The organism is Pseudomonas sp. PGPPP4, from assembly GCF_002256045.1.
Lineage (GTDB): Bacteria > Pseudomonadota > Gammaproteobacteria > Pseudomonadales > Pseudomonadaceae > Chryseomonas > Chryseomonas oryzihabitans.
Genome location: NZ_NKID01000003.1, coordinates 113014 through 543197 on the forward strand (window position 1 = coordinate 113014; position 430184 = coordinate 543197).

Annotated in this window: 408 protein-coding genes, 2 tRNA genes and 6 pseudogenes (1 of these 416 running past the window's edge); 185 read left to right on the forward strand and 231 right to left on the reverse strand. The window is 65.7% G+C overall.

Translation table 11 applies throughout. The features are described from left to right. Nucleotides 1–279, reverse strand: the beginning of a protein-coding gene (locus tag CFE50_RS06210) for an AraC family transcriptional regulator (RefSeq protein WP_286732029.1). 771 nt of this gene lie to the left of the window's left edge; only the first 279 of its 1050 coding nucleotides appear in the window; the start codon lies at nt 277–279; its stop codon lies beyond the left edge, outside the window. A 170-nt stretch (nt 280–449) separates the two neighbouring features. Here CFE50_RS06210 and CFE50_RS06215 point away from each other — a divergent pair, with 170 nt between their 5' ends. Together CFE50_RS06215 and CFE50_RS06220 are read left to right on the forward strand one after the other, a co-directional pair. Next, nucleotides 450–1838, forward strand: a complete 1389-nt coding sequence (locus CFE50_RS06215) for a flavin-containing monooxygenase (protein ID WP_286732030.1) — start codon at nt 450–452, stop codon at nt 1836–1838. A gap of 12 nt (nt 1839–1850) precedes the next feature. Continuing rightward, the gene (locus CFE50_RS06220; RefSeq protein ID WP_286732031.1) at nt 1851–2717 is read left to right on the forward strand and encodes an SDR family NAD(P)-dependent oxidoreductase; all 867 of its coding nucleotides are present in this window, start codon (nt 1851–1853) and stop codon (nt 2715–2717) included. Nucleotides 2718–2773: 56 nt separating this feature from the next. Here the strand turns inward: CFE50_RS06220 and oadA are convergent, their stop codons facing one another. Beyond that, nucleotides 2774–4579 (reverse strand): sodium-extruding oxaloacetate decarboxylase subunit alpha, encoded by a 1806-nt coding sequence (gene oadA / locus CFE50_RS06225; RefSeq protein ID WP_286732032.1) that lies wholly within the window; start codon nt 4577–4579, stop codon nt 2774–2776. A 13-nt stretch (nt 4580–4592) separates the two neighbouring features. Then, a complete protein-coding gene (locus tag CFE50_RS06230) occupies nt 4593–6008 on the reverse strand; it encodes an acetyl-CoA carboxylase biotin carboxylase subunit (protein WP_058777129.1) in 1416 nt (471 codons plus the stop codon). A 138-nt stretch (nt 6009–6146) separates the two neighbouring features. Between CFE50_RS06230 and CFE50_RS06235 the strand changes: the two genes are divergently transcribed. After that, nucleotides 6147–7121, forward strand: a complete 975-nt coding sequence (locus CFE50_RS06235) for a LysR family transcriptional regulator (protein ID WP_286732033.1) — start codon at nt 6147–6149, stop codon at nt 7119–7121. Here CFE50_RS06235 and CFE50_RS06240 read toward each other — a convergent pair. Continuing rightward, the gene (locus tag CFE50_RS06240) at nt 7051–7272 is read right to left on the reverse strand and encodes a PA3496 family putative envelope integrity protein (protein ID WP_241807450.1); all 222 of its coding nucleotides are present in this window, start codon (nt 7270–7272) and stop codon (nt 7051–7053) included. The genes CFE50_RS06235 and CFE50_RS06240 overlap by 71 nt on opposite strands. A gap of 74 nt (nt 7273–7346) precedes the next feature. Continuing rightward, entirely contained in the window at nt 7347–8216 is an 870-nt protein-coding gene (gene hexR, locus CFE50_RS06245; RefSeq protein WP_007160102.1) for a transcriptional regulator HexR, read from the reverse strand. A gap of 340 nt (nt 8217–8556) precedes the next feature. Between hexR and CFE50_RS06250 the strand changes: the two genes are divergently transcribed. The 3 genes from CFE50_RS06250 (at nt 8557) to CFE50_RS06260 (ending at nt 11809) form a co-directional block, all read left to right on the forward strand. Further along, on the forward strand, nt 8557–9075 hold the full coding sequence (locus tag CFE50_RS06250; protein WP_017639168.1) for an Hcp family type VI secretion system effector: 519 nt from the start codon (nt 8557–8559) through the stop codon (nt 9073–9075). A gap of 134 nt (nt 9076–9209) precedes the next feature. Further along, nucleotides 9210–11378 (forward strand): DNA helicase II, encoded by a 2169-nt coding sequence (gene uvrD / locus CFE50_RS06255; protein ID WP_145154292.1) that lies wholly within the window; start codon nt 9210–9212, stop codon nt 11376–11378. 2 nt (nt 11379–11380) lie between these two features. Next, a complete protein-coding gene (locus tag CFE50_RS06260) occupies nt 11381–11809 on the forward strand; it encodes an EamA family transporter (protein WP_044341251.1) in 429 nt (142 codons plus the stop codon). A 180-nt stretch (nt 11810–11989) separates the two neighbouring features. Here CFE50_RS06260 and CFE50_RS06265 read toward each other — a convergent pair whose 3' ends face one another. Continuing rightward, entirely contained in the window at nt 11990–13750 is a 1761-nt protein-coding gene (locus CFE50_RS06265) for a cation:proton antiporter (protein ID WP_027598708.1), read from the reverse strand. Between the two features lie 271 nt (nt 13751–14021). Here CFE50_RS06265 and CFE50_RS06270 point away from each other — a divergent pair, with 271 nt between their 5' ends. From CFE50_RS06270 to ybaL, 5 genes are all read left to right on the forward strand, one after another. Then, nucleotides 14022–14879 (forward strand): Tim44 domain-containing protein, encoded by an 858-nt coding sequence (locus CFE50_RS06270; RefSeq protein WP_042134953.1) that lies wholly within the window; start codon nt 14022–14024, stop codon nt 14877–14879. A 180-nt stretch (nt 14880–15059) separates the two neighbouring features. After that, nucleotides 15060–15461: an SMI1/KNR4 family protein gene (locus tag CFE50_RS06275; protein ID WP_007160107.1), complete on the forward strand. Its 402-nt coding sequence runs from the start codon at nt 15060–15062 to the stop codon at nt 15459–15461. 69 nt (nt 15462–15530) lie between these two features. Continuing rightward, a complete protein-coding gene (locus tag CFE50_RS06280) occupies nt 15531–16289 on the forward strand; it encodes an SDR family NAD(P)-dependent oxidoreductase (RefSeq protein ID WP_027598710.1) in 759 nt (252 codons plus the stop codon). A 60-nt stretch (nt 16290–16349) separates the two neighbouring features. After that, the gene (locus tag CFE50_RS06285) at nt 16350–16832 is read left to right on the forward strand and encodes an acyl-CoA thioesterase (protein WP_007160109.1); all 483 of its coding nucleotides are present in this window, start codon (nt 16350–16352) and stop codon (nt 16830–16832) included. Between the two features lie 74 nt (nt 16833–16906). After that, nucleotides 16907–18625, forward strand: coding sequence for a YbaL family putative K(+) efflux transporter (gene ybaL, locus CFE50_RS06290; protein WP_286732034.1), 1719 nt, complete (start codon nt 16907–16909; stop codon nt 18623–18625). Nucleotides 18626–18629: 4 nt separating this feature from the next. Here the strand turns inward: ybaL and CFE50_RS06295 are convergent, their stop codons facing one another. After that, a complete protein-coding gene (locus CFE50_RS06295) occupies nt 18630–19538 on the reverse strand; it encodes an energy transducer TonB (protein ID WP_286732035.1) in 909 nt (302 codons plus the stop codon). A 185-nt stretch (nt 19539–19723) separates the two neighbouring features. Continuing rightward, the gene (locus CFE50_RS06300) at nt 19724–20680 is read right to left on the reverse strand and encodes a CobW-like GTP-binding protein (RefSeq protein ID WP_286732036.1); all 957 of its coding nucleotides are present in this window, start codon (nt 20678–20680) and stop codon (nt 19724–19726) included. A 67-nt stretch (nt 20681–20747) separates the two neighbouring features. On the opposite strand from CFE50_RS06300, the gene CFE50_RS06305 reads away from it, so the two are divergent. Next, nucleotides 20748–21083: an NADH:ubiquinone oxidoreductase gene (locus tag CFE50_RS06305; protein WP_223855391.1), complete on the forward strand. Its 336-nt coding sequence runs from the start codon at nt 20748–20750 to the stop codon at nt 21081–21083. Nucleotides 21084–21101: 18 nt separating this feature from the next. On the opposite strand, the gene glmS is transcribed toward CFE50_RS06305, so the two are convergent. From glmS to rpmH, 21 genes are all read right to left on the reverse strand, one after another. Further along, a complete protein-coding gene (gene glmS, locus CFE50_RS06310) occupies nt 21102–22937 on the reverse strand; it encodes a glutamine--fructose-6-phosphate transaminase (isomerizing) (protein ID WP_007160114.1) in 1836 nt (611 codons plus the stop codon). Between the two features lie 67 nt (nt 22938–23004). Further along, nucleotides 23005–23775 carry a DeoR/GlpR family DNA-binding transcription regulator gene (locus CFE50_RS06315; RefSeq protein ID WP_286732037.1) on the reverse strand — a complete coding sequence of 257 codons (771 nt, stop codon included), beginning with the start codon at nt 23773–23775 and terminating at the stop codon, nt 23005–23007. A gap of 54 nt (nt 23776–23829) precedes the next feature. Next, complete coding sequence (gene glmU / locus CFE50_RS06320; protein WP_286732038.1) at nt 23830–25197, reverse strand: bifunctional UDP-N-acetylglucosamine diphosphorylase/glucosamine-1-phosphate N-acetyltransferase GlmU; 1368 nt, start codon at nt 25195–25197, stop codon at nt 23830–23832. Nucleotides 25198–25351: 154 nt separating this feature from the next. Then, nucleotides 25352–25777 carry a F0F1 ATP synthase subunit epsilon gene (locus tag CFE50_RS06325; RefSeq protein WP_007160117.1) on the reverse strand — a complete coding sequence of 142 codons (426 nt, stop codon included), beginning with the start codon at nt 25775–25777 and terminating at the stop codon, nt 25352–25354. 38 nt (nt 25778–25815) lie between these two features. Then, the gene (gene atpD, locus CFE50_RS06330) at nt 25816–27192 is read right to left on the reverse strand and encodes a F0F1 ATP synthase subunit beta (protein ID WP_007160118.1); all 1377 of its coding nucleotides are present in this window, start codon (nt 27190–27192) and stop codon (nt 25816–25818) included. Between the two features lie 30 nt (nt 27193–27222). Continuing rightward, nucleotides 27223–28086, reverse strand: coding sequence for a F0F1 ATP synthase subunit gamma (gene atpG / locus CFE50_RS06335; RefSeq protein ID WP_007160119.1), 864 nt, complete (start codon nt 28084–28086; stop codon nt 27223–27225). A gap of 48 nt (nt 28087–28134) precedes the next feature. Then, complete coding sequence (atpA, locus tag CFE50_RS06340) at nt 28135–29679, reverse strand: F0F1 ATP synthase subunit alpha (RefSeq protein WP_007160120.1); 1545 nt, start codon at nt 29677–29679, stop codon at nt 28135–28137. An 18-nt stretch (nt 29680–29697) separates the two neighbouring features. Beyond that, nucleotides 29698–30234, reverse strand: a complete 537-nt coding sequence (locus CFE50_RS06345) for a F0F1 ATP synthase subunit delta (RefSeq protein ID WP_027598717.1) — start codon at nt 30232–30234, stop codon at nt 29698–29700. A 12-nt stretch (nt 30235–30246) separates the two neighbouring features. Then, complete coding sequence (locus tag CFE50_RS06350; protein WP_007160122.1) at nt 30247–30717, reverse strand: F0F1 ATP synthase subunit B; 471 nt, start codon at nt 30715–30717, stop codon at nt 30247–30249. Between the two features lie 55 nt (nt 30718–30772). Beyond that, complete coding sequence (gene atpE / locus CFE50_RS06355) at nt 30773–31030, reverse strand: F0F1 ATP synthase subunit C (protein ID WP_003097235.1); 258 nt, start codon at nt 31028–31030, stop codon at nt 30773–30775. Nucleotides 31031–31169: 139 nt separating this feature from the next. Beyond that, nucleotides 31170–32033, reverse strand: coding sequence for a F0F1 ATP synthase subunit A (gene atpB / locus CFE50_RS06360; RefSeq protein ID WP_042134968.1), 864 nt, complete (start codon nt 32031–32033; stop codon nt 31170–31172). A 16-nt stretch (nt 32034–32049) separates the two neighbouring features. Then, nucleotides 32050–32454, reverse strand: a complete 405-nt coding sequence (locus tag CFE50_RS06365) for a F0F1 ATP synthase subunit I (protein WP_037006585.1) — start codon at nt 32452–32454, stop codon at nt 32050–32052. Between the two features lie 146 nt (nt 32455–32600). After that, nucleotides 32601–33473, reverse strand: coding sequence for a ParB/RepB/Spo0J family partition protein (locus CFE50_RS06370; RefSeq protein ID WP_027600502.1), 873 nt, complete (start codon nt 33471–33473; stop codon nt 32601–32603). A gap of 9 nt (nt 33474–33482) precedes the next feature. Then, nucleotides 33483–34277 (reverse strand): ParA family protein, encoded by a 795-nt coding sequence (locus tag CFE50_RS06375; RefSeq protein WP_007160127.1) that lies wholly within the window; start codon nt 34275–34277, stop codon nt 33483–33485. Between the two features lie 8 nt (nt 34278–34285). Continuing rightward, entirely contained in the window at nt 34286–34930 is a 645-nt protein-coding gene (gene rsmG / locus CFE50_RS06380; RefSeq protein WP_286732102.1) for a 16S rRNA (guanine(527)-N(7))-methyltransferase RsmG, read from the reverse strand. After that, entirely contained in the window at nt 34930–36822 is a 1893-nt protein-coding gene (gene mnmG / locus CFE50_RS06385) for a tRNA uridine-5-carboxymethylaminomethyl(34) synthesis enzyme MnmG (RefSeq protein WP_286732104.1), read from the reverse strand. The genes rsmG and mnmG overlap by 1 nt, the downstream gene beginning before the upstream one ends. 445 nt (nt 36823–37267) lie before the next feature. Continuing rightward, nucleotides 37268–38629 carry a tRNA uridine-5-carboxymethylaminomethyl(34) synthesis GTPase MnmE gene (gene mnmE, locus CFE50_RS06390; protein WP_042134974.1) on the reverse strand — a complete coding sequence of 454 codons (1362 nt, stop codon included), beginning with the start codon at nt 38627–38629 and terminating at the stop codon, nt 37268–37270. Nucleotides 38630–38692: 63 nt separating this feature from the next. Then, nucleotides 38693–40408 carry a membrane protein insertase YidC gene (gene yidC, locus CFE50_RS06395; protein WP_027598723.1) on the reverse strand — a complete coding sequence of 572 codons (1716 nt, stop codon included), beginning with the start codon at nt 40406–40408 and terminating at the stop codon, nt 38693–38695. 2 nt (nt 40409–40410) lie between these two features. Continuing rightward, nucleotides 40411–40659 (reverse strand): membrane protein insertion efficiency factor YidD, encoded by a 249-nt coding sequence (gene yidD / locus CFE50_RS06400; protein WP_007160132.1) that lies wholly within the window; start codon nt 40657–40659, stop codon nt 40411–40413. Then, nucleotides 40652–41053, reverse strand: a complete 402-nt coding sequence (rnpA, locus tag CFE50_RS06405) for a ribonuclease P protein component (RefSeq protein WP_007160133.1) — start codon at nt 41051–41053, stop codon at nt 40652–40654. Before rnpA ends, yidD begins: the two co-directional genes overlap by 8 nt. 12 nt (nt 41054–41065) lie before the next feature. After that, nucleotides 41066–41200, reverse strand: a complete 135-nt coding sequence (gene rpmH / locus CFE50_RS06410; RefSeq protein WP_007160134.1) for a 50S ribosomal protein L34 — start codon at nt 41198–41200, stop codon at nt 41066–41068. A gap of 526 nt (nt 41201–41726) precedes the next feature. Between rpmH and dnaA the strand changes: the two genes are divergently transcribed. The 4 genes from dnaA to gyrB are packed head-to-tail and all read left to right on the forward strand — an operon-like array spanning nt 41727 to nt 47865. Continuing rightward, nucleotides 41727–43196 (forward strand): chromosomal replication initiator protein DnaA, encoded by a 1470-nt coding sequence (gene dnaA / locus CFE50_RS06415; protein ID WP_007160135.1) that lies wholly within the window; start codon nt 41727–41729, stop codon nt 43194–43196. Between the two features lie 28 nt (nt 43197–43224). Next, entirely contained in the window at nt 43225–44328 is a 1104-nt protein-coding gene (dnaN, locus tag CFE50_RS06420; RefSeq protein ID WP_007160136.1) for a DNA polymerase III subunit beta, read from the forward strand. A gap of 10 nt (nt 44329–44338) precedes the next feature. Beyond that, the gene (recF, locus tag CFE50_RS06425) at nt 44339–45448 is read left to right on the forward strand and encodes a DNA replication/repair protein RecF (RefSeq protein ID WP_286732106.1); all 1110 of its coding nucleotides are present in this window, start codon (nt 44339–44341) and stop codon (nt 45446–45448) included. Further along, complete coding sequence (gene gyrB / locus CFE50_RS06430; protein WP_027598724.1) at nt 45445–47865, forward strand: DNA topoisomerase (ATP-hydrolyzing) subunit B; 2421 nt, start codon at nt 45445–45447, stop codon at nt 47863–47865. The genes recF and gyrB overlap by 4 nt, the downstream gene beginning before the upstream one ends. Before the next feature lie 389 nt (nt 47866–48254). Here the strand turns inward: gyrB and CFE50_RS06435 are convergent, their stop codons facing one another. Genes CFE50_RS06435 through glyQ form a run of 4 tightly spaced genes read right to left on the reverse strand, consistent with a single transcriptional unit; the run spans nt 48255 to nt 52566 of the window. Beyond that, complete coding sequence (locus tag CFE50_RS06435; protein WP_241807435.1) at nt 48255–48998, reverse strand: lysophospholipid acyltransferase family protein; 744 nt, start codon at nt 48996–48998, stop codon at nt 48255–48257. Beyond that, on the reverse strand, nt 48998–49540 hold the full coding sequence (gmhB, locus tag CFE50_RS06440) for a D-glycero-beta-D-manno-heptose 1,7-bisphosphate 7-phosphatase (RefSeq protein ID WP_007160140.1): 543 nt from the start codon (nt 49538–49540) through the stop codon (nt 48998–49000). Before gmhB ends, CFE50_RS06435 begins: the two co-directional genes overlap by 1 nt. Before the next feature lie 3 nt (nt 49541–49543). Continuing rightward, a complete protein-coding gene (gene glyS, locus CFE50_RS06445) occupies nt 49544–51601 on the reverse strand; it encodes a glycine--tRNA ligase subunit beta (protein ID WP_286732109.1) in 2058 nt (685 codons plus the stop codon). After that, the gene (gene glyQ / locus CFE50_RS06450) at nt 51601–52566 is read right to left on the reverse strand and encodes a glycine--tRNA ligase subunit alpha (protein ID WP_027598728.1); all 966 of its coding nucleotides are present in this window, start codon (nt 52564–52566) and stop codon (nt 51601–51603) included. Before glyQ ends, glyS begins: the two co-directional genes overlap by 1 nt. Before the next feature lie 175 nt (nt 52567–52741). Between glyQ and CFE50_RS06455 the strand changes: the two genes are divergently transcribed. The 3 genes from CFE50_RS06455 to CFE50_RS06465 all read left to right on the forward strand — a co-directional run bounded on the left by CFE50_RS06455 (nt 52742) and on the right by CFE50_RS06465 (nt 54744). Further along, complete coding sequence (locus CFE50_RS06455; protein WP_286732112.1) at nt 52742–53326, forward strand: DNA-3-methyladenine glycosylase I; 585 nt, start codon at nt 52742–52744, stop codon at nt 53324–53326. Nucleotides 53327–53415: 89 nt separating this feature from the next. Further along, on the forward strand, nt 53416–54303 hold the full coding sequence (locus CFE50_RS06460) for a lysophospholipid acyltransferase (RefSeq protein ID WP_286732113.1): 888 nt from the start codon (nt 53416–53418) through the stop codon (nt 54301–54303). Nucleotides 54304–54471: 168 nt separating this feature from the next. Further along, nucleotides 54472–54744 (forward strand): PilZ domain-containing protein, encoded by a 273-nt coding sequence (locus CFE50_RS06465; protein WP_007160145.1) that lies wholly within the window; start codon nt 54472–54474, stop codon nt 54742–54744. On the opposite strand, the gene CFE50_RS06470 is transcribed toward CFE50_RS06465, so the two are convergent. Then, nucleotides 54735–55052 (reverse strand): tetratricopeptide repeat protein, encoded by a 318-nt coding sequence (locus tag CFE50_RS06470; RefSeq protein WP_241807430.1) that lies wholly within the window; start codon nt 55050–55052, stop codon nt 54735–54737. The genes CFE50_RS06465 and CFE50_RS06470 overlap by 10 nt on opposite strands. A 205-nt stretch (nt 55053–55257) precedes the next feature. On the opposite strand from CFE50_RS06470, the gene CFE50_RS06475 reads away from it, so the two are divergent. The 3 genes from CFE50_RS06475 to CFE50_RS06485 are packed head-to-tail and all read left to right on the forward strand — an operon-like array spanning nt 55258 to nt 57032. Further along, nucleotides 55258–56235 carry a M23 family metallopeptidase gene (locus CFE50_RS06475; RefSeq protein WP_286732115.1) on the forward strand — a complete coding sequence of 326 codons (978 nt, stop codon included), beginning with the start codon at nt 55258–55260 and terminating at the stop codon, nt 56233–56235. Beyond that, nucleotides 56228–56575: a hypothetical protein gene (locus CFE50_RS06480; RefSeq protein WP_286732116.1), complete on the forward strand. Its 348-nt coding sequence runs from the start codon at nt 56228–56230 to the stop codon at nt 56573–56575. The genes CFE50_RS06475 and CFE50_RS06480 overlap by 8 nt, the downstream gene beginning before the upstream one ends. Nucleotides 56576–56591: 16 nt before the next feature. Beyond that, complete coding sequence (locus CFE50_RS06485) at nt 56592–57032, forward strand: bactofilin family protein (protein ID WP_286732117.1); 441 nt, start codon at nt 56592–56594, stop codon at nt 57030–57032. Here the strand turns inward: CFE50_RS06485 and rsmB are convergent. The 3 genes from rsmB to def are packed head-to-tail and all read right to left on the reverse strand — an operon-like array spanning nt 57016 to nt 59823. Further along, on the reverse strand, nt 57016–58317 hold the full coding sequence (rsmB, locus tag CFE50_RS06490) for a 16S rRNA (cytosine(967)-C(5))-methyltransferase RsmB (protein ID WP_286732118.1): 1302 nt from the start codon (nt 58315–58317) through the stop codon (nt 57016–57018). The two genes, CFE50_RS06485 and rsmB, sit on opposite strands and share 17 nt — an antisense overlap. Continuing rightward, nucleotides 58314–59258, reverse strand: a complete 945-nt coding sequence (fmt, locus tag CFE50_RS06495) for a methionyl-tRNA formyltransferase (protein WP_286732119.1) — start codon at nt 59256–59258, stop codon at nt 58314–58316. The genes rsmB and fmt overlap by 4 nt, the downstream gene beginning before the upstream one ends. A 58-nt stretch (nt 59259–59316) precedes the next feature. Beyond that, nucleotides 59317–59823 carry a peptide deformylase gene (def, locus tag CFE50_RS06500; RefSeq protein ID WP_007160149.1) on the reverse strand — a complete coding sequence of 169 codons (507 nt, stop codon included), beginning with the start codon at nt 59821–59823 and terminating at the stop codon, nt 59317–59319. Between the two features lie 231 nt (nt 59824–60054). Between def and CFE50_RS06505 the strand changes: the two genes are divergently transcribed. The 3 genes from CFE50_RS06505 (at nt 60055) to tsaC (ending at nt 62842) form a co-directional block, all read left to right on the forward strand. Further along, complete coding sequence (locus tag CFE50_RS06505) at nt 60055–61086, forward strand: LysM peptidoglycan-binding domain-containing protein (RefSeq protein WP_039975566.1); 1032 nt, start codon at nt 60055–60057, stop codon at nt 61084–61086. A gap of 51 nt (nt 61087–61137) precedes the next feature. Continuing rightward, nucleotides 61138–62223 (forward strand): DNA-processing protein DprA, encoded by a 1086-nt coding sequence (dprA, locus tag CFE50_RS06510; RefSeq protein ID WP_286732121.1) that lies wholly within the window; start codon nt 61138–61140, stop codon nt 62221–62223. A gap of 64 nt (nt 62224–62287) precedes the next feature. Beyond that, a complete protein-coding gene (gene tsaC, locus CFE50_RS06515) occupies nt 62288–62842 on the forward strand; it encodes an L-threonylcarbamoyladenylate synthase type 1 TsaC (protein WP_286732122.1) in 555 nt (184 codons plus the stop codon). A gap of 1 nt (nt 62843) precedes the next feature. On the opposite strand, the gene CFE50_RS22750 is transcribed toward tsaC, so the two are convergent. The 4 genes and pseudogenes from CFE50_RS22750 to CFE50_RS06525 form a co-directional block, all read right to left on the reverse strand. Continuing rightward, nucleotides 62844–63302 (reverse strand): response regulator, encoded by a 459-nt coding sequence (locus CFE50_RS22750; RefSeq protein ID WP_502694684.1) that lies wholly within the window; start codon nt 63300–63302, stop codon nt 62844–62846. Then, nucleotides 63303–63545, reverse strand: a pseudogene (locus tag CFE50_RS22755) (ATP-binding protein); the annotation flags it as partial. Nucleotides 63546–63743: 198 nt separating this feature from the next. Continuing rightward, nucleotides 63744–66227 (reverse strand): annotated as a pseudogene (locus CFE50_RS06520) (PAS domain S-box protein); the annotation flags it as partial. Between the two features lie 159 nt (nt 66228–66386). Then, nucleotides 66387–67364 carry an NADPH:quinone reductase gene (locus CFE50_RS06525; RefSeq protein ID WP_027598738.1) on the reverse strand — a complete coding sequence of 326 codons (978 nt, stop codon included), beginning with the start codon at nt 67362–67364 and terminating at the stop codon, nt 66387–66389. Nucleotides 67365–67507: 143 nt separating this feature from the next. Between CFE50_RS06525 and hemF the strand changes: the two genes are divergently transcribed. Further along, nucleotides 67508–68437, forward strand: coding sequence for an oxygen-dependent coproporphyrinogen oxidase (gene hemF, locus CFE50_RS06530; protein WP_286732125.1), 930 nt, complete (start codon nt 67508–67510; stop codon nt 68435–68437). Nucleotides 68438–68442: 5 nt separating this feature from the next. Continuing rightward, nucleotides 68443–69258, forward strand: a complete 816-nt coding sequence (gene aroE, locus CFE50_RS06535; RefSeq protein ID WP_027600514.1) for a shikimate dehydrogenase — start codon at nt 68443–68445, stop codon at nt 69256–69258. Between the two features lie 339 nt (nt 69259–69597). On the opposite strand, the gene CFE50_RS06540 is transcribed toward aroE, so the two are convergent. Continuing rightward, nucleotides 69598–70149 (reverse strand): gamma carbonic anhydrase family protein, encoded by a 552-nt coding sequence (locus tag CFE50_RS06540; protein WP_286732126.1) that lies wholly within the window; start codon nt 70147–70149, stop codon nt 69598–69600. Between the two features lie 44 nt (nt 70150–70193). Here CFE50_RS06540 and prlC point away from each other — a divergent pair, with 44 nt between their 5' ends. From prlC to gloA2, 5 genes are all read left to right on the forward strand, one after another. Then, a complete protein-coding gene (gene prlC / locus CFE50_RS06545; protein WP_241807422.1) occupies nt 70194–72290 on the forward strand; it encodes an oligopeptidase A in 2097 nt (698 codons plus the stop codon). Beyond that, entirely contained in the window at nt 72287–72559 is a 273-nt protein-coding gene (locus CFE50_RS06550) for a YheV family putative zinc ribbon protein (RefSeq protein WP_278442746.1), read from the forward strand. Before prlC ends, CFE50_RS06550 begins: the two co-directional genes overlap by 4 nt. 368 nt (nt 72560–72927) lie before the next feature. Beyond that, nucleotides 72928–73386, forward strand: coding sequence for an anti-virulence regulator CigR family protein (locus CFE50_RS06555; RefSeq protein ID WP_286732128.1), 459 nt, complete (start codon nt 72928–72930; stop codon nt 73384–73386). A gap of 261 nt (nt 73387–73647) precedes the next feature. Continuing rightward, entirely contained in the window at nt 73648–74814 is a 1167-nt protein-coding gene (locus CFE50_RS06560) for a lactonase family protein (protein ID WP_241807419.1), read from the forward strand. Nucleotides 74815–74986: 172 nt separating this feature from the next. After that, nucleotides 74987–75376 carry an SMU1112c/YaeR family gloxylase I-like metalloprotein gene (gene gloA2 / locus CFE50_RS06565; RefSeq protein ID WP_027598748.1) on the forward strand — a complete coding sequence of 130 codons (390 nt, stop codon included), beginning with the start codon at nt 74987–74989 and terminating at the stop codon, nt 75374–75376. 8 nt (nt 75377–75384) lie between these two features. On the opposite strand, the gene CFE50_RS06570 is transcribed toward gloA2, so the two are convergent. Beyond that, complete coding sequence (locus tag CFE50_RS06570; RefSeq protein WP_286732131.1) at nt 75385–76371, reverse strand: choline sulfate utilization transcriptional regulator; 987 nt, start codon at nt 76369–76371, stop codon at nt 75385–75387. Between the two features lie 117 nt (nt 76372–76488). On the opposite strand from CFE50_RS06570, the gene betC reads away from it, so the two are divergent. Together betC and CFE50_RS06580 are read left to right on the forward strand one after the other, a co-directional pair. After that, nucleotides 76489–77988, forward strand: coding sequence for a choline-sulfatase (betC, locus tag CFE50_RS06575; protein ID WP_286732602.1), 1500 nt, complete (start codon nt 76489–76491; stop codon nt 77986–77988). A gap of 21 nt (nt 77989–78009) precedes the next feature. Further along, a complete protein-coding gene (locus CFE50_RS06580; protein ID WP_286732132.1) occupies nt 78010–78927 on the forward strand; it encodes a choline ABC transporter substrate-binding protein in 918 nt (305 codons plus the stop codon). A 17-nt stretch (nt 78928–78944) separates the two neighbouring features. Here the strand turns inward: CFE50_RS06580 and norR are convergent, their stop codons facing one another. Continuing rightward, the gene (gene norR / locus CFE50_RS06585) at nt 78945–80483 is read right to left on the reverse strand and encodes a nitric oxide reductase transcriptional regulator NorR (protein WP_286732133.1); all 1539 of its coding nucleotides are present in this window, start codon (nt 80481–80483) and stop codon (nt 78945–78947) included. A 131-nt stretch (nt 80484–80614) separates the two neighbouring features. On the opposite strand from norR, the gene hmpA reads away from it, so the two are divergent. After that, nucleotides 80615–81784, forward strand: coding sequence for an NO-inducible flavohemoprotein (gene hmpA, locus CFE50_RS06590; protein WP_286732134.1), 1170 nt, complete (start codon nt 80615–80617; stop codon nt 81782–81784). An 86-nt stretch (nt 81785–81870) separates the two neighbouring features. On the opposite strand, the gene CFE50_RS06595 is transcribed toward hmpA, so the two are convergent. Then, entirely contained in the window at nt 81871–82098 is a 228-nt protein-coding gene (locus tag CFE50_RS06595) for a DUF1161 domain-containing protein (RefSeq protein WP_145008271.1), read from the reverse strand. A 43-nt stretch (nt 82099–82141) separates the two neighbouring features. Next, entirely contained in the window at nt 82142–82357 is a 216-nt protein-coding gene (locus CFE50_RS06600) for a dodecin (RefSeq protein WP_007160169.1), read from the reverse strand. Nucleotides 82358–82576: 219 nt separating this feature from the next. On the opposite strand from CFE50_RS06600, the gene CFE50_RS06605 reads away from it, so the two are divergent. Beyond that, entirely contained in the window at nt 82577–82900 is a 324-nt protein-coding gene (locus CFE50_RS06605; RefSeq protein WP_007160170.1) for an ElaB/YgaM/YqjD family protein, read from the forward strand. A gap of 40 nt (nt 82901–82940) precedes the next feature. On the opposite strand, the gene CFE50_RS06610 is transcribed toward CFE50_RS06605, so the two are convergent. Continuing rightward, entirely contained in the window at nt 82941–83837 is an 897-nt protein-coding gene (locus tag CFE50_RS06610) for a LysR family transcriptional regulator (protein ID WP_286732136.1), read from the reverse strand. Between the two features lie 92 nt (nt 83838–83929). Between CFE50_RS06610 and trpB the strand changes: the two genes are divergently transcribed. Both trpB and trpA read left to right on the forward strand, forming a co-directional pair. After that, nucleotides 83930–85138 (forward strand): tryptophan synthase subunit beta, encoded by a 1209-nt coding sequence (trpB, locus tag CFE50_RS06615; protein ID WP_241807413.1) that lies wholly within the window; start codon nt 83930–83932, stop codon nt 85136–85138. Continuing rightward, nucleotides 85135–85941 carry a tryptophan synthase subunit alpha gene (trpA, locus tag CFE50_RS06620; protein WP_007160173.1) on the forward strand — a complete coding sequence of 269 codons (807 nt, stop codon included), beginning with the start codon at nt 85135–85137 and terminating at the stop codon, nt 85939–85941. The genes trpB and trpA overlap by 4 nt, the downstream gene beginning before the upstream one ends. Nucleotides 85942–86671: 730 nt before the next feature. Here trpA and CFE50_RS06625 read toward each other — a convergent pair. From CFE50_RS06625 to gbca, 5 genes are all read right to left on the reverse strand, one after another. Beyond that, nucleotides 86672–87082, reverse strand: a complete 411-nt coding sequence (locus CFE50_RS06625) for a DUF2141 domain-containing protein (protein ID WP_286732137.1) — start codon at nt 87080–87082, stop codon at nt 86672–86674. A 10-nt stretch (nt 87083–87092) separates the two neighbouring features. Next, on the reverse strand, nt 87093–87725 hold the full coding sequence (locus tag CFE50_RS06630; RefSeq protein WP_241807410.1) for an HAD hydrolase-like protein: 633 nt from the start codon (nt 87723–87725) through the stop codon (nt 87093–87095). Between the two features lie 97 nt (nt 87726–87822). Next, nucleotides 87823–89448, reverse strand: a complete 1626-nt coding sequence (locus CFE50_RS06635) for a methyl-accepting chemotaxis protein (RefSeq protein ID WP_286732140.1) — start codon at nt 89446–89448, stop codon at nt 87823–87825. Between the two features lie 109 nt (nt 89449–89557). After that, nucleotides 89558–91183, reverse strand: a complete 1626-nt coding sequence (locus tag CFE50_RS06640; protein ID WP_286732142.1) for a methyl-accepting chemotaxis protein — start codon at nt 91181–91183, stop codon at nt 89558–89560. Between the two features lie 177 nt (nt 91184–91360). Then, the gene (gene gbca, locus CFE50_RS06645; RefSeq protein WP_241807407.1) at nt 91361–92653 is read right to left on the reverse strand and encodes a glycine betaine monooxygenase oxygenase subunit; all 1293 of its coding nucleotides are present in this window, start codon (nt 92651–92653) and stop codon (nt 91361–91363) included. 328 nt (nt 92654–92981) lie between these two features. On the opposite strand from gbca, the gene gbcB reads away from it, so the two are divergent. Continuing rightward, a complete protein-coding gene (gbcB, locus tag CFE50_RS06650; protein WP_027598761.1) occupies nt 92982–94079 on the forward strand; it encodes a glycine betaine monooxygenase reductase subunit in 1098 nt (365 codons plus the stop codon). Between the two features lie 242 nt (nt 94080–94321). On the opposite strand, the gene CFE50_RS06655 is transcribed toward gbcB, so the two are convergent. The 8 genes from CFE50_RS06655 to CFE50_RS06690 form a co-directional block, all read right to left on the reverse strand. After that, nucleotides 94322–95434 (reverse strand): hybrid sensor histidine kinase/response regulator, encoded by a 1113-nt coding sequence (locus CFE50_RS06655; RefSeq protein WP_286732143.1) that lies wholly within the window; start codon nt 95432–95434, stop codon nt 94322–94324. Beyond that, a complete protein-coding gene (locus tag CFE50_RS06660; protein WP_286732144.1) occupies nt 95427–97184 on the reverse strand; it encodes an ATP-binding protein in 1758 nt (585 codons plus the stop codon). Before CFE50_RS06660 ends, CFE50_RS06655 begins: the two co-directional genes overlap by 8 nt. Further along, complete coding sequence (locus CFE50_RS06665; RefSeq protein ID WP_286732145.1) at nt 97177–98157, reverse strand: SpoIIE family protein phosphatase; 981 nt, start codon at nt 98155–98157, stop codon at nt 97177–97179. Before CFE50_RS06665 ends, CFE50_RS06660 begins: the two co-directional genes overlap by 8 nt. Then, nucleotides 98154–98507: an ATP-binding protein gene (locus CFE50_RS06670; protein ID WP_027597259.1), complete on the reverse strand. Its 354-nt coding sequence runs from the start codon at nt 98505–98507 to the stop codon at nt 98154–98156. The genes CFE50_RS06665 and CFE50_RS06670 overlap by 4 nt, the downstream gene beginning before the upstream one ends. A 4-nt stretch (nt 98508–98511) precedes the next feature. Beyond that, complete coding sequence (locus tag CFE50_RS06675) at nt 98512–98937, reverse strand: STAS domain-containing protein (RefSeq protein ID WP_376749351.1); 426 nt, start codon at nt 98935–98937, stop codon at nt 98512–98514. Between the two features lie 10 nt (nt 98938–98947). Further along, entirely contained in the window at nt 98948–99787 is an 840-nt protein-coding gene (locus CFE50_RS06680; protein ID WP_241807403.1) for an STAS domain-containing protein, read from the reverse strand. 115 nt (nt 99788–99902) lie between these two features. After that, complete coding sequence (locus CFE50_RS06685) at nt 99903–100166, reverse strand: PepSY domain-containing protein (protein ID WP_286732146.1); 264 nt, start codon at nt 100164–100166, stop codon at nt 99903–99905. 76 nt (nt 100167–100242) lie between these two features. Then, nucleotides 100243–101208 (reverse strand): CHAD domain-containing protein, encoded by a 966-nt coding sequence (locus CFE50_RS06690; protein WP_241807402.1) that lies wholly within the window; start codon nt 101206–101208, stop codon nt 100243–100245. A 200-nt stretch (nt 101209–101408) separates the two neighbouring features. On the opposite strand from CFE50_RS06690, the gene pap reads away from it, so the two are divergent. Then, complete coding sequence (pap, locus tag CFE50_RS06695; RefSeq protein ID WP_286732147.1) at nt 101409–102893, forward strand: polyphosphate:AMP phosphotransferase; 1485 nt, start codon at nt 101409–101411, stop codon at nt 102891–102893. 413 nt (nt 102894–103306) lie between these two features. Here pap and CFE50_RS06700 read toward each other — a convergent pair whose 3' ends face one another. Continuing rightward, nucleotides 103307–103516, reverse strand: a complete 210-nt coding sequence (locus CFE50_RS06700) for a cold-shock protein (RefSeq protein ID WP_007160189.1) — start codon at nt 103514–103516, stop codon at nt 103307–103309. 268 nt (nt 103517–103784) lie between these two features. On the opposite strand from CFE50_RS06700, the gene CFE50_RS06705 reads away from it, so the two are divergent. The 3 genes and pseudogenes from CFE50_RS06705 (at nt 103785) to CFE50_RS22765 (ending at nt 108981) form a co-directional block, all read left to right on the forward strand. Next, nucleotides 103785–107255, forward strand: coding sequence for an acyl-[ACP]--phospholipid O-acyltransferase (locus CFE50_RS06705; protein WP_286732148.1), 3471 nt, complete (start codon nt 103785–103787; stop codon nt 107253–107255). Between the two features lie 94 nt (nt 107256–107349). Next, nucleotides 107350–108123 (forward strand): annotated as a pseudogene (locus CFE50_RS22760) (MCP four helix bundle domain-containing protein); the annotation flags it as partial. Between the two features lie 69 nt (nt 108124–108192). Continuing rightward, nucleotides 108193–108981 (forward strand): methyl-accepting chemotaxis protein, encoded by a 789-nt coding sequence (locus CFE50_RS22765; RefSeq protein ID WP_502694685.1) that lies wholly within the window; start codon nt 108193–108195, stop codon nt 108979–108981. Nucleotides 108982–108994: 13 nt separating this feature from the next. Here the strand turns inward: CFE50_RS22765 and CFE50_RS06715 are convergent, their stop codons facing one another. The 7 genes from CFE50_RS06715 to CFE50_RS06745 all read right to left on the reverse strand — a co-directional run bounded on the left by CFE50_RS06715 (nt 108995) and on the right by CFE50_RS06745 (nt 116903). Continuing rightward, nucleotides 108995–110413: an MFS transporter gene (locus CFE50_RS06715; protein WP_286732151.1), complete on the reverse strand. Its 1419-nt coding sequence runs from the start codon at nt 110411–110413 to the stop codon at nt 108995–108997. 139 nt (nt 110414–110552) lie between these two features. Then, nucleotides 110553–111503 carry a sugar-binding transcriptional regulator gene (locus CFE50_RS06720; RefSeq protein ID WP_007160193.1) on the reverse strand — a complete coding sequence of 317 codons (951 nt, stop codon included), beginning with the start codon at nt 111501–111503 and terminating at the stop codon, nt 110553–110555. A gap of 175 nt (nt 111504–111678) precedes the next feature. Continuing rightward, nucleotides 111679–112479, reverse strand: a complete 801-nt coding sequence (locus CFE50_RS06725) for an SDR family oxidoreductase (RefSeq protein ID WP_286732153.1) — start codon at nt 112477–112479, stop codon at nt 111679–111681. Nucleotides 112480–112533: 54 nt separating this feature from the next. Next, the gene (locus CFE50_RS06730; RefSeq protein ID WP_077171258.1) at nt 112534–113298 is read right to left on the reverse strand and encodes an SDR family oxidoreductase; all 765 of its coding nucleotides are present in this window, start codon (nt 113296–113298) and stop codon (nt 112534–112536) included. A gap of 14 nt (nt 113299–113312) precedes the next feature. Then, a complete protein-coding gene (locus CFE50_RS06735; protein WP_027597269.1) occupies nt 113313–114818 on the reverse strand; it encodes a sugar ABC transporter ATP-binding protein in 1506 nt (501 codons plus the stop codon). A 100-nt stretch (nt 114819–114918) separates the two neighbouring features. After that, a complete protein-coding gene (locus tag CFE50_RS06740; protein ID WP_042135051.1) occupies nt 114919–115851 on the reverse strand; it encodes a sugar ABC transporter substrate-binding protein in 933 nt (310 codons plus the stop codon). Between the two features lie 56 nt (nt 115852–115907). Continuing rightward, nucleotides 115908–116903 carry an ABC transporter permease gene (locus CFE50_RS06745; RefSeq protein ID WP_502694683.1) on the reverse strand — a complete coding sequence of 332 codons (996 nt, stop codon included), beginning with the start codon at nt 116901–116903 and terminating at the stop codon, nt 115908–115910. A 336-nt stretch (nt 116904–117239) separates the two neighbouring features. Here CFE50_RS06745 and CFE50_RS06750 point away from each other — a divergent pair, with 336 nt between their 5' ends. From CFE50_RS06750 to CFE50_RS06760, 3 genes and pseudogenes are all read left to right on the forward strand, one after another. Then, a complete protein-coding gene (locus tag CFE50_RS06750) occupies nt 117240–118076 on the forward strand; it encodes a transketolase (RefSeq protein WP_286732158.1) in 837 nt (278 codons plus the stop codon). After that, the gene (locus tag CFE50_RS06755) at nt 118066–119022 is read left to right on the forward strand and encodes a transketolase family protein (RefSeq protein ID WP_286732159.1); all 957 of its coding nucleotides are present in this window, start codon (nt 118066–118068) and stop codon (nt 119020–119022) included. The genes CFE50_RS06750 and CFE50_RS06755 overlap by 11 nt, the downstream gene beginning before the upstream one ends. Before the next feature lie 38 nt (nt 119023–119060). Further along, a pseudogene (locus tag CFE50_RS06760) lies at nt 119061–120533 on the forward strand (FGGY family carbohydrate kinase). Nucleotides 120534–120998: 465 nt separating this feature from the next. Here CFE50_RS06760 and CFE50_RS06765 read toward each other — a convergent pair. Both CFE50_RS06765 and algB read right to left on the reverse strand, forming a co-directional pair. Further along, nucleotides 120999–122789 carry an ATP-binding protein gene (locus CFE50_RS06765; RefSeq protein ID WP_286732160.1) on the reverse strand — a complete coding sequence of 597 codons (1791 nt, stop codon included), beginning with the start codon at nt 122787–122789 and terminating at the stop codon, nt 120999–121001. After that, nucleotides 122786–124135, reverse strand: a complete 1350-nt coding sequence (gene algB / locus CFE50_RS06770) for a sigma-54-dependent response regulator transcription factor AlgB (RefSeq protein WP_007160203.1) — start codon at nt 124133–124135, stop codon at nt 122786–122788. The genes CFE50_RS06765 and algB overlap by 4 nt, the downstream gene beginning before the upstream one ends. 443 nt (nt 124136–124578) lie before the next feature. Here algB and CFE50_RS06775 point away from each other — a divergent pair, with 443 nt between their 5' ends. The 3 genes from CFE50_RS06775 to CFE50_RS06785 are packed head-to-tail and all read left to right on the forward strand — an operon-like array spanning nt 124579 to nt 125256. Beyond that, nucleotides 124579–124833 carry a hypothetical protein gene (locus tag CFE50_RS06775; RefSeq protein WP_108582239.1) on the forward strand — a complete coding sequence of 85 codons (255 nt, stop codon included), beginning with the start codon at nt 124579–124581 and terminating at the stop codon, nt 124831–124833. 10 nt (nt 124834–124843) lie between these two features. Then, nucleotides 124844–125065, forward strand: a complete 222-nt coding sequence (locus CFE50_RS06780; protein ID WP_171991203.1) for a hypothetical protein — start codon at nt 124844–124846, stop codon at nt 125063–125065. Between the two features lie 29 nt (nt 125066–125094). Further along, nucleotides 125095–125256 (forward strand): DUF1328 domain-containing protein, encoded by a 162-nt coding sequence (locus tag CFE50_RS06785; RefSeq protein WP_007160206.1) that lies wholly within the window; start codon nt 125095–125097, stop codon nt 125254–125256. Between the two features lie 316 nt (nt 125257–125572). Here the strand turns inward: CFE50_RS06785 and CFE50_RS06790 are convergent, their stop codons facing one another. From CFE50_RS06790 to CFE50_RS06805, 4 genes are read right to left on the reverse strand one after another with little or no spacing between them, the layout of a single operon-like run. Then, entirely contained in the window at nt 125573–126472 is a 900-nt protein-coding gene (locus tag CFE50_RS06790; RefSeq protein WP_027600551.1) for an efflux RND transporter periplasmic adaptor subunit, read from the reverse strand. 10 nt (nt 126473–126482) lie between these two features. Next, entirely contained in the window at nt 126483–126683 is a 201-nt protein-coding gene (locus CFE50_RS06795) for a DUF1656 domain-containing protein (RefSeq protein WP_007160208.1), read from the reverse strand. Beyond that, nucleotides 126673–128829 carry an FUSC family protein gene (locus CFE50_RS06800; RefSeq protein WP_286732169.1) on the reverse strand — a complete coding sequence of 719 codons (2157 nt, stop codon included), beginning with the start codon at nt 128827–128829 and terminating at the stop codon, nt 126673–126675. The genes CFE50_RS06795 and CFE50_RS06800 overlap by 11 nt, the downstream gene beginning before the upstream one ends. After that, complete coding sequence (locus tag CFE50_RS06805) at nt 128826–130328, reverse strand: efflux transporter outer membrane subunit (protein WP_286732170.1); 1503 nt, start codon at nt 130326–130328, stop codon at nt 128826–128828. The genes CFE50_RS06800 and CFE50_RS06805 overlap by 4 nt, the downstream gene beginning before the upstream one ends. 256 nt (nt 130329–130584) lie before the next feature. Between CFE50_RS06805 and CFE50_RS06810 the strand changes: the two genes are divergently transcribed. Further along, the gene (locus CFE50_RS06810; RefSeq protein WP_286732172.1) at nt 130585–131538 is read left to right on the forward strand and encodes a LysR family transcriptional regulator; all 954 of its coding nucleotides are present in this window, start codon (nt 130585–130587) and stop codon (nt 131536–131538) included. Nucleotides 131539–131800: 262 nt separating this feature from the next. Further along, a complete protein-coding gene (locus CFE50_RS06815; protein ID WP_278442806.1) occupies nt 131801–132790 on the forward strand; it encodes a DMT family transporter in 990 nt (329 codons plus the stop codon). On the opposite strand, the gene ubiA is transcribed toward CFE50_RS06815, so the two are convergent. From ubiA to CFE50_RS06830, 3 genes are read right to left on the reverse strand one after another with little or no spacing between them, the layout of a single operon-like run. Next, nucleotides 132775–133722 carry a 4-hydroxybenzoate octaprenyltransferase gene (ubiA, locus tag CFE50_RS06820; protein ID WP_037006596.1) on the reverse strand — a complete coding sequence of 316 codons (948 nt, stop codon included), beginning with the start codon at nt 133720–133722 and terminating at the stop codon, nt 132775–132777. The genes CFE50_RS06815 and ubiA overlap by 16 nt on opposite strands. Nucleotides 133723–133752: 30 nt before the next feature. Continuing rightward, nucleotides 133753–134355, reverse strand: coding sequence for a chorismate--pyruvate lyase family protein (locus CFE50_RS06825; RefSeq protein WP_286732173.1), 603 nt, complete (start codon nt 134353–134355; stop codon nt 133753–133755). Continuing rightward, nucleotides 134339–134908, reverse strand: a complete 570-nt coding sequence (locus tag CFE50_RS06830) for a DUF2780 domain-containing protein (protein WP_027597285.1) — start codon at nt 134906–134908, stop codon at nt 134339–134341. Before CFE50_RS06830 ends, CFE50_RS06825 begins: the two co-directional genes overlap by 17 nt. Nucleotides 134909–135035: 127 nt before the next feature. Here CFE50_RS06830 and CFE50_RS06835 point away from each other — a divergent pair, with 127 nt between their 5' ends. Beyond that, nucleotides 135036–136265, forward strand: a complete 1230-nt coding sequence (locus CFE50_RS06835) for a spore maturation protein (RefSeq protein WP_007160216.1) — start codon at nt 135036–135038, stop codon at nt 136263–136265. On the opposite strand, the gene CFE50_RS06840 is transcribed toward CFE50_RS06835, so the two are convergent. Beyond that, nucleotides 136247–136915: a hypothetical protein gene (locus CFE50_RS06840; protein ID WP_007160217.1), complete on the reverse strand. Its 669-nt coding sequence runs from the start codon at nt 136913–136915 to the stop codon at nt 136247–136249. The two genes, CFE50_RS06835 and CFE50_RS06840, sit on opposite strands and share 19 nt — an antisense overlap. 147 nt (nt 136916–137062) lie before the next feature. Here CFE50_RS06840 and CFE50_RS06845 point away from each other — a divergent pair, with 147 nt between their 5' ends. Further along, nucleotides 137063–137293 (forward strand): DUF1161 domain-containing protein, encoded by a 231-nt coding sequence (locus CFE50_RS06845; RefSeq protein ID WP_027597286.1) that lies wholly within the window; start codon nt 137063–137065, stop codon nt 137291–137293. Nucleotides 137294–137397: 104 nt separating this feature from the next. Next, a complete protein-coding gene (locus CFE50_RS06850; RefSeq protein WP_241807898.1) occupies nt 137398–137574 on the forward strand; it encodes a hypothetical protein in 177 nt (58 codons plus the stop codon). A gap of 42 nt (nt 137575–137616) precedes the next feature. On the opposite strand, the gene CFE50_RS06855 is transcribed toward CFE50_RS06850, so the two are convergent. Both CFE50_RS06855 and CFE50_RS06860 read right to left on the reverse strand, forming a co-directional pair. Further along, nucleotides 137617–138051 carry a PA0061/PA0062 family lipoprotein gene (locus tag CFE50_RS06855; RefSeq protein WP_286732179.1) on the reverse strand — a complete coding sequence of 145 codons (435 nt, stop codon included), beginning with the start codon at nt 138049–138051 and terminating at the stop codon, nt 137617–137619. A gap of 34 nt (nt 138052–138085) precedes the next feature. Next, nucleotides 138086–138508, reverse strand: coding sequence for a PA0061/PA0062 family lipoprotein (locus tag CFE50_RS06860; RefSeq protein ID WP_007160221.1), 423 nt, complete (start codon nt 138506–138508; stop codon nt 138086–138088). Between CFE50_RS06860 and CFE50_RS06865 the strand changes: the two genes are divergently transcribed. Further along, a complete protein-coding gene (locus CFE50_RS06865) occupies nt 138507–139631 on the forward strand; it encodes an aminopeptidase (protein ID WP_286732182.1) in 1125 nt (374 codons plus the stop codon). The genes CFE50_RS06860 and CFE50_RS06865 overlap by 2 nt on opposite strands. On the opposite strand, the gene CFE50_RS06870 is transcribed toward CFE50_RS06865, so the two are convergent. Both CFE50_RS06870 and CFE50_RS06875 read right to left on the reverse strand, forming a co-directional pair. Then, the gene (locus tag CFE50_RS06870) at nt 139628–140974 is read right to left on the reverse strand and encodes an MFS transporter (protein WP_007160223.1); all 1347 of its coding nucleotides are present in this window, start codon (nt 140972–140974) and stop codon (nt 139628–139630) included. The genes CFE50_RS06865 and CFE50_RS06870 overlap by 4 nt on opposite strands. Further along, entirely contained in the window at nt 140971–141765 is a 795-nt protein-coding gene (locus tag CFE50_RS06875) for a siderophore-interacting protein (RefSeq protein WP_286732187.1), read from the reverse strand. The genes CFE50_RS06870 and CFE50_RS06875 overlap by 4 nt, the downstream gene beginning before the upstream one ends. A gap of 54 nt (nt 141766–141819) precedes the next feature. Here CFE50_RS06875 and CFE50_RS06880 point away from each other — a divergent pair, with 54 nt between their 5' ends. From CFE50_RS06880 to CFE50_RS06890, 3 genes are all read left to right on the forward strand, one after another. Next, on the forward strand, nt 141820–142236 hold the full coding sequence (locus tag CFE50_RS06880) for a MarR family winged helix-turn-helix transcriptional regulator (protein WP_027597291.1): 417 nt from the start codon (nt 141820–141822) through the stop codon (nt 142234–142236). A 65-nt stretch (nt 142237–142301) separates the two neighbouring features. Next, the gene (locus CFE50_RS06885) at nt 142302–142535 is read left to right on the forward strand and encodes a hypothetical protein (protein ID WP_007160226.1); all 234 of its coding nucleotides are present in this window, start codon (nt 142302–142304) and stop codon (nt 142533–142535) included. A gap of 163 nt (nt 142536–142698) precedes the next feature. Continuing rightward, complete coding sequence (locus tag CFE50_RS06890; RefSeq protein ID WP_286732192.1) at nt 142699–142971, forward strand: cupin; 273 nt, start codon at nt 142699–142701, stop codon at nt 142969–142971. On the opposite strand, the gene CFE50_RS06895 is transcribed toward CFE50_RS06890, so the two are convergent. Then, the gene (locus tag CFE50_RS06895; protein WP_007160228.1) at nt 142968–143096 is read right to left on the reverse strand and encodes a hypothetical protein; all 129 of its coding nucleotides are present in this window, start codon (nt 143094–143096) and stop codon (nt 142968–142970) included. The two genes, CFE50_RS06890 and CFE50_RS06895, sit on opposite strands and share 4 nt — an antisense overlap. 114 nt (nt 143097–143210) lie before the next feature. Continuing rightward, nucleotides 143211–143639, reverse strand: a complete 429-nt coding sequence (locus tag CFE50_RS06900) for an OsmC family protein (RefSeq protein ID WP_007160229.1) — start codon at nt 143637–143639, stop codon at nt 143211–143213. A gap of 118 nt (nt 143640–143757) precedes the next feature. On the opposite strand from CFE50_RS06900, the gene CFE50_RS06905 reads away from it, so the two are divergent. After that, entirely contained in the window at nt 143758–144738 is a 981-nt protein-coding gene (locus CFE50_RS06905; protein WP_286732197.1) for an aldo/keto reductase, read from the forward strand. Nucleotides 144739–144958: 220 nt separating this feature from the next. Here CFE50_RS06905 and CFE50_RS06910 read toward each other — a convergent pair whose 3' ends face one another. Further along, a complete protein-coding gene (locus CFE50_RS06910; RefSeq protein ID WP_027597294.1) occupies nt 144959–145561 on the reverse strand; it encodes an NAD(P)H-dependent oxidoreductase in 603 nt (200 codons plus the stop codon). A 111-nt stretch (nt 145562–145672) separates the two neighbouring features. Here CFE50_RS06910 and CFE50_RS06915 point away from each other — a divergent pair, with 111 nt between their 5' ends. The 3 genes from CFE50_RS06915 to CFE50_RS06925 all read left to right on the forward strand — a co-directional run bounded on the left by CFE50_RS06915 (nt 145673) and on the right by CFE50_RS06925 (nt 147301). Then, nucleotides 145673–146581: a LysR family transcriptional regulator gene (locus CFE50_RS06915; protein ID WP_286732200.1), complete on the forward strand. Its 909-nt coding sequence runs from the start codon at nt 145673–145675 to the stop codon at nt 146579–146581. A 135-nt stretch (nt 146582–146716) separates the two neighbouring features. Continuing rightward, the gene (locus CFE50_RS06920) at nt 146717–146965 is read left to right on the forward strand and encodes a type II toxin-antitoxin system Phd/YefM family antitoxin (RefSeq protein WP_027597296.1); all 249 of its coding nucleotides are present in this window, start codon (nt 146717–146719) and stop codon (nt 146963–146965) included. Beyond that, nucleotides 146966–147301: a type II toxin-antitoxin system RelE/ParE family toxin gene (locus tag CFE50_RS06925; RefSeq protein ID WP_241807903.1), complete on the forward strand. Its 336-nt coding sequence runs from the start codon at nt 146966–146968 to the stop codon at nt 147299–147301. It begins immediately after the preceding gene. On the opposite strand, the gene CFE50_RS06930 is transcribed toward CFE50_RS06925, so the two are convergent. From CFE50_RS06930 to CFE50_RS06940, 3 genes are all read right to left on the reverse strand, one after another. Continuing rightward, a complete protein-coding gene (locus CFE50_RS06930; RefSeq protein ID WP_241807904.1) occupies nt 147298–147882 on the reverse strand; it encodes a LysE family translocator in 585 nt (194 codons plus the stop codon). The genes CFE50_RS06925 and CFE50_RS06930 overlap by 4 nt on opposite strands. A gap of 47 nt (nt 147883–147929) precedes the next feature. Beyond that, nucleotides 147930–148769 carry an AraC family transcriptional regulator gene (locus CFE50_RS06935; protein ID WP_286732204.1) on the reverse strand — a complete coding sequence of 280 codons (840 nt, stop codon included), beginning with the start codon at nt 148767–148769 and terminating at the stop codon, nt 147930–147932. 74 nt (nt 148770–148843) lie between these two features. Further along, the gene (locus tag CFE50_RS06940) at nt 148844–149740 is read right to left on the reverse strand and encodes a LysR family transcriptional regulator (RefSeq protein ID WP_286732207.1); all 897 of its coding nucleotides are present in this window, start codon (nt 149738–149740) and stop codon (nt 148844–148846) included. 105 nt (nt 149741–149845) lie between these two features. Here CFE50_RS06940 and CFE50_RS06945 point away from each other — a divergent pair, with 105 nt between their 5' ends. The 3 genes from CFE50_RS06945 to CFE50_RS06955 all read left to right on the forward strand — a co-directional run bounded on the left by CFE50_RS06945 (nt 149846) and on the right by CFE50_RS06955 (nt 152707). After that, entirely contained in the window at nt 149846–150931 is a 1086-nt protein-coding gene (locus CFE50_RS06945) for a tartrate dehydrogenase (protein ID WP_286732209.1), read from the forward strand. Nucleotide 150932: 1 nt separating this feature from the next. Beyond that, entirely contained in the window at nt 150933–151811 is an 879-nt protein-coding gene (locus CFE50_RS06950) for an alpha/beta fold hydrolase (RefSeq protein WP_286732211.1), read from the forward strand. A gap of 104 nt (nt 151812–151915) precedes the next feature. After that, nucleotides 151916–152707 (forward strand): phosphatase PAP2 family protein, encoded by a 792-nt coding sequence (locus tag CFE50_RS06955; RefSeq protein ID WP_286732213.1) that lies wholly within the window; start codon nt 151916–151918, stop codon nt 152705–152707. A 149-nt stretch (nt 152708–152856) separates the two neighbouring features. Here CFE50_RS06955 and CFE50_RS06960 read toward each other — a convergent pair whose 3' ends face one another. The 6 genes from CFE50_RS06960 to choX form a co-directional block, all read right to left on the reverse strand. Next, on the reverse strand, nt 152857–153108 hold the full coding sequence (locus CFE50_RS06960) for a hypothetical protein (protein ID WP_017641580.1): 252 nt from the start codon (nt 153106–153108) through the stop codon (nt 152857–152859). A gap of 267 nt (nt 153109–153375) precedes the next feature. Next, complete coding sequence (locus tag CFE50_RS06965) at nt 153376–154365, reverse strand: alpha/beta hydrolase (protein ID WP_286732215.1); 990 nt, start codon at nt 154363–154365, stop codon at nt 153376–153378. Next, on the reverse strand, nt 154362–154832 hold the full coding sequence (locus CFE50_RS06970; RefSeq protein ID WP_286732217.1) for a thioesterase family protein: 471 nt from the start codon (nt 154830–154832) through the stop codon (nt 154362–154364). Before CFE50_RS06970 ends, CFE50_RS06965 begins: the two co-directional genes overlap by 4 nt. Nucleotides 154833–154842: 10 nt before the next feature. Continuing rightward, nucleotides 154843–155787 carry an L-carnitine dehydrogenase gene (locus tag CFE50_RS06975; RefSeq protein ID WP_115946197.1) on the reverse strand — a complete coding sequence of 315 codons (945 nt, stop codon included), beginning with the start codon at nt 155785–155787 and terminating at the stop codon, nt 154843–154845. After that, nucleotides 155784–156671, reverse strand: a complete 888-nt coding sequence (gene cdhC, locus CFE50_RS06980; protein WP_197850977.1) for a 3-dehydrocarnitine:acetyl-CoA trimethylamine transferase CdhC — start codon at nt 156669–156671, stop codon at nt 155784–155786. Before cdhC ends, CFE50_RS06975 begins: the two co-directional genes overlap by 4 nt. Nucleotides 156672–156690: 19 nt before the next feature. Beyond that, a complete protein-coding gene (choX, locus tag CFE50_RS06985; RefSeq protein WP_286732220.1) occupies nt 156691–157623 on the reverse strand; it encodes a choline ABC transporter substrate-binding protein in 933 nt (310 codons plus the stop codon). A 155-nt stretch (nt 157624–157778) separates the two neighbouring features. Here choX and CFE50_RS06990 point away from each other — a divergent pair, with 155 nt between their 5' ends. The 9 genes from CFE50_RS06990 (at nt 157779) to CFE50_RS07030 (ending at nt 168011) form a co-directional block, all read left to right on the forward strand. Further along, on the forward strand, nt 157779–158765 hold the full coding sequence (locus CFE50_RS06990) for a GlxA family transcriptional regulator (RefSeq protein ID WP_286732221.1): 987 nt from the start codon (nt 157779–157781) through the stop codon (nt 158763–158765). A gap of 131 nt (nt 158766–158896) precedes the next feature. After that, nucleotides 158897–159874, forward strand: a complete 978-nt coding sequence (locus CFE50_RS06995; RefSeq protein WP_027597310.1) for a dipeptidase — start codon at nt 158897–158899, stop codon at nt 159872–159874. A gap of 188 nt (nt 159875–160062) precedes the next feature. Further along, nucleotides 160063–160593, forward strand: coding sequence for a DUF5943 domain-containing protein (locus CFE50_RS07000; protein ID WP_027597311.1), 531 nt, complete (start codon nt 160063–160065; stop codon nt 160591–160593). A gap of 105 nt (nt 160594–160698) precedes the next feature. Continuing rightward, complete coding sequence (gene dgcA / locus CFE50_RS07005) at nt 160699–162759, forward strand: dimethylglycine demethylation protein DgcA (RefSeq protein ID WP_286732224.1); 2061 nt, start codon at nt 160699–160701, stop codon at nt 162757–162759. A gap of 122 nt (nt 162760–162881) precedes the next feature. Beyond that, a complete protein-coding gene (dgcB, locus tag CFE50_RS07010; protein WP_286732225.1) occupies nt 162882–164873 on the forward strand; it encodes a dimethylglycine demethylation protein DgcB in 1992 nt (663 codons plus the stop codon). A 169-nt stretch (nt 164874–165042) separates the two neighbouring features. Beyond that, nucleotides 165043–166278 (forward strand): electron transfer flavoprotein subunit alpha, encoded by a 1236-nt coding sequence (etfA, locus tag CFE50_RS07015; RefSeq protein WP_286732226.1) that lies wholly within the window; start codon nt 165043–165045, stop codon nt 166276–166278. After that, on the forward strand, nt 166268–167068 hold the full coding sequence (gene etfB / locus CFE50_RS07020) for an electron transfer flavoprotein subunit beta (RefSeq protein WP_286732227.1): 801 nt from the start codon (nt 166268–166270) through the stop codon (nt 167066–167068). Before etfA ends, etfB begins: the two co-directional genes overlap by 11 nt. Before the next feature lie 272 nt (nt 167069–167340). Next, the gene (locus tag CFE50_RS07025) at nt 167341–167595 is read left to right on the forward strand and encodes a FitA-like ribbon-helix-helix domain-containing protein (RefSeq protein ID WP_058789509.1); all 255 of its coding nucleotides are present in this window, start codon (nt 167341–167343) and stop codon (nt 167593–167595) included. Continuing rightward, on the forward strand, nt 167592–168011 hold the full coding sequence (locus tag CFE50_RS07030; RefSeq protein ID WP_286732229.1) for a type II toxin-antitoxin system VapC family toxin: 420 nt from the start codon (nt 167592–167594) through the stop codon (nt 168009–168011). Before CFE50_RS07025 ends, CFE50_RS07030 begins: the two co-directional genes overlap by 4 nt. A 250-nt stretch (nt 168012–168261) precedes the next feature. On the opposite strand, the gene polA is transcribed toward CFE50_RS07030, so the two are convergent. After that, on the reverse strand, nt 168262–171009 hold the full coding sequence (polA, locus tag CFE50_RS07035) for a DNA polymerase I (RefSeq protein ID WP_278387300.1): 2748 nt from the start codon (nt 171007–171009) through the stop codon (nt 168262–168264). A 254-nt stretch (nt 171010–171263) separates the two neighbouring features. Here polA and CFE50_RS07040 point away from each other — a divergent pair, with 254 nt between their 5' ends. Continuing rightward, nucleotides 171264–171554 (forward strand): DUF2782 domain-containing protein, encoded by a 291-nt coding sequence (locus tag CFE50_RS07040; RefSeq protein WP_027597317.1) that lies wholly within the window; start codon nt 171264–171266, stop codon nt 171552–171554. A gap of 62 nt (nt 171555–171616) precedes the next feature. Further along, nucleotides 171617–172570 (forward strand): homoserine kinase, encoded by a 954-nt coding sequence (locus tag CFE50_RS07045; RefSeq protein ID WP_241807922.1) that lies wholly within the window; start codon nt 171617–171619, stop codon nt 172568–172570. A 32-nt stretch (nt 172571–172602) separates the two neighbouring features. Here the strand turns inward: CFE50_RS07045 and CFE50_RS07050 are convergent, their stop codons facing one another. From CFE50_RS07050 to CFE50_RS07095, 10 genes are all read right to left on the reverse strand, one after another. Then, a complete protein-coding gene (locus CFE50_RS07050) occupies nt 172603–172935 on the reverse strand; it encodes a hypothetical protein (RefSeq protein ID WP_286732234.1) in 333 nt (110 codons plus the stop codon). Then, nucleotides 172932–173852 carry a hypothetical protein gene (locus CFE50_RS07055; protein ID WP_241807924.1) on the reverse strand — a complete coding sequence of 307 codons (921 nt, stop codon included), beginning with the start codon at nt 173850–173852 and terminating at the stop codon, nt 172932–172934. The genes CFE50_RS07050 and CFE50_RS07055 overlap by 4 nt, the downstream gene beginning before the upstream one ends. A 23-nt stretch (nt 173853–173875) precedes the next feature. Next, nucleotides 173876–174322, reverse strand: coding sequence for a curli fiber surface-exposed nucleator CsgB (locus tag CFE50_RS07060; RefSeq protein WP_241807925.1), 447 nt, complete (start codon nt 174320–174322; stop codon nt 173876–173878). Between the two features lie 108 nt (nt 174323–174430). Next, nucleotides 174431–175270: a CsgG/HfaB family protein gene (locus tag CFE50_RS07065; RefSeq protein WP_017641598.1), complete on the reverse strand. Its 840-nt coding sequence runs from the start codon at nt 175268–175270 to the stop codon at nt 174431–174433. A 15-nt stretch (nt 175271–175285) separates the two neighbouring features. Then, on the reverse strand, nt 175286–175693 hold the full coding sequence (locus CFE50_RS07070) for a curli assembly protein CsgF (protein ID WP_286732238.1): 408 nt from the start codon (nt 175691–175693) through the stop codon (nt 175286–175288). Next, a complete protein-coding gene (gene csgE, locus CFE50_RS07075; RefSeq protein WP_027597323.1) occupies nt 175690–176073 on the reverse strand; it encodes a curli production assembly/transport protein CsgE in 384 nt (127 codons plus the stop codon). Before csgE ends, CFE50_RS07070 begins: the two co-directional genes overlap by 4 nt. After that, the gene (locus CFE50_RS07080; RefSeq protein ID WP_286732239.1) at nt 176070–176690 is read right to left on the reverse strand and encodes a helix-turn-helix transcriptional regulator; all 621 of its coding nucleotides are present in this window, start codon (nt 176688–176690) and stop codon (nt 176070–176072) included. Before CFE50_RS07080 ends, csgE begins: the two co-directional genes overlap by 4 nt. A 227-nt stretch (nt 176691–176917) precedes the next feature. After that, nucleotides 176918–177928 carry an SIS domain-containing protein gene (locus CFE50_RS07085; RefSeq protein ID WP_286732610.1) on the reverse strand — a complete coding sequence of 337 codons (1011 nt, stop codon included), beginning with the start codon at nt 177926–177928 and terminating at the stop codon, nt 176918–176920. Between the two features lie 127 nt (nt 177929–178055). After that, nucleotides 178056–179489: a sigma-54-dependent transcriptional regulator gene (locus tag CFE50_RS07090; protein ID WP_042135133.1), complete on the reverse strand. Its 1434-nt coding sequence runs from the start codon at nt 179487–179489 to the stop codon at nt 178056–178058. A 31-nt stretch (nt 179490–179520) separates the two neighbouring features. Continuing rightward, entirely contained in the window at nt 179521–181332 is a 1812-nt protein-coding gene (locus CFE50_RS07095) for a sensor histidine kinase (RefSeq protein WP_286732241.1), read from the reverse strand. 198 nt (nt 181333–181530) lie between these two features. Here CFE50_RS07095 and CFE50_RS07100 point away from each other — a divergent pair, with 198 nt between their 5' ends. The 4 genes from CFE50_RS07100 to CFE50_RS07115 all read left to right on the forward strand — a co-directional run bounded on the left by CFE50_RS07100 (nt 181531) and on the right by CFE50_RS07115 (nt 184001). Further along, a complete protein-coding gene (locus CFE50_RS07100) occupies nt 181531–181731 on the forward strand; it encodes a hypothetical protein (protein ID WP_044341184.1) in 201 nt (66 codons plus the stop codon). Between the two features lie 70 nt (nt 181732–181801). Next, nucleotides 181802–182050 (forward strand): hypothetical protein, encoded by a 249-nt coding sequence (locus tag CFE50_RS07105; RefSeq protein WP_074583220.1) that lies wholly within the window; start codon nt 181802–181804, stop codon nt 182048–182050. A 108-nt stretch (nt 182051–182158) separates the two neighbouring features. After that, nucleotides 182159–183490, forward strand: coding sequence for a 2-oxoadipate dioxygenase/decarboxylase HglS (gene hglS, locus CFE50_RS07110; RefSeq protein ID WP_286732244.1), 1332 nt, complete (start codon nt 182159–182161; stop codon nt 183488–183490). A 61-nt stretch (nt 183491–183551) separates the two neighbouring features. Beyond that, nucleotides 183552–184001 (forward strand): Lrp/AsnC family transcriptional regulator, encoded by a 450-nt coding sequence (locus CFE50_RS07115; protein ID WP_286732246.1) that lies wholly within the window; start codon nt 183552–183554, stop codon nt 183999–184001. Between the two features lie 74 nt (nt 184002–184075). Here the strand turns inward: CFE50_RS07115 and CFE50_RS07120 are convergent, their stop codons facing one another. The 15 genes from CFE50_RS07120 to CFE50_RS07190 all read right to left on the reverse strand — a co-directional run bounded on the left by CFE50_RS07120 (nt 184076) and on the right by CFE50_RS07190 (nt 204057). Then, nucleotides 184076–185128 carry a glycosyltransferase family protein gene (locus tag CFE50_RS07120; protein WP_286732248.1) on the reverse strand — a complete coding sequence of 351 codons (1053 nt, stop codon included), beginning with the start codon at nt 185126–185128 and terminating at the stop codon, nt 184076–184078. Continuing rightward, nucleotides 185125–185757: a histidine phosphatase family protein gene (locus tag CFE50_RS07125; protein ID WP_286732251.1), complete on the reverse strand. Its 633-nt coding sequence runs from the start codon at nt 185755–185757 to the stop codon at nt 185125–185127. Before CFE50_RS07125 ends, CFE50_RS07120 begins: the two co-directional genes overlap by 4 nt. Beyond that, nucleotides 185757–186722: a glycosyltransferase family protein gene (locus tag CFE50_RS07130; protein ID WP_286732253.1), complete on the reverse strand. Its 966-nt coding sequence runs from the start codon at nt 186720–186722 to the stop codon at nt 185757–185759. Before CFE50_RS07130 ends, CFE50_RS07125 begins: the two co-directional genes overlap by 1 nt. A 16-nt stretch (nt 186723–186738) precedes the next feature. Beyond that, on the reverse strand, nt 186739–187782 hold the full coding sequence (locus tag CFE50_RS07135) for a glycosyltransferase (RefSeq protein ID WP_286732255.1): 1044 nt from the start codon (nt 187780–187782) through the stop codon (nt 186739–186741). Then, on the reverse strand, nt 187782–191621 hold the full coding sequence (locus CFE50_RS07140; protein WP_286732257.1) for a glycosyltransferase: 3840 nt from the start codon (nt 191619–191621) through the stop codon (nt 187782–187784). The genes CFE50_RS07135 and CFE50_RS07140 overlap by 1 nt, the downstream gene beginning before the upstream one ends. Then, the gene (locus CFE50_RS07145) at nt 191618–193543 is read right to left on the reverse strand and encodes a glycosyltransferase (RefSeq protein WP_286732258.1); all 1926 of its coding nucleotides are present in this window, start codon (nt 193541–193543) and stop codon (nt 191618–191620) included. The genes CFE50_RS07140 and CFE50_RS07145 overlap by 4 nt, the downstream gene beginning before the upstream one ends. Nucleotide 193544: 1 nt before the next feature. Continuing rightward, on the reverse strand, nt 193545–194735 hold the full coding sequence (locus tag CFE50_RS07150; RefSeq protein WP_286732260.1) for a glycosyltransferase: 1191 nt from the start codon (nt 194733–194735) through the stop codon (nt 193545–193547). Between the two features lie 81 nt (nt 194736–194816). Then, nucleotides 194817–195794: a glycosyltransferase gene (locus tag CFE50_RS07155; RefSeq protein WP_286732262.1), complete on the reverse strand. Its 978-nt coding sequence runs from the start codon at nt 195792–195794 to the stop codon at nt 194817–194819. Between the two features lie 100 nt (nt 195795–195894). Continuing rightward, on the reverse strand, nt 195895–197112 hold the full coding sequence (locus tag CFE50_RS07160) for a glycosyltransferase (protein ID WP_286732264.1): 1218 nt from the start codon (nt 197110–197112) through the stop codon (nt 195895–195897). Next, a complete protein-coding gene (gene wecB, locus CFE50_RS07165; protein ID WP_286732265.1) occupies nt 197105–198235 on the reverse strand; it encodes a non-hydrolyzing UDP-N-acetylglucosamine 2-epimerase in 1131 nt (376 codons plus the stop codon). The genes CFE50_RS07160 and wecB overlap by 8 nt, the downstream gene beginning before the upstream one ends. Then, the gene (locus CFE50_RS07170) at nt 198232–199797 is read right to left on the reverse strand and encodes a polysaccharide deacetylase family protein (RefSeq protein WP_286732266.1); all 1566 of its coding nucleotides are present in this window, start codon (nt 199795–199797) and stop codon (nt 198232–198234) included. The genes wecB and CFE50_RS07170 overlap by 4 nt, the downstream gene beginning before the upstream one ends. Beyond that, nucleotides 199794–201170: a phenylacetate--CoA ligase family protein gene (locus CFE50_RS07175; protein ID WP_286732267.1), complete on the reverse strand. Its 1377-nt coding sequence runs from the start codon at nt 201168–201170 to the stop codon at nt 199794–199796. The genes CFE50_RS07170 and CFE50_RS07175 overlap by 4 nt, the downstream gene beginning before the upstream one ends. 36 nt (nt 201171–201206) lie before the next feature. Next, on the reverse strand, nt 201207–201962 hold the full coding sequence (locus CFE50_RS07180) for an ABC transporter ATP-binding protein (protein ID WP_286732269.1): 756 nt from the start codon (nt 201960–201962) through the stop codon (nt 201207–201209). A gap of 4 nt (nt 201963–201966) precedes the next feature. Next, entirely contained in the window at nt 201967–202785 is an 819-nt protein-coding gene (locus tag CFE50_RS07185; RefSeq protein ID WP_286732270.1) for an ABC transporter permease, read from the reverse strand. Nucleotides 202786–202887: 102 nt separating this feature from the next. Beyond that, a complete protein-coding gene (locus CFE50_RS07190) occupies nt 202888–204057 on the reverse strand; it encodes a nucleotide sugar dehydrogenase (RefSeq protein WP_286732271.1) in 1170 nt (389 codons plus the stop codon). Nucleotides 204058–204838: 781 nt separating this feature from the next. Here CFE50_RS07190 and CFE50_RS07195 point away from each other — a divergent pair. Both CFE50_RS07195 and CFE50_RS07200 read left to right on the forward strand, forming a co-directional pair. Further along, nucleotides 204839–205945 (forward strand): glycosyltransferase family 4 protein, encoded by a 1107-nt coding sequence (locus CFE50_RS07195; RefSeq protein ID WP_502694686.1) that lies wholly within the window; start codon nt 204839–204841, stop codon nt 205943–205945. A gap of 1173 nt (nt 205946–207118) precedes the next feature. After that, nucleotides 207119–209038 carry a glycoside hydrolase family 5 protein gene (locus CFE50_RS07200; protein WP_286732611.1) on the forward strand — a complete coding sequence of 640 codons (1920 nt, stop codon included), beginning with the start codon at nt 207119–207121 and terminating at the stop codon, nt 209036–209038. Nucleotides 209039–209109: 71 nt separating this feature from the next. Here the strand turns inward: CFE50_RS07200 and CFE50_RS07205 are convergent. After that, a tRNA-Thr gene (locus tag CFE50_RS07205) sits at nt 209110–209185 on the reverse strand. A gap of 117 nt (nt 209186–209302) precedes the next feature. Here CFE50_RS07205 and CFE50_RS07210 point away from each other — a divergent pair. Continuing rightward, the gene (locus CFE50_RS07210) at nt 209303–209650 is read left to right on the forward strand and encodes a hypothetical protein (RefSeq protein ID WP_027597345.1); all 348 of its coding nucleotides are present in this window, start codon (nt 209303–209305) and stop codon (nt 209648–209650) included. Nucleotides 209651–209787: 137 nt separating this feature from the next. On the opposite strand, the gene betA is transcribed toward CFE50_RS07210, so the two are convergent. The 3 genes from betA to betI all read right to left on the reverse strand — a co-directional run bounded on the left by betA (nt 209788) and on the right by betI (nt 213946). Further along, a complete protein-coding gene (gene betA, locus CFE50_RS07215; RefSeq protein WP_286732276.1) occupies nt 209788–211530 on the reverse strand; it encodes a choline dehydrogenase in 1743 nt (580 codons plus the stop codon). A 90-nt stretch (nt 211531–211620) separates the two neighbouring features. After that, nucleotides 211621–213093, reverse strand: coding sequence for a betaine-aldehyde dehydrogenase (gene betB, locus CFE50_RS07220; protein WP_286732278.1), 1473 nt, complete (start codon nt 213091–213093; stop codon nt 211621–211623). Nucleotides 213094–213358: 265 nt separating this feature from the next. Next, nucleotides 213359–213946 (reverse strand): transcriptional regulator BetI, encoded by a 588-nt coding sequence (betI, locus tag CFE50_RS07225; protein ID WP_027597348.1) that lies wholly within the window; start codon nt 213944–213946, stop codon nt 213359–213361. Nucleotides 213947–214140: 194 nt separating this feature from the next. Between betI and CFE50_RS07230 the strand changes: the two genes are divergently transcribed. Together CFE50_RS07230 and CFE50_RS07235 are read left to right on the forward strand one after the other, a co-directional pair. Beyond that, nucleotides 214141–214551: a winged helix-turn-helix transcriptional regulator gene (locus CFE50_RS07230; protein ID WP_077171144.1), complete on the forward strand. Its 411-nt coding sequence runs from the start codon at nt 214141–214143 to the stop codon at nt 214549–214551. Further along, nucleotides 214535–215536, forward strand: a complete 1002-nt coding sequence (locus CFE50_RS07235) for an LLM class flavin-dependent oxidoreductase (protein WP_286732283.1) — start codon at nt 214535–214537, stop codon at nt 215534–215536. Before CFE50_RS07230 ends, CFE50_RS07235 begins: the two co-directional genes overlap by 17 nt. Before the next feature lie 457 nt (nt 215537–215993). Here the strand turns inward: CFE50_RS07235 and nfsB are convergent, their stop codons facing one another. Genes nfsB through CFE50_RS07250 form a run of 3 tightly spaced genes read right to left on the reverse strand, consistent with a single transcriptional unit; the run spans nt 215994 to nt 218815 of the window. Further along, nucleotides 215994–216641 (reverse strand): oxygen-insensitive NAD(P)H nitroreductase, encoded by a 648-nt coding sequence (nfsB, locus tag CFE50_RS07240; protein ID WP_007159948.1) that lies wholly within the window; start codon nt 216639–216641, stop codon nt 215994–215996. A gap of 18 nt (nt 216642–216659) precedes the next feature. Further along, nucleotides 216660–217808: an L-dopachrome tautomerase-related protein gene (locus tag CFE50_RS07245; protein WP_286732285.1), complete on the reverse strand. Its 1149-nt coding sequence runs from the start codon at nt 217806–217808 to the stop codon at nt 216660–216662. Then, nucleotides 217808–218815: a zinc-binding alcohol dehydrogenase family protein gene (locus tag CFE50_RS07250; protein WP_115946307.1), complete on the reverse strand. Its 1008-nt coding sequence runs from the start codon at nt 218813–218815 to the stop codon at nt 217808–217810. Before CFE50_RS07250 ends, CFE50_RS07245 begins: the two co-directional genes overlap by 1 nt. Before the next feature lie 105 nt (nt 218816–218920). Between CFE50_RS07250 and CFE50_RS07255 the strand changes: the two genes are divergently transcribed. Then, nucleotides 218921–219829, forward strand: coding sequence for a LysR family transcriptional regulator (locus CFE50_RS07255; RefSeq protein ID WP_077171141.1), 909 nt, complete (start codon nt 218921–218923; stop codon nt 219827–219829). Nucleotides 219830–219885: 56 nt separating this feature from the next. Here CFE50_RS07255 and CFE50_RS07260 read toward each other — a convergent pair whose 3' ends face one another. From CFE50_RS07260 to CFE50_RS07270, 3 genes are all read right to left on the reverse strand, one after another. Then, a complete protein-coding gene (locus tag CFE50_RS07260; RefSeq protein ID WP_286732288.1) occupies nt 219886–220911 on the reverse strand; it encodes an alpha/beta hydrolase in 1026 nt (341 codons plus the stop codon). A gap of 68 nt (nt 220912–220979) precedes the next feature. Next, nucleotides 220980–221396, reverse strand: coding sequence for an organic hydroperoxide resistance protein (locus CFE50_RS07265; protein WP_064309165.1), 417 nt, complete (start codon nt 221394–221396; stop codon nt 220980–220982). Between the two features lie 143 nt (nt 221397–221539). Next, a complete protein-coding gene (locus CFE50_RS07270) occupies nt 221540–221974 on the reverse strand; it encodes a MarR family winged helix-turn-helix transcriptional regulator (RefSeq protein ID WP_027597356.1) in 435 nt (144 codons plus the stop codon). A gap of 88 nt (nt 221975–222062) precedes the next feature. Here CFE50_RS07270 and gcsR point away from each other — a divergent pair, with 88 nt between their 5' ends. From gcsR to CFE50_RS07290, 4 genes are all read left to right on the forward strand, one after another. Continuing rightward, entirely contained in the window at nt 222063–223583 is a 1521-nt protein-coding gene (gcsR, locus tag CFE50_RS07275) for a transcriptional regulator GcsR (RefSeq protein WP_286732289.1), read from the forward strand. A gap of 90 nt (nt 223584–223673) precedes the next feature. Beyond that, a complete protein-coding gene (locus CFE50_RS07280; RefSeq protein ID WP_241807953.1) occupies nt 223674–224399 on the forward strand; it encodes a substrate-binding periplasmic protein in 726 nt (241 codons plus the stop codon). Between the two features lie 5 nt (nt 224400–224404). Then, a complete protein-coding gene (locus CFE50_RS07285; protein WP_186380406.1) occupies nt 224405–226264 on the forward strand; it encodes a GGDEF domain-containing protein in 1860 nt (619 codons plus the stop codon). Continuing rightward, entirely contained in the window at nt 226261–226977 is a 717-nt protein-coding gene (locus CFE50_RS07290) for a substrate-binding periplasmic protein (RefSeq protein WP_145248861.1), read from the forward strand. The genes CFE50_RS07285 and CFE50_RS07290 overlap by 4 nt, the downstream gene beginning before the upstream one ends. A gap of 18 nt (nt 226978–226995) precedes the next feature. On the opposite strand, the gene poxB is transcribed toward CFE50_RS07290, so the two are convergent. Continuing rightward, the gene (gene poxB, locus CFE50_RS07295; protein ID WP_074584224.1) at nt 226996–228720 is read right to left on the reverse strand and encodes a ubiquinone-dependent pyruvate dehydrogenase; all 1725 of its coding nucleotides are present in this window, start codon (nt 228718–228720) and stop codon (nt 226996–226998) included. 294 nt (nt 228721–229014) lie between these two features. Here poxB and vapB point away from each other — a divergent pair, with 294 nt between their 5' ends. The 5 genes from vapB (at nt 229015) to gcvT (ending at nt 234511) form a co-directional block, all read left to right on the forward strand. Beyond that, on the forward strand, nt 229015–229245 hold the full coding sequence (gene vapB, locus CFE50_RS07300; protein WP_027597360.1) for a type II toxin-antitoxin system VapB family antitoxin: 231 nt from the start codon (nt 229015–229017) through the stop codon (nt 229243–229245). Beyond that, nucleotides 229245–229658, forward strand: coding sequence for a type II toxin-antitoxin system tRNA(fMet)-specific endonuclease VapC (gene vapC, locus CFE50_RS07305; protein ID WP_241807955.1), 414 nt, complete (start codon nt 229245–229247; stop codon nt 229656–229658). Before vapB ends, vapC begins: the two co-directional genes overlap by 1 nt. Nucleotides 229659–229955: 297 nt before the next feature. Next, nucleotides 229956–230324, forward strand: a complete 369-nt coding sequence (gcvH, locus tag CFE50_RS07310) for a glycine cleavage system protein GcvH (protein WP_286732290.1) — start codon at nt 229956–229958, stop codon at nt 230322–230324. 7 nt (nt 230325–230331) lie between these two features. After that, on the forward strand, nt 230332–233187 hold the full coding sequence (gene gcvP, locus CFE50_RS07315; RefSeq protein WP_286732291.1) for an aminomethyl-transferring glycine dehydrogenase: 2856 nt from the start codon (nt 230332–230334) through the stop codon (nt 233185–233187). Nucleotides 233188–233401: 214 nt separating this feature from the next. Further along, the gene (gene gcvT, locus CFE50_RS07320) at nt 233402–234511 is read left to right on the forward strand and encodes a glycine cleavage system aminomethyltransferase GcvT (RefSeq protein WP_027597363.1); all 1110 of its coding nucleotides are present in this window, start codon (nt 233402–233404) and stop codon (nt 234509–234511) included. Between the two features lie 138 nt (nt 234512–234649). Here gcvT and CFE50_RS07325 read toward each other — a convergent pair whose 3' ends face one another. Beyond that, nucleotides 234650–235264 carry a glutathione S-transferase gene (locus CFE50_RS07325; protein ID WP_286732293.1) on the reverse strand — a complete coding sequence of 205 codons (615 nt, stop codon included), beginning with the start codon at nt 235262–235264 and terminating at the stop codon, nt 234650–234652. Nucleotides 235265–235419: 155 nt separating this feature from the next. On the opposite strand from CFE50_RS07325, the gene CFE50_RS07330 reads away from it, so the two are divergent. Next, nucleotides 235420–236325: a LysR substrate-binding domain-containing protein gene (locus tag CFE50_RS07330; RefSeq protein ID WP_286732294.1), complete on the forward strand. Its 906-nt coding sequence runs from the start codon at nt 235420–235422 to the stop codon at nt 236323–236325. Between the two features lie 18 nt (nt 236326–236343). Here CFE50_RS07330 and CFE50_RS07335 read toward each other — a convergent pair whose 3' ends face one another. Next, on the reverse strand, nt 236344–236535 hold the full coding sequence (locus CFE50_RS07335; RefSeq protein WP_144945249.1) for a hypothetical protein: 192 nt from the start codon (nt 236533–236535) through the stop codon (nt 236344–236346). Between the two features lie 243 nt (nt 236536–236778). On the opposite strand from CFE50_RS07335, the gene CFE50_RS07340 reads away from it, so the two are divergent. Next, nucleotides 236779–238743 (forward strand): DNA topoisomerase III, encoded by a 1965-nt coding sequence (locus CFE50_RS07340; RefSeq protein WP_286732297.1) that lies wholly within the window; start codon nt 236779–236781, stop codon nt 238741–238743. Here the strand turns inward: CFE50_RS07340 and CFE50_RS07345 are convergent. The 11 genes from CFE50_RS07345 to CFE50_RS07395 form a co-directional block, all read right to left on the reverse strand. Beyond that, nucleotides 238730–239062: an endonuclease domain-containing protein gene (locus tag CFE50_RS07345; protein ID WP_286732299.1), complete on the reverse strand. Its 333-nt coding sequence runs from the start codon at nt 239060–239062 to the stop codon at nt 238730–238732. The two genes, CFE50_RS07340 and CFE50_RS07345, sit on opposite strands and share 14 nt — an antisense overlap. Before the next feature lie 567 nt (nt 239063–239629). Next, on the reverse strand, nt 239630–239938 hold the full coding sequence (locus tag CFE50_RS07350) for a hypothetical protein (RefSeq protein ID WP_027597369.1): 309 nt from the start codon (nt 239936–239938) through the stop codon (nt 239630–239632). 175 nt (nt 239939–240113) lie between these two features. Continuing rightward, the gene (locus CFE50_RS07355) at nt 240114–241421 is read right to left on the reverse strand and encodes an MFS transporter (protein ID WP_241807963.1); all 1308 of its coding nucleotides are present in this window, start codon (nt 241419–241421) and stop codon (nt 240114–240116) included. Nucleotides 241422–241590: 169 nt separating this feature from the next. Beyond that, complete coding sequence (mifR, locus tag CFE50_RS07360; RefSeq protein ID WP_286732303.1) at nt 241591–242919, reverse strand: two-component system response regulator MifR; 1329 nt, start codon at nt 242917–242919, stop codon at nt 241591–241593. A 65-nt stretch (nt 242920–242984) separates the two neighbouring features. Then, a complete protein-coding gene (locus CFE50_RS07365; RefSeq protein ID WP_241807965.1) occupies nt 242985–244358 on the reverse strand; it encodes a sensor histidine kinase in 1374 nt (457 codons plus the stop codon). Beyond that, the gene (locus CFE50_RS07370; RefSeq protein WP_027597373.1) at nt 244355–245014 is read right to left on the reverse strand and encodes a response regulator transcription factor; all 660 of its coding nucleotides are present in this window, start codon (nt 245012–245014) and stop codon (nt 244355–244357) included. The genes CFE50_RS07365 and CFE50_RS07370 overlap by 4 nt, the downstream gene beginning before the upstream one ends. Nucleotides 245015–245024: 10 nt before the next feature. Beyond that, nucleotides 245025–245672 (reverse strand): tetratricopeptide repeat protein, encoded by a 648-nt coding sequence (locus tag CFE50_RS07375; RefSeq protein WP_241807966.1) that lies wholly within the window; start codon nt 245670–245672, stop codon nt 245025–245027. Continuing rightward, a complete protein-coding gene (locus CFE50_RS07380; protein WP_241807967.1) occupies nt 245669–246478 on the reverse strand; it encodes an SDR family oxidoreductase in 810 nt (269 codons plus the stop codon). The genes CFE50_RS07375 and CFE50_RS07380 overlap by 4 nt, the downstream gene beginning before the upstream one ends. Beyond that, nucleotides 246465–247148 (reverse strand): iron-containing redox enzyme family protein, encoded by a 684-nt coding sequence (locus CFE50_RS07385; RefSeq protein ID WP_286732307.1) that lies wholly within the window; start codon nt 247146–247148, stop codon nt 246465–246467. Before CFE50_RS07385 ends, CFE50_RS07380 begins: the two co-directional genes overlap by 14 nt. Further along, nucleotides 247145–248623: an AMP-binding protein gene (locus CFE50_RS07390; protein ID WP_286732309.1), complete on the reverse strand. Its 1479-nt coding sequence runs from the start codon at nt 248621–248623 to the stop codon at nt 247145–247147. Before CFE50_RS07390 ends, CFE50_RS07385 begins: the two co-directional genes overlap by 4 nt. After that, nucleotides 248613–249287: a thermostable hemolysin gene (locus tag CFE50_RS07395; RefSeq protein ID WP_286732311.1), complete on the reverse strand. Its 675-nt coding sequence runs from the start codon at nt 249285–249287 to the stop codon at nt 248613–248615. The genes CFE50_RS07390 and CFE50_RS07395 overlap by 11 nt, the downstream gene beginning before the upstream one ends. Nucleotides 249288–249419: 132 nt before the next feature. Between CFE50_RS07395 and CFE50_RS07400 the strand changes: the two genes are divergently transcribed. Further along, entirely contained in the window at nt 249420–249641 is a 222-nt protein-coding gene (locus tag CFE50_RS07400; protein WP_241807971.1) for a hypothetical protein, read from the forward strand. Here the strand turns inward: CFE50_RS07400 and CFE50_RS07405 are convergent. Genes CFE50_RS07405 through phoB form a run of 3 tightly spaced genes read right to left on the reverse strand, consistent with a single transcriptional unit; the run spans nt 249638 to nt 253466 of the window. Next, nucleotides 249638–251389: a sensor histidine kinase gene (locus tag CFE50_RS07405; RefSeq protein ID WP_286732314.1), complete on the reverse strand. Its 1752-nt coding sequence runs from the start codon at nt 251387–251389 to the stop codon at nt 249638–249640. The genes CFE50_RS07400 and CFE50_RS07405 overlap by 4 nt on opposite strands. 55 nt (nt 251390–251444) lie before the next feature. Beyond that, on the reverse strand, nt 251445–252758 hold the full coding sequence (gene phoR, locus CFE50_RS07410) for a phosphate regulon sensor histidine kinase PhoR (RefSeq protein ID WP_286732316.1): 1314 nt from the start codon (nt 252756–252758) through the stop codon (nt 251445–251447). Between the two features lie 18 nt (nt 252759–252776). After that, a complete protein-coding gene (phoB, locus tag CFE50_RS07415) occupies nt 252777–253466 on the reverse strand; it encodes a phosphate regulon transcriptional regulator PhoB (RefSeq protein ID WP_007159925.1) in 690 nt (229 codons plus the stop codon). A gap of 159 nt (nt 253467–253625) precedes the next feature. Between phoB and CFE50_RS07420 the strand changes: the two genes are divergently transcribed. The 7 genes from CFE50_RS07420 (at nt 253626) to CFE50_RS07450 (ending at nt 261549) form a co-directional block, all read left to right on the forward strand. After that, complete coding sequence (locus CFE50_RS07420) at nt 253626–254420, forward strand: IclR family transcriptional regulator (protein ID WP_286732318.1); 795 nt, start codon at nt 253626–253628, stop codon at nt 254418–254420. Further along, nucleotides 254417–255370 (forward strand): 2-dehydro-3-deoxygalactonokinase, encoded by a 954-nt coding sequence (locus tag CFE50_RS07425; RefSeq protein ID WP_286732320.1) that lies wholly within the window; start codon nt 254417–254419, stop codon nt 255368–255370. Before CFE50_RS07420 ends, CFE50_RS07425 begins: the two co-directional genes overlap by 4 nt. Beyond that, on the forward strand, nt 255363–255989 hold the full coding sequence (locus CFE50_RS07430) for a 2-dehydro-3-deoxy-6-phosphogalactonate aldolase (RefSeq protein WP_286732322.1): 627 nt from the start codon (nt 255363–255365) through the stop codon (nt 255987–255989). Before CFE50_RS07425 ends, CFE50_RS07430 begins: the two co-directional genes overlap by 8 nt. Nucleotides 255990–256089: 100 nt before the next feature. Next, complete coding sequence (gene dgoD / locus CFE50_RS07435) at nt 256090–257238, forward strand: galactonate dehydratase (protein ID WP_286732324.1); 1149 nt, start codon at nt 256090–256092, stop codon at nt 257236–257238. A 331-nt stretch (nt 257239–257569) separates the two neighbouring features. Then, nucleotides 257570–258895, forward strand: coding sequence for an MFS transporter (locus tag CFE50_RS07440; RefSeq protein ID WP_286732325.1), 1326 nt, complete (start codon nt 257570–257572; stop codon nt 258893–258895). 91 nt (nt 258896–258986) lie between these two features. Continuing rightward, nucleotides 258987–260039 (forward strand): SMP-30/gluconolactonase/LRE family protein, encoded by a 1053-nt coding sequence (locus CFE50_RS07445; RefSeq protein ID WP_197852113.1) that lies wholly within the window; start codon nt 258987–258989, stop codon nt 260037–260039. A gap of 109 nt (nt 260040–260148) precedes the next feature. Next, entirely contained in the window at nt 260149–261549 is a 1401-nt protein-coding gene (locus CFE50_RS07450) for a sugar porter family MFS transporter (RefSeq protein ID WP_027597387.1), read from the forward strand. 45 nt (nt 261550–261594) lie between these two features. Here CFE50_RS07450 and CFE50_RS07455 read toward each other — a convergent pair whose 3' ends face one another. After that, nucleotides 261595–262071 (reverse strand): glycine zipper domain-containing protein, encoded by a 477-nt coding sequence (locus tag CFE50_RS07455; protein WP_502694687.1) that lies wholly within the window; start codon nt 262069–262071, stop codon nt 261595–261597. A gap of 200 nt (nt 262072–262271) precedes the next feature. Between CFE50_RS07455 and CFE50_RS07460 the strand changes: the two genes are divergently transcribed. Then, complete coding sequence (locus CFE50_RS07460; protein WP_286732327.1) at nt 262272–263480, forward strand: aldose 1-epimerase family protein; 1209 nt, start codon at nt 262272–262274, stop codon at nt 263478–263480. A gap of 18 nt (nt 263481–263498) precedes the next feature. Here the strand turns inward: CFE50_RS07460 and CFE50_RS07465 are convergent, their stop codons facing one another. Further along, nucleotides 263499–263900, reverse strand: coding sequence for an acyl-CoA thioesterase (locus tag CFE50_RS07465; RefSeq protein ID WP_026083995.1), 402 nt, complete (start codon nt 263898–263900; stop codon nt 263499–263501). A gap of 487 nt (nt 263901–264387) precedes the next feature. Here CFE50_RS07465 and CFE50_RS07470 point away from each other — a divergent pair, with 487 nt between their 5' ends. From CFE50_RS07470 to gltP, 5 genes are all read left to right on the forward strand, one after another. After that, nucleotides 264388–265695 carry an MFS transporter gene (locus CFE50_RS07470; RefSeq protein ID WP_278443279.1) on the forward strand — a complete coding sequence of 436 codons (1308 nt, stop codon included), beginning with the start codon at nt 264388–264390 and terminating at the stop codon, nt 265693–265695. Nucleotides 265696–266006: 311 nt separating this feature from the next. Further along, entirely contained in the window at nt 266007–267206 is a 1200-nt protein-coding gene (gene fdhA / locus CFE50_RS07475) for a formaldehyde dehydrogenase, glutathione-independent (protein WP_027597391.1), read from the forward strand. 145 nt (nt 267207–267351) lie between these two features. Further along, on the forward strand, nt 267352–267714 hold the full coding sequence (locus tag CFE50_RS07480) for a hypothetical protein (protein WP_286732330.1): 363 nt from the start codon (nt 267352–267354) through the stop codon (nt 267712–267714). Nucleotides 267715–267780: 66 nt separating this feature from the next. Then, a complete protein-coding gene (locus CFE50_RS07485; RefSeq protein ID WP_286732331.1) occupies nt 267781–268611 on the forward strand; it encodes an aldo/keto reductase in 831 nt (276 codons plus the stop codon). A gap of 453 nt (nt 268612–269064) precedes the next feature. Beyond that, nucleotides 269065–270414 (forward strand): glutamate/aspartate:proton symporter GltP, encoded by a 1350-nt coding sequence (gltP, locus tag CFE50_RS07490; protein ID WP_007159910.1) that lies wholly within the window; start codon nt 269065–269067, stop codon nt 270412–270414. Nucleotides 270415–270465: 51 nt separating this feature from the next. On the opposite strand, the gene CFE50_RS07495 is transcribed toward gltP, so the two are convergent. Then, a complete protein-coding gene (locus CFE50_RS07495) occupies nt 270466–271311 on the reverse strand; it encodes an NAD-dependent epimerase/dehydratase family protein (protein ID WP_286732333.1) in 846 nt (281 codons plus the stop codon). Between the two features lie 151 nt (nt 271312–271462). On the opposite strand from CFE50_RS07495, the gene CFE50_RS07500 reads away from it, so the two are divergent. The 3 genes from CFE50_RS07500 to CFE50_RS07510 all read left to right on the forward strand — a co-directional run bounded on the left by CFE50_RS07500 (nt 271463) and on the right by CFE50_RS07510 (nt 275937). Further along, entirely contained in the window at nt 271463–272395 is a 933-nt protein-coding gene (locus CFE50_RS07500) for a hydrogen peroxide-inducible genes activator (protein WP_007159908.1), read from the forward strand. Continuing rightward, entirely contained in the window at nt 272392–274467 is a 2076-nt protein-coding gene (gene recG, locus CFE50_RS07505; RefSeq protein WP_286732335.1) for an ATP-dependent DNA helicase RecG, read from the forward strand. Before CFE50_RS07500 ends, recG begins: the two co-directional genes overlap by 4 nt. A 75-nt stretch (nt 274468–274542) precedes the next feature. Further along, nucleotides 274543–275937, forward strand: coding sequence for an aminoacyl-tRNA deacylase and HDOD domain-containing protein (locus CFE50_RS07510; RefSeq protein WP_286732336.1), 1395 nt, complete (start codon nt 274543–274545; stop codon nt 275935–275937). 104 nt (nt 275938–276041) lie between these two features. Here the strand turns inward: CFE50_RS07510 and rpmG are convergent, their stop codons facing one another. After that, a complete protein-coding gene (gene rpmG / locus CFE50_RS07515; protein WP_007159904.1) occupies nt 276042–276197 on the reverse strand; it encodes a 50S ribosomal protein L33 in 156 nt (51 codons plus the stop codon). A gap of 11 nt (nt 276198–276208) precedes the next feature. Continuing rightward, on the reverse strand, nt 276209–276445 hold the full coding sequence (rpmB, locus tag CFE50_RS07520; RefSeq protein WP_007159903.1) for a 50S ribosomal protein L28: 237 nt from the start codon (nt 276443–276445) through the stop codon (nt 276209–276211). A 383-nt stretch (nt 276446–276828) separates the two neighbouring features. Here rpmB and CFE50_RS07525 point away from each other — a divergent pair, with 383 nt between their 5' ends. Continuing rightward, nucleotides 276829–278406 (forward strand): ABC transporter substrate-binding protein, encoded by a 1578-nt coding sequence (locus CFE50_RS07525; protein ID WP_027597397.1) that lies wholly within the window; start codon nt 276829–276831, stop codon nt 278404–278406. A gap of 23 nt (nt 278407–278429) precedes the next feature. Here the strand turns inward: CFE50_RS07525 and CFE50_RS07530 are convergent, their stop codons facing one another. From CFE50_RS07530 to CFE50_RS07575, 10 genes are all read right to left on the reverse strand, one after another. Continuing rightward, a complete protein-coding gene (locus tag CFE50_RS07530) occupies nt 278430–278759 on the reverse strand; it encodes a Na+/H+ antiporter subunit G (RefSeq protein WP_286732341.1) in 330 nt (109 codons plus the stop codon). A gap of 14 nt (nt 278760–278773) precedes the next feature. Beyond that, complete coding sequence (locus CFE50_RS07535) at nt 278774–279043, reverse strand: K+/H+ antiporter subunit F (protein WP_007159900.1); 270 nt, start codon at nt 279041–279043, stop codon at nt 278774–278776. Beyond that, nucleotides 279028–279525 (reverse strand): Na+/H+ antiporter subunit E, encoded by a 498-nt coding sequence (locus tag CFE50_RS07540; protein ID WP_027597398.1) that lies wholly within the window; start codon nt 279523–279525, stop codon nt 279028–279030. The genes CFE50_RS07535 and CFE50_RS07540 overlap by 16 nt, the downstream gene beginning before the upstream one ends. Then, nucleotides 279522–281021, reverse strand: a complete 1500-nt coding sequence (locus CFE50_RS07545; RefSeq protein ID WP_027597399.1) for a monovalent cation/H+ antiporter subunit D — start codon at nt 281019–281021, stop codon at nt 279522–279524. Before CFE50_RS07545 ends, CFE50_RS07540 begins: the two co-directional genes overlap by 4 nt. Continuing rightward, nucleotides 281018–281347, reverse strand: coding sequence for a Na+/H+ antiporter subunit C (locus CFE50_RS07550; RefSeq protein WP_027597400.1), 330 nt, complete (start codon nt 281345–281347; stop codon nt 281018–281020). Before CFE50_RS07550 ends, CFE50_RS07545 begins: the two co-directional genes overlap by 4 nt. A 1-nt stretch (nt 281348) precedes the next feature. Then, nucleotides 281349–284156, reverse strand: a complete 2808-nt coding sequence (locus CFE50_RS07555; protein WP_286732345.1) for a monovalent cation/H+ antiporter subunit A — start codon at nt 284154–284156, stop codon at nt 281349–281351. Between the two features lie 433 nt (nt 284157–284589). Further along, on the reverse strand, nt 284590–286023 hold the full coding sequence (locus CFE50_RS07560; protein ID WP_286732347.1) for an efflux transporter outer membrane subunit: 1434 nt from the start codon (nt 286021–286023) through the stop codon (nt 284590–284592). After that, nucleotides 286020–289196 (reverse strand): efflux RND transporter permease subunit, encoded by a 3177-nt coding sequence (locus CFE50_RS07565; protein ID WP_286732348.1) that lies wholly within the window; start codon nt 289194–289196, stop codon nt 286020–286022. Before CFE50_RS07565 ends, CFE50_RS07560 begins: the two co-directional genes overlap by 4 nt. Before the next feature lie 155 nt (nt 289197–289351). Then, nucleotides 289352–290569 carry an efflux RND transporter periplasmic adaptor subunit gene (locus tag CFE50_RS07570; protein WP_286732349.1) on the reverse strand — a complete coding sequence of 406 codons (1218 nt, stop codon included), beginning with the start codon at nt 290567–290569 and terminating at the stop codon, nt 289352–289354. Nucleotides 290570–290766: 197 nt separating this feature from the next. Next, a complete protein-coding gene (locus CFE50_RS07575; protein WP_027597405.1) occupies nt 290767–291687 on the reverse strand; it encodes a LysR family transcriptional regulator in 921 nt (306 codons plus the stop codon). A gap of 150 nt (nt 291688–291837) precedes the next feature. Here CFE50_RS07575 and CFE50_RS07580 point away from each other — a divergent pair, with 150 nt between their 5' ends. Next, a complete protein-coding gene (locus CFE50_RS07580; protein ID WP_115946333.1) occupies nt 291838–292854 on the forward strand; it encodes a zinc-dependent alcohol dehydrogenase family protein in 1017 nt (338 codons plus the stop codon). Nucleotides 292855–292924: 70 nt separating this feature from the next. On the opposite strand, the gene CFE50_RS07585 is transcribed toward CFE50_RS07580, so the two are convergent. Both CFE50_RS07585 and CFE50_RS07590 read right to left on the reverse strand, forming a co-directional pair. Next, the gene (locus CFE50_RS07585) at nt 292925–293986 is read right to left on the reverse strand and encodes an acyltransferase family protein (protein WP_241808745.1); all 1062 of its coding nucleotides are present in this window, start codon (nt 293984–293986) and stop codon (nt 292925–292927) included. Nucleotides 293987–294289: 303 nt separating this feature from the next. Continuing rightward, a complete protein-coding gene (locus CFE50_RS07590) occupies nt 294290–294586 on the reverse strand; it encodes a YciI family protein (protein ID WP_241808746.1) in 297 nt (98 codons plus the stop codon). Between the two features lie 196 nt (nt 294587–294782). Between CFE50_RS07590 and CFE50_RS07595 the strand changes: the two genes are divergently transcribed. After that, nucleotides 294783–295739 (forward strand): aliphatic sulfonate ABC transporter substrate-binding protein, encoded by a 957-nt coding sequence (locus CFE50_RS07595; protein ID WP_286732352.1) that lies wholly within the window; start codon nt 294783–294785, stop codon nt 295737–295739. Nucleotides 295740–295744: 5 nt separating this feature from the next. On the opposite strand, the gene znuB is transcribed toward CFE50_RS07595, so the two are convergent. From znuB to CFE50_RS07610, 3 genes are read right to left on the reverse strand one after another with little or no spacing between them, the layout of a single operon-like run. Further along, nucleotides 295745–296530 carry a zinc ABC transporter permease subunit ZnuB gene (znuB, locus tag CFE50_RS07600; RefSeq protein ID WP_241808748.1) on the reverse strand — a complete coding sequence of 262 codons (786 nt, stop codon included), beginning with the start codon at nt 296528–296530 and terminating at the stop codon, nt 295745–295747. Further along, nucleotides 296523–297293, reverse strand: a complete 771-nt coding sequence (gene znuC / locus CFE50_RS07605; RefSeq protein ID WP_241808749.1) for a zinc ABC transporter ATP-binding protein ZnuC — start codon at nt 297291–297293, stop codon at nt 296523–296525. The genes znuB and znuC overlap by 8 nt, the downstream gene beginning before the upstream one ends. Next, on the reverse strand, nt 297290–297775 hold the full coding sequence (locus CFE50_RS07610; RefSeq protein ID WP_027597410.1) for a Fur family transcriptional regulator: 486 nt from the start codon (nt 297773–297775) through the stop codon (nt 297290–297292). The genes znuC and CFE50_RS07610 overlap by 4 nt, the downstream gene beginning before the upstream one ends. Before the next feature lie 65 nt (nt 297776–297840). Here CFE50_RS07610 and znuA point away from each other — a divergent pair, with 65 nt between their 5' ends. From znuA to CFE50_RS07630, 4 genes are all read left to right on the forward strand, one after another. Further along, nucleotides 297841–298827 (forward strand): zinc ABC transporter substrate-binding protein ZnuA, encoded by a 987-nt coding sequence (znuA, locus tag CFE50_RS07615; protein WP_286732354.1) that lies wholly within the window; start codon nt 297841–297843, stop codon nt 298825–298827. 518 nt (nt 298828–299345) lie between these two features. Beyond that, nucleotides 299346–300023 (forward strand): response regulator transcription factor, encoded by a 678-nt coding sequence (locus tag CFE50_RS07620; RefSeq protein ID WP_007159882.1) that lies wholly within the window; start codon nt 299346–299348, stop codon nt 300021–300023. Further along, nucleotides 300020–301414, forward strand: a complete 1395-nt coding sequence (locus CFE50_RS07625) for an ATP-binding protein (protein WP_028700289.1) — start codon at nt 300020–300022, stop codon at nt 301412–301414. Before CFE50_RS07620 ends, CFE50_RS07625 begins: the two co-directional genes overlap by 4 nt. A 61-nt stretch (nt 301415–301475) precedes the next feature. Then, complete coding sequence (locus tag CFE50_RS07630; protein ID WP_017642321.1) at nt 301476–301928, forward strand: thioesterase domain-containing protein; 453 nt, start codon at nt 301476–301478, stop codon at nt 301926–301928. Between the two features lie 222 nt (nt 301929–302150). Here the strand turns inward: CFE50_RS07630 and CFE50_RS07635 are convergent, their stop codons facing one another. Then, nucleotides 302151–303854: a peptidoglycan D,D-transpeptidase FtsI family protein gene (locus CFE50_RS07635; protein WP_286732360.1), complete on the reverse strand. Its 1704-nt coding sequence runs from the start codon at nt 303852–303854 to the stop codon at nt 302151–302153. Nucleotides 303855–303983: 129 nt separating this feature from the next. On the opposite strand from CFE50_RS07635, the gene CFE50_RS07640 reads away from it, so the two are divergent. After that, on the forward strand, nt 303984–304298 hold the full coding sequence (locus CFE50_RS07640) for a YkgJ family cysteine cluster protein (protein WP_286732363.1): 315 nt from the start codon (nt 303984–303986) through the stop codon (nt 304296–304298). 234 nt (nt 304299–304532) lie between these two features. Here CFE50_RS07640 and CFE50_RS07645 read toward each other — a convergent pair whose 3' ends face one another. Continuing rightward, nucleotides 304533–304937 carry a YkgJ family cysteine cluster protein gene (locus CFE50_RS07645; RefSeq protein WP_027600650.1) on the reverse strand — a complete coding sequence of 135 codons (405 nt, stop codon included), beginning with the start codon at nt 304935–304937 and terminating at the stop codon, nt 304533–304535. A gap of 3 nt (nt 304938–304940) precedes the next feature. Beyond that, nucleotides 304941–305513, reverse strand: a complete 573-nt coding sequence (locus CFE50_RS07650; protein WP_027597415.1) for a xanthine phosphoribosyltransferase — start codon at nt 305511–305513, stop codon at nt 304941–304943. A 1593-nt stretch (nt 305514–307106) separates the two neighbouring features. On the opposite strand from CFE50_RS07650, the gene CFE50_RS22770 reads away from it, so the two are divergent. Continuing rightward, entirely contained in the window at nt 307107–307751 is a 645-nt protein-coding gene (locus CFE50_RS22770; RefSeq protein WP_502694688.1) for a methyl-accepting chemotaxis protein, read from the forward strand. 51 nt (nt 307752–307802) lie between these two features. Here the strand turns inward: CFE50_RS22770 and CFE50_RS07660 are convergent, their stop codons facing one another. From CFE50_RS07660 to CFE50_RS07710, 11 genes are all read right to left on the reverse strand, one after another. Further along, a complete protein-coding gene (locus CFE50_RS07660) occupies nt 307803–308069 on the reverse strand; it encodes a hypothetical protein (protein ID WP_058791715.1) in 267 nt (88 codons plus the stop codon). An 89-nt stretch (nt 308070–308158) separates the two neighbouring features. Next, on the reverse strand, nt 308159–309265 hold the full coding sequence (locus CFE50_RS07665; RefSeq protein ID WP_286732368.1) for a hypothetical protein: 1107 nt from the start codon (nt 309263–309265) through the stop codon (nt 308159–308161). Between the two features lie 76 nt (nt 309266–309341). Further along, the gene (bioD, locus tag CFE50_RS07670) at nt 309342–310013 is read right to left on the reverse strand and encodes a dethiobiotin synthase (protein ID WP_286732369.1); all 672 of its coding nucleotides are present in this window, start codon (nt 310011–310013) and stop codon (nt 309342–309344) included. A gap of 5 nt (nt 310014–310018) precedes the next feature. Continuing rightward, nucleotides 310019–310834 carry a malonyl-ACP O-methyltransferase BioC gene (gene bioC, locus CFE50_RS07675; RefSeq protein ID WP_286732371.1) on the reverse strand — a complete coding sequence of 272 codons (816 nt, stop codon included), beginning with the start codon at nt 310832–310834 and terminating at the stop codon, nt 310019–310021. Further along, complete coding sequence (locus tag CFE50_RS07680; RefSeq protein ID WP_042134626.1) at nt 310815–311540, reverse strand: alpha/beta fold hydrolase; 726 nt, start codon at nt 311538–311540, stop codon at nt 310815–310817. The genes bioC and CFE50_RS07680 overlap by 20 nt, the downstream gene beginning before the upstream one ends. A 7-nt stretch (nt 311541–311547) precedes the next feature. Next, nucleotides 311548–312723, reverse strand: a complete 1176-nt coding sequence (bioF, locus tag CFE50_RS07685; protein ID WP_027597422.1) for an 8-amino-7-oxononanoate synthase — start codon at nt 312721–312723, stop codon at nt 311548–311550. A 137-nt stretch (nt 312724–312860) separates the two neighbouring features. Further along, complete coding sequence (gene bioB, locus CFE50_RS07690; RefSeq protein ID WP_027600655.1) at nt 312861–313910, reverse strand: biotin synthase BioB; 1050 nt, start codon at nt 313908–313910, stop codon at nt 312861–312863. Nucleotides 313911–314335: 425 nt separating this feature from the next. Further along, nucleotides 314336–315886: a phospholipase D family protein gene (locus CFE50_RS07695; protein WP_286732374.1), complete on the reverse strand. Its 1551-nt coding sequence runs from the start codon at nt 315884–315886 to the stop codon at nt 314336–314338. Beyond that, a complete protein-coding gene (locus tag CFE50_RS07700) occupies nt 315883–317163 on the reverse strand; it encodes an NAD(P)/FAD-dependent oxidoreductase (protein WP_286732375.1) in 1281 nt (426 codons plus the stop codon). The genes CFE50_RS07695 and CFE50_RS07700 overlap by 4 nt, the downstream gene beginning before the upstream one ends. A gap of 189 nt (nt 317164–317352) precedes the next feature. Beyond that, the gene (locus tag CFE50_RS07705) at nt 317353–318162 is read right to left on the reverse strand and encodes a class I SAM-dependent methyltransferase (RefSeq protein WP_286732376.1); all 810 of its coding nucleotides are present in this window, start codon (nt 318160–318162) and stop codon (nt 317353–317355) included. A 70-nt stretch (nt 318163–318232) separates the two neighbouring features. Then, the gene (locus CFE50_RS07710; RefSeq protein ID WP_007159864.1) at nt 318233–318721 is read right to left on the reverse strand and encodes an Lrp/AsnC ligand binding domain-containing protein; all 489 of its coding nucleotides are present in this window, start codon (nt 318719–318721) and stop codon (nt 318233–318235) included. A gap of 157 nt (nt 318722–318878) precedes the next feature. Here CFE50_RS07710 and dadA point away from each other — a divergent pair, with 157 nt between their 5' ends. From dadA to CFE50_RS07730, 4 genes are all read left to right on the forward strand, one after another. Continuing rightward, nucleotides 318879–320177, forward strand: coding sequence for a D-amino acid dehydrogenase (gene dadA, locus CFE50_RS07715; RefSeq protein WP_286732379.1), 1299 nt, complete (start codon nt 318879–318881; stop codon nt 320175–320177). Further along, complete coding sequence (locus tag CFE50_RS07720; protein WP_059313211.1) at nt 320152–320508, forward strand: RidA family protein; 357 nt, start codon at nt 320152–320154, stop codon at nt 320506–320508. Before dadA ends, CFE50_RS07720 begins: the two co-directional genes overlap by 26 nt. A gap of 92 nt (nt 320509–320600) precedes the next feature. Continuing rightward, entirely contained in the window at nt 320601–321671 is a 1071-nt protein-coding gene (gene alr / locus CFE50_RS07725) for an alanine racemase (RefSeq protein ID WP_286732381.1), read from the forward strand. Between the two features lie 182 nt (nt 321672–321853). Further along, nucleotides 321854–322408: a cupin domain-containing protein gene (locus tag CFE50_RS07730; protein WP_007159860.1), complete on the forward strand. Its 555-nt coding sequence runs from the start codon at nt 321854–321856 to the stop codon at nt 322406–322408. Between the two features lie 212 nt (nt 322409–322620). Here CFE50_RS07730 and CFE50_RS07735 read toward each other — a convergent pair whose 3' ends face one another. Continuing rightward, nucleotides 322621–323172 (reverse strand): DinB family protein, encoded by a 552-nt coding sequence (locus CFE50_RS07735; protein ID WP_286732382.1) that lies wholly within the window; start codon nt 323170–323172, stop codon nt 322621–322623. Nucleotides 323173–323320: 148 nt separating this feature from the next. Here CFE50_RS07735 and CFE50_RS07740 point away from each other — a divergent pair, with 148 nt between their 5' ends. Then, the gene (locus CFE50_RS07740; protein WP_286732383.1) at nt 323321–324298 is read left to right on the forward strand and encodes a glycosyl hydrolase 53 family protein; all 978 of its coding nucleotides are present in this window, start codon (nt 323321–323323) and stop codon (nt 324296–324298) included. Nucleotides 324299–324582: 284 nt separating this feature from the next. Beyond that, entirely contained in the window at nt 324583–327198 is a 2616-nt protein-coding gene (locus CFE50_RS07745; protein WP_286732384.1) for a cellulase family glycosylhydrolase, read from the forward strand. Nucleotides 327199–327438: 240 nt separating this feature from the next. Here the strand turns inward: CFE50_RS07745 and rep are convergent, their stop codons facing one another. Together rep and CFE50_RS07755 are read right to left on the reverse strand one after the other, a co-directional pair. Further along, nucleotides 327439–329451, reverse strand: coding sequence for a DNA helicase Rep (gene rep / locus CFE50_RS07750; protein ID WP_241809384.1), 2013 nt, complete (start codon nt 329449–329451; stop codon nt 327439–327441). Nucleotides 329452–329509: 58 nt separating this feature from the next. After that, nucleotides 329510–330202, reverse strand: a complete 693-nt coding sequence (locus tag CFE50_RS07755) for a hypothetical protein (RefSeq protein ID WP_286732386.1) — start codon at nt 330200–330202, stop codon at nt 329510–329512. A gap of 161 nt (nt 330203–330363) precedes the next feature. On the opposite strand from CFE50_RS07755, the gene CFE50_RS07760 reads away from it, so the two are divergent. Then, entirely contained in the window at nt 330364–330948 is a 585-nt protein-coding gene (locus CFE50_RS07760) for a flavin reductase family protein (RefSeq protein ID WP_286732387.1), read from the forward strand. 39 nt (nt 330949–330987) lie between these two features. Here CFE50_RS07760 and CFE50_RS22775 read toward each other — a convergent pair whose 3' ends face one another. From CFE50_RS22775 to CFE50_RS07785, 6 genes and pseudogenes are all read right to left on the reverse strand, one after another. Continuing rightward, entirely contained in the window at nt 330988–331701 is a 714-nt protein-coding gene (locus CFE50_RS22775) for a methyl-accepting chemotaxis protein (protein WP_502694689.1), read from the reverse strand. Further along, nucleotides 331687–332949: pseudogene (locus CFE50_RS22780) on the reverse strand (HAMP domain-containing methyl-accepting chemotaxis protein); the annotation flags it as partial. The gene CFE50_RS22775 and the pseudogene CFE50_RS22780, both read right to left, overlap by 15 nt. Nucleotides 332950–333050: 101 nt before the next feature. Then, nucleotides 333051–333377 (reverse strand): annotated as a pseudogene (locus CFE50_RS07770) (Arc family DNA-binding protein). Nucleotides 333378–333406: 29 nt separating this feature from the next. Continuing rightward, on the reverse strand, nt 333407–334048 hold the full coding sequence (locus tag CFE50_RS07775) for a LysE family translocator (protein ID WP_027597438.1): 642 nt from the start codon (nt 334046–334048) through the stop codon (nt 333407–333409). A 1-nt stretch (nt 334049) separates the two neighbouring features. Further along, complete coding sequence (locus tag CFE50_RS07780) at nt 334050–334820, reverse strand: 2OG-Fe(II) oxygenase (protein WP_007159850.1); 771 nt, start codon at nt 334818–334820, stop codon at nt 334050–334052. A gap of 35 nt (nt 334821–334855) precedes the next feature. Then, nucleotides 334856–335494, reverse strand: coding sequence for an alanyl-tRNA editing protein (locus CFE50_RS07785; RefSeq protein WP_286732397.1), 639 nt, complete (start codon nt 335492–335494; stop codon nt 334856–334858). A 92-nt stretch (nt 335495–335586) separates the two neighbouring features. Between CFE50_RS07785 and CFE50_RS07790 the strand changes: the two genes are divergently transcribed. The 3 genes from CFE50_RS07790 (at nt 335587) to CFE50_RS07800 (ending at nt 338733) form a co-directional block, all read left to right on the forward strand. After that, a complete protein-coding gene (locus tag CFE50_RS07790) occupies nt 335587–336570 on the forward strand; it encodes a LysR family transcriptional regulator (RefSeq protein ID WP_286732399.1) in 984 nt (327 codons plus the stop codon). 199 nt (nt 336571–336769) lie between these two features. Then, a complete protein-coding gene (locus tag CFE50_RS07795) occupies nt 336770–338170 on the forward strand; it encodes a sugar porter family MFS transporter (protein ID WP_278443091.1) in 1401 nt (466 codons plus the stop codon). Between the two features lie 77 nt (nt 338171–338247). Beyond that, complete coding sequence (locus CFE50_RS07800; protein WP_286732401.1) at nt 338248–338733, forward strand: UPF0158 family protein; 486 nt, start codon at nt 338248–338250, stop codon at nt 338731–338733. 3 nt (nt 338734–338736) lie between these two features. Here CFE50_RS07800 and CFE50_RS07805 read toward each other — a convergent pair whose 3' ends face one another. The 5 genes from CFE50_RS07805 to CFE50_RS07825 all read right to left on the reverse strand — a co-directional run bounded on the left by CFE50_RS07805 (nt 338737) and on the right by CFE50_RS07825 (nt 344733). Then, on the reverse strand, nt 338737–339261 hold the full coding sequence (locus tag CFE50_RS07805; RefSeq protein ID WP_115946356.1) for a glycine cleavage system transcriptional repressor: 525 nt from the start codon (nt 339259–339261) through the stop codon (nt 338737–338739). Nucleotides 339262–339320: 59 nt separating this feature from the next. Then, complete coding sequence (locus CFE50_RS07810) at nt 339321–340379, reverse strand: HAD family hydrolase (protein WP_286732405.1); 1059 nt, start codon at nt 340377–340379, stop codon at nt 339321–339323. Nucleotides 340380–340514: 135 nt separating this feature from the next. Beyond that, a complete protein-coding gene (locus CFE50_RS07815; protein ID WP_241809375.1) occupies nt 340515–341795 on the reverse strand; it encodes an MFS transporter in 1281 nt (426 codons plus the stop codon). A gap of 219 nt (nt 341796–342014) precedes the next feature. After that, the gene (locus CFE50_RS07820; RefSeq protein WP_241809374.1) at nt 342015–343748 is read right to left on the reverse strand and encodes an OPT/YSL family transporter; all 1734 of its coding nucleotides are present in this window, start codon (nt 343746–343748) and stop codon (nt 342015–342017) included. Nucleotides 343749–343818: 70 nt separating this feature from the next. Beyond that, nucleotides 343819–344733, reverse strand: coding sequence for a LysR family transcriptional regulator (locus CFE50_RS07825; RefSeq protein ID WP_286732409.1), 915 nt, complete (start codon nt 344731–344733; stop codon nt 343819–343821). A 112-nt stretch (nt 344734–344845) separates the two neighbouring features. Between CFE50_RS07825 and CFE50_RS07830 the strand changes: the two genes are divergently transcribed. Beyond that, nucleotides 344846–345826 (forward strand): aldo/keto reductase, encoded by a 981-nt coding sequence (locus CFE50_RS07830; protein WP_241809372.1) that lies wholly within the window; start codon nt 344846–344848, stop codon nt 345824–345826. A gap of 68 nt (nt 345827–345894) precedes the next feature. Further along, the gene (locus tag CFE50_RS07835; protein ID WP_169742412.1) at nt 345895–346047 is read left to right on the forward strand and encodes a hypothetical protein; all 153 of its coding nucleotides are present in this window, start codon (nt 345895–345897) and stop codon (nt 346045–346047) included. Nucleotides 346048–346141: 94 nt separating this feature from the next. Here the strand turns inward: CFE50_RS07835 and CFE50_RS07840 are convergent, their stop codons facing one another. Genes CFE50_RS07840 through CFE50_RS07850 form a run of 3 tightly spaced genes read right to left on the reverse strand, consistent with a single transcriptional unit; the run spans nt 346142 to nt 348242 of the window. Further along, nucleotides 346142–347122 carry a DUF3618 domain-containing protein gene (locus CFE50_RS07840; protein WP_241809371.1) on the reverse strand — a complete coding sequence of 327 codons (981 nt, stop codon included), beginning with the start codon at nt 347120–347122 and terminating at the stop codon, nt 346142–346144. Next, nucleotides 347119–347532: a phage holin family protein gene (locus CFE50_RS07845; protein ID WP_093255052.1), complete on the reverse strand. Its 414-nt coding sequence runs from the start codon at nt 347530–347532 to the stop codon at nt 347119–347121. The genes CFE50_RS07840 and CFE50_RS07845 overlap by 4 nt, the downstream gene beginning before the upstream one ends. Further along, nucleotides 347529–348242, reverse strand: coding sequence for a hypothetical protein (locus CFE50_RS07850; protein WP_241809370.1), 714 nt, complete (start codon nt 348240–348242; stop codon nt 347529–347531). The genes CFE50_RS07845 and CFE50_RS07850 overlap by 4 nt, the downstream gene beginning before the upstream one ends. A gap of 374 nt (nt 348243–348616) precedes the next feature. Here CFE50_RS07850 and CFE50_RS07855 point away from each other — a divergent pair, with 374 nt between their 5' ends. After that, nucleotides 348617–349147: a Dps family protein gene (locus CFE50_RS07855; RefSeq protein ID WP_017639603.1), complete on the forward strand. Its 531-nt coding sequence runs from the start codon at nt 348617–348619 to the stop codon at nt 349145–349147. On the opposite strand, the gene CFE50_RS07860 is transcribed toward CFE50_RS07855, so the two are convergent. Next, nucleotides 349129–350382 (reverse strand): XylR family transcriptional regulator, encoded by a 1254-nt coding sequence (locus tag CFE50_RS07860; RefSeq protein WP_007159834.1) that lies wholly within the window; start codon nt 350380–350382, stop codon nt 349129–349131. The two genes, CFE50_RS07855 and CFE50_RS07860, sit on opposite strands and share 19 nt — an antisense overlap. A gap of 185 nt (nt 350383–350567) precedes the next feature. Here CFE50_RS07860 and xylA point away from each other — a divergent pair, with 185 nt between their 5' ends. From xylA to CFE50_RS07880, 4 genes are all read left to right on the forward strand, one after another. Next, on the forward strand, nt 350568–351884 hold the full coding sequence (gene xylA, locus CFE50_RS07865; protein WP_286732415.1) for a xylose isomerase: 1317 nt from the start codon (nt 350568–350570) through the stop codon (nt 351882–351884). Nucleotides 351885–351999: 115 nt separating this feature from the next. Next, a complete protein-coding gene (gene xylF / locus CFE50_RS07870) occupies nt 352000–353001 on the forward strand; it encodes a D-xylose ABC transporter substrate-binding protein (protein WP_007159832.1) in 1002 nt (333 codons plus the stop codon). 63 nt (nt 353002–353064) lie between these two features. After that, nucleotides 353065–354621, forward strand: a complete 1557-nt coding sequence (gene xylG / locus CFE50_RS07875; RefSeq protein WP_027597454.1) for a D-xylose ABC transporter ATP-binding protein — start codon at nt 353065–353067, stop codon at nt 354619–354621. Beyond that, the gene (locus tag CFE50_RS07880) at nt 354621–355757 is read left to right on the forward strand and encodes a sugar ABC transporter permease (protein WP_007159830.1); all 1137 of its coding nucleotides are present in this window, start codon (nt 354621–354623) and stop codon (nt 355755–355757) included. The genes xylG and CFE50_RS07880 overlap by 1 nt, the downstream gene beginning before the upstream one ends. 860 nt (nt 355758–356617) lie before the next feature. On the opposite strand, the gene CFE50_RS07885 is transcribed toward CFE50_RS07880, so the two are convergent. Next, nucleotides 356618–356902 (reverse strand): hypothetical protein, encoded by a 285-nt coding sequence (locus tag CFE50_RS07885; protein WP_017639596.1) that lies wholly within the window; start codon nt 356900–356902, stop codon nt 356618–356620. A 289-nt stretch (nt 356903–357191) separates the two neighbouring features. Here CFE50_RS07885 and CFE50_RS07890 point away from each other — a divergent pair, with 289 nt between their 5' ends. Continuing rightward, the gene (locus tag CFE50_RS07890) at nt 357192–358511 is read left to right on the forward strand and encodes a Na+/H+ antiporter family protein (protein ID WP_286732421.1); all 1320 of its coding nucleotides are present in this window, start codon (nt 357192–357194) and stop codon (nt 358509–358511) included. 70 nt (nt 358512–358581) lie between these two features. Further along, nucleotides 358582–359523, forward strand: coding sequence for a GNAT family N-acetyltransferase (locus CFE50_RS07895; protein WP_286732423.1), 942 nt, complete (start codon nt 358582–358584; stop codon nt 359521–359523). Here the strand turns inward: CFE50_RS07895 and CFE50_RS07900 are convergent. The 5 genes from CFE50_RS07900 to CFE50_RS07920 form a co-directional block, all read right to left on the reverse strand. Beyond that, nucleotides 359520–359750, reverse strand: coding sequence for a DUF2934 domain-containing protein (locus CFE50_RS07900; protein ID WP_241807741.1), 231 nt, complete (start codon nt 359748–359750; stop codon nt 359520–359522). The genes CFE50_RS07895 and CFE50_RS07900 overlap by 4 nt on opposite strands. Before the next feature lie 174 nt (nt 359751–359924). Then, nucleotides 359925–360752, reverse strand: coding sequence for an AraC family transcriptional regulator (locus CFE50_RS07905; RefSeq protein ID WP_241807742.1), 828 nt, complete (start codon nt 360750–360752; stop codon nt 359925–359927). A gap of 36 nt (nt 360753–360788) precedes the next feature. Next, nucleotides 360789–361100, reverse strand: coding sequence for an AzlD domain-containing protein (locus CFE50_RS07910; RefSeq protein WP_241807743.1), 312 nt, complete (start codon nt 361098–361100; stop codon nt 360789–360791). Next, a complete protein-coding gene (locus CFE50_RS07915) occupies nt 361097–361789 on the reverse strand; it encodes an AzlC family ABC transporter permease (protein WP_286732428.1) in 693 nt (230 codons plus the stop codon). The genes CFE50_RS07910 and CFE50_RS07915 overlap by 4 nt, the downstream gene beginning before the upstream one ends. Before the next feature lie 73 nt (nt 361790–361862). After that, nucleotides 361863–362621 (reverse strand): ParA family protein, encoded by a 759-nt coding sequence (locus CFE50_RS07920; RefSeq protein WP_286732616.1) that lies wholly within the window; start codon nt 362619–362621, stop codon nt 361863–361865. Nucleotides 362622–362851: 230 nt separating this feature from the next. Between CFE50_RS07920 and CFE50_RS07925 the strand changes: the two genes are divergently transcribed. Continuing rightward, nucleotides 362852–363646 carry an OBAP family protein gene (locus tag CFE50_RS07925; protein ID WP_286732430.1) on the forward strand — a complete coding sequence of 265 codons (795 nt, stop codon included), beginning with the start codon at nt 362852–362854 and terminating at the stop codon, nt 363644–363646. Between the two features lie 9 nt (nt 363647–363655). Here CFE50_RS07925 and CFE50_RS07930 read toward each other — a convergent pair whose 3' ends face one another. Together CFE50_RS07930 and CFE50_RS07935 are read right to left on the reverse strand one after the other, a co-directional pair. Next, nucleotides 363656–364720, reverse strand: coding sequence for a zinc ribbon domain-containing protein (locus CFE50_RS07930; RefSeq protein ID WP_241807746.1), 1065 nt, complete (start codon nt 364718–364720; stop codon nt 363656–363658). Between the two features lie 54 nt (nt 364721–364774). Continuing rightward, nucleotides 364775–365620: an EamA family transporter gene (locus CFE50_RS07935; RefSeq protein ID WP_286732433.1), complete on the reverse strand. Its 846-nt coding sequence runs from the start codon at nt 365618–365620 to the stop codon at nt 364775–364777. A 127-nt stretch (nt 365621–365747) separates the two neighbouring features. On the opposite strand from CFE50_RS07935, the gene CFE50_RS07940 reads away from it, so the two are divergent. Further along, complete coding sequence (locus CFE50_RS07940; RefSeq protein ID WP_286732435.1) at nt 365748–366437, forward strand: YoaK family protein; 690 nt, start codon at nt 365748–365750, stop codon at nt 366435–366437. After that, nucleotides 366434–368065: an ATP-binding response regulator gene (locus tag CFE50_RS07945; RefSeq protein ID WP_286732437.1), complete on the forward strand. Its 1632-nt coding sequence runs from the start codon at nt 366434–366436 to the stop codon at nt 368063–368065. The genes CFE50_RS07940 and CFE50_RS07945 overlap by 4 nt, the downstream gene beginning before the upstream one ends. Here the strand turns inward: CFE50_RS07945 and CFE50_RS07950 are convergent. Then, entirely contained in the window at nt 368058–368699 is a 642-nt protein-coding gene (locus CFE50_RS07950) for a LuxR C-terminal-related transcriptional regulator (protein ID WP_286732438.1), read from the reverse strand. The genes CFE50_RS07945 and CFE50_RS07950 overlap by 8 nt on opposite strands. Before the next feature lie 118 nt (nt 368700–368817). Beyond that, nucleotides 368818–370221, reverse strand: a complete 1404-nt coding sequence (locus CFE50_RS07955; protein WP_286732440.1) for a NorM family multidrug efflux MATE transporter — start codon at nt 370219–370221, stop codon at nt 368818–368820. 105 nt (nt 370222–370326) lie between these two features. Between CFE50_RS07955 and CFE50_RS07960 the strand changes: the two genes are divergently transcribed. The 3 genes from CFE50_RS07960 to CFE50_RS07970 all read left to right on the forward strand — a co-directional run bounded on the left by CFE50_RS07960 (nt 370327) and on the right by CFE50_RS07970 (nt 373700). Continuing rightward, entirely contained in the window at nt 370327–371247 is a 921-nt protein-coding gene (locus CFE50_RS07960) for a LysR substrate-binding domain-containing protein (RefSeq protein WP_286732442.1), read from the forward strand. A gap of 162 nt (nt 371248–371409) precedes the next feature. Next, on the forward strand, nt 371410–373380 hold the full coding sequence (locus CFE50_RS07965; protein WP_286732444.1) for a methyl-accepting chemotaxis protein: 1971 nt from the start codon (nt 371410–371412) through the stop codon (nt 373378–373380). A gap of 128 nt (nt 373381–373508) precedes the next feature. Beyond that, entirely contained in the window at nt 373509–373700 is a 192-nt protein-coding gene (locus CFE50_RS07970; protein ID WP_027597468.1) for a hypothetical protein, read from the forward strand. Here the strand turns inward: CFE50_RS07970 and CFE50_RS07975 are convergent. Continuing rightward, nucleotides 373697–375187: a YifB family Mg chelatase-like AAA ATPase gene (locus CFE50_RS07975; protein WP_286732446.1), complete on the reverse strand. Its 1491-nt coding sequence runs from the start codon at nt 375185–375187 to the stop codon at nt 373697–373699. The two genes, CFE50_RS07970 and CFE50_RS07975, sit on opposite strands and share 4 nt — an antisense overlap. Nucleotides 375188–375250: 63 nt before the next feature. Then, entirely contained in the window at nt 375251–375550 is a 300-nt protein-coding gene (locus tag CFE50_RS07980) for an accessory factor UbiK family protein (RefSeq protein ID WP_027597470.1), read from the reverse strand. A 393-nt stretch (nt 375551–375943) separates the two neighbouring features. Here CFE50_RS07980 and glnK point away from each other — a divergent pair, with 393 nt between their 5' ends. The 4 genes from glnK to sutA all read left to right on the forward strand — a co-directional run bounded on the left by glnK (nt 375944) and on the right by sutA (nt 378667). Next, the gene (gene glnK / locus CFE50_RS07985; protein WP_003096476.1) at nt 375944–376282 is read left to right on the forward strand and encodes a P-II family nitrogen regulator; all 339 of its coding nucleotides are present in this window, start codon (nt 375944–375946) and stop codon (nt 376280–376282) included. A 48-nt stretch (nt 376283–376330) separates the two neighbouring features. After that, a complete protein-coding gene (locus CFE50_RS07990; RefSeq protein ID WP_286732539.1) occupies nt 376331–377671 on the forward strand; it encodes an ammonium transporter in 1341 nt (446 codons plus the stop codon). Nucleotides 377672–377843: 172 nt separating this feature from the next. Then, entirely contained in the window at nt 377844–378263 is a 420-nt protein-coding gene (locus CFE50_RS07995) for a secondary thiamine-phosphate synthase enzyme YjbQ (RefSeq protein WP_007159806.1), read from the forward strand. Between the two features lie 71 nt (nt 378264–378334). Then, complete coding sequence (gene sutA / locus CFE50_RS08000; RefSeq protein ID WP_007159805.1) at nt 378335–378667, forward strand: dormancy-specific transcriptional regulator SutA; 333 nt, start codon at nt 378335–378337, stop codon at nt 378665–378667. Nucleotides 378668–378930: 263 nt separating this feature from the next. Here sutA and CFE50_RS08005 read toward each other — a convergent pair whose 3' ends face one another. Further along, a complete protein-coding gene (locus tag CFE50_RS08005) occupies nt 378931–379266 on the reverse strand; it encodes a hypothetical protein (protein WP_007159803.1) in 336 nt (111 codons plus the stop codon). A gap of 209 nt (nt 379267–379475) precedes the next feature. Next, nucleotides 379476–379688 (reverse strand): hypothetical protein, encoded by a 213-nt coding sequence (locus CFE50_RS08010; RefSeq protein WP_267397789.1) that lies wholly within the window; start codon nt 379686–379688, stop codon nt 379476–379478. A 305-nt stretch (nt 379689–379993) separates the two neighbouring features. Here CFE50_RS08010 and CFE50_RS08015 point away from each other — a divergent pair, with 305 nt between their 5' ends. Next, complete coding sequence (locus tag CFE50_RS08015) at nt 379994–380332, forward strand: cupin domain-containing protein (protein WP_286732544.1); 339 nt, start codon at nt 379994–379996, stop codon at nt 380330–380332. Between the two features lie 300 nt (nt 380333–380632). On the opposite strand, the gene CFE50_RS08020 is transcribed toward CFE50_RS08015, so the two are convergent. Next, a complete protein-coding gene (locus tag CFE50_RS08020) occupies nt 380633–381046 on the reverse strand; it encodes a hypothetical protein (RefSeq protein ID WP_093255009.1) in 414 nt (137 codons plus the stop codon). A 282-nt stretch (nt 381047–381328) separates the two neighbouring features. Between CFE50_RS08020 and CFE50_RS08025 the strand changes: the two genes are divergently transcribed. The 4 genes from CFE50_RS08025 to CFE50_RS08040 all read left to right on the forward strand — a co-directional run bounded on the left by CFE50_RS08025 (nt 381329) and on the right by CFE50_RS08040 (nt 384843). Beyond that, on the forward strand, nt 381329–382036 hold the full coding sequence (locus CFE50_RS08025; protein ID WP_286732546.1) for a recombinase family protein: 708 nt from the start codon (nt 381329–381331) through the stop codon (nt 382034–382036). Nucleotides 382037–382879: 843 nt separating this feature from the next. Then, nucleotides 382880–383086 carry a hypothetical protein gene (locus tag CFE50_RS08030; RefSeq protein ID WP_286732548.1) on the forward strand — a complete coding sequence of 69 codons (207 nt, stop codon included), beginning with the start codon at nt 382880–382882 and terminating at the stop codon, nt 383084–383086. A gap of 687 nt (nt 383087–383773) precedes the next feature. Continuing rightward, nucleotides 383774–384058 (forward strand): hypothetical protein, encoded by a 285-nt coding sequence (locus CFE50_RS08035; protein ID WP_093255000.1) that lies wholly within the window; start codon nt 383774–383776, stop codon nt 384056–384058. Further along, a complete protein-coding gene (locus CFE50_RS08040; protein ID WP_093254998.1) occupies nt 384055–384843 on the forward strand; it encodes a hypothetical protein in 789 nt (262 codons plus the stop codon). Before CFE50_RS08035 ends, CFE50_RS08040 begins: the two co-directional genes overlap by 4 nt. A gap of 305 nt (nt 384844–385148) precedes the next feature. Here the strand turns inward: CFE50_RS08040 and CFE50_RS08045 are convergent, their stop codons facing one another. The 5 genes from CFE50_RS08045 to CFE50_RS08065 all read right to left on the reverse strand — a co-directional run bounded on the left by CFE50_RS08045 (nt 385149) and on the right by CFE50_RS08065 (nt 390872). Continuing rightward, nucleotides 385149–386918 (reverse strand): site-specific integrase, encoded by a 1770-nt coding sequence (locus tag CFE50_RS08045; RefSeq protein ID WP_093254995.1) that lies wholly within the window; start codon nt 386916–386918, stop codon nt 385149–385151. Nucleotides 386919–387012: 94 nt separating this feature from the next. After that, nucleotides 387013–387088: transfer RNA gene (locus CFE50_RS08050), tRNA-Phe, on the reverse strand. A 228-nt stretch (nt 387089–387316) separates the two neighbouring features. After that, complete coding sequence (locus CFE50_RS08055) at nt 387317–387589, reverse strand: oxidative damage protection protein (RefSeq protein ID WP_058768518.1); 273 nt, start codon at nt 387587–387589, stop codon at nt 387317–387319. Next, nucleotides 387586–388650 (reverse strand): A/G-specific adenine glycosylase, encoded by a 1065-nt coding sequence (mutY, locus tag CFE50_RS08060; protein ID WP_286732553.1) that lies wholly within the window; start codon nt 388648–388650, stop codon nt 387586–387588. The genes CFE50_RS08055 and mutY overlap by 4 nt, the downstream gene beginning before the upstream one ends. Then, complete coding sequence (locus CFE50_RS08065) at nt 388647–390872, reverse strand: AsmA family protein (RefSeq protein ID WP_286732555.1); 2226 nt, start codon at nt 390870–390872, stop codon at nt 388647–388649. The genes mutY and CFE50_RS08065 overlap by 4 nt, the downstream gene beginning before the upstream one ends. 295 nt (nt 390873–391167) lie before the next feature. Here CFE50_RS08065 and CFE50_RS08070 point away from each other — a divergent pair, with 295 nt between their 5' ends. The 9 genes from CFE50_RS08070 to CFE50_RS08110 all read left to right on the forward strand — a co-directional run bounded on the left by CFE50_RS08070 (nt 391168) and on the right by CFE50_RS08110 (nt 398579). Next, nucleotides 391168–392832 (forward strand): OFA family MFS transporter, encoded by a 1665-nt coding sequence (locus tag CFE50_RS08070; RefSeq protein ID WP_286732557.1) that lies wholly within the window; start codon nt 391168–391170, stop codon nt 392830–392832. Nucleotides 392833–392976: 144 nt separating this feature from the next. Then, entirely contained in the window at nt 392977–393570 is a 594-nt protein-coding gene (gene hisB, locus CFE50_RS08075) for an imidazoleglycerol-phosphate dehydratase HisB (RefSeq protein ID WP_007159790.1), read from the forward strand. After that, on the forward strand, nt 393570–394208 hold the full coding sequence (gene hisH, locus CFE50_RS08080) for an imidazole glycerol phosphate synthase subunit HisH (RefSeq protein WP_007159789.1): 639 nt from the start codon (nt 393570–393572) through the stop codon (nt 394206–394208). Before hisB ends, hisH begins: the two co-directional genes overlap by 1 nt. Beyond that, on the forward strand, nt 394208–394465 hold the full coding sequence (locus CFE50_RS08085; RefSeq protein WP_007159788.1) for a DUF2164 domain-containing protein: 258 nt from the start codon (nt 394208–394210) through the stop codon (nt 394463–394465). The genes hisH and CFE50_RS08085 overlap by 1 nt, the downstream gene beginning before the upstream one ends. A gap of 31 nt (nt 394466–394496) precedes the next feature. Beyond that, complete coding sequence (gene hisA, locus CFE50_RS08090) at nt 394497–395234, forward strand: 1-(5-phosphoribosyl)-5-[(5-phosphoribosylamino)methylideneamino]imidazole-4-carboxamide isomerase (RefSeq protein ID WP_183632601.1); 738 nt, start codon at nt 394497–394499, stop codon at nt 395232–395234. An 11-nt stretch (nt 395235–395245) separates the two neighbouring features. Continuing rightward, nucleotides 395246–396028: an imidazole glycerol phosphate synthase subunit HisF gene (gene hisF / locus CFE50_RS08095; RefSeq protein ID WP_286732560.1), complete on the forward strand. Its 783-nt coding sequence runs from the start codon at nt 395246–395248 to the stop codon at nt 396026–396028. A gap of 29 nt (nt 396029–396057) precedes the next feature. Beyond that, nucleotides 396058–396819 (forward strand): substrate-binding periplasmic protein, encoded by a 762-nt coding sequence (locus CFE50_RS08100; RefSeq protein ID WP_027600694.1) that lies wholly within the window; start codon nt 396058–396060, stop codon nt 396817–396819. 49 nt (nt 396820–396868) lie between these two features. After that, nucleotides 396869–397630 (forward strand): substrate-binding periplasmic protein, encoded by a 762-nt coding sequence (locus CFE50_RS08105; protein WP_027597483.1) that lies wholly within the window; start codon nt 396869–396871, stop codon nt 397628–397630. Between the two features lie 187 nt (nt 397631–397817). Continuing rightward, nucleotides 397818–398579 (forward strand): substrate-binding periplasmic protein, encoded by a 762-nt coding sequence (locus CFE50_RS08110; RefSeq protein ID WP_241807758.1) that lies wholly within the window; start codon nt 397818–397820, stop codon nt 398577–398579. Between the two features lie 17 nt (nt 398580–398596). On the opposite strand, the gene CFE50_RS08115 is transcribed toward CFE50_RS08110, so the two are convergent. The 4 genes from CFE50_RS08115 to CFE50_RS08130 form a co-directional block, all read right to left on the reverse strand. Further along, nucleotides 398597–399358: a divergent polysaccharide deacetylase family protein gene (locus CFE50_RS08115; protein WP_027597485.1), complete on the reverse strand. Its 762-nt coding sequence runs from the start codon at nt 399356–399358 to the stop codon at nt 398597–398599. Further along, complete coding sequence (locus tag CFE50_RS08120) at nt 399355–400698, reverse strand: S41 family peptidase (protein WP_241807760.1); 1344 nt, start codon at nt 400696–400698, stop codon at nt 399355–399357. The genes CFE50_RS08115 and CFE50_RS08120 overlap by 4 nt, the downstream gene beginning before the upstream one ends. Nucleotides 400699–400727: 29 nt before the next feature. Continuing rightward, nucleotides 400728–402011 carry a murein hydrolase activator EnvC family protein gene (locus tag CFE50_RS08125; protein WP_241807761.1) on the reverse strand — a complete coding sequence of 428 codons (1284 nt, stop codon included), beginning with the start codon at nt 402009–402011 and terminating at the stop codon, nt 400728–400730. 133 nt (nt 402012–402144) lie between these two features. Then, nucleotides 402145–402756, reverse strand: coding sequence for an NAD(P)-dependent oxidoreductase (locus CFE50_RS08130; protein ID WP_241807762.1), 612 nt, complete (start codon nt 402754–402756; stop codon nt 402145–402147). Nucleotides 402757–402938: 182 nt separating this feature from the next. Here CFE50_RS08130 and CFE50_RS08135 point away from each other — a divergent pair, with 182 nt between their 5' ends. The 3 genes from CFE50_RS08135 to secB are packed head-to-tail and all read left to right on the forward strand — an operon-like array spanning nt 402939 to nt 404146. Beyond that, complete coding sequence (locus CFE50_RS08135) at nt 402939–403358, forward strand: rhodanese-like domain-containing protein (protein WP_007159777.1); 420 nt, start codon at nt 402939–402941, stop codon at nt 403356–403358. A gap of 41 nt (nt 403359–403399) precedes the next feature. Continuing rightward, nucleotides 403400–403654, forward strand: coding sequence for a glutaredoxin 3 (grxC, locus tag CFE50_RS08140; protein ID WP_007159776.1), 255 nt, complete (start codon nt 403400–403402; stop codon nt 403652–403654). A 27-nt stretch (nt 403655–403681) separates the two neighbouring features. Then, complete coding sequence (secB, locus tag CFE50_RS08145; protein ID WP_007159775.1) at nt 403682–404146, forward strand: protein-export chaperone SecB; 465 nt, start codon at nt 403682–403684, stop codon at nt 404144–404146. 45 nt (nt 404147–404191) lie between these two features. Here secB and rarD read toward each other — a convergent pair whose 3' ends face one another. The 5 genes from rarD to CFE50_RS08170 all read right to left on the reverse strand — a co-directional run bounded on the left by rarD (nt 404192) and on the right by CFE50_RS08170 (nt 409495). Continuing rightward, nucleotides 404192–405079 carry an EamA family transporter RarD gene (gene rarD, locus CFE50_RS08150; RefSeq protein ID WP_027600698.1) on the reverse strand — a complete coding sequence of 296 codons (888 nt, stop codon included), beginning with the start codon at nt 405077–405079 and terminating at the stop codon, nt 404192–404194. Between the two features lie 334 nt (nt 405080–405413). Next, nucleotides 405414–406388 (reverse strand): serine/threonine protein kinase, encoded by a 975-nt coding sequence (locus tag CFE50_RS08155; RefSeq protein ID WP_007159773.1) that lies wholly within the window; start codon nt 406386–406388, stop codon nt 405414–405416. A gap of 110 nt (nt 406389–406498) precedes the next feature. Continuing rightward, nucleotides 406499–408337: a PhoX family protein gene (locus CFE50_RS08160; RefSeq protein WP_286732570.1), complete on the reverse strand. Its 1839-nt coding sequence runs from the start codon at nt 408335–408337 to the stop codon at nt 406499–406501. A 65-nt stretch (nt 408338–408402) separates the two neighbouring features. Next, on the reverse strand, nt 408403–409140 hold the full coding sequence (locus tag CFE50_RS08165; protein ID WP_286732572.1) for a ComFC family protein: 738 nt from the start codon (nt 409138–409140) through the stop codon (nt 408403–408405). 58 nt (nt 409141–409198) lie between these two features. Beyond that, nucleotides 409199–409495: a hypothetical protein gene (locus CFE50_RS08170; RefSeq protein WP_007159771.1), complete on the reverse strand. Its 297-nt coding sequence runs from the start codon at nt 409493–409495 to the stop codon at nt 409199–409201. A 288-nt stretch (nt 409496–409783) separates the two neighbouring features. Between CFE50_RS08170 and CFE50_RS08175 the strand changes: the two genes are divergently transcribed. Together CFE50_RS08175 and CFE50_RS08180 are read left to right on the forward strand one after the other, a co-directional pair. Next, nucleotides 409784–410485 carry an alpha/beta fold hydrolase gene (locus CFE50_RS08175; RefSeq protein ID WP_286732574.1) on the forward strand — a complete coding sequence of 234 codons (702 nt, stop codon included), beginning with the start codon at nt 409784–409786 and terminating at the stop codon, nt 410483–410485. 70 nt (nt 410486–410555) lie between these two features. After that, nucleotides 410556–411143, forward strand: a complete 588-nt coding sequence (locus CFE50_RS08180) for a cupin domain-containing protein (protein WP_286732576.1) — start codon at nt 410556–410558, stop codon at nt 411141–411143. Here CFE50_RS08180 and CFE50_RS08185 read toward each other — a convergent pair. Further along, the gene (locus CFE50_RS08185) at nt 411140–411562 is read right to left on the reverse strand and encodes a DUF1810 domain-containing protein (RefSeq protein ID WP_286732578.1); all 423 of its coding nucleotides are present in this window, start codon (nt 411560–411562) and stop codon (nt 411140–411142) included. The genes CFE50_RS08180 and CFE50_RS08185 overlap by 4 nt on opposite strands. Nucleotides 411563–411632: 70 nt before the next feature. After that, a complete protein-coding gene (locus CFE50_RS08190) occupies nt 411633–412967 on the reverse strand; it encodes an MFS transporter (protein ID WP_286732579.1) in 1335 nt (444 codons plus the stop codon). Nucleotides 412968–413131: 164 nt separating this feature from the next. On the opposite strand from CFE50_RS08190, the gene CFE50_RS08195 reads away from it, so the two are divergent. From CFE50_RS08195 to CFE50_RS08260, 14 genes are all read left to right on the forward strand, one after another. Further along, on the forward strand, nt 413132–413455 hold the full coding sequence (locus tag CFE50_RS08195) for a thioredoxin family protein (RefSeq protein WP_286732581.1): 324 nt from the start codon (nt 413132–413134) through the stop codon (nt 413453–413455). Nucleotides 413456–413601: 146 nt separating this feature from the next. After that, on the forward strand, nt 413602–415407 hold the full coding sequence (locus CFE50_RS08200) for a phenylacyl-CoA dehydrogenase (RefSeq protein WP_027600706.1): 1806 nt from the start codon (nt 413602–413604) through the stop codon (nt 415405–415407). A 187-nt stretch (nt 415408–415594) separates the two neighbouring features. Continuing rightward, on the forward strand, nt 415595–417364 hold the full coding sequence (locus CFE50_RS08205; RefSeq protein WP_286732582.1) for an acyl-CoA dehydrogenase C-terminal domain-containing protein: 1770 nt from the start codon (nt 415595–415597) through the stop codon (nt 417362–417364). 359 nt (nt 417365–417723) lie between these two features. Continuing rightward, entirely contained in the window at nt 417724–417882 is a 159-nt protein-coding gene (locus tag CFE50_RS08210; protein ID WP_007159763.1) for a YqaE/Pmp3 family membrane protein, read from the forward strand. A 263-nt stretch (nt 417883–418145) separates the two neighbouring features. Continuing rightward, nucleotides 418146–421682 carry a response regulator gene (locus tag CFE50_RS08215; RefSeq protein WP_286732588.1) on the forward strand — a complete coding sequence of 1179 codons (3537 nt, stop codon included), beginning with the start codon at nt 418146–418148 and terminating at the stop codon, nt 421680–421682. Nucleotides 421683–421685: 3 nt separating this feature from the next. After that, nucleotides 421686–422504, forward strand: coding sequence for a CheR family methyltransferase (locus CFE50_RS08220; RefSeq protein WP_027597501.1), 819 nt, complete (start codon nt 421686–421688; stop codon nt 422502–422504). Nucleotide 422505: 1 nt separating this feature from the next. Continuing rightward, nucleotides 422506–423093: a chemotaxis protein CheB gene (locus CFE50_RS08225; RefSeq protein ID WP_007159760.1), complete on the forward strand. Its 588-nt coding sequence runs from the start codon at nt 422506–422508 to the stop codon at nt 423091–423093. Beyond that, nucleotides 423086–424282 (forward strand): hybrid sensor histidine kinase/response regulator, encoded by a 1197-nt coding sequence (locus CFE50_RS08230; protein WP_027600709.1) that lies wholly within the window; start codon nt 423086–423088, stop codon nt 424280–424282. Before CFE50_RS08225 ends, CFE50_RS08230 begins: the two co-directional genes overlap by 8 nt. Nucleotides 424283–424378: 96 nt before the next feature. Next, nucleotides 424379–425197 (forward strand): NAD-dependent epimerase/dehydratase family protein, encoded by an 819-nt coding sequence (locus tag CFE50_RS08235; RefSeq protein WP_286732592.1) that lies wholly within the window; start codon nt 424379–424381, stop codon nt 425195–425197. Between the two features lie 11 nt (nt 425198–425208). Beyond that, nucleotides 425209–426087: an SMP-30/gluconolactonase/LRE family protein gene (locus CFE50_RS08240; protein WP_286732595.1), complete on the forward strand. Its 879-nt coding sequence runs from the start codon at nt 425209–425211 to the stop codon at nt 426085–426087. Nucleotides 426088–426248: 161 nt separating this feature from the next. Then, on the forward strand, nt 426249–427508 hold the full coding sequence (locus CFE50_RS08245) for an acyltransferase family protein (protein WP_186381119.1): 1260 nt from the start codon (nt 426249–426251) through the stop codon (nt 427506–427508). Nucleotides 427509–427566: 58 nt separating this feature from the next. Continuing rightward, nucleotides 427567–428148 (forward strand): DUF4337 domain-containing protein, encoded by a 582-nt coding sequence (locus CFE50_RS08250; RefSeq protein WP_007159754.1) that lies wholly within the window; start codon nt 427567–427569, stop codon nt 428146–428148. A gap of 135 nt (nt 428149–428283) precedes the next feature. Beyond that, nucleotides 428284–428535 (forward strand): helix-turn-helix transcriptional regulator, encoded by a 252-nt coding sequence (locus CFE50_RS08255; RefSeq protein WP_026083668.1) that lies wholly within the window; start codon nt 428284–428286, stop codon nt 428533–428535. Beyond that, nucleotides 428535–429722 (forward strand): type II toxin-antitoxin system HipA family toxin, encoded by a 1188-nt coding sequence (locus tag CFE50_RS08260; RefSeq protein WP_286732597.1) that lies wholly within the window; start codon nt 428535–428537, stop codon nt 429720–429722. Before CFE50_RS08255 ends, CFE50_RS08260 begins: the two co-directional genes overlap by 1 nt. Before the next feature lie 330 nt (nt 429723–430052). On the opposite strand, the gene CFE50_RS08265 is transcribed toward CFE50_RS08260, so the two are convergent. Beyond that, a partial coding sequence (locus CFE50_RS08265; RefSeq protein WP_286732620.1) for an integrase core domain-containing protein occupies nt 430053–430184 on the reverse strand: 132 nt, incomplete at its 5' end.

Sequence of the window (430184 nt, forward strand, 5' to 3'; positions counted from 1 at the left end):
GAGGCCGACCAGACCGAGCGAGACGCTGGTCTGCCGGGCGCCGACTGCCAAGCCCAGGCCGTCGTCACCCAGTTGCGCCAGGCAGCGCCTGACCAGCAGATAGCCCTGCCGGTGCGATAGGCGAAAGCCCGGTCGCTGCACGTCGGCCGCCGTGAACCCCAGGCCGCGGCAGAGTCGCTCCACGTCGGCGTGGCGTTCGGCTGCCACCCGCAGCAGTAGCCGCGACACCTGGGGCGGCGCCGAGGCACGGGAAAAGCGCGGATCGACGGGGTCCGGCATGACGACGCTCCTCGGGCGAGAACCTGCCCGACGTTAACCCAGTGGCGCGCGGGCGAAAATCCCTCGGCAACGGCTGTCCGTTTCGGCCCCCTTCCCTGGCCGCCGCCACCCTGCCGTGGCCCCTCGACCCGCCGCTAAGGTGGCCTCGACACCCACGCGTGGAGACCTGCATGAACGACGACCTTTCCTACCAGGACTGCGGCGAGCGCATCTGCATCGTCGGCGGTGGCCCCGGCGGCCTGTGCATGGCCCGCGCGCTCAGGCGCCGCGGCCTGGACTACGAGCAGTTCGAGCGCCACAGCGACTTCGGCGGCGTCTGGGACCTGGATAACCCCGGCACGCCCATGTACGAATCCGCCCACTTCATCTCGTCGCGGGACCTCTCGGGCTTTCTCGACTATCCGATGCCCCGCGCCTTTCCCGACTATCCCGGCAATCGCCAGATCCTCGACTACCTGCGCGCCTTCGCCCGCACCTTCAGCCTCTATGCCCAGGCCCGTTTCAACACCGCCGTCGAACGGGTCGATAAAGATGCAGAGGACCGCTGGATCGTCACCCTCGACAGCGGTGAACGCCGCCGCTATCGGGCACTGATCTGCGCCACCGGCTGCAACTGGGACCCCAACCTGCCGGAGATCCCGGGGCACTTCAGCGGCGAGATCCGCCACGCGGTCAGCTACCGGCGCGCGACGGAATTCCAGGGCAAGCGGGTATTGATCGTCGGCGCCGGCAATTCCGGAGCCGACATCGCCTGCGACGCCGCCGCCAATGCCGAGCGCGCCTTCATCAGCCTGAGGCGCGGCTATCACTTCATCCCCAAGCACCTCTTCGGCGTGCCGGCGGACGTCTTCGGCGAACGCGGTCCGCGCCTGCCGCTGTGGCTGGAACGGCCGCTGTTCCAGGGCCTGCTGCGCCTGCTGCAGGGCGACCTGACCCGCTTTGGCCTGCCCAAGCCGGACCATCGCCTGTTCGAGAGCCATCCGCTGCTCAACAGCCAGCTGCTGCATCATCTGCAGCACGGCAACATCCAGGCGCGTCCGGATGTCTCCCACTTCGAGGGCGACCAGGTGGTGTTTCGCGATGGCAGCCGGGAGACTCTCGACCTGGTGCTCTATGCCACCGGCTATCGCTGGAGTTGCCGCTACGCCGCCGACTACCTCAGCTGGCAGCACGGCCGGCCGCAGCTCTACCTGTCCATCTTCAGTCGCGAGCACCGCAACCTGTTCGGCATCGGCTATCTGGAGACCAACTCCAGCGCCTACAAGCTGTTCGATCAGGAAGCCCACCTGATCGCCTGCCACCTGGCCGACCAGCTCCAGCGCCCGCACCAGGCCCGCGAATTCCAGGCGCTGATCCAGCAGGACGACCCGGACCTCTCCGGCGGCATCCGCTTCGTCGACTCGCCTCGCCACGCCGTCTACCTGGAGGTGCACGCCCTGCAGAAATACCTGCGCCAGCTGCGCCGTCGGCTGGGCTGGAGCGATCTGACCCCGGGTTATTTCGACCCCCTGCGCCAGGCACCCGAGCCGCTTCCGGCCAGCCTGCCCACCCCGTCCTGAGCGAGCCTGCCCATGAGCGACGTCATCCTGATCACCGGTGCCGCCGGCGGCATCGGTCAATGCCTGGCGCGGCAACTCAGCCGCCGTCCGGTCCAGCTGATCCTGGTGGATCGCGACGCCAGGGGCCTGGCCGCCCTGCGCGCCGAGCTGGACGAAGCCACCCTGACCTACGCCGCCGATCTCTGCGACGAAGACCAGCTCGCCGCCCTGATCGACTTCGTCCAGCAGCGCTGCGGTCGCCTCGACGCCCTGGTCAACAACGCCGCCATCGTCCGCGTCGGCCCCCTCACCGAACGCTCTCCGGCGAGCATTCGCCAGGAGCTCGACATCAACCTGCTGGCGCCCCTGCTGCTCGCGCGCCTGGCCATTCCCCTGCTCCAACGCTCGACCAATGCCCGGCTGGTCACCACGGTCTCCCTGGCGGGCATCTTTCCCACCCCGGAAAGCCCCATCTATTGCGCCAGCAAGTTCGGCCTGCGCGGCGCCATGCTCGCCCTGGCGCAGGATCTCGCGCCCCAGGGCATCCGCGTCTGCTGCGTCCTGCCGTCGGCCACCGACACCCCGATGCTGCGCCACGAGGCCATCGCCGGCGGCAATGCCCTGCAATTCATGGATCCGCCCCAGTCACCCGAGACGGTGGCGCGGCTGCTGGTGCGGGTGCTGGATCGACCGCGCCTGGAAAGCGCCCCGCGCGCCGGCGAACTCTGGCTGAGTCGGCTGGCGATGCTGGTGCCCGACCTGCTGCCGCGCCTGTTGCCGTTCTTTCAGCGCCGCGGCGAACGCGGCCTGCGTCGCTATCTCAGCGACCTGGAGCAACGCGGCCTGGCCGAGCGCCACGAGGGCACCTGGCGCCTGCGCCCGGACGACCGACCCGATTAGCCTGCTTTCGAAAACAAAAAAGGGGCCCGAGGACCCCAAGGGAAATCGAAGTGATCTCAGCCTTCGATTTCGATCAACACCTCGCCCGGATTGACCCGGTCGCTCTTGGCCACCCGCACCGCGGTGACGGTGCCGGCGATGGGCGCCTGGATCTCGGTTTCCATCTTCATGGCTTCGGTGACCAGCAAGCCCTGCCCGGCCCTGACCTGGTCGCCCTCCTTGACCAGCACCTCGACGATGTTGCCCGGCATGGTGGTGCTGACGTCGCCCGGACGCTCCGCCTGGCGCCGCCGCTGGCCGCCCTCGGCGACGAAGTCGCCACTGGCTTCGAACACCACCTCTTCCGGCACCCCGTCGATGGACAGGTAGAAGTGCCGCTTGCCTTCGCTCTTGAGGCCGATGCCGGTGATGTCCACCTGGTAGGTCTCGCCGTGCACGTCGACGCTGAAGGCGGTGGGCACGCCCTGGCCGCCCACCGCGGCCACGCCATCGGCCGACGGCATGGGCAGCAGGGCTTCCGGCACCAGGGTCCCGGCGGCGCGTTCCTCGAGGAACTTGCGCCCGATGTCGGGGAACATGGCAAAGGTCATCACGTCTTCTTCGCTCTTCGCCAGGTCACCGATCTCGGCGCGCAGCCGGGCCAGCTCGGGACTGAGCAGATCGGCCGGACGCACCTCGATGACCTCTTCCTGACCGATGGCCTGCTTGCGCAGCTGCTCGCAGATGGCACCCGGCGCCTTGCCGTAGCGGCCCTGCAGATAGAGCTTCACCTCGTTGGTGATGGTCTTGTAGCGCTCGCCGGCCAGCACGTTGAAGAAGGCCTGGGTGCCGACGATCTGCGAGGTCGGGGTCACCAGGGGCGGATAGCCCAGGTCCTTGCGCACCCGCGGGATCTCTTCCAGCACCTCGTTCATGCGATTGAGGGCGCCCTGCTCGCGCAGCTGGTTGGCCAGGTTGGAGATCATGCCGCCCGGCACCTGGTTGACCTGCACGCGGGTGTCGACCCCGGTGAATTCGCTCTCGAACTGGTGGTACTTCTTGCGCACCGCATGGAAATACAGGCCGATCTCCTGTAGCAGCTCCAGATCCAGGCCGGTGTCATAGGGCGTGTCGCGCAGGGCCGCGACCATGGATTCGGTCCCCGGGTGGCTGGTGCCCCAGGCCATGCTGGAGATCGCCGTGTCGATGCGATCGGCGCCATTCTCCACCGCCTTGAGCTGGCACATGGCGGCCACCCCGGCGGTGTCATGGGAATGCACCACTACGTCCAGGGTCAGGGCCTCCTTGAGCGCCTTGACCAGCTCGCCGGTGGCATAGGGCGTCAGCAGGCCGGCCATGTCCTTGATGGCGATGGAGTCCACGCCCAGGTCGGCCATGCGCCGCGCCTGCTCGACGAAGGCCGCGACGGTGTGCACCGGGCTGGTGGTGTAGCAGAGGGTGCCCTGGGCATGCTTGCCGCTGGCCTTGACCGCGCGGATGGCGGTTTCCAGGTTACGCACGTCGTTCATGGCATCGAAGATGCGGAAGACGTCGGTGCCATTGGCGGCGGCGCGCTCGACGAAGGCCTCGACCACGTCATCGCTGTAGTGCCGGTAGCCGAGCAGATTCTGGCCGCGCAGGAGCATCTGCAGCCGGGTATTGGGCAGCGCCTTGCGTAGCTGGCGCAGACGCTCCCAGGGGTCTTCCTTGAGGAAGCGCACGCAGGCGTCGAAGGTGGCGCCGCCCCAGACTTCCAGCGACCAGTAGCCGACCTGGTCGAGCTTGGCGCAGATCGGCAGCATGTCTTCGGTGCGCATGCGGGTCGCCAGCAGCGATTGGTGGGCGTCGCGCAGGATGGTGTCGGTGATCTGGATGCTTTTCATTGTTCTGTCGTCCTTACAGACCGGCGTGGGCGGCGATGGCGGCGGCGATGGCGATGGCCAGGTGCGTCGGGTTGCGCTTGATCGAGTACTGGGTCAGCTCCGGATGGCTTTCCACGAAGCTGGTGTTGAAGCGCCCGCTGCGGAATTCGGGATCGCGCAGGATGGCCTCGTAATAGGGCGCGGTGGTCTTCACCCCCTGCACGCGCATGTCGTCCAGGGCGCGCAGGCCACGATCCATGGCCTCTTCCCAGGTCAGCGCCCAGACGATCAGCTTGAGGCACATGGAGTCGTAGTACGGCGGGATCACGTAGCCGGTGTAGATGGCGGTGTCGGTGCGCACCCCCGGTCCGCCCGGGGCGTAGTAGCGGGTGATCTTGCCGAAGCTCGGCAGGAAGTTGTTCTTCGGGTCCTCGGCATTGATGCGGAATTGCAGGGCGAAGCCGCGGTGCTGGACGTCTTCCTGGGCAAAGGACAGCGGCAGGCCCGAGGCGATGCGGATCTGCTCGCGAACGATGTCGATGCCGGTGATTTCCTCGGTAATGGTGTGCTCCACCTGCACCCGGGTGTTCATCTCCATGAAATACACCTCGCCCTCGGCGAGCAGGAATTCCACGGTGCCTGCGTTCTCGTACCCCACCGCCTTGGCGGCGCGCACGGCCAGGTCGCCGATGTAGGCGCGCTGCTCGGGGGTCAGCTGGGGGCTGGGCGCGATCTCGATCAGCTTCTGGTTGCGCCGCTGGATGGAGCAGTCGCGCTCGAACAGGTGCACGGTGTTGCCGTGGCTGTCGGCAAGGATCTGCGCCTCGATGTGCTTGGGATTGACGATGCATTTCTCGAGAAACACCTCGGCCGAGCCGAAGGCCTTGGTCGCCTCGGAGATCACCCGTGGATAGGCCTGCTCCAGTTCCTCGCGGGAATTGCAGCGGCGGATACCACGACCGCCGCCGCCGGAGGTGGCCTTGAGCATTACCGGATAGCCGAGTCGATCGCCTTCGCGCAGGGCCTCGGCGATGTCCGCCACGTTGCCCTCGGTGCCCGGGGTGCAGGGTACGCCGGCGGCGATCATGCTGCGCCGGGCCTCGGTCTTGTCGCCCATGCGGCGGATGACCTCGGCGGATGGCCCGATGAAGCGGATCCCGCGCTGGGCGCAGATTTCCGCCAGCTCGGCGTTTTCCGAAAGAAAGCCATAGCCGGGATGCAGGGCGTCGCAACCGGTCTCCACGGCGAGATTCACCAATTTGCGCGGGTTGAGATAACCCTCCAGCGGATCGCTGCCGATCCCATGGGCTTCGTCGGCACGTTTCACGTGGAGCGCTTGGCGATCCGCATCGGAGTAGACCGCCACCGAGCGGATGCCCATCTCGGCACAGGCACGCACGATGCGCACGGCGATCTCGCCCCGATTGGCGATAAGTATCTTCTTGATCACACCTGGCTCCTTGTCTGCTGCAGCCTGCAGCCGCTTGTTATTGCCGGTGACCTGAAGCTACGCCAGGGTCTCTCTTATGGAAAATAAATAATTGTTGGATACTCCATAAGTCATCCCTTATGGATCTCCAAGATGCCCATGCGCAAGCCCTTGATGCGGCTCACCTTTCGCCAATTGCAGGTATTCGAGGCCGTGTGCGAGGCCCGCTCCTACAGCCGCGCGGCCGACATCATGGCGCTGACCCAGCCGGCGGTGAGCCTGCAGGTCCGTCAGCTCGAAGAGGTAGTGGGCGCGCCCCTGTTCAACTACGTCAATCGCACCCTTTACCTCACCGAAGCCGGCGAGGCCCTGCGCCAGACCGGGCGCGATCTCTTCGCCCGCCTGGGCAGCCTGGACATGCAGCTGTCGGATCTGCGCGGCGCCCTGCACGGCCAGCTGCGCCTGGGGGTGGAGAGCAGCGCCCAGTACCTGGCGCCGCACCTGTTCAGCCAGTTCCGCAGCAGCCATCCCCAGGTCGATCTGGCGCTGACCGTGGGCAACCATGCCCGGGTGCTGCGTCGGCTGACGGAGAATCGCGAGGACGTGGCGCTGATGTCCGGGGTGCCCAGTGGCTCGGACCTGGATTTCCTGCCCTTGCTGGACAACGCCATCGTCGCCGTGGCGCGCCCGGGCCATGCCCTGGCCGGCCGCCATGGCCTGAGCCTGCGCGATCTGGCGGCCTATCCGCTGCTGGTGCGCGAGGTCGGCTCCGGCACGCGCCAGGCTTGCGAGGACTATCTCAAGCAGAAGCGCGCCCACTTCGCCGAACAGCTGGAGATCGGCGCCTTCGAGGCGCAGCGCGAGGCGGTCCGCGCCGGACTCGGCCTGGCGCTGCTGCCGCGCCAGGCCATTCGCAGTGATCTCGCCGCCGGCAGCCTGGTCGAGCTGGACGTCGCCGACTTGCCGCTGCGCCGCTCCTGGTGCGTGGTGCAGGTGCGCGGCAAGCCGCTGTCGCCGGTGGCCCAGGCCTTCGTCGACTATCTGCGCGGCCAGCGCAGCCTGATCAATGCGTTAGGTATTGCCCTGGAGCCTGCTGCCGGCGCTGGGCCTGGCGTTCGTCCAGCAGCTGATTGAGAAACAGCAACTCATCGAGCTCCACGGCGAGTCGCTGGTCTTCGGCACGGGCTTCGATGGCGCGGCGGAATTTCATCCGCCGTTGATCCTGTAGCTTTCTGCGGGTCTTGCTGTCGAGACGAACGCTGGATTCCTGGATGAGAGCGGTCATGCCAATTCCTCCGGGCTGGGATCGGAATGGGCAGCTTCACCCTAACAGGTGACGATTTGGCGACAAAAAGACGACTATTGGGTGTCGCTGTGCTTGGTCGATTTCGATGACAACCGCAGGCTGCGCAAGCTGCGCTTCACGCCCTTGAGGTGCTCGACCAGGGCCGGACCGCGGGACATGGCCACGCCCATGGCCAGCACATCGATCACCACCAGGTGGGCGATCCGCGAGGTCAGGGGCACATAGATATCGGTGTCTTCGTGCACGTCGATGGCGATGTTGACCGTCGACAGATCGGCCAGCGGCGTCTGCCCCGGGCAGATGGTGATCAGGGCCGCGCCATTGTCGCGCACCAGGTTCGCGGTGATCAGCAGGTCCTTGGAGCGGCCCGACTGGGAGATGCAGATGGCTGCATCGGAAGCCGTCAGGGTCGCCGCCGACATGGCCTGCATGTGCGGATCGGAATAGGCGGTGGCGCTGAGCTGCAGGCGAAAGAATTTGTGCTGGGCGTCGTTGGCCACCGAGCCCGAGGCGCCGAAGCCGTAGAACATCACCCGCTGCGCCTTGGCGATCGCCTCGATCGCCGTTTCCAGCGCACGCATGTCCAGGCGCTCGCGCACGTCCATGAGGGTATGCAGGGTGGTGTCGAAGATCTTCAGGCTGAAGTCTTCCACCGCATCGTTCTCGTGGATGGCGAACTGGCCGAAACTGGCCCCCGCCGCCAGGCTCTGGGCCAGGCGCAGCTTGAGATCCTGGAAGCCGTCGCAGCCGATGGCGCGGCAGAAACGCACGATGGTGGGCTCGCTGACGCCGACGTTGTGGGCGAGGTCGGCCATGGAGCTGTGCATGACGGCAGCCGGATCCACCATGACCTGCTCGGCGACCTTGAGCTCCGACTTGCGCAGCAGGTGGCGGGATTGAGCAATGTGTTGCATGAGGTTCACAGGCGTATCTCGTCTAGCGGGCGGATGTAGTGCGTCGTACTTATACTACATAACGGTCGCCAAGGCTCTTGGTCATTACGATTCAGCACGTTCCTTTTCGCGCCCGTATCGGCACTTGGTAGTCATCCGCACGACCGACTACCTGAGCCCGAGCAGCTTTCGAACCGCTCTGCGCAAGGCCTTGCGCAGATTCCCGAGCAGTGGCGCACAGACGTCCTGCCCCGCCCCTGTAGTGCTTTTGCAACCCACTGATCAGAAAGGAATTTTCGGTTCTGGCATAGCCCTTGTTATCTCCTGGCACCCGGGCCATGACGGCCCATCACCAGGCAAGGAGAGCACCATGCCAACCCCCGCGTACCTGTCCCTCGAAGGCACCAAGCAAGGCCTGATCACTGCCGGCACCTTTACCGAAGACTCGGTCGGCAACATCTTCCAGGAAGGTCACGAAGACCAGATCCTGGTCCAGGCCTTCAATCACCAGGTGATCATTCCCCGCGATCCCCAGTCGGGTCAGCCCACCGGCCAGCGCGTGCACAAGCCGCTGATGATCACCAAGGTGTTCGACAAGGCCTCGCCGCTGATCTTCAACGCCCTCACCTCCGGCGAGCGCCTCGGCAAGTGCCGCCTGGAGTGGTACCGCACCTCGGCCACCGGTACCCAGGAGCACTACTTCACCATCGAACTGGAGGACGCCATCATCGTCGACGTCCAGTCGCGCATGCCCAACTGCCAGGACCCGAGCATGGCGCACTTCACCCACCTGGAAGACGTCTACTTCACCTACCGCAAGATCGTCTGGACCCACGAGGTCTCCGGCACCTCCGGTTCCGACGACTGGCGCTCGCCGATCGCCGCCTGAGGCGCCGGCTGCCGGCTTCACTCTACCCCCCCGGCCAGCCCCGCTGGCCGGGGGATTCGCTGCCCTGCGCCACCCGCCTCGCCTCCCATCCGTCCGGTTTGGCGCTCCTTCTACCGCATCGGTAGAATGCGGCGATGAACGACGACATCTCCCTGCTGCTCAATTCCCTCAACGATGCCCAGCGTCAGGCCGTGGCCGCGCCCCTGGGTCGCCAACTGGTCCTGGCCGGCGCCGGCTCGGGCAAGACCCGGGTGCTGGTGCACCGCATCGCCTGGCTGATCCAGGTCGAGCGCGCCTCGCCGCACTCCATCCTCTCGGTGACCTTCACCAACAAGGCCGCCGCCGAGATGCGCCACCGCATCGAGCAATTGCTCGGCATGAGTCCGCAGGGCATGTGGGTCGGCACCTTCCACGGCCTGGCCCACCGCCTGTTGCGGGCGCACTGGCAGGAAGCGGGGCTGTCGCAGAATTTCCAGATCCTCGACAGCGACGATCAGCAGCGCATCGTCAAGCGGGTGATCCGCGAGCTGGGCCTCGACGAGCAGCGCTGGCCGGCACGCCAGGCGCAGTGGTTCATCAACGGCCAGAAGGACGAAGGCCTGCGACCGCAGCACATCCAGGCCGCAGGCGATCTCTTCCTCAGCACCATGCGCAGCATCTACGAAGCCTACGAGGCGGCCTGCGCCCGCGCCGGGGTGATCGACTTCTCCGAGCTGCTGCTGCGCGCCCTGGATCTGTGGCGCAACAATCCCAGCCTGCTGGAGCACTACCAGCGGCGCTTCCAGCACCTGCTGGTGGACGAATTCCAGGACACCAACGCCGTCCAGTACGCCTGGCTCAAGCACCTCGCCCAGAATGGCGCCAGCCTCATGGTGGTGGGCGACGACGACCAGTCCATCTATGGCTGGCGCGGCGCCAAGATCGAGAACATCCAGCAGTTCAACGAGGACTTCTCGGCCGAGATCATCCGCCTGGAGCAGAACTACCGCTCCACCGACACCATCCTCAAGGCCGCCAACGGCCTGATCGCCCACAACTTCGGCCGCCTCGGCAAGGAGCTGTGGACCGATACCGGCGAAGGCGAGGCCATCACCCTCTATGCCGGCTTCAACGAGCACGACGAGGCGCGCTACATCGTCGAGACCATCGAAAGCGAGTTCAAGAAGGGCACCCGGCGCAGCGAGATGGCCATCCTCTACCGCTCCAACGCCCAGTCCCGGGTGCTGGAAGAGGCGCTGCTGCGCGAGAAGATCCCCTATCGCATCTATGGCGGTCTGAGATTCTTCGAGCGCGCCGAGATCAAGAACGCCATGGCCTACCTGCGGCTGATCCAGCATCGCCATGACGATGCCGCCCTGGAGCGGGTGATCAACGTGCCGCCGCGGGGCATCGGCGAAAAGACCGTGGAGGCGCTGCGCAGCGCCGCCCGCGCGCAGAACACCTCGCTGTGGCAGGCGCTGCACGACCTGGTCGGCGCCCGCGCGGTGTCGGGTCGCGCCGCCTCGGCGCTCAATGCCTTCGTCGAGCTGGTCGACACCCTGGCGCTCAAGGCCGAGGACCTGTCCCTGCACAGCCTGGTGCAGCAGATCATCGAGCAGACCGGCCTGGTCACCTTCCACAAAGAAGAAAAGGGCGAGAAAGGCCAGGCGCGGGTGGAAAACCTGGAAGAACTGGTCAGCGCCGCGCGCTCCTTCGATTTCAGCGGTGACGAGGAGATGACGCCCCTGGCGGCCTTCCTCGACCACGCCGCCCTGGAATCCGGTGACACCCAGGCCGACAGCCACGAAGACAGCGTCCAGCTGATGACCCTGCACAGTGCCAAGGGCCTGGAATTCCCCCTGGTGTTCCTGGCCGGCATGGAAGAAGGCCTGTTCCCGCACAAGATGAGCCTGGAAGAACCCGGCCGCCTGGAAGAGGAACGCCGCCTGGCCTACGTGGGCATCACCCGCGCCATGCGCCGCCTGGTGATGAGCTATGCGGAGACCCGCCGGCTCTATGGCAGCGAGACCTACAACAAGGTCTCGCGCTTCGTCCGCGAGGTACCGGACGGCCTGATCCAGGAAGTGCGGCTGTCCAATGCGGTCAAGCAGCCCTTCGCCGGCAGCCGACCCAGTCCCTTCGCCCAGGCCCCGGTGCCGGAGACCACCTTCAGTCTCGGTCAGCCGGTGCGCCACGCCCTGTTCGGCGACGGTGTCATCCTCAACTACGAGGGCTCCGGCGCCCATGCCCGGGTGCAGGTCAACTTCAAGTCCGAAGGCAGCAAGTGGCTGATGGTGAGCTACGCCAAGCTCGAACCGCTCTAGCCATGACCACCTCCTGGCTGTTCTGGGCGCTCCTGGCGGCGGCGTTCGCCGCCCTCACCGCCATCTTCGGCAAGCTGGGCGTGGAACACGTCAACGCGGACTTCGCCACCCTGCTGCGCACCCTGGTGGTCGTGGTGGTCCTGGCGGTCATCGTCCTGGCCACCGGGCAGGCGCAACCCCTGGCCAGCATCGCCGGTCGCAGCTATCTGTTCCTGTTGCTTTCGGGCGTGGCCACCGGCCTGTCCTGGCTGTGCTACTACCGGGCGCTCAAGCTGGGCCCCGCCTCGCTGGTGGCGCCGGTGGACAAGTTGAGCGTGGTGCTGGTGGCGATCTTTGGCGTGGCGCTGCTGGGTGAGCGCCTGGACCTGCGCCAGTGGTGCGGCATCGCCGCCATCGGTGGGGGCGTGCTGCTGCTGGCCTGGCGACCTTGAAGGGGCGCAGGAAAAGAGCCTGACCGCCGGTGGGAGATTGCCGGACGGCAGAAAGCGGCCAAGCCCATTTCCTGCATTGCGCATTCCCTTGCCATCGATCCGCTTATTCAAACGGCCGACTTAGAGCGATTCTGCCGCGTCGATCCCCGGCCGGCAATGGCTGGATTCCGCAAAAGCGGCCTAAGGGTGTCCGCCCTTGTCCTGTTCCAGGGTCTCGATGAAGGCGATCTGCAGCCGCGAGTGGACGCGGATGAACCAGCGCCACAGCACCGCGATCACCACCACCGCGACCAGGCCGATCAGCAGCAGCAGCTCGCCACGCGGCAGGATGCTGCTGCTCAGCGCGGCCAGCAGCACCAGGATGCCGGCCAGCGACAGAAGCGGGATCAGCTCGCTGACCAGTCGCCGTACCGGCTGCGTATAGCGGCCGGCCTGGTTCTGCCTGACGCTGAGTTCGGCCATCAGCATGGCCAGAGCCTTGAGCTTGCGATAGGCGGCGATCAGGCAGGGCAGCGACAGCAGCAGGGCCCCGCCCCAGATGCAGGCCTTCTGCAGATCGGGATCGGTGATCCAGGTGCTGAGCCAGCCGGCCAGGCCACCAGCGAAATAGGCGCCGCCAAGGAAGATGGCGATGACCAGCGACAGGTTGATTCCGACCTGCAGCAGGATGCGCCTCATCATGCCGGCCAGGACCGCCTTCTCGCCCTGGGGCTGGATGCTGCGCAGCCATTCGCCATAGATGCCCAGCACCCGCTGCATGGGCTGTGGCAACCAGCGGCCGATCCACAGCGCCAGCGGATCGGCGGCCTTGATCAGATAGGGTGTCAGCAGCGTGGTGATCGCCGACACGGCCACCGCCACCGGATAGAGGAAATGACTGGTGACGCCCAGGGTGATCCCGAGGGTGGCGATGATGAAGGAGAACTCGCCGATCTGCGCCAGGCCCATGCCGACCCGCAGCGAGGTCCGGCCATCGTTGCCGGCGATCAGGGTCCCCAGGCTGCAGGCGAGGATCTTGCCCAGCACCACGGCGACGCTGATCACGGTGATCGGCCAGGCGTACTCCACCAGCACCTTGGGATCGAGCAGCAGGCCGATGGCGACGAAGAAGATGGCGCTGAACATGTCGCGCAGCGGCTCCACCAGCTTCTCGATCTTAAGCAGCTGCCGCGACTCGGCCATGATGGCGCCGATCAGGAAGGCACCCAGCACCACGCTGTATTCCAGCTTGGCCACCAGCAGGCAGAAGCCGAAGCACAGCCCCAGCACCGTGATCAGCAGCATCTCGTTGCTGTCGAACTTGGCCACGTAGGCCAGCAGGCGTGGCACCAGCAGGATGCCGATGACCAGCGCCACGATCATGAACAGACTCAGCTTGCCCAGGGTCGAGGCCACCGCGCCCGGTTCCACCGAACCGCTCACCGCCAGGCCCGACAGCAGGGCGATGATGCCGATGCCGAGGATGTCCTCGACGATCAGCACGCCAAAGATCTGCTGGGCGAAGCGCTCGTGCTTCATCTTCAACTCGTTGAGCGCCTTGACGATGATGGTGGTCGAGGAGATGGCCAGGATGGCGCCGAGGAACAGCGAATCCATGTGCGACCAGCCGAACATCTGGCCCACCTGGTAACCCAGCCAGAGCATCAGGCTGATCTCGAGGAAGGCCGCGATGAAGGCCGTGGCGCCCACCCGGAACAGCTTGCGCAGCGAGAATTCCAGGCCGAGGCTGAACATCAGGAAGATCACCCCCACCTCGGCGAGGGTCTTGATGCTTTCTTCGTCGTGGATCAGACCGAATGGCGGGGTGTGGGGTCCGATGATGAAGCCGGCGAGGATGTAGCCCAGGACCACGGGCTGCTTGAGGCGGTGGAAGAGGATGGTCACCACGCCGGCCACCAGCATGATGACGGCCATGTCCTGGATAAAAGCTAGAGCATGCATCGGCCGGGCCCTCCTATGACGGGCCGGGCACTCTCCCGACACCTGCGCTGACTGGAGTCCAAGACTAGCATCTGCAAACTCTTGTGACGGATTTTGCAAAAATCTGTAATAGATTGATGTGCTTGGAAATTTTCAACGGTCGCAAGCACTTGGCGGCCTGCTTCCAGGTAACGCCGACAGGGCAAAATACCGAAACAATTCACGCTGGCTGTACTTGACCGGGCAGCGCAAGATGTATCCAACACCAGACTCTTCACAGAGAGAACACCACATGCAACGCCTGATGAGCTTCTTCATGATCCTGTGCCTGGGCCTCACGCTCAGCCTGGATGCCAATGCCAAACGCATGGGCGCCGGCAAGTCCGCTGGCGCCGCGCCCATTCACCAGACCCGCCAGGCCGCGCCAACCCAGCAGCCGGGCATGGCTGCGCCTGCCGCCGGTGCTGGCGCCGCCGCCGCTGCCCGTCCCAGCGGTGCCTCGCGCTGGCTCGGCCCGCTGGCCGGTATCGCCGCCGGTGGTCTGCTCGCCTCCATGTTCATGGGTGACGGCTTCGAAGGCTTCCAGTTCTTCGACTTCCTGATCCTGGCGCTCATCGCCTTCGTGATCTTCCGCCTGATCGCCCGTCGCAAGCAGCAGGCCGGTCCGCAGCCCGCCGTCGCCGGTCATGCGCCGATGCAGCGCGAGATGCCCAACCAGCCCAACAACGGTGGTCTGTTCGGCGGTGCCGCCGCTGGCGCCGCACCGGTGATCAACGCACCGAGCTGGTTCAATGCCGAGCGCTTCGTGGCCGCTGGTCGCGAGCACTTCATGAACCTACAGCAGCACTGGGACGCCAACGAGATGGACAAGATCTCCGAGTTCGTCACCCCGCAGATGCTGCAATGGCTGCGTGACGAGCGCGCCGCGCTGGGCGAGGGCTTCCAGTCCACCTACATCGAGAACCTGAACGCCACCCTCGACGGTGTCGAGGATCTGCAGGGCAAGACCATCGCCACCATCACCTTCAACGGTGTGTCCAAGGAATCGCGTTTCGACCAGGGCCAGCCGTTCAGCGAAAGCTGGCGCATGGAGCGCATGGCCGGCGAGAACCAGCCTTGGCTGCTGGCCGGTATCCGCCAGAACGCCTGATAAGGGCGCTTCACCCAGAAGCCCGGCTCTACGCCGGGCTTTTTCATGGGCCCCGCCTGCCGAACATCTCTCGAAACCGCTATCAAGTCCGCACGGAAGCTGCCGTTATCCCGGACTGAACTGCTAACCTTGCGCGCCTCTTTTCCCTTTATCCGGTGCGCATTTCGAGAGAGGCCTGCTATGGAAGACGTCATCGAACGCCTGCGTGAAGAAAACGAACCCGTTCCCGTACCCCTGGAGCTGCCCGACGAAGACCTGCTGGTCGAGATCGAGGAAGAATTGCTCATCAGCCTGCCGCCGGAATTCCGCGAATTCCTGCTGACCGTCAGCGACGTGGTCTATGGCCGCATCGAGCCGGTGACCGTCACCGATCCCCAGTCCCATACCTACCTGCCGGAAGTGGCTGCCACCGCCTGGGACGAAGGCCTGCCGCGCGAGTACATCCCCCTCTGCGCCAGCGACGACGGCTACTACTGCGTCAGCCAGGAAGGCGAGGTACTGTTGTGGGAAGATGGCGACCTGACCGACGAATCCTGGGATTCGGTCTGGGTCTGGGCGCGCGACGTCTGGCTGGAAAGCTGACCGGCCCGCTACTGAACGACCCCGCTGCGCATGGGTCTGGATAAGGCCATCACTTACGGAGGATGCGTCATGAGCACTCCCGTCGTCCTGATCACCGGTGCCGCGGGCGGCCTCGGCCGCGCCCTGGCGCAACGCTTCGCCCAGAGTCGCTGGCGCGTCGCCGCCGCCGACCGCGATGCCGAGGGCCTGCATGGCCTCAACGGCATCGTCGGCCTGGATTCCAGCGTGACCGCCGATATCTCCAGCGCCGAGGGCTGCCGTTCCCTGGTCAGCAAGGTCATGGCCCGTACCGGGCGTCTGGATGCCCTGATCAACGCGGCGGGCATCTGGCGCGAAGGCGAGGTCGAGACCTTTACCGAGGACGACTACGACCTGGTGATGGCGGTCAATCTCAAGGCCACCTTCTTCATGTGCTCGGCGGCCATCCCCTTCCTCAAGGAAAATCGCGGCGTCATCATCAACGTCGCCAGCGGCGCCGGACGCCAGCCCATCGCCGGCGCGGCGGCCTATGGCGCGGCCAAGGCCGCGGTGCGCTTCTTCAGCCAGAATCTGGCGGTGGAGCTGGCGCGTGATGGGGTACGGGTCAATGCCGTCTCGCCAGGGGACATCGACACCCCCATGCTGGACTTCCAGGCCGCCCACTATGGCAGTGGCGATCCGGCCGGGTATCGCCGCAACCTGCTCAATCGCTATCCCCAGGGCGAAACCGCGCGCTTCATCCAGCCGGAAGAGGTGGCCGAATTCGTCTACTTCCTCTGCCAGCCCCAGGCGGCGGCCATTTCCGGCGCCGACCTGCCCATCGACTTCGGGCTGTCCGCCGGCCGTTGACGGCTGTGACAGACGGCGTCGGTGCGCCGTCTACAGGATTTCCCCCTCGAGGATTCGCCCATGGAAGCCGGCAACCACCAGTTGAGCATGACCATCCTGATGACCCCGGACCTGGCCAACTTTTCCGGCAATGTCCACGGCGGCGCCCTGCTCAAGCACCTCGACGAAGTGGCCTACGCCTGCGCCAGCCGCTATGCCGGACGCTATGTGGTGACCCTCTCGGTGGATCAGGTGATCTTTCGCGAACCGGTGCATGTCGGCGAACTGGTGACCTTTCTCGCCTCGGTGAACTACACCGGGACCACTTCCATGGAAATCGGCGTCAAGGTCATCACCGAGAACATCCAGCAGCGTTCGGTGCGCCACACCAACAGTTGCTTCTTCACCATGGTGGCGGTGGACGAGAATGGCAAATCCTGCCCCGTGCCCCAGCTGGAACCCGTGACCGCGGACGAGAAGCGACGCTGTGTGCAGGCCCAGCAGCGCCGGCAGATCCGTCGGGAACTTCAAGAGCGCTATCAGGCACTCAAGGAAACCTTTTGAGTTTTGCCGGCTAGGTCGCCGTCGTTCGACGGCAGCGGCTCCAGGATCTGGCAATCCAAATCCTTGGAGCCAGCATGTCCCATGACACCCCTCTGATATCCACCCTGGCGATCGGCCTGGTCCTGGCCTTTGCCTTCGGCATCCTCGCCACCCGTCTGCGCCTGCCGCCCATCGCCGGCTATCTGCTCGCCGGGGTCGCGGCCGGCCCCTTCACGCCCGGCTTCGTCGCCGATCCCGAACTGTCCAAGGAGCTGACCGAAATCGGCGTCATCCTGCTGATGTTCGGTGTGGGTCTGCACTTCTCCATCAAGGATCTGCTGGCGGTCAAACGCATCGCCATCCCCGGCGCCATCGTGCAGATCGCTGCCGCCACCCTGATGGGCATGGGAGTGAGCCACTTCCTGGGCTGGGGGCTGGGCAGCGGCCTGGTATTCGGGTTGTCGCTGTCGGTGGCCAGTACCGTGGTGCTGCTGCGAGCCCTGGAAGAACGCCAGATGGTGGAGAGTCGGCGCGGTCGCATCGCCGTGGGCTGGCTGATCGTGGAAGACCTGCTGATGGTGCTGGCCCTGGTGGTACTGCCGGCGCTGGCCGGGCCGCTGGGTGGCGACAGCGGCGAAGAGGCGGGCCAGAGCCTGGGGCTGGAGCTGGGCCTCACCGCGCTCAAGGTCGGCGCCTTCATCGCGCTGATGCTGCTGGTGGGCCGGCGCGTCATCCCCTGGCTGCTGGCCCGGGTGGTCCGTACCGGTTCGCGCGAACTCTTCACCCTGGCGACCCTGGCCATCGCCATGGGCATCGCCTATGGCTCGGCGTCGCTGTTCGGCGTGTCCTTCGCCCTGGGCGCCTTCTTTGCCGGCGTGGTGCTCAACGAATCGGAACTCAGCCACGACGCGGCGGAGAATTCGCTACCCCTGCGCGAAGCCTTCGCCGTGCTGTTCTTCTTTTCCGTAGGTTGCCTGTTCGATCCGGAGATCCTGCTGGAACAACCCCTGGCGGTGCTGGCCACGGTGGCGGTGATCGTCTTTGGCAAGTCCATCGCCGCGACCCTGATCGTCCTGGCCTATCGCCGTCCCTTGAGCGTGGCCCTGACCATCGCCGCCAGCCTGGCGCAGATCGGGGAGTTCTCCTTTATCCTCGCCAGTCTCGGCCTGTCGCTGAAACTGCTCGACCAGGGCGCTCACGACCTCATCCTGGCCGCCGCCATCATCTCGATCATCCTTAATCCGCTGCTGTTTCACGGCATCGACCTGCTGCAGCCCTGGATGGAGCGTCGCGAAGGCCGCCGGCTGATCAATGCCAAGGGCAAGCATGCGCCAGAGCTGGACGACGAACCCGAGCCACTGGCGCAACGGGGTCACCTGGTGCTGGTGGGCTATGGACGCGTGGGCCGCTATATTTGCGCTCGCCTGAATCGCGAGGATCCGCCGCTGATCGTGATCTCGGACGAACCGGAGCACGTCACGGCGCTACGCCAGCAGGGATTCAAGGCGATCCTCGGCAACGCCACCCAGGACAAGGTGCTGGCACGGGCCAAGCTCCAGGAGGCGCGGGCCCTGCTGCTGGCGATTCCCAACGGTTTCGAGGCCGCCGAGATCGCGCGCCGGGCCCGCGAGCTGGCGCCGGAACTGCCTATCCTCGCCCGTGCCCATCACGAAGACGAGATCCGCCATCTGGAGCGTCATGGCGTAGACGAGGTGATCATGGGCGAACGCGAGATCGCCCTTGGCATGTTCCGCTATCTGGGCCTGGAGCGGCCCGGGGATTCCGAGGCGGAGCCCAGGGGCTCCGCTGCCTAGCGACCTAGCGGCGCTGGATCTTGAAGTTGAAGGTCTTGGTGGCCTTGCGCGGGACGATCTGACCGCCGGAGACCCGGGGGGCGAAGCGCCATTCGCCCAGCACCTCGAGCACCGCGCGCTCCAGTTGCTTGTTGGAGGCTTCCAACACCTGGATGTCGGCCAGTCGACCGTCGGCGGTCACGGTGAACATCACCCGCACCTCGCCACCCACACCGCGACGACGCAGCATTTCCGGATACTCCGGCGGCGTCATCTTGATCGGCCGGATGTCGGCGTCGTCGATGCTGCCGGTGGGCAGGCCGGCGGTCTTCGGCGGACCGGACGGCGCAGCGGCCGGCGCCGGCTGACTGGGCGCAGCCGTGGCCGCAGGCGCGGGGGCCGACGCCGGTGCGGCCTGAGCCACCGGCTCCGGCGCGGGCTCGACCTTTTTCGGCAGCGGCTTCTGCTGGCTGTGCTCGACCGGCTTGGGCTTCGGCTTGGGTTTGGGCTTTTCCACCACCGGCTTGGGCGGCTCCACCGGTTTCGGTGGTTCCACGGGCTTGGGCGGCTCCGGTGGCGGCGGTTCGGGTTGCGGCGGCGGTGGCGCGGGCGGTGCCGGAGTCGGCGCGGGCGGCTCGGGTACCGGCTTGGGCAACTGGATGAAGCTGACCTGCATGGGTTCGTCGCCCTTGGCGATCTTCAGCTCCGGTGGCGCCTGGACCACCAGGAACAGCGCCGCGGCCATGCTGGCGTGCATGATCAGCGACAGCGCCGAGGCGGCCCCCCAGCCGCGACCCCGGGGTGGCTGCTCGCCCGGTTCGGCAGCGCCGACCGGGGTCAGTACCGGGGTCAGGATCTCTTCGTTACGCTCGGGCATGCGGAACGACAGGATGGTGGCCGAGGGTTCGCTACGCTTGGCATTGACCCCTGCCACGGGCTCCACGTCGCCTGCCTGGGCGGCCCTGACGGGTCCCTGGACGGATTCCAGCTCATCGCCATCGGTACGCGCAGCGACTACGAGAGGTTCAGGCTTGGCAAGAGACGTAGGAGCCATGGGAGCAATACGCAGAGGAAGTAAATTTAATAATCATTATCATTAGCTGAACAAATTTGGCAACCTCAAATATCGCGAATGGTCCCGCCCAGCGCTTTTTCGAGGGCCTCTAGGTCCGGCTTTTCCTCCAGGATCAACTCCAGCCGGTTGTCGCGTCGCCACAGGGTCGGCTCCCAGGCGCCCTGCCCGGCCAGACCGTTGTAGGCCTGCCAGCCCTCCGCCAGCTGCAGCACCGCCTTCAGCCTGAGCAGCCCGGGGAGACCGCCCAGCAGCGCCAGCAATGCCGGGCCATCGAAGCTGTGGCTGGGATGCCAGCGCCAACCGACGGCGTGGTGGCCCTCCAGGGTATGGCTGAAGCGCAGCGGCCGTCCGGGCAGCAACAGCGCCTGCGGAGCGGACGCTGCCTTGGGCTCGGCCAACTCGCCGTCGGTCGAGGTTTCACCGTCGGCCAGGGGCAGATCGGCCAGGGCGATCCGCCCGCCTTCGGTCCAGTACAGCGGCCGATCGCCCAACTGCGCCGACAAGCCTGCCCGCTCCAGGCCCGCGCTCTTGTTGAGCACGATCAGGCCGGCCTGGCCCAGCGCCTGCTGCTGGGCGTCCGGCAAGGGCTGGCCCTCCAGCAGTTGCCTGGCATCCACCACCCAGATCAGGGGTTGCAGACTCAGCACCCCGGTCCAGGGCGGCGCCTGGAGTTGCCGATAGAGACTGGCGGGATGGCCCAGGCCGGAAGGCTCGATGAATAGCCGCTGGGGTCGTGCCCGTCTGAGCAGTCGGGTGAGGGCTACCTGCAGGGGCACGCCCTGGACGCAGCACAGGCAGCCACCCGGGACCTCGGCGATCGCCAGGCCATCGTCATCCCGGGTCATGAGCGCCGCGTCGAGTCCGACCTGGCCGAATTCGTTGACCAGGATCGCCCAGCGCTCGTGGGCGGGGCGCTGGGCGAACAGCTGACGGATCAGGGTGGTCTTGCCGGCGCCCAGAGGGCCGGCGATCACATGGGTCTTGATATCGGCGAGGCGCATGGCGGGAGGGTCGAATGCTAGAGTGGCGATTTCATCAGGGAGATGGGCTGGAATGTGGCGATTGCTGATGCCTCTGCTGCTGTTGCCGTCACTGGCGCTCGCCGATGCCTGCGTGATCCGCAGTCGTCAGGGTAGTGTGGACGTGCAGGTCTGCCAGAGCAATATCGACATCCCCGCCCAACTGTTTCGCGACGGCTTCTGCCAGCCGCAGCTCAAGGATCAGCAGACCGAGGTCCGCTTCGTCGACCGCTGTCCAGTCGGCGAGATCGGCATCTGCCAGGGCGCCCGCAGTCCGGGCGTGCCCTATCGACAGGATATCCACTACTACGGCGAACCCGGCGACGGCCGCTTCCTGGCCGTCGCCTGCCGGCAGCAGAATCAGGGCAGCTGGCGCGTGCCCTGAGGTTCCACGTGGAACCCTTTATTCCACGGTCACCGACTTGGCCAGGTTGCGCGGCTGGTCCACGTCGGTGCCCTTGAACACGGCCACGTGGTAGGACAGCAGCTGCAGCGGGATGGTGTAGAGGATCGGCGACAGCGCATCGTGGATGTGCGGCATGGGTACGATGCGGGTGCCTTCGCCTTCCTCGAAGCCGGCACGCTCGTCGGCGAAGACGATGAGCTGACCGCCACGGGCGCGCACTTCCTGCAGGTTGGACTTGAGCTTTTCCAGCAGCTCGTTGTTGGGCGCCACCGTCACCACCGGCATGTCGGCATCCACCAGCGCGAGCGGACCGTGCTTGAGTTCGCCGGCCGGATAGGCCTCGGCGTGGATGTAGGAGATCTCCTTGAGCTTGAGCGCCCCCTCCATGGCCACCGGGTACTGCTCGCCGCGCCCCAGGAACAGGGTGTGGTGCTTCTCGGCAAAGGACTCCGCCAGCTTTTCCACGGTCTTGTCCATGGCCAGGGCTTCGTCCAGCCGCGCCGGCAGCCGGCGTAATTCAGCCACCAGCTCGGCTTCGACGGCCGCAGCCAGACGCTGCTGGCAGCGACCCAGACTCAGCGTCAGCAGCAGCAGAGAAACCAACTGGGTGGTGAAGGCCTTGGTCGAGGCCACGCCGATCTCCGGACCGGCCTGGGTCAGGAAGCTCAGCTGCGATTCGCGCACCAGGGAGCTGGTCGCCACGTTGCAGATGGCCAGGCTGCTCAGATAGCCGGATTGCTTGGCCATGCGTAGCGCGGCCAGGGTATCGGCGGTCTCGCCCGACTGGGAGATGGTGACGAACAGGGTGTCCGGGCTGACGGCGACGCGGCGATAGCGGAATTCGCTGGCCACCTCCACCTGGCAGGGGATGCCGACGTATTCCTCGATCCAGTAGCGCGCCACCGAACCGGCATGGAAGCTGGTGCCGCAGGCGACGATCTGGACCTGGCGGACCTTGGCGAACAGCTCGGACGCCGCCGGACCGAAGGCCTCGGGCAATACCTGACCGTCACCCAGGCGGCCTTCCAGGGTACGCTGCACCACGCTGGGCTGCTCGTGGATCTCCTTGAGCATGAAGTGCCGATAGGCACCCTTGTCGGCGGCCTCGCTGCCTTCGTGGTACTGCACCGTCTCGCGCTGGACCGGCGCGCCGCTCACGTCCCAGAGCTTGACCTGATCCAGACGGATCTCGGCCACGTCGCCCTCTTCCAGGTAGACGAAGCGATCGGTCACCTGACGCAGCGCCAGCTGGTCGGAAGCCAGGTAGTTCTCGCCCAGACCCAGGCCGATGACCAGGGGGCTGCCGCTGCGGGTCGCCACCAGGCGATCCGGCTGCTGGCGCCAGACTGCCGCCAGGCCATAGGCGCCGTGCAATTCCTTGACCGCCGCCTTCAGCGCCGTGGTCAGGTCGCCGCTGTCCTGCAGCTTGAGGTGCAGCAGGTGGACGATGACCTCGGTGTCGGTCTGGGAGGTGAAGACATACCCCTGGGCCTTGAGCTGGGCGCGCAGGGCTTCGTGGTTTTCGATGATGCCGTTGTGCACCACCGCCACGTCACCCTGGGAGAAATGCGGGTGGGCATTGGCTTCGGTGGGCGCACCATGGGTCGCCCAGCGGGTGTGGGCGATGCCCAGGCGACCTGCCAGGGGATCGGCCAGCAGGGCCGCTTCCAGTTCGCTGACCTTGCCGATGCGGCGCAGGCGCTGCAACTCGCCCTGGGCATCCAGCAACGCCAGGCCGGCGCTGTCGTAGCCGCGGTATTCCAGGCGCTTGAGACCCTCGACCAGAATGGCGGTGATGTTACGCTCGGCAATGGCGCCGACGATTCCACACATGCTTACCTCCCCTTGCCTGTCTTATCCACAGCGACCCGGCGGGGCCGGCTGTGGATGACCTTATTGTCTAGTTTTCCACCGGGGCGCAGATGACCTGCACCCCCTGGGTTTCGATCGCCCGGGCCGCCTCGGCGGGCAGTCGCTCATCGGTGATGAGCACGTCCACCCTTTCCCAAGGTAGTTCCAGATTGGGAATTCGCCTGCCCAGCTTGCTCGCTTCGGCCATGACCACCACCTCGCGCGCCACCTCGGCCATCACCCGCGACAGCGACAGGTGCTCGTTGAAGGTGGTGGTGCCGCGTTCCGGATCGAGGCCGTCGGCACCGATGAACAGCTGGTCGAAGTCATAGGATCTGAGTACCTGCTCGGCGACCTGCCCCTGGAAGGATTCCGAGTGCGGATCCCAGGTGCCGCCGGTCATCAGCAGCATGGGTTCCTGTTCCAGCTCGCGCAGAGCGGTGGCCACCTGCAGGGAATTGGTCATCACCACCAGGCCGGGACGGCGATCGAGTTGCGGGATCAGCGCCGCCGTAGTGCTGCCGCAGTCGACGATGATCCGTGCATGTTCACGCAGGCGCTGCGCCGCGGCCCGGGCGATGGCCTGCTTGAAGGGCGATGCCTGGGGCGGTGCCTCGGCCAGCAGCTCCTGGGGCATGGCCAGCGCACCGCCATAGCGGCGCAGCAGCAGGCCATTGCGCTCGAGGGCAGCCAGGTCCTTGCGGATGGTGACCTCGGAGGTCTCCAGCTGGCGGGCCAGTTCGTCCACGCTGACCTCGCCCTGCTCCTGGAGCTGGGCAAGGATGGCGTGACGGCGCTGGGCGGTATTGCGACGGGTCATAAATTTCGATTCGAAAGATAATGGATCGAATCAAAACCTAATAGCAGGCCGGCGTCAAGCCTTGGGGGCCTTCTTCGGTCGCTGCCAGCCGGTCTTGTTGACCTGCCGTGCCCGCCCCAGCGCCAGGGTATCGGCCGGCACGTCAGCCGTGATGACCGAGCCTGCCGCCGTGGTCGCGCCGGCGCCCAGGCTGACCGGCGCCACCAGCGAGCTGTTGGAACCCACGAAGACGTCCGCGCCGATTTCGGTTCGAAACTTGTTGGCGCCATCATAGTTACAGGTGATGGTACCCGCGCCTATGTTGCTGCCGGCACCGATGCTGGCGTCGCCCAGATAGGTCAGGTGACCGGCCTTGGCGCCGTCCTGCAGCTGGGCATTCTTCAGCTCGACGAAGTTGCCCACATGGGCCTTGCTGCCCAGTTCGCTGCCCGGGCGCAGACGGGCGAAGGGACCGACGTCGGCGCCCTCCCCGACCACCGCGCCGTCCAGGTGGCTGTTGGCCTTGATGATGGCGCCGCGCTTGAGGACGCTGTCCTTGATCACGCAATTCGGCCCTATGCTCACCCCATCCTCCAGCACCACCCGGCCTTCGAGAATGACGTTGACGTCGATGGAGACGTCGCGACCCGCCTCGACCTGCCCACGCTGATCGAAGCGCAGGGGATCCAGCAGGGTCACGCCCTGCAGCATCAGGCGCTCGGCGGCACGCTGCTGGAAGTGCCGCTCCAGTTGGGCCAGTTGCCGGCGATCGTTGGCGCCCTGCACTTCCATGGCGTCCGCCGGCTGGCTGGTGGCGATGGTCAGGCCGTCCGCCACCGCGAGGGCGATGACGTCGGTCAGGTAGTACTCGCCCTGGGCGTTGCTGTTGGACAGGCGACCCAGCCAGTCCGCCAGCCGCCGACCGGGTACCGCGAGGATGCCGGTATTGCCTTCGCGGATGGCGCGCTGGGCCTCGCTGGCGTCCTTGTGCTCGACGATAGCGGTTACCCGCCCCTGCTCGTCGCGCAGGATGCGGCCATAGCCGGTGGGATCGTCCAGCTCCACGGTCAGCAGCGCCAGATGGCTGTCATCCACCTGCAGCAGCAGGCGTTGCAGGGTCTCGGTCTGGATCAGGGGCACGTCGCCATAGAGGACCAGTACCCGCTCCGCCGTCAGCGCCGGCGCCGCCTGGGCGACGGCATGGCCGGTGCCGAGTTGCTCGGCCTGGACCACGAAGCTCACGTCGTCGGCGGCCAGCTGGCTGCGGACCTGATCGGCGCCATGGCCGATGACGACGTGGATGCCGGCCGGCTGCAATTCGCGGGCGCGGTCGAGGACATGCCCCAGCATGCTGCGACCGGCCACGGGATGCAGCACCTTGGGTAGAGCGGATCTCATGCGGGTGCCCTGACCAGCAGCCAGGATGACGATTTCCAGGGACATCGGAACCTCGGAGACAGAGGGAAGAGACGGGCCGCGATCAAGGGCAACGGGGGCCCCACGAGCGCCGACCACGCGAAATTTCTCGCCCACTTTTCGGGCGACAAAAGAAAAGGGTAGCCGAAGCTACCCTTGTCGTTACAGCCTGACCTTGCGCTTAGCGCTTGGCCTGCCGCTTGAGCTGCTGGATGGTGCGCAGCTGGGCGGCGGCTTCGGCGAGCTGAGTGGCGGCAGCGGTGTAGTCGAACTCCGTGCCCTTGTCGCTCAGTGCTGCCTCGGCGCGCTGCTTGGCTTCCAGAGCGGCAGCTTCGTCGATGTCACCGGCGCGGCTGGCGGTATCGGCCAGCACTTCGACGACATTCGGCTGCACTTCCAGAAAACCGCCGGAGATGTAGAACACCTCCTCGGCGCCCCCGGCCTTGACCAGGCGGATGGGGCCCGGTTTCAGATCGGTGAGCAGCGGCGCATGGCCCGGGGCGATACCCAGATCACCCAGGTGGCCGTGGGCGATGATCATCTCCACCGCGCCGGAGAAGATTTCCCCTTCCGCGCTGACGATGTCGCATTGGACTGTCTTGGCCATAGCGTGCCTCTAAGAGCGCCCGTTACCGGGCGCGGCAGTTACAGTTTCTTGGCTTTCTCGATGGCTTCGTCGATGCTGCCGACCATGTAGAACGCCTGCTCGGGCAGGTGATCGTAGTCGCCACGCAGGATCCCGGAGAAGCCCGCGATGGTGTCCTTGAGGGACACGTACTTGCCGGGCGAACCGGTGAAGACTTCGGCCACGAAGAACGGCTGGGACAGGAAGCGCTGGATCTTACGCGCGCGGGATACCAGCTGCTTGTCGGACTCGGACAGTTCGTCCATGCCCAGGATCGCGATGATGTCCTTCAGCTCCTTGTAGCGCTGCAGCACGTACTGGACGCCGCGAGCGGTGTCGTAGTGCTCCTGGCCGATCACGTTCGGGTCCAGCTGGCGCGAGGTGGAGTCCAGGGGATCGACCGCCGGGTAGATACCCAGGGAGGCGATGTCACGGGACAAGACCACGGTGGCGTCCAGGTGGGCGAAGGTGGTCGCCGGGGACGGGTCGGTCAAGTCATCCGCAGGCACGTAGACGGCCTGGACAGAGGTGATCGAACCCAGCTTGGTGGAGGTGATGCGCTCCTGCAGGACACCCATCTCCTCGGCCAGGGTCGGCTGGTAGCCCACCGCGGACGGCATACGACCCAGCAGCGCGGACACTTCGGTACCGGCCAGGGTGTAGCGGTAGATGTTGTCGACGAACAGCAGGACGTCACGGCCTTCGTCACGGAATTTCTCGGCCATGGTCAGACCGGTCAGGGCCACGCGCAGACGGTTGCCCGGCGGCTCGTTCATCTGGCCATAGACCAGGGCGACCTTGTCCAGAACGTTGGAGTCCTTCATCTCGTGGTAGAAGTCGTTCCCTTCACGGGTACGCTCGCCCACGCCGGCGAACACGGAATAACCGCTGTGCTCGATGGCGATGTTACGGATGAGCTCCATCATGTTGACGGTCTTGCCCACGCCGGCGCCGCCGAACAGGCCGACCTTGCCGCCCTTGGCGAAGGGGCAGACCAGGTCGATGACCTTGATGCCGGTTTCCAGCAGGTCGTTACCGCCCGCCTGCTCTGCATAGGACGGGGCCTTGCGGTGGATTTCCCAGCGCTCTTCCTCGCCGATGGGGCCGGCTTCGTCGATGGGGTTGCCCAGGACGTCCATGATGCGGCCGAGGGTCTTGACGCCGACCGGGACCTTGATGGCCTCGCCGGTGTTGCCCACGTTCAGGCCGCGCTTGAGGCCTTCGGTGCTACCCATGGCGATGGTACGGACCACGCCGTCGCCCAGCTGCTGCTGGACTTCCAGGGTGGTTTCGGCACCCTGCACCTTGAGGGCGTCAAAGACGCGCGGTACCGCGTCGCGCGGGAATTCCACGTCGATCACGGCGCCGATGATTTGTACGATACGTCCGCTACTCATTTCGCGTTCCTCGAATGTTTAAGCTGTCCGTCAGACCGCGGCGGCGCCGCCGACGATTTCCGAAATTTCTTGGGTGATCGCAGCCTGGCGAGCCTTGTTGTAGACCAGCTGCAGCTCCTTGATGAGATCGCCGGCGTTGTCGGTGGCGTTCTTCATCGCGATCATCCGCGCGGCCTGTTCGCTGGCAGCGTTCTCGACCACGGCCTGGTACACCTGGGATTCCACGTAGCGCACCAGCAGACCGTCGAGCAGGGTCTTGGCGTCGGGCTCGTAGAGGTAGTCCCAATGCTTGCCTTGCAGCTCACCGCCCTCGGCCGGTACCAGGGGCACCAGCTGCTGGATGGTCGGCTTCTGGGTCATGGTGTTGACGAAGACGTTGGACACCACGTACAGACGGTCGATACGGCCGTTCAGGTAGGCATCCAGCATCACCTTGATGCTGCCGATCAGATCGCCGATCGCCGGGGCTTCGCCGAGGTGGCTGATCGCCGCGACCACGTTGCCGCCGAAGCTGCGGAAGAAGGAGGCACCCTTGGCCCCGATCACCGCCAGATCGATTTCCACACCCTTGCCGCGCTGGTCGCTCATGTCGCGGACCAGAGCCTTGAACAGGTTGGTGTTCAGACCACCGGCCAGACCCCGATCGGAGCTGACCACGATGTAACCGACGCGCTTGACCTCGCGTTCCACCATGAAGGCATGGCGGTACTCGGGGTTGGCGTTGGCCAGGTGGCCGATCACAGCGCGGATGCGCTCGGCATAAGGCTTGCTGGCAGCCATGCGGGCCTGAGCCTTACGCATCTTGCTGACCGCAACCTTTTCCATGGCGCTGGTGATCTTCTGTGTGCTTTTGATGCTCGCGATCTTGCCGCGAATCTCTTTTGCGCCTGCCATGTGACACCTATCGGGTTGGCAAACGGGGGCTGGCGCCCCCGTCGCGGCTTACCAGGTTTGCGTGGCCTTGAACTTCTCGATTCCCGCCTTGATGCCGGCGTCGATCTCGTCGTTGAAGTCGCCCTTCACGTTGATCTTGGCCATCAGGTCGGCGTGATCGCGGTTGAAGTAGGCGATCAGGGCCTGCTCGAAGCTACCGATCTTGTCCAGGGACACATCGCTCAGGAAACCACGCTCGGCGGCGTACAGGCTCAGGGACATCTCGGCGATGGACATGGGCGCGTACTGCTTCTGCTTCATCAGCTCGGTGACGCGCTGACCATGCTCGAGCTGCTTGCGGGTGGCTTCGTCCAGGTCCGAGGCGAACTGGGCGAAGGCCGCCAGTTCACGGTACTGGGCCAGCGCGGTACGGATACCGCCGGACAGCTTCTTGATGATCTTGGTCTGGGCCGCACCACCCACACGGGATACCGAGACACCGGCGTTGACCGCCGGGCGGATGCCCGAGTTGAACAGGCCGGCTTCCAGGAAGATCTGGCCGTCGGTGATGGAGATCACGTTGGTCGGAACGAAGGCGGACACGTCGCCGGCCTGGGTCTCGATGATCGGCAGTGCGGTCAGCGAGCCGGTCTTGCCGGTCACGGCGCCGTTGGTGAACTTCTCGACGTAGTCGGCGGAGACGCGGGAGGCGCGCTCGAGCAGACGGCTGTGGAGATAGAACACGTCGCCGGGATAGGCTTCACGGCCCGGCGGACGACGCAGCAGCAGGGAGATCTGGCGATAGGCCACGGCCTGCTTGGACAGATCGTCATAGACGATCAGGGCGTCTTCACCGCGGTCGCGGAAGTATTCGCCCATGGTGCAACCCGAGTAGGGTGCCAGGAACTGCAGAGCCGCCGATTCGGACGCACTGGCTGCCACCACGATGGTGTTGTGCAGAGCGCCGTTCTCTTCCAGCTTGCGCACCACGTTGGCGATGGTCGACTGCTTCTGACCAATGGCGACGTAGACGCAGCGGATGCCGCTGTTCTTCTGGTTGATGATGGCATCGATCGCCATGGCGGTCTTGCCGATCTGACGGTCACCGATGATCAGCTCGCGCTGACCGCGGCCTACCGGGATCATGGCATCGACGGCCTTGTAGCCGGTCTGCACCGGCTGGTCGACCGACTGACGCCAGATCACGCCCGGTGCGACCTTCTCGACGGCGTCGGTGGCGCTGGCGTTCAGCGGACCCTTGCCATCGATGGGGTTGCCCAGGGCGTCGACGACGCGACCCAGCAGTTCCGGACCAACCGGGACTTCCAGGATGCGGCCGGTGCACTTGGCGCTCATGCCTTCGGCCAGACCCAGGTAGCTACCCAGGACCACGGCGCCGACGGAGTCCTGCTCCAGGTTCAGCGCCATGCCGTAGATGCCGCCGGGGAATTCGATCATTTCGCCGTACATGACGTCGGCCAGACCGAAGATCCGCACGATACCGTCGGACACGCTGACGATGGTGCCTTCGTTGCGGGCTTGCGAGGTCACGTCGAGTTTCTCGATGCGACCCTTGATGATTTCACTAATTTCGGAAGGATTGAGTTGCTGCATGCTACTGCCCCTTCAAACTCAAGGTTTCAACGCTTCGGCCAGTTGCGCGAGCTTGCCGCGAACGGAGCCATCGATTACCAAGTCGCCGGCGCGGATTACCACACCACCGATCAGGCTCGCATCCTCGGATGCATTTAGTCGCACTTGTCGACCTAGCCTTGCGCTGAGAGCCTTGGCGAGTTTGTCTTGCTGTTCGTCGCTCAAGGCGAAAGCACTGGTGACTTCCGCCTCAATGGATTTTTCCTGCTCGGCCTTGTACGCCTCGTAAATCTCGGCGATGGCCGGGAACAGGTCGATCCGGTCGTTTTCTGCCACGGTCCGAACGAAGTTCTGGGACTGTGCATCCAGCTGATCGCCACATACGTCGATGAGCAATCCGGCCTTGGCGTCCGCAGTCAACTGCGGCTGCTGAAGCAGCTGGCGCACGGTCCCATCTTGGGATACCGCGGCGAGCAGCCCTAGCGCGGCCGACCATTGGGTCAACTGCTGCTGGGACTGTGCGAACTCGAAAGCCGCCTTGGCATAGGGCCGGGCCAGCGTGTTCAGTTCTGCCATTGGTGGCCTCGCTTAGATTTCCGCTGCCAGTCGGTCGACCAACTGGGCATGAGCATTGGCATCAACGGTCGATCCGAGGATCTTCTCGGCGCCGGCCACGGCCAGCACGCCGACGCGAGCACGCAGAGCGTCCTTCGCGGTGTTGATTTCCTGCTCGATTTCCGCCTGAGCCTGCGCCTTGATCCGGTCGCCTTCGGCACGGGCCTTGGCCTGTGCGTCCTCGACGATCTGAGCGGCACGCTTGTTGGCTTGCTCGATGATCTCGGCTGCCTGGCCCTTGGCTTCGTTCACTTTCTGGTTGGCTTGCTGCTGTGCCACTTCCAGATCACGAGCCGCGCGGTTGGCAGCGTCAAGGCCATCGGCAATCTTCTTCTCACGCTCACGCAGCGCCGAGATGATCGGCGGCCACACGTACTTCATGCAGAAGAGCACGAAGATGAAGAAGGCAACGGACTGGCCTATCAGGGTTGCATTAATGTTCACGCCAACACCTCGCTCGTTCGTTGTCCATCAGTCCTGCCTACACCCGCGAGGGTGATCAGCCGGCGATCTGACCAACGAAGGGGTTAGCGAAGGTGAAGAACAGGGCGATACCAACACCGATCATGGTCACGGCGTCGAGCAGACCGGCGACGATGAACATCTTGACTTGCAGCATCGGAACCATTTCCGGCTGACGAGCGGCGCCTTCCAGGAACTTGCCACCCAGCAGACCGAAGCCAATGGCGGTACCCAGAGCGCCCAGGCCAATCAGCAGAGCAACGGCGATCGCGGTCAAACCAACTACAGTTTCCATCTTTCCTCCCGACTTTTTTAGTCGTCTTGGTTAAGGTTGAAGCGAAAAAGTTTTCCCAAGTTACCCGGCGGACAGGGCCCGCCGGGACTCACGGCAGAACCGCCTCCGGACGCCGTCAGCAGCGCCCGGGGGCCATTCCTTAGTGACTTTCTTCGTGCGCCATCGACAGGTAGACGATGGTCAGCATCATGAAGATGAAGGCCTGCAGGGTGATGATGAGGATGTGGAACACCGCCCACGCCCACTGCAGCACGATACCCAGACCGCCCAGTGCCAGACCGTTGGCGAACATGATGGCGATCAGGATGAAGATCAGCTCGCCCGCATACATGTTGCCGAACAGTCGCAGTGCCAGCGAGATCGGCTTGGCGATCAGGGTGACGAATTCGAGCAGGAAGTTGATCGGAATCAGGATGATCTGCAGCAGCGGGTTCTTGCTGCTGAACGGGTGCAGGGTCAGCTCGCCGAAGAAGCCGCCGAGACCCTTCATCTTGATGCTGTAGAAGATGATCAGGCCGAACACCGACAGAGCCATGCCCAGCGTGGCGTTCGGGTCGGTGGTGGGCACCACGCGGAAGTAGGTGTGCTCACCGAACAGCATGCCGGCCACGGACGGCAGCCAGTCCACCGGCACCAGGTCCATCAGGTTCATCAGGAAGATCCAGACGAAGATGGTCAGGGCCAGGGGCGCGATCAGGGCGTTCTTGCCATGGAAGGTGTCACGGACGCTGCCGTCGACGAATTCCACCAGCACTTCGACGAAGTTCTGCAGGCCGCCGGGCTGACCGCTGGTGGCCTTCTTGGCGATGCTGCGGAACAGCACCAGGAAGATCAGGCCGAGAGCGACCGACCAGCCGAGGGTGTCCACGTGGAAGGCCCAGAAGCCCATTTCCTTAGCTTCAGCGGGGGTGTGGGCGAAGCTCCAGCCGTTCACCGGATGCAGACCATAGGTCAGGTTCTGCAGGTGGTGCTGGATGTAGCCCGAAGCGGAGTCTGCTGCCATGTGTGCCTCGAATGCCTTAAGGTCTAGTCGGTTTTTTCAGTAGCAGGGGCGCGCCGGCATTGACCATCAGCGTCAACAGGTAGACGCCGAACAGTGCAGGAGCCGAAAGCGGTTTTACCCCGGCAAACGTCAGTGCAAAGAGCACTGCCGTGAGAATCAGTTTGCCCGCCTCGCCCGAGTAGAAAGAACGGACGATGTCTCGGGCGGCATGGGCGCCGCGATAGCGGAACGCCTTGAACGAAAAATACAGATTGGGCAGCCAGGCAATCAGCCCGCCCAACAATCCGGAATAACCGGCGACCTTACCGACGAAGCAAGACAAGACAACGGCGGCACACGACGCGACAGCCAGTTGGACGAGCAGCAGGCGAAAGGCAGGCTGGTGATGGAAGGGCAGGCGTTTGGGCGTGCGGCGGTCCATCGGCTCGAAGTCCTCTGGTGTCGGCATAATAGTTGTTTTCACTGGCATGCTTTGTGCCGACAAAAAGCGGGCAAAGTATAGGGGCGCGTCTGGAGTGGTTCAAGCCACCCCGGACAGATTGCCGCCCAGCCTTGCAGGCATTTGTGTCAGCGAATGTGCGCCAGTACGCCTTGAAGTTCGTCCAAAGAGGTGTAACGGATCACCAGTTGACCCTTGCCTTTCTCGCCATGGCGGATCTGCACGTTGGCGCCCAAACGTTCGGCCAGACGCTGCTCCAGCCGGCTGATGTCCGGATCCACCGCAGGCGCCTTCTCGACCGGCTCCGCGCCGCTGAGCCACTGGCGCACCAGGGCTTCGGTCTGGCGGACGGTGAGCCCCCGTGCGACAACGTGCCGCGCCCCTTCGGCCTGGCGGGCCTTGGGCAGGCCGAGCAGGGCGCGGGCATGGCCCATCTCCAGCTCGCCCCTGGCCAGCAGGTCCTTGGCGTCTTCGGCCAGGGCCAGCAGGCGCAGCAGGTTGGTCACGCCCGAGCGCGACTTGCCGACGGCTTCGGCCACCTGGGCCTGGGTCAGCTCGAATTCGTCCTGCAACCGCTGCAGGGCCATGGCCTCTTCCAGCGGATTGAGGTTCTGCCGCTGGATGTTCTCGATCAGCGCCAGGGCGATAGCCACCTGGTCGGGCACATCGCGCACCAGCGCGGGGATGCGGTCCAGGCCGGCCTGCTGGCTGGCGCGCCAGCGGCGTTCACCGGCGATGATCTCGTAACGGCCTTCGCCGATGGCACGCACCACGATGGGCTGCATCAGCCCCTGGACGCGAATGGAGTTGGCCAGCTCTTCCAGAGCGGTCGGATCCATGTGCCGGCGCGGCTGGTACTTGCCGCGCTGGATGATGTCCACCGGCAGCGATTGCAGTTCGCTGACCGGGGTGGCGGCGGCCTGCTCCTGCAGGACCTTGACGCTGGCACCGCCGAGCAGGGCGTCGAGACCGCGGCCCAGACCTCGTTTCTTCACAGCCATGGGGATTCCTTAGGCAGTCTTGGCGACGCGAGCCGCCTTGCGCTGACGTTTGACCAGCTCGCTGGCCAGCTCCAGATAGGCCGCGGCCCCCTTGGAGCTCTTGTCGTAGACCAGCGCGGGCATGCCGTAGCTGGGGGCTTCGGCCAGGCGGACGTTGCGCGGAATGATGGTTTCGTAGAGCTCGTCGCCGAAGTGCTGCTTGAGCTGGGCGGCGACGTCGTTGGCCAGGCCGATGCGCGGATCGAACATGGTGCGCAGCAGCCCTTCGATCTTCAGCTGCGGATTCAGCCGCTGGGCGATGTGCTGGATGCTGCCGATCAGATCGGTCAGGCCTTCCAGGGCGAAGTATTCGCACTGCATGGGAATGATCACGCCATCGGCGGCCACCAGGCCGTTGATGGTCAGCATGGACAGCGACGGCGGGCAGTCGATGAGCACGTAGTCGTAGTTGTCCCGCACCGGGGCCAGGGCATCGCGCAGGCGGCTCTCGCGCCCGCTCATCTCCAGCAGCTCGACTTCCGCGGCGGTGACGTCGCGGTTCGAGGGCAGCAGCTGGTAGCCGCCGTGCTCGGAAAAGTGCATGGCGTCGAGCAGGCCGCAGGCGCCGGTGAGGACGTCCAGCACCGAATGCTCCAGGGCATGCTTGTCCACCCCGCTGCCCATGGTGGCGTTACCCTGGGGATCGAGGTCGATCAGCAGCACCTTGCGCCGGTTGGTGGCGGCCAGAGAAGCGGCGAGATTGATGCACGTCGTGGTCTTGCCCACCCCGCCCTTCTGGTTGGCTATCGCGTAAACCTTGGCCATGTACCGCCTTACCCCTCTCCGTTCGTGCGGCGCAGTATCAGCAAGTGCCGCTGGCCTTGGCAACCGGGAACCGCGAGGACGTGCGCCGCCGCAACCCGGAAATCCGCTGGTAGCTTGGCCAGCTCGTCGTCGGGGTGCAGCCCCTTCATCGCCAGCCACTGTGTTTGGTTGTCGCCCAGGTGGCGCGTCCAGGTGGCGAGGTCGTCGATGGCGCTGAACGCCCGCGAGACGATGCCGGTGAAGGGCGCGGCGGGCTGGTAGGCCTCGACGCGGGCATGCACCACCTCGAGATTGGCCAGCCCCAGCTCGATCCTGGCCTGGGTCAGGAAGCGCGTCTTCTTGCCGTTGCTGTCGAGCAGGGTGAAGCGCGACTCCGGAAAGAGGATCGCCAGGGGAATGCCCGGCATGCCGCCGCCGCTGCCTACGTCCAGCCAGTGCCCGGCGCCCACGTAGGGGACGATGCTGAGGCTGTCCAGCAGGTGCCGCGAGACCATCTCGTTGGGATCGCGCACCGCGGTGAGGTTGTAGGCCTTGTTCCACTTGACCAGCAGGTCCAGGTAGCCCAGCAGGCGCTCTTCCACGGCGGTGGACAGCGCCACGCCGAGCGTCTCGGCGCCCTGGCGCAGTTCGTTGGCTTGAATCGCGCTGGCCATCAGGCGCTGTGCTCCAGGCTGCGACCGGCGCTGCGCTTCTTCAGGTGGATCAGCAGCAGCGAGACCGCCGCCGGGGTGACCCCGGGAATGCGCGAGGCCTGACCGAGGGTTTCGGGGCGGGCCTGGGCCAGCTTGTGCTGAATCTCCTTGGACAGGCCGGAGATGCTGGCGTAGTCCAGCTCGGCGGGCAGCGCCACGGCGTCGCTGGCGCGCAGCCGCTGGATCTCGTCCTGCTGGCGATCGATGTAGCCGGCGTACTTGGTCTTGATCTCGATCTGCTCGGCGACCTGGGTCTCGGCCGGCGTTTCGCCCACCGCGGCCATCAGGCCGGCGTAGTCGATCTCCGGGCGGGCCAGCAGGTTCTGCAGGTTGTATTCGTGGTTGAGCGGGGTGCCGAAGCGTTCGGCCACCGCCGTGCCCTGGGGCGTGCCCGGACGGATCCAGGTCGCCTTGAGGCGCTGCTCTTCCAGGGCGATGCCCTCGCGCTTGGCTTCGAACAGCGCCCAGCGCTGATCGTCCACCAGGCCCAGCTCGCGACCCTTCTCGGTCAGGCGCAGGTCGGCGTTGTCTTCGCGCAGGATCAGCCGGTATTCGGCACGCGAGGTAAACATCCGATAGGGCTCCTGGGTGCCCAGGGTGATGAGGTCGTCCACCAGCACGCCGAGGTAGGCCTCGTCGCGGCGCGGACACCAGGCCTCGCGGCCCTGGGCGCGCAGCGCGGCGTTGGCACCGGCGAGCAGCCCCTGGGCGCCGGCTTCTTCGTAGCCGGTGGTGCCATTGATCTGGCCGGCGAAGAACAGGCCGGCGATGACCTTGGTTTCCAGGCTGTACTTGAGATCCCGCGGATCGAAGAAGTCGTATTCGATGGCGTAGCCGGGTCGCAGGATGTGGGCGTTCTCCATGCCGCGCATGGAGCGCACCACCTCGAGCTGCACATCGAAGGGCAGCGAGGTGGAGATGCCGTTGGGATAGAGCTCGTGGGTGGTCAGCCCCTCGGGCTCGAGAAAGACCTGATGGCTGTCCTTGTCGGCGAAGCGGTGGATCTTGTCTTCGATGGACGGACAGTAGCGCGGCCCTACCCCTTCGATCACGCCGGAGTACATGGGCGAACGATCCAGGTTGGCGCGGATGATGTCGTGGGTGCGGGCATTGGTGTGGGTGATCCAGCAGCTGACCTGCGTCGGATGCTGCTCGCGATTGCCGAGAAAGGACATCACCGGCAAGGGAGTGTCGCCAGGCTGCTCGGTCATCACCGAGAAGTCCACCGAGCGGCCGTCGATGCGTGGCGGCGTGCCGGTCTTCAGTCGCGATACCCGCAGCGGCAGTTCACGCAGGCGCTGGGCCAGGGCGATGGCCGGCGGGTCCCCGGCTCGTCCACCGCTGTGGTTCTGCAGACCGATGTGGATAAGACCACCGAGGAAGGTCCCGGCAGTGAGCACCACGTTGTCGGCATGGAATTTCAGGCCCATCTGGGTGATCACGCCGGCGACGCGATCGCCTTCGACGATGAGGTCGTCGCAGGCCTGCTGGAATATCCACAGGTTCGGCTGGTTTTCCAGCGTGTAGCGGATGGCCGCCTTGTACAGCACGCGATCGGCCTGGGCGCGAGTGGCGCGCACGGCAGGTCCCTTGCGGCTGTTGAGAATGCGGAACTGGATGCCGGCGAGATCCGTGGCCGCGGCCATGGCGCCGCCCAGGGCATCGATCTCCTTGACCAGATGGCTCTTGCCGATGCCGCCGATGGCGGGGTTGCAGCTCATCTGGCCGAGAGTTTCCACATTATGCGTGAGCAGCAGGGTGCGCACACCCATGCGAGCGGCCGCCAAGGCCGCTTCGGTACCGGCATGGCCGCCGCCGATCACGATGACGTCGAAACGGGAAGGAAAGTCCACCACGCACCTCGTGCCTGTTGGCAGGAATTCAAAGGAAAGCCGGCAAGTATAAGGCCTGGACGTCGCTTGCAGAAGGGGGCTCTGGCCAAAAAATGATCAGCCGGCCTGGCAGACACCCAATATAAACAATAGGGAAGAAAGTTTTAAAAGGACTGATATAGAGCTTATGTATATGCAGGCCCTTCGCTGTGGATAAGCCTATGCAGCCCTCGTCAACGCTGGGCTGGGGAAAACCTGAACCCCGTGTACGTCTTGTGCTGTGGATGAATACAAGCTCTCAGCATCCTGTGGACCCTTTGCCCGCTTATCCACAACGCCAGTCATGGACAGTTCGTGCACCGATTTATGGGCAGACCTCAGGCAGGGTTATCAACAGGACTCTGGAAAGGGGAGATGAGGACAGCCAAGGCCTGCGTTGCACAGGCCGGGAACGGCGGGCGGGAGGCTATTTGCCGATGCAGAAGCTGGAGAAGATGCGCCCGAGCAGGTCGTCGGAGCTGAAGGCGCCGGTGATCTCGCCAAGCACCTGCTGGGCCTGGCGCAGGTCTTCGGCCAGCAGCTCGCCGGAGCCGGCCAGGGTGAGTTGGCGATAGCCGTGGTCCAGGGCGCTGGCAGCCCGCTGCAGGGCATCCAGATGGCGGCGGCGGGCGCTGAAGCCGCCTTCGGTGGTCTGTTCGAAGCCCATGCAGGCCTTGAGATGCTCGCGCAGGGCTTCGATACCGGCGCCATCGGTGGCGCTGAGACTGATCTCGACCGGCTCGGTCGCCAGCAGCCCGGTGGGCTCACCGGTGAGGTCGGCCTTGTTGCGGATCACCGTCAGCTTGTCCAGCGGCGGCCGGGTGCTCAGCAGTTCCGGCCAGAGCGCCTGGGGGTCCCGGGCTTCCGGGGCGCTGGCGTCCACCACCAGCAGTACCCGGTCGGCGCCGGCAATGGCATCCAGGGCGCGCTGGACCCCGATCTGCTCGACCCGGTCGCTGGTGTCGCGCAGGCCGGCGGTATCGACCACATGCAGCGGCATGCCATCGAGGTGGATATGTTCGCGCAGGACATCCCGGGTGGTGCCGGCGATGTCGGTGACGATGGCGGCCTCACGCCCGGCCAAGGCGTTGAGCAGGCTGGACTTGCCGGCATTGGGGCGACCGGCGATCACCACGGTCATGCCGTCGCGCAGCAGGGCGCCGCGGTTGGCTTCGCGCTGGACCTCGTGCAGTTCGGCCTGGACGCCCTCCAGCAGGCCCTGGACCCGGCCATCGGCGAGGAAGTCGATCTCTTCCTCGGGAAAGTCGATGGCCGCCTCGACATAGATGCGCAGGCGGATCAACTGTTCGACCAGGCTCTCCACCCGGCGCGAGAATTCGCCCTGCAGCGAACGCAGGGCATTGCGCGCCGCCTGTTCGGTGCTCGCCTCGATGAGGTCGGCGATGGCTTCGGCCTGGGCCAGGTCGAGCTTGTCGTTGAGAAAGGCGCGTTCGCTGAATTCACCCGGGCGGGCCAGGCGCGCGCCCTCTTCCAGGGTGCGGCGCAGCAGCAGGTCGAGGATCACCGGGCCGCCATGGCCCTGGAGTTCCAGCACGTCTTCGCCGGTGAAGGAGTTGGGGCCGGGAAAGAACAGCGCGATGCCGGCGTCCAGCACGCTGCCGTCGGCGGCGAGGAAGTTGCCGTAGTGGGCATGCCGGGGCGGCAGCTCGCGGCCGCAGATCGCCCGCGCCAACGGGGCGGCCAGGGGACCGGAGACGCGGACGATGCCGACCCCGCCGCGCCCGGTGGCGGTGGCGATGGCGGCGATACTGTCGGAAGGCAGGGACATGACGATCCTCCAGAAAGCACGACGCCCCAATCAAGGGGCGTCGTGTGGACAGAATGAGCGGGGTCAGGCCTTCTTGCTGGCCGCCTCGATCTTCCGGGTAATGTACCACTGCTGCAGGATCGACAGGCAGTTGTTGACGATCCAGTACAGCACCAGACCGGCCGGGAACCACAGGAAGAAGAAGGTGAAGATGATCGGCATCATCTTCATGACCTTGGCCTGCATGGGATCCGGCGGTGCCGGGTTGAGCATCTGCTGCACCAGCATGGTACCGCCCATGATGATCGGCAGGATGAAGAAGGGATCCTTGGCCGACAGGTCGGTGATCCAGAACATCCAGGGCGACTGGCGCATCTCGACGCTTTCCAGCAGCACCCAGTACAGCGCCAGGAACACCGGCATCTGCACCACGATGGGCAGGCAGCCACCCAGGGGATTGATCTTCTCCTTGCGGTACAGCTCCATCATCGCCTGGGACATCTTCTGGCGATCGTCGCCATACTGTTCCTTCAGCGCCTGCAGTCGCGGGCCGACGGCACGCATGCGCGCCATGGAACGGTAGCTGGCGGCGGACAGCGGGAAGAACAGCATCTTGATGATGATGGTCAGGACGATGATCGACCAGCCCCAGTTACCCAGGATGCTGTGGATATGCTGCAGCAGCCAGAAAATCGGCTGGGCGATGAACCACAGGAAGCCGTAGTCGACGGTCAGTTCCAGGCCGTGGGACAGGGTCTTGAGGTGCTCCTGGATCTTCGGACCGGCATAGAGGGTCAGCGAGGTCTCGCCCTTGCCACCCGCCGGCACGCTGAACTGCGGACCGGTGAAGCCGACGATGTAGTTGCCCTGGGCGTCCTTGCGGGTGGTGATCTGGTGCTGCTCATCCTTGTTCGGCACCCAGGCGGTGACGAAGTAGTGCTGCAGCCAACCCACCCAGCCGCCCTGCACGGATTCCTGCAGGCGGTTCTTGTCCATGTCGCTCATGGACACCTTGCGATAGGGCTCGGCCGGGGTGCCGACCGCGGCGCCCAGGTAGGTGGACACGCCGGTGGCTGTGGTGGCCGAGGGATCGCCGCTCTTGTCACGCTTGAGCTGGGCGTAGAGCACGCCGTTCCAGGCGTTGGCGCTGTGGTTGTCGATCAGGTAGCTGACCTGGATCTGGTAGGCGTCCGGATTGATGCAGGTGATCTTCTTCTGCGCCTTCTCGGCGTCCGAACAATCGACCTTCAGGCCCCGGTGGAAGGTGAATCTCTTGGTGTAGTCCACGCCATTGGCCTGGTACTTGAGATCCACCACCAGTTGCGGCTGGCCATCGGCGAGCACGTAGCTGGACTGCGCCGAGGTGTACAGCGGACGACCGGCGCTGTTGGCGTCGGGTCCGTTGGCACCGGTCAGGCCGCTCTGGGCCAGGTAGAGACGCTCGTTGCCGTTGTCGAACAGCATGAAGGGAACGTCGGGGTGGTCCTGGCGACGGGGGTACTGCACCAGTCCGAGCTGGACGATGTCACCACCGCGCGGATCGATGGCCAGATCCAGGACGTCGGTACGCACCTTGATGAGCGCGGTGCTCGGTTGGGCGGCCGAGTTGTCCACTGGCGCCGCGGCCTTGGCATCGGCCGGTACGTCGGTGGGCACGTTGGGGGTATCGCCCGGCAGGACGCTGGTCTGCGTCTTGGCCGTGGGCAGATCGGCCTGGCCGTAATCCTTGTTCCACTGGAAAACCAGGGTGTAGGACACGATCGCCAAGGCGGCAATGAGTAGCGGGCGCTTGATATCCATGTTTACTCGGCCATCGAAGAGGTCGGGGCTGGGTTCTTTGCGGGAGGAACGGGATCATATCCGCCTGAGTGCCAGGGATGGCACCGGCACAGTCGCCGTGTGGTCAGCCAGCCACCACGCAGCAGCCCGTGGCGCTCGATGGCTTCGAGGGCGTAACCGGAACAGGTCGGATAGAAACGACAGTGACTGGCCATCATGGGGCTGATGGCGTAACGGTAGAAGCGAATCAGCAGCAGGGCCGGTTTACGCATGAGCACCGTCGGGACTGTCGATTGGGTGGGCAACGGTCTTGCTCGCCTGGCGATTGAGACGTTTCCACAGTTGCAGCAGCTGATCGTGCAATTCGGGATTGTCGACTTCGCCAAGTCCCTTGCGGGCGACGAAGACCAGATCGAAGCTGCCCAGGCGGTCCTGATTCAGACGGAAGGAATCCCGGATGACCCGCTTGATGCGATTGCGCTCGACAGAAAGCTTGACGCTCTTCTTGCCGATGACCAGCCCGAGGCGGGAATGGTCGAGCCCATTGGCATGGGCGAGCAGCAGCAGGTGCTTGCCGGATGCCTTGTGGGTGGGAGAGTCAAAGACCGCTTGGAACTGTTGGGAGCTCAGTAAGCGCCTGTCCCGACCGAAACCCTGACTCACCACCTGACCGGGCAATCAGATCGCCAGACGCTTGCGGCCTTTGGCACGGCGACGGGACAGAACCTGACGGCCGTTCTTGGTTGCCATACGAGCACGGAAACCGTGGACACGGGCGCGCTTCAGGGTGCTGGGTTGGAAGGTGCGTTTCATGGACTTTTACCTAGGTGAAAGCGGCAAGGCATGAGTGCCCCGCGCAAAGAGACCGGCGATTCTAGAGAAAGCCTCGGTACAGGTCAATTTCCAACCAGCACCGGCTGACAGGAGACCAGGCAAATAAAATCAACAGGTCAGAAGGTTTTAAAAGACTGTTGAAGTGAATATGTATGGTGCAGCGGATTTCTGTGGATAGATCGTGCCAGGCCAGACGGGCTCTGCTCGGAGCGGGGACGGAAAGTCTGTTTTCAACAGGTGCAGTTCGGGTGCTCTGCCTGCTGAGAGGCTGTGGATAAGCAAGGCTGTTACGCACAGCTGGATTATCCACAGCGCAAAGCCCTGGGATGTCCAGAGAGGTCAGACGGCGTTATCCACAGAGCTGACGGTCGTGGGTCCGCCCGTTGCCTTCGTGACGGCTATCTGTTGGGAAACTGCGCGGTCATGTGGATAACCCGGGTGGGGAGGGATACAATGGGCGTTTGCTCATGGCCCGTCCGGGCCGCTCCAGTTCTTGGGAGACGCTGTGTCGGTCGAACTCTGGCAACGTTGCGTGGATGTGCTGCGCGACGAGCTGCCTTCGCAACAATTCAATACCTGGATCCGGCCACTGCAGGTGGAAGCGGAAGGGGATGAGCTGCGGGTGTTCGCGCCCAATCGCTTCGTGCTCGACTGGGTCAACGAGAAGTACCTGAGCCGCATCCTCGAATTGCTCGAGGAACATGCCGACGACGGCATCGCCCCGGTGCTGTCCCTGTTGATCGGCAGCAAGCGCAGCAACAAGCCGCGTCCGGCGCAGACGCCAAGCAGCCAGAGCACCCCGCTGCCTCCTCCGGTGCAGGCTCCGCAGCCGATCCAGTCGGACATCGTCACCGCGGGCGTGGCTCTGGAAGACGTGACCGCGGAACTGGCCGAGGCCGACGAGCCGGCGGTCAAGACCGAACGCACCGTGCAGGTGGAGGGCGCGCTCAAGCACACCAGCTACCTGAACCGTACCTTCACCTTCGAGAACTTCGTCGAGGGCAAGTCCAACCAGCTGGCCCGCGCCGCGGCCTGGCAGGTGGCGGACAATCCCAAGCACGGGTACAACCCGCTCTTCCTTTATGGCGGCGTGGGTCTGGGTAAGACCCACCTGATGCACGCGGTGGGCAATCACCTGCTCAAGCGCAATCCGAACGCCAAGATCGTCTATCTGCATTCGGAGCGCTTCGTCGCCGACATGGTCAAGGCGCTGCAGCTCAACGCCATCAACGAATTCAAGCGCTTCTACCGCTCGGTGGACGCGCTGCTGATCGACGACATCCAGTTCTTCGCCCGCAAGGAGCGTTCGCAGGAAGAGTTTTTCCACACCTTCAATGCCCTGCTCGAAGGTGGACAACAGGTGATCCTCACCAGCGACCGCTATCCCAAGGAGATCGACGGCCTGGAAGAGCGGCTCAAGTCGCGCTTCGGCTGGGGTCTCACCGTGGCGGTGGAGCCCCCGGAGCTGGAAACGCGGGTGGCGATCCTGATGAAGAAGGCCGACCAGGCCAAGGTCGACCTGCCCCACGACGCCGCCTTCTTTATCGCCCAGCGCATCCGCTCCAACGTGCGGGAACTGGAAGGCGCGCTCAAGCGGGTGATCGCCCATGCCCACTTCATGGGCCGCGACATCACCATCGAGCTGATCCGCGAATCGCTCAAGGATCTCCTGGCGCTGCAGGACAAGCTGGTCAGCATCGACAACATCCAGCGCACTGCGGCCGAGTACTACAAGATCAAGATCGCTGATCTGCTGTCCAAACGCCGCTCGCGTTCGGTGGCCCGGCCGCGGCAGGTCGCCATGGCGCTGTCCAAGGAGCTGACCAACCACAGCCTGCCGGAAATCGGCGACGCCTTTGGCGGACGCGATCACACGACGGTGTTGCACGCCTGTCGCAAGATCGCCGAACTTCGGGAATCCGACGCGGATATCCGCGAGGATTACAAGAACCTGCTGCGTACCCTGACGACCTGACGGACGCGGCCCTGGCAAGGACCTGACCATGCATTTCACCATTCAACGCGAAGCCCTGTTGAAACCGCTGCAGCTGGTGGCCGGTGTCGTGGAACGTCGGCAAACGCTGCCGGTGCTGTCCAACGTACTCCTGGTCGTGGAAGGCCAGCGGCTGTCGCTGACCGGTACCGACCTGGAAGTCGAGCTGGTTGGCCGGGTCGATCTGGAAGAAGCCGCCGAAGCCGGCGAAATCACCGTGCCGGCGCGCAAGCTGATGGATATCTGCAAGAGCCTGCAGCCCGATGCGCTGATCGACATCCGCACCGAGGAGCAGAAGCTGCTGATCCGCGCCGGACGCAGCCGTTTCACCCTGTCCACCCTGCCGGCCAACGACTTCCCCACCGTGGAGGAAGGTCCGGGTTCGCTGAAGTTCAGCATTCCCCAGGGGCGCCTGCGCCGCCTGATCGAGCGCACCGGCTTCGCCATGGCTCAGCAGGACGTGCGCTACTACCTCAACGGCATGCTGCTCGAAGCCAGCACCGGGCGCCTGCGCGCCGTGGCCACCGATGGTCACCGCCTGGCCATGTGCATGCTGGAAGCCGACGTCGACCAGGCCGAGAAGCACCAGGTCATCGTGCCGCGCAAGGGCATCCTGGAACTGTCGCGCCTGCTCACCGAGCCGGAAGAGCCGGTCAACGTGGTGCTGGGCCAGCACCATATCCGCGCCACCACCGGGGACTTCACCTTTACCTCCAAGCTGGTGGACGGCAAGTTCCCCGACTACGAGCGCGTCCTGCCGCGGCATGGCGACAAGCTGGTATTGGGCGAACGTCAGCACCTGCGCGAGGCGTTCAGCCGCACCGCCATTCTCTCCAACGAGAAGTACCGCGGTATCCGCCTGCAGCTGGAAAACGGCTTCATGAAGATCCAGGCCAACAACCCGGAGCAGGAAGAGGCCGAGGAAGAACTGCAGGTCGATTACGACGGCGGCAGCCTGGAGATCGGCTTCAACGTCAGCTACCTGCTCGACGTGCTCGGCGTGATGACCACCGACCAGGTGCGCATCACCCTGTCCGATTCCAGCAGCAGTGCGCTGTTGCAGGAGGCGGGCAACGACGATTCCTCCTATGTCGTGATGCCGATGCGCCTCTGATCGCCGCTCGATGACGCTGATCCGCTTCAACGTCGACCGCCTGCGCAATCTGCAGGCGGTCGCGCTTCAGCCCTCGCCCCGGGTCAACCTGCTGCACGGCGCCAACGGCAGCGGCAAGACCAGCCTGCTGGAAGCCATCCACCTGCTGGGCCTGGCCCGCTCCTTTCGCAGCACCAAGCTGGCGCCGGTCATCCAGCACGAGCAGGCCAGCTGCACGGTGTTCGGCCAGGTGCGGCTGCCCGGGGGCCAGGATTGCAACCTGGGCATCCAGCGCGAGCGCGGCGGCGACTACCAGATCCGCATCAACGGCGAGAATGCCCGCAGTGCGGCGCAGCTGGCCGAGGTGCTGCCGCTGCAGCTGATCAACCCCGACGGCTTCCGGCTGCTCGAAGGCAGTCCCAAGATCAGACGGCAGTTTCTCGACTGGGGCGTGTTCCACGAGGAACAGCGTTTTCTGCCCCTATGGCAACGCCTGCAAAAGGCGCTCAGGCAGCGAAATCACTGGCTCAGACGTGGTAAAATCGACCCTGCGGCGCAGGCCGCCTGGGATCAGGAACTGGCCCTGGCCAGTGCCGAGATCGATGGCTTTCGCCAGGCCTACATCCAGCGCCTGAAACCGGAATTCACCGCAGTGCTGGCCAAGCTGATCCAGCTCGACGGCCTGACCCTGAGTTACTACCGCGGCTGGGACCGCGAGCGCGATCTGCGCGAGGTGCTGGCGGACAGCCTGCCGCGGGATCTGCAGCTGGGGCATACCCAGGCCGGTCCCCAACGCGCCGACCTGCGGATCCGCATCGGCAATCACAACGCGGCGGACATCCTGTCGCGCGGCCAGCAGAAGCTGGTGGTGTGCGCACTGCGCATCGCCCAGGGGCGGCTGGTCAACCAGGTCAAGCGGGGCCAGTGCGTCTATCTCATCGACGACCTGCCCTCGGAACTGGACGAGGGACACCGGCTGGCCTTGTGCCGGCTGCTGGAGGCACTGGGGTGCCAAGTCTTCATCACCTGTGTCGAGCGCGAGACGCTACAGGCCGCCTGGCGGCCGGAGACAGAGGTCAGCGTGTTCCACGTGGAACACGGCCATATCAAGCAGACCCACACTAGCGGGAGCCAAGCATGAGCGAGACCAATACCTACGACTCTTCCAGCATCAAGGTGCTGAAGGGACTGGATGCCGTGCGCAAGCGCCCCGGCATGTACATCGGCGACACCGATGACGGCACCGGCCTGCACCACATGGTCTTCGAGGTGGTGGACAACTCCATCGACGAGGCCCTGGCCGGCTTCTGCAGCGAGATCAGCATCACCATCCACATGGACGAATCCATCACCGTGCGCGACAACGGTCGCGGCATCCCGGTGGATATCCACAAGGAAGAAGGCGTTTCCGCGGCCGAGGTCATCATGACCGTGCTGCACGCCGGCGGTAAGTTCGACGACAACACCTACAAGGTGTCCGGCGGCCTGCACGGCGTGGGCGTCTCGGTGGTGAACGCCCTGTCCGAGGAGCTGCGGCTGACCATTCGCCGCGCCGGCCAGGTGTGGGAGCAGGTCTATGTGCATGGCGTGCCCCAGGCACCGCTGGCGGTGATCGGCGAGACCGACACCACCGGTACCCAGGTGCACTTCAAGCCGTCCGCCGAGACCTTCAGCAACATCCAGTTCAGCTGGGACATCCTGGCCAAGCGGATTCGCGAGCTGTCCTTCCTCAACTCCGGTGTCGGCATCGTCCTGCGCGACGAGCGCAGCGGCAAGGAAGAGCTGTTCAAGTACGAAGGCGGCCTGCGTGCCTTCGTCGACTACCTCAACACCAACAAGACCGCGGTGAACGAGGTGTTCCATTTCCAGGTGCAGCGCGACGACGATGGCGTCGGCGTGGAAGTGGCCCTGCAGTGGAACGACAGCTTCAACGAGAACATCCTCTGCTTCACCAACAACATTCCCCAGCGCGATGGCGGTACCCACCTGGCGGGCTTCCGCTCGGCACTGACGCGCAACCTGAACAACTACATCGAGGCCGAGGGCCTGGCCAAGAAGTTCAAGGTGGCCACCACCGGTGACGACGCCCGGGAAGGCCTGACCGCCATCATCTCGGTCAAGGTGCCGGATCCCAAGTTCTCCTCCCAGACCAAGGACAAGCTGGTCTCCTCCGAGGTGAAGACCGCTGTGGAGCAGGAGATGGGCAAGTACTTCTCCGACTTCCTGCTGGAGAATCCCAACGAGGCCAAGGCAGTGGTCGGCAAGATGATCGACGCGGCCCGGGCCCGGGAAGCGGCGCGCAAGGCGCGGGAGATGACCCGCCGCAAGGGCGCCCTGGACATCGCCGGTCTGCCCGGCAAGCTGGCGGACTGCCAGGAAAAGGACCCGGCGCTGTCCGAACTCTACATCGTGGAGGGTGACTCCGCCGGTGGTTCGGCCAAGCAGGGCCGCAACCGGCGCACCCAGGCGATCCTGCCGCTCAAGGGCAAGATCCTCAACGTCGAGAAGGCCCGCTTCGACAAGATGCTCTCCTCCCAGGAGGTGGGCACCCTGATCACCGCGCTGGGCTGCGGTATCGGTCGCGAAGAGTTCAATATCGACAAGCTGCGCTACCACAACATCATCATCATGACCGATGCTGACGTCGACGGTTCGCACATCCGTACCCTGCTGCTGACCTTCTTCTTCCGCCAGATGCCGCTGTTGATCGAGCGGGGCTACATCTACATCGCTCAGCCGCCGCTGTACAAGGTGAAGCGTGGCAAGCAGGAGCAGTACATCAAGGACGACGAGGCGATGGAGGAATACCTGACCCAGACCGCCCTCGAGGAAGCCAGCCTGCACGTCAACGAGAACGCCCCGGGCCTGTCCGGCGTGGAACTCGAGAAGCTGGTGAACAGCTATCGCCAGGTGATGAAGACCTTCAAGCGCCTGTCGCGCCTCTATCCGGCCGATGTCAGCGAGCACCTGCTGTACCTGCCCCGCGTGGGCGTGGAGCAGCTGGGTGACGAGGCGGCCATGCGCCAGTGGCTGGCCGGCCTGGAGACGCGCCTGAAGGCTGCCGAGCGCAATGGCACCACCTACACCCTGAGCCTGCGCGAAGACCGCGAGCGCAGCCTGTGGCTGCCGGAGGTCGAGACCCGTGCCCACGGCCTGTCCAGCTACGTCACCTTCAACCGGGATTTCTTCGGCAGCAACGATTACCGCCTGGTGACCGAGCTGGCCGCCCAGCTGGACAACCTGCTGGAAGAAGGCGCCTACGCCAAGCGCGGCGAACGCCGGCGCCCGGTCAGCACCTTCAAGGAAGCCTGGGAATGGCTGATGGTGGAGACCAGCAAGAGATTCAACATCCAGCGCTACAAGGGCCTGGGCGAGATGAATCCGGATCAGCTGTGGGAAACCACCATGGACCCGAACGTGCGCCGCATGCTGCAGGTGACCATCGAGGACGCCATCGCCGCCGATCAGATCTTCAACACCCTGATGGGCGATCAGGTGGAGCCGCGCCGCGACTTCATCGAGAGCAACGCCCTGGCCGTGTCGAACCTCGACGTCTGATCCCGCGGTTATGCACAAGCCCCGCCATGCGGGGCTTTTTTGTGGAAAACATTCTGCCTAGAGAGCCGCAGCGTTTCGTTCCCCGGGAGCGAACGCCGTTCATCTTATAGCCAGAGGTTTTGTGGATAGTTTTCCTCAGCCGCTTTTGATCACCACAGAAAATTTGCGTAAAGAGGCCGTGCCATGCGGCATAGAGACACAGGCTATAACGGACGATCCTGTGGATAAGCCTGGGAATAAGCTTGTCGGTACTTGTGGATGACGACGCATCCGCGGTAGCGGACCAAAATTCGCCCACACCAAAGGCTCGACCTGGCCTGTGGATAAGTCTGTGGGAAAAGGGCGGAAAAGGGGTGGAAACCGCCAGGCCTCGCGGCCTGGCGGTCAGGCTACGCAGCGCAGGCGGGACTGGCGTCGGGCTTGGGCGCCAGGGCCTGTTCGATGAAGGCGAAGCAGCGAGCATTGAGATCGACGATGGCGCGCGGATCCTGACCCTGGGGATGGAGCAGCGGACCGATGCTGACCTTGATGGTCCCCGGCGACTTGATCCAGGAGCGATTGGGCCAGTAGGCACCGGCGTCATGGGCGATGGGCAGGATGGGCACGTTCAGGCTGCAGGCCAGGGCGGCGCCACCGCGAGAGAACTTGCCCATCTGGCCGTGATCGATGCGGGTGCCCTGGGGAAAGATCAGCACCCAGCAACCCTGGGCCAGATAGCGACCGCCCTGCTCCGTCAGCTGCTGCAGGGCCAGCTTGCCGTTGTCGCGGTCGATGGCGATCGGCTTGAGCAGCGAGAAGGCCCAGCCAAAGAAGGGAATCCGCAGCAATTCGCGCTTGATCACCTGGGAAGTGGGCTCGAACTGGGCGGAGAGGAAAAAGGTTTCCCAGGTGCTCTGGTGGTTGGCCACGATCACGCAGGGCTGCGCCGGGACGTTTTCCAGGCCTTCGATCTCGTAGCGGATGCCGCAGATGACCTTGGCCAGCCAGACGGCGAAACCGGTCCAGGCCTTGACCACCAGCCGATAGCGGGCGCGATAGGCGAGGAAGGGGGCGATCAGCAGGCTGACGCAGGACCAGAGAATGCCGCTGGTGCCCAGCAGCACATAGAACAACAGGGTACGCAAGAGCCGCATCAGGGCGCTTCCTCAAGCAGGTGATCAGCCACCGCGGCCAGGTCGGCGAAGACCCGGGTGCCGGCTGGCAAGGGCTTGGCCAGGGTGCGCTCGCCCTTGCCGGTACGCACCAGACAGGGCGTGCAGCCAAGGGCCACGCCGGCTTCCAGATCGCGCAGGCTGTCGCCCACCACTGGCACGCCGTTCAGGTCGGCCCGGCCATAGTGGTGGGCGATGGCGCGAAACAGGCCGGGCAGCGGCTTGCGGCAGTCGCAGCCCGCTTCCGGGCCATGGGGGCAGTGCAGGATCAGGTCGACCCGACCGCCCTCCTCCGCCAGCAGCCGCTGCAATTTCTCGTGCATGGCCGTCAGGTCGTCTGCCGTGAAGTAGCCGCGGGCCAGGCCGGACTGGTTGGTGGCCACGGCCACCTGCCAGCCGGCCCGGTTCAGGCGAGCGATGGCGGCGAGGCTGCCGGGCAGCGGTTGCCACTGCTCGGCGCTGCGCACGTAGTCATCGGAATCGACATTGATGACGCCATCGCGGTCCAGCACGATCAGCTTCATGCCCTAGCCCAGCACCGAGATGTCGGCGATGCCCAGGAACAGGCCGCGCAGGTGGGCGAGCAGCGCATAGCGATTGGCGCGGACGCGCTCGTCCTCGGCGTTGACCAGCACCTCGTCGAAGAAGGCATCCACCGGCATGCGCAGGCTGGCCAGGAGCTCCAGGGCTTCGCGATACCGGCGGGCTTCGGCCAGGGGCGCGGCTTCCCGCTCGGCATCGGCGATGGCCACGGCCAGGGTGCGCTCGGCGTCGGTCTCGAACAGCGCGGCATCGGCCTGGGCGGCGACCGTGCCCTCGAACTTGCCGAGCAGGTTGGAGACGCGCTTGTTGGCGGCGGCCAGGGCTTCGGCCTCGGGCAGGCGGCGGAAGGCCTGCACGGCCTGGACGCGCTGATCGAAGTCCAGCGCCGAGGCCGGGCGCAGGGCGCGTACCGCCAGGTAGGCGGCGGTGTCGACGCCTTCGTCCTCGTAGCGGGCACGCAGCCGGTCGAAGACGAAGTCCAGCACCTGCTCCTGCAGCCCCGCGGCCTTGACCCGCTCGCCGTAACCGGCGATGGCGAAGGCGACGGCGGCCGGCAGATCCAGCTCCAGGCCCTTCTCGATGAGGATGCGCAGCACCCCCAGGGCCTGGCGCCGCAGGGCGAAGGGGTCCTTGCTGCCGGTGGGCAGCATGCCAATGCCAAAGATGCCGACCAGGGTGTCGAGCTTGTCGGCCAGGGCCACGGCGGCACCGGTCAGGGTCTGCGGCAATTCGGCGCCGGCGCCGCGCGGCATGTACTGCTCGTTGAGCGCCAGGGCCACGTCGTCGGCCTCGCCGCCCTTCTTGGCGTAGTAGTAGCCGGCGATGCCCTGCATCTCGGGGAATTCGCCGACCATCTCGGTGGCCAGGTCGCACTTGGCGAGCACACCGGCGCGGTGGGCGCGCTCGGCATCACCGCCGATGCGTTCGGCGATAAAGGCGGCCAGGGCGGCGACGCGCTGGGCCTTGTCGTAGACGGTACCGAGCTGGGCCTGGAAGACCACGTTCTTGAGGCGCTCGTTGAAGCTTTCCAGCGGCTGCTTCTGGTCCTGCTTGAAGAAGAATTCGGCGTCGGTGAGACGGGGGCGGACCACCTTCTCGTTGCCGCTGACGATCTGCGCCGGATCCTTGCTCTCCAGGTTGGCCACGGTGATGAAGCGCGGCAGGAGCTTGCCCTGGGCGTCCAGCAGGCAGAAGTACTTCTGGTTGTCCTGCATGGTGGTGATCAGGGCTTCCTGGGGCACCTCAAGGAAGCGTTCCTCGAAGGCGCAGACCAGCGGCACCGGCCATTCCACCAGGGCGGTCACCTCGTCCAGCAGCGCGGGCGGCACCACGGCGCTGCCCTGCTCCGCCGCGGCCAGTTCGGCCACGCGGGATTCGATCAGCTGGCGGCGCTCGGCGAAGTCGGCCAGCACATGGGCGGCGCGCAGGTCGGCGGCGTAGTGGGCCGGGGCGCTGATGCGCACGGCGTCGGGATGGTGGAAGCGATGGCCACGGGACTCACGGCCGGCCCGGCGGGTCAGGATCTCGCAGTCGATGACCTCGTCACCCAGCAGCATCACCAGCCACTGGGTCGGACGCACGAATTCCTCGCGGCGGGCGGCCCAGCGCATGCGCTTGGGAATCGGCAGCTCGGCCAGGGAGGCTTCGACGATGCCGGGCAGCAAGCTGGCCGCCGGTTGACCGGGAATGCTCTGGGAGAATCTCAGCTTGGGACCGCTGCGGTCGATGGCGCTGATGTCGACGCCACACTTGCGGGCGAAACCCAGGGCCGCCTGGGTCGGCTGGCCATCGGCGCCAAAGGCGGCCTGCAGCGGCGGGCCGTCCAGGTTGACGCTACGTTCGGGCTGCTGGATCTGCAGGGCTTCGACCAGCACCGCCAGACGACGCGGCGCGGCATAGGCGCGGGCGCTGGCATAGCCGAGACCGGCCTGCTTGAGGCCCTTCTCGATGCCGGCGAGAAAGCTGTCGCCAAGGGTCTTGAGCACCTTGGGTGGCAGTTCTTCGGTACCCAGTTCGACCAGGAAATCCAGAGTGGTGCTCATCATTCGCCCTCCTTGAGCAGCGCCTGGACATCGTCGCGACCCAGGACCTCGTCACGCAGCGCGGGGCTGGCCAGCGGGAAGCCCAGCCGTGCCCGAGCCTTGAAATAGCCCTGGGCGACGCTGCGCGCCAGGGTGCGCACGCGCAGGATGTAGCGCTGGCGCTCGGTCACCGAGATGGCGCGACGGGCGTCCAGCAGGTTGAAGGTGTGGGAGGCCTTGAGCACCATCTCGTAGGTGGGCAGCGGCAGGTCCAGGGCGATCAGGCGATTGGCCTCGGACTCGTAGAAGTCGAACAGCTCGAACAGCTTGGGCACATTGGCGTGCTCGAAGTTGTAGGTGCTCTGCTCCACCTCGTTCTGGTGGAAGACGTCGCCGTAGGTCACGGTGCCGAAGGGGCCGTCGGCCCAGATCAGGTCATAGACCGAATCCACGCCCTGCAGGTACATGGCCAGGCGCTCCAGGCCATAGGTGATCTCGCCGGTCACCGGGTAGCACTCGAGACCGCCCGCCTGCTGGAAGTAGGTGAACTGGGTGACTTCCATGCCGTTGAGCCAGACTTCCCAGCCCAGACCCCAGGCGCCCAGGGTGGGCGATTCCCAGTTGTCCTCGACGAAGCGCACGTCGTGCACCAGCGGATCCAGGCCGATGGCGGCCAGGGAGCCGAGGTAGAGCTCCTGGAAGTTGTCCGGGTTGGGCTTCAGGACCACCTGGAACTGGTAGTAGTGCTGCAGGCGATTGGGGTTCTCGCCGTAGCGGCCGTCGGTGGGGCGGCGGCTGGGCTGCACATAGGCGGCGTTCCAGGTCTCGGGACCGATGGCGCGCAGGAAGGTGGCGGTGTGGAAGGTACCGGCGCCGACTTCCATGTCATAGGGCTGGAGTACCACGCAGCCCTGCTCGGCCCAGTATTGCTGCAAGGCCAGGATCAAGTCTTGGAAGGTGCGCACGGTGGGCTTGGACTGGCTCACGAAAAATACCCGTTCGGCTGCGACGAAAAGCCGGGGAGTATAGCCGAAAGCCGCCGTCGCCCGCATGGGGCGCGTGTCGCGGCCGGGCGGCTGGCCGGGTAGTCCGGACGGGCTGTCTCCGTTGGCGGGTAATTGCGCTAAGGTGAGGCCTTCCCTTCTCGACCGAGTCTTCGCCATGCCGCGTTGCTTCTGGTGCACCGCCGATCCGCTGTACATCGAGTATCACGACCACGAATGGGGCGTGCCCCAGCGCGATCCGGCGGTACTCTTCGAATTCCTCCTGCTGGAGGGCTTCCAGGCCGGACTGTCGTGGATCACCGTGCTGAAGAAGCGCGAGCGCTATCGTCAGGTGCTGCATGGCTTCGATCCCAGGCGCCTGGCGCAACTGAGCGATGCCGAGATCGCGGTGCTGATGCAGGACCCGGGCATCATCCGCAATGGCGCCAAGCTGCGCGCCGCTCGTCAGAATGCCCAGGCCTGGTTGCGCCTCGAAGACCCTGCCGGCTGGCTGTGGTCCTTTGTCGGCGGTGCGCCGCGCATCAATCGTTTCCGCGATCGCAGCGAGGTGCCGGCGATCACCCCGGAAGCCGAGGCCATGAGCAAGGCGCTCAAGCGGGCCGGTTTCACCTTCGTCGGCCCGACCATCTGCTATGCCTTCATGCAGGCCATGGGCCTGGTCATGGACCACACCCTCGATTGCGATCGCCATGGCGAATTGGCGTCTGCGTCGCCAGAGCTGCAGGAAAAGTCGAATGTATAGCTGCCAGTTGGCGCGAACCTTACGCTTTCTTAACGTTTCCGGGGCTTGTAGACGGTAAACTGTCTGGGCATTCAGACAGGAGCCCTCTTTTGGAAAGATTCAAAGGCGCGCTGATGATCGCCTTCCTGCGCCTTTTCGCCCTGCTGCCCTGGCCGCTGGTGCAGCGCCTGGGTGGATTCATCGGCTGGTGCATGTGGAAGCTGCCGACCCGCGCCAGCAAGGTCACCCGCATCAACCTCGCCCACTGTTTTCCCGAACTCGATGCCGCCGGTCTGGAACGGCTGTCGCGCGAGTGCCTGCGCGGTATAGGCAAGACCCTGACCGAAAGCGCCTGCGCCTGGATCTGGTCGCCGCAGCGTTCCTTGCGCCTGGTGCGCGAGGTGGAAGGCATGGACGTCCTGCAGGAAGCCCTGGCCTCCGGCGATGGCGTGGTGGGCATCACCAGCCACCTGGGCAACTGGGAGTTGCTCAACCACTTCTACTGCTCCCATGCCAAGCCGATCATCTTCTACCGGCCGCCCAAGCTCAAGGCGGTGGACGAGCTGCTCAAGCGCCAGCGGGTGCAGCTGGGCAATCGCGTGGCGCCCTCCACCCCGGAAGGCATCATCAGCGTGATCAAGGAAGTCCGGCGCGGCGGCGCCGTGGGTATCCCGGCCGATCCCGAGCCGAGTCGCAGCGCCGGCCTCTTCGTGCCCTTTCTCGGCACCACCGCCCTGACCAGCAAGTTCGTGCCCTCGCTGCTGGCGCGCGGCAAGGCCCGCGGGGTGTTCTTCCATGCCGTGCGCCTGGCAGACGGCAGCGGCTACAAGGTGATCCTGGAAGCGGCGCCGCCGGCCATGTACGACCCGGATCCGGAGGTCTCGGTGGCCGCCATGAGCGAGGTGCTGGCCGGCTACGTGCGGCGCTATCCGACCCAGTACATGTGGAGCATGAAGAGATTCAAGAGTCGCCCGGATGGCGAGGAGAAGTGGTACTGAGGTCTAGCGCCCGGGTCCGGTCCGGGCGCCGAGGGGCAGGCGGTGGTCCCATGACCTATCGCTCGGCGCTTCGCCAGCACCGTTCGGTCGGCGCGCGGCTGACAGGCGCCGGGCTTTGCCGGAAGCTGCCAGGACCTCAAGGGAGCGCCTAAGCCAGGGAGTCAGGCGATGAATTCGCGCGATCAGCGCCAGCATACCCGTACCCCGCTCAAGTGCCGGCTGTGGATCGCCTATCCGGATGGCGAGATCGTCGGCGAGACCCGCGACCTGTCCGATGGCGGCGTCTATGTGGTGCATCCCGAGCTGACCCGGCTGCCGCAGGGCACCCGGGTGGTCGGCCAGGTGCTCGACCTGCCGATCGAAGCGCCCAAGGTGACCATGGAAGTCATGCGCACCGACGGTGACGGCGCGGGCCTCAGATTCCTCCGCGATCAGGACTGAGCGCGGCGCGCCAGGCGCTTGAGAAACACCGTCATCTCCTTTTCCGCCTGCTTGTCGCCCCTGGCTTGCGCCGCCTGCAGGCCCTGGGTCCAGGCCGCCTCGGCGCTGGCCAGGTCGCCACTCTCCTCTTGGGCCTTGCCCAGCAGCTTCCAGGCCGCCGAATAGGCCGGATCGAATTCGACGCAACGCGCCAGGTGCTCGATCGCCCGTGCAGGCTCTCCGGCATCCAGATAACCCTTGCCCAGGCCGAATCTCAGCAGGGCGTTGTCCTGGCCGCGGGCGAGCATCTTCTCCAGGGATTCGAGCATGGTGGCCTCAATTGGCAGGCTGGGGACGGACGGGGGCCGATCATTCTGCCCGCAGCCATGGCGGTCTGGCGAATCTCCCAGGCGGGTGCCATATGTCCGGCGGACGGGCGAGTTGGTCTGGAACGGGGCTTTCAGCGGTTTTTTGTGATGGATTTCGCATTATCCTGTTGGGTCTCCCGGCATTCAGGATGGCCGCAGGCTCTCGATGAACGTGTTCTCTTCTTGCAGTCGCAAACTCGTCCGCGAGCGCGTCCGCGTCGTCGAGGCGCCTCGCTGGCATGGGCCTCGGCTCTGGCTCCTGGCGTTGAGTTCGCTCGCCACCTTCGCCCTCGGCTGCTGGTTCGGCGGGCGGATGACGCCTGCCGAACCCGCTGTCGGCGTGGCGGCAACCCGGTCGGCGGAGGCCGCGGGCGAGTCGCTGGCGCTGGAGCGGATGGGTAGGCTGGTCGGCCGCCTGCAATCGTTGGAAGCCGATACCCAAGCCCTGCAGCTCATGCTGGAACAGAACCAGACCTTGCGCGACCGGGTGACGGCCGTCGATCCGGCGCTGTTGCCGGCGCTACTGGCGGAACCCAGGCCTCACGGCCCCCAGGGCGGCGCCTGGTTGCCTCCCAGGGCCTGCAATGCCGGCGCTGTCGATCAGGGATTGCCGATGCGGGTACTCGGATCCAGCGAGCAGGTGGCCTTGTGTCTGCGCCAACAGCTGGATCTGCTGTTGAACCGAGTGGCCAGTCGCAATGCAGCGCTGATGGCGATTCCCTCTCAGCGTCCGGTGGACCAGGCACGCCTGGGCTCTGCGTTCGGCAATCGGATCGATCCCTTCAACGGTCATCTGGCCTTTCATTCCGGCCTCGACTTCGCCGCGCCCACGGGTACCCAGGTGCGCGCCGCCGCAGGCGGTCGGATCCAGGCCGCGGGCGTCCTGGGTGGCTATGGCTATCGGGTGGAAGTGGACCATGGCAATACCTTGGTCACCCGCTATGCCCACCTGAGTCGCATCTTCGTCAGGGAAGGCCAGGTGGTCACGCCCGGCCAACCGCTTGGAGCAGTCGGCTCCACCGGACGCTCCACGGGGGCCCACCTGCATTTCGAAGTTTTGCGCGGCGGGCAGTTCGTCGATCCCCAGCGCTTCCTCGCCCTGGGCCCGCTCGAACGTGACGTCGGGGCTCCGGCGCGTGACTAGCAGATCGTCGAGTCGCGAGCTGCTGCGCGGCGAGGTGCGTCTGCAGCTCACGCCGCGTCGGTCCCTGGCCAGAACGCTGGGGCTCGCGCTGCTCCTGCTGATCCCCATGCTGTTGCTGGTGGTCAGCTATCGCCTGCAGCTGGAACAGCAGGCCGCCGTGCACGCCTTGCAGAGGGAGAACCAGCAACTCGGCGAGCGCCTGGCGCGCCAGGCGTTGGAGCTGCAGCTGGGCACGGCCACCGAACGCCAGCTGACCCAGCGCAACGCCGCCCTGCTGGCGCAGATCGAGCGGCTGACCACGGAGCTGGCCTTTTTCCGCCGCCAGAATCAGAAACCCTAGCCGGAGAGCAGCACCGATGTTCAACCGAAAGAAGGCGGCGCCCCGCCCTGCCGTGAATGGCTTTTCCAGTCTCATCGCCGATAACCTGGCGATCCAGGGTGACCTGGAATTCAGCGAAGGCCTGAAGATCAACGGGCGGGTGCGTGGCAGCATCAGTTTCAAGCCGGGCACCACCAGCCTGCTGGCCCTCAGCGTCAATGGCGTGGTGGAAGGCGACGTCAGCAGCTATGACGCCCTCATCGACGGCACCATCGTCGGCGATCTGCGGGTCGAACACCTGCTGGAGCTGCATTCCAATGCGCGGGTGCGCGGCAATATCACCTATCGCCAGCTAAGCATGGAAAATGGCGCCGTGGTGGAAGGCACCCTGCGCCGCCTCGACGAGGCCGCGCCGCTGCTGGAGTTGCCCCAGCCCGCGCCCGTGGCGCTACCGGCCGAGACTAGCGAGCGATCTTGATCAGCTTGCAGTAGTAGAAGCCGTCGTGGCCTTCGGGCTGCGGCAGCAACTGGCGGCCATGGGGCTGGGCCAGGCCCCAGGGGGCGGGAATGTCCAGTTCGCGGGCGCCCGGGGTGCGGGCGAGGAAGGCGGCGAGGTTGTCGCTGTTCTCTTCCGGTAGCACCGAACAGGTGGCATAGACCAGGATGCCGCCCACTTCCAGGGTCGGCCAGAGGGCGTCCAGCAATTCACCCTGCAGCTGCACCAGGGGCGCGATATCGCTTTCCTGGCGGGTCAGCTTGATGTCCGGATGGCGGCGGATCACCCCGGTGGCGCTGCAGGGGGCGTCCAGCAGGATGCGCTGGAAGGGCGTGCCGTCCCACCAGTCGGCCACGGCGCGGCCGTCGGCGGCCAGGGTGCGGGCCGTGAGGCCCAGGCGGGCCAGATTCTGCTCGACCCGCTGCAGGCGGCCGGCATCGGCGTCCAGCGCCACCACCTCGGCCAGCGCCGGTTCACGTTCCAGCAGGTGGCAGGTCTTGCCACCGGGTGCGGCGCAGGCGTCCAGCACCCGCTGGCCGGGCGCCAGTTCCAGGAGTTCGGCCGCCAGCTGGGCGGCTTCGTCCTGCACGCTCAAGCGACCCGCGGCAAAACCCGGCAGGGCGGTGACGTCCTGGGGCTGCAGCAGGCGGATGCCGTCGGCGCTGAAGGCGCAGGGCACGGCCTCGATACCGGCGGCGGCCAGCTCGGCCAGATAGGCATCGCGACTGCCCTGACGGCGATTGATCCTGAGGATCAGCGGCGGATGCAGGTTGTTGGCCGTGGCGATGGCCTCCCACTGCTCGGGCCAGCGCGCCTTGAGGGCTTTCTGCAGCCAGCGCGGATGGGCCAGGCGCGCCGCCGGGTCATGCTCCAGGGCCGGCAGCAGGCTGTCGTATTCACGCTGGGCGCGGCGCAGCACGGCGTTGAGCAGGCCCTTGGCCGAGGATTTCTTCAGCTTGTCGACGCAGCCCACCGTCTCGCCGATGGCGGCGTGGGCCGGGATGCGGGTATGGAACAGCTGGTAGAGCCCGATCAGCAGCAGGGCTTCGAGATCGCGGTCGCCGGCCTTGAAGGGTTTATCCATGAGCTTTTCCGCCAGCAGCGACAGGCGCGGCTGCCAGCGGGCGGTGCCGAAGGCCAGATCCTGGGCCAGGGCGCGGTCACGCGGATCGACCTTGGCCAGTTGCTCGGGCAGGCTGCTGCCGAGGGAGGCGCGGCCGGCGAGGACCGCCGCCAGGGCGCGGGTAGCTGCCAGCCGCGGATTCATAGACCCAGCACCTGACCGGGGGCGAAGCGCTCGCGACGGGCGTTGTAGAGATCGGCGAAGCCCAGCGGCTTGCCCCCGGGCAGCTGCAGCCGGGTCAGGCGCAGGGCGCCTTCGCCGCAGGCGACCAGCAGGCCATGACGATCGGCATCCAGCACCATGCCGGGAACGCCCTGCCCTTCGGCCAATTCGGCACTCCAGACCTTGAGCGGCTCGCCGGCCAGGGCGGTGTGGCACAGCGGCCAGGGATCGAAGGCGCGGATACGGCGCTCCAGTTCCACCGCCGGACGGCCCCAGTCCAGCCGGGCCTCGTCCTTGTTGAGCTTGTGCGCATAGGTGGCCAGGTCGTCGTCCTGCACCTCGCCCGGCAGGCTGCCGTTGGCCAGGCCCGGCAGCGCCTGGACCACGGTGGCGGCGCCCAGGCTGGCCAGGCGATCGTGCAGGCTGCCGCCGGTGTCGTCGGCGGTCAGCGGTGTGCTCACCTTGCTCAGCATGGGGCCGGTATCCAGACCTGCCTCCATGCGCATCACGGTGACCCCGGATTCGGCATCGCCGGCCTCCAGGGCGCGCTGGATGGGCGCGGCGCCGCGCCAGCGCGGTAGCAGCGAGGCATGACTGTTGATGCAGCCCAGGCGCGGGATGTCGAGCACCGCCTGGGGCAGGATCAGGCCGTAGGCCACCACCACCAGCAGATCGGGTTCCAGCGCCGCCAGGGTGGCCTGGGCGGCGGGATCGCGCAGGGTCGGCGGCTGCTGCACGGGGATGCCGTGGCCTAGCGCCAGCTGCTTGACCGGACTCATGGCCAGTTTCTGGCCACGCCCGGCGGGGCGATCCGGCTGGGTGTAGACGGCGGCGATGGGATAACCGGCGTCGATCAGCGCCTGCAGGTGCACGGCGGCGAATTCCGGGGTTCCGGCGAAGACGAGGCGAAGGGATCTGGACATGGCGGACCTGGCGGAAAGGGCGAGCGGCGGACGCCGATGACGCCGTCCGCCAGGGCGATCAGGCCTTGTGGCGCTGCTGCTTTTCGAGCTTCTTCTTGATGCGATCGCGCTTGAGCGGCGACAGGTAGTCGACGAACAGCTTGCCGTCGAGGTGATCGATCTCGTGCTGGATGCACACCGCCAGCAAGCCGTCGCATTCCAGCTCGAAGGGCTTGCCGTCGCGATCCAGGGCCTTGACCCGGACGCGCTCGGGACGGCAGACCTTTTCGTAGAAGCCGGGGATCGACAGGCAGCCTTCCTGGTACTCGCCCAGTTCCTGGGTGAGCGGCTCGGCCTCGGGATTGATGAAGACCAGCGGCTCGCTCTTGTCTTCGCTGACGTCGATCACCACCAGGCGGCGATGCACGTTGACCTGGGTGGCGGCCAGACCGATGCCGGGCGCTTCGTACATGGTCTCGAACATGTCGTCGATGGTCTGGCGCAGGGCGTCGTCCACCGTGTCGATGGGCTTGGCGACGGTGCGCAGGCGGGGATCGGGGAATTCGAGGATGTCTAGGATCGCCATGGCGTTGAGGGCACTTGTGGAATACAGTCAAGGGGCGCTGCTAAGATGCCGCAGCGTTGTTTCCACCCGGCTCGGGCTGGTCCCGAGTGGTGGATGACGTCGGTCGACGGGGATGAGCGCCTGCGCCGCCCGGTGCCGACAAAGGTGGCGATCAGGGCACGACTGGGGCGATTCCCCGACGTTTGCGTGAAGACGGTTCTTCAAGGCCAAGAGTGTAAAGGGATTCGACGCATGAGGAAATCTTTGTTCGCCCTGCTGCTGGTTGCAGGGGGCGCCCTGCAGTCGGCGTACGCAGCGGTCACCCTGCGTCAGGATCACCCGGAAAGCTACACCGTGGTTCGCGGCGACACCCTCTGGGACATCTCCGCCAGATTCCTCAGCAAACCCTGGGAATGGCCGGAGATCTGGCAGGCCAATCCGCAGATCAAGAATCCCCACCTCATCTATCCCGGCGACACCCTGGTGCTGAGCTATGTCGACGGTCAGCCGCGCCTGCAGCTCAACCGCGGCGCCTCGCGCGGCACGGTCAAGCTGTCGCCCACGGTGCGCAGCACGCCCATCGCCGAAGCCATCCCGGCCATTCCGCTGGAAGCGGTCAACAGCTTCCTCTTGCAGAATCGCGCCATCGATTCGGCCGAACAGTTCCAGGCGGCGCCCTATGTGGTGGCCGGCAACGCCGAGCGGGTGGTGAGCGGCGCTGGCGATCGCATCTATGTGCGCGGCAAGCTGCAACCGGGGGTCTCGGCCTATGGCATCTACCGCCAGGGCAAGACCTATGTCGATCCCAAGACCGGCGCCTTCCTCGGCATCAATGGCGACTTCATCGGCAGCGCCGATCTGGTCGCCCAGGAGGGCGATATCGCCACCCTGCGCCTGACCCGCACCACCCAGGAGGTGCGCCTGGGCGACCGGCTGTTCCCCACCGAGGAGCGGCTGGTGAATTCCACCTTCATGCCCAGCGCCCCGGCCCGCGACATCAATGGCCTGATCCTCGATGTGCCGCGTGGCGTCACCCAGGTCGGGCAGTTCGACGTGGTGACCCTCAACAAGGGCGCTCGTGACGGCCTGGCCGAGGGCAACGTGCTGGCGGTCAACAAGACCGGCGAGACGGTGCGCGACCGCATCACCGGCGAGCTGGTGAAGATCCCCGACGAGCGCGCCGGCCTGCTGATGGTCTTTCGCACCTACGACAAGATCAGCTACGGCCTGATCCTGACCGCCACCCGCCAGCTGGCGATCATGGACAAGGTGCGCAACCCCTAACCCCCTCCCGGGTCGCCAGGACGGCGACCGGCCACCCTCAAGGATGACACCATGGCCAGCTTCTCCCCTGCCGAGCTGGACGCTCGGCTGCGCCTGCATGCACTTCCGGAGCTTGGCGCCGTGCGCCAGCGCCTGTTGCTGGACGCCTTTGGCAGCGCCAGCGCCGCCCTCAGTGCCCCGGCCTCCGCCTGGCGCGCCTTGCGCCTGCCGGCGGTGGCCGCGGAGGCCCGCCGCAGTCCCGCCACCCGCGAACGGGTCGACCAGGCTCTGGCCTGGCTGGACGGCCCCGAACGCCACCTGCTCTGCCTGGGCGACGAGCGCTATCCGGCGCTGCTCGCCGAGATCGCCGACCCACCCCCGCTGCTGTTCGTCGAAGGCCAGATCGAGTTGCTCGAGCGGCCGCAACTGGCCCTAGTCGGCAGTCGCCAGGCCAGCGCCCAGGGACTGGACAATGCCCGGCGTTTCGCCCACAGCCTGGCCGCGGCCGGCTTCTGCATCACCAGTGGCCTGGCGCTGGGCATCGATGGCGCGGCGCACCAGGGCGCCCTGGACGCCGGCGGCGGCACGGTCGCCGTGCTCGGCACCGGCCTGCGGCAGCTCTATCCGCGCCGGCACCTGGGGCTCGCCCGGCGCCTGCTGGCCGAGGGCGGCGCGCTGGTCTCGGAATTGCCGCTGGACTGCACGCCCCAGGCCGGCAACTTTCCCCGGCGCAACCGGATCATCAGCGGTCTCAGCCTGGGTACTCTGGTGGTGGAGGCCAGTCCTTCCAGCGGTTCGCTGATCACCGCGCGAATGGCCGCCGAGCAGGGGCGCGAGGTGTTCGCCCTGCCCGGTTCCATCCATCATCCCGGGGCCCGCGGCTGTCATCAGCTGATCCGCGAGGGCGCGCAGCTGGTGGAAGGCGTGGAACACATTCTCGAAGCCCTGCAGGGCTGGCGCAGCCTGGCCCCGCTCGCTACCACCGCGGCGGTCGAGGAACATCCTCTGCTGCGCCAGCTGGCTGCCGGACCGCTCAACAGCGAAGAACTGGCGCGGCTCTGCGATCTGTCGCTGCCGGAGGTGCTGGTCCAGCTGACCGAGCTGGAGCTGGAAGGCCGGATCGTGGCGCAGCAGGGCAGCTGGAGTCGCCTCGGCTAGCGGGGGATGACTGGCATCGGCGGCGCGCTCGGGTAGACTTCAGGGATTTGGCGGAGGCAAGGCGATGCACAACAGCTGGCGAGTGCGGCAGGCGGCGCGAATCGTGCGCGAGGGGGGCGTCCTGGCCTACCCCACCGAGGCCGTCTGGGGCCTGGGCTGCGATCCCTGGGATCAGGCCGCGGTCTATCGCCTGCTGATGCTCAAGCGGCGGCCCATGGAAAAGGGCCTGATCCTGGTGGCCGACAACATCCGCCAGTTCGACTTTTTGCTGCACGATCTGCCGGAAGAGTCCCTGGCCAAGCTGGCCAGCACCTGGCCGGGGCCCAACACCTGGCTGGTGCCGCACCACAATCGCCTGCCCGGCTGGGTGACCGGCGCCCACGCCACCGTGGCGCTGCGGGTCTCCGAGCATCCGCTGGTGGGCGAGCTCTGCGCCCTGACCGGGCCGCTGATCTCCACCTCGGCCAATCCCGCCGGCCGCCCGGCCGCCCGCACGCGGTTGCGGGTTCAGCAGTACTTTCCCAATAATCTGGACGGCATCCTCACGGGTGAACTGGGCGGGCGCAAGAATCCCAGCGTGATTCGCGATCTGGTGAGCGGCAAGGTCTTCCGGCCCTAGGTCAGTCCAGCAACTGGCGCAGCAACCGCGCCAGGGCATCGATCTGGAACGGCTTGGCCAGCGAGGGCTCGCCGTTCGGCGTCGAGCGCTCGGCGTGACCGCTGACGAACAGCACCGGCAGCTCCGGCCAGCGCTCGCGCAGGCGCCCTGCCAGCTCGGCGCCGTCGAGATCCGGCAGGCCGAGATCGGTGATCAGCAGGTCACAGGGCAGGTCGCCGTCGACCAGGGTGAGCGCCGCCGAGGCACTGGCCGCGGTGCGCACGCGATAGCCCAGCTCGGTGAGCATCTCGCGCAGCAGCAGCCGCACCGAGACATCGTCTTCCACCAGCAGCAGGCGTTCGCCCCGGCTCTGGGCGATGGCCGCCTGGGGCGTCGCGCTCGCCGCCGGCCGCTCGGGCTGGGCACAGGGCAGCCAGAGACTGACCCGGGTGCCACTGCCCAATTCGCTCTCCAGGGTCACGTGGCCACCGGACTGCTTGATGAAGCCATAGAGCATCGACAGGCCCAGGCCGGTGCCCTGGCCGATGGGCTTGGTGGTGAAGAAGGGATCGAAGGCGCGGTCCACCACCTCGGCGGGCATGCCGCTGCCGGTGTCGGCGATGGTCAGACGCACATAGTCGCCCGGCGGCAGGTCGTGTTCGGCGGCCAGGTCGGTGAGGTGATCGAGGGCGGTTTCCAGGGTCAGCTGGCCGCCCTCGGGCATGGCGTCGCGGGCGTTGATCACCAGATTCAGCAGGGCGTTTTCCAGCTGGTTGGTGTCGGTGCGCGCCGGCGGTAGTTGCAGCGCGAGGCTGCTGCGCAGGCTGATGCGCTCGCCCAGGGTGCGCTGGAAGAGTTCTTCCAGGGACAGGATCAGGTCGTTGACGTCCACCGGCCGCGGGTCGAGGGTCTGCCGGCGCGCGAAGGCCAGCAGGCGATGGGTCAGGGCCGCGGCGCGGGTGGCGGATTGCTCGGCGGTGTCCAGGTAGCGCTGCAGGTTGTCGTGGCGACCCTGGTCGAGACGCCGGCGCAGCAACTCCAGGGAACCGCTGATACCGGTGAGCAGGTTGTTGAAGTCGTGGGCGATGCCACCGGTGAGATGGCCGATGGCTTCCATCTTCTGCGCCTGGCGCAGGGCCGCTTCGGCATTCTGCAGGGCCAGGGCGGCATCGTGCTCGACGGTGACGTCGCGGCCGAAGACATAGATGCGTCCGTCGTGATCGGCGGTGGCCTTCCACATCATGTGGCGCCAGTGACCGTCGCGGGTACGCAGGCGCCCGGGTAGATCGCTGAGCACCTCGCCGTGGCGCAGGGCGGCCAGACGCGGAAACACCGGCGGATCGTCCGGATGCTCCAGCGAGGTCGGTGGCTGGTGGCGCAATTCCTCGTCGTCCCAGCCCAGGGTGCGGCCCCAGGCGGGATTGCGGCTGAGCCAGCGCTGTCCCTGGATGACGCCGAGCAGGTCGTCGGCCACCCGCCACATGCGGTCACGCTCGACGGTGCGCTCGTGGACCCGCTGTTCCAGCAATTCGGCTAGCCGGCGCAGGCGGTGCTCGGCCATGCGGATCTCGCTGACGTCGGTGTGCACGCCCACCCATTCGCAGACCACGCCGTTCTCGCGCACCGGCAGGGCGCGCACGCTGAAGGTGCGCCACTGGCCGTCGCGACAGCGCAGGCGGTGTTCGTCGTGGAAGTCCACCTGTTGCTGCACCGCCAGGCGCCAGCGGCGCAGGGTGCGGGGTGCATCCTCGGGGTGCAGGACATCGGCCCAGCCGTCCTGCTGATACTGGGCATAGCTCTGCCCGGTCAGGGTGCTCCAGGCGAGTTGTTCGCCGAGCAGGTGACCCTGGGCATTGGTGGTCCAGACCACCCCCTGCACCGCCTCCACGGCGTTGCGGAAGCGCTGGTTGGACAGGTGCAGCGCGGCTTCGGCCTGCTTGCGCTGGGTGAGATCCACCACCACCAGGCTCACCGACAGTTCCTGGCCGATTTCCGATTGCAGCGGCGAGCCATGCAGACTGACCCAAACCACCGAACCGTCGGGGCGCAGGAAACGCTGGTCCAGCTTGAAGCTGTCGCCGCGCTCGCGCAGGGTGTCGAGATGGCGCTCCAGGACGGCCCGATCCTCGGGATGGGTCTGGGCCTGCAGGGTCTGTTCCAGCACCCCCACCTCGTTGCGATCGAGCAATTCGCAATAGCGTCGATTGGCGAGCAGGATGCGCCCGCGGGCGTCGGTCTGGCAGATGCCGACCGCCGCCTGGTTGATCAGGCTGGCCAGGCGCGCGCTGTGTTCGCGCAGGGCAGTTTCCGCATCGACCCGCTGCTGGACGTCATCGAACAGGGTGACCGAGGCGATCACCTCGCCGGTGGCCGAGCGGACCGGTGCGCTGGATACTTCCAGCAGCCGGATGCTGCCGTCGGGTCGCCGATAGCGCATCAACTCGGGCGCCACTGCCTGGCCGCTGCGCAGCACCCGTACCGTGGGATAGTCGTCCACCGCATAGGGCTGACCATTGGCGTGCAGGGCGCCAATTGCGCCATAGCGCTCGTCCAGCGTCTCGCCGGCCGGACGCTTGCCGAGGAGGATGTCGACCCGGTCGTTGAGCATCACCGCTTCTTCGCTGCCGGCCTCGGTGATGGAGATGCCCAGGGGTGCCTGCTGCAGCACGCTGGCCAACAGGCCCTGTTCCAGCGACAGGCGCCGTTCCAGGTGTCGGGCCTGATCCTGGGTCTGCTGCCGCACCAGCAGGGCACCCAGCAGCAGGGCTAATTGATCCAGCAGCAGCCGGGTGTCCGCCTCGACGGCGCTGCCCAGCTGCAGATAGCCCAGGGGCTGAGCGGTCGGGCCGAACGGGATCAGTAACTGACCCGCCGGCGGACTGCCGGCCTCGGCCACGGACAGCAGCCGCGCCTGGGGATCGTCGGCCAGGTCGCGCAGGGCCTGGGTGGCGCACAGGCGCAAGGCGGCGAGATCCGCCGTGCCGCTGAGGCGCCGTGACCATTCGCCAAGCGCCTGCAGGCGTTGCGGCAGGTCGCGCTCGGCACTGCGGCGGGCGGCGAAGCGGGCCCGGCTCGCCGGGGCCTGCCAGACGTGCAGCAGCCAGCCCACGGCGACATCGGCCCGACGCAGTGGCACCAGGTGCAGGTCGAGGCGTACCAGGTGACCGTCGCGGTGGCGCAGGCCCTGGGTCTGGCAGCGTTCGAGAGCGGTCAGCCAGCCGTCGGCCGGCGGCCCGGGGAGCAGCAGGCCGACGATGGATTCACCGAGCCAGTCCTGCGGCGTCCAGCCCAGCAGCCGGGCGACGGCCGGGCACCACTGCCCGATCCGCCCGTCGGCGGTCAGGGTGATCAGCGCCGTGTCCGTGGCGGTGTCGAGCAGGCTGGCGAGGGGGCTGGAGATAGGCATGACAAGGGCAGCGATCCGGCCGATTCTTGAAGGAGCGTCAAGGCCGTGACGACCTGACTGTCCGAGATAGACCGGCGTTTACCCCCGTCGTGCCGCCTGGCTGCGGGAAACTTAATGGCCGTCACGATTTCCCCCGGCCAGGCACGCGGGCGTTTCGCCTCAGGGCAGCAGGATGGTCGAGCCACTGGTCTCGCGACCCGACAGCGCCCGATGCGCTTCCTGCACCTCGGCCAGCGGATAGCGCCGACCGATGTCCACCTGGATGCGGCCGTCGGTGATCAGCTCGAACAGCTGATCGGCCATGTCCTGCAGGGCCTCGGGCGAGGCGGCGTAGGTGGCCAGGGTCGGCCGTGTGACATAGAGCGAGCCCTTCTGCGAGAGGATCCCCAGGTTGACCCCGGTGACCGCGCCGGAGGCGTTGCCGAAGCTGACCATCAGGCCGCGGGGCGCCAGGCAGTCCAGCGACATCTCCCAGGTGTCCTTGCCGACGCCGTCGTAGACCACCGGCACCTTGGCCCCGTCGGTCAATTCGCGGACCCGCGCCGGGACGTCTTCCTGGCGATAGTCGATCACCGCCCAGGCGCCCAGCGCCTTGGCCTTTTCCAGCTTTTCCGGCGAGCCGGCGGTGCCGATCAGACGCACGCCCAGGGCCTTGGCCCACTGGCAGGCCAGGGAGCCGACGCCGCCGGCCGCGGCATGGAATAGCACGGTGTCGCCGGCCTGCAGCGGATAGGTCTGGCGCAACAGGTACTGCACCGTCAGCCCCTTGAGCATGACCGCGGCGCCCTGCTCGAAGGACACCGCTTCCGGCAGGTGCACCAGATGCCGCTCGGGCAGCACATGGACCTCGGCATAGGCGCCCAGCGGCCCGGTGGCATAGGCCACGCGGTCGCCGGCCTTGAAGCGGGTAACCGCACTGCCGACCGCTTCCACCACCCCGGCGCCCTCGGTGCCCAGGCCCGAGGGCAGCGACGGCGGTGGATAGAGGCCGCTGCGGTAGTAGGTCTCGATGAAGTTGAGGCCGATGGCATGGTTGCGCACCTGCACCTCGTCGGGGCCGGGCGCGGCGGGTTCGAAATCCACAAGTTCGAGTACTTCGGGACCACCGGTGCGGCTGAACTGGATGCGCTGGGCCATGCTTGCGTGTCTCCTGGTTGGAGCCCTTGGCCGGGCTCTCTTGGGGTAAGCCTTCATCCAAGCCGCAACCGCGGGCCACGTCAACCGGTCGGATACGGGTGTTATGCTCTGCGCCCTCCCCGCCTGTTGTGGAAATCCTTGCGATGAATCCCTCCCTGGAAGCCGTCAAGGCCTATCTGCTCGATCTGCAGGAGCGCATCTGCGCCGCATTGGAAGCCGAGGATGGCGCCGCCGCTTTCGTCGAAGACGCCTGGACCCGGCCGACCGGCGGTGGTGGCCGTACCCGGGTGATCGCCGAGGGCGTCCTGCTGGAAAAGGGCGGCGTGAATTTCTCCCATGTGCATGGCGACAGCCTGCCGCCCTCGGCCAGCGCCCATCGCCCGGAACTGGCCGGGCGCAGCTTCGAGGCCATGGGCGTCTCCCTGGTCATGCACCCGCGCAATCCGCATATCCCCACCGCCCACGCCAATGTGCGCTTCTTTCTCGCCGAAAAGCCTGGCGAGGCGCCAGTCTGGTGGTTCGGTGGCGGTCTCGACCTCACCCCCTACTACGGCAACGAGGCTGACTGCGTGCACTGGCACCAGGTCTGCCATGACGCCTGCGCGCCCTTCGGCGCCGACGTCTATCCGCGCTACAAGGCCTGGTGCGACCGCTATTTCCACCTCAAGCACCGCGGCGAGCCACGCGGCATCGGCGGCCTGTTCTTCGATGACCTGAACGACTGGGATTTCGACACCTGTTTCGCCTTCCAGCGCGCCATCGGCGATGCCTTCGTCGACGCCTACCTGCCCATCGTCCAGCGCCGCCGCCACCAGCCGTACAGCGAGGCCGAGCGGGAATTCCAGGCCTATCGCCGCGGCCGCTACGTGGAATTCAACCTGGTCTATGACCGCGGTACCCTGTTCGGCCTGCAATCCGGCGGGCGCACCGAGTCCATCCTCATGTCGCTGCCACCCGAGGTGCGCTGGGGCTATGACTGGAAACCCGTGCCCGGCTCGCCGGAAGCGCGCCTGACCGACTTCTTTCTCACCGACCGCGACTGGCTCGCGCTCGCCCCGACGCCCGCAGGATAGAGTCCATGGATCGCTACGCCGTCTTCGGCAATCCCATCGCCCACAGCAAGTCGCCGCTGATCCACAGCCTGTTCGCCGACCAGACCGGCCAGCGCCTGCACTACGGCACGCTGCTGGCGCCGCTGGACGGCTTCAGCGAAAGCGCCCGCAGTTTCTTCCAGAGCGGCCTGGGCGCCAATGTCACGGTGCCCTTCAAGGAAGAGGCCTACCAGCTGTGCGACGAACTCACCCCGCGCGCGCGCCGCGCCGGGGCGGTGAACACCCTCAAGCGCCAGGCCAACGGTCGCCTGCTCGGCGACAACACCGACGGTGCCGGGCTGGTGCGGGATCTCACGGTCAACGCCGGTCTGCAACTGGCCGGTCAGCGCGTCCTGGTGCTGGGCGCCGGCGGCGCCGTACGCGGCGTGCTGGAGCCCTTGCTGGCCTGCAATCCCGGGCAACTGGTGCTGGCCAATCGCACCGAACTCAAGGCGGTGCAACTGGCGCGGGAATTCGCCGAACTGGGGACGATCGAGGTGGCGGCCTTCTCCACCCTGAGAGCGCCCTTCGACGTCATCATCAACGGCACCTCGGCCAGTCTCGGGGGCGGTCGCCCGCCACTGTCGGAAGCGGTCATCGGCCCGCAGACGGTGACCTACGACATGATGTACGGCAAGGACCTCACCCCCTTCAATCGCTGGGCCCTGGACGAGGGTGCCTTCCACACCCTGGACGGCCTGGGGATGCTGGTGGAACAGGCTGCCGAGGCCTTCGAACTCTGGCGCGGCGTGCGCCCCGACAGCGCGCCGGTGCTGGCGGAGTTGCGGCGGCAGCTGGGCTGAGTTCGGGCCTGGTCGGTGTTGGGCTTCGCTGCGCTCGACCCGACCTACCAACTGGAGATGGCCGCCTGCTCGGATAGCCCCCTCTCCCTTTGGGAGAGGGTTGGGGTGAGGGCCAGCCTCGCGCCCCGAAGTCACCCGTGGAAAAGGCTGCGCCGTTTTCCACGCTACGGCTCTGCAACGGGACTTCAATCGCGGCCATGGCGGTCCGCCGATGCGGCCGCTCCTAGGGAATCTACCGCTTCTGTAGGAGCGGCCCATGGCCGCGCTCAGATACTCGCGCTGCTGGCTAAGGTGGCTCTGCCTTCGAAGCCAACGAGGGCGACCGCCTAGGCGATCGTGCTAGGCCCCCTCCTCCCCATACCCCTCGGCCAGATGCTGATCCTTGAGCTTCACGTAGTTGCCGGCGCTGTAGGTGAAGAAGGCGCGTTCCTTGTCTTCCAGCGGGCGGATCTGCTTGACCGGGCGACCGACGTAGAGATGGCCGCCTTCCAGCCGCTTGCCCGGCGGGACCAGACTGCCGGCGCCGATCACCACGTCATCCTCCACCACCGCGCCGTCCATGACGATGCTGCCCATGCCCACCAGCACCCGGTCGCCGATCGTGCAGCCGTGCAGGGTCACCTGGTGGCCGACGGTGACGTCGTTGCCGATCAGCAAGGGATAGCCGTCCGGATTGAAGGGGCCGGCGTGGGTGATGTGCAGCACGCTGCCGTCCTGGATGCTGGTGCGGGCGCCGATGCGGATGAGGTGCATGTCGCCGCGGATCACCGTCAGCGGCCAGATCGAGCTGTCTGCGCCAAGGGTCACGTCGCCGATCACCACGGCGGTGGCGTCGACGAAGGCGCGTTCGCCCAGTTGCGGGGTCTTACCCTGGAAGGTCCTTATGGTCACGATAGATACCTTTTCTCGTCGGAGGGGTCTTGAGACCTATTAGGATGGGCTCCATATATACCTGTCAAAGCCATCGCCCCGAGGGGAACGCCGTGAGCGCCAGCAATCCGCTGCTTCAGTCCCATGACCTGCCGCCCTTTTCCGCCATCAAGCCCGAGCACGTCGAGCCGGCCATCGACACCATCCTGGCCGAGAACCGTGCCGCCCTGGCCAAGCTGCTGGAGACCCAGAAGGAACACCCCACCTGGGCCGGCCTGGTGCTGGCGATGGACGAGCTGAACGATCGGCTGGGCCAGGCCTGGAGCCCCATCGGCCACCTCAACGCCGTGTGCAACAGCGCCGAACTGCGCGCCGCCTACGAGGCCTGCCTGCCCAAGCTGTCGGCCTATTCCACCGAGATCGGCCAGAACAAGGACCTCTTCCAGGCCTATAGCCGCCTGGCCGAAAGCGAGGAAGCCAAGGGCTTCGACGTCGGTCAGAAGACCACCCTGGAGCACGCCCTGCGCGACTTCCGCCTGTCCGGCATCGACCTGCCGCCGGCCGAGCAGCAGCGCTATGCCGCCATCCAGGCGCGCAAGTCCGAGCTGGGCAGCAAGTTCTCCAACCAGTTGCTCGACGCGACGCAGGCCTGGACCAAGCACCTCACCGACGAAGCCGCCCTCGCCGGCCTGCCCGAGTCGGCCAAGGCCCAGCTGCAGGCCGCCGCCCAGGCCAAGGAGCTGGACGGCTGGCTGGTGACCCTGGAATTCCCCAGCTACTACGCGGTGATGACCTACGCCGATGACCGCGCCCTGCGCGAAGAGGTCTATGCCGCCTATGCCACCCGCGCCTCCGAACAGGGTCCCAACGCCGGCCAGTTCGACAACGGCCCGGTGATGGAGGAATTGCTCGACCTACGCCAGGAACTGGCGCGCCTGCTGGGCTACGCCAACTACGCCGAGCTGTCCCTGGCCACCAAGATGGCCGAGAGCAGCGACCAGGTGCTGGGTTTCCTGCGTGACCTCGCCGTGCGTTCCAAGCCCTTCGCCCAGCGCGACCTGGAAGAATTGCGCGCCTTCGCCGCCGAACAGGGCGTGCAGGACCTGCAGAGCTGGGACACCGGCTACTTCGCCGAAAAGTTGCGCCAGCAGCGGTATTCGCTGTCCCAGGAAGAAGTCCGTGCCTGGTTCCCGGTGGACAAGGTGCTGTCCGGCCTGTTCGCCACGGTGCAGAAGCTCTATGGCATCGAGATCGCCGAGTTGCGCGACTTCGAGAAGTGGCATCCGGACGTGCGCCTGTTCGAGATCAAGGAAAACGGCACCTCCATCGGCCGCTTCTATTTCGATCTCTATGCCCGCGCCAACAAGCGTGGCGGTGCCTGGATGGACGGTGCCCGCGACAAGCGCCGCGATGCCCAGGGTCGGCTGATCGATCCGGTGGCCTATCTGGTCTGCAACTTCACCCCGGCCAGCCCCGGCAAGCCGGCGCTGCTCACCCATGACGAGGTGACCACCCTCTTCCACGAATTCGGTCATGGCCTGCACCACCTGCTGACCCGCGTCGAGCACGCCAGCGTCTCCGGCATCAACGGCGTGGCCTGGGATGCGGTGGAGCTGCCCAGCCAGTTCATGGAGAACTGGTGCTGGGAGCCCGAGGGCCTGGCGCTGATCTCCGGTCACTACGAGACCGGCGAGCCGCTGCCCCAAGAGCTGCTGGACAAGATGCTGGCGGCCAAGAACTTCCAGTCCGGCCTGATGATGCTGCGCCAGCTGGAATTCTCGCTGTTCGACTTCGAGCTGCACGCCAGCCACGGCGACGGTCGCAGCGTGCGCGAGGTGCTGGAAGGCATCCGCGACGAGATCTCGGTGGTGCGGCCGCCGGCCTACAACCGCTTCCCCAACAGCTTCGCGCACATCTTCGCCGGCGGTTATGCGGCGGGTTACTACAGCTACAAGTGGGCCGAGGTGCTGTCCGCCGATGCCTTCGCCAAGTTCGAGGAAGAAGGCGTCTTCAACCCCGAAACCGGGCGGGCCTTCCGCGAAGCCATCCTGGCCCGCGGCGGCTCCCAGGCGCCCATGGTGCTGTTCGTCGACTTCCGCGGTCGCGAGCCCAGCATCGACGCCCTGCTCCGCCATTCCGGGCTGAGCGAGGAGGCGGCGTGAGCGAGCCGATCCGCAAGAGGTTCATCGCCGGGGCGGTCTGCCCGGCGTGCCAGGCGCAGGACACCCTGAAGATGTGGACCCAGGAGGGCACGCCTCATCGCGAGTGCGTCTCCTGCGGCTACAGCGACACCCTGGACGAGCGCGGCAATTCGGTCCCCAAGGAATTGCCGACGCGGGTCAACATCAGTGCGCTCAAGCCCAAGAAGCCCGATCCCACCGTGCAGGCCGTGCAGTTCTTTCCCAATCCCAAGCTGAAGAAGCCGGATTAGACAGGAATGACCTTCGACAAGACCGCGCCCGGGATTACCCGGGTGCGGTCTTGCTGTTTCTGGGGTGAACAACATCGAGCCGGACAGCGCATGAGCGGCGGTGAAAACGGGCATCAGCGCAGGGGGGTCTCAAGCTTTATCCACAAAAAGCGGATTCGATAGCCAGCCGATAATCTTTTTAATTTATTGATAATAAAGGCTTTTTATTCGATAGCTGGTTGGTCTTGGGGATTTATCACGGAGTTATACCGATTTTATCCCGGATTTATCCACAGGCTGCGCGTCCGCGAATGACCCGGGAGTCTTTTTCCGCGATCGGACTCCAAGGGGATAACCGACACCCTCGTCCCCCATGAGGAAAGCCCTCCATGCGTACCCTCCTCGCTGCTGCAGTCTTCTGCCTGACCGGCAACCTGGCCCTGGCCGCGCCGCCGGATCACGGGCCTGGTGGGCCCAAGGGACCGCCCGGGCCGGGCTGGCAGGAACAGGGTGGCCCTCATGGCCAGGGCCCGGTTCCCAAGGCGCATGGCCAGGGTCGTCCGGGTGCCGGACCGGCCGCGGGCGGGCCGCCGGATCTGGGGCCGGCGCGGGAGCGCATCCAGGCGCTGCGCGGCCAGATCGGCCGTGGGGGCGACCTGCCGCCGGGTCTGCGTCTGGAGCGCGGGCGTCCCCTGCCACCCGGCTACGGCCGCCCCCTGCCCCCGGGCATCGCCCGCCAGCTGCCTGACTATCCAGGCTACGAATGGCGGCGCCTGGGTACCGACATGGTGCTGGTCGCCATAGGCACTGGGCTCGTCTACGCCATCCTGCAGGGCGTGCTGGACTAGCCTGGGCAATTTTTTGCCGACAGCCCGCGGACTAAGCCGAGTTCACCGCAGGCTCTGGCAAAGGCTTCCGGGGCCGGCCGCTCCGGCGTGGCCCGCCAGTGCGCCGGCGCAGGCGATAAATGGCGAAATGCCTCTGGCACAGTGCCAGCCCGGATTTCAGTAGAATAGCCGCCGCGCGCGGCCGCCCTCCGCCTCCAGACGGTAGGGAAACCGGGCCGCCTCGCACCGGTCTCAACGCCCATCGCTCGCCAAGGATTTCCCATGAGAGCTCTGCCCCGTCTGCTGCCGCTGGCCCTGTTCGCCCTGCTCGTGGGGCACCACGCCCCGGCCCGCGCCGAACCCGGTCTGTTCAATCTGCTGGTCGGCAGCTACACCGCGGGCAGCAGCCAGGGGCTGTATGTCTATCGCTTCAACAGTCGCAATGGCCAGATCGATGGCCCGCTGCGCATCGTCAAGGCGTCCAATCCCTCGTTTCTGACCTTGTCTCGCGATGGCCGGACCCTGTTCGCCGTCAACGAGAACGGTCGGGGTTCGAGCGGCGACAGCATCGGCCGGGTCACCTCCTATCGCTTCGAACCCGGCAATGGCCGCCTGCAGCAGGTCAGCCAGGTCAAGAGCCTGGGCGACGAGCCGACCCATTCCAGCCTCAGCACCGACGGCAAGTTCCTGTTCGTGGCCAACTACTCCAGCCTGCCGGAAGGCTCCCTGGCGGTGCTGCCGATCCAGGACGGCGGCGTGCTCAGCCCGGTGGCGCAGATCGAATTCCACCAGCCCAGCGAACAGCACCCGCGCCAGCAGTCCAGCCATGTGCACGCGGCGGTGACCACCCCGGACGGCCGCTTCGTCTTCGCTCCGGACCTGGGCGCCGACAAGGTCTTCGTCTATCGCTATCTGCCGCAGCAGCCGGAGCGGCCACTGGTGGCCGCCGAGACGCCCTTCGTGCCGGTTCCGGAAGGCAGCGGGCCGCGTCACCTGGTGTTCAGCGCCGATGGCCGCTACGCCTACCTGACCCTGGAACTGGTCGGCCAGGTGATGGCCTTCGCCCACCAGGACGGCATGCTGCGACAATTGCAGAGCTACAGCCTGACGCCCCAGGAATTCACCGGCGAGCGGGATGCCGGTGCCCTGCACCTGTCCGGCGACGGGCGCTTCCTCTACGTCGCCAGTCGCGGCACCGACAACCAACTGGCGGTGTTCGCGGTGAATCCCGACGGCACCCTGACCTTTGTCGAGCGCCATCCGGTCAACGGCCTGTCGCCACGGGAATTCGCCATCGATCCGTCCGGGCGCTTCCTGCTGGTGGCCAACCAGAAATCCAACCAGCTCAAGGTCTTCGCCCGGGATCCCGACAGCGGCAAGCTCGGCGACGAACTCCAGAGCCTGGACGTTGGCGCCCCGGCCGACCTCAAATTCGTCGCGGTACCCTGATAAGCTGTTCACGATCTGCTGCGCGTCGGCCAACCTGCGTTAAAAACGCCCTGGATCGCCAGCCCGGTCGAAATGCTCATTTACCGTCCGTAAACTGCGCTTTCTCAGGCGTTTTTGTGGGGCCGCCCAGGCCTTGTTTGGCTCTAGCTCGCGAGATCGTGAACAGCTTCTTATGACCCACTTCGATCGTCTGCACCATGTGGCGCTGATCTGCGCCGACTACCAACGCTCCCGGCACTTCTACACCGAGATCCTCGGGTTGCCGGTGATCGCCGAGACCTATCGCGAGGCCCGGCGCTCCTGGAAGCTGGATCTGGCGGTGGGCGCGCATGCCCAGCTGGAGCTGTTCTCCTTTCCCGATGCGCCGCCACGGCCGTCGCGCCCGGAGGCCCAGGGGCTGCGCCACCTGGCCTTTGCCGTGGCCGACCTGGACGCCACCGTCGCCCACCTGCAGGGCCATGGCGTGGTCACCGAGCCGATCCGTACCGATGAACTGACCGGCAAGAGATTCACCTTCTTCGCCGATCCGGACGATCTGCCACTGGAAGTCTACGAGCGCTAGCGCACCGCTCAGGTCGCCAGCCGTGCGCCAGCCAGGGACTCGCGCGGCAGCTCCAATTCTTCCAGCAGCCAGTCGAGAAAGCGCTGCACCAGCCGCTGGCGCCGCTTGCGCTCGGGCAGGATGGCGTAATAGCCATAGCGCGAGGTGGCCAGTCCGGCGAAGGGACGACAGAGCAACTCCTGCTGCAGCAGATCGTCCACCAGGTGGCGCCAGCCGATCGCCAGGCCCTGGCCGGCGATGGCCGCCTGGATCACCAGGGTGTAGTTGTCGAAGCTCAGCACCGCACCGGACGGCGCCGCGGGCAGGGGCGCCAGGTCCAGCGCCGGCAACAGCGTCTTCCAGTCGTACCAGCGGCTGTTGGGTGCCGCCTTGAGGTGCAGCAACGGCCAGCGGCCCAGCTCCAGGGCGGGCAGCGGCGGCTGCCGACCCTGGAGCAGCCGCGGACTGCACACCGGAAAGACCTCTTCGCGAAACAGCGGCCAGGCTTCGCCATGCTTGAAGCGACCGTCGCCGAAACCCAGGGTGATGTCGATCTCCGGACCGGGCAGGGGCACCCTGTCGCTGGTCACCAGGCTGACGTCCAGCTCCGGGTGGCGGGCATGAAAACGCGGCAGGCGCGGTAACAGCCAGTAGGCGGCAAAGGCGAAATCGGTGGCCACCTGCAGCACCTCGTGGGCGGGGCGGGCGGTAACCAGCCGCACCCCCTCGTCCAGGGTGGCGAGACCGGCCTCGACGTATTCCTGCAGCAGCCGTCCGGCTTCGGTGAGCAGGATGCCGCGATGGACGCGATCGAACAGTCGTACCTGCAACTGGGCTTCCAGGCGCTTGATCTGCTGGCTGATGGCCGGCTGAGTGGTCCCCAGTTCGCCCGCCGCCGCGGTAAAGCTCAGGCGGCGCGCCACCACCTCGAAGGTGCGCAGGCTGTCCAGCGCCAGGGCAGGGCGGTCGGCAGGGAGGGCGGTGTCCAAGAGGGCGTTTCCATGGCGATCAGACATAAGCCCAGCTTATCCGAAACATCATCCATGATGGCCTTCACGCAGATTTTTCAGCATTGGATGATGGGTCACCCATAAGCAACCCTGATCCTAGCGGAGGCGCTCTTGTCCAAGCCGATGAACATCCTCTTTCTCATGGCCGACCAGATGGCGGCGCCCATCCTGCCGCTGTACGACCCCGCCTCGCCGATCAAGCTGCCGCATCTGCAGCGCCTGGCCGAGCGCGCCGTGGTGTTCGACTCCGCCTATTGCAACAGTCCGCTGTGCGCACCCTCGCGCTTTACCCTGGTGAGCGGCCAGCTGCCGTCGAAGATCGGCGCCTACGACAACGCCGCCGATTTCGCCGCCGACATTCCCACCTATGCCCACCACCTGCGCCGCCTCGGCTATCGCACGGCGCTGTCGGGCAAGATGCACTTCTGCGGACCGGACCAGTTGCACGGCTACGAAGAACGCCTGACCAGCGACATCTATCCCGCCGACTACGGCTGGGCGGTGAACTGGGACGCAGGGGACGCGCGTCCGAGCTGGTACCACAACATGTCCTCGGTGCTGCAGGCCGGGCCCTGCGTGCGCACCAACCAGCTGGATTTCGACGAAGAGGTGGTCTTCAAGGCGCGCCAGTACCTCTACGATCACGTGCGTCGTGGGGACGACCAGCCGTTCTGCCTGACCGTGTCCCTGACCCACCCGCACGATCCCTACACCATTCCCCGCGAATTCTGGGACCTGTACGACGAGGTCGACATCCCGCTGCCGCAGGGCGCCATCCCCCAGGCCGAGCAGGATCCCCACAGCCAGCGTCTGCTCAAGGTGATCGACCTCTGGGACAAGCCGCTGCCCGAGGCCAAGATCCGCGACGCCCGCCAGGCCTACTACGGTGCCTGCAGCTATGTCGACGCCCAGGTCGGCCACCTGCTCAAGACCCTGGAGGAATGCGGTCTGGCCGACGACACCGTGATCGTCTTTTCCGGCGACCATGGCGACATGCTCGGTGAGCGCGGGCTCTGGTACAAGATGCACTGGTTCGAGATGGCCGCGCGGGTCCCGCTGCTGATCCATGCGCCCGGTCGCTTCGCCCCGGCGCGGGTGCAGGCCTCGGTGTCGACCCTGGACCTGCTGCCGACCTTCGTCGAACTGGCCGGCGGCCAGCTGCCGGACGAGCTGCCGCTGGATGGCCGCTCGCTGCTGCCGCACCTGGAGGGCCGGGCCGGGCACGACGAGGTGATCGGCGAATACCTGGCCGAGGGCACCGTCAGCCCGCTGCTGATGATCCGTCGCGGCGCCTACAAGTACATCCACTGCGAACTGGATCCGCCGCTGCTGTTCGATCTGCAGAACGATCCGCTGGAGCGCGAGAATCTGGCCGCCAGCGCCGACTATGCCGAGCTGCTCGCCAGCTTCCAGGCCGAGGTCCGCCAGCGCTGGGACCTGCCGCGCCTGCACGCCGAGGTGCTGGCCAGCCAGCGGCGGCGGCGCTTCGTCGCCAAGGCCCTGGAGCAGGGCGAGCGGACCAGCTGGGATCACCAGCCCTTCGTCGATGCCAGCCAGCAATACATGCGCAATCACATCGACCTCGACGACCTGGAGCGTCGCGCCCGCTACCCTCAACCCTGAACCGCTAACTGGAGCACGGCCATGAAACACGGAATCATCGCTACCTTCACGCTGGCCCTGGTCAGCCTGTCGGCCCAGGCCGAGGACCAGGCCTGCGCAACGGTTCGCCTGGCCGATCCGGGCTGGAGCGACATCGCCGCCACCAATGCCCTCACCGGCGCGATCCTGGACGCGCTGGGCTACACCGGCAAGGTCGAGACCCTGGCGGTGCCGATCATCTACGGCGGCATGCGCAACGGGCAGGTGGATGCCTTCCTCGGCAACTGGATGCCGGCGCAGCAGGCGCACTACGACCAGTTCGTGAAGACCGGGCAGGTCACCGAGCTGGCGCAGAATCTGGTCGGGACCGAATTCACCCTGGCGGTGCCCACCTATGTCTGGGAAGGCGGGGTGAAGAGCTTCGACGACCTGGCCAAGCATGCCGATCAGTTCGGCAAGAAGATCTATGGCATCGGCGCCGGCGCGCCGGCCAACCAGTCGCTGCAGAAGATCATCCAGGACAACGAATTCGGCCTGGGTGGCTGGCAACTGGTGGAGTCCAGCGAGCAGGCCATGCTGTCCCAGGTCGGGCGGGCGGTGAAGCGCGACAAGTGGGTGGTCTTTCTCGGCTGGACCCCGCACCCCATGAACGTCGACTACCCCATCAAGTACCTGACCGGCGGCGACAAGTACTTCGGGACCGCCGGCACGGTCAACACCCTGACGCGCAAGGGCTACGCCGAGCAGTGCCCCAATCCGGCCCGCCTGCTGAGCAACATGAAGTTCACCCTGGACATGGAAAACGCCGTCATGAGCGCCGCGCGGGACAAGGGCGGCAGCTACGACACCGCCGCCAAGGCCTGGCTCAAGGCCCATCCCCAGGTGCTGGAGCCCTGGCTGCAGGGCGTCACCACCCGCGATGGCCAGCCGGGCCTGCCGGCGGTACAAAAAGCCCTGTGAGTGCTACGGCCTGAGGGCTACCTGAGACCGAGCCGCCGCGCCAGACGGGCGAGGTTGGCGCGATCCAGATCGAGGGCGGCGGCGGCCAGGGTCCAGTTCTGGCCGTGCTGTTCCAGCGCCAGGGTGATGGTCTGGCGCTGGAAGGCGTCCGTGGCCTCGCGCAGGGAGGTGGGGGGCAGGGCGGTATCCTCCTCGAGCAGGGGCGCGGTACCCAGCGGCAGGCCGAGCTGATCGCTGTCCAGGGTCAGGATACCGCCGCGTTCCTCGCTGCCGGCATGGGCCTTGAGCGCCGCCCGGCTGATGAGGTGGGAGAGTTCGCGCACGTTGCCCGGCCAGTCGTAGGCCAGCAGGGTGCGCTGCGCCGTGGACGTCAGCCGCAGGCCGCGCAGGCCCAGGCGGGCGCGATTCTGCTCCAGGTAGAAACCGGCCAGCAGCAGGACGTCGCGGCCGCGCTCGCGCATGGCCGGCACGGCCAGCGGATAGACGCTCAGGCGATGGTAGAGGTCGGCGCGAAAACGTCCGGCACGTACGCACTTGGCCAGGTCGCGATTGGTGGCGGCGATGATGCGCACGTCCACCTTGAGATCGCGATCCGAGCCCAACCGCTGCAACTGGCCGCTCTGCAGCACCCGCAGCAGCTTGGCCTGCACCGTCAGCGGCAATTCGCCCACCTCGTCGAGAAACAGGGTGCCGCCGTCGGCCAGTTCGAAGCGCCCGCGGCGGTCGCTCACGGCGCCGGAAAAGGCCCCGCGCACATGGCCGAAGAGTTCGCTTTCCACCAGGGCCTCGGGCAGGGCCGCGCAGTTGAGGCTGATCAGCGGCCGCTGCTGGCGCAGGGAGCGCGCGTGCACGGCTTCGGCCACCAGTTCCTTGCCGACTCCGGTCTCGCCGGTGATGAGCACCGTCAGGTCGCTGGCCGCCACGGTCTCGATCTCCTGCCGCAGGCGCAGGCTAGCCGGACTCTGGCCGATGAGTTCGCGGGGCCGCTGGTGCCCTACCGATTGCTGATAGGCCACGGTCAGCTCGTGCTCGCTGACGATGCGGGCGGAGAGCTGGCCGATGCGCTCGGCGGCGGCCACGGTGGCGGCCGCCAGCCCGGCGAAGGCGGCGAGGGCGGTGAGATCCTCGGGCCGGGCGTTCTGCGCCTGCAGCGAATCCAGGGTCAGCAAGCCCCAGAGCTGGTCCTGCACATAGAGCGGACAGCCCAGGCAGTCGTGGACCTCCAGGTGCCCCTGCACGCCTTCCACCAGGCCATCGTAGGGATCGGGCAGGTCGCAATCGACGGCGAAGCGGGTCGGCGCGCGACTCGCCAGCAGCAGCGCCAGGCGCGGGTGTTCGCCGACCTTGAAGCGCCGGCCCAGGGTGTCGGCCGCGAGACCCCGTACTGCCAGGGGCACCAGGACATCGCCGTCCAGGCGCAACAGGGCCACCGCATCGAAGGGCAGGACTTTGCGCAGGGCATCGAGCAGGCTGGCGTAGCGCTGCTGATCGGGCAGGTCGCGGGCCAGATCCGCCACCAGGGGCACCATGGCTTCGAGCAGGGTGGTACGGGTCAATTTGACCTCGGCGAGTCATATGAACCTGGTCATTATGACAAGCTCCCTGGATAAAAGCCTGATCTGGCGCACCTTTTCGGTTGGCACGACTCGTGATACGGCCAGGGCAGTCCTGTTTGGAGATCCCTGCCATGCTGTCATCAGACCAAAAGGCCATCATCAAGGCCACCGTTCCCCTGCTGGAAACCGGCGGGGAAGCCCTGACCCGGCATTTCTACGACAGATTGCTCGGCGACAATCCCGCGATCCGCCCGCTGTTCAATGGTGCTCACCAGGCCAGCGGTGCCCAGGCCCGGGCGCTGGCCCGCGCGGTGCTGATGTACGCCCGCTACATCGATCGCCTGGATACCCTGGGGCCGCTGGTGGAGCAGATCGTCAACAAGCATGTCTCGCTGCAGGTGCAGCCGGATCACTATCCGCTGGTGGGCATCGCCCTGCTGCAGAGCATCCGCGAGGTGCTGGGGACCGAGGTGGCCACCGATGCGGTGATCGACGCCTGGGCCGCCGCCTATGGCCAGCTGGCCAATCTGCTGATCGGTGCCGAGGAGCAGCGCTACGCCGCCCAGGCCGAGGCGCCCGGGGGCTGGCGCGGCGGACGGGCGTTCCGCATCGCGCGGATCGAACCGGAAAGCGAAGAGATCAGCTCCTTCTACCTGGAGCCGGTGGACGGCCTGCCGACCAGCATCGCTCAGCCTGGCCAGTACCTGGGGCTGAGCCTGACGCTGGACGGGATCGAATACCGCCGCAACTACTCGATCTCGGCCGCCAGCGAAGGCCGTGGCTATCGCATCAGCGTCAAGCATCAGCCGGGTGGAGTGGTCTCGCGCTACCTGCATAGCGACGCCCATGAGGGCACCGTGCTGCAGGTCTTCGCGCCGGCCGGCGAATTCGTCCTGCAGGAATCGACCAAGCCGCTGCTGTTGATCGCCGGTGGCGTCGGCATCACGCCGCTGCTGCCCATGGTATCGGCGGCGCTGCCGAGCGGGCGGCCGATCCAGCTGATCCATTGCACCCGCCATGTCGGGGTGCAGGCGTTCGGGCACTGGCTGGAAGAGCAGGCCGCCCACCATCCGCAACTGCAGCTGTATTTCTGCTACAGCGAGCCGGTGGCGGAAGAGGCCTATGCCTCGCGCCTGGATCTGACGCGCTTGCAGCGCTGGCTGCCCAAGGGTCGCGACCTTGATGCCTACGTCCTCGGCCCGCAGCCGTTCATGGCCCAGGTACGCCGTGATCTGCTGGAACTAGGTGTGCCGGAAAAGCAGATCCGCCACGAGTTCTTCGGACCTGCCACGGATCTCTAAAAAAGACGCCCACTGCCGTTGGGCAGTGGGCGTCCCTTCGTGAAAACCAAGGCGCCACTTATGGGTAGCGCCTTGCGGTCCTGGCCCTAGCGACGCTGGTAGACGATGTCCTTGCTACCGCCTTCGCAGCTGCCCACCACCTTGGCGGAGGCGCTGGCGCTGCCCTTGTCCACCACCTCGAGGCTGTAGTGCGCCACCTGCTTGGCCTGCAGCTTGGCATCGATATCGGCCTTGACCGTGTCGCACGAGGTGCCGGCGGCAAAGGCACCGCCGCTCAGGGCCAACAAACCGAGGGTGATCACGACTCTACGCATCTTGCCTGTCCTTTTGCGGGGGGAGGGAGGTCTGGAATGCTGCTCAGCTGGCTTCGATACGGAAGCCGATCTTCAGGGTGACCTGATAATGAGCCACCTTGGCGTCCTGGATATGACCGCGGATTTCACCCACTTCGAACCATTCCAGGTTCTTGACCGACTTGGCCGTCTCGGCGAGGGCATTGTTAATGGCGTCCTCGACGCTGGTGGTGGAAGAGCCAACGATTTCCAGCTTCTTGTAGGTGTGATGATCGGACATGAAAACTCTCCTGGGTCAGCAATAGCGGGCGCTGCAGCGGATAGCCGGCAACGCGTTGACCGGTGTCGCGGTCGACTCGCCGGGAAGGGTGCCTCTGCCATTTGAGGCCGCGAAAGGCCCCGATAAGTTCACTGCCCAGGCTCTCGCCCACGGCTTTGCAGCACTTTCCAACGGCTCGGTAGTCACATTTCCTGAATCCGTCCATCCCAGGAGGTTGTCATGGCCCGTAACACCGATTACCAGGCGTCCATCGCCAGCATCGAGAACGAAATCAACAGCCTGCTCGACTCGCTGGCGTCGCTGAAGAAGAATGCTGCACGCGAATCCCGCAGCAGTCTGAACTCCTTCAAGAGCACCGCTCGCGAAGCCCTGCACCATTCGGGCGATTCGCTGGAAGAGGTCTATGACGACGTGCGTCGCCTGACCCGTCAGTATGGTCGCGCCGCCAGCGGCGTGGCGCGCGAACATCCCTGGGCCACCGTCGGCATCGCCGCCGGCGTGACCGTCCTGGTCGGCTGGGCGCTGCTGCGCGGCGACCACTGATCGTGGCGGCTCGAGGCATCCTCAAGAGGTGCCTCGAGCGCTAGCGCTCGGCCAGCTCGGTTCTGAGCCAGGCCGCCAACCGCTCCACCCGTTCATCCGCCAGTCGACCCGGCGCCCACAGCGCCAATTCCGCACCGGTCGCCGCAAAGCCCCAGGGCGCGACCAGTCGGCCCGCCTTCAGATCCGCCGCCACCAGTGGCTCCGGCGCGATCGCCACCCCCAATCCCGACAGCGCCGCCTCCAGCAGGTAGTAGAGGTGCTCGAAGCCCTGCCCGTACTCCAGCACCGGTGCCTCCAGGCCCTGGGTGGCGAACCACTGTGGCCAGGCCTGGGGCCGTGACAGGGTGTGCAGCAACCGTTCGGCCAGCAAGGCCTGCAGGTCGCCGTCCCGCAATCTCAGATAGGCCGGGCAGTAGGGGCTCAGCACCGGGCCGATGCGCTCGGCTGCCAGGTGATAGGGCATCACGTCCTGCGGTGGCGCCGTCTCGGTGAACAGCAGACTGGCATCCAGGCCGGCGGCGGCCAGCGGGGTGTCGTCGGTGCGGGTAGAGAGGTGCAGGCGCAACTCCGGTAGATCGCGATTGAGGCGATCCAGTCGCGGAATGAACCAGCGCGCCACCAGACTGCCCGGGCAGCCCAGCACGAAGGGCCCCTGGCGACTGCCGGCCTTGAGTTCGGCGCACACCTCGCGCAGGCGCTCGAAGACCTCGCCGCTCACCTCGCGCAGGCGTAGACCGGCTTCGGTCAGCGCCAGGCCACGGCCTTCGCGGCGAAACAGCGCCACCCCCAGTTGTTCCTCCAGTGCACGGATCTGACGACTCACGGCGCCGTGGGTCACGTGCAGTTCGTCCCCGGCGCGACTCATACCACCCAGACGAGCAGTGGCTTCGAAAGCGCGCAGGGCATTCAGGGGAGGCAGGTCGCGGGGATCGCTCATCTGTGAGAATTCCTGACGGGTCATCGCGATCTTATCGATTTATCTGCGGCACTCAAGCGGGTAAGGTGGATCCATCTTCGCAGGAGAATCCCATGACCCAGACCGCTTATCGCCAGGGCCCCGACGCTCAAGGCATGTTCGGCCAGTTCGGTGGCCGCTATGTCGCCGAAACCCTGATGCCGCTGATCCTCGATCTGCAGCGCGAATACGAGACCGCCATGGAGGATCCGGCGTTTCTCGAGCAGCTGGCCTACTTCCAGCGCGACTACGTCGGTCGGCCCAATCCGCTGTATTTCGCCGAGCGCCTGACCGAGCACTTCGGCGGCGCCAAGATCTATCTCAAGCGCGAAGAGCTGAATCACACCGGCGCGCACAAGATCAACAACTGCATCGGCCAGATCCTGCTGGCCAAGCGCATGGGCAAGACCCGCATCATCGCCGAGACCGGCGCCGGCATGCACGGCGTGGCCACCGCCACCGTGGCCGCGCGTTTCGGCCTGCCCTGCGTCATCTACATGGGCAGCACCGACATCGACCGTCAGCAGGCCAACGTCTTTCGCATGAAGCTGCTGGGTGCCGAGGTGATTCCGGTCACCTCCGGTACCGGTACCCTCAAGGACGCCATGAACGAGGCCTTGCGCGACTGGGTGACCAATGTCGCCGACACCTTCTACCTGATCGGTACCGTGGCCGGTCCGCACCCCTATCCGGCCATGGTCCGCGATTTCCAGGCAGTGATCGGTCGCGAGACCCGCGCCCAGATCCTGGAGAAGGAAGGACGCCTGCCCGACAGCCTGATCGCCTGCGTCGGCGGTGGCTCCAACGCCATGGGCCTGTTCCACGAATTCCTCGATGACCGGGACGTCGCCATCATCGGCGTCGAAGCCGGCGGCCACGGCGTCGACACCAGCAAGCACGCCTCCAGCCTCAACGGCGGGATGCCCGGGGTGCTGCACGGCAACCGTACCTTCCTGCTGCAGGACGACGATGGCCAGATCATCGACGCCCACTCGATTTCCGCCGGCCTGGACTATCCCGGCATCGGTCCAGAGCACGCCCACCTGCACGACGTGAAACGCGTGGAATACGTGCCGATCAACGACGACGAGGCGCTCAAGGCCTTCCACCAGACCTGCCGCCTGGAAGGCATCATTCCGGCGCTGGAAACGGCTCACGCCCTGGCCGAGGCCTACAAGCGCGCGCCGCACCTGCCCAAGGACCACCTGATGGTGATCTGCCTCTCGGGCCGCGGCGACAAGGACATGCAGACCGTGATGAGTCACCTGGGAGACACCCTATGAGCCGCCTGGAAACCCGCTTCGCCGCGCTGAAGGCCGAGGGCCGTGCGGCCCTGGTCACCTACACCACCGCCGGCGATCCGGACTATGACACCGCCCTGGCCATCCTCAAGGGCCTGCCGGCGGCCGGTGCCGACGTCATCGAGCTGGGCATGCCCTTCACCGATCCCATGGCCGACGGGCCGGCCATCCAAGCCGCTGCCCTGCGCGCCCTGCAGGCGGGTCAGAATCTGGCCAAGACCCTGGAAATGGTGCGCGACTTCCGGCGCGGCGAAGGCGAGACGCCGCTGGTGCTGATGGGTTACTACAACCCCATCCATCGCTATGGCGTGGAGCGCTTCCTGGCGGAAGCCGCCGAAGCGGGGGTGGATGGCCTGATCGTGGTCGACCTGCCGCCCGAGCACGATGCCGAACTGGCGCTGCCAGCCCAGGCCGCCGGTATCGACTTCATTCGCCTGACCACCCCGACGACCGACGACGCTCGCCTGCCGCGGGTGCTCAACACCAGCTCCGGCTTCGTCTACTACGTGTCCGTCGCTGGCGTCACCGGTGCCGGTTCGGCCACCACCGAGCACGTCGAGGCCGCCGTGGCCCGCCTGCGCCGCTTCACCGACCTGCCCCTGGCCGTCGGCTTCGGTATCCGTACCCCCGAACAGGCGCGGGTGATCGCCCGTATCGCCGATGGTGTGGTGGTGGGCTCGGCCTTCGTCGACCAGATCGCCAAGGCCGAGTCTTCGGGCGCTGCCATCGACGGCGTGCTCGGCCTCTGCAAGCAGCTGTCGGACAGCGTACGCACCGCACGCTAGGCCCTCGCCAGCCTTCAAAAAGACTGCCTCAGGCGGTCTTTTTTATGCCCGGACAGCCTGCAGGCTGTGCATAACTTTGTGGGCAGTCTGTTCGCTTCCGGCGCAAAGCCACGTGCCAGAAGGGCTGGGCAGGTATTGGTCCTGTTGATTGAATCCGCTACGACCTGATCTGCCGAGTCAGGCTGCGAACGCCGGACCGTTTTGCCGTCATTGCCTGACAGGTAAAGGCTGTGGATAAGCCTTGGGCAAGTTGTCAGCAACCGATCAGGCGGTTGTGGGGCAAAATTGCTCAATAAATAGCCAATCTCGTCTAGGTTGCTCAGGCGGCCGAATGCGCACTCCGCGGTCCGGTTTTCCCACATCTGCTGTGTGCGTGCCTGTGGAAAAGATGTGGGACCTGGTCTGTATGCCAGGGCTGGCAAGGCCTGCAGAGGATCGTACAAAAAATGATCAATCCTCTTTCGGGTGTTTTCCACAACCCACAATAGCGCTGCATAGGGCTGTGGATAGGTTGTTCGTCTAGTGCCAGAGGCCAGCGCTGGCGCGGCTTCCAGAGAATCGATCAAATAATGACCAGTTTTCCGGGTTATTCCCGAGTCAAGGGATTTCTGCTGCCAGTCCAAGGAGTTATCCACGTCTGCTCAGCGTCGGGCTCAGCGATCGCTGCTAAAAGCCTTGTGGATAAGTCTGTTGATTTTCTGTTTGGAAGCCTGTGTACGACAGCCGTGGCCTAGCGCAGCGTCACCTGCTGGCGCAGGCCTGTGGCCGGCAGGTTGAAGGCGCATTCCTCGAAGGTGGCCATGCGCATGCGCAGTGGCGGATTGTTGCTGTAGCCGTATTGTTCGGTGGGCATGCCGATGAAATTGGTGTCCAGCGCGCTGTTGCCGTTGCTGTCGTGGATGACCGACACGGCATAGCGCCCGGGCGGCAGCTCGAAGCGTTGCTCCTGGGTACCCGCCTGCGCGGCGAGATGGGCCTGGGCCACGGGCGTCTTGTGCGCCTTCCAGGCCGCTTCGCTGTCGAATACCGCCAGCAGCAACTGGCCCCCCGAGGCATCGACCGTCTCCACCCGTACCTGCAGTTCGGCGGCCTGCAAGAGACCGCTCAGACCGAGACCAGCGACCAGCAACAGAGACTTCATGGGCATTCCTTCAGCAGGGGGAGGGCAGCAGCCGCAGCAACTCGGCCGGCTGTTCGAAGAAGAGATCGGGTTGCTGCGCGCGCAGCGTCGTCGGGCAGCCATAGCCCCAGGCCACGGCGGCGCAGCCCAGTCCGGCGCGGCGTGCCGCCTGGAGATCGCGCAGCTCGTCACCGACATAGAGGGCCTCGGCCGGCGTGATCCCCTGGCGGTGGAGCAGGCGCTTCAGACGCCGCGCCTTGCCCAGCAGGGGGATGTCGAATTCGCCCGCGGCGAACAGGCGTCCGGCCTGGGGCAGCACCTGGTGCACGGCCGCGGCGGAGTTGGAGGTCGCCAGGCCCAGTTGCAGACCACTGGCCTGCAAGCGGTCGAGGGTGGCGGGAATCTCGGCGAAGGGCAGGACCTGATCGCCTCGCTGGACCAGCAGGCGGCGATAGTGCCGGGCGATGCGGGGCACCTGCCAGAGCGGGATGCCCAGGCTGTCGAGCAGACCGGTCAGGGAGGCGGCGCGCAGCCGGGGCCACTCGTCGGCGGCTGGCTGGCGAAAGCCATGGGTCTGCGCCAGCTCGCCGAGACAGCCCAGCAGAAAGGGCAGGCTGTCCGCCAGGGTGCCGTCGAAGTCGAAGATGACGTAGCGATAGCTCATGCGAGAGAGACGCGGTGGGCGAAGGCGCCAGCGTAGCGGTCGCCTCCCGGTTTTGCCACCGCGACGGGGTCCGGCAGGGGCGTCCCTGCCGGACAGGTCACACGCGGAAGCGGCGGATCTGGCCGTTGAGCTCCACCGCCAGTTCGGAGAGCTGCTGGCTGGCGGCGCGGGTCTGTTCGGCACCGGCGGCGGTCTGCACCGACAGATCGCGGATGCGTACCAGGTTGCGATCCACCTCGCGGGCCACCTGGGCCTGCTCTTCGGCGGCACTGGCGATCACCAGGTTGCGCTCGTCGATGCCCGACACCGACTGGGCGATGGCGGCCAGGGCGGCGTTGGCCGACTGCGCCTGCTCGCGGGTCTGGCGCGCCTGGTCGGCGCTGGTCAGCAAGGCATCGACGGTCTGGCCGGTGCCCTGCTGGATGCTGCCGATCATGCCTTCGATCTCGCGGGTGGATTCGCCGGTGCGATGGGCCAGGGCGCGGACCTCGTCGGCGACCACGGCGAAGCCACGACCGGCATCCCCGGCACGCGCCGCTTCGATGGCGGCGTTGAGCGCCAGCAGGTTGGTCTGCTCGGCGACCGAACGGATCACGTCCAGTACCTGGCTGATGTTGCGGGTCTGCTCGGCCAGCTGACGGGCCTGCTCGCTGGCACCCAGCACGTTTTCGGTGAGCACCTCGATGGCGCCCAAGGTATCGCCCAGCTGCCGCTGGCCCTGGCGCGCGGTATCGGCGGCCTGGCGCGATTCGGACGAGGTGGAGGTGGCGTTGCCGGCCACCTCGTCCACCGCCTGGCTCATCTCGGTGACGGCGGTGGCCGCCATCTCGATCTCGCTGTTCTGCTGCTGCAGGCCGTGGGCGCTCTCCTGCATGACCGCGGTCATCTCCTCGGCGGCCGAAGCCAGCTGGGTAGCGGAGTGACCCAGGTGGCCCAGGGTATCGCGCAGATTGGTCTGCATCTGCTGCATAGCCTGCAGCAGCTGGGCGGCTTCGTCGTGACCGCGGGTATCCAGGGTCTGGGTCAGATCGCCATTGGCGATGGTCCGGGCGGCGGCGACGGCCTCGGCGATGGGCCGGGTCATGCTCAGGGTCAGGCGCCAGGCCAGCAGCACGGTCAGACCCAGGGCCAGGGCGATCGCGATCCAGGTGATGGAGGTGGCCTGGGCATAGGTGTCGCCGGAGTGCTGGGAGGCGGCCTTGATGTCTTCCTGGTTGATCTTGCGCAGGGCTTCGGTGCGCTCGTTCATCTGTACGCCGAGCTGGGCCATGCTGGTCTGGATCAGGCTGCGGGCTTCGTCGAGCTTGCCGGCGCCGATCAGATCGGCCAGTTGCGCGGTGTAGCGGACATAGTCGCGATGGATCTGGCGCAGGACATCGAAGGCCTGGCGCTCACGATCGGCGCTGACGAGTTTTTCATAGCGGCCAAACCCGGCTTCGATGTCGGCATTGATGCTGTCGATCTTCTTGCGCGTGTTGGCAACGGTAGTGGCATCCGGAATGGCCAGCAGACGCAGCACCTCGACCCGGGTGCGGGCCAGTTGCAGGGCGATGTTGTCGGCTTCGACGATGCTGGGCACGTTGTTGGTCTCGATGACCTGGCCCTGGGTACGGATCTGCGACAGCTGCAGCAATCCGAACAGACCCAGACTGGCCACGAGGATGGCCAGCAGGCCGAAACACAACACGCTGCGAATGGCGAGGGAGAAGGAACGAAAGGTCACGGCGGCAGCCCCGGTGAAGAGTGAGGCTCCCTTTAACGGCTAGGGTCGCCGTGACTTGATGGTCATTCGTCTTAAATCTGATGATTGGGCAGCGGGCGTCGCCAGGCGACTAGAACTGGAAGCGCTGCACCTGGCCGCTGAGGGTCGCGGCCAGTGCCGCCAGTTGCTGGCTGGAGGCGCGGGTCTGCTCGGCACCCGCCGCGGTCTGCACCGACACGTCGCGGATGCGTACCAGGTTGCGATCGACTTCGCGTGCCACCTGGGCCTGTTCTTCGGCTGCGCTGGCGATCACCAGATTGCGCTCGTCGATGCCCGCGACCGCCTGGGCGATGACGGCCAGGGCGGCATTGGCCGACTGCGCCTGCTCGCGCGTCTCGCGCGCCTGGTCGGCGCTGGTCAGCAAGGCGTCGACGGTCTGGCCGGTGCCCTGCTGGATACTGCCGATCATGCCCTCGATCTCGCGGGTGGACTCACCGGTGCGATGGGCCAGGGCGCGCACCTCGTCGGCCACCACGGCGAAGCCGCGACCGGCCTCGCCCGCGCGCGCCGCTTCGATGGCGGCATTCAGGGCTAGCAGATTGGTCTGTTCGGCGACCGAGCGGATCACGTCCAGCACCTGGCTGATGTTGCGGGTCTGGCTTTCCAGCTCGCGAGCCTGGGCACTGGCACCCAGGACCTGCTCGGTGAGGGTCTCGATGGCGGTGAGGGTCTCGCCCAGCTGACGCTGGCCCTGAACGGCGGTATCGGCGGCCTGGCGCGAATCATTGGAGGTGGAGGAGGCGTTGCCGGCGACTTCCTCGATCGCCTGGCTCATTTCGGTGACGGCGGTCGCCGCCGATTCGATCTCGTTGTTCTGCTGTTGCAGGCCGGTAGCGCTCTCCTGCATGACCGAGGTCATCTCTTCGGCGGCGGACGCCAGCTGGCTGGCCGAATCGCCGATATGCCCCAGGGTCTCGCGCAATTGACCCTGCATCTGCTGCATGGCCTGCAGCAGCTGAGCGGCCTCGTCGTGGCCACGGCTGTCCAGCGCCTGGGTCAGGTCACCCGCGGCGATGGTACGGGCCGCCGCTACCGCCTGGGCGATGGGGTTGGCCACGCTACGCGTCAGGCGCCAGGCCAGCAGGCCGGTAAGGGTGAGGGTCATCAGGATGGCCAGCCAGGTCACGCTGTTGGAGCGTGCATAGGCTGCATCCGCATTCGCGCTGGCGGCGTGGATGTCCTGCTCGACGGCCTGGCGGAGCGTTTCTATGCAGGCGTTCATCCGCGTACCCAGCGCACCCATGCTCTGCTGCACTACGTTACGCGCCTGGTCGAGCTGACCCGCACCGGCCAGGTCGGCGATTTGCTGTATGCCCTGCATGTAGCTCTGATGCACCTGGCGCAATTCGTCCAGCGCATTGCGGCTCTTCGTCGACAGCAGCTCGTGCTGATAGCGGCCGAAGATGGCCTGCACCTCGGTGCTCAGACCGTCCAGTTTCTGGCGGGTGTTGGTCAGGCTCTGGGCATCGGGCATGGCCAGCAGGCGCAGGGTCTCGATGCGGGTGCGGGCCACCAGCAGGCTCAGATTGTCGGCCGCGATCAGGGTCGGGATGTAGCGCTGCTCCACCTGATGCCCCAATTGGCGGATCTCCGACAGCTGGTACCAGCCGAAGAGTCCGAGCGCTGCGACGAGGACCGCCAGGATGCCGAAACACAGCAGGTTGCGGGTAGCGATGGACAGGGAGCGAAGAGTCATGACGGCCTGCTAGGAGGAGGGTTCGGAGTGCGAACAGAGTCACAACTTTAGGTGATGATTTGGTGAAAAGGCCCTAGGACGGGTGCGGCAAAAGCTCGCAGTACAAAAAAGGTCGGACGTTTATTGACTTCCGTGGAGTCCTTGCGACTCCACGGAAGGACGGTGCCGGTATCCTGGTCAGTCGCCGCTGACCTGACGCAGGTGCGCCGCCGGCGCCTCTTCGCCGAGGTTGTCGAGCAGCCGCTCGCTGTACCAGTCGATGAAGTTGATCACGCCGAATTCGTAAGTCTTTGAATAGGGACCCGGCTGATAGGCCTTGGAATTGATGCCGCGCTGGTTTTCCTCGGCCAGCCGGCGGTCCTGGTCGTTGGTGGCATCCCAGACCTTGCGCAGGTTGACCGGATCGTAGTCGACGCCTTCCACGGCATCCTTGTGCACCAGCCACTTGGTGGTCACCACGGTCTCGGTCGGACCCAGCGGCCAGACGGTGAAGACGATCATGTGATCGCCCATGCAGTGGTTCCAGGAGTGCGGCAGGTGCAGGATGCGCATGGAGCCCAGGTCCGGGTCCTTGATGCGCCCCATGAGCTTCTTGCAGCCGGGCTTGCCGTCCATGGTCATGGACACGGTGCCGGCGAGCAGCGGCATGCGCACGATGCGGTTGCGCAGGCCGAAGCTGGCATGGGCGTAGGGGATGTTGTCGGCGTCCCAGCGGCTGGTGCAGGCGGCGACCTGGTCCTTGAACGCCTGGGAGGCGCGCGGATCGGTGACGTCGTCCCACTCCAGCAGGGTGTTCAGCAACTCGGGGTGGGAGCCGTTGCAGTGATAGCACTCGCGGTTGTTTTCCAGCACCAGCTTCCAGTTGGCCTGCTCGACCAGGTCGGTGCGCACCGCGACCTTGGTGTTCTCCATGTCGTACGGCTCCATGTAGTGCTCGAGCGTACGCAGAAAGTCGTCGATGGCCGGCGGTTCGTCGGCCAGGGAGATGAAGATGTAGCCGCCGGCGGTCTTGACGTGGATCGGCTTGAGATTGAAGTCGGCCATGTTGAAGTCGGCGCCCATCTCGGTGCCGGCGAACAGCAGGCGGCCATCCAGCTCGTAGGTCCACTGGTGGTAGGGGCAGACCAGCTTGGCGACCTTGCCCTTGTCGCTGACGCAGAGGCGCGAACCCCGGTGACGGCAGACGTTGTGGAAGGCGTGGACCTTGCCCTCGGCACCGCGCACCACCAGGATGGGGTTGTCGCCCAGCTGCAGGGTGATGAAGTTGCCCTTGGTGGGGATCTCGCAAGTCATGCCGGCGATCAGCCATTCCTTGCCGAAGATCTCCTGCATGTCGATCTGGAACAGGCGCTCGTCGTTGTAGAACGGCTGGGGCAGGGAGTAGGTGCGCTCGCGGGTGCGCAGCATCTCGGCCGTGGCCTTGCGGGCCGGATCGAGAGGGTCGCCCAAACTCAAGGTGCTGACGTCCATCGTACATCCTCGTGGCCACCGCGGCGGGTGGCGAAAGTGGTTGGTCACGGTATTGCAAGGCTATTGGCCGACGGGGCAGGGCCGCCGAATGACCCCGTGCTTCGCCCGTCGCGCGCTGTTCAGGTTCGGCTTGGGGCGGAGTGTGGGGCCGGAGCCGGGAGGGGGCCTTGCTCATGGGCGACATGGCCAACGCTGTTCACGACGCCCCAGCCCTTGCCATTGCTGGGCCGGTCGCCATCGGCATGTGGATGTCGCGATTGGGAAAGTGGCGGTCGTGGGGCCCTCCCAGAATCGCCGCCAATAGCCCCAGTGGCAGTCGAGGTGCGTCATGAATACCTTCCTCAACCCCGTAACTACCCAGACCTGGACCAATGGCCGCCACCCCGTGCGCTGCGTCAAGGTCATCCAGGAAACCTGGGACGTGCGCACCTTCTGCTTCACGGCCGAAATTCCGCTGATGTACTTCTTCAAGCCGGGCCAGTTCGTGACCCTGGAGCTGGAGATCGACGGCCGGCAGGTGATGCGCTCCTACACCATCTCCAGTTCGCCCTCGGTGCCCTACAGCTTCTCCATCACCGTCAAGCGCGTGCCGGGCGGCCAGGTGTCCAACTGGCTGCACGACAACATGAAGGTCGGCGACAACCTGGCTGTGCACGGGCCGGTCGGCCTGTTCAACGCCATCGACTATCCCGCCGACAAGGTGCTCTACCTCTCCGGCGGCGTCGGCATCACCCCGGTGATGTCCATGGCGCGCTGGTTCTACGACACCAACGCCAGCGTCGACATGGTCTTCGTGCACAGCGCCCGTACCCCGCGCGACATCATCTACCAGGGCGAGCTGGAGCACATGGCGGCGCGGATCGACAACTTCGCCCTGAACCTGGTGTGCGAGCGCACCGAGCACGGCGAGTCCTGGGCCGGCTATCGCGGCTACTTCGACCGCCGCATGCTGGAGCTGATGGCGCCGGACTTCCGGGAGCGCGAGATCTTCTGCTGCGGCCCCACGCCCTACATGAACGCCGTCAAGGCCATGCTCCGCGAGCTGGACTTCGACATGACCCACTACCACGAGGAATCCTTCGGCGCGACGCCGCCGGAAGCCAAGGTGGAGGCGGCCGAGCAGGCCGAAGCCGCGGCCGAGCTGCCGCCGATTCCCCTGGAAGCCCAGTGCAACGTCGCCTTCACCGAGAGTGGCAAGAGCGTCAACATCGGCCCCGGCGAAACCATCCACGGCGCCGCGGCCAAGCTCGGCCTGCACATCCCCAAGGCCTGCGGCATGGGCATCTGCGGCACCTGCAAGGTGCTCAAGAAGAGCGGCGAGGTGGTCATGGACCACAACGGCGGCATCACCGAGGAAGACGAAGCCGAAGGCTACATCCTGTCCTGCTGCAGCATCCCGCAAGGGGATGTGCAGATCGAATTCTGAGGAGGCAGGTTGGGCGGAGGTGGCTCCATCGCCGAAGCCCGACCGCGCGGATTCATCCCTGGCGACGTTGGGCTTCGCTGCGCTCGACCCAACCTAAGTACGCTGTGCGGAGCCCGTAGCGTGGACAACGGCGCAGCCTTGTCCGCGTCGCCCAAGTCCTTGTCTGGCAGCAGTGGAAAACGCTGCGCGGTTTTCCACGCTACCGACATCAGGATAAGCGCGGCGCGCTGCCCTGAAAGTCGCTAGGCCAGCCGCAGCGGCAGGTGCAGGGTGATGACCACCTCGCCCGCGCCGTTGGCGAAGCGCGCTTCGCCGCCGAAGCTTTCGCTGAGCGCCTTGACGATGGGCAGGCCCAGGCCCCAGCCGCGCTTGTCGCTGCGAGTAGAGATGAAATAGGGCGTGGCCAGGTTGGCCAGGACCTCGTCGGGAAACTGGCCGAGGTTGCGCAATTCCAGCATGACCTGATCCTCGGCCAGCCACTGGCGGACCCGGATCGGCGTTCCCGCCTCGCCGTGCTTGGCGGCGTTGAGCACCAGGTTGTCGAAGATGCGCAGGAAGGCGTATCTGTCCCACAGCACTTCCAGCTCCGGCGTCTCCAGCTGCAGGTCGAGGTGATTGGCGAACTGCAGGCGCAGATTGGTCGCGGCGTCGTTCAGCAGCGGACCCAGCACCAGCGGATCGCCGCTGAGGCGGACGCCGCCGCCCAGGCTCATGTGGCTGATGTCCAGCACGTCGGTGATCATCTGGTTCATGCGCTGCAGGTTGTCGTGCAGGGTCTGCAAGAGATCGTCGGTCCGCCGCGCCGGATTGCGCTGCATCAGGTTGACCACCATGGTCGCGGCGGTGAGCGGCGAGCGCAGGTCGTGATTGAGCGATCTCATGAAGCGTTCGAGCATGACCTTTTCCGCCTGCAGATTCTCGCTGCGGGCGATGGCCGAGTTGCGCTGCTGCTCCATGTGGCCGACCCGGGAGCTGGCCTTGAGCAGGGCGCCGACGGTGGCCAGCACCTCTTCCGGATTGATCGGGTGGGTCAGGTAGGCCTGGGCACCGGTGTTGAAGCCCTGGGCCTTGTCCCTGCCGGAAACGAAGGTGGCCGAGATGTTGATGATGGCCGGCAGCCGGCCCCATTCGCACTTGCGCTCGATGGCCTGGATCAGCTCGAAGCCGGTGGTGTCCGGCAGATTGACGTCGATGATCACCAGCTCGACGGATTCGTCGATCAGCGCCAGGCCGCTGGCACCGCTGGCCGCTTCCAGCACCTCATAGTGGCTCTGGCTGCCGAGGATCTTGCGCAGCACATAACGATTGGCCTCGGTGTCGTCGATGATGACGATACGGCGCGGGGCACTAGTCATCGGACAGGCTCCTCGCCAGGGCGCAGACCTCGGCCAGCAGCCGCTCGGCGTGATCGGGGGCGTGCTTGAACAGGATGGCGTGGCAGTAGTCCTGCAGGCGCTGGCGGCCCGCCTCGTCGAGGGGCTGGGCGGTATTGATCAGCACCCGCCGGTGCATGCTCCAGTCCATGCTGGCGAGCAGGTCCTCGCCGTTGATATCGGGCAGGTCGAGGTCGAGGATGATGATGTCCGGGCGCACCGCATTGAGCCGGTCGAGGCTGCTGCGGGCGCTGTCCGCCTCCAGCAGGACTGGATTGAGGCGTTCGAGGGTGCGCCGGACCAGATAGCGATCGCCTTCGTTGTCCTCGATCACCAGCACGGTGAGGCCGCTGAGATCGGGCTCCGGCTCGGCGGCCCGGTGGTTGGCGTAGTGGCGCGGCAGGCGCAGGGTGAAGCGACTGCCGCGGCCGACTTCGCTGTCGAGAGAGAGCTCGCCGCGCAGCAGCACGGCCAGGCGCTGCGCCAGGGGCAGGCCCAGGCCGGTGCCTTCGATATGGGTCAGGTGCGGCGAACGGATGCGCTCGAATTCCTCGAAGATCTTTTGCCGATCCGCCGCGGCGATGCCGATGCCGCTGTCTTCCACCAGGAATTCCAGGCTGGCGTCGTCGGGCTGGAACACCTGGATGCGCACCTGGCCCTGCGGGGTGTACTTGAAGGCGTTGGAGATCAGGTTGCGCAGCACCTGGAACAGTCGACTCTCGTCGGTATCCAGCAGCACCCCGGCCGGCGGCGGGGCGACGCTGAAGCTGACCTGGGGATAGCGCGGCGCCAGGGCCGTGGCGAACTGTTCGAGGCGATCGATGAAGGGCGCCAGCGCAAAGGGCTGGGGCACGATGGTCAGGCGGCCGGACTGCACCTCGGCCAGCGCCAGTAACTCGCTGACCAGGTTGGCCAGTTCCAGCGCCGCGTCGCTGATGAAGCGCACCTGGCGCTGCTGTTCGGCATTGAGCGCCCCGTCCACGCCGCTGGCGAGCAGCTTGGCGACATTCTCGATGATGTTGATCGGGGTGCGGAATTCGTGGGTCATGTTGGAGAAGAAACGGGTCTTCGCCTCGCTGGCCTCCTTGAGTTCCTGGGTGGCCTTTTCCAGCTCGGAATAGAGCGCCACCACGCCCTGGTTGGTGTTTTCCAGTTCCTTGTTGGTGACCTCCAGTTCCGACTGGCGCACCTGCAGCTCGGTGTTGGTCAGCAGCAGCTCTTCGCTCTGCAGGCGGATCTGCTGATAGGGATCCGGTGGCGGACTGCCCTGCAGCTCGGCCGTCAGTGCCTGGAGCAGCTCTGCCGCGGGAAAGGGCCGCGGCGCCTGGTACTTGCGGGCGGTGATGCAGGTACCGGCAGGAGAGGTCTGGATGTCGAAGTCGTCGAACAGCCGCTGGGCGCCGCACAGGCCGATGCCCATGCCGGTGCTGGAGCGATAGCTGCCCGCGCGGATGGCCTCCATCTCGGCGATGCCCGGCCCCTGGTCGACCGCCCGTACTTCCAGGCCGCGCAGGCGCTGGTCTTCGCCACGCAGCAGGGCGAAGTCGAAATGACCGCTGCCGGCGTACTGGTGGATGTTGCGCGCCAGTTCGGAGACCGCGGTGGCCAGGCGGATCTGCTCCAGCGCCGGCCACTCCAGGGCCGCGGCCAGGCGCTTGGCGGCCTGGCGACAGTGCACGATGTCCTGCTCGCTGTGCAGGGCGAGGGTCAGCAGGGGCAAGACGTCAGACATGCTTGAGTACCAGAACGGTGGCATCGTCGGCGGAGCGCCGGAAGTCGCGGTGCAGGAGGGCGGCGATCAGCGCCGGATGGCGCGCCCCGAGCCCGGAGTGCTCGCCCAGTCCCACCTTGGACGTCAGGCCATCGGAGTTCAGCACCAGCAGGGTGCCGGGCGTCCAGGGGTAGGTATAGGTCTGGATCCGGCCGATCCGGTAGCCTAGGGTGCCGTTGTTGGACACCAGGCTGCGTGTGGTGTTGCCCAGCAGGCGCCCGGCGATGTTGCCGATGCCGCAAAAGCTCACCTGGCCCTGATCCGGATCCAGCTCGGCCAGCGCCAGGGCGGCGCCGCGGGTTTCCATCAGCGCCTGGTGCAGATTCTCCATCAGCCGCTGCAGGGGCAGGTGCGCGCCATGGCGCAGGAACAGTTCCCGCGCCCGGCGACTGGCGGTGGCGGCCTGCTGGCCATGGCCGAGGCCGTCGCACACCAGCAGGCGGCGCCCGCTGACCGCCCAGGTGTCGCCGCAGAGCTGTTCCTCGGGGTGCGGCGTGCACAGGGCGCCATGCTGCAACCGGCTGCCGGGTGCGCCGGCCAGATGGAAGCGCGCCAGCACCACGGTGCCCTGACCCGGTCGCGAATGGATGTCGAACACATCGGACTGGCGGCGGATCGCCCCCAGGCCGGCACCCAGCGTCGCGGCCGTGCTGTAGTGATCGCTCAGGCAGCGGGCGACGTCGTGCATGCCCGGGCCGCGATCCACCGCCAGGACATCGAGCACCCCTTCGCCGCTCAGGGTAGCCAGGAGTTCGCCGTGCCCGGCATGGCGGACCAGGTTGTAGCCCAGCTCCTGGGCGACAATGGTCAGGCGCCCGAGCAGGGTTTTGTCGGCGGTGACGGTGCCGGCCAGCCGGACCAGGGCGCGCCGGGCGGCATCGACATGGACGCTGGTGCTGACCGGCAGCACCAGGCTGCACGGCTGGTCGTTCATCGCCACTTCCAGAGTTCGACGGTGGTGCCCTGGCCGGGCTGGCTGTCGATGTGGAAGTCGTCCACCAGCCGCCGCGAGCCGGACAGGCCGAGGCCCAGGCCCTTGCCCGAGGTGTAGCCGTCGACCATGGCGCGCTCGAGATCGGCGATGCCCGGGCCGTGATCGCGGATCACCAGACGGATCGCCGGCTTGCCGGCGCGCAGCGTCTCCTCGATCAGGCACTCGCCGCCCAGCCCGTAGACCAGGCCGTTGCGCGCGATCTCGCTGGCCGCGGTGACGATCTTGGTCTGGGAGATGAGGCCCAGGCGGATGGCTTCCGCCACCTTGCGCACCTGCTGACGGATCAGCACGATGTCAGTCTCCTGGCGGAGTGGAAGCGTCTGTGTCTTCGCCACCCTCTGACTCCTCCAGCGATTCGTCCGCGGCGACCATGGCTTCCAGCCGGCGCATGCCCTTTTCCATGTTCAGCGCCGTGGCGATGCCCTCCAGCGACAGCCCCAGTTCCACCAGGGTGATGGCCACCGCCGGCTGCATGCCGACCACGATCACCTTGGCGTCGAGGATGCGCGAGACCTGGGCGATGTGGGACAGCATCCGGCCAATGAAGGAATCGACGATTTCCAGCGCGGAGATGTCGATGAGCACGCCCTTGGCCCGGTGCCGCACGATCTGCTCGGTGAGGTCTTCCTGCAGGTCCAGCGCCAGCTGGTCGTGCATGTCGACCTGGATGCTCAGCAGCAGGAAGGGACCCAGCTTGAGGATCGGAATCCGCTCGATCATGGTGCGCTCCTCAGGCCTTTACCGGCGCGGCCAGGCGCACGCCCTGCTGGCGCAGGGCCAGGCGGAAGGCATCGGCCAGGGACGCCTTGGTGATGACATCGCCCAGGTCCACGCCCAGGTGGACGATGGTGGCGGCGATCTGCGGGCGGATGCCGCTGATGATGCACTGGGCGCCCATCAGCCGGGCGGCGGTCACCGTCTTGAGCAGGTGCTGGGCGACCATGGTGTCCACCGTGGGTACGCCGGTGATGTCGATGATGGCGATGTCCGACTCGGTCTGGACGATCTTTTCCAGCAGCGACTCCATCACCACCTGGGTGCGATTGCTGTCCAGCGCGCCGATCAGCGGGATGGCGAGGATGCCGTCCCACAGTTCCACCACCGGGGTGGACAGTTCCAGCATGCTTTCCTGCTGCTCGCGGATCACCGTCTCGCGGCCGCTCATGAAGCTTTCCATGCTGTACAGACCGAGATCGTCGATCAGCCGGGTGGCGGCCCAGATCTCGGCGAGGGGATCGTCGCACTCGTTCTGGATCAGGTTGAACAGCGGCTCCTTGAGCGAGAAGACGAAGGTTGCCGTCTGCGCGGGCGTCAGGCCCGCGCGACTCTGGTCGAAGGAGAAACGCTCCAGCAGCGCGCGCACCGGCTGCCAGTGCGGCTCGCGCAGATTGCCCAGGCCCTGGGCGGCGGCCACGGTGATGCGTCGCAGCAATTCGGCGGAGTTGGCCAGGATGGTGGTTTCATCGAGCAGGTCGATGCGCATGCCGGCCGCGCGCTGGGCGCCGATCCAGGCATCGAGCAGCGACCGCTCGTGGGTGCGCAGCAGCTCGACCAAAGCGGTACTGTACATGGGGGTTCCTAGGTGACGAGAAGGTGGCTCAGGACGGGCCGACCGGGCAGAGAGCGGGCAGGAAGAGGCGCAGGTGCCGGTGGGGATCCGAGCGCGTGCCCGGATCCCCAGGAGATCACATGTCCATCTTTTCCTTGGTGATCTTGCCGGTCTTGGCGTCGGCATGGAAGTCGTACTTCATGCCATCCTTCTTCATGCCTTCGCCTTCCCACTGACCGTCATCGGCTTCGATCTTGGTGATCGAGGTGTAGCCCTGCTCCATGAGCTTGGACTTGACGTCGTTCATGGGCATCCAGTCGGCACCGGGCTGGTTGGCCAGGGCAGCGGTGCTGGCCAGGACGGAACAGGCAAACAGGGAAGCGAGCAGTTTGGATTTCATCGCGAGACCTCGTCGTGGTGGTATGCCCGGACTTGGACCACCACCACGCGCGACAAATCCCCCTCTGGCCCAGAGGTCACACAGACGCTTCCTCGACCAGATGCGGCAGCAGTCCGGCAGGGGCCTTGGCGCTCTTTTCCTTGGTCTTGCGTGGTGCATAGGGGCGGCTGGCCAGCCGCCAGAGATCCCGCCAGCGTTCGGCGAGGGCGGTGGGCTTGTCCAGATAGAGGCGCAGGCCCAGGGAAAAGGCCTTCGCCTGCAGCCGCTCGCGCTGCTGGACCAGGCTTTCGCCGATCGCCAAGCGGGTATTGCTGGCACCGAACAGGGTCGGCTCGTCCACCAGCAGCTGCTGCATCACCGCCAGGTCGTGATCGTCGCCCAGGTATTCCGACAGGCGCTTGAGGCTCTTCTGCCGCGTCTTGAATTCCGCCGGCCAGGCCGCGGCGAGCAGCTGGGTGTGATACCAGTGATCCTTCACCCGCTTGCGCCAGTCGTGCAGGGTGTCGTCGGTGGGCTTGTCGCGCGCGGTCTTGAGCGCCTGGCGTCCGGCCTTGTAGTTGTCTTCCAGGCCGCGGGCGAAGAGGGCGAAGCCTTTGCCGGACAGTTTCCAGCCAGCCACCTCCTCACGCATGGCGGTCAATTCATCGAGCAATTCGGGATGGCCGCTGGCCGCGGCGATCTGCTGGTCGGCGCGCTCCTGCAGCCGCTGCCGCACGCGCTTCATGGCCGGTGAGGCGAAACGCTTGCGGTCGGATTCACCCAGCTTATCCCAGCTTTCCACCAGGGCGGCGCTGTCGCGCAGCGACGACAGCTCCCGGCCCAGGTCGCGCAGCCGTCGATTGCGACTGGCGAAGGCGCGCTTGCCCAGGGCGCCGTGCAGCAGCCGCAGGAGGGCGCGCAATTCCTTGAGGCGCTTGCGCGTCTCGTGGACGCCCTTGGGGGTACCGCTCGCCAGGGACGCTTCAGCCTGCACCAGACGATCCGTCACCACGCGGCGGACTTCCTCGTCAGCCGGTTGCCGTGCATCGAAACGAAAGGCCATCGAACTCTCCTCAATAGGGTGGACTGCCGCACCCGCTTGCGCGGGAGCGTAACGGTATGAAAGACCTCCACGACAGCTGGAGATGCCAAATTTCATCTAAACGTCATATTTCCTTCATGCCGCCTGGCGCCGGGCACCGCCTGCCGCAGGCCGGGTCAGAAGGGCTATAGTTGCCCGACCACCTGCGCAAGGAGATCCGGATGTTCGAAGCCGCCGAAAACGAACACCTGCTCGATGAGGCCACCTACGACGCCAAGCTGCCCAAGCTGCGCGAGGCGCTGCTGGCCGCCCAGTACGAACTCAAGGCGCAGGGCCGTTTCCCGGTGATCGTGCTGATCAATGGCATCGAGGGGGCGGGCAAGGGCGAGACGGTCAAGCTGCTCAACGAGTGGATGGATCCGCGCCTGATTCGCGTCGAGACCTTTCTCCAGCCCACCGCCGAGGAACGCCAGCATCCCCCGGCCTGGCGCTACTGGCAGCGCCTGCCGGGCAAGGGCCGGACCGGCGTCTTCTTTGGCAACTGGTACAGCCAGATGCTGCACGGCCGGGTCAACAAGGACCTCAGTCGCGTCGAGCTGGATGCCGCCATCGGCCAGGCGGAGCGCTTCGAGCGCATGCTCGCCGACGAAGGCGCGCTGATCCTCAAGTTCTGGTTCCACCTCTCCAAGCCGCAGCTCAAGCAGCGCCTGAAGCACCTCAAGAACGATCCCCGCCTGGGCTGGAAGCTCAGTCCGCTGGACTGGCGCCAGGCCAAGGTCTACGACCGCTTCGTCAAGGAGGGCGAACGGGTGGTGCGGCGAACCCACCACGACTACGCCCCCTGGCACGTGGTGCCCGGCTTCGACGAGCGCTTTCGCAGCCTGACCGTCGGCACCGTGCTGCTCAAGGCGCTGCAGCGCGCCCTGGCCAACAAGCCGCGCAAGCAGCGCCGGGCCGCTGCCGTGATACCGCCGCCGGTGGATGGCCGCGGCGTGCTGGAAACCATGGATCTGACCCAGCGCCTGGACAAGGCCGACTACGAAGACCAGCTGCTCGCCGAACAGGCTCGGCTGGCGCGCCTGCTGCGCGACAAGAAATATCGCCGCCACGCCCTGGTGGCGGCTTTCGAGGGCAACGACGCCGCCGGCAAGGGCAGCGCCATCCGCCGGGTCACCGGCGCCCTGGATCCGCGCCAGTACCGCATCGTCCCGGTCGCCGCACCCAGCGACGAGGAACTGGCCCAGCCCTATCTCTGGCGCTTCTGGCGGCACATCCCGCGGCAGGCCAACTTCACCATCTTCGATCGCTCCTGGTACGGCCGGGTGCTGGTGGAGCGGGTCGAGGGGCTGACCCCCGCCGCCGACTGGCAGCTGGCCTATGGCGAGATCAACGACTTCGAGGAACAGCTCCACGACGCCGGCATCGTGCTGGCCAAGTTCTGGTTGGCCATTGACCAGGACACCCAGCTCGAGCGCTTCCGCGCCCGCGAGGAAACGCCTTTCAAGCGTTTCAAGATCACCGAGGACGACTGGCGCAACCGGGACAAGTGGGATCTCTACAGCCAGGCAGTCAACGACATGGTGGTCCAGACCAGCACCGCCATCGCGCCCTGGACCCTGGTGGAGGCCAACGACAAGAGGTTCGCCCGGGTGAAGGTGGTGCGGACGCTCAACGAGGCGTTGGAGCGGGCGTATGACAAGGGGTGAAAGACTGCTGCCTGCGGGCTAGGTGCTTCGCTTCACACCTATCTCGCAATGTTTAGCGGGGGCCATGCAGGCGCGGAGGTTGCGCCCCTTTCCAGAAGGGTGAGCGGAGTCGTTGCGTAAGGGGTTGAGCGGCATGGATGCCGCGAGAGTCGCGAGGGCCATGGATGGCCCTTCGCGGCGTGCCCCTGGAGCGGCGATGGAGCGAACGAACCCCGGCGCAGCCGGGGCCGATGGAGGGGCAAGCGTTTTTGGTTACTTTTGCCGCGACTGGCAAAAGTGACTCGCCCGGGTGGGCGAAATAAAGGCCTCAGCAGGCACGCTAATCAGCTAAATAGCGCAAGCCAGGCAGCCACCAAACCCCAGAAACGAAAAAGCCCCACCGAAGTGGGGCCTTTCTGCAACCGGATCAGTCGTTAGACGACTTGAACCTGGTCAGCTTGCATACCCTTCTGGCCTTTGACAGCCACGAAAGTGACCTTCTGGCCTTCGCTCAGGCTCTTGAAGCCAGCGCTTTCGATGGAGCGGTAGTGCACGAACAGGTCGGCGCCGCTTTCCGGGGTGATGAAGCCGTAGCCTTTCTCATCGTTGAACCACTTGACGGTGCCATTTTCACGATTGGACATGAGTATCTCCAGGATGTAGGGGGAACAACCACGTTAGCGAGACATTCGCTAGCGGGACTGTAATGCGAGAGTGAGACGAGCCAGGAGATGAAAATGAAGCAACATCAAGCAGGTATCGAGTAACTATTGCAGTAGCAGTGCCTACACCATACGCGCTTTCGCGAGCTTGTATAGCCCTGATTCGCATATTTGTTGACCAATGGCGCTGCTTGCGCTGCCAGAGCGTCTCACTCAGGCTACGGACTCCCCTGCTCGAAAGAGACTCCGCATGGACAAGCTGCACCGGATCAAGGGGGCCTGGCCCTACCTGATCGCCGTCTTTCTCAACGCCTTCGTCGATCTTGGCCACAAGATCGTCATCCAGAACACCGTGTTCAAGGTCTATGACGGTTCCACCCAGGTGGTGCTGACCGCGCTGGTCAACGGCATGATGCTGCTGCCCTTCATTCTGCTGTTCAGCCCCTCCGGCCATGTCGCCGATCGCTTCGCCAAGGTGCGGGTGCTGCGCCTCGGCGGCTGGGCGGCGGTGGCCATCACCCTCGGCATCACCCTGGCCTACTACGCCGGGCTGTTCGAGCTGGCCTTCGCCATGACGCTGTTGCTGGCCATCCAGGCGACCTTCTATTCGCCGGCCAAGTACGGCTACATCAAGGCGCTGTTCGGCAAGCAGCGGCTGGCCGAGGGCAATGGCCTGGTGCAGGCCAATTCCATCATCGCCATCCTCGCCGGCACCGTGGTCTTTACCGCCTTTTTCCAGCTGCACCTGGGCGCGGACCAGGCCACGCCTCACGCAATCCTGCAGGACATCGCTCCGCTGGGCTGGCTGCTGGTGCTCTGCAGCCTGGCCGAGGTGGCGCTGCTCTATCGCCTGCCGCTGCTGGAAGAGCCCAGGCCGCGTGCGCCTTTCGACTGGCACGCCTATGTGCGGCTGCAGAGCGCCCGGCGGAACCTGGCGGTGATCGGCGAGAATCCGGTGATCCGCCTGTCGATCATTGGCCTCGCGGTGTTCTGGTCGGTGGGCCAGGTGCTGCTGGCGAGCTTTCCGGCTTATGCCAAGGATCACCTGGGCATCGACAACGTGCTGCTGCTGCAGGGCATCCTGGCCTGCGCCGGGATCGGCATCGCCCTCGGCTCGGCGCTGGCCAGCCGGGCCTCGCGCGGGCGCATCGAGACCGGACTGATCCCGGTGGGCGCGTTGGGCATCGCCCTCGGTCTGTGGTGGCTGCCGGCGCCTAGTTCGGCGCTGGTGCATGCGCTCAACTTCATCTTCATCGGGCTGATGGGCGGGCTGTTCATCGTTCCGCTCAATGCCCTGATCCAGTTCCATGCCCGGGAAGACCAGCTCGGCACGGTGCTGGCGGCCAACAACTGGGTGCAGAACGTCGCCATGCTGAGCTTTCTGGTGCTCACCGCGGTGATCGCCCTGCTCGGCCTGGACAGTCGCTGGCTGCTGCTGCTGATCGCCGCGGTGGCGCTGATCGGCGGCGCCTACACGGTGTGGAAGCTGCCGCAGAGCCTGGTGCGCTTTCTGCTCGGCCTGATGGTCACCCGCCACTACCGCATCCAGGTGCAGGGGCTGCAGAACCTGCCGGCCCAGGGCGGGGTGCTGCTGCTAGGCAATCACATCAGCTGGGTCGACTGGGCCATGGTGCAGATCGCCAGTCCGCGCCCGGTGCGCTTCGTGATGCTGCGCTCGATCTATGAGCGCTGGTACCTGAAGCCCTTCCTCAAGGCCATGGGCTGCCTGCCCATCGCCCAGGGCAACGGTGCCGGGGCGGCGCTGGAGCAGGTGGCGGCGTTGCTCAGCGCGGGCGAGGTGGTCTGCCTGTTTCCGGAAGGGGCGATCAGCCGCACCGGGCAACTCGGCGAATTCCGCCGCGGCTACGAAAAGGCCTGCGAGCGGGTCGGGCCCGAGGTGCAGATCGTGCCCTTCTATCTGCGCGGCCTCTGGGGCAGCCAGTTCTCCCGTTCCTCCAGCAAGCTCAAGGAATTGCGCGACAGTCCGCTGCACCGCGAGGTGGTGGTGGCCTTTGGCAAGGCGTTGCCCAAGGACACCCCGGCCGATGTGCTCAAGCGGCGGATCTTCGAGCTGTCGATCCGCTCCTGGGAGCGCTACATGCAGGGCCTGCCGTCGCTGGCCGATGCCTGGGTCGCCAGCGTCAAGCGCCGCCCCAATGGCCTGGCGCTGATCGACGACCTGGGCGCTCCGCTCAAGGCCGCCCAGGCGCTCACCGGCGCCGCCTGCCTGGCGCGGCGGATGCGCAAGCGGCCCGAGGCCAATCTGGGTCTGCTGCTGCCCACCAGCAGCGGCGGCATGCTGGCCAACATGGCGGTTCTGCTGGCCGGCAAGACCCTGGTCAATCTCAACTACACGGCCACGCCCGAGGCCCTGACGTCGGGCCTGGACCAGGCCGGTATCCGCACCGTCTACACCTCGACGCGCTTTCTCGATCGCCTGCGCCAGCGCGGCCTACCGGTGGACGAGTTGCTCGCCGGGCGCGAGGTGGTGGATCTGGAGGCCTTGCGCGCCGGGATCGGCAAGGCCGAGTTGCTGGCCAACTGGCTGGCGGTCTGGCTGCTGCCGACCGCCATGCTGCAGGTGCTGGTGAGTCGCGCCCACGATCCCGAGGCCACCGCCGCCATCCTCTTCTCCAGTGGCAGCGAGGGCACGCCCAAGGGGGTGATGCTCAGCCATCGCAACCTGATGGCCAATCTCAAGCAGACCTCGGACGTGCTCAACACCCAGGACGACGACGTCTTCATGGCTTCGCTGCCGCTGTTCCACGCCTTCGGTCTCACGGTGACCCAGTTCCTGCCGCTGATCGAGGGGGTGCCGGTGGTCTGCCAGGCCGATCCCACCGACGTGGCCGGCATCGCCAAGGCGGTGGCGACCCATCGCGCTACGGTGCTCTGCGGCACCTCGACCTTCCTGCGGCTGTTCGTGCGCAACACCAAGGTGCATCCGCTGATGCTGGAGAGTCTGCGCATCGTGGTGGCCGGCGCCGAACGCCTGGATCCGGCGGTGCGCGAGGCCTTCAAGCTCAAGTTCAACCAGGACATCTACGAGGGCTACGGCGCCACCGAGACCGCCCCGGTGGCCTCGGTCAACCTGCCCGATGCCCTGGACGTCAGCTACCTGCAGGTGCAGCGCGGCGGCAAGCTGGGCACCGTGGGCATGCCGCTGCCGGGGACCGGCTTCAAGATCGTCGATCCCCAGACCTTCGCCGAATTGCCCACCGGCGAGGCCGGCATGGTGCTGATCGGCGGGCCGCAGCTGATGCAGGGCTACCTGAACGATCCCGAGCGCACCGCCAAGGCCATCCGCGAGATCGACGGCGAGCGCTGGTACGTGACCGGCGACCAGGGTCGGCTGGACGAGGACGGCTTTCTCACCATCGTCGACCGCTATTCGCGCTTCGCCAAGATCGGCGGCGAGATGGTCAGCCTGGGCGCCGTGGAGCAGGCCCTGGCCAGGGCGGTGGCCGATCCGGAGATCGAGCTGCAGGCGGTCAATCTGCCGGATGCCAAGAAGGGCGAGCGCATCGTGGTGCTGCATACCGGCACCCTGGACGCGGCGGCGGTGGAGAAGACCCTGCTGGCCCAGGGGGTGGGCGGACTGCTGCTGCCCTCGGCCTGGGTGGCGGTGGACAGCCTGCCGAAACTGGGGACCGGCAAGGCCGACGTGGCCGGGGCGAAACGTCTGGCGCAGACGCGCTTAAACGAGGCGGAGGAGGTTTAGGTGGCATTTCGTCCATCCGGCGCCGACGAGCCCTAAAGCCTGGCGCCGTTTGGCCGATCATGAGGGGGCTAATCATTTTTTCGAGGTCTTCCCGGTGAAGCTACGCTCCCTCAACATCGCCCCGCGGGCCCTGGTCGCCTTTGGTTTCTTCGCCCTGCTGGTGATCGGCCTCGGGCTGTTTTCCCTGGGCCAGAATCGTGTCATCAAGGAGGGCGAGGAGCAGATCGTCGGCAACGTGATTCCCAGCGTCCAGGTCATCGGCGAGATCCGCGCCGACCTGCTGAGTCTGCGCATGCACAACCAGGGCCTGATGCTGGCGACCTCCAACGCCGAGACCCAGGCCGTGCACAAGGCCATCGACGCGGCCAAGGCCACCCTGGAGCAGCACGTGCGCCAGTTCGACGCCCTGCTGCTGAGCGACAACGGGCGTGAGGTCTACACCCGCTTGACCGGCCAACTGACCACCTACCTGGACAACCAGAACCGCTATCTCAAGGCGCTGGACGACCAGAACGACGCCGAGTTGCTCAAGCTCGCCGGTCAGGACGGCGAGATGGCCCGTAGCGGCAATGCCCTGAGCGCCACCGTCAACGAACTCGCCGGGCTGGTCGATGGGAAGGTCACGCGCCTGGCCGCCGCCTCCATGGCCAGCTACCACAATGCCATCGCCATCACCGTGGCGGTGATGGTGGCGGCCCTGGCCGGTACCCTGCTGCTGGCCTGGCGCTTCACCCGCAGTCTCACCGGGCCGCTGGAAAAGGCCCTGGCGGTGGCCGAACGCATCGCCGCCAATGACCTCAGTCGGTCGGTCGAGCCCGACGGGCGTGACGAACCCGGCCGGCTGCTGGCGGCCATGGCGCGGATGCAGGACAACCTGCGCGGCACCCTGGAGCGGCTGACCCTGTCGTCCACCACCCTGGCGTCTACCTCCGAGGAGATGTCGACGGTCACCGAGACCGGCCTGCGCGGCATTCAACGGCAGAACGACGAACTGGCCCAGGCCGCCACCGCCGTCAACCAGATGACCGCTGCGGTGGAGGAGGTGGCGCGCAATGCCGCTGCCGCCAGCGCCGCCGCCCAGGATTCACGCACCTCGGCCGATCTTGGCCAGCGCCGGGTCGAGGAGACCCTCACCACCATTCACGCGCTGCACACGGCGGTGACCTCCAGCAGCGGCGAGATCGACGGCCTGGCCGCCCAGGTGCAGCGCATCAGCGGGGTGCTCGACGTCATCCGCGGCATCGCCGAACAGACCAATCTGCTGGCGCTCAACGCCGCCATCGAAGCCGCGCGGGCCGGCGAGGCGGGGCGCGGTTTCGCCGTGGTGGCCGACGAGGTACGCGCCCTGGCGGCCCGCACCCAGCAATCCACCGGTGAGATCGAAGACATGATCGGCGCCATCCAGGGTGGCGCGGGCAAGGCGGTGGACGCCATGGCCACCAGCAATCAGCAGGCCGGTGCCTGCCTGACGGTGGCCGCGGCCGCCGGCGAGGCCCTGGCCGAGATCGGTCGCCACATCGTGCATATCACCGAGCGCAACCTGAGCATCTCCGCCGCCACCGAAGAGCAGGCCCAGGTGGCCCGCGAGGTGGATCGCAACCTCACCAGCATCCGTGACCTCTCCACCCAGAACGCCGCCGGGGCCGAGCAGACCGCCGCCGCCAGCACCGATTTAGCGCGCCTGGCCGGCGACCTGAACGGCGCGGTCCGGCAATTCCGCCTCTGACCGCGGGCCTGCCTCAGCGGGCGATGTCTTCCAGCGCCCGGTTGCGGGTGCGCGGGCCGAACAGGCCGATGGTCAGCACCACGATCAGCATGCTGGCGACGATGAAGGCCAGCACGCCCGGGGTGCCCAAGCGCTCCAGCAGGGTGCCGATCAGCAGGCTGCTGAACACCGTCGACAGCCGGCTGAAGGAATAGCAGAAACCCACCGCCCGGGCGCGGATGGCAGTGGGAAACAGCTCCGCCTGGTAGGAGTGGAAGGCAAAGGTCAGCCAGGCGTTGCAGAAGGTGATGCCGACGCCACAGAGGATCAGGCCGAGGGCGCCCTGCTGCAGGGCGAACAGGCTGCCGAAGCCCACCGTCCCCAGGGCGGAGCCGACGATCTGCCACTTGTTCTCGAAGCGGTTGGCGATGCGCACGAACAGCAAAGGCCCCAACGGATAGGCGAGGGTGATGACGAAGGCATAGCCCAGGCTGTGGGTCAGGCTCACGCCCTGGCCGGAGAGCAATGCCGGCAGCCAGTTGCCGAAGCCGAAGAAGCCGATGGCCTGGAACAGGTTGAAGACGATCAGCATGATCACCCGCCGCCGATAGGGCGGTTGCCACAGCGCCGCGAAGCGCGCGCTCACGGCGCGTTCTTCGACGATCGCCGCGGGCGGCGGCAGCGCCTGGCCGCTGTCGGCCTGGCAGGCGGCTTCCAGGCGCTCCACGCCCTGTTCGGCTTCGTCCAGCCGGCCCTGCTGCGCCAGCCAGCGCGGTGATTCGGGCAGGCGCTGGCGCAGCCACCAGATGAACAGGGCGAAGACGGCACTGGACAGCACCACCCAGCGCCAGCCGGAAATGCCCAGCGGCGCCTGGGGCACCAGCCACCAGGACAGCAGCGCCACCGCCGGTACCGAAAGGAACTGGAGGGCGAAGGCAAAGGCGAAGGCCGAGGTGCGCATGGCCTTGGGCACCAGCTCCGACAGATAGGCGTCGATGGTCACCAGCTCCAGGCCCAGGCCGATGCCCACCAGGAAGCGCAGGGCGATCAGCCCCAGGGCGGTGGTCTGCAGACCCATGGCCAGGGTCGCCAGGGTGTAGCCGACCAGCGCCCAGGTAAAGATCGCCCGGCGGCCGAAGCGGTCGGCGATGGGGCTGAGCAGGCTGGCGCCGACGAACAGGCCGAGAAAGGTGGCCGCGGCGAAGGCGGCCTGGTCGGAGACCCCGAACACCCCGGCCGCGCCGGTCTGGAAGACGCCGTCGCGCAGGAGCCCGGGGCTGATGTAGGCGGTCTGGAACAGGTCGTAGAGTTCGAAGAAACCGCCGATGGACAGCAGGGCCACCAGGCGCCACAGGCTGCGGGTGGCCGGCAGGCGATCGAGACGCGCCGAGAGGGCGGCGGCCCGCTGGGAGGTGGGCAGGGCAGTGGCCGAAGCCGAGGACGCTGAGGGCATGGGACGCTATCCAGAGAACAGTCGTCCTACAGCTTACGGATCAGCCCTTGCCAAATGTTGCCAAAGATTTCCGTGTTGACGATGCCGTTTGGCAGGAAATCGCGTTTTTCGGCCTGGCTCTGGCAGCCGCTTGCGTTGATCAGGGGACCAACGCCAGGGCAGTGCGCAGGTCGACCACCAGGACATCCAGATATCCGCCCTGCAGCGCGCCGCGGATGGCATTGACCTTGCGCAGGCCTCCGGCCAGGCCCACCACGCGGTCGATCTCCAGCAATTGCGGCAGGTCCACCGCGACCACGGTCTCTTCGCTGTCGTCCAGCACCGGTCGGCCCTGGGCGTCGAAGTACCTCAGGCAGATGTCGCCCACCGCGCCGCGGGCGGCGAGCACTTCCAGCATGGCCTCGCCGTGATAGTTGCCGCTGTTGCGCAGGAGCTGCGACGGCTCCAGCTCGCCGATGCCAACCAGGGCCACGGTGAGCCGGGCGAAGCGTTCGGTGACCTCGCGCACCTCGTCCAGCTGCAGGATGCGCTGGCGACTTTCCGGCGACTGCTCGATGCTCTGGGACGGCAGCAGATAGGCTGGGCAACCCAGCAGATTGGCCAGTTGCTGGGTCAGCAGGGTGGCCTCGAAGGCGCCCTTGTTGCCGACCCCGCCAAGCAGCTGCACCACCTCGGTCGCGCCCTGGCGACTGCTGCCGCGGTGCATGTGGCCGACCATGGCGCGGATGGTGGAGCTCCACGAAGAGATGCCGATGTGGTCCTTTTCGGTGACGCTGGTTTCCAGATAGTGGGCGGCGGCCGAGCCGATGGCCTGCTTGATGGCCTCTTCGTCGTCACCGGTGGGCTCCACCACGATCGCCTGGCGGATGCCGTAGCGCTGTTGCAGCTGACGCTCCAGCTCCAGGTGGAAGTTGCGCGGTCGCTGCACCGAGATGCGCACGATGCCTTCCTTGAGCGCTCGGCTCAGGGCACGGCTGACGAAGGATTGCGACAGGTCGAGCTGTTCGGAGATCTGCGACTGCTTGAGCCCTTCTTCGTAGTAGAGGGAGGCGATCTTGGTCAGCAGGCGTTGTTCTTCGAGATTACTCATCCAGATTTCCGGTACCGGCGGCTAGGTTGCACCCAGGGCTGCCGGGCCGGGGCGGCCGTGACGAACCCTCAAAAAGCAGGCACTTGGCTGTTAGAAAGGCGCATTTTCCCGCTATTTTCCCTCAGCCTCCCGCTGGACGCCAAGGCTTTTGCGGCCTGGTGTCCCCGGGGGTCGATCAGGACATGATCAGGCCACCGTCCACATTGATCGCCTGGCCGGTGATGTAGGCGGCGTCCGCCGAGGCGAGGAAGGCCACCAGGCCGGCGACATCGGCCGGGGTGCCGGCGCGCTTCATGGGGATGTTGCCGACCCATTCGGTCATCAGTTCGCCCTGGCCATAGCGCTTTTCCGGGGTGGAAAGGATCTCGCCCCAGACCCGGTCGTTGTAGTCCCACATCTCGCTTTCGATGATGCCGGGGCAGAAGGCGTTGACCGTGATGCCGTGGCGCGCCAGTTCGTGGGCCAGACTCTGGGTGATGCCGATGACGCCCATCTTGCTCGCCGCATAGTGGGGTGTGTAGATGAAACCTTGGCGCCCCTGGCCGGAGCTGGTGTTGATCAGGCGTCCGCCGCGCCCGGCGGCGACCATGCGCCTGGCCGCCTCGCGGCAGCACAGCCAGACGCCGGTGGTGTTGACCTGCAGGATGCGGTCGAAGTCTTCCCGCGGCATGCGGTCGAAGGCATCGATGGTGATGATCCCGGCGTTCTGCACCGAGACGTCGACCCGGCCGAAGCGCGCCTCGGCCTGGGCATAGAGATCGGCCACCGCCGCCTCGTCGGTGATGTCCACCACCAGTGGCAGCACCTCGGCCCCGGTTTCGGCGGCCAGCCGCGCGGCGGTGTCGTGCACCCGCTCGGCGTTGGAGACCAGCACCAGGTTGGCGCCCTCACGTCCGAAGCGCTCGGCGATACCCTCGCCGATGCCCCGGCAACCGCCGGTGATGACCACGGTTTGACCTGCAAAGCGACGTTCCACGTGAAACCTCCTAGAGCGGTTGGCGACCCGGCGCGCGTGATCGCCAGCGGGTTGTTACCAGCAGACGAAGCCGCCATCGACGATGAGATCGACCCCGGTGCAGAAGGACGCCGCCGGGCTGCAGAGGAAGATCGCCGGGCCGACCATTTCCTCCACCTCGGCCATGCGGCCCAGCGGGGTGGTCTGCTCGAAGATCTTGACCTGGTCGGCCACCTCGGGGCGGGTGTTCATTGGCGTGGCGGTGTAGCCGGGGCTGATGCAGTTGACGCGGATGCCGCGCTCGGCCCACTCCATCGCCAGGCTCTTGGTCAGGTGGATGACGCCGGCCTTGGAGGTGTTGTAGTGGGCCTGCAGGAGGCCGCGGTTGACGATGCTGCCGGACATGGAGGCGATGTTGACGATGGCGCCCTTGCCGCGCGGCAGCATGACCCGCGCCTGGGCCTGGCAGCTGAGCATCACCCCGGTGAGGTTGATGTCGAGCATGCGCTGCCAGCGCTCCAGTTCCAGCTCCTCGGCGGGCTGGGCATTGGCGATGCCGGCACTATTGACCGCAAGACTCAGGGGGCCGAGTTCGGCCTCGGTACGGGCCACCGCGGCTTCCAGGTCGGCGGCGCTGGTCACCGAGCCTTCCAGAGCCAGGGCGCGGCGGCCGTGGGCCTGGATCCGCTCGACGGTACCGGCGAGGTCGCGACTGCCGGGCAGGTCGAAGCAGGCCACCTGAGCGCCGGCCTCGGCGAGACCGACGGCGATGGCCTGGCCGATGCCGCTGCCGGCACCGGTGACGAAGGCGGTCTGGCCGCCGAGATCGAAGAGACGCATGTAAGAACTCCTAGTCAGGCGGTCGCCAGTTCCATCACGGCCACCGGAGTGGCCTGTTCACGTTCGAGAATGCCCATCTGCTGGCCACGGCTCATCACCATGACCCGGTGCGACAGGCCGAGGACCTCGTCGAGGTCCGAGCTGACCACGATCACCGCCATGCCGGTGGCTGCCAGTTCGGCGATCACCTGGTAGATGGCGGCGCGGGCGCCGACGTCGATGCCGCGGGTGGGCTCGTCGAGGATGAAGACCTTGGGATTGCGCGCCAGCCACTTGGCGATGATCACCTTCTGCTGGTTGCCGCCGGAGAGGGCGGCGATGGCCTGCTCCGGCTGGCCCTTGACACCGAGCCGCGCCACCGCCTTGCGGGCGAAGGCGCGCAGGCCGCCGGGCGAGACCCAGCCGCCGCCGGCGAGCAGGTCGGTGTTGCCATAGATGAGGTTTTCCTCGATGGCGTGATCGACCACCACGCCCTGCTGCTTGCGATCCTCGGGGACCAGCACGATGCCGGCATGGATGGCGTCGTAGGGACTGGCGAAGCGGCAGGCCTGGCCTTCCAGCACCAGTTCGCCGGTGACCTGCTCGGCCGCGCCGGCGATGGCGCGGACCAGCTCGGTACGCCCCGCGCCGACCACCCCGGCCACGCCAAAGACCTCGCCCGCGCGCACGCTGAAATCGATGTGTTTGAGTGGCATCTCGCGGCAGCTCAGGCCCTTCACCCGCAGCACCTCGCGGGCAGCGGGCGCGGCCATGGCCGGGAAGATGCGTTCCACGCTGCGGCCGACCATCTCTTCCACCAGTTGCCGCACCGGCACCTGGGCGGTGGCGTGCAGGGCGATCTGGCGACCGTCGCGCAAGACCAGCACCCGGTCGGCGATGCGCGCGATCTCTTCCAGGCGATGGCTGATGTAGATGAAGGAGACGCCCTCGGCCTTGAGCCGCTCGACCTGGGCGAACAGCAACTCGGTTTCCTCGCCGCCCAGGGCCGCGGTGGGTTCGTCGAGGATCAGCAGGCGTGCCTTGAGGGTCAGCGCCTTGGCGATCTCCACCAGTTGCTGGGCGGCCACGCTGAGGCCGGCCACGGTGCGCGTGGCGGGTACCTTCAGGCCCAGGCGATCCAGCTGGCGCTGGGCTTCGGTTTCCATGAAGGCGCGATCGATGCGGCCACCGCGCATGGGCAGGCGCCCGACGAACATGTTCTCGGCGATGGTCAATTCCGGCAGCAGGCGGATTTCCTGGTGGATCAGGCCGATGCCGGCGGCCAGGGCGGCGCCGGGAGAATCCGGGGCGTAGTCGCGACCCAGCCAGGTCATGCGCCCGCCGGCTTCAGGCGGCACCAGACCGGCGATGATCGACGACAGGGTGGACTTGCCGGCGCCGTTCTCTCCAAGCAGGGCCAGGACCTCGCCTGGCTGGATATCGACGTCCACGCCGCTGAGCACCTCGATGCCGGCGTATTTCTTGCCGATGTTTCTCAGGCTGAGGGCCGCGGGCTGTTCCAGGGGCATGACGGCGGACATGGAGCCTCCGAAAGGGGGGAGCTGAAACGGTGCCTCCCGTGGGAGGCACCTGGGGCATGGGCTGGCGGCGGCCGTTACCCGCCGCTGGCCAGACGCACCGTTACGGGTGGTTCTCGATGAAGGGGGCGACGTTGTCCTTGGTGGTCAGGATCGCCTCCTGCAGCTGCTCCTTGGGCACCTGCTTGCCCTCTTTGAGCGCCACCGCCGATTCCAGGGCCATGCGCCCCATCTTGCGGGTCTGCTGGGTCATGGTGGCGGACAGGGTGCCGGCGGCCACGGCCTTGAGGCCAGCCACATCGCCGTCGAAGCCGACGATGGTTACCGGATGGTCGAGGTTGGCCACCTTGACCGCCTGGGCCGCGCCCAGGGCCATGGCGTCGGCACGGCCGAAGAAGACGCTGATGTTGGGATCGCGCTGGAGCATGTCCTGGGCCACGGCGAAGCCCTTGTCCTGGGCCCACTCGGCGGGCTGCTGGGCGACCACCTTCAGCTCGGGAAATTTGGCCAGGCCTTCGGAAAAGCCCTTGGCGCGATCGTTTTCCGGCGTGGTGCCGATCTGACCCTGGAGGATGGCGACGCGGCCCTTGCCGTTGGTGACCTTGCCGACGTATTCGGCCAGGGTGCGGGCGGCGGCGACGCTGTCGCTGGCGATAAAGGTGTCACCCGGGGCGTCGGGGGCGTTGCGGTCCACCGCCACCACCGGGATGCCGGCGGCCTTGGCCGCCTTGACCGGGACACCGGCGGCGGTGGCGCCGGCCGGGATGTAGATCAGGGCGTCGACCTGGCGGGTGATCAGGTCCTGGATCTGGTTGACCTGGGTCGCCGAGTTGCCCTGGGCGTCCACGGTGATCACCTTGATGCCCTTGGCCTTGCCCTCGGCCTCGACGGCCTGCTTGATCTGGTTGAAGAAGTCGGCCTGCAGGTTGGCCACGGCCAGGCCCACGGTGAGTTCCTTGGCCTGGGCATTGAGGGCGCCGGTGCAGGTGATGGCGGCGAACAGGGTACTGAGCAACAGCTTCTTGGGGGTCAGCATGGATGGCACTCCGTTGTTATTGTTGTACTGCGGTGACGAGACGAAGCCGATCTGATCTAGCGCTGCCCGTTACGGCGGCGCAGGGTGTCCAGGGTGACGGCCAGGGCGATGACGATGCCGATGATCACCTGCTGCACGAAGGGCGAGACCCCCAGCAGATTCAGGCCGTTGCGCAGCACGCCGATGATCAGCACCCCTACCAGGGTGCCACCGACGCTGCCGACGCCGCCGCTGAGGCTGGCGCCGCCGATCACCACCGCGGCGATGGCATCCAGCTCCATGGACAGGCCGGCGCTGGGCTGGGACGAGTCCAGCCGCGCCGCCATGGCCACTGCGGCCAGACCCGCCAGGGCGCCGCTCAGGGCATAGATCCAGACGGTGATGGTGCGCACCTTGATGCCCGACAGCCGCGCCACCTCGGCGCTGCCGCCCATGGCATAGAGGTTGCGGCCACCGGCGCGAAAGCGCAGGAACACCCAGGCCACCAGCAGCATCAGCAGAAACAGCCCGACGGTTACCGAGAGGAAGCCGAAGTGCCGCACCGTGGCCAGGCTGGTGAACCAGTCGGGAAAGCCGACGATCTGGCGACCGTCAGTGAGGATGTTGGCCAGGCCGCGGGCCACCGACATCATGGTCAGGGTGGCGATGAAGGCGGGCAGCCGGGCCCGGGCGATGAGCAGTCCCGAGACCAGGCCGCAGACCAGGCCACCAAGGATGGCGGCGGGAATCGCCAGGCCCAGCGGCCAGCCGATGTCCTGATAGAGCCAGCCCAGCAGCATCATGGAAAAGGCCAGCACCGAGCCCACCGACAGGTCGATGCCGCCGATGACGATGACCAGGGTCATGCCGATGGCCAGGATGCCGAGCACGGTCACCTGGTCGAGGATGTTGAGGGCGTTGCGCACGGAGAAGAAATACTCCGAGGCAAAGGAGAACACGGCGATCAACAGCGCCAGGCCGATCAGCGGACCGCCGATGTTGCGCGGCAGGCGCAGGGCCAGGCGGGCGAGGGGCTTGGCGGGTGGCGAGGCGGTCGGGGCTTTGGCGTCCACGCACTTCTCCTGAGGTTATTGTTCTTGTGTCTGGCTCGCCTGAATATTTATGCGTGCCTGATTTTTAATTCAGACTCCGCCTGTTCAGGATGGAAGTCAAGCGCCTTTTCATTGCCGCGCGCCGAACGCGACGGCCTCGGCAATCCCGCATCCTGCCCTGCATTCTATCCGCCCACCCGGCCACCAACGATCCTCGCTGGCTATTGACGGCCCTGCGGATTGGGGTCTAAATGGTAAATATATTTTCAGTGACGAATAAATATTCATAAGACGCCCACTGAAACCTCGGCAGGCGTCTGCTCCACTGCAGCTTCGGATACCCGAGGGGGTCGCCTGATGAATCCATTCCAGTACGACGTCGCGCAGATTCGCGAAAAGGCCCGGCTGATCCGCCGGCGCGTCATCCAGCTCAACTCCGGCTCGCCTGCCGGCGGCCACACCGGGGCGGATCTGTCGGAGACCGACATCCTCGCCACCCTCTACTTTCGCCTGCTCGACGTCGCCCCCGAGCGCCTCGCCGATCCCCAGCGTGACATCTACATCCAGAGCAAGGGCCACGGCGTCGGCGGTCTCTACTGCTGCCTGGCCGAAGCCGGCTACTTTCCGCCGGAATGGCTCGACACCTACCAGCACTTCGACTCCCACCTGCCGGGCCATCCGGTGCGGCAGAAGACCCCCGGCATCGAACTCAACACCGGCGCCCTCGGCCACGGCCTGCCCGTGGCCACCGGGATCGCCCTGGCCGCGCAACGCGATGGCAGTCCGCGCCGCGTCTATGTGCTGACCGGCGATGGCGAACTGGGCGAGGGCTCCAACTGGGAGTCGGCGCTGACCGCCGCCAAGTACCGGCTGGACAACCTCACGGTGATCGTCGACCACAACCGTCTGCAACTGGCCGGCCCCACCGCCGAGATCCTGCCGCTTGAGCCCCTGGCCGAGAAGTGGCGCGCCTTCGGCTTCCATGTGGTCGAGTGCGACGGCAACGACGTGGCCCAGCTGGTGGAGACCTTGGAAGCGCTGCGCGAACACCGCGGCCAGCCCCAGGTGCTGATCGCCAATACCGTTAAAGGCAAGGGGGTTTCCTTCATCGAAGGCAAACCCGAATGGCACCACCGGGTGCCCAAGGGCGACGAGATCGCCGCTGCTCTGGAGGAGCTCGACCATGGCCACTGATACCCAGACCCCGGGCGAAGCCCATCTCGCCAGCGTCATGGTCGAGGCCTTCATTGCCGCGGTGGACGCCGGCATCGACCTGGTGCCGGTGGTGAGCGATTCCACCTCCACGGCTAAGATCGGCCCCTTCGTCAAACGCTTTCCGGAGCGCCTGGTCAACGTCGGCATCGCCGAACAGACCCTGGTCGGGGTGGCCGCCGGCCTGGGACTCGCCGGCAAGGTGGCGGTGACCTGCAACGCCGCGCCTTTCCTGATCTCCCGCGCCAACGAACAGGTCAAGGTGGACGTCTGCTACAACAGGTCCAACGTCAAGATGTTCGGCCTCAACGCCGGGGCCAGCTACGGTCCCCTGGCCAGCACCCATCACAGCCTCGACGACATCGCCGTGATGCGTGGCTTCGGCCACGTGGAGATCTATGCCCCGGCCGATGGTGCCGAGTGCCGGCAGATCGTCGAGCATGCCCTGGCCCATGACGGTCCGGTCTATATCCGCCTGGACGGCAAGGCGCTGCCCGATCTGCACGGGCCCGACTATCGCTTCGTCCCCGGTCAGGTCGACGTGCTGCGCCAGGGTCACGACGTCAGCCTGGTGGCCCTGGGTTCGGTGGTCCACGAGGCGGTGGATGCCGCGCGGCTACTGGCCGAGCAGGGCATCAGCGCCCAGGTGATCAACCTGTCGTCGATCCGGCCGCTGCAGCGCGAGGCCTTGCTGGAAGCCCTTTGCGCCGCTCGCGGTGGGGTGGTCACGGTGGAAGAGCACAACGCCAACGGCGGGGTGGGCAGCCTGGTGGCCGAGGTGATGGCCGAGGCCGCGCTGGGCGTGCCGCTGATCCGCCTGGGCATCGCCGATGGCGAGTATGCTGCCGCCGGTGGCCGGGGACCGACCCGCGCCAGGCACGACATCGATGCCGCCGGCATCGTCGCCGCGGTGCAGCGCCTGCGCTGAGCGCTGGCGTAGTGAACCGATAAGAACAAGGAGCCGCCATGGCCGCCGAACCGCTGATCCTCGCCCTCGACGAGGGCACCACCAATGCCAAGGCGATCCTGGTGGATCGCGCCGGTCGGGTCGTGGCCCGCGGTTCCCGGCCGCTCACCGTCCAGCATCCCCAGGCGGGCTACGCCGAGCAGGATCCCCTGGCCATCTGGCAGGCCCTGCAGGGCGCCATCGGCGATTGCCTGGCGCAGACGGACGCGCCCCTGGCGGCCATCGCCATCAGCAACCAGCGCGAATCCGCCCTGGCCTGGGAGCGCGGCAGCGGCTAGTTGCTCGGCCCCCTGGTGAGCTGGCAGTGCAAGAGATCCCAGCCGCAGTGCGAAGCCTTGCACGCCGCCGGGCAGGGCGAGCTGATCCGCGAGCGCAGCGGCCTGGCACTGGATCCGATGTTTTCCGCCGGCAAATGGCGCTGGCTGCTCGACCAGATCCCCGACGGCACGGCCCGCGCCGCCGCTGGCGAGATCTGCCTGGGCACCGTGGACAGCTGGCTGCTCTGGCAACTCAGCGGTGGTGCGAGCTTTCTCATCGACGCGGCCAACGCTGCCCGTACCCAATTGCTCGATCTGCGCGGTGGCGACTGGGATCCGCAGCTGCTAAGTCTGTTCGGCATTCCCCGGGCGGCCCTGCCGGAGATCCGCCCCAGTGCCGGCTGCTTCGGCGAGACCCGCGCCCAGGGTCCGCTGCCGGCCGGTCTGCCGATTCTGGCGATGATCGGCGACTCCCATGCGGCGCTGTTCGGCCAGGGCGGTTTCGTCCCGGGCAAGGTCAAGGCCACCCTGGGCACCGGTTCCTCATTGATGACGCCCATCGCCGCGCCGGTGGTCTCCGCCCATGGCCTGGCCACCACCCTGGCCTGGCGCCTGGGCGATACGCCGACCTTTGCCCTGGAAGGCAACATCGTCCACACCGGCGCCGCCGTGGGCTGGACGGCGCGGCTGCTGGGCGGCGCCGGAGAGCTGGAGGCCCTGGCCGCCGAAGCTGCGGCGCTGCCAGACAACGGCGGCGTCTACTTCGTCCCGGCGCTGGGTGGCCTGGGTGCGCCGCACTGGCGGGCCGAGGCGCGTGGGTTGTTCTGCGGCCTGGCCGAGCACTGCGGCCGGGCGCACCTGATGCGCGCGGCCCTGGAGGCCATCGCCTACCAGATCCGTGATGTTTTCGACGCCATGCAGCAGGACAGTCCGACACCTCTGGAGGAACTCTGGGTGGACGGCGGCGCTACGCGCAACGAATGGCTGCTGCAATTCCAGGCCGACCTGTTGCAGCGCCCGGTGATCTGCAGCCTGTCGCCGGAGGTCTCGGCCCTGGGCGCCGCCCACCTGGCCGGCCACGCCCTGGGCTGGTGGCAGGACGCTGCGGCCCTGGCCGATCTCGAGCGGCCCCGTCGCCGCTACGAACCCCGCGCCAACGCGGTACCGGAACTCTATGCCGGCTGGCGCCAGGCGCTGGAGCGGACGCTGCTGTAGGATTCCGGTGTTTTGCTGATCGCGGCCATGGGCCGCTCCTACAGGATGTCCGGCTCCTGTAGGAGCGGTCGCTACGGCGCACCGGCATGGCCGCGATTTGGCGGGATCAGCCCCGTAGCCTTTCCCAATGGGACACCGTGGCGAGGGGCACCCTCACCCCAACCCTCTCCCCGAGGGAGAGGGGGCTAGCCCGTAGGTTGAGTTGGGGCGGCTCCATCACCGAAGCCCAATGTTGGCAAACGCTGAGACCGTTGGGCTTCGCTGCGCTCAACCCAACCTACGGGCCACCGTAGCGTGGAAAACGGCGCAGCCTTTTACGCTGGAACGTCGTGGCGAAGGGCGCCCTCACCCCAACCCTCTCCCCGAGGGAGAGGGGGCTGTCCGAGCGGGCGTTTGGCTGCATTCGGCACGGCAGGAGCGGGGTCAATCGGCGCGGTGCTACCCGTAGGAGCAGCCCGGGATGGCTCAGGTCGGCAGGGTCATGAAGATCTGGGTGCCCTGGCCGGGGCGGGAGACGACGCCGATGCGGCCGCCGTGCTGGCGGATGATTTCCTTGCACAGGGCCAGGCCCAGGCCGGCGCCGCCTTTCTGGCTGCCGATCTGCACGAAGGGCTCGAACACCCGACCCTGCTGGGCGTAGGCGATGCCCTCGCCATTGTCCTGCACCGCCATCAGCAGCTGCTCGTTCTGGCGCATGGCCTGGATGACGATACGGCCACCGGCCGGAGTATGGCGCAGGGCATTGCTCAGCAGGTTGTCGAACACCCGGCTCAGTTGCTTGGGGTCCAGGCTGACCCGTGGCAGCGGCGTGTGCAGCAACTCGACGGCCAGCTCGACATCGCGTTCGCGGGCCTCGTCGGCATGGCGGGCGCGGGCTTCCTCCAGCAGGTCGCCGATCTCGCTTGGCAGTTTCTCGGGTCGCTGCAGACCGCTCTGGTGGCGCGAATAGTCCAGCAGGTCGTTGATCAGCTGCACCAGGCGATGGGTTTCCTCGTCCACCGTCTGCAGCAGAAAGGCCTCGCGGGATTCCGGCGCCACCTTGAGGCGTTCGCGCAGCAGACCGAAGGCCATGTGCATGCCGGTGACCGGGGTGCGCAACTCGTGGGAGGCGCGCAGGACGAATTCGTTGCGCACCCGATCGAAGGCGCGCTGCTCGGTGACATCGCGCAGCACCATGAGCGCACCCACGCTGCGGCCGTCGGCGTGGTTGACCGGGGTCAGACTCCAGGCCAGCAGTCGCACCTCGTCGTCGACGCGGATCTCCAGGTCTTCGGGCGCCGCGTCCAGGGCGCCACCGGCCAGCACCCGTTGCACGCTGGTCTCGATTTCCGGCCGTTCCAGGGCGGCGATCAGGGATTCGCCCAGGTGATTCTCGTTCCAGCCCAGCTGGCGGCAGGCCACCGGATTGGCGTGCTCGATGTTGCCCTGGGGATCCAGGATCACCAGGCCGTAGTCGATGCTGTCGAGCACCGCCTGCAGGCGTCGCTGGCCGGCCACCAGGGCCTCGACATTGGTCTGGCTGAGGCGGTGCAGGGCCTGGGCCATGTTGCCGAAGCGGCGGCTGAGCAGGGTGAATTCGGCGATCTGCGAGGTGGGCAACTGGACGTCGAAGTTGCCCTGGCTGATGCGCTCGGCGGCCTTGGCCAGGCCGTCGATGGGGCCGGTGAAGCGCCGGGCGATGCCGTTGGCGGTGACCACCCCGGTGACCAGGATGGCCACGCCGATCAGCGCCAGCAGCAGGGCGATGATCACCGCCCGGTCATGGGCCTCGTCCTGCATGCGCTCCAGGGTCACCACATAGCTTTTTTGCAGGTCGTAGATGCGATTGCGCAGGGCGTCGAGGGTCTGCTGGAAATCCGGATCGGCGCGCAACTGGTTGTAGCCGCCGGGCGGTGCGCGCAGATAGTCGGCAAAGCGCTCATAGCGGCGCTTGACGTCTTCCAGTACCGCCAGTTGCTCGGGCTTGTGCATCTCGCCCTGGACCAGTTGCAGGTTCTGTTCGAAGCGCTGCTGGGCGGCGACCAGGGCCTGGGGATCCGGGGCGCCGTCGAGCATCTGGAACAGGCTGTTGCTCAGCTCCTGGCGCATGTTCAGCGTCAGGTTGATGAAGTCCAGGTTGCTGCGGGTCTGGACGCTCTGCTCGCGGGCCAGGTGCAGGACGCTGACCAGGCCGACCAGCAGCCCGATGAGGGCCACGGCGATCAGGGCGGAGATGCTGAGAAAGAGGCGGGTGTGCAACTTGATCGGCAGCTTCATAGCCCGTACTGCTTGCGTTTTCGATAGAGCGTGGAGGCGTCGATGCCGAGGGTCTTGGCGGCCTGGTCGAGGGTCTCGCTGGTGGCCATCACCGCGGCGATGTGGGCGCGTTCCAGGGCTTCCAGACTCAGGGCCTCGCCGACCCGCGGTGCGCTGGCGGCGCCGCTGCTGGCCGGGCTGTCACCCAGGCCCAGGTGGTTGACGTCCACCAGGTCCTGGCCGCAGATGATGCTCGCGCGCTCGATGACATTGCGCAGCTCGCGGACGTTGCCCGGCCAGCCATAGTTGCGCAGGGCGTCCAGGGCCGCCTCGCTGAAGCCGTGGGCGGGTCGGTTGTAGTCCTTGACGAAGCGGGCGAGAAAACGCTCGGCCAGATCGACGATGTCTTCCTTGCGCTCGCGCAGCGGCGGCAGGTTGAGCACGATGACGTTGAGGCGATAGAGCAGGTCTTCGCGGAATTCGTTTTCCGCCACCATCTGTTCCAGGTTGCGGTTGGTGGCGGCGAGGATGCGCACGTCGGCGCGACGGGTCACCGGATCGCCGACGCGCTCGTATTCCTTGTCCTGGATGAAGCGCAGGAGCTTGGGCTGCAGTGCCAGGGGGAAATCGCCGATCTCGTCGAGGAAGAGGGTGCCGCCATCGGCCTGGCTAACCCGGCCGAGGGTGCTCTCGCTGGCCCCGGTGAAGGCGCCGCGGGTATGGCCGAACATCTCGCTTTCCATCAGATCGGCGGACAGCGACGGGCAGTTGATGGTGACGAAGGTCTTCTTGGCGCGCCGACTCCAGGCATGGATGGCGCGGGCCAGTTCGCCCTTGCCGGAACCGGACTCGCCAAGGATCAGCACGTTGGCATCGGTGGTGGCGACCTGTCGGGCGGTCTCCAGGATGCTCATCATCGCCGGGCTGCGCGAATCGAGACCGGCGCTGGACTTGCGGACCTCGCCCTCGAGGGCCTCCAGACGCGCCGAGAGCTGGCGGAATTCCAGCTGCTTGGCCGCCGCCATGCGCAGCTGGTCGGGACTGCAGGGCTTTACCAGGTAGTCGGCGGCGCCGGCCTGCATGGCGTCCACCGCGGTGTCGATGGCCGAGTGGGCGGTGACGATAACCACCCGCATCCAGGGCGCCTGGATGCGCATCTGCTGCAGCACGTCCAGACCGTTGTCCGCGCCCAGGCGCAGGTCGAGAAAGCAGAGGTCGTAGACCTGGCGCAGCAGCAGGGCCTCGGCCTGGGCCGCGCTGTTGGCCGTGGCCACGCTGTAGCCGGCGTCTTCCAGGCAGAAACGAAAGGTCCGCAGGATGGCGGCTTCGTCATCCACGAGCAGGATACGACCGCTGGTTTGTTCCATGACGGGAGAACTCCAGGCCGCAGGGGCCGAAACGCGCTAAAGGACAAGGCTGGCAGTTAGTCCATGATACATCGTGCAAGTTGCAATCCGCAGGACCATCGGACAATCCAGGTAGGCCATCGCGAGCATCGTGCAGATCGCAACCCGCCGGGGGGAAAGCGGCAAAAAGCGGCTTTTTGGGCGAGCAGCGGAAGGTTTTGGCCTGCCTTTCACCGTTGCGCTGTCGCGCGGACGGGCCCCACATCCTCCGATCACCCCCTGGCCATCATGCAAAACGCAATGGCTCAGGCGTTGCACCTTGCAAGGTGCAAGTGCAGGCGTCCCTGCCTAAAATCATAAGTTATTGTTTTAAAAGGAAAAAATAGTTTTCGAAAAGCTGGCACGCAGTCTGCAATCTCCTTGGCAAGCCGGCCTCAGGGCCAACGGATTGCAGGAGATACCCGATGATCAGCCAGACCCTTCGCAAGCACTTGGTAGGTACTGCGCTCTTCGCTTGCTTCGCCAGCGCCGCCGTCGCCGCCCCCCAGGGCCACGACGTCAGCCGCGAACAGGCACTCATCGCATCCACCCGCATTGCTGCCCAGGCCATGGTGCCTGCAGCCAAGCCGCTGGCAAGTCAAGGCCGTGGGGAACTCAAAGCCATCCCGGCACAGTCCAACGGTGACCGTCTGGTGAAGCAGACCCGCTGGGTATTCTGAGGTCATGACCATGATGTGGATGCTGCTGATGATTGTGTTGTTCGCTGCAGCGGCGGTCGTACTCGGGATGTTGCTCAGTGCTTTGATGATGGGTCGTGCGCTCAATCAGACGCACAACCTTAATGGTCTGGATCTCGATCTGACCGATGTGGAACCACGGATGGCGAGTCTGGATACCCAGGATTTCGCTAATAAAACCACTGCTCGCTGGACAGGTGCTGTCGTCCGCTGAGTGCACTTGCAATACATAGGAGAAACACCATGCTGAGCTGGGCTATCACTTTCCTGATCATCGCGATCATCGCAGGCGTCCTGGGTTTCGGTGGCATCGCCGGTACCGCCACCAGTATCGCCAAGATCCTGTTCGTGCTGTTCCTGGTGCTGTTCGTGGTGTCGTTCTTCATGGGTCGCCGTCGTCCCTGACGGCTGGTCCATGAGCAAGACAAGCAGCCGGTCATGATGACCGGCTGCTGAGGCTCTGTCATCGGATTGCAGCTTTAAGCCGATTCAATGGACAACCTCGAAGTCGTCTCCTAACCCGAGACGCAAGGGCCACATGGTCGGGACGCTCTGCAGTAGGGGAGGGTTCCAAGAGTACAGGGAGTACTTTCGCACTCGCGGCGGACTGGGCTGGTTACGACCACACCCCTGAATTCGACCGGTTTCGTCTCTAGCGAAACCTGCCGACGTCAGGGGTGTTGTCGTTTGGGAGAGGCAAAAGTCGGACGTTCGGCAGGCCTCAACCCTGCCAGAAGGCGTCCCACCAGGAACGTTCGCCGCGAGCATCTTCCAGGACCACGGTACAGGTGGTGCCGGCCGCCAGCAGCAGGCCCTCGGGCAGCGGGTCCAGGGCGATGCGCACCGGCACCCGCTGCGCCAGGCGTACCCAGTTGAAGGTGGGATTCACATCGGCGGTGAGTTCACGACTCTGGGGGTTGTCCCGGTCATAGATGCCGCGGGCGATGCTTTCCACGTGGCCCTGCAGCGTCTGGCCGCTCATCAGGCGCATCTCCGCCGCTGCACCGACCCGCACATGGGGCAGCTTGGTCTCTTCGAAATAGCCATAGACCCAGAACGAATGGGCGTCGATGACGGCCAGCTTGGGCGCGCCCGCGGCGGCATAGTCGCCCTTGAACACCGAGAGGTTGGTGACGTAGCCGTCCACGGGGGCCAGCACCCGGGTGCGCTTGAGGTTCAGGCGCGCCGATTCCAGCTGGGCCTGGGCCTGGCGCAGATCGGCCTCGGCGGCCAGGGCCGCGCTGCTGGCGTCTTCACGATTCTCGCGAGAGACCACCAGGCTGTCGATGTCGGCGCGGCGGCGGGCGTTCTGCTGACGCATGGCCAGGGTGGCCTTGCGCGCGGCGACCGAAGCCTCGGCCTGATGCACGGCGATCTCGTAGTGTTCCGGATCGATCTGCAGCAGCAGGTCGCCCTTGTTGACCCACTGGTTGTCGCGCACGGCGATCTCGGTCACCAGGCCCGCCACGTCGGGCGCAATGGTGATGACCTCCGCGCGCACCCGGCCGTCGCGGGTCCAGGGATCGTTCATGTAGTGCACCCAGAGCAGCCGACCGAGGATCAGCGCCAGGCAGACCACCAGCAGGGTGAAGAGCACGCCGAAGAGTTTCTTGAGGATCATGGCAGGAGTCCTAGCGATAGACGCACAGCGCCAGGGCGCAGTAGAGGCAGATGAACAGGGCCAGGCGCAGCAGCGCCGGATGCCAGACGACGTGATAGAGACCGACCGCGGCGAGCACCCGGTCCAGCGCCCAGGCGAGCAGGGCGGCGACCAGGAACAGCACCGTCACGGTGGGCAGGTAGAGGCCGTGGAAGGCGATTTCACGTGGCATGGGGGATCTCGAGATAGCGGGCCAGCGGCCCCTGGGGATCGAGCAGGGCGCTGCGGATGAAGTGCAGGTCGCTTTGCACCTGGCGCAGCGGCGACTCGTCATAGGGCAGTTCCGGCGGTTCGGTCACGACCGTCACGGCGGCCAGGGCCGCATCCACCGCCGCCAGCGCCCGGCGCAGATGTTCCGCGCCGGGCTTGAGGAAGAGACGCACCAGGGCGCGTCCGAGCACCCGGATGGCCTGGCGCCAGGCGCTGCCCTCGGCATAGCGTGGCGCGTTCGGCAGGCGCGCCTGCAGCTGGCGCAACTCGATCACCGCATGGCCGATTTCCAGCACCGCGAAGGCCCAGCCGATCAGGCGCCGCTGCGCCTCGCCGCGCCCGGCGCTGACGCCATAGGCCTGGTTGAGCAGATCGCGGGTCTGGCCCTCGAAGGCCGGTGCCAGGTGCGGCAGCGGCGCGCTCACCGCCCGCACCAGCTGTTGGCGCAGGTCCCGTTCCAGCCGGCGCCACAGCCAGGGGCTGTTGGGCGGCAGCAGCACCGCAGAGACCGCCGCGGTGATCACCATCGACAGGACCACGGCGATGCCGTTGTTGATGAAGGCGTAGGCGTCGTAGACCGGCGGATTGTCGGGAATCGAGGTGAAGCAGAAGAACACCAGGCAACCCAGGCCATAGCCCATCCAGCCCGGGCGCAGGGAGATCCAGGTGCCGAGCATGAACACTGGCGCCAGGGTCAGCAGCAGCAGTGGCAGGCCGGTGATCCAGGGAAAGACGAAGAAGGTCAGAAAGAAGCCCAGCACCACGCCGCCACTGGCGCCGACGGCCATCTGCAGCGCCGTGCGCTTGGGATCCGGCGAGGCCGAGGCCAGCGCCGAGACGGCCGCGGCGTTGAGCGCCAGCATGCCGCCGCTGGGATAGGCACTGGCGATCCAGAAGGCGCCCAGCACCAGCACCAGAAAGGCGCTGCGGATACCCGTGACCGCCGCGCCCAGGGCATTGGCCTTGGCCACGAAGCGCGGCTTCCACTGCTCGCGACTGTGCCGCGGCGCGGCCAGGGAAGCGTGGGTCTGCAGATAGCCGTGCCATTCGCCGGTGAAGCGAAAGAGCAGCTCCACGGCGGTCTCGAAGTCGCGCCGGTCGGTTTCGCTCAAGGGCGGCAACTCGGCGCGCAGGGCACGAATGCGCGGCCGCAGCCCCTGGTGCAGCTGTTCCAGACGCGCCGCCGCCGTCAGGGCCGCGCGGTCGGTGAGCGCCTGGCCGCGCCATTCCTCGAACAGTTCCAGCAGCGGCGCCCAGAGGCGTTCGAGGGCCGTCAGTGGCAGCTGGGCGTCGCGTTCGCGCAGGCGCATCAGCAGGCGGCTGAGGGCATGCAGGCGGGTGGTCAGGCCCATGAATTCGGCGTTCAGCCGGGCCAGGCGGCCGCTGCGCATGCGCATGTGCGGGTCTTCGAAGGCCGAGGCGCTGCGCAGGCTTTCCAGCCCCACCGCTTCGGCGGCCAGGCGCACGCCCGCGGCTTCCAGGGTGGGCCGGTCGAGCCGACCGCGCAGGACGTCGGCGGCCAGTCCGGCGAAGCCGCCCATGCGCCGATAGAGGGTCGCGCGCATGGCCGTGGCGCTGGTCTGCGGAAAGACCGCCGCACTCACCGCGCCGCTGCAGAGCACGCCCAGGGTGATGGCCAGCACTCGCATCACCGCCGACATGAAGGCGGTGTCGGCATTGAGCGCGGCAGGGATGCCGATCAGCGCGGCGGTATAGCCGGCCAGCATGCAGGCATAGCTGCGAAAGTCCCGGTAGCGCGCCGAGCCGGCCACGCAGAGGCCGATCCACAGCGCCAGAAAGATCAGGAAGGGCACCCGTTCCTGGGCGAACAGGGCGATCAGCACCAGCATCACCGCCAGTCCCAGCAGGGTCCCCATGACCCGGTAGAAGCTCTTGGCCAGGACCTGGCCGCTCTGCGGCTGCATGACGATGAACACGGTGATCACCGCCGAACTGGGGTGCGGCAATTGCAGGCGCATGGCCAGCCAGAGGGTGAGGCTGGCGGCGAGCAGCATCTTGGCCTGGTAGAGCCAGAGGCTGCCGTCGCTGCGCGCCCAGGCGCCGAGGGCCTGGCGCAGCGGCGCGCCGGTGGCGGTGCCGGTACTCACCGGGGCGCTCGCTTGACGGCCACGCGCGCCGGTACCAAGTCGTGGTCGCCCGGACCGCGTTCGAGGTCCGCGCCGCCGCCGAGGGCGACCAGGGCAGCGGCCTGGGCGGCCAGGCGCAGGGCATGCACCTGGGCGGTGACCCGCTGCTGGGCGAACAACCGGGTCTGGGCGTCGAGCACGTGCAGGTAGTCGGTCAGGCCGCGGCGAAAGGCCTCGCGGGCGATGTCGTAGGTGCGCTGGGCTTCCTGGCTGGCCTGGTCGGCCAGGGTGGCCTGCCTGGCCGCCGAGTCGGCCTTGATCAGGGCGTCGGAGATGTCCTTGAGGGCGTCCACCAGGGTCTGGTTGTAGGCGCTGACGGCCATGTCGTAGGCCGCCGATTCCGCGCCGAGACGACTGCGCAGAGCGCCGCCATCATAGATCGGCAACGAAAAGGCGGGGCCTATGAAGGAGCCGGTCTTGGCGTGGGTCAACATCTCGCTGAGGCGACCCAGGGTCAGGAACTGGCCGACATTGGCCACCAGGTCGATGTTGGGATAGAAGCTGGCGCGGGCGACGTCCACGCCCTTGGCCGCGGCGGCGATCTGCCAGCGGCGCGCCACCACGTCCGGGCGCTTGCCGACCAATTCCAGGGGCAGATTGCTGGGCAGGCGTGGCGCCGCGCCCAGGCTTAGCCGCGGGCGCTGCAGGCGGGCACCGGCACCCGGGCCCTTGCCGGCCAGGGCAGCGAGCTGGTTGCGATCCAGCGCCAGGGTCTCGTCCAGGGCTTCCAGCTGGCGTTCGGTCTCGGGCAGCAGGGCGCGCGCCTGGCTGACCTCGAACTGGGTGCCGAGGCCACCGTCCAGCTGGCGCTGGGCCAGGTCGGCCAGTTGCCGCTGCTGCTCCAGGGTGGCGGCGAGGATGTCGCGCTGATCGTGGTGCAGGGCGAAGCCGATGTAGCTGCGGACGATGTTGCCGGTCAGCTCCAGTTCGGCCGCGCGCACCTCGGCGGCGGCCTGATGGGCCTGGTCCAGGGCCTGGGCACTGGCGTCGCGCTCGCGGCCCCAGAAGTCCAGGGCGTAGCTCAGGCCCAGTTCGGCATTGTTGTTCCAGGTGGTGCGATCGGCCAGCTCGCCCGGGCCATAGAAGCCGTCGGTGGGCCAGCTGTAGCGCTTGAAGGCGCCCTTGCCCTCGACCTGCAGGGCTTCGCGGGATTCGGCCAGGCCGGCCAGGGACTCGGCGCGGCGCACCCGGGCGGCAGCCGTGGCCAGGCGCGGGTTGTCGGCCAGGGCGGCGCTGATCCAGGCATCCAGCTGGGGATCGCCATAGGCGCACCACCACTGGCGTTCGGGCCAGGCGGCCTGGCCGGCGGCGGCCTGGATGGCGGCGTCGGTGGCCAGCGCCTGATCGTCGAGACGCTGCGCCTGGGGTGCGTTGTGACCGGTACCGATACAGCCGGCCAGCAGGGTCGCGAGGGCGACTACCGAGAGCGCAGGCCAGGCTCTGCTAGAGAAAGGCGACACGTGGGGGTCCGTTGGCAACGAGGCCATACCGGCGTCTGGCCTGAGACGGCGCAGCGCGGCTGGCGAGATGAGCTGGAACTGAAGAGGATGCCTGTAGCAAACAGCCGCGAACCGAGTGGTCAACGGACGTTACCATTAGGCTGCTAACGATTCTATAAAATTCCAGGGTGGCCGATTAGCGCGCGAACCGGCGAATCTTTGTTTCACATACTGAAATAATATGGAGAATGACGCTTTTCCCGATTGTCGAGGCGGCATGGACACCCTGCACAACATGCGCGTTTTCGTCGCCGTGGTGGAGAGCGGCAGCTTCACCGGCGCGGCCCAGACGCTGCAGACCACCACGGCCCACGTCTCCCGGGCGGTGGCCCATCTGGAAACCCATCTGCGCACCCGCCTGCTGCACCGGACCACGAGACGCATCGCCCTGACCGAGGCCGGCCAGCGCTACCTGGCGCGCTGCGAGCAGATCCTCGCCTATGTCGAGGAGGCCGAAGCCGAGGCCGGGCATGCCCAGGCACGGCCCGAGGGACGGCTGCGGGTGCACAGCATGACCGGCATCGGTCAGCACTATGTGATCCGCGCCATCGCCGGCTATCGCGCCCTGCACCCCGAGGTGCGCTTCGACCTGACCATGGCCAACCGCATCCCCGATCTGCTCGAAGAGGGCTTCGACCTGGCCATCGTGGTGGCGGCCGAGCTACCCGATTCCGGCTTCGTCTCCCAGCAGATCGGCCACACCTACAGCATCCTCTGCGCCTCGCCGGCGTACCTGCAGGAGCATGGGCAGCCGCAGACGCCGGCGGAACTGGCCAACCACGCCTGCCTGAGATTCATCAGTCCGGTGGTGTCCTTCGACCGCTGGCAGTTCGAGGGCCCCAACGGCCCGGAGACCTATCGCATCGGCGAGACCCCCTTCCAGGTCAACGTCGGCGACGCCATGACCGAGGCCCTGCGCCAGGGCCTGGGCATCGGCGTGCTGCCGCTCTATTCGGCGGTGGACGGCCTGCGCGACGGCAGCCTGGTGCGAGTGCTGCCGGCCTATCGCCTGCAGCGGCTCAATGCCTATGCCCTCTATGCCTCGCGGCAATACCTGGATGCCAAGATCCGCACCTGGGTGGCCTATCTGCGCGAACAGATCCCTGGGGCGCTGGAAGCGGACGAGGCCTTCGTGCGCGCCGTCAGCGAAGTCGTCGGACAATCGCATTGAGGTCGGCGGGGCGCTTGGACTAAGCTCGGGGAGACCGGGCCGCGCGCCGGGTCATAGTTAGTAAGCTATTGAAATATCGCCCGGTATCGCGGTCCTGAGGGCGACAGGACGGCTGCTCGACGGCACGCTCCGCTATCGTCGAGGTCCATGTCCCGAAGTCGGTGGCCACGCCGACGGACCGCCGTGCAGGACGGCCGGATCACGCAGGCGGTCAGGGACCGCCGTCAGAGTTTGAACAGACTCTAAACGCCACGGGAGTCCAATGAGCGCCCCAGCAGGACCCACTCTGAGATTCGCCGACCAGCCGCTCAAGGGCATCGCCCTGATCTGCCTCGCGGTCTGGCTGTTCGCCTCCCACGATGCCCTCTCCAAGTACCTGTCCGGCTTCTATCCGGTGGTCATGGTGGTTTGGGCCCGCTATCTCTCCCACACCCTGCTGATGATGGGCATCTTCATCCCGCGCTCGGGGCTGGCGGTGATCCGCACCAAGCGACCGGGTCTGCAGGTGCTCAGGGCGCTGTGCCTGATCGGCTGCAGCCTGTTCTTCACTACCGGGCTGCGCTACCTGCCGATGGCCGAGGCCACCGCGGTCAACTTTCTCGCCCCGCTGATGGTGACGGCGCTGTCGGTGCCGCTGCTCAAGGAAACCGTGACCCGCAGTCAGTGGGCGGCGGTGCTGGCCGGCTTCATCGGGGTGCTGATCATCGTGCGGCCGGGGGGCCAGCTGTTCACTCCGGCGGTGCTGCTGCCGGTCTGCTCGGCGGTGTGCTTTGGTCTCTACCAGCTGCTGACGCGCCTGCTCAGCGGCATCGACAGCCCCACCACCAGCAACTTCCTTACCGGCATCATCAACACCCTGGTGCTGAGCAGCGTGGTGCCCTTCTTCTGGGAGATTCCGACCCTGACCCATGGCTTCATGCTGGCGCTGCTCGGCCTGTTCGGCATGTCCGGCCACCTGCTGCTGACCCAGGCCTTCCGCTATGCGCCGCCGGCGCTGCTGGCACCCTTCAGCTACGGCCAGATCGTCACCGCCGGCATCATCGGCTATTTCGTCTTCGGCCATGTGCCGGACAGCGGCGCGCTGATCGGCATCCTCATCATCTGCGCCAGCGGCCTGGCGGTGGCCTGGCAGCAGAGTCGCAAGGCGTCCAAGGCCAAGAAGGCCCGGGCGGTGCCGGCGGCGCAACCCGAGGCGCTGCCGGAGGTGGTGGCCGATGCCGCCACGGGCGCTCCGGCTCAGCGCAGTCCGTAGTCGGCGATGATGCCGACGAGGATCGCCAGCCCCGCCCAGTGGTTGTGCAGGAAGGCCTTGAAGCACACCAGGGGATCACGGTCGCGGGTGACGTGGAATTCCCAGGCGAAGCAGCCGGCCGCCACCACCAGGCCCAGGTAGAAGGGCAGGCCCAGGCCGAAGCGGCCGCCGGCCAGCGCCAGGCAGAACAGGGTCAGGCCCTGCAGGGTGGCGATGATCACCCGGTCGGCGTCACCGAACAGGATGGCGGTGGATTTCACCCCGATCTTGAGATCGTCTTCGCGGTCGGCCATGGCGTAGTAGGTGTCGTAGCCCACCGTCCAGATCACATTGGCGACGAACAGCAGCCAGGCCGCCGCCGGTAGCTCGCCGGTCTCGGCGGTGAAGGCCATGGGCATGCCCCAGGAAAAGGCCGCGCCCAGGACCGCCTGGGGGTAGTAGGTGTATCTCTTCATGAAGGGATAGAGCGCCGCCACGCCCAGGGCGCCAAAGGACAGCCAGACCGTGGTGGCGTTGGTGCAGAGCACCAGGCCGAAGCTGAGCAGCACCAGCACGGCAAAGAACAGCAGGGCTTCCTTGGGCGAGATGCGCCCGGTGGCCAGGGGGCGATTCTTGGTACGGGCGACGTGGCCGTCGAAATTGCGGTCGGCGAAGTCGTTGATCACGCAGCCGGCCGATCTCATCAGCACCACGCCGAGCACGAAGATCAGCAGATTCTTCAGACTCGGCACGCCCTCGGCGGCGATCCACAGCGCCCAGAGGGTGGGCCAGAGCAGCAGATAGATGCCGATGGGGCGATCCAGCCGGGTCAGCTGGACGAAGTCGCGGATGCGCTCGCGGCGGGGGCGCGTGGCGATCACCCGGGCGCTGGGCTCGGGGCCGCGGGGCGCGGCGGGACGGCGATCACGGGGACGGGAGGCGTTCTTTTTCATCGGACGGCTGCATGGCGAAGGGCCCGGCGATTATAGGGGCCCTGGGCTTTCGCCGCTGCCGTCGTGATGAGTCGACCCGCCCTCGCGCCGCGCGTGCGGCCAGAAGGCCGGCAGGAAGACCTCGCCCACCAGGATCGCCAGGGGACCGCGCTGGAACACCGAGCGCCGGGCCCAGCAGGGCCTGGTGGCCGTCCCTGCGGGCAACCAGGCCAGCGGATAGCGACAGGCCTCCAGCGGTCCGCGGACAAAGGCCGGCGCCTGGAACAGCCAGTGGCCGAGGGGGCGCTCGCCCAGCGCCGCCAGGTCGAAATCCGCCGCTTCCAGGGCTTCGCGCGCCGCCACGCTGCGGGCGAAGACCCAGGCCTCGCCGCCGCCACGCAGCCAGACCTCGCGCACCCAGCCCGGGCTGGCCGGCGGCACCTCCAGCGCCTGGCACTCGTCCGGCCGCAGCGCTTGCCAGCCCTCGGCGATCACCTCGACGGCGAAGCGCCCGCCACTGAGGGCGGTCAGGCGTTCGGTAAGGGAGCCGCGGTCGGCATAGAGCCAGCCGCACGGCGCCTCGGCATAGTCCGGCTCCGCACCGGCCGCCGCCTGGGTCCGCCAGCGCGGGGCGCCGTCACAGGCCCCAGACATTGCCCAGGGTGCTCAGCAGGGAGGGCTGGGTACCTTGCTTGCCGAGATAGCCGAGGATCACCTGGGCGAACTGGCTGGTCATGCCGCTGTTCATGCCCAGGGCGTTGAAGGTCTTGTCGACGTCCTGGCGGCTGTCGACATTGCCCAGCAGGCTGCCCAGCGGACTCTGCTTGGCGTCCTGACCACCACCGCCGAGCAGACTGCCCAGGCCGCCCAGTTGCGCCAGGCCGCCGGTGGCATTGGCGCCGGCCAGTTGGTCCAGTCCCGGCACGGCCTTGGCCAGCTGGCGATAGTCGTTGCCCACCAGCTGATTCTTGGCCAGGCCGAGCAGGGCGCCGGTGCCGCCCACCGCCTGTTGCGGAGTGACGTTGAGCTGGCTGGTCAGCGCCTGCAGCAGGCCCTGGGCCTGGGGCGTGGCCGCCGCGGCGGCGGTGGCCTTGGCGTTGTTGTTGCCATTGGCGCTGTTGTAGGCGTTGACGGCGTCGTTGAGGTTGAAGGCGAACACCGGGCTGGCGGCGAGCACCAGCGGCAGGGCGAGAACGGACAGACGCATGGGCGGACTCCAGCGGATTGCGTGAAAGGTCAGAGGATAACCCGGCGGCGATGACCACAGACTGAACGGCGTCCCTGCAGGGAGCGGACGCTGCGGTTATCATCGCCGTTTTGCCGGGAGAACCGCGATGCTCAACGGGTTGTGGCTGGGCTTCTTCATCGTTGCCGGGATCAGCGCCTTCGGCCAATGGCTGGTCGCCGGCAACGCCGGAGTCTTCGCCGCCATGGTGGAGAGTCTGTTCGCCATGGCCAAGCTGTCGGTGGAGGTCATGGTGCTCCTGTTCGGCACCCTGACCCTCTGGCTCGGCATCCTGCGCATCGCCGAAAAGGCCGGGCTGGTGGACGCCCTGGCGCGGCTGCTCGGGCCGCTGTTCGCCCGGCTGATGCCCGAGGTGCCGCGCGGCCATCCGGCATTGGGGCTGATCACCCTCAACTTCGCCGCCAACGGCCTGGGCCTGGACAACGCCGCCACGCCCATCGGCCTCAAGGCCATGCGCGCCCTGCAGGAGCTCAATCCCAGCAGCACCACGGCGAGCAATGCGCAGATCCTCTTCCTGGTGCTCAACGCCTCTTCGCTGACGCTGCTGCCGGTGACGGTGTTCATGTACCGCGCCCAGCAGGGCGCCACCGATCCGACCCTGGTGTTCCTGCCGATCCTGCTGGCCCACACCTGCGCCAACCTGGTGGGGCTGTTCTCGGTGGCCTTCATGCAGCGGCTGAAACTCTGGGATCCGGTGGTGCTGGCCTGGATCGGCGGCGGCGCCCTGGCCTTCGGCGCCTTCGTCGCCTTTCTCTTCACCCTGACCGCCACGGCGCTGGCCGGGTTGTCCTCGCTGCTCGGCAACCTGACCCTGTTCGGCATCATCCTGGCGTTCATGATCCTTGGCGCCCTGCGCAAGGTGCCGGTCTACGAAGCCTTCGTCGAAGGCGCCAAGGAAGGCTTCGACGTCGCCAAGTCGCTGCTGCCCTATCTGGTCGCCATGCTCTGCGCGGTGGGGGTGCTGCGCGCTTCCGGCGCCCTGGAGGCCGTTCTCGAAGGCATCCGCCATGCGGTGACCTTCCTTGGCTGGGACACCCGCTTCGTCGAGGCGCTACCCACCGCCCTGGTCAAGCCCTTCTCCGGCAGCGCCGCCCGCGCGCTGCTGATCGAGACCATGCAGACCCATGGCGTGGACAGCTTTCCGGCGCTGGTGGCGGCGACCATCCAGGGCAGTACCGAAACCACCTTCTATGTGCTGGCGGTGTACTTCGGCGCGGTGGGCATCCAGCGCGCCCGCCATGCGGTGGGTTGCGCCCTGCTGGCGGAATTCACCGGGGTCACGGCCTCGATCCTGATCTGCTACTGGTTCTTTGGCTGAGCCTTGGGCTCCAGCTCGACCATCCACTCGTCCTGCACCATGCGCCGCTGGCGGCGCGTGGTCAGCTGCTGGGTCTGCCAGTCCTCGGCGATCAGCGCGCAGTAGTGGCCGTCGTGCTGGCCGAGGCGGAAGCGCCGGCGCACCCCGATGGGGTCGTGATCCGAGCCATAGAAGGCCACCGCGCGGATCTCCAGGCCCTCGAACACCCAGCCCTCGGGCGGCCGGTGGTCTTCCAGGGTCAGGCCGTTGTACTCGGCGGCGCGGCGAATCAGGCCCTGGAAGGTGCCGATGTGGGTGAAGTCGCCAGTGTTGAGCGGTCCCTGGTGGGTGGCCTGGCCCAGCACCAGATCGGGATCGACGTCATCCTGGCCACTCTCGCGGATATCGGTGACATCCGTGTAGAGCGTCTCGCGATTGGTCTTGAGGATCACCGTGAGCTGGTTGATGAACACCGGCTCGGCGCTCATGTTGGACAGCAGGCAGAGGGCGCCCACGCCCTTGCCGGCGCCGCGGTTGATGATCAGCCGCGGCTGACGCTGGCGCTTGTAGTTGTTGAGCAGGAGCTGCGCATAGAGCACCCAGACGCCCAGGGTGCAGCACTGGGCGAAGAGCGTGAGGACTTGGGAATTGTCTTTCAACCACTGGAACATGGGAGCACTTCGCTGAACGGAATGACCATCGGAAATACCGTTCGGGTTCCAGGTTCCACCGCTTCGCTGGCCAAAGGGCCGCGCTGAGAACATCGCCACAGCGCGGGCGTCCAAGCCTGAGAGGTCATCACGCCAAGGAAAACCGCCATGCTGCGTCTATCGCTCCTCTGCTGCACCACCCTGCTGAGCACCGCCGTGCTGGCCGAACCCCTGTCCTGCGATCAGCTCAAGGCCGACATCGAGGTCAAGATCCAGTCGGCCGGGGTGACCGCCTATACCCTCGAAGCGGTCCCCAATGCCGAGGTGCGCGATCCCAACATGGTGGTGGGCAGCTGCGCCAACGGCACCTACAAGATCCTCTACCAGCGCAACGACTGAACTCCCGGACCGGGAGACAGACCGTTCATCCGCTGGATGCTTGTACAGTTCCGCCTGGCTTAGTACTGTTTGCGCATACAGTATTTAGCCAAGAGGGTAATGCCATGTCGCCGTTCGCCCGGATTCGCCAAGCTCTGTCCCTTGCCCAGCCCGCGCCGCGCTGGATGGAACGCGAGGATTTCCTGCGCATGAGTCGCCAGCTGCGCGAGCAGAAGGGTCGCCCGCTGGCGGTTCGCACCCAGGACCGCAGCCAGGACGACTGGCTCAGCGTGCCCGCCTAGTAGCCCGTCGTCTGACCGTGCCAGCCGCTTGGCCTGCCGTGATCAGAAAGGCGAGCAGATGCCGCGCGCGGAACTCACCAGTTCGCGCGGGCCGTCGTAGAGGGTGATCTGGCCCTGGCCAAAGGTGTTCTCGGCCTCCAGGCGATAGCGCCGGCCGGCCTGGAAGTCCGGATAGTCCAGTTCCAGATAGCACTGGATCTGCAGCGGTTCGCGCCAGCCGAAGCGCGAACCGAAGCCACCGCCGCCATAGAGTTCGTAGCGATAGCTCACCTTGAGGCTGTGGCTGCCGGGGGTGAGCTGGAAGTAGCGGCCGTCGTCGAGACGCTTGCCGTCCTGGGCCTCGGCCAGCAGCGAGGCGCCCACCGCGGGTTCGCGCAGCACCAGATCGACCCACGCCTGGTGGGGATCCTTGGGGGGCAGCGGCGTGGTGCAGCCGCCGAGCAGGAGCAGCAGGGGGACCAGCAGGCGCAGGCGCATGGACGGCGACTCGCGACAGGAAGATCAGCCGAGTCTACACGTCGCCGCAACGACTGGCAGTGCTACGCGCCACTTCCTGGTTGCGCTCGTCATAGAGGCGCGCCCAGGGCCGCCAGCCGGTCTGGCCGGCTTCCAGGCGATAGCGCTCGCCCGCGGCGAAGGCCTTGTAGTTGAGGGTCACCAGGCAGGTGCGCGCCAGCGGATCGGCCACCTGGGCGCCGATGTTGGTGGGCTGCACCTCGAACTGGTAGCGTACCTGCAGATCGTGGCTCCCCGGCCAGACCTGGAAGTAGCGCCTGTCTTCGAGATCCTTGCGGTCGGCGCGCAGGGCTTCCAGCTTGGCCTTGCCGTCGCTGTCCAGATCGATCCAGGCCTGCGCCGGATCCGGCTTGGGCAACGGCCACAGGGAACAGCCACCTAGGAACAGCACAGGCAACAGCAGGCACAGTCTACGCATGACGGCTACAACTCCGGGCAGGGAAGGGCGCGCCACCCAGCCAGGCACCCTGCCTGCGCAACGCACGAGCCGTTGGCTGGCGCTGCTGTCCCTCGCGATCGGACTGAGCGGTTGTACCTCGGTCGGGTACTACGGTCAGATGGTACAGGGCCAATGGGCGCTGATCCGTGATCGCGAGCCCATTGCGACGGTCGTCGCAGATCCCGCGCGACCCGCCGTCCTGCGCGAACGCCTGGCTGCCGCGGCGGCGGCCCGCCGCTTCGCCAGTGCCGAGCTGGCCTTGCCCGACAACGCCAGCTATCGCAGTTTCGTCGAACTCAAGCGGCCCTTCGTGCTGTGGAACGTCTTCGCCACCGCCGAATTCTCCACCCGGCCCACCACCCACTGCTTTCCCATCGCCGGTTGCGTGGCCTATCGCGGCTACTACCAGGAAGCCCGGGCGCGGGCCGAGGCGCAGCGGCTGCAGGCCGAGGGCCAGGACACCTATGTCGGTGGCGTGCCGGCCTATTCGACGCTGGGCTGGTTCAGCGATCCGCTGCTCAGCAGCATGCTGCGCTGGGACGACGATCAGGTGGCGGCGACGATCTTCCACGAACTGGCGCACCAGCGCTTCTATCTGCCCGGCGATACCGCCTTCAACGAATCCTATGCCACCTTCGTCGAGGGCGAAGGCTTGCGGCAATGGCGCGCCAGTCGCGGTCTACCGCCGCCGGACGCGGGGCGCGAAGCCCGCTATCAGCAATTCCGTGCCCTGCTGCTGACCACCCGCGCCGACCTGGCCAGGCTTTATGTCCAGCCATTGACGGCCGAGGCCAAGCGCGCGGCCAAGGCCCGGCGCTTCGCGCAGTTGCGCAGCGATTACCAACGGCTGCGCGCCACCCCGGCCTGGCGGGACGATCGCCGCTTCGATGGCTGGATGCAGCAGCCGCTCAACAATGCGCGGCTGGTGCCCTATGGCCTGTACGAACAGTGGGTGCCGGCCTTTGCCGCCCTCTATCGGCAGCACCCGGGCAACTGGCCGGCCTTCTTCCATCGGGTCCGGCTGCTGGGCGAGCGCCCGGCGGCCGAGCGCGAGCGGGCGCTCAGGGCGCTGCTCGGGCCGGAGACAAGCCCTCGGTCCTAGCGCGGCGCCCGCCAGTTGGACCAGGCGGCGACCAGACCCAGAGCCGCCGCCAGGGCCAGTCCCAGCCGCGGGGCCAGGCTGCCATCCAGATGCAGCAGCAGCGCCAGGGCCGCGGCGCCCAGGGCCATGCCGGTCTGCCGCGCCGTGGCCTGGACACCGCCGGTGGCGCCATTGCGACCGGCCGGGGCGGCGGTCAGCATGATCCTGTTGTTGGGCACCTGAAAGAAGCCGAAGCCGATGCCGCCAAGGATCAGGCAGGGAATCAGCAGGGCGGTCGAGCGCTCCAGCGGCATTACCGCTGCCGCGGCCAGTCCCAGGGCGATGCCCAGGCCACCGAGCATGCACAGCCGCTGCGGCGGGTGGCGGTCGGCCAGGCGCCCGGCCACCTGCGCCGAGACGGCCACGGTGAGCGGCCAGGCCAGCATCAGCAGGGCCACCTGCAAGGGTACCAGTCCAAGCTGGTGCTGCAGATAGAAGGGCAGGGCGAGAAAGCAGAGCATCTGCGCGGCAAAGGAGCAGACCGAGGCCAGCACCGAATGGCGCATGGCCGGCAGCCCCAGCAGATCGACCGGCAACAGCGGCGCCGGCAGACCGCGCTCGCGGCGCACCAGCAGCACCAGGCTGGCGGCGGCCAGCAGCAGCAGGCCCACGCCCTGCAACGGCGCGGCGCCGAGGCGCTCCAGACCGCCGATGCCGGCGCAGAACAGCAGGGCGTTGAGCAGTACGCTGAGGGGATCGAGGCGGCGCTGCGCGCGGGGGCTGTCGGGCAGGTTATGCACCAGCAGCGCGATCAGCACCGCCACGGGCACATTGACGGCGAACAGCCAGGGCCAGCCACCCAGGGCCAGGATGGCGGCGCCCAGGCTGGGTGCGGCGGCCGACCCCAGGGCCACGCAGAGGGCATTGATGGCGATGCCACGGCCGAGGCGATCGCGCGGATAGGAGAGGCGGACGATACCGGCGCTGACGCACATGATGGCGGCGGCGCCCACCCCCTGCAGCGCCCGCGCAGCCACCAGGCTGGCGAGATCCGGCGCCAGGGCGCAGCCCAGGGAAGCCAGGCCGAAGATTCCGACCCCGGCGGCGAAGACCGGTCGCAGACCGTGACGCTCGGCCACCGCGGCCAGGGGAAACAGCAGGGCCACCAGACTCAGCTGATAGGCGCTGACGATCCAGACCGCCGCGGCCGCCGAGACGTCCAGGGCCTCGGCGATGCTGGGCAGCGCCAGGTTGGCGATGCCACTGTCCAGCACCGTCATGCTGATGGCCAGCAGCAGGGCGGCCACGGCGCGATAGCGGCGGGGCAGGGGCAGGCCGTCGGTGACGGCGGTGGCGGTGCTCAATCCTCGACCTTCACGTGCTGGTCGCTCTCGCCGAGCTTCCAGTAGCCGGCCGCCTTGACCCAGTCCCGCGGCAGTCCCTTGGCCAGCAGTGCCTGGCGCGCGGCGCGGGCTTGGGTGGCCTCGCCGGCGATCCAGGCATAGCCTTCACCGGGCGGCAGCTCCAGCTGCTCCAGGGCCTGCACCAGGGCATTGGCCGCGGTTTCGCGATGGACCCAGCGGATCTCGGCGGCGGCGGTCGTCGGCAGGGCGATCTCCAGGCCCGGACGGGCCACTTCGGCGATGACCACGACCCGCACGCCAGCGGCCAGCTGTTCCAGGCGGCGGGCGATGGCGGGCAGGGCGGTCTCGTCGCCGGCCAGTAGGTACCAGTCGAAATCCTCGGGCGGCACCAGGGCGCCCTTGGGTCCGCCGATGATCAGCTCGGCGCCGGGCTGCGCCTGGCGCGCCCAAGTGGTCAGCACCCCGGCTTCATGCAGGTAGAAGTCGATGGCCAGTTCGCCACGGGCGGCATCGTAGTGGCGCGGCGTGTAGTGACGGCCCACCAGCTGCTCGGGGCTGGCGGCGCGAATCGGCGTGGTGTCGGCGGGGACGAAGAGCTTCACGTGCTCGTCGAAGGCCGCGCTCTGGAAATCGGCCAGGTCGCTGCCACCAAAGGTCAGGCGCAGCAGGTCGCCACCGAGTGCTTCGCGGCGGACGACGGTTGCCCAGCGGCGCTTGAGGTCGAAGCGCACGCGCTGGAAAAGGTGAGGGGCACTGGCATCGCCCTCGCGGCTGTGAAAAGATGTCGCCATTGCGGAGGTACCATTCATTGAGGTTCCTCACTATATTCGAGGTAAGCAGCTTTCATGTCAACCGCCGCCGCCATTGCCGAAGCCTTGATGGATCTGAAACGGCAGATGCGCCAACAACTGGATGAGACCCTCAAGGCCTCCGGACTTTCCTTTGCCCGCTACAAGGTGCTCAAGGTGCTGGAACGCCTGGGCCCCTGTCGTCCGGGCGAGGTCGCCGAACAGCTGCGCCATGCACCGCGCACCCTGACCGATGCCTTCGATGCCCTGGAGCGCGACGGCCTGGTCCGGCGCGAACCCCATCCCCAGGATCGCCGGGCGCTGCTGGTCCATCTCACCGAGCAGGGTCGCCAGGCGCTGGACCAGGCCCAGGTGCCGCGCACCCAGGCCCTGGAAGCGGTCTTCGCGCCGCTGGACGCCACCGAGCAGGCGCAGTTGCTGGCCTATCTGGAGCGGGTCCGGATCCGCAATTGAGCGGCGGGCGAACTCCGCAGCGGTCGTCGCGCTCGAAAGAAGGACCCTACCGAGGAGAGCCCTCTATGAGCGACCAGCGTTCCGATGCCCACCTGGGCAAGACCCCACCCAACGAACCCGCGCTCGACGAAGCGGGGCGGCCGGTGGACGTGGTGAAAAAGGACATGGAACAGCCGGAATCGACGCCGACCGATGGTATCGACAAGGTCATCACCCCCACCGACATCAAGACCAAGGAGCAGGAAGCCGAGGAGATCAGGCGCAAGACCGCCGAGGTCGAGCGCAAGCTGGAACGCTAATGCTCCACGTGGAACCTCCGGCCAGCCGGGGCTGCCATGCGCCAGCGGCCCTGGCCGGTCATAGTCCGGACCAGGGCCCGTCATAGCGATTTTGATCGGGTCAAAAACAGGCAGGCCCCTTAGCCTGGACGCGGGTCACCCCCCTTCAGCGTCAGGAGCACCCTTGGACCAGATCGCCTTCATCGAACAACTCGCCCGCGAGGGCTTCCAGCCGCCGGTACTGGTCGAGCGCGAGGCCCTCGGTCGCCTGGACTCCCATGCTCATCCCTTCGAAGCCAAGGCGCTGGTCGTCCAGGGCGACTTGCACATCCGCACGGCCATAGGCGAGCGCCACTATGGCGTTGGCGAGGTCTTCCACCTGGCCGCCCAGGAGCCGCATTCGGAGCGCTTCGGTGCCGAGGGCGTGCGCTATCTGGCAGGTCGGCGCCTGGCCTAGCCTTCGCTGTCGTTCTTCTCGATGTCCTTGCGCTGGCGATTGAGGATCACGCAGCCGTAGATGCCGCCGCCCAGCAGCAACACGGCAAGGATGGAAAAAAGGGTCATGAAGAGGGAGTCGTTCATCGTGCTCTCCGAAAGCTAGGTCGGAGCAGTCTAGCGATTCGGCCTGTCGCTGCGAACGGCCTTTATGACGCGGTGTTGCCGATGCCAGGCGGCACCGGCAGGCACCTCAAACCCTTAGCCTTCGAGCGTGGCGTTCAGGTTGATCTTGGCGCCCTTGAGCACCTTGGACACCGGGCAGCCTTCCTTCGCCTGGTTGGCGATGGTGGTGAACTGCTCTTGGGTGGCACCGGGGATCTTGGCCTTCATGGTCAGATCGATGGTGGTGATCTCGAAGCCGTCGCCGACCTTGTCCAGGGTCACGTCGGCCTTGGTCTCGATGCGCTCGGGGGTCAGACCGTTCTGGCCCAGCAGCATGGAAAAGGCCATGGAGAAGCAACCGGCATGGGCCGCGCCGATCAGTTCCTCGGGATTGGTGCCCGGGGTGTCTTCGAAACGGGTGTTGAAGCCGTAGGCATTGTCCTTGAGCGCGCCGCTCTCGGTGGAGATATGGCCCTTGCCATCTTTCAGACCGCCTTGCCAGACCGCGGAAGCATATTTCTTCATGGAGCGTCTCCGGTTGTGGATGAGAATTCATCTAGAACCAGACGGCAGCCGGTAAGTTCGTTGCAGTCGATCCGGGACCCGCGTGGTCAACCTTTTTCGACCATCCCTGGAGGCCCCCATGAACTATCGCAATCTAGGCCGCACCGGTCTGAAGATCTCGCCCCTCTGCCTCGGCTGCATGACCTATGGCGTCCCGGAGCGCGGCAATCACCCCTGGACCCTGCCGGAAGACCAGAGCCAGCCGCTGCTGAAGAAGGCGCTGGATCTCGGGATCAACTTCTTCGACACCGCCAACAGCTACTCCGACGGCACAAGCGAAGAGATCGTCGGCCGCTTTCTCAAGGCCAACGCCGTGCGCGAGGAGATCGTGCTGGCGACCAAGGTGTACTTCCCGCTGCGCGACAAGCCCAATGTCGGCGGCCTGTCGCGCAAGGCGATCTTCGCCGCCATCGACGCTAGCCTGCAGCGGCTGGGCACCGACTATGTCGACCTCTACCAGATCCATCGCTGGGACTATCACACCCCCATCGAGGAGACCCTCGAAGCCTTGCATGACGTGGTCAAGGCGGGCAAGGCGCTGCACATCGGTGCCAGCAGCATGTACGCCTGGCAATTCGCCAAGGCGCTGCATACCGCCGAACGCCACGGCTGGACGCGTTTCGCTACCATGCAGAACCATGTGAACCTGCTCAATCGCGAAGAGGAGCGGGAGATGCTGCCGCTGTGCCGCGACGCCGGCATTGGCGTGATCCCCTGGGGTCCGCTGGCCCGCGGCCGCCTGACCCGCGACTGGGACGCCAGCACCGCGCGCACCGAAAGCGATGCCTTCGGCAAGACGCTCTATACCGCCAGTGAGGAATCCGATCGACAGATCGTCGCCGCCGTGGCGCGCATCGCCGAAGCCCGTGGCGTACCTCGTGCCCAGGTGGCCCTGGCCTGGCTGCTGCAAAAGCCGGGGATCGACGCACCCATCGTCGGGGCGTCCAAGCCGCAGCATCTGGAAGATGCGGTGGCGGCGCTGGAACTGCGCCTGAGCGAAGAAGAGATCGGTGCCCTGGAAGCGCCCTATGTGCCGCACCCGGTGGTGGGGTTCAGCTGAGGCGGGGGCTTGCCCTCACCCCGGCCCTCTCCCGGAGGGAGAGGGGGAAGAGCAGAGCGGTGCGGTTGGATGAGCCCTGGTGCCCAAGACCCTGCAGAGCTTGCTGCGCTCTTTGTAGTGAAAGGCTTTCAGGCGTACCCGAATCTCACCTTACAAAGACCAGGGCCGCTCTGCTCCCCTCTCCCTCGGGGAGGGGGGCCGGGGGTGAGGGCGTCCGGACTCAGGCGAACTGCTCGGCGATCTGGCGTTCGGCGCTGGCCAGGGCCGCGCTCTTGGCTTCGTCGCCATAGGCCAGGCCTTCGGCATACACGGTCTGGACATCGGTGATGCCGAGAAAGCTCAAAACCAGCTTCAGATAGTCCGCATGGGCCAGTCCTGTCGGCTTGCCAGCATGGATGCCGCCCGCGGTGGCGACGATGATCGCCTTCTTGCCTTCACAGAGACCCACCGGACCGGCTTCGCTGTAGCGGAAGGTGGTGCCGGCCACGGTGATGCGGTCGATCCAGGCCTTGAGCTGGGTCGGGATGGTGAAGTTGTACATGGGCGCACCCAGCACCAGGACATCGGCGGCGAGGAATTCCTGCAGGGCGCGGGCGTTGCGCTCGGCTTCGTCGCGCTGTTCGGCGCTGCGCTGCTCGGCCGGGGTGGCACCGGCGGTCAGGCTGGCGGCGGAGAAGTCGCCCAGGGCATCGTGGGCGAGGTCATGGTAGCTGACCTCCAGCCCGGGCGTAGCGGCCTTGAGGGCGGCGACCACCTTGGCGGTCAGGGCGCGGGAGGCGGAATGATCACCGAGGATGCTGGAATCGATGTGCAAGAGTTTCATGTGCGGTAGTCCTGTAGGGTTCGACGCGATGAGCCCAGACTACCGATAAGACGATCGGCTGATTAGTCGCCTAGAATGCGATGCTTCGTCCCATGGATAGGACAATCGCCCATGCAAGACCTCAATGATCTCGCCTACTTCGCCAAGGTGGTGGAAGCCGGTGGCTTCGCCGCCGCCGGACGGCTGCTGGGCATTCCCAAGTCGCGGCTGTCCCGGCGCATCGCCGAGCTGGAGACCCGCCTGGGCGCGCGGCTGCTGCAGCGCACTACCCGCACCCTGACCCTGACCACCCTGGGCGAGCGCTATCTGGTGCACTGCCAGGCGCTGCTGCGCGAGGCGGAGAGCGCCGCCGAAACGGCGGCCAGCCTGTCCAGCGAACCCCGTGGACCGCTGCGGGTGTCCTGCCCGGTGGCGCTGGCGCAGGATTACCTGCCCGACGTCGTCACCCGCTTCCTGCAGCGCTATCCCCAGGTGCAGCTGGAGATGGTGCTGGTCAATCGGCGGGTGGACGTGGTCAACGAGGGCCTCGACGTGGCCCTGCGGGTAAGGGACGTCGACGACGTGGAACCGGGGCTGATCGTGCGCCGCCTGCGCCAGGCCTCCGGGGTGCTGGTGGCCGCACCCGACTTTCTCGTCGGTCGCCAGCTGGATGCGCCGGAGGCCCTGCTGGGGGTCCCGCTGCTCGGCGCTCTTGAGCTGGATCGCCGGGTGCACCTGCGCATGGTCGGCCCCAACGGCCAGCGCCGTGAGCTGGTGCTGGAAGCCCGGCTGGGCATCGACGACTTCAACGTACGCAAGACCGCCGCCCTGGCGGGCCTCGGCTACACGATGCTGCCGCTGCTCTATTGCGAGGCCGAACTGGCCGAGGGTCGCCTGCAGCGCCTGCTGCCGGACTGGTCGCTGCCCGGTGGTCACCTGCAGGCCGCCTATGCCCACAGGCGCGGCCAGCTGCCGGCGGTACGTGCCTGGCTGGAGCACCTGGAGGACAGCTTCCGCGATCAGAGCGGGATGCCAGTGTGATCGATAGGTCGGCTTAGTCTATATTTAGTCTGTATTTGGTTTTCGCTGTGCGTCCCGGTAAGCTGAAAGCCATGCAATGACGCCTGTGTCTTCCCTAGAAGGGGCACCCAGGCATTCGGCTCAGGAGGACATCCGATGAAAACCGAAACCATCAGCTATCTGAAACGTCATGCGGCCAATCTGGATCTCGACGAGCCCATGATCGTGACCCAGAACGGGGTGCCGGCCTATGTCGTCGAGTCCTATGCGGAGCGCCAGCGCCGCGACGAGGCCATTGCCCTGGTCAAGTTGCTGGCCATGAGCTCGCGTGAGGATGACGAGGGACAGCATCAAACCGCTGCGCAGATCAAGGATCGCTTGGCTGGGCGTTTCTCGGGAGCGTGAATGAACGTGACGCTACGGTTTACCGAGTGCGCCACCCTGAGTCTGGAAGATCAGATCCATCATCTGGCCGATCACACCAGCCAGCAGAATGCGCTCGCCAGGGTTATCGGGCTGATCGAAGCCGTCGAGAGCCAGCTGCCAGCAGCGCCCCTGGCTTTTCCCGTCAGCCGCCAGGCCAGTGAATTGGGCGTACTGCATTACCGTGAATTCAATCATGACGGTTTCCGGGTCTTCTACGAGATCAAGGCCGCGGAACCGGCGGTGGTCGTGCTGCTGGTGCTCAGGCAGAAGCAGAGCGTGGAAAAGGCGCTGATCCGCTACTGCCTGCTGCGCTAGATCACCGTCGCCCAGGCCGAGGCGAGCAGCAGCGCCGCCATCCCCAGGTTGAAGCCGCGCCAGGCGCGGGTCGATTTCAGGCCCCGCGCCGCGACCCGGCCGAGCAGGGCCCAGAGGCCCAGGCAGGGTACGGACACCAGCAGGAACACCAGGGCCAGCACCAGCACCTGGTGCCAGAGATCGGCACCGGGTTCGGCATAGACGGTCACCACCGCCAGCGCCATGCTCCAGCTCTTGGGGTTGAGCACCTGCAGCCCGGCGGTGCCGCCGAAACCCAGGCGGGCACCGTCGTCCGCCACCGCGGGCGCCCCGGCGCGGGCCAGTTGCCAGGCCAGCCAGCTCAGCCAGAGCACCCCGGCCCAGGCCAGGCCGCGCTGCCAGTCGGGGTGTTGCGCCAGGGTCTGGCCAAGACCGAAACCCACCACCAGCACCAGGGCCACCGCGCCCAGGCTGCCGCCCAGCACCAGCGGCAGGCTGGCCCGGGCGCCATGGCGGGCGCTGTGGCCGAGGATGAGCACATTGGTCGGCCCCGGGGTGATGGAGGCGACCAGAGCGAACAGCAGAAAGGGCAGCAGGGACATGGGAGACTCCCGAGAGGACTGAGCCACCAGGGTCGCAAGCCTTGCCGCTAGCTGTCTGGAAGATTCGAGCAACGCGCGCGATAGGCCGCCGGGGTCAGGCCATAGGCGCGGCGGAACCAGCGCCCCAGGTGACTCTGGTCGGCGAAGCCCAGGGCGGCGGCGGTCTCCGCCGGCGACAGACCGTCGGCCAGCAGGCGGCGTGCCCGCGCCAGCCGCAGCTGCACCAGATAGGCATGGGGCGCCAGGCCGAAGGCGGCCTTGAAGGCACGGGTCAGGCGGTATCTGTCCACCCCGGCGGCCCGGGCCAGCTCCTCAAGGCCGATGTCTTCGTGGTGATGGGCATGCAGGAAGTCCCGGGCGCGCAGGGCCACCTGGGGCAGCCGCGGATCGCCGGCCTGGGGCGCCCGCCATTGCAGGTGCGGCAACAGGCGCAGCAGCAGGGCATCCAACGCGCTCTGGCGGACGATGCGCAATTCCGGGCGACTCAGGACCTCATGGGCCCAGGCCACGGCGCGATGCAGCTCGGCCTGTTCCACCAGGGTCCGGGCGAAGCCGGGTTCGCCCAGGGGACGGCCGTCGCCATGCAGCCCCTGCAGCTCGCGCGCCAGCCACTGCGGATCGAGATAGAGCATGGAATAGGTGAAGCCCTCGGCCTCCGGCGCCTGGCCGTCGTGCAGTTCGCCGGGCTCCAGGAGAAAGACCTGGCCGGGGGTGCTCAGGTGGCGCTGGCCGCGGCAGTGGAATTGCTGCAGGCCCTGCTCGGTGTAGCCCACCAGATAGGCGTCGTGCCAGTGCGGGTCATAGGCATGGCCCTCGAAATGGGCGCGCAGGGTTTCGATGCCGGTCTCGGCGTCCTGCTGCAGCTGGATCCAGTGATCGTCGGCCATGGCGAGAGAAGGGGGCTTTCGGGCCTTTCAGTCTAGTCACTGACCTGATGTCGGTCTGGAAGATTCGTGCAGCCCTAGCGTCCCAGCCGCGCGGGCAGTTCCCGCGCCAGGTGGCGGATCAGCTCGGACAGTCGGCGCGGCACGTGGCGCTGCTGGCGGTGCACCGCGTAGATGGCCGCCGCCGATGCCTCATGATCGGTCAGCAGCGGCACCAGGGCGCCGCTGGCGATCAGCTCGGCCACGTCCCATTCCGATCTCAGGATCAGCCCGTGGCCCTCCAGCGCCAGGCGCACCACCACCTCGCCGTCGTTGCTGCTCAGACTGCCGCGGACCTTCTGGACGAAATGCTGGCCGCCCTTGGTGAAGCGCCAGACGGCGTAGTCACCGGCGTCCTGGCGCAGCACCAGGCAATTGTGGTGCGCCAGGTCGGCCACGCTGTCCGGCACGCCGGCCCGGGCCAGGTAGCTGGGGGCGGCGCAGAGCAGACGGCGGTTGTCCAGCAGGCGATGGGCGATGACCCGGGCGTCCGGCGGCTCGCCGACGCGGATGTCCAGGTCGAAGGGACCGTCCAGCAGATTCACCGGATGGCTGGAGAGATGCAGGTTGAGCTCCAGCTCGGGATGACGGCGGGCGAAATCCGACAAGAGCGGCGCCAGGTGGCGGCGGCCGAAGCCAAAGGTGGCGTTGAGATTGAGCGTGCCACTCAGGGGCGCATCGGGTCGGCCGACCGCGGCCTCGAGATCCTCCAGCTGAGTCAGCAGCGGGCGCGCGCCTTCCAGATAGCGCAGGCCTTCCGGGGTCAGGTCCAGCCGCCGTGTGGTGCGGCGGATCAGCTGCACGCCCAGCCGGCGCTCCAGGGCGGTGAGTCTCTTGCTGACGGCCGCCAGCGACAGACCCAGTTCCCGGGCGGCGGCGGTCAGGCTGGGGTGGCCAGCCAGGCGGACAAAGAAGGCGAGGTCATCGGCGGACAAGATTCTTGATCCCAGGTTAAGAATGGCTTTCCCTTTGGCGGGATTGTACGCCCCTGGCGCAGGACTAAACTGGGTCCATCCCACCCAGACTGCCGGAGAACCTCCATGCAAGCGTCCAAGCCCCACAAGATCGCGGTCATCGCCGGAGACGGCATTGGCAAGGAAGTCATGCCCGAGGGTATCCGCGTGCTGGACGCCGCCGCCCGCCGCTTCGGGATCGAGCTGCAGTGGGACCACTTCGACTTCGCCAGCGCCGAGTACTACCAGACCCATGGCAAGATGCTGCCGGACGACTGGTTCGAGACGCTCAAGGACTATGACGCCCTCTACTTCGGCGCCGTCGGCTGGCCGGACGTGGTACCCGACCACATCTCGCTCAGGGGCTCGCTGCTGCAATTCCGCCGCCGCTTCGACCAGTACGTCAACCTGCGGCCCTGCCGGCTGATGCCCGGGGTCAAGGCGCCCCTGGCCAACCGCCAGCCGGGCGACATCGACTTCTATGTGGTGCGCGAGAACACCGAAGGGGAGTATTCCAGCGTCGGCGGCATCATGTTCGAGGGCACCGAACGCGAGGTGGTGATCCAGGAAACGGTGATGACCCGTCACGGTACCGACCGCATCCTCAAGTTCGCCTTCGACCTGGCCCAGCAGCGGCCACGCAAGAAGCTGACCTCGGCCACCAAGTCCAATGGCATCGCCATCACCATGCCCTGGTGGGACAAGCGTGTGGAAGAGATGGGCAAGGCCTATCCGGGCGTGGCGGTGGACAAGTTCCACATCGACATCCTCACCGCCAACTTCGTCCTGCACCCGGACTGGTTCGACGTGGTGGTGGCCAGCAACCTGTTCGGCGACATCCTCTCCGACCTGGGCCCGGCCTGCACCGGCACCATCGGCATCGCGCCCTCGGCCAACATCAATCCGGAGCGCACCTTCCCCAGCCTGTTCGAGCCGGTGCACGGTTCGGCGCCGGATATCGCCGGGCGGGGCATCGCCAATCCCATCGGCCAGATCTGGTGCGGCGCCATGATGCTGGAGCACCTCGGCCATGCCGACGCCGGCGCTGCCGTGGTGGCGGCCATCGAGGCGGTGCTGCGCCAGGGTCCCGAGCAGGCGCCCCTGACCCGCGACCTCGGCGGCCAGGGCACCACCGAAAGCCTGGGCCAGGCCATCGCCGCGGCCCTGGCCTGAGATGGACGGCTTCTTCGCAGGATTCGAGCAGCGGCGGCTGAGCGTCAACGGTGTCGAGCTCAATTGCCGCGTCGGCGGCCAGGGCCCGGCGCTGCTGCTGCTCCACGGTCATCCCCAGACCCATGTGATGTGGCACAAGGTAGCGCCGCGGCTGGCCGAGCGCTTCACCCTGGTGGCCGCCGACCTGCGCGGCTATGGCGACAGCGCCAAGCCGGAGGCGGGTGCCGAGGCGTACAGCAAGCGCACCCTGGCGCGGGACAATGTCGAGTTGATGCGCCGGCTCGGCCATGAGCGCTTCGCCGTGCTTGCCCACGACCGCGGCGCCCGGGTCGCCCATCGCCTGGCGCTGGATCATCCCGCGGCGGTGGAGCGGCTGCTGCTGCTGGACATCGCGCCGACCCTTGCCATGTATCGGCAGACCGACGAGGCCTTCGCCCGCGCCTACTGGCACTGGTTCTTTCTGATCCGGCCGGCGCCGCTGCCGGAGCGGCTCATCGAAGCCGATCCGGAAGGCTATCTCAAGGGCGTGATGGGGACCCGCAGCGCCGGCCTGGCGCCCTTTCCGCCGGAGGTGCTGGCCGAATACCTGCGCTGCCTGAGCCTACCCGGCACCGCCCGTGGCATCTGCGAGGACTATCGCGCCAGCGCCGGGATCGACCTGGTGCATGACCAGGCCGACCTGGATGCCGGGCGCCGACTGGAATTGCCGCTGCGCCTACTCTGGGGCGCGGAAGGCACCGTGGGGCGCTGCTTCGATCCCCTCGCCGAATGGCGCCAGGTGGCCACCCAGGTCAGCGGCCGCGCCTTGCCGGGCGAGCATTACCTGGCGGAGGAGCTACCGGATCTGGTGGTCGAAGAGGCCCTGGCCTTCTTTAGTTGACGCGCTGACTGCAAAGGAGTGTTGCGTCATCTGGCTGTAACAAAGTGTGACGTTATCGAGGTCGAGCGGGTCTATTCGTGAAATTTTCGTGAAAAGAGACCTCGATGAACGCTCCACTCTTCGCTTCCACCTGGCAGTGGCGCCGCCTGGCGCTGTGCCAGGGACTGGCCCTGGGCCTGTTGCTGCTCTGGCTGATTCCGGGTGTGCGCAGCCAGTTGCTGGCCTTCGATGCCGGGCTGTTCCACGCTCTCAACGCGCCGCTGGCGCAGTCCACCGCCTGGCTCTATCTCTGGACTTTCTTCAGCCTGAGACCGGTGGATGCCCTGGTGGGCCTGGTGCTGCTGGCCTTGCTGGTGCGTGGCGGCTGGGCCTATCCGGCGCGGCAGGTGCGCTCGGCGCTGGCGGCCTTCGTCGGCCTGCTGGTGATCCTGCTGATCGTGCGCACGCTGTTGACCAAGGGCATCGAAGCCGCAGGCCTGCAGCACGCCAGTCCGTCCGATGTGCTCTCGGGCGCCTATCTGCTCAGCGATCGCTTTCCCGGGCTGGAGCACGGTTGGGAGTTGAAGGACAGATCCGGCGCCAGCTTTCCCGGCGACCATGCCTCGGTGCTGCTGCTCTGGGCACTGTTCATGGCGCATTTCACCCGCGGCGGACGGCGCCTGGTGGTGGCCGCGCTGGCGGTGCTGTTCATGCTGCCGCGGCTGGTGGCCGGCGCCCACTGGGGTTCGGATGACTATATCGGCGGTCTGGCGCTGGCCCTGGCCGTCATCAGCCTGGGCCTGCATACGCCGTTGGCGGCCGTCTTCGCTCGTCAGGGTGAGCGCCTGCTGACGCCGCCGTTGCGGGGCCTGGGCCGGTTGCCGCTGCTAGGTCGGCTGAGTCTGTTGCGGCCCTAGGTTCTGTACGAAAAATGCCTACGCTCGGTGATGCTTCGTTGAAAAACGCTTCGGAATGCTCATTTACCGCTCGTAAACTCCGCTTCCTCAGCGTTTTTCGCCTCGCCTGACCGTCGCTCGGCGATTTTTAGTACAGAACCTAATATGAGCTAGGCGCGCGCCTGGGCCAGGGCCGGCAGCAATTGCTGGTCGATGGCCTGGCGCACCGCCGGCAGCAGCGCCGCGCTGCCGGACAGCAATTCCTGAATCAGTTGCCGCAGGGCCTGGGCGCGCTCCTGGTTGAGGCCCGTCACCGCCTGGCGACAGGCCTCGTCCGCCGTGGCCGCGGGCGTCACGTTGAAACCCAGCGCACGCAGGCGGTCGCGGAAGTCGTCCTGGTCGATCAAGTCGGCGATCATCATGGTGCTGCCCTCTCCGGTGGAATGCCTGGATTCTCCCATTGGCGCCGCAGACGGCAAGCCGGGCTGGCGTCGCCGCATAGCCGGATGTCGTTTTTGGAAAGCGCCGCGCCCGCCGGCCAGGCAATGTAGGTTTATTACGACGTCATGCCCGGACAATCTGCCGCAGGGTCAACAGCGACGTTCGCCGTTAGAATGGCGCCTATCAACGACATTTTCCGGTTGTTCGCCACCAGAGCCGAGCAACCTCCAGTTACACACTGAGGCCCATCAGGGCGTTTGAACCTCTTCCGTCTCCAGCGGTTGAGGTTTTTTTTTGTCTTTTGCCAGGTCAGCAGGGGGCAGGGCGCCCAATTCGCCCGCGAGAAAGCGCTCCAGTGCCTCGCGCAGGGCCTCGGCCCGCCGACCCCGGGCGCGCAGGGCGCCGTGCAGCAGACCGGCGCCTTGCCACAGGCGACTGGGCGTCCCGCCGGCACGCAGGGCGGCGATATAGGCGCGGCCATGATCGGCCAGGGGATCGCGCTGGGCCACGGCGACAAAGGCCGGCGCCAGTCCACTGCAATCACCAGCCTCCAAGGGCAGGGCGAAAGGCTCCCGGCGCCGCGCCGGGTGAGGCAGATAGACCTCCAGACACGCCCGCCAATCGGCGGCGCTCAGCAACGGCGCGGCGGCCTGCCGGCGTTCGCTGGGCAGCACCCGCGCGGTCAGCGCCGGATAGATCAGCGCCTGGGCGCGGGGCTGGGCACGCCCCTGCTGTCGCAGCGCCAGGCACAGGGCGGCGGCGAGCGTGCCGCCGGCACTGTCGCCGGCCACCGCCAGCCGGGTCGGGTCCAGCCCCAGGGTCGGGGCTTCCCGCTGCAACCAGTCCCAGGCCTGAAGGGCGTCGTCCAGGGCGGCGGGGTAGGGATGCTCCGGCGCCAGGCGATAGTCCACCAGCAGCACCGCCAGCCCCAGTCGCCGCGCCAGGCGCGCGGCGAGAAAGCCGTGGGAATCCAGGTCACCCAGCATCCAGCCGCCGCCGTGCAGATAGAGCAGGGCGGGACGGTCAGCGCCGGCGTCCCGCGGCGCCACCAGCCGCAACGGCACGTCGCCGGCGCGGTGATCGCTGACCGTCAGGCCCTGATAGTCAGCCGGCGCCAGGGCGGCGCAGAGTCGGGCGTAGGCCTGGCGCTGAGCCTGGAGGTCCGGATCGGCCGTGGCGAAGACCTGGCTGGCCGCGACGAAGGCGGCCATGTCCGCCGACAGCGGTGGTGCCTTCATGGGCGAGGCGGTGGTAGGCCGATGACCCGCCCGACATGCTCCGGCCAGGGCGCGTCCTGCTGACTCGCCAGCTGGGTCGCCAGCCAGTCGTGCACGGCCGGGGCGAAGGGCGCCGACCTGGGGCCGGCCAGGTCGACGTGCAACAGCAACTGCTCGGAGGCCGCCAGCAGCTCGGTCGCGCCTGAGTGATACAGCCCGAAGTGCAGGTGCAGGCGCTTGGCGTCCAGCGCCAGGAATCTCACCCGCACCTCCAGCCGGGCGTCCGCCTTCACCTCGTGGAGGAAGTTGAGGTGGCACTCCAGGGTGAACAGCGAGTGCCCACTGGCTTCGCGGCCGGCGGCGTCCAGGCCCATGGCGTCCATCAGGGCGTCGGTGGCGTGGCTGAAGATCAGCAGGTAGTAGGCGTCGCGCAGATGACCGTTGTAGTCGACCCACTCGGGGGCGACGGTGGTGCTGTGGATCAGCATGACCCTTCTCCTAGTCCCGAATCCCGTGGCGTGTCTTGCAGTCGGCGATGGCCGCCTGCACCGCCAGCAGGCAGTCGTCGCGATAGCGCTCCAGCGCCGCCAGTTCCAGGTCGCCCTGCTGGGCCTGGGTGCCCTCGACCACGGCGTCGATCAGGCCGTCGGTCAGCTCCGGGGCTTCCAGGTAGGTCCAGGGCAGCTTCAGGGCCGGGCCGAATTGCTGCATGAAGTGGCGCATGCCCGCCGGGCCGCCGGCCAGGGTGTAGGTGAGGAAGGTGCCCATGAACGACCAGCGCAGGCCGGCGCCATAGCGGATGGCGTCGTCGATCTCGCCGGTGGTGGCGACGCCGTCGTTGACCAGGTGCAGCGCCTCGCGCCACAGGGCTTCGAGCAGGCGGTCGGCAATGAAGCCGGGCACCTCCTTGCGCACCCGCAGCGGCCGCATGCCCAGCTCGCGATAGAAGGCCTCGGCGCGCTCCAGGTTGGCCGTCGAGGTCTGGCTGCCACCCACCACCTCCACCAGCGGCAGCAGGTAGACGGGGTTGAAGGGATGGCCCACCAGGCAGCGCTCGGGGTGCTGGGCGTCGGCGTAGAAGTCACTGGGCAGCAGCCCCGAGGTGCTGGAGCAGATCAGGGCGTCGGGCCGTGCCGCGCGACTGACCCGGGCATGCAGGTCGCGCTTGAGGTCCAGACGCTCGGGCGCGCTTTCCTGGATGACGTCGGCAGTGGCCACCGCGGCTTCCAGGTCGGTATGGAAGCTCAGGCGCTCCAGGCTGGCGCCGGGCGCCAGGCCTTGGGCCTCCAGGGCCGGCCAGGCATTGGCCAGGCGGATGCGCAGGGCGGCCTCGGCGCCGGGTGCCGGGTCCCAGGCACGGACGTCCAGGCCCCGAGCCAGGGCCCGGGCGATCCAGCCGGCACCGATCACGCCGGTGCCGAGGGCGGCGAAGACGGCGCTCATCGGGCACCTCCCAGCTGCATCCGGTCCCGCCCTTCGGCCGGGCTCAGAGCGCGTCCGCCCAGCCGTTCGATGATCTGGATGACCCGCTCCACCAGGCTGCCGTTGGTGGCGTGGACGCCCCGGTCCAGCCAGAGATTGTCTTCCAGGCCGACGCGGACGTTGCCGCCCAGCAGCATGGCCTGGGCGGCCATGGGCATCTGCATCCGGCCGATGCCGAAGCCGGCCCAGCAGGCGCCCGCCGGCAGGTTGTCGACCATGGCCTTCATGGTGGTGGTGTCGGCCGGGGCGCCCCAGGGAATGCCCAGGCACAGCTGGAACAGCGGATCCTTCAGCAGGCCCTCCTTGAGCAACTGCTTGGCGAACCAGAGGTGGCCGGTGTCGAAGATCTCCAGCTCGGCCTTCACCCCCAGTTCGGTGATGCGCCTGGCCCCGGCGCGCAGTTGCGCGGGGGTGGAGACATAGATGAAGTCGCCATCGCCGAAGTTGAGGGTGCCGCAATCCAGGGTGCAGATGTCCGGACGCAATTCCTCGATGTGCAGCAGGCGGGTGAGGGGACCGACCAGGTCCGAGCCGGGGCCGAAGTCGGTGGGCGTCTCGCCCGGGCCGATCTCCAGGTCGCCGCCCATGCCGGCGGTGAGGTTGATGACGATCTCGGTGTCCGCCTCGCGGATGCGCTCGACCACCTCGCGATAGAGGGCCACGTCGCGACTCGGCTTGCCGGTGGCGGGATCGCGCACATGGGCGTGCACCACGGTGGCGCCGGCGCGGGCCGCTTCCAGGGCGGCGGCGGCGATCTGCGCCGGGGTAACGGGGACATGGGGATTGCGGCCTACGGTATCACCGGCGCCGGTCAGGGCGCAGGTGACGATGACATCGGTGTTCATGGGGTCTGTCCTTGGGCGATCAGAGCTTGAGAGCGGCGGGCTGGCCGGTACGGGTGGTCACGCCCTGGAGAAAGGCGTCGAGGCGTTGCGGGTTGTCCTTCAGCCAGGCGCGGGCGGCGTCCTTGGGCGCGGTGCGCTCCAGGATGGGCGCCATCACGGCACTGACCTCGGCACTGTCCATGTGCAGATTGCTGAGCAGGCGCTGGACGTTGGCGCAGCGCTGCGGATAGTCGGCGGTGGTCACCACCGAGACCGTGGCCTGGCCTTCGTTGGGGCCGAAGACGTCTTCGCTGCCTGTCAGGTAGCGCATCTTGATCTGCAGGTTCATCGGATGCGGCTTCCAGCCGAAGAAGACGATCCACTCCTTGCGCTTCTCGGCGCGGCGCACGGCGGTGAGCATGCCCGCCTCGCTGGACTCCACCAGCTGGAAGTCCTTGAGGCCGAAGCGGTCGGTCTTGATCATCTCGGCGGTGCCGCGGTTGGCGCCGCTGCCCGGCTCGATGCCGTAGATCTTGCCGCCGAGCTTGTCCTTGAAGCGGGCGATGTCGGCAAAGGTCTTCAGGCCGCCCTCGTAGACGTACTCGGGCACCGCGAAGGTGGACTGGGCATCGGCCAGCAGCGGCGGAGTGAGTACCTTGACCTGGCCCTTGTCGACGAAGGGCTGCACCACCGGCTGCATGGTCGGTTGCCAGTAGCCGAGGAACACATCCAGATTCTTGTCGCCCATGGCCGCCATGATGATCTGCTGGGAGGCGGTGGTCGGCTTCACGCCGTAGCCGAGGCCTTCGAGCATGACCTCGGCCAGGGCGCTGGTGGCGACCACGTCGGTCCAGCCGACGATGCCCATCCGTACCGTCTGGCAGCTGTCGGGATCGGCGGCGCGGGCGCTGCCGAGGGTGGCGGCCAGGAGGCCGCAGGCGAGGAGGGTGGCGCTGAGGGTCTTGTTGGGCATGACGAACTCCCTGGGGCGGCGGGCGGGGATGACTGCCGGTTGCCTTCTACCCTAGGCGTCTCGCCCCGCCGCCATGTGCAGCCCGACGACCGGAATTTGCACCCTGGCGACCTTCTTGCTTGCCCAAGCCAACCGTTACCGAGGACGCCCCACCCATGCCGCAGTCCTTTGCCTTTCTCCTGCTGCCCGGCTTTTCCGCCCTGGGCTTCATCGCCACCCTGGAACCCCTGCGGGTGGCCAACCGCTTTCGTCCGGGCAGCTACCGCTGGCGCATCCTCGGTCGCGAGGGCGCGGCGGTGACCGCCAGCAACGGCATGTCGGTCAATGTCGACAGTGGCCTCGATGCCCTGGAAGCGGGCACCACCCTGTTCGTGGTGGCCGGTTTCGAGCCTCTGGCCCATTACGATGACGGCCTCGCCAGCTGGCTGCGCCAGGTCGCCCGCCACGGCCATCCCCTGGGCGGCATCGACACCGGCGCCCTGGTGCTGGCGCGCGCCGGGCTACTGGAAGGCCATAGGATCACCCTGCACTGGGAGGCGGTGGCGGCCTTTCGCGAAGCCTGGCCGCAGCTCGAGGTGACCGGCGAGCTGTTCGAGATCGACCGCGGCCGCATCACCTGCGCAGGCGGCACGGCCAGCCTCGACCTGCTGCTGGAGCTGATCGGCCGCAGCCACGGCAGCGAACTGGCGGTGCAGGTCTCCGAGCAATTCGTGCTCGGGCGTATCCGCCCGCCGCGCGAGCACCAGCGGCTGCAGGTGGCGCAGCGCTACGGCATCGCCAACCGCAAGCTGATCCGCGTGGTGGAGCGCATGGAGCGCCATACCGAGACGCCCCTGGGCACCCTGGAACTGGCCGCCGGCATCCAGGTGACCCGCCGCCAGCTGGAGCGGCTGTTCCGCCTCCACCTGCAGACGACCCCCTCCACCTTCTATCTGCAGTTGCGCCTGGACCGGGCCCGGCAGCTGCTGCAGCAGGGCGAGGCCAGCGTGCTGGACGTCGCCCTGGCCTGCGGCTTCGAGTCCGCGTCCTATTTCTCCCGCTGCTACCGCCAGCGCTTCGGCCTGAGTCCGCGGGAAGACCGGCCGCACCGGTCGTCGGCGCCGGAGCTTGCGGCGGCGGCTGCCGGCCTGCCGCCGGGGTAGGCCGACCCGCTCACTGACGCTTCTGGTGATACCCCTGTCGTTTTTGCATCCGGTCGGCCAGGACCCCGGGGCTATGCTGGCCTCGAATCGCCGGCACCCGTTCCGGCGCGAGACCAACGCCGGAGCCCGTCATGAATGCCACCGAACTCCACGCCGACAGCATCGTCATCGACGGGCTGATCATCGCCAAGTGGAACCGCGAACTCTTCGAAGACATGCGCAAGGGTGGCCTGACCGCCGCCAACTGCACCGTCTCGGTATGGGAGGGCTTCCAGGCCACGGTCAACAACATCGCCGCGAGCCAGAAGCTGATCCGCGAGTGCAGCGACCTGGTGGTCCAGGTGCGCACCACCGCCGAGATCCGCCAGGCCAAGGCCCAGGGCAAGACCGGCATCCTGTTCGGCTTCCAGAACGCCCACGCCTTCGAAGACCAGATCGGCTACGTCGAGATCTTCAAGCAGCTCGGCGTGGGCATCGTGCAGATGTGCTACAACACCCAGAACCTGGTGGGCACCGGCTGCTACGAGCGTGACGGCGGCCTGTCCGGCTTCGGTCGCGAGATCGTCGCCGAGATGAACCGCGTCGGCATCATGTGCGACCTCTCCCACGTCGGCTCCAAGACCAGCGAGGAAGTCATCCTCGAATCCAAGAAGCCGGTCTGCTACTCCCACTGCCTGCCGTCCGGCCTGAAGGAGCATCCACGCAACAAGTCGGACGCGGAACTCAAGTTCATCGCCGACCACGGCGGCTTCGTCGGCGTGACCATGTTCGCCCCCTTCCTGGCCAAGGGCATCGATTCGACCATCGATGACTACGCCGAGGCCATCGAGTACGTGATGAACCTGGTGGGCGAAGACTCCATAGGCATCGGTACCGACTTCACCCAGGGCCATGGCCATGACTTCTTCGAGTGGCTGACCCACGACAAGGGCTACGCCCGTCGTTTGACCAACTTCGGCAAGATCGTCAACCCGCTGGGCATCCGCACCGTGGGCGAATTCCCCAACCTGACCGAGACCCTGCTCAAGCGCGGCATGCCCGAGCGCACCGTGCGCAAGGTCATGGGCGAGAACTGGATGCGCATCCTCGGCGAAGTCTGGGGCGAGTAGTGAATACCTCTGGAGCCTACTGCGCACACCGCTAGCGGCGTCGCGTCCTCGCGCCAGGTTCGCCGTACCTCGGTACTGCTCTCACCTGGCGCTGCGGGACTCCTTGCCAGCGGCGCGCTCGCTACGGCTCCACAGGCATTCACCCACACCTTTTTTTAGATACGTATTAGCGAATCGGAGCTCCACACATGGCCAGCCACGCCCCCGAAATGCCCATCCAGGTCGACGACGAAACCGGCGTCTGGACCACCGACGCCCTGCCGATGCTGTACGTACCCCGGCACTTTTTCGTCAACAACCATATGGGCATCGAAGAAGTCCTGGGCGCCGACAAGTACGCCGAGATCCTCTACAAGGCCGGCTACAAGTCTGCCTGGCACTGGTGCGAGAAGGAAGCCGAGTGCCATGGCATCCACGGCGCCGCGGTGTTCGAGCACTACATGAAGCGCCTGTCGCAGCGCGGCTGGGGCCTGTTCGAGACCCAGAAGCTCGACCTGGACACCGGCCATGCCGAGGTCAAGCTCAAGCACTCCGCCTTCGTCTACGTCTACGGCAAGGTCAATCGCAAGGTCGACTACATGTTCACCGGCTGGTTCTCCGGCGCCATCGACCAGATCCTGGCCGCCAAGGGCAGTGCCATCCGCACCGTCACCGTCCAGGAATACAGCGGTTCCGAGGAAGGCCATGACGACGGCCTCTTCGTCACCCGGCCGAAGTAACGCCACGCCCCCGGGTGGCCGCCGACCCGCTCGCCGCCACCCCAGCGACACCCCAGAGCAAGAGCGCGGCTCAAGACCGCGCACCAGCCGATCGAGGAGAAGGTCATGGCCTTCGAAGCAATGTTCCAGCCGATCCAGATCGGCAAGCTCACCATCCGCAACCGCGTACTCTCCACGGCCCACGCCGAGGTCTATGCCACCGACGGCGGCATGACCACCGAGCGCTACGTCAAGTATTACGAAGAGAAGGCCAAGGGCGGCATCGGCCTGGCCATCTGCGGGGGTTCCTCGGTGGTCGCCATCGACAGCCCGCAGCACTGGTGGAGTTCGGTCAACCTCTCCACCGATCGCATCATCCCGCACTTCCAGAATCTGGCCGACGCCATGCACAAGCACGGCGCCAAGATCATGATCCAGATCACCCACATGGGGCGCCGTTCGCGCTGGGACGGCGGCCACTGGCCGACCCTGATGTCGCCGTCGGGCATCCGCGAGCCCGTGCACCGCGCCACCTGCAAGACCATCGAGCCGGAAGAGATCTGGCGGGTGATCGGCAACTTCGCCCAGGCCGCCCGCCGGGCCAAGGCCGGCGGCCTGGACGGCGTCGAGCTGTCCGCCGTGCACCAGCACATGATCGACCAGTTCTGGTCGCCACGGGTCAACAAGCGCACCGACGAATGGGGTGGCAGCTTCGAGAACCGCATGAGATTCGGCATGGAGGTGCTCAAGGCCGTGCGCGCCGAGGTCGGTGACGACTTCTGCGTCGGCATGCGCATCACCGGTGACGAATTCCACCCGGACGGTCTGTCCCACGACGACATGAAGCAGATCGCCAAGTACTACAGCGACACCGGCATGCTCGACTTCATCGGCGTGGTCGGCTCGGGGTGCGACACCCACAACACCCTGGCCAACGTCATCCCGAACATGACCTATCCGCCGGAGCCCTTCCTGCACCTGGCCGCGGGCATCAAGGAAGTGGTCAACGTGCCGGTGCTGCACGCCCAGAACATCAAGGACCCGAATCAGGCCACCCGTATCCTGGAGGGCGGCTACGTCGACATGGTCGGCATGACCCGCGCCCATATCGCCGATCCGCACCTGATCACCAAGATCAAGATGGGCCAGATCGACCAGATCCGTCAGTGCGTCGGCGCCAACTACTGCATCGACCGCCAGTACAACGGCCTCGACGTGCTGTGCATCCAGAACGCCGCCACCAGCCGCGAATACATGGGCCTGCCGCACATCATCGAGAAGTCCACCGGGCCCAAGCGCAAGGTGGTCATCGTCGGCGGCGGCCCGGCCGGCATGGAGGCCGCGCGCGTCTCGGCCGAGCGCGGCCATGACGTCACCCTGTTCGAGAAGCAGGAGCAACTCGGCGGCCAGATCACCCTGGCCTCCCGCGCCCCGCAGCGCGACCAGATCGCCGGCATCACCCGCTGGTACCAGCTGGAGCTGGCGCGCCTGGGCATCGACCTGCGCCTGGGCACCGCCGCCGATCCGGCGACCATCCTCGACCTGCGCCCGGACATCGTCATCCTCGCCAACGGCGGCCATCCCTTCCTGGAGCAGGTCGATCACTGGCACGCCGCCGACGGCCTGGTCGTCAGCAGCTGGGACATCCTCTCGGGCAAGGTCGAACCGGGCAAGAACGTGCTGGTGTACGACACCATCTGCGAATTCACCGGCATGTCGGTGGCCGACTACCTGGCCGACAAGGGCGCCCAGGTCGAGATCGTCACCGACGACATCAAGCCGGGCGTGGCCATCGGCGGCACCACCTTCCCGACCTACTATCGCAGCCTCTACCCCAAGGAAGTGATCATGACCGGCGACCTGATGCTGGAAAAGGTCTACGCCGAGGGCGACAAGAAGGTCGCGGTGCTGGAGAACGAATACACCGGCGCCCGCGAAGAGCGCGTGGTCGACCAGATCGTCATCGAGAACGGCGTGCGCCCGGACGAGGGGCTCTACTACGCCCTCAAGGAAGACTCGCGCAACAAGGGCCAGATGGACATCGAGGCGCTGTTCGCCATCGAGCCGCAGCCGGCGCTGAGCGAGACCGGCAACGGTTACCTGCTCTACCGCATCGGCGACTGCGTGGCCCAGCGCAACACCCACGCCGCCATCTACGACGCCCTGCGCCTGTGCAAGGACTTCTGAAGACTATCGCGGCCATGGGCCGCTCCTACAGTAATGCCTGAACCCGTAGGAGCGGCCCATGGCCGCGATCAGCCCACCTCTTGCGGCCGCGCCTGCGGGGCCCGCCCTGTGAGGATAGATCGATGTTGAACACCATCCTCCCCATCCTGCTCTTTGCCGCCCTGGCCCTCACCGTGATCGGTGCCGTGCGCCGCTTCAGCCTCTGGCGACAGGGGCGTCCGGCCGAGGTCGACTGGCTGGGCGGGCTGCTGAAGATGCCGCGGCGCTACCTGGTGGATCTGCACCACGTGGTCGATCGCGACAAATACATCTCCAAGACCCACGTGGCCACCGCCGGCGGTTTCGTCCTGGCGGCGCTGCTGGCCATCCTGGTCCATGGCTTCGGCCTGCACAGCCGCATCCTCGGCTGGGCGCTGCTGGCGGCCACCGCCTGCATGTTCACCGGCGCCCTGTTCGTCGCCAAGCGCCGCCGCAATCCGCCGGCGCGGCTGTCCAAGGGTCCCTGGATGCGCCTGCCCAAGAGCCTGCTGGCCTTTGCCGCGAGCTTCTTCATCGCCACCCTGCCGGTCGCCGGCATCCTGCCGCCGGACTTCGGCGGCTGGCTGCTGGCCGCGGTGCTGGCGGTGGGCGTGGCCTGGGGCGTGTCCGAGCTGTTCCTCGGCATGACCTGGGGCGGCCCCATCAAGCACGCCTTCGCCGGTGCCCTGCATCTGGCCTGGCACCGTCGCGCCGAGCGCTTCAGCACCCCGCACAACGCCAGCGCCGCCCGTTCCAGCGGCCTCAAGGCGCTGGACCTGCACGATCCCAAGGCGCCGCTGGGCGTGGAAAAACCTGCTGACTTCACCTGGAACCAGCTGCTCGGCTTCGACGCCTGCGTCCAGTGCGGTCGCTGTGAGGCCATGTGCCCCGCCTTCGCCGCCGGCCAGCCGCTCAATCCCAAGAAGCTGATCCAGGACATGGTGGTTGGCCTCAAGGACGGCAGCGATGCCCGCTACTTCGGCTCGCCCTATCCCGGCAAGCCGGTCGGCGAGCACGCCGGCGGTCCGCACCTGCCCATCGTGGCGCGCCAGGGCAAGGCCCTGGTGGATGCCGAGACCCTCTGGTCCTGCACCACCTGCCGCGCCTGCGTCGAGGAGTGCCCAATGATGATCGAGCACGTCGATGCCATCGTCGACATGCGCCGGCACCTGACCCTGGAACGCGGCGAGACGCCGAACAAGGGCGCCGAGGTGCTGGAAAATCTCATCGCTACCGACAATCCCGGCGGTTTCGCCCCCGGTGGCCGCCTGAACTGGGCCGCCGACCTGGACCTGCCGCTGATGAAGGACAAGGGCCAGGCCGAGGTGCTGTTCTGGGTCGGCGACGGCGCCTTCGACATGCGCAACCAGCGCACCCTGCGCGCCTTCGTCAAGGTGCTCAAGGCAGCCAAGGTGGACTTCGCCGTGCTCGGCCTGGAAGAGCGCGACAGCGGCGACGTGGCCCGTCGGCTGGGCGACGAGGCGACCTTCCAGCAACTGGCCAGGCGCAACATCGAGATCCTGGGCCAGTATCGCTTCCAGACCATCGTCTCCTGCGATCCGCACAGCTTCCACGTGCTCAAGAACGAGTACGGCGCCCTGGGCGGTCACTACCAGGTGCAGCACCACAGCACCTTCATCGAGACCCTGCTCAGCCGCGGCACCCTGCACCTCGGGCAGCACGCCCTGGCCGAGCAGGGCGCTACCATCACCTATCACGATCCCTGCTACCTGGGCCGCTACAACGGCGAATACGAGGCGCCGCGCGCGGTGCTCAAGGCGCTGGGCATCGCGGTCAAGGAGATGGAGCGTTCCGGCTTCCGTTCGCGCTGCTGCGGCGGTGGCGGTGGCGCCCCCATCACCGACATCCCCGGCAAGCAGCGGATTCCCGACATGCGCATGGCCGACATCAAGGAAACCGGCGCCGAGCTGGTGGCCGTGGGTTGCCCCCAGTGCACCCTGATGCTGGAAGGCGTGGTCGCCCCCCGTCCGGAGATTAAGGACATCGCCGAACTGGTGGCCGAGGCCATCGTCGAGGCGCCTGCCGAAAGCAAGCCAGCCGCGGCACGCCGCCCGGTGGCGGAGGCGCTGTCGTGAGTGGGGGTCTTGACCCCCTAACCTTCTCCCCGAGGGGAGAGGGGATGGCCAGGTGTGCCAGACACGTCCCGGTGTTCACCGCTTTTACCCCCTCTCCCCTCAGGGGAGAGGGCTGGGGTGAGGGGCCCACCGCGCACCTCACCTGCCATTTCCAAACGGAGCGCCCAGCATGAGCATCATCCGTCGCGATCCGCGCCGCGAGTGGATCGCGCGCAACCGTCTGCATCCGCTGCACGCCAGTATCGCCAGCAGCGCCGAGGCCGAAGTCCGCTGGATGGGCCCCAATGGCCTGGTCCGCAAGAATCCCCATGCCGCGGCGGCCGGTTTCGTCGGCCCCCAGGGCGTCAAGCGGATCGATCGCAGCGGCGCCCAACAGGGCGGCGGCCGCCGTGGCGCCGCCCAGGCGGTGGAAGAACAGCTGCCGCTGCACCGCATCGCCGAACCGGCCTTCCACATCGCCGTGGTCCCGGACCTGGTCAGCGGTCGCCTGACCGCCCACGACCGTGACCTGCTGGGCCTGGCCCGGCAACTGGCCGGTGCCGAGGGCGCCGTGCTGGCGGTGGTCTTCGGCGAGGTCAAGGAAACCGCCTTCGATACCGCCGGGGTGGATCGCCTGCTGCATCTGGACGGCGAGCAATTCCAGGGCTATGCTCCCGAGCAGCGGGTGCTGGCGCTGCGCGCGGTGGACAATGAACTGCAGCCGCGCCACTGGCTGCTGCCCGACAGCCGCAGCGGTGGCGGCGAACTGGGTCGGCGCCTGGGCGCGGCCCTGCACGAGCGTCCCGCCACCCGGGTCTGGCAGGTCAAGGACGGTCTGGCCACCGGCCGCGCCGGTGCCGGTCGCCAGGATCTGCAGCAGCCGCTGCCGCGCCTGGTGCTGGCCCTGCCGGAATGCGCGGAGCCGGTCGGCGAGACCCGTCACGAGGTCCTGCCGGTTACCCTCGACGGCAACATCGCCCGCCACCTGCCCCGCATCGAGGACCTCGGCCCGGTCGCCGTGGATCCCATGCAGATTCCCCTGGGCGAGGCCGAATTCATCCTCTCCGGCGGCAACGGCATCAGCGACTGGAACCTGTTCCACAGCACCGCGGCCATCCTCGGTGCTACCGAAGGCGCTTCGCGGGTGGCGGTGGACGACGGCCATATGCCGCGTAACCGTCAGGTCGGCGCTACCGGGACCTGGGTCACCGCCCGGGTCTATCTGGCCGTGGGCATCTCCGGCGCCGTGCAGCACCTGCAGGGCATCGCCAGTTGCGACAAGGTCATCGCCATCAACACCAATCCGGGTTGCGACATGGTCAAGCGCGCGGATCTTTCGGTGATCGGCAACGGTGACGCCATCCTGGCCGCCCTGGCGCGGCTGGTCGAACAACAGCGGGCAGGGGGGTTGCAGGATGTCGCCTGAGCAGAAGCTGCCGTCGCTGGACGGCGTCAAGGTCGTGGCCCTGGTCTCCGTTGGCGCCCATCCCACCTCCGGGCGGGCCCGGCGGGCGGAACAGGATGCCCGCGCGGTGGAACTCGGCCTGCGCCTGGTGGGCGACAAGCTGCGCGTGCTGCACGCCGGTGATCCCGCCGAAGAGGCCCTGCGCGGTTATCTGGGCATGGGCGTGCCGGCTCTGCACGTACTGGAACAACCGCCCGGCGCCGATGCGCTGCCGGCCCTGGGCGATACCCTGCGCGAGGTCGGTGCCGGCCTGGTGCTGACCGGCAGCCAGGCGGAAACCGGCGAGGGCTCGGGCCTCTTGCCCTATCTGCTGGCCGAGACCCTCGGCTGGCCGCTGGTGGTCGGCCTCGCCGCGGTGGAGTCCGTTGAAGGTGGTCAGGCCACGGTGCTCCAGGCCCTGCCGCGTGGTCAGCGCCGTCGCCTGCGGGTGCGCTTGCCCTTCGTCGCCAGCGTCGACAGCGCCGCCCCGGCGCCGCGGCAAAGCGCCTTCGGCCCGGCCCGGCGGGGCGAGCTGCAGGTGGAGACCACCGAGATCGTGCAGGACAGCCTGTTCGACAGCGGCGAATTGCAGCCCGCCAAGGCCCGCCCCAAGCGCCTCAAGGTGATCAAGGCCAAGACCGCCGCCGACCGCTTCAAGGCCGCCACGGCCAAGGCCTCCGGCGATGGCGGCCAGGTCCTCAAGGACCTGACCCCGGAAGCCTCAGCGGCCGCCATCTTCAAGGTATTGCGCGAGGAAGGCGTGGTGCGTTGAGGCTGTAACGCCCTCTCCCTCCGGGTGAGGGCACCCTTGGCACCTGAGTCTCGGGTGGAAAAGGCTGCGCCGTTTTCCACGCTACGGGGATGCGGAGCCGAAGCCGCGCTCCACACCACCCCCTCTCCCTCTGGAGAGGGCGCCCTTGGCACCGTATTCCACAGTAAAACGTCTGCATCCTGTGTCCAGGCTACGTCGCTAGGAGCCTTGTCCCCTGGCCAGATGGCGAATTAGTATGGATGCTATGCAGGCAAAATCATGGAGTGCATGCAATGGCTCAATTGACTATCCGTGGACTACCAGAAGAAGTCGATCGCGCGCTTCGCGCCCAAGCAGCTCGCAACGGGCGGAGCATGGAGGCCGAGGTCAGACTCATCCTTAGCCAAGCCTTGATCTTGCCGACCGAGACGCCGATGGGAGAGGCCATGGCCGCTATCTGGCGCCAATCCGGGATCACTGACGAAGAGCAGGCTTTCCTCGAGGGTACGCGTGATCGGCGCGCCCATGAGCCGATGTCATTCGAATGATTCTGCTCGATACCAACGTCGTCTCCGAGACGATGAAGCCAATCCCCTCGACCCAAGTCATCGCTTGGTTGGATCGCCAAGCGCCAGCAACGCTCTATCTGTCGACGATCACCATTGCCGAATTGCAATATGGTATCGCCTGCCTGCCCAATAGCCGTCGTCGCGACCTATTGCAGCAAGGGGTAGACGCCTTGATCCAGCTCTATGAGGGCCGGATTCTGAGTTTCGATCTGGCTGCTGCCTGCCGTTATGCCGAATTGGCCGCACAGGCTCGCCAGCGTGGTCTTGGCTTTCCCCTGCCTGATTCCTACATAGGCGCGATTGCAGCGGTCAGCAAATTCAAGATCGCCACTCGAGACGAGGCGCCTTACCTCGCCGCGGGGCTCAGCATCGTCAATCCTTGGAACACGCCCTAAGCGTCCAGACTCAGGCGCCTGCTGGTCGAGTGGAAAACGGCGTAGCCTTTTCCACGCCACGGAGCCGAAGCCACGCTCCAAACCATCCCCTCTCCCTCAGGGAGAGGGCTAGGGTGAGGGAGGCCCTCGCACCTAAGCCTCAAGTGGAAAAGGCTGCGCCGTTTTCCACGCTACGGCGCTACCACGACATGCAGGAACCGTAGGTTGGGCTGAGCCTGCGAAGCCCAACGATCCCAACCTCCGACGCCCGTCAGTGCGCCTCGTCCCAGTTACCGCCCACCCCCGACTCCACCAGCAGCGGCACGTCCAGCTCGCCGGCGCCGCTCATGAGTGGTAGCAGGCCTTCGCGCAGCAGTTCCACCTGGTCTTCGCGGACCTCCAGCACCAGTTCGTCGTGCACCTGCAGGATCACCCGGGCATCCAGCTCCGGGGTCGATTGCAGCCAGGCGTCCACGGCGATCATGGCGCGCTTGATGATGTCCGCCGCGGTGCCCTGCATGGGCGCGTTGATCGCCGCCCGCTCGGCCGCGCGACGCAGGCCCTGGTTCTTGGAGTGGATGTCCGGCAGGTACAGCCGGCGCCCATAGAGGGTCTCCACGTAGCCCTGGTCCACCACCTGGGCACGGGTGCGCTCCATGTAGGCCAGCACGCCCGGATAGCGCTGGAAGTAGCGGTCGATATAGGCCTGGGCCTCGGCGCGGCCGACGCCGATCTGCTTGGCCAGGCCGAAGGCGCTCATGCCGTAGATCAGGCCGAAGTTGATGGCCTTGGCGCGGCGACGATCTTCGTTGCTGACCTCTTCCAGGGGCACGCCCATCACCTCGGCGGCGGTGGCGCGGTGCACGTCCAGGTCGTTCTGGAAGGCGTGCAGCAGGCCTTCGTCCTGGGCCAGGTGGGCCATGATGCGCAATTCGATCTGCGAATAGTCCGCCGCCAGCAGGCGATAGCCCTTTGGCGCGACGAAGGCCTGGCGGATGCGCCGGCCTTCGGCGGTGCGGATCGGGATGTTCTGCAGATTCGGGTCGCTGGAAGACAGCCGGCCGGTCGCCGTCACCGCCTGGTGGTAGCTGGTGTGGATGCGGCCGGTGCGCGGATTGATCTGCTGCGGCAGCTTGTCGGTGTAGGTGCTCTTGAGCTTGCTCATCTGCCGGTACTGCATCAGCACCTTGGGCAGCGGGAAGTCCTGGTCGGCCAGTTCCTGCAGCACCGCCTCGGCGGTGGAGGGCTGGCCGGAAGCGGTCTTGCTGACCACCGGCAGACCCAGCTTGACGAAGAGGATCTCGCCCAGCTGCTTGGGCGAGCCCAGGTTGAATTCCTGGCCGGCCAGTTCATAGGCCTCCTTTTCCAGGGCGATCATCTTCTCGCCTAGCTCTCGGCTCTGCACCCCGAGCAGCGCCGAATCCACAAGGGCGCCGTTGCGCTCGATGCGCGCCAGCGCCGGCACCAGCGGCATCTCGATGTCGCGCAGCACCGCCGCCAGGCCCGGCACGGCTTCCAGCCTGGGCCAGAGGGTCTCGTGCAGGCGCAGGGTGACGTCGGCATCCTCGGCGGCATAGGGCCCGGCCTGTTCGATGGCGATCTGGTCGAAGGTCAGCTGCTTGGCGCCCTTGCCGGCGATGTCCTCGAAACGGATGGTGCTGTGGCCCAGGTACTTGAGCGCCAGGCTGTCCATGTCGTGCCGGGTGCCGGTGGCGTCCAGCACATAGGATTCGAGCATGGTGTCGAAGGCGATACCCTGGATCGTGATGCCGTAGCGGGTCAGCACATTGAGGTCGTACTTGCCGTGCTGCATGACCTTGAGCTTGGCCGGGTCTTCCAGCAGCGGCTTGAGCGCCGCCAATACCGGCTCCAGACCGAGCTGGGTCGGCGCGCCCATGTAGCTGTGGGCCAGGGGCACATAGGCGGCCTGGCCCGGCGCCACGGCAAAGGACAGGCCCACCAGCTCGGCGCGCTGGGCATCGATGCTGGTGGTCTCGGTGTCGAAGGCGAAGCAGTCGGCGGCTTGCAGGCGCGCCAGCCAGGCGTCGAAATCGGCCTGCTCCAGCACGGTGTCGTAATGGGTTTCCACCTGGGTGGTGGCGGCATCCTCGGCCAGCGGCAGGGGCGCGCCCTGGCGCTTGGTGTCGCGGATCAGGTCATCCAGCCAGGACTTGAATTCCAGCTCCTGGTAGAGCGCCATCAGGGCTTCCACATGGGGCTCGCCGACCTTGAGTTCCTCGAAGGTGAGGTCCAGCGGCACGTCCAGCTTGATGGTCGCCAGCTGATAGGACAGATAGGCCTGCTCGCGATGCTGGTCCAGCTTGGCGGCCAGCGACTTGGCACCGCGCAGGGGCAGGGCGGCCACCGCGTCGAGATTGGCGTAGAGGGTATCCAGGCCACCGCCGATACCATTGAGCAGGCCGGCGGCGGTCTTCTCGCCCACCCCGGGCACCCCGGGGATGTTGTCGATCTTGTCACCCATCAGCGCCAGGTAGTCGATGATCAGCTCCGGGCCCACGCCAAACTTGGTCCTGACCCCTTCCACGTCCAGCACGCTGCCGCTCATGGTGTTGACCAGGGTGACATAGGGGCAGACCAGCTGGGCCATGTCCTTGTCGCCGGTGGAGATCACCACCGGACGCTCGGCGCTGGCGCAGTGGCGGGCGAGGGTGCCGATGACGTCGTCGGCTTCCACCCCTTCGACGGCCAGCAGCGGCAGGCCCAGGGCGCGGATGCAGGCGTGCAGCGGCTCGACCTGGCCGCGCAGGTCGTCGGGCATGGCCGGGCGCTGGGCCTTGTAGTCGGCGAAGAGTTCGTCGCGGAAGGTCGGGCCCTTGGCGTCGAAAACCACCGCGAAGAGGCTGTCCGGATACTGGCGGCGCAGCGAGAGCAGCATGTTGAGCACGCCCTTCACCGCGCCGGTCGGCTTGCCGGTGGAGGTCATCAGCGGCGGCAGGGCATGGAAGGCGCGATAGAGATAGGAGGAACCGTCCACCAGGACGAGAGGGGCGTGGCTCATGGTCTAAACCTTTGTCGTGGCGTGTGCGGCGTCTGTCCGGCCAGTCTCAACAACGACTGGGCCGGGTTCTAGGCGCTATACGAAAAGTGTCTGCGCTCGGTGATGCTTCGTTGAAAAAGCCTTCGGAATGCTCATTTACCACTTGTAAACTCCGCTTCCTCAGTCTTTTTCGCCTCGCCTGACCTTCGCTCGACGACTTTTCGTACAGGGCCTAGAATCGACCACTCGCTCCGTTCAAAAGGTCAAAGGTTACCATGGGTGCTCGTCGCTTCCTCTTCGCCGCGTTGCTGCTGGCGCCGCTGGTCCAGGCCGCGGAACCGCTGCCACCGGGGGAAAAGCCCCTGCCTGACGAGATCAAGGTGATCCGCTACCAGGCTGGCGACCAGACCATCGAGGAGACGCGCATCCGCGGCGTGCTGCAGTCCACCCGGGTCATCCCCAAGCATGGCGCGCCCTACGAACTGGTGCCCGCCGATGGCAGCAGCACCGCCGCCAACGACAAACCGACCCTGCACGTCCCCAGCTGGCGCCTGTTCAGCTGGTAGGCGCAAGGCGCCTGGACCGGTAAACTGCGCGCCGCTCGCACATTCCTCCGCCAGGCCCCGTCATGTCCGTCTTCACGCCCCTCGATCGTCCCACCCTCGAAGCCTTTCTCGCGCCCTATGGCCTGGGCCGGCTGCGGGATTTCCGGGGCATCGCCGAGGGCTCGGAAAACACCAACTACTTCATTAGCCTGGAAGGCGGCGAATTCGTCCTGACCCTGGTGGAGCGCGGCCCGGTGGCGGAGATGCCGTTCTTCATCGAACTGCTCGACGTCCTCCACGACGCCGACCTGCCGGTGCCCTATGCGGTGCGCACCCAGGATGGCCAGGCCCTGCGCGAGCTGGCCGGCAAGCCGGCGCTGCTGCAACCGCGCCTGGCCGGTCGCCACGAGCGTGCGCCCAATCCCCATCACTGCAGCGAAGTCGGCCACCTGCTGGGCCATCTGCACCGGGCTACTGCGGGTGAAAAACGCATCGAACGCGCCAGTGACCGTGGCCTGGTCTGGATGCTGGCCGAAGGCGAGCGCCTGGCGCCGACCCTGGACGCGACCGCCCAGCCGTTGCTGGAGCGCACCCTGGCGGAGATCCGCGAACTGCTCAGCGAGCAGCCGCCGCTGCCCGAGGCCAATCTGCACGGCGACCTGTTCCGCGACAACGTGATGTTCGACGGCCCCCGGCTGTCGGGCGTCATCGACTTCTACAACGCCAGTTCCGGCTGGATGCTCTATGACCTCGCCATCACGGTGAACGACTGGTGCTCCACCGAGAGCGGCGCGCTGGACCTGCCACGCGCCCGGGCGCTGCTGGCGGCCTATGCCGCCGACCGCCACTTCACGCCGCGCGAAGCCGAATTGTGGCCGGTGCTGCTGCGGGTCGCCTGCGTACGCTTCTGGCTGTCACGGCTGATCGCCGCTCAGGCCTTTGCCGGTCAGGACGTGCTGATCCATGATCCGGCCGAATTCCAGCAGCGCCTGGCAGCGCGGCAGCATACCCCGCTGGAATTGCCGCTGACCCTGTAGCCCAGGGTTCCACGTGAAACCTCTGTGCCGAGCTACAGCTGCAGGCGTCGCTCGAGGGCGGGTTGCGCCTGGCCCTGCCGCTGCCAACTCAGCCTGGCCTCGATCAGGCTGCCTGGCGCCGCGCCCAGGCGCGTGATCACCGGGCAGCCGTCACCCCTGGCCTCGCCGGCCTGGCGCGTGCGGGCGACGCCCCCCGGGCCGTGCAATTCGACGATGAGTTCGTAGCGCAGGGGCGCGTCTTCGCCGGCAAAGCACAGCTCCACCTGGGCGCCCGCCGGTTGCGGCTGCAGCTCCAGAAGGGCGCTGGCCGCGGCGCCGCCTGCCAGGGGCAGAAGGGCCGCGAGCAGCCAGGCGACGGGTTTCACCGCTGGTTGATGGTGGCGCTGTTGCCGAAGCCGCTCTGCGAGATCTGCGCGCTGTCGTTGAAGCCGTTGAAGTTGGCCGAGGTCTGCAGGATGCTCGCGCGGTTGCTGTCGCCGACCTGGCTGACGCTGGCCGTGCTGATGGCGCTGGTGACGTCGAGACGCGCCTCGTTGCTGTTGCCGGTCTGGACGATGCTGGTCTGGTTGCTGTCGCCCTGGACGGTGACGCTGGCCAGGTTGTCGTCGCCGGTGGAGCTGCCGCTGAAGCGATTGCCGCGACCGGCCTGGTTAACGTTCAGGGCGTTGCGATTGCCATCCTGGGTAAAGCTCAGTTCGTTGAACTTGCCGGAGGAGAGCACCGTGGCGACGTTGGCCTGGCCGCGCTGGGTCAGCTCCACGGTGTCGACCGAATAGCCCTGCTGGGTCAGGTCGATGCGGTTATCGGTGCCACTCTGACTGAGGGTGGCCGTCACGGCATCGCCGCTCTGGTCGACGCGGACCTGGTTGTTGTCGCCATTCTGCTCCAGGGTCAGCTGGGCGCTGGAGGCTGACTGGACCAGGGTGCCGCTGTTGCTGCCCACGGAGGTGATGCTGGCCTGGTTGCCGAAGCCGTCCTGGGCCAGGGTATGGACGTTGCTGCCGCCTTCCTGGCGCAGGTTCGCCACGTTGCCCTGGGCGTAGCCGTAGATATCGCCGCCCTGGGTGATGGTGGCGCTGCTGGCGCCGGTCTGGACCACGCTGATCGCGTTGCCTTCGCCCTGCAGCTGATAGAGCGACGCGCTGTTGCCGGGGCCGCTCTGGTCCAAGGTGATGGTGCCGCTGTTGCCGTCCTGCTGGACGGTGGCGGTGCTGTTCTGGGCGAGGGCATTGGCCGCCACGAGGGCCAGCGTCAGGGCGGCCAGGGGCCTGAGTAGAAACATCTGTCTGATCTCCATGAGTGCCATCAGCGGTACTGACGTACCACCGTGTTCTGGTTGCTTCCGTACTGGACGATGCGGCTGGACAGGCCCGAGCCGTGCTGTTCGATGCGGGCGTTGCCCTGGACGCCGAGTTGCAGGATGTCGGCCTGGTTGCCGCTGCCGACCTGCTCGATGCGCGCGACGTTGCCGTAGCCGCCCTGGAGGATGACCGCGCTCAGTTCCGTGCCATCCTGCAGGATGCGGGCTTCCTGGGCGGCGCCGCTTTGGGCGACCTGCGCACGCAGGGCGGTGCCACGCTGGTCGATGAGCGCCTGGTTGCCTACGCCGAGCTGGCGGATGGCGGCGTCGCGCCCGGCCGCGGGCGCCTGCCCCAGATCGCCGGTCTCCATCAGATCGGCGGCCGCCGCCAGGGCGTCCAGGCCGAGTACCAGGGCAAGGGCCACGGCCAGGCCGCGGGTTGGGCTGCGCATCTCTGTCACCGTCATTGCCTTGGATTCTCCGCCTGGCATTGTCCGGAGCCGCCTGGCCCATCGCTATCGCTCCAGGGAGCGAATCCCGTGGGGCCTGCGGCTTAATCCCTAGCGCCGGGTCGGCTCCAGGTACTTGGTCAGCGCCGGATCCCGCGGATCGCGACCGTCGGCCACCAGCCACAGGCGCCGCTCCACGCCCTGGGCGACCAGATGGGCGACCGCCGCCTCGATGGCCGAGAGCACGCACAGCTGCGCCGGCTCGTTGGTGGTGTAGCCGGACTCGGCTTCGAGCAGCTTCTTGAATTCGATGAACTTGAAGACCCCGGCCTGGCGGCCGATGGAATAGATGGTCTTGGAGGTCATGACATTGGCCAGCACCCGACCGCTGCGGGTGTCGATGGCGCGCAGATTGACCGTCACCTGATCCACCCGGTACTCCTCGGACAAGCCGATGCCCAGGTAGCGCGCCCCTTCGCCGCCGCTGCGCACGTTGGTGTCGTAGGCCACCACGCCGCCTTCCAGCAGCAGGTTGGCCGCCTGCAGCGAGGGCAGCGCCTGCTGCAGATTTTCCGGCAGGTCCGGCTTGTTCTGGGTGGCGCGGATGATCTTGCGCTCGGTCAGCAGATTCTGCAGGCCTTCGCGTTCGAGCACCACGAACCAGCCGCTGGCCTGCAGGGCGTCCACCAGCATGCTGCCGGCGCCCTGGGTGACGGCGGTGGAAAAGGAGCTGGCCGGATTGGGCTTGTACTGCCCGGTCTGGTCGCGGAAGCCATAGACGGCGGCCACCAGCGGGCCCTTGGGCGGCGGCAGCGCCAGCAGGTCGTAGTAGGTCGAGGCACGCGGCGTCAGCGTTGGGGCGGCGTTCTGTTCGGCGGGCATGGGATCGCGCACGCAGCCGGTCAGGACGAGGGCGGCGGTCAGGGCCGCCGCCAGGGAAAAGGCGTTCATGGCAGGCATCCGTGCTCAGGGTTGGTTGAAGCCGTTGACGGAGATTTCCGAAATCTCCCCGGTCCCGCGGTCGGTGATCTGCACGGTCAGGTTGCCGGAATCGTCGACGATGTTGACGATGAACTGGTCGGTGGAGAGGGTGCCCGAGTTGCCGTCCTTGATGTCGGTCAGCACCTGGGACAGCAGCCGCGATTCCAGCTGGCTGGTGAAGCGTTCGAGGGGCGACTGGCTGCTGGCGCTGCTGCGCAGGTCGGGATCCTTGTGGCGATCCTGGGCGGTGGCGTTGTTCAGCAGGTAGGTGCCATTGAGCGGATTGCCGCCAAAGGACGGATTCACCGGCGCATAGACCAGTTCGGTCGCCATGGCCGGGGCGACGCCCAGGGTGCAGAGCAGGGGCAGGGCCTTCCAGGCGTGCGCGTTCATAACTCGTCCTTTTCCATGTCGAAAGTGTCCTGCAGCAGATTTTCCAGGCGGCGCCGGGTGATGCCCTCGTGGACCTGATCCGCCGCGGCGTAGGCGGCATCCTTGAGTTCGCTGTTGTTGGGCGGAATGAACTGGCGATAGAGCAGCCGCTGCTCGTACTCGACCCAGACCAGGCTGCCCCAGCGCGCCGAGGGCCGTTCGCGCACCACCAGGTTGAAATCCAGGTCGGTGGTGTCGGTGAGGCGGTCGGCGAAATGGCGATAGAAGTCGTGGCCGAAGCGGGAGATGGTGTTGTCCACCAGCAGTCCCTGGATCAGCTCGCCCTCGGCCCGCAGCGGTCCGGCCAGCAGCAGGCCGAACAGCAGCCAGACCGCCTTCATCCCTGCAGGTCCTGCCCGGCATGGAAGCGCAGCGCCGCCTCGGCGCGATTGGCCGCGCCGGTCTTGCGCAGCAGGTTGTGCATGTGGCTCTTGACCGTGTGGGTGCTCAGGCACAGCGTCTCGCCGATGGCGGCGTTGGAGAGCCCGCGACCGACCAGCCGGAGGATCTCCCGCTCGCGGCGGGTCAGACCGTCGGCGGCGATGCTGGGGCGCTCGCGGGAGCGGCGCAGCAGGTGGGCCAGGATGGCGCGGGGCAGCCAGTCCTCGCCGGCCAGCAGGGCACCCAGCCCTTGCAGCAGTTGGTCGCGACTGGCCTGGGGGGCGAACACGCCCTGGATGGCGGGAAAGCGTTCGACCCAGGGCAGGGCCTGTTCGACGCTGGCGTTGAGAAAGGCCACCGTGACCGCTGGCGTCAGGCCTTCCAGCCAGCGCTCCAGCGCCGGCTCGGGCACGCTGCCGAGATCGACCAGCACCAGGCCGGCCTCGCCGGCTGCGTCCAGCTCGCGGGCGCAACTCAGCTCGATGCCGTGGCGTTCTTCCAGAAAGGGTTTGAGCAGTTCTGCCAGGAGGACGTTTCCTGTCGTCAGGCAGACCTTGCTCGCAGGTATCGCGCGCATGTCCATATGGGCTGTCTCATCATCCGTTGCGCGAACGCTGAGACAAATCGCCGGGAGCGACAAGAAAAAATTGACCGATTTCCAGCGACTTACCGGCTCTGTGGACCGCTTGGCAGATTATCCGTCGACCAGCCGGCGGCAGCTAGCTCCAAAGACTTAGCTCTCCGGATTGAGGCGCAAAAGCAGGCGCGCCGGATGCCGGAGCGCCTGGGCCGAGGATCATTGCCTCAGCGGGTGAGGGTGACCTTGCGCAGGTGGCGCGGCCGGTCCGGGTCCTGACCCCGGGCCTCGGCCAGCAGGGCGGCCATGCGATAGAAGCTCTGGATCGCCAGCAGGCCGTCCAGATCCGGATGGCCGGCGACGGCGAGGGGCAGGTCCCGCTCGGCCACCTCGTCCGGCGCGGCCAGCAGCACCCGGGCGCCGCGTCCGCGCAGGTCCCGCGCCAGGTGCAGCAGACCGGCCTGCTCGGGGCCGCGCAGGGCAAAGATCAGCAGCGGATAACCACGCTCCACCAGCGCCAAGGGGCCATGCTGCAATTCCGCGCCGCTGAAGGCCTCGCCCTGCAGCGCCGAGGTCTCCTTGAGCTTGAGCGCGGCCTCCTGGGCGATGGCGAATCCCGGCCCGCGGCCCACCACCATGCAGCGTTCGGCGTCGCGCAGCACCGGCAGCGCCGGCGCCCAGCTCAGTTCGGCCGCGCGGTCCAGGGCCTCCGGCAAGGCGGCGCCGGCGGCCAGCAGGGTCTCGTCCTGCTGCCAGTGGGCGATCAGCCGGGCCGCGGCGGCCAGGGTGGCGATAAAGCTCTTGGTGGCGGCGACACTCTGTTCGGGTCCGGCCTGCACGCCGATGGCATGGCGGCAGGCCAGGGCCAAGGGCGAATCGATCTCGTTGACCAGGGCGGCGGTGCGGGCGCCGTAGCGATCCAGGGCGGACAGCGTCTCGATCAGATCGGGACTGCGCCCGGACTGGGAAAAGCCCAGGGCGAGCTGGCCTGGGACGCGCAGCGGCGCCTGGCGCAGGGTCACCAGCGAAGGCGGCAGCGACAGCACCGGCAGCCCCAGCTGGGCCATGGCCAGGTAGGCGAAATAGCTGGCCGCATGGTCCGAACTGCCGCGCGCCACGGTCAGCGCCAGCTGCGGCGGGTGCGCCCTGAGGTCGTCGGCCAGCGCCGCCAGGGCCTGGTCGATGGTCGCCAGTTGGCGAGCGACCGCCGCGCCACTGGCGGCGGCTTCTGCGAGCATGAGCGAGGTCAAGAGGGTCTCCTTGGGCGAGCGCCGGTTACACGACGTCTGTTGCGCGACGCCTGTTACACGACGTCTGAGCCCCGCACTCTGCCATTGCTGGCCAGGCGCGGCCAGCCGACCTTGGTCAGTCCCCGTCGTCCGCCGCGCCACCGGTGAACTGCAGGTCGTGCTTGCGCAGCTTGTCGGACAGCGTCTTGCGCGGCAGGCCCAGGGCTTCGGCCAGGCTGCGCAGGGAGGCGTGGGGTCGGGCCAGTTCGCGCTGGATGAGTTCGCGTTCGAAGGCCTCGACCTGCTCGCCCAGCCCGGCGGCAAGGGCGGCCGCCGCGGGTGCCGCCGCCGTGGAAGCGGCCACGGGCGTCGCCGTCATGGGCGCCAGGGGCGCATAGGCGCTGTTGTCCAGCGCCAGCTCCAGCCCCAGGGCGAAACGCTCGGCGGCGTTCTGCAATTCGCGCACGTTGCCTGGCCAGCTGTGGGCGATCAGGGCGGCGCGCTGCTCGGCGTCGGGTTCGCGCAGCGGGGTGCCGTGGCGCTGGGCGGCGGCCAGGGCGAAGTGGCGGAACAGGGGCAGGATGTCTTCGCTGCGCTCGCGCAGGGCGGGGATGCGCAGGGTGGCGACATTGAGCCGGTAGTAGAGGTCGGCGCGGAACCGGCCCTGGTCGGCGGCCTGGCGCAGGTCTTCCTTGGTGGCGGCGACCACCCGGATGTCCAGCGGGATCTGCTGGTTGGAGCCGAGGCGCTCGACCTTGCGCTCCTGCAGCAGGCGCAGCAGCTTGACCTGGACATCCAGGCTCATGCTCTCGATCTCGTCGAGAAAGAGGGTGCCGCCGCTGGCGTATTCGAATTTGCCGATACGGCGCTTCTGGGCCCCGGTGAAGGCGCCCTGTTCGTGGCCGAAGAGTTCGCTTTCCACCACGGATTCGGCGAGGGCGCCGGCGTTGATGGCGACGAACGGGCCGTCGCGGCGATTCGACAGGTCGTGCAGGGCACGGGCCACCACCTCCTTGCCGGCACCGGTTTCGCCATGGATCAGCACGTCCGCCTGGGTCGCGGCGAGGGCGCCGATCTGGTCGCGCAGCCGGGCCATGCCTGGGGTCTGGCCGATCAGCCGGGTCTGCAGCTCATGGCGTTCGGCCAGGGCCAGGCGCAGGCTGCGGTTCTCCAGCACCAGGTGGCGGGCGCCCAGGGCGCGGCGCACGCTGTCGATCAGGGCGTCGTTGGCGAAGGGCTTTTCCAGGAAGTCATAGGCGCCGGCGCGCATGGCCTGGACCGCCAGGGGCACGTCGCCGTGGCCGGTGATCAACACCACCGGCAATTCGGCGTCGCGCTGGTGCAACTGGGCGAGCAACTCCAGGCCATCGATGCCGGGCATGCGGATGTCGCTCACCACCACGCCGGGCCAGTCGCGCACGGTGGCCATTTCCAGGTCGCGGGCATCGGCCAGGGTGGTCACCTTGAAGCCGGCCAGGTCCAGGGTCTGGCTCAGGGCCAGGCGCAGGTGGGCGTCATCGTCGATCAACAGGATCTGGCTGGCGGGGTCGAAGGGGGGCAGGGCGCTCATGGCAAAAAACCTAAGGTAAGGGGCTGCACGGTCAACCGCGGACTTCTTCCTGGGGTACCGACGCGACCCCGGGTTTGCCGTGCAGCAGATAGAGGCGCACCTCGGCGCCACCGTCGAGATGATTGGACAGGTGCAGGTGACCGCCGAGGGTCCGCAACAGGTTATCGCAGATCGCCAGACCCAGGCCGAGACCCTGGGCGGTGGCCTTGGTGGTGAAGAAGGGTTCGTGGGCGCGGGCCAGGGCTTCGCTGGAAAAGCCCGGGCCGTTGTCCCTCAGGATCAGGGTCACACCGCGCTCGTCGAGGCTGGTGGTCAGCCACAGCCGGCGGGTGCTGGTCTTTTCCGCCAGGGCGTCGAGGGCATTGCTCAGCAGGTTGCTGATGATCTGCCGCAGGCGGGTCTCGCCGGCCTGCACCCACAGCGGCGCATCGGGCAGGTCGCGGATCAGCTCCACCTGCATGGCCCGGCGCCGGGCGGCGACCAGCGCCAGGGCGTCTTCCAGGGCGCCCTGCAGCACCACGCTCTCCGGCGCGCGGCGGGCACCGCGGGCATAGGCCTTGAGGTGGGCGATGATGTTGGCCATCCGCGTGGTCAGCTCACCGATCAGCTTGAGATTGCCGCGGGCATCGTCCAGCCGATCGTGGTCGAGCAGCACCACGGCGTTTTCCGTGTAGCTGCGGATGGCCGCCAGCGGCTGGTTGAGTTCGTGACTGATGCTGGCCGACATGGTCCCCAGCGCCGACAGCTTGCCGGCCTGCACGGCTTCGTCCTGGGCGCGCATGAGTTCGCGCTGGGCCTGCTCGCGATCGTGCACCTCCTGCTGCAGCCGCGCGTTGAGCGTCTGCAGGTCGCGGGTGCGCTCCTCCACGTTCAGCTCCAGGTCGCGCTTGGCCCGGGCATCCAGCGCCAGGCGCTCGATGAAGTGGCGCCGTCTCAGGGTCATGACCACCAGCAGCAGGAGCAGCGCCAGCAGGGTGGCCGCGCCGACATAGAGGGCGCTGCGCACCTGCCGCTCGACCATCTCCCGCGGCGCCAGGATCTGCGCGTTCCAGCCCACTTCGTCAAGATTGCGGGTCTGGGTCAGCCAGTCGCCGGGCACCAGGGTCAGGGGCGCCGGATTGGTGGTGGGGTAGGGCCGGTTGGCGTTGACCTGCTCGCGCTGGCGCTCGTCCAGCGGATGGGTGGCGCGAAAGCGCCAGGCGTCATGTGAGGTGAGGATGACCACGCCCAGGTCATCGGTCACCAGCAACTGCTCGGGCGCATTGCCCCAGAGCCTTTCCGCACTGTCCAGATCGACCTTGACCACCACCACGCCGATGGCGCGCGCGCCGTCACGCACGGCGGCGGCGAAATAGTAGCCGCGCTTGCTGGAGGTGGTGCCCAAGCCGAAGAAGCGCCCCGGCTGGCCCTGCATGGCCGCCTTGTAGTAGGGCCGGAAGGAGAAATCGCGACCGACGAAGCTGTCCGCCTGGCGATAGTTGGAGCTGGCCAGGCAGGTGCCGTCGTCCTGCATCAGGTAGATGACATCCGCCCCGGTGCGCTGGCGGATGTCTTCCAGCATCTGGCTGGCGGCGTCCTGGGCGCTGCCGTCTCGCTGGCCTTCCAGGGCATGGCGCAGCACCGGCAGATCGCCCAGCAGATCCGGCAGCACCTCGTAGCGTCTCAGGGTGCCCAGCAGGTTGGCGACATAGAGGTCCAGGGTCTGGCCGTTCTGCTCGGCCAGTTGCGCCTCGTAATAGTGCTGGGCCGCATAGCGCAGCGGAATCAGCAGCAGCGTCAGACCCAGGGCCAGCAGCAGGCTGCTCCAGCGGGGGCGCTTGGGGAGATGAGGACTCTTGGGCATACGCGGCTACGGTAAGGGGGCGTCTCGGCATTATGCCCAAGCCGGGCCCCTGACGAAGGGGTTGCCAGACTGTTAACGCCTTGGCAGTCGATTGAAATATCTTGTTACCAATGGCCCTGGCTGTGGAAGGGGACACGGTTTTGCCGGGCGAAAGGCGGCTAACTGGGGCTGCAATCAGCCACCGAAGGAGTGACTTCCATGAAAAGCACCACCCTCTGCCTGACCCTCGCCGGCCTGCTGGCCACCTCCGCCGCCTTCGCCCAGACGGCGCCCGCCGATCCGGCAACGCCGCCTGCCGCGACGAGCAGCAGCCCGGCCAAGACCGGCAAGCAGACCACCACCCACCACAAGAAGGTGGCGCACAAGAAGGTCCACAAGGCCAGCACCAGCGGCAGCTGATCCGCGGCGCGGCACCTCCCCGCGGGGGAGGTGCCTAAAGGGGAGTGCATCCGTCCAGAGGAGTCCTCCCATGCGTACCTCTTCCCTGCTCTCTGCCCTGATCCTGGGCCTCAGCCTGTCCGGCGCCGCCCTGGCCCAGACCAGCCCGACCAATCCCCCGGCCACTCCCGCGCGCCCCGATCCCACCAGCACCCATGGTATGGAAAAGGCGCCCAGCACCGGCGTCGGTGCGGCCGACAACGGCTCCAGCAGCGGTTCGGGCAGCGATACCGGCACCGATCACGTGAAGAAGCCCAAGACTCAGCACAAGGATCACTGAGGCATCCCGCCCATTCCCCCGGGGAATGATCCAATGAGCAAAGATCGCTTGAGCAGCCCGTGCGGGCATGTCGAAATCGGCTTCTAGCCTGAGCCAGGAGCCGCTCTCATGACCGCCGCGTCGCTGCTTTCCCCGGATCTGATCCGCACCCGCTTTTCCCAGGCCATGTCGGCGATGTACCGCCAGGAGGTGCCCCAGTACGGCACCCTGCTGGAGCTGGTCGCCGAGGTGAACGCCGGACAACCGGGCTTCGCCGGAGATTCCGCGGAGCGCCTGGATCTGGAGCGCCATGGCGCCATTCGCGTCGGCACGGCCGCCGAGCTGGCCACCCTGCGCCGTCTGTTCGCCGTGATGGGTATGCAGCCGGTAGGCTACTACGATCTGAGCGTGGCCGGGGTGCCGGTGCATTCCACCGCTTTCCGCCCGGTGGAGCCGGCCGCCCTGCAGGTCAATCCGTTTCGCATCTTCACCTCGCTGCTGCGCCTGGAGCTGATCGAAGACGCCGAGTTGCGCCAGCTGGCCGAAGGGGTGCTGAACGCGCGCCGTATCTTCACCCCGGGCGCGCTGGAGCTGATCGAGCGCGCCGAAGCCCAGAGCGGGCTGACGGACGCCGAGGCCGATGCCTTCGTCCAGGAAGCCCTGGAGACCTTTCGCTGGCACCGCGAGGCCAATGTCGACGCCAGCCTCTACCAGCGCCTGCACGCTGCCCACCGACTGATCGCCGACGTGGTCTGCTTCAAGGGGCCGCACATCAACCACCTGACCCCGCGCACCCTCGACATCGATGCCGTCCAGGCGCAGATGCCCGCGCGCGGCATCGCGCCCAAGGAAACCATCGAGGGCCCGCCCCGCCGCCAGTGCCCCATCCTGCTGCGCCAGACCAGCTTCAAGGCCCTGGAAGAGCCCATCCTGTTCCAGGGCGAGGTCCAGGGCTCGCATACGGCGCGCTTTGGTGAAATCGAACAGCGCGGCATCGCCCTCACGCCGGCCGGTCGCCAGCGCTACGACGAGTTGCTGCAAGAGGTCCGCCAGCGCAGCAAGGCGGCCGGCAGTGACTATGCAACGGTATTGGCCCAGGTGTTCCAGGCGCTGCCCGACAACTGGGACGAGCTGCGCCGTCAGGGTCTGGCCTGGTTCCGCTATCGTGCTGCGCCCGGCAGCCAGGCGGCTAGCGAAACCCGCGATCCCGAGGCCCTGATCGCCGCCGGCCAGCTCCTCGCCGATCCCATCACCTATGAGGACTTCCTGCCGGTCAGCGCCGCGGGCATCTTCCAGTCCAACCTGGGTGCCGGCAGCCAGCAGGAATACCAGAGCGGCGGCAATCGCGCGGCCTTCGAAGCCGCCCTGGGCGCGCCGGTGCTCGACGAGATGGCGCTGTACGAGCGCCAGCAGCAGGACTCCCTGGACGCCGCCCTGGCTGCCCTCGGCCGCCCCGCCTAGAATGTCGGCTCCCGCGTCGGCGGCCCCCGACCCCGACGCCCGCCCCAGGCAGGCAGCCACGATGTTCACCAAACTCGATCCGACCGACTGGCAGCTCATCCACCTGCTGCAACAGAACGCCCGCGCCTCCAACGCCACCCTGGCCCGCCAACTGGGCCTGGCGCGCACCACCGTGGTCACCCGTCTGGCGCGCCTGGAGCGCGACGGCATCATCCAGGGCTACGGCCTGCGCCTGGGCTCCGAACTGGAACAGGCCGCCGTGCGCGCCTACTGCGCCATCAGCGTCCTGCCGCGCAGCACCGCCGGCGTCATCCGCGCCCTGGAAAAGATGGTCGAGGTGGAGGAAGTCTCCTCGGTCAGCGGCCAGTTCGACTACCTGGCCTTCCTGCGCTGCACCACCCACGAAAAGCTCGACGAACTGCTCGACCGCATCGGCAACCTCGACGGGGTCAAGCAGACCCAGACGTCGATCATCTTGAGTAGAAAAATAAATCGTAGTCGTAATCGCTAAATCTACATTATATGTGTTGATTAAGCTTTATGAATTTAAAATAGTCGTACCGAAACACAGATTTCATACCAAATCTAACAGGAGAGCCTGGCTTTTATTGCGTCTAATAAGGTGTTCGCGCTTTTCTTTATGTGATGATTCTCATTAATGTCCTCCGCCGCATTCCGACGTATCCTTTGCCGCAAATCCTGATCACTAGCCATTCTTTGAAGAGCGCCAATCCAAGAAGAAAAACTGTTATCTGTTAGCAAGCCTGTCTCTTCGTGAGTAATGCTTTCAAGATATATATTTGCTTCTGAATAAATGCCAGGGACTTTAGCGGCGCCATAGTTTAAATATTTGAACGGGTTTTTGCAGGAGTTGAATTCCTGTGCGTCTTGATCTTCTCTGCCTCCAAGTGGAGTAATTGCGAATTGGTAGCGTCCTGAGATCAGGGCACGCATATATTCGGCGTAAGGCATGCGATTGGTAAAGTGCAAAAAAGGCAGCGAGAATATTTCAGGAAAGGGATCTCCATAAAAATCTAAAATGTAGTGCGGATTACGTAAGAAAAAAACCTGCAACGCTGCTAAAAGCATATCCTTTGAGGTCTGCATTTTTAGGAAATCAGCGTTTGTGAATACCACGCGAGGTGGAAAAGCTTCCAGCCCGCCAGGCTGTTCCAGTGTTACATATTTTTCTATCCACATCCCATTAGGAACTAATATGGTTGTGGGGATTAGCTCTATCAGCTTCTGCTGCAATTTTAAGTTTGCAACTGTTACTATATCTGATAATTCAATAAGCTCATGGATTAAATCCAGGCTTTTGCAATTTGCTTGAGCACCGCTATAAGTAGGAAAGGAAAATATCCAATCATCAATGTCGTAAACTACCAACACGCCACGCTTTTTGGCGTTCCTGACTAACTTCACAGCTGCAGAAGAACTATGTTTGCTCAAAATCAATACATCTGACCAATTTACGCCAGCTGTAGCGCAATCATCACTCTCAGAAATTGACGTAAAGCTAACTTGTCCGATAGATTCTAAATACTCAAGAACTTCCGTTATTCTAGCGGCGACAGAAAGTGAGGGTACGCCTGGGGCAACATGCGATTCACGTTGCAAAGCTAGAATCTTGATCATTTAATAATTTTATCTGGTGTTTTAAAGAAAAATGGAAGGTTTTCTACAGGGCCTATCGAGAACCCAAGTAGCCTTCCTTGGCTTGCCCTTTTTGGATCGATATCAAGTACGGAAAGACTGCAATGAGCTGGTAAATAAGTAGGAAAATAGTCCATATTAATGGATGTGACATGCTGAATTAAACATGAGATAGGTCCAGAGTGTGCTGTGACGGCCACAGCATCGCATGGATCTTCCAATTGCTCTCCAAGCCAGCGCAGAACTCGCTTATTCAAAGCGTGATGGGATTCTCCCTTCGGATAGCATAGGTTCGGATCTGTACCGAATTCTGGTTGAGCCTTTAGAAAATCCTTCCTTGACCAATTTGCTACCTCGCCAGCATCTGTTTCGCCTAGCCGCTTATCCTCCTGCCAGCATACGTCTTTGAATAGAGCTTCTGCCGTTTGGCGCGCGCGCCGCCAATGGCTGACATAGTACCGATCAGCTTGAATTCCCGAATCCAAGATCCAGCTACGCATGCGCTGTGCCTGTAATAGGCCCGATGCGCTCAGCTCGTCTATCGGCGTGCCCGTAACCAGATCGGCCTCGTTAGCCAAAGAGCTTCCATGGCGAAACAGGAAAAAAATCATTATTTAATGTGCCTAAGCATATCGATTAAAGGGTCTATAGAGTTTGGTAAGCAGAACTTTCTCATCTTATTGACTAGCGTTTCTTTGTCCAGGGACAGAGATCGTACCTCATCCACAGCACGCGAAATTTCTGAGTCACTAGTAGGATCCGCATATATGGCGAGATCACCAAAGTGCTCACGTGACCAGTCCGAATCACTCAATAGTAGACGACAACCTGACAGACCTGCTTCGATTGCAGAGAGACCTGGGGGCTCATGTGCTACCTCAATATAGAACAGCGCTTCTTGTAGTGCGGATCTTACTATCTCAGATTTCTGCGGTAGTCCTGCTATGAAAAGTGCGTTCCCGCCTGCAGCCTCTCTACATTTACGAAAATAGGCTTCATCACGGCTACGACCAACGAGCACTATGGGGATATTTTTTTCGCGCAGGACACGGATAGCAGCTAGCTGGTTTTTATTTGGCTCTATGACCCCGAACCAAATCGCATACTCATCCAAGTCATACAGACTCTTGAATAAACCTTTAGGAGCCTGCCGTGTATAAATAGGATCCGCAGCAGCGGTCACCCGACGAATCTTTTCTGCTGGCGGCGTAAATAGCCCGCTAAAATGCGACTGCTCCGCCTCTGATTTGAAAATAACTAAATCTGATAGATCTAAATGCTCGTTAAGCAAGTTTATGGGCACAGTAGACTTGTCTCTGAGCCATAAATTTGGCCATAAGGCAATCGGCTTTCCTGCTGAATGAATTTCTCTAAGCAATTCAAGTCCTCCACCATGAACAGAGAAATGCAATACAACATCATAATTGTCTATAGATCGAGAGTATGGGCCATAAATATCTGCAATAATTCCTCTTTGCTTTAGGCTGTCAGCAATTGAGAAAATCTCATATTCACCACCGCCACGAACAAGAAAAGCCTGATGGTAAGTGGTTATCAGTACACGCAGCTCTGACACGTAAACCTCGTGATTATTAGTGTTTGTTTATAGCAAATAGATTTCGCCATACGTCATCATTGGCGCGTTCAAGAATTTCTGCAGAGCGTCGTTGGCCCGCTTTGCTTAAGGCAGCTGCATGATTCGGGTTTGTTAACAAGGAGATCGTAGACTCACTTGCTTCCCTAATGTTTGAAAAATGAAAAACTGAGTCGCTGCCTAATTCGCTTGCTGCAGTTCCAGACCGAACCAGTGTAGGTATTCCTAGGTGCATGGCCTCAAGTACCGGTACACAAAAACCTTCATGTCGGCTCACCGATAAGAATAAATCAGCGCTACTGAAATGGGCATAGAGTTGCTCATCGTCCAGAGTTCCGGTCATAACCACAAAAGAAGCAATGTCATTAGAATAAGCTTTCTTTTTCAAGTGCTCATGGTATGTTTTATTTGGGGTGCTTCCAATGATAGTTAGCTGAGCGTCTATGCCGGCCGCTCTAACGTTTAAAAGTATATCGATAGCATCCTCGACACATTTGTGTGGTACTACACGACCTAGAAGTAGCAGTTTTTTTTGTTTCTCGCTTGAAAAAAGCGCAGTGAAAACTTTTTTGCTACAAAAAAAAGGCATATCTATGCATACAGGTGGGATAATTTGTATTTGGTCCACGCGCATATGAGATAAGAGTGAGCTTGCTGTAAATTCTGAATTGGCTATCACTATATCAAAATGTCGTAGGTCTTTGAATTGATCAACCGAACGATTGCATAGGTCGGCAGTTATAGGCTCGAAATCCTGCAGAAGCCTCGCTGGCGTAACGCCATGGAAATAGCACCATTTCCGGCAGCGTAAAGCTAGAAATCGTTCTAGGATCGGATCATATATGGAGTAACTTAGTATCAGCAGGTCATGTTCCGTGATTTCTTCAAAAAGCTTTTCAATTGGAAAAACGCCATTGGAAAAGCGCTGAGCATATAAGCTGGCTTCCAGTCCTATGCGCCTAGCCATACGCATCAGGCCGAAACAGTGATTGCCGACAGCATCACCTTGCCAAATATCTGGAGCTGCGATAAAAACTCTCATTAGCCAACTCCGTTAAATAGTTCTAGCGACTTCAATCTTTCGTAATAGCGATGGCTCACCGCTTCTGGTGAGTAATTATTTTGAATGAACTCTTGGCCGTTACGAGCTATTTCATTTCTACGAATAGCATCTTCATAGCAAATACGCATCATGGTAGCTGCTGATTCTATATCTGCTTCAAACCAGTGCTGACCGTCCGCAAAGCTATACTGATCCTTGCGGACAGGAACGATGCTGCCTTCCACTAACAAGGCAGTCGAAGAGTTGGTAAAATCAGTATTGCCTGAATAATTTGATGTAATAACAGTTTTACCAAGCAGCATGGCTTCGGCAATATTTCGACCGAAACCCTCGGCCCTATGCAATGAAATGAAGCAGTCAGCCAAGGCGTGCAGTGCGATTAGCTTTTCTCGAGGGAAAGCTTCTGAAATAATTGTGATCCTCGAATCTGCTTCGGCAATTTTTAACACTCCAAGCCATTCGTCATCGGTAGAGGTGATATTCATGGCCTTGAATATTAGACGAATACCATTGACTTTTTTCGGGAAAGCGATTTGAAATGCTTTTGCTACAGCTAGAGGATTTTTGCGGGCAATACTTGAGTTGCCATCCAAAACATTTAGGAATTTGAATTCCTGATTGTTGGGCAAGGCGAACTCGTGATATTCGTAAACGCTATAAACATCAGGGATTGCAACAGCCATAGGCATTACATATACTGGCTTGTTAGTTGAGCTTCGTACTGCGTCAGCTATGAATTTCGTGCTCGACCAAACTTCATCTACAACGTCGACGGCAAGCTCCAAGCCTTTGGGATAGCGAGGCAGCTCCCATTGCCAGCATCCTATGTTATATCGATTCCCTAATATTTTTTTCCCAGCTGCACCCAGTAGGCGGACCGTCTCGTAGTGCGGAAGAAATATGAGATTCGTATTGTAGATGGGGAGCTCAGTTTCGTAGTGTTGAAGTGTCAGGTCGCACTGACGGGCCCCGATGCGAAGGGGAATAGAGGGTACACAATAATCAACGTCTGCTTTAGACAGCGAAAGTGCAGCCATACGAACATCTTCGCCTATCCCTAACTCGCCTCTTCCGAAGCCAATGAGATTCACGCCGTTGCTCTTGTAGCTTCCGCAGAACGGAGCTTCGTATGTCTTATCCTTTAAAGAGGGAATGGAATCTTTTTGCGTATAACCCATCTCACGCAGCCCAAAATCGTGCAACCAGTTATTTAGCGCTATTCGCCCATCTGAGTTGCTTATGTCGAACGCCCGCTGTAAATCCTCACGGATATGCCAAGCCTCTAACGCAAGTGGGCGGACTGAATCTATGTCACCTTGTTCACCGTCAATAGAGGAGATTACCATTTCTCTGGTAAGCGTAAATGGTAACCTTAAGGTTCGGCTAAGAAACTTTCTACACCACCATTTGACTAAAGACTTTCTTTTTTCTAGCGTCGAAAATTTAAAGTTACCGTCGGGCTCGGAATTATGGTCCGCTATATAAAAGGCACACATGGCTCTGTTGATAGGCATTCCTGCATCCTGGGGAATTCCTGGCACAGGCTCACTATATACGTGTTCCGGTACCAGCCAGGCGGTGGCCTGATCCAGTGCACCAAATTTAAGCCACCAGTTAATTAATGACTTTCGTCCTGCTAGTGTTTCAATGTCAAAATCAGCTAGATCAGGGCGAGAGTTAAAGAGGGAAAACAGCCCACAAGTTATAGGTAGATAAACATCCTGCGGAATCCCAGGTGCCGGTTTTTCATACGCATCAGGATGAATGAAATGCCGGAGATCGGGTCGAGCTAGTGCGTGATACACCCACCAATTCACGAAAGATTGACGGTCTTCTTGAGTCTTTAGGTCAAAGCTATCATGGAGATCTCTTCGGGATATCAAGAACGATCGCATGCCGCGGGTAATAGGTAAGCTTGCATCTTGAATTAGACTTGGATCGCTCTCTAGATAGATTTCTTCCCGCATGAACTGCCGATACTGCGGGTCAAATCGACCGATATCAATCCACCAAGATATGAGTTGGGCCCGCCCGGAATAGGAATTCATGTCTAGAGAGGAAAGGTCTTCTCTGCTGGCATGTAGAGCAAGTAAACCTGACGTAATGGGTAAGCCAACATCTTGGCTTACCTGGGAAGAGACCTTGGAATAGCAGTCCTCTTCAATGAAGGGACTAATCTCTGGATCGCGCATTCCAGAAGAAATCCACCAAGTGACTAGATCCTTCCTGCCGTTGCAGGTTGAAAGATCAATTTGCTGTTGGAGATCTTCTTTGGCAAATAAGAGAGCATGCAGCCCCCGAGTAATAGGTAGCGGAGTATCTTGACTTACATCAGTGGAGAGCTCCGTATACGAGCTTTTTGGCATGAAAACGCCATATTCTGGCGACTTCATACCTTCTCTGATCCACCATTGGATAAGCATATTTCGTCCACGAGCTGTAGACAAATCGATAGCTTCGCGCAGATCTTCTTTCGCATCCAAAAGGCATCTTAGACCAATGGTAATGGGTAGCGGTGTATCCTGTGGAATAGTCCAGTCGATAATCGAGTAAACGCTGTCTTCGATAAACGTTTCATAGCGCGTATCAAAACGACCATCTTCGATCCACCAGCGGATCAGCGATCGCCGTCCTGCAGGAGAGGACAGATCGAAAGAAGCACGTAGATCATCACGCGATAGATACGCCGCGTGAAGGCCACGTGTAATAGGAAGAGCGCAGTCTTGAGGAGTAGTTTGATCAGTTTCGGAAAGCCATTTGAGCTCTTTTGGGGCGATTGGAATATCCTGATTCAAGTGGATAGCAGCACAGTGTACTGGGTTATCCACTACTAGATATTGCTGTAAGTCGCGATTTCCAAGCCACAAAGGCTTGATTATGCTTCTGTTGGAAAACGGCGGTGCGTTGTTGCTTTGAAAAAAAGAATCAAAATCTTTATTACTGGCGTAGTCTTTCAAGTCAACTGCTGGGGTTATGATTCCATTTCCAAATAGGAAAATATTTCTTTCTAGAACTTGAGTTACTTCGTCAGGAATATTGGGGGGTGCCAAATCTAAGCCATGAGCGTGTAACCATGTGTAGTCGACTAACTTGCTTCCAGTTTCACGGAGCCTTATAGAGAGGGTGTGCTCATCTATAATAGACATGGCTTTCGCTTGAAATTTTTCCAGGCTTGTTTCTGATAACTCGAATACTGAATGCCACTGGCCATGTGGTAGGCCATCGCCCGTAAGCCAGTTTTTTAAATGCCTTTTATAGTTATTGGATAGCGGGGCGTCTATTTTAAATGGGGATTCGGGTGATGATGCAAAAAAGTCATCAACGCTAAAGCTGGCGACGAATGAATCCAGCCGCCGAATACGCTTCGGAGAGCAGATAAGAAACTTGGAGCAGCCCCATGTTTGAAAGCTTCTACCAAACAACCTAACGGCATCGGGGTACGCATCGATGTGAGATAAAACTAGCTCTGGATGATCTGCAGCATAGGAAAAATAATCTTTTCCTATTTTAGAGTAGAAACCGTTATAGTCATTCTCGAATGCGGAAGTGACTATGTTGACGACGTCGTAATCTTCTAAGCTTTCAGATAGCTTTTCCAGCGCAGAATTCCAACCGCTAAACTCCCTCCTTGTATTGTCGCCGCCAATCAAAGAAATGTTTTTTCCGATCTTCACGTGTACTGTTTTTGGAAGTGCAGTGTCGATGATTAGTGCATCATAATTACTTATGCCTAAGTGGTTATATAAATCGCTAAGCCGCTTGAAAGCACCATAATAATCGCGGTCGCCATAGCGAACAAAAAGGGTAACTAACTTCATTCTTCAAACTCGACTTCGAAGATAATTTTGTTCTGGTCGGCGTTAGACCAACCTAGACGCTCTATATCAAATTGGTTAATTTGATAAAAAAATTCAAGACGCGCTAAACAGCGTTCTAAGCTCGCCGACGGAATTGTTTTTTCTATCAAGTCAATTATCTGCTGTGCTGCAGACTCCCATCCCTTGTTTACAACTGGTTCGAGTGGCTGATGATTTTGTTCAGTCCAGTGATCTATGCGTAAAATAATTTCTTGAACTGCGCGTAAAAGTTCGGTTTTCAATCTGAAAGGGATGATGTTTTTTATTGGGCTGACATGCTTGCGGATTTCATCAAGTAGGGAGCTATCGCGCGCAATGACCGGCTTTCCAAAAGATAATGCTTTTAGTATGGGCAGCCCAAATCCCTCATAGTGTGAAGGGAAAACTAGGCATGCGGAATCACGGAACAAGGTGTCTATATCCTCATTGGCGATCATGCCTGACGCAAATTGCTCAACATTGATATAGGTGGTTTTAATTTCTCCTAAAACCTTAAATTGAATTTCCGGAAAACTTGCCGAGAGCATTCCGACAACATCGTATAGACCTTTGTGGTAGTATTGATTTCCTACAACCAATACGTAAGGGGGCGTTGATTTGACACTTTTGGCATTTGGCTTTTCAGGCACGTAATATTCTTGGGGGCGAAGCGAGCAATAAGATACTGTGGAGTTTTTGTTTCGCGCTTGAGGAAAACGCTGTTCGAAAGCGCGTTTTGTAAATTCACTATTATATATAAAGCCATCTGAGTGGGCAGCCATATTTCGCCAAACGCCATCAATGTGGGGCATCCGAATATAGTGGCAGTCCCAAGCGATGGCATCCATGACTAGATAGATATTAACCATTGAGTGGAGTGCCAGATCACGTATTTCGCTGAAGCTCCATGGCTGTGAAAGCCTAACACTACAGTCAAAACTATCGTCAGCTGGTATTTTGTAAATTACTTCTCCATCAATGATTTCGTCTAATTTATGAAATTCTGCTGAGTTTTCGAGCGCCCAAAAATAGGGGGCGATTTTTGCTTGCGCACAAATTTTACACAAGTAAGGAATTAGAGAAATAATGTGTTGTGCAGTACCGTTATAACCCGGGGCGAGGTTGCGAATATCAAACAATACCCGGCGCCGAATTTTATTCTTCGTTTGATGCCACAGTAGAGACTCTGCCCGCCGCTCTGGAAGGTATGCTAGCCGGTCTATTGCACGATAATAGTCTGAAGCCTTATTTATTTCGGGTGGCGTTTGAGACCGGCTATGCTCTGAAATGTTAGTGATTTCAAACAGAGCACGATTGCAAGTGACTGTGCTATAACCACGACGGTTAGCTCGTATATAGAGCCGCGCCAATGCATCCGCTAGATCAAGCCTCTTACCTTCTAGTCTGCCAAAGTTATAGAGTACACGCGCCTTCACTAGAACAGGTGCTGATATAACTATACCGTTGCTATAGGTTTCTGGTAAATGCTCTAGAAAGGTATTTATCACTTCCGTGCTTTTATTTAAAACTTCCGCATGCGCACCAGGTATAGAGGCCGAGCCGCCAACATTGGTACGGGGAAGCGAAAAACCATACAATGAATCAGACCTCAACGCTGCTTCAAGATTAGTAAGCGCTTCGTCATCAAAGTTATATTCTGGCTGGACAAACAGTACAGATATGTCTTCTTCGATAATAGAGTGTAGCTTGCTATTGAGTCTATAGTAAAAGTCCTTTATGTTAGAAAAACTTATCTCTTGGATTTGAGCGTTTTTTATGTGGGCTGCCTTTACATCTTCCGATACAAAGGCTGTTATACAGCTGGTCTGCTTTGGCAAAAAGCTCAAATTATATTTTGAATTTTTAGAGGTACTTGGTAGTAGAATTATTTCTATTCTGCTCAATTTAGACTCCGTCAGCCTTTGAATAGCTCTCAATTTCATTAGTTAGAGCTTTATACACATACTCGGCATTGAAATGCTTTTTTATAAAGTCGTGTGCTTTAACTTGAAGATCGGCACGTACCTGATCACTTTTAAGTACCGAAACAATTTTGTCTGCAAAATCTACAGCATTTTCAGCAATGATAGCAGGGATATCATCAATCTCCCTTAAACCATCTGCTGCAGATGGCCAGGCAACGTGCGCCTTGCCCCAAGCCAACGCTTCAATTGTCTTTATTTTTAGGCCTGTTCCTACTCGACAAGGGTTGACTACCACAGCGGCTTTTTCGTACTCAGCTTCTAAACTTTCTACAAATCCAAGAAGCGAAACAGTTGGGTCATCGCATTGTACCTCTCGGCATACTTTCCCAATTACTGTCAAGCGAGCGGCGCTATGCTGTTGTCTAACCAGTGGCCATGTATAGTCGAGAAAGTCTTGGGTACCTCTTACGTTAAACTCGTTACCAGAAGCGACGATAAGGACATGGCCATTTCTAGCGAAAGCATGATTCGTAACATGGATGTCCAGGTCGAAGCTAACAAGCAGTATTTTTCGTTCGGGTAAAAACTTAGCTATTTCTAGCTGCTCAGCTTTTTGAATGGCAAGTATAACGTTTGCTCTCAATAACAGGCGGCGTTCCTGTTCTTCAGTTAAGCTGAGTCCATAATTTTTTATACCGTACTGCTCTACTGTTGCTTGTTTACGGCAAAAGAGATCATGTGCGTCGACTATTCGTAAAGCATTGGTGCATTCAGGAAGCATTAGAATTCTGCTCATAAATACGTATTGTGCTATTACGACATCCGGTTTGATGTTGGAAATTATCGATGCGACTTCGTTGACAAACCATGGTGGACAAAAGCTATCCAGGATTTTTGATAACTGTGGATCCTCGAAGTCGGTATCTATTAGATGATCACCTGAAATGCTAATTCTATGACTGGGAGGCACAACCGCTCTATTGTCAAATATATGTAGATCTTCAACTAAGTCATACAAGCCTAAAATGCAATCGTTGGAAACTTCTAAGTCGTCAAGGGGCTTTAAGATTAACGTTATCTTATAACCTCGCATGCTGAACCATTTAAGCATTTTATAAATGCGAATCTCATTGCCGGCGGCGGGCGGATAGGGCAAAACGTGAGTCACCATCAAGACACTAGGTCGAGTATCAATTGCAATGCAAGAAGGTAATGTCATATGACGCGTCCGAGTTTCTCGTTATGTCTTTTGTCAGACCAGTGCCTTGTAAATGCGCTGTAGTTCTTTAGTGGTGGATAGCCAAGAAAAACTTTCGCTTGCAAAGTTTGACGATAAGCTCTCAGTTCGCTCGTCAGCTTTACTAATTGATCTATCTATCGCGTCCCGCAGCTCGCCAAGAGAGTCTGGCGATACATAACTAGCACGATCTCCAAAATACTCTTCGCATGATCCTTCGGATGTTAGTAGAAGCGGTGCGCCTTGTGCTGAAGCTTCTAAAGCAGCAAGTCCAGGGGTTTCAAGGGTGCTCGGGAGACAAAATAGATCACAGGCAGCATAGCAAGACAAAAGCATTTGATTATGTGGCATTGGACCTAAATATACCACTTGGTCTCCGCCTTCTTTCAATACCTGCTCGGCATAACTCGCGTCGCGTTTATGTCCGATGAGAACTAGTTTTACATTCGGAAAATTTCGCATCGCCCGAACTAGAGATAGTTGGTTTTTTCGAGGCTCAAGATTCCCAACGTTTAATACAAATCTATTTGATATATTATATTGTTCTTTAAATAAGTTCGGGGAGGCTTTTTCGAAGAAAAATGAGTCGATCCCATTATATACAGTGGAGAATTTTTCTAAAGGCAGATCCAGAACGTCAGATAGAGTGCGAGACTCTATTCTTGAGTTCGTTATGATTTGGTCAGCGAGGCTTAGCTGCGCGCGAATTTCTTCTATTGGATATAGATGTTTGGTCTTTTCCGTTATCCAAAGGCTAGAGGAAATTACTAGTGGAATTCTCAGGTTTTTTATGAAGTTGCAAAAATGTACGGACCCGCTTATACAAGAAAAGAAATGTACTACATCGTAGTTGAGAAATTCAGGTTTCCACATGTCTAGGAGTGATACGTTAACCCCATGTCTAGGTAGGTGCTTCTGATACGCTAATAGCTGGACTTCACCACCGCCTGGTGTATGAAAGGCCATGGGGTAAGTCGAAAAAAGAACTTTCACCTGACGCCTCCTAGGACTCCTTAACAATTATGAGGCTTTATAGCCTTTCATGTGAGGAGAATAGTTATTCCGATACGCTTTAATGAATTTTGTGATGACTTCAAGAGCCTTTTTTGTTGCTGGTACAGCGTATGAACTCACTTAACATTTTTTTTGTTCGTGCTCTCCAAGTATTATGGCCTATTATCCTTGTCGTTTCAGCATTGTCTAACTTGCCTCTTTGAAGCTGTTTTTCTATCGCTTGACAAAATTCCTCGGCATTGTTGCCGAATGCAACTTCAACCTGACTATTCTGTAGCGCATTTAAAGGGGTCGATGCTACAGGTATGCCTGACGCAATATACTCGAAATACTTCATCGGGAACATCGAGTACGTATAGTCATTGATCAATGAAGGAAGTATTCCGACTTGGCTTGCGGCTAAGTATTTAGGTATATCTTCATATTTACGGTAACCTAGAAGGTGAGTATTTTTGTAATTTCTCATCTCTGTTATATATTTGCTTTTCTGTCCCTCACGTTCTTCACCTATAAATATCCAATTCCATTGCGGTCTAAGTTTTATTGCGGATAAAAGCAGTTCAAAATTTATTTTAAAGTCTGAGAGGACACCATGATAGATTATGCGGGGCTCGGGAATGGCACTTATATCTTTAGGAGTTGAGTGCTGACTTGCAATGCCACCAAAATGGTCCGCATCTACAACATTTGGAAGATAGTGTGTTTCTTTATTATATATTTCGCAGTAATCAGCTAAGGCAGGTGCCGTAGTAAAAACAATATCGGCTGTAGCCAATAATTTTTTTTCTTCAGATTTGTAACTTGCATTATCGACTCCGGGTACGGAGGCCACGTCATCGACGCAATGGTACAGTATCCCCCTGTGACTAATTTCTTTAGGCACGTCGAGCATGAATGGGTGATATGTCCAAATAATGGAATTGTTTAGACCAAGCTTTTTTGATGCTTGTTTGATCGTTTTTAGCAAAAGAAATTTATTGATAGTTCGAGTCAATAAAAATCTGTAGCCGGCAGGAACAACTAGAGGCGAAATCACATAAATGCCGGGCTTGCGCTCTATAGCTCCCAGGAAAAGAGACCTTAATCCACTAAAAAGTCTTTGTTTAAGTCGTTGCCAGTCACGCAAGCTTTTTCCTTGAGGAGATCTCAGGCCTACGCTTTCTATGTAAAGAACTTTGACACCCAAATCGGCAAGGGAGCTAGCGCAATGTTGCTTGTTTGTCCAGTATGGCTCGTCCCAGTCGGCTGTCGCAAACAAAATGCAACTATCTATAATAACATTCATGTCCTTAGTCATCGAATGGCTCCATTGGCGTATCGCTAAGGATTGAAGCTATTCTTTTGGAGGCAAGTCCGTCACCATATGGATTGGGGAGGGAGGCTAACCTCATTCTTGCAGTAGGGTCTTTAAGCCACAAGTGTATTGCTCTTTCAATTGAGCTAGGCGACTGTCCGGCCAGGGTCGCAAAGCCAGCAGTAACGCCTTCCATGCGCTCCGTATGTTCTCTCATGACAACCACGGGCGTGCCAAATGTAGGGGCTTCCTCCTGAATTCCTCCTGAATCGCTTACTATTAAGCTTGCCCGGCTTATAAGATATAAATTGCTCGCATAGTCTAACGGATCAATTAACTTGAAATTTGGTATATCTCCTAAAATTGAGTGCACGGGAGATTTAACATTGGGATTCATATGCACAGGCATTATCCATGTATAATCAGTATAAATAGATGCTAGCTTCCTTAACATTATGCATATATTCTCCAGAGTGGCGCCGAAATTTTCTCTCCTGTGGCACGTGACTAAGATTATGGGGGGCGATGACTTATCTAGGTTTGGTAAGTAACTCTTGAGCTGCTTGGGGGCACTACTACAATGGCTTGAAAATATGCTGTTGACTGCGTCGACTACAGTATTACCTGTGACATGGATGTTCTTCGCTGGAATACCTTCAGCCGTTAGTGCACTCGCCGCAGATTGGGTGGGAGCGAAATGCAAGGTAGCTATCTTACTAATTAGCTGTCTGTTTGCTTCTTCGGGGAAAGGGCTGTTCAGGTCCCCTGTTCGAAGACCTGCTTCTACATGTCCAACTTTAATTCCGCGTTGAAAGGCAGCTAAACAGGCGCAGAACGCTGTGGTTGTATCGCCCTGTACCAAAACCCAATCCGGTTGGTATTTTTCGAAAACGCTATCCAGTGCACTCAACTGGCGTGCTGCTAAAATGTTTAAGGAGCGACCTGGGCTCATTGTATCCAAGGATATATCTGGATTTATCGAAAAAATACTCAAGACTTGGGACAACATTTCCTTATGTTGCCCAGTTGAACAAACGTAGGTGTCACTAAATTTTTTTAGCTCCTCAATCACTGGAGCCATTTTGATCGCTTCAGGTCGTGTTCCCACAACAACAAGAGTTTTCAATTCAGTATTTCCCCTAAGGCGAATGCAAGTATTTTCCCCTTGTATTCTAGGGCAAATTTATTGCCTATTTCGCCAATATGACTATCACTAGAGAGCTTAAAACCCTCCTGGGTACTTAAAATCTGTAGCTTCGATTTGGCCTGAATGAAGTCCAATGCTCTACATTCGTCCCAGAAGAGGGGGGAAAAGGCACTTTTCCGTATGTGCGCGATCAATTCTTGATGGCGCTGTACACGAGTCTCCTCGTCTGGCCAGCCATACTGATATCGTGGCGAAAAAGGGTGATCCAGGAACCCAAATAGAGTCCTGGTTTCGCGTGCCTGGTCGAATGCTGCCTTATAGATAGCCAATGGATCGCCCTCGCTGAGCATGCAGTCGCCGTGCAGCATGCATTGCTGACTGTGGCCTACGAAGCCGGCCGGTAGGTCAGCGAGCTCTCCTGCTCTTGCTAGCAGGAAATCGGGGTCGTTGCAGATGATTCCGCCGATACAGCCCTCATAACCGACATCGCTCAGAGCGGCTAGGGCGTAAGGAGGCGAATGATGGAAGGGGGAGACGGCATAGCGAACTCTGACGCCTGTCGTTTCAAGGATTCGCTGTCTGGACATCAGCGCCTCTTCTCTTGCGGCTGCATAGCTCCCGCCCCAGTTTGGCGCGTGGGTAGCGGTGTGGCACAGTACTGCCTCGCCCGCATCAGCAAATTCCCTGAGAAAATCCTGTTGTTCGGTGGACTCGAGAACCCTGGAATGGATTGCCAGGGAAAGAGGCACACCCATCTCCTGGTAGGCCTCCCATAGCGGGCGGGCGGAGGAGATGTCTTCGTCACAATCAAGCCGCATGGTGACGACAGCGTCATAGCCGTAGGGAATCTCGGATATGACCGGAAGGCAAGGTAGTTCTTCGCCGCGCCACCTGCTGATGAAGTTTTCGATCAGCCGCCATTCGAATGAGTCGATAAGTCCCGCCGATCGGTTGACCCAGAGCGCTGAGGCTGCAGGATACTCATGAAGCGTCACATAGCTCGAGATGATGCCTGCCTCGTTGCTCACCGAGGCCAGGCGATTCGAATCCTGCCCGAGGAGTGGTGTTGCCAGGGACCAGATCGAGCCATCAGCTCGCACTGCTCCGTACCCCATGTTGTTCCACTCGTCCATGAAGTCGAAGCGCTCCAGTGGACGCTCCCAGGCCCCCGCACCAAGCAAGCCCGCGTGCGCGTGATAGCGGATCACCGCGCTACTTTGGGCGACGGCGCCGGAGGCGGCTGCAGGGCTACTGGACCAGGACGTCGGTTGAGGCCATTCAACCTTCTCGAGGTCCAGATAGCAGCGTAGATTCTCCGGCAGGAGACCGAAGATGATCAGCTTTTTCTCGGCAGAGCGCAGCCATTCGATCAGCTGACTTCCATGGTCATCGTCAGGATTTATGGCAACGACGAAATCAGCATTCTCGAGCCCTGCCAGATTGATGACCTTTACCATCGATTGGCTGAGCGAGCGCTTGAACGCTGCGGTAACCAGCGTCGCCGCGTGCCGATCATGATGGGTTGCGAGAATACTGATCATGCGTTCACCACGTGACGAAATTTAGCCCGACGCCCGACTCTCACGAAACCATCGTGCGTCACGAATTCTATGTGGAATGCATCGCCCCAATATCGCCTGACGCCAGACTCGATGTCTTCAACGCGTGAATGAGGCATAGGCACTATGCGGAGGATAGCTCTCGGTCCTCTTACATCAATCTGGAACTCTTCGATTCCGCCTACGCGGTGATCGAGCATATCCATGATGTGATGGGTTGGATAAGGGACGCCGTTGATCGGTACGATGTCATGTATACGGCCAATGAGCTGATCCAAATGGAAACCCTGCTGACCACGCTGGAGACGTCCACAATCGCCCGTTGCATAGCGGATCAAGGGCATCAGTCTGTTTCTAAGACCGGTCAATACCAGTTCGGTTGACCCTTCATCGCCAGGTCTGCTTTCCGGCCACACTTCTGAATCGAATAGTTGAAGCTCTTCTCTTTCAGCGTCGAGCTGATATGCCGTTACGCCAAACTCCGCTAGCCCATAGCGGTCGATAACTCGACAATTCAGCACTTTTTCGATCTTTTCTCTCATGTAGGGTTGCAGCAGTTCGCCGCTGGATTCGAAAACGTCAAATGCCTTGGCGTCCCCCAATCTCGATTCTATGTAGCATGCCAGAGCGTAAATAGTGGAAGGATGCTCGTGAATAAGATAAGGGCGCCGTCGCTGCAGCGTCTTCCAGATCTCCGCGAGCCCTTTTTCATCAACGCGATCGAAGAAGATATTGCTGCGATTCATAGCGAAGCACTTGAAGTCCTCTCGGTTTGGCCAAGTACTTTCTGCCGCGTCTGGAAAGCGGCAGGCAAAATGCAGTGCCGGTTGGCTTTTGCCTTTTCCTATCCGCTCGCGTGCGTAGAGGGTTACGGCTGCCGAATAATCGGCGCTTTCTTGGTCGTAGAAGATAGTCACCGAGCGACCAGTGGAGCCGCCAGTCTTGCAGGCGTGGTGTTTGATTTCCTGCAGGGGTTTGGATAGCAAGCGTTCGCCTTGCTCCAGGATTATCGACTTATCCAGATAGGGTAGCTTCCCCAGATAGTTTACATCCCTATCGACCGAGTCAGGGTCGAAGCTGGTTTTCTTGAATAGGTCTTTGTAATAAGGGACGTGCGTACCTGCAAAGTTGAGCATGTCCACCAGGCGCCGCTGGGAAACCTTCAAGCGCTCTTCACTACTTAGCGCGTAGTGCCGTCGCAGCTCATCAAGCTTTGGGGTGATGTGGCGCCCTTCATGCTTTTCGGCGATGGGATAGGCAATATGAGCACTCACCATCCCTTTCAATAGTCGCAGAGGCTGTCTGGCAAATACAAACTCACTAAGCTTCAAAATGGGATGGCTGGCTCTTATCATGCGAATGCCTTATTACGCTCCGGCTGTTGACTTGGCTTATGAATGTAAGTGGGCTCTTTGGAGAGGCGTTTCTGTTGAGACTTTCTTGTCGCTGACGATTCGGCCATGCTCGAGATGAATCGTCCGTGTGCAAATACGCTCCAAGAGCTCGGGGCTGTGCGAAGCTATTACCAGGATGCCGGCATTGCTGATCAACCTCTCCAAGCGGTGCTCTGCTTTCGAACTGAAAGCAGCATCACCCACGGAAAGCCACTCATCCATGATCAGGATGTCAGCCTCGATACTCGTTGAAATGGCAAAGGCCAAGCGGAGCGTCATACCGCTAGAATAGGTTCTGACGGGGAGGTTCAAGTACTCTCCCAAGTCAGTAAACTCTGCTATCTCGTCGATTTTGGATTTTATTATCGCAGGGCGGAGTCCATCCATTATTCCTCGAAGATAGATATTCTCGAATCCGGTAGCATCGGGATCTAGTCCCATCGATACGTCTAGAAGGGAGGCGACTCGTCCCTCGACCGCAAGATTTCCTTTTACCGGCGAGTAAACGCCAGACAAGGCTCTGAGTAGCGTCGTTTTGCCAGATCCGTTGTGGCCAACCAGGCCTATTCTTTCCCCATGATTGAATTCAAAGCTCAGTCCATCCAGGGCGCAGACAATAGGATGCCTCCCTGCATCTTTTCCAATTCGTCCGCCGGTACTGAAATTGAGCATCTTTTTCTTTAGCGACCTGTGCGAATTTTCATATATTGGAAATTCGATGGTCAGGTCTTGAGCTACGATCTTGGCGTCCATTTTTCTATAACCAGTAAGGAATTCTGTTACGCGTACGAGTCATCAGGTACTGAGCGATACCAAAGCCAATCACGGCCATGGAGACTGCCCATATCCACGAATTCAATTCGATGGTGCTTCCTATTGTGGGCGCTCGGATGAGCTGTATCAGATGGTAGAATGGATTGAGTTCTGCGATCCAGCGACGCTCTTTTAGTAGGTCCACGACCCACATTACAGGTGTGAAGAAAAATGCAACCTGAATAATATTTCCAATGATCGGCAATATGTCCCTGTAGCGGGCGCACACGATAGCAAGCACCAATCCAATCCAGGTGGCATTGGCCAAGACGATCAAAAGCCCTGGTATGATCAGAAGAATTTCAAGTCCAGGTCGATGCCCGAATGCTATTAAAAATGCAAACACTACCGGCAAGCTATGCATCATGATTATGAAATTGCGCCATGTCATCCTTGCCACATGTACGCTAATTGGCATCCTGATCTGTTTTATTATGTAGCCGGCGCCTATCAAGGTGTTAGCTCCTTCGATTGCGCAGGTACTGATGAATTGCCAAACAACCAGTCCCGTACCCAGATAGGGTAAATATTCGTGAATATCCTGACCCAAGATGCTGGAGTACAATATTCCCAGCACACCCACCATGATCAAGGTACTTATTGTGAACCAGAATGGGCCCAAGACAGAGCGACGATATCGCTGTCTGATGTCATGCCAGCCCAGTGCCAGCCATACATGGGTTGCACCTAGGCCGGTCGCTATATCACTAGCTCCGGTATGAGAGCTCCAGCTTCTATCAGGTAGTTCGTTAGTCGAGTTCATGTGATGAGTGTTGTCTTCTGTATTGACGATTTATATCGAGATTGAGTTATGTCTGTCGAAGCTTGGTCGGTAGAAGGCGCTAAAAGCACTCACTACCAATGATTATTGATCCGATCCGAAAATGTCTCGCGAATAGACCTTGTGTAAAACGTCATCCAGGTCGCTCGCCAATCGATTTGCCAGGATCATGTCGGAGGATGCTTTGAAATGGTCCAGGGACTGGATAAGTGGATGGCCCATGAAGGTGTCTCCTTCTATGCCGGGTTCATAAATTACTATGTTGCATCCCTGCTCAGCGACAAGCTGCACGACGTCGGTAATGCTTGTTTCTCTGAAGTTGTCGGAATCGACTTTCATGATCAGACGATAGATTCCTACCGTTTTGGGATTCGCCTTCATGACGTCCGCGGCTATGAAGCTTTTGCGTGTCGCATTGGATTCGACTACCGCATGTATCAGTCGCTGGGGTATCTCGTGATAATTGGCAAGTAGTTGTCGAGTATCCTTGGGTAGACAATATCCGCCATAGCCAAAGGATGGATTGTTATAGTGGGCACCTATCCGAGGGTCCAGGCACACACCCGTTATGATTTGTCGCGTATCGAGGCCATGCGTCTTGGCATAGGTATCAAGTTCGTTAAAGTATGAGATGCGCAGGGCAAGATAGGTGTTCGCAAATAGCTTTATCGCTTCCGCTTCATCGCAGGACGTGTAGAGAACAGGAATCTCTTCTTTTTCTGCCCCTTGGGCAAGTAAGCTAGAAAATAGTTTGGCGCTATCCGTGACGTCTCCGATAATGATCCTGGAAGGATTCAGATTGTCGTGCAGCGCTTGACCTTCTCTCAGGAATTCCGGTGAAAAAATGATGTTCTGTGTCTTGTAGCGTGCTCTTATGGCGTTGGTGTAGCCCACAGGTACCGTTGATTTTATAACAATGGTAGTCGCTGGATTGATCGACAGTACATCTTCAATCACTGACTCAACGGACTGAGTATTGAAATTATTGGTCGCAGGGTCGTAATCGGTCGGTGTGGCTATGATCACGAAGTCAGCGCCGTTGTACGCTTCGTGACTATCTAGAGTGGCGCGAAGATCAAGGTCATGACTCGCAAGATAATCCGCTATTACCGCGTCTTCGAATGGAGATTTGCGGCTATTGATCAGCTCCACTCTTCGTGGATCAATGTCGAAGGCGATTACCTTATTGTGCTGGGCCAAGAGTATGGCGTTTGAAAGCCCTACGTAGCCTAACCCCGACACTGCAATCTTCATCCGCATTACCTTCCAAAAAGTAGATCATAGCGTGCTAGGCCTGCTGCCGAGCGGGGCACCAATCTTAGCAGGTCTGTCTGGAAGCCTCCTCAGACACTGTAGCGCCAGCCGTCTGGCCATCTTGGCCATGGGGCGGCGCAGGCCCCTACGGTTTCGTCCAGGTGCCCAGCCTTCACGGATACGCCCAGTACTTGCCGCCGCAGCGATGGCCACAGCCCACTCCGGCTCGCCGGCTTCAGCGGCAAGACTGTCCCGAAGGATTTTCTAGGAAAAATCCTAACGCGATAAAAAATAAAGGAAATTTCTCTAGATACCTGAGGAAGAGAGTGCGGGCCTTGCAAGAGTCTCGCAACCCGAAGGAGCTAAACCGTCACCGTCTTCAACCTCTGGCCTGGCAGCCAGGCGCTTTAGCCGCAGGCATCGACATGCAGCACTTCCTCTCACAGCGCCGGCGGTGCTTCAATTGCTCGCTTCCACTCTCATGTCTGGCCTAGCCAGCTGCCCCCGAATGATGGCATTCGGCTTGGCCTGGCCTGGCCTGGCCTGGTTTGGCGCTGGGGTATTGGCCCTCATGCCTTACGTGCTGGGCTGGGCTGAAATTCGGCTTGTCAACGGCTGGGCATAATAGGTTTCGTTGCGCGCTGCTTGTTATCCGACCAGTCGCCTTCTACAGGATTTGCCCGTTTTACTTTACGGTATTAGCTGCGTAATAATGGCTATTGAGGAAATATGGGTGTAATCGATTGCCTTTTCCTGGGCCGTCATTTAAGGCTAATCAATGATCAAGGTTTTGCATTTTTTCAAGACTTATCTTCCAGATAGTATGGGCGGTATCGAGCAGGTCATCTTTCAGCTTTGTGAAGGTGGGCCGGCTCACGGTATTAATGCTGAAGTTCTCTATGTCAGCAAGCATGAAAGTTATCGTGCTGTCCCGATCGGTAATCATGTGTCGCATCGCTCCGCTCAGAACTTTGATGTGGCTTCCACGCCCGTTTCTTTCGCCGCCCTCAGGGATTTCCGAGAGCTATCGGAGTGTGCTGATCTGGTTCATTATCATTTTCCCTGGCCTTTTATGGATATTGGCCATTTTCTCATGAAGTCTCGTAAGCCGACGGTCTTGACTTACCACTCGGACATCGTCAAGCAAAAAAGTTTGCTAAAGTTGTATGCGCCCTTGATGCATAGATTTTTGGGCGATGTGGATCGTATCGTGGCCTCTTCTGAGAGCTATTACAGAAGCAGCCCTACATTGAAGCACTTTGCCAACAAGGTTCAGGTCATCCCCTTTGGTCTCGATGAGGGATCGTATCCGGCGGTAGATTGTCAGCGATTGCAGTATTGGAAGAACCAGGTCGGGCAGAAGTTTTTCCTGTTTGTCGGAGCCCTTCGCTACTATAAAGGACTGACGTATCTGCTTCGTGCATTACAGTCAACCGATATGAGCGTCGTGATCGTTGGGGACGGTCCTATGGCCGACGACCTGAAACGGGAGGCCGGAGAGCTTAAGCTACAGAATGTTCATTTTCTCGGGAAACAGTCTGACGAAGACAAGGTGGCTCTACTCAAGTTGAGCTATGGCTTTGTTTTTCCGTCGCACCTCCGCTCAGAGGCGTTTGGAATGTCGTTGCTTGAGGCGGCGATGTTTGGCAAGCCGATGATAACGTGTGAGATCGGCTCTGGCATGAGCGATATAAATATCGATGGCGTCACTGGGTTTAGTGTGCCTCCTGCTGATCCTCAAGCGCTGCGCGCTGCTATGCAAAAGCTCTGGAGTAATCCGGATGAAGCTGTAAAGATGGGCAGGCATGCAAGAGATCGATATGTCGAAAAATTTCGCAGTGATGCTATGTTGCAGGCCTATGCCGATTTGTACAAATCTCTCGTTTAGACGAGGCCTGGTCAATAAGGCGTAAACAGCTTTCTATTTTTTAGCTATCCACTATCGCTGCACTTATCTTAGTTTGTGCTGCAGTGGCGATGTTAGGGATTGGCTGAAACACGTCGGAAACTTGGCGAAAATGTGATGATAATGGAAGTGCTACAATCGAACGTTTGACCGAGTGGTGAAAATTTTCAGAAGCTTTTCATTCCATATTGGAGGCGGCTGCTCGGGGATAATGTAATTGCATAGTAGCGCTTTTGGAACTTGCGCTTGTGTCTGAAGTAGCGCGGCTCCTAAAGCTATTTTAATTGGGTAGCTTTCTAGATTGAATTTAGCGCTGATGCTACAGCGTTAGCTCGAAAGCATGTTGGCGCTTTTTATGTTAAGTTCAGCCGTGATGGCGATATAAATGATAGACATCATAAATGTCTCTCGGTACATGCGCTGCCACGAGATTTGAAAGTCCACTCAAGCCAAGGTAAATATTAGCTCACATCTGTTCTGTTGAGCCATACGTCTCAGTTCGTCTCTAGGGCAAGAAGCCGACTTAATAGTCTACATGCTTGCGGGAGCTGCTACACGCCTATTGCTACCTTTGGGGTCGAACGGTCATGACAGCGAAGTACTGGGACGTCATTGCGCTCATTTCGAGAGTCAGTTCTGCATAACTCCATGCAGCACGCAGCGTAAGCGACATCTTAGGTCCGTGGCCATTAGCCTTTCTGAAACGCAACTGTACTCGCTTAGCCCTTATTGGTAGTGCCTGTATCTAGTGTAAGACGTCCCATTGGATTCTTGGTTACTACTCACAGGGGCGAGTCTGTTTTTCTTTCATGATTTTGTTTGCCACCCTGCGAGTTTCCAGAAGTCGTAAGCATCTGCTTGAAAAATTCATACAACGAGCCTTGTGTCAGCAATTCATCTTAGATAGCTCAATTTTTAGCTGCCTCTGCCGATAGCTTGGGTAGACAGAGTTTTGGGAGATCTCAACGTGAGATTTCTGACCGTTTAGCGGTCTATTTAAGAGACTCCTAGCTTTGGCTTAGCATTTGCATTCTCATGACGACCGTCATGGTAATGGCGCGGCTTAACGTTTATTTAAATATAAATTCCACCGTTTTACTCGAGATCGTTCTCATGGTTTTTAAGTCTTTATCATGCTGGTTGATCACTTTCGCTATGTCTTTTTTTATTTCGGATGCTTCTGTAAATGCTGCGCCTCTGCCTAATGGCCTTTTAGGATTGAATTTGTCTGGCGCAGGTTTCGCAGGTCAGGTACTTCCTGGCGTGAACGGGACACATTACATTTTTCCGGTTGAGGCATACTTCCAGCAATGGAGTCAAAAAGGCATAAGGTTTATACGCTTTCCTATCCTGTGGGAACGTTTACAACCTAAATTATTCGGGGAGTTAGACGAGACTTATGCGAAGCTTATTGATAGAACATTTTCTTATGCGGCTAAATATGACGTAAAGATAATTCTGGATCTACATAATTATGCTCGATACCGAGGGGCCGTTATAGGAACGGACGCTGTACCCTATGCCAGCTATCAAGATATAATGACAAGAATAGCCCGGCGCTGGAGCTTACAACCTGCCCTCTATGCCTATGACATAATGAATGAGCCGCATGACGCTACCGCCTATTGGCCGACTGCGGCACAGTATGGAATAAATGGCATACGTTCCGCAGATGCTACCAGGCCTATCATGATTGAAGGGAATGGCTGGGCTGAGGCTACTCGTTGGCCACAGTGGAACGATTCACTATTGAATCTGAAGGATCCCGCCAATGGCCTGATTTTCGAGGCCCACACATATTTTGACGAGAATGCCGGAGGGAGTTACTCCAATACAGATGTATCCAAACTTTCCGTCAATTATGGGGTGGAGCGTGTTCGTCCTTTTGTTGAATGGCTAAAAAAGAATGGGAAACAGGGTTATATAGGTGAGTTTGGCGTTCCCGATGACGATCCTCGGTGGCTTGTCATAATGGATAATATGCTTAGTTATCTGCGGCAAAACTGTATACCTTCTACCTATTGGGCGGCCGGCCCAGGTTGGGGGGCTTATAAATTATCGGTAGAGCCTATTAATGGAGCTGACCGTCCTCAATGGACAGTTTTGAAAAAATATGTAGAGCCGGGTGGCTGTAGAGCGGTAGGGCCATCTGGTGGGAACTCCAGCGGATCTATCCCAGTTGCTGGTGCAGGGGAAGTGTTACCCGTAGTGGGGGCTGACGACAAGCAGGATAGTGTTGATTCTAATAGTTCAAATTCGACCTCTGAAAACTTTCCCAGCGCGGACTCGATTAATAAAAGCTTCGATGCGCTGGCCTATCTTGCCTCCTACCCTGACCTCATTAATGCGTTTAGGATAGATGAAGCAGCAGCTGCAGCACATTATCGACAATATGGCGTTAAGGAGGGACGTGTTGTCACATTTAATGCGAGTCAGTATCTCGCGAACTATGCGGATTTGAGAGCCGCGTTTGGAAGTGATCTAGAGGCTGCTAAGATACATTATATTCTTTATGGGTATAAAGAGGGGAGGACGTGGCTTCCGCTAAATGGGAGCACTATTACTACCTCGGTCTTTAACGGAAGGTCAGCGGGCTACAATCTTTTTTACAACGCTGGTGTCGTAACAGTTGTAGATATAGACCCCACTAATGGCGATGATGGGGTGAGGGTTTTGTCAGGTATAAAATTGATAGTGTTTTCTGACAGGAATCTATCTTTGACGGCGCTAAACGGTTTAGCTTATATTGCGTCCTATAATGACCTTATCAAGTCGTTAGGAGCTGATGCTGCCGCCGGCGTTAAGCACTATGTCGAATATGGATTCAAAGAAGGGCGCAAGTCCAGTTTCAATGGGATTGCTTATATCGCTTCGTACATGGACTTGATAAAAGCCTTGGGGGCGAATGCTGATGCCGGTAGCAGGCATTACATCCAAAATGGATACAGGGAAGGTCGAAAAATAACTTTTGATCCCGCAGAGTATTTGTCAAGACATAGTGAATTACAAAGTACTTTTGGGTCAGACTTGGATGCGGCCACAAATTACTACATAACAAGCGGCTATAAGAATTAGACTAGAGTTTTGAAAAACAATGCAGGAGCCCTAGAGGCTTATCAACGCGTCAGCTTTGCTTAGGACGGTTGTGGTGCCGGCACCAGGAGTCGAACCCGGGACCTACTGATTACAAGTCAGTTGCTCTACCAGCTGAGCTATACCGGCAAGGGGGGAGGCCATTATAGCCATGGAAAAGCCTTTGTAAACCAAGGATGTGCGCTGGTTAAGCCAGACGTAAGCGCGGGGCGGTAAAATGAAAGCTGAAGCTGCGAGGAGCCGCTGATGAGAACCAAAACCCTGGCCTTCCTGGCCGCTGCCCTGGCAGGTTGCACCAGCCAGGCGAATCTTGAACGCAATCCGCCCATGGAGCTGCGCACCGGCAAGAGTGCCGAGGACTATCGCACCTGCCTGGTGACCGGTCTGGAGAAGGATGGCCGCCATGTGCTGGTCCAGCCGCAAGGCAGCAGTGGGCAGCGCGTGCTGGTGGACAGCAAGGTACCGGGCGCCACGGCGGCCATCATCGACATCGGGTCGGCGTCGCGCGGTACGCGCATCCAGTTGCGCGAGCAGATGGCAAACAATCCGCTACGGCCGCGGACCATTCTGACGGCGGTGAAGGATTGTCTATGAGGTGAGGGGTTGGGCGGCCCTCACCCCGGCCCTCTCCCCGAGGGAGAGAGGGAAGAGCGGGCTGCCCGTCGTTACCTGGAAAGGCAGATACAAGAAGGGCGCCCGCGGGCGCCCTTCTTGCGTTCGGCTGCCTGGGATCAGGCGGCCGGCTGGTTGCGGCGCTGCGGGACCGGCTCGGCGGCGCGCTGGCCGTTGACGTCACGCAGCGGGGTACCCCGTACCGGCGCGCCGTTGGCGACGTAGTAGGCGGCGTTGCTGCGCGGCAGCGGGGCGCGACCGCGGATTTTGTCGGCGATCTTCTCGGCGATCATGATGGTCGGGGCGTTGAGGTTGCCCGTCGCGATGATCGGCATGATGGAGGCGTCCACCACGCGCAGGCCTTCCAGGCCGTGCACGCGACCGGCACCGTCGACCACCGCCATGTCGTCGGTACCCATCTTGTTGGAGCAGGACGGGTGATAGGCGGTCTCGGCGTGGGAGCGCACGAAGGCGTCCAGCTGGGCGTCGGTCACGCAATCGCGGCCCGGGTTGATCTCTTCGCTACGATAGGGATCTAGCGCCGGCTGCTGCATGATCTCGCGGGTCAGGCGGATGCCGTCGCGGAATTCGCGCCAGTCCTGCTCGGTGCTCATGTAGTTGAACAGGATGCTCGGATGCTGCCGCGGATCGCGCGAGGTCAGTTCGATGCGGCCACGGCTGGGCGAGCGCATGGAGCCGACGTGGGCCTGGAAGCCATGGGCCTCGATGGCGTTGGTGCCGTTGTAATTGATGGCGATTGGCAGGAAGTGGTACTGGATGTTGGGCCAGTCGAATTCTTCGCTGGAGCGGATGAAGCCGCCCGCCTCGAAGTGGTTGCTGGCGCCCAGGCCGGTGCCCTTGAGCATCCATTCCAGGCCGATCTGCGGCTGGTTGTACCACTTCAGCGCCGGGTACAGCGAGACCGGCTGCTTGCACTCGTACTGCAGGTACATCTCCAGGTGGTCCTGCAGATTCTGGCCGACGCCTGGCAGGTCGTGGATCACCGGGATGTCGAAGCGCCGCAGCAGCGGCGTGGGGCCGACACCGGAGCGCTGCAGGATCTGCGGCGAGGCGATGGCGCCGGCGCAGAGCAGGACTTCGCGGCGGGCGCGCACGGTGATGGCTTCCAGCGAATCGCCCTTCATGTAGGCCACACCATTGGCGCGCTTGCCCTCGAAGAGGATGCGATCGGTGGTGGCATGGGTGACGATGGTCAGATTCGGGCGACCCTTGGCCTGGTCCAGATAGCCACGCGCGGTGCTGGAGCGACGGCCGTTCGGGGTGACGAAGCGGTCCATCGGACCGAAGCCTTCCTGCTGATAGCCGTTGAGGTCTTCGGTGCGCGGATAGCCCGCCTGGACACCGGCTTCGACCATGGCTTCGAACAGCGGATTGGTATTCGGCTTGGCAGTGGTCACCGAGACCGGACCCTCGCCGCCGTGCCAGTCGTTGGCACCGGCATCGCGCTTCTCGGCCTTGCGGAAGTAGGGCAGGCAGTCGAGGTAAGTCCAGTCGTCCAGGCCGTCGAGTTGCGCCCAGTTGTCATAGTCCAGGGCGTTGCCGCGGATGTAGCACATGCCGTTGATCAGCGAGGAGCCGCCCAGGCCCTTGCCGCGGCCGCATTCCATCCGGCGGTTGTCCATGTGCGGCTCGGGCTCGGTCTGGTAGGCCCAGTTGTACTGCTTGCCCTGCAGCGGATAGGCAAGGGCGGCCGGCATCTGGGTGCGGAAGTCCAGGCGGTAGTCGGGGCCGCCGGCTTCCAGCAGCAGGACGGTGACGTCCTTGTCTTCGGTCAGCCGGGTGGCCAGGACGTTGCCGGCCGAGCCGGCGCCTATGACGATGTAATCGAATTCGTGTGCCATGAAAAAGTCTCCTCCTGACGGCGGGTGGGGTCGGGCCCCAGCCCCGGACCCTCTCCAGCGGAGAGGGGAGAACAGCGCTGCCTGAGCGGCTTAGAAGATCGAGGCGTAGTCGCCCAGTTCGACCTGCACCGACTTGATGCGGGTGTAGTGGCCGAGGGTGGTGAGGCCGTTTTCGCGACCGACGCCGGAATGCTTGTAGCCACCCACCGGCATCTCGGCGGGGGATTCGCCCCAGGTATTGATCCAGCAGATGCCGGCTTCCAGGCGATGGATCATGCGGTGGGCACGGGCCAAGTCACGGGTGACCACGCCGGCGGCCAGGCCGTATTCGGTGTCGTTGGCGCGACGCACCACCTCGTCTTCGTCGGCATAGGCCAGGATGCTCATGACCGGGCCGAAGATCTCTTCGCGGGCGATGGCCATGTCGTCACGGCAATCGGTGAAGACGGTGGGGGCGACGAAGTTGCCCTTGGCCAGTTCGCCCTGGGTGACGCGCTCGCCACCGGTGAGCAGGCGGGCGCCTTCGGCCTGGCCCTGGGCGATGTAGCCCAGCACCTTTTCCATGTGCGGGGTGCTGACCAGCGGACCGAAGTTGGTCTCGGCGGCCAGGGGATCGCCCAGCTTGATGCGCTTAACCCGCTCCACCACCTTGGCCTCGAAGTCGGCCTTGAGCGCCTGGGGCACGAAGACGCGGGTGCCGTTGGTGCAGACCTGGCCGGAGCTGAAGAAGTTGGCCATGACGGCGATGTCGGCGGCGCGCTCCAGGTCGGCGTCGTCACAGACGATCAGCGGCGACTTGCCGCCCAGCTCCATGGTGACTTCCTTGAGGGTCGAGCCGGCGGCGCTGGCCATGACCTTCTTGCCGGTGGCGACGCCGCCGGTAAAGGAGATCTTCTCGATGCCGGGATGTTCGGTCAGGGCCACGCCGACCTCCGGGCCGACGCCATTGACCACGTTGAAGACGCCAGCGGGCAGACCGGCCTCGGTGTAAATCTCGGCCAGCTTCAGCGCGGTCAGCGGGGTGACTTCGCTGGGCTTGAAGATCATGGCGTTGCCGGCGGCCAGGGCCGGGGCGGATTTCCACAGGGCGATCTGGATCGGGTAGTTCCAGGCGCCAATGCCGGCGACCACGCCCAGCGGCTCGCGGCGGGTATAGACGAAGGAGGTCTCGCGCAGCGGGATCTGCTCGCCTTCCAGGGCCGGCACGAGGCCCGCGTAGTACTCGAGCACGTCGGCGCCGGTGACGATGTCGACGGCCTGGGTCTCGGACAGGGCCTTGCCGGTGTCGAGGGTTTCCAGCAGCGCCAGTTCGTCGTTGCGCTCGCGGAGGATATCCACGGCCTTGCGCAGGATGCGCGAGCGCTGCATGGCGGTCATCGCGGCCCAGACCTTCTGGCCGGCGGCAGCGGCGGCCACCGCCTTGTCCACGTCGGCGCGGCTGGCGCTCTGCACCGTGGCGAGCACCTCGCCGGTGGCGGGATTCAGGGTTTCGAAGGTGGCACCACCGGTGGCGGCGACATAACGGCCACCGATGTACAGCTGCTGTTCGGCGAAACGGGCCATGGACGTTCTCCCAATCTGGGCGGGCGCCGTGGCACCCGCAAGGAACACAGGGGGCGCGAAAGAAAGGTCTCTCTGCGCCAGCGATGAATCCAGTCTACTTAATTTTTATTGAACGTTCAATCAATGAAAAATTCACAGGCGTGCCGAAACGGGGCGATGGGCGGCCCAGAGCGGTTCTGTCGAAGCGGGGGGAGGGAGCGGCAAACGCGGGAGGAGAGCCCCGCGCCGAGTGCACGGGGCGGGGCCTGGGCGGGGAGAGAGGGGGTCAGGCCTTGGCCAGCTGCAGGTCCAGGTAGTCGTAGGCGATCTGCAGGGCCTGCTGGGTGTTGAAGGTGTCGCCGGAAAGGGCGCCGCGCAGCCAGAGGCCGTCGATGATGGCGGCCAGGCCGCGGGCCGAGGCGCGCGCCTGCTCATGGGGCAGGAGGCGGCGGAATTGCCAGCAGAGGTTGGAGTAGAGGCGCAGGTCGTTGATGCGTTGCAGCCGGCGCAGATTGGGCTGGTGCATGCTGGTGGCCCAGAACGCCAGCCAGGTCTTCATGGCCGGGCCGCTGACCTGGGTATCGTCGAAGTTGCCCTGGATGATGGCGCGCAGGTTGGCGGCGGGGTCGTCACCGGGCAGGGCGGCACGGCGTTCGCGCACGGCCTGGCGCAGGGCATTCATCAGATGCCGCATGGTGGCTTCGAGCAGGCCGTTCTTGTCCTGGAAGTAGTGGCTGATGATGCCGTTGGAGACCCCGGCCTTGCGGGCGATGAAGGCGATACTGGCGTCGCCCATGCCGACTTCGTCGACGGCTTCGAGAGTCGCGGCAATGAGCTGCGAACGGCGGATGGGCTGCATCCCGACCTTGGGCACGAGGCATCTCCTGGACAGAGCGGAAGGAGCCTCGAGGGTAACTATTTTTTATTGAACGTTCAATCAATAAAAACGGTCGCGACCTCCTGGATTGTGCCCTGGCCACGGCGGCAATACCAGTCCTGACGGGTGGTTACTTTTAATAACCGCCCGAAAGGCGTAGGCTGGAAGCCAGTTCTGCTTCGAGGATCGCCATGGACGCCGTGGTCAGTCGTATCTCCAGCCGTCGCCGCCTGCATGCCCACGCCTGTCCGATCAGGGACGTGCTGGACCGGATCGGCGATGCCTGGTCCCTGCTCACGCTCTTTACCCTGGAACCCGGTCCGCTGCGCTTCAACGAATTGCGCCGGCGGGTCGACGGCATTTCCCAGCGCATGCTCAGCGTGACCCTGCGCCAGCTGGAGCGCGACGGCCTGGTGTCCCGCACGGTGACGCCGACCAAGCCGCCCCAGGTGGAGTACGCCCTCACCGAACTGGGCCAGAGCCTGATGGTGCCGGTGGGCGCCCTGGCCGCCTGGGCCTCCGCGAAGCAGCCTCTCATTCAGCGCCACAGGGCGGCCTACGATCAGGTCGCCGAGGAGAACCCTGATGACCCGTCTCGCTAAGACCGCCCTGTCGGTCCTCGACCTCGCTCCCATCCGTGACGATGGCGATGCCGCCCAGGCGCTGCACAACGCCCTGGACCTGGCGCGCCACGTGGAGCAACTCGGCTTTTCCCGCTACTGGGTCGCCGAGCATCACAACATGGACGGTATCGCCAGTTCGGCGACCGCCGTGCTGCTGGGCTATCTGGCCGCTGGCACCAGCACCCTGCGGCTGGGGTCGGGCGGCATCATGCTGCCCAACCATGCGCCGCTGGTGGTGGCCGAGCAGTTCGGCACCCTGGCCTCGCTGTATCCGGGCCGCATCGAACTCGGCCTGGGTCGCGCGCCGGGCTCGGATCAGCGCACCGCCTATGCCCTGCGCCGTGATCGGCTGGGCAGCTCCGACGACTTCCCGCGCGACGTGGAAGAGCTGCAGCACTACTTCGGGCCGCAGCAGCCGGGGCAGGGCGTGATCGCCATGCCGGGTGCGGGCACCGAGGTGCCGATCTGGCTGCTGGGTTCGAGCCTGTTCAGCGCCCAGCTGGCGGCGGCCAAGGGCCTGCCCTATGCCTTCGCCTCGCACTTCGCGCCGCGCTATGTGCACGAGGCCATCCGCCTCTATCGCGAGAACTTCAAGCCGTCCAAGGTGCTTGATCGCCCCTATGTGATGCTCGGGGTACCGCTGGTGGCGGCCGACAGCGACGACGAAGCCAATTACCTGGCCACCACCGTCTACCAGCGCATCCTCGCCCTGTTCCGCGGCGACAGCCTGCGTCTGCAGCCGCCGGTGCGCAGCATGGAAAAGGTGTGGTTGCCCCATGAGAAGGAATCGGTGTCGAGTTTCCTCGGCATGGCGGTGATCGGTGGCCCGGACAAGGTCCGCGAGCGCCTGGAGCTGTTGCTGGAAAAGACCGACGCCGACGAGCTGATCTTTACCTGCGACGTCTACGAACAGGCGGATCGCCTGCGCGCCTTCTCGATCCTGGCGGATCTGAAGGGCGGTTGATGGGGATAGGTAGCGTTGGGCCTCGTTGGGCTCGGCGTAACCCGGATTTATCGCGGCCATGGCGGTCCGCCGATGCGGCCGCTCCTACGAAAGCATGAAAAGCATCGCCCCTGTAGGAGCGATCGCTAAGGCGTACCGGCATGGCTGTGATCAGAACCGTAGCGTGGAAAACGGCGTAGCCTTTTCCACAGGAGACTTCCCGAGCCGGCGCTCAGGTCCATGTCCGTAGGAGCGGTCGCTACGGCGCACCGGCATGGTCGCGAATAAAAGCCGACCGTCTCGCGACGGTCGGCTTTTTTATGGATGCTGCGGAGGATACTGCTGTTGGGCTTCGCTGCGCTCAACCCAACCTACGCCTGCGTAGCGTGGAAAACCGCGCCAGCGTTTTCCACTGGCGGCTTCCGGCGCGTACTGTGGACAAGGCTGCGCCGTTATCCACGCTACGGGGCTGCGAGTTTTACAGGAAGGTGAAGACCTGCTCGCGGGTCAGGCGGGACTTGGGCAGGGCGGCGTTGAAGTCGCTTTCGCCGCGATAGCCCAGGCCGACCACCACCAGGGCGGTGTAGCCCTGTTCGCGCAGGCCCAGTTCCTGGTCCAGGCTGTTGGCGTCGAAGCCTTCCATGGGCGTGGCATCGATGCCCAGCGCCGCGGCGCCCAGCAGCAGGGTGCCCAGGGCCAGGTAGGTCTGCTTCTCCATCCAGTGCTGCACGTCCTTGCGCTCATGACGATGCAGATCGACGAAGTGACGGCGGGTACCGTCCTGGGTGGCGCGCGCCTCGGGCTTGGCGAAGCGGCCGTCCTGGGCTTCCTGCTCCAGCACCTGGGCCAGATGGCCCTCGGTCATTTCCAGGCGGGTGCAGAGCACGATGACGTGGGAGGCCGGCAGCACCTTGGGTTCGTTGTAGGGGCTCTGCATGCCCCGGGCGATGCGTGCCTTGGCCTCGGCGCTGGCGGCGACCACGAAGTGCCACGGCTGGGAGTTGACCGAGGAGGGCGCCTGGCGCAGCAGCTCCAGCAATTCCTCGACCTGCTCGGCCGGGATGCTGCGGGAGCCGTCGAAGGCCTTGGTGGTGTAGCGGGTGCGGGCGATCTGGGACAGCTGCATGGATAACTCCTGATCGGATCAGTGGGTAGGGGCCGGCTGGGCGTCGATCTTGACGCGGAACAGGCTGTAGGGCTTCTGGCGCAGGTCCTGGCCACCGTGGAACTGGGCCTGGCGATGGAGCTGGTTGGCGGTGAAATAGAGGTAGCCGTCCGGACCGATGCTGAAGGTGTCGGGCCAGAGCACGCGGGGATCGTGGACCAGGGTCTTCCAGCTGCCGTCGACCTGGCGCTGGCGCACGGCGTTGTGCTCGTAGTCGCCGGCATAGACGCGGCCCTGGGCATCGGCTTCGAGGCCGTCGGAGGCGCCCTTTTCGCCGAGATCCTGCACGCCGGCGCGCACCTGGGCCTCGCTCGCGCTGGGGTCGCGTAGCAGGGCGGTGGGCACGGCATAGAGGTGGCGGCTGGACAGCGGGCTGAAGTAGAGGGTGCCGCCGTCCGGCGACAGGGCGATGCCGTCGCTGGCGATGGCCGGGCGGACCTTGCTGCCATCGGGGCGCTGCATCAGCAGCGGTTCGCCTTCCACCACCGGCGCGAAGCTGGGATCGACGTTGGCCTGGGGCGCGCCGGTCAGGCGACGTTGGGCCTGGCCGGTGGCGAGGTCGAGGATGATCAGGCCACCGGGAGGCGCCGAGTCGGTGACATAGGCCACTCCGGCGCGACCGACGCGAAAGTCGAAGCGCACGTCGTTGACGTAGCTGTTGGGTTCGAGCACCGCGGCCGGGAAGACCAGGGTCCTCGCGACCTTGTTGGTCTTGAGGTCGATGGCCACCAGCTTGACGCCGCCGGCCTTGGGCGCGGCGAAACCCGGTGCGGCGGTGTCCAGCACCCAGAGGTGACCGCGACCATCGGCCACCACGCTCTGCACGCTGATGAAGCCCTTGCCCGGCTGGCCGGGGGTCTCGACGTTGAGCGCGGCGTCCGGGTAGGGCACCGCCTTGCCGTCCTTGAGTTCGGCCACGGTAAAGGGCACCGCGTCGCCCCAGCGCGGGTAGTTGACGAAGATCCGCCCGGTCTCGCTGACGGTGACCCCGGTGGGCATGGCGTCCTGGAAGGCGAACACCGGCTCCAGCTGGCCAAGGGTGCGCTCCTGGGGCAGCGGCGCGGCTTGGGCGGTCAGGCTACCCACGGCCAGGGCGACGGCGAGGGTCAGGGCACTAAGGCGAGGCATCAGAAGCCCTCCAGCACGAGCTTGCCGCGGGCCTGGTGGCTTTCCAGCTGGGCATGGGCGCGGCGCAGGTTGGCGGCATCGATCCGGCCCAGGTGTTCGCCCAGGGTGGTCTTGAGGGTGCCCTGGTCGATCAGCCCGGCGACGCGCTCGAGGATCTCGTGCTGGCGCACCTTGTCCGGGGTCTGGAACAGCGAGCGGGTAAACATCAGCTCCCAGTGCAGCGACAGCGACTTGGCCTTCATCGGCACCACGTCGAGTTGCGCCGGATCGTCGATCACGCCGAGACGACCCTGGGGCCGCAGGACATCCACCAGCTGGGTGAAGTGCTCATCGGTATGGGTGAGGCTGGCCACCAGGGTCACGCCATCCAGACCCAGGGCTTCGAGCTGGGGGCGCAGCGGCTGGTGGTGGTCGATGACGTGGTGGGCGCCCAGCTGGCGTACCCAGTCCTGGGTTTCCTGGCGCGAAGCGGTACCTATCACCGTCAGCTCGGTGAGTTGGCGGGCCAACTGCACCAGCACGGAGCCAACGCCACCTGCCGCGCCCATCACCAGCAGTTGCTGGCCGGCGCCGCCGCCTTCGGTCGCGCCAAGACGGTCGAACAACAATTCCCAGGCGGTGATCGCGGTCAGCGGCAGGGCCGCGGCCTGGGCGTGATCCAGGCGCTTGGGCTTGTGCCCGGCCAGGTGCTCGTCGACCAGGTGCAGTTCGCTGTTGCAGCCGGGGCGGAACAGCTCGCCGGCGTAGTAGACCTCGTCACCCACGGCGAAGCGGCTGACGGCGCTGCCCACGGCGCGGACCACGCCGGAGACGTCCCAACCCAGTACCTTGGACTCGCGCTGCACCAGGCCCTGGCGCACCTTGGTATCGACCGGATTGACCGACACGGCGCGGACTTCCACCAGCAGGTCATGGGCCTCGGGCGTGGGGTCGGGCAGCACCGCGTCCTGCAGGGCACGGGGATCGCTGGCGGGCAGGGTGGTGTCACCGTGGACGATGGCTTTCATGGGCGGGTTCCTTTGTACGATAAGAAGACGTGGGCCCATGGTCGTCTTCATGCTCGACCGGAAAAAGCGGCAGAATCGGATAGCACCTTCACTGCAGGAGTGAAAATGATCCGCTTCGATGACCTCGGCCTCTTCGTCCGCTCCGCCGCCCTCGGCAGCTTTTCCCGCGCCGCCCGCGAGGCAGACCTCTTGCCGGGTCAGGTGAGCGCCGCCATCGGCCGGTTGGAGCGCGAACTGGGCATCCGCCTGTTCGCCCGCTCGACCCGTAGCCTGAGACTCACCGCCGAAGGCGAAGCCTATCTGCCCTATGCGCGGGAGGTGCTGGAGACCTTGCGCGAGGGGCGCGAGCGCCTGCAAGGGGAGAGTCCTGAGTTGCGCGGGGTGCTGCAGGTAGCGGCGCCTTCGGATCTGGGGCGCAATCTCCTGCTGCCCTGGCTGGCCGAGTTTCGTCAGCGCCATCCCGGCCTGACCCTCAGGCTCTACGTCTCGGACCAGCAGGCCGACGTCTATCGCGATCCGGTGGACATCGCCATCCGCTACGGCCGCAGCCAGGACGACAGCCTGGTGGCCCTGCCGCTGGCCCCGGACAATCGCCGGCTGCTGGCGGCGGCGCCGGCCTATCTGGCCCGCCAGGGCGCGCCGCGCAGCCTGGACGACCTGTCCAGGCACGCCTGCCTGCTCTACCAGCTGCATGGGCGCACCTATGACAAGTGGAGCTTTCCACAGGCCGACGGCAGTCTGCGCCAGGTGGCCGTCAGCGGACCCCTGCAGAGCGACGATGCCGAGGTGGTGCGGCGCTGGGCGGTGGCCGGGGAGGGTATCGTCTACAAGTCCTGGCTGGACATGCGCGACGACCTGCAGCGCGGTCGGCTGGTGCGGCTGCTGCCCGAGCAGCCCGGCGAGCCGTTGCCGCTGCAGCTGTTCTGCCCGCACCGGCGGCAATTCTCGCCGGCGGTGCGGCAGCTGCACGGCTGGCTGGCGGAACGCTTCGCGGCCCTGGGCGAGCAGCCCTGAAACGCAAAGGGGATGGCGCCGCGAACGGAGCCACCCCCTCGGGTACCGCGCCTGCCTTACTGCAGGTGCTGCTTGAGCAACTGGCCGGCCTGGGTCAGCGCAGCCTGGACCTCGGGTACCTTGGCCAGGGCATTGAGCAGGCCATAGTCGTGGATCATGCCGTTGTAGCGCACCTGGACGACATCGACGCCGGCGGCGTTGAGCTTGCGGGCATAGGCCTCGCCCTCGTCTCGCAGCACGTCGTTCTCGGCGGTCTGCACCAGCGCCGGCGGCAGACCCTTGAGCTGGGCCTCGCTGGCCCGCAACGGCGAGGCGTAGACGTTGGCGCGCTCGGTGTCGCTGGTGGTGTAGTTGTCCCAGAACCACTTCATCATGTTGCGGGTCAGGAAGCGGCCCTCGGCATAGGTCTGGTAGGAGCCGTTGTCGAAGCTCGCATCGGTCACCGGCCAGAACAGCACCTGGTAGCGCAGCTTGGGCGTGCCCTTGTCCTTGGCCATCAGGCTGACCACCGCGGCCATGTTGCCGCCGACGCTGTTGCCGGCCACCGCCAGGCGACTGCCGTCGACATCGATGTCCTTGCCGTGCTCGGCCACCCACTGGGTCGCGGCATAGGCCTGGTTGATGGCCACCGGGAAGTGGGCTTCCGGACTCGGGGTGTAGTTGACGAACACCGCCGTGGCGCCGGAGGCCACCACCAGGTCACGCACCAGGCGCTGGTGGGTGGGGAAGTCGCCCAGCACCCAGCCGCCGCCATGGAAGAACATGAAGGCCGGTGTCTGCCTCTTGGCGTTGGCCGGGCGGACGATGGTCAGCTGCAGCGGCTTGCCGTCGACCTGGATGGTCTTTTCACGGGTCTTGACCCCCGAGAGATCGACCTTGACGCCGGACTGGGCGCCGGCCAGCACTGCGCGGGCGTCCTTGGGGCTCAGGGTTTCCAGGGGTTTGCCACCGCTGCCGTTCAGGGCATCGACGAAGCCCTGGGTGGTGCGCTCCAGATGCGGATCGGGCTGGGGCGCGGCGAAGGCGCTGCCCAGGGCCAGGCTGAGCGCGGAAAGGCCAAGCAGGCGAGAGACGGTACGCATGACAGATGACTCCTCGAACGGGAAGGACCGGGCGCCTCGGCGGAGGCGCCTGGGTAATACCGCGACCTTTAGGCCAGGGTCAGGCGCACGTCCACGTTGCCGCGGGTCGCGTTGGAGTAGGGGCAGACCTGGTGGGCCTTCTCGACCAGGTCTTCGGCCACGGCACGCTCCAGGCCCGGCAGGCTGATGACCAGCTCGACGTCCAGGGCGAAGCCGGTGGGGATCGGGCCGATGCCGACCTGGGCGGTCACGCTGACGTCAGCCGGAACGGCGATCTTTTCCTTGGCGCCGACGAACTTGAGCGCGCCGATGAAGCAGGCCGAATAGCCGGCGGCGAAGAGTTGCTCGGGATTGGTGCCGGCACCGCCGGCGCCGCCCAGCTCCTTGGGCGTGGACAGCTGCACGTCCAGGGCCTTGTCGCTGCTGATGGAACGGCCGTCACGGCCACCGGTGCTGGTTGCGGAAGCGGTATAGAGGATGTTCATGGCGTGCTCCTGTTTAGGTATCGCGATAACTGATTGTTCGGACGTTGACCGAAGGAATCGTCCGGGTACGGATTTAAGTTATCGCGATATTCGTTATCGCGCAAATATATTTTCAGAAGCAGCCGACCAGCGGCAGCGAAGTGCTAACGCTCCAGCTTGGCTCTCAGGGTCATCAGGTTTTCGCGCAGGGCATTCATCTGGGCATCGCCCAGCGCGCAATAGCTGCTGATGGTGCCGTTGATCTCCCGGGCCCGCTCGCGCAGGGCACGGCCAGACTCGGTGAGTTCGATGGACAGGTTGCGCTCGTCCTCGGCATTGCGCTGTCGGGTCACGTAGCCCTCGGCTTCCAGGCGCTTGAGCACCGGGGTCAGGGCGCCGGAGTCCTGGTGCAGCCGGCGCGCCAGCTCCTTGAGCGGCAGCCGATCGTTTTCCCACAGCACCAGCATCATCAGGTACTGCGGATAGGTCAGGCCCACCTCTTCGAGCAGCGGCTTGTACACCTTGGTCATGGCCAGCGAGGTGGAGTACAGCGCGAAGCACAGCTGCTGATCGAGAAGAAGGGGGTCTTTGTTGTTCATCGCGTTCCCGCCTGGGTAAATGAGAAATGATTCTACCCCGAGCATTTGGGTAGCATTAGTCCTTTCGCACTCAGACCCCAGGGTTTCCATGCGTATCCATGTGTCGTTCATCGATCGTGTCGGCATCACCCAGGAAGTCCTGGCGCTGCTCGGTGCCCGCAATCTCAACCTGGACGCCGTGGAGATGGTGCCGCCCAACGTCTACATCGATGCGCCGACCCTGAGCGCGACGGTGCTGGAGGAATTGCGCGCCGCCCTGCTGACCGTGGTGGGGGTGGAGGCGGTGCGGGTGGTGGACATCCTGCCCGGCCAGCGCCGCTCCCTGCAGCTCGACGCCCTGCTCGCCGCCATGGCCGATCCGGTGCTGGCGGTGGACGGCGAGGGCCGCATCCTGCTGGCCAATCCGGCCTTTGCCGCCCTGGCCGGGGAAGGCGCCGGCAACACCCTGGCCGAACTCTTCAATGACGGCGAATTGTCCGCCGAACTGCTGGACCAGGGCTTTCGCCTGCCCCTGCGCGAGGTGGTGCTGCGCGGCCAGGCACTGCTGCTGGACGCCACCCCCATCGGCGAACCGGTGGGCGGCCTGGCCGGTGGCCTGCTGACCCTCTACGCCCCCAGCCGTATCGGTGGCCGCCTCTCGGCGCTGCGCCACGACACCCCCGAGGGCTTCGATTCGCTGCTCGGCGACTGCGCCGCCATCCGCACCCTCAAGGCCCGCGCCCAGCGCCTGGCCGCCCTGGAGGCGCCGCTGCTGATCCTCGGCGAGACCGGCACCGGCAAGGAACTGGTGGCGCGCGCCTGCCATGCGGCCAGTGCGCGGCGCGAGGCGCCCTTTCTGGCGCTGAACTGCGCGGCTCTGCCGGAAAGCCTCGCCGAGAGCGAATTGTTCGGCTATGCCCCGGGCGCCTTTACCGGCGCCCAGCGCGGCGGCAAGCCGGGCCTGCTGGAACTGGCCGACCAGGGCACGGTGTTTCTCGACGAAGTCGGCGAGATGTCGCCCTATCTGCAGGCCAAGCTGCTGAGATTTCTCTCCGATGGCACCTTCCGCCGCGTTGGCGGAGCCCAGGAAACCCAGGTCAATGTGCGCATCCTCGCCGCCACCCATCGCGACCTGCAGGCCATGGTCGCCGCCGGCACCTTTCGCGAAGACCTCTTCTATCGCCTCAATGTGCTCAGCCTGCAGGTGCCGGCACTGCGCGAGCGGGGCCAGGACATCCTGCTGCTGGCACGGCACTTCCTGCAGCAGGCCTGCGCCCAGATCGGCCGACCGCCGTGCCGCCTGGCGCCGGCCACCTATGGCGTGCTGCTGGGCAACGCCTGGCCGGGCAACGTGCGGCAATTGCAGAACATCCTCTTTCGCGCCGCCGCCATCAGCGAGAGTGGCCAGATCGACGTCGACGACCTCGACCTGGCCGGCACGGCGGTGGCGGGGCAGGTCGAGACCGAGGTCAGCACCCTGGAGGCCGCCGTCCAGGGCTACGAGGCGGCGCTACTGGAGCGGCTCTACCCACAGTACCCGTCCAGCCGCCAGCTGGCCGCGCGGTTGCAGATGTCCCACTCGGCCATTGCCATGCGCCTGCGCCGTTATGGTATCCCCCGGCGAGACTAGCCCCGCCGCTTCAAGTTTCGTCACGGCAGCCCGATAACGTCAGACGACATCACGCTCGGACGGGGGGAGGGCTTCGTGACGAGCAGCTTCTTGCATTGGCTGGTTCTCGGTCTGGTGCTGGTGTGCACGGGCGTCCGTGCCGGCGCACTGCAACTGGTGACCGAGGACTATCCGCCGTTCAGCGTGGTCCAGCCGGATGGCCGGGTGACCGGCTTTTCCGTCGAGTTGGTGCGGCTGCTGTTGGCCCGGGCCGAGCTTGCGGCCGAGCCGCAGGTCATGCCGTGGGCGCGGGCCTTCGCCCAGGCCCAGGGCCGGCCCGATATCCTCGTCTTTTCCATGGCGCGTCTGCCCGAGCGCGAGGCGCTGTTCGAGTGGGTGGTGCCCCTGACCGAGACCACCCTCTGCCTGTTCAGCTGGCGGGACCGCGTGCGTCCCTTGGCCAGCCTGCAGGCGGCCCGCGGCCTGCAAATCGCTACGGTCAACGGCGATGCGGGAGAGCGCATCCTGCTGGAGCAGGGCTTCACCGTCGGACGGGAGCTGCAATCCGGCACGCATTACAGCCTCAACCTGGAGAAACTCAAAGCCGGTCGGGTCGACCTGTGGATCGCCAACCGCGCCGTGGCCGATCACCTCGCTCGCCAGGCCGGCTACGATCCTCAGGGCGATCTGCGGCAGGCCTACTGCGCCGCCCCCTATCCGCTGTATCTGGCGGCCAGCCTGGGCACCGCTCCCGAGGTGATGGCACGGCTGCGGGCGGCCTTCGTGACGTTGCAACAGGACGGTACGCTGGCCGAACTCCAGCGGCGCTGGCTATGAGGGGCGTGCTGAAACGCCGCTCGCTCGGTAACCGCCTGGCCTTGCTGACGGTGGCGTTCTGTCTGCTGTTTTCCGCGGCCACGGCAGGGCTGCGCACCTGGAATATCTGGGAACAGAATCGCCTGGGTATGGATACCGAGCTGCAATTGCTGGAGCAGGTGTACCAGTCGACCCTGACCAAGGCCATCTGGGAACTGGACAAGCCCGCGGTGCAGGCGCAACTGGACGGGGCGTCGCGCATCGCCTCGGTCGGCCGTATCGAGCTGCGGCTGACCGGCCACGGCCAGGAGTCCGACGTCCAATCCCGTCAGCAGGCCGACTGGGCGCCCTCGAGCCTGGCGCCGAGTCGAAGCTCCACGCTGGTCTACAGTCCCTATCCGGGCGGTCACGAGGTGCTCGGCGAACTCCTCATCCAAGGCAATGAAGCCCTGCTCTGGCGTGAATTGCGCGACAGCGTGGCGAGTACCCTGCTGACCCAACTGGCACTCGCCCTGCTGCTCGCCGGCCTGGTCAGCCTGGCCTTCAATCGGCTGGTGACCCTGCATGTCCGTCGGATCGCCCGCCACCTGTCCCGGCTGACGGCCGCCACCCTCGCCGAGCCCCTTCGACTGCGGCGGCCCACCCGCCAGGACGAGCTGGATCTGCTGGTGAGTGGCATCAATACCCTGCAGGGCAACCTGGCGGGCTACCTGGCCCAACAGCATCGCCACGAAGAAGAGCTCGCCGCGCATCGCGATCTCCTGGCGGAGCGAGTTCGCGAGCGCACGGCAGAGCTCGAGGCCTTGGCGACGGCGCAGCAAACCATCTTGAGGCTGTCCAACCAACTGATCCATGCGCCTTACGCGGACTTCGACCGGCATTGCCAACTCTGTCTACAGGAGGTCGCACAACGCTTGCGCGCGCGTCAGGCCTTCTGGTTCAAGCGTGACACCCGGGATGCGCCCTATCGCCTTTACCAGGGCTGGTTCCGCGACGCCGAGCCGTTGGCCGCCGGTCTGACACTGCCGCCGCCCTGCGCCCAGGTGCTGGAAGCCCTGCTGGAACCCGAGGTCCCCCGTACCTTCGCGACGCGCGAGGCGCTCGTGGCCGCCTTCGGTGACGCGGCGGAGCCGCTGTTGGCACTAGGTAACGAAGCCCTGGCGCTGGTCCATCTGCGGATCGCCGAGGACGAAGACGGTTTGCTGCTCTTCGGCTGCAATCTGGGTGGCGAGTGGCGCACCGATGAACGCGCCCTCATCAACATGACCACCCAACTGCTCTTGCATGCCTCCCATCACCAGTTGCAATTGCGCGACCTGCTGACGTCCCAGGAGGCGTTGCGCAGCGCCAACGCGCGGCTGGAGCAACTGTCGCGCAGCGATCCGCTCACCGGGCTGCCCAATAGGCGCTGTTTCGACGAGGCCGAGGAGGTGGAGTTTCGCCGCGCGCGACGCTCCGGGGAGCCCCTCGCGCTGCTGCTCTGCGATGTCGACTTTTTCAAGCGCTACAACGATACCTATGGGCATGCCCAGGGCGATGTCTGTCTGCAGCAGGTAGCGACCGCCATGCAGCAGGTCGTCACGCGCCCAGGCGACCTGGTGGCGCGGATCGGCGGCGAAGAGTTCGCGGTTCTGCTGCCCGCGACCGATCTGGCGGGCGCGGGGGCGATGGCCGAGCGCTTGCGCCGGGCCGTCGCCGCGCTGGAAATCACCCATGCTGGCTCGGAGGCTGCTGGCCACGTCACCCTGAGCATCGGCTATGCCACCCTGAGTACCGATATGCACGATTTCGCCAGCCTGCTGCGCCAGGCCGACCGGGCGCTCTACCGCGCGAAAAGCCTGGGGCGCCATCGCAGCTGTCATCTGCCTGAGGAGCCGCTGCCATGAAGCGTCATCTGTTGTTGGCCCTGCTGGCCTTGCTGGGGCCGGGCGTGGAGGCCGCCACGGTGCGCGCCGTGACGGAAGAGACGTCCTTGAGCTGGAGCGTGGACGGTCGGGTGGGTGGGCCGGCGACCTCGGTGGTGGAGCGTACCCTGGCCCTGGCGGGTATCACCGACTACCGCCTGGAACTCTATCCCTGGGCTCGCGCCTATGATCTGGCCCTGCACGAGCCAGGGGTGCTGATCTATCTGATCGCCCGCACGCCGGCTCGCGAGACCCAATTCCAGTGGGTCGGGGAGGTCATGCGCCTGCGGTACTACTTCTATCGGCTGGCGAATCGCGACGACGTGCGTATCGAGCGTCTCGACGACGCCCGCGCCTATCGGCTGGGCGTGATGCGCGACGATGTGCGCCACCAGTATTTGCAGTCGCTCGGCTTCCAGCAGCTGGTGGTGTCAGGCCAGCAAAAGAACAACTTCAGCCGCTTGCTCAATGGTCAGGTGGATGCCGTGCTGCTGCCGGAGCAGGATGCCATTCGCTTCTGCCAGGACGCGGCTAGCGCCTGTCCGGGATTGCGCCGCCTCGCCGCCCTGGAGGATCTCGATACCCCGCTGTACATGGCGTTCAGCCCGACCACGCCAGCGCCGCTGGTAGCCCGGCTGCGCACGGCGTTCGCGCAGCTCAAGGCCAGTGGCGAGGTCGCTCGGCTGCTGGAATAGTCGAGCGACCCCCGACCATCAACGCAGCACGTTGGTCTTGGCCAGGTCCACCACCTCGCTGCCGCGGCCACTCATCACCGCGCGCAGCATGTAGAGGCTGAAGCCCTTGGCCTGGGCGGCCTCGATCTTCGGCGGCAGCGACAGCTCCTGCTTGGCGATGCGCACGTCCACCAGCGCCGGGCCGGGGTGGGCGAACGCCTCTTCCAGGGTGGCGTCGAGCAGGCTGGCCGATTCCACCTTCCAGCCGCGCACGCCGCAGGCCTCGGCCACCTGGGCGAAGTCGACGGCGGCGAGATCCGTGGTCTCGTCGATCATGCCGGCGGCCTTCATCTCCATGGCGACGAAGCCCAGGGTGGCGTTGTCGTAGACGATGACCTTGACCGGCAGCTTCTCGCTGGCCAGGGTCGCCAGTTCGCCGAGCAGCATGGACAGTCCGCCGTCGCCGGCCAGCGCCACCACCTGGCGGTCGGGATAGGCCGCCTGCAGACCCATGGCCTGGGGCAGGGCATTGGCCATGGAGCCATGGGTAAAGGAGCCGGCCAGCTTGCGCTCGAAATTCATCGCCAGGTAGCGCGCCGCCCACACCGTGGGAGTGCCGACGTCGCAGGTGAAGAGGGCGTCCGCCGCGGCCAGTTCGCTGACGCGGGTGGTGAGGTACTGCGGATGCAGCGGCTCGCCATCGGCGGTGGCGGTGGCCAGTTCGTCCAGCTCGGCGCGGGTCTTGCGGTAGTGCTGCTGGGCCTTTTCCAGGAAGCGGCTGTGGCTGTTGGGCTGGAGTCGCGGCAGCAGGGCGTCGAGGGTGGCGCGGACATCGCCCACCAGGCCCTTGAGCAGCGGGGTGCGTACGCCCAGGTGGGCGCCGCGCACGTCGATCTGCACCACGCGGCCGTGATCCGGGAAGAAGTTGCGATAGGGGAAGTTGCTGCCCAGCATCAGCAGCAGGTCGCACTCCTTGAGTGCGTGATAGCCGGACGAAAAGCCGATCAGGCCGGTCATGCCCACGCCATAGGGATTGGAATACTCGATGTGGGCCTTGCCGCGCAGCGCATGGACCACCGGGGCCTGCAGGCGCTCGGCCAGGGCCACCACCTGGGCATGGGCACCGGCGCAACCGGCGCCGCAGAGCAGGGTGATGCGCTTTTCCCCGGCCAGCAATTCGGCCAGGGCATCCAGCTCGGCGTCCGGCGGCACCACCACCGGACGCACCGGCTCGCTCCACTGGGCTTCCTTGATCGGCGCCTCGGCCAGGGCCACGTCGCCGGGAATCACCACCACCGACACCGAACGATTGAGGATGGCCGAACGCATGGCGGTCTCGAGGATGCGCGGCAGTTGCTCGGGATGGGAAACCACCTCGCAGAAGTCGCTGCAGTCACGGAACAGCCGCTCCGGATGGGTCTCCTGGAAATAGCCCAGGCCGATCTCGCTGGAGGGAATCTGGGCGGCGATGGCCAGCACCGGCGCACCGCTGCGCTGGGCGTCGAACAGGCCATTGATCAGGTGCAGGTTGCCTGGGCCACAGGAGCCGGCGCAGACCGCCAGACGCCCGCTGGTGTCGGCCGCGGCACTGGCGGCGAAGGCCGCAGCTTCTTCGTGCCGCACGCCACGCCAGCGGATGCGCTCACGCTTGCGCAGGCTTTCGGTGAGGCCGTTGAGCGAATCGCCCGGCAGGCCCCAGATGGTGTCGACACCAGCCGCTTCGAGGGTGGCGACGAGCAGATCGGCAACGGTTTTCACAGCCATGACAAAGACTCCAGACAAGGATGGAAGAGGGCAAAGCCGCTTGGCAGAGGTCTTGTTGTGCCTTCTTGGTCCGACGAAGCGGGGCGGAAGTTCGCGTCGGGTGCGCTTGTCCGAATCTTGCCCCGAGCCGATGACATTTCCGCCTCCGGCGTCTTTCCCAAGGCTTCACCAGGTGTCATCCGCGCGAAGAGCGCTATACCAGCTGTGATGCCTGATGCCGCGAGGGTGCCGATTGACAGATCCAGCCTTGCCCCTACTATGGGATATACAGCCGATATATCCCGGAGGTCGATCATGGATCAAGGCGCCGTATTCCAAAGCAATCGCAGTCAGGCGGTGAGACTGCCAAAGGCGGTTGCCCTGCCTGCAGACGTGAAGCGCGTCGATGTGGTCGCGGTCGGCCGCACGAGGATCATTACCCCGGCCGGGGAATCCTGGGATTCCTGGTTCGAGGGGGAGGGTGTCACGGCGGATTTCATGGCGGAACGGGACCAGCCTGCCGAGCAGGAGCGCGAGGGCTTCTGATGCTCAAGTTCATGCTCGACACCAACACCTGCATCTTCACCATCAAGAACCGACCGACGTCGGTTCGCGAGGCCTTCACCCGGCACCAAGGGCAGTTGTGCATCAGTACGATCACCCAGATGGAGCTGATCTACGGTGCGGAAAAGTCTTCCAGCCCGGAGCGCAACCTGGCGGTGATCGAGGGCTTCGCCGCGCGGCTGGAGGTGTTGACGTACGGTCCCGAAGCCGCAGCCCATACCGGGCAGTTGCGCGCCGAACTAGCCCGAGCGGGTCAGCAGATCGGTCCTTACGATCAGATGATCGCGGGGCATGCGCGCTCCCTGGGCCTGATCGTGGTCACCAACAACCGTCGCGAGTTCGACCGGGTGCCAGGCCTGCGCGTTGAAGACTGGGTCACTGCGGCAGGAAATTAGCGCGCAAGGCGCTCTATCCGCCTCTGACTGCGGCACAGTGATAAGGAACAGCAGGGCCCTGGCGTACAGCCCAGCTGTCGGACCCAGGAGCCTGGCTAATATCGTAACGATTTCGATACGCCGTTTGTAAATCGATACGAGTGTAGCGGGTTGGGGCGTCAATCGTAACGATTTCGCTACGGCGCAATAGGGGTTCTTTAGCTAAACCCCTGAAAACACTGGCCTTTGTTCCTGGCATCACCCTTGCAATCCCAGACCCATCTATCCATCAGGACAAAGGTCCGCAGGAGTCTGGCAATGGGTCTGCGCTATACCGAAGAACACGAATGGCTGCGTCAGGAAGCCGATGGCAGCATTACCGTCGGCATCACCGACTATGCTCAGGACTCCTTGGGCGACCTGGTCTTCGTGCAATTGCCGGAGCTGCGCAGCTACGCCCAAGGCGATGAGGTGGCGGTGCTGGAGTCGGTCAAGGCCGCCAGCAACATCACCATGCCGCTGGACGGCGAGGTCCTGGCCGTCAACGAGGCGCTCAACGAGGCGCCCGAGACCATTAACAGCGATCCGCTGAACGCCGGCTGGTTCTTTCGTTTCCAGCCCGCCAATGCCGAAGCCTTCGCCGCGCTGCTCGACGAAGCCGCCTATCAGCAACTGATCAAGGGGTAAGACCGCCATGTCGCTGCACGACACCCTCAGCACCGCCGACGAATTCGTCCCGCGCCACATCGGTCCGCGCGAGCTCGACGAGATCGCCATGCTGAATCTGCTCGGCTACGAATCCCTGGACGCCATGACCGCCCAGGTGATCCCCGAGAGCATCAAGGGCACCAGCGTGCTGGACCTGCCCGCCGGGCTGTCCGAAGCCGACGCCCTGGCCGAGCTGCGCGCCATCGCCGGCAAGAATCGCCTGCTCAAGAGCCTGATCGGCCAGGGCTACTACAACACCCATACTCCGGCGCCGATCCTGCGCAACCTGCTGGAAAATCCGGCCTGGTACACCGCCTACACCCCCTACCAGCCGGAAATCTCCCAGGGTCGCCTGGAAGCCCTGCTCAACTTCCAGACGCTGATCGGCGACCTCACCGGCATGCCGGTGGCCAACGCCTCGCTGCTGGACGAGGGCACCGCCGCTGCCGAGGCCATGACCTTCTGCAAGCGCCTGGCGAAAAACAAGGCCGGCGCCTTCTTCGCCTCCGTGCACTGCCATCCGCAGACCCTGGACGTCCTGCGCACCCGCGCCGAGCCTCTGGGCATCGAGGTGGTGGTGGGTGTGGAAACCGAGATCGAGGACCACGGCCGCTTCTTTGGCGCCCTGTTCCAGTATCCGATGACCACCGGCGAGATCCGTGACTACCGGGAAAGCATCCAGGCCTTCCAGGCTGCCGGTGCCCTGGTGGCCATGGCCGCCGACCTGCTGGCCCTGACCCTGCTCACCCCGCCCGGCGAACTGGGCGCGGACGTGGCCATCGGCACCGCGCAGCGTTTTGGCGTACCGCTCGGTTTCGGCGGCCCGCACGCGGCCTACTTCGCCACCCAGGACAAGTACAAGCGCGATATGCCCGGTCGTGTCGTCGGCGTGTCCATCGACCGCCACGGCAACCCGGCCTATCGCCTGGCGCTGCAGACCCGCGAGCAGCACATCCGCCGCGAGAAGGCCACCAGCAACATCTGCACCGCCCAGGTGCTCCTGGCCAACATCGCCAGCATGTATGCGGTCTACCACGGTCCCGAAGGCCTGACCCGCATCGCCACCCGGGTGCAGCGTCTGACCAGCCTGCTGGCCGCCGGGCTGCAGCGCCTGGGCCACGAGACCCAGCACACCGCCTTCGACACCCTGACCCTGGTGTTCGGGGCGCGCACCGCCGCGCTGCACGAGGCCGCCCGTGCCCGTGGCTACAACCTGCGCGAAGTCAGCGCCGAGGCCCTGGGCGTTTCTTTGGACGAGACCAGCACCCTGGCCGACGTCCAGGCGCTGATGGAAATCCTGGCCGACGGCAAGCCCGCGCCCCGGGTCGCCGAGCTGGCCGATGCCCAGGGCGTGGAAGTGCCCGCGGCGCTGCAGCGCCAATCGGCCTTCCTGACCCATCCGGTGTTCGCCAGCCACAGGTCCGAGACCGAGCTGATGCGTTACCTGCGCAAGCTGGCGGACAAGGACCTGGCGCTGGATCGCACCATGATCCCGCTGGGTTCCTGCACCATGAAGCTCAACGCCGCCAGCGAGATGATCCCGGTCACCTGGGCGGAATTCGGCGGTATCCACCCCTTCGCCCCGGCCGACCAGGCCGAGGGCTATGCCCAGCTCACCACCGAGCTGGAAGCCATGCTCTGCGCCGCCACCGGCTATGACGCCGTCTCCCTGCAGCCCAATGCCGGCTCCCAGGGCGAGTACGCCGGCCTGCTGGCCATCCGTGCCTATCACGCGAGCCGCGGCCAGGGCGAACGCGACGTCTGCCTGATTCCGGCCTCGGCCCACGGCACCAACCCGGCTACCGCCAGCATGGTCGACATGCGCGTGGTGGTGGTGGCCTGCGACAAGCGCGGCAACGTCGACCTCGACGACCTGCGCGCCAAGGCCGAACAGCACAGCGAGCGCCTGGCTGCGCTGATGATCACCTATCCGTCCACCCACGGGGTCTTCGAAGAGGCCATCCGCGAGATCTGCCAGGTGGTCCATGACCACGGCGGCCAGGTCTACATCGACGGCGCCAACATGAACGCCATGGTCGGTCTCTGCGCCCCGGGTCAGTTCGGCGGTGACGTCTCCCACCTCAACCTGCACAAGACCTTCTGCATCCCCCACGGCGGCGGCGGTCCGGGCGTCGGCCCCATCGGTGTCAAGGCGCACCTGGCGCCCTTCCTGCCCGGCCATGCCCGGCTGGAACGCAAGGAGGGCGCGGTCTGCGCGGCGCCCTACGGCAGCGCCAGCATCCTGCCGATCTCCTGGATGTACCTGAAGATGATGGGCAGCGCCGGTCTGACCCGCGCCTCCCAGGTGGCCATCCTCAGCGCCAACTACATCGCCCGTCGGCTGGAAGAGCACTACCCGGTGCTCTACAGCGGCACCGGCGGCCTGGTGGCTCACGAGTGCATCCTCGACCTGCGCCCGCTCAAGGACAGCAGCGGCGTGACCGTGGACGACGTGGCCAAGCGCCTGATCGACTTCGGCTTCCATGCCCCGACCATGTCCTTCCCGGTGGCCGGCACCCTGATGATCGAGCCCACCGAGAGCGAGTCCAAGCAGGAACTGGATAGATTCTGCGACGCCATGATCGCCATCCGCGAAGAGATCCGCGCCCTGGAAGCCGGCACTCTGGATCCCCAGGACAACCCGCTGAAGAACGCGCCGCACACCGCGCGCGAACTAGCCGGGGAGTGGACCCACCCCTACAGCCGCGAGCAGGCGGTCTTCCCGCTGCCGAGTCTGGTGGACGGCAAGTACTGGCCGCCGGTGGCGCGCATCGACAACGTCTACGGCGATCGCAACCTGGTCTGCTCCTGCCCGCCGATCGAAGCCTACGGCGAGGCCTGACCCTCACCCCCGGCCCCTCTCCCAGGGGGAGAGGGGAGGAGAACGGTGGTCCCGCTGCAGTCCCGAGCGAGCCGCCCGCTCTTCCCCCTCTCCCTCAGGGAGAGGGCCGGGGTGAGGGATGACCCCATCACCCACGTCGCGACCCCATAGCCCAGCGCTGTCCCGTTCCCCTTGCCTGGGGCGCGACAGCCGCCACCCGACACGGAGCCCCACCATGTCCCTGCTCAAGACTTCGCTGCACGCCCTGCACCTGGAACTCGGCGCCCGCATGGTGCCCTTCGCCGGCTACGAGATGCCGGTGCAATACCCGCTCGGCGTGCTCAAGGAGCACCAGCACACCCGCGCCCAGGCCGGGTTGTTCGATGTGTCCCACATGGGTCAGGTCCTGCTCGAAGGCGAAGAAGCCGCCGAAGCCCTGGAGTCCCTGGTGCCGGTCGACATCATCGACCTGCCCAGCGGCATGCAGCGCTATGCCCTGCTGACCGACGACAACGGCGGCATCCTCGACGACCTGATGGTCGCCAACCTGGGTGACTGCCTCTATCTGGTGGTCAACGCCGCCTGCAAGGAAGCCGACCTCGCCCACCTGGAAAAGCACCTGGGCGATCGCTGTCAGGTGCTGCCGCAATTCGATCGCGCCTTGCTGGCCTTGCAGGGCCCGGCCGCCGCCGCGGTGCTGGCGCGCCTGGCGCCAGAAGTGGCCGAGATGACCTTCATGCAGGTCCGCCGCGTCAAGCTGCTGGACCAGCCCTGCATCGTCAGTCGCAGTGGCTATACCGGCGAAGACGGCTACGAGATCTCGGTGCCCAGCGCCGCCGCCGAGGCCCTGGCCCGCCGCCTGCTGGCCGAGCCGGAAGTCGAGGCCATCGGCCTGGGCGCGCGCGACTCCCTGCGCCTGGAAGCCGGTCTCTGCCTCTATGGCCACGACATGGATGCCGGCACCACGCCGGTGATGGCCAACCTGGGGTGGGCGCTGTCCAAGGTACGTCGTGAAGGCAACGGTCGCGCCGGCGGTTTCCCCGGTGCCGAGCGCATCTTCACCGAGCAGCGTGAGGGCGTGAGCCGCAAGCGCGTCGGTCTGCTGGTGCAGGAACGGGTGCCGGTGCGCGAGGGTGCCGAGCTGGTGGATGCCAATGGCGCCAGCATCGGTCGTGTCACCAGTGGCGGCTTCGGCCCGACCCTGGGGGCGCCGGTGGCCATGGGCTATGTCGACAGCGACTTCGCCGCTCTGGATACCCAGCTGTTCGCCGTGGTGCGCGGCAAGCAGGTGCCGGTCAAGGTCGCCAAGACCCCCTTCGTGCCGCAGCGGTATTACCGCGGGTAATCAATCGCCAAGAGCATCGCAGCCATGGCGGTCCGCCGCTGCGGCCGCTCCGGTGATGCGGCTTGATCTTTTTATCGCGGCCATGGGCCGCTCCTACAGTACTGGTAGGAGCGGCCCATGGCCGCGATGCTTTTGCCGTCACGCCAGCGGATAATCGCGAAACACCGACAGGGCCTCCGCTTCGGCGGTCAGGGCCTCCAGCGTCGGGTAGTTACGCCGCTCGATCAGCCCCGGCAGGGCGAAGTGCAGGAAGGTCCAGGCCACCGCCGTGTCGATGGCATCCTGGCCGATACTGTCTTCACCCAGCAGCGGACGCGGGCCCAGCCAGGCCTTGTCGAGGGCGCCACAGGCCGCGCGCAACTGACCTTCCACGCGCTGCTGCCAGGGCGCATGCCGCTTCTCTTCCGGTCGCAGGTCACGCTCGTACACCAGCTGCACCGCCTTCTCGGACACGGCCAGCGCCAGGCCGCTGCGACTGAGGGCGGTCGCCCGGGCCGCGTGGCCACTCGGCCGCAACTGCCGACTGCCACAGGCGAGATGTTGGACATAGTCCAGAATCAGCGATGAATCCATCAGCCGCTGACCGTCCAGGCAGATCAATGTGGGCGCCTTGAGCACCGGATTGAAGCTGCGAAAGCGCTCGACCTCACGAAACAGCGAGATCTGGCGCAGCTCGAAGGGCAGAACCAGCAGGCGAAGGGAGATCGCGACCCGCCGCACATAGGGGGAGTCGAGCATGCCGATGAGTTGCATGGGGGCGTCCTGTCAGAAAGAGTGAATCCTGTTTCACGTGGAACGTCATCCTGGCCGTGTGTTTCACGCCAGGTGCCGCTCTGGACAAGACATTAAGGATTCGGCGAAGCTGCTTCCAGCGAGAAATTCTGACCGGACCATTAAGGAAAGCTTACATGTTCCGTGTGCCGCCGTTGAATGCCCTGCGCTGCTTCGAAGCGGTTGCCCGCCTGGGCAGCGTGACCCGCGCCGCCAATGAATTGCACCTCACCCATGCCGCGGTCAGTCAGCAGGTGAAGGGCCTGGAGCACCAGCTGGGCATGGTGCTGTTCGAGCGCCAGGGGCGCGGGATCGAGGTCACCGGCGACGGTCGCGTCTATGCCGAGCAGGTCCGCCAGCTGCTCGAGGATCTGGACGAGGCGACCCGGCGACTGCAGGCCCGCCCGCGGCGCAACGAGCTGGTATTTGCCACCTTTCCCTCCTTCGCCACCCACTGGCTGCTGCCCCGGCTGCCGCGATTTCGCGCCCTGTACCCGGACTATCGCATCCGTATCCAGACCAGCCTGGATTTCCAGGATCTGCGCCAGGGCATGGTGGATATCGGAGTGCGCATGGGCGAGGGCCAGTGGGATGGCCTGACGGCGCTTCGGCTGTTTCAGGACGATGTGCTGCTGGTGGCGGCACCTGGTTACAACGGTGGGCAACTGCCGTGCAGCCTGGACGAGGCTCTCACGCAGCCGCTATTGCACACGGAGGAAACCTGGCTGCACTGGGGCGAAACGGCTGGTCTAGGCGAAGCAGCACCCAATCGCGGCATCAGCGTGAATGATTCCAACGTGGTACTGGAGGCGCTACGCCTTGGTCAGGCGCTAGCGCTGGAGCGGCGCAGCCTGGTGCATGCCGCGCTGGACGAGGGGCGTCTGGTCCAGCTCAGTCCGGTAACAGCGCCCTATCCCTATGCCTACTGGCTGGTCTGGCCGGAACGCGCCGAATCGGCGGAAAAGCAGGAGCGCTTCAGTGCCTGGATCCAGGCCGAGGTCGCGACCTACCTGGCCGCGCTGGAGACGCCGACGCCCGCCTAGGGCGTCGGGCGGGAGGTCTTAGCGCAGCAGCAGCTTGCGACGGCCGTCCGGCCAGACTTCCCAGAGTTGATCGTTGATGCGCTGCACCTGGCTGGTGGTCCGGCGCATGGCCGAAATGCTGGCCCGCAGGGCCTGGCCGCTGGCGGTGTCGACGATATTTCCGGCGCCGGTGCTCTCGGCCGTGGCGCGATCCATAGCTACAGTGTTCATTGACGCCTCCCAGAGCTCGGCTAAAGACGGCGAAAGTGCCGTAGCCCAAGGACTGCCCAGCCACGGCAAGATTCCGCGTCCGCGGCGGCCGCCGTTCAAGCTGTGATCCACGTCCTGAGCACGCTGTGGCCCACTGGGCGAATTTGCGCAAAGACCGCTTTCTGTACGGATATACAGATTAGGCCTTGCGCCGCTCGCGCAGGCTTTGCATCCTGTGGCGATTCCCCTCGTGCGACGCCCGCCATGCAGCTGTATCTCTGCGAAAAACCCTCCCAGGCCAAGGACATCGCCCGCCTCCTCGGCGCCACCCGCCGCGGCGAGGGCTGCCTGCAGGGGCAGGGCGTGACCGTGACCTGGTGCATCGGCCACCTGCTGGAAACGGCGCCACCGGACGCCTATGACGCCCGCTACAAGCGCTGGTCGCTGGACGACCTGCCCATCGTCCCCGAGCAGTGGAAGCTGCAGGTCAAGAAGACCACCGGCAGCCAGTTCAAGGCGGTCAAGCGCCTGCTGGGCGAGGCCAGCGAACTGGTGATCGCCACCGACGCCGATCGCGAAGGCGAGATGATCGCCCGCGAGCTGGTGGAGCATTGCCGCTATCGCGGGCCGATCCGCCGGCTGTGGCTGTCGGCGCTGGATGACGTCTCCATCCGCCGCGCCCTGGCCGCGCTCAAGCCCGGTGCCGAGACCTATGGGCTCTATCAGTCCGCCCTGGGCCGCTCGCGCGCCGACTGGCTGATCGGCATGAACATGAGCCGGCTGTTCACCCTGCTGGGGCGTCGCTCCGGCTATCAGGGCGTGCTTTCGGTCGGACGGGTGCAGACGCCGACCCTGCGTCTAGTGGTGGACCGCGATCGTGCCATCGCCGCCTTCGTGCCGGTGCCCTTCTGGACCGTGGAGGCGACCCTGGACGCCTCCGGCAGTCGCTTCCAGGCCCAATGGCAGCCGCCAGAGGACGTCTGCGACGACCAGGGCCGCTGTCTCAAGCCCGAGGTGGCCCAGGCGGCGGCGCGGGCCATTGAGGCGGCTGGGCAGGCGCGGCTGGTCAAGCTCAAGACCGAGCGCGTCCGCGAGGCGGCCCCCTTGCCCTTCGATCTGGGCACCTTGCAGGAGGTCTGCTCCAAGCGCCTCAACCTAGGCGCCCAGCAGACCCTGGACGTCGCCCAGGCGCTCTACGAGAAGTACAAGCTGATCACCTATCCGCGCAGCGATTGCGGCTACCTGCCGCTGTCCCAGCACGCCGAGGCGCCGGCGCTGCTGGCCGCCTTGCTGGGCGCCGACAGCAGTCTCGCCCCCTTGCGCGACCACCTGGACGCCAGTCGCCGCTCGCGGGCCTGGAACGATGCGAAGGTCAGCGCCCACCACGGCATCATCCCGACGCAGGTGACCCGCGACCTGGGCCGCCTGAGTCCCCAGGAGCGCAACGTCTACGGCCTGATCCGCGCACGCTACCTGGCGCAGTTCCTACCGCCACACGAATTCGATCGCACCGAGGCCGACTTCGAGGCGGGCGGCGAACGCCTGCGGGCCACCGGCAAGCGGCTGGTGGAACCGGGCTGGCGGCGCGCCTTGCCCGAATCGCTCACGCCGCCCAAGGGTCGCGAGGCACCGCCGCCCCAGGCGCTGCCCGAGTTGCGCGAGGGTGAGTCCTATCCGGTGGTGGAAGTGCGCTGCAAGGATCAGCTGACCCAACCGCCCAAGCCCTTCACCGAGGGCGATCTGATCAAGGCGATGAAGAATGTCGCCAAGCTGGTGGAGGATCCCGCCCTCAAGCAGAAGCTCAAGGACACCACCGGCATCGGCACCGAGGCGACCCGCGCCAGCATCATCCAGGGCCTGCTGGACCGCGGCTACCTGGTCAAGCAGGGCAAGGCCCTGGCGGCGACGCCGGCGGCCTTCGGCCTGATCGACGCCGTGCCCCGGGCCATCGCCGATCCGGGCACCACGGCGCTCTGGGAGCAGGCGCTGGATCGGGTGCAGGAGGGCGAGCTGAGCCTGGCCGAATTCGTCACCAAGCAATCGGCTTGGATGGGCAAGCAGGTGGAGCGCTGTCTCAGCCTGACCCTGACCATCAGCGGGCCGCCGCCGGCGGGCAAGGGCGCGCCCTGGAAGAAGAAGCGACGTACGGGCGGGAGCAAGGCCAAGGCGACGGCGAAGACGGGTGGCGCACCGTCGCGCGTGCGCAAGCCGAGGGTCAAGCCGGGCTGAGGGCTGCGTGAAGGCGTTCGAGCACAGCGTCGGGCTGGGCCAGGACGTCGTGGTTCCAGAAGCGCAGGATCTGGAAGCCCTGGGCCTGCAGCCAGGCATCGCGCTCGCGGTCGTTGACGCTGCCCTGATGCTGGCCGCCATCCAGTTCGATCACCAGCCGCGCTTCCAGGCAGACGAAGTCGAAGATATAGCGGCCATAGGGATGCTGACGGCGGAATTTATGGCCCTGTAGACGGTTGCCGCGCAGGTGTTGCCAGAGCAGGCGCTCGGCATCGGTCTGGCCCCGCCGCAGGGCGCGGGCATGGGTGATGAGGGGCATGGGAATCCTTTCCCTGGGTGTCTTGGTGTCGGGTTTGCCCTCACCCCAGCCCTCTCCCGGAGGGAGAGGGGGCGGTACGGAGCGAGAGGTGATCTGGGGAGTATCGCCTGGAGCGATAGTGTTGGCGAGGCTCTGGAACGGGGTTTTCGAGAGCGTTGAGCTGAGGAAGTTGGCGCGGCCCAGCTACCTGATACTTTGGTGAGAGCATTGCCCTCACCCCGGCTCTCTCCCAAAGGGAGAGGGGCAATAAGGAGCGAAGCGGAGCTGTGTAGCAGCACCCGCTGAAAGACAGTCATACAGTCAGAACCGCTATCGCAGTGACACTGAAAACAGCTTCAAGACGCATGTCTGGCGGAAGAGCCCGCTACCACTCCAGACCGCCCCCTCTCCCTGGGGGAGAGGGTCGGGGTGAGGGCGGCAGGCCCAGGCGTTGCGGATCGCTATCGCAGTAACAATGGAACGACACTGAGTCTCATGTCTGGAGGAGAAGCCCTGCACCGCTCCAGACCACCCCCTCTCCCTGGGGGAGAGGGTTGGGGTGAGGGCGCAAGGCCCCGTGCCCGCGTCTTATTTCTTCTCGAACGCCGCCGCGGCCGTGGCATAGGCCGCTTCGTGGTAATCGAATTCGGCGGACTGCACCAGCAGGGTTTCCTCGTCCTCGGTGAAGGCGATCACTGGGCGATAGGAGAGGCCGTCGGCCTTGATTTCGGCTTCGTCGATGAGCTTGGAGAGATCGAAGGCGAAGTCGCCGCAGATGGCCTTGGCCTGGGCGTCGGTGATGCCGTGTTTCTTCAGGGCATCGCGCAGCAGGCTGCTCCACTGGTATTGAAACTGGAGACCCAGTTTGGCGTAGCTGGGACCGTAGTCGATTTCCATGAGTGTGTAACCGGGGCTTGGGAGGAGGGGGCGAACTCGCCACAGCGGCCAGCGAAATGACCGTTGTGAGCGCTGCCGGTGGCACTACGATGGCGTGCCACAAAGCCCAGGCAAAGGGGAGCGGGCCGGACGGCCAAATCTAATGACCGAGAGGCCCGCAGCCAGGGACGAGCGGTTATTCGTGCACGATGCGCGAGTGATCGCGGGTGTCCTTCATGAAGACGTAGACCAGCAGCGAGCAGGCGATGCAGCCGGTCACGTACCAGTAGTAACCGCTCTCCATGCCGATGCTCTTGAACCACAGCGCCAGGTATTCGGCGGTGCCGCCAAAGATGGACACGGTCAGGGCATAGGGCAGGCCGACGCCCAGGGCGCGGATCTCGGTGGGAAACAGCTCGGCCTTCACCACGGCGTTGATCGAGGTGTAGAAGCTGACGATCACCAGCGCCACCATGATCAGGCCGAAGGCGCCCCACCAGGAGGTGACGCTGCCCAGGGCGGTGAGGATCGGGTAGGTGAACAGGGTGCCGAGCACGCCGAAGGCGATCAGCACCGGGCGCCGGCCGACGCGGTCGGAGAGGGCGCCGACCACGGGCTGCAGCAGCATGAACAGAAACAGCGTCGCCGCCGAGATGGAGGTGGCGTCGGTCTTGCTCATGCCCACCGAGTTGACCAGGTACTTCTGCATGTAGGTGGTGTAGGTGTAGAAGGCCAGGGTGCCGCCCATGGTCAGGCCGACCACGGTGAAGAATTCCTTGGGATGGCGCATCAGGGTGCGCATCAGGGATTCCTTGGGCTTCTCGGCCTTCTTGAAGGAGCTGGTCTCTTCCATGCCGCGGCGCAGGTAGAGCGCGGTCACGGCGCAGGCGGCGCCGATCAGGAAGGGGATGCGCCAGCCCCAGCTTTCCAGCTGTTCGACGGTCAGGGTCTGCTGCAGCACGATCAGGGTGGCCAGCGCCAGCAACTGGCCGGAGATCAGGGTGACGTACTGGAAGCTGGAGTAGAAGCCGCGGCTTTCCTTGGTTGCCATCTCGCTCAGGTAGGTGGCGGAGGTGCCGTATTCACCGCCCACCGAAAGGCCCTGCAGCAGCCGCGCCAGCACAAGCATGATGGGGGCGGCGACGCCGATGGTGGTGTAGCTGGGGGTGAGGGCGATGATCAGCGAGCCGGCGCACATCATGATCACCGAGACCATCAGCGCGGACTTGCGGCCGGCCTTGTCGGCATAGAGGCCCATCAGCCAGCCGCCGATGGGGCGCATGAGAAAGCCCACGGCAAAGATGGCGGCGACGTTGAGCAGCTGGGCGGTCTGGTCGCCCTTGGGAAAGAAGGCCTTGGCGAAATACAGCGAGAAGGCGGCGTAGACGTACCAGTCGTACCATTCGACCAGGTTGCCGACGGAACCGCTGAAGATGGACTTGATGCGCTGCGAGGTGGTCTTGGGCGCGGTCTGGCCGGCCGCGAGGGTAGCGGTGCTATCCACAGGGTGTTCCTCTTGTCGTTGTTATTAGGGCGCTCGGGGCGTCGACAAGGGCTATAGCAGGGGGCGTGCCAGGTCGCGAATCCGCGTCCTGACTGGGTTTTGCAGTGGCGGATCGGCGAAAGATCGCCGAAAGCCGGTGAGCAATGAGCGGATTTCCGCCTATTGCCGCTCAATCCTCGTCGCGGAAGGCGGCCCGTACCAGGCCATGGCGCTGCATCTTCTCGTTGAGGGTGCGCCGTGGCAGTTGCAACTCGTCCATCACCGCCTTGATCTCGCCGCCGTGGCGGGCCAGGGCGGCGCGCAGGCACTGGGCCTCGAAGGCTTCCAGCTGATCGGCCAGGGAGTGGCCCGCGGCCGCGGTGGCGGGGGTACCCAGGCCGAGGGCCTCGCGCTCGGCGGCATTGGCCAGCTCACGGACATTCCCCGGCCAGCCGTGACCCAGCAGCTGGGCCAGCCGCGCCGCGCCGGGCGGGGTGACCGGGCGCCCCAGGCGGGCGCCGGCCTCGGCGATGAAGTGATCGAACAGCAGCGGGATGTCCTCGCGGCGCGCCCGCAACGGCGGCAGGTGCAGCTCGGCGACATTGAGGCGATAGGCCAGGTCTTCGCGAAAGCGTCCGGCGCGGGCTTCTTCCAGGAGATCCGGCTTGGTGGCGGCGACGATGCGCAGGTCCAGGGCGATGCTCTGGTTGGAGCCGAGGCGCTCCAGACGCTGCTCCTGCAGCACCCGCAAGAGCTTGACCTGCTGCGCCAGGGGCATGCTCTCGATCTCGTCGAGAAACAGGGTGCCGCCGTTGGCGTATTCCAGCTTGCCGATGCGCTTGCCCTGGGCGCCGGTGAAGGCGCCGCTCTCGTGGCCGAACAATTCGCTCTCGAACAGCTGCTCGGGGATGGCCGCGCAGTTGAGGGCGACAAAGGCCTTGTCGGCGCGGGGACCGAAGTCGTGCAGGCAGCGGGCGACCAGTTCCTTGCCGCTGCCGGTCTCGCCGCGCAGGAGCACATTGACCGGCGTCGGCGCCAGGTCGAGGATCTGCTGGCGCAGCCGGACGATGCCCGGCGAGACGCCGAGCAGGCGGCGGGCGAGGGCGCTCTGGTCGTCGACCCGGCGATGCAGCTGGCGGTTCTCCAGCACCAGCCGGCGCTTTTCCAGGGCGCGGCCGAGATCGCCGAGCAGGGCCTCGGGGCTGAAGGGCTTTTCCAGGAAGTCATAGGCGCCCTGGCGCATGGCGCTGACCGCCAGGGCGACATCGCCGTGGGCGGTAAGCAGGATCACCGGCAGATCGGGATCCAGCGCCTGCAGCCGTTCCAGCAGGGCCAGGCCGTCCATGCCGGGCATGCGCACGTCGCTGACCACCACCCCGGCGAAATCCGGCGTCACCGCCGCCAGGCAGTCTTCGGCGCGGGCGAACAGCCGCACCTGATGCCCCGACAGCTCCAGCCACTGGCGTACCGCTTCGCGGATGCTGGCTTCGTCGTCGACCAGATAGACCTGAGCTTGCATGGGAGGCGTCCTCTCGCGGCCAGTGCGCCGCTACCTTGCCCGAAGGCCGGCGACGGGTCGAGTCCCTAGCCGGGTCCCGGCAGCACCGGCAGGCCGAGACGGGCGCAGGCCCCACCCTCCGGGCGATTGCCCAGTTCGATGCGTCCGCCCAGGTGCTGGGCGACGGTCTGGACGATGGACAGTCCCAGGCCGGCGCCATTGGCCGCGCCGCTGCTGTAGAAGCGCTCGAACAGCCGCGGCTGGATCTCCGTGGCGATGCCGGGGCCCTGGTCGAGGATCTGGATCTCCGCCCAGTCGGCGCTGACCTCCAGGCGGATGCGGATCTCGCCGCCGGGAGGCGAGACGTTGACCGCGTTGGTCAGCAGATTCTGCAGGGCGATGCCCAGCATGGCGCTGTCGCCGTGGACCTGCACCTGGCTGGCTTCGGCGTCGAGGCTCAGGTCCAGGCCCTTGTCGAGAATCCAGGGACCCAGTTCTTCCAGGGTGGCGCTGAGGGCGGTGCGCAGGTCGAAGCGCTGCTCGGCGCTCCAGCTCGGCCGCGGTTCCAGGCGTGCCAGGATCAGCAGCTGGTTGACCACCCGGGTCAGCCGATCGGTGCCGCTGACGACGAATTTCAGCGCCTCGTCGCGGGCCGCCGCGGTCTGCGCGGACAGGGCGTTCTGCGCATGCAGGCGCAGCACCGCCAGGGGCGTGCGCAGTTCGTGGGCGGCGTCGGCGATGAAGCGGCGTTCGCGCTGCAGCAGTTGCTCGATCTGCAGCAGCAGCCGATTGAGCGCGGCCTGCATGGGTTCCAGTTCGCGCGGCAAGGGATCGAGCTGCAGGGGTTGCAGGGATTCCGGGTCGCGGTGGCGGATCAGCCCGGCCATGCGCCGCAGCGGTTTCAGGCCCCAGCCGATGGCCAGCCAGGCCAACAGCGACAGCAGCACCAGGCCGACCAGATGCGGGGTGAGGGTATGGCGCAGGATGCGGCGGACCAGATCGGCGCGCACCTCTTCGCGCTCGCCGACCCAGAGCATCAGGTCGTGCTCGGGATCGGGCAGCAGGAAGCCATACCAGGCCTCGCCCTCCAGTGTCTGCTCGGTGAAGCCCGGGGTCGTCGGCATGCTGAAGAGGGGCGCGCTGGGCGAGCGCATCAGGGGGTCGCCGCGCGCGTTCCAGGCCTGGAAGGCCATCTTCGCCTCGTATCTGTGGCCATAGGGGCTGTCGGTGGCTTCGGCCAGGGCCTGGGTGACACTGGCGTGCAGCGCCAGGCGGCCTTCGCCACGGGGGGCGGCGCGCAGCATGCCCTGCAGGATGCGCGCGCTCTGGGCCAGCTGGGCATCGTAGATCTCGCCGATCTCGCGCTGGCTGTCGTGGACGTTGGTCAGGGCGATCAGCAGGGTGCCGATCAGCAGCAGCGAAAGCACCAGGCCGACGGTGCGGCGGCGGATGGAGGTCATGGGCACTCGAGGCGGTAACCGATGCCCCTGACCGTGCGGATCAGGTCGGCGCGCAACTTCTTGCGCAGGTTGTAGATGTGCACTTCCAGGGTGTTGCTTTCCACCCCCTCGTCCCAGCCGTAGAGCAGCCCCATGAGGCGGTCGCGACTGAAGATCTTGCCCGGATTGGCCAGCAGTTCGTGCAGCAGCTGGTATTCGCGCGGGGTGAGGTTGACCGGCTGGCCATCGAAGGTGACCCGGCGGGTGGCCGGATCCAGGGCGATGCCGCCGCCTTCGAGCTGGATCTGCGAGGGACCGTTGCGCCGCCGCAGCAGGGCGCGCAGGCGCGCCTTGAGTTCCTTGATGTCGAAGGGCTTGACCAGGTAGTCGTCGGCGCCGGCGTCGAGGCCGGCGACCCGGTCCTCGGTGTCGTCGCGCGCGGTGAGGATCAGCACCGGGGTGGTCAGGCCGTTGGCGCGGCTCTGGCGCAGCACCTGGATGCCGTCCAGGCGCGGCAGGCCGAGATCCAGCACCACCAGGTCGAAGCCCTCTTCGCGCAGCGCGTGGACGGCACTTTCGCCGTCCTTGAGCCAGTCCAGCGTATAGCCCTCTTCCCGCAGACTGGTGCGGATGCCCTCACCGAGGTCGGGATCGTCTTCGATCAGCAGCACGCGCATGGAGGCCTCGTCACTTCAGCTTCTGGTCGACGTCCTTGAGCAGCGCGGCGATCTCGCCCCGCCGTCCCTGGTCGGCCAGTTCGCGTCCGGGCCGCGGGGCGGCCTGCTGCGCCTTGAGCAGGGCGGCGCGGGCCTCGGCATAGCGCTTCTGGCGATACAGGTGGTCGCCCCAGAAGTATAGGGTATCGATACCGGTGGGGTTGAGGGCGAGGGCCTGCTGCAGCAGACGATCGGCTTCGCTGGCGTCACCGAAGGCGATCGGCCAGCCGGGGACCCGGTCGTAGAGCGCGGCGAGGCTGGTGTAGGCGGAGCCCTGCAGCGCCGTGGGATCGAGCTTGAGCGCCTGTTCCAGGTCGGTGCGGGCTTCCTTGACCTTGCCCAGTGCCCCCAGCCCGCCCTGGGCGCCGGCCCAGCTGCTGAGCACGATGCCCTGCCAGATCAGCGCCGGGGCCGACTGGGGGGCGGCCTGGGTGAAGGCGCGCGCCTCACCGGCCAGCTGTTCGAAGGCGGCGGGCTTTTCGGTGCTGGGCAGGCGGTACTGGATCTCGGCCCAGCGCTGCTGGATCTGCGCCAAGCGCTGGCCATCGTCGGCCAGGGCGAAAGGGCTGGCGAGCAGGGCGGCGAGCAGCAGGCCGAGGGCCTTGCGTGGGGACGTCATGGGTGTTTCTCCGGGGCGAAGGCGGGGTCGATGAAGCGGCGGATTACCGGCAACTGGCGGCGCAGGGCGCGATCCACCAGGCCGGGCAGCAGGCCGTTGAGGCGGACGAAGAGCTTTTCCGGCCAGCCGAGATGGAGCTCCTGGCGGTCCTCGACCAGGGCGCGGATCACCGCGCCGGCGACCACGACGGGGTCGTCCACCTGGCTCTTGAGCGCCTGGTTCACGGCCATGGCCGCCGGGCTGTTCATCGCCGTGCGGGTGGCGCGGGGCGCCACGTAGAGCACCCGGATACGGGTATCGGCCAGTTCCCGGCGCAGGGCCTGGGTGAAGCCGCGCAGGGCGAACTTGCTGGCGCAATAGGGCGCATAGCCGGGATAGCCGATGGAGCCCAGGGTGGAGCCGACATGGGCGATCACCGCCCGCGGCTGGCGGCGCAGCAGGGGCAGCAGCAGGCGGGTCAGCTGGATAGCCGCGCCGATGTTGATCGCCAGCAGGTTGTCGATGGCGTCGTCGTCGAGGGCTTCGAGCAGGGCGAAGCTGTTGCTGCCGGCGGCGTTGAGCAGCACGTTGACGCCCTGGCCGCGGCTGGCTTCGGCCAACACCGCCTGGCGATCGGCCCGGCGGGTGAGATCGGCATCGAGCAGGCGCAGCCGACCGCCCAGGCGCTCGGCCAGCGGCTGCAGGGCGCGGGTGTCACGGGCCACCGCCAGCACCTGGGCGCCGCCGGCGCAGAGTTGTTCCACCAGCGGCAGGCCGATGCCGCCGCTGGCGCCGGTCAGCAGGATGCGGCAGTCAGGCAGCTGCATGGCGCTGCTCCGGTTGCTGGCCGGCGCCGGGCAGGGCGCGGAACATGTCGGCATAGAGGCGATAGACCACCTTGGAGACGCGGATCACCGCGGCCTGGTCGGCCGGATCGTCCAGGCGATCCATCAGCTGGCGGTAGGTCGCCATGTGTTCCTGGTCGAGGCTGCCGTGGGAATCCAGGTAGCTGAAGGCCGTGGCCGGCAGGCCCAGCTGGCCGCGGATGGCGCCGGCGGCCTGGGTGGCCAAGGCGATGCTGGTGCCTTCGAGCACATTGACCATGCCGAACAGGCCGACCGGATTGTCGCGGGCGATGAAGTCGTAGAGATAGGCCACCATCAGCTCGATGGGCAGTTCGGGGCGGCTGGCGCGCACCGCCTCGGCATCGCCCCCGCAGGCGGCGATGTCGCTGAGGATCCACTGGTCGTGGCCGTATTCTTCCTCGATGTATTCGCAGACCGCGCCGCGCAGCCATTCCAGCCGCGCCGGCAGGCGGGCGCCGCAGGCCATCATCAGCGGCGCGGTGTGGCGGACGTGGTGATAGGCCTGGCCGAGAAAGGCGACATAGCTCTCCAGGGCGACGTTGCCGCTCAGGGCGGCGCGGATGATGGGCACCTCGAACAGCGCCTGGCGTTCCGCGGCGGTTTCGGTTTGCAGGGTGGCGAAGAAACTCATGCTGGTACCTCCAGAAGGTGCGAGAGCAGGGCCGCGTGATGCGCCTGGATGGCGTCGCGGCGAAGGCGTCCGGTCGCGGTGAGCTGGCCGTTGGCGGGGGTGAAGGGTTCGGCGAGGCGGTGCCAGGCGCCGATGCGGGCATAGTCGGGCAGGCGCTGGTTGAGGCAGGCGACCTGATCGGCGAGAAAGCTGTCGGGCAGGTCCGGCTGGCGCGGCCAGAGCAGCGCCACCAGGTGCCGGGCGCCTTCGCCCTGCACATAGGCCTGGGCGATGGGGCCGCGCTGGGTGAGTTCGGCCTCGATCCAGCCCGGATCGACATTGCGTCCCGAGGCCAGGCTGAACTGGTGTTTCTTGCGGCCACGCAGGTAGAGATAGCCGTTGGCGTCGAATTCGCCGAGATCACCGGTGGCCACCTCGTCGGTGGCGCTCGCGGGGTCGCCCAGATAGCCGGCGAAATCGACGCCGCCGATCAGGATCTCGCCGTCGGCGGCCAGGCGCAGGCGCACATGGGGCAGCGGTTGGCCGACGCTGCCCGGGCGGTTGGCCTCAGGGCGATTGAGGGCCACCACCGAGGCGCACTCCGACAGGCCATAGCCCTGGAACAGCGGCAGGCCCAGCGCGCTGGCGCGGGTCAGCAGCGCCTCGCTCAGCGGTGCCCCGCCCACGGCGGCGAAGCGCAGCCCGTCCAGGCGCAGCAGCCCGCGTTCGCCCAGCTCCACGAGTCCCTGCAACAGCTGGGGCATGAGGATCAGGCTGTGCGGCTGGCGCTGCTGCAGGCAGGCGGCCAGCTGTGCCCAGTCGATGCCGGCGGAACCGCTGACGCCCTGGTCGGTGCCCTTGAGCACCACCACCTCGGCACCGGCCAGCAGCGCGGCATAGACCCCGAGATTTTCCAGCAGGATGCCCAGCGACAGGAGCACCTGATGGCGCTGGGGCGCCAGCGGCCGGCTAACGGCTTCCAGGCTGGCGGCCACCCGCAGCAGTTGCCCAGCCTTGAGGCAGACGCCCTTGGGCGTGCCGGTGGTGCCGGAGGTATAGGTGAGCTTGGCGGTGTCCGCCGGCAACGGAGTGCGGGCCGCTGCCGGCCGCTGCCAGCCGCTCTCGCTCGCGGTGAAGCCTGCCGCAGCCCATTCCTCGGTGCGCTCCGGGCGCCCCAGCAGCAGATCGGCGCCGCAGTCGCGCAGGACATGGGCGCGCTGCGCAGGGCTGAAGAAGTCCGGCAGGGTCACGCAGGGCAGCCCGGCGCGCAGGGCGGCCAGGTCCCAGGCCAGCAATTCGGGGCCGTTGGGCAGGTCCAGCGCCAGCCGCTGGATCTCGTGCTCGCGCAGCCAGGCGGCGCGGGCGGTGACCTCCTGCAGCAGCCGGGCATAGCTCCAGGTCTCGTGACTGCCGGTCAGCGCCGGCCGGTCGCTGTGCCAGGCGTGGCGCTCCAGGGTGGTGAAGAAGTCGACGACAGGGCAGGCTTCAAGCGACATGGCAGTCTTCCTCGCCAAGGGTGGTGAGGCCCAGGCGGGCGAAGATGCCGGCCTGCAGCAACTGCTGATAGCCCTGCTGGATGTCACCGGCGCAGACCTGGGGAGCGTTGGCGTAGTAGGAGCCCCAGCTCTCGCGCTCGGCGCCCAGGCAGGCCGGATCGGCGGGGCCCAGCACCTGGGGCGCCAGGCCGAGGCGATGAAAGCTGTTGATCAGGCGGGTGGCGCCGGTAAAGGTCACCCAGCGCCGGCCGCTGCGGGCCAGCAGCCAGGTGGTGACGACGATCAGCAGACGCGCCTGGCCCGGACCCAGCGCCGCCAGATTGCCGACCTCCACCACCTCCGCGCGATCGATCGGTCGGCCGAGCGCCGCCGCCACCTGGATCTCTACCGGCTGGGGCAGATAGCGTTCGAGAAACAGCGGCTGGTCCAGCGCGGTGCGGATTCCCACCGCCGCCTGCAGCACGCCTTCGGCATCGCGCAGGGCGAGCAGCAGCGGCAGGAAGTGGCTGATGCGGGCACCGTGCTCCAGGGCGAAGCGCGCGCCGATGAAGGCTTCGGTCGCCTGCCGGCCGGGTGCTTCGCGCGGCTCCAGGCCGGCCAGCAGCGAACCGCTGCGGTCGGCCAGGGTAAAGCTGTACGGGAACTGCCAAGTCACGTCGAGCATCGCGACCTCTCCGGGGGGAATACGAGGCGCAGTCTTGGCGGTCAAGCTGAAGGCAATCTGAAGCGCTGCTTCATCGCAGCTTCAGGTTGCCGGACTAGGGTCGCGCTCTGTATCCCCTGGCGGAGCCCTGCCATGTCCGAAGATGAGACCCTTGCTGCCACTCCCGAGGAGGCGGCCGACAGCCACTGGCCGCTGGTGCGGATCCTGGCCGGCATCCTCGCCAGCGCCCTGATCGGCGGCGTCGGCCTGCCCCTGCTGGATGCCACCCACGGGCCCTGGGATGCGGCGACCCTGCTGGTGACCGGGGTGCTCGGCTGGGGCTTCGCCCTGCTGGTGACGCTCTGCGTGCGCTAGGCGGCTGACTCCGGCGCAGCCGGCAACCGCAGGGCAAAGACCGCGCCCTCGGCGGCGTTGCGCGCGGCCAGGCTGCCACCCTGGGCCTGGACGATGGCCGAGGACACCGCCAGGCCCAGTCCCAGGCCTTCGCCGACCGGCTTGGTGGTAAAGAAGGGATCGAACACCTGGTCCAGGTGCTCGGCGGCGATGCCGCCCCCGTTGTCGGCCACCTCCAGCAACCAGCCATCCCCCTCCCGCGCGAGGCTGACCCGGATCTGCGGCCGGGGTCGCTCTGCCACGGCGTCGAGGGCGTTGCGCAGCAGATTGACCAGCACCTGCTCCAGGCGGATGGGATCGCCCAGTAACCAAGCCGGACGCGGCAGCTCCAGGATCAGTTCCACGGCCAGTTCGGCGCGGCGCGCCTCCAGCAATTCCAGCGCCTGATCCACCACCCGCGCCAGATCGACCCGCTCACGCAGCCCGGCGGGGGTCTTGCGCGCATAGGTCTTGAGGTGGGCGGTGAGGCCGCTCATGCGGGTCAGCAGGCCATCGAGGCGCTCCAGGGCGGCGCGGGCCTCGTCCAGCCGACCGTGATCCAGCAGTAGGCGCAGACTCGCCAGGTGCATGCGCTGGGCGGTGAGCGGCTGGTTGAGTTCGTGCACCAAGGCCGCCGACATCTGCCCCAGGGCGGCCAGCTTGGCGGCCTGCACCAGGCCGTCCTGAGCGGTGCGGAGTTCCGCGGTGCGGGCCTCCACCAGTTGCTCCAGTTCCAGGCGACTGCGCTGGCGCAGCCGCTGCAGCCGGCGCCGTTGCGCCCAGAGGAGACCGGCGCAGACCAGCAGCAGCCAGGCGCAGGCGGCGGCCAGGGCCGCGCCCGGGCCGCCGCCCTGCAGGTCGTGGGTGGGCCGGAGCAGGTGCAGGGTCCAGCCTTCGCTGGGCAGCGGCAGGCTGTCCCAGAGGTAGTCGGCGCTGCCTTCGGGAGCCTGGATGTGCGCTACCTGGCGCTGCTCGCCGAGCACCCGCTCCTGGCGATAGGGCAGGGGTTGCAGGGTGCGCCGGTCGTACTGGCGGGTGGTGGCCAGTTCGGCGCGATCGGCCGGGGTCAGCTCGCGCAGCAGGCGATAGCGCCAGGCCGGGCGATTGGCGGCAAAGACCACGCCGCGGGCATCGCTCACCAGCAGCACCTCGGGATGCTCGCCCCAACGTGCCTCGATGGCGGGGAATTCCAGCTTGACCACCACCGCGCCGAGAAAGCGCCCCTGGGCGTCCAGCACGGCATGGGAGAGGAAATAGCCGGGAATGCCGGTGGTGACCCCCACGGCATAGAAGCGGCCGCTGCCGCCGGCCAGGGTCTCGCGGAAATAGGGCCGGAAGCCGTAGTTGTGGCCGACATAGCTGGTGGGCAGCCGCCAGTTGCTGGCGCCGATGGCCAGGCCCGTGCGATCCAGCAACTCCAGGGTCGAGGACTGGGCGGCCGTGTTCAGGCGCTCCAGCTTGAGATTGAGGCGCTCGGTGGCGGCGGCATCGGGCGGGGTGGTGAGGGCGGCGATCAGCTCCGGGTCCTGGGCCAGCACCGTCGGCAGGGCGCGAAAGCGGTCGATCAGGGTCTGCAGGCCGCTGGCGTGCAGGCGCAACTGCTCCTGGCCGAGCAGACTGGCCTCGGTCAGGCTCGCCTGTTCGGCGCGGTGCCAGGCCTGGCTGCCCAGCAACAGGCAGCCGATCAGGGCGAGCAGCAGGACCGGCAGCAGGCGCAGGGCTGGGGGCATGGCAGGAGACCGTGGCAGGGATGGCCGGACGATAGCACGGCGGGGAGGAGGCGGCTCAGGCCGAGGCGGCGGTGCGCTGGGCGATCTGCTCGGGCTGGAAATCGCAGGTGAAGCAGCTGCCCTCGCCAGGCACGCTGTGGATGTCCAGGCCGCCGCGATGACGGATCAGCACGTGCTTGACGATGGCCAGGCCCAGGCCGGTGCCGCCGGTGCTGGAGGCGCGGCTGGCGTCGAGGCGATAGAAGCGTTCGGTCAGACGCGGCAGGTGGCGGGCGTCGATGCCGGGACCGTTGTCCTGTACCGCGACGTGGGCACCTGCGGCGTCCTGCCAGGCGCGCACCCGCACCTCGCCGCCCCCGGGGCTGTACTTGACCGCGTTGAACACCAGGTTGGAAAAGCAGCTGCGCAATTCGGTCTCGCTGCCCAGCAGGGCCAGACCCGGCTCGCACTCCAGGCTCAGCCGGTGGCCCACGGCGCCGGACAGGGCGCGGCCGTCCTGCAGGATGGAGGCGAGCAGCGGCTCCAGGGCCACCGGGCGGTTGTCAGCGGGATAGTCGGTGGCTTCCAGGCGGGCCAGCAGCAGCAGGTCGTCGATGGTGTGCTGCATGCGTCCGGCCTGTTGCTGCATCTGCCCCAGCGCCCGCCGCCAGCGCGGGGTGGCGTGGTCGGCGTTGTCCAGCAGGGTCTCCAGGTAGCCGGTGATCACCGTCAGCGGGGTGCGCAATTCGTGGGAGACGTTGGCGACGAAATCCTTGCGCATCTGTTCCAGCTGGTGGACGCGGGTCACGTCGCGCACCAGCAGCAGCCGATCGCCTTCGCCGAAGCGGGTGACCAGGATGTGCAGGTACTGGTCGTCATTGAGCGGCGAGGCCAGCTCCAGCGGCTCGCCATAGTCGCCGCCGAGAAAGTAGTCGGAAAAGCGCGGATGGCGTACCAGGTTGGTGATGGGCTGGCCGAGATCCTGGGGCTGGCGCAGGCCGAGCAGGGTCTCTGCGGCGCGATTCCACCATTCCAGATTGCCATGGCGATCCACCAGGATGATGGCATCGCGCAGGGCCTCGGTGGAGGCCTGGGCGCGACCGATGACGGCGAGCAGTTCCTCGCGCTGGCGCTGTTCGTGGCGTTGGCGGCGGTAGAGCCGATCCAGCACATCGCCCCACAGGCCCTCGGCTTCCGGCGGCGCGCCCGGGGCCTCGCTCAGCAGCCAGGCGTGCAGGCGCAAGAGGTGCCTAAGGGTGACCGCCAGATAGACCGCCAGTCCCAGGGCCACCGCCAGGCCGACATGGCCGAAGGGCCAGCCGGCCAGGGCGCAGCCGGCGACCACGGTCGACAGCTGGGTGGCCAGGCGGGAGCACCAGTTGATGTTCACGGCGGCGGTGGTCCCGCGTCAGAGTTTGGTGGAAAAGCGATACCCGGTGCCGCGCACCGTCTGTACCAGGTTCTCGTAGGTCTCGCCGAGGGCCTTGCGCAGGCGGCGGATGTGCACGTCCACGGTACGTTCCTCGACATAGACGTTGCCACCCCAGACCTGATCCAGCAGCTGGCCGCGGGTATAGGCGCGCTCCTGGTGGGTCATGAAGAATTGCAGCAGACGGTATTCGGTGGGACCCATCTCGGCGGGCGCGCCGTCGATGGTCACCCGGTGGCTGATCGGATCGAGGATCAGGCCGTTGACCTCCAGCGGACCGTCGTTCTCCAGGTGCCCGGTGCGGCGCAGCACGGCTTTCAGGCGCGCCACCAGCTCGCGGGGCGAGAAGGGCTTGGTGATGTAGTCGTCGGCACCGGTCTCCAGGCCCTGGACCTTGTTGTCCTCGTCACCCTTGGCCGTGAGCATGATGATGGGGATGGCGTCGGTCAGCTCGTCGCGCTTGAGGCGGCGGGCCAGCTCCAGGCCGGAGGTGCCGGGCAGCATCCAGTCGAGCAGGATGAGATCGGGCTTGCGATCGACGATCAGGGCGTGGGCGTCCTTGCTGTTGTCCGCCTCCAGGCATTCATAGCCTGCCATTTCCAGGGCCACGGCGATCATCTCGCGAATGGGCGCCTCATCGTCGACGATCAGGATGGATTTACCCGTCATGGAGCGCTCTGCCTCTCGAGTCCTTGCAATGTGCCGTGCATTAGATAGCGCCAATATTGCAGCTATGTGACAAGGCTGTCATATCTAACTTATATCCCAACATGTGGGATGACGTATCACATATTGAGATTTGCCAGCGAGGCTTCTAGAGTGGAGGCCATGAACGACAACAATTCCAACAAGGGCGAAGCGCCCAGCGGGGCCCAGGCCCTGTTTCGCGGTCTGGCCGTGCTCGAAGCCGTGGCCGCCGGGGCTGATAGCCTGGCCCAGGTTGGCGCCGCCATCGGCTGCACCCGCAGCACCACCCATCGGCTGGTCGCTGCCCTGACCCAGGCCGGCTACCTGCGCAGCGATGGCGGGCGACTGATCCTCGGCAGCCATCTCATCGCCCTCGGCTACCAGGCCCGCGAGCAGCTACCGCTGACCGGTGTGGCCCGGCCCCATCTGCAACGCCTGGCCCAGCACTGTGGCGACACCGTGCACCTCGGCGTGCGCGAGGGCGGCGATGTCCTCTATCTCGACAAGCTGCCCGGCAGCCGTGGCCTGGAGATGAGATCCCGGGTCGGGCTGCGCATGCCGCTGGCGCTGACCGGGGTCGGCAAGGCGCTGATGCTGGATCTCGCCGAGGGCGAGTGGGAAGCCCTCTATGGCGAAGGCGTGGCCCGGCGCACCGGCCAGCCCGGGCTGCGCGAGGATTTCCTGCCCTGGGCGGACTATTGCGCGCGGCTGCGGCGCCACGCCGTCGAGGGCTATGCCCTGGATCTGGAAGAGAACGAACTGGGCATCCGCTGCGTGGCCGCGCCCATCCGCGGCGCCGACGGCGGCATCGTCGCGGCCCTCAGCGTGGCCAGCGCCATCCCCTATATGCCCGAGGCGCGGCTGCATGAATTGCAGCCCGAGGTCACTGCCTGTGCCCGGGCCATTTCCCGCGAACTCGGCTGGAGTCCTGCATGACCACCACCCCGCACCTCATCGGCCTCGACTGGGGCACCTCGTCCCTGCGGGCCCAGCTGTTCGACGCCCAGGGCGCCGTGCTGGAAACCCGCAGCCGGCCCTGGGGCATCATGCACGTGCCCGACGGTGACTTCGCCGCGGCCTATCGCACCCTGGTGGGCGACTGGCGCGAGGCCCAGCCGGACCTGCCCGCCATCGCCTGCGGCATGGTCGGCAGCCGCGGCGGCTGGCGCGAGGTGCCCTATGCCGATTGCCCGGCCGACGTCCATAGCCTGGCCGCCGGCCTGCTGCGCCTGGACACGGGTTGCGGCGACCTGCATCTGGTCCCCGGCGTCATGCAGCGCGGCGCCTTGCCCAACGTCTTGCGCGGCGAGGAAACCCAGGTGTTCGGCGCCCTCGAACTGGAGCCGGACCTGGCCGCCGAGGCCCTGCTGGTCCTGCCCGGCACCCACAGCAAGTGGGTGCGGGTGCGCGACGGCCGTCTCACCGACTTCGCCACCTACATGACCGGCGAACTGTTCGCCGTCTTGCGCGAGCACTCCATCCTCGGTCGTCCGGCCAGCGAGGCCGGTCCCGAAGCCAGCGCCGAGGCCTTTCGCCTGGGTCTCACCACCGCCCGCGACGCCGGCGCCGAGGGTCTGTTCGGCCGCCTCTTCACCGCCCGCAGCCGGGTACTGGCCGGCGAGCTGGGCGCGGCGCACAGCCTCGACTACCTCTCCGGCCTGCTGATCGGCGAAGAGTTGCGCAGCCAGGTCGCCGCCCTCGCGGGCGCTCCCTGCCCACCCCTGGTGCTGATCGGCGACGCGGCGCTCTGCCAGCGCTATCGCGACGCCCTGGCGCTGTTCGACATCCACCAGGTCCGCCTGCTGGAGCAGGCCACCCGGGCCGGGCTCTGGCGCCTGGCCCAGGCCGCCGGCCTGCTTTCCACCTCTGGAGGCTCCCATGCTTGATACCTATCTCAAGGACCTGCCGCTGATCGCCATCCTGCGCGGCGTCACCCCGGACGAGATCGTCGCGGTCGGGCGCGCCCTGTATGACGCCGGCTTTCGCGTCATCGAGATCCCACTCAATTCGCCGCAGCCCTACGAGAGCATCCGCCGGCTCACCGCCGAGCTGGGCGAGAGCTGCCTGATCGGCGCCGGCACCGTGCTCACCGAAGCCCAGGTGGCCGAGGTGGACGCCGCCGGGGGTCGCCTGATCGTCTCGCCCAACGCCAACCTGGCGGTGATCCGCGCCAGCAAGGCCGCCGGCCTGGTCAGCGCCCCGGGCGTGGCCACCCCCTCGGAGGGCTTCGCCGCCCTCGACGCCGGTGCCGACAGCCTCAAGCTGTTTCCCGCCGAGCAACTCGGTCCGGCGGTGGTCAAGGCCTGGCGCGCGGTCTTTCCCAAGGAGCTGGCGCTCTTGCCGGTGGGCGGCATCACCCCAGACAACATGGGGCCCTACGTGGCCGCCGGTGCCAACGGCTTCGGTCTCGGCTCGGCGCTGTACAAGCCGGGGCTGAGCGCCGCCCAGGTAAGTGCCAATGCCCAGGCGTTTGCGGCCGGGTGGCGAGTAGCCAAAGGTTCCTGATTATCGCGGTCATGGACCGCTCCTACAGATACCCGGTGCCTCCGTGTAGGAGCGGCCCATGGCCGCGATTTCAAACAATTAAAATCGAGATTCCCACACCATGAAGATCACCAAACTCACCACCTATGTCGTCCCGCCGCGCTGGTGCTTTCTCAAAATCGAGACCGACGAGGGCATCCACGGCTGGGGCGAACCCGTGCTGGAAGGCCGTGCCCACAGCGTGGCGGCGGCGGTCGAGGAACTGGCCGACTACCTGATCGGCAAGGACCCGCGCAACATCGAGGATCACTGGACGGTGCTCTACCGCGGCGGCTTCTATCGCGGCGGCGGCATCCACATGAGCGCCCTGGCCGGCATCGACCAGGCGCTGTGGGACATCAAGGGCAAGGCCCTGGGCGTGCCGGTGCACGAGCTGCTCGGCGGCCAGGTGCGCGACAGCATCCGCGTCTATTCCTGGATCGGCGGCGATCGCCCGGCGGAGACCGCGGCCCAGGCGCTGGAGCGCCAGGCCAAGGGCTTCACCGCGATCAAGATGAACGCCAGCGAAGAGATGCAGTTCGTCGACACCTACGCCAAGGTCGACCAGGTGATCGCCAACGTTGCCGCCATCCGCGACGCCTGCGGGCCGCACTTCGGCATCGGCGTGGACTTCCATGGCCGGGTGCACAAGCCCATGGCCAAGGTGCTGGTCAAGGAGCTGGAGCAGTTCCGCCTGATGTTCATCGAGGAGCCGGTGCTCAGCGAGCACCACGAGGCGCTCAAGGAGATCGCCCTGATGAGCAACACGCCCATCGCTCTGGGCGAGCGGCTGTACTCGCGCTGGGACTTCAAGCGCATCCTCCAGGAAGGCTACGTCGACATCCTGCAGCCCGATCCGTCCCATGCCGGCGGCATCACCGAGACGCGCAAGATCGCCAACATGGCCGAGGCCTACGACGTCGCCATCGCCCTGCATTGCCCGCTCGGCCCCATCGCCCTGGCGGTCAACCTGCAGCTGGACGCCAACTGCTACAACGCCTTCATCCAGGAGCAGAGCCTGGGCATCCACTACAACCAGGGCAACGACCTGCTGGACTACATCAAGAATCCCGAGGTGTTCGACTACGCGGATGGCCACGTCAAGATTCCCCAGGGACCGGGGCTGGGCGTCGAGGTCAACGAGGAGTACGTCAAGGAACAAGCCGCCATTGGCCATCGCTGGCGCAACCCGGTGTGGCGGCACAAGGACGGCAGTTTCGCCGAGTGGTAAATCTTCGATTCAACGCTGCTGCGCTTGCCGGAGCGGCGTTGAAAGCCGGTTCGAAATGCTCATGCACTTGATGTGCACTCCGCTTTCTCACCGGCTTTCGCCTTGCTCCGCCTGCGCTCGCGACGCGTTGCTTTCGAAGATTGGCGCCGCTGCTCCCTCACCCCAACCCTCTCCCGAGAGGAGAGGGGGCAGGAGCGGAAGCACCTACCTCAACCTCCGCACCGACCATCCCCTCTCCCGCTGGGAGAGGGTCAGGGTGAGGGCCGCCGCGGCGCCCTGACCCCCAGACATCGACAACGCTCGCCACAACGTCAATTACAGGACCCGAGCCATGCCCACTCCCACCCACGCCTCCCCGGCGGCGGCCGCGGCCGCGCCGACCCTGGCCAAGCCCAGTCGGGCCCGCTTCTTCATCATGACGCTGCTGTTCGTCACCGTGGTGATCAACTACCTCGACCGCAGCAACCTCTCCATCGCCGCGCCGCACCTGGCGCAGGACCTGGGCATCGAACCGGTGCACATGGGGCTGATCCTCTCGGCCTTTGGCTGGACCTACGCCGCCATGCAGATCCCCGGTGGCTGGCTGGTGGACAAGGTGGCCCCGCGCATCCTCTATCCGGTGGCCATCGCGCTCTGGTCGCTGGCCACCATCGGTCTGGGCTTCGTCGGCAGCTTTATCGGCCTGATCATCCTGCGCCTCGCCGTGGGGGCCCTGGAGGCGCCGGCCTATCCGATCAACAACCGGGTGGTCACCACCTGGTTTCCCGAGCGCGAGCGGGCCACCGCCATCGGCTTCTACACCTCCGGCCAGTTCGTCGGCCTGGCCTTTCTCACCCCGGTGCTGATCTACCTGCAGCAGACCTTCGGCTGGCACATGGTCTTTGTCGTCACCGGCGGCGTCGGCATCCTCTGGGCGGCCATCTGGTACCTGGTCTATCGCGAACCCAAGGATTTCCGCGGTGCCAATGCCGCCGAGGTCGCGCTGATCCAGGAGGGCGGTGGCCTGGTCGATCTGGAACAGAAGAATCGCAGCCGCGCCGCCTTCCGGTGGCGTGACCTCTGGAGCGTGCTCAACAAGCGCAAGCTCTGGGGCATCTACATCGGCCAGTTCTGCCTCAATTCCACCCTCTGGTTCTTCCTGACCTGGTTCCCCACCTACCTGGTGAAATACCGCGGCATGGACTTCATCAAGGCCGGCTTCCTCGCCTCGCTGCCGTTCCTCGCCGCCTTTCTCGGCGTGATCTGCTCGGGCCTGCTGTCGGACTGGCTGATCCGTCGCGGCGCCTCCGTGGGCCTGGCGCGCAAGCTGCCGATCATTGGCGGCCTCTTGATCTCCACCAGCATCGTCGGCGCCAACTTCGTCGATTCGCCCGCGCTGATCATCGCCTGCCTGGCGCTGGCCTTCTTTGGCAACGGCCTGGCCTCCATCACCTGGTCGATGGTCTCGGCCATGGCGCCGGAGCGGCTGATCGGTCTCACCGGCGGGATGTTCAACTTCATCGGCAATCTCTCGGCCATCTGCGTGCCCATCGTCATCGGCTTCCTGGTCAAGGACGGCAGCTTCGCCCCGGCCATTGCCTTCATCGGCGTGACCGCGCTGATCGGCGCCCTCTGCTACGGCCTGGTGGTGGGCAAGGTGGAACGTCTGCCCGAATAAGGGCGACTAATGGAGCGCCTTCCGTCCTGGTTGCGGAGGCGCTCTGCCGCCGGCCATGCCGGACCCATAACGACAACAAAGGAGTCTCCCCATGCCACTCGCCCGTCGCACCTTTCTTGGCGTGTCCCTGGCCGCCTCGGCCGGTTTGGTCGCCAGTCGCGCCCTGGCCGACGACAAGTTCGGCCTCACCCGCAACTGGGAGGGCAAGCCGCCCATCGTCATGCCCGATCCGGCCTGGGAGATCCACGACCCGGCCTTCAAGGGTCGCCTGGGCAACGCCTTCGTCGAACGACTGTGGTCCGGCGGTCTCTGGACCGAAGGCCCGGTGTGGATGGCCGACTGGCGCTGCCTGCTGTTCAGCGACATCCCCAATGCCCGGGTGATGCGCTGGAGCGCCGACGACGGCCATGTCAGCGTCTATGACGACCAGTCCCACAACGCCAACGGTCACACCCGCGATCGCGAGGGTCGGCTGATCAGCTGCGAGCACGACAGCCGCCGCGTGACCCGCCGCGAGTTGAACGGCAGCGTCACGGTGCTGCTCGACCGCTTCGACGGCAAGCCGCTGAACGCGCCCAACGACGTGGTGGTCGGCGCTGACGGCGCCATCTGGTTCACCGATCCGGGCTACGGCATCCTCGGCGCCTACGAGGGCCACAAGGCCGACTTCGAGCTGCCCACCAACGTCTATCGCATCGACCCCCAGGGCAAGGCCACGGTGGCGGTGGGCGACTTCGGCCGCCCCAATGGCCTGGCCTTCGCGCCCGACGGCAAGCGCCTCTACATCAGCGACACCGCCGGCGGCGGCAATCCCGGCAAGCCCAATCACCTCAGGGCGTTCACCGTGAAGGACGACGGCACCCTCGGCGGCGGCGAGGTGCTGATCGACGCCAAGGAGCAGGGCGTGATCGACGGCTTCCGCGTCGACAGCGACGGCAACCTCTGGTGCAGCTGGGCCGGCTCGGCCGAGCAGAACAGCGTGCGGGTCTTTACGCCGGGCGGTCAGCCGCTGGCCACCCTGCACCTGCCGGAAACCGTCTCCAACGTCGAATTCGGCGGCCTCAAGGGCAATCGCCTGTTCATCACCGGCGGCGGTTCGCTCTATGCCACCTATGTGAACGCCCAGCCCGCGCGGCTCTGGTAGGGGCTTCTCATCGGCCGAACCAAGGGTCGTTGGACAGGTCTGTAACAAACGGATACGGAACGACCCGCGACAACAAGATCGCCCACAAGGCGAGCGAGGAGCCTCAGTCATGAGCAACACCACTACCCACGCCGACGGTCACGTCACCGAAAAGGCGCAGCCCAAGGCGATCTTCGCCTGCCTGATGGCCGCCCTGGCCGGCCTCATGTTCGGCCTCGACATCGGCGTCATCTCAGGCGCCACCAAATTCATCCAGCAGGAATTCCAGATCTCCGATCAGGTGATCGAGTGGATCGTCTCCAGCATGATGGCCGGCGCCGCCCTGGGCGCGCTGGGCGCCGGTTCGCTGTCGGCCAAGCTGGGGCGCAAGAAGTCCCTGATGCTGGGCGCCATCCTGTTCGTCATCGGCTCGATCCTCTGTGGCCTGGCCACCTCGCCGACCATGCTGATCTTTGCCCGCTTTCTGCTCGGCCTGGCCATCGGCATCGCCTCCTTCACCGCGCCGCTGTACCTGGCCGAGGTCGCCCCGGAAAACATCCGCGGCTCGATGATCTCGCTGTACCAGCTGATGATCACCGCCGGCATCCTGATCGCCTTCCTGTCCAACACCGCCTTCAGCTACTACGAGGCCTGGCGCTGGATGCTCGGCATCATCGCCATCCCCGGGGTGCTGTTCCTGATCGGCGTCTTCGCCCTGCCGGACAGTCCGCGCTGGCTGATCATGGCCGGGCGCAAGCAGGAGGCCATCAAGGTCCTGCACAAGCTGCGCGGTGACGAAAAGGTCATCCAGCAGGAAGTCGCCGAGATCGAAGAGCAGCTCAAGGTGCCGCAGAAGGGCTGGTCGCTGTTCAAGGAGAACGCCAACTTCCGCCGCTCGGTGGGCCTGGGCGTGCTCTTGCAGGTGGTGCAGCAATTCACCGGCATGAACGTGGTGATGTACTACGCGCCGCGCATCTTCGAAGGCATGGGCTACGACACCGCCGCCCAGATGTGGTTTACCGCCGCGGTCGGTCTGACCAACGTGCTGGCCACCTTCATCGCCATCTTCCTGGTCGACAAGTGGGGCCGCAAACCCATCCTCTATACCGGCTTCGTGGTCATGGCCGTAGGCCTGGGCGTGGTCGGCACCATGCTCGGCATGGGCAACCTGAGCCACGGCCAGCAGACCTTTACCGTGGTCATGCTGCTGATCTTCATCGTCGGCTTCGCCATGTCGGCCGGTCCGCTGATCTGGACCCTGTGCTCGGAAGTCCAGCCGCTCAAGGGCCGCGACTTCGGTATCGGCTGCTCCACCTTCACCAACTGGATCGCCAACATGATCGTCGGCGCCACCTTCCTGACCATGCTGGGCACCCTGGGGCAGGGCACCACCTTCTGGATCTATGCCGGTCTGAACGTGGTGTTCATCTTCCTGGTGTTCCTGCTGGTACCGGAGACCAAGGGCGTCACCCTGGAGCGCATCGAACGCAACCTGATGCAGGGCAAGCGCCTGCGCGACCTCGGTCAGTAGGCTCGAGCGCACAGGAAAACGCCCGGCATAGCCGGGCGTTTTTCATTACCGATCCCAGTGCTTGTGTCGGTGCTTGGCGTGCTTCCAGCCCTTGCCGGGGTGGTCGCGATAGCCCCGATAGCCGCGGTCGTCGCGACCGCTGTCGCCGAGGTTGTTGCCCAGGGCACCGCCGGCACCGCCCCCCAGGGCCGCGCCGACCAGACCGCCGGTGCTACCACCGACTCTATTGCCGATCACGTTGCCGCCCGCCGCGCCCAGGCCACCGCCGATGGCGGCCTCGGTACGATTGCGCCGGTCAGCGCCCAGTACACCACCTGCTGCACCGCCGACGCCGGCACCGATGGCCGCACCGGTGCTGCCGCCGACCTGCTGGCCGACCAGGGTACCGAGTACGCCACCCACGGCGCCGCCGAGTCCGGCTTCGGTATTGCCCGCATACGCCGGGGCAACGCCCGCAGGGCAAGCAACAAGAACAGGGCTGAAGGTTTCATGGAGTCCACTCCGTGGTAGAGACGAGCCGATCCTCGGCAAAAATCGCTGCCCTGGCAAGTACCGAACGGTCGTTTGAATGGTAAAGGTTGTCTTTACCCATTCCTTTGATTTCCTTGAACAAACCTATACGGGAATCGCCGGTCTCGCGCCTTTTCAGGGTCTGGAACGAGGCCTGCAGCCGGGCGAAGGCTGGTCTAGACTCAAGGCGATCGCGCCGCCAAGGGGACTCCATGATTCATGCTCGTCTGCTGTCCGGCTGTCTCCTGTTCCTTGTCAGCGCCAGCGCCTCGGCCTGGGAATACACCCTCATCGCCCCCGACAAGCCGGTGCAGAACTGGAGCATCAGCAGCGATCGCCTGGGCCTGCGCGATGGCCTGGCCTTTGCCGTCGGCGTGCACCGCCTGAGTGGCGGGCGCCAGGAAGGCTCGGTGCTGATCGAGATCGACACCGGCGCCCTGCAACTCACCGTGGTGGCGACCCGCGGCATGAACGTCCTGCGCGCCCAGGCCGGCACCCTGCGACTGGGCTGGGATTCGCCGGTGCGCGAGGTGGTCAATCCGGCCTTCGTCAACCTGGAGAGCCGCAATGGCCTGGGCTGGTTGGAAGGCTTCAACGAACTGGTGGCGCGCGCCGGCTTCGAGTGGGTCGGCCACCCCGGAATGGACCAGGGGCAACTGCTGACCCTGCACGGTCGGGCCAGCTACCTGCCGGCCAGCCAGGTGGTGCTGACCATCGACGAACAGCCGCCGCACCGCATCAGCCTCAAGGGCGTGCTGCACGAGGAGGCCTTCAAGCAGGCCAACTTTCGCATCGACACCGAACTGGTCACCCACGCCGGGGCCACCGGCTTCACCCTGCACGATCGCCTGACCAACCAGGGGGCGCACGCCGCCGAGTACCAGGTGCTCTATCACAGCAATTTCGGGCCGCCGCTGCTCGGTGAAGGCGCCCGGTTCGCCGCGCCGGTGCGGGAGGTGTCACCCTTCGATGCGCGGGCGCGCCAGGAGCTGGCGGAGTGGCAGACCTATCGCGCGCCCACGCCGGGCTATGGCGAGACGGTCTACAACCTCTATCCCTGGGGCGACGATCAAGGGCGCAGCCTCGCGGTACTGCACGATCGCAGTGCCCACCAGGGCGTGGCGCTGGCCTTCAATGTGCGGGAATTGCCGGTCTTCACCCTGTGGAAGAACACCGATGCCAAGGCCCAGGGCTATGTCACCGGCCTGGAGCCGGGCACCAGCTTTTCCTACAACCGCAGCCAGCAGCGGGCCCTGGGGCTGGTGCCGCGCATCGAGGCCGGCGGCACGCGCGACTTCACTCTCGACTATCGGCTGCTGGCCACCGCCGCCGAGGTCCGGCAGGCGCTGGAGCAGGTCGAAGGCATCCGCCACGGACGGCCGACCCAGGTGCGCGAGGCGCCGCTGGCCCGGGAGCCCTAGCGGCAAGGCCGGCGGGTGCTAGCGCCGCGCGGGCAGGGGGCGGGTGCGGCCGCTGCCATCGATGGCCACGAAGACGAATACCGCCTCGGTCACCTTGCTCCACTCGCTGGACAGCGGATCGTCGCTCCAGACCTCGATGAGGATCTGGATGGAGCTGCGGCCCACCTCCAGGGTGTTGGTATAGAAGGAGAGCTGTGCGCCCACGGGCACCGGCGTCATGAAGGCCATGCGGTCGATGGCCACGGTGGCCACGCGCCCGGCGGCCAGGCGACTGGCCATGGCGCTGCCGGCCAGGTCCATCTGGGCCACCAGCCAGCCGCCGTAGATGTCGCCGAAGCCATTGGTCTCGCGGGGCAGCGCAGTGATCTGCATGGCCAGGTCGCCCTGGGGGATGGGATCTTCTTGTTCGAGCTCTTCGATCATGACAGGGCCCTCGGGAGCCCGGATAGGTAGGTAACGTTCAGCATCTGCACGCAAGAATGCTGCCAATCTCTCGGCGGAGATCGTTAGGGGGCTACAGTATAACGCCTGGGGCAGGGCGGCTCGACCGCTTTTGCACCAGGATGGAACAGCCATAGCTCGGCAGATGGGCCCTGAATGGGCACTGAATGAATAGCGGAAATTCCTTGCAGATTTGCTATCGTGGAGACCGTGCACGGCCAGGCAATCCAGAGGGCCCTGCACGTCCGATGATCAGGTAATGATCGGTAGACCTGCTGCTGCCGTGCTCCACAAGAGCGCAGGCGGCGCAGTGCAGGTCCGGCGCCCATCCGGCGACCCGCCCGATCCCTGCCAGCCGCTCCAGGCGGACGGTCACTCGGGGCCGCGTCTTGTCCGCTACACCCGGAGGGATGCCAGAGGCCGAATTTCCTTTGCGCTCCTCTCTTGTCCGGGATCCTCGATGAAACTGCAATCCGCCTCTGCGCCGCTCACGTCGCGCCCTCTGGGCCGCAACGACTACAAGACCCTCTCGCTGTCCGCCCTGGGCGGTGCGCTGGAGTTCTACGACTTCGTCATCTTCGTCTTCTTCGCCGCGGTGGTGGGGAAGCTGTTCTTTCCCGCCGACATGCCCGACTGGCTGCGGCAGATGCAGACCTTCGGCATCTTCGCCGCGGGTTACCTGGCGCGTCCGCTGGGCGGCATCATCATGGCCCACTTCGGTGACCTGCTCGGGCGCAAGAAGATGTTCACCCTGAGCATCTTCATGATGGCCCTGCCGACCCTGGGCATGGGCCTGATGCCCACCTACGCCCAGATCGGCGTGGCCGCGCCGATCCTGCTGCTGGTGCTGCGCATCATCCAGGGCGCGGCCATCGGCGGCGAGGTACCCGGCGCCTGGGTGTTCGTCTCCGAACACGTCCCCGGCAAGCACGTCGGCTATGCCTGCGGCACCCTGACCGCCGGTCTCACCTTCGGCATCCTGCTCGGCTCGCTGATGGCGACCCTGATCAACACCGTCTTCACCCCGCTGGAAGTGGCCGACTACGCCTGGCGCTTTCCCTTCCTGATCGGCGGGGTCTTCGGCCTGTTTTCGGTCTATCTGCGCCGCTGGCTGCACGAGACGCCGGTGTTCGCCGAACTGGCGATCCACAAGTCGCTGGCCGAGGAAGTGCCGCTCAAGGCCGTGTTGCGCGACCACCGCAGCAGCGTGATCCTGTCCATGCTGCTGACCTGGATGCTCACCGCCGGCATCGTGGTGGTCATCCTCATGACCCCGACCCTGCTGCAGACCCAGTACGGCTTCTCCGCCGCCCTGGCGCTCAAGGCTAACAGCCTGGCCATCGTCTTTCTGACCCTGGGCTGCATCGTTTCCGGCGCCCTGTCCGATCGCTTCGGCAGCGGTCCGGTGTTCATCGGCGGCGGTCTGCTCTTGGCGGTGGCCAGCTGGGCGCTCTATGCCGGTCTGAAGGTCCATCCGGAATGGCTGTTCCCGCTCTATGCCCTGGCTGGCGCGGCGGTCGGCGTCATCGGCGGCGTGCCGCGGGTGATGGTGCTGGCCTTCCCGCCCAAGGTGCGCTTCTCGGGGCTGTCCTTCTCCTACAACGTGGCCTACGCCATCTTCGGCGGCCTGACCCCCATGGTCGTTACCCTGATGCTCAAGCAGCATCCGCTGGGCCCGGCCTGGTACGTCATGGGCCTGGCCCTGCTCGGCGTGGGCATCGGCTGCTACCTGCTCAGCCGCGAGCGCCGCGCCGCCGCCCTGGCCCCCGCCTGATCCCGGCCGGTCGCGCCGCCCGCCGCGGCGGCGTGACCGGGTTGGCCAGGCCGACCCGCAGGGACGACCTCGGCATCACCAAAAACGCCATCCCCACAGACGCCGCGCTTCGCGAGGACTAGGCTCGAACCGCTAAGGCTTGTTTGAAAAGTCGCCGAGCGAAGGTGAGGCAAGGAAAAAATCGGCGAGGAAGCGGAGTTTACGACCGGTAAATGAGCATTCCGAGCTGATTTTTGACGCCGCATCGCCGAGGCGCAGGCACTTTTCAGACAAAGCCCAGAGCCAGTCCAACAATAAGAGCGAGGTGCAACATGTCCGGTAATCGTGGCGTCGTCTATCTGGGCGCGGGCAAGGTCGAGGTGCAGACCATCCCCTACCCGAAGATGGAAACCCCGCAGGGCAAGCGTATCGACCACGGCGTCATCCTGCGCGTGGTCTCCACCAACATCTGTGGTTCCGATCAGCACATGGTGCGCGGCCGGACCACTGCCCCCGAAGGCCTGGTACTCGGCCACGAGATCACCGGCGAGGTCATCGAAGCGGGTCGCGACGTCGAGACCCTCAAGGTCGGCGACCTGGTCTCGGTGCCCTTCAACGTCGCCTGCGGTCGCTGCCGCACCTGCAAGGAGCAGGACACTGGCGTCTGCCTGACCGTCAATCCCTCGCGTGCCGGCGGTGCCTACGGCTACGTCGACATGGGCGGCTGGGTCGGTGGCCAGGCCGAATACGTGCTGGTCCCCTATGCCGACTTCAACCTGCTCAAGCTGCCGAATCGCGACGCGGCCATGGAAAAGATCCGTGACCTGACCTGCCTGTCCGACATCCTGCCCACCGGCTACCACGGCGCCGTCACCGCCGGCGTCGGTCCGGGCACCAGCGTCTATGTCGCCGGCGCCGGCCCGGTCGGTCTGGCAGCGGCCGCCTCGGCGCGCCTGCTGGGCGCCGCCGTGGTCATCGTCGGCGACGTCAATCCGGTACGCCTGGCCCATGCCAAGGCCCAGGGCTTCGAGATCGCCGACCTGTCCCAGGACACGCCGCTGCACGAGCAGATCGCCGCGCTGCTGGGCACGCCGGAAGTCGATTGCGCGGTCGACGCCGTCGGCTTCGAAGCCCGTGGCCATGGTCATGAAGGCGCCAAGAGCGAGGCCCCGGCCACCGTGCTGAACTCGCTGATGGGCATCGTGCGGGTGGCCGGCAAGATCGGCATTCCCGGCCTCTACGTCACCGACGATCCGGGTGCCGTGGACGCCGCCGCCAAGCAGGGTGCCCTGAGCATCCGCTTCGGTCTGGGCTGGGCAAAGTCCCACAGCTTCCACACCGGCCAGACCCCGGTGATGAAGTACAACCGCCAGCTGATGCAGGCGATCATGTGGGATCGCATCAAGATCGCCGACATCGTCGGCGTGCAGGTGATCACCCTGGACGAGGCCCCCCGCGGCTACAGCGAATTCGATTCGGGCGTCCCGAAGAAATTCGTCATCGACCCGCACAAGCTGTTCAGCGCGGCCTAGCTATTGCACTAAGGATTTTGCCCGAGACTGCTGGCCATTTGGCATTTCTCGGGCAAGCCGTGCAGTCGTTTGGCGCACCAGAGGGTCTACCTCCGCAGCGTCCGCCCCGGGCGCTGTTTTTTTTGGTGCCACAGACGAGGCCAGCATGACCCCGAATGTCCGTTCGACCCTTCGCCGTATCCTTCCCTTCCTGCTCATGGCCTCCGTGCTGCTGCTGGGCAGCAACCCGGCTCGTGCCGAAGGTGGCGTGTCCTTTCGCTTCGCCGAGGAAGGACAGGGCTGGATGCTGCGCGGCCCGGTCGATGTGCTCAAGTGGCCCTTCGTCTACGACCGCAGCCGCGAACGCGCGCGCAACACCCTGACGCGGCTGGACGGCGACACCCAGGTGCGGGTGATCGAGACCCGTTCCTTCCAGCGCTGGAAGCGCATCGAGGTGCAGCAGGACGGCCGTACCCTGCTGGGCTGGGTCGAAAGCTACAGCGTTCCCGAAGCCGTGCGACTGGACTGATCGGGAGCAAAAGGCCACCGCCATCAGTCACACCTCTGACAGTCATCAATCTCAGAGGAGCGACGCATGTCCGCGATCACCCGTCTTCAGCTCAACGACGGTCACCACATTCCGCAATTCGGCCTGGGGGTCTGGCAGACCCCGGCCGAAGAGACCGCCCAGGTGGTCAAGACCGCCCTGGAACTCGGCTACCGACATATCGACACCGCCGCCATCTACGGCAACGAAGAGGGCGTCGGCCAGGCCATCGCTCAGGCTGGTCTGCCGCGTGACGAGCTGTTCATCACCACCAAGCTGTGGAATGCCGACCAGGGCTACGACAGCGCCCTGCGCGCCTTCGACACCAGCCTGGCCAAGCTGGGCCTGGAGCATGTCGACCTCTACCTGATCCACTGGCCGCTGCCGGAAAAGGGCCTGTTCCTCGACAGCTGGAAGGCGCTGATCGAATTGCGCAACCAGGGCCGGGTGAAGTCCATCGGCGTGTCCAACTTCCGCCAGGCCGACATCGAGACCCTGCTGACCGAGACCGGCGTGGTGCCGGTGGTCAACCAGATCGAGTGCCATCCGCTGCTGCAGCAGCAGGAGCTGCGCGACTTCAACACCTACAAGGGCATCGCCACCGAAGCCTGGAGTCCGCTGGCCCAAGGTGGCGAGCTGCTGGGCAGCCCGGTGCTGCAGCAACTGGCGGCCAAGCACGGCAAGACGCCGGCCCAGGTGGTGCTGCGCTGGCATATCCAGCTCGGCAACATCATCTTCCCCAAATCCAAGACGCCCAAGCGCATCGAAGAGAACATGCAGATCTTCGACTTCGCCCTGGACGAGGAGGACATGCGGCAGATTGCCGGGCTGAACCAGGACAAGCGTCTGGGGCCGGATCCGGCCACCTTCAACGGCTGAGCGGCCTGAGAACCTGCTCAAAGTCTGCTGCGCGTCGGCCAAACGGCGTTGAAAAGACCTTCGGAATGCTCATTTACCATTCGTAAACTCCGCTTCCTCAGATCTTTTCGCCTTGTTTGGCTCTAGCTCGCGAGCCTTTGAACAGGTTCTAAGGCGCCGCGATGAGCGGCGCCTCCGTATGCCTGGCGCGCAAGGCGCCAGTGCCTGTATGCTGCGCGGCCCTTTCGGGACACCTCATGCCGGATCGGCATAGGGCAGGCGACAGCGGCATTAGACATACCCCGTTACCCTCTGGCAAAAGTGTGACGCCTTGGTGCTCCCAGTCCTTTTCGAGCACCGTTTCCGCAGCCTGAACGCACCCTCTCGTTGGCGTTGCATGCGCTTCGCGCATCACGACCCGGCACGGTGACGTTCGTCCCGAACTCCATCCAAATAGAACAAAGGTGTCGGTACATGACCAAGCCCAAGCTCAGCCTCGCGTGGCAGATCCTTATCGGCCTCGTGCTGGGGATCGCCGTCGGCGCACTGCTCAACCACTTCAGCGCCGAGAAGGCCTGGTGGATCTCGAACGTCCTCAAGCCGGCCGGCGACATCTTCATCCGGCTGATCAAGATGATCGTGGTGCCCATCGTCATCGCCACCCTGGTGGTCGGCATCGCCGGCGTCGGCGATTCCAAGAAGCTCGGTCGCATCGGTCTCAAGACCATCCTCTACTTCGAGATCGTCACCACCCTGGCCATCGTCGTCGGCCTGTTCTTCGCCGACAGCGTGCAGCCCGGTGCCGGCATCGACATGAGCACCCTGGGTACCACCGACATCTCCCAGTACCAGAAGACCACCGCGGAAGTGCAGCATGACCACGCCTTCATCGCGACCATCCTCAACCTGATCCCGTCCAACGTCTTCGCCGCCGTCGCCCGTGGCGAGATGCTGCCGATCATCTTCTTCGCGGTGATGTTCGGCCTGGGCCTGGGCGCCCTGCCGGAAGCCACCCGCGAGCCGGTGGTGCGGGTCTTCCAGGGCATCTCCGAAGCCATGTTCAAGGTCACCCACATGATCATGAACTACGCCCCCATCGGCGTCTTCGCGCTGATCGCGGTGACCGTGGCCAACTTCGGCTTCGCCTCCCTGCTGCCGCTGGCCAAGCTGGTGGTGCTGGTCTACGTCGCCATCGGCTTCTTCGCCCTCGGCGTGCTGGGCCTGGTGGCCAAGCTGTTCGGCTTCTCGATCTTCCGCATCATCCGCATCCTCAAGGACGAGCTGATCCTGGCCTATTCCACCGCCAGCTCGGAAACCGTGCTGCCGCGCATCATCGAGAAGATGGAGGCCTATGGCGCGCCCAAGTCCATCACCAGCTTCGTGGTGCCCACCGGCTATTCCTTCAACCTGGACGGCTCCACCCTCTACCAGAGCATCGCGGCGCTGTTCATCGCCCAGCTCTATGGCATCGACCTGTCGCTGAGCCAGCAGCTGCTGCTGGTGCTGACCCTGATGGTCACCTCCAAGGGCATCGCCGGCGTGCCGGGCGTCTCCTTCGTGGTGCTCCTGGCCACCCTGGGCAGCGTCGGCATTCCGCTGGAAGGCCTGGCCTTCATCGCCGGTGTGGATCGCATCATGGACATGGCGCGCACTGCCCTGAACGTGATCGGCAACGCCCTGGCCGCGCTGGTCATCGCCAAGTGGGAAGGTCTCTACGACGCCGAGAAGGGCGCCGCCTACTGGGCAGCCCTGCCGCACCTGAAGAGCACCGCCAAGGTCGAGGAACGTCCTCAGGCCACCCGCGGTGAAGCCCTGCGCGACTGAGTGGCTGGCTAGCGGAGAACGGAGCCCGGCCCTGTGCCGGGCTCTTTCCTTTCAGCGGTCGAGAATCGCCGCGTAGCCTTCGCGATAGCTGGGGTAGCGGGGCGTCCAGCCCAGGGCCCGGGCGCGGGCGTTGCTGCACCTCTTGCTGCCGGCGCGGCGCAGCTGGGCCTCGTCGGACCAGAAGGTGATGCCCAGGCGCGCCCGCAGCCAGTCCACCACCTCATCCAGCGGCGCCGGATCGTCGTCCACGCCCAGATAGAAGGCGTCCAGCGCGACGCCTTCGCGATCCCGCTGCAGCAGCAGCGCCAGCAGGCCGGCGGCGTCCTCGACATGGATGCGATTGCCATACAGCGGCAGCTCGCGGGTCACCCGGGAGCCCTCGCGCACCTGGCGCAGCAGCGCCTCGCGGCCCGGGCCGTAGATGCCGGTCAGGCGGACCACGCTGGCGGGCAGGCCACTGCCCAGCGCCAGGTCTTCCGCCTCGCGCAGGATGCGCCCGGAAAAGCGCTCGGGTTCGGCGGGAGCGGTTTCGTCGACCCAGGCGCCATCGCCCTGGGCATAGACGCCGCTGCTGGAGACGAACAGCAGGCGCTGCGGACGCTGGTCGCAGGCGGCCAGCCAGCCGAGCAGGTGGCGCAGGCCCTCGACATAGGCGGCGCGATAGCCGGCTTCGTCATGGTGGGTCGCGGCGGTGGCATAGACCACCTGGTCGAGGGGTTCGCGCGGCCAGGCGGCCGGCGGCGTGGCCTCGGCGAGATCGCCCGCGACCGGCAGCAATTTGGCGGGGAGGGCGGCGACAGTGCGTCTGAGGCCGAAGACCCGGTGGCCCTGGGCGACCAGTTGCAGGCCGAGACGGCTGCCGACATCGCCGCAACCGGCGATCAGGATGGTGCTCATCGGTGTTTCCTTCTGCAAAGGCCGGGACAGACGGCCAGGGTAGCCTGCGCCCGGCCGTGGTCCAACCCGAGAGCGCAGGCTGCTGCCCGTCGCGCTTGGCCGTTGATAGAGACAGCCGCTAAGATTGGCCGGCACCCCATGGAATTTGACTATGACCCTGACTGAACTGCGCTATATCGTCACGCTCGCCCAGGAACAGCACTTTGGCCGAGCTGCCGAGCGTTGCCACGTCAGCCAGCCGACGCTGTCGGTCGGCGTCAAGAAGCTCGAGGACGAGCTGGGCATTCTGATCTTCGAGCGCAGCAAGAGTGCCGTGCGCCTGACCCCCACCGGCGAGGGCATCGTCGCCCAGGCGCAAAAGGTGCTGGAGCAGGCCCAGGGCATCCGCGAACTGGCCCAGGCCGGCAAGAACCAGCTCACCGCGCCGCTGAAGATCGGTGCCATCTATACCATCGGGCCCTATCTCTTTCCGCACCTCATCCCGCAGCTCAACCGGGTGGCGCCGGAGATGCCGCTGTACATCGAGGAAAACTTCACCCACCTGCTGCGCGACAAGTTGCGCACCGGTGAACTGGATGCCGTCATCCTCGCCCTGCCGTTCAACGAGCCGGACGTCCTGACCCTGCCGCTGTACGACGAACCCTTCTATGTGATGATGCCGGCGCGGCACCCCTGGACCAAGCTCAAGGCCATTCCGCAAAACCAGCTCAGCGACAAGAGCCTGCTGCTGCTGGGCGAAGGCCACTGCTTCCGCGACCAGGTCCTGGAAGCCTGTCCGACCGTGCGCAAGCACGAGGAAAACAAGAATTCCACGGTGGAATCCTCTTCGCTGGAAACCATCCGCCACATGGTGGCCTCCGGCCTGGGCGTCTCGGTGCTGCCGTTCTCGGCGGTGGAGAGTCACCACTATGCGCCGGGAATCATCGAGGTGCGCCCCTTCGAGCGGCCGGTGCCCTATCGCACCGTGGCCATCGCCTGGCGCGCCAGCTTTCCGCGGCCCAAGGCCATCGAGGTGCTGGCCGACTCGGTCCGTCTGTGCTCGGTGGCGCGGCCTGAAGCCAAGGGCGTCGTGCAGCCGGCATGAGTGAACTGGCCGCGACGCCGGTCACCGCCCTCAAGGGGGTCGGCGCCGCCCTGCAGGAGAAACTCGCGCGGGTCGGCCTGGAAACCCTGCAGGACGTGCTCTTCCACCTGCCGCTGCGCTACCAGGATCGCACCCGCATCGTGCCCATCGGCGCCCTGCGACCCGGTCAGGACGCCGTGGTGGAGGGCATGGTCGCCTCCGCCGAGGTGCTCATGGGGCGCCGGCGCAGCCTGCTGGTGCGCCTGCAGGACGGCAGCGGCACCCTGTCACTGAGATTCTTCCACTTCAGTCAGGCGCAAAAGGACGGCCTCAAGCGCGGCACCCTGCTGCGCTGCTATGGCGAGGTGCGCCCCGGCGCCTCGGGCCTGGAGATCTACCACCCCGAATACCGCGCCCAGGACGAGAACGCCCCGGCGCCGGTCGAGCAGACGCTGACGCCCATCTACCCGACCACCGAAGGCCTCACCCAGCTGCGCCTGCGCCAGCTCAGTGCCCAGACGCTGGAGCGACTCGGCCCCGAATCCCTGCCCGACTGGCTGCCACCGGAGATGGCCGCGCACTATCGCCTGGGGCCCTTGGCCGATGCCCTGCGCTATCTGCACCGGCCGCCGTCGGATGCGGACCTGGATGAGTTGGCCGAGGGCCGGCACTGGGCCCAGGAGCGGCTGGTCTTCGAAGAATTGCTGACCCACCAGCTGTCCCTGCAGCGGCTGCGCGAGACCCTGCGCGCCCAGCGGGCGGTGCCCTTGCCGGCCGCCCGCCGGCTGCCACAGGTGTACCTGGACAACCTTGGCTTCACCCCCACCGGTGCCCAGCAGCGCGTCGGGCGCGAGATCGCCCATGACCTGGCCCAGCCCGAGCCCATGCTGCGGCTGGTGCAGGGCGACGTCGGCGCCGGCAAGACGGTGGTCGCCGCCCTGGCCGCCCTGCAGGCCATCGAGGCCGGCTATCAGGTGGCGCTGATGGCGCCCACCGAGATCCTCGCCGAGCAGCACTTCCTCAACTTCCAGCGCTGGTTCGCCGCCCTGGACATCGAGGTGGCCTGGCTGGCCGGCAAGCTCAAGGGCAAGGCCCGCGCCAGCTCCCTGGAGCGCATCGCCGCCGGGGCGCCCATGGTGGTGGGCACCCATGCGCTGTTCCAGGACGAGGTGCGTTTCGCCCGCCTGGCGCTGGTGGTGATCGACGAACAGCACCGCTTCGGCGTGCAGCAGCGCCTGGCGCTGCGCCAGAAGGGCGTCGACGGCCGCCTGGCGCCGCACCAGCTGATCATGACCGCCACCCCCATCCCGCGTACCCTGGCCATGAGCGCCTATGCCGATCTGGACACCTCGGTGCTCGACGAACTGCCGCCGGGACGGACGCCGGTCAATACCGTGAGTGTCACCGACAGCCGTCGCGAGGAGGTGGTGGAGCGGGTGCGCGCCGCCTGCCACGAAGGGCGCCAGGCCTACTGGGTCTGCACCCTGATCGAGGAATCCGAGGAACTCACCTGCCAGGCGGCCGAGACCACCTACGAGGAATTGCAGCTGGCCCTGGCCGAATTGCACGTCGGCCTGATCCACGGGCGCATGAAGCCGGCGGAAAAGGCCGCGGTGATGGCCGAGTTCAAGGCCGGCAACCTGCAATTGCTGGTGGCCACCACGGTGATCGAGGTGGGGGTGGACGTGCCCAACGCCAGCTTGATGATCATCGAGAATCCCGAACGCCTGGGTCTGGCCCAGTTGCACCAGCTGCGCGGCCGGGTCGGGCGGGGCAGCGCCGTCAGCCACTGCGTGCTGCTGTTCCATCCGCCGCTGTCGCAGATCGGTCGTGAGCGGCTGGCTATCATGCGCGAGACCAACGACGGCTTCATCATCGCCGAGAAGGACCTGGAGTTGCGCGGTCCGGGCGAGATGCTGGGGACCCGTCAGACCGGCCTGCTGCAGTTCAAGGTGGCCGATCTGATGCGCGACGCCCATTGGCTGCCGGCGGTGCGCGATGCCGCCCAGGAGTTGCTGGCCCGCTGGCCCAGTCATGCCGGTCCGCTGCTGGAGCGCTGGTTGCGCCATGGCCAGCAATACGGCCAGGTTTGACAAAGCTTATACAGACGACGCTACCTACGGAGCCGAATGGTTATACTCCAGAGCGTACGTGAGGAAGAAAATGCCATGACCGATGTAGCGCTCGCTTCACCCCTCCCCGAGGTTCCCCCTTCGATCCAGCAGTTGCTCGCCCAGTTGAACCTGGCCTATCGGCCGGTCCCGGCGACGACGCGCCTGCCGCAAGGGAATCGGGTACACACGGTGCTCCTGAGCGACAGCGTCGGCATGTTGCTGGTGCTCCTACCCGAGGATCAGCTGCTGGACCTGCGCCGGCTGGTGGAATTCACCGGGCGGCAACTGACGGTGGTGGCGCCGGAGCGGCTGATGCGTACCCTGGAGCGCTACGAACTGGATGTCCTGCCGGGGCTGCCGTCGCTGACCAATTCCCCCTGCCTGTATGACGAGCGACTACTGGAGGCGCCGCACCTGCTGTTGGAATCCGGTGAGCGCTCGCTGCTGCTGGAGGTGGAAACATCTGACTATCGCCGTCTGCTGAATCAGGCCACCGCGGGCAGCTTCGGCATCCCGGCGGCCGGTATCCAGCCGAATCTGCGGCAACCGGAGCGCGACGAGGCGGAGATCCTGCATGCCGCCACCGCCTTCACCGCGCGGCGCATCCGCCAGCGCCTGGAGGAGACGCTGGAGATCCCGCCGCTGTCCAAGACGGCGGAAAAGGTCATCAAGCTGCGGGTCGACCCCGACGCCACGGTGGACGACCTGGCCAACGTGGTGGAGACCGATCCGGCCCTGGCGGCCCAGGTGATCAGCTGGGCCGCCTCGCCCTACTATGCCGCGCCCGGCAAGATCCGCTCGGTGGAAGACGCCATCGTGCGGGTGCTGGGCTTCGACCTGGTGATCAACCTGGCCCTCGGCCTGGCCCTGGGCAAGACCCTGAGCCTGCCCAGTGACCAGGCCCAGCAGGAAACCCCCTACTGGAAGCAGGCCATCTACACCGCCGCCCTGATCGAGGGCCTGGCGCGCTCCATGCCCCGCGCGGAGCGGCCGGAGATGGGCCTGGCCTATCTCGGCGGCCTGCTGCACAACTTCGGCTATCTGGTGCTGGCCCATGTCTTTCCGCCGCACTTCTCGCTGATCTGCCGCCACCTGGAGGCCAACCGCCAGCTCGATCACCAGGTCATCGAGCACCACCTGCTGGGCATCACCCGCGAGCAGATCGGTGCGGCCCTGATGCGCTGCTGGGAAATGCCCGAAGAGGTGGTGACGGCGCTGCGCTTCCAGGGCGATCCGGGCTACCAGAGCGAGCAGGCGGTCTATCCCAACCTGATCTTCCTGGCCGTGCAGCTGCTGCGCGCCGAGGGCATCGGCAACGGCCCGGCCCAGCCGATTCCCGACGAGCTCTATGCGCGGCTGAGCATCGATCCGGCCAAGGCGCGGGAGTGCATGCAGAAGATCCTTGGCGCCGAAGCCGCCCTGCGCGAGCTGACCGGTCAGTTCAAGTAGCGGGCCGAGCGGCCTCCGGCGCCCCGGGCGCCGGAGCTGCCGGGCCGGACGCCAGACAACAAAAAACCCGCCGAGGCGGGTTTCTTGTTCAAGGGGGCGATCAATTACTTGATCTTGCCTTCCTTGTACATGACATGCTTGCGCACGACCGGATCGAATTTCTTGATTTCGATCTTTTCGGGCTTGGTGCGCTTGTTCTTGTCAGTGGTGTAGAAGTGGCCGGTGCCGGCACTGGAAATCAAACGGATCAATTCACGCATGACGAATCCCCTTAGAATTTTTCGCCGCGGCTACGCAGCTCGGACAGTACGGTTTCGATACCGCGCTTGTCGATGATACGCATGCCCTTGGCAGAAACGCGCAGACGCACGAAGCGCTTCTCGGATTCTACCCAGAAACGGTGGTGCTGCAGATTCGGCAGGAAACGACGACGGGTTTTGTTGTTAGCGTGGGAAACGTTGTTCCCAGTAATCGGACCCTTACCGGTTACTTGGCAAACTCTCGACATGGCTCAGCCCTCATAAACCTCATGCCAAACCCGGCATGGGTTGGCCGCTTGTAACTGTATTGATTCCTGTTTTGACGGGGAGAGCCGGCAAACGCCGGGGACCTGAAGCGGCCATACCCCGAAAAAAGAGCGCTGTTTTATACCAGAAGTACTCGGGCATAACAAGGTAGGGCGACGGATGAAATGCCCGCGCACCGGGCGCTGTGCGGGCCCGGCCGGAATGCCAACCGTTCGTCGGTCGGAAGCATTGTGACGGACGGACGGGTGGTCTAGTTTAGAGCGACTGCCAAACTCAATCCACGCCCGCCAGACGACCGCCCTGTCCGCCGTTGCCAGTCATCCGTGCGCCGTCTGCCCACTTCGGCTCTACAAGGAATCGTTCTATGCGTTTCGCCGCCTTGCCACTGCTCTTCGCGCCCCTGCTGGCGCAGGCCGCCACGCTCAGTGTCTGTACCGAAGCCAGTCCGGATGGATTCGACGTGGTGCAGTACAACTCCCTGACCACCACCAACGCCTCGGCCGACGTGCTGATGAATCGCCTGGTGGAATACGATGCCAGCGAAGCCAAGCTGGTGCCGAGCCTGGCGCAGAGCTGGACGATCTCCAACGATGGCCTGACCTACGACTTCGCCCTGCGTCCGGACGTGAAGTTTCACCAGACCGACTACTTCACCCCCAGCCGTACCCTGACGGCCGACGACGTGGTGTTCAGCTTCCAGCGCATGCTGGACAAGGACCATCCCTGGCACGGGGTGGCCAAGAGCGGCTATCCCCATGCCCAGTCGATGCAGTGGCCCAAGCTGATCAAGAGCGTGGAAAAGACCAGCGACCTCGGTGTGCGCATCGTGCTCAACAGCCCGGACGCCACCTTCCTGCCGACCCTGAGCATGGGCTTCGCCTCCATCTACTCGGCCGAGTACGCCGAGCAGCTGCTCAAGGCCGGCAAGACCGAGCAGCTCAACGACGAGCCCATAGGCACCGGTCCCTTCGTCTTCAAGCGCTACCAGAAGGACGCCGTGGTGCGTTACGCCGCCAACCCGGACTACTTTGGCGGCAAGCCCAAGCTGGACGGGCTGATCTACGCCATCACCCCGGATTCGGCGGTGCGCCTGCAGCGACTCAAGCGCGGCGAGTGCCAGATCGCCCTGTCGCCCAAGCCCCAGGATCTGCAGAGCGCCCATGAGGACAAGAGTCTGCAGGTGCTGCAGACGCCGGCCTTCATGACCGCCTTCGTCGGCATCAACACCAGCCATCCGCCGCTGGACAACATCAAGGTGCGCCAGGCCATCAACCTGGCGTTCGACAAGCAGAGCTATCTCAAGGCGGTGTTCCAGGACACCGCGGTGGCCGCCGACAACGTCTATCCGCCCACCACCTGGGGCTATGCCAAGGACGTGCCGGCCTATCCCTATGACCCGGCCAAGGCCAAGGCGCTACTGGCCCAGGCGGGCCTCAAGGACGGCTTCAAGACCACCATCTGGACGAGACCCAGCGGCAGCCTGCTCAATCCCAATCCGCAGCTGGGCGCGCAGATGCTGCAGGCCGACCTGAAGAAGATCGGCGTCGATGCGCAGATCCAGGTGATCGAGTGGGGTGAACTGATCCGCCGCGCCAAGACCGGCGAGCACGACCTGCTGTTCATGGGCTGGGCCGGCGACAACGGCGATCCGGACAACTACCTGACGCCGCAATTCTCCTGCGCCTCGGTGCAGTCGGGCCTGAACTTCGCCCGCTATTGCGACAAGACCCTGGATGGCGCCATCAGCAAGGGCAAGACCCTGTCCGACCAGATGGCGCGGGCCACGGTGTACCACCAGGCGCAGCGCATCATCCACGACCAGGCGCTGTGGCTGCCGCTGGCACACCCGACGGTGACGGTGCTGGCCAAGAATGGCGTCGAGGGCTACCAGCCCAATCCCTTCGGCCGCCAGGACTTCAGCAAGGTCAGCGGCGGTCGCTAGCAGCGCGTGCGGCGCGGCCAGCCCTAGCGCCAGGGTTGGCCGTCGGTGCGCTCCACCTGCTTGACCTTCTGCTGGATGGCGGCGCGCGCCAGCATATGGGCGCTGACCGGCGCGGTGATGAAGATGAACAGGGCGATCAGCAGCTCGTGCAGGCTGAGGCCCTCGCCCTGGACACTGAAGAACAGCATCGAGGCGATGACGGTGCTGCCCACGCCCAGGGTGGTGGCCTTGGTCGGCCCGTGCAGGCGCATGAAGAAGTCCGGCAGCCGGTACAGGCCGATGGCGCCGATGAGGGCGAAACTGCTGCCGATGAGCAGCAGGGCGCAGATCAGGAGTTCGAGCCAGAAGGGCATGGGATAGCGCTCCGTTAATCGATGATTTCGCCATGCAGCATGTGCTTGCCCAGCGCCACGGTGCCGACGAAGCCGGTCACGGCAATGAGCAGCGAGGCCTCGAAGAAGACGTCGGTGGCCAGCCAGATGCCGAACAGGATGATGATCGCCAGGACGTTGATGTAGAGCGTATCCAGGGCCAGCACCCGATCCGGGATGTCCGGTCCCTTCACCAGGCGATAGACGTTGAGCACGGCGGCCACGCCCATCATCCCCATGCACAGCAGGGTCACGTAGGTGAGCATTCGAAGATCTCCTTGAGTGGGGCCTCATAGCGCGTCTTGACCTGGCGGATCACCTCGTCCTTGTCGGCGACATCGAGACCGTGCAGCAGCAGGGTCTTGCGATCGCCGCTGAGGCCTGACGACACGGTGCCGGGGGTGAGGGACACCACGCAGGCGAGCAGGGTGAGCAGGAATTCGTCCTCGATGTCGATGGGGACCTCGATGAAGGCGGGCTTAAGCGCCTCGGTCCGCCCCAGCACCAGCCGTGCGACGTGCAGGTTGGCGACGATGATGTCGTACAGCACCACCAGCATGTAGCGCAGCAGGAGCAGGGGGCGGCGCAAGCGGGGGGCGTGCAGCAGGAAATCCTGGCAGAGCAGCGGGATGCCCCAGCCGAGCAGCAGGCCCAGGAGCAACTGGCCCAGACTCAGGCTGTTGTTGAGCAGCAGCCAGGTCAGGGTCAGCAGGACGGTGAGCAGTGGGTGCGGTAGCCAGCGCTTCATGGGCCAACTCCCCGGACGATATCGAAGTAGGGTGCGACGTCCAGCAGTTGCCGGGCGGTCTCCAGGGCGTAGCCATGCAGCGGCGCCGCCAGCGCCATCAGCAGCGGGCTACCCAGCAGCAGGCCGAGGGTGGCGGTGAGCTGGATGGGATCGAGGCGGACGTCCAGGGCCGCGCCTCGGCCGCGCCAGAACAGCGTGGTCCCGGCGCGGGACAGGGCGATGATCATGCCCAGCCCGCCGAGCAGTACCACCGGCCAGATGATCAGCGCCGGCCAGGCGGTACCGGTGGCCTGCAGCAGCATCACCTTGCCGAGAAAGCCGGGGAAGGGTGGCAGGCCGGCGACGGAGACCGCGCCCAGAAAGAACAGCCCGCCGAGCAGCCGCGGGTGCGCCAGCGGCGGACCGCTGCCGAGCGTATCGCCCTGGGCACCGCGCTGCTGGGCGATGAGATCCGCCAGCAGGAACAGGGCGCCGGCGATCCAGGTGCTGTGCACCAGATAGAAGAGACTGGCGGCGAGTCCGGCGACGCTGCCCAGGGCCACGCCGGTCAGCAGCATCCCCACCGAGATGACCACCAGATAGCCGAGCAGGGTCTTGAGGTGATGGGCCGCCAGGGCGCCGAACACCCCGGCGGCCAGGGTGACCGCCGCCAGCGGCCAGAGCCAGGGCAGCACGTAGTGGGCGAGGGGACCGGCGGCGGCGCCGAACACCAGCAGAAAGACCCGGACGATGGCATAGAGCCCGACCTTGGTCATGATGGCGAACAGGGCGGCGACCGGCGCACTGGCCGCCGAATAGGCACTGGGCAGCCAGAAATACAGCGGCAGCAGGGCGCCCTTGAGGCCGAACACCACCAGCAGCAGGAAGCCGGCGGCGGCCAGCAGCGGCGCCTGCGCGGGATCGGCGTTGGCCACCCTCAGGCCCAGATCGGCCATGTTCAGGGTGCCGAGCAGGCCATAGAGCAGGCCGATGCCGATCAGGAACAGCGCCGAGCCCACCAGGTTGAGCACCACATAGTGCAGGCCGGCGCGCACTCGGGCCGGTCCCGCGCCGTGCACCAGCAGGGCATAGGAGGCGATCAGCAGGATCTCGAAGAAGACGAAGAGGTTGAACAGGTCGCCGGTGAGAAAGGCGCCGTTGATGCCCAGCAGCTGGAATTGGAACAGCGCGTGGAAATCCGGACCGCGGTTGTCGTCGCCGCGGCAGGCGTAGAGCGCCGCGCCGGCGGCCAGTACCGCCACGGTCGCCAGCATCAGCGCGGCCAGGCGATCCAGCAGCAGGACGATGCCGAAGGGCGCCGGCCAGTCGCCCAGGGCATAGACCTCCAGCTGGCCGCCGTTTGCCCGCTGCAGGAGCAGCAGCGCCAGCGGCAGCAGGGTCGCGGTGGCGAGTAGCGACAGCCCGCGCGCGGTACGGGCGGACAGCCGCGGCCGCATGAGCAGGAAGGCACCCATGAACAGCGGCACGAGGATCGGCAGGATGATCAGGTGCTTCATCGGCGCGGCTCCTCGCCATCCACGTGGTCGGTGCGCAACTCGCCCAGGGCGCGCAGCGACAGGGCGACCACGAAGGCGGTCATGGCGAAGCCGATGACGATGGCGGTGAGCACCAGCGCCTGGGGCACCGGGTCGGCCTGCTCGGCGGCCTGGCCGATCACCGCCGGCACGCCGGTGCGCAGGCGACCCATGGCGAACAGGAAGAGATTGACCGCATAGGAGAGCAGGGTGAGGCCGAGCACCACCGGATAGAGACGCGCCCGCAGCAGTAGGTAGACGCCGCTGGCGGTGAGCACCCCGAGGGCCGTGCAGAACAGGATTTCCATGCTAGAGCACCTCCTGGCTGGAGCCGTCCGTGTCCTTCTCGTCCCGGCTGACGTGGCCCAGGTTGGAGAGGATCAGCAGGGTGGCGCCGACGACGGCGAGGTAGACCCCGAGATCGAAGATCAGCGCGGTGGCCAGTTCGGTCTTGCCGATCAGGGGGATGGCGAAGTAGTCGAAGGCGGTGGTCAGGAAGGGCCGGCCGAACGCCAGCGAGCCCAGCCCGGTGAGGGCGGCGATCAATACCCCGAGGCCGCAGAGCGCGTGGTAGCTGATCGGCAGGCGCCGCTGGGTCCAGGTCACGCCGTGGGCCACGTACTGCAGGATCAGGGCGATGGCGGTGATCAGACCGGCGATGAAGCCGCCACCGGGCAGGTTGTGGCCGCGCACGAAGATGAAGGCCGACACCAGCAGCGCCAGCGGCAAGAGCACCCGCGCCACGTTGTTGAGGATCATCGGGTGGCTGTCGCGCGACCAGGGCGTGCCCTTGGGATCGACCAGCGGATGCGGCAGGTGCAGGTGCTTGAGCAGACCGTAGACGCCCGCCGCGGCGATGGCCAGCACGGTGATCTCGCCGAGGGTGTCGAAGCCGCGGAAGTCCACCAGGATGACGTTGACCACGTTGTAGCCGCCGCCCCCGGACACCGAATTGGCCAGGAAGAAGTCGCCGATGCCCTCATAGGGGCGGGTCAGCACGGCATAGGCCAGCAGCGCCACCAGCAGCCCCAGGCCGCCGGCCAGCAGGACGTCGCGCAGGCCGCGCAGGCTGCTGGATTCGATGGGGGTGCGATCGGGCATGAAGAACAGCGCCAGCACCAGCAGGATGATGGTCACCACCTCCACCGACAGCTGGGTCAGCGCCAGGTCCGGCGCCGAATAGCGGGCGAACAGCAGGGACACGATCAGGCCCACGGTGCTCAGGGTCATCAGCGCCTTGAGGCGATTGCGGTGGAAGAACACCGTCAGCACCGCGGTCAGCATGAGGATGCCCAGGCCCAGGGCGGTGAGCGGATCGACGGGCGACAGGGCGACCGGACCGTGGAGGCTGTCCAGGCCGGACAGCGCCGCCACCAGCAGCACCAGGGTGGCGAAAAGCATCAGCGCGATATAGCCCTGCAGCGAGCCGCTTTCCAGGCGCCCGGTGAGGCGCTGAGCGAAGCCGATCAGCCGATTCAGGCCCTGTTCGAAGACCAGCCGCGCATCGACGTCGGGCAGGCCTTCCTGCCAGCGGAACAGCGGCTGACGGAAGGCATAGACCAGCACCCCGCCGACCATGGCCAGGATGCTCATCACCAGGGCGGTATTGAAGCCGTGCCAGATGGCCAGGCTGTAGTCGGGCAGGCTGCCGCCGAGGGCGGCGCTGGCGCCGGCGGCCAGCAGCGGCGCCACGGTGTAGCCGGGCACCACGCCCACCAGCAGGCAGAGCAGCACCAGGATCTCCACCGGGATCTTCATGTAGCGCGGCGGTTCGTGGGGCGGATAGTGGGGCAGGTCGCGCGGCTCGCCGTTGAAGAAGACGTCGTGGATGAAGCGCAGCGAATAGGCCACCGAGAAGACCCCGTAGAGCACCGCCACTGCCGGCACGATCCAGCTGAAGCTGCCGAACAGGCCGTGGTTGAGGGTCTCGTTGAAGAACATCTCCTTGCTCAGGAAGCCGTTGAGCAGCGGCACCCCGCCCATGGCCGCGGCGGCGACCATGGCCAGCACCGCGGTGTGCGGCATGTAGCGCCAGAGGCCGGCCAGGCGGCGCATGTCGCGGCTGCCGGTCTCGTGGTCGATGATGCCGGCGGCCATGAACAGCGAGGCCTTGAAGGTGGCGTGGTTGAGGATGTGGAACACCGCCGCCACGGTGGACAGCTGGGTGTCGAGGCCGAACAGCAGGGTGATCAGCCCTAGGTGGCTGATGGTGGAGTAGGCCAGCAGGCCTTTGAGGTCGTGCTGGAACAGGGCCAGGATGGCGCCCACCACCAGGGTGGTCAGGCCGGTGAGGGTGACGATGTAGAACCACCACTCGGAATCGGCCAGGGCCGGATAGAGCCGCGCCAGCAGGAAGACCCCGGCCTTGACCATGGTCGCCGAGTGCAGGTAGGCCGAGACCGGCGTCGGCGCAGCCATGGCCTCGGGCAGCCAGAAGTGGAAGGGGAATTGCGCGGACTTGGTGAAGACGCCCAGCAGCACCAGGATCAGCGCCAGCGGATAGAGCGCATGGCCGGTGATCAGCGGACCGGCGGCGAGGACGTCGCTCAGCTCGAAGCTGCCGACGATATGGCCGAGCAACAGGATACCGGCGAGCAGGGCCAGGCCGCCGCCGCCAGTGACGGTCAGGGCCATGCGCGAGCCCTGGCGGGCTTCCTTGCTATGGCTCCAGAAGCCGATCAGGAGGAAGGACGACAGGCTGGTCAGCTCCCAGAACACCATCAGCAGCAGCAGGTTTTCCGCCAGCACCACGCCCAGCATGGCGCCCATGAACAGCAGCAGGTAGGCGAAGAAGCGCCCGACCTTTTCATCTTTGCTCAGGTAATAGGTGGCATAGAGGATCACCAGCAGGCCGATGATCAGGATCATCAGGGCGAACATCAGTCCCAGGCCGTCCAGGCGCAGGCTGAGATTCAGCCCCAGGGCGGGCAGCCAGTCGACCCGGTGCAGCAGCACGGCGCCGTCCAGGACCGCGGGCAGTTGCGTGGCCAGCAGGGCCAGGGCCAGGGCGGGGGCCACGGCGGTACCCAGGGCGCAGACGCGCCGACCGAAGCGATCGGTCGCCAGCGACAGCAGTGTTCCCAGGAAGGGCAACGCGATGATCAGCGCCAATACCATGCCTGCATCCTTTAGCTGAGCCGCCTCACGGCGGTTGGTAGATGGGGCTCCCTAGAGGCCTCGAGCGGCATTCGATTCGTTCACCGGGAGACTCGCCAGACAGCAAGCGGTGGAAGCGATCGATCTCTGAGTTTCGTACAAGAACCGGCGGTTTAATAACCTAAGGTGATAATAAAAGAGAGACCATGAATTTCCAGGCCTGTCTCCCTTACAAAATATTAGGAAACAGCCGCAGCGCGTCCAGCCAGGAGGGCAGACTTCCGGAAGCAGGAATCCACGCCTCTGTGAGACCTCTGGAACGGGCTTTTGCTCAGGCTTGCAGGAAAGGGAGGCAGCGGGTGCCGTGCCCTGGGCACGGCACCCGCCAGGGGAAGAAAAAACCCGACACGCCAAAGGAGCAAGAGAACACGCGTGTCGGGGGTAAGCGCCGGCGTCAGAGCGCCGGCGCGGGGGAAGCGTTGCCCTGGGCGAGACGCACGGGTTGCACGTCCCAGCCGCCACCCAGGGCCTTGTAGAGGGCGACGATGCCGCGATAGAGCTCGATCTCGCCCTGGGCCTGCTGGTCTTCGGCGGCCAGACGTTCGCGCTGGGCATCGAGCAGCACCAGGAAGTCGGTGCCGCCTTCGCGGTAGCGGATCTCGGCCTGGTCGGCGGCGGCGCGGCTGGCCACCGACTGGCGGATCAGCGCCTGCAGGCGCTCCTGGCGACGGCCGTAGTCGCTGAAGGCGTTGGCGCTCTCTTCCAGGGCGGTCAGCACCTGCTGCTCGTAGTTGGCCAGAGCCTCTTCGGAGCCGGCGCGAGCGCCGCGCAGGCGGGCGCGGACGCTGCCCAGGTCGAAGGCCGGCCAGGTGATGCTCGGGCCGAGTCCCCAGGCCCGGGCGGCGCTGCTGCCGATCTGCGAACCGCGTCCGGCGGTGAAGCCGAGAAAGCCCGAGAGGCTGACCCGCGGGAAGAGATCGGCGGTGGCCACGCCCACGTCGGCGGTGGCGGCGGCCAGTCGGCGTTCGGCGGCGGCCACGTCCGGCCGGCGGCGCAGCAATTCGCCGGGATCGCCGATGGGCAGGCGCTTGGCGATGGCCGGCAGGGCCTTGGGTGAGAGATCCACGCTCAAGGCGTCCGGGCGCTGGCCGAGCAGGGTGGCGATGCGATTGCGCGCGCGGGTGGCCTGGGCCTGGAATTCCGGCAGGCTGGCTTCGGTGGCCGCCAGCCGCGCTTCGCTGCGCTGCACGTCCAGGTCACTGCCCATGCCTTCGTCCCTGAGGGTCACGGTCAGGCGGCGCGCTTCGCGCTGGTTGCCGAGGTTGTCGCGGGCGATGCGTTCACGCAGCTGGGCGCCGCGCAGATCGCCATAGGCGTCCACCAGCTCGGCGATCAGGCTGACCTGCAGCGCGGCGAGATCCGACGCCGCGGCTTCGGCACGGGCATCGCTGGCTTCCAGGGTATGACGCACGCGCCCGAACAGATCCAGCTCCCAGGCCATGTCCAGGCCCAGGTCGTAGCGATCGCTGTTGACCCGTTCCTCGGTGAAACCGGGTTGCTGGGCCTTGCCCAGCTGGCTGCTGGCGCGGCTGGTGACCGTCGGATAGAGGTCGTTGGCGTCGTCGTCGCGCAGGGCGCGGGCGGCGCGCAGCCGGGCGAAGGCAGCGCGCAATTCGCGGTTGCCGTCCAGGCTGCTGGCCACCAGGGCGTTGAGGGTCGGGTCCTCGAACTGGCGCCACCAGAGCGCCTCGAAGCGGCCCTGGTCGTAGGCGCTGGGCTGCTGGCTGGCCTTGAGCTGGGCGGGTGCCTGCTCAGGCGCCTGGTAGTGCGGACCGACGGCGCAGGCGGAGACCGCCAGCGCCAGCAGCAGGGGAGCGAAAGCCTTCATGCCTGGGCCTCCTGGGCAACGGCGGAGCGGGCCTGGCGACGCTCCACGAAGGCGCGTACCAGCACATAGAAGAGCGGCGTGAGCAGCAGGCCGAAGAAGGTCACCCCGAGCATCCCGGAAAACACCGCGACGCCCATGGCGTGGCGCATCTCGGCGCCGGCACCGGTGGAGGTCACCAGGGGCACCACTCCCATGATGAAGGCGAAACTGGTCATCAGGATGGGCCGCAGGCGCAGGCGGCAGGCCTCCAGCACCGCGGCGACGCGATCCTTGCCGGTGGCCTGCTGGTCCTTGGCGAATTCGACGATGAGGATGGCGTTCTTGCACGCCAGGCCCACCAGCACGATCAGGCCGATCTGGGTGAAGATGTTGTTGTCGCTGCCGGCCAGGATCACCCCGGTGATGGCCGAGAGCAGGGTCATGGGCACGATCAGGATCACCGCCAGCGGCAGACTCCAGCTCTCGTACTGGGCGGCCAGCACCAGGAAGGCCAGGAGCACGCAGAGCGGGAACACCAGCAGGGCGGTATTGCCGGAGAGGATCTGCTGGTAGGTCAGCTCGGTCCATTCGAAGGTCATGCCGTTGGGCAGCTCCTGCTTGAGCAGCCCCTCGATGGCCGCCTGGGCCTGGCCGGAGCTGTAGCCGGGCGCCGGCGCGCCGTTGATCTCGGCGGTGAGGAAGCCGTTGTAGTGCATCACCCGGTCGGGACCGGCGGTGTCGCTGACCTTGACGAAGGTGGACAGGGGCACCATCTCGCCGCGGTCGTTGCGCACCTTGAGCTGGCCGATCTGCTCGGGTTCCAGGCGGAAGCGCTGGTCGGCCTGGACGTTGACCTGGAAGGTACGGCCGAAGCGGTTGAAGTCGTTGGCGTAGACCGAGCCCAGGTAGGCCTGCAGGGTGTCGAAGATGGCGTCGATGGGCACCCCGTGGGTCTTGGCCTTCTCGCGGTCGATGTGGGCATCGATCTGCGGCACGTTGACCTGGTAGCTGGTGAACAGCGACTCCGGCGCCAGTTCCGGCAGCTGCCGGGCCTTGGCCAGCACGCTCTGGGTCTGGGCGTAGAGTTCTTCGTAACCCAGGTTGCCGCGGTCCTCCACCTGCAGACGGAAGCCGCCGATGCTGCCCAGTCCCTGCACCGGCGGCGGCGGGAAGATGGCGATGATGGATTCCTGGATGGCGGCGAATTCGCCGTTTAGCTGCGCGGCGATGGCGCCGGCGGACAACGAGGGATCACGACGCTCCTCGAAGGGCTTCAGGGTCACGAAGACGATGCCGCTGTTGGGGCTGTTGGTGAAGCCGTTGATGGACAGACCGGGGAAGGCCACGGTGCTTTCCACGCCGGGGTGCTTGAGGGCGATGGCCGACATGCGGCGGATGACGTCCTCGCTGCGATCCAGGGTGGCGGCATCGGGCAACTGGGCGAAGGCCACCAGGTACTGCTTGTCCTGGGGCGGCACGAAGCCGGTCGGCGTCTTCACCAGGCCCAGGCCGGTCAGGCCGAGCAGCACCACATAGAGCACCAGCACGATGGAGCCGCCGCGCAGCACCCGGCGCACGGCGCCGACGTAGCCGTGGCTGGCTTTCTCGAAGAAGCGATTGAAGGGGGCGAACAGCCAGCCGCCGAACAGCCGGTCGAGCAGTCGCGAGAAACGGTCCTTGGGCGCGTCGTGGCCCTTGAGCAGCACCGCGGCCAGGGCCGGCGACAGGGTCAGGGAATTGAAGGCCGAGATCACCGTGGAGATGGCGATGGTCAGGGCGAACTGGCGATAGAACTGCCCGGTGAGACCGGAGATGAAGGCCGTGGGAACGAACACCGCGCACAGTACCAGGGCGGTGGCGATGATGGGCCCGGTCACCTCGCCCATGGCGCGCCGGGTGGCCGCCACCGGGTCGAGGCCCAGACCGATGTTGCGCTCGACGTTTTCCACCACCACGATGGCGTCGTCCACCACGATGCCGATGGCCAGCACCAGGCCGAACAGCGACAGCGCATTGAGCGAGAAGCCGAAGGCGTGCATCACCGCGAAGGTGCCGATCAGCGACACCGGTACCGCCGCCAGGGGAATGATGGAGGCGCGCCAGGTCTGCAGGAACAGGATCACCACCAGCACCACCAGGATGATGGCTTCGAACAGGGTGTGCACCACGGCTTCGATGGAGCCGCGCACGAAGATGGTCGGGTCGTAGACGATCTCGTAGTCCATGCCCTGGGGGAAGCTCTGCTTGAGCTCGGCCATCTTGGCGCGCACCTGGTTGGACAGGTCGATGGCGTTGCTGCCGGGGCGCTGGAAGATCGGGATGGCCACCGCCGGCTGGTTGTTCAGCAGGGATCTCAGGGCGTACTGGTTGGAACCCAGTTCGATGCGGGCGATGTCGCGCAGGCGGGTGATCTGGCCGTCGCTGCCGGCGCGCACGATGATGTTGGCGAATTCTTCCTCGTCCACCAGGCGGCCCTGGGTGTTGATGGCCAGCTGGAAGCTGGTGCTGCCCGGGGCCGGCGGCGCGCCCAGGGCGCCGGCGGCGACCTGGCGATTCTGCTCGCGGATGGCGGTGACCACGTCGCTGGCGGTCAGGCCGCGCGAGGCCACCTTGTCCGGATCGAGCCAGACGCGCAGGGAATAGTCGCCCATGCCGAACAGTTGGACATCGCCCACGCCGTCCAGTCGCGCCAGCTCGTCCTTGACGTTGATCAGGGCGTAGTTGGACAGATAGAGCATGTCGTAGCGCTGGTCCGGCGAGGTGAGGTGCACCACCATCGCCAGGTCCGGCGAGGCCTTGTCGGCGGTCACGCCAAGGCGCTGCACCTCTTCCGGCAGCTTGGGCAGGGTGCGGGTGACGCGGTTCTGCACCTGCACCTGGGCGGTATCCAGGTCGGTACCTAGGGCGAAGGTGATGGTCAGCGTCAGCTTGCCGTCGGCGGTGGACTGGGACGACAGGTAGAGCATGTGCTCCACGCCGTTCATGGCCTGCTCCAGGGGCGCGGCGACGGTCTCGCCGATCACCTTGGGGTTGGCGCCGGGGAAGGTGGCGCGCACCACCACGGTGGGCGGCACCACCTCGGGATATTCGCTGATCGGCAGCTGGAACAGCGAGATGGCCCCGCCGATCAGGATGATCAGCGAGAGCACGGCGGCGAAGATCGGCCGGCGGATGAAGAACTGGGAGAAGTTCATCGGGCTTTCCTTGGGCAACAGGCGGCCGTCGCGTTCATCGCGGCCATGGGCCGCTCCTACAGTGGTGTCCGTGCCTGTAGGAGCGGTCCACGACCGCGATACCGCGATGCCTGGACGGGTAGAAGTCTGAAACGGGACGGGGTGGAGCCTGGGGTCTAGCGACTACCCACCTTGAGCGGCTGGGTGGGCGCGGGCAGGCTGGCCAGTACCGCGTCGCGCTGGCGCTTGAGGGCGGCCAGGGTGGTGGCATCGGCCATGGGCACCGACTGGGCGTCGACGGTCATGCCCGGACGCACCCGCTGCAGGCCGTTGACCACGATGCGATCGCCGGCTTCCAGCCCCTTGCGCACGATGCGCAGGCCTTCCAGGCGCGGACCCAGGTCGACGTTGCGATAGGCCGTCTTGCTCTGGCCATCCACCACCAGCACGAATTTCTTGCCCAGGTCGGTGCCCACGGCGGCGTCCTGGATCAGGGTGCCTTCGTAGGTGCCGCTGCCCACCAGCCGCAGCCGGGCATAGAGCCCCGGGGTGAAGCGACCGTCGGCGTTGTCGAACACGGCGCGACCGTGGATGGTGCCGGTGCGCGGATCGAGCTGGTTGTCCATGAAGTCCATGTGGCCTTCATGGGAGAAGTCGTCCTCGTTGGACAGCGCCAGGTAGACCGGGCTGGCCGCGCCGCGCTGACCCTGGCGGGCGAGGGCCTGCTGCTTGAGGAAGACGCGCTCGTCGGCGTCGAAGTAGGCATAGACCTTGTCGGTGGAGACCAGAGTGGTGAGGCGGGTGTCTCCGGCGTTGACCAGGTTGCCGGCGGTGACCTCTGCCCGGCCGACGCGCCCGTCGATGGCGGCGCGGACCTCGGTGAAGCCCAGATTCAGGCGCGCGGCGTCCAGTTGCGCCTGGGCGGCGGCGACGCTGGCCTTGGCTTCCTGGGCGGCGCTGCGGCGGGCCTCGACGATTTCCGCGGAGATGGCGTTGCTGCTGCGCAGGCGTTCGCCGCGGGCGGCTTCGTCGGCGGTGCGGCTGGCGTTGGCGCGGGCCTGTTGCAGCTCGGCTTCGAGGCGCTTGGCCTCGGCCTGGAAGGGTCGCGGATCGATCTGCAGCAGGAGGTCGCCGCGCTTGACCCGGGCACCCTCGTGGAAGAGCACGCGGTCGACATAGCCGGAGACGCGGGGACGCACCACCACGGACTCGGGCGCTTCCAGGCGGCCGGTCACCTCGTCCCATTCCACCACCGGCTGGCGCAGCACCTCGGCGGCGCTCACCTTGGGCGCGGGCGGCGCGGCGCTGGCCTGGGGATGGGAATCGCCGCAGGCGGCAAGGAATAGAGTTGAGGTCAGGGCCAGGGGGCCGAGGGTTTTCGCGAAGAGATCCATGTTCGAGTCCGCCCGAGGTGGAAAGAGGTCAGGGAGGCGAGTCTGCCGCCGGGCAGGGACGGCGACGAATCGAAGGGCTCGAAGTTATTTATCAATGGCGATGATGGTTTTGCTGTAGGTATCGCTGGCGGTGATGGCGCTTACTGGAAGGGGCCGCCGTTGAGCCGTTTTGCCGGATAGACGCCTGGCTCTGTGTTTCAAAGGCTGTCCGGATCGCCAATGAACATCTGGATGCGCGACCTCAGCCAGCGCTCGCCGGGGTCGTGGTCCTGGGCGCCGCTCCAGGCCATGGGCAATTCATGGCTGCCGTCGCGCAGTTCTTCCGGCGGGTCCTCGTACCTGAGGCCACCGGTGCTGGCCAGCAGGCGCGCGGTGTAGTCCGGCACCATCACCAGCAGATCGGTTTCCGCCAGCAGCGAACCCAGGCCGTTGAACTGGGGTACCGCCAGCACCACCCGGCGCTGGCGGCCGAGCTTGTCGAGGAGTTCGTCGATATAGCCGGTGAGATCGCCGGCATAGGACACCAGGGCGTGAGGCCGCGCGCAGTATTCGTCCAGGGTCAGGCGCCCGGGCTTGCTGTCGGCGCGCAGCACCTTGAAGCCGAAGCGGCGCACCGGCCGGCGCTTGGCGTTGGCCGGCAGCTCCTCGGTATAGCCCACCGCCACGGTGATCTCGCCGGAAGCCAGCATGCCGGCGGCGGTCAGGTAGTTCATCCGGCGCACCACCAGGGTGGTGCCCGGCGCCTCGATGCGGATGCGCCTGAGCAGCGGCGGCAGCAGGGCGAATTCGACGTCGTCGGAGAGGCCGACGCGAAACACCCGGTCGGCGCTGGCCGGCTCGAAACTCTGGGTGCGGCTCACCGCGCTGGAGATCTGGTCCAGTGCCGGCGACAGCAGGGCGGCGATCTCCTGGGCCCGCGGCGTGGGTTCCATGCTGCGCCCAGTGCGGACGAACAGCGGATCGTCGAACAGGGTACGCAGCCGTGCCAGGGCCGCGCTGATCGCCGGCTGGCCGAGAAACAGCTTTTCCGCGGCACGGGTGACGCTGCGCTCGAGCATCAGGGTCTCGAACACGATGAGCAGGTTGAGGTCGACGCGGCGCAGATCGGTACGGTTCATTCAGGCCCCGATAGGGAGTGGATCGATACCCCCGATGTCCATTATCGATGGGGATGCATAGAATCCTAAGGCAAGGCTGGTTAGAGTCCTAGCCATAAGCAGTCCGCCTCGGCAACGGTCCCGGGGTTGGCATCAACGCGAGGTAATGCCATGTCCCGCCTGATCCAGTTCACCGAATTCGGCCCGCCGGAGGTGCTCGCCTGCATCGACCGGCCCACGCCCGTGGCGGGTCCAGGCGAGGTGCTGGTGCGGGTCCAGGCCATCGGCGTGAGCTGGTACGACGTGCTCTGGCGACAGAATCTGGCCCCCGAGCAGGCCGTGCCGCCGGCCGGTCTCGGCTGCGAGCTGGCCGGGGTGGTCACCGCCCTGGGCGAAGGTGTCGCCGACCTGGCGGTGGGCGATCGCGTGGCCAGCTTCCTGGGTCACGACATCAATCGCTATCCGGCCTATGGCGATGACCTGGTCTATCCGGCCACCTCCCTGGTGCGCTACCCGGACGTGCTCACCCCGGTGGAAGCCGCGGTGCACTACAACCCGCTGCTCACCGTCTATACCGCGCTGATGCACCAGGCCCGGCTGCAACCGGGCGAATGGGTGCTGATCACCGATGCCAGTCGCTGCTGCGGTCCGGCTTCCATCCAGCTGGCCAAGGCCCTGGGTGCCCGGGTCATCGCCAGCACCCATGACGCCGGCGACCGTGACTACCTGCGGGAACTGGGCGCGGAAAGGGTCATCGCCGCCGAGGAAGAGGATCTGGTCAGCCGCATCGCCAGCATCACCGACGGTGTTGGCGTGCACGTGGCCTTGGATGCCCTGGGCGGTCCGCAACTGGCGCTGCTCGGCGAGGCCATGGCGCCCCGCGGCCGGCTGTTGCTCTACGGCCTCAATGGGGGCAACCAGACCCCGCTGCCGGCCTGCGCGGCCTTCAAGAAGAAATTCAAGCTCTACATCCACTGCGTGCAGGACTTCACCGGCCAGCCGGAGATGGGGCTGGAGGCGGATTGCGCCGCGGTGCGCGAGGCCCTGCAGCACATCGACCAGCTGACCCGCGATCGCCTGCTCAAGGCGCAGATCAAGCAGGTCTTTCCCTTCGAGCAGTTCGTCGAGGCCCACCGCTGCATGGAGCAGTGCCCCACCCGGGGTCGGGTCGTGCTCAGCGTCGACTGATCCGCCAGATAATGAAAAAACCCACGCCAAGGCGTGGGTTTTTTCATGGTAGGTCGTCCGAGCCGGGCGCCTAGGCGGTGGCTTTCTTCTGCAGCGGCGGCGTGGCGCGATTGACCCGGGTCTTGGCGCCAAAGAAGGCCACGCTGAGGAAGTGCAGCGGACTGATCCGCTCCAGCACCAGCTTGAGCGCCACCGGCAGGAACAGGCCCATGACCATGCTGACGGTAAAGACCACCCAGACGTCGTGCACCTGCAGCTTGTTCAACACGATGCGCGCACCGGCGGTGCCGAAGACATGGAACAGGTAGATCTCGAAGGAGAAGTAGCCCAGCCAGGCCAGCGGCTTGAAATAGAAGCGGCGAGCGATCAGCAGGCTGATGGCGGCCAGGCCCAGGGCGGTACCGACCACGGCCATGTCGGCCTCGTCGAGATCCACCAGCTCGAACAGGTAGGCCTGGTCGATGACCACCAGGATCGCCAGAGCCACGGCCATGGTCGCGACATTGCGACGGGTGATGAGCTGCGCGCCGAAGCGGTAGAGACCCAAGCCGAGGAGGAAGAAGGGGAACAGCTGCACGGCCTTGTAGAGGCTGAACAGGTCCGGGAAGCTCTCCCAGGCGAAGGACGCCGCCAGGGCCACGGCGAATACCAGGCCGAAGTTGCGCAAGGTCAGCAGAAGGCCGGCTTTCTCCAGCAGAGCGATCACCACGAAGATGCAGAAGATCGACTGCAGGAACCAGAAGTGCGCGTAGCTGAAGAAGTAGATGCTGAAGATGTCGGTCAGCTGCGGCTTGTAGTTGGTGTTGGGCACGGCCATCTGCAGGGCGAAGAACAGCGTCGACACCACCAGCAGGGGAATCCCGATGCGTTTGAATTTGCCTTGATAGAAGCGCGAAAGGTCGCTACCGGTATTCACCGGGCGCAGGGCATAGACGTAGCCGGAAATGGCGGTGAACAGCGGCATCCGGATGTAGACGAGAGAGTCGTAGAGATAGCGCAGCACGGAGTCGTCGGGCACCTTCATGCCCAGGGTCGACGAACTGCCGATGACGTGGCCCGCTACCATCAGAAACAGCGCCAGTCCGCGAATCGTCTCGATGCGCAGATCCTTTTCAGGCGTGGTCTTGGTCATGCTGAGTCCTCTGTACTAGCTAAGCGAGACAGCGTTTCCACAGGAGTGGGAAAGGATGTCGGCGCATCAGATCATCTGAGCCCGGTGAGCTTAGGCTAGTTCGTTAGCTTCCTTGCGTTGAGGACGGGAAAAGTCCGGCTTTTCTTGCGCTGCATCACTTTTCTACGAAGGGATTCCTAGAAGTGTGAACTTGCAACGGCTGCGAACGGCGTTGATTAAGGTGGCATTGTGCCAGGCTTAAGGCGTTCTTAAGCCAATTCACGGTAGGGCGGAAGCGGCCGGTCAGGCCGCCCTGGAAAGCACCTAGACGAACGCCTTGCCGTCCAGAATCGCCTTGCGCCAGCGGGTGATGCGCACCTCGCCCGGCAGCCCGGCGCTGGTGAAGGGATCCCGGGCGATGAAGGCTTCGGCTTCGGCGCGGGTTTCCACATCGACGATGTAGAGGCTGCCGCTGGCGGTCTCGCCGTCGTCGCTGAGCTTGGCGCCGCAGGCCAGCAGCGCGGCGGCGTTCTCGCGCAGGAAGTCCAGGTGGGCCGGGCGATGCTGCTGGCGCAGGGCCAGGCTGTCCGGCTTGTCGAAGGTCTCGATCAGAAAAGGCATGGCAGGCTCCGATAGGGTCGGCGACCCCGGTGGTCGCCGCTGGCGCAGGGTGGCGCGATCCTGGGGCCAGCGTCAATCGGACCTTGGCCGGCCCTGGCTACCTGGCCGGGCATAGCCTTAGCAGAGAAACGTATTAAACATTCGGGTCTAGATAGGCCAGGCTGACCTTTCCAAATGGAATATAAGGAAGGTCGCCATGTTTCGCTCCTCTCTTCGACGCTGGCTGGCGCGGGGCGCCGTTCTGCTGCTGGCGCTCGGGATGCTCGCCCCGGTCCAGGCCGCCGACCAGGCGCTGCGCATCGGCTATCAGAAAGGCGGCGGTCTGCTGGCCGTGCTCAAGGCCCAGGGTACCCTGGAGCAGGCCCTGGGCGCCCAGGGCTACCAGGTGAGCTGGCGCGAATTCCAGGCCGGGCCGCAACTGCTGGAGGCGCTCAACGCCGGCAGCATCGACGTCGGCTACACCGGCTCGCCACCGCCGATCTTCGCCCAGGCGGCCGGGATCGACCTGGTCTACCTGGGCGCCGAACCGGCCAGCGAGGCGGTGGAGGCCATCCTGGTGCCGACCGCCTCGCCGATCCGCGACGTCGCCGGCCTCAGGGGCAGGAAGGTCGCGGTGCAGAAGGGCTCCAGCGCCAATTTCCTGCTGGTCGCCGCCCTGGAAAAGGCCGGGTTGAGCTTCAAGGACATCCAGCCGGTGTATCTGCCGCCCGCGGACGCCCGCGCCGCCTTCGTCAATGGATCGGTGGACGCCTGGGTGGTCTGGGACCCCTATCTTGCGGCCATCCAGCAGAGCCAGCCGGTACGCGTGCTGGCCGACTACAAAGGGCTGCTGCATGCCAACAGCTTCTATGAAGGGTCGCGCCGCTTCGCCGACGCCCATCCCGAGGCGATCCGCCTGTTGCTGGCGGAACTGGCCAGGGCCGGCGCCTGGGCCAATGCCCACAAGCCGGAGGTGACGCGCATCCTGGCCGAGCAGATCGGACTGCCGGAAGCGGTCATCGCCACCTGGCAGGCGCGTACCGGTTATGGCGCGACGGCGCTGACGCCGGCGATCATCGCCACCCAGCAGCAGACCGCCGACATCTTCAAGGCCCAGGGGCTGATTCCCCGGGCGGTGGACGTCAGCCAGGCGGTCTGGCAGGCGCCGCGCTAGCGCGCCTAGGCGCGGCGGGGCAGCAGGTAACCCAACAGGAACATCCCGGCGGCAGCCACCACCACCGAGGGCCCGGCCGGGGTGTCCTGGTACCAGGACAGGGTCAATCCCAGGCACACCGCGGCCATGCCCAGCAGACTGGCGCCACAGGCCATCTGCTCCGGGCTGCGGGCGTGGCGCTGGGCGGTGGCGGCGGGAATGATCAGCAGCGAGGTGATCAGCAGCACCCCGACGATCTTCATGGCCACGGCGATGACGATGGCCACCAGCAGCATCAGCGCCAGGCGGATCCAGGTCACCGGCAGGCCTTCGACCTGGGCCAGCTCCTCGTGCACGGTGATGGCCAGCAGTGGGCGCCACAGCCAGACCAGTGCCGCCAGCACCAGGGCGCTGCCGCCGAGGATCCAGCGCAGGTCGCCGGGACCCACCGCCAGCAGATCGCCGAACAGGTAGCTCATCAGGTCGATGCGCACCTCGTGCATGAACGACAGCGCCACCAGCCCCAGCGACAGGGTGCTGTGGGCGAGGATGCCGAGCAGGGTGTCGGCGGCCAGCCCCCGACGGCGCTGCAGCACCACCAGCACCACGGCCAGGGCCAGGCAGCCGACGGTGACGGTCAGGGTCGGACTGACATCCAGCAGAAAGCCCACGGCGACCCCGAGCAGGGCGGCATGGGACAGGGTGTCGCCGAAATAGGCCATGCGCCGCCAGACCACGAAGGAGCCGAGGGGGCCGGCGACGAGGGCGAGGGCGAGACCGGCGAGCAGGGCATACAGCAGAAAATCAGCCATGCTTGCAGTGGGCTCCATGGACATGCGGGGTCTTGACCACGCTGCCGTGCAGGTCGTGGGCGTGATCGTGGTGGTGGTGATAGACGGCCAGGTTGCGCGCGCTCTGGCCGAACAGTGCCTGATAGGCCGGATCGCCGCTGACCTGTTCGGGATGGCCCGAGCAGCAGATGTGCCGATTCAGGCAGATCACCTGATCGGTGGCGCCCATCACCAGGTGCAGGTCGTGGGACACCATCAGCACGCCGCAGCCATGGCGTTCGCGCAACTGGCCGATCAGCCGGTACAGCTCGCTCTGGCCGTTGATGTCGACGCCCTGCACGGGTTCGTCGAGCACCAGCAGCTCGGGCTGGCGGAGCAGGGCGCGGGCCAGCAGCACCCGCTGCAGCTCGCCGCCGGAAATGCTCTGCAGGGGACTGTCGATGACGCCTTCGGCGCCCACTTCGCCCAGGGCGGCCAGGGCACTGGCGCGATTCACGCCCGGTACCAGGCGCAGGAAACGCAGCACCGACAGCGGCAGGGTGGCATCCACCTGCAGCTTCTGCGGCATGTAGCCGATGCGCAGCCGCGAGCGACGCCAGACGCTGCCGCGATCGGGCGTGAGCAGGCCGAGCACGCTGCGCACCAGGGTGGTCTTGCCGGCGCCATTGGGGCCGATGAGGGTGACGATGCGGCCGGGATCCAGGGTCAGGCTGACCTGCTCGAGCACCGGCTGCCCGGCAAAGGTCACGCCGACGTCCTGCAGCCGGATCAGCGCCTCGCTCATGCCTGCTTCCGGCAGGCGGCGCACTGACCGACCACTTCCACGGTCTGGCCTTCGACCTGGAAGCCCACGGCGCTGGCGCCGTCGAGGATGGCCTGGTGCACGGCCGGCTGTTCCAGCTCGATGCTTACCTGGCAGCTGCGGCAGATCAGGAACTGGCCCTGGTGGGCCTCGCCGGGATGGTTGCAGCCGACGAAGGCGTTGAGCGAGGCAATGCGGTGCACCAGGCCGTTCTCGACCAGGAAATCCAGCGCCCGGTAGACGGTGGGCGGCGCGGCGCGGCGGCCGTCCTGCTCGCTGAGCACGGCCAGGATGTCGTAGGCGCCGAGCGGCTTGTGGCTTTGCCAGACCAGCTCCAGCACCCGCTTGCGCAGCTCGGTGAGGCGCACGCCGGCGCGGCTGCAGAGGGCGTCGGCCTCGGCCAGCGCGTGGGCGACGCAGCGCGAATGATCGTGGGGCCGAAAGGCCAGGGGGGCGTCGGTCATGAAACAGTACCTTGAAAGCTAGGACGTTATTATATTGCACCTCTCTTAAGAATCGGGATTTTCACGTGCCGCGCCTCCTACCCCTCGTCGCCTCCCTGCTGCTCGCCTGCACCCTGCTGCCCGCCCAGGCCGAGGTGAAGGTGCTCACCAGCATCAAACCCCTGCAACTGATCGTCGCCGCCATCCAGGACGGCGCCGGCCAGCCGGCCGTGCTGCTGCCGCCGGGCGCCTCGCCGCACCACTACGCCCTGCGGCCCTCGGACCTGCGCCAGGTGCGCGAGGCCCGGCTGGTCTACTGGATCGGTCCGGGTCTGGAGGCCTTCCTGCCAGCGGTGCTCAAGGAGCGCCAGGGCCCCAGCCTGGCCGTCCAGGAGCTGCCTGGCCTGCACCTGCGCCGCTTCGGCGCAGAGCATGCGGACGCCCATGATGACGATCACGGCCACGAGCACGAGCACGAGCACGAACACGGGCACGGTGACGAACAGGGCGGCGAGCCCGAATACGCCCACGACCACGATCATCGTCCGGGCAGCCTGGATGCCCACCTCTGGCTGAGCCCGGCCAACGCCCGGGTGATCGCCGCCCGCGTGGCCGCCGACCTGAGCCAGGCCGATCCGGCCAATGCCAGTCGCTACGCCAGCAACCTCAAGGCCTTCGACAGCGGACTGGCCGCCAAGGACCAGGCCCTGCGCGCGCAGCTGGCGCCGCTGGCCGGCAAGCCCTATTTCGTCTTCCACGAAGCCTTCGACTACTTCGAGGAAGCCTATGGCCTGGCGCATCGCGGCGTCTTCGCCCTGGGCGCCGACGTCCAGCCTGGTGCGCGCCACGTGGCCGCCATGCGCGACGAACTCAAGGCCGCCGGTCCGACCTGCGTCTTCACCGAGCCGCCGCTGCAGCCAAAGATCGCCACTACTCTCAGCAGCGGCCTGCCGGTGACCCTGGTGGAACTCGATCCCCTCGGCGCCCGCATCCCGGTCAGCGCCGACGGCTATGCCCAGCTGCTGCAGAACGTGGCCGACACTCTGGGCGGCTGCCTGGGCAAGCTGCCCTGAGGCCTCGCCCGGCGGCGGATCGGCAGGCGTCGCCGGCTGTCGCCTTTGGGCCACTTCGCGGCCGTTCAGCTAGCGTTCAGGACGAGTTCAGGCAGCGTTCAGGGCCATTGGCCTAATCTGCAACTGTCAGATCAGCAACGCCGAGGTCGCCCGGATATGTTCACCCTAGCGCAGCTCCCGCTACGGCAGATCGTCCGGACACTTCGACCCGACCTGGCGATGTTCATCCTTGTAACTCCACTGCAGGGTCACCAAGTCAGCTCTGGTCCCCTGTAGCCGTCTCGCGACGGAGCCGTCCCCCAACGGCAGTTTCCGATCCCCATGAAGTGCTCCTTACCTCTCCAACTGGAGAGGTTTTTTTTGCCCGGAACAAAGTCAGTGATCCCAGCCATTCCCTTCCCGCTCTCGCCGCCGGCCGGCTCCAGGCGCCATAATCGGCACCAGGGCGCCGCTGCGCGAAGCACGCGACAGGCGCAGTCGCGGCCAGAGAACGTCTCGTTAGCTGTTCAGGAGTCTGCATGAAGATCCTCGTCGTCGAAGACGAAAACCTGCTGCGCCACCACCTCAAGGTGCGTCTGGGTGAAGCCGGTCATGTCGTCAATGCCGTGGCCGATGCGGAAGAAGCGCTCTACAGCGCCCGCGAATTCCATCACGATCTCGCCATCATCGACCTGGGCCTACCCGGCATGAGCGGTCTCGATCTGATCCGCCAGCTGCGCAACCAGGGCGCTACCCTGCCGATCCTCATCCTCACCGCCCGCGGCAGCTGGCAGGACAAGGTCGAGGGGCTCGGCGCCGGGGCGGACGACTATGTGGTCAAGCCCTTCCAGTTCGAAGAGCTGGAAGCGCGCCTCAATGTGCTGTTGCGCCGTTCGGCGGGTTTCGTCCAGCCGAGCATCCGCGCCGGTTCGCTCAAGCTCGACCTGGGCCGCCAGCAGGCCTTCAACGAAGAGCAGCCGCTGCAGCTGACCGCCTACGAATACCGCCTGCTGGAATACCTGATGCGCAACCACCAGCAGGTGATCACCAAGGAGCGGCTCATGGAGCAGCTCTACGACGATGACGGCGAGCACGACAGCAACGTCATCGAGGTGCTGGTGGGGCGCCTGCGGCGCAAGCTGGAGGCCAGCTGCCAGATGCAACCCATCGAAACGGTCCGGGGCCGCGGCTACCTGTTCACCGAGCGCTGCCAGTGATCCGTTCCTTTCGCGTGCGGCTGCTGCTCAGCGCGGCCCTGCTGGTCAGTGTCTGCCTGGCGCTGATCGTGCCGGCGATCCGCAACGCCTTCGACCGTACCGTGGAAAACTTCGTCGCCGCGCGGCTGGAGGCCAACGCCAACACCCTGATCGGTGCGGCGCGCGCCATCGATGGCCGGCTGGCGATGCCGGAGATGATCGCCGAAGAGGTCTTCGACCGACCCGGCTCGCCGATCCTCGGCTATGTCTACGACCAGAACGGCCGCCTGCTGTGGCGCTCGCGCTCGGCGATCAAGGAGCGGCCCAACTACAAGCCGACCTTCGACGGCGGCGGGGTCAAGCTGGTCAAGGCCACCGACGACCAGGGACAGGGCTTCTTCGTCTTCGATCGCGAGGTGCTGCTGGGCAATCCGCCGGTGGCGGGCTTCAGCGTGGTCACCATGCAGCCGGCCGAGGAATACGAGCGGCTGCGCGCCACCTTCCTGCACCAGGTGATCCTCTGGCTGGTGGGGGTGCTGGGCGCCCTGTTGCTGCTGCTGGCGCTGGTCATGCAGTGGAGCCTGAGACCGCTGCGCCGCCTCAGCCAGCAACTCGATGCGGTGGAGACCGATCAGCGCGAGCTGCTCGACGAAAACAACGTGCCCAGCGAGATCAGCCGGCTGATCCGTTCGCTCAACCGCCTGCTCGACCATGAACGGCTGCAGCGCGAGCGCTATCGCGACACCCTCGGCGATCTCGCCCACAGCCTCAAGACGCCGCTGGCGGTGCTGCAGGGGGTGACCGAGGAATTGCGCCGCCGGCCGCAGCTGGACCAGGAGGTCGGCACCTTGCAGACCCAGATCGAGCGCATGAACCAGCAGGTGATGTACCAGCTGCAGCGGGCCACGCGCCAGGGTGGCGCGGTGCTCAGCCGGCCGCTGGAGCTGGCGCCGCTGCTGGAGTCGCTGTTCAGCACCCTGGACAAGGTCTATGCCGAGAAACGCGTCCAGGCGGAAATGGACCTGCCGCCGAATCTGCGGGTGCAGGCCGAGGAAGCCGCCATGCTGGAGGTGTTCGGCAACCTGCTGGAAAACGCCTATCGGCTCTGCCTGACCCAGGTACGGGTCAGCGCCCGCCGGCACACCGAGCACTGGATCCTCGACATCGAGGACGACGGCCCGGGGATTCCCGCCGAGCGCCGCGAGAGCGTGCTGCGCCGCGGCATGCGCATGGACAGCCGACACCCCGGGCAGGGCATCGGCCTGGCCGTGGTGCAGGACATCCTCGAAGGCTATCGCAGCAGCCTGACCATCGACGAATCGAGTCTGGGCGGCGCCCGCTTCCGCTTCCGCCTGCCAGCGGCCATTTCCCCGGAGCGGCCTTCCTTGGTGCACAATGGCGCCAGGACGTGACCCATGGGTCATGGCTTGCGTCTGCTCCTGATAGTGAAATTCTGTCTGTAAGGACCCCGGCATGAGCCGCGACTGCCGTCACCTCGAATCCCTGTTGCACCACGATATTCCCATCACCAAGGCCCTGGGCCTGGAAGTCCGCGACTGGAGCGAGCAGCGCCTGCAGCTGCATGCCCCGCTGGACGCCAACATCAACCACGCCAGCACCATGTTCGGCGGCAGTCTCTATTGCGTGGCCGTGCTGGCCGGCTGGGGCTGGCTGTACCTGCGCCTGCGCGAAGCCGGCATCGAGGAAGGCCATATCCTCATCCAGGAAGGCCAGATCAGCTATCCGCGGCCCATCACCGCCGATGCCCTGGCCTATGGCGAGCCGCCCGAGGCGCGCGCCTGGGAACGCTTCGAGACCACCTTCCGCCGCCGCGGGCGCGCGCGCATCACCCTGCAGTCGCGCATCGTCACCGAGAGCGGCGAGGATGGGGTGCGCTTTACCGGTCAGTACGTGCTGCACCGCTGAGAGCTTGTCCAAAGTCTGCTGCGCGTCGGCCAAACTGCGTTGAAAAGACCCTGGGTCGCCAGCCCGGTCGGAATGCTCATTTACCGCTCGTAAACTCCGCTTCCTCAGGTCTTTTCGCCTTGTCTGGCTCTAGCTCGCGAGCCTTTGAACAAGCTCTGGCCGGGTAACGCAGCATGCAAAAGGGCGACCCTGGGGTCGCCCTTTTTCATTTCCGTCAGCCGCTCAACCGTGGGAATGCGGCTCGGTCTTGGCCTGCTGGGCGGTATTGGTGTCGGGCAGGTTGTCCGGCGGCACGGCCAGGGCGCGCAGGGCGCCGGACATGATCTCGCTGAAGGTCGGTGCCGAGACCAGACCGCCGAAGTAGCCTTCCTTGGTCGGGCTATCGAGCATCACCGCCAGTACCAGCTTGGGATCGGCCGCCGGCGCCATGCCGACGAACAGCGAGCGATAGGCGTGCTCGGTGTAGCTGCCGGAGCCGGCCTTGCGCGCGGTACCCGACTTGCCGGCCACGTGGTAGCCGGGCACCCGGGCACGGTATACGCCGCCTTCGTCTTCCACCACATGGTTGAGCATGGCGCGCAGGCGCCGGGCAATGGCCGGGTCCATGGCCTGGACGCTCTGCTGCTTCTGGTCCTTGAGCAGGGTCAGGGGGGTGAGCTGGCCATCGTTGGCGATCACCGAGTAGGCCTGGGCCAGTTCGGCGACGTTGACCGCCAGGCTGTAGCCAAAGGACATACTGGCCGTGGCGATCTGCGACCACTTGGTGTGGCCGGGCAGGTAGCCGGCGTTCTCGCCGGGAAAACCCAGGGCCAGCGGATTGCCGAAGCCGACCCGGCTGAGCTGCTCGTAGATGGGCAGTGGGCCGATCTGCAGGGCCACCTTGCTCATGCCGATGTTGGAGGAGTTGAGCAGCACCCCGGTCATGGTCAGCACGCCGCGCCGGGCCACGTCGTGGATGGTATGACCGTCGATGGTCATCCAGCCCGGCGCCACGTCCACGGTGCTGTTCTCGTTGAACTTGCCCGAGGCCAGGGCCACCGACATGCTGAACGGCTTGATCACCGAGCCGGGCTCGAAGGCGTCGGTCAGGGTGCGGTTGCGCATGTTGGGGATCTGCAGGGTGGCGCGGTTGTTGGGGTTGTAGGAGGGGAAGTTGGTCATCGCCAGGATCTGGCCGGTCTTGGGATTGACCAGCACGGCGGACCCGGACTGGGCGCCAAACTTTTCCACCGCGTTCTGCAGCGCGCGATAGGCGATGAATTGCAGGCGCAGGTCGATGGACAGGGCGACGTCCTTGCTCGGTTGCGGCTGGCGCACCACGCGGATGTTCTTGACCACCGAGCCGCGAGGATTGATCAGCACCTCGCGCACTCCGCCGCGGCCGGCCAGCCAGTCTTCGAAGCCCAGTTCCAGGCCCTCCTGACCGTGGCCGTCGATATTGACCATGCCGATCACCTGGGCCACCAGGTCGGAGCTGGGGTAGTAGCGCTTGTACTCCTTGATCTGCCGCACCCCGGGCACGCCGAGGGCCATGATGTTCTCGCCATCGATGGGCGACAGGGCGCGCGCCAGGTAGAGGAAGTGCTTTTCCGGATGGCCGAGGATCAGGTTGCGCAGTTCGGCTTCGGGCTTGTGGATGGCCTGGGCCAGGCGCCCCAACTGGTCGGCGCTGTCCTGCATCTCGGCCGGATTGCACCAGATGGTCACCACCTCGGTGGAAACCGCCAGGGGCGCACCGTTGCGGTCGGTGATCATGCCGCGGGTCACCGGAATGGCGATGTGGCGCACCGAGCGGCGATCGCCCTGGTCACCCAGGAAGGCGGCATCGAACAGCTTGAGGTAGGTGATGCGGCCGGCGACCACGCAGGTCAGCAGGACCAGCACGACGACCACGACATAGAAGCGATAGCGGGGTGCGGCCGTCATGGCGGCTCCTGCGCGAGAAGAGGGCTTGGGCATGGTCACAACTGGTTACAACCGTCAGGGACGCGCATGGTAACTGCTCCAGCCATCGGCCGGAAACCGCTGGGCGGTCGGGGGCGGTACACTGCGCACATGAGCGACATCCCCCTGCACGATCTTTCCACCCCAACCGTGACCTGCGAGAGCTGTCAGGCCTGGTGCTGCCGCCAGGAAGTCCTGCTGTTCGACGACCTCGGCGTGCCCGCCCGCTATATCGAGGAAGACTGGACCGGTACCCGCATGAAGCGCCTCGACGACGGCTGGTGCGCCGCCCTGGATCGCGAAGAGATGAATTGCAGCATCTACGAGGTGCGGCCCTGGGTCTGCCGGATCTTCGACATGGCCGGCCCGGAATGCCTGGAGGAACGGGCGGACATGCAGAGGGCGATGGAGAGCGGCGAGTTCTAAACGCCGCCCTGGCCGTGATCAGGTGTGTAGGGTGGATAACGGCGCCAGCCTTATCCACCTGGTATGGGCGAACGGGCCTGTGGAAAACGCTGCGCGGTTTTCCACGCTACAGGGCTCTAGGCACCCGTAGGTTGGGTTGCGACGGCGCTATCGTCGAAGCCCAACGATGCAGGCCTGCCGGGCACAAGCTGTGGGGCTTCGCCTCGCTCAACCCAACCTGCGACGGAACGCCGTCTAACGCAGCTTCTGCGGCTTGTAGGCGCAGTACCCTGGCCGGGGACCGACCCTGGGGTGGTTGCGGCAGGTTTCCGGGCGCTGGTCGTAGATGGTGCACAGCCGCGTCTTGGGATGCAGATAGACGCAGTCGTTGTTGGACAGCCGCACCAGGGTGAAGAGCCCGGTCTTGGCGTTGAGGCGCTCGACCACGCCGTCCTTCTTGAGTCGCTTGGCGATGTCCTTGAGCGGCTCGCCCTTCTCGAATTCGTCCACCACGCCCATGCGGATCAGATCGGACAGGCGGGCTTCCACCGGCAGGGTGCAGCAGCTGGACACGCAGTCCAGGCACATGGCCTTGTCGTAACGGATCCAGGTTTCGGTGCGATCGAGATCGGCCCCGAGAATGCGCAGTATCTGAGCCATGGCTTACTCGGCGAAGGTGACCTGACCATCGGCCAGGGAGGCGACGCGGGCCAGGGATTCGACGCGATAGCCCTGGGCGTCGAGTTCGGCGCGACCGACCTGGAAGGACTTCTCGATGACGATGCCCAGGCCTGCGACCTGGGCCCCGGCCTGACCGATGATGGAGATCAGCGCCTTGGCCGCCTTACCGTTGGCGAGGAAGTCGTCGATGATCAGCACCCGGTCGTCGGATGACAGATGCATGGTCGAGACGGCTATGGTGCTCTCCGTCTGCTTGGTAAAGGAATAGACGCTGGCCACCAGCAGGTTGTCGGTCAGGGTCAGCGACTGGTGCTTGCGGGCGAAGATCACCGGCACGCCCAGCTCCAGTCCGGTCAGCACCGCCGGGGCGATCCCCGAGGCTTCGATGGTCACGATCTTGGTGATGCCGGCGTCGGCGAAGCGGCGGGCGAACTCCTGACCGATGTCGCGCATTAGCGCCGGATCGATCTGGTGGTTGAGGAAGGCATCGACCTTGAGCACCTGCTCGGAGAGTACTTGGCCTTCGCTGCGAATCTTGGCTTTGAGGCGTTCCACGCGGACGGTCCTTTAACGGCAACGCCCGGGCCTGAGTGCAGGACCGGGTCTGGGAATACGGGAGGGCGGCGATTGTGCCCTATCTTTCAAGAAAGTCGTTAGTTTGCCGACAAATCGTCCTATAGCTATCCGCAACGGGTAGGCGGCGTTTGCCGGTGGCTGGCACAGGAGTGGTCGAACATGGGTGTTTTGTTGTCACCGGGTATTCGCGTGCTGAGCCAGTTCGGCTTCGCCCGCAAGTTCGCCCTGCTGCTGGTGCTGTTCATCCTGCCGCTGACGGTCAGTCTCTGGCTGCTGGGCGCCGATTTCCAGGCCAAGCTGGCCACCGTCAGTGGCGAGCGCAGTGGTGTGCGACTGCTGCAACGGCTCGACGCCGTGGAAGAAGAACTCACCCTCCGGCGCAATCTGACCGCGCGCTGGAAGGCGATCGACACCAGTCGCCAGGAGACGCCGGCCGTGCAGGCCGCCATCGCCGCCCTGGAAAGTCGCAACGACAGCCGGCGCGAGCGGCTCGCGCAGCTCGTACAGCAACTGGAGAGCGAAGGCGCCAGCGCCGATGTGCAGGCGCGCTTCAAGACCCTGCAGCAGGCGCTCGCCGGGCTCGAGGTCAGCGATCTGCGCAGCCTGGGCTGGTGGCCGGACGGCTACGACAGATTCACCGCCGCCCTGGGCGCCGTGCAGGCGCTGCGCGAGGAAATCGCCCTGGACAGCGGCCTCATCCTCGATCCCTGGATGGAAACCTATCTGCTGATGCAGATCGGCACCACCCAGTCGGTCGAACTGTACGAACGCCTCGGCCGCCTGGCCAGCGTCGGTCAGGCCAGTGTGGTCTCCGGCCAGTTCAGCCTGCAGAGCCGCCTGCAGTTGCGCGACCTGCGCGCCCGCGTCGGTGATTCCAGCGAGAGCCTGGCCAAGGTCGCCGTCCTGCTCGGCAACAAGCTGCCCGCCGACATGGCCGGCTGGAAGGATGATTACCAGAAGCTCAGCAGCCAGCTGGACGCCAGTCTCAAGACCCTCGATCAGGGGGTGTTCGGCGGCGAGATCACGCTCAAGCCGGAGCAGTTCTCCGCCACCCTGGACGGGGTCCTGCAGGGGCTGCAGACCTTCCGCCAGCAAACCCTGAAGAACCTGGACCAACGGCTGCAATACTATGGCGCCGATGCCGTGCGCAGCTTTGCCGCCATCGCCGCCGGCTTCGGCCTGCTGCTGGTGGTGACCTGCTACCTGCTGCTGTGCATGCAGGCCGCCATTCGCGGCAGCGCCCGGCGCATCACCAACTTGGCCGAAGGCCTGCGCGACGGCGACCTGACCCGTTCGGCCCAGGTAAGTGGCCAGGACGAACTGGCCGAGATCGGGCGCGCCCTGGACCTGGCCGTGGTGCAGCTGCGCGGCAGTCTGCAGGCGGTCGAGCAGGAGAGTCGCCAGGTTGGCACGGCGTCCGGGGAGCTGGGCCAGCAGGCCGAGGCGGCGCTCGGCGCCGTCGAAGCCCAGCGCCAGCAGATCACCCAGATCGCCACCGCCGCCACCGAACTGGCCGCCACCGCCCAGGGCGTGGCGCAGAGTTGCGAAGAAGCCGCCGGGCGCGCCGAGCAGATGCGCGGCATCGCCGAGGCCAGCCAGAGCGACAGTCGCCAGACCACCGCCAGCATCCAGCGCCTCAACCAGCGCCTGGACGAGACGGCTGCGGCCATGGCCCAGGTCAACACCCAGGCCGGACAGATCCAGCAGGTGGTGGACGTCATCCGCGGCATCGCCGAACAGACCAACCTGCTGGCGCTCAACGCCGCCATCGAGGCGGCCCGGGCGGGTGACCAGGGAAGGGGCTTCGCGGTGGTCGCCGACGAGGTGCGTTCGCTGTCGCAGCGCACCCAGGCCTCCACGGCGCAGATCGCCGGGACTGTCGGCAGCCTGAGCGGCACCGTGGCCCAGGCCGTGTCCCTGATGCAGGAGGCCTGCGGCCAGGCCGCCAGCGATGCCCAGTCGATCACCGGGCTGGGGCGGCGGCTGGAAGAGATCGCCGAATCGGTACAGGGCGTCTCCGACACCCTGGTGCAGATCGCCACCGCCGCCGAACAGCAGGCGGTCACCGCCGATCAGGTCAGTGGCAATATCCAGCAGATCGATGGGGCCGCGGCCGACCTGCTCGGCAATGCGCGCACAGTGCAGAGCACGGCGGTGGGTCTGGAGGCGGGCAGTCGCACCCTGACGGCCAACACCACCCGCTTCCGCCTGGGCTAGCACGCAAAAGGGGCGCCTTGCAGGGCGCCCCTTCTACTCAAAGCTTTCTGATCAGGCCCGGGTATCGAGCAGCCGGCCCAGGGTTTCCTGCGAGGCCTGCATGACCTTGGTACCGGCCAGCGCCTGGTACTTGCCGACATCCAGATTGACCAGCTCGCTGGCCAGATCGGCCTGGCTGTTGGTGGTCGCGCCCAGGGCTTGCTGTTCGTTGCGCGCCGTCTGGGAGGCGAGGGCGGCACCGGCCTTTTCGACCGTGCGGCTACCGTTCTGGTAGGCCTGCACCCCGGCATAGAGCGAATTGCTTGAAGTCACGTTCATGGACAGGGTCCTCGACGGTGATGTCAAAGGGCTATTGAAGCAGCTTTGACGCCAAAGAACCAGCAGTCCCTGTCACCGCCTGTGTCCGGCTATTGCTGGATCGTCGCCCGGTTGCCCTGGCCGCTCTGGCGCAGGTCGAGGCTGTTGCCCGCACCGGCCTGACTGATGGAGGCGTACTGGCTGGCGCCCTGCTGGCTGACGCTGACGCGCGCATCGCTAGCCAGGCCGGCCTGCAGCAGATGGCCGTCGCCCAGTTGCTCGACACCGAGCTCGAAGTTATCGCCCACCCCGACCGCACTGATCTCGTTGTCGTTGCCCTGGGTAGCCAGGGTCAGGCGCGAATCCTCGCCGCCGATCAGGACGCCGGCGCTGTTGCGATTGCCCTGCTGTTGCAGCTCGAGGCGGTTGCCGTTGCCGGTCAGATTCACCTGGACGGCATTGTCGTCGCCGAGTTGCCGCGCGCTGACGCGCTGGGGGCTGGCGTCGAGGCCGTTCTGCTGCACCGCCGCCTGGTTGCGGTTGCCGATCTGGATCAGCTGGACGTCCTGCTGCCGCGCGCCCTGGCGAGCGCCAGCGCGGTTGTCGTCGCCGCGCTGCTCGACCTCCGCCCGGTTGGCGGCGCCGCCCTGCAGCAGCTCGACCTCGTTGCGCGCGCCCAGGCTCAGCACGTCCTGGAGGTGATCCTCGCCCACCTGCCTGAGTCGCGCCGCGCTGTCGCGACCGTCCTGGAACAGATTCAGCCCGTTGCGCGCGCCCTCCTGCTCGATGCGCAGTCGCTGGTCGTCACCGCCCTGGCGCACCAGGGCTTCGTCGAGCAGGCCGCGCTGGACGATCTCCACCGTATTGCGCTGGCCATGGCCCTGGTAGACATAGGCGTGGCTCTGGCTGGCCTCGCGCTGGTCGATGCTGACCTCGCGCGCGCCACCGGCGGCCTGGGTGACATTGGTGAAATTGCCCACGCCGCCCTGCTCGACGCGGGTACGGTCACCCTGGGAGGCGCTCTGGGTGAGATAGGCCTGGCTGGCACGACCGCTCTGGCTGACCTCCAGGGTGCCCTGGCGGGTATCCGGCGCCTGGCTCAGAAAGGCGCCAAGGCGCTCGCCGCGCTGCTCCACGCGGGTCTGGTTGTCCAGCGCCCAGGTGGTGCCGGTCAGGCCGAGCAGGCCCAGGCAGGTCAGGAACTTGAAGGTAGGCACTCGGGCGATCCGGCAGCGGCAGACAGGGCAGTCTGCCGCCGGCCTGGCCCTCCGGCCATCGCCCGAAAGACTGATATCAGCCGGGCAGGCGCAGGTGCGCGGCGACCGCCGCCGGCGTGGCCGCGGCCAGGTGCGGCACAGTGCCCAGGCAGGGCGCCGGCAGGCGCTCGTGCAGGGTGGCCAGGTTGTCGTCCAGGCGCAGGGTGGCCGGCGCTACCAGATTGGCCACCCAGCCGGCCAGGGGCAGGCCATCGGCGAGGATGGCCTCGGCGCTGAGCAGGGCGTGGTTGATGCAGCCCAGGCGCACGCCCACCACCAGCACGACCGGCAGACCCAGCTCGCGGGCCAGATCGGACAGGGACTCCCGGCCGGCCAGGGGCACGCGCCAGCCACCGGCGCCTTCCACCAGGGTGAAGTCGGCCCGTAGCGCCAGGATCCGCCGCACCGGGGCGGCCAGGGCGGCGACGCTGAGGTCGATGCCGGCCTCGCGGGCCGCCAGGTGCGGGGCGATGGCGGGTTCCAGGGCGATGGGATTGATGTCGGCGTAGTCGAGCGGCAGCGAGGTCTCGCCGAGCAGGGCCAGGGCGTCGCCGTTGCGCAGGCCCGCGGCGGTCCGTTCGCACCCGGAGGCCACCGGCTTGACCCCGGCGGTGGCGAGACCCTGCAGCCGGGCCCGGTGCAGCAAGCCGGCGGCGATGGTGGTCTTGCCGATCTCGGTGTCGGTGCCGGTGACGAAGTAGGCGGACATAGGGTTCATTCCTTGCGCAGCAGGACGTGGATCACCTGGTAGGTGGCGGGCAGCCCGGCCGGCTCGCGCAGGCGCTCGTAGGCCTGGGTGAAGGCGGCCAGGCGCTGGCGACCGGTGAGGCCCTGGGGACGTCCCTGGTTGAGGTTGTGGGCGCCGATGGCCTTGAGGTGCTGGGTCAGGGCGCGCAGATCGGGGAAGTGCAGCCGCTCGGGCACGACCTCCAGCGTCAGCCCCTGCAGGCCGCTGGCCTGGGCGGCGGCGGCATAGGCGGTCTGAGGGCGGAAGCGATTGACGTGCACCTGGTCGTCCACCTGGGCCCAGCTCTGGCGCAGTTCGTCGAGGGTGCCGGCGACCAGGCTGCTGAAGGCCAGCACGCCACCCGGGCGCAGGATGCGCCGCGCCTCGGCGAGCACCCTGGGCAGATCCGGGCACCACTGCAGGGCCAGGCTGGAGACGATGAGATCGCAGCTCTCCGCCCGCAGCGGCAGGCGTTCGGCGTCGGCGGTGAGGTAGTGCCGGGCACCGGCGCCCTGGGCGCGGGCATGGCTAAGCATGCCGGGCGCCAGGTCCAGGGCCAGGCCTTCGGCCTGCGGATGACGGCGGGCCAGGGCGCGACTGCAATAGCCGGTGCCACTGCCCAGGTCCAGCCAGCGTTGCGGGTCAAGCCAGACTCGCTCCTCTAGAGCGTGTAGCCGGGCGAAGAGGCCGTCGGCGACCCGGCGTTGCAGCAGGGCGGCGCCGTCGTACTGCGCGGCGGCGCGGGAAAAGGACAGCGCCACCTGGCGCTTGTCGGGCAATACGTCAGCCATCGCGTCCTGCATAGATGAATTCACGGATACGGGTGGCCACCTCGTCCGGGCGTTCCAGGGGCAGGCCATGGCTGGCGTGCTCCAGGACCTCGACCTGGGCATTGGGCAGCTCGTCGCGCAGGGCCTGGGCCGCCGCGGCCGGCACCAGGGCGTCGTGGGCGCCGAACAGGTGCAGCTGGGGACCGCTGAAGGCCTGCAGGGCGGCGCGGGTGTCCAGGCGTGCCAGCAACTCCAGGCCGGCGATGACCACCTCGGGCTCGATCTCCGGCAGGGTCACCTGCAACTGGCGGGCGAGGGTGCGGCTGTCGCGGGCGCCCTGGGCCACCAGCAGGGTGAAGCGCCTGAGGGTCTGCTCGGCGTCCAGCGAGCAGGCCTCGAAGAAGTCGGTGAAGACGCTGCGCGCCATGGCGGTCTGCCAGCCGGCGCGGGCGACGAAGCAGGGATTGCTGGCCAGGGTGATGAGACCGTGCACGCCCTGGGGGCGGCGCAGGGTGAATTCGCTGGCGAGCATGCCGCCCAGCGACCAGCCGGCCAGCCAGCCGCCTTCGGCGATGCGGGCTTCCAGGTCGGTGAACCAGTCCTGGGTGTCGGCCAGGGCCGGCAGCGGCTCGATCAGCACGTCGAGAAAGGGTGCCTGCTCGACGAGTTCGTCACGCAGGGGCTCCAGCGGAGCACTGCCCAGGCCCCAGCCGGGCAGCAAGATCAGGGTATCGCGCATTGGTCGGTCACTTATCCGCGTCAGGCGGTAATTCGGCCATGGCCTGGGCCAGAGCGTCGAGCAAGAGGTCCACGTGCGCTTCGCGATGGGCCGCCGTCAGGGTCACCCGCAGGCGGGCACTGCCGGCCGGTACGGTGGGCGGTCGGATGGCGGTGACCAGGATCCCGCGTCGGCGCAGGGCGGCGGAGAGTGCGAGGGCGCGCGCGCTGTCGCCGACCAGGATCGGCTGGATCGGCGTGGCGCTGAGCATAAGGTCCAGGCCGAGGGCCGTCGCGCCCCTGCGGAATCTCTGGATCAAAGTGTGCAGAAGCTCACGGCGCCAGCCCTCCTCACGGACGAGCTGCAGGGCGGCGAGGGTGGCGCAGGCCACCGCCGGCGGCTGGCTGGTGGTGTAGATATAGGGGCGGGCGAACTGGATCAGCGTCTCGATCAGTTCCTCGCTGCCGGCGACAAAGGCCCCGGCGGTGCCGCAGGCCTTGCCCAGGGTGCCGACCAGCACCGGGACCTGGCCCTGATCCAGGCCGAAGTGCTCGACGATGCCGCCGCCGCTGGCGCCCAGGGTGCCGATGCCGTGGGCATCGTCCACCAGGGTCCAGGCGCCGTGGCGCTGGGCGACCTCGCAGAGCTCGGGCAGGGCGGCCAGATCGCCGTCCATGCTGAAGACGCCGTCGGTGACCACCAGGGTGTCGCCCTCGGCCTTGGCCAGGCGCGTGGCCAGGCTGGCCGGGTCGTTGTGCAGATAGCGGCCGAAGCGCGCGCCGCTGAGCAGGCCGGCGTCGAGCAGGGAGGCATGGTTGAGGCGGTCTTCCAGCACGGTGTCGCCACGCCCGACCAGGGCGGTGACCGCCGCCAGGTTGGCCATGTAGCCGGTGGAGAACAGCAGGGCGCGTGGCCGCCCGGTGAGGTCGGCCAGGGCTTCTTCGACCTGGTGATGCGGACCGCTGTGGCCGATCACCAGGTGCGAGGCGCCGCCGCCCACGCCCCAGCGCTCGGCGCCCGCGCGCAGGGCGGCGATCACCTGGGGATGATTGGCCAGGCCCAGGTAGTCGTTGCTGCAGAAGGCCAGCAGGGACTCGCCATCCACCACCACCTCGGGGCCCTGGGGCGCTTCCAGCAAAGGGCGGCGCCGATAGAGGTGCTCGGCGTGACGCTGGGCCAGGCGGGCGGCGAGGTCGAAGGCCATGGGGAGTCTCGGTAGCGTTGGAAGGCCCCTCACCCCAGCCCTCTCGCGAGGGGAGAGGGGTTGGTCTGGAGCGCGGCTTGGGCGGTGGTTTACCCTCACCCCGGCCCTCTCCCGGGGGGAGAGGGGGACGACAGGGGTCAGGCGGTGGCGGCGTCGTAGAAGAGTTCGCCGTTGCGCTGTTCCACCAGGGCCTGCTCGATGGCGGCTTGGTGCACCTCGTCGGCGTGCTCTTCGCGGGCTTCGGGCTGGATGCCGAGGCGGGCGAACAGCTGCATGTCCTTGTCGGCCTGGGGGTTGCCGGTGGTCAGCAGCTTCTCGCCGTAGAAGATGGAGTTGGCACCGGCCAGGAAGGCCAGGGACTGCATCTGCTCGTTCATCTGCTCGCGACCGGCGGACAGGCGCACATGGGACTTGGGCATGAGGATCCGTGCCACCGCCAGGGTGCGGATGAAGTCGAAGGGATCGACGTCCTTCTCTTCGGCCAGCGGGGTGCCCTGGACCTTGACCAGCATGTTGATCGGCACCGACTCGGGGTGCTCGGGCAGGTTGGCCAGCTGGATCAGCAGGCCGGCGCGGTCGTCCACCGACTCGCCCATGCCGAGGATGCCGCCGGAGCAGATCTTCATCCCGGCTTCACGGACGTAGGCCAGGGTCTGCAGGCGCTCGCCGTAGGTGCGGGTGGTGATGATGTTGCCGTAGAACTCCGGCGAGGTGTCCAGGTTGTGGTTGTAGTAGTCCAGTCCGGCGTCGGCCAGGGCGCGGGTCTGCTCCTGGTCCAGGCGGCCTAGGGTCATGCAGGTCTCCAGGCCCAGGGCCTTGACGCCCTGCACCATCTGCAGCACGTAGGGCATGTCCTTGGCGGAGGGATGCTTCCAGGCGGCGCCCATGCAGAAACGGGTGGAGCCGATGGCCTTGGCCTCGGCGGCCGCCTCCAGCACCTTCTGCACCTCCATCAGCTTTTCCTTTTCCAGGCCGGTGTTGTAGTGGCCGGACTGGGGGCAGTACTTGCAGTCTTCCGGGCAGGCGCCGGTCTTGATCGACAGCAGGGTGGAGACCTGCACGCGATTGGGATCGAAGTGCTGGCGGTGCACGCCCTGGGCTTGGAACAGCAGGTCGTTGAAGGGCTGCTGGAACAGGGCGCGGACTTCGGCGAGAGTCCAGTCGTGACGCAGGGCGGTAGCGCTCATGGGAGATCCTCGATGCATAGGACGGCCGGGTGCCGGAGCGGGGCCGATAGATGCGGTCGACCTTAGCCGAAGTCCTGGTCGACTACTGCTCATAAAATGAGCAATTGCCGGATTTTTCGCAGGGAGATTGATGGGGTGTGGTTTGGGACACGGTGGCGCGTGGATCGGGTCCGTTGAGCTTCACCGGGTTCGGTACGGGGTAAGTCGTAGGACTAAGGCCAATCGCGGCCAAGGGCCGCTCCTACAAAGGCACCACTCCCTGTAGGAGCGGTCGCTACGGCGCACCGGCATGGGCGCGATAAAGACGGTTGCTCCTACAGCAGCCGGATATTCCGTAGGAGCGGCCGCAGCGGCGGACCGTCATGGCCGCGATAGCCCCAACCTGAGCGACCTGGTTGGCTTCGCTATGCTCAGCCCAACCTACGTCAGAGCATCCGCTCCAGCCCCACGGCCTTGACCACCCAGGCGTTGAAACGGCGCCAGGCGCTGCCCGGTTCGTGGTGCAGCACCCGCGGCTGGCCGTCGCGTTCGCTGACCCACTCCAGGCGCACCTGCCCGCGATCCTCGACGCGCTTGACGGCGTAGGAGACGCTCGGGTCCATGCCCTGCAGCATCAGCTGGCGCAGGCGACCGGTGAGGGCCGGGCTGTCCACCAGGACGCCGACCTCGGTGTTCCACAGCACCGAGCGCGGATCGAAGTTGAAGGAGCCGATAAAGGCCCAGCGCCCGTCGATGGCCATGGCCTTGCTGTGCAGGCTGGATTCGGATTCGCCGAAGCTGTAGGGCAGCGCGGATCGCTTCTGGTCCGGGCGGGCGCGCAGCTCATGGAGCCTGACGCCCTGGGCCAGCAGCGCCGCGCGATAGGGCGCGTAGCCGGCGTGCACGGCGGGCACGTCGGTGGCTTCCAGGGCATTGGTCAGCACCCGCACATCGACGCCGCGGGCGGCCAGGCCGCCCAGGTAGGCGACCCCCTGATTCATCGGCACGAAGTAGGAGGAGACCAGCAGCAGCTGGTGCTGAGCGCCGTCCAGGGTTGGTTGCAGCTGACGGGTCAGCAGCAGTTGCCAGTCCGGTTCGTCCTCGGCCAGCACCTTGCGCGGCGCATCCCAGAACGCCTGGGCGTGGGCCCAGGTCAGCTCCTGCAGCCAGCCGTCGAGCTGGGGCGCGGTGGCGTAGCGACGCAGGCGGTTGTACAGCGCCAGGTCGCGGGTGCGTTCGCTGTCGAGGTAGTGATGCAGCCGCGCGCGCAGCCGCACCAGGGCGGTGGGCGAGGGCGCGAACCAGCGCAGTCGTCGGGCCGGCTGGCTTAGCGGACTGTTCCAGTACTGGTCGAAGCTGGTGCCCAGCTGGCGCGCCACCGGACCGGCGGCGAGCAGGTCGAGATCGGTGAAATTCATCTCCGGGCGGGCATCGAAGTATTCGTCGCCCAGGTTGCGTCCGCCGACGATGGCCACGCTGTCGTCGGCCAGCCACAGCTTGTTGTGCATGCGGCGGTGCTGGTGGTTGAGATCCACCAGCCGGCCCAGGGCCCGGGTCGGACCGGTGCTGCGGCCCAGGTGCAGCGGATTGAAGACGCGGATCTGCACATTGGGATGGGCCGCCAGCACGGCGATCTGGTAGTCGTTGCCGTCGCTGCTGGTGTCGTCGATGAGGAAGCGGATGCGCACGCCACGATCCGCCGCCTTGAGCAATTCGTTGACCAGCAGCCGCGTGGTCAGGCCGTCGTGGACGATGTAGTACTGGATGTCCAGGCTGCGCTGGGCCTTGCGGATCAGCTCGGCGCGGGCGGTAAAGGCGTCGGTGCTGGTTTCCAGCAGGCGCAGCCCCGACAGACCCGGATGGGCGGCGCCGGCGGCGCGGACCTGGCTGTCCAGGGCGGTGCCGGCGACCGGCAGCACCTGGGAGGCGTGGCGCGGAATCGGCGTGGCGCAGCCGGCCAGCAGCGCCAGCAGCAGGGGAGCGACCAGGCGGATCACAGGCTGTCCTTGAGGCGATACCAGAGCATGCCCAGGGCCAGCAGCGGCGACCTCAGGTGGCGACCGCCGGGAAAGCGCGCATGGGGCACCTGGGCGAAGAGGTCGAAACCGGCTGACTGGGCCAGGATGGCCTCGGCCAGCAGGTGACCGGCCAGGTGGGTGGCGTTGACCCCATGACCGGCATAGGCCTGGGCATGGAAGACGTTGGGGTGTTCGCGCAACCGGCCGATCTGCGGCAGGCGATTGGCGCCGATGCCGATCATGCCGCCCCAGGCGTAATTGATCCGCACCTCGGCCAGCTCGGGAAAGACCTCCAGCATCTTCGGTCTCATGTAGCCGGCGATGTCCCGGGGATCGCGCCCGGAATAGTGGCAGGCGCCACCGAACAGCAGGCGGCGGTCGGCGGAGAGGCGGAAGTAGTCCACTGCCACGTTCTGGTCGCAGACCGCGCGATTGCCCGGCAGCAGCCGCGCGGCACGTTCGGCGGACAGCGGTTCGGTGGCGATCACATAGCTGCCGGCGGGCAATATCTGCGCGGACAGCTCGGGTTGCAGGTCTTCGAGATAGGCGTTGCAGCAGAGCACCAGGGTGTCGGCGCTCACCCGGCCGCGGGCGGTGTGGACGCGCACCTTGGGGCCGTATTCCAGGCGGGTGACCTGGCTGTCTTCGTGCAGTCGTACGCCCAGCGCCTGGGCCGCGGCGGCTTCGCCAAGGGCCAGGTTGAGCGGATGCAGGTGGCCGGAGCCCTCGTCGATCAGAGCACCCTGGTAGCGCTCGGAACCCACCACCTCGGCCAGCCGGGCCTTGGGCACCAGCCGCAGCGGATGGGGGTAACCCAGCGCCTGCAGCGCGGCGTGCTCTTCCTGCAGGTGCCGCCAGTGGCGCGGCTTGTTGGCCAGGTCGGCGAAGCCCCAGGTGAGACTGCAGTCGATGCCGTGGCGGGCGATGCGCTGGCGCACCAGATCCACCGCCTCGAAGCCCAGCCGCTTGAGCTCGCGTACCCCCTCGGCGCCAACGACCGGTTCGAATTGCTCGACGTCATGGCCGACGCCGCGGATCAGCTGGCCGCCGTTGCGGCCGCTGGCGCCCCAGCCGATGCGGCGGGCTTCCAGCAGCACCACCCGGGCGCCACGCTCGGCCAGTTCCAGGGCGGTGTTGAGTCCGGAAAAGCCACCGCCGACCACGCAGACATCCGCCTGGACCTCGCCCTCCAGGGGCGGGAAAGCCAGTTCCAGGTTGGCGGTGGCGGCGTAATAGGAGGGCGCGTGGGGCTGCATAGGCGGCGTCTGATTTTGCGGGTGAAAGGGACAAGAGCCTGTTCAACGTCTTGCGAGCTGGAGCCAGGCAAGGAGAACAGACTCGAGGAAGCGGATCGGACTCGCGCTCGAGTTTACACAGAGTAAATGAGCATTCCGAAAGTCTGTTCGACGCGGTTTGGCCGACGCGCAGCTGACTTTGAATAGGTTCTAAGCCGTCGGCCGGTGGGCGACCAGGGTAAAGCTCATCGGCAACTGGGCGGTCTGGCCGATGTAGCCGTCATAATCGGCCTCGCGATTGGAGTGCGGATGCTCTTCCAGCCGTTGCAGCCTCAGGCCGGCGTCCAGGCAGGCGGTGACGATGGCGCCCAGGGTGTGGATGTGCCAGTAGCTCGGCGCGCCCTGGCCATGATCCAGGCCGTCGTAGGTGATGAGGTCCCCGCTGACCAGCGGCTCGCGGCGGAAGTAGCTGTAGCGCGGCACCAGTGGCTGTTCCGCATGGGGCTCGAAGACTTCCAGGAAGGGATGGGTCTCGTAGATCACCAGGCGTCCGCCCGGTGCCAGCAGGCCCTGCACCGCGGCGAAGAAGGCCGGCAGGTCCGGCATCCAGCCCAGCACGCCGATGGTGATCAGCACCAGGTCGTGCTGACCGAGCCCGGCGGGCAGGGCATAGATGTCGGCCGCCACCAACCGCGGCGCCAGATCCGCGGCTGCGGCCAGTTGTTCGCCCTGGGCGAGAAAGGCCGGCGACAGATCGATGCCCAGGGCGGGCCGGGCGCCAAAGGCCGCCAGGGAGAGCAGTTCGCGGGCGTTGTTGCAGCCGACCTGGACGCAACTCAGGCCGCGGATGTCCAGCTCGGTGAGAGTGCGGGTCAGGCAGTCATCCAGGACCGAGAAGCTGGGTTGGCGGGCCTGCTCCAGCAGCGTCTCCCAGTCCTCACCCTGGGCATGGAGCGGCGCCGAAAGCTCCCAGGCCTGGCGATTGGCGGCGGTGATGAGTTGGCGTTCGGGCAGGTCCATGGCAAGCCTCCTTGGCATTCGGACAAAAGCCCTAGCCTAGTTGCCAATCCCGCGGCTGGCCAGATAGCCGTTAGTCCGGCACCGGCAGGCTCAGGGTCTCCTTGATCTCTTCCATCACGATGTAGCTCTTGGATTCGCGCACATGGGGCAGCTTGAGCAGGATGTCACCCAGCAGCTTGCGATAGGAGGCCATCTCGGAGATGCGCGCCTTGACCAGGTAGTCGAATTCGCCCGAGACCAGGTGGCATTCCAGCACCTGGGGCAGCTTGAGCACGGCGCGGCGGAATTCCTCGAAGGTGTCGCCGGACTTGTAGTCCAGGCTCAGCTCGACGAACACCAGCAGCCCGGCCTTGAGGTGCTGCGGATTGAGGCGGGCGTTGTAGCCCTGGATGATGCCTTCGCGCTCCAGTCGGCGGACGCGCTCGGTGCAGGGCGTGGTGGACAGCCCCACCCGTTCGCCCAGCTCGGTGAAGGAGATGCGGCCATCGTCCTGGAGGATGCGCAGGATGTTGCGGTCGATCTTGTCCAGCTCGCGTCTGGCCTGGTGATGGGTACGCATCGCGGGGGTCTCTGCCAAAGGGGTCTTTACCGGAAAATTACTCCGAATATAGGCAATTCTTCAGTGATTAGCACTGCGAGCGGCTTTCTATACTTGCCGTATCTGCCTTCATTCCGACGAAAGCCGGCGAAATCCTCTCACCGGCCAGGAGCTAGCGATGCGTGTACTGGTTTTGGGGAGTGGCGTCATCGGTACGACCAGCGCCTACTATCTGGCCCGTCAGGGTTTCGAGGTGGTCGTGGTCGATCGCCAGGCCGGTCCCGCCCTGGAGACCAGCCATGCCAACGCCGGTCAGGTCTCGCCTGGCTATGCCTCGCCCTGGGCCGCGCCCGGCGTGCCGCTCAAGGCCCTGAAGTGGCTGTTCCAGAAGCATGCGCCCCTGGCCATTCGCCTGACCGGTGACAGCAACCAGTACCTGTGGATGGCGCAGATGCTGCGCAACTGCACCGCGGCCCGCTATGCGGTCAACAAGGAGCGCATGGTGCGGCTGTCCGAATACAGCCGCGACTGCCTCGACGAGCTGCGCCAGGACACCGGCATCGCCTACGAAGGCCGCCAGCTGGGCACCACCCAGATCTTCCGCACCCAACAGCAGGTGGAGGCCGCGGCCAAGGACATCGCCGTCCTGGAACGTTCCGGCGTGCCTTTCGAATTGCTCGACCGCGACGGCGTGGCCCGGGTCGAACCGGCGCTGGCGGCGGTCAAGCACAAGCTGGCCGGCGGCCTGCGCCTGCCCAACGACCAGACCGGCGACTGCTTCCTGTTCACCAATCGCCTGGCCGAGGAAGCCCGCCGCCTGGGCGTGGAATTCCGCTTCGGCGCGGAGATCCAGCAACTCAGCGCCAATGGTGACCGTATCGACGGCGTCAAGGTCGATGGCGAACTGCTCACCGCCGATCACTATGTCCTGGCCCTGGGCAGCTATTCGCCGCAACTGCTGGCGCCCCTGGGCATCCGCGCGCCGGTCTATCCGCTCAAGGGCTATTCGCTGACGGTGCCCATCGTCGATGCCGCCATGGCGCCGACCTCGACCATCCTCGACGAGACCTACAAGGTCGCCATCACCCGCTTCGACGATCGCATCCGCGTCGGCGGCATGGCCGAGATCTGCGGCTTCGACCTGAACCTGGATCCGCGCCGCCGCGCGACCCTGGAAATGATCACCGGTGACCTCTATCCTCGCGGTGGCGACCTCGCCCGGGCCAGCTTCTGGACCGGTCTGCGACCCGCCACCCCGGACGGGACCCCCATCGTCGGCGCCACCCGCTATCGCAACCTGTTCCTCAACACCGGGCACGGGACGCTGGGTTGGACCATGGCCTGCGGCTCCGGTCGCCTGCTGGCCGATCTGATCGCCCGCAAGCAGCCGCAGATCAGCGCCGAGGGTCTCGACATCTCCCGTTATCATGCTACCCAGGAGTCCCCGCGCAATGCCCGTACAGCGTCTGCACACTGATCGCCGCCTGAGCGAAATCAATATCCACAACGGCACGGTCTACCTGGCCGGCCAACTGGCCGACGACTTTTCCGGCGACATCTATCAGCAGACCCGCGAGACCCTGGCCAACGTCGACAAATTTCTTGCCGAGGCTGGCAGCGACAAGGAACACATCCTGGTGGTGACCATCTTCCTGCGCGACATCGCCCTGCACTTCGAAGGCATGAATCGCGCCTGGGACGAATGGGCTGCCCAGGGCGCCACCCCGGGTCGCACCACCGTTGAAGCCAAGCTGGCCAAGCCGGACATCCTGGTGGAAATGAACGTCATCGCTGCCGTCAAGGCGTAAGACCGCTGTTCCCCCTCTCCCCTGGGAGAGGGCCGGGGTGAGGGCGCTGTCCAGCCCTCCTGTCCCTCACTCTTCCCTTGCCGAGACCTCCCATGCGTCCCGCCCGCGCCGTCATCGACCTCGCCGCCCTGCGCCAGAACTATCGCCTGGCCCGTGAACTCTCCGACGCCCGCGCCCTGGCGGTGATCAAGGCCGATGCCTATGGCCATGGCGCGGTAACCGTGGCCAGTGCCCTGGCGGGCGAGGCCGACGGTTTCGCCGTGGCCTGCATCGAGGAGGCCCTGGAACTGCGTGCCGCCGGGATCCGCGCGCCCATCCTCTTGCTGGAAGGCTTCTTCGGCATCGACGAGCTGCCGCTGATCGCCGAGCACGATCTCTGGACGGTGATCCACGCCGACTGGCAACTGGAGGCCCTGGAGCGGACCGCCCTGGCGCGGCCGCTGCAGGTCTGGCTGAAGCTGGATTCGGGCATGCACCGGGTCGGCTTCTTTCCCCAGGACTACGCCGCCGCCTACCGGCGACTGCTGGCCAGCGGCAAGGTCAGCGGCATCGTCAAGCTGACCCACTTCGCCCGCGCCGACGAACCGGACAGCCCGGCCACCGCGGCGCAGATCGCCACCTTCCGCGCGGCCACCGAGGGCCTGCCCGGTCCCACCAGCCTGCGCAATTCACCGGCGACCCTGGGCTGGCCCCAGGCGGCCGGCGACTGGGTGCGCCCCGGGCTGATGCTCTATGGCGTCTCGCCCTTCGCCACGCCCCAGGCCGCCGCCGAACGCCTGCAACCGGTGATGACCCTGACCTCGCGGGTGATCGCCGTGCGCGAACTGCCGGCCGGCGAGCCGGTGGGCTATGGCGCCCGCTTCGTCACCGCCGGGCCGACCCGGGTCGGGGTGGTCGCCCTGGGCTATGCCGACGGCTATCCGCGCCATGCGCCCAACGGCACCCCGGTGGCCATCGACGGGCGTCCCGGCCAGCTGATCGGTCGCGTGTCCATGGACATGCTCACCGTCGACCTCACCGATCACCCCCAGGCCGGGGTGGGCAGCGAGGTGGAATTCTGGGGCCGCCAGGTGTCGGTGGCGGACCTGGCCGAGCGCTGCGACACCATCCCCTACCAGTTGCTGTGCAACCTCAAGCGGGTGGCGCGCAGCTATCGCGACTAGGCCCTGGACGGGGCTTTTGCCCGCTGCCACCGCCAGGCGAGCGCCACCCGGGGGCCGCACGTCCGCCGTAGTGTTGTAAATCTCGAACAGCGTTGCCATGATGCTGAACACCGTGCCACGGCACGCCCTCAGCGCGTGGCCTGGCCACGTCTCACCCGCCTGCTCGAGGAGTCTTTTCCACCTTGGACGTCGGTGCCCGCCTGCAAACCATCCGTACCCTCAAGGGCCTGTCCCAGCGCGAACTCGCCAAGCGTGCCGGGGTGACCAACAGCACCATCTCGATGATCGAGAAGAACAGCGTCAGTCCCTCCATCAGCTCGCTGAAAAAGGTGCTGGCCGGCATTCCCATGTCGCTGGTGGAATTCTTTTCCCTGGACCTGGAGCAGGACACGCCGACCCAGGTGGTCTATCGCGCCAACGAGCTCATCGATATCTCTAGCGGCGCCCACACCGTGCGCATGCGCCTGGTCGGTCGCGCCCACCCCAGTCGCGCCCTGGCCTTTCTCGACGAGACCTATCCGCCCGGCGCCGACACCGGCGAAGAGATGTACGCCCATGAAGGCGAGGAGGCCGGTCTGGTGGTGGAAGGCCGCCTGGAGCTGACCGTGGGCGGCGAGGTGCATATCCTCGAACCCGGCGATAGCTACTACTTCGAAAGCAGCCGGCCGCACCGCTTCCGCAATCCCTTCGAAGCCCCCGCCCGGCTGATCAGCGCGACCACCCCGGCGAATTTCTGAGCACTCGCGTTATAGCGATCATAGGGTGGAAAACGGCGCAGCCTTTTCCACCTGGAGGCCGGTGCCGGCGCGACCCTCTCCTGGAAGGAGAGAGGGCTGTTCGAATGGGCGCTCGAGTCCGTAGGTTGGGCTGAGACAGTTTCATCGTCGAAGCCCAACATTGCCGCCCCGCCGAGGCAAGGCCTGTTGGGCTTCGCTGCGCTCAACCCAACCTACAAGGCAGTCCCCCACAGCTCCTCTTCATCGATCCCCAACGCCGCCAGCTCCGCCCGGCGTAGCGGTTCGTCCTGGGCGAGAAAGAATTCGTCCAGTTGCGGCGGCGCTACGCCGCTGGCCAGAAGCAGGGCGTGGGCCTGGCCGCGGTGGTGCAGCTGGTGCACGAAGAGGTGCTGCAGGGTGCGCAGTCGCCCTTCCCGTACCGGGCCGCTGGCGCGGGGCAGGGTGATGAGCTGGGTCAGTTGCGGCGGAGCGAGGCGGCGACACAGGGCGATCAGGCGCTGGTCGCTGGCGATCTGGGCCGCATGCAGCGTCGCCAGGTCGGGCCATTCCGTGTCCTGGTAGGGCCGGGGCTGGTCGTGCAGGGCATCGAGATAGAAGCGATCCACGTCGAGCAGATGGCCGAGCAGGGCCCAGAGCGAGCCGAAGAAGGCGGCGGGTTGGGGCGCCTGCAGGGCTTCCGATGATAAACCGGCGCAGGCTGCCAGCAGGCGCTGGTTCGACCAGCGATTGTTGCAGGCCTGGGCCAGCAGCAGGGAAGCGGTCATGGGCAGTTCCTCGACAGGGCGCGCGGACACCTACTGTAACGCGCCTGGTTGTGCGGGGGGTCGCAGCCTGGAGGAGTGCATGATTGAGGGGCTGCCGGCGCTTTGCCATGCTCCGCCGCTCTGCTCTTTACCTGCAAGGATGCGCCTGATGCCTCGAATGTCGCCCTGGTTCGGCCTGGTCGCCGCCCTGTGTCTGGGTGGTCCAGTCTGCGCTGCCGAATCCGTCGCCCTGCCCGACCTGCCCTATATCCCCCTGGGCGTGGTAGGCCATGACAACAACGCCGCCTATCCCGATGCGCAGATGGAAAAGCGCCTGCAACTACTCGACCGCTACAACCTGCGCAGTTATCGCTCCGGGGAATTCCTGCTGCTGGATCTGCCGCGCCTGGATCGCCTCGTGGCCCTGGCCCGTCAGTACAACATCACCCTGCGACCGGTGATCACCCAGCAGCTGACCCAGGCCCAGGCCTATGCCCTGGCCAAGCGCTATGCCAAGGACATCAAGATCTGGGAAATCGGCAACGAGCAGGATCATTCGCGGGTCGGCGCGGGTATCCGCATCAGTCGCCTGGTGGATATCTATCGTGGCATCCGCCGCGCCTCCGACGAGCTGAACGCCGACCTCAAGACCACCATCAACGTGATGTCCTGCAATTCCTACGACACCGGGCCCAAGGCGCGCTGCCCGGGCGATCGCCTGGGCTCCATGTGGTTTCTCGATCAGGCCAAGGCGGCCGGCTTCGATTTCGACTACATCAGCTTCCACTACTACCCGCATTACCATGACCGCGGTCACTGGATGGATCTCTACCTGGGGCAGATGCGCGCCATGGCGACCAAGTACCGCACGCAGATCTTTTACAACGAGGTCAATTGCGCGGAGATCTACAAGGGCACCACCGACGGTGGCCGACCGGGGGATCGCGGCTGTTATGACAGCCTCGAATACATCCTTTCCGAGCTCAATGGGCGTTATCGCGACATCGTCCGCGAGATCAACGTCTATGAACTGCTCGACGAGCCAACCCATCCGGTTGCCCATGAGCGTCACTTCGGGCTGATGTACGACCTGGACCGGCCCAAACCGGTCATGGAACTGGTCCGCCGCTATGCCGGAGCGCCCTGATACGCCAGAAAGCGGACAAGTCTGACTTTCACTTGGAGGCAGGCCCGTTGCGTGACCAGGCGGTCACCGACGAGCGGTAGCGAAAGTGCCATCATCGGCGCCGTACATCTGGCAAAACACCGCGTTCACCCCCGCTTCGTGATGGCACGGGTTCTTATTGGTCTAGCGCTTGCACTAGGCTTTGCAGGTGCTGGGGAAACGATCTTCCCCGGCAGTTTTCCTGCTGTACCGAGGTGGGATGCACGGATCGAATCGCGCACCTCGGCCTATCTGGTTCCTTCTTGATGACAATCCTTAGCTCCATCTCCCGCCGCCTGCCGCGTCAGGCGCTGCTCTTGCCTGCGCTGTTCGCCACCGCTTCGCTTGCCACCTCCGCCCAGGCCGTTGACCTGGTCGGTCTCAACTTCTCCGGCGCCACCTTCGCCGCCCAGGTACTGCCCGGTGTCAACGACCGCAACTTCATCTTCCCGGCCGAGAGCCATTTCCAGCAGTGGAGCGCCAAGGGCGTGAAGCTGGTGCGCTTCCCCATTCTCTGGGAGCGCCTGCAACCGTCCATGGGGGTCAATCTCGATCCCACCTACGCCGGCCTGATCGATCGCACCCTGGGCTACGCCCAGAAGTACGGCGTCAAGGTCATCCTCGATCTGCACAACTACGCCCGCTACCAGGGCAAGGTCATCGGCGCGGGCGAAGTCCCCTACGAGGCCTTCCAGAATCTCATGACCCGCGTCGCTCAGCGCTGGGGCACCCATGCGGCGCTCTATGGCTACGACATCATGAACGAGCCCCACGACGCCGTGAGCAACTGGCCGACCGCTGCCCAGTACGGCATCGACGGTGTGCGCGTGGCCGATTCGACCCACCCGATCTTTATCGAAGGTAACGGCTGGGCCGACACCACCCGCTGGCCGCAGTGGAACGATGCGCTGCTCAAGCTCAAGGATCCGGCCAATAACCTGATCTTCATGGCCCAGGCCTTTTTCGACACCAGCCTGAACGTGGCGACCCTTTCGCCCAGCTATGGCGTCGAGCGCCTCAAGCCCTTCGTCACCTGGCTCAAGGCCAACAACAAGCGCGGCTTCATCGGCGGCTTCGGCGTACCTGACACGGATGAGCGCTGGTTGCCCATTCTTGACGGCATGCTGGCCTACCTGAAGCAGAACTGCATTCCGGCCACCTACTGGGCCGCTGGTCCGGGCTGGGGCACCTACAACCAGGCGGTCGAGCCGATCAATGGCAAGGAGCGTCCGCAGTGGGCGGTGCTGGCCAAGTACCTGGACAAGGACAGCTGCGCCGGCATCGGCCCGCAGGTGACCCCAACCGCGGCCACGCCAGCCAAGACCGAGACCGCCACGGGCGGCGCGACCGCGGGCACCACCGGCGGGACCGGCGCCACTGGCACGACCGGAGCGACCACCGGCACGGCCACCGGCGCTGCTCCCGCTACGGGCAGCGGCACCACCGGGACCACCACGGGCGGTACGACCACGACGGGCGCTACCACCGGCGCGGCCACCGGCACCACTGCCAACGCCGCGACCTCGTCCAAACTGACCACCGTCGAGCAGCTCTACCTGGCCTACTACGGCCGGGCCGCCGATGCCGGCGGCCTCAACTACTGGGCTTCGCGCCTGGCCAGCGACATGAGCGTCGAGCAGTTGGCAGCCACCTTCGCCGCGAATGGCGAGTCGACCGCCCTCTATGGCTCGCTGAGCGGTGCCGCCCTGGTCAACAAGGTCTACCAGACCCTCTATGGCCGCAGCGCCGACAGCAGCGGCAGTGCCTACTGGAGCAGTCGCCTCACCAATGGCGTCAGCTCGCGTGCCACCCTGCCGCTGGACGTCATGCGTGCCGCGGCGGGTGACGACAAGACCGCTTTCGACAAGAAGGTGAGCGCGGCGCTGGCCCAGGGCACTGCCACCACGACCACGCCGACCCCCGCAGCCAGCGTGCAACCGGTGCAGAACGTGGTCCAGCCGGTTACCGGTGGCACCGTCGCCTCGGCGCCGCTGACCGGCTACAAGAACATCCCCCTGGGGGTGGTCGGCCACGACAACAGCGCCGCCTATCCGCCGGCCGAGATGGAAGCCCGCTTGCAGGTCCTGGCCGCGCGCAACCTGCGCACCTATCGCTCCGGCGAGTACCTGGTGATGAACCTGCCCGAGCTGGATCGCCTGGTGGCCCTGGCCCGCAAGTACAACATCACCCTGCGACCGGTCATCACCCACAAGCTGACCCAGGCGCAGGCCTATGCCCTGGCCAAGCGCTACGCCAACGACATCAAGATCTGGGAAGTCGGCAACGAGCAGGACTATTCCAAGGCGGGGGCGCAGGATCGCATCAATACCCTGGTCGGCATCTACCGCGGGATCAAGCAGGCCTCGGACGAGCTGGGCGCCAACCTCAAGACCACCATCAACGTGATGGCGTGCAACTCGGATGACCGCACCGCCACCGCCCGTTGCCCGGGTGATCGCAACGGTGCCATGTGGTTCCTCGACCAGGCGAAGGCGTCGGGCTTCAACTTCGACTACATCAGCTTCCACTACTACCCGTACTTCGATGACAAGGGCTACTGGATGGACATGTACCTGGGGCAGATGCGCGCCATGGCCACCAAGTACAAGACCAAGGTGTTCTTCAACGAGATGAACTGCGGCAACGTCTACCAGGGCAACACCGACGGCGGCCGTGACGGCGACCGGGCCTGCTACGACAGCGTCAAGCAGATGCTCACGGTGCTCAACACCAGCTACAAGGACGTGGTCGCCGAGATCAACGTCTACGAACTGCTCGACGAGCCGAGCCTTTCGGTGATCCACGAGCGCCACTTCGGGATGATGTATGACCTCAAGCGTCCCAAGCCGATCTTCGACATGGTGACCAACTTCGCCAAGTAAGGCCTGAGTGTCGCCCAGCACCGCCCCCGCTACCTGACCGGTAGCGGGGGCGGTGTCGTTTTTGGGGGTTAGAAATGGGGGGTTGTCAGTCCGGCATGGGGCGGGCCCTCACCCTAACCCTCTCCCAAGGGGAGAGGGGATTGCTCGGTGTGGGGCGAGTCACCGGAGTAACTTCGGACGCCCCCTCTCCCTCCGGGAGAGGGCTGGGGTGAGGGAGGCCGCCACGGGAAACCTTCCCTCTCAACCCCGCTTGAGCATCGCCCGCATCGCCGCCAGGGCGTCGTTGCCGCGGGCGGCCTTCTGTTCCTGGGGCGCCTCTTCCAGGCCTTCCCACAGCAGGTCCTCGGGTGGCAGTTCGTCGAGGAAGCGACTGGGGGTGCAGTCGATCAGCTCGCCGTACTGCTTGCGCCGGGTGGCGTAGGTGAAGGCCAGGGTCTGGCGCGCGCGGGTGATGCCCACGTAGGCCAGGCGGCGCTCCTCCTCGATGGTGTCGGCCTCGATGCTGGAGCGGTGCGGCAGGATTTCCTCCTCCATGCCCATGATGAACACATAGGGGAATTCCAGGCCCTTGGAGGCGTGCAGGGTCATCATCTGCACCCCGTCGGCGCCTTCCTCTTCCTCCTGCTGGCGTTCGAGCATGTCGCGCAGGACCAGCTTGGCGATGGCGTCCTCGATGGTCATCTGGCCGTCTTCATCCTTTTCCAGGATGTTCTTCAAGGCATCCAGGAGAAACCAGACGTTGCCCATGCGGAAGTCGGCGACCTTGTCGGAGCTGGCGTTCTGGCGGATCCAGTTCTCGTAGTCGATGTCCATCACCATGCTGCGCAGGGCGCCGATCGGGTCCTCGCCCGCGCAATTCTGGCGTACCCCGTCCATCCAGCGCTTGAAGCGCCCGAGGCGCTCGGTGAAGCGGGCGTCCAGGTGTTCGCCCAGGCCGATCTCGTCGGCGGCGGCGTACATCGAGCGATCCCGGCTGCCGGCATAGTTGCCGAGCTTTTCCAGGGTGGTGGAGCCGATCTCCCGGCGCGGCACGTTGATGACCCTGAGGAAGGCGTTGTCGTCGTCCGGATTCACCAGCAGGCGCAGATAGGACATCACGTCCTTGACCTCCTGGCGGGCAAAGAAGCTGGTGCCGCCGGAGAGCCGGTAGGGGATCTGGTGGTGCTGGAGCTTGAGCTCCATCAGCTTGGCCTGGTGGTTGCCGCGATAGAGGATGGCGAAGTCCGCGTAGGGCCGCTGGGTCTTGAGGTGCAGGGTAAGGATTTCCAGGGCGATGCGCTCGGCCTCGCCGTCCTCGTTCTTGCAGCGTAGCACCCGGATCGGATCGCCGTGGCCCATCTCGCTCCACAGCTGCTTCTCGAACACATGGGGGTTGTTGGCGATGAGTACGTTGGCGCACTTGAGGATGCGACTGGTGGAGCGGTAGTTCTGCTCCAGCATCACCACCTTGAGCGAGGGAAAGTCGTCCTTGAGCTGCATCAGATTTTCCGGTCGCGCGCCGCGCCAGGCGTAGATCGACTGGTCGTCGTCGCCCACCACGGTGAACTGGGCGCGCTCCTGCACCAGCATCTTCACCAGCAGGTACTGGCTGGTGTTGGTGTCCTGGTATTCGTCCACCAGCATGTAGCGGATGCGATTGCGCCAGCGCTCCAGCACCTCGGGGTGTTCCTGGAACAGCTTCACCGGCATCAGGATGAGGTCGTCGAAGTCGACCGCGTTGTAGGCCTTGAGGGTGCGCTGGTAGTGCAGGTAGACCACCGCGGCGGTCTGCTCCTTGGGCGTGCGCGCCTTTTCCAGGGCCTCGTCCGGCAGGATGAGGTCGTTCTTCCAGTTGCCGATGTAGTTCTTGATCTCGTCCAGGCCGTCGTCGCCCTGGTATTCCTTCTGCATGATGTCGGTGAGCAGCGCCTTGATGTCGCCCTCGTCGAAGATCGAGAAGCCCGGCTTGTAGCCCAGGTGCGCGTACTCGCGGCGGATGATGTTCAGCCCGAGGTTGTGGAAGGTGGACACGGTCAGGCCGCGGCCTTCGCCGGCCTTGAGCAGGCTGGCCACCCGCGCCTTCATCTCGCGCGCCGCCTTGTTGGTGAAGGTCACGGCGCAGATGTACTGGGCGCGGATGCCGCACTGCTGCACCAGGTAGGCGATCTTGCGGGTGATGACGCTGGTCTTGCCGGAGCCGGCGCCGGCCAGCACCAGCAGGGGACCGCTGATGTAGGCCACGGCTTCGGCTTGGCGGGGGTTGAGCTTGGACATGGCGGACCGGGGTGACGACGCTGGGCGGGGGATTTTACCAGCGCCGGCTCCTGCGGTCTCAGGGCTTGGGTGGTGGCGCGACGAAGGTCAGCTGGCGCGGATAACCGTACTTCTCGCCGGGCAGCACGGGGCTATCGAGAAACACGCCCATGCTGCGACCGAATTCGCTGACATGGGTGACGGCATAGTCCTGACCGTCGGCCAGGCGGACGATGGCGCCCGGCTTGAATTCCTCGCGATTGCGCTCGGTGACCGGGATGGAGATGCCCGCGGCCTTGCGATAGACGCCCTTGAGCCAGTCCTGGTTGGTGAAGTCGTTGATCGGGGTATTGAAGCGACCCGGCAGGCGCTGCAGATGGCGTCCGGTGCCGGGGGCGTCGTCCACCGCCAGGCGTCTGGGATAGCCCACGGTCTCGGCGTCCAGCGGCTTGCCCTCGACGAACACCGCCAGGTTGTCGCCGACCCGCTGGACCTCGGTGATGGCGCGCCATTCGCCGTCGCCCAGCTGGACCTGACGGCCGCTGATGAAGCCCTCGACGTTGGCCGGGGTGGCTGGAATGGTCAGGCCGGCCACACGGCGCAGGACGCCACGATCCCAGTCTTCGTTGCTGAAGTCGTTGATGGAACTGGACAGCAGCGGCTGGGTGAGCGGGGCGTTGTGTGGTGGTTTGACGTCCTGGGCATGGGCCAGCGGCAGACCCAGGCAGCAGGCGCAGAGCAGCAGGAGGGAGCGAACCAGGTGGGTGGGCATAGCGGTCATCCTTAACGCAGGTTTCTTGTCGGTCCCGTACCGGGAGTGGGCGATAGACCCCTGATGTCTCCCGACGTTTGGCACGCGGCGATTTTTTATCCGCGCGGCGCCGAACGGTGGGCGCTGCGCTACCCTGGCACTTTTCCCACTGGAGTCCTTCCATGAATTCGTCCCTTGCCGCCGTCCCTCTGGCCAAGGCCTACCGCCTGCTCAACCACGGTCCCACGGTGCTGGTCAGCGCGGCTCACGCCGGCCGGCGCAACGTCATGGCCGCGGCCTGGGCGATGGCGGTGGATTTCGAGCCGGGCAAGGTGGCGGTGGTGCTGGACAAGCAGACCTGGACCCGCGAACTGCTGGAGGCCGAGGGCAGCTTCGTGCTCAGCGTGCCCTGCGCCGCCCAGGTGGATCTGGTGCAGACGGTGGGCAACACCAGCGGCCGTGAACTGGACAAGTTCGCCGCCTACGACATCGAGACCCTGGCCGGTGAAGAGGTCAGCGCGCCGCTGATCGCCGGCTGCGTGGCCTGGTTGGAGTGCCGGTTGCTGCCCGAGGCGCACAACCAGCAGGACTACGACCTGTTTCTCGGTGAGGTGGTCGCCGCCCGGGCCGATACCCGGGTATTTCGCGAGGGGCGCTGGGATTTTCGCGGCCAGGACGGTCTGCGTACCCTGCACCACGTTGCCGGTGGCCATTTCCTGGTGATCGGCGACGGCATCCAGGGCCAGCTGTTGACGCCGAAGGACTGAGCCCGACGACGCCAGCGCCTGGCGTCGTCGCGAGCGGGGTCAGACGCGGAAGCGCGCCACCATCTGCTGCAGATCGCCGCCCAGGCGGGCCAGCTCGTTGACCGAGGCGGCGGCATGGGCGTTGGCAGTGGCCGATTCCTCGGCCAGGCCGCTGACCTTGACCACGTTGCCGTTGATCTCCTCGGCCACCAGACTCTGCTCTTCCACCGCGGTGGCGATCTGCTGATTGAGACTCTGAATCTCCGCCACCGCCTGGTAGATGGCCTCCAGGGCACGCTCGGCGTCCTGGGCCAGGGTCACGGTGCCCAGAGTACGGTCGCGACTGGCCTGCATCCGCGCGCTGGCTTCGGTGGTGCCCTGCTGCAGGGTGGCGATGAGTTCGCCGATTTCCTGAGTGGATTCCTGGGTCCGCTGGGCTAGGGAGCGGACCTCGTCGGCCACCACGGCGAAGCCGCGACCCTGTTCGCCGGCGCGGGCGGCCTCGATGGCGGCGTTGAGCGCCAGCAGGTTGGTCTGCTCGGCGATCGCCTTGATCACGTCGATGACGCTGCCGATGCGACCGCTGGCACTGTCCAGGCGCTCCATGGCATCGCCCAGGCCCTGCACCTCTTCGGCGGCCAGGGTGATTTCCTGGGCTGCACGTTTGACCGTGCGGCTGCCTTCGCGGGCCATGCTGTCGGCGTTCTGCGCGGCGCTGGAGGCGTTGGCGGTGTTTTGCGCCACGTTGTGCACCGTGGCCGCCATCTCGTTCATGGCGGTGGCCACCTGCTGCATCTCGTCGCGCTGCTGGGTGACGCCGCGGCTGGTCTGGACGCCAAAGGCCGAGAGTTCGTCGGCCGCGCTGCTGAGCTGCCCGACGCCGCTGGCGATGCCACCCACCAGTTGGCGCAGGTCAGCGGCCATGGCCTGGGTGGTACGCTGCAATTCACCCAGCTCGTCACGACGGGTCACCTTATCGCTCAGGGTCAGATCGCCGGCGGCGACGCGCTTGAGCATGACCATGGCGGTCGCCAGCGGCTGAGTGATTTGGCGGGTGATCAGCCAGGCGGCAGCGATGCCGATCAGCAGGGCGATCAGGCTGCTCAGCAGCAGCTTGAGCAGGGCGGCCTGGCGCTCGGCGGCGGCGGACTTGAGCTGACCCTCGCCCAGCTGATCCAGCAACTGCACCAGCTTGTTGCCCTGCTCCTGCAGGCTGGCGACCGCGGCCCGGGCCTGGCGATTCTGGGCGACGATGGATTCGAAGAAGGCGCGATAGCGGATCACGTCCTGGGTGGCGCTGTAGAGGCGGGCGGCGGTGTCGCCGTCGATCTGCTTCTGGGCAGTCGCCAGGGTCTTGAGCAGCTCGTCGATGACCTTGAGGGTCGCCTGGGACTTGCTGTCATCGGGGGTACCGAGGAAGCGACGAATGGCCAGGCGCACACCGACCATCTGCGCCTTCATCTCGGCCAAGGCCTTGAGGTCGGCGGTGCTGTAGCTGCCACCCGGGGCAAAGACCAGCTCGAACAGCTGATCGAGGGTCTCGGTCACGTTATCGGAGACCTTGGTCAGCTCCTTTTGCGCCTCGGCGCTGGTCTGGTTGGCCTGTTGCAGGGCGGTGAAACGCTCCTGGTAGGTTTTCATCTCCTGCTGGATGCTGTGCAGGATGGCGACGTTGGCCGGGTTGCTCAGCAGATTCAGACCTTTGGCGACGTCTTCCGCGATCACCGTCAGGTCGGCTTGCTGTTGGGCGATGCTGGCGGCACTGGGATCGAGCAGATAGTTCTTCTCGTCGATCCTGACGTTGAGGATATGGGCCTTGAGCTCGCCGCTGTAGCGCGTCTTGTTGATGCGCTCGAGCAGGGTATTGGCGGTGAAATAGCCGAACAGGGCCACCACCGTCACCATGACCAGCAGGGCGCCGAAGCCCAGGGCCAGCTTCTTGGAAATGCCGAGATTGCTCAGCCAGGAGGCTTTGGATACAGACATGGGAATTCCGGAAGAGAGTGCGAAGACCCCCTTCATCGGCTGTCCCGATCGATACTTGAAAGCCGCACGTCAGAGCCGCCTGGTGGGCGGCCCTGCTGCCGACGGTCGGTTCCCTGCGGGACCCGGACCTGCCGGACTCAGGCGGTTTCGCGCGCATGCACCGGCACGGGCAACTCCAGCTCCAGTACCGAAATCAGCGCGTTCTGCTGGCGCTCGTTGAGTTGACGAAAGCGCTGCAGCAGCAATTGCTCGCTGGCATTGAGCAACTCGTCGTCCGCGTCGACCTGCTGCTACAGCACCCCGTCCTGCACCAGGCTGCGCTCCAGCCAGGCGACGATCTCGGTGTTCATGCTGTGGCGATGGGAGCGAGCCACGGCGGCGATGCGTTCACGCATTCCATCGGGCAGGCGGACGACGAACTTTTCCGTGGGAATACCAGCGGGAGCGCGGTGGACGTAGGGCATGGAGGACCTCCAATACGAGTGGACTGACGTCAAAGCGCCGACAACAGCAGTCGACCGGCGAAGAAAACCAGCACCAGGCCCATGGTTCGTTCGAACCAGTGGCCCAGGCGCAGGAAGGTCTGGCGAACGCGCGGACTGGAAAACAGCAGGCTGACCAGGGCGAACCAGCCGGCGTTGACCGCGCACATCCACAGGCCATAGAGGCCCTGGACGGTCAGCGGCGTACTGCCGCTGACCACCGTGGTGAAGATGGCCAGGAAGAACAGGGTGGCCTTGGGGTTGGTGGCATTGGTCAGGAAGCCGGTGAGGAAGGCCTTGCCGGGCGACTGCCGCTGCAGATCCGCCTGCTGCCACTGGCTGTCGTCCAGCGGCGCGGCGGTGGGCTTGCTGCGGATCAGGTTGAAGCCCAGCCAGAGGATGTAGGCGCCGCCAACCACCTTGGCGACGCCCAGCAGCCAGGGCGTGGCGTGCATCAGGGCGCCGATGCCGAGCAGGGTGTAGAGCACGTGCACCGAGATGCCGGCGCCGATGCCCAGGGCGGTACAGAGGCCGATCAGCCGGCCGAATCTCACGCTCTGGCGCACGGTCACGGCGAAATCCGGACCGGGCGCCAGCACGGCGAGGAAGTGGATGGTCGCCAGGGCGAGGAATTCGCTCAGGTAGGGGGACATGTCAGCTCCAGTACGTGAGGGGTTCGGCCGCCCCGCGATAGCCGACGAAGCACGACAGCGACAGGCGCGGCTGGTCGTTGCCGGGGGTCACGGCGTGCATGCGGCGGGAATTGAAGAGGATCAGATCGCCCGGTTCGGGGCGGATGGTGAGGCAGGGCGGGCCGAGGCGGTCGGGTTCGATGCCGTAGCTGTCGCCGCGCATGGCGTCGAAGGCCTCCGGCGACAGCTCGCGCGACCAGAGCTGCAGTTCGCCGCCGACGCTGGGCATGGTCAGGTAGACGTTGCAGGCCAGCTGGGCGACCAGGCTTTCGGCTTCCTCGCTGCCCGGCGCGTCCTTGGCGAAGATGTCGTGATGGGCGAGAAAGCGCACCCCCGGCTTCACCACCCGCGACAGGCCGACGTACATCTTGCGGCCCCAGAGGGTCTGCAGGCGGGCCCCGGCGGGCCAGACCTCGTCGAGGGTGCAGCGCACCAGGTCGATGGGATTGAGGTAGGGACGGCAGCGCCGGCGCAATTCTTCCAGGTTGCTGGTGACGCTGGCGAAATAGTCGTCCATCTGCGCGCGCTGGTGCTCCGCCTCATAGAAGGCCATGCCGATGCGGCCGATGCTGGGGGCGTTGGTGTAGGTGGCGAAGCCGTTGCCGAGGATCTGCTGGCCGAGGTCGTCGGCCAGCGGACGCGGCACGAAGTGGCGCACCCGCACGGCCAGCAGGCGTTCATCGGTGAGACGGAGCAGACTCTCGGTGTCGAGAGCGTCGAGTTCGAGCAGCATGGCGCTTCCTTTCTGCGGGTGAGGTGAGCGGTTGATCAGGCGCCAGCCATGTCGTAGCTCACCAGCAGGCGTCCCTTCTTTTCCTTGACGCCCAGGGCGCTCAGGGCGCCGACCGCGCGCAGGGAGCGCACGTGGGTCCCGCCGCAGGCATAGCGCGCCACGTCCTCGCCAAAGCGCACCTGGCGCTGGCCATCGGCCTGCACCTCGATCTGCAGCGGCAGGTCTTCTTCCACCAGGGCGTCGAAGTGCGCCTGCAGGGCTTCGACGTCCAGGGCGCAGGTATCCTCGCCCGGAATGAATTCGATGCGGCCTTCGCCCGGCCAGTGATGGGCCTTGACTGGTACCCAGCCATGGGTCTCGCCGATGTGACCGAGCAGATGCCCGGCCGAATGCAGCCGCGAATGCAGCTGGCGCCGGCTTTCGTCGACCCGGGCCAGCACGCGGCCGGGCGGCAGGGGGCGGGTGGTGTGGTGCAGGATACGGTCGCCGTCCTGGACCACCCGGGTCACCTCGGCGGTGCCGATCCAGCCGGTGTCGCTGGGCTGGCCGCCGCCCTGGGGATGGAAGGGCGTGGCCAGCAATTCGACGACATAACCGTCCTCGGCGGCGCTACAGGCGTGGACCTCGACCTCGGCGATCAGGCTGTCGCTCAGGAAATACAGGCGCTCGGTCATACGTCTACTACCTAGAAAACGAGAAACATCCTCATTCTAAAGAGCGCACGCAAGGGTGATAATCCACCCTCTCTCCAAAGGAATTTTGCGCTGTGAGCATAAATCTTCCCCTACCGCTGCTCAGCGAGATGGCCATCTTCGTGCGGGTGGTGGAGAGCGGCAGCTTCTCTGCGGCGGCCCGTCAGCTGGGTCTGACCCCATCCTCCACCAGTCGCAGCGTGGCGCGCCTGGAGAAGGCCCTGGGCACCCGCTTGCTCAATCGCAGCACCCGCAAGCTGCGGCTGTCGGAGGCGGGGGAGGAGGTCTATCGGCGCTGCAGTGACATGGTCGGCGCCGCGCGGGCGGTGCTGGAGGTCAGTGGTCAGTTCAACCAGGCGCCGGCCGGCATCGTCCGGCTGTCGGTGCCCAAGGCGGTGGGCAGCACGGTGATCCATCCGCACATGGCCGACTTCCTGCGCCGCTATCCGGCGGTGGACGTGCAATTGCTGCTGGAAGACCGCTATGTCGATCTGATCGACGAGAACGTCGACCTGGCCATCCGCATCACCGACCGGCCGCCGCCCGGGCTGGTGGGTCGTCAGCTGCTGACCATCGAGCACCTGCTCTGCGCCACGCCGCAGTACCTGGCCGAGCACGGCCAGCCCGTCCATCCCCGCGACCTGGCCGGGCACAGCTGCATCTACCTGGCGGAAGAGCCGGCTGATTCGCGCTGGAAGTTTCGCCAGGGCGCCAAGGTGGTCCACGTCAATGTGCGCGGTCGCTATGCCGCCAACCACACCGGGGTGCGCCTGGACGCGGTGCTCAACCACATCGGCATCGGCAGCCTACCGCTATTTACTGCTCAGGCGGCCCTGGCCCGTGGCGAGATCATCCAGGTGCTGCCGGAGTGGTCCTTTCTGCCGCACTACCACGGCGGCGCCTGGCTGCTCTATCCGGCGACGCGCCACCTGCCGCCCAAGCTCAAGGTGTTTATCGACTTCCTGGTCGAGCGCCTGGGCGATCAGGCCCTGCGCCCGGGGCAGGGTGCAGCGGCACTGCCCGAGCAGCGCTTCCAGGAACTGACCATCGGCAGCTAGGCGCTGCCGGTCGCCAAGCGTGATGCTTTTCACAAGTCCTGTTACAACTGGCATCATTAGGTGAAACGATTCACCTAACGTTTCTCTGCCTGCCGCATCGCGCTTTTCCCTGGGCCATGCTCCCCCACGGCCCGCCCGCGCGGGTGGATCAGGTCGCCGCCGCGATCCTTGCCCTGGCAAAACAAGAAAGGATTTCCCCATGCTCGCTTCATCACCCTCGCTCGCCGCACCCGTGGCGGCCACCCCGCGCAAGGGGCTGGTCGTGCTCATCGCCGTGATCGCCGCCCTGGGCGGTCTGCTGTTCGGCTACGACACCGGCATCATCGGCGTCGCCCTGCTCGGCCTCGGCCGCGAATTCGCCATGGACGACACCGTCAAGCAACTGGTGACCGGCGCCATCATCTTTGGCGCCCTGTTCGGCTGCCTCGGCACCGGCCCGATCTCCGACCGCCTCGGCCGCCGCAAGACCATCATCGGCGTGGCCCTGGTGTTCGCCCTGGGTTCGGTGCTCTCGGCGCTGTCGCCCAACGTCACCCTGCTGATCCTGTCGCGCTTCCTGCTCGGCCTGTCGGCTGGCAGCTCCACCCAGATCATCCCGGTGTACATCGCCGAGGTGGCGCCGCCGGAGCACCGCGGCAAGCTGGTGGTGCTGTTCCAGTTCATGGTGGTGTTCGGCATCACCGTAGCCTATTTCACCGGCTTCGCCCTGGATGAGCACTGGCGCTGGATGTTCGGCCTCGGCCTGGTGCCGGCGCTGATCCTGCTGGCCGGCATGGCGGTACTGCCGGAAAGTCCGCGCTGGCTGCTGGTCAAGGGTCGCGAGGGCGACGCCCTGGCGGTGCTGGAACGGGTCCGTGGCGGCAAGGCCGCGGCCCAGGCCGAACTGGCCGAGATCAAGACCGTGAGCAACGCCCCGGAAGGCAACTGGAGCGACCTCTTCTCGCCCTGGGTCCGTCCGGCCCTGCTGGTGGGCGCCGGCATCGCCATGTTCTCGCAGATCACCGGCAACAACGCCCTGATCTACTACGCACCCACCATCCTCACCCAGGCCGGTTTCTCCGACCAGACCGCGGTGCTGGCCACCGGCTGCAGCACCATCCTGGTGGTGATCATGACCGTGGTCGGCAGCTTCCTGGTGGATCGCATCGGTCGTCGCCGCTATCTGCTGACGCTGATTCCCGGCTCCATCATCGCCCTGGCAGTCATGGGCTACCTGTTCCAGGGTGCCGGTCCCCAGACCGATGTCGAGCGCTGGACAGTGGTGGCCTGCCTGGCCGCCTACCTGATGCTCAACTGCGGCGGCTTCGGCGTCTGCATCTGGCTGATCAATGCCGAGGTCTATCCGCTGTTCGTGCGCGGCAAGGGCGCCAGCGTCGGCGCCTTCAGCCACTGGGGCTTCGACCTGCTGGTGACCCTCACCACCCTGAGCCTGGTGACCAAGCTGGGCGCCGCCCACACCTTCTGGCTTTATGCCGGGATTTCCCTGGTGGCGCTGCTGTTCATCTGGCGCCTGGTGCCGGAGACCAAGGGCAAGAGCCTGGAGCAGATCGAGCACGACCTGCGCGAGCGGCGCTTCTTCCCCTATCAGCGGAAAGGCTGAACGCCGGCTCCGGTGCTAGGGTCGCAACAGGAGCGGAGGTAACCTCCGCTCCTGTTCGCCTGTGCCGGAGTCCTGCCATGCGCCCCCTCACCCTCGACCTCGATCTGCTGGCTGCCGCTCTGGACAGCCGGGAGCGAGGTACCCACTTCCTTGACCTTGCCAGCGGCGCCCTGCGCCTGCTCGATCCGGACGATCTCAGTCTGGAAGAACGCGAGGAACTGGAAGATCCCGAACGCTACCTGCCGCTGCCGCGCCTGACCCAAGACGATCGCCTGGAGCTGCGCGAAGCCTTTCTGCACCAGTTGCGCCATCCCCACGCCCAGCCCTTGCTGCGCGCGGCCCTGGAGAGCCGGCGACCGATCCGCACCTTCGACTACGAGCTGGAGCTCTTCCCCTCGGTGCGCGAGGCCTGGCAGGCCTTCGCCCTGAGGCGCCTCAAGGAGGAATTGCTGGTGCTGCTGGACGAAGCCGGCCTGGAAGCCCTGCCGGCGGACGGGCGGATGCCGTTGCCGGACGATGTTCCCGAGGGCATCCGGCGGCGGCTGGAGAAGGGGCGGAGCTAGGGCCTAGTCGTGCCCGTGGCGATAGAGCTTGAGCTCCACCATCAGGTCGTCGGTGAGGGTTTCCAGGTGGGCCTGCAGGGCCTCGAGTGCGAGATCGGCCGGCAGCGCCAGCAGGGCGGTAGCGTGGAACAGCACCTCGCTGCTCATGGGGGCCGGGCGGGTCTCGGTGGACAGGCGTTCGACGTTGACGCCGACCTGGTGCAGCGCCCGGGTGATGTCGCGGACGATGCCGACCCGGTCATTGCCCAGGAGGTCCAGCTGCACCAGGGGCGCACCCACCGGCGCCGGCTGGCCGGGTTCACCGACCAGGATGCGCAAGCCGGGAATGGCCAGCTGCTGCAGCGTCTCCACCAGCCCATTGCGCAATTCCGGTTCAACTTCCACCGAGAGGATGCCGGCGAATTGACCGGCCAGGTGGGCCATGCGGCTTTCCAGCCAGTTGCCGCCCTGGGCGGCCACGCAGTCGGCCAGGGCTTCCACCAGACCGGGGCGATCGGGGGCGATGACGGTCAGGACCAGGTGTTCCATGGCGGGCTCCAGGGCGGGCAGAAGGAGTTTCCAGTCTAGCCCGCCCGATCGCCGCCGGCCTACTGGATGTCTTCGGGTTTGACGATCACCCAGTGCTTGTCCGCGTTCACCGCCACCCCGGCCCTGGCCTGACCCTCGGCGTTGCTCTTCATCATCGCCTCGATCTGGGTGCGGTACTTGGACTTGCGGTCGATCCACAGGTGGATGCCGTTCTTGGCGGCGTCCACGCCCTGGAACAGCATGGGGCCGTCGCTGACCGGGGTGTCGCCGCCGACCAGGATGGGTTTCTTCCAGGGATCGATGTAGGTGAGGATGGCCGCGTACTTGCCGGCGAACCAGGTGGCCGGGGTCCAGAGGTAGGGCGTGACCTGCAGCTTGAGGTTGGCCTGGGGGTCGTACTTGCCTTCGGCGATCTGCTTGCGGGCGGTGGTCAGGGCGCCGGTGGCCGGGTCCTTGAGCAGGGTGGTGACGCCAATGACGTTTTCCGGCTTCACGCCGTAGCCGTAGCGCGGATCGGACGCCACCATGCGCACCAGCTCCTCATGGGCGGCGCTGATCACATAGACCTCGATGCCGTTCTCCATCAGCTTGTGATAGAGCTCCTGCTGGCCGGTGAAGGGCTTGGGCGGATTGATCTCCACCGTCTCCACCTTGTCGTCCTTGCCGTAGTAAGTGGCGGGGATCGGCTTGCCGTAGGCCATCAGCTCGTCGACGTAGCCCTTGAGCTGCTTGAGGGTGAAGCCGGAAAACACCTGGGCGACCCAGGGGTAGCAGACCAGGTCGTCGACCTCGCACAGCCGGTAGTAGTAGCTGTTGAGACTTTCCTTGTGGCCCCCGACATCTTTGAAGGGAATCAGCTTGAGCGAAGGATCCAGAGTGTCGCGGGTCAGCACGCCCTTCATCTCCAGGAAGGGCAGCAGGGCCTCTTCCAGGTCGTAGCGATAGCTGGTGTTGTCCATGTCGAACACCGCGTAGTTGCCCTGGTTGGCATTGGCGGCGATCAGGACGTCGAGCTGGCGGGCGGCATCGGCCGGCCAGTGGGTCAGCTCGGTGGCGGCAGCGGTGAGGCTGAGCAGACCGCCGGCCAGGCCGGCGAGAAGGCGGGGAAGGGTGGACATCGGCGGGCTCCGGCACGGCGACCGCGGGATGCGGTCGTCTGGTCTAGACCATAACAAAAGGTCATGACAGTTCGATGCGCGGAGCGACCTGGGTGGACGCGAGAGCGGCAGCACCTGCCGCTCTGCGACAGGTTCTTAGGCGGTGACGGTCTTGAAGCGCGGCTCGGTGTTGCCCTTGAACAAGGTCAGGGTCGCGACCAGGCCGAGCACGGCGGCCAGGGTCAGCCACATGCCGGGCGCGGCCTTGTTGCCGGTCTCCTGGATCAGCCAGGTGCAGACCATCGGGGTGAAGCCGCCAAAGGTCGCGGTGGCCAGGCTGTAGGCCAGGGAGAAGCCGGTGGTGCGCACATGGGCCGGCATCACCTCGGTCAGGGCCACCACCATGCCACCGTTGTAGGTGCCATAGAGGAAGGACAGCCACAGCTCGACCATCAGCAGGCGCGAGAAGCCCGGGGCGTGGGTCAGCCAGATCATCGCCGGGTAGGCGGTGAGGATGGCCAGCACGGTGGCGAAGATCAGCAGCGGACGACGGCCGACGCGATCGCTCAGGGCCCCCATCACCGGCAGCCAGATGAAGTTGGAGACGCCCACGCAGGCGGTGACGATCAGGCTGTCTAGCGCGGTCAGGTTCAGCTCGTGCTTGCCGAAGGTCGGGGTGTAGGCGGTGATCAGGTAGAAGGAGGCGGTGGTCATGGAGACCATGGCCACGCCCGCCAGCACCACGCCGAAGTTCTGGCGGATGGAGGTCATGGTTTCGCGGAAGGTCGGACGATGCTTGCGCGCCTCGAACTCCGGGCTCTCTTCCAGGGAACGGCGGATGATGAACAGGAAGGGCACGATCAGGCAGCCGATCAGGAAGGGGATGCGCCAGCCCCATTCACCCATTTCGGCGGGCGACAGCCAGTGGTTGAGCAGGGCGCCCAGCACGCCGGCAAAGACCACCGCCACCTGCTGGCTGGCGGACTGCCAGGAGACGAAGAAGCCCTTGCGGCCGGGGGTGGCGATTTCCGACAGGTAGACGGACACGCCGCCCAGCTCGACGCCGGCGGAAAAGCCCTGCAGCAGGCGGCCGAGCAGCACCAGCAGCGGTGCGGCGACGCCCAGGGTGGCATAGCCCGGCACCACGGCGATCAGCAGGGTACCCAGGGCCATCAGCGCCAGGGTGACGATCAGGCCGTGGCGACGGCCGTGCTTGTCGATGTAGGCGCCGAGGAAGATCGCCCCCAGGGGGCGCATCAGGAAGCCGGCACCGAAGGTGGCCAGCGACAGCATCAGGGAGGCGAGTTCGTTATCGCCGGGAAAGAACGTCTTGGCGATGGCCGTGGCATAGAAGCCATAGACCATGAAGTCGTACATTTCGAGGAAGTTTCCGCTGACGACGCGGAAGACGGATTTGGCTTTCGAGGTGGTGGCCATGACTGCTAGCTCGGATTGGGTTTGTTATGGAGACAGCTCGCGCAGGGCGCCCAAACCTCTCGCGGGTGGGTCGCGCTATTTGTAACCTTATGTGTTGCAAAAGCGCGCTGGCAAGCTGAATCGGACCAGAACCCCCGAATTTCATGGGTTTGAAAGGTTATTGAAAGCTTCGCGACATTACGTCTGGAAATTATTGTCCAGTTGACACGTTGTCGCAGTTCAGGTGGCGAGCATTTGCCAGAAAGCCGCCCCCACCCCGGCCAGACTTTCCCCAGCGATGAGGCCGGCCGCGGCGGCCAGGGCGAAGCGCTCGGCCAGCCCCGGCGCCCGCCAGCGCACCAGGGCGGTGAGCAGGGCGCCCAGGGTCATCATCAGCGACACCGAGGCGGGCAGGATGAAGGCCAGGCCCAGGGCCGCCGAGCTGGGCAGCCAGTGTGCGCGGCGGGTCGGCAGCAAGGCTTCGGCCAGGCCCAGCAGCAAGCCCGCCAGGGCGCCCAGCACGATGCCCAGGCGCATGGCGCCGTCGAGGGCGCCCAGGCCCTGGGTCAGGGTCTCCGCCACCGCCTTCCACTGGGCCACCGCCGGCGCCGGCCAGGCGGCGCTGAGCAGCAGCGCCTGGGGATCGGGAATCAGCAGCCGATAGGTGAGCACCCCGGTCACCGCGCCCAGGGCGATGCCCAGGCACTGGGCGACCACCTGCTTGGCGGGGGTGGCGCCGATGGCCTGGCCGACCTTGAAGTCGTTCATCAGGTCGGTGCTCTGGCCCGCCGCGCCGCCCGCGGTGTTGGCGCCCATGAGGTTGATGTTGACCTGCCCGGGGGCGGCCAGGCCAAAGGTCAGCTGCGACAGCTGGCCGATGGCGCCGATGGGCGGGATGCCGGTGGCGCCGACCACCCGCGCGGCCATGGCGGCGAGAAACAGCGCCAAGGGCAGGGCCAGCAGGGCCAGCCAGGGATCGATGCCGAACAGCCGCACCTGCAGCAGCACCACCAGCAGGGCCGCCACCAGCAGCAGCGCCAGCGGCCAGGCGCGCGGCCGTTGCCAGCCCTGGCGCTGGCGCTCGCCGCGCGGCAGGGTGACCAGGCGCACTGCCAGGGACGCCAGAGTGGCGCTGACCATCAGGCTCACCCCCGGCCACAGTAGCCATTGCACCAGAAAGGCGTATTGCGCACCGCTGGCCTCCGCCGGCAGCGCGGCGACACCGCTGGCCAGCAGCCAGGGCGCGACCCCGCCCCAGGCCAGCAGGGTGCCGAGCAGCAGCGACAACCCGACCCTCAGGCCGATGATGCCGCCAAAGCCGAGCAGCAGCAGCGAGGGATCGAAGCTGAAGGTCAGGCGTTCCAGGGCGGGCGAGGGCGCGACTCGCGGCAGCGTCCAGGCGAAGCTGTCCACCAGTTTGACCGCCGCCGACAGCGCCAGGGCGCCCAGCAGCACCCGCAGCCGGACCAGGGCTTCGGCGCCACTGGCATAGACCTGGCGCAGGGCTTCCAGGGTGGCCAGGCCCTCGGGGAATTTCAGGCTGGCATCGGCCAGCAGCAGGGGCCGGAGGTACCAGGCCACCCAGATGCCGAGAAAGCTCACCGCGAACACCCAGCCCATCAGCGGCAGGGTCGGCAATGCCTGGCCGGTCAGCAGGGTGTAGGCCGGGATGGGCGCGACCAGGCCGCCGGAGACGATGCTGGCCGCCGCCGAGGCCACGGTCTGGTTGATGTTGCTCTCGTGCAGCGTCCAGCCCGGTTGCTGCAGGCGGCGTCCCAGGCGGTGCCAGAGGCCGTAGCTCACCAGCAGGGCGATGATCGACATGTTGAACGACCAGCCGATCTTGAGGCCGGCATAGACATTGGCCGGGGTCAGCAGGATGCCCAGCAGCGCCCCGGTGAGCAGTGCCCGGGGGCTGAGTTCGCGCTCCACGGGCAGCGGCAGGTCGGATGCGGCGGCGTTGGCTGCGGGCAAGAGGGCCTCCTCGGTCAGGCGATCATGGCGTGGTCAGGGGACCCCCGGGCGCGGCGGTTGGTTCGCGCCCTCAGGGGTGGCGTCCGGTCCAGGTCTGGCGCAGGGCCTCGATCAGCTGGCGCAGGCCGGGTGGCGGCTGGCGGCGACTCGGGTAGTAGATGCACAGCGGTGCACCGGGCGAGGCCCAGTCCGGCAGCACCTGCTCCAGGCGACCGTCGCTCAGCTCCTCGGCCACCCGCCATTCCAGGCAATAGGCCAGGGCCAGGCCATCGAGGGCGGCCTGGATCGAGGTCTCGGTCTCGTTGACCGTGAGCGGGCCGGGGACGTCCAGCGTGCGGGTCGCGGCGCCGCTGCCCAGCTCCCAGCGATAGAGGGCACCGCTGCCCAGCCGCAGGCGCACGCACTGGTGGTTGGCAAGCTCCTCCGGCTGCTGCGGCCGGCCGTGGCGCGCCAGGTAGGCGGGGGCACCCACCACGATCCAGCGCAATTCGTCGGTCAGCGGCAGGGCGACCATGTCCTGGGGCACGGTGTCGCCATAGCGGATGCCGGCATCGAGGCCGTCGGCGACGATATCCACCGGGCGATCCTCGACGCTGATGTCCAGCTGCAACTGCGGATAGGCCGCCAGCAGCCGGGGCAGGGTCGGGGTCACCAGCAGCCGCGCCGCATCCCGCGGCACGCTCAGGCGCAGGCGACCGACCGGGGCGTCGCGGTGCTGGTCCAGTTCGCCCAGCGCCTCGCCGATGAGAGCGAAACCCTGTTCGAGCTTTTCCGCCAGCGCCGCGCCGGCCAGGGTCGGCACCACCGAGCGGCTGGTGCGATTGAGCAGCTTGACCCCCAGCCGGGTCTCCAGCTGGCGCAGGGCATGGCTCAGCGCCGAGGTGGTGACGCCCAGTTCGATGGCGGCCTGGCGAAAGCTGCGCCGGCGGACCAGGGCGACGAAGACGTTGAGGTCGGCCAGTTCGCCGCGATTCAGGGTGGGCACGGGCACTCCTCGCGCGATAAGGGTCAAGCATTCGTTGAGCCCTATTCAACGCTTTTTGAATTAGCCTCACAAGGCTAACCCTTCCGACTTGGCGTCTTCGCCTGGAGATCCTATGAGTGAAACCCTGCGTATCCCGGGTATCGATACCCCCGTTTCCCGCATTGGCCTCGGTACCTGGGCCATCGGTGGCTGGATGTGGGGCGGTACCGACGAAGCCCGTTCCATCGAGACCATCCGCGGCGCCGTGCACGGCGGCATCAACCTGATCGACACCGCGCCGGTGTACGGCTTCGGTCGTTCCGAGGAGATCGTCGGCAAGGCCCTGGAAGGCATTCGTGACCAGGCGGTGATCGCCACCAAGGTGGCCCTGGAATGGCCCAACGAAGAGGTGCGGCGCAATGCCAGCGCGGCCCGCATTCGCCAGGAGGTGGAGGACTCCCTGCGGCGCCTGCGCACCGACCGCATCGATCTCTATCAGGTGCACTGGCCCGATCCCCAGGTCTCCCACGAGGAAACCGCGCGCGAACTGGAGCGCCTGCGGCAGGAGGGCAAGATCCTCGCCATCGGCGTGAGCAATTATTCGCCCGAGCAACTGGAGGCCTTCCGCCAGTTCGCCAATCCCTCCACGGTGCAGCCGCCCTACAACCTCTTCGAACGCGCCATCGAAGCCGATGTGCTGCCCTATGCCCAGCGTCACGGTCTGGTGGTGCTGGCCTATGGCGCGCTCTGCCGCGGCCTGCTGTCCGGGCGCATGCAGGCGCAGACGCAATTCGACGGCGATGACCTGCGCCAGGGCGATCCCAAGTTCCAGGCGCCGCGCTTCGCCCAGTACCTGGCCGCGGTGGAGGCCCTGACCGCCTTTGCCCGCGAGCGCCATGGCAAGTCGGTGCTGGCCCTGGCGGTGCGCTGGATCCTCGACCAGGGGCCGACCATCGCCCTCTGGGGCGCGCGCAAGCCCGAGCAGTTGCAGGGCCTGGACGAGGCCTTCGGCTGGCGGCTGTCCGCCGAGGACCTGGCGGCCATCGACGCCATTCTGGCCGAACACGTCAAGGATCCGGTGGGGCCGGAGTTCATGGCGCCGCCCCTGCGTTGATCGGTGCGCGCGGGGCACCCTGGCCCCGCCGCGTTGCCTAACGTACTCAGCCACAAGAGGTGAGGATCATGGCCAAGCGCGACGATCTCGACCACAAGCCGGAAAACGCCGGCAAGGTCGGCGAGACCCACAAGGAACTCAATCAGGGCGGTGAAGAACAGCGCCCGCAGGACAGCAAGCGACCCGAGCAGCCCAAGGAGAATCCGGATCCGGGTTACTGACAGGGGCACGAAAAGCGAAGGCGCCCGGGTGCAGACCCGGGCGCCTTCGTTGTCTATGGCCGGGGTCAGCGGCTGACCCCGGCCACCTTGCCGGTCAGAAGCTGCGTGGCGGGGTGGCCATGCCACTCTCGTCGCCTACCGCGCCCGGGGTATTGCCGTTGGCCGCGGTACGGCCGACATTCATGCCCGCGGTCGCCTGGGTGCCGCCAAGGGTGCTGCCGGTGCCCGCCCTCGGCGAGCCCGCCATGGACTCGACCCCGGCGTCGGGATCGTTGCCCAGGTTTTTCGGCGCAGGAGTGCCCGTGTCGACCGGCTGGCTGCGGTGATCCTGGCTGGCCTGGCGTGCCTCTTTGGCCACGTCCTGGCCTGCCGCCTTGACCTGCTCGTAGCCACTGCTGGCGGCCTGCTTGGCCTTGGCGGTCAGCTTGTCGCTGTGCTTGCCGAGGGCGCGATCCTCGGTCTCGGTGCGCGGCAGGGCAGCGCCCAGCAGGGCGCCAAGGGCGATGCCCAGCGCACCCACCACCAGCGGCTGTTCACGCAGCAGGGTCTCGAAGGTGCCCTTGAGCTGTTGCGCCTGGTCAGCCAGGGTGTCCTTGGCCTGCGCCGCGGTATCGCTCAGCCGCTCCCCGGTCTGGGAGGCCTTGGCCGACACGCTCTCGCCGAGACCGGTCACCTTGTCACGTACATCGTGACTGCCACGATTCAGCGAATCACGGGTATGGCCCGCGCCGTTGGCGACCGAGTCCAGCGCACCGGACAGCTTGTCCTTGAGCGGGGTGCCCGTGGTGGCCGGAGCCGGCGTGCGATTCTGCCCCAGCGCCAGCCACAGCAGACCTACCGAGGTCAGCACTGCCGGTACCGGATTGGCCTTGAGGGTATTGCCCAGGTTGTGGGCGAATTCGCCACTGTGGCCCTTGGTGTAGGACAGTGCCTGATCGAACAGCTGGCCGGGCGACAGGCGGCTTTCCAGGGCGCCTACCAGGTCTTCGATACGCTCACGCTTCTGGTCGATCTCGCGTTCGAGCTCGTCGGGATTCTTGCGGGATTCCTGATCGATCTGATCGGTGATGCTCATTGTGCGGCCCTCCGTACGGCGTCCTTGTCCTTCTGCAGGCTGTTGACGGTGCGATCAGGGGTGAAGTGGGACGGCTCGAATTGCTTCTTGCCCGACTGCAGCATGATGAAACCGATCACCATGACCACGGCGCCCACCAGCAGGGCGGCGGCCCAGGGCGTGAGGTACTGGGAGAGGAAATAGACGACGCCCATCAGCAGCACGATGAAGCCGGCCAGCAACACGATGGCGCCCGCGGCGACCCCGGCCACACCGGCCTTGGTGGTGCGCAGGGATTCGCCCAGTTCGGCCTTGGCCAAGGCCAGTTCCTTGGTGAACAGCGCCGGGACCTCGTGGACCAGCTGCTTGACCAGGCCGACGACCGAGGTGTCGCCCTCGGTGGGGCGCGGAGTGGGGTTCTCGTTGATCATGGCTGCTTGCCTCCGCTCAGGGTGGGTCGATCCAGCTGGCTGGATGAGGTGCCGCTGTTCAGGTTGCTGTCGCTGCGGGCCGGGTTTATCGCCGCACCACCGATGGGATCGCCACCCCGGGTGGTGGTCGGGGTGTGGAGGTCGGGACCCTTGGGAATGTTGTTGGTGTGGATGACGTCGGCACCCGCCGCCGGCTCCACCAGTTCGTTTTCCGCTGCGACCGAGGGGGTGGTCAGCGAGGGCACCGCGTCCGCGCCGCCGACGCGCGGGCTGCTGCCGGTATCCGGCTGGCTGGAGGCCTTGAGAAAGCGCGACAGGCCAAAGCCGATGGCAATGCTGCCGGTCAGGAACAGCGCCGGGTTGTCGCGGGCCAGGGTGCCGGCCTGCTGCAGCAGCTGCTCGGCGTTCTTGCCGCGCAGATCCTCGGCGAGACCGGTCAGGCTGCGGGCCATGTCGCTGACATAGTGCGCCAGGCCCAGGGTGTCCTTGTCTTCCAGTTCGTCGGCCGCCGCCTGGGCGCTCTGGGCAATGGCACCGAGCTGGTCGGCCGCGGTGTCGCGGTAGTGTTCGAAGTGGGCAGCGCCCTCTTGCTTGGCGTCTTGCACCGTGTCCTTGGCGACCTCTTTCAGGTCATGCAGATGGGCCTCTGCCGTAGAACCGTCCTTGGTCTGCGAGGATTGTCCCTGGGCGGGATTGAGGGGCGTCGTCATACGCGGGTACCTGTGTGCAGAACCTTGTCGTGGCCGGCAGAGAGCTCTCGGCGACCGTTCGTGTGCCTTGCCTTTTAGGTGACCGGGCGGAACGAGCAGGGGTTCTCACGCGGCGTCGGTTTGCTGGCAAAGCTGACAAACGGTTTTACCTACACATCTAGCTACAAGCGCAGCGGCCAGGGGAAGGGACAGGCTCTGGATCGGGCAATGAAACGCAGTCGCACTGCCGGCAACCATTCGTCATGCCCATGGTGGCGATATGCAAATTCGATGAACGATTTTTCGTCCGGTGCGGTCGATTTCTGCAGACGTTGATGTTCGCGCCAATGCAAGCGAACCCCTTTTTCTCTCTACGTCCTGACAGGAGATCTCTCATGGCCGTTGCCAATGCCAAGCAAGAACTCAAGACCGTTTCCAGCGTCAAGCAGAAGGCCCATCAGGGCGAAGACGCCACCCTGCAGAACCAACAGGCCGTCGGCGAAGCCCTGGCCGTGCTGCTCTCCGATGTCTTCGCGCTGTACATCAAGACCAAGAACTACCACTGGCACATGAAGGGCTCGCACTTCCGCGACTACCACCTGCTGCTGGAAGAGCAGGCCACCCAGCTGTACGGCATCACCGACCTGATCGCCGAGCGTGCGCGCAAGATCGGTCAGCCGACCGTGCGCTCCCTGGAGCAGATGGTGCAACTCAAGCGCCTGGCCAGCAGCGATGCCACCGATCTGTCGGCGGATCAGATGCTGACCGAGCTGCACGACGACAACCAGTCGCTGGCGGCCTACATGCGCACCACCCACACCCTGACCGACGACGCCAACGACGTCTCCACCACCAGCCTGCTGGAAGAGTGGATCGACCAGGCCGAAGAGCGCGCCTGGTTCCTGGGTCAGACCGTCGGCAAGTAAGCCGCGGTAGCGACCTGAAAGCCCGTCTCCGGACGGGCTTTTTCATGGGCGCTCGCCAGGGGTCTGGGATTCGACTGGTACTGCCGCGGGGTGCAGCCGAATTCCCGGCGAAACACCGCGTGCAGGTACTGCGCCGAGGTGAAGCCGCAGCGCCGGGCGACCTCGGCCAGGCTCGGCGCCTCTTCCTGCAGCGCCACGGCCGCGGCGGCCAGCTTGAAGCCGAGGATCTCGTCGTGGACGCTGCGCCCGAGCTCGCGGCGAAAGGACGTCTCCAGCGCCGAGCGGGAGATGCCGACATAGCTGGCCACCTGCTCGGTCTTGATGCCCTGGCAGGCGTACTGGCGGATGAAGTGCAGGGCGCGCATCACCTGGGGATGGCGCACCGGCTGGTGGCGACTGGAGGCCTGGACGTTGATCCCCTCCGGCGGGATCAGCACCCGTGGCGCCCCCAGTTCGACGCCGTGCAGTCGCTGGTGCAACAGGCGCGCCGCCTCGCGGCCGATGGCCTCGGTGCCCTGGATCACCGAGGTCAGGGGCACCCGGGTCAGGGTGCGTGCCAGGGGGTCGTTGTCGATGCCCACCAGCGCCACCTGTTCCGGCACCGGGATGCCGGCGGTGAGGCAGGCCTGCAGGAGTTGCCGCGCCCGGGCGTCGGTCACGGCGAGGATGCCCACCGGCTTGGGCAGGGCCTCCAGCCAGGCGATCAGCTGTTCCACCGCCGTGTCCCATAGTGGTGCGCTGGTCTCCAGGCCGCGATAGATCTCCACCGGCAGGCCGTCGCGGCGGAGCAGGGCGGCAAAGGCCGCCTCGCGCTCGCCGGCCCAGCGATTGGTGTCGGCGGCGGGCAGGCTGAAGCAGGCGAAGCGGGTCAGGCCGGATTCGATCAGGTGGTCATAGGCCAGGCGCACCAGGGCGGCGTTGTCGGTGGCCACGTAGGGGATGCCGGGCGGGTAGTCGCCAGGGGCCGCATAGGAACCGCCGACGGCCACCACCGGCAGGGCGCTGTGAGCCAGGGCGGCGCTCACCGCCGGGTCGTCGAAGTCGGCGATGATGCCGTCGCCCTGCCAGCGCTCGATGCCCTTGAGCCGGCAGAGGAAGTCTTCTTCGAGGAACAGATCCCAGCGCGCCCGGGTACCGCTCAGGTAGTTGCCGATGCCGGCGAGGATGCCTCTGTCGTAGATCTTGCTGCCGTTGAACAGCAGGGCGACGCGGTGGACGGGCGGCTGGCTGGGCATGGCGGCGTTTCCGGCAGGAGGCGCGGGCGGGGCTCCAGACTACGACCGCCGCCTGCGCGCCTCAAGCGGCAAAATCGCACCTGGCTCTGGTGATTTTCACAATAGGCAGCCCGGGCAGCGGCGCTACCATCGACGCAAACCGGTACGCCGTATCGGGTGCGACAGATAAGAACAAGGACAACGCCATGGCTTACTTCCCCAATGTCGAAAAGGTCCGCTACGCCGGCCCCGACAGCACTTCCCCGCTTGCCTTCCGCCACTACGAAGCCGACCGCCTGGTCATGGGCAAGCCCATGCGCGAGCACCTGCGCATGGCGGTCTGCTACTGGCACACCTTTGTCTGGCCGGGTAGCGATGTCTTTGGTCAGGGCACCTTCCAGCGGCCCTGGCAGGCAGCCGGTTCGCCCCTGGAGCAGGCCCGCGCCAAGGCCGCCGCCGCCTTCGAATTCTTCAGCAAGCTGGGCGTGGACTACTACTGCTTCCACGACACCGACGTCGCCCCGGAAGGCGCCAGTTTCGCCGAGTACCGCGAGAACTTCGCCCGCCTGGTGGACGATCTGGAACGCCACCAGAGCGACACCGGCCTCAAGCTCCTGTGGGGCACCGCCAACTGCTTCAGCCACCCGCGCTATGCCGCCGGCGCCGCCAGCAACCCCGATCCGGAAGTCTTCGCCTGCGCCGCCACCCAGGTCTGTACGGCGATGAACGCCACCCACCGCCTGGGCGGCGAGAACTATGTGCTGTGGGGCGGCCGCGAAGGCTACGAGACCCTGCTCAACACCGACCTTGCGCGCGAGCGCGAGCAACTCGGCCGCTTCATGCGGATGGTGGTGGAGCACAAGCACCGCATCGGCTTCCAGGGCGATCTGCTGATCGAGCCCAAGCCCCAGGAGCCGACCAAGCACCAGTACGACTATGACGTGGCCACCGTCTTCGGCTTCCTGCAGCAATTCGGGCTGGAGAAGGAGATCAAGGTCAACATCGAGGCCAACCACGCGACCCTCGCCGGGCACAGCTTCCAGCACGAGATCGCCAGCGCCGTGGCCCTCGGCGTGTTCGGCAGCATCGACGCCAACCGCGGCGATCCGCAGAACGGCTGGGACACCGACCAGTTCCCCAACAGCGTCGAGGAAATGACCCTGGCGATCTACGAGATCCTCAAGGGCGGCGGCTTCACCCGCGGCGGCTTCAACTTCGACGCCAAGGTCCGCCGCCAGAGTCTGGACGACGTCGACCTGTTCCACGGCCACGTGGCGGCCATGGACACCCTGGCGCTGTCGCTGGAACGCGCCGCGGCGCTGTTGCAGGACGACCCCCTGGGCAAGTTCAAGGCCGAGCGCTATGCCGGCTGGGATCAGTCTCTCGGTCAGCGCATCCTCGGGGGCCAGCTGAGTCTGGAACAACTGGCCGAGCACACCTTCAGCCAGGGCCTGGCGCCCCAGCCGGTGAGCGGTCGCCAGGAGTTGCTCGAAGGCGTGGTCAACCGTTACCTGTATCGCTAGCGACCGCGAGCGGGTCGGCAGAAAAGCCTGGCTGACCCGCTTGTGCAAGCGCGCTGAATCGTTACACTCAAATCCGTTCTCTCGCTCCACAACAACAATAACCAAGGACGCCACCATGACTTTCAAGACGACCCTGCTCGCCGGTCTGCTCGCCCTGTGCACCACCGGTTTCGCCCAGGCCGACGCCCAGCATCCCAAGATCGGTTTCTCCATCGACGACCTGCGCCTGGAGCGCTGGGCCCGTGACCGCGACTACTTCGTCGCCGCCGCCGAGCAACTCGGCGCCAAGGTCTATGTGCAATCCGCCGATGCCAACGAGCAGCGCCAGCTGTCGCAGATCGAGAACCTGATCTCCCGCGGCGTGGACGCCATCGTCATCGTGCCCTTCAACGCCACGGTGCTGAACAACGTGGTGGCCGAGGCCAAGAAGGCCGGGGTCAAGGTGATCTCCTATGACCGCCTGATCCTCAACGCCGACATCGACGCCTACATCTCCTTCGATAACGAGAAGGTCGGCGAGATGCAGGCCGGTGGCGTGCTCAAGGCCCAGCCCAAGGGCAACTTCTTCCTGCTCGGCGGCGCGCCCACCGACAACAACGCCAAGATCCTCCGCCAGGGCCAGATGAAGGTCCTGCAGCCGGCCATCGACAAGGGCGACGTCAAGATCGTCGGCCAGCAGTGGGTCAAGGAGTGGAACCCGACCGAGGCCCTGGCCATCGTCGAGAACGCCTTGACCGCCAACGACAACAAGATCGACGGCATCGTCGCCTCCAACGACGCCACCGCCGGCGGCGCCATCCAGGCCCTGGCCGCGCAGAAGCTGGCCGGCAAGGTCGCCGTGTCCGGTCAGGACGCCGACCTCGCCGCCATCAAGCGGGTGATCGCCGGGACCCAGACCATGACCGTCTACAAGCCGCTCAAGCTGATCGCCTCCGAGGCGGCCAAGCTGTCGGTGCAACTGGTGCGCAACGAGAAGCCGGGCTTCAACTCCAGCTACGACAACGGCACCAAGAAGGTCGACACCCTGCTGCTCACCCCCACCGAGCTGACCAAGGCCAACGTCGACCTGCTGGTCAAGGACGGCTTCTACACCCAGGCCCAGATCGACGGCAAATAACCACTGGCCACCGGCTGGCCGTCTGACGCCTGGCGTCGGGCGGCCCCTGGGCAAGGAGCGGCCATGGCCGACTATCTGCTGGAAATGCACGGCATCGCCAAGAGCTTTGGCGGGGTGCGGGCGCTGGACGGCATCGATCTCAAGGTGCGTCCGGGCGAATGCGTAGGGCTGTGCGGCGAGAACGGCGCCGGCAAGTCCACCCTGATGAAGGTCCTCTCGGCGGTCTATCCCCACGGCACCTGGGAAGGCGAGATCCGCTGGGACGGGCGACCCCTGGAAGCCCAGTCCATCGCCGAATCCGAGGCGGCCGGCATCGTCATCATCCACCAGGAACTGACCCTGGTGCCCGATCTGTCCGTGGCCGAGAACATCTTCATGGGCCACGAACCGCGCCGCTTCGGCGGGCGGCTGGACTATCCGACCATGCTGCAGCGCTCGGCCGAGCTGATGCGCCGGCTCAAGGTGCCGGACATGAACGTGGCCCTGCCGGTATCCCAGTACGGCGGCGGCCTGCAGCAACTGGTGGAAATCGCCAAGGCGCTGAACAAGAACGCCCGGCTCTTGATCCTCGACGAACCGACCTCGGCGCTCACCACCTCCGAGATCGCCGTGCTGCTGGACATCATCCGCGACCTCAAGGCGCAGGGCGTCGCCTGCGTCTACATCTCGCACAAGCTCGACGAGGTGGCGGCCATCTGCGACACCATCACGGTGATCCGCGACGGCAAGCACATCGCCACCACGCCCATGGCCGAGATGGACATCGACCGCATCATCACCCAGATGGTCGGCCGCGCCATGACCAACCTCTACCCGCAGATCCCCCATGAGATCGGCGAGGTGATCTTCGAGGCGCGTCACTTCACCTGCCTGGACGTCGACAATCCCCAGCGCAAGCGCGTCGACGACGTCTCCTTCGCCGTGCGCGCCGGCGAGATCCTCGGCATCGCCGGGCTGGTGGGCGCCGGACGCACCGAGCTGGTCTCGGCCATCTTCGGCGCCTACGACGGCCGCTACGAAGGCGAGGTCTGGCTCAATGGCCAGCGCATCGACACCCGCACCCCGCTGAAATCCATTCGCGCCGGCCTCTGCCTGGTGCCGGAGGATCGCAAGCGCCAGGGCATCATTCCCGACCTGGGCGTGGGCTCGAACATCACCCTCACGGTGCTGGACCGATTCGCCCACCTGAGTCGCATCGACAGCGAGGCGGAACTGTCCTGCATCGACACCGAGATCGCCCGGCTGCAACTCAAGACCAGCAGCCCCTTCCTGCCCATCACCGGCCTCTCCGGCGGCAACCAGCAGAAGGCGGTGCTCTCCAAGATGCTGCTGGCGCGGCCCAAGGTGCTGATCCTCGACGAACCCACCCGCGGCGTCGACGTCGGCGCCAAGTTCGAGATCTACCGGTTGATCGGCCTGCTCGCGGCGGAGGGCGTGGCCATCGTCATGGTCTCCTCGGAGCTGGCCGAGGTGCTCGGCGTCTCCGACCGGGTGCTGGTGCTCGGCGAAGGCCGGCTGCGCGGCGATTTCCCCAATGAGAATCTGACCCAGGAGCGGGTACTGGCCGCGGCCCTGGGCACCACCGAACGGGCGGTCGCCCAAGCCCGGGAGCACTTCTGATGCACGCCGTGAAACAGCTGTTCACCCGTTACAAGATGCTCGCCCTGCTGATCGCCGTGGCCCTGATCTGGCTGTTCTTCAGCTGGCAGACCGAAGGCGGCTTCGTCACTCCGCGCAACCTCTCCAACCTGCTGCGGCAGATGTCCATCACCGGCATCCTCGCCTGCGGCATGGTGCTGGTGATCATCGCCGGCGAGATCGACCTCTCCGTGGGTTCGCAACTCGGCCTGCTCGGCGGGGTGGCGGCGATACTCGACGTTACCTACCACGTGCCCCTGCCGATCACCCTGCTGGCGGTGGCCGCCGGTGGCCTGCTGATCGGCCTGATCAACGGCTATCTGAGCGCCTATCGGGGGATACCGTCCTTTATCGTCGGTCTTGGCGGCATGCTGGCCTTTCGCGGCGTGCTGCTCGGCCTCACCGGCGGCGTCACCGTCGCCCCGGTATCGCCGGAACTGGTCTACCTCGGCCAGGGCTATCTGCCGCCGGCCGTGGGCAGCGCCCTGGGCGTGCTGCTGTTCGCCGTGGCCGTGGTGCTCACCTGGCGCCAGCGCAGCAAGCGCAAGACCCTCGGCCTCACCCTCGCGCCGCTGTGGCGCGACGTCTTGCGGGTGGTGGTGATCGGCGTGGTGCTGGCGGCCTTCATCCAGACCCTCAACCGCTACGACGGCATCCCGGTGCCGGTGCTGATCCTGCTGGTGCTGCTCGGGGTGTTCAGCTACATCACCAGCCAGACGGTGTTCGGCCGGCGCATCTATGCGGTGGGCAGCAACCTGGAAGCCACGCGGCTGTCGGGCATCAACGTCCAGGCGATCAAGCTCGGCATCTTCGGCCTCATGGGCGTGATGTGCGCCCTGGCCGGTCTGGTCAACACCGCCCGCCTGGCCGCCGGCTCGCCGTCGGCCGGCACCATGGGCGAACTGGACGCCATCGCCGCCTGCTTCATCGGCGGCACCTCCATGCGCGGCGGCTCGGGCACCGTCTACGGCGCCCTGCTCGGCGCCCTGGTGATCGCCAGCCTGGACAACGGCATGTCCATGCTCGACGTGGACAGCTACTGGCAGATGATCGTCAAGGGCGGGATCCTGGTCCTGGCCGTCTGGGTCGACGTCAGCACCCGCACCAGCCGGCGCTGAGTGGGATGACCAGGGGTGGATGAGGCTGCGCCGTCATCCACCCTGCGGTAAAGCCCCCACCTCACTCCGAACGACCCCCTCTCCCTCAGGGAGAGGGCTGGGGTGAGGGCACAGCCAACGCCTACCTTCGTCGGCAACCTCTTTAGGTAGCGTGGAAAACCGCAAAGCGTTTTCCACTGGCTGGCACAGGATCCGAGGTGGATGAGGCTGCGCCGTCATCCCCCCTACGGCAAAGCTCCCTCTCACTCCGTATCGCCCCCTCTCCTCCTGGGAGAGGGCCGGGGTGAGGGCACAGCCAACGCCCACCCTCTCCGGCAAGCGCCGTCCGTAGCGTGGAAAACCGCAAAGCGTTTTCCACTGGCTGGCGTGGAATCCGAGGTGGATGAGGCTGCGCCGTCATCCACCCTACGGCAAAGCTCCTCTCACTCCGTATCGCCCCCTCTCCCCCTGGGAGAGGGCCGGGGTGAGGGCGCAGCCAATGCCCACCCTCTCCGGCAAGCGCCGTCCGTAGCATGGAAAACCGCAAAGCGTTTTCCACTGGCTGGCGCAGAATCCGAGGTGGATGAGGCTGCGCCGTCATCCACCCTACGGCAAAGCTCCTCTCACTCCGTATCGCCCCCTCTCCCCCTGGGAGAGGGCTGGGGTGCAGCCAACGCCCACCCTCGCCGGCGAGCTCCGTACGTAGCGTGGAAAACCGCAAAGCGTTTTCCACTGGCTGGCGCAGAATCCGAGGTGGATGAGGCTGCGCCGTCATCCACCCTACGACAAAGCCCCACCTCACTCCGTATTGCCCCCTCTCCCTCAGGGAGAGGGCTGGGGTGAGGGAAGACTCAGCCAACCCAAAATCCCAACCAACCCGCTCAACTCTCGAACCGCTGCACCCGTGGGCCGCGCTGGCGCAGGTCGGCGAGGCTTTCCGGGCTCAGGGTGCCGATCGCCCGATCGAGGTCGCGCTGCAGGTCCTTGATCACGGTGGCCAGGGTGGCGGTGCATTCCAGGCTGCACAGGGGAATGGCCTTGGTGACCGTGACCGCGCGGGCGGTGTCGGTAACGGTGAACAGCAGGGTGCGATCGGCGCGACGGGGAACCGCCAGGCAGGAGTGCGGACTGAAGGCGGTGATCAGCATGTCGATGGCGTCTTGCATGGGCAGTTCGTCCTTGGCGTGACCGTGAAAGCGTCCGCGTCAGACGCCTTCCGTCCATGAAAGGTTCATTCCAGAGCGCCTGCATTAAGGTGGGGTCATGCCAAGGCGTACGGCACGTCGGCTCGCCCGGCTGCAAGCGACTCGCGCCAGATGCCTGGGGGGCTTTTCCACCCGCCCGCGGCAGCGGCCATTGTGGATAAGCCGCACACCCCGCCATCCATCCCCGGCCTTTGACGCCCGCGCCGGGCTGCGGCAGAGTGCGCGCCCCTTTGGTGGTGCGGAGTCGGCGATGAATGCGGTGGTGGTGGCGGTAGGACTGATGCTGGTCCTGAGTCTGGCGCGGGTGCACGTGGTGGTGGCGATGATCGCTGGCGCCGTGGCCGGTGGCCTGGTGGGCGGACTCGGGCTGGAAGGCACCCTGCTGGCCTTCAACGCCGGCCTGGGCAATGGCGCCAAGGTGGCGCTCTCCTATGCGCTGTTGGGCGCCTTCGCCGTGGCCATCAGCCAGTCGGGACTGGCGCACATGCTGGCCGATCGCGCCCTGGCGCTGATGGAACGCCAGGCAGCCCAGGGCGGACGCTCGCTGCGCTGGGCGCTGCTCGGCCTGCTGCTGGCGGTGTCCATCGCCTCGCAGAACATCCTGCCCATCCACATCGCCTTCATCCCGCTGCTGGTGCCGCCGCTGCTCTATGTGCTGACGCGCCTGGAGCTGGATCGCCGGCGGCTGTCCTGCGTCATGACCTTCGGCCTGATCGCCCCCTACATGTTCCTGCCGGTGGGCTTTGGCAGTCTCTATCTGCACGACATCCTCCTGGCCAGCGTGGCCCGTGCCGGGGTGGACGTCAGCGGCGTGGACCCCAGTCGCGCCATGCTGCTGCCGGCCCTGGGCATGGTGGTCGGCCTGCTGCTGGCGGTCTTCGTCAGCTATCGCCGGCCGCGGCGGTACGATCTCGGTCTGGTGGCGCGCACCGAGCGGGCCGACCGTCCCTACAATGGCCGCACCCTGCTGGTGGCGCTGGTCGCCGTGATCGCTGCCTTTGGCGTGCAGCTCTGGCTGGACTCCATGATCCTCGGTGCCCTGGTCGGCTTCGTGGTCTTTACCGCCACCGGCGTGGTGCGTTGGCGCGAGGCGGACGACCTGTTCAGCGAGGGGGCGAAGATGATGGCGGTGATCGGCTTCATCATGCTCACCGCCGGTGGCTTCGCCGAGGTGCTGACCGCCACCGGCCAGATCAAGGACCTGGCCGCCACTGCCGCCGGCCTGATCGGCGACAACCGCGCCCTGGGCGCGTTGCTGCTCCTGCTGCTGGGCATGCTGGTGACCCTGGGCATCGGCTCATCCTTTTCCAGCGTGCCCATCCTCGCCGCCATCCTCGGCCCGCTGTGCCTGCACCTGGGCTTTTCGCCGCTGGCCATCGTCTGCCTGATCGGCACCGCCGGCGCCCTCGGCGACTCGGGTTCGCCGGCTTCGGATTCCACCCTCGGTCCCACCTCGGGCCTCAACGTGGACGGCCAGCACAGCCATATCTGGGACACCGTGGTGCCGTCCTTCCTGCATTTCAGCCTGCCGATGCTGCTGTTCGGCTGGGCCGCGGTGCTGCTGCTGTAACCGGCGATTGCCGCCCGGGCGCAAAGCCCCGGCCGGGCGGGTCCAAGGCCTACAGCCAAGGAGCCGCCCCATGTCCAGCCCCACCTTCAGTGTCGAACCCCTGACCGCCGCCGACCTGCCGGCCACCACCGAGGTGGTGCGCCTGGCGTTCGCCACCTGGATGGGCGCTGCCGAACCGGGCGAATTCTGGAACGACCGCGACTATGTACGCAGCCGCTTCGCCGCGCCCCACACCGCCTGGTTCAAGGCCCTCGACGGCGCGCGGCTGGTCGGCGCCGTCTGCGTCACCCGCTGGGGGCGTCACGGCATCCTCGGCCCGCTGGCGGTGCACCCGGACTACTGGGACGCCAAGGTGGCCAAGGCGCTGATGGGCGCCGCGGTCGCGCAGCTCGACGCCTGGCAGCTGGTGCATGCCGGACTCTTCACCTTTCCCGACAGTCCGCGTCACCTGGGGCTCTACCAGGGCTTCGGCTTCTGGCCGCAGACCCTGACCGCGGTGATGGCGCGACCGGTGCAGGCGCAGACGGCGTCGCCGGCGCTGCGCTTTTCCCTGGCGGCCGAACCCAACCGGCTGCTGGCGGCCTGCGCCGAGGTGGGTCGGGCCAATGCGCCGGGGCTGGATGTCTCCGCCGAGATGGCCGCGGTGCGCGCACAGGGGCTCGGCGAGAGTCTGCTGCTGCAGGATGCGCAGGGCCGGGCGGAGGGCTTCGCCGTCTGCCACTTCGGGCCCCATAGCGAGGCGGGTACCGGGGTCTGCTATGTGAAGTGTGCGGCGGTGCTGCCCGGCGCGGGCGCGGAGGCGCGCTTCGCCCGGCTGATCGCCGCCTGCGACGGCCTGGCCCGGGATCACGGCCAGCAGCGACTGCTGGCCGGCGTCAACACCGCCCGCCTGGGGGCCTACCGCTGGCTGCTGGCTCAGGGCTTTCGCAGCGAGATCCTCGGCATCACCCTGCACCGGGGCGACGCCCATTACGATCACCCCGAAGTCTGGCTGCTGGACGACTGGCGCTAGGCCTTGGCGCTGCCTTCAGGGTTCTTCTTGCGCGAGCGGCTGCGCGGCTTGGGGGCGGGCGGGGCGACGCTGCTCTGGATGCCGCCAACCTGGGTCAGGTTGTCGTCGGGCTGGTCTTCCAATTCGCGATTGGCCTGGAACCAGTGCTCGAAATCCTGGCCATGGGGACGGCCTTCGCGTTCCCAGATTTCATAGGCGCGCTGGCGGATGCGTTCTTCGAGGGTCATGCCGGTAACTCCAAAGGGGCAGGGGAGAGCGGCCGGCAGCGCCGGCGCTCTTCCTGACTAGGCCCGGGGCGACCAGGAAAAGTTTCTCCGGGACTCCCGGTCAGCCCGGCGCCGTTGCGCTTGCCGGGCTCTGGCAGGATGCTTTCGCCGCCAGGACCGTTCGTCGGTACCCGGCTAGCCCTGCCAGGCGCGGCGATAGGCACCGGGGGCCACGCCATAGGCTTGTTTGAACTGCCGAGTGAGATGGCTCTGGTCGGCGAAGCCCAGCTGCAAGGCCACTTCCAGGGGCGCCCAGCCGGCGCGCAGCAGGCCCTGGGCGCGGGTCAGGCGCTGCTGCTTGAGCCAGGCGTGAGGCGGCAGGCCCGTTGCCCGGCGGAACACCCGCAGGAAATGAAAGGGCGACAGCCCCACCGCCTGGGCCAGCTCTTCGAGGCTGGGCGGTTGCTGCAACCGCTGGCCGAGCAATTCGCGGGCGCGCTGCACCGCCAGGGGTTCGCGACCAGGTTCCGCCAGGGCGCCCAAACGGGCATGACGGCCGAACAGCAGCAACAGCGCCTCGCGCCAGGCGGTCTGCTGCTCCAGCGCCTCGGCGCCGCCATCGGCCAGTCGATGCAGCTGGCTGAAGGCCGCGCTCACCTGAGGGTCGTGCAGCACGCTGGTGGCGAAGGCCGGGGTGGCGTCCAGCGGGCGTCCCAGCTCGGCGAACACGGGGCCGAGCTGCGCCAGCGTCGGATAGAAGCCGCGGTACTGCCAGCCTTCCTCGACCGCCGTGGCCCCGGTGTGCAACTCGTCCGGATTGATCAGCACCATGCTGCCGGCCGCGGCCAGGTGCTCGGCGCCGCGGTGGCGAAAGCGCTGGGCGCCGCGCTCGATCACGGTAAACACATAGCCTTCGTGCACATGGGGCGCGAATCGCTGGCGGCGATAGCGGGCATGCAGCAGCTCGACGCCGCCCAGGCCGCGGGCCGGCCAGAGGCGGGCGTTTTCCTGTTGTCCGTTCATGGCTCTCTCGTGGCCCCGACGGGTCCTGCCTTCGGGCTAGAGGAGCCAGCGTAGCAGGTAGAACACGGCCATGCTGAGGATCACCGTGGTCAGCACCCGCCGCGTCCAGAGCATCAGCCCCACCGCGGTCAGGGCCGCCAGCGGGTAGGGATCGACCAGGGTCGCGGCCAGCGACGTTTCGCCGGAGAACAGGATGGGACCGCAGATGGCGGTGAGCATCCCGGGCACGGCGAATTCCAGGAAGGTGCGCAGGTTGCGGCCCAGGCGCAGCGGCAGGCGCGGTTCGAGAAAGAGATAGCGATTGCAGAAGACCAGGGCGGCCATGCCGAGCACGGTGGCGAGGATCATGGCAGGCGCTCCCGCAGGCGGCGTACCAGAAAGCCCGTGCTCATCCCCGCCAGGCCGCCCAGCACCAGGGCGCCCTGCCAGTGCAGGTTATGCAGCCAGACCGATACCAGCAGCGCGGTGAGCACGCAGGCCACGGTGGCCAGGTCGCGCACCAGAGGCACCACCAGGGCGATGAAGGTGGCGGCGATGGAGAAGTCCAGGCCCAGAGCGCCCAGGTTGGGCAGCGCCCGCCCCAGCAGCAGGCCGACCAGGGTGAAGAGATTCCACAGCAGATAGAAGCTCAGGCCCATGCCCAGGGCGCGCCAGCGGTCGAAGCCCGCCGGTTGTTCGGCATGGTTCAGGGCGAAGAATTCGTCGGTGAGCAGAAAGCCGAAGCCCAGGCGCCAGGGCAGTGGTTGGGGCGCCAGCACCCGTCGCATATGCAGGCCATAGAGCAGGTGCTGGGAGGTCAGCAGCAGGGTGGTCAGCAGGATGGCGGCCAGGCCTGCGCCGGCCTTGAGCATGCCCAGGGCCACCAGTTGTGCCGCGCCGGCGAACACCAGCAGGGAGAAGGCCTGGCCCTCCAGCACGCTGAGGCCGGTCTCGATGGCCAGGGCGCCGACCAGGATGCCCCAGGGCGCGCAGGCCAGCGACAGCGGCATGATCTGCCAGGCGCCCTGCAGGAAGGCGCGGCGGCGGGAAGCGGTCATCGGCAGGGCTCCGGATAGCGGGGAAACCCTAGGGTGCCGCACCGCGCCCCGGCCTGTCTTGAACGTTCTTGCGCTACTTCTCCAGCAGGGCGAACAGCTCCAGGTACTGCCGGGTCAGCTTGTGGCCCGGGTCCAGGTGGATCAGCGGGCGATGCTGCTGGTGGGACTCGCGCATCTTCACCGAGGCCATCAGCGGCGCCGCCAGCACCGGCAGGTCACGCGCCTGGAGTTGCTCGATCAGCTGGCGTGGGGTGCTGGCCTGGGCGTGGTACTGGTTGATCACGATGCCTTCGACGGTGAGCCTGTCGTTGTAGTCCTCGCGGATCTCGTCCAGCTCCTCGATCAGGTCGTACAGCGCCTGCTGGGCGAAGACGTCGCAGTCGAAGGGGATCAGGCAGCGGTCGGCGGCGATCAGCGCCGAGATGCTGTAGAAATTCAGCGCCGGCGGGGTGTCCAGGTAGATGCGGTCATAGTCTTCGCCGAGCTTGTCGAGGTACTTGGCCAGCTTCTGGATCTTGTACTTGGATTCGAGCTTGAACTGCAGCTCGGTCAGCTCGCCCGAGGCGGCGATCAGATCCAGATTCGGCCAGGCGGTGGCATGGATGTTGGCCTGCGCCTTCTTGCCGCCACTCAGGGTCTGCTTGAAGAAATCGGCGATGCCGTGGGGCAGGTCGTCGCCCACCTCGCCGGTGAGGTACTGGCTGGAGTTGGCCTGGGGATCGAGGTCCACCAGCAGGGTGCGATAGCCCTCGTGGGCGCTGATGGCCGCCAGGTTGCAGGCGATGCTGGATTTGCCGACACCGCCCTTCTTGTTGAAGACCACGCGGCGCAGGGCATGACCGGAGGGAGAGCTGTGTGCGTTCATTGAGTCGTCCCGACAGTGAGAGAAGCCTGAGGTGCAAAGGTGTGGCTGTGGCGTTTCGCTTATACCGAAAGGCCAGGCACGGACGATGACGAATTTATGGCCGTTGCATGACATTCATATGACGAGCCTACCGCAGCGGTGGAACCTAGGCGTCTGTCCGGCCTTCGAACTCGGCAAGCTCCCGTCGAGAATCCGCCATGACCCTCTGCCGACTCCCCACCTTGCTGCTGCTCGCCTGCGCCCCGCTGGCCCAGGCCGCCAACGACACCCAATCGCCGGTCCCGGTACCGGGTGCCCCCGCCCAGACCGATACCCGGGTACTCGAAGCCGGGGCCGATGTATTGCAGCGCAAGCCGCCCATCGCCGCCCTCAACACCTATCTGGACGGCTTCCACTTCTACAACGGCCATCCCCACAGCCAGATGGAGGCCCATCACTATTGCAGTGTCCTGGGCGAAGAGATGTTCCAGTGCGTGATCTACGACGGCAATGTCGCCGATGCCAAGCTGATGGGCGTCGAGTACATCATCAGCGAACGGCTGTTCAAGACCCTGCCCGAGGCCGAAAAGGCGCTCTGGCACAGCCATGTGCACGAGGTGAAGTCGGGCCAGCTGGTCGCGCCCGGCGTACCCCAGGTGGCCGAGCACCGGCTGATGGACAAGCTGGTGCACACCTACGGCAAGACCTGGCACACCTGGCATACCGATCAGGACCTGGAGCTGCCCCTGGGCGTCCCTCAGCTGATGATGGGCTTCACCGCCGACGGCCAGCTCGATCCCAAGCTACTCGCCGAGCGTGATCGCCGCCTCGGCATCTCTTCCGCCGAGACCAAGGCCGCGCGTGCCGACCTGCCGACCCCCGCGGTCGCCCCCGGCGCCGACGCCTGGCAGCAGGGCCAGGTCATCCAGCTGCAGGACCCCACCGGCCAGCTGCACAAGCACGACGGCGAGCACACCGAAAAGGGCGTCAACACCAGTTCGAACAAGCCCTGAGACCTGCCATCAGGGCGCGCCCGCCGGACCTCGCTCGGACCCACGCGCCGCCGTGCCACAGGCGTGGCAGAAGTGCGCGAAGGCGCTCTTGCGCGTCTGGCAGGCGCCGCAGTGGTCGTGCAGGCCGATGCCGCAATGGGGGCAGAAGTCGATCCCCGGGTCCTTGAGGTCCACCGGCCGCTCGCAGCCCGGGCAGACGCCCTTGGCCAGCCGCGCCAGGGCGGTGTCGTAGTGCAGCTCTTCGCGTCTGACGGTGTCCGGCTGGGCTTCCTTGAGCGCCAGGCGGGCGCGATAGTCCTGCAGGGCACGGATGGCGTAGCGCCCGCTCAGGACCGTCAGCAGGATGCCCACCAGATAGCGCACATAGCCGCCATAGCTAGGTAGATAGGGCACCAGCTCGACAAAGAAGGCGAACAGCGCGAAGAAGATGAAGCCCCAGACGAAGGGCCACCAGGTGCTCTTGCGCTGGCGGACGAACAGCCAGGCGGCGACTGCCAGCAGGGGAAGCGTCAGCGCCAGGCGATAGAGGAAGACCCGCAGTTCGGCCTGCTGGCGGGCATCGAGCCAGGCCTGCTGGGCCGCGTCGCTCAGCTCGGCCAGGCTGTGCGCGGCAGCGGCCGCGTGCTGCTCGGCATCCAGCAGCGCCTGTTCCTGGCGTTCGACCTCCTGCTCGGCGGCGCGCTCGCCGGCCTTGAGCGCGTCCAGGGCGCGGCTGCGGGCGATCAGCTCGGCGTCCTGCTCGGGGCGCTGGGTGGTCTGGCGGGTCGCCAGCCAGTTGTCGAAGGTCTCGCGATTGGCCGTGTAGCTGCGCGCCGCCGCGGCCTGCTGCAGCTGGGCCTGGTCGAGGGCATCCTGGGCCGCGCGCCGGGCCTGGTTCGCCTGGCGCTGGTCCGCCCGCGCCGTGGCGGTGGCCGCCGGGTCCATGAAGTCTTCCAGACCCTGCTGGCGCTCCACCTGGGGCAGATCGCCGACCAGGGTGCCGCCCAGGCCGATGAGAAAGCCGGCGAACACCAGCGCCAGCAGCCAGAGGCCGCGGTTGAACCACTTTTCCGAGAGTCGCAGTGATTTGCCCATGGGTCCCTCCAGGTCGAAAGAAGGCTCAGCTTAGCCGCTCCCTGGGTGCCCCGCTCAGGCCAGCTTGATCGCCACCACCCCGGCGACGATGGCCAGGCCGGCGCAGACGCGCCCTAGCGGCAGACTCTCGTGCAGCCAGAAGACCCCGATCAGCAGGGCGAACAGCACGCTGGTCTCGCGCAGTGCCGAGACCAGGCCGATGGGCGCCTGGGTGGTGGCGACGATCACCAGGCTGTAGGCCAGCATCGACATGACCCCGCCCACCAGTCCAGCGCGCCAGTGCGGACCGAGTCCGGCGAAGGCCGAGCCGCCGCGACTCAGGCGCAGCACCAGCGCGGCCACCACGCCGTTCACCGCGAACAGCCAGAGGGCATAGGCCACGGTATCACCGCTGGCGCGCGCACCGAGGGCATCGGCCAGGGTGTAGGCGGCGATGAAGCTGCCGGTGGTGAAGGCGCAGCCCAGCAGCGCGAGGCTAGGCGGCGTGCCGCGCCGGGCCCCGAGCAGCGCCATCAGGGCGAGACCGGTCACCAGCAGACCCAGGCCGAGCAGGGCGGGCGGCGAGAGCACCTCACCGAGGGCGAGAAAGGCCACCCCGCTGACCAGCAGCGGGGCGCTGCCACGGGAGAGCGGATAGACCTGGCCCAGGTCGCCATAGCGATAGGCGCGGGCGAGAAAGGCGTTGTAGCCGATGTGCAGCAGGGCGGAGAGGGCGATCCAGGGCCAGGCCGCGGTCGCGGGCAGGGCCACGAAGGGCAGCGCCAGCAGGGCGGCGACGCCGGCGCCGATCTGGATCAGGCTGGCGGTGAGAAAGCGATCGAGGCCGATCTTGAGCAGGGCGTTCCAGCCGGCGTGCAGCAGCGCGGCGAGCAGTACCAGGGCAAACAGGGGCGTGGTCACGAGGCCTCCGGCCAGGCGGGTCCATCAGTCTAGCCTAGGGCGCCTTCCGGGAGGCCGCCCATGGCGTCGCAACCCCGGACGCAGCACACTGGCAGCCGTGTTTCGCCGCTGCGCCAGGATGGCTGCCATGAATCCCTCCGCTTCTTCTCCGCCCCTCGCCCCACCCGCGATGCCGCGCCACGGCGCGGTCGGCCTGGCGCTGGTCGCCGGTCTGTCGCTGCTGGCCGGCATGACCGATGCCATCGGCTTTCTCGCCACCGGCGATTTCGTCTCCTTCATGAGCGGTAATACCACCCGTTTAGCTGCCGAGGTAGCGGCTGGCCGCTGGGCCGCGGCGGGGCACCTGGCGCTGGCTATTGTCACCTTCGTGCTGGGTAATGCCGGCGGCGTGCTGCTGCAGCGGCTGACCCGCCAGCGCGCCTGCCTGCTGCTCGGCCTGCTGGCCCTGCTGCTGGCGCTGGCGGCCAGTCTCCCCCTGGGCCCGCTGGCGCTGCTGACCGGGGTGTTCGCCATGGGCATGGTCAATGCGGTGGTGGAGCAGGTCTATGGCCTGCCCATCGGCCTCACCTACGTCACCGGCGCCCTGTCGCGCTTCGGGCGCGGTCTGGGCCACTGGCTGCTGGGCGAACGCCGCCGCGGCTGGCGCATCCAGCTGGTGCCCTGGCTGGGCATGCTGCTCGGCGGTGTGCTCGGCGCTGCGCTGGAAGCGGGACTGGGCCTGGCGGCCTGGTACGCCAGCGCGGCCCTGGCCGCGACCCTGGCGGTGATCTTTCGCCTGATCCCGCGGGCCTGGCAACTGGGCTATCTGGCGTCATGAGCGCCGCGACCCAGACCCTGGGGGTCGGCGCCCGCGATTCCGAACTGGGCCAGGCCAAGGTCCGGCTGGCCTTCATCCTGCCAGCCTCGGCCTACATCATCGGCGCCTGGGCCTGGGGGCTGTTCGATACGGCCATCCTGCTGGCCAACCTGCTCTGCTACGCCCTGTTCGCCGTGGCGGCCGTCGGCCTGTTCGTCGAGATCCGGCGGCGGCCGGGGGTGAAACCCTGGCGACGGCTGCTGGCCATGAGTCTGGACTTCAGCGCCATCACCTTTTCCTCCATCACCAGCGGCGAGGCCCTGCTGCCGCTGTTCGGCGTGCTGCTCTGGGTCACGGTGGGCAATGGCCTGCGCTATGGACGTGGCTACCTGCTGCTGGCCACCGGGCTGTCGCTGACCGCCCTCGCCGCCATCATCGCCGGCATGCCCTTCCTGCAGCGCTATCCCACGGTGGCCCTGATGATGCTGGTGACCGCGCTGCTGGTGCCCGGCTACGTGCATTTCCTGCTGACCCGCATCCAGGATTCGCTGCGCGAGACCCAGGCGGCCAACCTGGCCAAGGCGCGCTTCCTGGCCCAGGCCAGCCATGACCTGCGCCAGCCGATCCACTCCATCGGCCTGTTCACCGCCTGCCTGCGCGACGGCCAGCTGAGCGCCGATCAGGGCCGGCTGGTCGACAACATCGACCGCTCCCTGCTCGGCGTCGAGCAGCTGTTCCGCTCGCTGCTGGACATCTACACCCTCGATCAGCAGCAGGTCAGTCCGCGGCGCACGGTGGTCGACCTGGATACCCTGTTCGAGGACCTGGTGCGGCAGAACGCCGAGGCGGCGCGCTGGGCCGGGGTGGAGATCCGCTGGCGCGCCTCTGGGCTGCAGGTCTACAGCGACCCGGCGCTGCTGCTCACCTCGCTGCAGAATCTGCTGTCCAACGCCCTCAAGTACGCCCCGGGCAAACCCCTGCTGCTGGCGGTGCGCCGGCGCCAGGGCCAGCTCGCCCTGGTGGTCTACGACCAGGGACCGGGCATCGCCGCCGAGCACCTGCCGCACCTGTGCGAGGAGTTCTACCGGGTGCGGGAGACGCGCGATCGCGACATCGAGGGCGTCGGCCTGGGACTGTCCATCGTGCAGCGCATCGCCACCCTGCTCGATCTGCAGCTGACCATCCGTTCGCGACCCGGCCGCGGTACCGCGGTCAGGCTCCAGGGCCTGCCGCCGGCCACCCTGCCGCTGGAGGCGCGGCCACGGCCGGCGAGCGGCCCCCAGCACCTGCTCGCCGGCTGGCGGGTGCTGCTCATCGAAGACGACGCCAACGTGCTGCTGGCCACCGCGACCCTGCTGCGCAGCTGGGGTTGCGAGGTCACCACCGCCACCAGCATTCCCGCCAGCGCCGTGAGCTGCGACCTGGTGATCACCGATTTCGACCTGGATCGCAGCGCCTCGGGCGCCGACTGCATCGCCTATCTCAATCGGCTGCAGGGCCGGCGCATCCCGGCCATCGTGGTGACCGGACACGACATCCCCCAGGTCCAGCAGGCGCTGGGCGACGCCGAGATCCCGGTGCTGGCCAAGCCGGTGCGACCGGCGGAATTGCGCGCCCTGCTGCTGGCCTTTCGCGTCGCGGCTAGCTGAGCGAGCGCTGGGCGCCGAGGCCGGCCTTGGCGCCAAAGGCGGCCGCCGCCGCGCGGGTGCCGACGCCCAGGGTGCGCAGCAGCGCGGAAACATGGATGCGCACGGTAAAGGGCGAGATGGCCAGGATCCGGGCGATCTCCTTGTTGCTCAGGCCCTGGGTGATCAGGCCGAGCACCTCCAGCTGCCGCGGCGTCAGCGCCTGCAGCCGGTGGTCGGGCGCCAGACTGGCCGGAGCCAGACTCGGCATGGCATAGCGCACCACCGGTTGCCCGGCGAGACAGTCGGCGATCGCCTCGGCCATGGCCGCCGGCGGTAGCGCCTTGCCGATGAAGCCATCCACGCCCGCCGCCAGGATATGCTCGATCACCGTGGCGTCTTCCAGCATCGAGACCACGATCAGGGTGCTGCGCTTGAATTCCTGGCGCAGGGCGCGCAGCGAAAAGCTCAGGTCCTGGCCGGGATAGAGCAGGTCCAGCAGCAGCCCGCTGGGCGGCTCGCCCTGGCGCGCCAGTTCCAGGACCTGTTGCAGGCTGTCGGCCTGCGCCACCTGCGCCTGCGGCTGCAGCTGGCGCAGGATGCGCACCAGGCCTTCACGAAACAGCGGATGGTCGTCGGCGACGATGAAACGTTGCATCTCTGGCTATCCTGGGGCCCTGGACACCGGGTGCTACGCCGGGGTGGCCCAAAGCCTCTAGTCTAGCGCAGGCCCCAAGGGTGGACCACTTGGTAAAACGCTTGGGCCGCCGCAGCGCTCAGCCGTCTTGCGCCAGGCCGCGCGGCGCGGCCAGCGGCTCGGGCAGGTCCTGCACGGCACCTGCGCCCAGTTGCCGCCGCATCAGCCACTCGAAGGCGCCGGTCAGCAGCAGCGCCGCACAGGCCAGGCCGAAGGCCAGACCCCACCAGACGCCATGGGGGCCGATACCCAAGCGGACGCCCAGCAGCCAGGCGCCACTGGCGCCGATCAGGCAGTAGCAGAGCAAGCCGCCGTAGAAACCCAGGCGCGCCTGACGGATTCCGCGCAGCGCCCCCTGGGCGATGCTCTGGGTGCCATCGAAGATGACGAACACCGCCGCGATCAGCACCAGCTGCCGTGCCAGTTCGCTGACCGGGCTGTGGCCATCCGGCAGAAACAACCCCACCAGCCAGGCGGGAAAGCTCCAGAACAGCAGGGCGATGCCCAGCATCACCAGGGCACCACCACCGATGGCCAGCCGCCCCACCAGCAGGGCCTCGCGCGGCCGCCCGGCGCCCTGGTGCTGGCCGATACGGATGCTGGTGGCATAGGAGAGGCCGGCTGGCAACATGAACACCAGATACACCAGCTGATTGGCGATCTGATGGGCCGCCAGCGCCGTGGCGCCCAGCGCGCCCATGCACAGCGCCGCCGACAGGAACAGGCAGGCTTCCACCGCATAGGTGCCACTGATCGCCAGGCCCTGGCCGAGGGTGTCGGCGAGGGCACGACGATCCGGGCGGCGCAGATAGCGGCGCAGGGGATAGGCGGCATAGGCCGGATGGCGGGCGATATACAGCGCCAGGCCCAGGGCCGCGCCATTCATCACCACCGCGGTCACCGCGCCGATGCCCGGCAGTCCGGGTTGCGGCAGGCCGCCCCAGCCGTGCAGCAGCGCCAGGTTGAACAGGGCATTGAGCAGCGCCGCCCCCAGCACGATGGTCAGCACCGGTCCGGGGCGCTCCAGGGCGCTGGTGAAACCCCGCAGGGTCATGAACAGCAGATGGCCGGGCAGGGCGAAGGCCAGGCAGCGCAGGAAGACGCCGGCCGCCTGGCGACTCTCTTCGGGTTGGCCGGCCAGGGCCAGCAGGGGTTCGATATGCCACAGCAGGGTGCCGGCCAGCAGCGCCAGCACCCCGGCGATCCAGATCCCCGCCGCCGTCACCGCCGCCACGCCCTCGGTATCGCCCGCGCCGCGGCGCAAGGCTGCCAGGTTGGCCACCGCGGTGATCACCCCCACGCAGATCACCGAGACGAAGGAATAGACCGCCGCTCCCAGGCCGCCACCGGCCAGGGCTGCCGGGCCCAGGCGGCCCATCATCAGGGTGTCGGTGAAGACCATGGCCACATAGGCCAGCTGCGCACCGATCAGGGGCAGGGCGAGGCGCAACAGCGCGAGCAACTCGTGACGCGGCAGAGACATGGGTGGATCTCGCTGAGCAGGACCGACTTTGACAAGAACTCATTGTTGGATGCCGTCGCGCCTTCCACAATCGGAAAATAGCCATGCCATCCATGAGTCTGAGTCATGCCCGACGTCCCCTCGCGGCTGCCGCCGCTGTATGCCCTGCGCGCCTTCGAGGCCGCCGCTCGCCATGGATCCTTCACCCGCGCGGCTCAGGAGTTGTCGCTGACCCAGAGTGCGGTCAGTCGCCATGTGCGGACCCTGGAAGAGACCTTTGGCTGCCGCCTGTTCGAGCGCGCCGGGCGGCAGCTGGCGCTGACCGAGCCCGGCAAGCTGCTCTTGCCGGGGCTGAGCGAGGGCTTCGAGGCGCTGGCGCGGGCCTGCGGCAATCTCGCCGTGGCCGAGGGCACCCTGAGACTCAAGGCGCCTACCACCCTGTCGCTGCGCTGGCTGCTGGCGCGCTTTCGCCAGCTCAGTCCGCAACTGGACATCCAGCTCACCAGCGTCTGGATGGCCAGCGACCGGGTCGACTTCGTCCACGAGCCCTTCGATTGCGCGGTGCTGCTCGGCGACGGCCGCTTCCCGGCGGACTGGGAGGTGGTGCCGCTGTTCGAGGAGTGGCTGGTGCCGGTCTGCTCGCCGGCTGCCGCCCGCGAGGGCGTCTGGGATCCGGCGCGCCTGCAGCGGGAAGAGCTGCTGCATCCCACCTTCGACCGCCGCGACTGGCGCCGCTGGTTGCAGGCCATGGGCCTGACCCAGGCGGTGCCCCTGACGGGTGGCCAGGTGTTCGACACCCTGGAGCTGGGCATGGCCGCTGCCGCGCGGGGCTACGGGGTGTCCATCGGCGATCTGGTGATGCTGGCCGAAGACGTGGCGGCCGGACTCATCGCCTTGCCCTGGCCCGAGGCGGTGGCCAGCGGCGATGCCTATTACCTGGTCTGGCCGCGCAATCGCCGGGGGCAGGGGCGCCTTCGCCAGCTGGCTGACTTCCTGCAGCGGGAAGTGGCGTCCCAGAGCCTCCCCGAGGTCATTCGCCATAAATAAGGCGCCAGACTGCTGTCATTCGCTTTAGTTCATCGTACCTCTGCCGATAAAATGAACGTTAATCGCTAAGAAGACCGCCCTAGAGCGGCCGGTCCCTGATACAAACCCCTTGCCCTCAAATTCGTACTGCCCTACAGGGATGTAGGCGCTTTGGAGCTCCCTATGGTCATTTCCCCGCGTCGTAGTATCGCCCGACAACTTGCCTTGGCCCTCAGTCTGGTACTGATTGTCGTGATCGCCGGCAGCTGTCTGTTCGCCCTCCATGCCTTGAGCGTGTCCATCGAAGGCACCCAGCGCAAGCACCTGGGCAGCGAGGCCCGGCTGCTCGCTGATCAGCAGCAGACCTTTCTCAGCACCCTGAAGATCAGCACCCAGCGACTGGCCAATCTGTTCGAGCGCCGCTTCGATGGCGGCCTGACGCGTGGCAGCGAGCGCACCGTCGTCGCCGGCACCGATACCCCGGTGCTGCTCTACAAGGGTGAGGCGCTGAACAACGACTTCACTCAGGTCGATGACTTCACCCGTCTCACCGGTGGTACCGCCACCATCTTCGTGCGCGACGGCGACGACTTCACCCGTATCACCACCTCGCTGAAAAAGCAGGACGGCAGTCGCGCCATCGGTACCCGCCTGGACCGCAAGCACCCCGGCTATGCCGGACTGCTCCAGGGCCAGACCTACGTCGGTCGCGCCCAGCTGTTCGGCCGCTCCTACATGACCCAGTACAGCCCGGTGCGTGACGCCCAGGGCCAGGTCATTGCCGTGCTCTATGTCGGCTTCGATTACACCGACGCCCAGGCCCAGCAACTGGCCCAGCTGACCCAGCTGCGCATCGGCGAGACTGGCTCCCTGGCCCTGCTCGATGAGCAGGGCAACTGGCTGGTGCCCCCGGCCAATGCCAAGCAGGCCAACGAGCTCCTCGCCGCCCTCAAGAACGACCCCAGGCAGCACGAACACACCTGGCAGGACGGCAACGAAGACTTCCTCAGCGTCAGCGCCCCGGTCGCCGGCGAAGGCTGGACCGTGGTCGCCACCCTGCCCAAGGCCGAGCTGGACGCGCCGGTGCACGCCGTGGGCCTGCGCCTGGCCATCGGCAGCCTGATCGCCCTGATGCTGGCAGTGCTCGCCTCGGTCGTCCTGCTGCGCCACAAGCTGAAGCCGCTGGGCCAACTGGTGGAGCGGGCCCAGGCCCTGGGTCGCGGTCAGCTCAGCGTGCGCGTCGAGGCGCGTAGCCACGACGAAATCGGTGAACTCGCCCAGAGCTTCAACCAGATGGCCGATGCCCTGGCCTCCACCGTCGAGCAGGTCCGTGGCTCCTCGCGCGCGGTCACCGAGCGCTCCCAGCAACTGAGCCAGCTCTCCGACCAGACCCTGAGACGCTCCGCCGAGCAGTCCAGCCAGATCGACAGCATGGCCAGCGCCGTGGAGGAATTCAGCGCCACCGCCCAGAACATCGCCGACGGCATGCAGCGCACCGAGCGCCTGGTGCAGGAAAACGCCCAGCAGACCCGCACCGGTACCCAGGCCATGCAGGGCGCCTCGGGCGCCCTGGAACAGATCGCCGACTCCCTGGCCAGCACCGCCGAACTCATCAAGGGCCTGGACGGCCGCTCCCAGCAGATTGGCGGCATCATCGGCGTCATCAGCGGGATCGCCGAGCAGACCAACCTGCTGGCGCTCAATGCCGCCATCGAAGCGGCGCGGGCCGGTGAGCAGGGCCGCGGCTTCGCCGTGGTCGCCGACGAAGTCCGGCAACTGGCCGGTCGCACCAGCGAAGCCACCCGCGAGATCTCGCAGATGATCGGCGCGGTACAGGGCGAGACCCAGCGTGCCATGGGCGCCATCGACGAAGGCAATCGCCTGATGGAGCAGGGCCTGGCGCGCAACGCCGACGTGGCCCAGGCACTGCGCAGCATCGACCAGCAGGTCGCCGAGGCGGTGGAGCAATTCTCCGGCATCGCCCAGGCCACTGCCGAGCAGAGCACCACCGCCACCGCCCTGAGTCGCAACATCCAGGCGATCGCCGTGGACAACGCCGCCCAGCGCGATGCCGCCGAGGTGCTGGCCGGCACCGCGGGCGAGCTGCGTCATCTGGCGGAAGACCTCAGCGCCGAGGTCGGTCGGTTCAGCTGATCGGAGCGTTCCGGCAGCAGTGAAAGGGAGGCTCAGGCCTCCCTTTTTCATTCCTGCGTACCTTGGCCCTTGCTTGGCTGCAATACTCTGACTACTGTATGCAAATACAGTATAAGAGGAGGGGTGTCATGGGCGTATCCAACGAGGCGGTGCAGGCCGTCGAACGCATGCTGACCACGCTGCGGGCGGAGCGGGACGACTATCGCGAGCTGGCCCACCAGTGGCGGGCCATGTGCTTCGAGCTGGCGCAGGAAAACCAGGCGTTGCGCGATCGCCTGCAGGAGCCGCCACGCCACTACGGCCCGCCTGCCGGCGCCTAGTGACTCGCCCGATACTGCAGCGCCTCCGCCAGCTGCGGTCGCTGGATCTCGGCCTGGCCGGCGAGATCGGCCAGAGTCCGGGCCACCTTGACCACCCGGTGCAGGGCGCGCAGGGACAGATTCAGGCGTTCCCCCGCGCCTTCCAGCCAGCGCTGATCGGCCTCGCTCAGAGCACAGACCTGGTGCAGCTGATCGAGACCGAGCAGGGCGTTGGGGCGACCCTGGCGCGCCAGCTGGAGGGCGCGGGCGTCGGCCACCTGGCGTGCCGCCTCCGCCGTCGTGAGTTCGCTGACCGCTGAAGCGCCCAGCCGCAGGTGCTCGCGGGCCACGGTGAGGTGCAGGTCGATACGGTCCAGCAGCGGACCGGAGAGCTTGCCGCGATAGCGCTGGATCTGCTCCGGGCTGCAGCGACAGCGTCCGCTGGGATCGCCCAGGTAGCCGCAGGGACAGGGATTCATCGCCGCCACCAGCTGGAAGCGCGCCGGAAAGCGCACCCGTTCCCGTGCCCGGGCGATGACGATCTCGCCACTCTCCAGCGGCTCGCGCAGCACCTCCAGCACCTTGCGATCGAATTCCGGCAACTCGTCGAGAAACAGCACCCCGCGGTGGGCCAGGGTGATCTCGCCGGGACCGGGGCGGCTGCCACCGCCCACCAGTGCCGGCCCGGACGCCGAATGATGCGGCTGGCGAAAGGGTCGCTGCGGCCAGTGTTCCAGCGGCTCGGAGCCGGCCACCGAATGGATGGCGGCCACCTGCAGCGCCTCTTCTTCGTCCAGGGGCGGCAGCAGTCCCGGCAGGCGACTGGCGAGCAGGGTCTTGCCGGTTCCCGGTGGGCCGGCCAGCAGCAGGTTGTGGGCACCGGCTGCGGCCACCACCAGGGCGCGCTTGGCCGCCTGCTGGCCCTGGACCTCGGCGAGATCGGGATAGGGCAGCGGGGTGCGCAGCAGACCGCTGGGCTGATAGGTGGCCAGCACGGCCTGGCCGCTCAGGTGACCGGCGAATTCCAGCAGGTGATCGACCGCCAGCACCCTGAGGCCACTGGCCAGGCAGGCTTCCTCGGCATTGGCGCGGGGCACCACCAGGATCCGCCCGGCGGCCCGGGCTGCCAGCGCTGCGGGTAGCACGCCACGCACCGCCCGCACCGCGCCCGACAGGGCCAGCTCACCCAGGCACTCGTAATCGTCGAGGCCCTGCGCCGGCAGCTGTCCGCTGGCGGCGAGGATGCCGATGGCCAGGGCGAGGTCGAAACGCCCGCCGTCCTTGGGCAGGTCGGCGGGCGCGAGATTGAGGGTGATGCGGCGACTGGGGAATTCGAAGCCGGCGTTGAGGATGGCGCTGCGCACCCGATCCTTGGCTTCGCGAACGGCGGTTTCCGGCAGGCCGACCAGGGTGAGGGCGGGCAGGCCGTTGGCCAGGTGCGCCTCGACGACCACCGGCGGCGCTTCCACACCCACCTGGGCACGGGTATGAACGAGGGCAAGCGACATGATCTCTCCTTGATCGTGATTCGCCAGACTCAGGGCTGCACCATCCTGGCGCGCCCTTGGGGATCAGTCGGCGGGCGCGACGTCCGTGGCCGGGGTGACCGGCGGCTTGACCTCGGCGGTTTGCGGCTTTTCCAGCTCGGTGAGGCGCGCTTCGAGGGCTTCCAGGCGCGCACGGGTGCGGGCCAGCACGGCCATCTGGGCATCGAATTCGTCGCGGCTGACCACATCGAGCTTGCTCAGGGCGCCTTGCAGCAGTGCCTTGAACTGGCTTTCGATCTCGGCCTTGGGCAGCGGCGAGTCCTGACCGAACAGCCGGCTGGCCTGCTGAGTCAGGGAATCGAACAGCGAACGGGTCGTGGACATGGTTATCCCCTGCAATGGATCGAAGCTCGAGTGTAGCACAGCAGCCTTCCAGCCCTCCGGTAGTGGCCTTGCACCGCTTTGGTGCCAACCCCGGCCCAGAGCTGTTCGCTGTTGGTGCAAAGTCTTGCCCGCAGGGTCAGGTCCTGCCCCTTCAGGAGGCGCGCCAGCCGGGCTGACGCTCGAAATCCGTACGCCTTCACAAACCTGGCAAGCTTTCTGCTACTGCCGATGCAGAGACGGGCGTCAGAGGGCGCCTGGGGTGGAGGCGCGCTCTGGCCGCTTCTGCCGTGACCGCGGCGATTACCACGCCAACGGTTAAACAGACGGTCACTGCGCTAGACTTGGACCGGGGTTTGTTTTCCTGGGGCCAGTCAACTCAATCGGGAGAAGTTCATGAAACTAGTCACCGCCATCATCAAGCCGTTCAAGCTCGACGACGTGCGTGAGTCGCTGTCCGAGATCGGTGTGCAAGGCATCACCGTTACCGAGGTCAAGGGCTTCGGCCGTCAGAAGGGCCATACCGAGCTCTATCGCGGCGCCGAATACGTCGTCGACTTCCTGCCCAAGGTCAAGATCGACGTCGCCATCGCCGACGATCAGCTCGACCGCGTCATCGAGGCCATCACCAAGGCCGCCAACACCGGCAAGATCGGTGACGGCAAGATCTTCGTGGTGAATCTCGAGCAGGCCATCCGCATCCGCACCGGCGAAACCGACACAGACGCCATCTGACGCCCTAACCGACCGCCCAACCCCACACGAGCCCCAGGAGAAACAACGATGACTCTGCGCACCTACGCAGGGCTAGGAGCCCTCATGTCTTTCGTAGCGCTGCCGGGCCTGGCCATGGCCCAGGAAGCGGCTGCGGCACCAGCCATCAACAGCGGGGATACGGCCTGGATGCTGGTCTCGACGGCCCTGGTGCTGTTCATGACCATCCCGGGTCTCGCGCTGTTCTACGGCGGCATGGTGCGTGCCAAGAACGTCCTCTCGGTGATGATGCAGTGCTTCGCCATCACCGGTCTCATCAGCATCCTGTGGATGGTCTATGGCTATAGCCTGGCCTTCGACACCACCGGCATGGAGAAGGGCGTCACCAACTTCAATTCCTTCATCGGCGGTCTGGGCAAGGCCTTCCTGTCCAGCCTGCAGCATGATGCCGTGACCTCGGCCACCGCCCTGTTCCCGGAAAGCGTCTTCGTCACCTTCCAGATGACCTTCGCCATCATCACCCCGGCGCTGATCGTCGGTGCCTTCGCCGAGCGCATGAAGTTCTCCGCCATGCTGGTCTTCACCGGCCTGTGGTTCACCTTCGTCTACGCCCCCATCGCCCACATGGTCTGGAGCGGTGACGGTGGCCTGATGTGGGACTGGGGCGTACTGGACTTCGCCGGCGGCACCGTGGTGCACATCAACGCCGGTGTGGCCGGTCTGGTCGCGGCCCTGGTCCTGGGCAAGCGCAAGGGCTATCCCACCACCCCCATGGCGCCGCACAACCTGGGCTACACCCTGGTCGGTGCCGCCATGCTGTGGGTCGGCTGGTTCGGCTTCAACGCCGGTTCCGCCGCGGCTGCCAACGGCACCGCCGGCATGGCCATGCTGACCACCCAGATCGCCACCGCTGCCGCCGCACTGGGCTGGATGTTCGCCGAGTGGATCACCCACGGTAAGCCGAGCGCCCTGGGCATCGCCTCCGGCGTGGTCGCCGGTCTGGTCGCCATCACCCCGGCCGCCGGTACCGCCGGCCCCATGGGCGCCCTGATCATCGGCCTGGCCGCTGGCGTGATCTGCTTCTTCACCGCCACCAGCCTCAAGCGCAAGCTCGGCTACGACGACTCCCTGGACGCCTTTGGCGTGCACGGCATCGGCGGCATCATCGGCGCCCTGCTGACCGGTGTCTTCGCCGCGCCGTCCCTGGGTGGCTTCGGCACCGTCACCGACATCGGCGCCCAGCTGTTCATCCAGTTCAAGGGCGTGGCCTTCACCATCGTCTACACCGGCATCGTCACCTTCGTGATCCTCAAGGTGCTGGACGTGGTCATGGGTCTGAGAGTCAACGAGGAAGAGGAAACCGTGGGTCTGGACCTCACCCTGCACAACGAGCGTGGCTACAACCTGTAAGCCGCCGCTCTGGAAAAAGGCGCCGCGAGGCGCCTTTTTCATGTCCGCCATACGGCTGGAACAACCGCCATCCTGCTGTGTCTAGACTGCACGCCAGCGGTGTGCAATCACCGCTTTGCTTTTCCGATCGTCGCGCTAGAATGCGCGCCCAGTCAGTCGGCGGGGGTTGTTCATGTGGCTGCAGCGGAGCTTTTCCCTGCGCGCGCGGGCGCGTGGTTTCCATCTCGTCACCGCTGAGGTGCTGGAGCAGCTGCCCGAGCTTGGCGAGTGCCGGATCGGCCTGCTGCACCTCTGGCTGCAGCACACCTCGGCCTCGCTGACCATCAACGAGAATGCCGATGGGGCGGTACGCCGCGACTTCGAGCGGTTCTTCAACCAGCTGGTGCCCCAGGGGCAGGCCGGATACGAACACGACTACGAAGGGCCGGACGACCTGCCTGCGCATTTCAAGAGCAGTCTGCTCGGCTGCAGCCTGAGTCTGCCGGTCCAGGCGGGTCGCCTGGCCCTGGGAACCTGGCAGGGTATCTACCTGGGCGAGCATCGCGACCAGGGTGGCGCACGGCGACTGATCGCGACGCTGCAAGGCGAATAGCCAGGAATTTTTTTTAGGAGGCCGCGTCAAAACGCGCGGTCCGATTTTGCCAAAGTGTGTGGAGGCGGTTTATGAGCGACGAAGATCTGGAGCAGGACGACCTGGAGACAGGCGCGGAAGAAGAGGGCGATAACGAAGACTTCGCTGCCGCAACCGACGACGCCGAGCAAGAGGAAAGCGGGGACAGCGAAGCGCCCGCGTCCGGGAGCAAGGCCAAGAAGAAGCGTGAAGCCGAGCCCGAGGAGCTGCCTTCGGTGGAAGCCAAGCAGCGTGAGCGGGATGCGTTGGAAAAGGCCATGCAGGACTTTCTGGCCCGCGGTGGCAAGGTGCAGGAAATCGACGCCAATGTGGTCGCCGATCCGCCGAAGAAGCCCGACAGCAAATATGGCAGTCGTCCCATCTAGGACCGTGCCATACCGCCTTCGAAACCCCGCCTCGGCGGGGTTTCGTCTATCTGGCGATCACAACAGCGCCATCACCATGATGAAGCCGGTGAAGGCTGCAGCCATGGTCGCAAGGCAAGCCATGCAGATTACATCATCTCTCTCATACATGTTGGCAGCGCCCTAAAGCCTAATGGGTGATGGCATTCTGCTCCTCTGGCAAACATCTCCCTGTGTGGCTCATCGCAAAAGGCCATCATCTCGCCGTCGTGATGCCAAGCAGTTCACCAATGGCGCGGGGGCCCGTAATAGGGACGGGGTTCGTAGGCCGGCTGGTAGGGGTAGTAGCCCGGTGGGGCCGGCCGCCAATGGGGCGCGGCATAGCCGGGTTGCGGATAGGGCTGGTAATAGCTGTAGGGATAGCGATCCCTGCGGTAATAGGGGTGGTGTCGGTGATGCCGTCGAAATTCGCCCGCCGGCAGGAATTCGCCGCCTTCGGCGACGGCTGCGGGGCCGCCCGCCCAGGGTTGCCCACGCTCGGGGCCCTCGTAGGCGGCGGCCAGGCCGCTGGCGGTCAGGGTGGCGGTCAACAGCAGAATCAACGACGCTCGCGATGCCATGGTGCTCTCCTCGCGGCGCTCGATGGGCCGCGTCACCATGAAACACCTTTGGCGGTCAGCGGACGTCAGGCCAGGTAAAGGTCTGGTAAGGCCCCCGTGGGCTCAGGCCCAGTCCAGGCCCTGCATGCCCACGGCGACGATGAGCGCCATGGCCAGCAGGCCGATGCCGCACATCAGGATGGTCAACTCCAGTTGATCCAGGCGCCGCTTCATCCCTGCCACCAGTGCCATAGGGTGAAGCCGATCAGCGCCATGACCAGGCTGAGAAACAACCGGTTCAACCAGAGGCTGACGCCACTCAGGAGTCTGAGCCAGAAGGGTGCGGCGGGCTCGACGGCGAGCGGGCCGGGTTGAGCGACGGCGTCCTGGGGGAGCGCGCCGGGCAGAGCGGGAGCGACGAGGGGGAGCGAGGGAATGGGCATGCAGCGAGCGCCTCCGTGCGCCTGGTGCGAAGTCCAGCTGACCACAGCGGTCAGCCAGGGCCGAGCGGCGCCCTGGATGGGCTGCCACTGCTGCGATCGATCATCGCCGAAATCCCCTGCAGCCGGGAAACGACCTCCTGAAACCGTCGGGCGGATCGCACTCCTGAGCGCAAATAGCCGCGGACCCGGTGGCCTGGTCGCGGGCTCCGAGGGCGGAGAAGCCCTGCGCGGCTTGAGCGCCCGTGCGGACCGGTGCAGGCTGGATGACCTCGGCGCCCTGGCGCCAGCTCCGGAGGGAAAACGTCATGAGCAATCTGTTTCGCGACCTGCCCGATGCCGCCGCGGCGGAGGTGTTCACGGCCCTGCTGGAGCGGCCCGGCTGTCGTATAGAGCGGATCGTCTCCCAGGGTCAGACGACGCCGGTAGCGGCCCCCTGGCGGCAGGCCCATGAGGAATGGGTGCTGCTGCTGAAGGGCGCCGCGCGGATCGCCCTGGCGGGGCGAGAGGTGGCGCTCGAACCGGGCGATACGCTGTTCATCCCGGCTGATACCGAGCACTGGGTGACCTACACCGATCCCGCGGTCGCCACGGTGTGGCTGGCGATCCATCTCGGTGTGGTGGACGGGGCTCCAGCACCGGCGTGAGCAGGGCGGCACCCGAGCGCTTCAGACCAGGCACCCACGGCGCGGGTCGTTGCAAAGGCGCCCTGAGCGGCAGGGAAGGGACGCGCTCGGGCTTTGGACGCGAGCGGGTAGGAATCGCAGGCACAAAAAAACCGGCGCTAGGCCGGTTTCTCTGATTTCCAGATCCCGCAGGATCCGGAAGCTTGTCTTGGTGCCCAGGGACGGAATCGAACCGCCGACACGTAGCAACACTAGCCAAGCCCAGTAATGACGGGCCTTACAGCCCGATACAACAGGCCGTAGTGTACAAGTCCTGTGTACCTATGACCATTCGGGCTTGAGGTGGATTACGTCATGCGAGCGAGTCCAGTCACCAACGTCCATTTCGTGCCCGACATACACGACGCTGCTGGCAGACTTGAGATTGGTCAGGGCGTCTAACAGGTAATCTCTTGGGTGCACGGCCAGCACAACGTCATGTCGTGCGTAAGGATCAAGCGTCTGCTGAGAGTGAAGGGATACCGCCACACCTTCCACTGATACTGACTGATTGGCCTGCAGTTTTCTTAGCATCGGTCCGCCCAGGACGGGCTCAAGGAAAGGACAGGTATGCTTGTTGTTCACGTAAATCCAGAGTTGCTGATTACTCTGCTGAGCAAACCCTAAAGCAGCAACGTAGGTTGCCTTTACTTCCTCTTCGTCCGCGTACTCCGGTACAAAAGCGTAAACATCCATAGTGTTCCCTCACGTAGTTGGTGAGCTTTAACCCTAGCATCTGCGCAGCGTAACGGCGGCACTAGCGGACCTAAATCCGCTCTGGATTTGCGAGAGTACCCTTGAACCCTAAAGGAGTACGCCAGTCCCCATGGCCTGGTGCCGGGGTGTGCCCAGCCGGCAGGGAAAAACCAAGCCCCGCCACCTCATATCAAACCGTTCGACTGCGCCTTATCAAACCGTTGACAAGCGTCAGCGGTACGATAAATCATGCCGGCATCACGTCCTGTCGAGCATCCCAGCATGAAAGTCGTCGCGTACTACCGAGTCTCCACCGAGCGCCAGGGAGAGTCCGGCCTTGGCCTGGATGCCCAACGGGAGTACATCCGCATAGCTGCAGAGCAGAACGACTGGGACGTGCTGGCGGCCTTTGAGGATCATGCCTCGGGCACTATCGCACCGGAGCAACGCCCGCAATGTGCGGCTGCCCTGGAGCACTGCAGGAAGCACGGGGCGACGCTCGTCGTGGCGAAGCTCGACCGCATCAGCCGGGACGTGGAGCACATCGCGGGGCTCATTAAGCGCGTGCAGTTCAAGGTTGCGACGATGCCCACGGCGGATAACTTCCAGCTCCACCTGTACGCCGCCCTGGCCCAGCAGGAACGGGAGTTCATCAGCCAGCGCACCAAGGCCGCTCTGGCGTCACTCAAGGCCCGCGCAGAGGCAGGGGATGCACAGGCGCAGGCCAAGGTAGAACGTCGCACAGCGGGGCGGCTGGCGGCCAATGCGGCAGGCACAGGGGCAGCGGTGCATGCAGTGAAGGTCAAGGCCGACGTGTACGCGACCAGCATGGCGAGCGCGATCAAGGCCGCGATGTTCGATGGCGTCAGGACATTGCAGGCGCTGGCCGATCACCTCAATCAGCGCGGGCACCAGACACCCAGGGGCGCCAGCTTTACCGCTACCGCAGCGAGCCGCCTGCTACAGCGCCTTTGCATCCCCTTCCCTTAGTAGGAGGACACTGGCGCAGGGGCACAGAGAGCCCGTCAGCGCAGCGAGAGCACTCGCCCCGCGATGGTATTCCTAGGCTCAGAACGTCGCTTAGGAGGGCCCGCAGGGAGGCCGGCGCTGCCCACGAAGCAGGAGCACTCAAGGCCCGCGGGCGCACGCGACACGCAAGCCGCCAGCGACGCCAGGGCATGCCGGGCGTAGTAGCACGAGCACCTAGGTAGCAGTGGATCAGCAGGCACGCCCAAAGCCTACGGGAGGCCCGTGATGCAATGATCCTTGTTCCCCCTATGCCTGCGCATGCCCGCGTAGAGAACGCAGCAGCACGGAGCTAGACAGGCCTTGCCGGCACAGTCGAGGGTATTGGCAGCGCGGACGCCCGCATCCTGTCTTCGTTTGGCATCTTTCGTATGTAGGCAGCAGGTCTATGCCTGACGCTCAGCAAGGCCAATCAGGCCCGTCAAGTAAGGCGGCTTGCATTCTAGCGATCACCCCTTCTGGACCTACTACGCCGGTTAGCTCCTCACTCGTAGCGACCCACCTTAGTTTGATGCTGCTGTCCGAGCAGAGATAAAGAGTAAAACTAATCATCCCAGGCGACGACTGCTCGGCCTTGCAGAAATGATCAGGAAAAGCCCTGGCTACAGCGCCCAAGGCTGCGTGCAAAGCTGGGTCTATCATTTGGGTGAAAGGTAGGTGAGATACGACGTTTGTCGCGACGAGCAATTTTATGGTAAGAGGAATGGAAAATGAAGGGGCTCCGCTTAGGAAGTAGCTATCGCGATAGTGAACGGAACTAAGCCCAGGTCTCCGGTCTGATTCTGGAACGCCATTATGCAAGGAAGCATGGACATGCCTTACCGCAGAATCAATCTCGTCATCCTCGACGAGAAGCCCCTTGAAGAACTCCAGCGTGATCTTGATAAGCAGCGACGCAAAGTCCAATCAAGCCGGCGCCTGCTCCGCCACCTGTTCAATCGCCTTGCTCATCAACAAGCTGACCTAGAAGCACTTGAGGCTCTGGTGGCCAGCAGGCGCGCCACAGTGCACTAGCATTTAAATGGAGCCCTATCGACAGAGGGGCGCTCCGGCTAAGTGGTGGCCTATGGGAAAGGAAACATCTTTCACCTAAATGGGGGCCTTTTGGATAGAGAAAGTCATCGGTGTTTAAATCGAAGGCGCTTGGGAACAGGCAGCAAGCCTCATTGAGGGCCTATCGACACCAGAAACGCTTTCCCCTTCTGTGGACTCAGGCGGAAGTGGTGACCTATCAGCAGAGCATAGAGCGATTGAGGGCTCATAGGTACAGGAGGCATTTCTGTTTGCTATCGGCACCTCGTGATTGAGGGCCTTTTGGAGAGAGAAACATTTCGGTCAGAGTTTTCGCTCTTTTGATCAAGGGCTCACCGGATAGAAAAACGTCCCAGAAGTCCTCATGTTTGATTGAGGTCCCATTGGTAGAGAAACGTTTTTGGTCTGCAAAGACTAGCTGAGCCCGGGAGGGCCCAAAAAAATTTATCCCTACCGCAACAAGAACAAGAATCCTTAAAAGGATCAGACAACAGGGCGATGTTGCTACGCACCAATCAGCCCACCTACAGACCATGGCTAGCCAAGGGCCGTGCGTAACCGCTGCACTCCACACCCATCCACACCCGTCCGACGCGAAGCCATCTGGCCTCGTGGACGCTTCCGGCTGCCCGTCACTTGGCGGCGGCCAACCCTAACAGGAGACAGACCATGACCAACCGCGCCAGCCACATTGACGCGAACCACCCCGACCGCTTCACGCCTGCCGACATCAGCAAGCACGCTCACCGCTGCATGTTGGATCGTCTCGCCAAGCACGACCGCGAACTAACGGCGATCCGCAAGCTCTTGCTGGGCGTCATCCAGCAGCAGCCCCTGGCTATCGAGGCTCGCGAACTACGCACCAGCGGTCACACCTTCGGCAGCATCGCTGCACGCACTGGCCTTACCCGGAACGTCGTCGCCGACATCATCGGCCAGGACGGTGACGCATGAGCGCTCATGAAGTCTGCCTAGATACCCAGGAGCAGATCAGTCTGCACAAGGCCGTACGCACAGCCGGGCACGAGCCTACCGACGCCAGCGGCAATGCGAGTCCCGCCTTGGCACAGTTCAGGCAGTCCGCTCTGGAGTACAAGAGCCAGCACGGAAGCTTAGAGGGCTGGACTCCTGGCCCTGCCAAGCCAGCCAGGACTCTTGGGGCCGAGCTTGCTCGCATTGAGCAGGACGCCCGTAGAGCCCGCAGGGAGGCCATCAAGGCCGCTGGAGTACAGACGCGCTACCTAAGCCTTGCCGAGGCCGAGCACGTCATCAGAGGCGCCCTGAATGCCTGCATGGACGACAAGCCTCCCAAGGCCACCGCCTTGCTCAGAGAGGCAGGCGTATCTCCAAAGGATGCCGCCAAGCTAGCCAGCCGTGGCAGCCCACACATCGTCCGAGTATGGAATGAAACCCGGCAACATCCGAACCGAGAGGTAATGCACATGACCAAAGTAATGACGCGCCGCCATGAGCGGAACATCCAGAGCGGTAGCCTCGCCAATGCCGTAGAGGGCATCTACTACAGCGCCGCACATGCCAAGGATCGGCAAAAGCTCGCAGACCACGAGCAGCGGATTAAGGAGATGGAAGCCAGGCTTGCAGCATTGGAAGCTGGCGATAACTGGAAAGCCATTGCAGAGCGTATGCGTGCGGAAGGCGCCAGCCACAATGCCATTGCCCAGGCTATCGGCAAGACCAGAGACGCTGTAGCCGGCTACCTACGTCGGTGTAAGCAGTAGCAGCAGAGATGGGCAGCATGGATCTCATAGGTACTTTAGTACCTTAGAGATTTACCCCGAAAAGGTGTGTCGTTTGACACACCCCTGGCACCGTGCCACTACTCCCGTCAGTACATGCAGCAGGCCGTGCAGGCCCAGCCTGAGCGCAGGAGGTACAGAGTCGCCAGCAGCAGGACATGCCAGGAGGCGCTACAGGGGCACTACAGGGGCGATACCGCGTGCCCTGTGTGAGCACACCCTCGAAGCCCTAGTGCCCCACCAGTGCCCCTGTACGGGGTGTACGGCAGGGCCAGGGCGGTAGCCGATCAGCGAGCCCCAGGGATCAGCAGCCCAGGCGCCGACGGATACCGCTGGAGTTCTTCACGCATCCGGCTCAGTGGCATCCCGCCGTACTCCCGGCTGACAGAGCCATCGCTGTGCCCGGTGATAGCGTCGTGTACGTCCTCGGGAATGCCTACCTGACGGCTCAGCGTCTTGAAGGTGTGTCGAAATCCATGAGAGGGCATGGCCGAGCTTTCCAGCGCCACCACGTCCTGCAGGTAGCTGCGCCAGGTCTTGCCGATGTTCCTGCCGTAGTAACCCTGGCGGTCAGCATGGAGCGACGGGAACAGTTGCCCGCTCGACGGAAGACCCTCGTGGTAATCCATGAAACCCAGGGCCAGCAGGTCAGGATGCAGCGGGACACGTCGGCGAGAACTCTCGGTCTTCACCGTCCGGCCATCGTCATCGTCGTCCGCTAGGCCCAGGATGGACAGGAACGGAATGCCCTCGTCCTGCTGCACGTCACTGGCGCGAAGCTGGCACAACTCCTCTCGCCTTGCGCCGGTGTAGTACATCAGGATCGGCAGCCAGTAGAGCGCCTGGCCGTAGTCCTTCCGTGCTGGGCGCCAGCCTTCCGCCGTGAACAGCGGGCTACGGAAGATCGTGCCCAACTCGTCGGCTGTGTAGTCCTTGCGACGGCGAGCGCCTTTGCTTTTACCGGCAGCAGCGCCAGCAGCCTTGGCTACCCCGGACTCATCAATCGGGTTTTCCTGAATCCAACCCATGCGGACGGCAAAACCCAGGATGGCGCCAACAGTTCGCAGGCGATTGCGGATCGTGGCCGCTGACAGCGTGGGCAGCCCCTCCGCTTGGGCACGGGCTATCAGTTCGTTCGCTGTGAGTTTGGAAGCCCCTGGCATTTGCAGTGGGAAAGCAGTGAGCTTTGCCCGGTACTCCAGCGCCGTGCTCCGCGTTATCGACGTCACGGGCAGATCACCGAACATCTCGACGAAGCGAGCCAGTGTGCCCTTGGCTTCAGCGAGGGAGGTCCGCGTGGCGCGATTATCACCATCGAGCAAGCGCGATTGGCTGTACGCCTCAAACACCTCGGTAACCGTCTTGGTCTTCACCTCATTCCGCCGGTGCTCAAAGCTCAGAGGCTCACGCTCCAGCACGTTAGCCTGCACGATCCAGTTCCCTGAGTCCCGCTGCTTGGCGATGTCGGACAACCGGAACACATGATCGTGGAATGCTTCGGCCAGCTCCGCATAGTCATCAGAGCCTTCGGCTGGCGGAGGAACGTTCACGGACCGCAGAGCCTGCAACAGGTGAGGCCGCATCACTGACAGCCAGTCCGTCTCGTCGCCCTCCGCTAGCGCCTCACGGATCGTCAGGTACTCCCGATGCTCCTCCCAGCCATGCGGCGTCTCGAACGCTGTGCTGTCGCCGGGCAGCATCCAAGCTCGGAAGCTACCGGACTGCTCCATTTCTTCTAGCTCTTGGCGGAACCAACGTGCGGCTAGCTGCTGCATGTCGCGCTTTGTCAGAGCCTGCACGCCAGCGAGCTGGGCACGGGCGAGGGAGAACGCTTCTTCGGAGCGCGTCCACTCAACAGCATGGCGGGCCTTGGCTTCTAGCTGATCACGGGTCTTTAGAGAGCGCTTGTACTCTCGCCCCAGGACAGGGCGAAGCTCATCGGGGACACGGCGCCGAATGTAGTACACGCCGGTGGATGGATGCTTGAAGGGCTGGGCCATGAAAGCACGGAACCGAGGGGAATGCGGTGCAACGATTTTAGGAGTCTGGATCGCCATGTGTACCTGCCGTGTGTACCAGAACGGAAGGGCGTGGCTAGGTCCTGAAACGAAAAACCCCCGATTCCTCGCGGAATCAGGGGCTTAGGTATCATGGTGCCCAGGGACGGAATCGAACCGCCGACACGGGGATTTTCAATCCCCTGCTCTACCAACTGAGCTACCTGGGCAACGGGGCGCATTAAAAGCGTTTCTCGACCTTGTGTCAACAGTGAGCCCAAAAAAATTTAGATTTTTCGGGCGCTTAGGCCTGTTCAACGCCTCGCGAGCTAGCGACAAACAAGGCGAAGATGGCTGAGGAAGCGGAGTTTACAGAGGGTAAATGAGCATTCCGAAGCGATCTTCAACGCCGTTTGGCCGACGCGCAGCAGGCTTTGAATAGGCTCCAAGCCGTCGACTCAGGCGCTGGGGGGCACATAGCCCTCGGCCTGGGCGTAGTCTTCGCCGGACAGGAACTTGTCCATCTCGGCCTGCAGGAACTTGCGATCCTCGGCGTTCATCATGTTCAGCCGACGCTCGTTGATGAGCATGGTCTGGTGCTTCTGCCACTCTTCCCAGGCCTGCTTGGAGACGTGCTGATAGATGTCTTCGCCCTTGGCGCCGGGATAGGGCGGGCGATCGAGGCCAGGCAGCTCCTGCTTGTGCTTGCGGCACATCACGGTGCGGGTCATGCGGGTTCTCCTTTGAGCGCCTGCTCGGCGCGCTTGAGCAGTTTCTGCACCGGGGCGGCAAGGCCCAGGCGCGGCGGGGAGGCGAGGTTATACCAAAGCCAGTCGCCCTCGGCCACGCGGTGCTGGCGGTGGTCCACCTGGACCAGCCAGGGTTCGATGGCCAGCTGGAAGTGACTGAAGGTGTGCACCAGGCCGGGCAGCGCCTGGCGTTCGTCGATGACCAGGCCCTGGCGTTCGGCGAGGGCTTCGAGCTCGGCCACGTCGGCCACCTCGGGCGGGCCCCAGAGACCGCCCCAGAGACCGGTCGAGGGGCGGCGCTGCAGCAGCACGGCATTGGCGTCGTTGACGAACAGCGGCATCAGCGTCTGCCGCTGGGGCAGGGTCTTGCGCGGCTTGGGCGTGGGAAACGCGGTTTCCTGGCCCAGCAGGTGGGCGCGGCAGCCCAGCTTGACCGGACACAGCAGGCAACTGGGCTTGCTGCGGGTGCAGAGGGTGGCGCCCAGGTCCATCATCGCCTGGGTGTAGGGGCCGACCCGCTCGCGGGGCATCAATCGGTCGGCCACCTCCCAGAGGCGGCGGGCCACGGCGGGTTCGCCGGGATAGCCGGCAGTGGCGGTGTAGCGGGCCAGGACGCGCTTGACGTTGCCGTCGAGAATCGGCGCGCGGACGCCCATGCTCAGGCTGGCGATGGCGCCGGCGGTGGAGCGACCGATGCCGGGCAGCTCGGACAGGGCCTCGACGCTGCGCGGGAATTCGCCGCCATGGCGCTCGACCACGGTCTTGGCGGCCTTGTGCAGATTGCGCGCGCGGCTGTAGTAGCCAAGACCGGTCCAGAGGTGCAGGACCTCGTCTTCCGGGGCGGCGGCCAGTGCCTCGACGGTGGGTAGTGCCTGCATGAAGCGATCGAAATAGCCCAGCACGGTGGCGACCTGGGTCTGCTGGAGCATGATCTCCGAGACCCAGACCCGATAGGGCGTCACGGCTTGTTGCCAGGGCAGATCCTTGCGACCGTGCAGGTCGTACCAGGCCAGCACGGCGGTACCAAAGTCGTCATCAGTCATCGACGTTGCAACAGCCCTCGGATGGCGTTCTGGATGTCGGGGCTGATCTTATCACCGAGCTTCTCTTCGATTTTTTCGTTCAGACGATTGCCGGCGGCGCGAGCGACGATCTGGCCCATGGCCTCGCGATCCAGGCGACAGGCCTTGGCGCCCAGCTCCAGGGGACCGCGACACTGCAGGGGCCACTCGATGTCGGCATAGCGCTCGCCCACCTGGCAACCGGGATCGGCGGCGGCATTGGTATCGCCCTGCACGGTGATGCCCAGGCGGTAGTCGAGACCAAGGGTGCGCAGGTCGATGTCGCCCGCGCCCTTTACCGCAAGGCCGGGCACGCTGACGCTGAGGTCCTGGTTGCGGGCCACGCCATTGACGATGCTGAGGCTGCCGCTCAGCTGGCGGAAGGGGGTGTTCTGGCCGCCATGGGGCAGCTCCAGCGGCTTGCGATTGAGCAGGGCGATGCCCTGGCAGAGCTGGCTTTCGACGTTCGCGTCGATCAGTTGGCCGTTGCGCAGGGCGAAGCGCGCGGTACCGCCCAGGTTATCGATCAGGCTGCGCTGGCTGGCGCCCGAACTGCGCAGATCGGCGTCCAGGTCGAGCAGGCCTTCCACCGGCGGCTTCTGGCCCTGGGCCTGGAGGATGCGCTCCACCGGTACGCCCTTGATGCGTTCACGAGCGGTCAGTTGTGGCTGGACGCCCCGCACGTCGAGGGCGCCCTCGGCGGCGAAGCGCCCGCCGAACAACTCGCCTTCCAGGGCGCTGAGCTGCAGCTGCCCATCGGCGGCCCTGGCCTTGAGGCTGGCGCCTTCGAAAGGCAGGCGATTGAGGGTCAGGTGCTGCAGGCCGAGCTCGACCTCGGCGTCCAGGCTGCGCAGGCGCTCCACCGGCAGCAGGGTTTCCTGGCTCCAGGCGTGCTGGGTCGGGGCCTCCGGCAGCGGCGAGTTGCCCTGGGTGGCGATGGCATCGACCTGGGCGACCTCTTCCTGGCGTGCGCCATTGGCCTGACGGGCCGCGGCGGCCTTGGCCGGCAGATAGCGGTCCAGGTCCAGGCGGTCGCCGCTGACCTGGACGCGCAGGGCACGGCGGGCGATATCGGCCACGGCGACGCGGCCCTTGAGGGTGCTGTCGTCGAGCTGGAAATTGAAGTCGTCCAGCGCCAGGGCGTTGCGGCTGGCTTGCACCTGGGCATTCATCTCGAAGCGCTGCAGGGTCTTGGCATCGGCCATGGCCGGCAATTCGACGCCGATACTGTCGAGGAAGGCGCGCAGGTCGAGGCGGGCGATGGAGACGCGCCCGGCCAGCTGCGGATCGCTTTCCAGGCCGGTGAGCTTGAGATCGCCCAGGGCCTTGAGGTCGTTGGCGGTGAGCTTGAGGCTGGTCCACTCGGCGGTCTGGGCGCGGCGATCGACGGCCAGCTGGCCGCTGGCGGAATAGTTGACCAGCTTACCGTTGAAGGGCTCGCCGCTGGCGTCGCCGGTCAGCTGGAGGTCGTCCAGGGCGTACTGCTGGCTGGCGGGATCGAAGCGGAATTTGCCGTTGAGCAGCACGGTGGCGTTGACCGGCGGCTGGGTGGTGCTGGCGGTGCCGGCCAGCTTGATGGGAATGGCGGTGCCGGCATAGATGGCGCCGGTCTCCAGGTCGATGCCGTCGAAGGCATAGCGCGCGCCACTGCGGGCGTCGCTGTATTCGACCCGGGAATTACGCACGGTCAGGCTCTCGACGTTGAGCTTAGGCGGCTGGCGACCCGCGCTCGGCTCGCTTGGCGCGGAGGCGCCGCCGGAGGTATCGGTCGGCGTGGCGCCCGTGTCCGCCTTGGGTGCCGGTCGGCCGATCTCGGCCCAGTTGGTGCGGCCCTGCTCATCGCGACTGGCGGTGAGGTCCAGGCCGTCGATCTTGATGTCGCTCATCTCCAGGTCACGGCGCAGCAGCAGCGGCAGCAGGCGGACCGAGAGGATCAGCCGCTGCACCTGGGCCAACTGGCGATCGGGGGTGGCGGCGCTGGCCAGGGTGGCGTCGTGCAATTCGACGCCCAGCCAGGGAAACAGACTCCAGCCGATGTCGCCCTTGAGCTGCAGGTCGACGTTGGCCTTGTCGCGCGCCAGCTGGCGGATCTCGTCCTTGTAGTCGTTGGGATCGACCAGGTGGGTGAGGGCGAAGCCTACGGCGACCAGCAGGAGCAGCAGGCCGACGAGAACGATACCCAGCACTTTGGCGAAAGCTTTCATGACGAGGAAATTCCTGTTCCGGCGGGCGATGGCGCGACTGGCCAGTATAGGGGGTCGGCCGGCCCCGATGACATCGAGGTGTCGGCCCTGTGACAGCGGTGGTACTCGCCCGTTTCGTCGGAGGTCTTGCACCGCCCGTACCCTGGTAAATCAGCAGGGGTGGCAGTTAGCCAGGGTGCGCTTTAATGTCGCGCACCTCTGGTCGGTTGACGCCGTTTCTTTGACTCGTTTACGGGGAAGCGTGCAGGGAATGTCCACCGGCCTGGACGCTATACACTAGAAAAGGGCTGAACCCATGAGCACTACTCTCACTGCTGGCGGTGTCGCTTCGGCACGTCCGGCTTTCCTTTCCAAGGAGCGCATCGTCGCCCGGCCCGGTTTCAACCGCTGGCTGGTCCCGCCGGCCGCCCTGGCCATCCACCTGTGCATCGGCATGGCCTACGGCTTCTCGGTCTTCTGGCTGCCACTGTCCAAGGCGATCGGCATCACCGCTGCCGTGGCCTGCCCGGTGGAAATGAGCTTCTTCGAGCAGATTTTCAGTGCCACCTGTGACTGGAAGATTTCCCAGCTCGGCTGGATCTACACCCTGTTCTTCATCTTCCTCGGCTGCTCCGCGGCCCTGTTCGGGGGCTGGCTGGAACACGCCGGTCCGCGCAAGGCCGGGGTCGTCTCGGCCCTGTGCTGGTGCGGTGGTCTGCTGATTTCCGCCCTGGGCATCTATACCCACCAGATCTGGATGCTGTGGCTGGGTTCGGGCGTGATCGGCGGTATCGGTCTGGGCCTGGGCTACATCTCGCCGGTGTCGACCCTGATCAAGTGGTTCCCGGATAAGCGCGGCATGGCCACCGGCATGGCCATCATGGGCTTCGGTGGCGGCGCCATGGTGGGTGCCCCCCTGGCCGATGCCCTGATGCGTCACTTCGCTTCGGCCACCGAAATCGGTGTCTGGCAGACCTTCCTGGTCATGGCGGTGATCTACTTCGTGTTCATGATGAGCGGCGCCCTGGGCTACCGCGTACCACCGACCGGCTGGAAGCCCGCCGGCTGGACGCCGTCCCCCAAGAAGGCCGGCAGCAACATGATCACCAATCGCCACGTCCACGTGAGCAAGATCTGGGGCATCCCGCAATTCTGGCTGGTCTGGGCCGTACTCTGCCTGAACGTGACCGCCGGTATCGGCATCATCGGCATGGCCTCGCCGCTGCTGCAGGAAGTCTTTGGTGGTCGTCTGCTGGGCAACGGCCTGGCCTACGGTGAACTCAGCGCCGATCAGCTCAAGCAGATCGCCGCCATCGCCGCCGGCTTCACCGGTCTGCTGAGCCTGTTCAACATCGGCGGTCGCTTCTTCTGGGCATCCTTCTCCGATTACATCGGCCGCAAGATGACCTACTTCGTCTTCTTCACCCTGGGCTTCGTGCTCTATGCCATCGTGCCCTGGACCGGTCACCTGGGCAGCGTGGCGCTGTTCGTCTTCGCCTTCTGCCTGATCCTGTCCATGTACGGCGGTGGTTTCGCCACCGTGCCGGCCTACCTCGCCGACCTGTTCGGTACCCAGATGGTCGGCGCCATCCACGGTCGCCTGCTCACCGCCTGGGCCGCTGCCGGCGTCTTCGGTCCGGTGCTGGTCAACTACCTGCGCGAGTACCAGCTGAGCATGGGCATCCCCCGCGCCCAGGTGTACGACATCACCCTGTACATCCTGGCCGGTCTGCTGGTGCTGGGCTTCATCTGCAACCTGCTGGTGCGTCCGGTGGCCGACAAGCACTTCATGACCGAGGCCGAACTCGCCGTCGAGCGCGCCAGTGGCCACGACAGCAACGCCGGCAGCGCCCAGGTGCTGGAGTGGAGCGCCGATCCCAAGACCAAGCCGCTGGCCATCGCCGCCTGGCTGGCCGTGGGCATCCCACTGGCCTGGGGCATCTGGATCACTCTGCAAAAGACCGCCGCCCTGTTCAGCTGAGTCTCAGCCGAACCGGACGGTAACGGGGCGTCCCCACGCGGGCGCCCCTCGCGGCGGGACGCCTCGTCCCGCCGCGCTTTCGATCCAGCCCCCGCGCCCCTATAATATCGGCCCTTTCGCCCACCGATTTTCGCGGAGCAGGCTATGGCCGAACGCAAGGCAACCGTCGAGCGCAACACCCTGGAAACCCAGGTCAAGGTATCCCTGGATCTGGACGGCACGGGCGCAGCGCGCTTCGACACCGGGGTCCCCTTCCTCGAGCACATGCTCGACCAGATCGCCCGCCACGGGCTGATCGACCTCGATATCCACTGCCGCGGCGACCTGCACATCGACGACCACCACACGGTGGAAGACATCGGCATCACCCTCGGCCAGGCCTTTGCCAAGGCGGTCGGCGACAAGAAGGGCATCCAGCGCTATGGCCATGCCTATGTGCCCCTGGACGAAGCCCTGTCGCGAGTGGTCATCGACTTTTCCGGCCGGCCCGGGCTGCACTGGAACGTGCCCTTCACCCGCGCCACCGTGGGCCGCATGGACGTCGACCTGTTCCTCGAATTCTTCCAAGGCTTCACCAATCACGCCCAGGTGACCCTGCACGTCGACAACCTGCGCGGCGTCAACAGCCACCACCAGATCGAGACCGTGTTCAAGGCCTTTGGCCGCGCCCTGCGCATGGCCCTTGCCGAAGATCCGCGCATGGCCGGCGTCATGCCCTCCACCAAGGGGTGCCTGTGATGCAGACGGTAGCCGTCATCGACTATGGCATGGGCAACCTGCACTCCGTGGCCAAGGCCTTGGAGCACGCCGGTAGCCACCAGGTCCTGGTGACCGGCGATCCCGCGGTGATCCGCGAGGCGGACCGCATCGTCCTGCCCGGCGTCGGCGCCATCCGCGACTGCATGGCCGAGATCCGCCGCCAGGGCATCGATGAGCTGGTCCGCGAAGTCAGCCAGGACCGCCCCTTCCTCGGCGTCTGCGTCGGCATGCAGGCGCTGATGCAGCGCAGCGAAGAGAACGGCGGGGTGGACTGCATCGGCCTGTTCCCCGGCGCCGTGCGGCGTTTCCCGGGCGGCATGCAGGAAGAGGGCGAGACCCTCAAGGTGCCGCACATGGGCTGGAACGAGGTCAGCCATGTGCTCGACCATCCGCTCTGGCACGGCATCCCCGATCGCGCCCGCTTCTATTTCGTGCACAGCTTCTATGTCGAGGCCGGCAATCCGCGCCAGGTGGTCGGGCGCGGCCACTATGGCCTGGACTTCGCCGCGGCGCTGGCCGACGGCTCGCGCTTCGCCACCCAGTTCCACCCCGAGAAGAGCGCCGACTGCGGCCTGCAGCTCTATGCCAACTTCCTCGCCTGGGACGGCCGCTGGTAATGGCGCGCAAGCCGCCCGCGCCGCTGGTGACGCTCGAACCCGAGCAGAGCCAGCGGCTGGTCACGGCCTTGCAGACCCTGCTGGACGACCGCTTCGAGGTCCGCCTGGGGCGGTTCGAAGTCGAGGAACTGCTGGATTTCTTCGCCCGCGAGTGCGGGCCGCTGTACTACAACAAGGCGGTTGCCGACGTGCAGACCCTGCTCAGGGAGCGTGTCGACAGCCTGGAAAGCGACATCTGGGCGCTGGAAAAGCCCTAGATCGCCCTCACCCCCGAGCCAAGGTATTGCCATGCTGATCATCCCCGCCATCGACCTCAAGGACGGTGCCTGCGTCCGCCTGCGCCAGGGGCGCATGGAAGAGTCCACCGTGTTCTCCGACGATCCCGTGGCCATGGCCGCCCAGTGGGTCGACGGCGGCTGCCGCCGGCTGCACCTGGTGGACCTCAACGGCGCCTTCGAGGGCCAGCCGGTCAATGGCGAGGTGGTGACCGCCATCGCCAGGCGCTACCCCGGCCTGCCGATCCAGATCGGCGGCGGCATCCGCTCGCTGGAGACCATCGAGCACTATGTCCGCGCCGGCGTCAGCTACGTGATCATCGGCACCAAGGCGGTCAAGCAGCCGGAATTCGTCGCTGAAGCCTGCCGCGCCTTCCCTGGCAAGGTCATCGTCGGCCTGGACGCCAAGGACGGCTTCGTCGCCACCGACGGCTGGGCCGAGGTCAGCGAATTGCAGGTCACCGACCTGGCCCGCCGCTTCGAAGCCGACGGCGTCAGCGCCATCGTCTACACCGACATCGCCCGCGACGGCATGATGCAGGGCTGCAACGTGCCGGCCACCCGCGCCCTGGCCGAAGCCACCAGCATCCCGGTGATCGCCTCTGGCGGCATCCACAACCTGGGGGACATCCAGAATCTGCTCGACGCCCGCAGCCCGGGCATCATCGGCGCCATCACCGGCCGGGCGATCTACGAGGGCACCCTCGACGTCGCCGAGGCCCAGGCGCTGTGCGACAACTTCAAGGTCTGAGGACTTAAGTCATGGCGCTGGCGAAACGCATCATCCCCTGCCTGGACGTGGACAATGGCCGCGTGGTCAAGGGCGTCAAGTTCGAGAACATCCGCGATGCCGGTGATCCGGTGGAGATCGCCCGCCGCTACAACGAGCAGGGCGCCGACGAGATCACCTTTCTCGACATCACCGCCAGCCACCAGGGCCGCGACACCACCCTGCACACCGTGGAGCGCATGGCCAGCCAGGTGTTCATCCCGCTGACCGTGGGCGGTGGCGTGCGCACCGTGCAGGACATCCGCAACCTGCTCAACGCCGGCGCCGACAAGGTATCGATCAACACCGCGGCGGTCTTCACCCCGGAATTCGTCGGCGAAGCTGCGGCGCGCTTCGGTTCCCAGTGCATCGTGGTGGCCATCGACGCCAAGCGCGTCAGCGGCCCCGGTGAAACCCCGCGCTGGGAGATCTTCACCCATGGTGGACGCAAGCCCACCGGCCTCGACGCCGTGGCCTGGGCGCAGAAGATGCAAGGCCTGGGCGCCGGCGAGATCCTGCTCACCAGCATGGACCAGGACGGCATGAAGAACGGCTTCGACCTGGGCGTGACGCGCGCCGTCAGCGAGGCGGTGGGCATCCCGTTGATCGCCTCCGGCGGCGTCGGCAATCTGCAGCACCTGGCCGACGGCATCCTCGAAGGCAAGGCCTCTGCGGTGCTGGCGGCGAGCATCTTCCATTTCGGCGAATGCACCATTCCCGAGGCTAAACGGTACCTGGCCGAAAAAGGGATTGTGATACGCTCCACAAAATCTTAAGCACCGGCGGTGCCGGCAGGGAGAGGGGCGTGCGCAAGGGAATCTGGGCCTGCTTGGCCGGTTTGCTGCTGGTATCAACGACCGCGGTCAGGGCGGAGCTACCGGCGGGTTATCAGCTGACGCTGCTGACGGAAAACTTCCCGCCCTACAACTTCTCCGTGGATGGCAAGAACTTCGCCCGCGAGGGCGAGCTCAAGGGCATCGCCGTCGACATGGTCCGCGAGATGTGCCAGCGCGCCGGCATCTCCTACAACCTCACCCTGAGATTTCCCTGGGAGCGGATCTACGGCATGGCCCTGGATCAGCCCGACCACGGGGTCTTCGTCACCGCCCGGCTGCCCGAGCGCGAGGGGCTGTTCAAGTGGGTCGGCCCCATCGGCCCGGACGACTGGGTGCTGCTCGGGCGCGCCGACAGCCACCTGCAGCTGCGCAGCCTGGACGACGTCCGCAAGCAGCAGCTCAAGATCGGCGCCTACAAGGGTGACGCCATCGCCGAGAGTCTCGCCCAGCAGGGCTTCCAGCCGGATCTCGCGCTGCGCGATCAGGAAAACGTACAGCGCCTGGTCAAGGGACAGATCGATGTCTGGGCCACCGGTGACCCCGCCGGCCGCTACCTGGCCCGCCAGGAAGACGTGACCGGACTCAAGATGCTGCTGCGCTTCAACAGCGGCGAGCTGTTCCTGGCGCTGAACAAGCAGACCCCCGACGAGGTGGTACAGAAGCTGCAAAAGGCCCTCGACGAGATGCGCCAGAGCGGCGCGGTTCAGACCATTTTCAATCGTTATCTGTGATCCCGGCGGGCCGAGCGATCGGCGCGGACGGTCGCCTGAGGAGAGAGCTATGCGCAAGTCCTGGTTGGCCATCGCCGCCGTACTGTTGAGTTGCACCCTGGGCCTGGGGACGGCCCGGGCGGAATTGCCAGCGGGCTATCGCGTGGTGCTGCTGACCGAGAACTTCCCGCCCTTCAACATGGCGGTGGACGACAAGAATTTCGCGCGTGACGATGCCATCGACGGCATCAGCGCCGATCTGGTGCGCGAAATGTTCAAGCGCGCCGGGATCGACTACAACCTCTCGCTGCGCTTTCCCTGGGATCGCATCTACAACCTGACCCTGGAGAGCCCCAACTACGCGCTGTTCTCCGTGTCGCGCACCGAATCGAGGCTGCCGCTGTTCAAGTGGGTCGGGCCGCTGGGCAAGACCCGCAAGGTGTTCATGGCGCTGTCCGGCAGCACCCTCAAGGTGCCGGACCTGGCCACGGCGGCCCGGCTGCGCGTCGGTGCCTACAAGAATTCCGCGGTGAGCCTGATGATCCAGGAGAAGGGCATCGTTCCCATCGATGCCCTGCGTGATCAGGAGAACATCGCCAAGTTGCAGAAGGGCGAGATCGACGTCTGGGCCACCACCGACGTGGTCGCCCGCTACCTGGCCAAGCAGCAGGGCGTCAGCAATCTGCAGACCCTGCTCAGCTTCCAGGAATCCGACCTCTACCTGGCCTTGAACAAGGACACCCCCGACGAGGTGGTGACCCGCCTGCAGCAGGCCCTGGATGCCATGCGCCAGGAAGGTCTGGTCGACAGCATCACCAACAACTATCTCTAGCGCGCGCCATCGCCTAGCGGTGGGCGTGCACGCGAGGGGCCAAGGATTCCGGATCGGCCAGGCGGCCAGATCGGGATCGACGCAGGGCTGACGACCGCGGCGCAGCCAGCGGCAGTGAGCGCTCAACGTTGTAAAGGAAATTCAACGAAACCTCGGAAATGCGGCCGTGCGTCGCCAGGGAGTTGCAATGCAAAAGCCGTGGTTGCGTCTTGCAGGTGTAGTCTTGGGGTGCACCCTGGGTCTGAGCCAGGCCCGGGCCGAGTTGCCGGATTACTACCAGGTCGTGCTCCTGACCGAGAATTATCCTCCCTTCAACATGTCGGTCGATGACAAGAACTTCGCCCGCGATGACGCCATCGATGGTATCGCCACCGATATCGTCCGCGAGATGTTCAAGCGGGCCGGCATCAAGTACAGCCTCTCGCTGCGCTTCCCCTGGGACCGCATCTATCGGCTGACCCAGGAAACGCCCAACTACGGCCTCTTCTCCGTGGCCTACACCGAGGCACGCAAGGATCAGTTCAAGTGGGTGGGCCCCTTCGGCCGCTCGAGCTGGACCCTGCAGGCGCTGCCTGGCAGCAAGCTGGACGTCAAGACGCTCAAGGACGCCGCCCGCTATCGTATCGGCACCTATCGCAACGATGTGATCAGCAAGACGCTGACCGCCCAGGGCATTCCGGTCATCGACGCCCTGCGCGATCAGGAAAACGTCGACAAGCTGGTGAAAGGCCAGATCGATATCTGGGCTACCGCCGATCCGGTCGGTCGCTATCTCGCCAAGCAGCAGGGGGTGACCGGCTTGCAGACGCTGCTGCGCTTCAACGAGGTGGATCAGTATCTGGCGCTGAACAAGGACACGCCTGACGAGGTGGTGATACGCCTCAGGGCGGCGCTGGAGCAGATGCGCAAGGAAGGGGCGATCGACAGCATCACCAACAACTACCTCTGACGCCTGGAGGCCGGTCGCTAGCGATAGCGACCGGCGCGGCCGTGCCCGGGCATGGCCTGATTGGCCCGCAGGGCGATCATCTGCGGCAGGTCGATGACCTCCACGCCCTGGGCCTTGAGCAGCGGCAACTGCTGGGCCAGCACCGCCAGGGTCGCCGGATGCGGATGGCCGATCAGCACGGCGCTGCCCTGACGTTGGGCCAGGCGCACGCCTTCGGCCAGCTGGGCCGCCACCGCCGCCGGGGTGGCGTCGTTGTCGAGAAAGACATCGCGCGAGACGCTGGCCAGGCCGATCTTCTGGGCTTCCGCCGCGGCCACGGTGGCCGCGCTGGTGCGGCTGTCGAGAAACAGCAGGTGACGCTCCTGCAGGACCTGCATCAACTCGGCCATGGCGGGGCGGTCCGCGGTCATGCGACTACCTTCATGATTGTTCACCCCATCCGCCTCGGGTACCCGTTCCAGCGCCCGGTCCAGGCGTTGCAGGCGCTCGGCCGAGGACATCTCCGGATGCCAGGCATAGGGACCGCCGGCCGGGTCCATGGGCAGGTGCAGCAGCACGGTGCGTCCGGCGCGGTGGGCCACGGTGGCCAGTTCGGCGGCGTAGCGGGTCTCGGGGATGATCGCCAGGACCACCGGCGCGGGCAGGGCCAGGACCTGCCGATCCCGCGCCGGATTCTGCCCGAGGTCGTCGATGACGATAGTCAGCTGCGCGGTGGCGGCCTGGGCGAGGGTGCCGACCAGGGCGAGCGCCCCGGCCAGTAGCCAGCGTCCCGCCCTCACGGAGTATGGGTGACGTTGAGTCCCTTGAGCAGCGACAGCGCCTGGGAAAGCTGGAAGTCGTCATCCTGCGGCCGCGGACTCTGGTTGGGCGCCTTGCTGCCGGTGGGCCGATCGGCGCCGCCATTGCCATTGCCCAGGTGACCGGCCAGGTCCGCTTCGCGGAAGTATTCGTCGCCACCGCTCTGCGGGGTGACCTTGGCCGGCGCCACGGCGATGTCCGGGGTGATGCCCTGGGCCTGGATGGAGCGTCCGCTCGGCGTGTAGTAGAGCGCCGTGGTGAGCTTGAGCGCGCGGTCGTTATTGAGCGGCAGCACCGTCTGCACGGAACCCTTGCCGAAGCTGTCGGTGCCCATGAGGATGCCGCGCTTGGAATCCTGCAGGGCGCCGGCGACGATCTCCGCGGCCGAGGCGCTGCCACCGTTGATCAGCACTACCAGAGGCACCTTCTCGCTGGGATCGGCGGCGTCGGCCGAGAAGCGCAGCTCGGAGTTGGGCAGGCGGCCCTTGGTGTAAACGATTAGGCCGTGGGTCATGAAGGCATCGGCCACCTCGACCGCCGACTGCAGGACGCCGCCCGGGTTGTTTCTCAGGTCGAGGATCAGGCCCTTGAGCTTGCCCTTGTTCTCCTGACGCAGCTTGGCAAGGGCCTTGACCGTCTCTTCGCCAGTGTTCACCTGGAACTGCGAGATGCGCAGCAGGCCGTAGCCGGACTCGAGCAGCTGGCTCTTGACGCTGTTGACCTTGATCACCGCCCGCGCCAGCTTGACGTCGAACGGCTGGCCACCACCGCGGACGATGGTCAGCACGATGGGGCTGCCCGGCTTGCCGCGCATCTTGTCGACGGCTTCGTTGATAGCCTGGCCCTTGGTCGGCTGGCCGTCGATCTTGACGATCAGGTCGCCCGGTTGCAGGCGCGCCTTGGCCGCCGGGGTGTCGTCGATGGGCGAGACCACCTTGATGAAGCCGTTCTCCTGGCCGACTTCCAGGCCCAGGCCGCCGAATTCACCGCTGGTGGTTTCCTGCAGTTCGGCGAAGTCCTTGGGTTCCAGATAGGCGGAATGCGGATCCAGGTTGCTGAGCATGCCCTTGATGGCGTTTTCCAGCAGGACCTTATCCGACACCGGCTCCACATAGGCGGCCTTGATGCGGTCGAACACCTCGGCGAAGGTGCGCAGCTCGTCCAGCGGCAGCGGAGCACTGGCCGGGGCCGCGGGCGCGGCGCCCGGTGCGACCGGCGTCACCGCAGCCGGCGTGCTCTGCGACGATTGCGCCTGGACGACGCCGACGCCGCTGAACAGCAGGGCGAGGACCAGGACGGTGGGACGAAAGCGATGCGGCATGTGCAGCTCCTAAACCGAGGTGTGTCGCACTATCCCTGAGCACGGCACCAGATGACCGGGTCCGTCGGGCGGCCCTGTTGGCGGATGGCGAAGTACAAGGCGGAGGCTTCCTGACCGCCGCTGGCGCCGACGGTCGCGATGGCATCCCCGGCCTTGACCACGTCACCCGCAGACTTGAGCAGGCTCTGATTGTGTCCGTACAGGCTGAGATAGCCATTCCCATGATCGATGATAACCAGTTGGCCGGCGCCTCTCAGCCAGTCGGCGAAGACCACCCGGCCGTCGTGTACCGCCTTGACCCGGGTACCGGCCCCGGCCGCGATCAGGACACCGTCCCATTTCGCGCGGGGGTCGTCGCCGCGAGCACTGCCGAAACGCGCCACCAGACGGCCATCGACCGGCCAGGGCAGCTTGCCGCGGGCATTGGCGAAGGCGCCGCCATAGGCAGGTGCTGCACTAGACACCGCCAGTTCCGGGGCGTTCGAGGGACGCGGGGCTTTCGGCTCGCTTTGCGCCTGGCGCCGCGCCGCTTCCCGTGCCTCGGCGGCGCGGGCTTCGGCCAGTTGCCGCTGGCGGGCTTCCTCGGCTTCGCGGGCCTGGCGCGCGAGGGTTTCCTCGATGGTCTTGAGCACCTTGTTCAGCGCGGCCTGATCCTGCTCGCGGTTCTCGATCTCGCGACTCTTGTCGCGGTAGTCCGCGTTGATCTTGGCCAGCGCCGCCTGGCGCTCCTTGCGCACCTCGGCCAGCTCCGCCTGACGCTTCTCCAGGTCTTCGCGACGGGCGACCAAGTCGTTCTGCTCCTGCTGGATACCCTGTTCCACCTCGCGGATCTCGCGCAGGGTGTCGTTGAAGGTGGCGAGCTGATCCAGCCGGGTGCGATTCAGGTAGTTGTAGTAGGTGAGGGTGCGGCTGACCTTTTCCGGATGCTCCTGGTTGAGCAGCAGCTTGAGGTATTCCTGGCGTCCGCTCTGGTAGGCGGCGCGCACCTGCACGGCGATCAGCTGTTGTTGCTCAGCGCGAGACTGGTCGAGCTTCTTCTTGCGCCCGTCCAGCTCTTGCAGCTTTTTTTCGCCGTTCTCCAGCTGCTTCTGCAGCGAGTCCACCTGCTTTTCCAGCTCGCCCATCTGGGTCTCGGTGCCCTGCAACTGCTTCTGCACGCCGGACTTCTCGGCCTGCACCTGCTTGAGGACCTTCTGCATCTCCTGGATTTCCCGGCGGGTCTGCTCGATCTGCCGCTGGGTATCGGCGCGATCGTCGGCCAGGGCGGGAGCGAGAACGCTGGCAAGCAGGAGAAGGGCGAGAACACGGCGCATGCGAGGTCGTACGTTTCAAGGGCGAAGCGCCTAGTATGCCCGTCACATCCGGCAAAAAAAACGGCAAGGCACGCCGTTCAGCGTTCACGGCCCGACCAGGCGGCCAGGCTGCGAACGAGGGGGCATTTCTATTTCAATACCCGACGGTGAAGCGGCTGCGGTGATGGACGGGGCGTTCGACCTCGTCCAGCAGGGCCACGGCGAAGTCTTCGTAGGAGATGTGGCTGTCCCCGGCCGCATCGAACAGCAGGGCATCCTCGCCCAGGCGGAAATGGCCGGTGCGCGAGCCGGGCGCGAAGACCATCTGCGGACTGACAAAGACCCAGTCGAGGTCGCTGACCCCGCGTAGGGCGTCCAGGGTAGCGATCCCGGCCCCGGCTTCGCTGCGGTATTCCGCGGGAAAGGCCGGCGCATCGAACAGGCGCGAGCCGTCCGGCAGGCTCAGGCTGGCGGCGCCGCCAACGATCAGCAGGCGGGGGATGCCGGTGGCGCGGGCGAAGTCGATCAGCGCGTCTGGTGCGATGTCGGCGAATCTCAGGCTGCTGATCAGCACGTCATGGCCGGACAGCGCCTTGGCGGCCTGCGGATCCTTGACGTCGCCGGCAACCACGGTCAGGTCGGCACGGGACGCCAGGCGCGCGGGTTCCCGCACCAGGGCAGTGACCTGATGGCCACGGGAGAGGGCTTCATCGAGCAGGCGACTGCCGACGTTACCGGTGGCGCCGAGCATGGCGATGGAGGTCATGGCTGGATTCCTTGGAAATGAAGGGAAGCCAAGCCTAGGCAGAGCGACGGAAGCCGCCAAGGAGGCAGTTCGGGATGAGCTGGTTACCTGCGGATAACCCGGGGGCGCCGAGGGTATGGCGCCATCGGGGGGCTGTGTATACTGGCCAGCATTTTTAGCCCTCCTTGGATAGCTCTTTCATTATGGAATTTCTCGGTCGGGTGGTCGAATTCGCCACCCATCATCCGCTGCTCGTCGCCGCCTTCCTCGCCATCGTCGCCCTGATGCTGTTCAACGAGACCCGTCGGGGCGGGCGTAGCCTGTCCACCGGCGAACTCACCAACCTGGTCAATCGCGAAGAGGGTGTGGTGCTCGACATCCGCCCGAGCAAGGACTTCGCCGCCGGGCATATCGTCGGCGCGCTGAACATCGCTCAGGAGAAAGTCGCCAGCAGCCTGTCTCTACTGGAGAAGCACAAGGCCAAGACCCTGATCGTGGTGGACAGCGCCGGCCAGCAAGCCGGCGCCGTATGCGGCGATCTGCAGAAGGCCGGCTTCACCGCCGCCCGGCTGAACGGCGGCATCGCTACCTGGCGTGCAGAAAATCTGCCCCTGGTGAAGTGAACCCCTAGCGTGGCCGCCTCATCGGCCACTGGAGACCGCGCATGTCTGACGTCGTCATCTATACCAGTGCCTGGTGTCCCTATTGCCATCGTGCCAAGCACCTGCTCGATCGCAAGAACGTGGCCTACCGGGAAGTCTCCGTCGACGGCCAGCCGGCGCTACGCAGCGAGATGGCCCGCAAGGCCGGTCGCACCAGCGTGCCGCAGATCTGGGTCGGCAGCACCCACGTCGGCGGTTGCGACGATCTCTATGCCCTAGACCGAAGCGGACGTCTCGATCCGCTGCTGTCCGCCTGACCAACACTCATCACTCAAGGCCCTACCATGACCGACCAAGCCAATGGCGCCCAGGAAGACGGCGCTCAGTTCTCCCTGCAGCGCATCTACATCCGCGACCTGTCCTTCGAGGCGCCCAAGAGCCCCGAGATCTTCCGTCAGGACTGGCAGCCCAACGTCAACCTGGACCTGGCTACCCGCCAGAAGACCCTGGGCGACGACTTCCACGAAGTGGTGCTGACCCTGACCGTGACCGTCAAGAACAACGAAGAGACCGCCTTCATCGCCGAAGTGCAGCAGGGTGGCATCTTCCTGATCAAGGGCCTGGACGCCGCCTCCATGGCCCATGCCCTGGGCGCCTTCTGCCCCAACATCCTGTTCCCCTACGCCCGTGAGGCGCTGGACAACATGGTGGTGCGTGGCTCCTTCCCCGCGCTGATGCTGCAGCCGGTGAATTTCGACGCCCTCTACGCCCAGGAACTGGCGCGCATGCAGACCGCCGGCGAAGCCTGATCGGCGCCGCTGCGGTGACGAACGCCCCTTGCCAGGGGCGTTCTGCTATCTGGCCTTCAGCTTGCGACTGGCGCGCCAGAGATCGAAGCTGAACACGGCAAGGCCCGTCCAGATGCAGATGAAGGCGAACAGCCGCTCGCGGGGGAAGGGTTCGTCGTAGAGCCAGACCGCCTGGATCAGCACCAGGGTCGGCGCCAGGTACTGCAGGAAGCCCAGGGTCGAATAGGGCAGCTTGCGCGCCGCGGCGTTGAAGCACAGCAACGGGATCAGGGTGACCGGCCCGGCCAGCACGATCAGCAGGCCCAGCGAGGATTGCCAGGTCTCCGCCTGCAGACTCACCCCCGGGGTCAGCAGCGGCAGCGCGACCAGGGCGATCGGCACCAGCATCCAGCTCTCCACCACCATGCCCGGCAGCGCGGCTACCGGCGTCTGCCGCCGCACCAGGCCATAGAAGGCGAAAGTCAGCGCCAGCGCTAGGGAGACCCAGGGCAGTTGCCCCAGGGTCCACAGTTGCTGGGCGACGCCCAGCACCGCCAGGCCCACGGCGATCCACTGCAGCGGCCGCAGGCGTTCACCGAGGATCACCAGGGCGAGCAGGATGTTGACCAGCGGATTGATGTAGTAGCCCAGGCTGGCCTCGACCACATGGGCGTTGTTGACCGCCCAGATGTAGACCAGCCAGTTGCAGGCCACCAGGGCGCCGGACAGCGCCAGCCAGAGCAGCCGTCGCGGGTGGGCGCGCAACTCCGCCCACCAGCCGCGATGGCGCCAGACCAGCAGCAGCAAGGCGCTGAACAGGGCGGACCAGAGGATGCGCTGGAACAGGATTTCGGTCGCCGGCAGGGCCGCCAGCAGCTTGAAGAACAGCGGAAACAAGCCCCACAGCCCATAGGCGGTGAGGCCCAGGGCATAACCCTGGCGCAAGGCAGACATGAGAGATCCTTAGGCAGGCAACGTTCTTGTCCGGGCAGGATAGCCTAAGGGGCGGTGGGATGTGGGCTGAGAAGGTGCGCTTGCGATTTGCGCGTCACCACGTTAATCGCGGCCATGGGCCGCTCCTACAAAAGCATCACCCTCTGTAGGAGCGGCCCATGGCCGCGATCAGTGCTGTAGCGTGGAAAACGACACGGTCTTTTCCCGTGAAGAGTTCATCGCGGGTCCTACCCTCACCCCGGCCCTCTCCCAGAGGGAGAGGGGGTATCCGAGCCTGGGAGGGAGCCTTGTAGGGTGGAAAACCGCAAGGCGTTTTCCACGCGTCGCAGCAGGGCTAGAACAGCCGCAACGGCGCCTCGTCTAGGGCAGCGCGCTGTTCGCGCAGGGTGAGGATCTGGTCGCCCCAGTAGCGTTCGCTGCCGAACCAGGGAAAGCTCTTGGGAAAGGCCGGGTCGTCCCAGCGGCGCGCCAGCCAGGCGCTGTAGTGCATCAGCCGCAGGGTGCGCAGCCCCTCGATCAGCGCCAGCTCGCGCGGCTGGAAGTCGTGGAATTCCTCGTAGCCGTCCATCAGCTCGGACAGCTGCGTCAGCCGCTCCTGGCGATCGCCGGCCAGCAGCATCCAGAGATCCTGCATGGCCGGACCGTGGCGGCAGTCGTCGAGGTCGACGATATGGTAGGCGTCATCGCGGCAGAGCAGGTTGCCCGGATGGCAGTCGCCGTGTAGGCGGATGACATCGTAGCTGACGCTTTCGAAGAGTTCGTCGAGGCGCTGCAGCAGGTCACGCGCCACCGATTCATAAGCCGGCAGCAGACTCTGGGGAATGAAGTTGCCGGTCAGCAGCGTATCCAGCGAGGCATGGCCATAGCCTTGGACGTCCAGCGTCTCGCGGTGCTGGAAGGGGCGGCTGGCGCCCACCGCGTGCAGGCGACCCAGCAGCTGGCCGAGGCGATGCAGCTGATTGAGATCGCCCGGCTCCGGCGCCCGGCCGCCGCGGCGGGGAAAGAGCGCGAAGCGAAAGCCGGCATGATTGAACAGCGTCTGGCCGTCGCGCTGCAAGGGCGCGACCACCGGCACCTCGCGCTCTTCCAGTTCGGCGGAAAAGGCGTGCTCTTCCAGAATGGCCGCATCGGTCCAGCGATCCGGGCGATAGAACTTGGCGATCAGCGGGGTCTCGCCTTCGATGCCGATCTGATAGACGCGGTTCTCGTAGCTGTTGAGGGCCAGCACCCGGGCATCGCTGAGATAGCCCAGGCTTTCGATGGCGTCGATGACGAGGTCGGGACTCAGATTTTCGAACGGATGAGACATGGCGCGCTCCTCGGTCACGGGGGACGATGGCGATTGCCACCCTGCATCCGGGAGATGCTAGCGCATGCCCGAGCCCCATGGCGAAGGCTCGAGCGCTATCCGCTCGCCGGTCAGGCGCCGATCACACCGCCATCTTCGCGGCTGATGACCATCACCGAAGAGCGCGGCTGGCCGTTCGGCTGGGCCTCGGGAAAGCTCGAACCGCCTTCCTCGCCCGGGTGCTGGATGCCGACGAACATCGTCTTGTAGTCCGGCGCAAAGGCCAGGCCGGTGACCTCGCAGCCGACCGGACCGACCAGGAAGCGGCGCATCTCGCCGCTGCGCGGATCGGCGCAGAGCATCTGGTTGTTGCCCATGCCCTCGTAGTCGCCCTTGTTGCTGTACTTGCCGTCGGTGAGCACCCACAGCCGGCCGGCGGCGTCGAAGCCCAGGCCATCGGGGCTGTTGAACATGTTCTCGGCGTTGATCTGCTGGGAGCCCGCTTCCGGCTTGCCCGGGTGCACCTTGGGATTGCCGGCGATGACGAAGAGGTCCCAGTCGAAGCTCAGGGCCGCGGCATCGTCACCGCTCTCGCGCCAGCGCACGATCTGGCCGTAGAGGTTGTTGGCGCGGGGATTGGGACCGCCCACCGGCATGCCGTCCTCGCCGCGCTTGGTGTTGTTGGTCAGGGTGCAATAGACCTGGCCGTCCTTGGGGCTGACGGCGATCCACTCGGGTCTGTCCATGCGCGTGGCGCCGACCTGGGTGCCGGCCTGGCGCGCGTGGATGAGCACCTCGGCCTGGCTGGCGAAGCCATTGGCGGCGGTCAGGCCGTTCTCGCCATGCTCCAGCGGCAGCCACTGGCCGCGGCCCTTGGGGCGGTTCGGGTCACGATCGCCCTCGTCGAAGCGGGCGACATAGAGGGTGCCGTGGTCGAGCAGGTCGCGATTGGCCTTGGGATCTTCCTGTAGGCGATCGCGGCTGACGAACTTGTAGATGAATTCGCCGCGCTCGTCGTCGCCCATGTAGACCACCACGCGGCCATCGCGGGTGCGGGCGAGGGCGGCGTTCTCGTGCTTGAAGCGCCCCAGGGCGGTGCGCTTGACCGGTTTGGCCTGAGGATCGAAGGGATCGATCTCGGTGATCCAGCCGTGGCGATTGAGTTCGTTGGGATTCTGCGCCAGATCGAAGCGGTCGTCGTGCAGGTGCCAGTCGTTCTCCACGCTGGCGTGCTTGACGCTGTAGCGCTTCTGGGCGGCGTCGAACTTCAGGTTGGCATCGCGACTGCCGAAGACGTCGGTGAAGTTCTCTTCGCAGGTCAGGTAGGTGTGCCAGGGGGTGGCGCCGCTGGAGCAATTCTGAAAGGTGCCCAGCACCTCGCGTCCGGCCGGGTCGGCGGCGGTCTTGAGCAGGTCATGGCCGGCGGCCGGACCGCTGACGGCGATGGGTGTGTTGCCATGCACGCGGCGGTTGTAGGGCGAGCCCTGGACGAAATGCCACTGGCCGTCCACGCGCTTGACCTCGATCACCGAGACGCCCTCGGCGGCCTGGGCCTTGCGGGTGTCTTCCAGGGACTTGGGCGGCGTGCCGTGGCCGAGCAGATAGCGGTAGTTGGTGTATTCGTTGTTGATCGCCATCAGCGCCCGATCCGGATCGTCCGGGAAGGGGTAGAAGGCCATGCCGTCGTTGTTGTCGCCGAATTGCACGGCCTGGTCGGCGGCGCTCGGGCTGCCATCGGGACGGAAGGCCGGACCGTCGGCGTGCAGCGGCTGGCCCCAACTGATGAGCACGCTGGCGCGATAGCCGGGCGGTACCACCAGGGTGTCGGCGGTGGAGGCGGGGATGTTGGCGAAGCCGATCAGCGGATTGCCCGAGGCTTCGCCGACGGCGTCGGCCAGGGCGCCGGCACCGATGAAGCGCCGGCGGCTCAGTTGGACGAGGCGTTCGAGATCGGTCTGGTCGTTGTGCATGCTGATGGCTCCCTCACGGTGTGCAGGCGAGGCTAGTCAGACTAAATGACGGTTTGGTGACAGCGCTACTCGCCGGGTGGCGGCGTCCGCGCCAGGCAATAGACATCCACCCGCCGGGCGCCCGCGCGCTTGAGCAGGCGCGCCAGGCTGTCGGCGGTGGCGCCGGTGGTGAGGACATCGTCCACCAGGGCCAGATGACGGCCCTCCAATCCGGCGTCCTGCACCAGGGCGAAGGCCTGCAGGAGATTGCGCCGCCGCTCGCTGGCGCTCAGGCCCTGCTGGCTGTGCTGCTCCTCCACCCGCTGCAACAGTCCGCCATCCACCGGCAGCTTCAAGGACTTGCCGAGCCAGCCGGCCAGGAGCGCGGCCTGGTTGAAGCCGCGCTGGCGCAGGCGCAGGGGCGAGAGAGGAACGGGCAGCAGGCACTCCGGGCGCGGCTGACCTTCGTCGAACAGATGCTGTAGGTGCCGGGCCAGCAGCGCCCCGGCCAGACGGCCGAGGCTGCCGTGATCGCGGTGCTTGAATCTGTTGATCAGGGTGTCGACCGGAAAGGCATAGCGCCAGGGCGCCAGCACCTGGTCGAAGGCCGGCGGCTTGGCCAGGCAGGCGCCGCAGAACAGGCCGTCCACCGGCAGGGGCAGGGCGCAGCCCTGGCAATGGGGGCCGAGCCAGGGCAATTCGCTGTCGCAGCCTTCGCACAGGGGCAGTCCGGCCGGAAGCCAGGCGGCGCAGAGGGCGCAGCTGGTGCCGGGCCGCAGGCGTTGCCAGTGGCGCTTCAATGCTTGGGAAAGGGGTGGGGTCATGACGGCGTCCGTGCCGAGCGAGAGCCCTACTGTGCCAGGCGGAGCGCCTGGCGACCAGTCAGCCGCGGATCAGCCAGCTCATCACCATCAGGCCGAGGATCAGCCAGATGACGCCGCCCACCACCGAGCGCGCCATGAAGGCGCGTACCGCGGCGTAGAGCAGCAGCAGGCCGATGGCCAGGACCACGAAGCTGATATAGGAGTCGTCCATGCCGATGGAGCGGGCCATGCCATGGAGAAAGTCGTGCACGGCGTCGGCGAGGCCGCCGAGCACCGAGCCGAACAGATCGATGATGAAACGGATGACCTGGCCGAGCGCGGCGCCGAGCCAGTCGAAGAAGCCTTCAGTACGCATGGATGTTTCCGGATCCTTGGCAATGTCCCTTGGAACCCGCGAAGCCCAAGGGGTTCGCTGGTGATCCGCGCTACACTGCGCGTTTTCCGCAGTGTCTCTCAAGTCTCAAGAGCCTATTCGAAGTCTCGCGAGCTAGAGACAAACAAGGCGAAAAAGGCTGAGGAAGCGGACCGGGCTCGCGAACGAGTTTACATTGGGTAAATGAGCATTCCGACCGGGCTGGCGACCCAGGCCATTTTCAACGCCGTTTGGCCGACGCGCAGCAGATTTCGAATAGGCTCTATCGTGATGACCGCTACCGATTCCCTTCCCCTGATCCTGCTTCCCGGCCTGCTCTGCGACAGCCGTCTCTGGGCCGCCCAGGCCGCCGACCTGGCCGACGTCTGTCCGGTGCTCATTCCCGACCTCACCCGCGATCTGGGCATCGCCGCCCTGGCGCGCCGGGTGCTGGCCGAGGCGCCACCGCGCTTCGCCCTGGGCGCGCTGTCCATGGGCGGCTATGTGGCCTTCGAGATCCTGCGCCAGGCGCCGGAACGGGTAACGCGGCTGGCGCTGTTCGACACCATGGCCAGCCCGGATGCTCCGGAGCGCGCCGCGCAGCGCCGCGCCATGCTCGAACTGGCCGAGCGCGGGCGTTTTCTCGGTATCAGTCCGCAACTCTTGCCGCGGCTGATCCACGCCTCGCGCCTGGGCACGCCGGTGGCCGACACCGTGCTGGCCATGGGCAAGGCGGTGGGCAAGGCCGCCTTCCTGCGCCAGCAGCAGTCGATCATCGACCGCCCCGACTCACGCCCGACCCTGGCGCAGATCCAGGTGCCGACCCTGATCGTGGTGGGCGCCCAGGACCAGCTGACCCCGCCGGCCGAAGCCGAGCTGATGCACGCCGGCATCCAGGACTCGCGCCTGGTGGTGCTGGACGACTGCGGTCACCTGCCGCCGCTGGAATTGCCGGAGCGCACCTCGGCGCTGCTGCGGGAATGGCTGGCCTGACCCCTCGTCGCGGGCGCTGAACCCGGGCTCCAGGCCGGCCTCCATTGGCAAAGCCCCGAGGGAGTCCCGCATGTCGCATCGTCCGTCTCTGTCCGTCCTTTCCCTGGTGCTGGGCCTGGCACCCGCCGCCCTGGCCCTGGCCGCGCCGGTAGGAGCCGGTCAGCCCGAACAACTGCACTTCGCCGACGACGGCGTCATCCCCAACAGTCGCCTGCCAGTGCTGCTCTATCGCCAGGTCCCGCTGCCGGATGCCGACCGCGCCGCGGCCCTGGAGCAGCTGTTCGCCGACCATGCCTGGCCGCCGCAGTGGCGCTATGGCGTCTACGATTATCATCACTATCACCCCAATGCCCATGAGGTCCTTGGCGTGGCGCGCGGCCAGGCGCGGCTGCGGCTGGGTGGCGAGCAGGGGCAGGATGTGGAGGTGACCGCGGGCGACGTGGTGGTGCTGCCGGCGGGGACCGGGCACCGCAACCTGGAATCCAGCACGGACTTCCTGGTGGTGGGCGCCTATCCGTCCGATCAGCAGGACTTCATCACCCAGCGCGCCGATCCGGCCGCCCATGCCCGTGCGCTCGAACTCATCGCCCAGGTGCCTGTGCCAGTGAGCGATCCGGTGACCGGAAGGGAAGGGGCGCTACCCGAACTCTGGCGCTAGCAGAGTCGCGACAGGGTGGCTTCGTCCGGCTGGCCGGCGAAAAAGGTCTTCAGTGCCTGGCGAAAGGGTTCGGGGTCTTCGGCCACGGCGGCGAAGAGGGTCAGGCAGGAATGGAATTTGAGATCGTCCGGCTGGCCGAACAGCGCCGTGGCCGACAGCTGCGGATGCTCCAGCGCGGCGGCGGTGATCTCCCGCAGGCGCGGTCCCAGCAGCGGATGCGCCAGGTAGGCACTGGCCTCGTCGCGGGAGGCGATGGCGTAGCGCTGCGCCGTCTCGCTGCGGCCCAGCCCCTGGATCTGCGGAAAGATGAACCACATCCAGTGACTGCGCTTGCGCCCGGCGCGGATCTCCGCCAGGGCGGTGGCATAGGTGCCGGCCTGGGCGTCGAGGAAGCGTTGCAGATCGTGAGCGGCGGGCATGGCAAAACTCCGGGCCTTTTGCCTATCGGCAGATGGACCCGGAGGAAGTGCCGGTCAAGGGACGAGCGGTCTAGCCTCGCACCGCGCGATAGGCCGGTTCACCGCCTTCGCTGACCTCGTCCAGATCGATGCGCGAGGTCTCGGGCAGACTCAGGCCGCCGATCAGGCCGAGCAGGGCAATCAGGATCAGGTAGAGCGCCGGCGAGAGATTGCTGCCGGTGGCGCCGATCAGCCAGGTCGCCATCAGCGGCGCGGTGCCGCCGAAGATGGTGTAGGCCAGGTTGTAGGTGATGGCCCCGGCGGTGTAGCGGGTGCGGGTGGGGAAGACCTCGCTGAGCAGCGGCGCGGTCACCACGTTGCACAGCACCGCCCCGGCGCCCAACAGCAGCGAGCCCAGCAGGGCGCTGCCGAACTGGCCGCTGCTGGCCAGCAGCAGCGCCGGATAGACGCCTACCGCCAGCACCAGGCTGGCCAGCACCGTGGTCATGCGTCGACCGATACGGTCGGTAACGCGTCCCAGCACCGGACAGGCCGCTGCCGCCGCGAACAGGGTGATCAGGCTGATGGCCAGGGCCGCGGCCCGGTCGAAGCCGCCGGCCAGTTGCAGGTAGGTGGAGAAGTAGGTGGTGAACATATAGAAGGACAGCGCCGTCAGCGAGATGAAGGCGCCCAGGCGCAGGATCGAGCGACCCTGCAGCCTGAGCGTCTCGCCCAGCGGCGAATGGCTGACCTCATGGTCCGCCTCCAGCGCCTGGAAGGCCGGGGTCTCGTCCAGCTTCAGCCGCAGATAGAGGCCGATCAGGCCCAGCGGCGCGGCGGCCAGGAAGGGGATGCGCCAGCCCCAGTCGGCCATGGCCGCGGCGCCCAGCAGTCGTTCCAGGCCCCAGGCGGTCAGGGCCGCGCTGGCGAAGGCGAGAAAGGTCGAGACCGGTACGAAGCTGCCATAGCGCCCGCGGCGATCGCGCGGCGAATGCTCCATCACGTAGGCGCAGGCCCCGGCGTATTCGCCGCCAGCGGAAAAGCCCTGGGCGCAGCGGATCAGCGTCAGCAGGATCGGCGCCCAGATGCCGATGGTGGCGTAGCTGGGCAGGATGCCGATCAGGGCGGTGGCGCCGGCCATGATCAGGATGGTCAGCGCCAGGGTGCGCTTACGGCCGATGCGGTCACCCAGCAGGCCGAAGACGATGCCGCCCAGTGGCCGGAAGGCGAAGGCCACGGCAAAGACGGCAAAGGTCTTGAGCAGGCCGGCGGTGGCGTCGCCACTGGGAAAGAAGTGCGCCGCGAGCAGGGTGGCGAGAAAGCCGTAGAGGGCGAAATCGAACCATTCGACGAAGTTGCCGATGGACGCGGCGGAGATGACCTTGCGCAGGGTGGCGGGTGAAACGGAAGTCGCTGTCTGGCTCATGGCGGGCCTCGGGAAAGGGCGGAGACGGAGGCAGAAATGGAGCGCCTTGTTTTATTGTCATGACATCGGGGCGTACCGCAGGATCGACCCTAGTCCTTTTCCCGTGACCGAGCAGTCCCGCCAGCGACTTGTCCACCGTTGGAACCGACTTCAGGAGCCCCGCCATGACCATGACGACCACCTATGCGGAAAGGGAGCCCGCCCGCACCGATGTCGACGCCCTGCCGGGTGTCACCCTGCTGGAGTTCGGCGCACCCTGGTGCGGCCACTGCCGCGCCGCCCAGCCGCTGCTGGCCACGGCGCTCGCCGACTACCCCGGCGTACGCCATCTCAAGATCGAGGACGGCCCCGGCCGCCGCCTGGGGCGCTCCTTTCGCGTCAAGCTCTGGCCCACGCTGATCGTCTTCAAGGACGGCCAGGAACTGGCGCGGCTGGTACGTCCGGCGACGGCGGCGGCCCTGGGCGAAGCCCTGGCCCTGGCGGACTGACCGGTCGTTCCGCTCGTCCTCGCCACGCTTGACAAGGTCAGGCCTGGAACATTAGTTTCAAACGACTGTTTAAACGCCCTGGCGACAGGTCCGCAGCGACACTGCCGCCACCCTCGACAACAAGCATTCGCAAAGAGGTAACAGTCATGCCCGATTACAAAGCCCCCCTGCGGGACATCCGCTTCGTCCGCGACGAACTCCTGGGCTATGACGCGCACTACCAGAGCCTGCCCGGGTGCGGCGACGCTACTCCCGACATGGTTTCCGCCATCCTCGAAGAAGGCGCCAAATTCTGCGAACAGGTCCTGGCGCCGCTCAATCGCATCGGCGACCAGCAAGGCTGCACCTGGAGCGAAGACGGGGTGAAGACCCCCGATGGCTTCAAGGAAGCCTATGCCCAGTTCGTCGAGGGCGGCTGGCCGAGCCTGGCGCACAACCCGGCCCATGGGGGCCAGGGCCTGCCCGAGTCCCTTGGCATCTCCCTCTCGGAAATGGTCGGCCAGGCCAACTGGTCCTGGGGCATGTACCCCGGCCTGTCCCACGGCGCCATGAACACCCTGGAGCAGCACGGCACCGACGAGCAGAAGCACACCTACCTGGAAAAGCTGGTGACCGGCGAGTGGACCGGCACCATGTGCCTGACCGAACCCCACTGCGGTTCCGACCTGGGCATGCTGCGCACCAAGGCCGAGCCGCGCGCGGACGGCAGCTACGCCATCACCGGCACCAAGATCTTCATTTCCGCCGGTGAACACGACATGGCCGAGAACATCGTCCACATCGTGCTGGCCCGTCTGCCCGATGCCCCCGCCGGCACCAAGGGCATCTCGCTGTTCATCGTGCCCAAGCGCCTGCCCGACGCCAGCGGCGCGGCCGGTGAGCGCAACGCCGTGCATTGCGGTTCCCTGGAACACAAGATGGGCATCCACGGCAACGCCACCTGCGTGATGAACTTCGACGGTGCCACCGGCTTCCTGATCGGCCCGCCGAATCGCGGCCTGAACTGCATGTTCACCTTCATGAACTTCGCCCGCATCGGCACCGCCCTGCAGGGCCTGGCCCATGCCGAGGTGGCCTTCCAGGGCGGTCTGAAGTACGCCCGCGAGCGTCTGCAGATGAGGTCCCTGACCGGTCCCAAGGCGCCCGAGAAGCCCGCTGATCCCATCATCGTGCACCCCGACGTGCGCCGCATGCTGCTGACCATGAAGGCCTTCGCCGAAGGCAGCCGGGCGATGATCTACTACACCGCCAAGCTGGTGGACATCCTCAAGTACAGCCAGGACGAAGAGCAGAAGCAGCAGGTCGAGACCCAGCTGGCCTTCCTCACCCCCATCGCCAAGGCCTTCATGACCGAGGTGGGTTTCGAGGCGGCGAGCCACGGCGTGCAGATCTACGGCGGCCACGGCTACATCGCCGAGTGGGGCATGGAGCAGAATCTGCGCGATGCCCGTATCGCCATGCTCTACGAGGGCACCACCGGCATCCAGGCCATCGACCTGCTGGGTCGCAAGGTGCTGATGACCCAGGGTGAATCGCTCAAGGCCTTCACCAAGGTGGTGCACAAGTTCTGCCAGGCCAACGCCGAGAATGCCCAGCTCAAGGCTTTCGTCGAGCCGCTGGCCAAGCTGAACAAGGAGTGGGGCGAGATCACCCTCAAGGTCGGCATGGCCGCCATGAAGGATCGCGAGGAGGTGGGCGCCGCCGCCGTCGACTACCTGATGTACTCCGGCTACTGCTGCCTGGCGTACTTCTGGGCCGACATGGCCCGGGTCGCCGCCGAGAAGCTGGCCGCCGGTACCGAGGAGGCCGCCTTCTACCAGGCCAAACTGGCCACCGCGCGCTTCTACTACGAGCGCCTGCTGCCCCGTACCCGCGCCCACGCCGAGGCGCTGCTGGCCGGCGCCGGCAGCCTGATGGCCCTGGCCGAAGAAGACTTCGCCCTCGGCTACTGAGTCGTCGCCGCTCCCCTGAAAACCCCGCTCCGGCGGGGTTTTCGTCTTTTCGCGGCCGCGAAAAAACTACCCGCAGCAGACCTCCGATCGGCTGACCATCGGGTCAGATCATGAACCTATGTCTCCCTTCCGGTTCGGTCTTACACTCGGGTCATACCGACAAGAACACCTTCCGAGGAGACTCGACATGGCCGACTACACCCCGCCGCTTCGCGATATCCGTTTCGTGCTGGATGCCGTCCTCAAGGTCAAGGACCGCTGGAGTCAGTGGCCCGCCCTGGCCGAGGTGGTGGACGGCGAGACCGCCGATGCCATCCTCGAAGAAGCCGGCAAGCTGTGCGCCCAGGAACTGGCGCCGCTCAATCGCAATTCCGATGAAGAAGGCTGCCACTGGCAAGCCGGGGAAGTGACCACGCCCCAGGGCTTCCGCCAGGCCTACCAGGCCTTTGCCGAAGGCGGCTGGGTAGGGGTCGGTGGCGATCCCGAATACGGCGGCATGGGCATGCCCAAGGTGCTCACCGCCCAGGTCGAGGAAATGATGCACGCCAGCTGCCTGGCCTTCGGTCTCTATCCGATGCTCAGCGCCGGCGCCTGCCTGGCCTTGCACGCCCATGGCAGCGAAGCGCTGAAGCAGGCCTACCTGCCCAATCTCTACAGCGGCCAGTGGGCCGGCTCCATGTGCCTGACCGAGCCCCATGCCGGTACCGACCTGGGTCTGATCCGCACCCGCGCCGAGCCCCAGGCCGACGGCAGCTACCGGGTCACCGGCACCAAGATCTTCATCACCGCCGGCGAGCACGACCTCACCGAGAACATCATCCACCTGGTGCTGGCCAAGCTGCCCGATGCGCCGGCCGGTTCCCGCGGCATCTCGCTGTTCCTAGTGCCCAAGATCCTGGTGGACGAGGCGGGCGCCCTGGGCGCGCGCAACGCCGTGGCGTGTGGCTCCCTGGAACACAAGATGGGCATCAAGGGCGCCGCCACCTGCGTGATGAACTTCGATGGCGCGGTGGGCTATCTGGTGGGCGAGGTCAACAAGGGCCTGGCCGCCATGTTCACCATGATGAACTACGAGCGCCTGGGCGTCGGCATCCAGGGCCTGGGCTCGAGCGAGCGCTCCTACCAGAACGCCCTGGCCTATGCCCGCGAGCGCCTGCAGAGCCGCTCCCCGGCCGGTATCCAGCAGGCCGCCAAGAACGCCGATCCCATCATCGTCCACCCCGATGTGCGGCGCATGCTGCTGACCATGAAGGCGCTGAACGAAGGCGGCCGGCTGTTCTCCAGCTATGTCGCCCTGCAACTCGACACCGCCAAGTACAGCCCCGAGCCGGCCGAGCGCGAACGCGCCGAAGCCCTGGTGGCGCTGCTCACCCCGGTGGCCAAGGGCTTCCTCACCGATCTCGGCCTGGAACTCTGCGTCGCCGGCCAGCAGGTGTTCGGCGGCCATGGCTATATCCGCGAATGGGGTCAGGAGCAGCTGGTGCGCGACGTGCGCATCACCCAGATCTATGAAGGCACCAATGGCATCCAGGCCCTCGACCTGGTCGGCCGCAAGCTGGCCGGCAGTCGCGGCGCCCTCTACCGGCCCTTCAGCGAAGAGGTCCATGGCTATCTCGCCAGCCTGCCGGCGGACAGCGAATTCGCCGCGCCCCTGCGCCAGGCCCTGGATCAGCTGGACGGCGCGACCGAGTGGCTGCTGCAGGCCGGTGCCAGCGATCCCCATGAACTCGGCGCCGCCTCGGTGGACTACCTGCACCTGTTCGGCTATGTCGCCTATGCCTATCTCTGGGCCCGGGCTGCGGCTGCCGCGGCGGAGCAGGACGCGGCCTTCGCCGAAGCCAAGCTGGCCACCGCACGCTTCTATTTCGCCCGCCTGCTGCCGCGCACCCTGAGCCTGGCGGCCGCCGTGCGCAGCGGTGCCCAGCCGCTCTACGCCCTGGCCGAGGAGGCCTTCTAAGCCGTTGACCGAAAAGGTGAAAAGCCATGTCGTGTAAGCTTTGGCTTACACGACGTCGCCGCGATAAGCCATCGCCTACATCCGGGTAGCTGCGTAATCTACACCCATCGGATCGCGGTACAGGATGTACCCAGCGCTCCAGATGACTTCAAGGAAATGTGGCCAGGATGGCCCCCCGGCAAGGATGTCGGGCAGAGACTTACAGGGATAGATGGCCAAGGATTGGCGGCCCGACAAGGATGTCGGGTTAAGTCTGCGAAACCCCGCTTCGGCGGGGTTTTTTATTGCCTGCCGGAACCTGATTCAGGCCCTGCCAGTCTTAGAGGCATCTTCTTGCCTGCCCGCTACTGGAGCCTGAAATGGACCTTATCCGCCTCATCTTCGCCATCATCCTGCCGCCCGTGGGCGTCTTTCTCCAGGTCGGCTTCGGCGGCGCCTTCTGGCTGAACATCCTGCTGACGCTGCTGGGTTACATTCCGGGTATCATCCATGCCGTCTGGGTGATTGCTCGTCGCTGAACCCACGGCCGGATCGCGGCCCCGGTGCCACAATCGACTGGCTGACCCAGGGGGCAGCGCCAACCGAAGCGACAGGGGCTTGAGGGCAAGAGGTCCGCGCTAGGCGAGGGCGCTTCCTGCAGCCCTGTTCGAGGCCTGCCGGCCCACCACGCCGGTATCCTCGATCGACCGCCGATGGTGCCACGGTCAGTGGCGACCCCCCTCCGCAGGCCGAGGCTTTGCCGTCGCCGACCGTTTTGTCCCGTACAAGGCTTTCAGACCCCATGAATCGCGAGTCGCCCCTCGATCAGAAGCACTTCAGTCAGATCCTCAAGCGCAACCTCTCCCTGCCTCTGAGCATCGGTGTCTTCAGCGCGATCTTCTTTATCGCCATCATCTATTACCTGCTGAAGGTCACCCAGTGGGTCGAGCACACCGACCGCGTCATCAGCGAGGCCAATGCCAACTTCCGCTTGGTGGTCGACCTGGAAACCGGAATGCGCGGCTATCTGCTGAGCGGCAACACGGCGTTCCTGCAGCCCTATGAACGCGCGCTGCCCAATGTCGAGCCGCAGCTCGATGAGTTGAAGAATCTGGTCAGCGACAGCGCCGTGCAGATCCGGCGCCTGGAACGGATCGAGGCGGTGCATCGCGAGTGGCGCGACTATGCGAGCCGGGTGATCGATGCGCGGCGGTTGGGCGGCGATTTCCAGACGCCGCTGAACGACGGCCAGGGCAAGAATCGCATCGACAGCATTCGTCGCGACTACACCGATTTCATCGCCTACGAAGAGCAGATGCGCGCCGAGCGCACCGAGACGGCCAGTCGCATGACGGTGATCTTCGTCGCCGCCTTCCTGATCGTCAGCCTGCTGCTGTCGGGCATCATGGCCTTCTTCGGGCGCCGCGAGCTCATGCGACTCTCCGCGACCTATACCCGGCTGCTCGATCAGCAGGCCGAGCACACCGACAACCTGGAACGGCAGAGCTGGTTCCGTTCGGGCCAGAATCAGCTGTCGGAGGCCGTCATCGGCCAGGCGTCGCTGGCGCCCCTGGGGCAGAGCATCCTGCAATTCCTGGCGCGCTATCTGGGCGCCGCGGCCGGTGCCCTCTATGTGCGACTCGACGATGGCAGCCTGGAGCGCGTCGCCGACTATGCCCTGGACGACGAGGGCCGTCGCCGGCGCCAGCGCCTGGCGCCGGGCGAGGGTCTGGCCGGTCAGGCGGTGCTGGACGGTCGCGTCATAGCGCTGGAGCAGTTGCCCGCCGACTACCTCAAGGTCAACTCGGCCCTGGGCGAGCGCCAGGCCAGCGCGGCGCTTATCGTGCCCATCGAGAACGACGGCCGGGTGAATGGCGTGGTCGAGCTGGGCTTCCTGCGTGCCCTGCGCCCGCAGGACGAAGAGCTGCTGACCCTGATCGCCGATTCCATCGGCTCCTCGGTGGAAGCCGCGCGCTATCGCCAGCGCCTGCAGCAGGTGCTGGCGGAAACCCAGCAACTCAACGAAGAGCTCCAGGTGCAGCAGGAAGAGCTGCGCACCGCCAACGAAGAACTGGAAGAGCAGTCCCAGGCGCTCAAGGAATCTCAGGTTCATCTGGAGCAGCAGCAGGCCGAGCTGGAGCAGACCAACGAGCAGCTCTCCGAGCAGGCCCAGGAACTGCTGCAGCAGCGCGACGTGCTGGACGACCGCAACAATCGCCTCAACGAAGCTCAGCAGATGCTGGAGGACCGGGCGCGCGAGCTGGAGCGGGCCAGTCAGTACAAGTCCGAATTCCTGGCGAACATGTCCCATGAATTGCGCACGCCACTGAACAGCTCGCTGATCCTGTCCAAGCTGCTGGCCGACAACCCGGCCGGCAACCTCAGCGGCGAGCAGGTGCGCTATGCCGAATCCATCTATTCGGCGGGCAACGACCTGCTGACCTTGATCAACGACATCCTCGACATCTCCAAGGTCGAGGCCGGCATGCTGGAAATCCGCCCGGAGCAGCTGTCCGTGCGCCGCCTGGTGGAGGCGTTGAAGACCGCCTTCGAGCCGGTGGCCCAGAACAAGGGTGTCGCCTTCGTGGTGGAGCTGGATGCGCGGATGCCGCCGACCTTCTTCAGCGATCGCCAGCGGGTCGAGCAGATCCTCAAGAATCTGCTGTCCAACGCCTTCAAGTTCACCGAGCACGGCCAGGTGACCCTGCGTCTGTCGCTGGAAGACGGCCAGCCCAGCTTCGCGGTGAGCGATACCGGCATCGGCATCGCCGCCGAGCAGCAGGAGCTGATCTTCGAGGCCTTCCGCCAGGCCGACGGCGCCATCACCCGTCGCTATGGCGGCACCGGCCTGGGGCTGTCGATCTCCCGTGACCTGGCACTGCTGCTGGGCGGCACCCTGAGCGTCACCAGCCAGCCGGGGGAGGGCAGCACCTTTACCCTGCGCCTGCCGCTGGAGTACCAGGAAGCCGCTGCGCCCACTCTGCCCATCACTCCGGTCACCGCCCCTGCCGCGAACCCCGCGCCGGCCGCGGCATCCGCGCCCCTGCCGGCTCTGGCCGCCACCCCGCGTCCGCCGGCTGCGCCGCCGATCACCGAAGCGGCGGCGCCCGTGGGCGCGGCCTTCGCCGACGACCGGGACAACTGGCCCTATCCGGATCGCCGGGTGCTGGTGATCGAAGACGAGGTGCCCTTCGCGCAGATCCTCTTCGATCTGGCCCACGAGCTGAAATACAGCTGCCTGGTGGCCCATCGCGCCGAGGAAGGCTTCGCCGCGGCCCTGGAATACCGTCCGGACGCCATCCTGCTGGACATGGGCCTGCCCGATCATTCCGGTCTCACGGTGCTGGAACGGCTCAAGGAAAATCCGCTGACCCGGCACATCCCGGTGCACGTGGTCTCGGCCTCGGATCGCATCGAGACGGCCATGCACATGGGCGCGGTCGGCTACGCCATCAAGCCCACCACCCGCGACGAATTGCGCGAGGCCTTCACTCGCCTGGAAGCCAAGTTCGCCGCCGGCATCAAGCGGGTGCTGCTGGTGGAAGACGACGCCCTGCAGCGCGACAGCATCGCCAAGCTGATCGGCGATGTGGACGTGGAGATCACCGCGGTGGAGATGGGCAGCCAGGCCCTGGAGCTGCTGCGCGACGAGGTCTACGACTGCATGGTCATCGACCTCAAGCTGCCCGACATGGAAGGCGGCGAGCTGCTCCAGCGCATGGCCAGCGAAGACATCTGCTCCTTCCCGCCGGTGATCGTCTACACCGGGCGCAGCCTGACCCGTGACGAAGAGGCGGCGCTGCTCAAGTATTCGCGCTCCATCATCATCAAGGGCGCGCGCTCGCCCGAGCGGCTGCTCGACGAGGTGACCCTGTTCCTGCACAAGATCGAGGCCGACATGCCGCTCGATCGCCAGCGCATGCTGGAAAGCGCTCGCAGCCGCGAGAAGGCCTTCGACGGCCGCACCCTGCTGCTGGTGGACGACGACGTGCGCAACATCTTCGCCCTCACCAGCGCCCTGGAGCAGAAGGGCGCCAAGGTGGAGATCGCCCGCAACGGCCTGGAGGCGCTGGAAAAGCTCGACAACAGCGACACCATCGACCTGGTGCTGATGGACATCATGATGCCAATGATGGATGGCTACGAAGCCATGCGCGAGATCCGCAAGCGGCCGCACATGAAGAAGCTGCCGATCATCGCCATCACCGCCAAGGCCATGAAGGACGATCAGGAGCGCTGCCTCGCCGCCGGCGCCAGCGACTACCTGGCCAAGCCCATCGACCTGGACCGGCTGTTCTCGCTGATCCGCGTCTGGATGCCGTCGCTGGAGCGGCTGTAGGTCATGAGCGAACGGCTGCAGGACATCGAGCTGAGGTTGCTGCTGGAAGGCATCTTCCTGAGGTACAGCCACGACTTCCGCAACTACTCCAAGGCCTCGCTCAAGCGTCGGGTGCTGCAGGCGCTGACGCGCTTCGACTGCCCGAGCATCTCGGCGCTGCAGGAGCGGGTATTGCGCGATCCGGCGCTGTTCGCCGAGTTGCTGCAATTCATCACCATCCCGGTCAGCGAGATGTTTCGCGATCCGGGCTACTTCCTTGCCCTGCGCCAGCAGGTGGTACCGGTCCTGCGCACCTATCCCTCGCTCAAGGTGTGGATCGCCGGCTGCAGCACCGGCGAGGAGGTCTTCTCGATGGCCATCCTGTTCCAGGAGGAAGGGCTGCTCGACCGCACCCTTTTCTATGCCACCGACATCAATCCGCGCTCCATGGAAAAGGCCCGCCAGGGCATCTTTCCGCTGGAGCGGATGCGCGCCTACACCGCCAGCTACCAGAAGGCCGGCGGCACCCGGGCGTTTTCCGACTACTACACCGCAGCCTACGACGGCGCGCTGTTCGACAAGTCGCTGATCGCCAACGTGACCTTTGCCGATCACAGCCTGGCCACCGACAGCGTCTTTTCCGAGACCCAGCTGGTGTCCTGCCGCAACGTGCTCATCTACTTCAACAAGAATCTGCAGAATCGGGCGCTCGGGTTGTTTCACGAGTCCCTGAGTCACCGCGGCTTTCTCGGCCTGGGCAGCAAGGAGTCGCTGGACTTCTCCGCCTATGCCAACCACTTCGAGCCGGTGGTGAAGCAGGAACGGCTGTTCCGCAGGCTCTAGCATGTTCCCGCCCCGTAAGCCGTTGCGCCTCATCGTCATCGGAGCCTCTGCCGGCGGGCTGCAGGTCCTGCTGCGCCTGCTCTCGACCCTGCCGGCCAGCTACCGTCTGCCGCTGGCCGTGGTGCTGCACCTGCCGGACGATCGCACCTCGCGCCTGGCCGAGCTGTTCCAGGCGCGCTTGGCCCTGCGGGTACGCGAGGCCGAGGACAAGGACGCTATACTGCCGGGCACGCTGTATTTCGCGCCGCCGGGTTATCACCTGCTGGTGGAGGACGACTTCACCCTGTCGCTGTCCCGCGACGAGCCGGTGCAGTTCTCCCGGCCGTCCATCGATGTCCTGTTCGAAAGCGCGACCGATGCCCTGGGCGAGCAGGTCTGCGGCATCCTGCTGACCGGTGCCAACCATGACGGGGCCAGCGGCCTGCACGCCCTGGCGCAGAACGGGGGGGTCACCGTCGTCCAGTCGCCGCAATCGGCCGAGGTGCCGACCATGCCCGAGGCGGCCTTGAAGAGATTCCACCCGGATTTCGTGCTGGATGTGCCGGGCATCCATCTATTGCTCATCGAGCTGGAACGCGACCATGGCTGAAGTACCCGTCGAACAGGCGAAGCTCCTGCTCGTAGACGACCTGCCGGAAAATCTCCTGGCGCTGGAAGCCCTGCTGCGCAGCGAGGCGCTGGAGATCTTCCAGGCCAGCTCCGCCGAGGCCGCGCTGGAGCTCCTGCTGATGCACGAATTCGCCCTGGCGATCCTCGATGTGCAGATGCCGGGCATGAACGGCTTCGAACTGGCGGAGATGATGCGCGGCCTGGAAAAGACCCGGCACATCCCCATCGTCTTCGTCAGCGCCGCCGGCCGTGACCTCAACTATGCCTTCAAGGGCTACGAAAGCGGTGCGGTGGATTTCCTGCACAAGCCCCTCGATGTCCATGCGGTGAAGAGCAAGACCCGGGTGTTCGTCGACCTCTACTGGCACCGCAAGCGCCTGGCCGAGCAGCTGGTGGCCCTGGAGCAGAGTCGCCAGGAGCAGGAGATCCTGCTGGCCGAGTTGCGCCAGACCCAGGTCGAGCTGCAGCAGGCGGTGCGTACCCGCGACGACTTCATGTCCATGGTCTCCCACGAGCTCAAGACGCCGCTCAACACCCTGATGCTCGAAGCCCAGCTGCGCCGCATGTACCTGGACAAGGGCAAGCTGGAAGCCTTCACCCCCGACAAGCTGGCCGGCATGGCCGAGCGCGACGAGCGGCAGATCCAGCGCCTGGTGCATTTGATCGACGACATGCTCGACATCTCGCGCATCCGCACCGGCAAGCTGTCGATCCGCCCCTCGCAGTGCGATCTCGCGGCCCTGGTCAACACCGTGGTCGACAGCTTCGCCTCGCAATTCGCCGCGGCCGGCTGCCCGGTGGAGTTGCACGCCGAAGGCCCGGCGCCTGGCTACTGGGACGAATTCCGCATCGAGCAGGTTATTACCAACCTGCTGACCAATGCCATGAGATACGGCGCCGGACGTCCGGTGGAGATCTCCCTGCGCAGCGATGGCGCCGACGTGGAGCTGAGCGTCAAGGACCATGGCATCGGCATCCCGGTGGAGCACCAGGCGCTGATCTTCCGCCAGTTCGAGCGCGCCAGTGGCACCGAGAACATCGCCGGTCTGGGCCTGGGCCTCTATATCGCCGACCAGATCGTCAAGGCGCACCACGGCAGCCTGCACGTGGAAAGCATCGCCGGGCAGGGTGCGACCTTCCGCCTGCGGCTGCCCTGTCTGCCGGCCTAGGTAGCATTGACAGGACCCCGGGCGCTCGCGAGAATCGAGAAAAGAGGTGGGATGTCATACCTCTTGCCAGATAACTCCATAAGAAGGCGCCCGTTCATGTCCGAAGTCTCCTCGTCACCCTTCCATCGACTCCTGCTCACCGGCGCTGCCGGTGGCCTGGGCAAGGAGCTGCGCCAGCGGCTCAAACCCCATGCCGAGATCCTGCGGCTGTCCGATATCGCGCCGATGGCGGCGGCCGAAGGCCCGGCGGAAGAGGTGGTGACCTGCGACCTGGCGGACAAGGCCGGCGTCCATGCCCTGGTGGAAGGTGTCGACGCCATCCTGCATTTCGGTGGCATCTCCACCGAGCACGCCTTCGAGCCCATCCTCGAAGCCAACATCCGCGGCACCTTCAACCTCTATGAGGCCGCGCGGCGCCACGGGGTGAAGCGCATCGTCTTCGCCAGCTCCAACCATGTCATCGGCTTCTATCGCCAGGATCAGCGCATCGACGCCAGCGTGCCCCAGCGCCCGGATAGCTACTACGGCCTGTCCAAGGCCTTTGGCGAGGACCTGGCGACCTTCTATTTCGATCGCTATGGCATCGAGACGGTGAGCATCCGCATCGGCTCGTCCTTCCCCGAGGCGCAGAATCGCCGCATGCTCGCCACCTGGCTGAGCTACGAAGACCTGACCGACCTCATCCTGCGCAGCCTGACCACGCCGGACGTCGGCCATACCATCGTCTATGGCGCTTCCAACAACCGTGATAGCTGGTGGGACAACCGCCTGGCCGCGCACCTGGGCTTCCAGCCCAAGGACAGCTCCGAGCCATTCCGCGCCAAGGTCGAAGCCCAGCCCATGCCGGCAGCGGACGATCCGTCGCTGGTCTACCAGGGTGGTGCCTTCGTCGCCACCGGTCCCTTCGACGACTGAGGAGGGCCGCCATGACTGCCGAATTGCTCGTCGATGCCCGCAACGCCACCGGCGAGTGCCCGGTCTGGCAGGTCGCCGAACAGGCGCTCTACTGGGTCGATATCCCGGCCAAGCGGCTGCACCGCTGGACTCCGGCTGGCGCCCTGGACAGCTGGAGCGCACCGGAAATGCTCGCCTGCATCGCCGCCCGCGAGGGTGGCGGCTGGCTCGCCGGTCTCGAAAGCGGCCTCTTCGCCCTGCAGGCCGAGGCTTCCGGTCAGCTCCGCGGCGAGCGCCTGGTCGCTCTCGACCATGCCCAGCCGGCGATGCGATGCAACGACGGTCGCTGTGATCGCCAGGGCCGCTTCCTGGTGGGCACCATGGTCCAGGACATGGCCCAGGGCGTCCCGGCTGGCCGCCTCTACAGCCATGCGGCCGGCGAGGGCGCCCGGCTGCTGCTGGACGACCTCATCGTGCCCAACGGCCTGGCCCTGAGCCCCGATGGCCGCACCCTCTATCTGTCCGACTCCCATCCCAGCCGTCAGCTGATCTGGGCCTTCGACTACGACCCGGATACCGGCACACCCAGCAACCGGCGGCTGTTCGTCGACATGAACGCCCATCCCGGCCGACCCGATGGCGCCGCAGTGGATGTCGACGGCTGCTACTGGATCTGCGGCAACGATGCCGGCCTGATCCATCGCTTCACCCCCGATGGCCGCCTGGATCGCTCCCTGAGCGTACCGGTCAAGAAGCCGGCCATGTGCGCCTTTGGCGGGCGCAACCTGGATACCCTGTTCGTGACCTCCATCCGTCCGGGTGGCGATCTCACCGACCAGCCGCTGGCGGGTGGACTCTTCGCCCTGGACCCCGGGGTGCAGGGATTGCCGGAGCCCGCGTTCGCCGGGTGAATCAGTCCCGGTTTCAGGGACCGCAGAGCTTCCAGGCTGCGGAGCCCTGAGCGGCGCATGGCAACCTTGGGAAACCAGTTGTCATGCTTTTGTCATGAAGATCGGCAGGGGTCCTGCCCAGGCGGCTTATAATCAGATTCTATCCGCCGTAATTCGCCGCCATGACCTCTTCAACCGCAAGCCGCCCCACCGCCCGTTACTACGGCCTGGAATGGCTGAGATTCCTCATGGCGCTGTACATGGTCGTCTACCACCTGGGCGGGCTCTACAGCGATCTGCCGGACGCCTTCCGCCGGCTGGCCGGCATGGGCTTCTTCGCCACCAGCACCTTCTTCCTGCTGTCGGGCTTCCTGCTGGCCCATGTCAGCCTGGATCGCCAGGGCGCGCTCAAGGGCAGCTCCCGTGGCTTCGTCCTGCGGCGGCTGTGCAATCTCTATCCCATCCACCTGCTGACCCTGCTGGTCGCGCTGGGGCTGTCCTACTGGCTGTCCCAGGATTCCTGGCTGGAACACGGGGTGCCGGTCTACTACAACCAGCACCCCTATCTGCAGCTGGAAGAGGGCAGCGAGCTGGACGAGATGCTGCCGCTGTCCTGGCTGGCCGCCACCACCCACGTGCTCCTGCAACTGCTGCTGTTGCAATCCTGGGAGCCACGCTTCCTCTGGCTCAACGGCGCCGCCTGGTCGATCTCGGCGCTGCTGTTCTTCTACCTGCTGTTTCCGCTGCTCGGTCCGCGGCTGATGCGCCTGCGCCGCTGGGCCCTGGCCGCCGCCGCGCTCTGGGGGCTCTATCTGCTCGGTCCGCTGGTGGCCACCTGGGCCCAGGCCTTCGATACCGTGACGGTGGGCGTCATCCACCGCAATCCGCTGATCCGCCTGCCGGAATTCCTGCTCGGCATCCTGCTCTATCGCGCCGTTCAAGAGCCCTGGGTGGCCGAGACGACCCAGCGCCTGCGCCTGCCGCTGCTGCTGTTCGGCCTGACCGGCCTGTGGCTGGGCGCCCTGCTGCTGGAAGGCGATGGCCGCCGCTGGTTCTACCTGGTCCACAACGGCCTGCTGACACCCTTCCAGGCCGCGGTGCTGCTGGCCTGCGCCACCTTCGGCGAACCCGGTCGCGCCGGCGTGCGCCGCCTGGCCCAGCGTCTTGGCGAGGCCTCGCTGTGCATCTTCGCCGTCCACACCCCGCTGATCGGCGTGCTCGAACCCTGGACCCGCACCCTGCTGGGCTGGATGCACCTGGCCGGCGACAGCCTCGAAGACCTGGCCGAAGACGTCGGCGAGGCACTGGCGCTGCCCATCCCCATTCCCGGCTGGATGCTGCCGCTGCACCTGGTGCTCATCGTCCTGCTCGGCCTGGCCATGCAGCGCTGGGTGGCCGGTCCACTGCGCCGCTGGCTGCAGGCGCGCTTGCCCCGGTCTTAAGGAGGCGTTAAGTAGACCCGGCTAGCCTCGCCGCAGGAATCCGCAGCGGAGCTGAGCCTTGTCCAGCGAATACGAAGTCCACGGCCCCCACGACCACGAGGTGGAACACGCCGCCCACGGCGCCCATCGCCGTGACAGCCTCACCGGCCGCATCGCCGTCACCACCGCCATCCTGGCGACCCTCGGCGCGCTCTGCGCCTACCAGGGCGGCAACGCCGAGAGCCTGGCGCTCTACTACAAGAACGAAGAAGCCATCGCCAAGACCGAAGCCGCCAACCAGTGGGGCTACTACCAGGCCAAGGGCGAAAAACAGAACCTTGCCGATTTGGGCGCTGCCCTCGCGACCAACCCCGACACCGCCCAGCGTTTCACCCAGGACAGCCAACGCTACGCCCAGCAAAAGGCCGAGATCCGTACCAAGGCCGAAGCCCTGGAAGCCAAGGTCGACGCCAACGAAGCCCTGAGCGAAACCCAGCTCCACCGCCACCACCGCTGGGCGCAGGCCACCATGCTGATGCAGGTCGCCATCTCCCTGGCCGCCATCACCCTGCTGACCCGGCGGCGCTGGTTGCAGGCGGCGGTGTATGGGGTGGCGGGGGGAGGAGTGGCGGTTGGGGTGTTGGCGTTGCTGCACGTCTAGCCATTTAGGTGATGCCAGAGAGCGACCACCAGGCACGCAAAAGGCACGTCTTGCCACAACGATAGAATTGGCTTTACTGGAAGCTTCAGGTTCCGTATACGTTACAAATCACCGACTTTGTTACGTATGCAGAACATGGATAGCGAGCTGATCAGTCAACGTCTCGGCAGCCAACTCCGCCAGCGGCGTCTTAATCGAGGCCTTACGCAAGCGAGCCTCGCCGAGCTGGCAGGCCTTACTCGGCAAAAGATCATCGCCGTGGAGCGAGGAGACTCCCGTGTCGGTATGGCAGCCTACGCACGAGCGCTCGCAGCCTTGGATTGCGAGCTGGCGATAATCCCTGCCGCCTTGCCGACCCTGGACGAGATTCAGGGGGTATTCGACTGATGAAGACCCGACTGCGCGTCGCAACCCCGGCAGGCGGGAGCGGAGCGCTCATGGCTCAGGATGGTGACTACCTGTTCCGCTACCAGGACGATGCTTCGGCAAGGGCTGCCATCAGTCTGCTGATGCCGGTGCGCCTGGATGACTATCGCCGCCGCGAACTGCATCCGATCTTCCAGATGAATTTGCCAGAAGGCTATGTACTGGAGCAGCTACGCAACAGGTTGGCCAAGCTGGTACCTCTGGATCCCATGGCTCTGCTGGCCCTGACAGGCAGTAGTTCGCCCATCGGTCGCGTGACGGTGACATCGCCTGAGATCGATACACTGCTGGAGCGCCAGCGCTTTCCAGGCGAACGGCTCAGCGAGATTCTCGCCTGGGATGGCACGGAAGACCTGTTCGTCGAGTTGGTGGATCGCTACATCCTGCGCGCCGGTATCTCCGGCGTACAGCCCAAGGTCCTGGTGCCCGAACGGGAGGATGCCCGCTTCACCTCGAAAACCGCCGAGCTGATCATCAAGAGCGGCCGAGACGAGTTTCCGGGCCTGGCGATCAACGAATACCTCTGCATGTCCGTCGCGCGAGAGGCCGGTATCCCGGTGCCCGAGTTCCATCTCTCCAGCAACGCCAAGCTCTTCGTCATGCGTCGTTTCGACCGCGACGAACAGCTCGAACCTATCGGCTTCGAAGACATGGCGGCGCTGATGGGCTTGGCGGCGGAGCAGAAGTACAGCAAGAGCTACTCGGCCATCGCCAAGGCCATCCGCCTGTTCTGCGCGCCCGAACAGGTCCGCTCCTCGTTGGCGCAACTCTTCGCCACGGTGAGCCTGAGCTGCATCCTCGGCAATGGTGATGCCCATCTGAAGAACTTCGGATTGCTCTATTCCGATCCTGCCCAGCGCGATGCCCGCTTGGCGCCAGCCTACGACATCGTCAATACCACGGCCTATATTCCCGAGGATGTGCTGGCGCTGGAACTGATGGGCAACAAGTCGCTGTTCGCATCGCGTCAGAGCTTGTTGGATTTTGCGGAAGTCTGTGATGTGGAACGACCGGCCGAGGTGATCCGCGCCCAGCTGGAGGCGCTGGAACGGGTACTAGAGCGTTCGACTGAGCTTTGCGGCCAGGCGCCACAGGTCGTCGCTGCCATCCGGCACTGCGCTGCGCCCTTTGTACAGACGTTCGGTTAGGGGAATGACCGGAGCACCAGTGCTTGAGAAATGTAGGACCAGTCCGAATCCCAAGCACGAATAAGCCGCGCAACGCGCGGCTATCGAAGCTATTGGTGAACCATGGATCAAAGGATTATGAGTTGCTGGGTAGCTAACATGCCTGGAGAAATCGTTCGAAGGTGAACGTAGGTTGGCATAGCTGGAAGCCCCGTAGTCATCGGTGTTGAGCGTAATTCTGAGAAGGTTGCTCATGCTGAAAACTGTACCGTAAAGGTACTGTTTTTGCAGTTTGTGCACATTCGGAAGCAAGGGTCGGTCCCAAGGGAAACTTGTAGGCAGCGATGCTCACTAGATGTGTAAACCCAGTACGTTATTCAGTGGCAACGGAGCGCGACTGATTGGCGGTTGGTAGTTGAGGCTGGAATGTGGCCTGTGCCAGTTGTAGTGATGCAGCCACGCGGGTAAGTGCTGGGCGCGTTG

Excerpts from the sequence above, each read along its gene's own strand:
- CFE50_RS06315 (WP_286732037.1), bottom strand. The coding sequence starts at position 23,775 with ATGACCCGTCGCAATACCGCCCAGCGCCGTCACGCCATCCTTGCCCAG.
- CFE50_RS08225 (WP_007159760.1), top strand. The coding sequence starts at position 422,506 with ATGTTCCCGCCCCGTAAGCCGTTGCGCCTCATCGTCATCGGAGCCTCT.
- CFE50_RS07290 (WP_145248861.1), top strand. The coding sequence starts at position 226,261 with ATGAAGCGTCATCTGTTGTTGGCCCTGCTGGCCTTGCTGGGGCCGGGC.
- CFE50_RS06875 (WP_286732187.1), bottom strand. The coding sequence starts at position 141,765 with ATGGCGACATCTTTTCACAGCCGCGAGGGCGATGCCAGTGCCCCTCAC.
- CFE50_RS07755 (WP_286732386.1), bottom strand. The coding sequence starts at position 330,202 with ATGCCCACCCACCTGGTTCGCTCCCTCCTGCTGCTCTGCGCCTGCTGC.
- CFE50_RS07815 (WP_241809375.1), bottom strand. The coding sequence starts at position 341,795 with ATGGCCACCACCTCGAAAGCCAAATCCGTCTTCCGCGTCGTCAGCGGA.
- dgcA (WP_286732224.1), top strand. The coding sequence starts at position 160,699 with ATGGCCTTCGAAGCAATGTTCCAGCCGATCCAGATCGGCAAGCTCACC.
- dprA (WP_286732121.1), top strand. The coding sequence starts at position 61,138 with ATGGCCAGCTTCTCCCCTGCCGAGCTGGACGCTCGGCTGCGCCTGCAT.
- CFE50_RS07350 (WP_027597369.1), bottom strand. The coding sequence starts at position 239,938 with ATGGAAATCGACTACGGTCCCAGCTACGCCAAACTGGGTCTCCAGTTT.
- CFE50_RS06815 (WP_278442806.1), top strand. The coding sequence starts at position 131,801 with ATGAGCGCCCCAGCAGGACCCACTCTGAGATTCGCCGACCAGCCGCTC.
- CFE50_RS07510 (WP_286732336.1), top strand. The coding sequence starts at position 274,543 with ATGACCGATGTAGCGCTCGCTTCACCCCTCCCCGAGGTTCCCCCTTCG.
- CFE50_RS07680 (WP_042134626.1), bottom strand. The coding sequence starts at position 311,540 with ATGCGCGATACCCTGATCTTGCTGCCCGGCTGGGGCCTGGGCAGTGCT.
- CFE50_RS07000 (WP_027597311.1), top strand. The coding sequence starts at position 160,063 with ATGGCCAGCCACGCCCCCGAAATGCCCATCCAGGTCGACGACGAAACC.
- CFE50_RS07115 (WP_286732246.1), top strand. The coding sequence starts at position 183,552 with ATGTTCACCAAACTCGATCCGACCGACTGGCAGCTCATCCACCTGCTG.
- CFE50_RS07710 (WP_007159864.1), bottom strand. The coding sequence starts at position 318,721 with ATGCGTACCCATCACCAGGCCAGACGCGAGCTGGACAAGATCGACCGC.
- CFE50_RS06750 (WP_286732158.1), top strand. The coding sequence starts at position 117,240 with ATGAATCCATTCCAGTACGACGTCGCGCAGATTCGCGAAAAGGCCCGG.
- CFE50_RS06570 (WP_286732131.1), bottom strand. The coding sequence starts at position 76,371 with ATGTCTGATCGCCATGGAAACGCCCTCTTGGACACCGCCCTCCCTGCC.
- CFE50_RS07950 (WP_286732438.1), bottom strand. The coding sequence starts at position 368,699 with ATGCAACGTTTCATCGTCGCCGACGACCATCCGCTGTTTCGTGAAGGC.
- CFE50_RS06975 (WP_115946197.1), bottom strand. The coding sequence starts at position 155,787 with ATGAGCGCCGTCTTCGCCGCCCTCGGCACCGGCGTGATCGGTGCCGGC.
- yidC (WP_027598723.1), bottom strand. The coding sequence starts at position 40,408 with ATGGATATCAAGCGCCCGCTACTCATTGCCGCCTTGGCGATCGTGTCC.
- secB (WP_007159775.1), top strand. The coding sequence starts at position 403,682 with ATGACCGACCAAGCCAATGGCGCCCAGGAAGACGGCGCTCAGTTCTCC.
- gcvT (WP_027597363.1), top strand. The coding sequence starts at position 233,402 with ATGTCCCTGCTCAAGACTTCGCTGCACGCCCTGCACCTGGAACTCGGC.
- CFE50_RS07955 (WP_286732440.1), bottom strand. The coding sequence starts at position 370,221 with ATGTCTCTGCCGCGTCACGAGTTGCTCGCGCTGTTGCGCCTCGCCCTG.
- CFE50_RS08045 (WP_093254995.1), bottom strand. The coding sequence starts at position 386,918 with ATGGCGATCCAGACTCCTAAAATCGTTGCACCGCATTCCCCTCGGTTC.
- CFE50_RS08070 (WP_286732557.1), top strand. The coding sequence starts at position 391,168 with ATGAGCACTACTCTCACTGCTGGCGGTGTCGCTTCGGCACGTCCGGCT.
- CFE50_RS08025 (WP_286732546.1), top strand. The coding sequence starts at position 381,329 with ATGAAAGTCGTCGCGTACTACCGAGTCTCCACCGAGCGCCAGGGAGAG.
- bioC (WP_286732371.1), bottom strand. The coding sequence starts at position 310,834 with ATGCAGGACGCGATGGCTGACGTATTGCCCGACAAGCGCCAGGTGGCG.
- trpA (WP_007160173.1), top strand. The coding sequence starts at position 85,135 with ATGAGCCGCCTGGAAACCCGCTTCGCCGCGCTGAAGGCCGAGGGCCGT.
- CFE50_RS08215 (WP_286732588.1), top strand. The coding sequence starts at position 418,146 with ATGAATCGCGAGTCGCCCCTCGATCAGAAGCACTTCAGTCAGATCCTC.
- CFE50_RS07480 (WP_286732330.1), top strand. The coding sequence starts at position 267,352 with ATGACCCCGAATGTCCGTTCGACCCTTCGCCGTATCCTTCCCTTCCTG.
- CFE50_RS06375 (WP_007160127.1), bottom strand. The coding sequence starts at position 34,277 with ATGGCCAAGGTTTACGCGATAGCCAACCAGAAGGGCGGGGTGGGCAAG.
- CFE50_RS08005 (WP_007159803.1), bottom strand. The coding sequence starts at position 379,266 with ATGGCATCGCGAGCGTCGTTGATTCTGCTGTTGACCGCCACCCTGACC.
- CFE50_RS07990 (WP_286732539.1), top strand. The coding sequence starts at position 376,331 with ATGACTCTGCGCACCTACGCAGGGCTAGGAGCCCTCATGTCTTTCGTA.
- CFE50_RS07260 (WP_286732288.1), bottom strand. The coding sequence starts at position 220,911 with ATGCGTACCGTCTCTCGCCTGCTTGGCCTTTCCGCGCTCAGCCTGGCC.
- CFE50_RS07745 (WP_286732384.1), top strand. The coding sequence starts at position 324,583 with ATGACAATCCTTAGCTCCATCTCCCGCCGCCTGCCGCGTCAGGCGCTG.
- gbcB (WP_027598761.1), top strand. The coding sequence starts at position 92,982 with ATGAATACCTTCCTCAACCCCGTAACTACCCAGACCTGGACCAATGGC.
- znuC (WP_241808749.1), bottom strand. The coding sequence starts at position 297,293 with ATGAGCGAGGCGCTGATCCGGCTGCAGGACGTCGGCGTGACCTTTGCC.
- CFE50_RS08120 (WP_241807760.1), bottom strand. The coding sequence starts at position 400,698 with ATGCCGCATCGCTTTCGTCCCACCGTCCTGGTCCTCGCCCTGCTGTTC.
- atpG (WP_007160119.1), bottom strand. The coding sequence starts at position 28,086 with ATGGCAGGCGCAAAAGAGATTCGCGGCAAGATCGCGAGCATCAAAAGC.
- recG (WP_286732335.1), top strand. The coding sequence starts at position 272,392 with ATGAGTGAACTGGCCGCGACGCCGGTCACCGCCCTCAAGGGGGTCGGC.
- fdhA (WP_027597391.1), top strand. The coding sequence starts at position 266,007 with ATGTCCGGTAATCGTGGCGTCGTCTATCTGGGCGCGGGCAAGGTCGAG.
- CFE50_RS07495 (WP_286732333.1), bottom strand. The coding sequence starts at position 271,311 with ATGAGCACCATCCTGATCGCCGGTTGCGGCGATGTCGGCAGCCGTCTC.
- CFE50_RS08130 (WP_241807762.1), bottom strand. The coding sequence starts at position 402,756 with ATGACCTCCATCGCCATGCTCGGCGCCACCGGTAACGTCGGCAGTCGC.
- CFE50_RS06795 (WP_007160208.1), bottom strand. The coding sequence starts at position 126,683 with ATGCCACGTGAAATCGCCTTCCACGGCCTCTACCTGCCCACCGTGACG.
- CFE50_RS07550 (WP_027597400.1), bottom strand. The coding sequence starts at position 281,347 with ATGGAAATCCTGTTCTGCACGGCCCTCGGGGTGCTCACCGCCAGCGGC.
- CFE50_RS06775 (WP_108582239.1), top strand. The coding sequence starts at position 124,579 with ATGATCAGCCAGACCCTTCGCAAGCACTTGGTAGGTACTGCGCTCTTC.
- CFE50_RS06300 (WP_286732036.1), bottom strand. The coding sequence starts at position 20,680 with ATGCGCCTCGCCGATATCAAGACCCATGTGATCGCCGGCCCTCTGGGC.
- vapB (WP_027597360.1), top strand. The coding sequence starts at position 229,015 with ATGGATCAAGGCGCCGTATTCCAAAGCAATCGCAGTCAGGCGGTGAGA.
- CFE50_RS08035 (WP_093255000.1), top strand. The coding sequence starts at position 383,774 with ATGACCAACCGCGCCAGCCACATTGACGCGAACCACCCCGACCGCTTC.
- CFE50_RS07255 (WP_077171141.1), top strand. The coding sequence starts at position 218,921 with ATGATCCGCTTCGATGACCTCGGCCTCTTCGTCCGCTCCGCCGCCCTC.
- phoB (WP_007159925.1), bottom strand. The coding sequence starts at position 253,466 with ATGACGGGTAAATCCATCCTGATCGTCGACGATGAGGCGCCCATTCGC.
- CFE50_RS07960 (WP_286732442.1), top strand. The coding sequence starts at position 370,327 with ATGCCCGACGTCCCCTCGCGGCTGCCGCCGCTGTATGCCCTGCGCGCC.
- CFE50_RS07100 (WP_044341184.1), top strand. The coding sequence starts at position 181,531 with ATGAAAAGCACCACCCTCTGCCTGACCCTCGCCGGCCTGCTGGCCACC.
- rpmH (WP_007160134.1), bottom strand. The coding sequence starts at position 41,200 with ATGAAACGCACCTTCCAACCCAGCACCCTGAAGCGCGCCCGTGTCCAC.
- CFE50_RS07180 (WP_286732269.1), bottom strand. The coding sequence starts at position 201,962 with ATGGACGCCAAGATCGTAGCTCAAGACCTGACCATCGAATTTCCAATA.
- CFE50_RS08230 (WP_027600709.1), top strand. The coding sequence starts at position 423,086 with ATGGCTGAAGTACCCGTCGAACAGGCGAAGCTCCTGCTCGTAGACGAC.
- CFE50_RS07270 (WP_027597356.1), bottom strand. The coding sequence starts at position 221,974 with ATGAACAACAAAGACCCCCTTCTTCTCGATCAGCAGCTGTGCTTCGCG.
- CFE50_RS06525 (WP_027598738.1), bottom strand. The coding sequence starts at position 67,364 with ATGGCCCAGCGCATCCAGTTCAGCCGCACCGGTGGTCCCGAAGTACTC.
- gyrB (WP_027598724.1), top strand. The coding sequence starts at position 45,445 with ATGAGCGAGACCAATACCTACGACTCTTCCAGCATCAAGGTGCTGAAG.
- CFE50_RS06785 (WP_007160206.1), top strand. The coding sequence starts at position 125,095 with ATGCTGAGCTGGGCTATCACTTTCCTGATCATCGCGATCATCGCAGGC.
- CFE50_RS07705 (WP_286732376.1), bottom strand. The coding sequence starts at position 318,162 with ATGGACCTGCCCGAACGCCAACTCATCACCGCCGCCAATCGCCAGGCC.
- CFE50_RS06715 (WP_286732151.1), bottom strand. The coding sequence starts at position 110,413 with ATGCCCTCAGCGTCCTCGGCTTCGGCCACTGCCCTGCCCACCTCCCAG.
- glnK (WP_003096476.1), top strand. The coding sequence starts at position 375,944 with ATGAAACTAGTCACCGCCATCATCAAGCCGTTCAAGCTCGACGACGTG.
- CFE50_RS07860 (WP_007159834.1), bottom strand. The coding sequence starts at position 350,382 with ATGCCCAGCCAGCCGCCCGTCCACCGCGTCGCCCTGCTGTTCAACGGC.
- CFE50_RS07855 (WP_017639603.1), top strand. The coding sequence starts at position 348,617 with ATGGCCGTTGCCAATGCCAAGCAAGAACTCAAGACCGTTTCCAGCGTC.
- xylF (WP_007159832.1), top strand. The coding sequence starts at position 352,000 with ATGACTTTCAAGACGACCCTGCTCGCCGGTCTGCTCGCCCTGTGCACC.
- CFE50_RS07430 (WP_286732322.1), top strand. The coding sequence starts at position 255,363 with ATGCTTGATACCTATCTCAAGGACCTGCCGCTGATCGCCATCCTGCGC.
- CFE50_RS06970 (WP_286732217.1), bottom strand. The coding sequence starts at position 154,832 with ATGCTGATCCACAGCACCACCGTCGCCCCCGAGTGGGTCGACTACAAC.
- gmhB (WP_007160140.1), bottom strand. The coding sequence starts at position 49,540 with ATGAAGCTGATCGTGCTGGACCGCGATGGCGTCATCAATGTCGATTCC.
- CFE50_RS06595 (WP_145008271.1), bottom strand. The coding sequence starts at position 82,098 with ATGCGTAGAGTCGTGATCACCCTCGGTTTGTTGGCCCTGAGCGGCGGT.
- CFE50_RS08030 (WP_286732548.1), top strand. The coding sequence starts at position 382,880 with ATGGACATGCCTTACCGCAGAATCAATCTCGTCATCCTCGACGAGAAG.
- hemF (WP_286732125.1), top strand. The coding sequence starts at position 67,508 with ATGAATCCCTCCCTGGAAGCCGTCAAGGCCTATCTGCTCGATCTGCAG.
- CFE50_RS07630 (WP_017642321.1), top strand. The coding sequence starts at position 301,476 with ATGAGCCGCGACTGCCGTCACCTCGAATCCCTGTTGCACCACGATATT.
- hisH (WP_007159789.1), top strand. The coding sequence starts at position 393,570 with ATGCAGACGGTAGCCGTCATCGACTATGGCATGGGCAACCTGCACTCC.
- CFE50_RS07425 (WP_286732320.1), top strand. The coding sequence starts at position 254,417 with ATGACCACCACCCCGCACCTCATCGGCCTCGACTGGGGCACCTCGTCC.
- CFE50_RS07780 (WP_007159850.1), bottom strand. The coding sequence starts at position 334,820 with ATGCTGCTCGAACTCGACGCTCTCGACACCGAGAGTCTGCTCCGTCTC.
- CFE50_RS07265 (WP_064309165.1), bottom strand. The coding sequence starts at position 221,396 with ATGAACATCCTCTATACCGCTTCCGCAACCAGCACCGGTGGCCGTGAC.
- CFE50_RS07560 (WP_286732347.1), bottom strand. The coding sequence starts at position 286,023 with ATGAAGGCTTTCGCTCCCCTGCTGCTGGCGCTGGCGGTCTCCGCCTGC.
- CFE50_RS06915 (WP_286732200.1), top strand. The coding sequence starts at position 145,673 with ATGCAAGACCTCAATGATCTCGCCTACTTCGCCAAGGTGGTGGAAGCC.
- atpD (WP_007160118.1), bottom strand. The coding sequence starts at position 27,192 with ATGAGTAGCGGACGTATCGTACAAATCATCGGCGCCGTGATCGACGTG.
- CFE50_RS06855 (WP_286732179.1), bottom strand. The coding sequence starts at position 138,051 with ATGCGCCTGCGCCTGCTGGTCCCCCTGCTGCTCCTGCTCGGCGGCTGC.
- CFE50_RS06270 (WP_042134953.1), top strand. The coding sequence starts at position 14,022 with ATGCAACGCCTGATGAGCTTCTTCATGATCCTGTGCCTGGGCCTCACG.
- CFE50_RS06720 (WP_007160193.1), bottom strand. The coding sequence starts at position 111,503 with ATGAGTAATCTCGAAGAACAACGCCTGCTGACCAAGATCGCCTCCCTC.
- CFE50_RS06305 (WP_223855391.1), top strand. The coding sequence starts at position 20,748 with ATGCCTCTGCTGCTGTTGCCGTCACTGGCGCTCGCCGATGCCTGCGTG.
- CFE50_RS08255 (WP_026083668.1), top strand. The coding sequence starts at position 428,284 with ATGGATAGCGAGCTGATCAGTCAACGTCTCGGCAGCCAACTCCGCCAG.
- CFE50_RS22770 (WP_502694688.1), top strand. The coding sequence starts at position 307,107 with ATGCGCGGCATCGCCGAGGCCAGCCAGAGCGACAGTCGCCAGACCACC.
- CFE50_RS07835 (WP_169742412.1), top strand. The coding sequence starts at position 345,895 with ATGGCCAAGCGCGACGATCTCGACCACAAGCCGGAAAACGCCGGCAAG.
- CFE50_RS06640 (WP_286732142.1), bottom strand. The coding sequence starts at position 91,183 with ATGACTCTTCGCTCCCTGTCCATCGCTACCCGCAACCTGCTGTGTTTC.
- CFE50_RS07580 (WP_115946333.1), top strand. The coding sequence starts at position 291,838 with ATGTCCCGCCTGATCCAGTTCACCGAATTCGGCCCGCCGGAGGTGCTC.
- CFE50_RS07940 (WP_286732435.1), top strand. The coding sequence starts at position 365,748 with ATGAATCCCTCCGCTTCTTCTCCGCCCCTCGCCCCACCCGCGATGCCG.
- CFE50_RS06370 (WP_027600502.1), bottom strand. The coding sequence starts at position 33,473 with ATGGCTGTGAAGAAACGAGGTCTGGGCCGCGGTCTCGACGCCCTGCTC.
- CFE50_RS07760 (WP_286732387.1), top strand. The coding sequence starts at position 330,364 with ATGAATTCGTCCCTTGCCGCCGTCCCTCTGGCCAAGGCCTACCGCCTG.
- rpmB (WP_007159903.1), bottom strand. The coding sequence starts at position 276,445 with ATGTCGAGAGTTTGCCAAGTAACCGGTAAGGGTCCGATTACTGGGAAC.
- CFE50_RS06610 (WP_286732136.1), bottom strand. The coding sequence starts at position 83,837 with ATGAGCGATCCCCGCGACCTGCCTCCCCTGAATGCCCTGCGCGCTTTC.
- CFE50_RS07805 (WP_115946356.1), bottom strand. The coding sequence starts at position 339,261 with ATGGAACACCTGGTCCTGACCGTCATCGCCCCCGATCGCCCCGGTCTG.
- CFE50_RS06365 (WP_037006585.1), bottom strand. The coding sequence starts at position 32,454 with ATGGACCGCCGCACGCCCAAACGCCTGCCCTTCCATCACCAGCCTGCC.
- CFE50_RS06895 (WP_007160228.1), bottom strand. The coding sequence starts at position 143,096 with ATGAACGACTCCCTCTTCATGACCCTTTTTTCCATCCTTGCCGTGTTG.
- CFE50_RS06325 (WP_007160117.1), bottom strand. The coding sequence starts at position 25,777 with ATGGCCAAGACAGTCCAATGCGACATCGTCAGCGCGGAAGGGGAAATC.
- CFE50_RS07485 (WP_286732331.1), top strand. The coding sequence starts at position 267,781 with ATGTCCGCGATCACCCGTCTTCAGCTCAACGACGGTCACCACATTCCG.
- CFE50_RS07340 (WP_286732297.1), top strand. The coding sequence starts at position 236,779 with ATGCAGCTGTATCTCTGCGAAAAACCCTCCCAGGCCAAGGACATCGCC.
- CFE50_RS06790 (WP_027600551.1), bottom strand. The coding sequence starts at position 126,472 with ATGATCCTCAAGAAACTCTTCGGCGTGCTCTTCACCCTGCTGGTGGTC.
- bioD (WP_286732369.1), bottom strand. The coding sequence starts at position 310,013 with ATGTCCGCCTACTTCGTCACCGGCACCGACACCGAGATCGGCAAGACC.
- CFE50_RS06825 (WP_286732173.1), bottom strand. The coding sequence starts at position 134,355 with ATGTCTGGGGCCTGTGACGGCGCCCCGCGCTGGCGGACCCAGGCGGCG.
- CFE50_RS08180 (WP_286732576.1), top strand. The coding sequence starts at position 410,556 with ATGTCGCATCGTCCGTCTCTGTCCGTCCTTTCCCTGGTGCTGGGCCTG.
- CFE50_RS07895 (WP_286732423.1), top strand. The coding sequence starts at position 358,582 with ATGTCCAGCCCCACCTTCAGTGTCGAACCCCTGACCGCCGCCGACCTG.
- CFE50_RS07140 (WP_286732257.1), bottom strand. The coding sequence starts at position 191,621 with ATGAAGTTAGTTACCCTTTTTGTTCGCTATGGCGACCGCGATTATTAT.
- polA (WP_278387300.1), bottom strand. The coding sequence starts at position 171,009 with ATGAGCCACGCCCCTCTCGTCCTGGTGGACGGTTCCTCCTATCTCTAT.
- CFE50_RS06955 (WP_286732213.1), top strand. The coding sequence starts at position 151,916 with ATGAACGCTCCACTCTTCGCTTCCACCTGGCAGTGGCGCCGCCTGGCG.
- CFE50_RS08170 (WP_007159771.1), bottom strand. The coding sequence starts at position 409,495 with ATGCGTACTGAAGGCTTCTTCGACTGGCTCGGCGCCGCGCTCGGCCAG.
- gcvP (WP_286732291.1), top strand. The coding sequence starts at position 230,332 with ATGTCGCTGCACGACACCCTCAGCACCGCCGACGAATTCGTCCCGCGC.
- CFE50_RS07525 (WP_027597397.1), top strand. The coding sequence starts at position 276,829 with ATGCGTTTCGCCGCCTTGCCACTGCTCTTCGCGCCCCTGCTGGCGCAG.
- CFE50_RS07135 (WP_286732255.1), bottom strand. The coding sequence starts at position 187,782 with ATGAGAGTTTTTATCGCAGCTCCAGATATTTGGCAAGGTGATGCTGTC.
- glmS (WP_007160114.1), bottom strand. The coding sequence starts at position 22,937 with ATGTGTGGAATCGTCGGCGCCATTGCCGAGCGTAACATCACCGCCATT.
- gcsR (WP_286732289.1), top strand. The coding sequence starts at position 222,063 with ATGCGTATCCATGTGTCGTTCATCGATCGTGTCGGCATCACCCAGGAA.
- CFE50_RS07810 (WP_286732405.1), bottom strand. The coding sequence starts at position 340,379 with ATGTCCACCCTTCCCCGCCTTCTCGCCGGCCTGGCCGGCGGTCTGCTC.
- CFE50_RS07105 (WP_074583220.1), top strand. The coding sequence starts at position 181,802 with ATGCGTACCTCTTCCCTGCTCTCTGCCCTGATCCTGGGCCTCAGCCTG.
- poxB (WP_074584224.1), bottom strand. The coding sequence starts at position 228,720 with ATGGCTGTGAAAACCGTTGCCGATCTGCTCGTCGCCACCCTCGAAGCG.
- CFE50_RS07405 (WP_286732314.1), bottom strand. The coding sequence starts at position 251,389 with ATGCCCCCAGCCCTGCGCCTGCTGCCGGTCCTGCTGCTCGCCCTGATC.
- CFE50_RS07735 (WP_286732382.1), bottom strand. The coding sequence starts at position 323,172 with ATGACCGCTTCCCTGCTGCTGGCCCAGGCCTGCAACAATCGCTGGTCG.
- CFE50_RS07365 (WP_241807965.1), bottom strand. The coding sequence starts at position 244,358 with ATGACCTCCATCCGCCGCCGCACCGTCGGCCTGGTGCTTTCGCTGCTG.
- CFE50_RS08135 (WP_007159777.1), top strand. The coding sequence starts at position 402,939 with ATGGAATTTCTCGGTCGGGTGGTCGAATTCGCCACCCATCATCCGCTG.
- xylG (WP_027597454.1), top strand. The coding sequence starts at position 353,065 with ATGGCCGACTATCTGCTGGAAATGCACGGCATCGCCAAGAGCTTTGGC.
- CFE50_RS07535 (WP_007159900.1), bottom strand. The coding sequence starts at position 279,043 with ATGCTCACCTACGTGACCCTGCTGTGCATGGGGATGATGGGCGTGGCC.
- CFE50_RS07830 (WP_241809372.1), top strand. The coding sequence starts at position 344,846 with ATGAGTGAAACCCTGCGTATCCCGGGTATCGATACCCCCGTTTCCCGC.
- recF (WP_286732106.1), top strand. The coding sequence starts at position 44,339 with ATGACGCTGATCCGCTTCAACGTCGACCGCCTGCGCAATCTGCAGGCG.
- CFE50_RS07590 (WP_241808746.1), bottom strand. The coding sequence starts at position 294,586 with ATGCCTTTTCTGATCGAGACCTTCGACAAGCCGGACAGCCTGGCCCTG.
- CFE50_RS07540 (WP_027597398.1), bottom strand. The coding sequence starts at position 279,525 with ATGAAGCGCTGGCTACCGCACCCACTGCTCACCGTCCTGCTGACCCTG.
- sutA (WP_007159805.1), top strand. The coding sequence starts at position 378,335 with ATGAGCGACGAAGATCTGGAGCAGGACGACCTGGAGACAGGCGCGGAA.
- CFE50_RS07965 (WP_286732444.1), top strand. The coding sequence starts at position 371,410 with ATGGTCATTTCCCCGCGTCGTAGTATCGCCCGACAACTTGCCTTGGCC.
- CFE50_RS06935 (WP_286732204.1), bottom strand. The coding sequence starts at position 148,769 with ATGGCCGACGATCACTGGATCCAGCTGCAGCAGGACGCCGAGACCGGC.
- CFE50_RS07160 (WP_286732264.1), bottom strand. The coding sequence starts at position 197,112 with ATGACTAAGGACATGAATGTTATTATAGATAGTTGCATTTTGTTTGCG.
- CFE50_RS07400 (WP_241807971.1), top strand. The coding sequence starts at position 249,420 with ATGTCCGAAGATGAGACCCTTGCTGCCACTCCCGAGGAGGCGGCCGAC.
- rsmG (WP_286732102.1), bottom strand. The coding sequence starts at position 34,930 with ATGGCCAGCGCGATTCAAGCCAACGAACTGCGCCAGGGCGCCGAGACG.
- grxC (WP_007159776.1), top strand. The coding sequence starts at position 403,400 with ATGTCTGACGTCGTCATCTATACCAGTGCCTGGTGTCCCTATTGCCAT.
- CFE50_RS08240 (WP_286732595.1), top strand. The coding sequence starts at position 425,209 with ATGACTGCCGAATTGCTCGTCGATGCCCGCAACGCCACCGGCGAGTGC.
- CFE50_RS22775 (WP_502694689.1), bottom strand. The coding sequence starts at position 331,701 with ATGAACGAGATGGCGGCCACGGTGCACAACGTGGCGCAAAACACCGCC.
- mifR (WP_286732303.1), bottom strand. The coding sequence starts at position 242,919 with ATGCAAGCTCAGGTCTATCTGGTCGACGACGAAGCCAGCATCCGCGAA.
- CFE50_RS07555 (WP_286732345.1), bottom strand. The coding sequence starts at position 284,156 with ATGGTATTGGCGCTGATCATCGCGTTGCCCTTCCTGGGAACACTGCTG.
- CFE50_RS07345 (WP_286732299.1), bottom strand. The coding sequence starts at position 239,062 with ATGCCCCTCATCACCCATGCCCGCGCCCTGCGGCGGGGCCAGACCGAT.
- CFE50_RS07995 (WP_007159806.1), top strand. The coding sequence starts at position 377,844 with ATGTGGCTGCAGCGGAGCTTTTCCCTGCGCGCGCGGGCGCGTGGTTTC.
- CFE50_RS06265 (WP_027598708.1), bottom strand. The coding sequence starts at position 13,750 with ATGCATGCTCTAGCTTTTATCCAGGACATGGCCGTCATCATGCTGGTG.
- CFE50_RS07185 (WP_286732270.1), bottom strand. The coding sequence starts at position 202,785 with ATGAACTCGACTAACGAACTACCTGATAGAAGCTGGAGCTCTCATACC.
- CFE50_RS07385 (WP_286732307.1), bottom strand. The coding sequence starts at position 247,148 with ATGAGTTTCTTCGCCACCCTGCAAACCGAAACCGCCGCGGAACGCCAG.
- CFE50_RS07900 (WP_241807741.1), bottom strand. The coding sequence starts at position 359,750 with ATGACCCTCGAAGAACGCATCCGCCAGCGCGCCTATGAAATCTGGGAA.
- CFE50_RS08110 (WP_241807758.1), top strand. The coding sequence starts at position 397,818 with ATGCAAAAGCCGTGGTTGCGTCTTGCAGGTGTAGTCTTGGGGTGCACC.
- CFE50_RS06900 (WP_007160229.1), bottom strand. The coding sequence starts at position 143,639 with ATGAAGAAATATGCTTCCGCGGTCTGGCAAGGCGGTCTGAAAGATGGC.
- CFE50_RS07065 (WP_017641598.1), bottom strand. The coding sequence starts at position 175,270 with ATGAACGCCTTTTCCCTGGCGGCGGCCCTGACCGCCGCCCTCGTCCTG.
- CFE50_RS06285 (WP_007160109.1), top strand. The coding sequence starts at position 16,350 with ATGGAAGCCGGCAACCACCAGTTGAGCATGACCATCCTGATGACCCCG.
- CFE50_RS07120 (WP_286732248.1), bottom strand. The coding sequence starts at position 185,128 with ATGATCAAGATTCTAGCTTTGCAACGTGAATCGCATGTTGCCCCAGGC.
- CFE50_RS06920 (WP_027597296.1), top strand. The coding sequence starts at position 146,717 with ATGAAAACCGAAACCATCAGCTATCTGAAACGTCATGCGGCCAATCTG.
- CFE50_RS07230 (WP_077171144.1), top strand. The coding sequence starts at position 214,141 with ATGGACGCCGTGGTCAGTCGTATCTCCAGCCGTCGCCGCCTGCATGCC.
- CFE50_RS06240 (WP_241807450.1), bottom strand. The coding sequence starts at position 7,272 with ATGACCGCTCTCATCCAGGAATCCAGCGTTCGTCTCGACAGCAAGACC.
- CFE50_RS06625 (WP_286732137.1), bottom strand. The coding sequence starts at position 87,082 with ATGAAGTCTCTGTTGCTGGTCGCTGGTCTCGGTCTGAGCGGTCTCTTG.
- vapC (WP_241807955.1), top strand. The coding sequence starts at position 229,245 with ATGCTCAAGTTCATGCTCGACACCAACACCTGCATCTTCACCATCAAG.
- CFE50_RS08155 (WP_007159773.1), bottom strand. The coding sequence starts at position 406,388 with ATGTCTCATCCGTTCGAAAATCTGAGTCCCGACCTCGTCATCGACGCC.
- CFE50_RS07645 (WP_027600650.1), bottom strand. The coding sequence starts at position 304,937 with ATGGCTCAGATACTGCGCATTCTCGGGGCCGATCTCGATCGCACCGAA.
- CFE50_RS07040 (WP_027597317.1), top strand. The coding sequence starts at position 171,264 with ATGGGTGCTCGTCGCTTCCTCTTCGCCGCGTTGCTGCTGGCGCCGCTG.
- def (WP_007160149.1), bottom strand. The coding sequence starts at position 59,823 with ATGGCGATCCTAGACATCCTCGAATTCCCCGATCCCCGCCTGCGCACC.
- CFE50_RS07125 (WP_286732251.1), bottom strand. The coding sequence starts at position 185,757 with ATGATTTTTTTCCTGTTTCGCCATGGAAGCTCTTTGGCTAACGAGGCC.
- CFE50_RS07775 (WP_027597438.1), bottom strand. The coding sequence starts at position 334,048 with ATGTCCCCCTACCTGAGCGAATTCCTCGCCCTGGCGACCATCCACTTC.
- dadA (WP_286732379.1), top strand. The coding sequence starts at position 318,879 with ATGCGTGTACTGGTTTTGGGGAGTGGCGTCATCGGTACGACCAGCGCC.
- CFE50_RS07720 (WP_059313211.1), top strand. The coding sequence starts at position 320,152 with ATGCCCGTACAGCGTCTGCACACTGATCGCCGCCTGAGCGAAATCAAT.
- CFE50_RS07170 (WP_286732266.1), bottom strand. The coding sequence starts at position 199,797 with ATGATCAGTATTCTCGCAACCCATCATGATCGGCACGCGGCGACGCTG.
- gbca (WP_241807407.1), bottom strand. The coding sequence starts at position 92,653 with ATGGACGTCAGCACCTTGAGTTTGGGCGACCCTCTCGATCCGGCCCGC.
- CFE50_RS06880 (WP_027597291.1), top strand. The coding sequence starts at position 141,820 with ATGTCAACCGCCGCCGCCATTGCCGAAGCCTTGATGGATCTGAAACGG.
- CFE50_RS07325 (WP_286732293.1), bottom strand. The coding sequence starts at position 235,264 with ATGCAACTCATCGGCATGCTCGACTCCCCCTATGTGCGGCGGGTCGCG.
- CFE50_RS07060 (WP_241807925.1), bottom strand. The coding sequence starts at position 174,322 with ATGCGCAGCCCAACCCGCGGCCTGGCCGTGGCCCTTGCCCTGGTACTC.
- CFE50_RS06680 (WP_241807403.1), bottom strand. The coding sequence starts at position 99,787 with ATGTACAGTACCGCTTTGGTCGAGCTGCTGCGCACCCACGAGCGGTCG.
- CFE50_RS08175 (WP_286732574.1), top strand. The coding sequence starts at position 409,784 with ATGACCGCTACCGATTCCCTTCCCCTGATCCTGCTTCCCGGCCTGCTC.
- hmpA (WP_286732134.1), top strand. The coding sequence starts at position 80,615 with ATGCTGTCATCAGACCAAAAGGCCATCATCAAGGCCACCGTTCCCCTG.
- CFE50_RS07880 (WP_007159830.1), top strand. The coding sequence starts at position 354,621 with ATGCACGCCGTGAAACAGCTGTTCACCCGTTACAAGATGCTCGCCCTG.
- CFE50_RS07700 (WP_286732375.1), bottom strand. The coding sequence starts at position 317,163 with ATGCAGCCCCACGCGCCCTCCTATTACGCCGCCACCGCCAACCTGGAA.
- CFE50_RS08205 (WP_286732582.1), top strand. The coding sequence starts at position 415,595 with ATGGCCGACTACACCCCGCCGCTTCGCGATATCCGTTTCGTGCTGGAT.
- CFE50_RS06860 (WP_007160221.1), bottom strand. The coding sequence starts at position 138,508 with ATGCGTAGACTGTGCCTGCTGTTGCCTGTGCTGTTCCTAGGTGGCTGT.
- CFE50_RS06345 (WP_027598717.1), bottom strand. The coding sequence starts at position 30,234 with ATGGCAGAACTGAACACGCTGGCCCGGCCCTATGCCAAGGCGGCTTTC.
- hglS (WP_286732244.1), top strand. The coding sequence starts at position 182,159 with ATGACCGCCGCGTCGCTGCTTTCCCCGGATCTGATCCGCACCCGCTTT.
- glmU (WP_286732038.1), bottom strand. The coding sequence starts at position 25,197 with ATGTCCCTGGAAATCGTCATCCTGGCTGCTGGTCAGGGCACCCGCATG.
- CFE50_RS07250 (WP_115946307.1), bottom strand. The coding sequence starts at position 218,815 with ATGAAAGCCATCGTCCACGGTGACACCACCCTGCCCGCCAGCGATCCC.
- CFE50_RS08085 (WP_007159788.1), top strand. The coding sequence starts at position 394,208 with ATGGCGCGCAAGCCGCCCGCGCCGCTGGTGACGCTCGAACCCGAGCAG.
- CFE50_RS07945 (WP_286732437.1), top strand. The coding sequence starts at position 366,434 with ATGAGCGCCGCGACCCAGACCCTGGGGGTCGGCGCCCGCGATTCCGAA.
- CFE50_RS06995 (WP_027597310.1), top strand. The coding sequence starts at position 158,897 with ATGAATGCCACCGAACTCCACGCCGACAGCATCGTCATCGACGGGCTG.
- CFE50_RS06470 (WP_241807430.1), bottom strand. The coding sequence starts at position 55,052 with ATGCTCGAATCCCTGGAGAAGATGCTCGCCCGCGGCCAGGACAACGCC.
- nfsB (WP_007159948.1), bottom strand. The coding sequence starts at position 216,641 with ATGCAGCTGTCCCAGATCGCCCGCACCCGCTACACCACCAAGGCCTTC.
- trpB (WP_241807413.1), top strand. The coding sequence starts at position 83,930 with ATGACCCAGACCGCTTATCGCCAGGGCCCCGACGCTCAAGGCATGTTC.
- CFE50_RS06665 (WP_286732145.1), bottom strand. The coding sequence starts at position 98,157 with ATGAACGACCAGCCGTGCAGCCTGGTGCTGCCGGTCAGCACCAGCGTC.
- pap (WP_286732147.1), top strand. The coding sequence starts at position 101,409 with ATGTTCGAAGCCGCCGAAAACGAACACCTGCTCGATGAGGCCACCTAC.
- CFE50_RS07585 (WP_241808745.1), bottom strand. The coding sequence starts at position 293,986 with ATGACCAAGACCACGCCTGAAAAGGATCTGCGCATCGAGACGATTCGC.
- CFE50_RS08210 (WP_007159763.1), top strand. The coding sequence starts at position 417,724 with ATGGACCTTATCCGCCTCATCTTCGCCATCATCCTGCCGCCCGTGGGC.
- CFE50_RS06755 (WP_286732159.1), top strand. The coding sequence starts at position 118,066 with ATGGCCACTGATACCCAGACCCCGGGCGAAGCCCATCTCGCCAGCGTC.
- CFE50_RS06685 (WP_286732146.1), bottom strand. The coding sequence starts at position 100,166 with ATGAAATCCAAACTGCTCGCTTCCCTGTTTGCCTGTTCCGTCCTGGCC.
- CFE50_RS07200 (WP_286732611.1), top strand. The coding sequence starts at position 207,119 with ATGTCTTTTTTTATTTCGGATGCTTCTGTAAATGCTGCGCCTCTGCCT.
- yidD (WP_007160132.1), bottom strand. The coding sequence starts at position 40,659 with ATGCGTAAACCGGCCCTGCTGCTGATTCGCTTCTACCGTTACGCCATC.
- etfA (WP_286732226.1), top strand. The coding sequence starts at position 165,043 with ATGAGCATCATCCGTCGCGATCCGCGCCGCGAGTGGATCGCGCGCAAC.
- CFE50_RS07330 (WP_286732294.1), top strand. The coding sequence starts at position 235,420 with ATGTTCCGTGTGCCGCCGTTGAATGCCCTGCGCTGCTTCGAAGCGGTT.
- CFE50_RS06765 (WP_286732160.1), bottom strand. The coding sequence starts at position 122,789 with ATGAAGCTGCCGATCAAGTTGCACACCCGCCTCTTTCTCAGCATCTCC.
- CFE50_RS07150 (WP_286732260.1), bottom strand. The coding sequence starts at position 194,735 with ATGGTGACTCACGTTTTGCCCTATCCGCCCGCCGCCGGCAATGAGATT.
- CFE50_RS07970 (WP_027597468.1), top strand. The coding sequence starts at position 373,509 with ATGGGCGTATCCAACGAGGCGGTGCAGGCCGTCGAACGCATGCTGACC.
- CFE50_RS06905 (WP_286732197.1), top strand. The coding sequence starts at position 143,758 with ATGAACTATCGCAATCTAGGCCGCACCGGTCTGAAGATCTCGCCCCTC.
- alr (WP_286732381.1), top strand. The coding sequence starts at position 320,601 with ATGCGTCCCGCCCGCGCCGTCATCGACCTCGCCGCCCTGCGCCAGAAC.
- CFE50_RS07850 (WP_241809370.1), bottom strand. The coding sequence starts at position 348,242 with ATGACGACGCCCCTCAATCCCGCCCAGGGACAATCCTCGCAGACCAAG.
- CFE50_RS06830 (WP_027597285.1), bottom strand. The coding sequence starts at position 134,908 with ATGCGTCTGTCCGTTCTCGCCCTGCCGCTGGTGCTCGCCGCCAGCCCG.
- CFE50_RS07460 (WP_286732327.1), top strand. The coding sequence starts at position 262,272 with ATGATTCATGCTCGTCTGCTGTCCGGCTGTCTCCTGTTCCTTGTCAGC.
- ubiA (WP_037006596.1), bottom strand. The coding sequence starts at position 133,722 with ATGAAAAAGAACGCCTCCCGTCCCCGTGATCGCCGTCCCGCCGCGCCC.
- etfB (WP_286732227.1), top strand. The coding sequence starts at position 166,268 with ATGTCGCCTGAGCAGAAGCTGCCGTCGCTGGACGGCGTCAAGGTCGTG.
- CFE50_RS07980 (WP_027597470.1), bottom strand. The coding sequence starts at position 375,550 with ATGTCCACGACCCGTTCGCTGTTCGATTCCCTGACTCAGCAGGCCAGC.
- CFE50_RS08195 (WP_286732581.1), top strand. The coding sequence starts at position 413,132 with ATGACCATGACGACCACCTATGCGGAAAGGGAGCCCGCCCGCACCGAT.
- CFE50_RS07885 (WP_017639596.1), bottom strand. The coding sequence starts at position 356,902 with ATGCAAGACGCCATCGACATGCTGATCACCGCCTTCAGTCCGCACTCC.
- CFE50_RS06475 (WP_286732115.1), top strand. The coding sequence starts at position 55,258 with ATGAACGTGTTCTCTTCTTGCAGTCGCAAACTCGTCCGCGAGCGCGTC.
- CFE50_RS06810 (WP_286732172.1), top strand. The coding sequence starts at position 130,585 with ATGGACACCCTGCACAACATGCGCGTTTTCGTCGCCGTGGTGGAGAGC.
- ybaL (WP_286732034.1), top strand. The coding sequence starts at position 16,907 with ATGTCCCATGACACCCCTCTGATATCCACCCTGGCGATCGGCCTGGTC.
- CFE50_RS06675 (WP_376749351.1), bottom strand. The coding sequence starts at position 98,937 with ATGATCGAGCGGATTCCGATCCTCAAGCTGGGTCCCTTCCTGCTGCTG.
- fmt (WP_286732119.1), bottom strand. The coding sequence starts at position 59,258 with ATGTCCAGATCCCTTCGCCTCGTCTTCGCCGGAACCCCGGAATTCGCC.
- mutY (WP_286732553.1), bottom strand. The coding sequence starts at position 388,650 with ATGACTGATGACGACTTTGGTACCGCCGTGCTGGCCTGGTACGACCTG.
- rsmB (WP_286732118.1), bottom strand. The coding sequence starts at position 58,317 with ATGAATCCGCGGCTGGCAGCTACCCGCGCCCTGGCGGCGGTCCTCGCC.
- CFE50_RS06950 (WP_286732211.1), top strand. The coding sequence starts at position 150,933 with ATGGACGGCTTCTTCGCAGGATTCGAGCAGCGGCGGCTGAGCGTCAAC.
- betA (WP_286732276.1), bottom strand. The coding sequence starts at position 211,530 with ATGGCACACGAATTCGATTACATCGTCATAGGCGCCGGCTCGGCCGGC.
- CFE50_RS08190 (WP_286732579.1), bottom strand. The coding sequence starts at position 412,967 with ATGAGCCAGACAGCGACTTCCGTTTCACCCGCCACCCTGCGCAAGGTC.
- CFE50_RS07660 (WP_058791715.1), bottom strand. The coding sequence starts at position 308,069 with ATGAACGTGACTTCAAGCAATTCGCTCTATGCCGGGGTGCAGGCCTAC.
- CFE50_RS06740 (WP_042135051.1), bottom strand. The coding sequence starts at position 115,851 with ATGCTGACCCCCAAGAAGCTGTTGCTCAGTACCCTGTTCGCCGCCATC.
- CFE50_RS07450 (WP_027597387.1), top strand. The coding sequence starts at position 260,149 with ATGAGCAACACCACTACCCACGCCGACGGTCACGTCACCGAAAAGGCG.
- CFE50_RS06865 (WP_286732182.1), top strand. The coding sequence starts at position 138,507 with ATGACGGCTACAACTCCGGGCAGGGAAGGGCGCGCCACCCAGCCAGGC.
- mnmE (WP_042134974.1), bottom strand. The coding sequence starts at position 38,629 with ATGTCCCTGCCTTCCGACAGTATCGCCGCCATCGCCACCGCCACCGGG.
- CFE50_RS06930 (WP_241807904.1), bottom strand. The coding sequence starts at position 147,882 with ATGTCCCTGCTGCCCTTTCTGCTGTTCGCTCTGGTCGCCTCCATCACC.
- hisB (WP_007159790.1), top strand. The coding sequence starts at position 392,977 with ATGGCCGAACGCAAGGCAACCGTCGAGCGCAACACCCTGGAAACCCAG.
- CFE50_RS07570 (WP_286732349.1), bottom strand. The coding sequence starts at position 290,569 with ATGGATCTCTTCGCGAAAACCCTCGGCCCCCTGGCCCTGACCTCAACT.
- CFE50_RS06560 (WP_241807419.1), top strand. The coding sequence starts at position 73,648 with ATGAGAGCTCTGCCCCGTCTGCTGCCGCTGGCCCTGTTCGCCCTGCTC.
- xylA (WP_286732415.1), top strand. The coding sequence starts at position 350,568 with ATGGCTTACTTCCCCAATGTCGAAAAGGTCCGCTACGCCGGCCCCGAC.
- CFE50_RS06705 (WP_286732148.1), top strand. The coding sequence starts at position 103,785 with ATGGACAAGCTGCACCGGATCAAGGGGGCCTGGCCCTACCTGATCGCC.
- gloA2 (WP_027598748.1), top strand. The coding sequence starts at position 74,987 with ATGACCCACTTCGATCGTCTGCACCATGTGGCGCTGATCTGCGCCGAC.
- CFE50_RS07595 (WP_286732352.1), top strand. The coding sequence starts at position 294,783 with ATGTTTCGCTCCTCTCTTCGACGCTGGCTGGCGCGGGGCGCCGTTCTG.
- CFE50_RS07635 (WP_286732360.1), bottom strand. The coding sequence starts at position 303,854 with ATGACGGCCGCACCCCGCTATCGCTTCTATGTCGTGGTCGTCGTGCTG.
- bioB (WP_027600655.1), bottom strand. The coding sequence starts at position 313,910 with ATGAGCGCTACCGCCCTGCGTCACGACTGGACTCTCGCCGAAGTCCGC.
- CFE50_RS06925 (WP_241807903.1), top strand. The coding sequence starts at position 146,966 with ATGAACGTGACGCTACGGTTTACCGAGTGCGCCACCCTGAGTCTGGAA.
- CFE50_RS06700 (WP_007160189.1), bottom strand. The coding sequence starts at position 103,516 with ATGTCCAATCGTGAAAATGGCACCGTCAAGTGGTTCAACGATGAGAAA.
- CFE50_RS07090 (WP_042135133.1), bottom strand. The coding sequence starts at position 179,489 with ATGAGCGCCCTGCCCCCCTTCGACCCCGCCAGCCAGATCCTGTTGATC.
- CFE50_RS06215 (WP_286732030.1), top strand. The coding sequence starts at position 450 with ATGAACGACGACCTTTCCTACCAGGACTGCGGCGAGCGCATCTGCATC.
- CFE50_RS07030 (WP_286732229.1), top strand. The coding sequence starts at position 167,592 with ATGATTCTGCTCGATACCAACGTCGTCTCCGAGACGATGAAGCCAATC.
- CFE50_RS08015 (WP_286732544.1), top strand. The coding sequence starts at position 379,994 with ATGAGCAATCTGTTTCGCGACCTGCCCGATGCCGCCGCGGCGGAGGTG.
- bioF (WP_027597422.1), bottom strand. The coding sequence starts at position 312,723 with ATGGCCTTCGACCTCGCCGCCCGCCTGGCCCAGCGTCACGCCGAGCAC.
- CFE50_RS08040 (WP_093254998.1), top strand. The coding sequence starts at position 384,055 with ATGAGCGCTCATGAAGTCTGCCTAGATACCCAGGAGCAGATCAGTCTG.
- tsaC (WP_286732122.1), top strand. The coding sequence starts at position 62,288 with ATGCACAACAGCTGGCGAGTGCGGCAGGCGGCGCGAATCGTGCGCGAG.
- CFE50_RS08020 (WP_093255009.1), bottom strand. The coding sequence starts at position 381,046 with ATGGATGTTTACGCTTTTGTACCGGAGTACGCGGACGAAGAGGAAGTA.
- CFE50_RS06505 (WP_039975566.1), top strand. The coding sequence starts at position 60,055 with ATGAGGAAATCTTTGTTCGCCCTGCTGCTGGTTGCAGGGGGCGCCCTG.
- CFE50_RS07905 (WP_241807742.1), bottom strand. The coding sequence starts at position 360,752 with ATGAACGGACAACAGGAAAACGCCCGCCTCTGGCCGGCCCGCGGCCTG.
- dgcB (WP_286732225.1), top strand. The coding sequence starts at position 162,882 with ATGTTGAACACCATCCTCCCCATCCTGCTCTTTGCCGCCCTGGCCCTC.
- CFE50_RS08165 (WP_286732572.1), bottom strand. The coding sequence starts at position 409,140 with ATGACCCCACCCCTTTCCCAAGCATTGAAGCGCCACTGGCAACGCCTG.
- CFE50_RS07530 (WP_286732341.1), bottom strand. The coding sequence starts at position 278,759 with ATGCCCTTCTGGCTCGAACTCCTGATCTGCGCCCTGCTGCTCATCGGC.
- CFE50_RS06945 (WP_286732209.1), top strand. The coding sequence starts at position 149,846 with ATGCAAGCGTCCAAGCCCCACAAGATCGCGGTCATCGCCGGAGACGGC.
- CFE50_RS06435 (WP_241807435.1), bottom strand. The coding sequence starts at position 48,998 with ATGCGGCTCTTGCGTACCCTGTTGTTCTATGTGCTGCTGGGCACCAGC.
- CFE50_RS07890 (WP_286732421.1), top strand. The coding sequence starts at position 357,192 with ATGAATGCGGTGGTGGTGGCGGTAGGACTGATGCTGGTCCTGAGTCTG.
- CFE50_RS07445 (WP_197852113.1), top strand. The coding sequence starts at position 258,987 with ATGCCACTCGCCCGTCGCACCTTTCTTGGCGTGTCCCTGGCCGCCTCG.
- CFE50_RS06605 (WP_007160170.1), top strand. The coding sequence starts at position 82,577 with ATGGCCCGTAACACCGATTACCAGGCGTCCATCGCCAGCATCGAGAAC.
- CFE50_RS08105 (WP_027597483.1), top strand. The coding sequence starts at position 396,869 with ATGCGCAAGTCCTGGTTGGCCATCGCCGCCGTACTGTTGAGTTGCACC.
- CFE50_RS08200 (WP_027600706.1), top strand. The coding sequence starts at position 413,602 with ATGCCCGATTACAAAGCCCCCCTGCGGGACATCCGCTTCGTCCGCGAC.
- CFE50_RS06555 (WP_286732128.1), top strand. The coding sequence starts at position 72,928 with ATGCGTACCCTCCTCGCTGCTGCAGTCTTCTGCCTGACCGGCAACCTG.
- CFE50_RS07910 (WP_241807743.1), bottom strand. The coding sequence starts at position 361,100 with ATGATCCTCGCCACCGTGCTCGGCATGGCCGCCCTGGTCTTCTGCAAT.
- uvrD (WP_145154292.1), top strand. The coding sequence starts at position 9,210 with ATGAACGACGACATCTCCCTGCTGCTCAATTCCCTCAACGATGCCCAG.
- rep (WP_241809384.1), bottom strand. The coding sequence starts at position 329,451 with ATGTCCAAGCTCAACCCCCGCCAAGCCGAAGCCGTGGCCTACATCAGC.
- CFE50_RS07925 (WP_286732430.1), top strand. The coding sequence starts at position 362,852 with ATGACCCTCTGCCGACTCCCCACCTTGCTGCTGCTCGCCTGCGCCCCG.
- CFE50_RS07395 (WP_286732311.1), bottom strand. The coding sequence starts at position 249,287 with ATGCTCGACGTGACTTGGCAGTTCCCGTACAGCTTTACCCTGGCCGAC.
- CFE50_RS08125 (WP_241807761.1), bottom strand. The coding sequence starts at position 402,011 with ATGCGCCGTGTTCTCGCCCTTCTCCTGCTTGCCAGCGTTCTCGCTCCC.
- CFE50_RS06885 (WP_007160226.1), top strand. The coding sequence starts at position 142,302 with ATGAGCGACCAGCGTTCCGATGCCCACCTGGGCAAGACCCCACCCAAC.
- CFE50_RS06280 (WP_027598710.1), top strand. The coding sequence starts at position 15,531 with ATGAGCACTCCCGTCGTCCTGATCACCGGTGCCGCGGGCGGCCTCGGC.
- CFE50_RS07175 (WP_286732267.1), bottom strand. The coding sequence starts at position 201,170 with ATGATAAGAGCCAGCCATCCCATTTTGAAGCTTAGTGAGTTTGTATTT.
- CFE50_RS07740 (WP_286732383.1), top strand. The coding sequence starts at position 323,321 with ATGCCTCGAATGTCGCCCTGGTTCGGCCTGGTCGCCGCCCTGTGTCTG.
- CFE50_RS07335 (WP_144945249.1), bottom strand. The coding sequence starts at position 236,535 with ATGAACACTGTAGCTATGGATCGCGCCACGGCCGAGAGCACCGGCGCC.
- CFE50_RS07545 (WP_027597399.1), bottom strand. The coding sequence starts at position 281,021 with ATGAAGCACCTGATCATCCTGCCGATCCTCGTGCCGCTGTTCATGGGT.
- rpmG (WP_007159904.1), bottom strand. The coding sequence starts at position 276,197 with ATGCGTGAATTGATCCGTTTGATTTCCAGTGCCGGCACCGGCCACTTC.
- CFE50_RS08160 (WP_286732570.1), bottom strand. The coding sequence starts at position 408,337 with ATGCACAACGACCAGACCGATCTCGAACGCCTCGTCCAACTGAGCCGC.
- glyS (WP_286732109.1), bottom strand. The coding sequence starts at position 51,601 with ATGAGCACCACTCTGGATTTCCTGGTCGAACTGGGTACCGAAGAACTG.
- dgoD (WP_286732324.1), top strand. The coding sequence starts at position 256,090 with ATGAAGATCACCAAACTCACCACCTATGTCGTCCCGCCGCGCTGGTGC.
- CFE50_RS07785 (WP_286732397.1), bottom strand. The coding sequence starts at position 335,494 with ATGACCGAGCGCCTGTATTTCCTGAGCGACAGCCTGATCGCCGAGGTC.
- CFE50_RS06840 (WP_007160217.1), bottom strand. The coding sequence starts at position 136,915 with ATGTTCCAGTGGTTGAAAGACAATTCCCAAGTCCTCACGCTCTTCGCC.
- CFE50_RS06580 (WP_286732132.1), top strand. The coding sequence starts at position 78,010 with ATGAAACACGGAATCATCGCTACCTTCACGCTGGCCCTGGTCAGCCTG.
- gltP (WP_007159910.1), top strand. The coding sequence starts at position 269,065 with ATGACCAAGCCCAAGCTCAGCCTCGCGTGGCAGATCCTTATCGGCCTC.
- CFE50_RS07575 (WP_027597405.1), bottom strand. The coding sequence starts at position 291,687 with ATGAACCGTACCGATCTGCGCCGCGTCGACCTCAACCTGCTCATCGTG.
- CFE50_RS08235 (WP_286732592.1), top strand. The coding sequence starts at position 424,379 with ATGTCCGAAGTCTCCTCGTCACCCTTCCATCGACTCCTGCTCACCGGC.
- CFE50_RS07245 (WP_286732285.1), bottom strand. The coding sequence starts at position 217,808 with ATGCCTCGCCTTAGTGCCCTGACCCTCGCCGTCGCCCTGGCCGTGGGT.
- atpB (WP_042134968.1), bottom strand. The coding sequence starts at position 32,033 with ATGGCAGCAGACTCCGCTTCGGGCTACATCCAGCACCACCTGCAGAAC.
- CFE50_RS07210 (WP_027597345.1), top strand. The coding sequence starts at position 209,303 with ATGAGAACCAAAACCCTGGCCTTCCTGGCCGCTGCCCTGGCAGGTTGC.
- CFE50_RS07845 (WP_093255052.1), bottom strand. The coding sequence starts at position 347,532 with ATGATCAACGAGAACCCCACTCCGCGCCCCACCGAGGGCGACACCTCG.
- CFE50_RS07025 (WP_058789509.1), top strand. The coding sequence starts at position 167,341 with ATGGCTCAATTGACTATCCGTGGACTACCAGAAGAAGTCGATCGCGCG.
- CFE50_RS07380 (WP_241807967.1), bottom strand. The coding sequence starts at position 246,478 with ATGCAGCTGCCTGACTGCCGCATCCTGCTGACCGGCGCCAGCGGCGGC.
- atpA (WP_007160120.1), bottom strand. The coding sequence starts at position 29,679 with ATGCAGCAACTCAATCCTTCCGAAATTAGTGAAATCATCAAGGGTCGC.
- aroE (WP_027600514.1), top strand. The coding sequence starts at position 68,443 with ATGGATCGCTACGCCGTCTTCGGCAATCCCATCGCCCACAGCAAGTCG.
- cdhC (WP_197850977.1), bottom strand. The coding sequence starts at position 156,671 with ATGAACACCGATGTCATCGTCACCTGCGCCCTGACCGGCGCCGGTGAT.
- CFE50_RS06780 (WP_171991203.1), top strand. The coding sequence starts at position 124,844 with ATGATGTGGATGCTGCTGATGATTGTGTTGTTCGCTGCAGCGGCGGTC.
- CFE50_RS07370 (WP_027597373.1), bottom strand. The coding sequence starts at position 245,014 with ATGCGCGTGCTGCTGATCGAAGACGATCCCGACCTCGGTGAGGGCATC.
- CFE50_RS06275 (WP_007160107.1), top strand. The coding sequence starts at position 15,060 with ATGGAAGACGTCATCGAACGCCTGCGTGAAGAAAACGAACCCGTTCCC.
- CFE50_RS07420 (WP_286732318.1), top strand. The coding sequence starts at position 253,626 with ATGAACGACAACAATTCCAACAAGGGCGAAGCGCCCAGCGGGGCCCAG.
- CFE50_RS07565 (WP_286732348.1), bottom strand. The coding sequence starts at position 289,196 with ATGAACTTCTCCCAGTTCTTCATCCGCCGGCCGATCTTCGCCGCCGTG.
- CFE50_RS08245 (WP_186381119.1), top strand. The coding sequence starts at position 426,249 with ATGACCTCTTCAACCGCAAGCCGCCCCACCGCCCGTTACTACGGCCTG.
- CFE50_RS08185 (WP_286732578.1), bottom strand. The coding sequence starts at position 411,562 with ATGCCCGCCGCTCACGATCTGCAACGCTTCCTCGACGCCCAGGCCGGC.
- CFE50_RS06850 (WP_241807898.1), top strand. The coding sequence starts at position 137,398 with ATGTCGCCGTTCGCCCGGATTCGCCAAGCTCTGTCCCTTGCCCAGCCC.
- CFE50_RS06600 (WP_007160169.1), bottom strand. The coding sequence starts at position 82,357 with ATGTCCGATCATCACACCTACAAGAAGCTGGAAATCGTTGGCTCTTCC.
- CFE50_RS07085 (WP_286732610.1), bottom strand. The coding sequence starts at position 177,928 with ATGCTCGCAGAAGCCGCCGCCAGTGGCGCGGCGGTCGCTCGCCAACTG.
- CFE50_RS06455 (WP_286732112.1), top strand. The coding sequence starts at position 52,742 with ATGCCGCGTTGCTTCTGGTGCACCGCCGATCCGCTGTACATCGAGTAT.
- oadA (WP_286732032.1), bottom strand. The coding sequence starts at position 4,579 with ATGAAAAGCATCCAGATCACCGACACCATCCTGCGCGACGCCCACCAA.
- CFE50_RS07045 (WP_241807922.1), top strand. The coding sequence starts at position 171,617 with ATGTCCGTCTTCACGCCCCTCGATCGTCCCACCCTCGAAGCCTTTCTC.
- CFE50_RS06660 (WP_286732144.1), bottom strand. The coding sequence starts at position 97,184 with ATGTCTGACGTCTTGCCCCTGCTGACCCTCGCCCTGCACAGCGAGCAG.
- rarD (WP_027600698.1), bottom strand. The coding sequence starts at position 405,079 with ATGTCTGCCTTGCGCCAGGGTTATGCCCTGGGCCTCACCGCCTATGGG.
- CFE50_RS06235 (WP_286732033.1), top strand. The coding sequence starts at position 6,147 with ATGCGCAAGCCCTTGATGCGGCTCACCTTTCGCCAATTGCAGGTATTC.
- CFE50_RS07620 (WP_007159882.1), top strand. The coding sequence starts at position 299,346 with ATGAAGATCCTCGTCGTCGAAGACGAAAACCTGCTGCGCCACCACCTC.
- CFE50_RS06250 (WP_017639168.1), top strand. The coding sequence starts at position 8,557 with ATGCCAACCCCCGCGTACCTGTCCCTCGAAGGCACCAAGCAAGGCCTG.
- CFE50_RS07640 (WP_286732363.1), top strand. The coding sequence starts at position 303,984 with ATGAGCGACATCCCCCTGCACGATCTTTCCACCCCAACCGTGACCTGC.
- znuB (WP_241808748.1), bottom strand. The coding sequence starts at position 296,530 with ATGGCTGATTTTCTGCTGTATGCCCTGCTCGCCGGTCTCGCCCTCGCC.
- CFE50_RS08055 (WP_058768518.1), bottom strand. The coding sequence starts at position 387,589 with ATGACCCGCACCGTGATGTGCCGCAAGCACAAGCAGGAGCTGCCTGGC.
- CFE50_RS08065 (WP_286732555.1), bottom strand. The coding sequence starts at position 390,872 with ATGAAAGCTTTCGCCAAAGTGCTGGGTATCGTTCTCGTCGGCCTGCTG.
- CFE50_RS07840 (WP_241809371.1), bottom strand. The coding sequence starts at position 347,122 with ATGAGCATCACCGATCAGATCGATCAGGAATCCCGCAAGAATCCCGAC.
- CFE50_RS06655 (WP_286732143.1), bottom strand. The coding sequence starts at position 95,434 with ATGACTAGTGCCCCGCGCCGTATCGTCATCATCGACGACACCGAGGCC.
- CFE50_RS07190 (WP_286732271.1), bottom strand. The coding sequence starts at position 204,057 with ATGAAGATTGCAGTGTCGGGGTTAGGCTACGTAGGGCTTTCAAACGCC.
- CFE50_RS08220 (WP_027597501.1), top strand. The coding sequence starts at position 421,686 with ATGAGCGAACGGCTGCAGGACATCGAGCTGAGGTTGCTGCTGGAAGGC.
- CFE50_RS07610 (WP_027597410.1), bottom strand. The coding sequence starts at position 297,775 with ATGACCGACGCCCCCCTGGCCTTTCGGCCCCACGATCATTCGCGCTGC.
- hisF (WP_286732560.1), top strand. The coding sequence starts at position 395,246 with ATGGCGCTGGCGAAACGCATCATCCCCTGCCTGGACGTGGACAATGGC.
- CFE50_RS07390 (WP_286732309.1), bottom strand. The coding sequence starts at position 248,623 with ATGTCGCTTGAAGCCTGCCCTGTCGTCGACTTCTTCACCACCCTGGAG.
- CFE50_RS06965 (WP_286732215.1), bottom strand. The coding sequence starts at position 154,365 with ATGAAGGCACCACCGCTGTCGGCGGACATGGCCGCCTTCGTCGCGGCC.
- prlC (WP_241807422.1), top strand. The coding sequence starts at position 70,194 with ATGGGCTCCATATATACCTGTCAAAGCCATCGCCCCGAGGGGAACGCC.
- CFE50_RS06220 (WP_286732031.1), top strand. The coding sequence starts at position 1,851 with ATGAGCGACGTCATCCTGATCACCGGTGCCGCCGGCGGCATCGGTCAA.
- CFE50_RS07930 (WP_241807746.1), bottom strand. The coding sequence starts at position 364,720 with ATGGGCAAATCACTGCGACTCTCGGAAAAGTGGTTCAACCGCGGCCTC.
- CFE50_RS08260 (WP_286732597.1), top strand. The coding sequence starts at position 428,535 with ATGAAGACCCGACTGCGCGTCGCAACCCCGGCAGGCGGGAGCGGAGCG.
- atpE (WP_003097235.1), bottom strand. The coding sequence starts at position 31,030 with ATGGAAACTGTAGTTGGTTTGACCGCGATCGCCGTTGCTCTGCTGATT.
- CFE50_RS07095 (WP_286732241.1), bottom strand. The coding sequence starts at position 181,332 with ATGCCCAAGAGTCCTCATCTCCCCAAGCGCCCCCGCTGGAGCAGCCTG.
- CFE50_RS07235 (WP_286732283.1), top strand. The coding sequence starts at position 214,535 with ATGACCCGTCTCGCTAAGACCGCCCTGTCGGTCCTCGACCTCGCTCCC.
- CFE50_RS07440 (WP_286732325.1), top strand. The coding sequence starts at position 257,570 with ATGCCCACTCCCACCCACGCCTCCCCGGCGGCGGCCGCGGCCGCGCCG.
- CFE50_RS06465 (WP_007160145.1), top strand. The coding sequence starts at position 54,472 with ATGAATTCGCGCGATCAGCGCCAGCATACCCGTACCCCGCTCAAGTGC.
- gcvH (WP_286732290.1), top strand. The coding sequence starts at position 229,956 with ATGGGTCTGCGCTATACCGAAGAACACGAATGGCTGCGTCAGGAAGCC.
- CFE50_RS07800 (WP_286732401.1), top strand. The coding sequence starts at position 338,248 with ATGCGCCCCCTCACCCTCGACCTCGATCTGCTGGCTGCCGCTCTGGAC.
- betC (WP_286732602.1), top strand. The coding sequence starts at position 76,489 with ATGAACATCCTCTTTCTCATGGCCGACCAGATGGCGGCGCCCATCCTG.
- CFE50_RS06845 (WP_027597286.1), top strand. The coding sequence starts at position 137,063 with ATGCTGCGTCTATCGCTCCTCTGCTGCACCACCCTGCTGAGCACCGCC.
- CFE50_RS07375 (WP_241807966.1), bottom strand. The coding sequence starts at position 245,672 with ATGACGTCCCCACGCAAGGCCCTCGGCCTGCTGCTCGCCGCCCTGCTC.
- choX (WP_286732220.1), bottom strand. The coding sequence starts at position 157,623 with ATGCCCAACAAGACCCTCAGCGCCACCCTCCTCGCCTGCGGCCTCCTG.
- CFE50_RS06735 (WP_027597269.1), bottom strand. The coding sequence starts at position 114,818 with ATGTCCGCCGTCATGCCCCTGGAACAGCCCGCGGCCCTCAGCCTGAGA.
- CFE50_RS06630 (WP_241807410.1), bottom strand. The coding sequence starts at position 87,725 with ATGAGCTATCGCTACGTCATCTTCGACTTCGACGGCACCCTGGCGGAC.
- CFE50_RS07915 (WP_286732428.1), bottom strand. The coding sequence starts at position 361,789 with ATGACCGCTTCCCGCCGCCGCGCCTTCCTGCAGGGCGCCTGGCAGATC.
- CFE50_RS06990 (WP_286732221.1), top strand. The coding sequence starts at position 157,779 with ATGCCGCAGTCCTTTGCCTTTCTCCTGCTGCCCGGCTTTTCCGCCCTG.
- algB (WP_007160203.1), bottom strand. The coding sequence starts at position 124,135 with ATGGAACAAACCAGCGGTCGTATCCTGCTCGTGGATGACGAAGCCGCC.
- CFE50_RS06260 (WP_044341251.1), top strand. The coding sequence starts at position 11,381 with ATGACCACCTCCTGGCTGTTCTGGGCGCTCCTGGCGGCGGCGTTCGCC.
- CFE50_RS06690 (WP_241807402.1), bottom strand. The coding sequence starts at position 101,208 with ATGGCCTTTCGTTTCGATGCACGGCAACCGGCTGACGAGGAAGTCCGC.
- hisA (WP_183632601.1), top strand. The coding sequence starts at position 394,497 with ATGCTGATCATCCCCGCCATCGACCTCAAGGACGGTGCCTGCGTCCGC.
- CFE50_RS07080 (WP_286732239.1), bottom strand. The coding sequence starts at position 176,690 with ATGCGCGCGATACCTGCGAGCAAGGTCTGCCTGACGACAGGAAACGTC.
- CFE50_RS06730 (WP_077171258.1), bottom strand. The coding sequence starts at position 113,298 with ATGCGTCTCTTCGATCTCGGCGGCCAGACCGCCTTCGTCACCGGTGCC.
- CFE50_RS22765 (WP_502694685.1), top strand. The coding sequence starts at position 108,193 with ATGTCGACGGTCACCGAGACCGGCCTGCGCGGCATTCAACGGCAGAAC.
- CFE50_RS07070 (WP_286732238.1), bottom strand. The coding sequence starts at position 175,693 with ATGAACGCGCACGCCTGGAAGGCCCTGCCCCTGCTCTGCACCCTGGGC.
- CFE50_RS06960 (WP_017641580.1), bottom strand. The coding sequence starts at position 153,108 with ATGATGATCGCCGACTTGATCGACCAGGACGACTTCCGCGACCGCCTG.
- CFE50_RS07055 (WP_241807924.1), bottom strand. The coding sequence starts at position 173,852 with ATGTTTCTACTCAGGCCCCTGGCCGCCCTGACGCTGGCCCTCGTGGCG.
- CFE50_RS07795 (WP_278443091.1), top strand. The coding sequence starts at position 336,770 with ATGCTCGCTTCATCACCCTCGCTCGCCGCACCCGTGGCGGCCACCCCG.
- CFE50_RS07975 (WP_286732446.1), bottom strand. The coding sequence starts at position 375,187 with ATGTCGCTTGCCCTCGTTCATACCCGTGCCCAGGTGGGTGTGGAAGCG.
- CFE50_RS06485 (WP_286732117.1), top strand. The coding sequence starts at position 56,592 with ATGTTCAACCGAAAGAAGGCGGCGCCCCGCCCTGCCGTGAATGGCTTT.
- CFE50_RS06910 (WP_027597294.1), bottom strand. The coding sequence starts at position 145,561 with ATGAAACTCTTGCACATCGATTCCAGCATCCTCGGTGATCATTCCGCC.
- dnaN (WP_007160136.1), top strand. The coding sequence starts at position 43,225 with ATGCATTTCACCATTCAACGCGAAGCCCTGTTGAAACCGCTGCAGCTG.
- CFE50_RS07500 (WP_007159908.1), top strand. The coding sequence starts at position 271,463 with ATGACCCTGACTGAACTGCGCTATATCGTCACGCTCGCCCAGGAACAG.
- CFE50_RS06835 (WP_007160216.1), top strand. The coding sequence starts at position 135,036 with ATGCTCAACGGGTTGTGGCTGGGCTTCTTCATCGTTGCCGGGATCAGC.
- CFE50_RS08010 (WP_267397789.1), bottom strand. The coding sequence starts at position 379,688 with ATGCCCATTCCCTCGCTCCCCCTCGTCGCTCCCGCTCTGCCCGGCGCG.
- betB (WP_286732278.1), bottom strand. The coding sequence starts at position 213,093 with ATGGCCCGTTTCGCCGAACAGCAGCTGTACATCGGTGGCCGTTATGTC.
- csgE (WP_027597323.1), bottom strand. The coding sequence starts at position 176,073 with ATGAAGGCGGTCTGGCTGCTGTTCGGCCTGCTGCTGGCCGGACCGCTG.